This is a genomic window from Thermanaerothrix solaris (assembly GCF_032334255.1).
In the GTDB taxonomy this organism is placed as follows: Bacteria; Chloroflexota; Anaerolineae; order Anaerolineales; family Anaerolineaceae; genus Thermanaerothrix; species Thermanaerothrix solaris.
In genome coordinates this window covers 917,907-1,308,279 of record NZ_JAUHMF010000002.1, presented here as the reverse complement: position 1 = coordinate 1,308,279, position 390,373 = coordinate 917,907, and the positions used below count along the sequence as shown (strand labels likewise).

At 52.9% G+C, this 390,373-nt stretch carries 351 protein-coding genes, 9 tRNA genes, 2 other RNA genes, 3 pseudogenes and 1 other annotated feature (1 of these 366 running past the window's edge); of the genes and pseudogenes, 183 read left to right on the top strand and 182 right to left on the bottom strand.

Annotated features, from left to right (window positions below; all coding sequences use genetic code 11):
• Nucleotides 1–887: 887 nt before the first annotated feature.
• Nucleotides 888–1,358 carry a hypothetical protein gene (locus QYE77_RS14280; protein WP_315626132.1) on the bottom strand — a complete coding sequence of 157 codons (471 nt, stop codon included), beginning with the start codon at nt 1,356–1,358 and terminating at the stop codon, nt 888–890.
• 93 nt (nt 1,359–1,451) lie between these two features.
• Here QYE77_RS14280 and QYE77_RS14275 point away from each other — a divergent pair, with 93 nt between their 5' ends.
• Nucleotides 1,452–1,982, top strand: a complete 531-nt coding sequence (locus QYE77_RS14275; protein WP_315626130.1) for a hypothetical protein — start codon at nt 1,452–1,454, stop codon at nt 1,980–1,982.
• A 454-nt stretch (nt 1,983–2,436) separates the two neighbouring features.
• On the opposite strand, the gene QYE77_RS14270 is transcribed toward QYE77_RS14275, so the two are convergent.
• Both QYE77_RS14270 and ppdK read right to left on the bottom strand, forming a co-directional pair.
• Nucleotides 2,437–2,509: transfer RNA gene (locus QYE77_RS14270), tRNA-Asn, on the bottom strand.
• A 106-nt stretch (nt 2,510–2,615) separates the two neighbouring features.
• A complete protein-coding gene (gene ppdK / locus QYE77_RS14265) occupies nt 2,616–5,387 on the bottom strand; it encodes a pyruvate, phosphate dikinase (protein WP_315626129.1) in 2,772 nt (923 codons plus the stop codon).
• A 265-nt stretch (nt 5,388–5,652) separates the two neighbouring features.
• Between ppdK and QYE77_RS14260 the strand changes: the two genes are divergently transcribed.
• The 17 genes and pseudogenes from QYE77_RS14260 (at nt 5,653) to QYE77_RS14180 (ending at nt 21,290) form a co-directional block, all read left to right on the top strand.
• The gene (locus QYE77_RS14260) at nt 5,653–6,060 is read left to right on the top strand and encodes a response regulator transcription factor (protein ID WP_315626128.1); all 408 of its coding nucleotides are present in this window, start codon (nt 5,653–5,655) and stop codon (nt 6,058–6,060) included.
• Between the two features lie 122 nt (nt 6,061–6,182).
• Nucleotides 6,183–7,592: an NADP-dependent phosphogluconate dehydrogenase gene (gene gndA / locus QYE77_RS14255; RefSeq protein WP_315626127.1), complete on the top strand. Its 1,410-nt coding sequence runs from the start codon at nt 6,183–6,185 to the stop codon at nt 7,590–7,592.
• Nucleotides 7,589–8,158, top strand: coding sequence for a hypothetical protein (locus QYE77_RS14250; protein WP_315626125.1), 570 nt, complete (start codon nt 7,589–7,591; stop codon nt 8,156–8,158). The genes gndA and QYE77_RS14250 overlap by 4 nt, the downstream gene beginning before the upstream one ends.
• Before the next feature lie 79 nt (nt 8,159–8,237).
• The gene (gene hydA / locus QYE77_RS14245) at nt 8,238–9,659 is read left to right on the top strand and encodes a dihydropyrimidinase (protein WP_315626123.1); all 1,422 of its coding nucleotides are present in this window, start codon (nt 8,238–8,240) and stop codon (nt 9,657–9,659) included.
• A gap of 7 nt (nt 9,660–9,666) precedes the next feature.
• Nucleotides 9,667–11,253: a hypothetical protein gene (locus tag QYE77_RS14240; RefSeq protein WP_315626122.1), complete on the top strand. Its 1,587-nt coding sequence runs from the start codon at nt 9,667–9,669 to the stop codon at nt 11,251–11,253.
• A complete protein-coding gene (locus QYE77_RS14235) occupies nt 11,250–11,828 on the top strand; it encodes a hypothetical protein (protein ID WP_315626120.1) in 579 nt (192 codons plus the stop codon). The genes QYE77_RS14240 and QYE77_RS14235 overlap by 4 nt, the downstream gene beginning before the upstream one ends.
• On the top strand, nt 11,828–13,225 hold the full coding sequence (locus tag QYE77_RS14230) for a proton-conducting transporter transmembrane domain-containing protein (protein WP_315626118.1): 1,398 nt from the start codon (nt 11,828–11,830) through the stop codon (nt 13,223–13,225). Before QYE77_RS14235 ends, QYE77_RS14230 begins: the two co-directional genes overlap by 1 nt.
• Nucleotides 13,226–13,327: 102 nt before the next feature.
• Complete coding sequence (locus QYE77_RS14225; RefSeq protein WP_315626117.1) at nt 13,328–14,506, top strand: coiled-coil domain-containing protein; 1,179 nt, start codon at nt 13,328–13,330, stop codon at nt 14,504–14,506.
• 6 nt (nt 14,507–14,512) lie between these two features.
• Nucleotides 14,513–16,444, top strand: a complete 1,932-nt coding sequence (gene selB, locus QYE77_RS14220) for a selenocysteine-specific translation elongation factor (protein WP_315626115.1) — start codon at nt 14,513–14,515, stop codon at nt 16,442–16,444.
• A gap of 138 nt (nt 16,445–16,582) precedes the next feature.
• Nucleotides 16,583–16,906 (top strand): 50S ribosomal protein L21, encoded by a 324-nt coding sequence (rplU, locus tag QYE77_RS14215; protein WP_315626114.1) that lies wholly within the window; start codon nt 16,583–16,585, stop codon nt 16,904–16,906.
• 5 nt (nt 16,907–16,911) lie between these two features.
• A complete protein-coding gene (rpmA, locus tag QYE77_RS14210) occupies nt 16,912–17,178 on the top strand; it encodes a 50S ribosomal protein L27 (protein WP_315626113.1) in 267 nt (88 codons plus the stop codon).
• Between the two features lie 49 nt (nt 17,179–17,227).
• Nucleotides 17,228–17,437, top strand: a pseudogene (gene rpmE, locus QYE77_RS14205) (50S ribosomal protein L31); the annotation flags it as partial.
• Nucleotides 17,438–17,440: 3 nt separating this feature from the next.
• The gene (locus QYE77_RS14200; RefSeq protein ID WP_315626142.1) at nt 17,441–17,704 is read left to right on the top strand and encodes a DNA-directed RNA polymerase subunit alpha C-terminal domain-containing protein; all 264 of its coding nucleotides are present in this window, start codon (nt 17,441–17,443) and stop codon (nt 17,702–17,704) included.
• A gap of 119 nt (nt 17,705–17,823) precedes the next feature.
• Entirely contained in the window at nt 17,824–18,396 is a 573-nt protein-coding gene (locus QYE77_RS14195) for a thymidine kinase (RefSeq protein ID WP_315626112.1), read from the top strand.
• A gap of 23 nt (nt 18,397–18,419) precedes the next feature.
• Complete coding sequence (gene hpt, locus QYE77_RS14190) at nt 18,420–19,001, top strand: hypoxanthine phosphoribosyltransferase (protein WP_315626111.1); 582 nt, start codon at nt 18,420–18,422, stop codon at nt 18,999–19,001.
• Nucleotides 18,995–20,530, top strand: a complete 1,536-nt coding sequence (locus tag QYE77_RS14185; RefSeq protein WP_315626110.1) for a CCA tRNA nucleotidyltransferase — start codon at nt 18,995–18,997, stop codon at nt 20,528–20,530. Before hpt ends, QYE77_RS14185 begins: the two co-directional genes overlap by 7 nt.
• A complete protein-coding gene (locus QYE77_RS14180; RefSeq protein ID WP_315626109.1) occupies nt 20,520–21,290 on the top strand; it encodes an alpha/beta fold hydrolase in 771 nt (256 codons plus the stop codon). Before QYE77_RS14185 ends, QYE77_RS14180 begins: the two co-directional genes overlap by 11 nt.
• Here the strand turns inward: QYE77_RS14180 and QYE77_RS15415 are convergent.
• The 15 genes from QYE77_RS15415 to folD all read right to left on the bottom strand — a co-directional run bounded on the left by QYE77_RS15415 (nt 21,281) and on the right by folD (nt 38,673).
• Complete coding sequence (locus QYE77_RS15415) at nt 21,281–21,577, bottom strand: double zinc ribbon domain-containing protein (protein ID WP_399390562.1); 297 nt, start codon at nt 21,575–21,577, stop codon at nt 21,281–21,283. The two genes, QYE77_RS14180 and QYE77_RS15415, sit on opposite strands and share 10 nt — an antisense overlap.
• 122 nt (nt 21,578–21,699) lie before the next feature.
• The gene (locus QYE77_RS14175) at nt 21,700–23,178 is read right to left on the bottom strand and encodes a pyridoxal-phosphate dependent enzyme (RefSeq protein ID WP_315626108.1); all 1,479 of its coding nucleotides are present in this window, start codon (nt 23,176–23,178) and stop codon (nt 21,700–21,702) included.
• Between the two features lie 20 nt (nt 23,179–23,198).
• Nucleotides 23,199–24,155 carry a glycosyltransferase family 2 protein gene (locus QYE77_RS14170; protein ID WP_315626107.1) on the bottom strand — a complete coding sequence of 319 codons (957 nt, stop codon included), beginning with the start codon at nt 24,153–24,155 and terminating at the stop codon, nt 23,199–23,201.
• Between the two features lie 5 nt (nt 24,156–24,160).
• A complete protein-coding gene (gene thrC / locus QYE77_RS14165; RefSeq protein WP_315626105.1) occupies nt 24,161–25,414 on the bottom strand; it encodes a threonine synthase in 1,254 nt (417 codons plus the stop codon).
• 32 nt (nt 25,415–25,446) lie between these two features.
• Nucleotides 25,447–26,442: an ABC transporter permease gene (locus QYE77_RS14160; RefSeq protein ID WP_315626104.1), complete on the bottom strand. Its 996-nt coding sequence runs from the start codon at nt 26,440–26,442 to the stop codon at nt 25,447–25,449.
• A 9-nt stretch (nt 26,443–26,451) separates the two neighbouring features.
• Complete coding sequence (locus QYE77_RS14155; RefSeq protein ID WP_315626103.1) at nt 26,452–27,495, bottom strand: ABC transporter permease; 1,044 nt, start codon at nt 27,493–27,495, stop codon at nt 26,452–26,454.
• Between the two features lie 15 nt (nt 27,496–27,510).
• The gene (locus tag QYE77_RS14150; RefSeq protein WP_315626102.1) at nt 27,511–28,974 is read right to left on the bottom strand and encodes an ABC transporter ATP-binding protein; all 1,464 of its coding nucleotides are present in this window, start codon (nt 28,972–28,974) and stop codon (nt 27,511–27,513) included.
• A 62-nt stretch (nt 28,975–29,036) separates the two neighbouring features.
• Nucleotides 29,037–30,323 (bottom strand): BMP family lipoprotein, encoded by a 1,287-nt coding sequence (locus tag QYE77_RS14145; protein ID WP_315626100.1) that lies wholly within the window; start codon nt 30,321–30,323, stop codon nt 29,037–29,039.
• Nucleotides 30,324–30,580: 257 nt separating this feature from the next.
• Entirely contained in the window at nt 30,581–31,528 is a 948-nt protein-coding gene (gene arcC / locus QYE77_RS14140; protein ID WP_315626098.1) for a carbamate kinase, read from the bottom strand.
• 36 nt (nt 31,529–31,564) lie between these two features.
• Nucleotides 31,565–32,545 (bottom strand): ornithine carbamoyltransferase, encoded by a 981-nt coding sequence (locus QYE77_RS14135; protein WP_315626096.1) that lies wholly within the window; start codon nt 32,543–32,545, stop codon nt 31,565–31,567.
• A gap of 77 nt (nt 32,546–32,622) precedes the next feature.
• Nucleotides 32,623–33,576 carry an aspartate carbamoyltransferase gene (pyrB, locus tag QYE77_RS14130; protein ID WP_054520900.1) on the bottom strand — a complete coding sequence of 318 codons (954 nt, stop codon included), beginning with the start codon at nt 33,574–33,576 and terminating at the stop codon, nt 32,623–32,625.
• Between the two features lie 78 nt (nt 33,577–33,654).
• Nucleotides 33,655–34,419, bottom strand: coding sequence for a GntR family transcriptional regulator (locus QYE77_RS14125; RefSeq protein WP_315626095.1), 765 nt, complete (start codon nt 34,417–34,419; stop codon nt 33,655–33,657).
• A gap of 1 nt (nt 34,420) precedes the next feature.
• A complete protein-coding gene (gene ade, locus QYE77_RS14120) occupies nt 34,421–36,217 on the bottom strand; it encodes an adenine deaminase (protein ID WP_315626094.1) in 1,797 nt (598 codons plus the stop codon).
• A gap of 62 nt (nt 36,218–36,279) precedes the next feature.
• Nucleotides 36,280–37,665: an 8-oxoguanine deaminase gene (locus QYE77_RS14115; RefSeq protein ID WP_315626093.1), complete on the bottom strand. Its 1,386-nt coding sequence runs from the start codon at nt 37,663–37,665 to the stop codon at nt 36,280–36,282.
• Between the two features lie 129 nt (nt 37,666–37,794).
• Nucleotides 37,795–38,673 carry a bifunctional methylenetetrahydrofolate dehydrogenase/methenyltetrahydrofolate cyclohydrolase FolD gene (folD, locus tag QYE77_RS14110; protein WP_315626092.1) on the bottom strand — a complete coding sequence of 293 codons (879 nt, stop codon included), beginning with the start codon at nt 38,671–38,673 and terminating at the stop codon, nt 37,795–37,797.
• A gap of 213 nt (nt 38,674–38,886) precedes the next feature.
• Here folD and QYE77_RS14105 point away from each other — a divergent pair, with 213 nt between their 5' ends.
• Together QYE77_RS14105 and QYE77_RS14100 are read left to right on the top strand one after the other, a co-directional pair.
• Complete coding sequence (locus QYE77_RS14105; protein WP_315626091.1) at nt 38,887–40,206, top strand: UDP-glucose dehydrogenase family protein; 1,320 nt, start codon at nt 38,887–38,889, stop codon at nt 40,204–40,206.
• A gap of 55 nt (nt 40,207–40,261) precedes the next feature.
• On the top strand, nt 40,262–41,185 hold the full coding sequence (locus QYE77_RS14100; protein ID WP_315626090.1) for an SDR family NAD(P)-dependent oxidoreductase: 924 nt from the start codon (nt 40,262–40,264) through the stop codon (nt 41,183–41,185).
• A 6-nt stretch (nt 41,186–41,191) separates the two neighbouring features.
• On the opposite strand, the gene uvrA is transcribed toward QYE77_RS14100, so the two are convergent.
• Nucleotides 41,192–44,104, bottom strand: coding sequence for an excinuclease ABC subunit UvrA (uvrA, locus tag QYE77_RS14095; protein ID WP_315626089.1), 2,913 nt, complete (start codon nt 44,102–44,104; stop codon nt 41,192–41,194).
• Nucleotides 44,105–44,306: 202 nt separating this feature from the next.
• Here uvrA and QYE77_RS14090 point away from each other — a divergent pair, with 202 nt between their 5' ends.
• The 6 genes from QYE77_RS14090 (at nt 44,307) to queG (ending at nt 51,158) form a co-directional block, all read left to right on the top strand.
• Nucleotides 44,307–45,659, top strand: a complete 1,353-nt coding sequence (locus QYE77_RS14090) for an MFS transporter (RefSeq protein WP_315626088.1) — start codon at nt 44,307–44,309, stop codon at nt 45,657–45,659.
• A gap of 18 nt (nt 45,660–45,677) precedes the next feature.
• Nucleotides 45,678–46,043 (top strand): hypothetical protein, encoded by a 366-nt coding sequence (locus QYE77_RS14085; RefSeq protein WP_315626087.1) that lies wholly within the window; start codon nt 45,678–45,680, stop codon nt 46,041–46,043.
• Nucleotides 46,044–46,153: 110 nt separating this feature from the next.
• Nucleotides 46,154–48,034 (top strand): TolB family protein, encoded by a 1,881-nt coding sequence (locus tag QYE77_RS14080; RefSeq protein ID WP_315626086.1) that lies wholly within the window; start codon nt 46,154–46,156, stop codon nt 48,032–48,034.
• Between the two features lie 263 nt (nt 48,035–48,297).
• The gene (locus tag QYE77_RS14075; RefSeq protein WP_315626085.1) at nt 48,298–49,140 is read left to right on the top strand and encodes a peptidoglycan DD-metalloendopeptidase family protein; all 843 of its coding nucleotides are present in this window, start codon (nt 48,298–48,300) and stop codon (nt 49,138–49,140) included.
• Nucleotides 49,141–49,276: 136 nt separating this feature from the next.
• Nucleotides 49,277–49,981 (top strand): NBR1-Ig-like domain-containing protein, encoded by a 705-nt coding sequence (locus QYE77_RS14070; RefSeq protein ID WP_315626084.1) that lies wholly within the window; start codon nt 49,277–49,279, stop codon nt 49,979–49,981.
• Between the two features lie 13 nt (nt 49,982–49,994).
• Nucleotides 49,995–51,158, top strand: coding sequence for a tRNA epoxyqueuosine(34) reductase QueG (gene queG, locus QYE77_RS14065; protein WP_315626083.1), 1,164 nt, complete (start codon nt 49,995–49,997; stop codon nt 51,156–51,158).
• Nucleotides 51,159–51,161: 3 nt separating this feature from the next.
• Here queG and QYE77_RS14060 read toward each other — a convergent pair whose 3' ends face one another.
• The 3 genes from QYE77_RS14060 to ssrS form a co-directional block, all read right to left on the bottom strand.
• Nucleotides 51,162–52,400 carry an AI-2E family transporter gene (locus QYE77_RS14060; protein ID WP_315626081.1) on the bottom strand — a complete coding sequence of 413 codons (1,239 nt, stop codon included), beginning with the start codon at nt 52,398–52,400 and terminating at the stop codon, nt 51,162–51,164.
• 46 nt (nt 52,401–52,446) lie between these two features.
• Nucleotides 52,447–53,073 carry an FHA domain-containing protein gene (locus tag QYE77_RS14055; RefSeq protein ID WP_315626080.1) on the bottom strand — a complete coding sequence of 209 codons (627 nt, stop codon included), beginning with the start codon at nt 53,071–53,073 and terminating at the stop codon, nt 52,447–52,449.
• 97 nt (nt 53,074–53,170) lie between these two features.
• Nucleotides 53,171–53,350, bottom strand: a non-coding RNA gene (gene ssrS / locus QYE77_RS14050) — 6S RNA.
• 174 nt (nt 53,351–53,524) lie between these two features.
• Here ssrS and thpR point away from each other — a divergent pair.
• From thpR to QYE77_RS14010, 8 genes are all read left to right on the top strand, one after another.
• Entirely contained in the window at nt 53,525–54,106 is a 582-nt protein-coding gene (thpR, locus tag QYE77_RS14045) for an RNA 2',3'-cyclic phosphodiesterase (protein ID WP_315626079.1), read from the top strand.
• A gap of 80 nt (nt 54,107–54,186) precedes the next feature.
• Nucleotides 54,187–54,531 carry a ribosome silencing factor gene (rsfS, locus tag QYE77_RS14040; protein ID WP_315626140.1) on the top strand — a complete coding sequence of 115 codons (345 nt, stop codon included), beginning with the start codon at nt 54,187–54,189 and terminating at the stop codon, nt 54,529–54,531.
• Nucleotides 54,532–54,581: 50 nt separating this feature from the next.
• The gene (locus QYE77_RS14035) at nt 54,582–56,273 is read left to right on the top strand and encodes a hypothetical protein (RefSeq protein ID WP_315626078.1); all 1,692 of its coding nucleotides are present in this window, start codon (nt 54,582–54,584) and stop codon (nt 56,271–56,273) included.
• A gap of 43 nt (nt 56,274–56,316) precedes the next feature.
• Nucleotides 56,317–57,408: a tRNA (adenosine(37)-N6)-threonylcarbamoyltransferase complex transferase subunit TsaD gene (gene tsaD / locus QYE77_RS14030; RefSeq protein WP_315626076.1), complete on the top strand. Its 1,092-nt coding sequence runs from the start codon at nt 56,317–56,319 to the stop codon at nt 57,406–57,408.
• Complete coding sequence (locus QYE77_RS14025; RefSeq protein ID WP_315626075.1) at nt 57,405–58,025, top strand: RNA polymerase sigma factor; 621 nt, start codon at nt 57,405–57,407, stop codon at nt 58,023–58,025. Before tsaD ends, QYE77_RS14025 begins: the two co-directional genes overlap by 4 nt.
• Entirely contained in the window at nt 58,015–58,260 is a 246-nt protein-coding gene (locus QYE77_RS14020; RefSeq protein ID WP_315626073.1) for an anti-sigma factor family protein, read from the top strand. Before QYE77_RS14025 ends, QYE77_RS14020 begins: the two co-directional genes overlap by 11 nt.
• Nucleotides 58,261–58,599: 339 nt before the next feature.
• The gene (pdo, locus tag QYE77_RS14015; RefSeq protein ID WP_315626072.1) at nt 58,600–59,292 is read left to right on the top strand and encodes a protein disulfide oxidoreductase; all 693 of its coding nucleotides are present in this window, start codon (nt 58,600–58,602) and stop codon (nt 59,290–59,292) included.
• Nucleotides 59,293–59,315: 23 nt separating this feature from the next.
• The gene (locus QYE77_RS14010; RefSeq protein ID WP_315626071.1) at nt 59,316–59,744 is read left to right on the top strand and encodes an OsmC family protein; all 429 of its coding nucleotides are present in this window, start codon (nt 59,316–59,318) and stop codon (nt 59,742–59,744) included.
• A gap of 68 nt (nt 59,745–59,812) precedes the next feature.
• Here QYE77_RS14010 and QYE77_RS14005 read toward each other — a convergent pair whose 3' ends face one another.
• The 22 genes from QYE77_RS14005 to QYE77_RS13900 all read right to left on the bottom strand — a co-directional run bounded on the left by QYE77_RS14005 (nt 59,813) and on the right by QYE77_RS13900 (nt 82,209).
• Nucleotides 59,813–60,709 (bottom strand): PfkB family carbohydrate kinase, encoded by an 897-nt coding sequence (locus QYE77_RS14005; RefSeq protein ID WP_315626069.1) that lies wholly within the window; start codon nt 60,707–60,709, stop codon nt 59,813–59,815.
• A 14-nt stretch (nt 60,710–60,723) separates the two neighbouring features.
• Complete coding sequence (locus tag QYE77_RS14000; RefSeq protein ID WP_315626068.1) at nt 60,724–61,551, bottom strand: BtpA/SgcQ family protein; 828 nt, start codon at nt 61,549–61,551, stop codon at nt 60,724–60,726.
• Nucleotides 61,548–62,696 (bottom strand): SIS domain-containing protein, encoded by a 1,149-nt coding sequence (locus QYE77_RS13995; protein ID WP_315626067.1) that lies wholly within the window; start codon nt 62,694–62,696, stop codon nt 61,548–61,550. The genes QYE77_RS14000 and QYE77_RS13995 overlap by 4 nt, the downstream gene beginning before the upstream one ends.
• 30 nt (nt 62,697–62,726) lie before the next feature.
• On the bottom strand, nt 62,727–63,653 hold the full coding sequence (locus QYE77_RS13990; protein WP_315626065.1) for a PfkB family carbohydrate kinase: 927 nt from the start codon (nt 63,651–63,653) through the stop codon (nt 62,727–62,729).
• Entirely contained in the window at nt 63,650–64,570 is a 921-nt protein-coding gene (locus QYE77_RS13985) for a carbohydrate kinase family protein (RefSeq protein ID WP_315626064.1), read from the bottom strand. Before QYE77_RS13985 ends, QYE77_RS13990 begins: the two co-directional genes overlap by 4 nt.
• Nucleotides 64,567–65,499: a nucleoside hydrolase gene (locus QYE77_RS13980; protein WP_315626063.1), complete on the bottom strand. Its 933-nt coding sequence runs from the start codon at nt 65,497–65,499 to the stop codon at nt 64,567–64,569. Before QYE77_RS13980 ends, QYE77_RS13985 begins: the two co-directional genes overlap by 4 nt.
• Nucleotides 65,480–66,448: a nucleoside hydrolase gene (locus QYE77_RS13975; protein ID WP_315626061.1), complete on the bottom strand. Its 969-nt coding sequence runs from the start codon at nt 66,446–66,448 to the stop codon at nt 65,480–65,482. Before QYE77_RS13975 ends, QYE77_RS13980 begins: the two co-directional genes overlap by 20 nt.
• Nucleotides 66,449–66,460: 12 nt before the next feature.
• Nucleotides 66,461–66,877, bottom strand: coding sequence for a secondary thiamine-phosphate synthase enzyme YjbQ (locus QYE77_RS13970; RefSeq protein ID WP_315626059.1), 417 nt, complete (start codon nt 66,875–66,877; stop codon nt 66,461–66,463).
• A gap of 20 nt (nt 66,878–66,897) precedes the next feature.
• On the bottom strand, nt 66,898–67,842 hold the full coding sequence (locus QYE77_RS13965; protein ID WP_315626058.1) for a carbohydrate kinase family protein: 945 nt from the start codon (nt 67,840–67,842) through the stop codon (nt 66,898–66,900).
• Nucleotides 67,839–68,876, bottom strand: coding sequence for a carbohydrate kinase family protein (locus QYE77_RS13960; protein ID WP_315626057.1), 1,038 nt, complete (start codon nt 68,874–68,876; stop codon nt 67,839–67,841). The genes QYE77_RS13965 and QYE77_RS13960 overlap by 4 nt, the downstream gene beginning before the upstream one ends.
• Entirely contained in the window at nt 68,873–69,556 is a 684-nt protein-coding gene (locus tag QYE77_RS13955) for a phosphoribosylanthranilate isomerase (protein ID WP_315626056.1), read from the bottom strand. The genes QYE77_RS13960 and QYE77_RS13955 overlap by 4 nt, the downstream gene beginning before the upstream one ends.
• Nucleotides 69,553–70,896 carry an amidohydrolase gene (locus QYE77_RS13950; RefSeq protein ID WP_315626055.1) on the bottom strand — a complete coding sequence of 448 codons (1,344 nt, stop codon included), beginning with the start codon at nt 70,894–70,896 and terminating at the stop codon, nt 69,553–69,555. The genes QYE77_RS13955 and QYE77_RS13950 overlap by 4 nt, the downstream gene beginning before the upstream one ends.
• 19 nt (nt 70,897–70,915) lie before the next feature.
• A complete protein-coding gene (locus tag QYE77_RS13945) occupies nt 70,916–71,905 on the bottom strand; it encodes an ADP-ribosylglycohydrolase family protein (RefSeq protein ID WP_315626054.1) in 990 nt (329 codons plus the stop codon).
• A gap of 2 nt (nt 71,906–71,907) precedes the next feature.
• Complete coding sequence (locus tag QYE77_RS13940) at nt 71,908–72,879, bottom strand: ABC transporter permease (RefSeq protein WP_315626053.1); 972 nt, start codon at nt 72,877–72,879, stop codon at nt 71,908–71,910.
• A 3-nt stretch (nt 72,880–72,882) separates the two neighbouring features.
• Nucleotides 72,883–74,007, bottom strand: coding sequence for an ABC transporter permease (locus tag QYE77_RS13935; RefSeq protein WP_315626052.1), 1,125 nt, complete (start codon nt 74,005–74,007; stop codon nt 72,883–72,885).
• Nucleotides 74,004–75,548 carry an ABC transporter ATP-binding protein gene (locus QYE77_RS13930; protein WP_315626051.1) on the bottom strand — a complete coding sequence of 515 codons (1,545 nt, stop codon included), beginning with the start codon at nt 75,546–75,548 and terminating at the stop codon, nt 74,004–74,006. Before QYE77_RS13930 ends, QYE77_RS13935 begins: the two co-directional genes overlap by 4 nt.
• Nucleotides 75,549–75,621: 73 nt before the next feature.
• Complete coding sequence (locus tag QYE77_RS13925; protein ID WP_315626050.1) at nt 75,622–76,674, bottom strand: BMP family lipoprotein; 1,053 nt, start codon at nt 76,672–76,674, stop codon at nt 75,622–75,624.
• 95 nt (nt 76,675–76,769) lie between these two features.
• Nucleotides 76,770–77,729, bottom strand: coding sequence for a nucleoside hydrolase (locus QYE77_RS13920; RefSeq protein ID WP_315626049.1), 960 nt, complete (start codon nt 77,727–77,729; stop codon nt 76,770–76,772).
• Nucleotides 77,730–77,962: 233 nt separating this feature from the next.
• On the bottom strand, nt 77,963–78,667 hold the full coding sequence (locus QYE77_RS13915; protein ID WP_315626048.1) for an endonuclease III domain-containing protein: 705 nt from the start codon (nt 78,665–78,667) through the stop codon (nt 77,963–77,965).
• A gap of 3 nt (nt 78,668–78,670) precedes the next feature.
• Complete coding sequence (locus tag QYE77_RS13910) at nt 78,671–79,735, bottom strand: asparaginase (RefSeq protein WP_315626047.1); 1,065 nt, start codon at nt 79,733–79,735, stop codon at nt 78,671–78,673.
• Between the two features lie 19 nt (nt 79,736–79,754).
• On the bottom strand, nt 79,755–80,615 hold the full coding sequence (locus QYE77_RS13905; protein ID WP_315626046.1) for an MBL fold metallo-hydrolase: 861 nt from the start codon (nt 80,613–80,615) through the stop codon (nt 79,755–79,757).
• Between the two features lie 16 nt (nt 80,616–80,631).
• Nucleotides 80,632–82,209: an ATP-binding protein gene (locus QYE77_RS13900; protein ID WP_315626045.1), complete on the bottom strand. Its 1,578-nt coding sequence runs from the start codon at nt 82,207–82,209 to the stop codon at nt 80,632–80,634.
• A gap of 184 nt (nt 82,210–82,393) precedes the next feature.
• Between QYE77_RS13900 and QYE77_RS13895 the strand changes: the two genes are divergently transcribed.
• Complete coding sequence (locus QYE77_RS13895) at nt 82,394–83,563, top strand: threonine synthase (RefSeq protein ID WP_315626044.1); 1,170 nt, start codon at nt 82,394–82,396, stop codon at nt 83,561–83,563.
• Here the strand turns inward: QYE77_RS13895 and QYE77_RS13890 are convergent.
• From QYE77_RS13890 to miaB, 3 genes are read right to left on the bottom strand one after another with little or no spacing between them, the layout of a single operon-like run.
• On the bottom strand, nt 83,555–84,361 hold the full coding sequence (locus QYE77_RS13890) for an AAC(3) family N-acetyltransferase (protein ID WP_315626043.1): 807 nt from the start codon (nt 84,359–84,361) through the stop codon (nt 83,555–83,557). The two genes, QYE77_RS13895 and QYE77_RS13890, sit on opposite strands and share 9 nt — an antisense overlap.
• Nucleotides 84,358–85,086, bottom strand: a complete 729-nt coding sequence (locus QYE77_RS13885; protein WP_315626042.1) for an SDR family NAD(P)-dependent oxidoreductase — start codon at nt 85,084–85,086, stop codon at nt 84,358–84,360. The genes QYE77_RS13890 and QYE77_RS13885 overlap by 4 nt, the downstream gene beginning before the upstream one ends.
• An 8-nt stretch (nt 85,087–85,094) precedes the next feature.
• Nucleotides 85,095–86,456, bottom strand: a complete 1,362-nt coding sequence (gene miaB, locus QYE77_RS13880) for a tRNA (N6-isopentenyl adenosine(37)-C2)-methylthiotransferase MiaB (protein ID WP_315626041.1) — start codon at nt 86,454–86,456, stop codon at nt 85,095–85,097.
• A 321-nt stretch (nt 86,457–86,777) separates the two neighbouring features.
• On the opposite strand from miaB, the gene QYE77_RS13875 reads away from it, so the two are divergent.
• From QYE77_RS13875 to QYE77_RS13775, 21 genes are all read left to right on the top strand, one after another.
• Nucleotides 86,778–87,836: a C39 family peptidase gene (locus QYE77_RS13875; RefSeq protein WP_315626040.1), complete on the top strand. Its 1,059-nt coding sequence runs from the start codon at nt 86,778–86,780 to the stop codon at nt 87,834–87,836.
• A gap of 26 nt (nt 87,837–87,862) precedes the next feature.
• Nucleotides 87,863–89,302 carry a hypothetical protein gene (locus QYE77_RS13870; protein ID WP_315626039.1) on the top strand — a complete coding sequence of 480 codons (1,440 nt, stop codon included), beginning with the start codon at nt 87,863–87,865 and terminating at the stop codon, nt 89,300–89,302.
• A 7-nt stretch (nt 89,303–89,309) separates the two neighbouring features.
• Entirely contained in the window at nt 89,310–90,002 is a 693-nt protein-coding gene (locus QYE77_RS13865) for an HAD family hydrolase (protein WP_315626038.1), read from the top strand.
• Nucleotides 90,003–90,118: 116 nt separating this feature from the next.
• Nucleotides 90,119–90,604, top strand: a complete 486-nt coding sequence (gene mraZ, locus QYE77_RS13860; RefSeq protein WP_315626037.1) for a division/cell wall cluster transcriptional repressor MraZ — start codon at nt 90,119–90,121, stop codon at nt 90,602–90,604.
• An 18-nt stretch (nt 90,605–90,622) separates the two neighbouring features.
• Nucleotides 90,623–91,570, top strand: a complete 948-nt coding sequence (gene rsmH / locus QYE77_RS13855) for a 16S rRNA (cytosine(1402)-N(4))-methyltransferase RsmH (RefSeq protein ID WP_315626036.1) — start codon at nt 90,623–90,625, stop codon at nt 91,568–91,570.
• A gap of 42 nt (nt 91,571–91,612) precedes the next feature.
• Nucleotides 91,613–92,080 (top strand): hypothetical protein, encoded by a 468-nt coding sequence (locus QYE77_RS13850; RefSeq protein WP_315626035.1) that lies wholly within the window; start codon nt 91,613–91,615, stop codon nt 92,078–92,080.
• Nucleotides 92,077–93,897 (top strand): peptidoglycan D,D-transpeptidase FtsI family protein, encoded by a 1,821-nt coding sequence (locus QYE77_RS13845; protein WP_315626034.1) that lies wholly within the window; start codon nt 92,077–92,079, stop codon nt 93,895–93,897. The genes QYE77_RS13850 and QYE77_RS13845 overlap by 4 nt, the downstream gene beginning before the upstream one ends.
• A gap of 9 nt (nt 93,898–93,906) precedes the next feature.
• Nucleotides 93,907–95,331, top strand: coding sequence for a UDP-N-acetylmuramoyl-tripeptide--D-alanyl-D-alanine ligase (locus tag QYE77_RS13840; RefSeq protein WP_315626033.1), 1,425 nt, complete (start codon nt 93,907–93,909; stop codon nt 95,329–95,331).
• Nucleotides 95,328–96,320, top strand: coding sequence for a phospho-N-acetylmuramoyl-pentapeptide-transferase (mraY, locus tag QYE77_RS13835; RefSeq protein WP_315626032.1), 993 nt, complete (start codon nt 95,328–95,330; stop codon nt 96,318–96,320). Before QYE77_RS13840 ends, mraY begins: the two co-directional genes overlap by 4 nt.
• Nucleotides 96,317–97,708 (top strand): UDP-N-acetylmuramoyl-L-alanine--D-glutamate ligase, encoded by a 1,392-nt coding sequence (murD, locus tag QYE77_RS13830; protein WP_315626030.1) that lies wholly within the window; start codon nt 96,317–96,319, stop codon nt 97,706–97,708. The genes mraY and murD overlap by 4 nt, the downstream gene beginning before the upstream one ends.
• Nucleotides 97,687–98,937: an FtsW/RodA/SpoVE family cell cycle protein gene (locus QYE77_RS13825; protein ID WP_315626028.1), complete on the top strand. Its 1,251-nt coding sequence runs from the start codon at nt 97,687–97,689 to the stop codon at nt 98,935–98,937. The genes murD and QYE77_RS13825 overlap by 22 nt, the downstream gene beginning before the upstream one ends.
• Nucleotides 98,858–99,976 (top strand): undecaprenyldiphospho-muramoylpentapeptide beta-N-acetylglucosaminyltransferase, encoded by a 1,119-nt coding sequence (gene murG / locus QYE77_RS13820; RefSeq protein ID WP_315626027.1) that lies wholly within the window; start codon nt 98,858–98,860, stop codon nt 99,974–99,976. Before QYE77_RS13825 ends, murG begins: the two co-directional genes overlap by 80 nt.
• Nucleotides 99,973–100,512: a hypothetical protein gene (locus QYE77_RS13815; RefSeq protein ID WP_315626026.1), complete on the top strand. Its 540-nt coding sequence runs from the start codon at nt 99,973–99,975 to the stop codon at nt 100,510–100,512. Before murG ends, QYE77_RS13815 begins: the two co-directional genes overlap by 4 nt.
• A complete protein-coding gene (gene murC, locus QYE77_RS13810) occupies nt 100,512–101,921 on the top strand; it encodes a UDP-N-acetylmuramate--L-alanine ligase (protein ID WP_315626025.1) in 1,410 nt (469 codons plus the stop codon). Before QYE77_RS13815 ends, murC begins: the two co-directional genes overlap by 1 nt.
• Before the next feature lie 198 nt (nt 101,922–102,119).
• Nucleotides 102,120–103,082 carry a UDP-N-acetylmuramate dehydrogenase gene (gene murB / locus QYE77_RS13805; protein WP_315626024.1) on the top strand — a complete coding sequence of 321 codons (963 nt, stop codon included), beginning with the start codon at nt 102,120–102,122 and terminating at the stop codon, nt 103,080–103,082.
• 16 nt (nt 103,083–103,098) lie between these two features.
• Nucleotides 103,099–104,214 carry a D-alanine--D-alanine ligase family protein gene (locus QYE77_RS13800; protein WP_315626022.1) on the top strand — a complete coding sequence of 372 codons (1,116 nt, stop codon included), beginning with the start codon at nt 103,099–103,101 and terminating at the stop codon, nt 104,212–104,214.
• Nucleotides 104,211–105,209, top strand: coding sequence for a cell division protein FtsQ/DivIB (locus QYE77_RS13795; protein WP_315626021.1), 999 nt, complete (start codon nt 104,211–104,213; stop codon nt 105,207–105,209). The genes QYE77_RS13800 and QYE77_RS13795 overlap by 4 nt, the downstream gene beginning before the upstream one ends.
• A gap of 18 nt (nt 105,210–105,227) precedes the next feature.
• The gene (gene ftsA, locus QYE77_RS13790; protein WP_315626020.1) at nt 105,228–106,460 is read left to right on the top strand and encodes a cell division protein FtsA; all 1,233 of its coding nucleotides are present in this window, start codon (nt 105,228–105,230) and stop codon (nt 106,458–106,460) included.
• Between the two features lie 76 nt (nt 106,461–106,536).
• Entirely contained in the window at nt 106,537–107,694 is a 1,158-nt protein-coding gene (ftsZ, locus tag QYE77_RS13785) for a cell division protein FtsZ (protein ID WP_315626019.1), read from the top strand.
• A 593-nt stretch (nt 107,695–108,287) separates the two neighbouring features.
• A complete protein-coding gene (gene nrdR / locus QYE77_RS13780; RefSeq protein ID WP_315626018.1) occupies nt 108,288–108,737 on the top strand; it encodes a transcriptional regulator NrdR in 450 nt (149 codons plus the stop codon).
• A gap of 10 nt (nt 108,738–108,747) precedes the next feature.
• A complete protein-coding gene (locus tag QYE77_RS13775; protein ID WP_315626017.1) occupies nt 108,748–111,336 on the top strand; it encodes an adenosylcobalamin-dependent ribonucleoside-diphosphate reductase in 2,589 nt (862 codons plus the stop codon).
• A gap of 61 nt (nt 111,337–111,397) precedes the next feature.
• Here the strand turns inward: QYE77_RS13775 and lysA are convergent, their stop codons facing one another.
• The 3 genes from lysA to QYE77_RS13760 form a co-directional block, all read right to left on the bottom strand.
• The gene (gene lysA / locus QYE77_RS13770) at nt 111,398–112,693 is read right to left on the bottom strand and encodes a diaminopimelate decarboxylase (protein ID WP_315626015.1); all 1,296 of its coding nucleotides are present in this window, start codon (nt 112,691–112,693) and stop codon (nt 111,398–111,400) included.
• 25 nt (nt 112,694–112,718) lie between these two features.
• Nucleotides 112,719–115,496 (bottom strand): cation-translocating P-type ATPase, encoded by a 2,778-nt coding sequence (locus QYE77_RS13765; protein WP_315626014.1) that lies wholly within the window; start codon nt 115,494–115,496, stop codon nt 112,719–112,721.
• 190 nt (nt 115,497–115,686) lie between these two features.
• Nucleotides 115,687–115,992, bottom strand: a complete 306-nt coding sequence (locus QYE77_RS13760; RefSeq protein ID WP_315626013.1) for a hypothetical protein — start codon at nt 115,990–115,992, stop codon at nt 115,687–115,689.
• Nucleotides 115,993–116,069: 77 nt separating this feature from the next.
• Between QYE77_RS13760 and QYE77_RS13755 the strand changes: the two genes are divergently transcribed.
• From QYE77_RS13755 to QYE77_RS13715, 9 genes are read left to right on the top strand one after another with little or no spacing between them, the layout of a single operon-like run.
• On the top strand, nt 116,070–116,819 hold the full coding sequence (locus QYE77_RS13755; RefSeq protein ID WP_315626012.1) for a PIG-L deacetylase family protein: 750 nt from the start codon (nt 116,070–116,072) through the stop codon (nt 116,817–116,819).
• Nucleotides 116,820–116,868: 49 nt separating this feature from the next.
• Complete coding sequence (locus tag QYE77_RS13750; protein ID WP_315626011.1) at nt 116,869–117,123, top strand: hypothetical protein; 255 nt, start codon at nt 116,869–116,871, stop codon at nt 117,121–117,123.
• A complete protein-coding gene (locus QYE77_RS13745) occupies nt 117,120–117,872 on the top strand; it encodes a DUF6754 domain-containing protein (RefSeq protein WP_315626010.1) in 753 nt (250 codons plus the stop codon). Before QYE77_RS13750 ends, QYE77_RS13745 begins: the two co-directional genes overlap by 4 nt.
• Entirely contained in the window at nt 117,869–118,486 is a 618-nt protein-coding gene (locus QYE77_RS13740) for a hypothetical protein (protein ID WP_315626009.1), read from the top strand. Before QYE77_RS13745 ends, QYE77_RS13740 begins: the two co-directional genes overlap by 4 nt.
• Before the next feature lie 4 nt (nt 118,487–118,490).
• The gene (locus QYE77_RS13735) at nt 118,491–120,803 is read left to right on the top strand and encodes a hypothetical protein (RefSeq protein ID WP_315626008.1); all 2,313 of its coding nucleotides are present in this window, start codon (nt 118,491–118,493) and stop codon (nt 120,801–120,803) included.
• Nucleotides 120,804–120,809: 6 nt separating this feature from the next.
• On the top strand, nt 120,810–121,466 hold the full coding sequence (locus tag QYE77_RS13730) for a hypothetical protein (protein ID WP_315626007.1): 657 nt from the start codon (nt 120,810–120,812) through the stop codon (nt 121,464–121,466).
• Nucleotides 121,467–121,477: 11 nt separating this feature from the next.
• Nucleotides 121,478–123,196: a glutamate mutase L gene (locus tag QYE77_RS13725; protein ID WP_315626006.1), complete on the top strand. Its 1,719-nt coding sequence runs from the start codon at nt 121,478–121,480 to the stop codon at nt 123,194–123,196.
• Nucleotides 123,197–123,227: 31 nt separating this feature from the next.
• On the top strand, nt 123,228–124,280 hold the full coding sequence (locus QYE77_RS13720; protein WP_315626005.1) for a hypothetical protein: 1,053 nt from the start codon (nt 123,228–123,230) through the stop codon (nt 124,278–124,280).
• A gap of 27 nt (nt 124,281–124,307) precedes the next feature.
• Nucleotides 124,308–124,943 (top strand): hypothetical protein, encoded by a 636-nt coding sequence (locus tag QYE77_RS13715; protein ID WP_315626003.1) that lies wholly within the window; start codon nt 124,308–124,310, stop codon nt 124,941–124,943.
• Nucleotides 124,944–125,057: 114 nt separating this feature from the next.
• Here the strand turns inward: QYE77_RS13715 and QYE77_RS13710 are convergent, their stop codons facing one another.
• The 3 genes from QYE77_RS13710 to QYE77_RS13700 are packed head-to-tail and all read right to left on the bottom strand — an operon-like array spanning nt 125,058 to nt 128,211.
• Nucleotides 125,058–126,518, bottom strand: coding sequence for a phosphoglucomutase/phosphomannomutase family protein (locus QYE77_RS13710; protein WP_315626002.1), 1,461 nt, complete (start codon nt 126,516–126,518; stop codon nt 125,058–125,060).
• A 38-nt stretch (nt 126,519–126,556) separates the two neighbouring features.
• Nucleotides 126,557–127,744, bottom strand: coding sequence for an SH3 domain-containing protein (locus QYE77_RS13705; protein ID WP_315626001.1), 1,188 nt, complete (start codon nt 127,742–127,744; stop codon nt 126,557–126,559).
• On the bottom strand, nt 127,741–128,211 hold the full coding sequence (locus tag QYE77_RS13700) for an HAD family hydrolase (RefSeq protein WP_315625999.1): 471 nt from the start codon (nt 128,209–128,211) through the stop codon (nt 127,741–127,743). Before QYE77_RS13700 ends, QYE77_RS13705 begins: the two co-directional genes overlap by 4 nt.
• Nucleotides 128,212–128,264: 53 nt before the next feature.
• Between QYE77_RS13700 and QYE77_RS13695 the strand changes: the two genes are divergently transcribed.
• Nucleotides 128,265–129,275: a type 1 periplasmic-binding domain-containing protein gene (locus QYE77_RS13695; protein ID WP_315625998.1), complete on the top strand. Its 1,011-nt coding sequence runs from the start codon at nt 128,265–128,267 to the stop codon at nt 129,273–129,275.
• On the opposite strand, the gene QYE77_RS13690 is transcribed toward QYE77_RS13695, so the two are convergent.
• A complete protein-coding gene (locus QYE77_RS13690; RefSeq protein WP_315625997.1) occupies nt 129,254–129,901 on the bottom strand; it encodes a sugar transferase in 648 nt (215 codons plus the stop codon). The genes QYE77_RS13695 and QYE77_RS13690 overlap by 22 nt on opposite strands.
• Before the next feature lie 128 nt (nt 129,902–130,029).
• On the opposite strand from QYE77_RS13690, the pseudogene QYE77_RS13685 reads away from it, so the two are divergent.
• The 9 genes and pseudogenes from QYE77_RS13685 to QYE77_RS13645 form a co-directional block, all read left to right on the top strand.
• Nucleotides 130,030–130,230 (top strand): annotated as a pseudogene (locus QYE77_RS13685) (Rdx family protein); the annotation flags it as partial.
• The gene (gene trpS / locus QYE77_RS13680) at nt 130,227–131,216 is read left to right on the top strand and encodes a tryptophan--tRNA ligase (protein WP_315625995.1); all 990 of its coding nucleotides are present in this window, start codon (nt 130,227–130,229) and stop codon (nt 131,214–131,216) included. The pseudogene QYE77_RS13685 and the gene trpS, both read left to right, overlap by 4 nt.
• Nucleotides 131,216–131,653 (top strand): D-aminoacyl-tRNA deacylase, encoded by a 438-nt coding sequence (gene dtd / locus QYE77_RS13675; RefSeq protein ID WP_315625994.1) that lies wholly within the window; start codon nt 131,216–131,218, stop codon nt 131,651–131,653. Before trpS ends, dtd begins: the two co-directional genes overlap by 1 nt.
• A 116-nt stretch (nt 131,654–131,769) precedes the next feature.
• Complete coding sequence (gene infC / locus QYE77_RS13670; protein WP_315626138.1) at nt 131,770–132,393, top strand: translation initiation factor IF-3; 624 nt, start codon at nt 131,770–131,772, stop codon at nt 132,391–132,393.
• A 97-nt stretch (nt 132,394–132,490) separates the two neighbouring features.
• Nucleotides 132,491–132,730: a large ribosomal subunit protein bL35 gene (locus QYE77_RS13665; protein ID WP_315625993.1), complete on the top strand. Its 240-nt coding sequence runs from the start codon at nt 132,491–132,493 to the stop codon at nt 132,728–132,730.
• A 77-nt stretch (nt 132,731–132,807) separates the two neighbouring features.
• Nucleotides 132,808–133,158, top strand: coding sequence for a 50S ribosomal protein L20 (rplT, locus tag QYE77_RS13660; protein ID WP_315625992.1), 351 nt, complete (start codon nt 132,808–132,810; stop codon nt 133,156–133,158).
• A gap of 105 nt (nt 133,159–133,263) precedes the next feature.
• Nucleotides 133,264–133,872, top strand: coding sequence for a macro domain-containing protein (locus QYE77_RS13655; RefSeq protein WP_315625991.1), 609 nt, complete (start codon nt 133,264–133,266; stop codon nt 133,870–133,872).
• Nucleotides 133,802–134,641 (top strand): TrmH family RNA methyltransferase, encoded by an 840-nt coding sequence (locus QYE77_RS13650; RefSeq protein WP_315625990.1) that lies wholly within the window; start codon nt 133,802–133,804, stop codon nt 134,639–134,641. Before QYE77_RS13655 ends, QYE77_RS13650 begins: the two co-directional genes overlap by 71 nt.
• The gene (locus QYE77_RS13645; protein WP_315625989.1) at nt 134,638–135,867 is read left to right on the top strand and encodes a DUF711 family protein; all 1,230 of its coding nucleotides are present in this window, start codon (nt 134,638–134,640) and stop codon (nt 135,865–135,867) included. The genes QYE77_RS13650 and QYE77_RS13645 overlap by 4 nt, the downstream gene beginning before the upstream one ends.
• Here the strand turns inward: QYE77_RS13645 and QYE77_RS13640 are convergent.
• The 6 genes from QYE77_RS13640 to QYE77_RS13615 form a co-directional block, all read right to left on the bottom strand.
• On the bottom strand, nt 135,851–136,576 hold the full coding sequence (locus QYE77_RS13640) for a hypothetical protein (RefSeq protein WP_315625988.1): 726 nt from the start codon (nt 136,574–136,576) through the stop codon (nt 135,851–135,853). The two genes, QYE77_RS13645 and QYE77_RS13640, sit on opposite strands and share 17 nt — an antisense overlap.
• Nucleotides 136,577–136,593: 17 nt before the next feature.
• The gene (locus QYE77_RS13635) at nt 136,594–137,499 is read right to left on the bottom strand and encodes a peptidylprolyl isomerase (RefSeq protein ID WP_315625986.1); all 906 of its coding nucleotides are present in this window, start codon (nt 137,497–137,499) and stop codon (nt 136,594–136,596) included.
• A gap of 82 nt (nt 137,500–137,581) precedes the next feature.
• Nucleotides 137,582–139,213 (bottom strand): chaperonin GroEL, encoded by a 1,632-nt coding sequence (gene groL, locus QYE77_RS13630; protein ID WP_315625985.1) that lies wholly within the window; start codon nt 139,211–139,213, stop codon nt 137,582–137,584.
• 22 nt (nt 139,214–139,235) lie between these two features.
• Entirely contained in the window at nt 139,236–139,535 is a 300-nt protein-coding gene (gene groES, locus QYE77_RS13625) for a co-chaperone GroES (RefSeq protein ID WP_315625984.1), read from the bottom strand.
• 155 nt (nt 139,536–139,690) lie between these two features.
• Nucleotides 139,691–141,028 (bottom strand): tetratricopeptide repeat protein, encoded by a 1,338-nt coding sequence (locus QYE77_RS13620; RefSeq protein ID WP_315625983.1) that lies wholly within the window; start codon nt 141,026–141,028, stop codon nt 139,691–139,693.
• A gap of 16 nt (nt 141,029–141,044) precedes the next feature.
• Nucleotides 141,045–142,292, bottom strand: coding sequence for a tetratricopeptide repeat protein (locus tag QYE77_RS13615; RefSeq protein ID WP_315625982.1), 1,248 nt, complete (start codon nt 142,290–142,292; stop codon nt 141,045–141,047).
• A 122-nt stretch (nt 142,293–142,414) separates the two neighbouring features.
• Between QYE77_RS13615 and trmD the strand changes: the two genes are divergently transcribed.
• The 7 genes from trmD (at nt 142,415) to QYE77_RS13580 (ending at nt 151,185) form a co-directional block, all read left to right on the top strand.
• A complete protein-coding gene (gene trmD, locus QYE77_RS13610; protein ID WP_315625981.1) occupies nt 142,415–143,218 on the top strand; it encodes a tRNA (guanosine(37)-N1)-methyltransferase TrmD in 804 nt (267 codons plus the stop codon).
• The gene (locus QYE77_RS13605; protein WP_315625980.1) at nt 143,215–144,492 is read left to right on the top strand and encodes an SLC45 family MFS transporter; all 1,278 of its coding nucleotides are present in this window, start codon (nt 143,215–143,217) and stop codon (nt 144,490–144,492) included. The genes trmD and QYE77_RS13605 overlap by 4 nt, the downstream gene beginning before the upstream one ends.
• A 35-nt stretch (nt 144,493–144,527) precedes the next feature.
• Complete coding sequence (locus QYE77_RS13600) at nt 144,528–145,691, top strand: uroporphyrinogen decarboxylase family protein (RefSeq protein ID WP_315625979.1); 1,164 nt, start codon at nt 144,528–144,530, stop codon at nt 145,689–145,691.
• Between the two features lie 155 nt (nt 145,692–145,846).
• On the top strand, nt 145,847–146,884 hold the full coding sequence (locus tag QYE77_RS13595; protein ID WP_315625978.1) for a BMP family lipoprotein: 1,038 nt from the start codon (nt 145,847–145,849) through the stop codon (nt 146,882–146,884).
• 167 nt (nt 146,885–147,051) lie between these two features.
• A complete protein-coding gene (locus QYE77_RS13590; RefSeq protein WP_315625977.1) occupies nt 147,052–148,608 on the top strand; it encodes an ABC transporter ATP-binding protein in 1,557 nt (518 codons plus the stop codon).
• Nucleotides 148,609–148,629: 21 nt separating this feature from the next.
• The gene (locus QYE77_RS13585) at nt 148,630–149,910 is read left to right on the top strand and encodes an ABC transporter permease (RefSeq protein ID WP_315625976.1); all 1,281 of its coding nucleotides are present in this window, start codon (nt 148,630–148,632) and stop codon (nt 149,908–149,910) included.
• Nucleotides 149,911–149,913: 3 nt separating this feature from the next.
• On the top strand, nt 149,914–151,185 hold the full coding sequence (locus QYE77_RS13580) for an ABC transporter permease (RefSeq protein ID WP_315625975.1): 1,272 nt from the start codon (nt 149,914–149,916) through the stop codon (nt 151,183–151,185).
• Nucleotides 151,186–151,579: 394 nt separating this feature from the next.
• Here the strand turns inward: QYE77_RS13580 and QYE77_RS13575 are convergent, their stop codons facing one another.
• Nucleotides 151,580–151,912, bottom strand: coding sequence for a YrdB family protein (locus tag QYE77_RS13575; protein WP_315625974.1), 333 nt, complete (start codon nt 151,910–151,912; stop codon nt 151,580–151,582).
• 269 nt (nt 151,913–152,181) lie between these two features.
• Between QYE77_RS13575 and rho the strand changes: the two genes are divergently transcribed.
• Entirely contained in the window at nt 152,182–153,456 is a 1,275-nt protein-coding gene (gene rho, locus QYE77_RS13570) for a transcription termination factor Rho (protein WP_315625973.1), read from the top strand.
• Complete coding sequence (locus QYE77_RS13565; RefSeq protein ID WP_315625972.1) at nt 153,453–154,556, top strand: peptidoglycan DD-metalloendopeptidase family protein; 1,104 nt, start codon at nt 153,453–153,455, stop codon at nt 154,554–154,556. The genes rho and QYE77_RS13565 overlap by 4 nt, the downstream gene beginning before the upstream one ends.
• 18 nt (nt 154,557–154,574) lie before the next feature.
• On the opposite strand, the gene priA is transcribed toward QYE77_RS13565, so the two are convergent.
• The 3 genes from priA to QYE77_RS13550 all read right to left on the bottom strand — a co-directional run bounded on the left by priA (nt 154,575) and on the right by QYE77_RS13550 (nt 158,990).
• A complete protein-coding gene (gene priA, locus QYE77_RS13560) occupies nt 154,575–157,076 on the bottom strand; it encodes a replication restart helicase PriA (RefSeq protein ID WP_315625971.1) in 2,502 nt (833 codons plus the stop codon).
• Nucleotides 157,077–157,098: 22 nt separating this feature from the next.
• A complete protein-coding gene (gene amrB, locus QYE77_RS13555; protein WP_315625970.1) occupies nt 157,099–157,944 on the bottom strand; it encodes an AmmeMemoRadiSam system protein B in 846 nt (281 codons plus the stop codon).
• Between the two features lie 101 nt (nt 157,945–158,045).
• Nucleotides 158,046–158,990, bottom strand: a complete 945-nt coding sequence (locus QYE77_RS13550) for a protoglobin domain-containing protein (RefSeq protein WP_315625969.1) — start codon at nt 158,988–158,990, stop codon at nt 158,046–158,048.
• 157 nt (nt 158,991–159,147) lie between these two features.
• Between QYE77_RS13550 and QYE77_RS13545 the strand changes: the two genes are divergently transcribed.
• Nucleotides 159,148–159,495, top strand: coding sequence for a cupin domain-containing protein (locus QYE77_RS13545; RefSeq protein ID WP_315625968.1), 348 nt, complete (start codon nt 159,148–159,150; stop codon nt 159,493–159,495).
• Here the strand turns inward: QYE77_RS13545 and QYE77_RS13540 are convergent.
• The 4 genes from QYE77_RS13540 to QYE77_RS13525 form a co-directional block, all read right to left on the bottom strand.
• Nucleotides 159,477–161,963 (bottom strand): right-handed parallel beta-helix repeat-containing protein, encoded by a 2,487-nt coding sequence (locus QYE77_RS13540; RefSeq protein WP_315625967.1) that lies wholly within the window; start codon nt 161,961–161,963, stop codon nt 159,477–159,479. The two genes, QYE77_RS13545 and QYE77_RS13540, sit on opposite strands and share 19 nt — an antisense overlap.
• A gap of 48 nt (nt 161,964–162,011) precedes the next feature.
• Nucleotides 162,012–162,749 (bottom strand): amino acid ABC transporter ATP-binding protein, encoded by a 738-nt coding sequence (locus QYE77_RS13535; RefSeq protein ID WP_315625966.1) that lies wholly within the window; start codon nt 162,747–162,749, stop codon nt 162,012–162,014.
• A 3-nt stretch (nt 162,750–162,752) separates the two neighbouring features.
• Nucleotides 162,753–163,556: an amino acid ABC transporter permease gene (locus tag QYE77_RS13530; protein ID WP_315625965.1), complete on the bottom strand. Its 804-nt coding sequence runs from the start codon at nt 163,554–163,556 to the stop codon at nt 162,753–162,755.
• An 83-nt stretch (nt 163,557–163,639) separates the two neighbouring features.
• Complete coding sequence (locus QYE77_RS13525) at nt 163,640–164,488, bottom strand: basic amino acid ABC transporter substrate-binding protein (protein ID WP_315625964.1); 849 nt, start codon at nt 164,486–164,488, stop codon at nt 163,640–163,642.
• A gap of 105 nt (nt 164,489–164,593) precedes the next feature.
• On the opposite strand from QYE77_RS13525, the gene QYE77_RS13520 reads away from it, so the two are divergent.
• Complete coding sequence (locus QYE77_RS13520) at nt 164,594–165,595, top strand: lysylphosphatidylglycerol synthase transmembrane domain-containing protein (protein ID WP_315625963.1); 1,002 nt, start codon at nt 164,594–164,596, stop codon at nt 165,593–165,595.
• A 4-nt stretch (nt 165,596–165,599) separates the two neighbouring features.
• Here QYE77_RS13520 and uvrC read toward each other — a convergent pair whose 3' ends face one another.
• The 4 genes from uvrC to QYE77_RS13500 are packed head-to-tail and all read right to left on the bottom strand — an operon-like array spanning nt 165,600 to nt 171,293.
• Entirely contained in the window at nt 165,600–167,462 is a 1,863-nt protein-coding gene (gene uvrC, locus QYE77_RS13515; protein WP_315626135.1) for an excinuclease ABC subunit UvrC, read from the bottom strand.
• 46 nt (nt 167,463–167,508) lie between these two features.
• Entirely contained in the window at nt 167,509–169,158 is a 1,650-nt protein-coding gene (gene ggt, locus QYE77_RS13510; RefSeq protein WP_315625962.1) for a gamma-glutamyltransferase, read from the bottom strand.
• Between the two features lie 21 nt (nt 169,159–169,179).
• Nucleotides 169,180–170,238: a selenide, water dikinase SelD gene (gene selD, locus QYE77_RS13505; RefSeq protein WP_315625961.1), complete on the bottom strand. Its 1,059-nt coding sequence runs from the start codon at nt 170,236–170,238 to the stop codon at nt 169,180–169,182.
• Between the two features lie 8 nt (nt 170,239–170,246).
• Nucleotides 170,247–171,293 carry a prohibitin family protein gene (locus QYE77_RS13500; protein ID WP_315625960.1) on the bottom strand — a complete coding sequence of 349 codons (1,047 nt, stop codon included), beginning with the start codon at nt 171,291–171,293 and terminating at the stop codon, nt 170,247–170,249.
• A 186-nt stretch (nt 171,294–171,479) separates the two neighbouring features.
• Here QYE77_RS13500 and QYE77_RS13495 point away from each other — a divergent pair, with 186 nt between their 5' ends.
• The gene (locus QYE77_RS13495) at nt 171,480–172,349 is read left to right on the top strand and encodes an MBL fold metallo-hydrolase (protein WP_315625959.1); all 870 of its coding nucleotides are present in this window, start codon (nt 171,480–171,482) and stop codon (nt 172,347–172,349) included.
• A gap of 7 nt (nt 172,350–172,356) precedes the next feature.
• On the opposite strand, the gene QYE77_RS13490 is transcribed toward QYE77_RS13495, so the two are convergent.
• The 15 genes and pseudogenes from QYE77_RS13490 to QYE77_RS13420 all read right to left on the bottom strand — a co-directional run bounded on the left by QYE77_RS13490 (nt 172,357) and on the right by QYE77_RS13420 (nt 184,659).
• Complete coding sequence (locus tag QYE77_RS13490) at nt 172,357–173,070, bottom strand: glycerol-3-phosphate acyltransferase (protein ID WP_315625958.1); 714 nt, start codon at nt 173,068–173,070, stop codon at nt 172,357–172,359.
• Nucleotides 173,071–173,114: 44 nt separating this feature from the next.
• Entirely contained in the window at nt 173,115–173,531 is a 417-nt protein-coding gene (locus QYE77_RS13485) for a M67 family metallopeptidase (protein ID WP_315625957.1), read from the bottom strand.
• Nucleotides 173,531–174,391: a DUF5656 family protein gene (locus QYE77_RS13480; RefSeq protein ID WP_315625956.1), complete on the bottom strand. Its 861-nt coding sequence runs from the start codon at nt 174,389–174,391 to the stop codon at nt 173,531–173,533. Before QYE77_RS13480 ends, QYE77_RS13485 begins: the two co-directional genes overlap by 1 nt.
• 15 nt (nt 174,392–174,406) lie before the next feature.
• On the bottom strand, nt 174,407–175,738 hold the full coding sequence (locus QYE77_RS13475) for a thymidine phosphorylase (protein ID WP_315625955.1): 1,332 nt from the start codon (nt 175,736–175,738) through the stop codon (nt 174,407–174,409).
• 22 nt (nt 175,739–175,760) lie between these two features.
• On the bottom strand, nt 175,761–176,921 hold the full coding sequence (locus QYE77_RS13470) for a glycosyltransferase (RefSeq protein ID WP_315625954.1): 1,161 nt from the start codon (nt 176,919–176,921) through the stop codon (nt 175,761–175,763).
• Between the two features lie 48 nt (nt 176,922–176,969).
• On the bottom strand, nt 176,970–177,743 hold the full coding sequence (jag, locus tag QYE77_RS13465; RefSeq protein WP_315625953.1) for an RNA-binding cell elongation regulator Jag/EloR: 774 nt from the start codon (nt 177,741–177,743) through the stop codon (nt 176,970–176,972).
• Between the two features lie 32 nt (nt 177,744–177,775).
• Nucleotides 177,776–178,573 (bottom strand): YidC/Oxa1 family membrane protein insertase, encoded by a 798-nt coding sequence (locus QYE77_RS13460; RefSeq protein WP_315625952.1) that lies wholly within the window; start codon nt 178,571–178,573, stop codon nt 177,776–177,778.
• A gap of 18 nt (nt 178,574–178,591) precedes the next feature.
• Nucleotides 178,592–179,653, bottom strand: a complete 1,062-nt coding sequence (locus QYE77_RS13455; RefSeq protein WP_315625951.1) for an outer membrane protein assembly factor BamB family protein — start codon at nt 179,651–179,653, stop codon at nt 178,592–178,594.
• Nucleotides 179,654–179,687: 34 nt separating this feature from the next.
• Nucleotides 179,688–179,900, bottom strand: a pseudogene (gene yidD / locus QYE77_RS13450) (membrane protein insertion efficiency factor YidD); the annotation flags it as partial.
• A gap of 37 nt (nt 179,901–179,937) precedes the next feature.
• Complete coding sequence (gene rnpA / locus QYE77_RS13445) at nt 179,938–180,324, bottom strand: ribonuclease P protein component (RefSeq protein ID WP_315625950.1); 387 nt, start codon at nt 180,322–180,324, stop codon at nt 179,938–179,940.
• A 61-nt stretch (nt 180,325–180,385) separates the two neighbouring features.
• The gene (gene rpmH / locus QYE77_RS13440; RefSeq protein ID WP_299027293.1) at nt 180,386–180,556 is read right to left on the bottom strand and encodes a 50S ribosomal protein L34; all 171 of its coding nucleotides are present in this window, start codon (nt 180,554–180,556) and stop codon (nt 180,386–180,388) included.
• 115 nt (nt 180,557–180,671) lie between these two features.
• The gene (locus QYE77_RS13435; RefSeq protein ID WP_315625948.1) at nt 180,672–181,292 is read right to left on the bottom strand and encodes a glycerol-3-phosphate acyltransferase; all 621 of its coding nucleotides are present in this window, start codon (nt 181,290–181,292) and stop codon (nt 180,672–180,674) included.
• A 65-nt stretch (nt 181,293–181,357) separates the two neighbouring features.
• Nucleotides 181,358–182,032, bottom strand: coding sequence for a potassium channel family protein (locus QYE77_RS13430; RefSeq protein ID WP_315625947.1), 675 nt, complete (start codon nt 182,030–182,032; stop codon nt 181,358–181,360).
• 4 nt (nt 182,033–182,036) lie between these two features.
• Nucleotides 182,037–182,693, bottom strand: a complete 657-nt coding sequence (locus QYE77_RS13425; protein WP_315625946.1) for a potassium channel family protein — start codon at nt 182,691–182,693, stop codon at nt 182,037–182,039.
• Nucleotides 182,694–182,718: 25 nt separating this feature from the next.
• Nucleotides 182,719–184,659 (bottom strand): APC family permease, encoded by a 1,941-nt coding sequence (locus QYE77_RS13420; protein WP_315625945.1) that lies wholly within the window; start codon nt 184,657–184,659, stop codon nt 182,719–182,721.
• A gap of 218 nt (nt 184,660–184,877) precedes the next feature.
• Between QYE77_RS13420 and QYE77_RS13415 the strand changes: the two genes are divergently transcribed.
• From QYE77_RS13415 to QYE77_RS13405, 3 genes are read left to right on the top strand one after another with little or no spacing between them, the layout of a single operon-like run.
• Nucleotides 184,878–188,042, top strand: a complete 3,165-nt coding sequence (locus tag QYE77_RS13415) for a response regulator (protein WP_315625944.1) — start codon at nt 184,878–184,880, stop codon at nt 188,040–188,042.
• A 6-nt stretch (nt 188,043–188,048) separates the two neighbouring features.
• On the top strand, nt 188,049–189,293 hold the full coding sequence (locus QYE77_RS13410; protein WP_315625943.1) for a response regulator: 1,245 nt from the start codon (nt 188,049–188,051) through the stop codon (nt 189,291–189,293).
• Nucleotides 189,294–189,319: 26 nt separating this feature from the next.
• Nucleotides 189,320–190,279, top strand: a complete 960-nt coding sequence (locus QYE77_RS13405) for an L-lactate dehydrogenase (protein ID WP_315625942.1) — start codon at nt 189,320–189,322, stop codon at nt 190,277–190,279.
• Between the two features lie 149 nt (nt 190,280–190,428).
• On the opposite strand, the gene QYE77_RS13400 is transcribed toward QYE77_RS13405, so the two are convergent.
• The 5 genes from QYE77_RS13400 to pstB form a co-directional block, all read right to left on the bottom strand.
• The gene (locus QYE77_RS13400; protein WP_315625940.1) at nt 190,429–191,433 is read right to left on the bottom strand and encodes a CHAD domain-containing protein; all 1,005 of its coding nucleotides are present in this window, start codon (nt 191,431–191,433) and stop codon (nt 190,429–190,431) included.
• A gap of 45 nt (nt 191,434–191,478) precedes the next feature.
• Nucleotides 191,479–192,168: a dTMP kinase gene (locus tag QYE77_RS13395; RefSeq protein WP_315625939.1), complete on the bottom strand. Its 690-nt coding sequence runs from the start codon at nt 192,166–192,168 to the stop codon at nt 191,479–191,481.
• Entirely contained in the window at nt 192,165–192,974 is an 810-nt protein-coding gene (gene tmk / locus QYE77_RS13390) for a dTMP kinase (protein WP_315625938.1), read from the bottom strand. Before tmk ends, QYE77_RS13395 begins: the two co-directional genes overlap by 4 nt.
• Before the next feature lie 158 nt (nt 192,975–193,132).
• Nucleotides 193,133–193,816 carry a phosphate signaling complex protein PhoU gene (phoU, locus tag QYE77_RS13385; protein ID WP_315625937.1) on the bottom strand — a complete coding sequence of 228 codons (684 nt, stop codon included), beginning with the start codon at nt 193,814–193,816 and terminating at the stop codon, nt 193,133–193,135.
• A gap of 22 nt (nt 193,817–193,838) precedes the next feature.
• Nucleotides 193,839–194,585 carry a phosphate ABC transporter ATP-binding protein PstB gene (pstB, locus tag QYE77_RS13380; RefSeq protein WP_399390613.1) on the bottom strand — a complete coding sequence of 249 codons (747 nt, stop codon included), beginning with the start codon at nt 194,583–194,585 and terminating at the stop codon, nt 193,839–193,841.
• Nucleotides 194,586–194,911: 326 nt separating this feature from the next.
• Here pstB and prfA point away from each other — a divergent pair, with 326 nt between their 5' ends.
• Together prfA and prmC are read left to right on the top strand one after the other, a co-directional pair.
• Nucleotides 194,912–196,000, top strand: coding sequence for a peptide chain release factor 1 (gene prfA, locus QYE77_RS13375; RefSeq protein ID WP_399390610.1), 1,089 nt, complete (start codon nt 194,912–194,914; stop codon nt 195,998–196,000).
• On the top strand, nt 195,975–196,823 hold the full coding sequence (prmC, locus tag QYE77_RS13370) for a peptide chain release factor N(5)-glutamine methyltransferase (protein ID WP_315625934.1): 849 nt from the start codon (nt 195,975–195,977) through the stop codon (nt 196,821–196,823). The genes prfA and prmC overlap by 26 nt, the downstream gene beginning before the upstream one ends.
• Before the next feature lie 16 nt (nt 196,824–196,839).
• Here prmC and QYE77_RS13365 read toward each other — a convergent pair whose 3' ends face one another.
• Together QYE77_RS13365 and moeB are read right to left on the bottom strand one after the other, a co-directional pair.
• Complete coding sequence (locus QYE77_RS13365) at nt 196,840–197,730, bottom strand: PIG-L deacetylase family protein (protein WP_315625933.1); 891 nt, start codon at nt 197,728–197,730, stop codon at nt 196,840–196,842.
• Between the two features lie 51 nt (nt 197,731–197,781).
• Complete coding sequence (moeB, locus tag QYE77_RS13360) at nt 197,782–198,936, bottom strand: molybdopterin-synthase adenylyltransferase MoeB (protein ID WP_315625932.1); 1,155 nt, start codon at nt 198,934–198,936, stop codon at nt 197,782–197,784.
• An 81-nt stretch (nt 198,937–199,017) separates the two neighbouring features.
• On the opposite strand from moeB, the gene QYE77_RS13355 reads away from it, so the two are divergent.
• Together QYE77_RS13355 and QYE77_RS13350 are read left to right on the top strand one after the other, a co-directional pair.
• Nucleotides 199,018–201,675: a CBS domain-containing protein gene (locus QYE77_RS13355; RefSeq protein ID WP_315625931.1), complete on the top strand. Its 2,658-nt coding sequence runs from the start codon at nt 199,018–199,020 to the stop codon at nt 201,673–201,675.
• A complete protein-coding gene (locus QYE77_RS13350) occupies nt 201,675–202,220 on the top strand; it encodes a GNAT family N-acetyltransferase (RefSeq protein WP_315625930.1) in 546 nt (181 codons plus the stop codon). Before QYE77_RS13355 ends, QYE77_RS13350 begins: the two co-directional genes overlap by 1 nt.
• Here the strand turns inward: QYE77_RS13350 and QYE77_RS13345 are convergent, their stop codons facing one another.
• Nucleotides 202,221–202,811 carry a class I SAM-dependent methyltransferase gene (locus QYE77_RS13345; RefSeq protein ID WP_315625929.1) on the bottom strand — a complete coding sequence of 197 codons (591 nt, stop codon included), beginning with the start codon at nt 202,809–202,811 and terminating at the stop codon, nt 202,221–202,223.
• An 81-nt stretch (nt 202,812–202,892) separates the two neighbouring features.
• On the opposite strand from QYE77_RS13345, the gene fusA reads away from it, so the two are divergent.
• From fusA to QYE77_RS13310, 7 genes are all read left to right on the top strand, one after another.
• The gene (gene fusA / locus QYE77_RS13340; protein WP_315625928.1) at nt 202,893–204,968 is read left to right on the top strand and encodes an elongation factor G; all 2,076 of its coding nucleotides are present in this window, start codon (nt 202,893–202,895) and stop codon (nt 204,966–204,968) included.
• A gap of 80 nt (nt 204,969–205,048) precedes the next feature.
• Entirely contained in the window at nt 205,049–205,297 is a 249-nt protein-coding gene (locus QYE77_RS13335; protein WP_315625927.1) for a hypothetical protein, read from the top strand.
• A 73-nt stretch (nt 205,298–205,370) separates the two neighbouring features.
• Entirely contained in the window at nt 205,371–205,937 is a 567-nt protein-coding gene (locus QYE77_RS13330; protein WP_315625926.1) for an LOG family protein, read from the top strand.
• The gene (proS, locus tag QYE77_RS13325; RefSeq protein ID WP_315625925.1) at nt 205,934–207,370 is read left to right on the top strand and encodes a proline--tRNA ligase; all 1,437 of its coding nucleotides are present in this window, start codon (nt 205,934–205,936) and stop codon (nt 207,368–207,370) included. The genes QYE77_RS13330 and proS overlap by 4 nt, the downstream gene beginning before the upstream one ends.
• 9 nt (nt 207,371–207,379) lie before the next feature.
• The gene (locus QYE77_RS13320) at nt 207,380–208,231 is read left to right on the top strand and encodes a hypothetical protein (protein ID WP_315625924.1); all 852 of its coding nucleotides are present in this window, start codon (nt 207,380–207,382) and stop codon (nt 208,229–208,231) included.
• Nucleotides 208,232–208,322: 91 nt separating this feature from the next.
• Nucleotides 208,323–208,595, top strand: coding sequence for a 30S ribosomal protein S15 (gene rpsO / locus QYE77_RS13315; RefSeq protein ID WP_315625923.1), 273 nt, complete (start codon nt 208,323–208,325; stop codon nt 208,593–208,595).
• Nucleotides 208,596–208,771: 176 nt separating this feature from the next.
• Nucleotides 208,772–211,024: a polyribonucleotide nucleotidyltransferase gene (locus QYE77_RS13310; protein WP_315625922.1), complete on the top strand. Its 2,253-nt coding sequence runs from the start codon at nt 208,772–208,774 to the stop codon at nt 211,022–211,024.
• 55 nt (nt 211,025–211,079) lie between these two features.
• Here QYE77_RS13310 and QYE77_RS13305 read toward each other — a convergent pair whose 3' ends face one another.
• The 19 genes from QYE77_RS13305 to QYE77_RS13215 form a co-directional block, all read right to left on the bottom strand.
• The gene (locus QYE77_RS13305; RefSeq protein WP_315625921.1) at nt 211,080–212,678 is read right to left on the bottom strand and encodes a UDP-N-acetylmuramoyl-L-alanyl-D-glutamate--2,6-diaminopimelate ligase; all 1,599 of its coding nucleotides are present in this window, start codon (nt 212,676–212,678) and stop codon (nt 211,080–211,082) included.
• Nucleotides 212,679–212,786: 108 nt separating this feature from the next.
• Nucleotides 212,787–213,524: a F0F1 ATP synthase subunit B gene (atpF, locus tag QYE77_RS13300; protein WP_315625920.1), complete on the bottom strand. Its 738-nt coding sequence runs from the start codon at nt 213,522–213,524 to the stop codon at nt 212,787–212,789.
• Nucleotides 213,525–213,547: 23 nt separating this feature from the next.
• Entirely contained in the window at nt 213,548–213,784 is a 237-nt protein-coding gene (gene atpE / locus QYE77_RS13295) for an ATP synthase F0 subunit C (RefSeq protein ID WP_299027224.1), read from the bottom strand.
• 55 nt (nt 213,785–213,839) lie between these two features.
• A complete protein-coding gene (gene atpB / locus QYE77_RS13290) occupies nt 213,840–214,808 on the bottom strand; it encodes a F0F1 ATP synthase subunit A (protein WP_315625919.1) in 969 nt (322 codons plus the stop codon).
• The gene (locus QYE77_RS13285) at nt 214,792–215,100 is read right to left on the bottom strand and encodes an AtpZ/AtpI family protein (protein ID WP_315625918.1); all 309 of its coding nucleotides are present in this window, start codon (nt 215,098–215,100) and stop codon (nt 214,792–214,794) included. The genes atpB and QYE77_RS13285 overlap by 17 nt, the downstream gene beginning before the upstream one ends.
• 35 nt (nt 215,101–215,135) lie before the next feature.
• Nucleotides 215,136–216,593 carry an NADH-quinone oxidoreductase subunit N gene (locus QYE77_RS13280; protein ID WP_315625917.1) on the bottom strand — a complete coding sequence of 486 codons (1,458 nt, stop codon included), beginning with the start codon at nt 216,591–216,593 and terminating at the stop codon, nt 215,136–215,138.
• Nucleotides 216,594–218,066: a complex I subunit 4 family protein gene (locus tag QYE77_RS13275; protein ID WP_315625916.1), complete on the bottom strand. Its 1,473-nt coding sequence runs from the start codon at nt 218,064–218,066 to the stop codon at nt 216,594–216,596.
• Between the two features lie 11 nt (nt 218,067–218,077).
• Nucleotides 218,078–219,616, bottom strand: coding sequence for a complex I subunit 4 family protein (locus QYE77_RS13270; protein ID WP_315625915.1), 1,539 nt, complete (start codon nt 219,614–219,616; stop codon nt 218,078–218,080).
• Between the two features lie 22 nt (nt 219,617–219,638).
• On the bottom strand, nt 219,639–221,819 hold the full coding sequence (gene nuoL / locus QYE77_RS13265; RefSeq protein ID WP_315625914.1) for an NADH-quinone oxidoreductase subunit L: 2,181 nt from the start codon (nt 221,817–221,819) through the stop codon (nt 219,639–219,641).
• Between the two features lie 25 nt (nt 221,820–221,844).
• Entirely contained in the window at nt 221,845–222,165 is a 321-nt protein-coding gene (gene nuoK / locus QYE77_RS13260) for an NADH-quinone oxidoreductase subunit NuoK (RefSeq protein WP_315625913.1), read from the bottom strand.
• A complete protein-coding gene (locus tag QYE77_RS13255) occupies nt 222,162–222,680 on the bottom strand; it encodes an NADH-quinone oxidoreductase subunit J family protein (protein WP_315625912.1) in 519 nt (172 codons plus the stop codon). Before QYE77_RS13255 ends, nuoK begins: the two co-directional genes overlap by 4 nt.
• Nucleotides 222,677–223,906, bottom strand: a complete 1,230-nt coding sequence (gene nuoH, locus QYE77_RS13250; protein WP_315625911.1) for an NADH-quinone oxidoreductase subunit NuoH — start codon at nt 223,904–223,906, stop codon at nt 222,677–222,679. Before nuoH ends, QYE77_RS13255 begins: the two co-directional genes overlap by 4 nt.
• A 32-nt stretch (nt 223,907–223,938) precedes the next feature.
• Nucleotides 223,939–224,295: an NADH-quinone oxidoreductase subunit A gene (locus QYE77_RS13245; RefSeq protein WP_315625910.1), complete on the bottom strand. Its 357-nt coding sequence runs from the start codon at nt 224,293–224,295 to the stop codon at nt 223,939–223,941.
• Nucleotides 224,296–224,447: 152 nt separating this feature from the next.
• A complete protein-coding gene (locus QYE77_RS13240) occupies nt 224,448–225,086 on the bottom strand; it encodes a hypothetical protein (RefSeq protein WP_315625909.1) in 639 nt (212 codons plus the stop codon).
• A gap of 7 nt (nt 225,087–225,093) precedes the next feature.
• Nucleotides 225,094–226,257 carry a geranylgeranyl reductase family protein gene (locus tag QYE77_RS13235; RefSeq protein WP_315625908.1) on the bottom strand — a complete coding sequence of 388 codons (1,164 nt, stop codon included), beginning with the start codon at nt 226,255–226,257 and terminating at the stop codon, nt 225,094–225,096.
• Between the two features lie 105 nt (nt 226,258–226,362).
• Nucleotides 226,363–227,178, bottom strand: a complete 816-nt coding sequence (locus QYE77_RS13230; RefSeq protein WP_315625907.1) for an FTR1 family iron permease — start codon at nt 227,176–227,178, stop codon at nt 226,363–226,365.
• 187 nt (nt 227,179–227,365) lie between these two features.
• Nucleotides 227,366–227,881 carry a thioredoxin domain-containing protein gene (locus QYE77_RS13225; RefSeq protein ID WP_315625906.1) on the bottom strand — a complete coding sequence of 172 codons (516 nt, stop codon included), beginning with the start codon at nt 227,879–227,881 and terminating at the stop codon, nt 227,366–227,368.
• A gap of 85 nt (nt 227,882–227,966) precedes the next feature.
• A complete protein-coding gene (locus QYE77_RS13220; RefSeq protein WP_315625905.1) occupies nt 227,967–228,167 on the bottom strand; it encodes a YgaP family membrane protein in 201 nt (66 codons plus the stop codon).
• A gap of 79 nt (nt 228,168–228,246) precedes the next feature.
• The gene (locus QYE77_RS13215; protein ID WP_315625904.1) at nt 228,247–229,677 is read right to left on the bottom strand and encodes an MFS transporter; all 1,431 of its coding nucleotides are present in this window, start codon (nt 229,675–229,677) and stop codon (nt 228,247–228,249) included.
• A 159-nt stretch (nt 229,678–229,836) separates the two neighbouring features.
• Here QYE77_RS13215 and QYE77_RS13210 point away from each other — a divergent pair, with 159 nt between their 5' ends.
• Entirely contained in the window at nt 229,837–230,391 is a 555-nt protein-coding gene (locus QYE77_RS13210; RefSeq protein ID WP_315625903.1) for an ECF transporter S component, read from the top strand.
• Here QYE77_RS13210 and QYE77_RS13205 read toward each other — a convergent pair.
• Together QYE77_RS13205 and QYE77_RS13200 are read right to left on the bottom strand one after the other, a co-directional pair.
• On the bottom strand, nt 230,386–231,210 hold the full coding sequence (locus QYE77_RS13205) for an energy-coupling factor transporter transmembrane component T family protein (protein WP_315625902.1): 825 nt from the start codon (nt 231,208–231,210) through the stop codon (nt 230,386–230,388). The genes QYE77_RS13210 and QYE77_RS13205 overlap by 6 nt on opposite strands.
• Nucleotides 231,207–232,943 carry an energy-coupling factor transporter ATPase gene (locus QYE77_RS13200; protein WP_315625901.1) on the bottom strand — a complete coding sequence of 579 codons (1,737 nt, stop codon included), beginning with the start codon at nt 232,941–232,943 and terminating at the stop codon, nt 231,207–231,209. The genes QYE77_RS13205 and QYE77_RS13200 overlap by 4 nt, the downstream gene beginning before the upstream one ends.
• 110 nt (nt 232,944–233,053) lie before the next feature.
• On the opposite strand from QYE77_RS13200, the gene QYE77_RS13195 reads away from it, so the two are divergent.
• Complete coding sequence (locus QYE77_RS13195; RefSeq protein ID WP_315625900.1) at nt 233,054–235,177, top strand: acetate--CoA ligase family protein; 2,124 nt, start codon at nt 233,054–233,056, stop codon at nt 235,175–235,177.
• An 18-nt stretch (nt 235,178–235,195) separates the two neighbouring features.
• Here QYE77_RS13195 and QYE77_RS13190 read toward each other — a convergent pair.
• Nucleotides 235,196–235,267, bottom strand: a tRNA-Met gene (locus tag QYE77_RS13190).
• 86 nt (nt 235,268–235,353) lie between these two features.
• On the opposite strand from QYE77_RS13190, the gene QYE77_RS13185 reads away from it, so the two are divergent.
• Nucleotides 235,354–236,076: an alanyl-tRNA editing protein gene (locus QYE77_RS13185; RefSeq protein ID WP_315625899.1), complete on the top strand. Its 723-nt coding sequence runs from the start codon at nt 235,354–235,356 to the stop codon at nt 236,074–236,076.
• Between the two features lie 16 nt (nt 236,077–236,092).
• On the opposite strand, the gene radC is transcribed toward QYE77_RS13185, so the two are convergent.
• The 8 genes from radC to QYE77_RS13145 form a co-directional block, all read right to left on the bottom strand.
• Nucleotides 236,093–236,791 (bottom strand): RadC family protein, encoded by a 699-nt coding sequence (radC, locus tag QYE77_RS13180; protein ID WP_315625898.1) that lies wholly within the window; start codon nt 236,789–236,791, stop codon nt 236,093–236,095.
• 15 nt (nt 236,792–236,806) lie between these two features.
• On the bottom strand, nt 236,807–237,847 hold the full coding sequence (holA, locus tag QYE77_RS13175; protein WP_315625897.1) for a DNA polymerase III subunit delta: 1,041 nt from the start codon (nt 237,845–237,847) through the stop codon (nt 236,807–236,809).
• Nucleotides 237,848–237,871: 24 nt separating this feature from the next.
• The gene (locus QYE77_RS13170; RefSeq protein WP_315625896.1) at nt 237,872–238,390 is read right to left on the bottom strand and encodes a DUF6391 domain-containing protein; all 519 of its coding nucleotides are present in this window, start codon (nt 238,388–238,390) and stop codon (nt 237,872–237,874) included.
• 20 nt (nt 238,391–238,410) lie between these two features.
• Nucleotides 238,411–239,727 (bottom strand): BCD family MFS transporter, encoded by a 1,317-nt coding sequence (locus tag QYE77_RS13165; protein WP_315625895.1) that lies wholly within the window; start codon nt 239,725–239,727, stop codon nt 238,411–238,413.
• A 12-nt stretch (nt 239,728–239,739) separates the two neighbouring features.
• Entirely contained in the window at nt 239,740–241,197 is a 1,458-nt protein-coding gene (gene radA, locus QYE77_RS13160) for a DNA repair protein RadA (RefSeq protein ID WP_315625894.1), read from the bottom strand.
• 95 nt (nt 241,198–241,292) lie between these two features.
• The gene (locus tag QYE77_RS13155; RefSeq protein ID WP_315625893.1) at nt 241,293–243,782 is read right to left on the bottom strand and encodes an ATP-dependent Clp protease ATP-binding subunit; all 2,490 of its coding nucleotides are present in this window, start codon (nt 243,780–243,782) and stop codon (nt 241,293–241,295) included.
• A 221-nt stretch (nt 243,783–244,003) separates the two neighbouring features.
• On the bottom strand, nt 244,004–245,056 hold the full coding sequence (locus QYE77_RS13150) for a M42 family metallopeptidase (RefSeq protein WP_315625892.1): 1,053 nt from the start codon (nt 245,054–245,056) through the stop codon (nt 244,004–244,006).
• Between the two features lie 5 nt (nt 245,057–245,061).
• Nucleotides 245,062–245,499: an acyl-CoA thioesterase gene (locus QYE77_RS13145; RefSeq protein WP_315625891.1), complete on the bottom strand. Its 438-nt coding sequence runs from the start codon at nt 245,497–245,499 to the stop codon at nt 245,062–245,064.
• A 147-nt stretch (nt 245,500–245,646) separates the two neighbouring features.
• Here QYE77_RS13145 and QYE77_RS13140 point away from each other — a divergent pair, with 147 nt between their 5' ends.
• Nucleotides 245,647–246,060 carry an RrF2 family transcriptional regulator gene (locus tag QYE77_RS13140; RefSeq protein WP_315625890.1) on the top strand — a complete coding sequence of 138 codons (414 nt, stop codon included), beginning with the start codon at nt 245,647–245,649 and terminating at the stop codon, nt 246,058–246,060.
• Here the strand turns inward: QYE77_RS13140 and surE are convergent.
• Together surE and QYE77_RS13130 are read right to left on the bottom strand one after the other, a co-directional pair.
• Nucleotides 246,057–246,872 carry a 5'/3'-nucleotidase SurE gene (gene surE, locus QYE77_RS13135; RefSeq protein ID WP_315625889.1) on the bottom strand — a complete coding sequence of 272 codons (816 nt, stop codon included), beginning with the start codon at nt 246,870–246,872 and terminating at the stop codon, nt 246,057–246,059. The two genes, QYE77_RS13140 and surE, sit on opposite strands and share 4 nt — an antisense overlap.
• A 69-nt stretch (nt 246,873–246,941) precedes the next feature.
• A tRNA-Arg gene (locus QYE77_RS13130) sits at nt 246,942–247,015 on the bottom strand.
• Between the two features lie 254 nt (nt 247,016–247,269).
• Here QYE77_RS13130 and QYE77_RS13125 point away from each other — a divergent pair.
• Nucleotides 247,270–248,862: a trypsin-like peptidase domain-containing protein gene (locus QYE77_RS13125; RefSeq protein WP_315625888.1), complete on the top strand. Its 1,593-nt coding sequence runs from the start codon at nt 247,270–247,272 to the stop codon at nt 248,860–248,862.
• Nucleotides 248,863–249,019: 157 nt separating this feature from the next.
• Here the strand turns inward: QYE77_RS13125 and QYE77_RS13120 are convergent, their stop codons facing one another.
• From QYE77_RS13120 to QYE77_RS13095, 6 genes are all read right to left on the bottom strand, one after another.
• A complete protein-coding gene (locus QYE77_RS13120) occupies nt 249,020–250,168 on the bottom strand; it encodes an HD-GYP domain-containing protein (RefSeq protein WP_315625887.1) in 1,149 nt (382 codons plus the stop codon).
• 64 nt (nt 250,169–250,232) lie between these two features.
• Entirely contained in the window at nt 250,233–250,535 is a 303-nt protein-coding gene (locus QYE77_RS13115; protein ID WP_315625886.1) for a hypothetical protein, read from the bottom strand.
• A 197-nt stretch (nt 250,536–250,732) separates the two neighbouring features.
• Entirely contained in the window at nt 250,733–250,903 is a 171-nt protein-coding gene (locus QYE77_RS13110; protein WP_315625885.1) for a hypothetical protein, read from the bottom strand.
• Nucleotides 250,904–251,134: 231 nt separating this feature from the next.
• Nucleotides 251,135–254,371, bottom strand: coding sequence for a tetratricopeptide repeat protein (locus tag QYE77_RS13105; protein ID WP_315625884.1), 3,237 nt, complete (start codon nt 254,369–254,371; stop codon nt 251,135–251,137).
• Nucleotides 254,372–254,499: 128 nt separating this feature from the next.
• Nucleotides 254,500–254,577: transfer RNA gene (locus QYE77_RS13100), tRNA-Val, on the bottom strand.
• Between the two features lie 466 nt (nt 254,578–255,043).
• Complete coding sequence (locus QYE77_RS13095; protein ID WP_315625883.1) at nt 255,044–255,256, bottom strand: LuxR C-terminal-related transcriptional regulator; 213 nt, start codon at nt 255,254–255,256, stop codon at nt 255,044–255,046.
• 146 nt (nt 255,257–255,402) lie between these two features.
• On the opposite strand from QYE77_RS13095, the gene QYE77_RS13090 reads away from it, so the two are divergent.
• From QYE77_RS13090 to QYE77_RS13075, 5 genes are all read left to right on the top strand, one after another.
• On the top strand, nt 255,403–255,672 hold the full coding sequence (locus QYE77_RS13090; protein ID WP_315625882.1) for a hypothetical protein: 270 nt from the start codon (nt 255,403–255,405) through the stop codon (nt 255,670–255,672).
• A gap of 31 nt (nt 255,673–255,703) precedes the next feature.
• Entirely contained in the window at nt 255,704–256,000 is a 297-nt protein-coding gene (locus QYE77_RS15410; protein ID WP_399390448.1) for a helix-turn-helix domain-containing protein, read from the top strand.
• 769 nt (nt 256,001–256,769) lie between these two features.
• Nucleotides 256,770–256,979 carry a helix-turn-helix domain-containing protein gene (locus QYE77_RS13085; RefSeq protein ID WP_315625881.1) on the top strand — a complete coding sequence of 70 codons (210 nt, stop codon included), beginning with the start codon at nt 256,770–256,772 and terminating at the stop codon, nt 256,977–256,979.
• Nucleotides 256,980–257,354: 375 nt separating this feature from the next.
• Nucleotides 257,355–257,486, top strand: coding sequence for a hypothetical protein (locus QYE77_RS13080; protein ID WP_315625880.1), 132 nt, complete (start codon nt 257,355–257,357; stop codon nt 257,484–257,486).
• The gene (locus tag QYE77_RS13075; protein ID WP_315625879.1) at nt 257,473–257,607 is read left to right on the top strand and encodes a hypothetical protein; all 135 of its coding nucleotides are present in this window, start codon (nt 257,473–257,475) and stop codon (nt 257,605–257,607) included. Before QYE77_RS13080 ends, QYE77_RS13075 begins: the two co-directional genes overlap by 14 nt.
• A 33-nt stretch (nt 257,608–257,640) precedes the next feature.
• On the opposite strand, the gene QYE77_RS13070 is transcribed toward QYE77_RS13075, so the two are convergent.
• Genes QYE77_RS13070 through QYE77_RS13060 form a run of 3 tightly spaced genes read right to left on the bottom strand, consistent with a single transcriptional unit; the run spans nt 257,641 to nt 259,421 of the window.
• Nucleotides 257,641–258,600: an ATP-binding protein gene (locus QYE77_RS13070; RefSeq protein WP_315625878.1), complete on the bottom strand. Its 960-nt coding sequence runs from the start codon at nt 258,598–258,600 to the stop codon at nt 257,641–257,643.
• 14 nt (nt 258,601–258,614) lie between these two features.
• Entirely contained in the window at nt 258,615–258,815 is a 201-nt protein-coding gene (locus QYE77_RS13065) for a MoaD/ThiS family protein (protein ID WP_315625877.1), read from the bottom strand.
• Between the two features lie 54 nt (nt 258,816–258,869).
• A complete protein-coding gene (locus QYE77_RS13060) occupies nt 258,870–259,421 on the bottom strand; it encodes a mechanosensitive ion channel family protein (protein ID WP_315625876.1) in 552 nt (183 codons plus the stop codon).
• Between the two features lie 344 nt (nt 259,422–259,765).
• Between QYE77_RS13060 and QYE77_RS13055 the strand changes: the two genes are divergently transcribed.
• The 3 genes from QYE77_RS13055 to QYE77_RS13045 are packed head-to-tail and all read left to right on the top strand — an operon-like array spanning nt 259,766 to nt 263,390.
• A complete protein-coding gene (locus QYE77_RS13055) occupies nt 259,766–261,316 on the top strand; it encodes an acyl-CoA carboxylase subunit beta (RefSeq protein WP_315625875.1) in 1,551 nt (516 codons plus the stop codon).
• 30 nt (nt 261,317–261,346) lie between these two features.
• Nucleotides 261,347–262,858, top strand: coding sequence for an acetyl-CoA carboxylase biotin carboxylase subunit (gene accC, locus QYE77_RS13050; RefSeq protein ID WP_315625874.1), 1,512 nt, complete (start codon nt 261,347–261,349; stop codon nt 262,856–262,858).
• Between the two features lie 25 nt (nt 262,859–262,883).
• Entirely contained in the window at nt 262,884–263,390 is a 507-nt protein-coding gene (locus tag QYE77_RS13045; RefSeq protein ID WP_315625873.1) for a biotin/lipoyl-containing protein, read from the top strand.
• Between the two features lie 94 nt (nt 263,391–263,484).
• Here QYE77_RS13045 and QYE77_RS13040 read toward each other — a convergent pair.
• Nucleotides 263,485–263,556, bottom strand: a tRNA-Ile gene (locus QYE77_RS13040).
• A gap of 174 nt (nt 263,557–263,730) precedes the next feature.
• On the opposite strand from QYE77_RS13040, the gene QYE77_RS13035 reads away from it, so the two are divergent.
• On the top strand, nt 263,731–263,946 hold the full coding sequence (locus QYE77_RS13035) for a cold-shock protein (RefSeq protein WP_054522216.1): 216 nt from the start codon (nt 263,731–263,733) through the stop codon (nt 263,944–263,946).
• A 51-nt stretch (nt 263,947–263,997) separates the two neighbouring features.
• Here QYE77_RS13035 and QYE77_RS13030 read toward each other — a convergent pair whose 3' ends face one another.
• Both QYE77_RS13030 and QYE77_RS13025 read right to left on the bottom strand, forming a co-directional pair.
• Nucleotides 263,998–264,600, bottom strand: a complete 603-nt coding sequence (locus QYE77_RS13030; RefSeq protein WP_315625872.1) for a YdcF family protein — start codon at nt 264,598–264,600, stop codon at nt 263,998–264,000.
• 16 nt (nt 264,601–264,616) lie between these two features.
• Complete coding sequence (locus QYE77_RS13025; protein ID WP_315625871.1) at nt 264,617–265,789, bottom strand: MalY/PatB family protein; 1,173 nt, start codon at nt 265,787–265,789, stop codon at nt 264,617–264,619.
• Nucleotides 265,790–265,897: 108 nt separating this feature from the next.
• Between QYE77_RS13025 and QYE77_RS13020 the strand changes: the two genes are divergently transcribed.
• From QYE77_RS13020 to QYE77_RS13005, 4 genes are all read left to right on the top strand, one after another.
• Nucleotides 265,898–266,839 (top strand): class I SAM-dependent methyltransferase, encoded by a 942-nt coding sequence (locus tag QYE77_RS13020; protein ID WP_315625870.1) that lies wholly within the window; start codon nt 265,898–265,900, stop codon nt 266,837–266,839.
• 29 nt (nt 266,840–266,868) lie between these two features.
• On the top strand, nt 266,869–267,726 hold the full coding sequence (gene proC, locus QYE77_RS13015) for a pyrroline-5-carboxylate reductase (protein WP_315625869.1): 858 nt from the start codon (nt 266,869–266,871) through the stop codon (nt 267,724–267,726).
• 15 nt (nt 267,727–267,741) lie between these two features.
• Nucleotides 267,742–268,605, top strand: coding sequence for a DUF6159 family protein (locus QYE77_RS13010; RefSeq protein WP_315625868.1), 864 nt, complete (start codon nt 267,742–267,744; stop codon nt 268,603–268,605).
• A 121-nt stretch (nt 268,606–268,726) separates the two neighbouring features.
• On the top strand, nt 268,727–269,170 hold the full coding sequence (locus QYE77_RS13005) for a CBS domain-containing protein (protein ID WP_399390607.1): 444 nt from the start codon (nt 268,727–268,729) through the stop codon (nt 269,168–269,170).
• Here QYE77_RS13005 and QYE77_RS13000 read toward each other — a convergent pair.
• On the bottom strand, nt 269,145–269,954 hold the full coding sequence (locus QYE77_RS13000; RefSeq protein WP_315625866.1) for a cyanophycinase: 810 nt from the start codon (nt 269,952–269,954) through the stop codon (nt 269,145–269,147). The genes QYE77_RS13005 and QYE77_RS13000 overlap by 26 nt on opposite strands.
• A 72-nt stretch (nt 269,955–270,026) precedes the next feature.
• On the opposite strand from QYE77_RS13000, the gene QYE77_RS12995 reads away from it, so the two are divergent.
• The 4 genes from QYE77_RS12995 to QYE77_RS12980 all read left to right on the top strand — a co-directional run bounded on the left by QYE77_RS12995 (nt 270,027) and on the right by QYE77_RS12980 (nt 275,844).
• Nucleotides 270,027–270,911, top strand: a complete 885-nt coding sequence (locus tag QYE77_RS12995; RefSeq protein ID WP_315625865.1) for an AlkZ-related protein — start codon at nt 270,027–270,029, stop codon at nt 270,909–270,911.
• Nucleotides 270,908–271,894, top strand: a complete 987-nt coding sequence (locus tag QYE77_RS12990) for a hypothetical protein (RefSeq protein WP_315625864.1) — start codon at nt 270,908–270,910, stop codon at nt 271,892–271,894. Before QYE77_RS12995 ends, QYE77_RS12990 begins: the two co-directional genes overlap by 4 nt.
• A 38-nt stretch (nt 271,895–271,932) precedes the next feature.
• A complete protein-coding gene (locus tag QYE77_RS12985; protein ID WP_315625863.1) occupies nt 271,933–275,391 on the top strand; it encodes an alpha-amylase family glycosyl hydrolase in 3,459 nt (1,152 codons plus the stop codon).
• Nucleotides 275,392–275,487: 96 nt separating this feature from the next.
• Nucleotides 275,488–275,844 (top strand): 4a-hydroxytetrahydrobiopterin dehydratase, encoded by a 357-nt coding sequence (locus tag QYE77_RS12980; RefSeq protein ID WP_315625862.1) that lies wholly within the window; start codon nt 275,488–275,490, stop codon nt 275,842–275,844.
• Here QYE77_RS12980 and QYE77_RS12975 read toward each other — a convergent pair whose 3' ends face one another.
• The 4 genes from QYE77_RS12975 to QYE77_RS12960 are packed head-to-tail and all read right to left on the bottom strand — an operon-like array spanning nt 275,845 to nt 279,502.
• Entirely contained in the window at nt 275,845–277,260 is a 1,416-nt protein-coding gene (locus QYE77_RS12975) for a glycoside hydrolase family 13 protein (RefSeq protein ID WP_315625861.1), read from the bottom strand.
• A 5-nt stretch (nt 277,261–277,265) separates the two neighbouring features.
• On the bottom strand, nt 277,266–278,342 hold the full coding sequence (locus QYE77_RS12970; protein ID WP_315625860.1) for a ketopantoate reductase family protein: 1,077 nt from the start codon (nt 278,340–278,342) through the stop codon (nt 277,266–277,268).
• 1 nt (nt 278,343) lies between these two features.
• Complete coding sequence (gene fmt, locus QYE77_RS12965) at nt 278,344–279,270, bottom strand: methionyl-tRNA formyltransferase (protein WP_315625858.1); 927 nt, start codon at nt 279,268–279,270, stop codon at nt 278,344–278,346.
• Nucleotides 279,271–279,304: 34 nt separating this feature from the next.
• On the bottom strand, nt 279,305–279,502 hold the full coding sequence (locus tag QYE77_RS12960; RefSeq protein WP_315625856.1) for a hypothetical protein: 198 nt from the start codon (nt 279,500–279,502) through the stop codon (nt 279,305–279,307).
• 176 nt (nt 279,503–279,678) lie between these two features.
• Between QYE77_RS12960 and QYE77_RS12955 the strand changes: the two genes are divergently transcribed.
• The 5 genes from QYE77_RS12955 (at nt 279,679) to QYE77_RS12935 (ending at nt 287,818) form a co-directional block, all read left to right on the top strand.
• A complete protein-coding gene (locus QYE77_RS12955) occupies nt 279,679–281,889 on the top strand; it encodes a xanthine dehydrogenase family protein molybdopterin-binding subunit (protein WP_315625855.1) in 2,211 nt (736 codons plus the stop codon).
• An 18-nt stretch (nt 281,890–281,907) separates the two neighbouring features.
• On the top strand, nt 281,908–282,615 hold the full coding sequence (locus QYE77_RS12950; RefSeq protein WP_315625854.1) for a nitroreductase family protein: 708 nt from the start codon (nt 281,908–281,910) through the stop codon (nt 282,613–282,615).
• Nucleotides 282,616–283,096: 481 nt separating this feature from the next.
• Nucleotides 283,097–286,729, top strand: a complete 3,633-nt coding sequence (locus tag QYE77_RS12945; protein ID WP_315625853.1) for an ATP-binding protein — start codon at nt 283,097–283,099, stop codon at nt 286,727–286,729.
• A gap of 244 nt (nt 286,730–286,973) precedes the next feature.
• Nucleotides 286,974–287,288, top strand: a complete 315-nt coding sequence (locus QYE77_RS12940) for a putative quinol monooxygenase (protein ID WP_315625852.1) — start codon at nt 286,974–286,976, stop codon at nt 287,286–287,288.
• Nucleotides 287,289–287,365: 77 nt separating this feature from the next.
• Nucleotides 287,366–287,818: an SRPBCC family protein gene (locus QYE77_RS12935; protein ID WP_315625851.1), complete on the top strand. Its 453-nt coding sequence runs from the start codon at nt 287,366–287,368 to the stop codon at nt 287,816–287,818.
• Between the two features lie 177 nt (nt 287,819–287,995).
• On the opposite strand, the gene QYE77_RS12930 is transcribed toward QYE77_RS12935, so the two are convergent.
• From QYE77_RS12930 to mreB, 10 genes are all read right to left on the bottom strand, one after another.
• A tRNA-Gln gene (locus QYE77_RS12930) sits at nt 287,996–288,066 on the bottom strand.
• 22 nt (nt 288,067–288,088) lie between these two features.
• Nucleotides 288,089–289,630, bottom strand: a complete 1,542-nt coding sequence (gltX, locus tag QYE77_RS12925) for a glutamate--tRNA ligase (protein WP_315625850.1) — start codon at nt 289,628–289,630, stop codon at nt 288,089–288,091.
• Between the two features lie 9 nt (nt 289,631–289,639).
• Nucleotides 289,640–290,743, bottom strand: a complete 1,104-nt coding sequence (locus QYE77_RS12920; RefSeq protein WP_315625849.1) for an FtsW/RodA/SpoVE family cell cycle protein — start codon at nt 290,741–290,743, stop codon at nt 289,640–289,642.
• A gap of 14 nt (nt 290,744–290,757) precedes the next feature.
• Nucleotides 290,758–291,027 (bottom strand): cell division topological specificity factor MinE, encoded by a 270-nt coding sequence (gene minE / locus QYE77_RS12915; RefSeq protein ID WP_315625848.1) that lies wholly within the window; start codon nt 291,025–291,027, stop codon nt 290,758–290,760.
• Nucleotides 291,024–291,833 (bottom strand): septum site-determining protein MinD, encoded by an 810-nt coding sequence (gene minD / locus QYE77_RS12910; protein ID WP_315625847.1) that lies wholly within the window; start codon nt 291,831–291,833, stop codon nt 291,024–291,026. Before minD ends, minE begins: the two co-directional genes overlap by 4 nt.
• Before the next feature lie 21 nt (nt 291,834–291,854).
• Nucleotides 291,855–292,571 carry a septum site-determining protein MinC gene (minC, locus tag QYE77_RS12905; protein ID WP_315625846.1) on the bottom strand — a complete coding sequence of 239 codons (717 nt, stop codon included), beginning with the start codon at nt 292,569–292,571 and terminating at the stop codon, nt 291,855–291,857.
• A gap of 47 nt (nt 292,572–292,618) precedes the next feature.
• Nucleotides 292,619–294,709 carry a penicillin-binding protein 2 gene (mrdA, locus tag QYE77_RS12900; RefSeq protein WP_315625845.1) on the bottom strand — a complete coding sequence of 697 codons (2,091 nt, stop codon included), beginning with the start codon at nt 294,707–294,709 and terminating at the stop codon, nt 292,619–292,621.
• On the bottom strand, nt 294,702–295,211 hold the full coding sequence (locus QYE77_RS12895; RefSeq protein ID WP_315625844.1) for a hypothetical protein: 510 nt from the start codon (nt 295,209–295,211) through the stop codon (nt 294,702–294,704). Before QYE77_RS12895 ends, mrdA begins: the two co-directional genes overlap by 8 nt.
• Nucleotides 295,212–295,219: 8 nt before the next feature.
• On the bottom strand, nt 295,220–296,065 hold the full coding sequence (mreC, locus tag QYE77_RS12890) for a rod shape-determining protein MreC (RefSeq protein WP_315625843.1): 846 nt from the start codon (nt 296,063–296,065) through the stop codon (nt 295,220–295,222).
• A 54-nt stretch (nt 296,066–296,119) separates the two neighbouring features.
• Complete coding sequence (mreB, locus tag QYE77_RS12885) at nt 296,120–297,181, bottom strand: rod shape-determining protein (RefSeq protein WP_315625842.1); 1,062 nt, start codon at nt 297,179–297,181, stop codon at nt 296,120–296,122.
• A gap of 244 nt (nt 297,182–297,425) precedes the next feature.
• Between mreB and QYE77_RS12880 the strand changes: the two genes are divergently transcribed.
• From QYE77_RS12880 to QYE77_RS12830, 11 genes are all read left to right on the top strand, one after another.
• Nucleotides 297,426–297,497 (top strand) — tRNA-Gly (locus QYE77_RS12880).
• 265 nt (nt 297,498–297,762) lie between these two features.
• Nucleotides 297,763–298,149: a response regulator gene (locus QYE77_RS12875; RefSeq protein WP_315625841.1), complete on the top strand. Its 387-nt coding sequence runs from the start codon at nt 297,763–297,765 to the stop codon at nt 298,147–298,149.
• Between the two features lie 4 nt (nt 298,150–298,153).
• Nucleotides 298,154–298,639: a response regulator gene (locus QYE77_RS12870; protein ID WP_315625840.1), complete on the top strand. Its 486-nt coding sequence runs from the start codon at nt 298,154–298,156 to the stop codon at nt 298,637–298,639.
• A 21-nt stretch (nt 298,640–298,660) separates the two neighbouring features.
• Nucleotides 298,661–301,363 (top strand): GAF domain-containing protein, encoded by a 2,703-nt coding sequence (locus tag QYE77_RS12865; RefSeq protein ID WP_315625839.1) that lies wholly within the window; start codon nt 298,661–298,663, stop codon nt 301,361–301,363.
• Nucleotides 301,364–301,380: 17 nt separating this feature from the next.
• Entirely contained in the window at nt 301,381–303,051 is a 1,671-nt protein-coding gene (locus tag QYE77_RS12860; protein WP_315625838.1) for a GAF domain-containing protein, read from the top strand.
• On the top strand, nt 303,048–304,775 hold the full coding sequence (locus tag QYE77_RS12855) for a GAF domain-containing protein (protein WP_315625837.1): 1,728 nt from the start codon (nt 303,048–303,050) through the stop codon (nt 304,773–304,775). The genes QYE77_RS12860 and QYE77_RS12855 overlap by 4 nt, the downstream gene beginning before the upstream one ends.
• Nucleotides 304,772–307,672 (top strand): GAF domain-containing protein, encoded by a 2,901-nt coding sequence (locus QYE77_RS12850; protein ID WP_315625836.1) that lies wholly within the window; start codon nt 304,772–304,774, stop codon nt 307,670–307,672. The genes QYE77_RS12855 and QYE77_RS12850 overlap by 4 nt, the downstream gene beginning before the upstream one ends.
• Before the next feature lie 16 nt (nt 307,673–307,688).
• A complete protein-coding gene (locus QYE77_RS12845) occupies nt 307,689–308,471 on the top strand; it encodes a ParA family protein (protein WP_315625835.1) in 783 nt (260 codons plus the stop codon).
• Nucleotides 308,440–313,398: a GAF domain-containing protein gene (locus tag QYE77_RS12840; protein ID WP_315625834.1), complete on the top strand. Its 4,959-nt coding sequence runs from the start codon at nt 308,440–308,442 to the stop codon at nt 313,396–313,398. The genes QYE77_RS12845 and QYE77_RS12840 overlap by 32 nt, the downstream gene beginning before the upstream one ends.
• Before the next feature lie 6 nt (nt 313,399–313,404).
• Nucleotides 313,405–315,093, top strand: coding sequence for a pyridoxal-phosphate dependent enzyme (locus QYE77_RS12835; RefSeq protein WP_315625833.1), 1,689 nt, complete (start codon nt 313,405–313,407; stop codon nt 315,091–315,093).
• Between the two features lie 22 nt (nt 315,094–315,115).
• The gene (locus QYE77_RS12830; RefSeq protein WP_315625832.1) at nt 315,116–316,060 is read left to right on the top strand and encodes a DMT family transporter; all 945 of its coding nucleotides are present in this window, start codon (nt 315,116–315,118) and stop codon (nt 316,058–316,060) included.
• Nucleotides 316,061–316,068: 8 nt separating this feature from the next.
• Here QYE77_RS12830 and QYE77_RS12825 read toward each other — a convergent pair whose 3' ends face one another.
• Complete coding sequence (locus QYE77_RS12825) at nt 316,069–316,842, bottom strand: winged helix-turn-helix domain-containing protein (RefSeq protein ID WP_315625831.1); 774 nt, start codon at nt 316,840–316,842, stop codon at nt 316,069–316,071.
• Between the two features lie 175 nt (nt 316,843–317,017).
• Between QYE77_RS12825 and QYE77_RS12820 the strand changes: the two genes are divergently transcribed.
• Complete coding sequence (locus tag QYE77_RS12820) at nt 317,018–318,859, top strand: APC family permease (RefSeq protein ID WP_315625830.1); 1,842 nt, start codon at nt 317,018–317,020, stop codon at nt 318,857–318,859.
• A gap of 64 nt (nt 318,860–318,923) precedes the next feature.
• On the opposite strand, the gene QYE77_RS12815 is transcribed toward QYE77_RS12820, so the two are convergent.
• Nucleotides 318,924–318,995, bottom strand: a tRNA-His gene (locus tag QYE77_RS12815).
• Nucleotides 318,996–319,147: 152 nt separating this feature from the next.
• On the opposite strand from QYE77_RS12815, the gene QYE77_RS12810 reads away from it, so the two are divergent.
• The 3 genes from QYE77_RS12810 to QYE77_RS12800 are packed head-to-tail and all read left to right on the top strand — an operon-like array spanning nt 319,148 to nt 322,203.
• On the top strand, nt 319,148–320,656 hold the full coding sequence (locus QYE77_RS12810; RefSeq protein WP_315625829.1) for a glycosyltransferase: 1,509 nt from the start codon (nt 319,148–319,150) through the stop codon (nt 320,654–320,656).
• Between the two features lie 28 nt (nt 320,657–320,684).
• Nucleotides 320,685–321,443: a triose-phosphate isomerase gene (tpiA, locus tag QYE77_RS12805; RefSeq protein WP_315625827.1), complete on the top strand. Its 759-nt coding sequence runs from the start codon at nt 320,685–320,687 to the stop codon at nt 321,441–321,443.
• 7 nt (nt 321,444–321,450) lie between these two features.
• On the top strand, nt 321,451–322,203 hold the full coding sequence (locus QYE77_RS12800) for a hypothetical protein (protein ID WP_315625826.1): 753 nt from the start codon (nt 321,451–321,453) through the stop codon (nt 322,201–322,203).
• Between the two features lie 32 nt (nt 322,204–322,235).
• Here the strand turns inward: QYE77_RS12800 and upp are convergent, their stop codons facing one another.
• On the bottom strand, nt 322,236–322,862 hold the full coding sequence (gene upp, locus QYE77_RS12795) for a uracil phosphoribosyltransferase (protein WP_315625825.1): 627 nt from the start codon (nt 322,860–322,862) through the stop codon (nt 322,236–322,238).
• Nucleotides 322,863–322,940: 78 nt separating this feature from the next.
• Between upp and ruvB the strand changes: the two genes are divergently transcribed.
• Together ruvB and queA are read left to right on the top strand one after the other, a co-directional pair.
• Nucleotides 322,941–323,993, top strand: a complete 1,053-nt coding sequence (gene ruvB / locus QYE77_RS12790; protein ID WP_315625824.1) for a Holliday junction branch migration DNA helicase RuvB — start codon at nt 322,941–322,943, stop codon at nt 323,991–323,993.
• Between the two features lie 26 nt (nt 323,994–324,019).
• The gene (queA, locus tag QYE77_RS12785) at nt 324,020–325,054 is read left to right on the top strand and encodes a tRNA preQ1(34) S-adenosylmethionine ribosyltransferase-isomerase QueA (protein WP_315625823.1); all 1,035 of its coding nucleotides are present in this window, start codon (nt 324,020–324,022) and stop codon (nt 325,052–325,054) included.
• Between the two features lie 2 nt (nt 325,055–325,056).
• Here the strand turns inward: queA and QYE77_RS12780 are convergent, their stop codons facing one another.
• Both QYE77_RS12780 and QYE77_RS12775 read right to left on the bottom strand, forming a co-directional pair.
• Nucleotides 325,057–325,413: a hypothetical protein gene (locus QYE77_RS12780; RefSeq protein ID WP_315625822.1), complete on the bottom strand. Its 357-nt coding sequence runs from the start codon at nt 325,411–325,413 to the stop codon at nt 325,057–325,059.
• An 18-nt stretch (nt 325,414–325,431) separates the two neighbouring features.
• Complete coding sequence (locus tag QYE77_RS12775) at nt 325,432–326,691, bottom strand: cation:proton antiporter (RefSeq protein WP_315625821.1); 1,260 nt, start codon at nt 326,689–326,691, stop codon at nt 325,432–325,434.
• Nucleotides 326,692–326,801: 110 nt separating this feature from the next.
• On the opposite strand from QYE77_RS12775, the gene QYE77_RS12770 reads away from it, so the two are divergent.
• Entirely contained in the window at nt 326,802–328,457 is a 1,656-nt protein-coding gene (locus QYE77_RS12770) for an acyl-CoA mutase large subunit family protein (protein ID WP_315625820.1), read from the top strand.
• Nucleotides 328,458–328,476: 19 nt separating this feature from the next.
• Entirely contained in the window at nt 328,477–328,884 is a 408-nt protein-coding gene (gene mce / locus QYE77_RS12765) for a methylmalonyl-CoA epimerase (protein ID WP_315625819.1), read from the top strand.
• Nucleotides 328,885–328,895: 11 nt separating this feature from the next.
• Here mce and QYE77_RS12760 read toward each other — a convergent pair whose 3' ends face one another.
• Together QYE77_RS12760 and QYE77_RS12755 are read right to left on the bottom strand one after the other, a co-directional pair.
• Nucleotides 328,896–330,215, bottom strand: coding sequence for a DUF1015 domain-containing protein (locus QYE77_RS12760; RefSeq protein WP_315625818.1), 1,320 nt, complete (start codon nt 330,213–330,215; stop codon nt 328,896–328,898).
• A gap of 150 nt (nt 330,216–330,365) precedes the next feature.
• Nucleotides 330,366–331,223, bottom strand: a complete 858-nt coding sequence (locus QYE77_RS12755) for a DegV family protein (protein ID WP_315625817.1) — start codon at nt 331,221–331,223, stop codon at nt 330,366–330,368.
• 164 nt (nt 331,224–331,387) lie between these two features.
• On the opposite strand from QYE77_RS12755, the gene rnpB reads away from it, so the two are divergent.
• Both rnpB and QYE77_RS12745 read left to right on the top strand, forming a co-directional pair.
• Nucleotides 331,388–331,807, top strand: an RNA gene (gene rnpB, locus QYE77_RS12750) — RNase P RNA component class A.
• A 42-nt stretch (nt 331,808–331,849) separates the two neighbouring features.
• Nucleotides 331,850–332,185, top strand: a complete 336-nt coding sequence (locus QYE77_RS12745; RefSeq protein WP_315625816.1) for a DUF4190 domain-containing protein — start codon at nt 331,850–331,852, stop codon at nt 332,183–332,185.
• Nucleotides 332,186–332,203: 18 nt separating this feature from the next.
• On the opposite strand, the gene QYE77_RS12740 is transcribed toward QYE77_RS12745, so the two are convergent.
• A complete protein-coding gene (locus QYE77_RS12740; protein ID WP_315625815.1) occupies nt 332,204–333,442 on the bottom strand; it encodes a CAP domain-containing protein in 1,239 nt (412 codons plus the stop codon).
• A 129-nt stretch (nt 333,443–333,571) separates the two neighbouring features.
• On the opposite strand from QYE77_RS12740, the gene QYE77_RS12735 reads away from it, so the two are divergent.
• The 3 genes from QYE77_RS12735 to polX all read left to right on the top strand — a co-directional run bounded on the left by QYE77_RS12735 (nt 333,572) and on the right by polX (nt 336,677).
• Nucleotides 333,572–333,665 (top strand) — tRNA-Sec (locus tag QYE77_RS12735).
• A gap of 57 nt (nt 333,666–333,722) precedes the next feature.
• Nucleotides 333,723–334,943, top strand: a complete 1,221-nt coding sequence (locus tag QYE77_RS12730; RefSeq protein WP_315625814.1) for a site-2 protease family protein — start codon at nt 333,723–333,725, stop codon at nt 334,941–334,943.
• Nucleotides 334,944–334,955: 12 nt separating this feature from the next.
• A complete protein-coding gene (polX, locus tag QYE77_RS12725) occupies nt 334,956–336,677 on the top strand; it encodes a DNA polymerase/3'-5' exonuclease PolX (RefSeq protein ID WP_315625813.1) in 1,722 nt (573 codons plus the stop codon).
• Between the two features lie 2 nt (nt 336,678–336,679).
• Here the strand turns inward: polX and QYE77_RS12720 are convergent, their stop codons facing one another.
• From QYE77_RS12720 to QYE77_RS12710, 3 genes are all read right to left on the bottom strand, one after another.
• Nucleotides 336,680–338,905, bottom strand: a complete 2,226-nt coding sequence (locus tag QYE77_RS12720) for a hypothetical protein (RefSeq protein ID WP_315625812.1) — start codon at nt 338,903–338,905, stop codon at nt 336,680–336,682.
• A 66-nt stretch (nt 338,906–338,971) separates the two neighbouring features.
• Entirely contained in the window at nt 338,972–339,922 is a 951-nt protein-coding gene (locus tag QYE77_RS12715; protein WP_315625811.1) for a DUF1028 domain-containing protein, read from the bottom strand.
• Nucleotides 339,919–340,902: a DUF368 domain-containing protein gene (locus QYE77_RS12710; RefSeq protein ID WP_315625810.1), complete on the bottom strand. Its 984-nt coding sequence runs from the start codon at nt 340,900–340,902 to the stop codon at nt 339,919–339,921. Before QYE77_RS12710 ends, QYE77_RS12715 begins: the two co-directional genes overlap by 4 nt.
• Before the next feature lie 349 nt (nt 340,903–341,251).
• Between QYE77_RS12710 and QYE77_RS12705 the strand changes: the two genes are divergently transcribed.
• Nucleotides 341,252–343,069, top strand: coding sequence for an aldehyde ferredoxin oxidoreductase family protein (locus tag QYE77_RS12705; RefSeq protein ID WP_315625809.1), 1,818 nt, complete (start codon nt 341,252–341,254; stop codon nt 343,067–343,069).
• 70 nt (nt 343,070–343,139) lie between these two features.
• On the opposite strand, the gene QYE77_RS12700 is transcribed toward QYE77_RS12705, so the two are convergent.
• Nucleotides 343,140–343,418: a ubiquitin-like small modifier protein 1 gene (locus tag QYE77_RS12700; RefSeq protein WP_315625807.1), complete on the bottom strand. Its 279-nt coding sequence runs from the start codon at nt 343,416–343,418 to the stop codon at nt 343,140–343,142.
• A 158-nt stretch (nt 343,419–343,576) separates the two neighbouring features.
• Here QYE77_RS12700 and QYE77_RS12695 point away from each other — a divergent pair, with 158 nt between their 5' ends.
• Genes QYE77_RS12695 through QYE77_RS12680 form a run of 4 tightly spaced genes read left to right on the top strand, consistent with a single transcriptional unit; the run spans nt 343,577 to nt 347,235 of the window.
• Complete coding sequence (locus QYE77_RS12695) at nt 343,577–344,284, top strand: response regulator transcription factor (protein WP_315625806.1); 708 nt, start codon at nt 343,577–343,579, stop codon at nt 344,282–344,284.
• Nucleotides 344,285–344,301: 17 nt separating this feature from the next.
• Nucleotides 344,302–345,771 carry an MFS transporter gene (locus tag QYE77_RS12690; protein ID WP_315625805.1) on the top strand — a complete coding sequence of 490 codons (1,470 nt, stop codon included), beginning with the start codon at nt 344,302–344,304 and terminating at the stop codon, nt 345,769–345,771.
• A gap of 25 nt (nt 345,772–345,796) precedes the next feature.
• Nucleotides 345,797–346,012: a DUF6494 family protein gene (locus tag QYE77_RS12685; RefSeq protein ID WP_315625803.1), complete on the top strand. Its 216-nt coding sequence runs from the start codon at nt 345,797–345,799 to the stop codon at nt 346,010–346,012.
• Between the two features lie 35 nt (nt 346,013–346,047).
• Entirely contained in the window at nt 346,048–347,235 is a 1,188-nt protein-coding gene (locus QYE77_RS12680; protein WP_315625802.1) for an MFS transporter, read from the top strand.
• Nucleotides 347,236–347,288: 53 nt separating this feature from the next.
• Here the strand turns inward: QYE77_RS12680 and QYE77_RS12675 are convergent, their stop codons facing one another.
• The 6 genes from QYE77_RS12675 to QYE77_RS12650 all read right to left on the bottom strand — a co-directional run bounded on the left by QYE77_RS12675 (nt 347,289) and on the right by QYE77_RS12650 (nt 354,574).
• Complete coding sequence (locus QYE77_RS12675) at nt 347,289–348,158, bottom strand: energy-coupling factor transporter transmembrane component T family protein (RefSeq protein WP_315625801.1); 870 nt, start codon at nt 348,156–348,158, stop codon at nt 347,289–347,291.
• 67 nt (nt 348,159–348,225) lie between these two features.
• On the bottom strand, nt 348,226–349,158 hold the full coding sequence (locus QYE77_RS12670; protein WP_315625800.1) for an ECF transporter S component: 933 nt from the start codon (nt 349,156–349,158) through the stop codon (nt 348,226–348,228).
• A 12-nt stretch (nt 349,159–349,170) separates the two neighbouring features.
• Nucleotides 349,171–350,793 carry an ABC transporter ATP-binding protein gene (locus tag QYE77_RS12665; RefSeq protein ID WP_315625799.1) on the bottom strand — a complete coding sequence of 541 codons (1,623 nt, stop codon included), beginning with the start codon at nt 350,791–350,793 and terminating at the stop codon, nt 349,171–349,173.
• Nucleotides 350,794–350,827: 34 nt separating this feature from the next.
• Nucleotides 350,828–352,042 (bottom strand): tyrosine--tRNA ligase, encoded by a 1,215-nt coding sequence (tyrS, locus tag QYE77_RS12660; protein ID WP_315625798.1) that lies wholly within the window; start codon nt 352,040–352,042, stop codon nt 350,828–350,830.
• A gap of 49 nt (nt 352,043–352,091) precedes the next feature.
• The gene (locus QYE77_RS12655) at nt 352,092–353,000 is read right to left on the bottom strand and encodes a TIGR01777 family oxidoreductase (RefSeq protein ID WP_315625797.1); all 909 of its coding nucleotides are present in this window, start codon (nt 352,998–353,000) and stop codon (nt 352,092–352,094) included.
• Nucleotides 353,001–353,293: 293 nt separating this feature from the next.
• Entirely contained in the window at nt 353,294–354,574 is a 1,281-nt protein-coding gene (locus tag QYE77_RS12650; RefSeq protein WP_315623481.1) for a hypothetical protein, read from the bottom strand.
• A 74-nt stretch (nt 354,575–354,648) separates the two neighbouring features.
• Nucleotides 354,649–354,914 (top strand) — a binding site (T-box leader).
• Nucleotides 354,915–354,990: 76 nt separating this feature from the next.
• On the opposite strand from QYE77_RS12650, the gene ileS reads away from it, so the two are divergent.
• From ileS to QYE77_RS12625, 5 genes are all read left to right on the top strand, one after another.
• Nucleotides 354,991–358,143, top strand: coding sequence for an isoleucine--tRNA ligase (gene ileS / locus QYE77_RS12645; RefSeq protein ID WP_315625796.1), 3,153 nt, complete (start codon nt 354,991–354,993; stop codon nt 358,141–358,143).
• Between the two features lie 209 nt (nt 358,144–358,352).
• On the top strand, nt 358,353–358,676 hold the full coding sequence (locus tag QYE77_RS12640) for a hypothetical protein (RefSeq protein ID WP_315625795.1): 324 nt from the start codon (nt 358,353–358,355) through the stop codon (nt 358,674–358,676).
• A gap of 42 nt (nt 358,677–358,718) precedes the next feature.
• Complete coding sequence (gene ribA / locus QYE77_RS12635; RefSeq protein ID WP_315625794.1) at nt 358,719–359,378, top strand: GTP cyclohydrolase II; 660 nt, start codon at nt 358,719–358,721, stop codon at nt 359,376–359,378.
• Nucleotides 359,329–360,075, top strand: a complete 747-nt coding sequence (locus QYE77_RS12630; protein ID WP_315625793.1) for a RibD family protein — start codon at nt 359,329–359,331, stop codon at nt 360,073–360,075. Before ribA ends, QYE77_RS12630 begins: the two co-directional genes overlap by 50 nt.
• Nucleotides 360,072–361,100: a zinc-dependent alcohol dehydrogenase gene (locus QYE77_RS12625; RefSeq protein WP_315625792.1), complete on the top strand. Its 1,029-nt coding sequence runs from the start codon at nt 360,072–360,074 to the stop codon at nt 361,098–361,100. The genes QYE77_RS12630 and QYE77_RS12625 overlap by 4 nt, the downstream gene beginning before the upstream one ends.
• On the opposite strand, the gene QYE77_RS12620 is transcribed toward QYE77_RS12625, so the two are convergent.
• Nucleotides 361,097–361,975, bottom strand: a complete 879-nt coding sequence (locus tag QYE77_RS12620) for a 1-acyl-sn-glycerol-3-phosphate acyltransferase (protein ID WP_315625791.1) — start codon at nt 361,973–361,975, stop codon at nt 361,097–361,099. The genes QYE77_RS12625 and QYE77_RS12620 overlap by 4 nt on opposite strands.
• Nucleotides 361,976–362,050: 75 nt before the next feature.
• Between QYE77_RS12620 and QYE77_RS12615 the strand changes: the two genes are divergently transcribed.
• The 8 genes from QYE77_RS12615 (at nt 362,051) to ltaE (ending at nt 367,533) form a co-directional block, all read left to right on the top strand.
• A complete protein-coding gene (locus QYE77_RS12615; protein WP_315625790.1) occupies nt 362,051–362,428 on the top strand; it encodes a 6-pyruvoyl trahydropterin synthase family protein in 378 nt (125 codons plus the stop codon).
• Nucleotides 362,429–362,430: 2 nt separating this feature from the next.
• A complete protein-coding gene (locus QYE77_RS12610; RefSeq protein ID WP_315625789.1) occupies nt 362,431–363,540 on the top strand; it encodes a glycosyltransferase family 4 protein in 1,110 nt (369 codons plus the stop codon).
• 4 nt (nt 363,541–363,544) lie between these two features.
• A complete protein-coding gene (locus QYE77_RS12605) occupies nt 363,545–363,976 on the top strand; it encodes a methyltransferase domain-containing protein (protein WP_315625788.1) in 432 nt (143 codons plus the stop codon).
• On the top strand, nt 363,889–364,467 hold the full coding sequence (locus QYE77_RS12600; protein WP_315625786.1) for a hypothetical protein: 579 nt from the start codon (nt 363,889–363,891) through the stop codon (nt 364,465–364,467). Before QYE77_RS12605 ends, QYE77_RS12600 begins: the two co-directional genes overlap by 88 nt.
• Before the next feature lie 8 nt (nt 364,468–364,475).
• The gene (locus QYE77_RS12595; RefSeq protein WP_315625785.1) at nt 364,476–364,913 is read left to right on the top strand and encodes a GIY-YIG nuclease family protein; all 438 of its coding nucleotides are present in this window, start codon (nt 364,476–364,478) and stop codon (nt 364,911–364,913) included.
• 72 nt (nt 364,914–364,985) lie between these two features.
• Nucleotides 364,986–365,528, top strand: a complete 543-nt coding sequence (gene lspA / locus QYE77_RS12590) for a signal peptidase II (protein ID WP_315625784.1) — start codon at nt 364,986–364,988, stop codon at nt 365,526–365,528.
• Complete coding sequence (locus QYE77_RS12585) at nt 365,525–366,463, top strand: RluA family pseudouridine synthase (protein ID WP_315625783.1); 939 nt, start codon at nt 365,525–365,527, stop codon at nt 366,461–366,463. The genes lspA and QYE77_RS12585 overlap by 4 nt, the downstream gene beginning before the upstream one ends.
• A gap of 29 nt (nt 366,464–366,492) precedes the next feature.
• A complete protein-coding gene (gene ltaE / locus QYE77_RS12580) occupies nt 366,493–367,533 on the top strand; it encodes a low-specificity L-threonine aldolase (protein ID WP_315625782.1) in 1,041 nt (346 codons plus the stop codon).
• Here the strand turns inward: ltaE and QYE77_RS12575 are convergent.
• Nucleotides 367,530–369,170 (bottom strand): GGDEF domain-containing protein, encoded by a 1,641-nt coding sequence (locus tag QYE77_RS12575; RefSeq protein ID WP_315625781.1) that lies wholly within the window; start codon nt 369,168–369,170, stop codon nt 367,530–367,532. The two genes, ltaE and QYE77_RS12575, sit on opposite strands and share 4 nt — an antisense overlap.
• Before the next feature lie 225 nt (nt 369,171–369,395).
• On the opposite strand from QYE77_RS12575, the gene QYE77_RS12570 reads away from it, so the two are divergent.
• From QYE77_RS12570 to QYE77_RS12520, 11 genes are all read left to right on the top strand, one after another.
• Nucleotides 369,396–370,235, top strand: coding sequence for a purine-nucleoside phosphorylase (locus QYE77_RS12570; RefSeq protein WP_315625780.1), 840 nt, complete (start codon nt 369,396–369,398; stop codon nt 370,233–370,235).
• 41 nt (nt 370,236–370,276) lie between these two features.
• Nucleotides 370,277–370,984, top strand: a complete 708-nt coding sequence (locus QYE77_RS12565; protein WP_315625779.1) for a hypothetical protein — start codon at nt 370,277–370,279, stop codon at nt 370,982–370,984.
• Nucleotides 370,985–370,990: 6 nt separating this feature from the next.
• Complete coding sequence (locus tag QYE77_RS12560) at nt 370,991–371,530, top strand: GNAT family N-acetyltransferase (RefSeq protein WP_315625778.1); 540 nt, start codon at nt 370,991–370,993, stop codon at nt 371,528–371,530.
• Between the two features lie 33 nt (nt 371,531–371,563).
• On the top strand, nt 371,564–373,462 hold the full coding sequence (locus QYE77_RS12555; RefSeq protein WP_315625777.1) for a histidine kinase N-terminal 7TM domain-containing protein: 1,899 nt from the start codon (nt 371,564–371,566) through the stop codon (nt 373,460–373,462).
• Nucleotides 373,463–373,517: 55 nt separating this feature from the next.
• Entirely contained in the window at nt 373,518–374,474 is a 957-nt protein-coding gene (locus tag QYE77_RS12550; RefSeq protein WP_315625776.1) for a 30S ribosomal protein S1, read from the top strand.
• Nucleotides 374,465–376,654: a DNA translocase FtsK gene (locus QYE77_RS12545; RefSeq protein ID WP_315625775.1), complete on the top strand. Its 2,190-nt coding sequence runs from the start codon at nt 374,465–374,467 to the stop codon at nt 376,652–376,654. The genes QYE77_RS12550 and QYE77_RS12545 overlap by 10 nt, the downstream gene beginning before the upstream one ends.
• A gap of 95 nt (nt 376,655–376,749) precedes the next feature.
• On the top strand, nt 376,750–377,397 hold the full coding sequence (locus tag QYE77_RS12540; protein WP_315625774.1) for a CDP-alcohol phosphatidyltransferase family protein: 648 nt from the start codon (nt 376,750–376,752) through the stop codon (nt 377,395–377,397).
• A 6-nt stretch (nt 377,398–377,403) separates the two neighbouring features.
• Nucleotides 377,404–378,219: a prolipoprotein diacylglyceryl transferase gene (gene lgt / locus QYE77_RS12535; RefSeq protein WP_315625773.1), complete on the top strand. Its 816-nt coding sequence runs from the start codon at nt 377,404–377,406 to the stop codon at nt 378,217–378,219.
• A gap of 18 nt (nt 378,220–378,237) precedes the next feature.
• Nucleotides 378,238–379,176 (top strand): ABC transporter ATP-binding protein, encoded by a 939-nt coding sequence (locus tag QYE77_RS12530; RefSeq protein WP_315625772.1) that lies wholly within the window; start codon nt 378,238–378,240, stop codon nt 379,174–379,176.
• On the top strand, nt 379,163–380,590 hold the full coding sequence (locus QYE77_RS12525; RefSeq protein ID WP_315625771.1) for a stage II sporulation protein M: 1,428 nt from the start codon (nt 379,163–379,165) through the stop codon (nt 380,588–380,590). The genes QYE77_RS12530 and QYE77_RS12525 overlap by 14 nt, the downstream gene beginning before the upstream one ends.
• A gap of 52 nt (nt 380,591–380,642) precedes the next feature.
• Nucleotides 380,643–381,389 carry an MBL fold metallo-hydrolase gene (locus QYE77_RS12520; protein ID WP_315625770.1) on the top strand — a complete coding sequence of 249 codons (747 nt, stop codon included), beginning with the start codon at nt 380,643–380,645 and terminating at the stop codon, nt 381,387–381,389.
• An 11-nt stretch (nt 381,390–381,400) separates the two neighbouring features.
• On the opposite strand, the gene QYE77_RS12515 is transcribed toward QYE77_RS12520, so the two are convergent.
• Nucleotides 381,401–381,904, bottom strand: coding sequence for an HNH endonuclease (locus tag QYE77_RS12515; protein WP_315625769.1), 504 nt, complete (start codon nt 381,902–381,904; stop codon nt 381,401–381,403).
• A gap of 150 nt (nt 381,905–382,054) precedes the next feature.
• Between QYE77_RS12515 and QYE77_RS12510 the strand changes: the two genes are divergently transcribed.
• Nucleotides 382,055–383,350 (top strand): adenylosuccinate synthase, encoded by a 1,296-nt coding sequence (locus tag QYE77_RS12510; protein WP_315625768.1) that lies wholly within the window; start codon nt 382,055–382,057, stop codon nt 383,348–383,350.
• Nucleotides 383,347–384,171, top strand: a complete 825-nt coding sequence (locus tag QYE77_RS12505) for a hypothetical protein (RefSeq protein ID WP_315625767.1) — start codon at nt 383,347–383,349, stop codon at nt 384,169–384,171. The genes QYE77_RS12510 and QYE77_RS12505 overlap by 4 nt, the downstream gene beginning before the upstream one ends.
• A 1-nt stretch (nt 384,172) precedes the next feature.
• On the opposite strand, the gene QYE77_RS12500 is transcribed toward QYE77_RS12505, so the two are convergent.
• The 7 genes in view from QYE77_RS12500 to QYE77_RS12470 are tightly spaced (at most 22 nt apart) and all read right to left on the bottom strand, a layout consistent with a single transcriptional unit that may run on beyond the window.
• Complete coding sequence (locus tag QYE77_RS12500; protein WP_315625766.1) at nt 384,173–385,123, bottom strand: hypothetical protein; 951 nt, start codon at nt 385,121–385,123, stop codon at nt 384,173–384,175.
• On the bottom strand, nt 385,120–385,926 hold the full coding sequence (locus tag QYE77_RS12495; RefSeq protein WP_315625765.1) for a glycosyltransferase family protein: 807 nt from the start codon (nt 385,924–385,926) through the stop codon (nt 385,120–385,122). The genes QYE77_RS12500 and QYE77_RS12495 overlap by 4 nt, the downstream gene beginning before the upstream one ends.
• A 6-nt stretch (nt 385,927–385,932) precedes the next feature.
• A complete protein-coding gene (locus QYE77_RS12490) occupies nt 385,933–387,051 on the bottom strand; it encodes a glycosyltransferase family 4 protein (protein ID WP_315625764.1) in 1,119 nt (372 codons plus the stop codon).
• Complete coding sequence (locus QYE77_RS12485) at nt 387,052–388,119, bottom strand: N-acetylneuraminate synthase family protein (RefSeq protein ID WP_315625763.1); 1,068 nt, start codon at nt 388,117–388,119, stop codon at nt 387,052–387,054.
• Nucleotides 388,120–388,141: 22 nt separating this feature from the next.
• On the bottom strand, nt 388,142–389,077 hold the full coding sequence (locus tag QYE77_RS12480; protein WP_315625762.1) for an SDR family oxidoreductase: 936 nt from the start codon (nt 389,075–389,077) through the stop codon (nt 388,142–388,144).
• Nucleotides 389,074–390,081, bottom strand: a complete 1,008-nt coding sequence (gene pseB / locus QYE77_RS12475) for a UDP-N-acetylglucosamine 4,6-dehydratase (inverting) (protein ID WP_315625761.1) — start codon at nt 390,079–390,081, stop codon at nt 389,074–389,076. Before pseB ends, QYE77_RS12480 begins: the two co-directional genes overlap by 4 nt.
• Before the next feature lie 9 nt (nt 390,082–390,090).
• Nucleotides 390,091–390,373 carry the final stretch of a class I SAM-dependent methyltransferase gene (locus QYE77_RS12470; protein WP_315625760.1) on the bottom strand. Its footprint extends 575 nt past the window's final position, so the window shows 283 of its 858 coding nt (coding positions 576–858); the start codon falls outside the window, past its right edge — the gene reads right to left on this strand; the stop codon is at nt 390,091–390,093.

Here is a 390,373-nt window from a genome sequence, read left to right as displayed (position 1 = left end):
CTGCCGTGTAGCGGGCTTCAGGGTCTTGACCTAGATTGCCGATCAGTTGAACTTCGAGCATGGTTCACTCCTTGAAATTTGTGAATGGCTTTTCAAACATTGCTATCAAAAAACGAGGATCAAGATAACGGCGTGCTTCAAATCACGCCCCCTTTCTATAGAGTGTCAGGAACAGGGAGGGCGCAGTGATGATCACGCACTTCTCCCCCGCACCTTGGGCAGCGGCAGCGATGCTGATCTTCCAGACGGTCGCTCTGCCAGCCGCACGCCCCACAATACACTACGTACAGACCACCGCCAGGATGAACCCAGCCGCGTTCGTTATCCCAGGCTAAATTGCACTTACACCACTGGCAAATCATAAAAAATGTGCTCCCTTCCTGCGACATTCACGCTCAGGGTAGTCAGCGGTTGACCTTTCTACCGCATGTCAATGTGCTGTGCCGGTCTCTCCCGGCTGTCACGTCCCATCACCCCTTTGCCGACGTTAGCGTGGCAAAAACGGAATTCAGGCGGGCGGGACTTGAACCCGCCCTCACGCACCTGCCGCCTGAAAGGCTTTGAGCCAACACCGCACGGGAAACACAAAGCCCTCTGCAAATCACATTCCTTGTGAGAGGCTTGCAGAGGGCTGTCATCTCATGCTACAATCGCAAATGAGGTGAGCAGTTGGTCTGCTTGCCTCGACCGTGAGCGTGCACCCACACGGCTCACGGAGCGCCCTGTCGGGCGCACAACGCCCGGCGGGGCGTTGTGTTTGTCGGGGCAGTTAGCAGGTGGTTTGGAAAGGTGCTATGAGGAGTATAACATAATTTGTCAGAAGAGTCAACTACTTCTGACAATTTTAACAAAAAATATAGTGCAGTTTTGAACTGCACTGTAATAGGTCACATCACAAGAGGATTTGTCTTAGGTTTATAAGGGGTTCCATCCGGATTGAATAGAACGCGCCCTTGCTTCCCTGATTTTTTATATACATCTGAACAATAAGCAACATCCGCTTCATCTAGCAGAACTTTGTTTCCTTTTTTACCAATTATCCTGATATATCCCTTTTTGGCCCATGTGGATAAAGTTTCTGCTGGTACTCTATAGACTCTTTCCGCTTCTCTAATCCAGATAGGTCTTCCACGCTTTTCTGCATGCTTCTGATACTCCGGCAAATCCTCTTTGCGGAGACCTTTTTCCTGGATGGCTTCGCTTCTCACCTCATCCTCGCTCACGAGCACCTCATCCGAACCGGGAAATATTCCTGCTCGGATTTTACCCTTCTCCACCAGGTCACGCAAGCGAGCCTCGTCCAGCCCATACTTGCGGGCGGCTTCGGAAAGCGGTAAAAATACAGGGAGGGTGACCATGTTACAACTCCTCTATCCAAATCGGCAAGTCAGTCACGCCAAACTGATGCGCCGCGCACACCATTCCATTCTTTTTCTTTTTGGAGTTCTGCCATGTCTGATACCTCGCGTGACATCACCCGTCTTGATCTGATCAACTACTTCTTCATCACCGGTCATCTCTGGCTCGAACTGCTCCTCGACCGCGCCCAACCTCAATTTGCCGAATGGCTCAGGCGTGCGAGATATTTCGACACCACCGACCGCGGCAGCGTAAACCCCGCAGATTTGATCGCTCACGCCTACTCCGCTGCCGCCCAACTCGGCCTGCCGCTGACTTTTTCCACCGTCCGCAGTCTTCTGTTGGATCGAAACTTTTTCTTCACCCATCTGCCCGTACCACCCGATGATCCCCTGTGGAATTTTGGACGCGACTACGGCGTAGGGTTCATCCTGTGGTTCTGGTGGCAGAGCCAGGAGACCGAGCCGTTTCGCCAGCAACTCGCCGAACAATTCAGTTCCATTCCCGAAAGTATTGACCTTTCCCTCTTCCTCTTCTGGCCCGCCTTGCCCAAGGAATACATTGACGATTTCCGCTCTCTCCACCATCGCTTCTACAGCCATTTGCAAAACAAACTGCTTTGACTTGCGGGCAGATTCGGAAAGTGGTAAAAATACAGATAGACGCGAGGTGGCCCGGAGCCGGGGGACAACGACCCTCTCCGCGGGCGAGGATCACCGGTCGGCGGGTAGCCACCGGCCTATCGGCGCGCAGCCCCAACGGGTAGTCAGGGCGGATCCTCGACAGGTCATCCCCCGACTCCGGGTTGCCTCAAGGCAATCTGCCACTGGGACGGAGAGGGAAAGACAAGAAGCAAGACGCTTGTGGCGCTCTTACTCCCCTTTGGCAGGGCTTGCGCGAGGAAGGGATTGGGTCCACCTCCTGCGCTCGCTCATCCTCCCCTTTCCGCCCCTACCGTACGGCAAACCGGAGACCGGACAGGCCTCCGGTTTGCTTTTTAATGTGCCAAAAACACACAACGCACCCAGGGATCCATCGGGTGCGCTAACAATACAGGGATGGAGATCCCTGTTGAGGCTCCTCGCCCAGGACTCGAACCTGGAACCTAGCGGTTAACAGCCGCCCGCTCTGCCGATTGAGCTAGCGAGGATCGTTTTGTGGGACTAATTATAATTCAAGCCGGCTATCTGTCAAGAAAATAAAAATGGGCGGGAGTTTAACTCCCGCCCACTTCGTTCAGACATAACCGTTTGTTCTTATTTTGCGGCGTGCTTGAGAGCGGCATGTGCCGCAGCAAGGCGCGCCACCGGCACACGGAACGGCGAGCACGATACGTAATTGTTACCCACCAAGTGGCAAAACTCAATAGAAGAGGGATCACCACCATGCTCACCGCAGATACCCACCTCAAGGTCGGGCCGCGTCTTGCGTCCTTCCTCAATCGCCATCTTCATCAGACGGCCAACCCCTTCACGATCTAGAGTCTGGAAGGGATTCTTGGGTAGCACACCCAGTTCCACATACTTGACAAGGAAAGAACGTTCGGCATCGTCACGGCTATAACCGAAGGTCATCTGGGTGAGGTCGTTGGTGCCAAAGGAGAAGAATTCCGCAATTTGGGCAATCTCGCCTGCCGTCACGGCGGCACGCGGTACTTCGATCATAGTGCCGAATTTATAAGGGAATTCCACCCCTTTCTCCTTCATTACTTGCTTGGCAATTTCCTCCAAGCGCGGCTGGATCCATTTGAGTTCATTAATATGACCCGTCAACGGGATCATCACCTCGGGCTTGGCCTTAATGCCGCGCAGGGTCACATTGGCTGCTGCCTCGAAGATTGCCCGCACTTGCATCTCAACGATCTCGGGCATCACGATGCTCAAGCGCACTCCACGCAAACCCATCATCGGGTTCGATTCATGCATCGCTTCAACTGCCACCAAAATCTTCTCGAGTTCAGCGATGTCCTTGCTCTCGCCCTTGCCCAAAACATAATCGGCCAGGTTCTGCAAGCGCTTGGTAATAATTTGCTCTTGCAACTCTTTCTCGGAGGGCAGGAACTCGTGCAATGGCGGGTCAATCAGACGAATGATGACCGGGTACCCATCCATGGCCTCAAACAAGCCCTCAAAGTCAGAGCGCTGGAAAGGTAGTAATTCATCTAAGGCCTGCTTACGCTCTTCACTGGTCTTCGCCAGGATCATGCGCTGCACAATAGGCAGCCGTTCGGGCTCAAAGAACATATGCTCGGTGCGGCATAGACCAATCCCCTTCGCGCCATAGGCACGCGCACGGCGGGCATCCTTGGGATAATCTGCATTTGCCCAAACCTGCAATCCCGTGGTTGGGAAGCCCTCGGGTCCCTTACGGATGCCAGGGCGGGCGCAAATTTCATCCGCCCATTCCAGCAGTGTCATGAGATCCCGCTGTTCCTCTAACGAGGGCGCTGTCATAGGCAATTTACCCAAAAAGACTTCACCAGTACCACCGTCCAATGAGATCCATTCCCCTTCGCGCACCACAACACCATTGGCACTCATGAGTCGCTTGTCCAGATCAATCTGGATGGACGACGCTCCAACGACGCAGGGTACACCAAATTGACGTGCCACGACCGCCGCATGGGAGGTTGCCCCACCTTCGCTGGTTAAGATACCCTTGGCGGCGAGCATACCATGCACATCATCCGGTTTGGTGAAGGGGCGAACCATGATCACATCTTGCTTGAACTCTTTGGCCATTCGCTCGGCAGTGTCAGCATCGAAATAGACCTGCCCAACCGCTGCTCCTGGTGAGGCGTTCACACCCGTCGCAAAGAGACGCCCTTCCTTCTTGGCTTCCTGAATCACTTTGGGGTCGAACTGCGGGTGTAAAAGGGTGTCTACCTGCTCAGGGGAGACGCGTAAAACCGCCTCTTCTTTGGTGATCAAACCCTCATTGACCATATCTACCGCGATCTTCACGGCCGCGCGGGCAGTGCGCTTACCATTGCGTGTCTGCAGCATCCACAAACGGCCACGCTCGATGGTGAATTCCACGTCTTGCATGTCGCGGTAATGGCGTTCTAGTTTTTCGCAAATTTCCAAGAACTGCTGGTAGGCTTCAGGCAATTGTTTGGCGAGATTCTCAATTTTTTCGGTATTGCGAATACCCGCAACCACATCCTCTCCCTGAGCATTGAGCAGATATTCGCCATACAACTTCTTCTCACCTGTCGAGGGATCACGGGTAAAGGCTACACCGGTGCCGGAGTCCCACCCCATATTGCCGAAGACCATGGTCACGATGTTAACTGCCGTACCCAGATCATCGGGGATGCCGGTTGCACGGCGATAATCCACAGCGCGTTTACCATTCCAGGACTTGAACACCGCCTCGGTGGCCAGACGCAACTGCTCATAGGGGTCGGTGGGGAAATCGAAGCCTTTTTGTTTGCGCACAACCTTCTTGAACTCTTCGGTGAGTTCCTTCAAGTCCTCGGCTGTCAGGTCTGTATCGGCTTTGGCCCCACGGGCGCGCTTGAACTCATCCAGCACTTCCTCGAAGGCCTCATCCGGGATCCCCAGCACTACCGAGCCAAACATTTGCACTAGGCGGCGATACGCATCATACACAAAGCGGGGATTATTGGTCAGCCGGATCATGGCTTGGGCTGTCTCATCGTTCAGGCCAATGTTGAGCACAGTATCCATCATGCCAGGCATCGAGAATTTAGCTCCTGAGCGGCATGAGACTAGCAGCGGGTTTTCCGTACCGCCGAATTTCTTGCCGGTCAGTTTCTCAACCTCAGCCAGGGCAGTCATCATCTGCTCCCACAACCCCTCGGGGAACTTCCCTCCTGCCTTAAGATAGGCATTGCACGCCTCGGTCGTTACCGTGAACCCTGGCGGCACCGGGACGCCCAGGCGGGTCATTTCGGCCAGGTTGGCCCCTTTGCCACCTAGCAAGCCACGCACATCATCCCAATTGCCACCCACATATTTCTCAACTTCATCCAATTCGTGGAAAAGATAAACCCACTTCTTCATGATCAGATGATCCTCCTTGTGTGAACGAAATGCCGGTTTTTACACCCACATGTTTTGTGGGGATTGATTAAGCCTATCAAGTTTTAAATTTTACCACAAAGATATGTGATTTTTAGCACGATTTCATCGTTTGTTTACACAATGCGTTTGTTCAACATCACTACGTTCCAGATTCCCTTTTTCTAACCAATTGTAAACCATCTGCAAGGTCTTTTTTACGCCAAAACGAAGATAATAGAGGTTGTAACCCGGACTGGAGGCAACTATGAAACTTTTGGTCATTGATGACGATCCTTCAACTGCAGACCTGCTCGAGGCCATCCTCCAAACCATGAATATTCCTGCTGCCATCGAACAAGCCACCACAGGCGTTGAGGGCATTCAAAAGGTTAAGGAAACACAACCGGATATCATCATCCTTGATCTGGTTATGCCCGAAATGGATGGTTGGAAAGTTTGCCAGGAAATTCGTCAATTCAGCAATGTCCCAATTCTGATCCTTTCCGCTCTCGACCAACCTGGCCACGTCGCTGCGGCGCTGGATGCAGGCGCCGATGATTATTTGGTCAAACCCGTTTCCGCCAACATCCTAGTCGCCCATCTCAATACCCTATTAAGACGTAGTCCAAAATGGAACACTCAGCCCTTTGTTGTATCACGGGCTTCATTCTAAACTTAAACTCAACTCCGGCGCCTTCGCCGGAGTTTTTTACATTAAGCAACACAAGCAGTATAATCTAACCAATATTTAGCCACCTTCTCAAGATTAATCCCTAAGTTCGACGGAGCACTTCCATGAAGAAAGCAGATATTGGCGTGATTGGTTTAGGTGTGATGGGTCACAATCTAGCCCTCAATTTCGAGCGGCATGGGTACAGAGTCGCCTTATATAACCGCACCGCAGAAAAAACGCGCAGCCTGCTTGCATCCGCCAAACCCGACCAGCAGTTAATCGGTACGTACTCATTAGAAGAGTTTTGTGCTCATCTGGAACGCCCGCGACGCATCCTTCTCATGGTGCAAGCAGGGAAACCTGTTGACGATATGATTTCCGCTCTGCAACCTCTATTAGAACCTGGTGATATCCTGATTGATGGCGGCAACTCTTACTTCCTAGATACCGAGCGCCGTCACGAAACCCTAAAGGACACTGGCATCCTCTATGTAGGAATGGGAATTTCTGGTGGCGAGGAAGGGGCATTATGGGGACCCAGCCTGATGCCGGGCGGACCTTACCAGGCTTGGGAAAACCTCGCACCCATGCTTCGTGATATTGCCGCTAAGGCCGAAGATGGCGAACCCTGTGTGGACTACATCGGGCCGCGTGGTGCAGGTCATTATGTCAAAATGGTGCATAATGGCATCGAGTATGCTGATATGCAGTTAATTGCTGAAACTTACCACCTGCTCAAGAATGCTTTGGGATTATCGGCGTACCAACTTGCCGATATTTTCGAAAAATGGAATCAGAGCGAATTGCAATCCTACTTGATTCAAATTACTGCCGAAGTACTTCGAAAACGCGATGACGAAACCGGCCACCCACTTGTGGATATGATCCTGGACGAAGCCCAACAAAAAGGCACCGGCAAATGGACCAGCCAGAATGCGCTAGACGTCGGCGCTGCGGTGCCCACGATCAGCGCAGCAGTAGATATGCGCATCCTCTCTGCCTTCAAGCACGAACGCGTCCAGGCCAGCCGTATCCTGAGCGGTCCTACCAAGGCTTACCAAGGTGATCCGGCAAACTTGATCAATCTAACACAGCAGGCTCTATATGCCAGTAAAATGATCGCTTACGCTCAGGGTATGGGATTATTGCGACAAGCCTCCCTCGAATATGGGTATGATCTGAAACTTGACCGCTTAGCAGCCATTTGGCGCGCCGGGTGTATTATCCGTGCGCGACTGTTGGGAGACATCACTGCCGCCTATCAGAGCGACCCAGGCCTGGTTAATTTGCTGTTAGCGCCCGCCTTCCGTGATACGCTGGCTTCGCACCATCAAGCTCTGCGTGAAGTGATAAAAATTGGCATAGATTTGGGTATCCCTATGATGGGCATGAGCACAGCCCTAGCATATTACGATGCCTACCGTAGTGAAAGATTGCCAGCCAATCTTATTCAAGCCCAGCGTGATTACTTTGGCGCCCACACTTACCGCCGTATTGATCGAGATGGAATCTTTCACACTGAATGGACATGAGCGAAGCACCTTCTAATTATCCTCCGCCAACGGCGCTGGTTCTGGTTGCAGTTGTTCCTTCACCGCGTGATCTAGAGATTGCCCGCGTCCTGGGTTGGTATCGCATTCCATTAAAATCGGCCCCCAAAGTCATCGCAGTGGACTACCTTGCTTTCTACCAGACAGCCGCTTTTAGCCCTGATGAACGATGGCGCATCAACTATATCTCCCCTGTTTACGGGCACGAACTCACCTGGCGCCGTGAACTCTTGCGCGATGAACCCAATCATCCTCGCGCAGATGAAGAATACTACAAAATCCAAATCGGCCCACTCCAACGCCTGCCTCAACCAATCGTCGCTGAGAATTGGCGGCGTCTGACGTTTCTTTACACCACTGGAGAATTGTTAAGTCGGGCTCACCGCCTCCAAGATCTAGCGCTCGAAGGCGAAGAACGTGTACTGGTGTGGCGTTCATTGCGGGAACGAGCAGCACATCAGCACACTTACAATGCGGCTACTCTACCCGAGGGAATCAGCAACCTCGATGCAGTGATGCTAGAATTCTTGGGGTTGATTAATCTTTAACCCCATCCTGGGCTTTGGTAGAATTCCACAGAGGTGATTACCTATCTTATTTGACAGTAATCAATCCGGAGGAGAGCACATGCAAATTCTGATTAAATCAGGAACCCTGGTCACGGCTTCAGAAACCATCCAAGCCGATCTGCTCATTGATGGCGAGAAAATCGCCCTCATTGGCCATGATCTCCCAGCCTCCGAAAACGCCCAAATTGTTGACGCCCATGGTAAATATGTGCTTCCTGGGGGCATTGATGTCCATACCCACTTTGACCTGCCGATGTTCGGCACGGTTTCCTCGGATGATCACTATACAGGTCACAAAGCGGCAGCTTTTGGTGGCACCACCACGGTGATTGATTTTGTTCCTCAGGATCTGCCTTCTTTGCGTGCCAATATCGAAGTCTGGCATGCGAAGGCAGACCCCAAAGCGGCAATTGATTTTAGTTTCCACATGAACATTACCAACTTTAACGATCAGGTGGCTGCTGAAATTCCTCACCTCATAGATGAAGGTATCACAACGCTCAAAGTATTTACCGCCTACAATAACCGCCTGCGTTTACAAGATGGGGAGATTTTCCAGGTGATGCGTATTGCTGGCAAACATGGGATGCTGACCATGTTACATGCCGAAAATGGGGACGTTATTGACATTCTGGTAGCAGAGGCTCTAGCCGCTGGTCACACAACTCCCGAATGGCACGCCCATACCCGTCCTGCCTGGGGCGCAGTTGAAGCCTTCTTGCGTGGCGCTGCGCTTGCCGCCCAAGCCGAGGCCCCTCTCTATGTGGTTCATATGAACGCCGCAGGTGAAGTGGATCAATTAGCCTACGTCCGCGAAAAAGGCTTGCCCGTTATGGGGGAAACATGTCCGCAGTATCTTTTCTTCACCGTTGAGGATCTGCGCCGCCCTGATGGTGCTAAATGGATCTGCTCACCCCCTATGCGCACCGCTACCGACAACCAACGCCTATGGGAAGGTCTTATCAACGGCACTATCCAAGTTCTTGCCACAGATCATTGTCCCTTCTTTTACGATGGAACAAAACCTATCCTTTACGAAGGACAGCCGGTTAAGATACCAGGTAAGGAATTGGGAAAAGATGACTTTACTAAAATTCCTAATGGGCTGCCCGCTGTTGGGGACCGACTTCCGATATTCTGGACCACCGCAGTTGTTTCAGGCAAGATCACACCCAACCAATTTGTGGCACTTACCAGCACCAATCCGGCCAAAATTTTTGGCCTATATCCTCAAAAGGGCAGTCTGATGCCAGGCGCCGATGCCGACATTGTCATTTGGGATCCCAATAAAAAAGTGACTTACGGAGTCGCTTACGCTCAGCACCGCACCGATTACAATCTCTTCGAAGGCTGGGAATTGACCGGCTTCCCGGAAAAAGTTTTCCTGCGCGGGAATTTGATTGTAGATGGCCGTGAGTGGCGAGGTCGGCCAGGCATGGGGCGCTACCTGTATCGCAAACCTTTTGCCGAAGTTTTATGATCCTATTATGCGCCTTTTAATATTGGCTGTACTTCCCCTATTGGGAGCGATAGGGGTTGGATTAGTCCAACGATCTCGTCGCGGCGTGGGTTCGGCATGGCTAATTAGCGTCATCACGGTGCTCATCGGATGGGGACTGAGCCTAATGAGCACCTGGCAAGCCGCTTACTCCCAGATCACTATCCCCTGGTTGCTTCCTTCCTCTTCCTTCCGATCCATCATCGCCTTTTCTTCGGATTCTAACCGTTGGGTTTACATTCTGTTGGCTTTTACCCTCGGAACAACTGTCTTATTGACCGCACCTTCGCGCCTCGCACTTCAGAGTGGACCCAAGAATTGGATAGCCAACCTAATCAATATTGCAGTATTGATCCCAGCCCTCTCAGCAGAGGATGTAACGGCAATAGCCTTATCCTGGACTTTGTTGGATAGCGTAGCAATCCTAACTGAGCACCTTCTTATTGGTGTACCCCCACGAAAAAGCATGATCAATCTTCTCGGACGCTGGCTCAGCACGCTACTCATTATCGGTGTCGCCCTGAGCCAAACACCACCAGGCTCCCAACTAGATCCGCGCTCATGGTCCCAACTTTCCGGAATGTTATTTTTCTTGGGAATTGCGTTACGGGTTGGTCTAATACCCCTTGGTGCGGGCATTTCGTTCTCCACGCAAGCGAATCGAGGGGTTTGGACAGTTTTGAATTATCAAAATCCTCTTTTGGGCTTGGCTCTATTGACCCGATTTGCCGGCCCAGAACTTTCAGCATCATTTGGGCTTTCAGCGCTTCCTCTGCTTTTGTCATTGTGGGGGGTTGTTAACGCGCTCTTGTGGGGTAACAGCCCTGAAGCTTCGCAGGGCTTTCCCCATTGGATCGCGGCCATGAGCAGTCTTGCCCTTACCAGTGCATACACGGCGAATGCTTCTCCCCTCCCCTGGGCACTACTGATAGTATTGATGGGGACTTGTCCCCTGCTTGCTATGTTTGTCTTACCACCACGACAAGTTTTTCTCTTCATTAACCTTCTAACTTTCTCAACGCTTCCGCTCACACCATTGGCAGGTGGATGGCAAGGCCTCATGACCACATTAGGAGGATGGATATGGCCATTGACCGTGGCGATATCCATTACGGGATGGTACCACCACATGGATAACGCCAAAAGTTCACTTGTCACCTCAGAACGCTGGATTGTGGCGGTTTATGGGCTTGGGCTTCTATTACTTCCCCTCACCGCTTGGGGATTATGGGGTCTCAAACCAACCCTTTACACGCAAGCGTGGCTGGCGGGAAGCATTACTTTTCTTCTGACTTTGGCAGGCGTATTGGGGCTCCACCATCGGATAATACCCCTTTCGAGCGCCCGCCCATTTTTCGTTTGGCTCGGTCAACGCATAAATCAGACTCAGCATTCTTTTGTTCAATTTTTTTCGCTAATCTGGCTGATAAATGGTTTTACTCTCCTGCATAAAGGGTTGAAACCGTTGGCCCATTTCCTTGAAGGAGTGTTAGAAGGAGAAAGCGGCCTTCTGTGGGCACTCGTTCTCCTGGCGCTCTTACTCTCTCTCGCCAATGCAAGCGGAATATCTCCATGAATCTAGCGTGGTTACATCTGATTCTGTTTAGCCTAACCGCTCTGTTTGCCCTTCTTGAGGTAGATTATCGTTTCCGTCTGGTGGCGGTGGCTCTCCAATATATGATTCTCTTTTGGGTAGTTAGTACCTCCCTCAGCGTGGGCTTGGCATTGGTGAAATTAATCGTAGGTTTGGCCGCCACCATCCTTCTAGGCGCTGCCATCTGGAACATGGCCATAAACAAGACGCGTAAGGTCCCCTGGTCACAGCAAGCCTTCCGACTTATTAGCGGCGGAATGATGGTGGGTTTGGCCTTCTCTTTTCAACCCTCAACCGCCGCCTGGTTGCCCGTCGAGCCTCTTTACTTGAGGGCAGGAATTATCCTGTCTGGCTGTGGTATCCTTATGAATGGTTTTTCACGCCACCCTTTAATCGCTACGTTAGGGTTGCTTGAAGTCTTCTCTGGCTTCGAATTAGTCTTTGCCTTTATGGTCAATTCAGTGCTTATGACCGGTTTGCTTGCCCTGGTCACTTTGGGGCTCGCAGCCATTGGCGCTTATCTAACTATTGCCCACCAATCTTCGGGATTTCGATAATGAGTACCCCTTGGCTTTGGATCGTTTTTCCCCTAATCCTAGCAATCATTTTGTGGGTTTTACGCCAGTATCGTCAGCTCACCCTTGGGCTATCCGTTGGGTTTTGCATAATTCTAGCCCTTGCAGCAACAGCGCTCCCCCTGGGCGGGACATTGCGCCTGGGAAATTGGTCGTTCGAATTGAACCCCATCTTGACTATCCTGGGGCGGCAACTTCGCCTGACCTCGTCAGATCGCCCTCTCTTAATCCTAATTTACGGCGCCAGTGCGTGGTGGTTCCTGGGCGCAATGCGTCATCACACCTCTCCATTTTTCATACCTCACGCACTGGCATCTGTAGCACTTCTTATTGCTGCCTTCGCCGTAGAACCTTTTATATACACTGCACCACTTCTTGCTCTAGCAGTTCTTGTTGCCATCCCGGCACTATCTCCACCGCACCAGACGCCTTCTCCCGCCATTCTACGCTTCTTGACTCTCCAAATTCTGGCGGTTCCTTTAATTCTTATTGGAGGATGGCTATTAAGCCAATATGAGAATATCCCTCAGCAAACAGAAAGCGTCTTACCGGCTATCTTGCTGGTTGCAACAGGATTTGCATTGTGGTTGACCATCTTTCCCTTTCACACCTGGGCTGTGATGCTGCCACAAGATAATCCCCCCTATGAGGCCGGCTTCTTTCTTGTTCTGATTACAACTTCAGGCTTTTTAGTATTTCTAGATTTTCTTAACAGTACCCCTTGGATTCGTAACCTTATGGTATTTACGACATCGCTTCAACTCGTAGGGATTATCATGATCTTATATGCTGGTCTGGGTGCGTTATCTACCGCAAACCTGAACCGATTACTGGGTTATAGCCTGATGCTCGATTCGGGCTTTGCACTTATCGCCATTGCGCTGGGTTCTGCCCAAAGAGTAACCTATTTCTTAGAATTGTTGCCTGGACGAGTTCTGGGAACTTTCTTGCTAACTCAATCCCTGGACTCTTTCCGGAATCTCGCCAAAGCACCTTCTATGTTTTCGCTCGAACCATTAAAGCCAATGTCCTGGGCATCGCTCGGATTCCTGACCGGTTATTTCTCTTTGGGTGGTTTGCCTTTGCTCGCAAGTTTCCCCGTCCGTCAAGAGATTCTCTTCAATCTAGCACAACAATCGCTCCCTGCAGTCATGGGAGTGCTTCTAGGAAACGTTCTCTTTCTAATTAACGGAATACGTCTTATCAGTTACACATTAGAATCCACCCCTGAAACTACACCATTCGCCAATGGCTTCAGAACCGTATCCCCTTTAACCCTAATTAGTATCGTCGGAATTCTTGCTCTGGGCTTGTTTCCCGCTTCTCTTCTCAGCCCCGCGCTCCAAGTCGCTCAGAGTTTTATCAATCTGGCCCGTTAATCTTTATTTCATTTCTTTCGCCTTATGTGGTTAAAATCTGACTATAATTGGAGCACCCCTCACCTGCAAATTTCGATCACTGTGCCGTGAAAGGACCGCCTAATGGATCTTGAGCAATTAATAAAACGTCTGGATTGGCTTGAAGAAGAACGGCGTAAGGATAAATTGCTGATCACCACGCTTCAAGAACGAATTGCAGACCTCGAAGAGGGATATCCACGGTCGTTACAACAACTCACTGCCCTGGAAGGGGAACTCGCTCGCTTGAGCGCCAACTTATCTCGTTTCGACCAGATCGAGACAAGCATTGCTCAGGTACGCGTTGAATTAACACGGATGATTCAAGATTTAGAAAAACAGCGTGCCGAACGCGATCGTGAAGCAGATCGAATGCGCTTGGCCGACTTAGAAGCCCTAAACAAAGCTATTGCTGAGGTACGTAAAAGCCTGGAAGCCATCCCTGAACTGCGCAAAGGTCTACAGGCTCGAATCGAAGAAGAAGGTCGCTTGAGCCGGCTGATTGATGCACTGGAGCAACAGATTGAACAATATCAACGTGCAGACGAAGAATTTCGGCGTCAACAAAAACTTCTAGAAGACAATCAGCGCCAGGATGCCAAGCGGGTGATTGACCTTCAAGGCGAGGTAGCGGCTATTCGTAAACGTCTGGATGAACAACGGGGGAAAATGGATGTTATCGGCGACGTTCAGCGTAAACTTGAAGCAAAGATCAATGAACTGATCGCCGCAGAAAATGAACGTAAACAAAGCCAAATCGCCTTTATGGATAAACAAAACATGCTGGCGTTTGAACGCGAACGCACCTGGCAAGAATGGCAGGCTCGATTTGAAGAAATGGAAGCCACAGCCGCCAACCTCGATGCTCAGATTCAGACGCTTGAAGCTACCCACCGCTCCATCAAGCGCGCCCAAGAAGCGTTTGAAGATATCACGGCTCGCTTTGAACGTCGGATCAATGAGATTACCGAGATGCAACGCCTGGTAGAGGATCGCTTTCGCCAGGAATGGGCAAGTTTTAAGGCCGATGACCAAAAACGATGGGCAAATTATCTCTTGGTCCAGGAAGAACAAAATCGTGATTTGATCCGCCAGATCAACCAACTCAACGAACGGCTCACCAACCTGGAAGATGCGGTTCAAGAACTTCAAGATTCACTTTCACTCTTCACTGAAGAGGCGCATAAACGCCTCCAAAAACTCCTGGCGTTTTCGCGCGAATTACTGGAAACTTACGAGCAATTAATCGCCCAGAATCCTTAGGTAAGTATGGTCACGCATGTTATTGGTACTGCCGGGCACGTAGATCATGGAAAATCAACCTTAGTCGCTGCACTCACCGGCATCCACCCTGACCGCCTCAAGGAAGAGCAGGAACGGGAGATGACCATAGATCTAGGCTTTGCCTGGCTCACCCTTCCCAACGGCGAAAGTGTGGGGATTGTTGATGTTCCCGGGCACCGCGATTTTATTGAAAATATGCTGGCCGGTGTCGGCGGGATAGATGCTGCGCTTTTGGTTATTGCCGCCGATGAAGGAATCATGCCTCAAACGCGGGAGCACTTGATTATCCTGGATCTGCTTGGAGTCGAACGAGGAATTGTGGTATTGAGCAAAATTGACCTTGTAGATGATCCAGAGTGGCTTGACCTTATTGAAAGCGACATACGACATGCCCTTCAAGGTACAACGCTACAAAACGCACCCATTGTACGCGTTTCAGCCAACACCCGCGCCGGTCTTGATATCTTGCTCGAAACATTGGAGCACCTCTTGGCCGACACACCTTCGCGCCCAGACTTAGGGAAACCCCGCCTGCCTATAGACCGAGTCTTTTCGATCTCTGGATTTGGCACGGTAGTTACAGGAACCTTGATAGATGGCTGCCTGAATCTAGGCGACGAAATTGAGATTTTACCCAAAGGATTAAAGGGGCGCATTCGAGGGTTGCAAACGCATAAAAAGAAAACCCCGTACGCCCAGCCTGGTAGCCGCACTGCGGTTAATATCAGCGGCATTGAAGTAAAACAAATTCAACGCGGAGATGTTCTCACCCTACCAGGGCTATATCAACCGACCCAACGCCTGGATGCCCGCTGTCGTCTGATCCCCGATGCACACGCTCCGCTTCAGCATAATAGCGAAGTTAAAGTGTTCGTGGGTAGCAGTGAAGTGCTGGCAAGGGTGCGTGTGCTAGGCACTGAAGCCATCCACCCTGGCGAAGAGGGATGGCTGCAGTTAGAAACCTACTCTCCCCTCGTTGTCTCACGTGGCGATCGTTTTATTTTACGTCGTCCATCACCCGGTGAAACAATTGGCGGAGGAATTGTACTGGAGCCCCACCCACAAAAGCGTTATCGCCGATTTGATCCCCAAACCTTAGAGCATCTCTCGGTGTTGAGTCAGGGTACTTCCGATAAAACCCTACTTGTCACACTCCAGAACGCCGGTCCGCTCCCTCTTTCTCTTGCCGCAAAACGCGCCGGGCTCACCACAGAGGAAATTTTTCGCATTCTCAATGATCCCGATGGATCAAAACATTTCTTTGCACTTGCCGCGGTTGATTCCCCCAATGAGGAACCTTTCCTTTTCACGCTCACACAGTGGCAGGATCTGCAACGAAAAGCGCTCTCAATCGTGGAACATTATCATCATCAATATCCTTTGCGGATTGGCATTCCCCGCGAAGCCCTGCGGAGTCAACTGCGTCTATCCCCACCCCTTTTTCAGGCCGCTTTGCATCAATGGCTGAGAACCGGGATGCTGAGTGAACAAGGGCAATTTATTGCCCATCCTCAACACAAAGTGCGATTCAACACTCAACAGACGATACAGGTTGAGCATCTCTTAAGGCGCTTCGCCATAACCCCTTATGCCCCACCTACGATACGCGAATGCATAGAATTGGTGGGTCAAGAGGTCTTCAATGCTCTGATTGAAAACGGAACCATAGTAGCCATTTCTGACGAAATTGCTTTTCGTAAGACCGACTTTCAGACCATGGTGCGTTTTGTCATCTTACACCTAAAAAATCACTCTGCCCTCAGCGTAGCCGAATTTCGAGATCATTTTCAAACATCGCGCCGTTACGCACTGGCTTTTCTAGAATATATGGATGCACTTGGCATTACCCGACGTGATGGTGACGTGCGGATTCTCACTCCTCAGGGTGAGAAAGTGGCTCAAACATTGACAGATTAAAATCTGCTCGGGTATAATATCACTCGCCAATGCCCCGGCATTGCCGCTGGGGCTTGTGCATGTAATATCCCCAACTTCCCCGGGCACAGGCGTTTACCGGCGCGTGTATCCCGGCGAAGTGAAGATTGGAGATGAGGAATGTCAAAATACGCAATTGTCGAAAGTGGTGGTAAGCAATATAAAGTCACCGAAGGGACAACCCTGGATGTAGATCGTCTTCCTGGAGAAGTTGGAGAGCAGGTTGTGCTCGACCAAGTGTTGCTGGTCGCTGAAGATGGCAAGGTGCAAGTTGGTACCCCAACTGTACCTGGCGCTCAGGTCACCGCAACGATCCAGGAACATTTCAAAGGGCCCAAAATCATTGTCTTTAAATATCGCCCGAAAAAACGCTACCGCGTGAAGACCGGTCATCGTCAACAATATACCCGCCTGTTAGTGAATTCTATTTCTGTGGTGGAGTAGGACCTATGGCACACAAGAAAGGTGGCGGTTCCAGCCGCAACGGACGAGATAGCAATTCCCAGCGCTTAGGTGTAAAGCGTTTTGCGGGACAATATGTACTCGCTGGTAATATCCTGGTTCGCCAGCGTGGCACCCGAATTAAGCCCGGCTTGAACGTAGATGTTGGCAAGGATGACACACTTTTCGCCACAGCAGACGGTGTGGTAGTGTTTGAAACGTTGCCAGGCGGACGCAAGCGCGTCAGTGTTGTCCCAGTCGCAGCCGAAGCCTAATGCCATGATGGTATTGGCTTCCTAAATTTATAGGACAGGAAGGCTAACGATGAAAAAAGACATCCATCCGACTTTTTACCCCGACGCCCGGGTTATCTGCGCCTGTGGTAATACCTGGACGACGGGTTCAACCAAAAAAGAAATCCATACCGAGGTGTGCTCAAAATGCCACCCGTTTTACACGGGTCAACAGCAACGCATCCTCGATATTGAAGGGCAAGTAGACCGCTTCTACAAACGTTTGCAGGCTCGCCAGGAATATGTGGAAACCCAAAAAGCACGCGAGCAAGAACGCACGTCTCCCAACCGCCCTATTGCCGATCTCAACCTCGGCCCTCGTCCTACTGAGGCTCTAGAGAAAGCAGGGCTAACTACAGTGGGTCAGGTTTTGGAGAAACTGGCGGAAGGCGAAGCTGCGCTGCTTGCCATCGAGGGATTTGGCCGCCAATCCCTGATCAACCTCAAAAAACGCCTGCGCCAATTAGGCTACACCCTGCCCTCAGCAGCTGAAGAGATTACCGTCTAATCGGGAAACAGAGCCAATAGATCAGGCAGACGCAATTAAACGTCTGCCTGATTTTTTAATCAGCAGGTTCAGAGATTGGGTTAAAATCAAAACAACCCACACCCGCTAAGGAGCATGGCATGAAACATCACGTTGGTTCGGTCGAGGTCATTACCGGTTCCATGTTTAGCGGTAAAACCGATGAACTCATTCGACGGTTGCGGCGCGCCACCATTGCGCGCCAGAAGGTGCAAGTCTTTAAACCCGTCATTGATCAGCGCTATGGTAACGAACAAGTAAAGTCGCATGCTGGAACAGCATTTGATGCGATTCCCATTGAAAAAGCAAGTGACATATTGAAACATTTGGACCCCGATACCACCGTCATAGGCATAGATGAAGCCCAGTTTTTCGACGAGGCGATTGTTACTCTGGTTCAGGAATTGGCTAACCGTGGTATTCGGGTCATTGTCGCTGGGCTGGATACCGATTTTCGGGGCGAACCGTTTGGTTATATGCCCATCCTCATGGCTCAAGCCGAGCGCGTGGATAAATTGCAGGCCATCTGTATGGTTTGCGGTGAACCTGCATGCCGCACCCAGCGCTTGGTTAATGGCAAACCGGCCCATTATAATGATCCCGTGATTATCGTTGGGGCCTCTGAGCTCTATGAAGCCCGCTGTCGTAAGCATCATGTCGTACCCCGTGACTAGAACCATATCCCAAGGAGTTGGGGATGATGTGCAATAGATACGAAGAATTCCTGGAAGAAATCTTAATCCCAGAAGAAGCCTTACGGCAACGGGTAGCAGAACTGGGCGCCCAGATCAGCCAGGATTATAAACATTCAGAAAAACTGGTTCTGCTGTGCATTCTGCGGGGTGGAGTCATGTTTTTAACCGATCTTATCCGCCACCTGACCGTTCCCCATATGGTGGACTTCATGGCTGTTTCATCCTATGGCGCCGGAAGTCGCCAATCCACCGGTCAGGTTCGCATTACCCTGGACTTAAACACCAGCATTGAAGATTGCGATGTGCTCATCGTAGAAGATATTATTGACAGCGGGCGCACTCTGGCTTCTGTGATTAACCTGCTATCTGCTCGCAAGCCGCGTAGTCTAGCCGTATGTACCTTATTAGATAAGGCTGAACGGCGCGAGGTTGAGGTTCCCCTGCGGTATGTCGGCTTTACAATTCCCAACAAATTCGTCTTTGGCTACGGGCTCGACCTGGATGAACTTTATCGTAACTTGCCCTTTATCGGCGTCGTTAATGAAGAAAAATATCAGCAGAGCCGGTTAAAACGCGAATGTTAATTACGTTTGAAGCGTTATTTCCTGTCCCTGCACTCCCCCAATTGTTGCGCCGGTTGAGCCATGCCAATCGGCGTATCTTTCTGGTCGGAGGCATTTTGCGCGATGCCCTTTTAGAAAAACACAGTCACGATCTGGATTTTGTGGTCACCCAGGATGTCCACACCATTGCCCGTGCTGTTGCCGATACCTTGGGGGCAGCTCTATATCGCATGGATGAGGAACATGAGACCTACCGAGTTCTGGGACATACATCCAGCGGACAGTCTTTTACGTTAGATTTCTCTCGCATGCGAGGATTGAGCATCGAGCAAGATTTACGCGCCCGTGATTTCACCATCAATGCGCTAGCCATTGACGTTAGCCAACCCGAGATTCTCATTGATCCTCTCAAGGGCGCGCTGGACATTCGGGAAAAGCATCTGCGAGTCTGTGCGAACACCGCTTTTCTGGACGACCCCTTGCGTGTCCTGCGCGGTGTACGACTCGCCAATGCATTGAAATTCCGTCTTCTTCCTGAAACATTGACTCTCTTGCAGCAGGCAGTACCCAGGCTTGAGCAGGTTTCTGCCGAGCGCAAGCGTGATGAATTGTTCCGCATCCTTGAAGGGCCAGATGTCAAAACGGCGTTTCAATTAATGGATCACCTGGGAATCCTTCCCTTTATCTTACCCGAGTTGACCAAACTTAAAAGGGTATCCCAACCTCAACCACATGTATTTGATGTCTGGCAACATACATTATCCACATTGGATTATCTGGAACGGCTCTTTGGCTTGTTGGTTGCTGAATACGAAGAGGACAAAGCCGCCTCATTGACCATGGGTACAGCAACCCTTTACCTGGGACGTTTCCGCGATGCATTTATGAGCCATTTTTCCGCCCGACTAAACCCCAACCGTAGTTTGAAAGCGCTTTTGTTTTTTACCGCAGCCTATCATGATAGTGGAAAACCCGCTGCAGCGGGACTCCATCCCAATGGGCGCTTGCACTTTATCGGTCACGAGCGGATCAGCAGCGAATACTTCCAGACCCGTGCGCGTGCTCTTGCGCTAAGTAATGATGAGATCGCTTATGGCGACAAGGTCATCCGCCATCATATGCGCATCCATCACCTGGTTAATGCTCAACAAAGCCCGACTCGTCGTGCCATTTATCGCTTCTTTCGTGATGTCGGCTCGGCAGGTGTGGACATATGCTTGCTTTCACTTGCCGACACGCTGGCAACCTATCACACCACTCTACCTCAGGACGTGTGGGCGCGAGAATTACTCATTTGCCAACAATTCCTTGAAGCCTGGTGGTACCAGCAGGAAAATATCATCCAGCCACCACCCCTGCTGCGAGGCGATGACTTAATGGCTTACCTTGGCTTAAAGCCTGGACCCATGATCGGAAAACTTCTCGAAGCGATTCGTGAAGCCCAGGCCAGTGGTGACATTGAAAACCGCGAAGAAGCCCTCCACCTTGCACGAACCCTGATCGCGAATTGGAATGATTCGGCTTTGGATGGAGGTAGAAATGAGCCCTGAACCAGTCTTACTTTCCTACGATCTTCATGGCAACGGCGCTCCGGTGATTTTTCTACACGGATTTCCCTTTAACCGCCATATTTGGGATGATCTCATTCCCTACCTGAGTCCTTACATCCAAATGATCCTTCCTGATCTGCGCGGTTTTGGTCATTCACCCGCCAGTGAGGATGTCCTTTCCATGGAACTACTGGCAGAGGATATATACCATCTCATGGATCATCTTGGACTTGAACGAGCAGCATTGGTGGGTCATTCAATGGGAGGATATGTCGCTCTAGCGTTTGCTCACCTTTACTCCCAGCGATTGACTGGCCTGGCCCTGGTGGCCTCTCACGCTGATCCCGACCCACCTGCGCGACGCGAAGCACGCTACTTTACCGTGGCGCAAATTCGGGAGCGTGGAATTCTTCCCTTATTAGAAGATATGCCTCCACGCTTAACCCCCAACCCAACCGTACAAGAAAAAGTGCGCCGATTCATTCAAGCCTGCTCACCCCAAACGGCGATTTATGCGTTATTGGGAATGGCAGAACGCGCAGACGCCAATCTATGGCTACGCGAAATTAATGTTCCAGTCTTGATCGTAACTGGCTCGGCCGATCCGCTCATTGAATCGGCACGGATCCAGGCGATGCTTGAACAAATCCCCGTGGCTTCCTGGGTCGAACTCCCCGGAATCGGCCATATGCCGATGCTCGAAGCTCCGGCAGCGTTGGCGCGTGCTCTCTTGGGTTGGGTTCAACAATTTCAAGGATAAATCTCGGTCAGGACCGGTTCATAAAAACACCGGCAACCCAGCCCATTCGAGCACCCCTCAATGGGCAACAGAGGAACCTGATCCTTGGGATAAGTGCCATACATCTTGCGGCAAGTTGGGCAGGCATCGGCAGCAACCGCAAGGCGAATCATGCTGACACGCGGGTTGGCCTGCATTTTCTTTAGAGCCACCCTGGTTGTGGAATACTCATATAAATCTGCCCCACAGGTCGGGCAAAGTGTTTCGGTATCAGGCACTTGAGTTTGGCAACGCGAGCATGTTTGCATTGTGGTTTCTCTCCCTGAAGATTTCAGTATGCCCAACGCCGCCTATTTTACTATACTTTTGGTTAAGAAAAAACCGCCCCGCCTCTATTGCAAAGGCGGGGCGATTCGCTCACTATGCGGCCTTATTGGTAGTTTTTGATCAATCCGACCCGCTCGTTGAATTCCGTAATGAGCGCGTCAATCTCCTCTACCTGACTTTGCAACTCGGTCCAGTAGTTGCGATCATACCACTGGGCCAAAATCTCTTCGTAGGTCTTGCCTTGCTGCTCCACCCAGGTATAGTACTTCAAATTGTGTACCCGTCGGCGATCCGCGTAGCGCAGTTCGAGGAGATAATCAACGCTCTGTCCCTGCAGGCTGCGGGCGTAGGCTTCTGCTGCATGGTACGGGGTAAATTCACCGTACTGCTCGCGATATTCCTGGATCCGGCTACCATAAAGTTCCATGGAATCGGTGAGGACGATGAGCATAATATCGTTCTCACCCATCTCGTAATACTTAGCTGTCTTAATGGCAGAGAGCAGGTTGGCAATCCCGGAGAAACCGAGGAGATCCAATTTCGAAACGACCTCTTCTGGCACACCTTTGCGCACCAGATACTCCCGCCCGGTCGGCTCGTTGAACAGGCGCATCACTGCGACCACGTCATTATCATCAATGGCCGCTACCAGATCGGTATTCTTGACGTTGTGAATCCACGGCACATGTTTATCTCCAATGCCCTCGATGCGATGCGCACCAAAGCCGTTCTCAAAGAGGGTCGGGCATTGCAAGGCTTCACCAGCCACGATTTTACTGTTGGGGAAGAGTTGTTTCAGGTAGTCGCCACAGGCAATTGTACCGGCAGAACCGGTAGTCAGCGCCACGCCACGGAATTCGTCCTTCGGGCCCATGATGCGCTTGAGCACTTCTTCCATGGCGTGGCCGGTGACCTCATAGTGCCACAAATAATTACCGAATTCTTCAAACTGGTTGAAGATCATCAAGTCCTGGCCTGAACGGCGCAGTTCCCAGCATTTATCAAAGATTTCCTTAACGTTAGATTCACTACCGGGGGTAGCGATCACCTCGCTGGCAATCTTTGATAGCCACTCGAAACGTTCCTTGCTCATCCCTTCGGGCAAGATCGCAATCGAGTCACAAGCCAGCAGAGCCGAATCATACGCGCCTCCACGGCAGTAATTGCCGGTCGAGGGCCATACAGCTTTCTGAGTCGTAGGATCAAACTGCCCGGTCACCAAACGCGGCACCAGACACCCAAACGCCGCACCAACCTTATGCGCACCGGTAGGAAACCACTTACCCACCAAGCCAATGATTCGCGCCGGTACGCCAGTCAGACTGCTGGGGAACTCCAGTGTATTGACCGGGCCAAAGCCGCCCCCAAACGGCACTGGCTCATTCTTCCAGGTGATACGGAAGAGATTGCGCGGATGAACATCCCAGAGTCCAATGTTGCGCAGTTCTTCTTTAATCCGCGCAGGGATCAAATCGGGATTCTTCATCTGAGCAAAAGTGGGAATGATAATATTGCGCTCCCGGACGCGTTGAATGGTTCGTTCGCGTCGCTCAGGAATGACCGTTAAATCAATTTTTGCCATCGTTTCACACTCCTCTTGATTTATGATTTTTTCTCTATGGTTTGATCATCAGAGGGCACTTCGCGTACGACATAAAGCGGACGCCCTTTGACTTCATCGTAAATACGACCGACATACTCACCTAAAATCCCGAGCGAGATTAACTGCACACCGCCCAGGAACAACACCGCAATTAAGGTTGAGGCTTGACCAAAAAAGGCCTGGGGCTGCAAAGCGCGTAAGATGATCACCACAGGAATCGCCACAATCGCCAAACCAGCCGCTAAAAATCCGAGATAGGTTGCTAATTGCAGTGGAAAGTAGGAAAAACTGGTAATCGCGTTTAGGGCAAGGCGGAGCATCTTACGCAGAGGATATTTGGTTTCACCCGCGTAGCGAGGAGCTCGCTTGTAAGGAACGCCAATCTGGCGAAACCCTACCCAGGCCGACATTCCCCGTAAAAAACGGTGATGCTCACGCATTCGGCTCAAGACATCCACCACTTTGCGATCCATCAGACGAAAATCACCTGTATCTACCGGGATCTTGACATCAGTAATGCGGTAGATCAGCCGGTAGAATGCTGCCGCGGTGAATTTCTTAAACCACGTTTCGCCCTCGCGTTCGGTGCGTACGGCGTAAACCACCTCATATCCCTCTCGCCATTTGGCAATGAGATCAAGGATCACCTCCGGTGGATCCTGCAAATCGGCATCAATGATCACCACGGCTTGCCCGCGGCTGTAGTCCAAACCAGCGGTCACTGCGATTTGGTGACCGAAGTTGCGCGCAAAGATGACTGGCCGCACGCGCCGATCCTGCTCTGCTAACCGCTTGATGATCTCGGTGGAGCGATCACGAGAGCCATCATCCACCAGCACCAGTTCCCAGGGTTCGCCCGTGCTCTCCATTACCGCCACAATTCGGCGGTAAAGTTCATCCAGGCAACCCTCTTCGTTATAAACTGGCACAACAATCGAAAAAGTTGGTGTTTCCATGACCCTCACGCTGTTTGACTTAAATGGGCTTTAAGCGCGGAAAGGGAGGGCTCGATAACTGGTGCTTCTTTTACTGCCTGCATAGCCGCCCGAATATCCTTGAGGCCGCTTCCGGTATTCAATACCAGAATTGGATCGTCGGGTGTCACAAGTCCTTGCTGAAGCGCCTTCTTCAACCCAGCATATGCCGTAGCCCCTGCGGGTTCGGCAAAAATGCCTACGCGCCCCAAATCCGCAATGGCTTTCAGTATCTCACTATCGGGAACGGTGATATAGGCACCGTTGGTCTGGCGGGCTGCCCGCACCGCACGCACGCCGTCGCGTGGCAAATCCACTGATATGCTATCAGCAATAGTTTGAGCCGATACCGGCTCAATGACCTCAGTGCCCTTGAAATAAGCGTTTGCCACAGCGGCCGATCCTTCAGACTGCACGCCAAAAATTCGTGGCATTTGCTCTAGCCAACCCAATGTCGCCAGATCCTTGAAGCCTTTATGGATACCAGAGATAATATTTCCATCGCCTACGGAGACGAACACACATAACGGCCGCGAGCCCGCGCGCATATTCAGGATCACCTGCTCCCATATTTCTAATGCAGCCGTCTTTTTACCTTCAGCCGTGAAGGGGTTATAACCAGTATTGCGGCAATACCAACCAAATTCCTGACTTGCCTGAATGGTCAAATCAAACGCCTGGTCATAATTACCATCCACCAGGATCACTTGTGCCCCAAACACCAGCAGTTGGGCGACTTTTGCGGGGGGTGCCGTCTTGGGGGCAAAGATCACCGCCTTTTGTCCGATGGCCGCCGCCATACCCGCGAGTGCCGCACCTGCATTGCCTGTCGAGGCCGTAACGACGACCTCAGCCTTGATCTGACGCGCCCGTGCTACCACAACCGCGCTGGCGCGGTCTTTAAATGACGCGGTAGGATTGCGCCCCTCATCCTTTACCCACAAGGTCTTAATTCCCAGTTCTTTTGCCAGGCGCTGTGGCGTATAAACCGGCGTCCACCCCACCATGCGCAAAGGGGTTCCCTCGCCTCCGGGATCTTCAACCGGGAGCAGGGGCAAGTAGCGCCATATTGAGTAATCTCTACGGCTTGTGATATCGTTGACCTGAAAACGATTCTTGATTTCTGTGTAATCAAGCCAAACATCCAGGTTTCCCCCATCCTTCGGACAGGTATACGTGACCTGATCCGGCTGGTACTCCGTACCACACAGTGAACAGCGATAGCCGACAAAATTACCCATGAGAATCTCCTGCCATCAAGAATTGAATTGACTTACTCTTTTTCGAACGGCACCCCAAGCGCTGCCGGCGGTGAGGTGCGCATTGCTCGTAACACCCGTGCGATAGCATGGCGCATTTGTTCAGGCAAACCTGCCAAAGTCCGATCCACCCATTCTGCGTTCCCCACATTGACCAGCAAAAGAGTCAAAATCATTAAGGGGAAAGGTGCCACCTGAAGCACCTGGGAAGGAACATTGGGTAAACTGGGCTGTAAGACCAACCCTAACCACTGTAAAAAGGCAAAGAAGTACGCACCCAAGGCTGCTCGCAGTGGGTTCCAACCCCCAAAAATGGTCAACGCTAGCGCGATCCAGCCAATCCCATCCAGGCCGGAAATCGTTCCCTTCCACCCCGCCTTGACACTAAGCGAATACATTGGACCGGCCAATCCGATCAACGCGCCACCCACTATGGTGTAAATGTAACGGAGTAAATTGACGTTTGCGCCTCGCACATAGGCCGCCGCAGGTCGTTCACCGATACCCTGGAGCATCAGTCCTGGGCGAGTACGGAAAATATAAACATAGGCCAGAACAATCAGCACAAAACTCAAATAGGTCATGAGATCATGCTGAAAGAAAACAGTCCCCAATATAGGGATGTAAGCCAATCCGGGGATGGGCAGGTGAGGCAACCGTGGCCCCGAAAGTCCCATATAGGGATTACCCAGAAAATAGGCTAAATCTCGACATAAGAGCGCAAGAACGAAGCCAACCGCAACCTGAGACTGTTTCAAGGTGATACTGGCAAAGGCTACAATCAGAGCCACAAGGGCACCAATAACTGCCCCAACCAGCAATCCCAATACCACATTTCCGGTGGTTACGGCAACTGCAAAGCCGGCCATTGCAGTGAGCAGAATGGCGCCATTAACAGAAAGATTGATTACCCCCGAGCGCTCAATAATCGTTTCGCCGATGGCCGCAAACACAATTGGTGCGGCTGAAGCCAGAATACCTGCAATCCCAATAACCAAGGCTGTATCCATGCGCCCTCCTTATCGTCGTCGCAGAATGCGTTGACGGACGCCGTCCATAAGCAGCACCGCTAACACCAGTGCGCCCTGCAACACGCCCGAAAGCGTTGAGTCCAGTTTCATCACAATAGGCAACTGGATGCTCCCAATGTTGAGCGCTGCGAAGAACAAGGCAACTGGGGCGGCCCATGTAGGCTGATAGTTGATCAACATGGCCACCAGCATTCCCAAAAATCCATACCCTGACGAAATTGACGGGATCAGCCGGTGATAGACTCCTAACACTTGCACTGCACCGGCCAACCCGGCAAAGAGCCCACACAGCAAAAATGCTGCCCACATGTACTGCGTGGTAGGGATGCCAAGCAAAAATGCAGCCCGTCGGTTTCGCCCCACCGCCTTTAACTTCAAGCCAAAATAGGTGCCCTGTAACAGGAGATATATGATCACGATACCGACAATTCCCACTATCAACGACCACGGACTGATGCGCAACCCTGTAAACGTGGGCAACCAAAGGGCTTCTTTAAAGGGCTCGGTGCCGCTCATCGAACCGATCCCCGGGCGCTTCCAAGGGCCGAAGATCAACCAGATGGTCAAGGCCGTTGCGACAAAGTTCATACCCAGACCACCAAAGATCTCATTGACACCGCCATAAATCTTGAGAAATGCCACCACACTAGCCCATAACATGCCCCCCAGCGCCCCGCTCAGAAAGCCAATCGCAATGATTAATCCCGCGGGGAGGCTACTGTCCTGAAGTACCCGCAATGCCCATGTGGTGAAGATCGCCCCCAACGTGATCTGCCCCTCAACCCCAATATTCCACAATCCCGCCGTATAGGTCACCAAAAGCCCTGATGTGGCTAGTAGAAGTGGCACCCAAGCCACAAGCACATCACTAAATTTATTGATAGATCCCACTGAACCCACAACAATGTTGCGGTAAGCCTCAAGAGGATCTGCTTTTGCCAGCACCATCACCAAAGAGGTAAATACTAGTGCTAATGCAATGGCCAGAAGTTGAAAGGCAAGATTGGTCCACCGGGATGACGCTTTTACCATGGCTACTCCATACGATTAGAATCCCTTGCCACCGATTAACTGGCCTAATTCCTCTACACTCGTCTTGGTGGCTTCTATAGGTTGAGAGACCTTACCACCAAAGAAGACCAATATACGATCGCTATAATGCAGGATTTCTTCCAAATCTGCAGAGGTAAAGATAATCGCCGTGCCTTGACGACAACGTTCTTTCAACTTACCCCATATCCAAATCGTGGATTCAATATCCAAGCCACGGGTAGGATGTTCCAAGAGCAGCAAGTTAAGCGGTTGTCGCAGCATCGCCAATAACGCCCGCTGTTGATTCCCACCCGAAAGTGACTCCACCGTACTGGTAGGCATACCCTTGATGGAAAAATCAGCAATGCGTTGTGTCGTCAGTGCTGCAGCCTTTTGCCGATTGACGACAAACCCTTCTTGAGGCTCGGCTAAAACAAAATGTTCGGTAAGGGTAAGACCTGGAATTAATCCCTCCTCCAAACGCGCTGCCGGTACGTAGGTAATACCTGCCTCCAGGAACTCACGATAAGGACGTCCAGTAAGCCGCTTACTATCGAGGAGAATCTCACCAGCAACCGGACGAATAATACCCGCACAGGCTTGGAGAAATTGGCGCTGACCCGACCCCTCCATACCGGCTAAACCGATCACTTCTCCCCGGTGCACAGTGAGAGACACATCACGAATCTGCAAGCGATAATCTTCAATACTGATGTTTTCAAGGCGGAAAAGGGGTTCCTTTGAATCAAAATGGGTCTTATCTTCCGGCACTACCACCTTGCCAAACATCAACTTGACTAATTCCTCAGTTCGGTAGGGTGGTTCCAATTCACCCACCAACTTTCCTTGGCGCAAGACAGCAACGCGATGACACAGTTCTTCCACTTCTTCCAGTTTATGAGAGACGAAAATAACCGTCATCCCCTGCTCGGCCAGGGCACGCAACGTCGCAAATAATTTTTCTTTTTGATTGGCACTAATACCTGTCGTTGGTTCATCCAAAATTAACACTCTGGCCCCTAACCAGAGCAAGCGCATAATCTCTAATTGTTGGCGTTCACCTACGGTCAGGGTATCCACATAAGCATAGGGATCAATATTGAAACCAAACCGCGCTTGTAAATCCTGCATGGCCCGTATCGCTTCCGCGCGATTGGGAAATAATCCACCGCGATGGCCGATGAGCAAATTGTCCACCACCCGCATGGGTGGAAAATCTAGCGGATCCTGATGAAGCATTCCTACCCCATGGCGGATTGCGTCAGCAGGGGATTCGATTTTCACCGGTTTCCCGTCCAGACGAATTTCCCCTTCATCGGCCTGATAGAACCCGGAAAGAATTTTCATCAACGTGCTTTTTCCAGCGCCATTCTCACCCAGCAATCCCTGAATAACCCCGCTAGGAATGTGCAGGGTGATGCCATCATTGGCATGAACGGGACCAAACCACTTGTGAATGTTGATCAGTTCAACGTTCATCTCGCACCCGGCCATTAGAGAATGGGGGAAGGCTTGAAATGCCTTCCCCCCTGGTTTCCGAACTATTGGCTAACGCTCTGGCCCTCCATACCCTCAAGCAACTGCGGTAGGTACCAGACCTGGAAGTCAGTAGCCACCTCACCCTCTTTCAGGAAGGGTGTGCCATCCTGGAAGTTGAGCGGGCCCTTCCACAGATTCAACCCACCGGCCAGTTCGGAGATGAACTTATCCAACTGTGCCGAGGCATCGGCGGAGAGAGCCGCACCTTTCACAAAGCCAACGTGGCTGGTATCGGGATTGTTGATGTCGTTCCAGTCTGGGCCAACCCAATCCCACGAGGGCTTCCAGGTGCCCGCAATGGCTTCCTGAATGTATTTGGCATACATCGGGCCCCAATTGAAGTACGGTACGCCCAAGCAGACATCCTGGCCTTCTTCACAAGCGCCGATGTAATCGTACGGAATTGCCCATACCTCTTTCCCCTGGCCACGGAATTTCTTCGCTTCGGCTAATGCCTCGGTCGTGTCAATGCCTGAGATGACCACATCATAGCCGCTGTTGAAGAAATCATCCGCAACTTGGGTCGGGTCTGAGGTCACGCCGGGGATGTTGAACCAGAAGCCAATCCAGGTTACCTTGAACTTCAACTGTGCCGGATCTTTCTGCAGGTACTGGCTCCAGCAGTAACGGGCACCCAAATAAGCCGAAGCAGCCAAGCGGCGTGTTTCATCATTGATGAGCGGACCAAGGTAACCAATTTGACCGGTTTTAGTGGTCAGTGCCGCCGCACACCCAGCGATCATCTTGCCATATTCCATGCGCCCCATCACGTTGCCCAGGTTGGGCAAATCGCGATAATTCTTGCCCTCTTTCCAGGCACCATCACCCGACGCATGGATGACGATAATCTCCGGATGGGCTTTGGCGAATGCCTCGGCGCCATCCTTCATGTCATCCGAGTTGAAGATCACCAATTTAGCGCCCTTGGAAACCAGGTCTTCGGCCAGTTGCTCAGGAGTCGTGCCTGGACGATCAGCCGAGTTGACCTTGTCAATATACACCATCTTTGTTCCAGGCACCTTCTGTTCGACATAGAGGCCAGCATTGTAATGGGCCTCGCTCCAACCATGGTCATTGTAAGGTCCCACCAACAGCATCCCAAAGACGAACTCCTGTGGTTGGGCCGGTTGGGTGGCTTCAGGTGCTTTAGTTGGTTCTGCAGGTTTTGTAGGTTCAGCAGGGGGTTGCGTTGGCGCTGTTGTTGGTGCAGGTGTCGCCGCTGGTTGGCAAGCAGCCAGAATGACCGCTAACACCAATAGGACACTCAGGACAAACCACGTGCGTTTCATAGTTCTTCCTCCTCCTTACTTTTGAGCAATCAGAGTCTTGGAATGGACATCAGCGATACAGAAACCAAACGAACGTAATTTTCTGATCTACATCCTTCTAGTGCCTCACCTCCTTTCCTAAAACTGGTTTTGCGTAGATCTTCTCCACCCCTAAGACGCCAATTGCCCGTATTTTAACCGATAACTCCGGTCAGAAAGTCGCAGTTGGTGCTTGGGAAGGGTGAAAAATCACCCTTCCCAACGAAACAGCACGTGAACTAAGGCACGATCAAGGTACCCGTTTCGCCCCGCAACGCTCGCGTCAGGTTCTCCGGATTGGTGATGATGGCCTTCTTACCACCGTTCTCCAAGAAACGGATGCAGGCCTGAATCTTGGGCAACATGGAGCCTTTAGCAAAGTGTCCTTCGGCCATGTAGGCCTTTGCCTCAGCCACCGTCATTTTATCCAACCAGACCTGGTTGGGTTTGTTGTAGTTCAGCGCCACTTTCTCCACCGCGGTGCTGATGATAAAGACATCGGCCTTGATCATCGTGGCCAGCAACGACGAACCGAAGTCCTTATCAATCACGGCTTCAACCCCAACCAGTTCGCCGGTCTCGGTGCGCACCACAGGGATACCACCACCACCTACACCTACAACCACAAAGCCAGCATCAATCAGGGTGCGGATCGCCGGGGCTTCCACAATATCGATCGGAATGGGGGAAGGCACCACACGCCGCCAACCCCGCCCAGCATCTTCCACAACCACCCAGCCTTCTTTTTCAGCCCGCTCTTTGGCCGTCTTCTCATCCATGAACGACCCAATCGGCTTGGTGGGATTCTTGAACGCCGGGTCATTGCGGTCCACCACGGTCTGCGTAACCACGGCTACCGCCTTCTTGTTCATCCCACGGCGTAGGAACTCGTTATAAAGCGCCTGGGTGAACATATAACCAATCGCGCCCTGAGTATCGGCACCGCACACATCCAACGGAACCTCGTGTAACTCATGGCGGGCTAATTCCGAACGGCGCAACACAAATCCTACCTGCGGGCCATTCCCGTGGGTGACGACTACATCCCAGCCATCGGCGATCATGCCTGCAATATGGTGCATTGACTCGGCACCGGCTTCATATTGATCCTTCACCGTCTGGTGCTGAGCGTCCTTGATGAGTGAATTTCCACCTACCGCAACTACCGCTACACCTTTACGTTCCATGTTCTTTCACCTCAATCCTTAAGGTTATGTATTTATTTAGGCCATGGTCAGTGCCATGACAGCCATCTGGGCATGCATACGGTTTTCCGCCTCGTCGTAAACCACCGATTGCGGGCCGTCCATAACGCCATCGGTGACTTCAATGTTGCGGTCTGCCGGCAACGGGTGCATGTAGATGGCATCCGGTTTGGCTAATGCCATCCGGCGCTCATCGGTGATCCAATTCGAATACTTCTGCAGCAACCGTGCACCCTCCTCGGTGTCGGTGGTGTGCACCAGCGCGCCCCAAGACTTAGCATAAATAATATCTGCATCTTTGAAGGCTTCGTCCATATCATCCACGACCTCAAAGCCCGTGCCATACTTACGCGCCTGCTCACGTGCCATATCCATGATCTCTGGCATCAGGCGGAACTCGGGCGGATGCGCCAGCACAATATCCAGGCCAAAGCGCGGCATTTGCAGGATCAAAGATTGGGGCACCGAAATCGGCTTCTGATAGGACGCCGCATACGCCCAGGACACCACCATCTTCTTGCGACGCAAATCACGCCCCTTCTTCTCAAAAATGGTCATTAAGTCAGCCAAGCACTGGAAGGGGTGATAGATGTCGCATTGCATGTTGAGCACGGGCACACGGGAATATTTGGCCACCTCATTGATGTATTTATTCCCAACGCCCCACTCCACATGACGAATGGCAATGCCATCGAAATAACGACCGAAGATCTCGCCAATTTCCTTGGGGGTATCACCATGGGCAATCTGAGTCGTGCGGCTTTCGATGAACGCAGCATGCCCCCCCAGGTGGGCCATACCCGCCTCAAACGAACCCCGAGTGCGGGTGCTGCTGAAGAAGAACAGCATAGCCAGCACTTTATCGCGCAGATAAGGTGTCGGTTCACCCAACGCGCGCTTGCGTTTCAGATCAAACGCAACATCCAGCACGGTTTCGACTTCTTCTTTTGAGAAATCCAGATCGCCAATGAGGTCTCGACCACGTAGATAGGTTTGCATGTTGCCTCTCCTTTCGCTTCAGGGTGGGGGCTCTGGAAGCCCAAACTCCGACCCCCAGAGCCCGGGATAGAGTCGAATTACTCCATCGCGCCCAGAACAAGGGCTAAGATGGCCATGCGGACAACCACACCGTAGAAGGCCTCCTGCCAATAGCGTGACCAGCGGGTGATGTCTACATCTGTGGGGATCTCATCCATGCGCGGCAGCGAGTGCAGCAGGATTGCCCCTTCCTTAGCCTTGCGCTCGAGCAGTTCGCGGGTGATCTTGTAGTTAGCCGGAGTCTGTCCTACATCACCCTTACGCTCGTCGCGAGCCTTGGTGTAATCCGGTTGTACCACCGGCTCAACCAGGATGACATCGGCCTCATGGATCACCTGCTCGACGTGCTCCGCCTCCTTGAAATTGAGGCTATACTGGCGCAATTCGGCCTTGAACTCTTCGGTCAAGGACATTTCGGGAGGCGCTACAAAGGTCACCGGGCAATCGAATTGGGTCAGGGCATAGGCCAATGAGTGCATAGTGCGCATGCGCATGTCACCCACTGCCAGCCACTTCAAGCCATCAATGCGACCCTTCTCGCGAAGAACCGTGTAAAGATCGGTCAAAATCTGAGTCGGGTGCTCGCCCCAACCATCGCCCGCATTAATCACCGGGACGCTAGCCCACTTGGCCGCCTCATGCGGAGCGCCTTGCTGGAAGTGACGCATTACAATCACGTCACCGTAGAACTCCAGCATTTTGACGGTGTCCTTGATGGACTCCTGATACCAGTCGCCTGCCCGGGTCATCTTAGCATCGGCGAACCCGGTCACATGACCACCCAGACGATGCATCGCGGCTTCATGCGCCAAGCGGGTGCGGGTGCTCGGTTGATAAAATGCAGTCACCAGGGTTTTGTGAGCCAACAAGTTGCTGTTGCGGCGGCTGCGCGCGATGGGTTCCATCTGCTCGGCAACTTCAAAGATGCGGAAGAACTCTTCGCGTTCAAAGTCCTTCAAAGAAAGAATGTCACGACCTAAGAAACTACGCATGATTGACCTCCATGTTTAAATAGAATTTTTATGTTTTTTCGTTTGACCTTTATTTGGTCTGTTCAGGATTCGTCCAACCTACTTGGCACCTCCTCCTTGACGTTCAAATTCGAGAGTACGAACGGGTGTTCCCACCCGGCGCACAACATGGAAGCGGAAATACCCTGGCAGGAAATAACTGTGTGAAAAATCCACCACATTTCCACCCGCATCAAACAATTGGGCTTGGAACATCAGCAACACATCGCCGCGCTGGATCTCCAACCGTCGTGCAATGTCTGACGATGCGGCTACCGCGCGGATCTCGGTGAAGGAATCTGCCAATTGGGGAGTCCCACGGTGAAGTAGAAAGTCCAGCACCGAACCCGTAAAGCCCTCGCTGAGTTCCTCCGGGGTCAAAACATTTTGCGGCAGAATGTCTACCAGAAAAGCAACCGGACGGTTATCGGCCAGGATAACGCGTTCCACCCGCACAACAGTCGTGCCTGGCGCAACACGCAAGCCTGTGGCCACCGTGTCATCGGCGCCAACCTGGGCAATGGTGCATTCGCCCATATGGACTGCCAGGCCGATACGTTGAGCCAACGTCTCCAGACTTTCCAAAACCTCCAAACCCGATTCGATCACCCGCGGGTGCTGCACGACAAATGTTCCTTTGCCTTGACGGCGTCGAATCAGGCCCTGCCCTTCAAAAGACCGCATGGCCTCGCGCAAAGTCGCCCGTGAAACTCCTAGTTCCTTGGCTAATTGCGGCTCAGAGGGTAGGCGCTGGCCCGGTGGTGTGTTGGCAATCAGTTCCGCCAGCTGGATTTGTAATCGCTGGTAAGGGTGTTGGTTTTCCATCTCACCTCTCGACAACTGGGATGAACTTAAATTGGGTTACATCCACCAGGCCCAGATCAGAGATACGCAGTTCGGGGATGACCACTAGGGCCAACAAACTCAACTGCATGTTGGGGTTGTTCAGCGTGCACCCACAGGCACGAAAACCTTCTAACACGCTTTCGGCTTGGGCTGCAACCTCTTCGGCCCGTTGGTTTGACATTAATCCAGCAATGGGCAACTCAACCTTACCGATAATCTCTCCGTCTTTAACCACGACCTGCCCACCCCCACATTCCGCAAGCGCATTGACGGCTTGTGCCATACAGGTTTCATCGGTGCCCACCACAATAAGATGATGGCTATCATGGGCCACGGTTGTGGCAATCCCACAGCGGGCGGTGAAGCCAAACCCATGTACCAACCCTACCTGCACCACCCCGCTTGCCCGGTGGCGCTCAACCAGGGCAATTTTGGCAATATCACTCTGGGGATCAGGTTTAATTTCGCCCTTGGTTACTTCCACCGTCAGACGCAAATGGCGGGTCGGAGCCTGATTCTCGATAACACCGATGACATTCGCGGTAACCTGTCCTTGTTGAATTCCAGGTACCACCAATTTAAAATCTTCTGCCGTCAGCGGACGCTTAAGATGCACAGAGTGCAAGACCCAATCGGGGTAGGCGATGGTTGGTAATTCAATGAGCCACTGCCCCTCGCGAGCAATCCACTGACCCTTAGCCATTACTGCTGTAGGTCGGAAATTGACCAGATCAGGTACTAAGAGAATATCCGCATAGCGCCCAGGTGCAATCATTCCCAAATCGCGGCTGACCCCAAAGTGCTCGGCGGTATTTATAGTCGCCATCTGAATCGCCGTTATGGGCCGCAACCCCTGGGCAATGGCATGCCGAACCACCCGATCCATATGCCCTTCTTGCACCAAAGTGGCCGAATGACTATCATCTGTGCACAGCAAAAAGCGGCGAGGATCCAGACCCAATTCGGTTACCGCACGCACCTGAGTGGCCACATCGTGCCAGGCTGAACCATATCGCATCATCACGCGCATTCCCTGACGCGCACGGGCCACGGCGTCTTCTAGCCGCGTACCTTCATGGTCATCCTCGGCGCCACCTGCCACATAGCCGTGGAAAGGCAAACCAAGATCTGGAGAAGCGTAGTGCCCGCCGATGGTCTTGCCGGCATTTCGGGCGATTGCCATTTCCGCATGAGGCTTTTCGCGGCCCTCATAAACGCCTGGGAAATCCATCATTTCACCTAAGCCGATAATCCCCGGCCAGGTCATCGCTTCAGCCACCTCATCAGGACCAATGGTTGCCCCCGGCGTTTCTAAACCCGGAGCAGAGGGGACACACGAGGGCACCTGCACAAACACATGGATGGGCTGTTGTGCTGCCTCATCCACCATCAACCGCACACCTTTAAGACCAAAGACATTGGCAATCTCATGTGGATCAATAAACATGCCGGTTGTGCCATGCGGCGCCACTGCGCGTACAAATTCGGTCACAGTCAACATGCCCGACTCCACATGCATGTGGGCGTCTAAGAGGCCGGGCACGAGATAAGCGCCCTGCGCATCCACAACCTCGGTTCGCTTGCCTATCGTGTGGCTGGCATCCGGCCCTACATAAGCGATTCGCTCGCCCAAAATCGCGATATTGGTATTGGGAATAATCTCGCCCGTTTGCACCGACACCCATAGGCCATTGCGAATCACCTTGTCGGCGGGCAGGCGCCCCATCGCGCAATCCACTAATCGGCGGGTCACTTCGGGGGTAATCTGTTTGGACATCGTCTCCTCCTGTTGAAGAGCCCTGACGAGAGCGGGTTGAACAACCGATAATAAACGCCAACCTAGCCTTGCAGTAACCGCTGAGCGGCGCGGTTATGCCGTTCGATCAGATGCTGTAAATCCACCGTCTGCAACACCCCATCTTTAACGATCATTCGACCATGAACCACAGTGTAACTTGCTCGTTGTGGCTGGCAGAAAACGAGCGCCGCCACCGGATCATGCAGAGCGCCAGCATAATCCAGCGCACTCAAATTGAAGGCCACAAAGTCAGCGCACTTTCCCGGTTCCAGGGAGCCAATATCCGAACGCCCCAACACGGCGGCACCGCCGCGGGTGGCTAATTCCAGCGCTTGCCGTGCCGTCATCAGTGGCGGGGCATCCTGGCTCGAGAGCGAGGCACCTTCTAACCCGGCAGCCAACCGTGCCAGCAGCATCGCCTGCCGAGCCTCACCCAGCATATGTGAACTATCATTGCTCGCAGACCCATCCACCCCCAAGCCCACCTTAACTCCGCGAGCAAGGTAACGCATGACCGGTGCAATTCCTGAGGCCAAGCGCATATTCGAACTCGGACAATGCGCTACCCCACACCCAGTTTGGGCAAATACTTGTATTTCAGCCGCATTGACGTGCACGGCGTGAGCGAACCACACGTCATCCCCAACCCATTCCAGGCTCTCCATGTAAGCCACAGGTCGGTAACCAAACTTTTGCAGGCAGAAGACCTCTTCGTCTTGAGTTTCAGCCAAGTGGGTATGGAGATGGACACCATACTGCCGCGCCAAACGCGCACTTTCGCGCATTAAGTCGCCGGTAACACTGAAGGGAGAGCACGGCGCCAGCACAATTTGAACCATTGCCCCTGGTTTAGGATCATGATAAGTCTCAATCAAGCGCTGGCTATCTCGCAAGATATGGTCTTCTGTGTCCACGACGCTGTCTGGCGGTAAACCACCCTGGCTTTCTCCCAGGCTCATCGAACCCCGTGAGGCGTGCAGGCGCACCCCCACTTCACGGGCAGCGGCAATCTCATCATCCAGACGCGATCCATTGGGGAACAGGTAAAGATGATCCGAGGCCGTCGTGCATCCCGAAAGCGCCAGTTCTGCCAGCGCGGTCTGGGTAGAGATGTAAATATCCTCCGGCGTCATCCGTGCCCAAATCGGATATAGCGTCTTCAGCCAGTTGAACAAATTGGCATTCTGCGCTTCCGGCACCGCGCGGGTGAGCGTCTGGTAGAAATGATGATGGGTATTGATTAACCCTGGGATCACAATGTGGCCGCGCAGGTCGAGCACCTCATCTGCCGCCTCGGGCAATTCCGAGGTCGGCCCCACCTGTTCGATAAAGCCATCCCGAATGAAAAGACCTCCCTCGGGAATTTCCCGACGGAGGTCATCCATAGTGATTAGAAGTGTGGCATGCTTGACAAGGAGGGTGGACATGGTTACGCCAACCACTCAGGAAGGAGGAAGAAAGGAGGTTTGGTCACGGCTTGCCCTGTTGATCACCTGGACGTTTATAGATTAACCGAAACTTGTCATTTTGTCAATTGTCTGACAACATGATTTTTGTCACATTTCTGCCAGTTCTGCTGCTCGCAGGGTGTTATTCAGCAACATCGCGATAGTCATTGGGCCAACACCTCCGGGCACCGGTGTGATATAACCGGCCACTTGGCGCACTTCTTCAAAGGCCACATCCCCTACTAGGCGCTGTCCCTTAGGATGGGATGGGTCTTCAATCCGATTGATACCCACATCAATCACTACTGCGCCCGGCTTAACCCAATCCGCTCGCACCATTTCAGGGCGCCCCACGGCCGCCACCAGGACATCCGCCTGGCGGGTCACCGCGGGCAAATCTCGCGTGCGCGAGTGACAAATTGTCACCGTAGCATCCGCCCGCACCAGGAGTAACGCCATTGGCATCCCCACGATGTTTGACCGCCCTAAGACCACGGCATTCAATCCACGCAACGAGGGCACCACCCGTTCGATCAGGTACAAACAGCCAGCCGGGGTGCATGGGACAAACAACGGCTCGCGGCCTTTTTGCGCTAGGCGGCCAATATTAACAGGGTGAAAGCCATCCACATCCTTCTGAATGCTGATCGCCCCCAGGACTCGCTCCTCATCTAAGCCGTCAGGTAGAGGCAATTGAACCAAGATGCCGTGAATGCGCGAGTCCTGATTCAACTCCCTGACCAGCCCTTCCACCTGTTCTTGAGTAGCCGTCGCGGGGAGTTCAAATCCAAATGACTGGATTCCAACTTCTTCGCAAGCCTTGCGCTTGTTACGGACGTAAACCTGTGAGGCCGGATTATCCCCAACTAAAACCGTAGCCAGACCTGGCACAGCCTTACCTGCCGCCACGCGTTCGGCCACGGCTTGCTTGACCTCAGCCCGAATCTGTTCCGCCACGGCTTTTCCATCAATGATCTCCGCTGGCATACGTCTGTCTCCTTTCCTTGGTCAAATCCACAAGTTGCTCCTCGGCTAACTTGTCCCCCAATTAAGTTCTCTGACATTTTACAACAGTTTACAAGTTAAGTCATCCGTCACCACTCATCAATCTGTATGACAAATATCCCATCTTCATGGGTCACCCGGTAGATTAAAATTCTTCTAGTTTCGGATATAATGTTTTCAGGAGGTCATTGAGATATGAGCAATATCTGCGTCATTGGCACCGGCTATGTGGGTTTGGTCACCGGTACGTGCTTTGCCGATTTAGGGAACAAGGTCGTCTGCCTGGATATTGATGAAAAACGGATTGAAAAATTGAAACAGGGCATTATGCCCATTTATGAACCGGGGTTAGAGCAACTGGTAGCCCAAAATGTTCGCGCGGGGCGCCTCTCCTTCACCACGAGTTACCCCGAAGCCCTCAAAGAGGCCGAATTTGCCTTCATCGCCGTGGGAACGCCTTCGGGTGTAGATGGTGAAGCCGATTTGCAGTATGTGCGCGCCGTTGCCGAGGCCATTGCCGATCATGTGGATCACCCCATCATTGTCGTCAATAAGTCCACCGTTCCGGTTGGCACTGGCGACTGGGTGGCCGATATCATCCGCAAACGGCGTTCCGGGCGTCCACTGCAATTCTCGGTTGTTTCAAATCCCGAGTTTCTGCGCGAAGGTTCGGCTATTCACGATTTTATGAACCCCGACCGGGTAGTGCTGGGGTCTTTAGATCGCGAAGCCGCCTCGAAAGTTGCTCAACTCTACCTCACCCTACGCTGCCCCATTCTGATTACCGACCTACGCACGGCAGAAATGATCAAATACGCTTCTAATGCTTTTTTAGCTACGCGCATTTCTTTTATTAATGAGATTGCGACCATCTGCGAAGAATTGGGCGCTGATGTGCGCCAAGTGGCGATCGGCATGGGATTGGACAAACGCATCGGCCCCGCCTTTCTGGATGCCGGTTTAGGCTGGGGTGGAAGTTGCTTCCCTAAAGACGTTAAAGCCCTGGCCCACATGGCTGTTCTGCACGGTTCTAACCCCCAATTACTGCAAGCCGTCATGGATATTAACCGTAACATGCGCCGCCGCGTGGTGATGCGCCTGCGCAAAGCCCTGGGTACCCTCAACGAAAAAGTGATTGGAGTGCTTGGGTTGTCCTTTAAGCCCAATACGGATGATATTCGCGAAGCACCTGCGCTCGAACTCATTCACTTGATGGAAAATGAAGGCGCCTTGATTCGGGCTTATGACCCCCAGGCTATGGAAAACGCTCGCCCTCTGCTCCCCAAGGCTGTATTGTGCGCCAACCCTTATGAGGTCGCCGAAGGCGCCGATGCTTTGGTCTTAGCCACCGAGTGGAATGAATTCAAACAACTCGATTTTGAACGTATTTATCGTCTGATGCGCAATCCCTTGATCATGGATGGGCGCAACCTCTGGGATCCCGACCATCTCCGCAGTCTTGGTTTCACCTACTTTGGCATTGGTCGCGCGACTAACGGTGTTGTTAGTGGATAATCCCTTCAGGCCCACCTTCATCCGGTGGGCCTAATTTTTTATACTAGAGAGGGCAATGATGAAAGTTCTTGTGACCGGCGGAGCGGGATTCATCGGGAGTCACCTGGTAGATAGGCTGTCCCAACAAGCCGAATACGAGGTAATTATCCTCGACAATCTCTTGCGAGGTCGGTTAGAAAATATTGCCCATCATCGCCATAACCCCCGCATCGACTTCGTGCATGGGGATGTACGTCGCTATGGGGATGTGCTCGATGCTATGCGCGGCTGCCAGATCGTGTATCATCTGGCAGCCCAAACACGCGTCATGAGCAGTGTAAGCCGGGTAGACGCTTGTTTTGAAACCAACGTCATCGGCACATTCAACGTACTCAAAGCCGCCCATCACCTTGAGGTTTCTAAAGTCATCTTCACCTCGTCGGGCGAGGTCTACGGCGAACCACGTCATCTTCCGGTTGATGAGAGTCATCCGCTGCGGAGCAAAAACCCTTACGGCGCTAGCAAGGTCGCCGCGGAGGTATACTGCCAAGTGTTTCAGGAAATATATGCTCTGCCCGTCATCGTCCTCCGCCTCTCCCATGTTTACGGTCCCCGTGACGTTGAACGAGTTATCCCCATTTGGGTTCGCAACGCCTTGGACGGAAAAGACCTGATTGTTTACGGTGGGGAACAGATTATTGACATCATCTGGGTTGAAAAAGTGACTGAGGCGTTACTGCGAGCCACTGCTCTACCCACCCCTTCCGAGCCCATCAACATCGGCAACGGTAAAGGCGTCCCGATTCTCACTCTGGCCAAGCGCATCCTGGAACTCACCAATTCCCCTTCGCAACTTGTGCTGAAGCCCCCGCGCGCTGCCGAAGTCGTGCGTTATGAGCCCCGCGTCGAACGCATGCGCACCTTGCTTGACCTGCACCCTACTGAGGACGCGCTTGAACATCTTCCCGAATTGATTACCATCTGGCGCGAAAGCCTCTAATGCCGTTTAAGCCGAATAAGCCGGGGTAAACCAACGGTGTTCTTCCAAATAGCGCTTAAGGTATTGCCCGGTATAAGATTCGGACACCTGGCAAACTTCCTCGGGAGTTCCGGCAGCGACCAATTGCCCACCCCGGTCGCCGCCCTCCGGTCCCAGGTCTATGATGTAATCCGCCACTTTGATGATATCTAAGTTATGCTCAATAATCAGCACCGTATTCCCTGCATCTACCAATCGCTGCAATACTTCGATCAGTTTATGCACATCGGCGGCATGTAACCCCACCGAGGGCTCATCCAAGACGTAAAGCGTGCGTCCAGTCGCACGCCGCGATAGTTCACGAGCCAATTTCACCCGCTGCGCCTCACCTCCAGAGAGTGTCGGGGCGGGTTGCCCAATACGGATGTATCCCAACCCCACATCTTCGAGCGTGCGCAACTTATTGACAATGGATGGGAAAGCCGCAAACAGGTCAATCGCCTCGCTAACCGTCGTGTCCAACACCTCGGCAATGTTCAGTCCCTTATAGCGGACTTGTAGCGTTTCGCGATTAAACCGTGCCCCATGACACACATCACAAGGCACATAGACATCGGGCAAGAACTGCATTTCAATGCGCAACTGCCCCTGCCCCTGGCATGCCTCACACCGCCCGCCGTGTACGTTGAACGAGAATCGCCCGGCTTTATAGCCGCGCATTCGGCTTTCAGGCAACTCGGCGAAGAGTTTACGAATCTCGTCAAATAGGCCGGTGTAAGTTCCCGGGTTGGAGCGAGGTGTGCGTCCAATCGGCGACTGATCAATATTGATAACCTTGTCAATGTGCTCAATCCCTTCGATCCGATCATAGTCGCCCGGTTGAGTGCGCGCACCATGCAGTTCCTTGGCCAGTGCCTTATAGAGCACATCAATCATCAGCGTAGATTTACCCGATCCGGACACCCCAGTTATGCAAACAAAACGTCCCAATGGGATACGCACGGTCAAATTTTTCAAATTATTAGCCCGCGCGCCCACAATGGTGAGCCATTTTCCATTGCCCTTACGCCGCTGGGTTGGCATCGGCACCTGCATCCGTCCCGAGAGATAAGCCCCGGTCAGCGATTGAGGATGGTTGAGAATGACCTCAACCGGCCCTTCCGCCACCACATAGCCGCCGTGCTCACCTGCCCCCGGCCCCAAATCAATCACCCAGTCCGCCGAACGGATGGTTTCCTCGTCGTGCTCTACCACCAAGACCGTGTTACCCAAATCCCGTAAACCTTTCAGCGTTGCCAGCAGACGCGCGTTATCCCGCGGGTGCAAACCAATTGAAGGCTCATCCAGAACGTATAGCACTCCCATCAACCGTGATCCCACTTGGGTCGCCAAGCGGATGCGCTGCGCCTCACCTCCCGATAAGGTATTCGCTGAACGACGCAGGGTTAGATAATCCAATCCTACGTCTACCAAGAAACCCAAACGGGCTCTGATCTCTTTCAAAATGCGGTCAGCAATGGTGCGTTGCCGTTCGGTAAGAGGAGAATCCTCCCCCATGAGTCGCTCAACCCAGGCTAGGGTGCGGTTCACCGGCCAATCCGTCACCTCGACGATGTTATAGCCATCTACGGTAACCGCCAGGGCTTCAGGGCGCAGGCGCGTCCCCTTACAGGTTGGGCAGGGTTGGTCGGTCATAAATTCGGCGATGCGGGCTCGAATATACTCAGAGTTTGTCTCCCGATAGCGTCGCTCCAAGTTGGGAATGACCCCCTCAAAAGGCGTTACATAACTGGCCTGGCGATCATTGCGCCCATGCAAATGAACACGTATCTCTTCTCGCCCCGTACCATAAAGAATTTTGTTGAGTTTCTCTTCCGGAATGCTCGAGACCGGTGCATCCAGGTCTATATCATAAGCCTTGGCCACCGCTTCAATCATTTGCCAATAGTATCCCCCTTGTTCACGCGGCCCATTCCACTCCAGGGCGACAATTGCGCCATCGTTAAGCGAGCGCTCTTTATCCGGGATGATCAAATCGGGATCAATTTCAAGGCGGCTACCTAGCCCCTGACAATCGGGACAAGCACCGTGAGGAGTATTGAACGAAAACGTCCGCGGCTCAATTTCGGGCAGACTAACCCCATGCTCTGGACACGCTAGATGTTCTGAGAAAAACAAATCCTGAGGCGGATCGAGGGAAATATTTTGGACAATCAAGTACCCTTCCCCCACCTTCAACGCCGTCTCAACCGAATCGGTCAGGCGTGAGAGAAAAGCGCGCTGTTCTTCCTCATCCCCTGTATTTCGGATCACTAGGCGATCTACAACGGCTTCAATGTTGTGGATCTTATAGCGATCTAACGTGATTTCGTCATCCAGGCTGTAAATCTTGCCGTCTACCCGTACCCGCACAAAGCCAGCCTTACGAATTTCTTCAAAAACCGCCTGGTAAGTCCCCTTGCGTCCTCGAACGACCGGGGCCAAAATGACCAAACGCGTCCCTTCGGGCATTGCCAGTAAAGCATCCACAATTTCTTGGGCAGATTGACGCACCACTTCGCGCCCACAAACCGGGCAGTGCGGAATACCCACCCGTGCAAACAGCAGGCGCAGATAGTCGTAAATTTCGGTCACTGTCCCAACCGTCGAGCGAGGGTTATGGGAAGTGGCTTTTTGATCTATGGATACTGCCGGTGACAATCCCTCGATGTAATCCACATCCGGCTTTTCCATCTGCCCCAGGAACTGACGGGCATAGGCCGAAAGCGATTCTACATAACGCCGCTGCCCCTCGGCAAAAATGGTATCAAAGGCCAACGAGGATTTGCCCGATCCCGATAGCCCGGTAATGACGACCAACTTATCCCGAGGGATTTCAACAGTGATATTCTTCAGATTATGCTCACGCGCGCCGACCACGCGAATTTTATTCTGCATCATCCCTTTCACCTCACGCTAGTACGTCAATCCAACCTGTAACCGTTGAATATTTTGACCTTTAATTCTAATCCTATCGCCTCTTTTCTAAGGCCAATTACCCTTAATCGTCAAAACTTTTTAAGGTCTCTGAAGCGGGATTTGTCCTCGATGATGGCCGCTCCAACGTATAATACATCTATATTTTCCATCCGAGGTGCGTTGTATGAAAAACGACTCTCACCGCCGCGCTATCTGGGCTTGGACGATGTATGATTGGGCCAACTCTGCCTTTGCTACTACGATTATGGCCGCTGTTCTCCCTGTGTACTATGCCTCGGTCGCGGCCGCGGATCTCCCTCCCAACGAAGCCACATCCAATTGGGCTTTTACGACCACCCTCGCATTGGTTTTGGTGGCTGTGCTTGGCCCCATTCTCGGCGCTATGGCCGACTTCAGCGGCGCCAAGAAACGCTTTTTAACCGTTTTCGCCCTCCTGGGCATTTTCGGCACTGCTTTACTTTACTTCGTCCAGCGCGGCGATTGGATCATGGCCTCACTCTTTTACATTCTGGGAAGCATCGGTTTCTCAGGAGCAAACGTGTTTTATGACTCTTTACTTCCCCATGTTGCCACCCCGGATGAAATCGATCAGGTTTCCTCACGAGGGTATGCCATGGGGTATGCTGGCGGAGGAATCCTATTGGCCGTAAACATGGCTATGATTCTTTTCGGCCCCAAAGTCCTGCCTCAACTTATCCCCACCTTAGCCCTTGAGGAAAGCGTACTAACCGCCTGGATGACTCGGTTGGCTTTTGTAACCGTTGCAGTATGGTGGTTTATCTTTACTATTCCCCTCTGGCGCTATGTCGCTGAGCCTCCTCGCCGGATCTTCAGCAATGAGGTTGATTTCAACCCGGTAAAAGCCAGTTTTTCTCGTTTAGCCAATACCTTCCGCAACATCCGTCAGTATCGGGAATTGATGAAATTTATCATTGCTTTCTGGTTATACAACAATGGTATTGGCACCATTATTTACATGGCTACCATTTATGGCACTGAATTGGGGTTTGGAATTGAGACCACCGTTGGCACGCTGCTCATGGTGCAATTCGTTGCCATTCCTTTCGCTATCCTCTTCGGCTGGCTGGCGAAGAAAATTGGCACAAAACCAGCCATCTTACTCAGTTTGGCCGTTTACACCGCCATCGCCATTGGGGGCTACTTTTTGCGCACACCTTTACACTTTTTCTTGCTCGGTTTCGCCGTGGCAACCGTCCAGGGAGGTAGCCAGGCTCTCAGCCGTTCTCTCTTTGGACGAATGGTGCCCAAAAGCCAATCTGCCGAGTTCTATTCCTTCTTTGGCGTGAGCGAGAAAATTGCCGGTACCGTCGGGCCGCTGGTTTTTGGCATCGTCAGCCGCTTGATGGGGGGCAGCCGCTTCAGCATCATCTCACTGATTATCTTCTTTACTTTGGGCATGTTGCTCCTTACCCGTGTCAATGAACAAGAGGGGATTCGGATTGCGGAAGCCGAAGAACAGGCCCTGCTGGTTCATGCTCCAGTGCCCACCCCGTGAGAAACCCCAGAGGTCAAAATGAGATTGCGCTTTAATCCTCTCCAACCCGATCCCGAAGCGTTACCTCCGGCACAAGTCCGCTTCGAGAATATTAGGATAGAACCCTGGCCCGAAGGGACCAAGATTCGCGTCCTGATGGAACTCACGCCCTTTCAATCTCCCCCAAACCTCGAGGTGGTTATTACCGATGCCGAAAACCAGGAAGTTACCTCCGCCCACATTATTGAAAATGTAGATTACCGCCTTGTGATTACCCTGCACCTGCGCCGAGCCCCTGCGAGCCCACACTACCAATTGACGGCCCGACTGATTTACCCTGATCTGGGTACTGTGGACGAACGAAACCTTACGTTTGATCTACCATCCTCGCCACCTCAGCCATAAAAGAACGTGCCATCTCATCACCTGGTGTGACTCTTGCACCTCCACTTTGCATTATTGAAAGTTGAACCCCAGTCGGGCGGTGCTACAATTATTGGCAAGAGCCACGTTATATGGCTGAGATAAAGCCACCTTCCACCTCCCATCATAGGTTAATCCTGGCCAGCCTATTGTTGTGCTTGATTCTTGGGCTTGGAGTACTCCGGGCAACCCTGTTACCAACTTCTCTAACCGTAAGGGGTAGTTTTTTGCTCACCTCCAGCCCCCCCGCGCTAAGTCCGGAAAGCACAGATGCCGTCAATCTTCCTGCTTCCACATCTATTCCCGTTCTCTCCACCACGGTAGCTCCTTCCGGGGTCGTGGTCTTGGCCTTAAGCGATGGCCCATTTATCCATCTTTTTGCTTACCACCCCTACAGCCTGCCCTTAACCCGACTAACCGATAACCCCTGGGACGACATACACCCTGCACTCAGCCCTGATGGTCAAAAATTGGCCTTTGTGTCGCGACGCAATGGGTTTTGGAACATCTATGTGCTTTCTCTTACGGATGGCAAACTCACCCAGATCACTGATACCCCCGAATATGATGGACACCCCACCTGGTCGCCCGATGGTCAATGGCTAGCCTATGAGTCTCTCATCAACGGCAATCTGGACATCCTGGTCAAGTCGGCATTGGATCCATCACAACCCCCAATCCGACTAACCGATGACCCGGGCTTAGATCTCTCGCCTCAGTGGTCCCCGCAAGGACGCGAGATCCTTTTCACCTCCACTCGCTCAGGCCAAACGGATGTTTGGTTAGCCCGTCTCGACCTTACAGATGACCGCTTCGTCAATTTGTCCCAATCTCCGGATTGTGATGAGCATGATCCAGTCTGGTCACCCGATGGCCGTTATGTGGCCTGGGGTGGCTGCAGTGCCAATGAAAATGCCATCCTGGTATGGGATGGATTTAATCCTGAAAAGAAACCGCAACACTTGATGAGCGGTGAAAGTCCTCTTTGGTCACCTCAAGGCGATAACATCCTCGGTATTCTTTCCACCCCTAACCAATACCTTTTGGTGGGATATGATATCCATCGGGGCACCTTATGGCTTCCTCCCCAGCCCTTACCGGGTAAAGTTCATGGATACACTTGGGGTTCAGAGCGGGCTTTTGAGGCCATTCAGCCTTACCTCCTCCCTGGCCCCAGTCAATTTATACCGCCTCAAACGCCAGTCGCATCTCAATCCCCTGGTAACCGTTTAGTGCCATTAGATGACGTTACCGCGCCTTATCCCTATCTTCTCGCCGAGGTCTTACCAGCCTTTACCCTTCTACGCCAAGAGACAGCCCGTCAGGTTGGGTGGGACGTACTGGGCAGTCTCGAAAGCGCCTACATGCCGATTAGTGAACCCACCAACGCCGGACACGTGGATGACTGGCTGTTAACCGGACGCGCTTTTTCCTTAAACCCTCTGCTTCTGCAAGCCCAATGGATCGTGCTAACACGCGAGGATTCTTACGAGGGCACTTTCTGGCGGCTCTGGGTACGCACCCGTTACCAAGATGGCTCCCAGGGTGTTCCTCTTACCTCTCCCATCTGGAATATGGATGCCCGTTTCAAAGGTGACCCCAAAGCCTACGAACAGGGTGGGGCTCCAGAACCACCCCCTTATGGTTACTGGGTGGACTTCACCGAACTCGCACAACGCTGGGGATGGGAACGCCTACCAGCACTTCCGACCTGGCGTAGTTACTATCCCGCGGCGCGATTCAACCAATTTGTATGGCGGAACGGTTTAGATTGGGAAGAGGCCATTGCACAAATCTATCCTGTGGAAGCCATCAACCCGCCGACGCCCTTACCAACCTGGACTGTCACCCCATCACCAACCCCCACCCCCAGGAGTTACACGTCTCCATCGCCAACGACCACTGAGGTAGTGTCTTCGCCCGTCTCACCTCGTCCTACGTTGACCCCTCCAAGTCAGATGCGCGGCCCATGAACAGACAGCCCTCCTATAATTTAGTACCCGTTATTCTTTTGATCCTTCTATCCCTATCTCAGAGCGGATGCACAGCCACGGCATGGGCGGATTCCGAGGCAGTCACCGTGGTACAGCCCAGTCCTTCTCCCACATTGGCAGGGCAGTCCGTGTCACAACCGTCATCACCCATCCCAACCTCTTGGCCGCAAGCCAGTGATCCCCCACTCCGTTTCACTCTCCCCACCCCCGCCCCATTGCCGGTTTCAATATGGCGCCCACCTTTGTATACTCCCCCTCTGGCGCTAACCCCTTATGATCACTTCCTCTTCTCCCGCCCTATCGCTGCCGACGAGGTCAACTGGCCACTCCCAGAATACCGCTATGGTGATTACTTCACCGGTACTGACATCGTCCACACCGGCATAGACATTGATGCGCCTCGTGGCACCCCGGTGCTTGCCGCTGGTGAAGGCGAAGTCGTCTGGTCGGGTTACGGCCTCTATGCTGGCCGGGATCGTCCCGATGATCCTTATGGATTAGCCGTGGTTATTCTCCATGATTTTGGCTACCAGGGACGAAAACTTTACACCGTTTATGCCCATATGGATGAGATTACCGTAACCAGCGGGCAAAAAGTGCGTACGGGAGACGTCTTGGGATATGTGGGGAGCACTGGTTTTACCACCGGCCCACACCTGCATTTCGAGGTACGGATCGAGCAAAACTCGTTCTTTGTCACCCGCAACCCCGAACTATGGCTGGTACCACCCCAAGGCTGGGGCGTGCTGGCCGGGCGGCTGCTTAAAAACACTGGACAACCTATTGAGCATCTTACGATAGACGTGCAGGCGCTTGATTCGAGTCAAATGTGGCAGGTTCGCACCTATGCTCCTCATAGTGTGAATAGCGACGATTACTACCGTGAAAACCTGGTGCTAAGCGACCTGCCCGCTGGGAAGTATCGTATCACATTCAAGTATAAAGGGACGCCCTACCACTTTGAAACCGAGATATTGGCAGGCATGGTTCGCTATTTCACTTTCCGCGAAGGTCAGGGATTTTCTACGTCGCTACCAACGCCTCCTCCACCTATTGTGTTACCCGCTGACAATTCACCCCACTAACCTTCAAAATCCCCATCAATCCCCCCTCCAATCCCCCAGCCCTTGACAATTCGGGCATCCGGTTACAAAATAGGGCAGCATCCCCATCCCGGGAGCATTGACCTGCATGTGCAATTTTTTATGGAGGAATAAACTCATGACGGTGCGAAAAATCTTGGCGTTTAGCCTATTAAGCCTATCCTTGGCGATCCTTTCAGCCTGTAACCCGGCCTCACGCACTCCAACCCCTGATCCGGCTCAAATCTACACCGAAGTTGCACAAACCGTGCAGGCAGGGTTAACCCAAACGGCGGCTGCTATGCCCACCACTACCCCCACGATTACCCCACCCCCGACGGCTACGGCAACTCCCACGCTGGCCGTTACCCTTCCACCCGCGGGCGAAACCACTACGCCGGTTGTCAGCCCTACCCGCCCCGGCGCCAACCTTCCCGACCGCGCGGAATGGGTGAGTCAATCACCGGCAGATGGCACGGTTTTACTGCCCGGCCAGGAATTTACCATGACCTGGACCATCCGCAACATCGGCGACACCACCTGGACCACTGCCTATCAATTGCGTTTCTATCTCGCCAATCAGGCGCTTCGGTTAGGGGCCTCAGACATTAAGTTTCCCAAGGAAGTGAAAAAAGGTGAGACGGTAGATTTGAGCCTCACCATGAAAGCCCCCACCACACCGGGGGATTACACCAGCGTGTGGGTACTGACAAACGCAAACGGGCAGAACTTCTACACGGTATACATCACGATCAAGGTTACCGGGGCGACCGCAACCGTAACACCAACAAACACCGCCGCGCCCACAAACACACCAGAGCCCACCGTTACCCCAACCAGTTAAGTCATACACCAGCATGGCGGGTTCTCTGCCCAATCCAGAATACCTGATCGAAGCACTGCGGTTCAAGGCCGAGCAACTCGGCCTTGAACTTTTGGGTATCACTCAACCGACCACTCCCCCACATGTAACAACGTATGAAACTTGGGTCAAGCAAGGACGCTATGCGCAAATGGATTATATGGCTACCGAGCGCAACCGCTACTTGCGCGTGCACCCCGAAGCCATTATGGCTGAAGCCCGCGCGTTATTAGTGGTAGGTATGCGTTATCCCAATCCCCAGGCAATTCCACCGCCACCCTCTCCCTATCCATTCGGACGGATTGCCTCTTACGCCTGGGGAAAAGACTATCATTATATTATCCCCGAACTGCTTAAGGAACTGCTGAAGGAACTTGAGGCTTGGCTGAGCGCACCGATTCTGGCACGCATTTACACGGATACCGGCCCCATCCTTGAGCGTGACTTTGCACAGAAGGCAGGTTTGGGCTGGATTGGAAAAAACACCTGTCTAATTCACCCGCGTAAAGGCTCTTATTTCCTGCTCGGCGAAGCATTTATCAATGCCCCTCTCCCGCCCACGCCGCCCTTTACGACCGACCACTGCGGTTCCTGCCGCCGCTGCATTGAGGCATGCCCTACTCAGTGTATCCTTCCGGATCGTACTCTTGATGCGGGACGTTGTATTTCCTACCTTACTATTGAGAATAAGGGCCCCATACCACGTGATCTGCGTTCCTCGATTGGCAATTGGGTCTTTGGGTGTGATGTTTGTCAGATGGTCTGCCCCTGGAATGTACGCTTCGCCTTATCTGAGGGCAGCCCTGCCTTCGCCATGCGTCCAGATATTGCCTTTCCCAATCTCATTGATGAGTTGTCCCTCTCGCCCATGGATTTCAAAGCCCGTTATGGCAATACCCCGGTCATGCGCGCGCGGCGGCGCGGGTACCTGCGCAATATCGCTGTTGCGTTGGGTAATTCAGCAGATCCAGATAGTGCCCCTCACCTCGGCCTGACATTGAAAAACGAACCCGAGCCTCTCGTTCGGGCTCATGCGGCTTGGGCCCTAGGTCGAATCAAGACCCGCTTAGCCCGTAAGCACCTCTCCGAAGCCCTTCAACGCGAACCCGATCCAGACGTGCAAATTGAGATCAAAGCCGCTCTTGAAGATACGGACTGATTTTTACGTCTTACGTCGTGAGGCTTGTACCCATCGCCCCCAGATTTGGGTCATGGAATCCCACAAGCGCGAAAGAAAACCCCAGGTTTGACGCCGTGGAGGTGGAACGATTTCCAGGCCTTCCCACGGGTCCAAATCGAATAATTTACGCAAGGCATAGGTAAGAATCAATTTAAGCGAAGCCAACACCGGCGCCGCTAACACGACCCCGATAATTCCAAAAAGATTGGCCGAGATAATCGCTGCCACCATCACCGCCGCCGGATGGACACGTAACGCTTCACCCATCAAGCGCGGCACCACCAGGTTATCCATGATGACATCAGTAATCCAGGCACAACCGACCACCAGCAGCGCATAGGAGATCGGTAATAGACCAAAGAGGGTCGAGCCCTGTAGAAATGCAACCAACCCATAAGTAATCCAAGCTACTGCCGGCCCCACATAAGGGATAAAACGCGCCAAACCAGCCAGTAGCGCTAAACCAAAGTAAAACTTCACCCCCAGTACACCCAAAAGAACGATATAGATTAATACAGTAATTGTAAAGATCACCAATTGACCGCGCAGAAAGGCATTCCAAATCCGACCCAACTCAATGCTCAGCCGCTGCAAATCCTCGGCATATCCGGGGATTTGAATGTTTAGGAGTTGTTGGCGTGCATTCTCGGCATCAGCCAAGATAAAATAGGCCACCAGAAGGGCAAAAAACGTCCATCCAATCGCTGTCGCAGCCCCGGCCGCAAAGGCGCCGACGAGATTTCCCAACCTGGCTAATAGGGGTTGCACAATTCCCAGCAACTGATTGGCTAGATCGGTGACGGCTACCGTGCTGAAATCAAAACGGAACGGCCCAATCTCAATCGGATGCGCCGCCAAGTTCTGAAGAACCTGGGGTAAAATGCGCACCTGTGTTTGCAAAAAGTTGATCAGGCTTTGAACCTGCTCAAAAACCGCCAAGCCCCCCAGGGTTAGTAAGCCTACGAAGAGGAGGATAATGAGCACAAATAATAACGTACTGGCTAAGCGCCAGGGTAAATGTAAACGCCGATTTAGAAACCGCACCACCGGGTAAAGCAAATAGGCGATAAGAAAGGCCATCAAGAGCGGGCCGATAACTTGACGAAAACGCATTAAGAGGCCCGCGAGAAGGGCTACCAAGGTTAATGCCACCACCAATTTGGTGGTGCTACTCCACCGTGGGGAAGAAGGGGGTGATGTCTTAGAACCAGGGTGTTCCACGTTAACCTGTGCCGTAATTCTCAATAATGCGGTGAGATGATTTTTATTATGGACAGGCTCCCGGGAAAAAGATATTGGTTATCCCGGGAATAAGGTCACAATAAAGATTGAAATAATCAATAATAAACAGTGCCACCACACCGCAGATAAGGATAACACCAGCCAAGGCTAACACTACCCAAATCCAACCCGGCCAGCGGCGACGAACTGGTTTGGGCTCAGGAGAGGAAATAGGCATTTCTTCCCAACCATGTAGAGGCGCTTCTGAAATGGGCGATTCCGCCAAAGAAGGCTCTTCCTGCCTTGGCTCAGGAGAGGATGACTCGGTCATTGCGCCGCGAAAGACCGCCACAGTTTCATCAATCGCTTCCGGAGTCACCTCAAACACCAGGCTGGTGTGCTCCCCAAATTCAAGCACATCACCATGATTCAATGGTTTGGTAGCCGTGATCATCTCTCCGTTCACCAACGTGCCATTGGTTGACCCCATATCCTCTACGACATAGGTATTACCACGGCGAAGAAAGCGGGCATGACGGCGCGAGACTTCGGGATCGGTGATCACAATATCATTCGAGGGGTCACGTCCTAACCAGATCTCATCTTTTTCAAGCGGAAACCGCTCACCAGGCGTAGGACCAGTCCGCATATAAAGTTGGAAAGAAGGGCTCATCAGTCACCTCGCCAGGATTTAGACTCGTCAGATAACCTCAGTTTAGCAAGGGCGAGGGCTTCTGTCAAACCGTTGCAGGTTCATCTTCCCAAATTAAAAAGACCCCGCCGTGCCGTGTGCTGCGCAGTTTTGAACCTGCTCTCGCAGGAGTTGGGTCCCTCCACCTTGGATCCGCCTTGGCCGAAGCCTATCGCGTTTCGCAAGGATGAGTCGGAACCCTCGTGATAGGTGTTGGCTCAAAACCGGTCGTGCGGCATCACGTACACAGCAGGGCAATTTTTTTATACCACAAATTTTTTCAAACGGGTAGATTGTTAATGGTTATTTTGTCAAGGCGATACCTTATCTTGTCCAGACAAAAACAGAAGAATAAGAGAAACTATTCTCGATTGACGAGATAATCTTACCCGGGTATACTGACTGACAAGAAAATTCAAGGCCGTTACCCAAAATGCGAGCCTTCATTGCGATTGAGTTCCCTAAAGATATTCAACACCAACTGGGAAACCTGGCTCAAAACCTCCGTTCATCCGGTTTACGAGGGGTGCGCTGGGTTGCGCCTGAGAATATTCATCTCACCCTCAAATTCCTGGGAGATATCAAAACCGAGTCAGTTCAATTTCTTACCCACCACTTGCCCACCATAGCGAAGGCTTACTCTCCGTTCACCCTTCATCTCCATGGCTTGGGTGTCTTTCCGGGACTGCGCCATCCCCGCGTCTTATGGGTTGGTGTGGTGGCACCCACTCCTCTTTTTGACTTACAACGGGATATTGAGGCACTCACTCAGCGCCTTGGCGTTCCCCCCGAAAATCGCCCGTTCACACCTCACGTTACCCTGGGGCGCATACAAGCCGATTTCGGGCCTCAAGACCAAGCCTTGCTTGAGACCCAATTACAAGCGTCTACCTCAATCTTCCATATGTCGCTCCAGGTCAATCAAGTAGCCCTTTTCCGCTCCGATTTGTTCCCCACCGGAGCACGTTACACCCTGCTCTTTCACGCTGACTTTTCTGAAAGAGATGAAAAATAACCGGACATCCCGCAGGTTTTCGAATAGGTTATGCTAGAATTTAAGCAGATCTAATCCATCCCTTCATATCGAGGTGACTTCTGAACGCTCTAGAACTCGCTCGCCACATCGTCAACGCATTAGAAGAGAAGAAAGGGGAAAACATCCTGCTCCTGGATATTCATGAACTGGCAAATTTCGCCGATTATTTTGTCCTCTGCTCCGGGACGAGCGAGCGAATGCTCGAAGCCCTGGCCGATGCTGTTTGTGAGAGCGCCAAACAACACTTTAGCCTGATCCCGCGCCAGGAAGGTTATGCTAGCGCTGGGTGGGTCGTTGTGGATTTAGGGGACGTGGTAGTTCACCTTTTCTCTCCCGAACGGCGCAACTATTACCGCCTGGAAGACTTGTGGAGCCAGGCCAAAGTATTGGTAAGGCTGCAATAATTTACCCGTAGTGGCGTGTTCAAACGAATAAAAAGAATAAGGAGGGGAGGATGAGCATGAACAGAGCCAGCCGGTGGGCATGGGTAGCGCTTGCAATGATCATCGTAGGGCTTACCGCTTGTTCTCAGAACGCATTGCAGCCTACTCTTACTCCTACTACCTCATCTCGTATCCCTGGGTCACTAATTCGCTTCCGTGGGAATTATTTTTCGACCGCTGGTGAATGCGGTTATTGTCACACCGCGCTTAAATCCGTCAATGGAACCGTTTACTCCATCCAAGACGATTGGCGTAGCACGCTCATGGCAAACGCAGGCCGTGATCCCTATTACCTTGCCCATGTTGCGGAAGAAGTAAATCGTCACCCCCAACATCGAGAAGTAATTGAAGCCAAATGTGCTACCTGCCACATTGGGATGGCTTCATTAACGGAAGCGTTTTCGAACAGCGAAGTTGCGATTTTAGGCGATCAGGGGTTGCTCAACCCCGACAACCCTCTTTATCCATTAGCACTGGATGGTGTATCGTGCTCGCTCTGCCACCAAATTCAAGACATTAATCTGGGCACACCACAAAGTTTCAGCGGAGGGTTCAACATAGACTCCAACACCCCCGCGGGGAAACGCATAGTTTACGGACGGTTTGACGTGAATCCGGCTATGGCAACGGTAATGCAAAGCGCATCCGGGTTTATCCCTCAAACCAGCGCTCATGTGACCCGTTCTGAATTCTGCGCCGTTTGCCACAATCTTTTCACCCCCTACGTGGATGACAATGGTAACCTGAGCACCGACCTGTTTGCGGAACAGACGCCCTATACCGAGTGGGTGCATTCGGCATACCGCGATTCCCAAGCGTGCCAGGATTGCCACATGCCCACAGCCACCGAAGCCGTCCCGGTGGCTAATACCGGTAGTCCCATGCGTGACCCTTATCACCAGCATTACTTCGTCGGTGGCAATCAGTGGATGCTGAACCTTCTCAAAACTCATCCCGACAAGTTTGCGGTGTCCGCCGAGTCGGCACAGTTCGATCAAACCATTGCCCGTACTCTCGATCAATTACAAACCAAAACGGCTCATATCCAGTTGACCGCCGAACCCCAAGATCAAAGCCTAAAGGTTAATGTGCGCATTGATGTGCTGACCGGACACAAATTTCCCACCAGTTTCCCCTCCCGAAGGGCCTGGATTCACATGATCGTTCGCGATGCGGATGGAAAAGTGCTCTTCGAATCCGGTGCGTTCCAGCCAGATGGTAGCATCATTGGCAATGATAACGATGGCGACGAAACCAAGTACGAACCCCACTATCAGATCATCACCCGTCCTGATCAGGTTCAAATCTATGAGCCAATTATCGGAGATCCGAACGGTCAAGTTACAACCAGCCTGCTCCGAGCTCAACGCTACTTAAAGGATAACCGTCTCCTTCCGACAGGATTAGATAAGAATACCCTCCCCAGCGAGATTGCGGTTTACGGAGAAGCCTTACAAGATCCGGATTTCCAGGCTGGTGGTGATATTGTGCACTACCAGATCTCGTTTGACTCTCCCCCCACCTATCCCCTTAGTATTGAAGCATCGCTGTATTACCAATCCATTGGCTTCCGGTGGATGCATAAATTTTCCTCATTAAATCTCACCGCAGCCCAAAACTTTATGGCCTTGGCCGCCAGTGTTCCGAACTCGCCAATTCCGATTGCCACTGCTCGAATTACTCTAAACACGGTTCAGCCCTGAACAAGTCCAGCATGGAGCATAAAAATCGTGGTATAAAAAAGGTATGGTCAAAGAGAAGGCTCTGCCGGAACCACGTTGCGCCCGAATTCTAGGCATCGAGACGTCTTGTGATGAAACCGCCGCTGCTGTTGTGGAGGAAGGGCGACTTCCTTTATCGAATGTCGTGGCTTCGCAAATTGATTTACATGCCCAATATGGCGGTGTATTCCCCGAAGTAGCCTCACGCCAACATATCCGCACCATTTATGCCGTAGTCAACGCAGCCCTAGAACAAGCCCATCTGAGCCTTGAGGACATTGATGCCATCGCTGTCACGCGCGGCCCGGGCCTCCCCGGCTCGTTGGTGGTGGGATTAAACATGGCCAAGGGTCTGGCTCTGGCTTCTGGTAAGCCGTTAATCGGCATCAATCATTTGGAAGGGCATATCTATTCTGCCTGGTTGGTATCCGAAAATCAGAAGGATCACTATCCCCCTCAGTTCCCCTTGCTTGCCCTGCTTGTTTCGGGAGGGCATACTGAACTCATCCTTATGACCGATCACTTGACTTACCAACGCCTGGGAGGAACCCTCGATGATGCCGCCGGCGAGGCCTTCGATAAAGTAGGACGCCTGCTGGGTTTGACCTACCCTGGTGGTCCAGCCATCCAGGAAGCAGCCCGTAATGGTAATGAAGCGGCGTTTCACTTTCCCCGCGCGCGCTTAGAAGGGACGTGGGATTTTTCGTTTAGTGGACTAAAAACCGCCGTCCTCCGTACCGTACAAGATCTTCAAAAAAGCGGGCGTGGTCTTCCACTCGCCGATTTGGCTGCCAGTTTTCAGGCTGCAGTTGTGGATACGCTCGTTACTAAAACCTTACAGGCTGCACGCACCTTCCGTGTACGCGAGATTCTAGTCGCTGGAGGAGTCTCAGCCAACCAGGCGTTACGGCGCGCGTTTCTAGAACAGCGGGAATTTCGGGTGCATTTTCCTCCACCCTTTCTATGCACCGACAATGCCGCCATGATCGCGGCCGCAGGCTATTTTCATTTTCTTCGCGGCCACCGCGATGGATTGGACATGGATGTCCTACCCACCTGGCCCCTTTTCACGTCCTCGATAAATGAAACCTTAATCCCATCTACCGCATCTAAATGAGTGAACAAGTCAGTTCTCCCTCTATTTCTCTGGAGGCTTTGCGCAACGGCGATCGCAAAGAATTTGCGCGCCTGGTAGATGCCTACTCAACCCCCATCTACCGCTTAGCCTTGAAAATCTTGGGGAATCCGCAAGATGCGGAGGATGTTTTGCAAGAAACTTTCATCAAAGCCCTATCTGCTTTACCCACATTTGAGGGACGCTCCAGTCTTTCAACCTGGCTGTATCGCATCGCCGTCAACGAAGCCCTCATGTTACTGCGTCGGCGAAAACCCGAAACCCTGCTGACCGATAATGATGGCGATGAAAATGAGAGCGGGGAAAACGAAGTCTCTTTCTTGATTGATTGGTGCTGCCTGCCTGAGGAAGAATTGCTTTCGGAAGAAGCAAAGCGCTTTTTAGATAATGCGATTGCTCAATTACCCGAAAACCTGCGCCTGGTATTCTGGTTACGCGATGTGGAGGGGCTTTCGATCAAAGAAACCGCCGAAACGTTGGGACTGAGCGAGACCAACGTGAAAACCAGGCTTTTGCGGGCACGATTGAAACTGCGTGAAATTCTCTCTGAGTATTATGGCGAACGAGTGGAAGTGAGGTCCGAACAAGATGCCGCCTAAAAAGTGTCGCGCCCTTCTTTCGCAACTTTCAGACTATGTGGACGGGAGTTTAGACCCCCGTTTATGTAAAGCCCTCGAACGTCACTTAAGAACTTGTCCCAATTGTCGGGTTGTGCTTAATACCCTTCAAAAGACCATTGATCTCTATCGCACTGTGGGGGAAAATGAAGACATGCCCACCGAGGTTCGTGAGCGCCTCTTCCGCCGTCTTGATCTAACCGAATATCTGAAGTAAAAAGGAGTGACTCTGTCACTTTTTTCATCTCCATGCATCTAATTCAAGGATGAAATCTGAGAAACCCACTTCTCACCAGTCGGCATCATTGGAAGCCGTGCCTGCTTTTCACCTAACCCAAGAGGAGAGCAGTGCACCACCGTCTAAAGCCGCACAACCTGGTCAACCTTGCCCGCGTTGCCACCAGGGGATTATGGATTATGACGGTTTACTGAATCTTGTCTGCCCGGTTTGCCACTACGTGGAAGGAGGAGGCTGTACCTGATAACGAAACCCAACAACCCCGTTGGGGTTGTTCATCCAACACTAATCTCAAACCATAAGTGGAGGTAGGAATCAATGACGTTACTTGATGAGAATATTCGGGCTCAACTACGCGAAGTCTTTACAGAGTTGAAGCACCCGGTAAAGATCGTCTTCTTTGGCGATGAAACGGCCAATTGTGAATACTGCGAGGATACCCGTCAATTATTGAGCGAGGTGGCAGACCTTGCACCCGAAAAGATCATCGTAGAGACCTACGACCTCAATGCCAACTCAGAATTAGCCCAGAAGCATCGCGTGGATAAAGCTCCCGGTTTTGTTATTCTAGGGGTGAGAGGAGGCGAGATTTTGGATTATGGCATCCGGTACGCCGGTATTCCCGCCGGGCATGAATTCACCTCGCTTATTAACGATATTCTGAACGTCTCGCGTCAGGACTCGGGATTGAAACCCGAAACACGCCAGGCCCTAAAAAATCTGCGTTACCCCGTCTCGATGCAGGTTTTTGTCACCCCTTCTTGCCCGTATTGCCCTCGTGCAGTCATCCTGGCGCACCAAATGGCTATGGAAAGCGATCTCATTGAAGCCGAGATGGTTGAAGCCTTGGAGTTTCCGCAACTTGCGGATCAGTACGGGGTCTCCGGTGTACCTCATACGATCATCAAAGTACAAAAATCCAATAACCAGAGTGGTTTTGAGGAAGTTGTCGGCGCTGTGCCGGAGAAGAATTTGCTTGAAGCCATTCTACAAGCCGCCCAACCAGCCTAGACTTTTCTTGGAGGATTTCGAGTATGACCTTAGACGCAAAGGTTATCTGGAAGAGTGGCCTAGCCTTTACCGGCACGGCTAACTCCGGATTCACGGTTAACCTGGACAGCGATCCCGCTGTTGGTGGAAGTGATTCGGGATTACGCCCGATGGAACTCGTCGCCATTGGGATTGCCGGCTGTACGGCAATGGACGTAATTTCAATTTTGCAGAAGAAAAAGCAGGATGTCACTGCGTTTGAGGTCAAAGTGACGGCACTACGCGCACCCGAACATCCCAAACGCTTTACCGATGTTGAGATTGAGTATGTGGTAACCGGGCACAACATTGACCCCGCCGCTGTAGAGCGTGCCGTTGAACTATCAGAAACCAAATACTGCTCCGCTATTGCCACCATGCGCGGGTGCGTAAATTTCACCCGCAAGATCACGCTGCACGAAGCGACATCCTGAATTGACTTTGCTACACCAACTCGGGCTCAGGGGTGTAAACTTCGAAAACACCCCTGAGCCCTTTACATTTATGACGAGGCTAGATATTCTTCTAAGAGTTTGTGCGCTTGCGGGCGGGCGCTTTGCCAATCATAAACGGCGCCTAACTGTTCTAATGCCATAGATGCAGAAATAGCCCCCATCAAACCAGCACGGTAGAGATCATGATAACGCGCCCACCCAACCACAAATCCGCCGCAGTAGGCATTGCCTGCTCCCGTTACATCCACAATCTGCCCTGGAGTAATAGCAGGAATAGCAAGTACCTCACCTCTCGATTTTCCTACCAAACTACCCTGTTCACCCATGCGGAGCGCCACAATTTTTGCCCCCAAAGCAAATAAAGCCGCCATAACCTCTCGCGGCTCGTACTGGCCAGTTAATGCGCGTGCCTCTCCCAAATTAGGCGAAACAATATCTACCCACGCCAAATATGCAGCAAACTGCTCCCTATTCTGGGGGACACAAAACGGATCCCAGGGCTCCCATAGCAGGACCACATCACCCTGCGACCGCAGAAAAGACGCCCAGCGCGGCACGTCTTCCGGGGCACAATGCAGATGAACGCCCTGCACCTGATGAAAGTCTGATGGCCAATCCTCCGGTAAAGGTACGCTACGTCGAACCCATCGCGGATCCACTCGAAAGACCTCGTGGCGGGTACCATCCCTATCAAAGACCTGCCAGGCGCGCAGTGTGGGATACGGTTGTGAAAGCAACCCCGAAGGGGCGAAAGTTTGTGCTAACTGCGCTTTTAAATCCAGCGGAAAACTCTCCCCCAAGATCACCAACAAACCCACCTGATCCTCCCATAACCGCATCCCCATCGCGGCATGGGTGGCCCCACCCCCGAGGACGCTCATTCGAGTTTGGCCGTCAGGGAGAACGATATCATCGAGGATCACCACGCCGATGGAAAGGAACACACCTCGACCTGCGTTTAATTCCTCAAGCCTGTATTGCGAACCGCCTCCATAAAGGCTCGAATGCGTTCAGGTTCCCATTCGTCTAAAAGCGCCTCACGCGTCCACCCCTGACGTGATTTGAACGCACTACTCACAATGATCCCATCTGCCACTTGTAGCGCTTGGCCGACGTTGGTAGCATTTGCCCCACCCCCCAAGTATAAGGGAACGCCTAAGTTTGCCGCTCGTACCTGTCCCAACATTTCTAGAGACTCGTTGAAGGAGAGTCCGGTTAGCACCAACCCATCGGCTCGCCCAAACACTGCTGCCTGCCGCGCCTCTTCAACCAGAGGCAAGCGTCCTAGGGGTTCGCCAGTGCGATCATACACATCGGCCAAAATCGCGATCTCCTCTGCCTCCAATTGCGCCCGGTACTGAATAGCCTCATAGGCGCATCCTTGGAGAATTCCCTCCGCCTTGACCATTGCCCCAACGTAAACCTTAAGACGCACGAACTGCGCGCCAATGGCTTGCGCAATCGCCAGCGGCTCGCGCGCACCGTGGCTCATCAGGCATACCCCAAGGATAAGATCAGGGAAAGTACGCCGTATAGCCGTCCCCACAACCGCAAGTGTGGCAACCGTGTGCGGCTGCACCTGGGGGGCGACCGGGGTATCGGCCACATCCTGAATATATAGCGCCGGAATCCCTGCCTCGACGGCACGCTCAGCATTGCGCAACGCAAAATCCACCATCTGCGTTACGGATTGCGCCATCGGATGGTGTGATGCTGGGTGAGGGGGTAAATGCAGAGCAGCAATTACCCGCGGCGGATGAGCGTCAAAAGACAGCCGCTCAGTCATGGTTGCCAGACCTCCCATGTATCGCTGGTGCGGATGCGACTGATCCCACCACCGCCCTCGATGCTGCGCCCACCACCAAATCCGCGGAAGAAGGGCTCTCCAATAACCTCAGACCGGTACGCAGCCACCAACTCGCCAGGAATGGCCGCTACCACCGGAGAAAGCACTTCGGGCACCTCGGCGATGGGAAGGTGGTACCGAGAGAGACCCACCAACTCCGTCGCCTTATTTGGTGCGATAGCCACAACTCGCCGCCCAATGGCTTTCGCCGCCGTAGCCGCTTCCACCGTGCGTGAATAATCGCGACCGCATGCTGTGATAAAGAAGGTCGGGGTTTCTGCAGTTCGCGCAAAGTACTGCAGGTGACCCCATTCTTCAGCATCTTGCCCGAGAGCCGAGTCGCCTGAGGCTTCTAAGATCTTGGCTGCCGAGAATAGTGCCGTGCCGAAGTTCGGCCCAGCACCCACAAAGACAAACTCGTTAGCATCTTTCCAAGCCTCGGCCAGTTCCCGCGCCTGAGATTCAGACTGTTCAATCGTCCAGTCAACAGCTTCATTAAGGCGCCGGATTTGCGACCGCCAGGTTTCGGCTTCGCTCAGGGTGAGCCGCCCGCGGACTTCCCCCAACCGAACCGCACTTAATAACAAAGCCAGTTGATTGACAAAGAACGACCGCACGCCCGGGGTCGCCGTCCCGGGAGGTTCCTCAAATGAGGGCGCCGCAGCCAGAAAGGTGCGCTCCGCTTCCTGGGTCACGCGGCTGCCCTCGGTGGCGGTCAGGGCAATGGTTACCGCTCCGCACTGCCGGCCCATTCTCAGGGCTTCGACGGTACGCGCAACCGCCCCGGAGACCGAGATACCGATAAGGAGATTAGTCAACGGCCCGGTCGAGGGCATAAATCCCGCCCCATAGCGCGCGTATTGCATCGCTGTCATCGGCTCAGTTGGCACACCCGCCAGGGCTTCGAACGCATATTCCGTATTGAGTGCCACGTGGTGAGAATCCCCACATCCCACGAGAAAGAGACGCTTAACCGAAAGACACAACTCATGATCCAAGACCTGGCGTACTGTCTCGTTCAAAGAGGGATAGATTTCATCTACCAATTTCGGCAAACTTTTAATTTGAGCCAACATGGTATTCATACAAATTCTCCTCACAACGATGAGTATTGCTTACCCGAGGGGTAAGGTTGTTACCTGCGGACGCAAGGATTGCAATCGCTGGTGAGCCATTTGGAGAGCCGTCGCCAATTCTAGGCGCGGTAAACCCACTTGGGTCACTAAAAATGAAGCCGAGACCGCACCACGCAATCCGGCTTCAACCAGGTCGCCAAATTCCACCCACCCCACCAAAAAACCGCCACAAAAGGCATTCCCTGCACCAACTGGATCCACCACCTCTACTGGCACAGGTGGCACATGGATCAGATAATCCAACCCTTGTTGACCGATCAGTGCCCCTTGAGCGCCCATGCGCAACGCCACAACCGGCGCCCCGGCATCCAAAAGGCGAACCACCAACTCTGAGGGTTCGCCTGGACCTACCAGAGAAATCGCTTCTTCCAGATTAGGCGAGAAAATATCCGCCAACGAAACCAACCGTTGTAATGCCTCTGGATCGGGCAAATGATCAGCAGGCTTGAACGGCTCCAGGCTGATTATTCCACCTAGAACCCTTATATTCTCGATAAAATCGCTTTTTTTCTCCGATGGATGCACGCCCAGATGATAACCACGCGCCTGGCGGTATGAAACCGGCAACCACTCCATCCGGCGCGCCAGGTGAGTGGCTAACACCTCTTGTGAGACGCGCCAAATTTGTGTTCTACGTCCATCGGGTTCTAAAAGTTGCCATGCCCGCAAAGTTGGCACATTTTCCCGTCGAATGCCTTGAACATCAATCCCCCACGCCTCCAGCCATTCCCACCAAATTTCGGGGAAATCGGGTCCAACACTGGCAACCAAGCCCACTGAGTCTGACCACAAGCGCATTCCCAAGGCAGTTTGCGCCCCACCGCCTCCCAACTCTCCCATCGCCGTCCGTCCATCCGGGAAGACAATATCATCCAAAATCAAGTTAAACGCCACAAAATCTATCATAACGCCTCCCCCTTTTGCGCTAAAAACGCCATAACGTCTTGGAAAGTTGGCAATCCGCCACGTGCGCCCAAATGCTGCACCGAAAGGGCCGCCGCCGCACTGGCAAAGCGCACCGCTTGAGCGGGCGACCATCCCCACAACCACGCCGCCATATAGGCCGCATGAAAGCAATCCCCCGCCCCCGTTGTATCCACCACCGGTACGCGGAACGCCAAGGTTTCAAATTTCCCCGCGCGGGTCACAACGACAGCCCCCTCGTTTCCCCGCGTGATTACTACCTGTTCTACCCCAGCCTCAAGCCAATCCCCAACGGTATCATCGGCGTGATCCAGGATGTCCAAGGTGCCTTGGGTAACGAAAAGCAAGCGCAGGCTGGAAGGGATTTCCTCGCGGATCAATGCGCTAACATTATTAGGCTCTACATCCAGTATTAATGGGACACTCATCTGTTGGCAAGCACGGGCAACTTCCTTTAACCATGGGACCGTCCAGGGCACCGTATAGGCCAAACGTGTCTGGGCTAGTATCTCAAGCCCAGCCTCAGTTAGAGAAGGATACCGTTCACCAGGACTGACGATCAAGATGGTGCGCCGTCCTGAAGGCTCAAGCAGGATTACCGTAAAATCGCTGACCGTGTCAAGCGTACTATCAGCCCCGACCACCTCCACACCAAAGTCCTCAAAACTTTGGCGCAAAATCCGTCCCCCCTCATCGTTTCCGAGAACCCCACTCCAAGCCACCCGCAAGCCTAACCGCGCTGCTGCACATGCCGTGTTCGCCACCAAACCTCCTGCCACTCGGCCGGCAAATTTTGCAACCAATTTTTCATCCGGGACAGGCAAACGGGGCACCTGGAGAATCCAATCCACGGCCGCCCCACCCAGGCAGAGTAAATCATAACGATAAGTTCGCGTCATACCACCTGCAACACGCTGAATAAATCCTCTTTCCACCGTGGCACATTAATTTCCCAGACCACCCGTACATTAGGCGGTTGGTTCAACACACCGCGCTCATCCACCACCGTCATACCCCGAGTGAGATCACTGGCTGCCTCAACCGTTACATAATGCATCGAAGCCCGCGCCACCACTTCAGGATCCAAAGCAACGGCCATTGCCACCGGATCTGGCAAGGGTAAACCTGGATCGCGCAACCACTCCCGGTTGGCCCGCAGGGCTTGACGATTGCAGTCAAGGATAAAATCCGCCAGAGGATTCCTAAGGGCACGTAACGCAGCCATGTCTTCTTCATTAAGATTGGCCTCACCCCGGCATAGTTCCCATCCCACCATGGTGATAGGTAATCCAGAGTGGAAAACGATTTTCGCTGCCTCAGGGTCTACCCAAATGTTGTATTCTGCCGCAGGGGTGATATTTCCCAAAGTTGCCGCTGCGCCCCCCATAATATAAACATGAGGAATAAGGGGAATGATATCTGGCGCCAGCCTGAGAGCCAAAGCCAGGTTGGTCAATGGCCCTAACGTGACCAATGTCATCTCTCCTGGAAATTGGCGGAAGGCCTCGATCATAGCCAACACCCCGTGCTTGGGAGAAGGTTCGTGTTTGGGAGAAGGATAATTCATCTCCCCCATACCATCAGCGCCGTGGAAGAAATAAGCCCACACGGGCTCCCTCAAGAGCGGTCGAGAGGCGCCTTCATAAACTGAGGTCTCCGAACCACAAAGTTCGACCGTATAACGCGCATTACGGCTCCCTAACTCCACCGGCACGTTACCGGCTACAATGCTGATTCCCTCAACGCTTACCCCAGGCCAACGCAGGGCCATCAAAATGGCTACGGCATCATCGGAGGCTGTATCGGTATCAATCCACAGTCGTCTCATCCTCGGATTCCTCAATAGGTTTCGTCAACCGTTCACGAATGAGGTCAAGCACACCCTCCGCATCAACGCTCAAGCAGATATCAATGCGAGGTAAGTCCTTCCATTGACCATACCAGTCCACCACGGTTTGCCCCATACACCGTCCCTGAGTCTCGACGTAAACCGGTAGATTCTGCGTCCCGAACAATTCTGGGGCTAAAAGGTAAACCACTGCTGTCGGATCATGAGTGTGCGTAGCCCCACCCATCCCATAAAACTGATCGTGAAAACTTTGGTAAAAAGGCGTTATGGCGCGAAGAAAATCCGTTGCCGTATTCCCAGCCCGATACAACTCATTCCAGTAGTCTGGGGTCATCACCACCCTGGTCGTCACATCCAGCCCCACCATGGTCACTGGCCATCCAGCCCGGAAAACGATCGCAGCAGCGTGAGGATCGTTATAAATGTTCGCTTCGGCCACAGGCGAGATATTTCCATGTGTTTCAACGGCTCCGCCCATGATCACCACCCGCCGCGCCAAGGTGACTGCCTCCGGATCCAGGCTGGCTGCCAGCGCCAGATTCGTCAATGGGCCAAGGGCTAACAAAGTCACTTCACCAGGGAAACGCCGTAATGCCTCAATGATAAATTGCGCCGCATGTAAAGATAAAGGTCTACCTTTCGGGGGTGGTAGAAACGTGTTTCCCAATCCATCTTCGCCGTGGACATAAGTGCCCACCTCACCCAACGGTAAAACCAGTGGCTGCCCACACCCTTGCGCTACAGGGATGGCGTTGTTTCCCTCTAACTCAACCAGGCGTAAGGCATTGGTTGTGGTCACTTCAATGGTGGCATTACCGAAAACACTGGTTAGACCGATCACCTCTAACTCTGGAGACCGCAACGCCAACAAAATAGCCATTGCATCGTCAATGCCAGGATCCGTATCAATGATGATTTTCTCTGCCATAACCTATTTACCTTATGAATCAGAATCGCGTAAAACGCGTACCCACACCTCACGTTGGCGTGGGCCGTCGAACTCAAAGAATAAAATGCTTTGCGATCCTCCTAAAGCAATTTTCCCTTGTGTCACGATAAGTGTGATGCTATGTCCTACCAAGGTGGCTTTTATATGACCCGCGGCATCCGCCGGTGTATCATAGATGTGATGAAAATCCACCCGTGTGGGCACCAAGCGGTGTATCTCCTCGGTCAAATCCTGGAGTGTCGCAGGATCAAGACACGAATTGAGCGTAATCGCAGCCGTTGTGTGAGGCACATAAAGAACACAAATACCTTCTTCAACCCCACTTTTACGCACCACCTCCTGAATGGCATCAGTGATATTAATGAGCCCTTCTCGAAGGGTTGTTTCAACCTTTACCTTTCTAAACATGAATAAAAGCCCTCCTGATTCTAGAAATCAATATCTACGCGAAAGGCACGTAAGACCTGACGCACTTCCTCCGCAGTCGGCACCTGCCGCCCCGAGCCGATTTTCTGCACCTTGGCGGCACCGGTGGCGTTGGCAAACGCCGCCACCTTTTCCAAGCGCCAGCCTTTGAGATAGCCGTAGACAAAAGCCGCCGCAAACGAATCGCCCGCCGCAGTGGTATCGCGGAGCGGCACCGGGAAGCCGGGCGATACGATCATTTCGGTACAGGTGTAAACCGTGCAACCCTTAACCCCTTGTTTGAGCACCACCATACTCGGTCCACTAGCCAACAATGCCTCAATTCCCTCCGATCCCCAAAGCCCCCCTGTCATCAGCGGCACCTCGGCTTCAGTGAGTAAAATAACCCGTGTCAACTGTAATAGATGTTTTATCTGCGATTCAGAGGCACGCAATTGCGGTCCGGGGTCAAAAAATACCGGTATGCCGCAACGATGGGCCTCCTCCGCCAGGTGAAGCATACTCCTTACCAGCGCGGGTTCCATGAACGTATAGCCCCACAGATTTAACGCCTGAGCACCTTCTAAAAAGGTGCTAAACCAAGGCCCGGGCAACACCTCTGGTCCTTCACCACTACGCCCTAAAAAAACATGCTGCCCCAAACGATCCACAAGCACCAAAACGGTCGTCGTGGTACCGGCCGGTAGATGCTGAACATAAGACACATCCACCCCTTCCTCTTCCAGAATGCGCAAGACGATCCCCCCGAATGCATCCTGGCCAACTGCCCCTCCAGCCCGCATATGCATTCCCAAACGCTGGCCTGCGATTAAAAAATTCCCTGCGCCACCCGGCTCTAAGTGGATGTAATCTAACAATTGATCCCGAGCCGCTTCGACCGGGAGTGCGGGCACGCCTGCCACAATGTCAACAACCAAATCGCCAAATGAAGCCACGTAAAACGTCATTGCCGCTCCTGGTGCAATGGGGTAAGCAAGTCATCCATGGTTTCTATCCGCGACATCAGAGTTATAAAACCTTCTTTCCAAGGACTTGTATCAGGGCGGTTGGCAAGGTCTTGTAAATAAGAACGTAATATTGCTCGTCCAGGTAAGGCCAAGCCGGCACCATACACCTGAGTAGCCAGCGCCCCCAGTGCATTAGCCAAAATCGCCGTCAAAGCCAACCCCCACTTACAGAGATAACCGCAGATGATACCCGCCGTAAAGGAATCCCCTGCCCCGGTCGTATCTACAACTCGAGCCGGAAATGCAGGCAACCGAAGCGCTTCAGAATGATTCGCCAGCCAGCATCCCTCTGCTCCCATTTTGAGCACTGCCCACTCCATCCCGAGGTCTAACATCCACATCAATACCCGCTCCGGTTGTTGTTGACCACTCAGGTAAGTCGCTTCTGGGAGCCCCAAGACGCCCACCGTGATACGTGGCAAGACCTGCTCAATTAAATGGGGGACTTCCATGACGGGTTGCAACCCGCTGTCCAGGCAAATAGGCAGATGTTGTGTTTCAGCCCAAGCCAATGCCACAAAAGCTGCTTCTTGCTGTGGGGGTTTAAGCAAGGTGTAACCCGAAAGATGCAGCAAATCTACTGTATTGAAGATTGAGAACTCGAGATGGTGAGGTGAATACATTACATTAGCGCCACGGTAGGAAAACATGGTGCGTTCGCCATCCGGTGGGACGGTGATAAAGGTTAAACCGGTCATTACATCTTTTATCGTGGCAACACCGCTTAAATCAACGTCTATGTTTTTTAAGTTTTGACGCAGGTAACCCGCCCATACATCGTCCCCCATACCTCCCAGTAAAACACAATCAACCCCCAAAGTGCGTAAAACAACCGCCGTGTTAACCACCGTCCCACCAATTTGCACCGTTGCTGATTCGGCCAACCCGTCCCAGCCAGGCTGAGGGAAACGGGGGATGGTCAACACGGTATCAATGTTTAAATCACCCAACAGAGCAACTTTTGGCCGCTTCAATCCTTACCCTCCCACTCGGCTTGGCGCACCGCTTGCACGAAGGCCGCGATCCGCTGTAAATCCTTTTCCACCGGAGAACCAGGACGATTGGTATGGGTATTCGAATCCACCCCATAGGGTCGAACTTGACGGATGGCCTCGGCAACGTTCTCAGGGCTCAATCCTCCCGCCAGGATAACCGGCACATTGACCGTTTCAACAATCTGGCGGCTTAACCGCCAATTATGGGTCATGCCGGTCGCCCCGACTCCCGGAAGACCTGTTACTTTGGTATCCAAAAGAATGAAGTCGCAGTAGGGAGAAAAACGGCGCGCTAATTCCAGGCTCTCTTCACCTGCTACCGGGATGGCTTTCATCAGGCGAACCCCTTCCGGAAGATGATGCTTCAAGATCTTCATTGCCGTCTCGTCCACATCTAGCGGGTCGGTGGAAATGTGGACAACATGAGGGCGCACCTCTTGAACCATCCGCAGGATTTCATCCACCTCCGTGGCCATCGTCAGTGCCACGCTGGTCGCATGGGTAGGTAAACCCTCAACCAAAGCACGCGCTTCTTTAAAGTCCAGTTCTCCATGCACGATGCCATAACGACCAGCCACAAACCCAATATGGTCAACTCCCAATTCCACTGTCGCCAAGGCATCTGCAAGACGGGTAAAGGCATAAATCTGAATGATCATCCGGGTTTCCTCCATATAGGATAAGTAGCAATGCGCCGACCGGGCACGCGCTGAGTCAAACGTTCCAGGCGCTTTTGCACCTCGGCTTTGATGGTTTCTTTATCTAGGGTAAGCAATTGACGATTACGCATCAGAACATTTCCGTTGCATATGACCGTATCCACATCCCGTGCCGAAACACTGTAAATCAAATTGGCCGCCGGGTTATAACGGGGAAAACCAGCAATCTCATCCTGGCGCACAAGGGTAATATCAGCCAGATAACCCGGTTTTAAGACCCCCAGCCTCTGATTTTGTCGCATGACTTTAGCGCCGCCATAAAAAGCAATATCCAATACCTCGGCTATCGGCATCACCGTCGAATCATGAGCAGCATCTTTCTGAGTCAACGCCAATAAACGCATCTGCTCCAGGATATCCAAAGTGTTGTTACTAACTACCCCATCAGTTGCCAATCCCACCGAGATTCCAGCCTGTCGAAATTTGGTTACCGGTGCTGTCCCCATCCCCAGTTTCATATAGGTCTTTGGGGCATGCGCAATACCCACAGGATGATCTGCCAGTATCCGTACGTCCTCTTCCTCAGGATATAAGCAATGAGCCAGAATGGTCGGTACATCCAAGACCCCACTATCCAGTAAAACCCTTACGGGGGATTTCCCATATTGTTTGTAAGAAAAAGACACCTGGTCTGCCGTTTCGGAAACATGAATGTGAACTCCGACCCCAAGATCATGGGCATAGCGAGCACACAGACGGAGAAACTCCGGCGTCGTGGTATAGGGTGCGTGGGGACCCATCCAAGTGGTAATGCGCCCCTCCGCTGCGCCCTGCCAGCGTTGCACAAATTGGGCTGTTCGAGCCAACTTTTCTTCTCCCTCATGCCCAAACACCGCCCACACCAAATTAGCGCGCAAGCCGGCTTCGCTAACCGCTTGTGCCACTTCATCCATAAAAAAATAGTGGTCAGCGACACTGGTGATACCGGCCTCGATCATCTCTGCCAGCCCTAGCAGCGCTCCCCAATATACGTCTTCAGGGGTCAAGTTAGATTCAAGGGGAAAAATATAGTCGTTAAACCAGGATTCGATGGGCACATCTTCAGCCAGCCCACGGAAAAGCACCATAGGCACGTGCGCATGGGTATTGATCAGCCCCGGAATCGCCAATAGTTTCTCAGCCGGCAAGCGTTCAGGGTTCTCCTGAGGGTTTAAAGTACCACTCGGCTCAATCGCCTTAATAAAAGCCCCTTCAATCCAAATATCCTGCCGTTGTAAAAACCGAACCTCCCCATTCTCAACCCATAACAAATCACAACCCTCAATCAGCAAGGATCCCATAAAATCCTCCATTCTTGCCCTAATGGCGAACCAATTGATACAGACCCTCTGCCACGCCCTCAAAGTCCAATTCGGGGTTAGCCATGCGAAGTTGCTCCAACCACGAAGGATCAAACGCTTCAATCCCTTGCCAGGCACCCGCAATGGCGCACGCAATGGCGGTCACGGTATCGGCATCACCTGAAAGCGCCGCCCCAAATACTGCCGTGCGGTGAATATCCCCCTCGGCCAAAGCCAATACCCCAAACGCTGCCGGTACGGCCTCAGTGATTGCCAACCCCGCTCCAACAACGTCATATAAGGACTGTAGCCGTTGCCGCTCGTCGTCCGCTGCGCGTACAATCTCCAACGCCAGATCAATCCGGCGCGCAATCGAGGCGCCCATCCATTGATGTCCCATTTTGAGACCCACCATTGCCGCATCCTTCGCAGCGTTTATGATCTCTTCTAATGTGGTTCCAGGACGCATGGCGACCGCAATCGCAGCCGCTACCGCCGCAGCCCCTGAAACAGCGACATTCGTGTGGTGGGTGGGAATGCAGGATAAATAGGCATCGGCAATCGCCCCCTTGGGATCCCCCGGATGGATCAATCCCACCGGCGATACCCGCATTGCAGCACCATTGGTATCACCGAATCGCCCTACCTGATAAAGATCCTCTCCGCGGCGCAGGGCTTGAATAGCACGACGGGTAGAAGGGCCAACATAAGGTGAGCGGTCTCCTCCGATTCGCTCATACCAGGCGATTAATGCCCGTGCCGCACCTTCAGCAGTCATGCGCCCCTCGGTCAAGATGGCCTGCGCCAGCGCAAATGCCTGCTCGGTGTCATCGGTCACACGCCCCGCCGGCAAGCCTGCATGCACCGGATGATTTTCCGGCGCCGGCTTGAAATCCTCAATCCAGCCACCAAAGTACTCCCAGGTTGCCTCCGGGGTCAACAAAGCCGGCATCCCCCATGCATCGCCTAAGGCTTGGCCATATAGCCCACCCAATATCTTGTTTAGCATCCTCAATCTCCTGTTGCATGGGTTTCGGCAAGATGCTTTTCTTGGAAGCGGCGCGTCCGTTCAATCGCCTGGGCGCGCTGACGTAATGAATAAACTACCAACGCCAAAACGGTAGCGACATATGGGATCATCTGCACCCATTGTGACGGAATCGCCAATGACCCCAGTTGATTAGAGAGGGCATCAAAGAAACCAAAAAGAACCGCAGCAATCAATGTTCCCCACGGCGTGCGGCCACCCAGAAAAACAGCTGCCAGGGCAATAAACCCCCGTCCGGCCGTCATCTCACGTTGAAACAACGTCAGGTAAGCCATTGAAAGGTTTAAACCCCCCAAAGAAGCCAGGACACCGCTTAAGAGCAGTGCCCCCAAACGCACTCGTCGCACATCTATACCCAATGAGGCAGCTGCTTCTGGGTTTTCCCCCACGGCGCGTAAATGCACCCCTTGTGGTGTGCGATACAAGAAAACCGAGACTAACCAGGTCAGGATAAACGCCAGATAGGTAAAGATATTGTGCCCACTGAGGATAGTGCCTAAAACCGGAATATCTTTGATAATCGGTATATTAACCACAGGCACCGCTTTGCTTGCCAGGGTAGATGAACTGCCTTTGTCACCGGTGAGCACATAAAGCAAGAAGATTGTGCCTCCGGTTGCCATGATATTGAGGGCAATCCCCGCCAGAATAAGATCCGCTTTTAGATAAAGGTGAAAATAGGCCAAAATACCGGCCACCAGAACCCCAGAAAGCATACCTGCGATAACCCCCAGCCAGACGCTCTGGGTATAGGCGGAGATAACGACACCGGTGAAAGCTGCCACCAGCATAATCCCTTCGAGGGCAATATTCGTCGCACCGCTAAGTTCCGAGATCAACCCACCCAGCGCCGGAAGGATGAGGGGTGTGCTGATCCGCAAAACACTGGCCACAAACAAGGCACTAAAGATTCCTCGCAAGACCAGTTCCCACATTGTCTACTCCCCTCCTTCCGCCAGGGATGGGGCTGGCTGAGGATTGCGCCGTGCCGCGACCCGCTGTTGAATAACGGGCAATACCCGCTCCGCGGTGACTAAAAGGATGATCAGGGCTTGAATCACCAACACCATTTCGCGCGAGACATCGGAACTGCGTTCCATGATGTCCGCGCCGGCGCGTAGGTACCCATAGGCTAAGGCTGAAAGCGGGACAAAAAGCGGGTTGTTTCGTGCCATCAGCGCGACCACAATCCCCTCAAACCCTATGCCGAGCGAGATATTCTGGATCAGTTTGGTATGAATGCCCATCGCTAGATGCGCCCCTGCCAAACCGGCAAATATACCGCTTACTGCAAATGCTAAAATAATGGTGCGCTTCACATTGATGCCACCATAATGGGCAAACTTTATATTGGCGCCGATCATACGCAATTCATAGCCAAACGGTGTGCGGTACATCAGATAATAGGCCACCAGGAAAGCAATAATTGCCAGGTACAACATGATCGAGATGTTGGTCTGGCTCATGAAACGAGCCCGTATATCGGCCAGAAAAGGCAGTGCCGGGACGAACGAGGGTAAAATTCCGTCTTTGGTAAAGGTTTCTGAAGCGTTATAACCCGCATTGGGGGGTTTGATATGAAAAATCAGAAAATAATCGTAGATCTTAAGTGCAATTGTGTTCAGCATCAGGGTTGAGACAATTTCATTCGCATTTAGATGGGCCTTGAGGTAACCCGGTAGGTATCCCCATAAAAATCCAACCCCCATAGCCGCCAAAAGTCCCAATGGAACACGCAAATACCCCGGCAAAGGTACAAAAAGAGCAATAGATCCAGAGACCAATGCGCCGAGCAAAATTTGACCCTCAGCCCCGAGGCTGAACTGCTTGGATTTGAAGACCAGGGCAACGGCCAACCCAACGAGAGTCAGGGTGATGGATTCCTCAATCCAATCCCCAAAGCGGTTAAAACGCGATAACGGCCCCAACAAAAAGGCGCGGTAGGCCTCCAATGGTTGCTTAGAGACCAGAAGTGTTATAACGAACCCCAAAATCAACGCCGCAGAAACGGCAATCACAATGCGCAGAAATTCCCGCACCGCCGATTTTCGTAACAGGTTCATAGATAGGCCTCCATTTCTTCCGGAGATTGCCGTTTAATGCCTAACATGTAATACCCGATGTCTTCTTCAGTGGCTTTTGAGGCATCAGGAAAGACACCTGTAATTTGTCCTTCATACATTACGACCAGGCGATCCGAAAGACTCATCACCTCGGCTAAATCGGCAGAGACCAGTAAAACCGCTGTGCCACGGTTACGCTGTTCCACCAATTGCTGACGGATGAACTCCGTGGCGCCCACATCTACACCGCGGGTTGGCTGAGCCGCGATCAACAATTGGGGCTGGCTGGAAAACTCGCGCGCCAGGATGACCTTCTGCATATTGCCACCTGACAATGACGCCACCGTCACATCTCCGCTTGGTGTACGAATATCAAAGGTCTCAATCAGTTTTTGTCCGTGGTGTCGGACTACCTGGTTGACTATAAACATTCCCCGCCGAAATGGGGGACGAAAATAGCGATCCACAATCAAATTTTCATTAATGGTCGCTTCCAGTGCCAAACCATTGGTCAAACGGTCCTCCGGAATATGTGCCACCCCTGCCAGTCTTACCGCTCGGGGAGGGCGATTAAGGATGGGCACACCCATTACTTTCGCCTCACCCCCGGTTGCCGGACGTAAGCCAGTCAGCACCTCCACCAATTCGGTTTGACCATTGCCTTCTACCCCGGCCACGCCTAAAATCTCACCCGCATACACATTGAACGATAAACCACGCAGTACATATCGCCCAGTTTCAGAAACATAGGTCAGATCACGCACTTCTAACACCTTCGGACCACGTTCGCGGGGCGGTTTAGAGACCTCTAAAAATACATCGCGCCCTACCATCATGCGAGCCAGACCTTCACGGGTTGCTTCACTTGTGGGTAATGTCCCCATAACCCGCCCCCCGCGCATCACAGTTACCCGGTCTGAAATCTCTTTGACCTCACGTAATTTGTGGGTAATGAAGATGACCGTCTTGCCTTGCTTGACCAAAGCCCGGATGGATTTGAACAATTCGGTGGTTTCTTGCGGCGTTAATACAGCGGTTGGCTCGTCCAGGATTAGGATTTCTGCGCCACGATACAAAATTTTGAGGATCTCCACTCGTTGACGCATCCCAACATTGACGCTGTCAATTGTGGCTTCCGGATCTACCTTCAAGCCGTACTGGCGTGATAGTTCTTCAGTGATTCGGATGGCCGCTTTGCGGTCTAATAGCCCCTGCCGGGTTGGTTCTTTGCCCAAAACGACGTTCTCAGCTACGGTCAAGGAGGGAACCTGCATAAAATTTTGGTGCACCATGCCAATTCCAGCCCGGATAGCATCGTGCGGGGAATGAAAGTGCACTGGTTTCCCGTTGACCCGGATCACCCCTGCTGTTGGACGTTCTTCGCCATAAAGGATTTTCATCAAGGTGGTCTTACCCGCCCCATTTTCTCCCACCAGAGCGTGAATCTCACCCCGTTCAACCGAGAAAGTTACGCCATCATTCGCCACCACCCCATTGGGATAGATCTTGACAATCTGATCCATCTCAACCAGTGCCGCCATGCCACCTCCCAAAATATGCCCCTATCAAGTGAATTGGGGGTACGAAAGGCTCGTACCCCCACCCTAGCGCTACTTATTTGAAAACGGTATCCACCACAATCTTGCCTTCCAGAATGTCCTTTTCAGCCTGGTCAATTTTTGCCTTGACATCAGCAGGGGTCATTTCTTCATAGTATTTATTCTTTGCCAGCCCTACACCGCCTTCGGCAATGCCCAGAGCCTCCGCCTGCCCGAACGGCAATTTGCCTTCGAGATATAGTTTGATCGCCCGATAGAGGCTGTTATCCACGTTTTTCATCATTGAGGTGAGAATGTGCTTGGCCTGTTCGGGGTTAGTTGTTTCAATAATCAAAGCCTGGTCAGAGTCCACGCCGATGGCATATTTGTTAACTTCCTGAGCCGCCTGGAAGATACCCACGCCAGTGCCCCCTGCAACGTTGAAAACAATGTCTGCACCCTGCTGGTACATAGCCAGGGCAATCTCTTTCCCCTTCGCCGGATCGTTCCAGCCACCTGCATACTGGACAATCACGTTCTGTTCCGAAACGCCAGCATCTTTAGCACCCTGCTTATACCCCACGATGAAGTCATTGATCACAGGGATATCCTGCCCCCCGATAACACCCACAATCTTTGACTGAGACATCAAACCAGCGTAGAGACCGGCCAAGTAGGAGCCTTCATTCTGCTTATAGGTCACCGAATAGACGTTCTTGCAATCACATTTGCTGTAGTCCACCGAAACATCGTAGATGATGAACTTCTTATCGGGATACTTCGGAGCCACTTCTTGTAAGAATTCTGACATCTGAAAAGTTCCAACAATGAGAATGTCGTATTCCTCATTGGCAGCGGCATCCTCAAGTGCCGGCTTCCATTTTGCAGGATCAATCCCGGCTTCTATGGTCTTGACCTCGATACCGAAGTCCTTTTTTGCCATCTCCATACCGCGGTTCGCCGAATCGAAGAAGGATTTATCACCTAAAACACCGTTAATCAGGTTAACCACCCGAAGTTTCTTCTCTTCAGGTGGAGCCTGGGTAACTCCCTGCTGTGGTGCACAAGCCGTCAGAATCAGGGCCGTTACCACCAACACATAGACCAAAATGAACAGTTTTGACTTCATGTCCTCAACCTCCTGGAATTAATGGGTAACAAGTGAGTTTCATGCCTTTCTGCATTAATCAACCATTCGCATCAAATCGCTAAAACCACCTCCTCTCACTCTCCGCCGGCCAGAACAGAACGCAGAACCTCCACACCGCGCCCCACATCCACGTGAGTCACAACATGAAGATTGGGTTCTGCCGACGTTTGGTACCACGAGATTGCCAGTAAACCACGCCCAATCTGTCCTTCTATCTCTACATTCGCCTGCACTGCTAAACTCTCTCGAATACTTTCAGGATAGAGAGCGACCAACATCGCCAGGAAATCGGGCAAGACTAACCCCGCTGCACCCAAGGTTTGAAGGCGCTCACGCAAGTAACCGGTGATGTGACGCGCAAACTGCGTACGCGGATTTTCAGGGAAAAGCAGGGCGTCAAAATCAGACCATGGGATGGGATAACGCAAAGATGTCTCCCAAGGCAAAAGCCACACCTCTTTAAATCCTGCCATTAATACCCTTGCGGCGGCCTCAGGATCGGCGAAGAAATTGAACTCGGCCACCGCCGAGGCATTTCCTCTCGCCTCGGATGTTCCCCCCATGATGACCAATCTTGTGACATACTTCGGCAAATCGGGTTGCAACGCTAGCGCCAAAGCCAGATTCGTCAGCGGCCCTAAGGTTACTAAGGTAATGCCTGCTGGGCCAGGACGGTGACGAAGCCACTGTGTAAGGGCAATTGCAGCATGGTTAGACCGCCTTTGGCGCATAGAGGGCTGCATCCATGCAGTTACTCCACCCAGCCCATCCGGCCCCATAATACTCACCGCATCAACCGGCTCACTTAAGAGCGGACGCGAGGCGCCTTCGTACACAGGTACCTCGCGTCCCATCACATCCTGGATCAAGCACACATTTTGGGTAGCTTGCCTGACCGGCACATTCCCATGCACTGTGGTGATCGCTAAGGGATGCCCACGAGAAGATGCCAAAGCGAGCATCAAGGCAAAGGCATCATCTACACCGGCATCAGTATCAATAACAAGGGGGATTGAAGCGGAAAGTTCCAACACACCATCCTACCGGGGAAATTCCTAAGCAATAAACAACCTATCTCACCAGACAGTTAGGTCTGGGTACTCACTGATCTCTATCCTGAGTCAATTTTGGGGGGAAGTAATTAAACCTCTAACTCGATAACTGATTTGATTATAGAGAAAAGCCAAAACCATTGTCAAGTTGATCGGTAAACTTTGTCTGTCAATTTTGTGAATTTTATACCTGTGCCTGCTTCATCTTTTCGAGTTTATACTTTCGATGAGGCTAGCAGACGTTGCTGATAATCATCACATAGATCATTGAGGGGGCAAATGGTACAGCGCGGCTTACGTGCCAGACAAATCTCACGCCCCAGACGAATCAGGTTTAGATGGGCTGTCCCATAGGTCTCTGGAAGAAACAGGCCAGCCAAGTGGGAATGCGCTTGTTCCACGCTCATCTTTTGTGGGCGCAACCCTAAGCGCCCGCTGACGCGATAAATATGGGTATCCACCGGAAACGATGGTTTGCCTAAAGAAAATTGAAGCACGATAGCCGCTGTTTTAGGCCCAACACCGTTGAAGCGCATTAACCATGCTTTGGCTTCCTGAGGAGACATTTCTTCCAAAAAAGAAAGGTCTAGCGATCCCCGCTCGGCAGTGATCTGACGTAACAACGTCTGGATACGCGGCCCCTTCTGGTTGGCCAAACCGGCTGGGCGAATTGCATCTATAACCGCTTCTGGACTGGCATCGCGAACGGCTTCCCAGGTTGGAAATCGCTCTTTCAACCGTTCAAATGCCATGTCACGATTGCGATCATTGGTATTTTGAGACAAAATGGTTGAGACCAATTCCTCAAGGGGCGAGAGCGGCTTACGCCAGTGGGGCTCACCAAAGTATTGCACCAATCGCTCGTAAACCTTTTGTGCTTTGGTTTTCAGTGCGGGCTCGAGCTGTTCTTCCAACCCCATTACCTATAATCCAAACGACCGTTGCCATTCCAACTTAAAAACCGGGCGAATCTCACCCACGCTTAAACCGCGCCAATTTTTCAAAGGACGCGGGGCTAAATCGGCTAGGTGAGATTGAATCTGATCCTCGTTCAAAACCCCTAATTGGCGCAATACTTCAATCGCCACCACTGGGCGCGCGCGCCCGCCCGGATCGCCATCTGCGATTTTGAAAGTAATTCCGATGCCAGGGCTGTCCGGCCCTAGTGCACCGGGCAGTAGTCCAATGCCCTGATACCCCTCAGCTCCGCCTTTGGCAATTATCTTCCCCATCCCTATTTCCATGACCAAGGTATCAAATCGCCCCGGCCCGGCCACCATAAACGGAGCCTTAGTCATGGCAGATGTGATGGTGCGACATGCCTGTGCGCGTTGGGGCGATAATTCCACGGGATCACATAAACGCGCATAACCCAGGGCGGCATGATAAAGCGGCAGGGCAAAAACCGGTGCAGAGCACCCATCAATACCGATGCGTATATCTTCGAGGGAAATATTACACATCTCTGCCAGCGCATGCAGAATGCGCTGTTGCACGGGATGTTGTGGATCGAGATAATCCTCACGACTGGCTTCAAGCAAAGCTGCCTGCGCCAGCATATTCGTATGCTTTCCCGAACAGTTATGACGATTGGGGGTCGGGGTTTCGTTGCGCTGTATCATGGCCTGCCAGGTCGGCTCATGAAAAGGCGGATGCACCCCGCACTGCAACTCCTTCTCTTCAATGCCCAATTTGGCTTGCAGGCGGGCTATAACCTGAACATGTTCATCTGTCCCCGAATGCGAAGCACACATGACCGCAATCTCTTCAGGGGTTAATGAAAAGTGCTCAACCGCGCCTTCCTCGATCAACGGTAAAAGTTGGAAGGGTTTCGCCGTAGAACGTAAATGCATCACCAGGTAGGGATCGCCCAGGCTGGCCAATAATCGTCCTCGCGAATCCACTATGGCTAACGCTCCCCAGTGAACCGACTCAACAATTGGCCCGCGCGTTAATTCCACTAGGGGCATAAAAGGCGTCTCGTGCATGCTGTTAGCCTCCAAGGGTTTAATCTTCTTCCGTGTCTTCAGAAGAGCGATAATGGCGTAGGTAATACCGCCACAACCCGTACCTTAAACGATTCTCATATTGGGAAGCTCGTTCCGCGGTGGGTTCAAATTTTTCAATTAGTTCCCGCGCCAGTTCGGCAACGACGGCCTCAGAAGCCGCCCCCGCCCCCAGATGCTCCAAACGCGACTGAATCTCTCTCAAAACTTGGGCTTGCTTCTCAACCTCTTTTTGGGTCACCAACCCGGTGCGCCCACTAACGATCAAATAATCTCGATACTCCGGAGACGCCAGGATTTCTAGCGAGCGCAGCCACTCGGGAATATTGGCCTGCACCAGAAACGGCGGTTGAGGAAAAACCACCGCATCCCCCACAAACACCACTTTGTGTTCTAACACATTGACCCAGATTGCACCGTTTGAAGGCCCTGGATGGTATTCCAGGATAATCGGCGCTTCATTCCAAAAAATCTTCAGGTGTTCGGTAAACGTAATTTCCGGGGGTGACCAACGCACACTACCCAGGTTTTCATATAATTCCCATTCTGCCCCGGTTTCTACCCCCTGCGCCTTAAGCGTGGAGGGGCGATTACGCAAAACCGAAACTACTCCCTCATGCGCAATCACCGTACATTCCATCGCTCGGCTGCCAAGAGTACGATCCATGTGCGCATCCAGATTGACCAGCAAACGCTCAACACCTCCCCCTAGATTTACCAAGGCTGATCGCCAAGAACGAATATCTTCAGGACGAAACGGTGCGTCAATGAGCACCAATCCATGGGGAAGCGCAATCACCCCTAAAACGACGCCCGGGTATCCTTGTTCAATATATAAGTTAGGAAATAATTCCTGCATCATCTTCCCTGTGCTAGGCTTAGGTGGATTGAGTTTCGCGGTAAACCGGGAGGGTGAAAATAAACCGACTACCCTTCCCGGTTTCGCTTTCCACCCAAATTTTACCACCATGTGCCTGCACGGCCAGACGGCAAAATGCTAACCCCAAACCCAACCCGCGCGGGAACCGCTCTCCTTGAACGCGGCTAAACTTCTCAAAGATAAGCTCGTGATAGGCCGGGTCAATCCCCGGACCGTTATCCTGAACCCATAGTTCAACAAACTCACCTTGCGCACTACCCCCAACATGTAAGGTGCCGTTGGTAGGGGTGTACTTGATCGCGTTTTCGAGCAAATTGATCAACACCCTCCGAATCATCTCCCCATCTACCCATACCACGGGCAATGACTGGGGGAGTTCAACGATCAAAGTTTGCTGCTTACCCTCTACCATAGGCTGAACCGCTTCGCGCGCTTCCTGAACGAGTGCCAATGGATGAACAGGTTTGCGATTGGTGATCGGCTGACCTGCCTCGAGGCGATTAATATCCAAGAGGGAACTGATTAACCTTTGCAGGCGGTCGGTTGAGCGCATTGCAATTTGAAACACCGGCTTCAATGCCGGCATATTCTCTAAGGGCAAAAGTGAGTTCAAAATATCCAAACTAGAAATAATATTAGCCAATGGCGACCGTAAATCGTGATAAATCATCGCCGCCAGGTCCTCACGTAATGCATCCAATGCCTTACGTTCAGAAATGTCCCGTAGTGTCCATTGCAAATAGGTTTCCCCCTGTAAAACCACTCGCCGCACATAGACTTCAACCGGAAATTCACGACCATCCCGCCGCCGCGCCGTTCCTTGATAAGTAACCGGTTGAAATGACTCACCTTGAGTCAGATAATTTCTCACCACTTCCCAATCGGCGGGATGAAAAACATCAAGAGATTGTCCCACTAAATGAGGGAGAGCATGCCCGCTAACTGTGGAGGCCTGGCGATTGGCTTCAATGATTGTTCCCTCCAGCGTAGTGATTAAAATGGGATCAATGCTATCATCAAATAAATCGCGATATCGCTGTTGAGCAGCCTGCACCGAATGAAAGAGCTGTGCGTTGCGGATTGCCAAACTGGCTAAGTCGGCAATGGTTTGTAACAATCTCAAATGATCTGGAGTAAAAAAGCCTGGCTTAGCATGCACCAGCGTCAAAACCCCAACCAGTTGATCCTGGGCCAAAAGGGGCACGCAAATGGCAGATTTTCGCCGATTGGTCTCTGCACGGTCATCTGCTCGCTGCACCCATCGCTCATCCTTTGACGTGTCCCCGATTAATGCAGGTTGGCGATGAGCCGCAACCCAACCCGCCAATCCATATTCCAGCACTTCCCGCATCTCCGCTACCGTGGGCCGGTGGATGGCATCCTCAATAACAATGGCAGCCTCAATCGGCTCGCCGGTTTCATCTAAGGCAATCAGACTTCCCCGCTCGGCGCCCACATTGCGCGTTGAAAGGAACAGCACCCGCGCTAACACCGTGCCTAGATCCAGGCTGGAGGCGAGTTCGCGACTAATTTCAAGCAATAACTCAAACGAGGCCCGCTCTTGATGAGACGCCATAATGTCACATCCTTTGAGGTTAGACAAAATTGTCTCCTGGGGCGAGAAAACGCACTTTGTTATGTAAGATGGTTAATTTCGAGTATAGCACAAAACGTCGTCTACTCGATTTCAAACACTTTACAATATATCCGTCTACAATTAACTAACCTCTAGATCTCGCTTCACGCACAGGATACTTGACATGGCCCTATCTGCATCCTTACTCACCCATTTGATCTGCTCGACGTATCAACACCATTATTCACCCCACGAACCACAACGGTTCTGTCCTCACTGCAACGCACCCTTAATTGCTTGCTATGACCTTGAGACCGCTCGTAACCATCTTGACCGCGACCAATTTGCCCACCGTCCCCGCGGTCTTTGGCGTTGGCACGAATTATTACCTATCACCGACCCACGATTTCAAATTACGCTCGGTGAAGGGGATACGCCAACTTTGTCTCTCCCTCACCTTGGTGACCACCTAGGCTTGTCTCATCTCTTCTTAAAAGACGAAGCCCTCAACCCAACCGGGACATTCAAAGCCCGCGGTCAAGCTGTTGCCCTGTCGAAACTCCGAGAATTAGGATTGAAAAAAGTCCTTGTCCCTACCGCCGGGAACGCCGGCGGTGCCATGGCGGCCTATGCCGCACGGGCCGGCATGGCAGCGCGAGTGATAATGCCTTCTGATACCCCACGCGCAAATGTCGAAGAAGCCCGAATAGCAGGGGCCGAGGTCATCTTAATCGCTGGCTTAATCAGTGACGCTGCTCAAGCGGCCGCCAGCATGGTAGAACAGGGTTGGTTTGATGTTTCAACATTTAAAGAACCTTATCGGTTAGAGGGAAAAAAGACAATGGGATTTGAGATTGCCCAAGCCTTTGGATGGCGCTTTCCTGAGGTTATCGTTTACCCGGCTGGAGGTGGTATCGGACTGGTGGGAATATGGAAGGCTTACCAGGAGTTGAAAATCCTGGGATGGCTGGAAGATGACACCCCGCCCCGTCTGGTTGCCGTTCAAGCCCAAGGTTGTGCGCCATTTGTCCGGGCTTTTCAGGCACATGCGGATCACTGTGATTTTTGGCAGAAAGCCCAAACTATAGCGTCGGGGCTTCGGGTTCCCAAATCCTTTGGTGACCGCCTGGTACTCGAAGCTCTTTACGACTCTCAGGGGATAGCCATCGCGGTCAGCGATGACGAAATTCGTAACGCCCAGAAGTTGCTCGCGTCCAGCGAGGGCATCTTTGCAGCTCCCGAAGGTGCAGCAACGGTGGCAGCACTCTTTCATCTCAAAGAACAGAGATTCTTAAATTCCAAAGAGCGGGTTTTGCTTTTGAATACCGGTAGCGGGATTAAGTACCTAACCTAACCCACGTGTTGTCGCTAATTCCACCCGCACCGCCTCACAGCGTTCACAATCCGGCAGATCACAAAGCAGGTCTAAAGGGTTTTGACGAAGATGAACTGCCACCCGTTCAACCATTGCGGATAAAGGCAAGGCGCGTATTGTGGCTTCGCCGATTTTGACCTCTCGCGTGATGGGACGTAAAAGTGGCTCAGCCTGTTCAAAACCCAAAGAACACCCCGGAAAGCCCGGACATGCCACAACGCCTTGAGGGGTTAATGCCCAACGGAGGAACTGACGCCGCCCAGCCATCCGTTCAGCCAAATGCAAACTGGTGTTAACGGTATGGTTAACCCCCAGCAACAACACCCATCCGCCTTGTTCCATTAACACTCGAATAGGCGCCAAGGGCTCCTCAAGGGTCTGCGCGTTAATTGCGCTCTCTACGCCTACCCCTGCAAACGAAAGAATGGGATGACCCGACCGTTTGGATTGAGGATGCCGGCGTAACGTTTCTGGAATAACTCCCATCAAAGGATCGGCGGGCATATCCAGGGTAAAGAACTCGGCCATGGCATTCTGGGCTTTACCACTCCCATAGGTAATACCGTTATTGGTCGGTCCATCCTCAGGGATCAACATGGTTTTATACGTATGTGTGGGTGCCATCACGCCGGGGAAAGTTGCCAACAAGGCACCCACAACGGTTTCCGCGCCCCCACGTACCGGCCCGAACGCTGAAAGCGATGCGTGGACAATGACCGGGTGCACGCCGATTTCCAGCGCCTGCAACCCGCGCAAAATCTCTCGGAAACCGATCATTCCGTCCTCGTCAGTCTCTCAAATTGTGCGCGCCTTAGCCACGCACCTGGTGGCACCTTCTCTCGACGCTCCATCCATCGAGTGATCCACGCTACCTGCTTCTGACCTTCTGTATTCTGCCAGGCAGTTTCATCCAATATCTTTGCCAGCGGTCCAACTTCAAGCGCGCAACTAAGAATATTATATGTCATAAGTTCACCTGCGGTGGCTTGAGTCAAACCGGCTAATCCGAATTGGCTGGCCGCAAACGCCGCATTTATCCCATTATTTTTATCTGCCACTAACTCGGCAATAAGGTTAAGGATATTTCCCCCTCCCACTGCCGACATTGGGGCAATCGCGCTTTGCATCAATAAAAATGGCCCACTTAGATTGAGCTCGAGAGTGCGTTCCCAGTCCCACTCATCGAGGCGCGCGAGATCAGCTTCAGGTTGAATGTGCAAATTATTGATCAGGCCATCCAAACGCCCCCAATCTTCCACAACCTCTGTAATTAACATCCGCGCCGGTAGACCTTTGCCACTATCCGCAACATACAATTGGCATTTGGCGCCTAACTCCCGCACCTGGTGATACGTTTCTTCCAGGTGAATGGGGCTTAAGTCATGGAGGGCCAAGATCGCCCCGGCTCGAGCTAACGCCAGGGCTAATACGCGTCCCAAGCCGCGCGCCGCCCCGCTTATCAAGATCACCCTGCCGGCCAGGGAGTAAAGATGTTCGGTCATATTAATTCTCAAACGTGTAGCGGCGTCTCGGCTAAAACCCGTTGAGAATCGGTAGAGCCAGGGATTTCACCCAGCATTGACCACGGTCCCGCCCAGGTGATGCGCACTGGAATGATTTGTCCCCGCAGGTCAGCTTCGCTCTCGACAAAGACCAGTTTATTGGTCTCCGTGCGCCCTTTCCAGCGCCGTCGCACCTTCTCTTCAAAGAGCACCAACACCTCTTTTCCCACATACTGTTGGTTGATCTCGCCAGCAATGCGCTCTTGCAATTCCTCTAATAGACGAAAGCGCCGCCATTTTTCTTCTTCAGGGACATCATCGGGCATTTTGCGTGCCGCTACAGTGCCTTCGCGAGGAGAATAGCGCGCCAAGTGAGCCACATCCAAACGTAACTCGGCCAGCAAGTCATACGTGTGCTGAAATTGGGTTTCAGTCTCACCTGGAAATCCCACAATAATATCAGTAGCAATGGCTACACCCGGTATACGGGCGCGAATGCGCTCAATCAATCGGCGGTATTGCTCGGCCGTATAACCGCGGCGCATACGGGCTAACACCTCATCGTCTCCGGCTTGAACCGGCACCTCAATATGCGGCATCACTTTGGGTAATTCGGCCACCGTGTCCAAAAGTTCATCGGTCATCCAGTTGGGATGTGAGGTGAGGAAGCGAATCCGTTCTAAACCTTCAATTTGATGTAGGCGCCGCAATAAACCACTCAACGTAGGAAATTCAGGCTCATCCTTGCCATAGCGATCCACAATCTGGCCCAGTAAGGTTATTTCCTTTACCCCTTGAGCCACCAAGGCTCTGGCTTCGGCCAAGATAACCTCGGGTGGACGGCTGCGTTCCGGCCCACGGCGATAGGGAATAATGCAGAACGTGCACGCATGCGAACACCCATACACCACCGGGATAAACGCCGAAACGGCTTTACCTCGCTCTTCCTGCGGCAAAGGAACCTCTTCATCCATCCAGGCAAAGCGCTGCTCGGTTTCCTCTAATTCAATTTCCCGCCCCAAGCGCTGGCTCAGAAAAGCCAAAAGTGGGCGCGGATCCGAGGGGGGTGAAAAGACATCTACAAAGGGGAAGCGCTCTGCAACTTTCGGGTTCCCCTTAACCCCTACCAAACATCCCATCAGGTTGATGATCACCTCAGGGCGCTGTTTCTTGATCGGGCGGAGGGCATTTAACCGCCCATAGGCTTTATCCTCGGCACTCTGACGCACCACACAGGTATTAAGCACAATTACATCTGCCTCTTCAGCGGTGGTAGTCGGCTCGTAGCCCAAATGTTCCAAAGCCGCCGCCACCCGCTGCGAGTCAGCAACATTCATTTGACAACCTTCGGTCCAAATATAGTACTTCATAGTATCCCGATTATATCAAAGGTTTGCCTTCTGTTCTTTCAAATCAGACCATTTAAGTATTATATCATACGCCCAAAGTGTCTCTCGAATCGTGATAGAATAACCCCCATGCCGAAAAATCCAACAAACTCTCATCACCTCCGTGGTTGGCATTGGTGGTTTGGGGTTGGAGGAGTTTTGATCGTGGTTTTTTTACTGGGGGCTTATATCTTCTTACCATCTTTTCGTTCCCGGCTGATCTGGCGATATGAAATCTTTGCCACTTACCTGCGAGGTGTGGTTGATCCAGTTAACCCGCTCCCGACACCCAGGGTGAGGATTATGCCTCCAACTTCTACGGCTCTCCCCACCCTTGCAACCCCTCAAGAGGTCCCATCTGCATTACCTGGCCCGACTTCAACCACGTCTCCAACGCCAACACCACTGCCCCAACGGGTAGAATTGCCCCCTCCGCCATACGAGAAACAGGACATCAACAACTGTGGCCCGGCTACGTTAACAATGCTCTTGCGGTATTATGGTTGGAACGGCAACCAATCCGACATTGCCAATATCATCAAACCCATTCCTCAGGATCGCAACGTCAATATTGAAGAACTTTTGTATTTCACCCGTAATTACGTTGGATGGCTGCGCAGCGAATTTCGCGTTGGGGGCGACATCATGTTGCTGAAACACCTGCTTGCAGCCGGTTTCCCAGTTGTGATTGAAGAGGGTTACTTGATGGAAGAATCCTACTGGCCTAATGATGACCGCTGGGCAGGGCATTATTTATTGCTGACCGGTTATGACGAGGGGGAAGGCTACTTCATCGCCCAGGATTCCTTTTATGGCTCCAACCGCCTCATTCCCTACACCGGTCTAGACCAGAACTGGCAGGCTTTTAACCGTGTCTACTTCTTGGTCTTTCCTCCCGAGAGTGAGAGCACCATCCAAAGCCTTTTAGGTGCAGATTGGGATGTGACCGCAAACCGCACACACGCACTTGAAATTGCTCAACGCGAAACCCAAGACCAACCTGCCAACGCTTTTGCCTGGTTCAATCTAGGCACTAATCTGGTTTACTTCGAACGCTATGACGAAGCCGCAACAGCCTATGACCAAGCACGTACCCTTGGCCTACCGCAGCGGATGCTGCGCTACCAGTTTGGCCCTTTCTTTGCCTATTTTCATACGAACCGTATTGAAGACCTGATGGCACTTACCGAGTATGCCCTCAAACGCACCCCAAATTCCGAAGAGGCCCTTCTCTGGCGGGGATGGGGATTGTATCGGCAAGGGAAGAAAAATGAAGCCATTGCCGCCTTTGAAGCAGCACTTAAGGCTCATCCGGGCTACCCCGATGCAGAGTATGCGCTGCGCTTTGTACAACAAAACTGATGATCGCTTTGAGGTAAAAATTTTTGATGATGAGAACCCGGCGTAACATCTTTGTAACCCTTGTGCTTATCGGTCTGATCGCCTGTCTTGGGATAGGGACATTGGCAACGGTCGCCTTAATCACACTGCGTGCGGTAAATACCCCATCCATCCCAACAGTGGAAACGTTATCCCAAGAAATAACTCGAGCCTTTCCCACCCAGCGCCCACCTTCACGCTTGCCGACCGCCGAAACCACCACCCCCACGATGGTATCGCTTCCCCCGGACATCGCTGCACAGATGGACGAAATTGAACAGCAAGTGATTCGCATCCGGGGATTGCAACCTCGAACCCCTCTGCGCCGTGAGCTCCTTACCACCGGTCAATTGCATCAAAAGGTTATTGATGACTTCCTCAAAGATTACACACCTGCAGAAGTAGAAAAAGACGTCACCACCCTATCTCTTTTTGGTCTGCTTCCCCGCAACTTTGACCTTTACACATTATTGCGGGATCTTTATACCGAGCAAATTGCCGGCTTTTATGATGATGACACCAAAACTATGTACGTCATTCAAGACGAAGCCTTCCGCGGTCCCCAGCGGTCAACGTATGCTCATGAATACACGCACGCACTACAAGATCAAACGTTTGATTTTAAAGGCGGCCTCAAGATGACTGACGAGGTCTGTGACCAACAAAGTGAATATTGTGCCGCAGTACAATCCCTGATTGAAGGCGATGCTTCGCTTACTGAACAGTTTTGGTTACTCAATGCCGCCACCCCCGAAGATCGGAAGCAGATTCAGGAGTTTTATCAAAACTATCAAAGCCCCGTGTTCGATACTACACCCGAATTCCTGCAACAGGATTTTCTTTTCCCCTACCGCCAGGGGTTGGATTTTGTCCTTGACCTCTACCAGAAGGGGCGCTGGGATGCAATCAATGCTGCCTTCAAACACCCGCCTTTATCTACGGAACAGATCCTCCATCCCGAGAAATACCCTAGCGATGCCCCTCTCGAGGTCAACGTGCCAGATTTAAGCCCCGTCTTGACCGGATATGAACTTTACGATGAGGGCGAAATTGGGGAATGGTACCTCTACTTGATCCTTGCCTATGCCGAAAAGCAAGCCTGGCGTCTGAACGAGAATATTGCAGCACAAGCCGCCGCCGGCTGGGGCGGGGATGTTTATCAGGTCTGGCGCAACCCGCAGAATGAGGGAACCCTTTTGCTAGTTAATATCCGCTGGGATAGCGAAAATGACGCCAAGGAGTTCTATAATGCTTTTCGACAATACGGCATTCAACGCTGGGGCCAGCCGCTCTCGACAGCGACAACCACAAGCCGCTGGCAGGTATCCACCGCAGGCCAAAGCATCCTGATCAGGGAAAATTCATACACTATATGGATACTCGGAAGTGATGCCAAGGCTGTAACGGACGCGCTAGAGGCGTTTCAAACCTTAATTCCTCAGCCATAACATCCCGATGCCCCTTGGTGTTTCACGCATCCGTGCAATCTGTTTTGACCTAGATGGCACCCTGAGCGATACCGATGATGAATGGGTGCGGGGATTGGAAACCGTCCTCAAACCCTTCCTCCTCTTTTTTCCTGCCCGCCACCTGCACCGTCTGGCGCGTTGGCTGGTCATGAGCAGCGAAACGCCAGGGAACTGGATTTTCGCGCTTCTCGATCGCTTGGACTTAGACCGTCCGATCCAATGGTTAAACCAGCGGCTGCGTGGAAAACAGCGATTGATACGACATAGGTTCAAACTGATCCCGGGGATTCCTGTCCTGCTTCACGCACTAACGCATCATTACTCTTTAGCCATTGTCAGTTCACGGGATGAAGTTACAACTCAGTCTTTCCTTGAGCAACATCACCTGAGCCATTTCTTCCGTGTTGTGGTAACCGCCCAAACCACGCGCCATACCAAGCCTTTTCCCGATCCCATTCTGTGGGCAGCAGCAGCCATGGAAGTTGATCCACATGCCTGCTTGATGGTGGGCGACACCCCACCCGATATTCATGCAGCCAAAGCCGCCGGCGCCCAAGCTGTGGGAGTTCTGTGCGGCTTCGGCACCGAACGCGAACTTCATCGGGCCGGTGCAGATCTTATTCTGCCCTCGCCGGTACATCTCATAAATCTCTTGCCCCCCTCCCAGCACTTGCCATAAAGACCCAGTTTCAAGCCGATTCTCAGCATTTTTTAAGATTACAGACTTGTAAGTTACTTGCAAATCACCTTTAAATCGGCTATACTGTGGTAGAAAGTGGTGGCAAGTGGTAATTTGTGGGACGCCGGCTGACCGGCGTCTCGCCATATATCGAGGATGTAGAACGAATGTTCCTGGGACAACATGAGCACGTCGTGGATGATAAGGGTCGCCTCATGGTCCCCGCGCGTTTCCGGGAATTGCTGGGATCCAACGGCTATATAACGCTGGGTTTTGACCAGAACCTGATGGTCCTGCCCGCCGAGGTCTTCGAGCGCCTGGCCGAGCATGCACGTACAATGAGCCTTACTGACCCCAATGCGCGGCTGCTCAAGCGATTGTTGTTTTCCCATGCTGAACGGGTTGATATTGATCGCGTGGGGCGCATCCTTATCCCCCAGTGGCTGCGCAAAGACGCTGAAATCTCCTCACGGGCAATGGTCGTCGGAATGGGGGATTACTTTGAAATCTGGTCCTACGAGCGCTGGGAAGAACACCGCCAGCTTTTACAGGATCCCGAAGCAAATGCCCAGCGCTTCACTTCGCTAGAACTTTCGTTGTAAGGTTTGTTGGCGAGAAACATGACTGCTTCATTGCCACATCAACCCGTACTTTACCAAGAAGTTATACATGCCTTAATGCCGCGCAGCCCAGGGAAGTATGTGGATGCAACGGTGGGGGCCGGTGGGCACGCCTGGGGTATTCTAGAAGCCAGTTCACCAGAAGGACGGCTTCTGGGGCTGGATCGAGATCCACAGGCGTTGGCACTCGCAAGCCAGCGCCTTTCGGTTTTCTCCGGACGCTTTATTTTGATCCGAGCGGCTTACGACACACTGCAGGAGCAATTGCACACCATAGGATGGGAGCACGTGAACGGAATCTTGTTTGATCTTGGAGTTTCCTCAATGCAACTCGATCAGCCCGAGCGGGGGTTCTCGTTCCTCCATGATGGGCCGCTCGATATGCGCTTTGACCCAAGCGATCCACTCACGGCGTCCGATCTGGTCAATAACCTTTCTGAAGTTGAACTGGCCGATGTGATCTGGCATTATGGTGAAGAACGCCATGCGCGTCGAATTGCGCACGCCATTGTCCAAAACCGCCCTATATCCTCCACGCGCGAACTGGCAGAGGTGATCCGCCGTGCCGTGGGACGCTATTCCCACGATCTTCATCCGGCCACCCGCACCTTTCAGGCACTTCGGATTGCCGTTAATCGTGAGTTAGAACGCTTAGAAGCCGCTCTGCCACAGGCAGTAACTGCCCTGGCTCCCGGTGGACGCTTGGCAGTCATCGCTTTCCACTCGCTGGAAGATCGTTTGGTCAAACAATTTTTCCGACGCGAAAGCACGCAGTGCCTCTGCCCACCCCAACAGCCCCAGTGCACGTGTGGGCATCAGGCTACCCTACGGGAGATCACCCGTCACCCCATTCGCCCCCGTCCTGAAGAAATCCAGGCAAATCCGCGGGCACGTAGCGCGCGGTTACGGGTAGCAGAAAAACTTCCACCTGGCATGAGTATTGCATGATGGCTTAATCAAACTCCTAGTGAGAGCGGACAGATAAACGTGATGGATCAAACCCTTCTCCAGGCCTACCGCGAATCCCCTTGGCGCACCCAATTGAAATGGATTGGCGCTGGCTTAGCCGTCCTGGCCGTGGTCGCATTGATCGCCGGAATTTATCTCACCGTTTCCGCTCAAGCCACCGAGGTTGGCTATCAAATCACGTATCTAGAAAAAACACGGGAAGCCCAAACCCTGGAAATCGCTAGCCTACGTGCCGAACTGGCCAGTTTGACCTCGGCTAGCGTTATGGCTCAGCGTGCCCGTGAATTGGGCTTTCAACCCGCAGACATGTCCCAGGCGCTGTACATTGCCGTAGATCCATCCCTGGTGCGGCGAGAAGCCCAACTCGCCCCTCCAGCCTCCACAAAACCCGAACCCCTCATCAAGCCGGCGTACAAGCAGTCATTATGGGACTGGATGGTCGAGGAAGTCTTGCAATGGCGAATCAAAGGGCGGGGGATAAAGCCGTGAACACTACATCACCGGTTCATCCAATATCCACCTTCCGTTTTTACCTCGTAGGAATTCTTTTCTCGCTCCTGGGAGTTTTGGCGCTTATGCAGATTATTCGCCTGCAAACCGATGCCCGGGCTCAAGAACTTCCTAAAATCGGTGAGGCTTTCTACAACTACGAAATACGCACCCTCTTCCCTGAGCGTGGGGATATTTTTGATCGCTGGGGGAATCTACTGGCCGGGAATGTTGAAGTTTACGAAATAGGGGTTGCCTTGGACGAAGTCCACTATGCAAAAAGCGCAGAGACTATTGCCAGGACGCTTTCCGAAATTTTAGAACGCCCTGGTTATACTGAGATTAAAGTTGCCGCCGAAACCCCTTATGAAAAAGGGAAAGCCGAGTTTATCACCATTGCGGATTTTGTCCCGGCAGAGAAAATCCGTCAACTTGAACAGAAGATCCAAGAGGCTAGAGACAAGGGGTCGCCTTTAAATCTGAGCGGACTATATTGGGTTGCGCATCCGATGCGTTACTATCCAGAAAATGATTTAGCCTCAAACATCTTGGGGTTCGTGAACTTTCTTAAACGCCCCGAAAATGTGGCCGAATGCCAGCGTGATGGCGATTGGTGTGGCGGTCACCTGGGGGTGGAAGAATATTACGATAGCCTGCTGGCCGGCACCCCGATTCAGGTACGCATCCCCAAAGACCCACGTAAAATTGACAACCTACCCACAATTCCACCGGGGAGCAGTTTGATCTTAACCGTAGACCGTGAACTCCAAGCCGCGGTTGAACGTATTGCTGATCAAGCGCGGGAGTCCAGCGGGGCTGAGGCCGTTACCATTATCGTCATGAATCCACGCAATGGCGAAATCTTGGCCATGACCAGCACGCCGCGTTTCAACCTCAATCGCTATTGGGAATACCCTGATATCATAAATATTCCTGCCTTTAACCGCGCCATTTCTCAGGTTTATGAACCTGGTTCGGTGTTTAAAGTGCTGACAATGGCTGGTGGATTAGACAGCGGGGCTGTAACCCCCGAGGCAACTTTCCTGGATGTTGGCAGTTATACAGTCGGAGGGATTTCGCTCCACAACTGGGAATATACGGTGTGGGGCGCACAAGACATGACAGGATGTCTACAACACTCCATTAACACCTGTTTAGCCTGGGTCGCCAACCAGATGGGGCCAACTCGCTTTTATCAATATCTTGAAGCCTTTGGAATTGGACGGCGAACTGGCATTGACATCGCCTATGAGGCGTTTTATCCTATGCGTCGCCCGGGAGACACCGATTGGCACGAGGTTGATCTCGGAACCAATGCCTTCGGACAAGGGATTTCGGTAACACCGATTCAGATGATCACCGCGATTTCAGCCGTCGCAAATGACGGCAAAATGATGGCACCGCACATTGTTAAAGCCTACATCCGCAATGGTCAGCAAGTAGAGGTCTCACCCAAATTAATGACGGCGCCGATTAAACCCGAGACAGCACGCACGCTCAGTGAGATGCTGGCCAACGCTTTGGTGAACGAGGCTTCACCTGCTCTGGTGGATGGATACCGTCTAGCCGGCAAGACCGGTACGGCCAGCATCCCCACCGAACAAGGTTACACGTCCCCGCTTACAAATGCGTCATTCGTAGGATGGGGGCCGGTAGACGACCCTCAGTTTATCGTTTACATCTGGATGGAAAAGCCAAGCGCTTCCCCATGGGCGTCGGTCATTGCGGCGCCGGTTTTCCATGATGTTGTTGAAGAGGCTGTGACCATTCTGCGCATTCCACCCGATGAGGTCCGCCAGCAGATGAAGGAACCGTGAGGAAGGTTTATGATCACGTTGGGTGATATTCTGGAAGCCCTGACCGGAAAACGTCCCGCCGCGGCTGAGGCACTTGCTCTAACCGAGGCCGCAGTTGATTCGCGCCAAATCATCCCCGGCGGGATGTTCTTCGCGCTTCCAGGCGAACACGCCGATGGTCATGATTTTGTAGAGGATGCCTTTGGCCGCGGTGCGTTATTGGCATTCATACAGCACGAGGTCGCTGTACCTCGTCCCTCCCTTGACCTGACCACGGCTGTAGACCCAACCGAAATTTCTATCCCCGAACCACCCTTTATGATTCGGGTATCGGATACTTTACGGGCGCTTCAAGACATTGCCCGCTTTTGGCGACGTAAATTCTCACCCCGCGTCATCGGGATCACCGGCTCAGTCGGTAAATCCACCACCAAAGAAGTTGTGGCAGAAGTCCTGAGCCAGCGTTATCGCACCTTAAAAAATCCCGGCAATCTCAACAACGAAATCGGATTGCCGCTCACGCTTTTACGCCTGGGGGCAGGCTACGATTGTGCCGTGCTTGAAATGGGTTTTTACGTACCCGGGGAAATCGCCTTTTTATGCGATCTTGCTCTGCCCCAAATTGGAATTATTACCAACATTGGCACGGTGCACGCCGAAAGAGCAGGTTCACAAGAAGCCATTGCGCGAGGAAAATCCGAACTGGTTCAAGCCCTGCCACCGGCACCGGAAGGTGTCGCCATTCTCAACTACGATGACCCCTGGGTGCGTTGGATGGCTGATAAAACACAGGCGCGTATTTTCTACTATGGCCTTGATCCCAAGGCTGATCTCTGGGCCGACAATATCGAAAGCCAGGGGTTGAAGGGAATACGATTTCAATTGCACCTAGGGCGAGAAACCCTGCACCTGCGGGTACCGATGCTAGGGCGTCATGCCGTACAAACCGCATTACGTGCCGCCGCCGCCGGGCTAGTCTGCGGCCTTTCGTGGCAAGAGATTATCCACGGATTGCAACAGGCGCGTAACCAACTGCGGTTAGTCGCCGTACGCTTACCTAATGGCGCACTGGTGCTGGATGATTCCTACAACGCTGCCCCCGAATCCATGTTGGCAGCCTTAAATCTCTTGAACGAGATTGAAGGACGTAGGATTGCCGTACTGGGTGATATGCTTGAACTCGGCCCCTATGAAGCAGAAAGTCACCGCCTGGTCGGGATTCGCGCCGCAGAGGTAGCCGATCATCTAATTACCTTAGGCCAGCGTGCACGCCTAATCGCCGAATCCGCTCTCCAGGCCGGGCTGCCTTCAGCTCGGGTTGTTCATGTGGAAGATACCACACAGGCGGTAGAGGTCTTGCGTCAAATCCTGAAAGAGGGTGACGTGGTTCTGGTTAAAGGTTCTCACGGCCTGCGTATGGATCGCATCGTTGCTGCACTGGAGGAAGCCGCATGAGAGAAACGTCCCTCGCCTTGGCGCTAAGCGGTTTGAGTTTTATGTTGGCGGTGATCTGGGGGCCGCCTCTCCTGCGGGTACTGCGCCATTTCCGCATCGGGAAACTCATCCGAGTCGAAGGCCCTGATCGGCACTTCACCAAGATGGGCACCCCGACCATGGGCGGCGTGCTCATTATCCTTCCGGTAGCCTTGGTGACCATCCTGCTCAATGCTGCTTCGTTGATCGGTGTGACTGTACTAGGACGTTCGGTGTTGCTCCCCCTTTTAGTCATGCTCTCTTACGCCCTGCTCGGAGCGATTGACGATTGGGAGGGCATCCGTGGGCCACGCCGTGGTTTGGGAATGCGCGCCCGCACCAAGTTTTTGCTTCAGGTTGGTTTAGCGCTGGTGGTAGCCTTTGCACTGAAATATCTCTTGCAAGTGCCTGAATTATTCTGGCCCGGTGTTCAAGAACCGTTGTCACTGGGGAATCTATACATTCCCCTGGCCGTATTCGTCATTGTGGGCGCGTCGAATGCGGTTAATTTCACCGATGGCTTGGACGGTTTAGCCGGGCTAATTGCCGCTACGGCTTTTGCGGCCTATGGTGGCATTGCCCTGCTCCAGGGACAGGTCTTTTTGGGCCGTTTCTGCTTTACGTTGGTTGGGGCGTTGTTCGGCTTCTTGTGGTGGAACGTCCATCCCGCCCAGTTGTTCATGGGCGACACCGGCTCGCTGGCTTTGGGCGCAACCCTTGGCGTCGTTGCGCTGATGACCGGTCAGTGGCTTTTGTTGCCGATTATTGCCATTATCCCGGTCAGCGAGGCGCTCAGTGTAGTCATTCAGGTCGCCTATTTCAAAGCCACCAAGGGCAAGCGCATCTTCCGCATGGCACCGCTCCACCATCACTTTGAATTGGGCGGATGGAGTGAAACCCAAGTGGTCCAGCGTTTCTGGTTGGTTAGCCTTCTTTTTGCGATGTTTGGAGTAGCACTGGCGTTAGTATGATGACACGGCGGTGGCAAGGTCAACGGGTTCTCATCTTGGGCGCGGCGCGGCAGGGTCTGGCGCTGGCACGTTATTTAGCGCAACGCGGCGCTGCAGTAACTCTTAACGATCAGCGTCCGGCAGAACACATGGAAACAGCCCGCCAAGCACTCAGCGACTTACCCGGTATTCAGTGGGTATTAGGTGGGCATCCTACTTCCTTACTCGATCAAGTTGATTTAGTGTGTCTCTCCGGAGGAGTGCCACTCACTCTGCCGATTGTGCAGGAAGCAATCCATCGCGGCATTCCCCTTTCTAACGACTCACAAATCTTTCTCGAAGAGACCCCCTGTCCGGTCATCGGCATTACCGGATCGGCCGGTAAGACCACGACCACCACCCTGGTGGGAAAAATTGCCGAACGGGCTTTGGAACCCCCACGCCGGGCCTGGGTGGGAGGTAACATTGGTAACCCTCTCATTTCTTACCTCGATGAAATGCAGCCGCATGACATTGCCGTCATGGAATTATCGTCATTTCAATTAGAACTCATGACGCGTTCGCCTCATATTGCCGCTATCTTGAATATAACCCCCAACCACCTGGATCGCCACGGTACCTTTGAGGCCTATCAGGCGGCCAAAGCCCATATTATTCAGCATCAGCATTCAAGAGACTTCGCCATTCTCAACCGAGAGGACGAAGGCGCATGGGCTCTGCGCAATCAGGTACAGGGGCAACTTATTACGTTCGGATTTAACCTTCCACCACGAGGTGAACCCGGCACATGCCTAGAAGGGGATAGGCTCTGCTGGTGGGATGGGAGTGAGATTCAACCCCTCTTCCCGCGCGCGGAAATTCGCTTGCGCGGAGAGCATAACGTTGCCAATATATTAGCTACCCTGGCTATTGTCATAGCGGCAGGATGGGACATGACATCTGCTCGAGAGGTCATCCGCGAGTTCACGGGTGTTCCCCATCGCTTGGAATTGGTGCGAGTATGGCGCGGGATCGCCTGGTACAACGACTCCATCGCTACCGCACCGGAACGCACCGCTGCTGCCATTCGGGCTTTCGACGAACCTTTGGTCCTGCTGTTGGGTGGACGCGACAAAAACCTACCCTGGGAAGACTTAGCCCGCCTGATTCATGAACGCGTGGATCACGTCATTGTCTTTGGTGAGGCTGCAGAAAAGATATTGGGCGCACTCGGGCCCCAAAAAACCGGACAGCGTCCTTACACCTTAGATCACTGTGCAACATTAGAAGAAGCCGTTCAGGTTGCGGCTCGGGTGGCCGAGCCAGGCGATGTGGTGCTTCTCTCACCGGGATGCACCAGTTTCGATGCTTTTCGCGATTTTGAAGCACGAGGGGAGGCGTTCCGCCAATGGGTGAAGCAACTACCGTAAATCCTACCACTCCGCCAATCGTCCGCCCACGCCCATTGCGATTAAGCCTGGACATTCCTCTGTTCCTGGCTGTAGCTTTCTTGCTGGGATTTGGCCTGCTGATGGTTTACTCCGCGTCCTGGATGCCCTCTGCTAATCAGACCGAAGGCCGCAGTGTTTCTTATTTCTTCCTCAACCAAATCAAGTGGGCTTTTGTCGGCACGGTCATCGCCACCGTTGTGATGTATATTGACTACCGCCGGCTTTACCCCCTGGTTCTGGTGATGATGGGGTTCACCGTCCTCTTGCTGCTGGCCGTGCTGTTTTTCGGGCAAACCCTCAACAACTCCAAACGCACGTTGCTTGGGGGATCCGTCCAGCCCGCAGAATTGGCCAAACTGGTCACCATTCTCTATCTGGCGGTTTGGCTCCAATCTAAACGAGATGTGCTTAATAAAATCACTTTTGGTCTTTTACCTTTGATCGGCATTATCGGCATTGTCGCTGGATTAATCCTGTTGGAGCCCGATTTTTCCACTGCGCTAACCATTCTGGTAATCGGTGGATTACTTTTCTTCCTGGCCGGTGTAGATATTCGCCAAATCATTTTGATCATCGCCGTTATCGGTGTGGTGGCTTTCTTGGTTACTAATTTCTCATCTACGGGCCAAACACGCATCCGCGACTTCATTGCTGGTTTGCAAGACCCCCTCGCAGCTTCCTATCACATCCAGCGCGCTCAAGAGGCTGTGGTGCGGGGAGGTATCTTTGGCGTGGGTATCGGCGAAGGCACCACCAAACTCACCAGTCTCCCCCTTCCTCATCATGATAGCATTTTTGCCGTCATCGTTGAGGAAACCGGATTGATCGGTGCATTATTCCTCATCGTTGGTTATTTGGCGATCTTATGGCGTGGGCTGCTCATTGCCCGGCGCGCTCCGGATATGGCCGGGTCTCTCATCGCTGCCGGCATATCGCTCTGGATCACGCTGGAAGCCCTAATGAACATCCTCGCTATGCTTAATCTCTTACCTGCAACAGGAAACGTCTTACCCTTTATCAGTATTGGTGGCTCTAGCCTCGTGACCACCCTAACCGGGGTGGGGTTATTAATGAGCGTCGCCCGCGTTTCCGCGCGGGAGAAAGAAACCTCAGAAAGGAGGGTTTACGGTGCGGTTGTTAGTTTGCGCCGGGGGGACCGGCGGCGGCGTGTATCCCGCCCTCGCCATCCTGCAGGCCTTGGGCAATGAAGCCGAGAATGTGCTTTGGGTTGGGAGTGAAGGTGGCATGGAACGCGATTTAGTTCTGCGCGCACAGATTCCCTTCGAGGCCATTCCTGCTGCCGGTGTCCATGGGGTAGGGTGGCGGCAGTTACCGCGCAATATCCTGCGTTTGATACGCGGCACCCTGGCTGCCCGCCGCATACTACGCGCTTATCAACCGGATGTGTTACTTTTTACCGGCGGCTACGTGGGTGTGCCCATGGCAATTGCCGGTCGCTCCATCCCCAGCCTGGTCTTTGTGCCCGATATTGAGCCGGGGTTGGCGTTAAACCTCATGAGCCGATTCGCCCACACCATCGCAGTAACCACGCCGCGTTCGCGCCATTATTTTCCTGCCGCCAAAAATGTTGTGGTCACCGGTTACCCTATCCGCACTGAACTTATAGGGTGGCAACGTAATCAGGCGCGTCAGAGGTTTGGGCTAGATGAGGAAAAGCCTGTGCTTCTGGTCATGGGAGGAAGCAAAGGTGCGCGTTCGATCAATCGCGCTGTTCTGACCCATCTAGAAGCTCTGCTTAATTTGGCTCAAGTCATCCATATCACAGGCCAAACCGATTGGCCCGAGGTGCAACAGCAAATCGCTCATGTTCCTATCAATCTTCAACATCGTTATCATGCTTTTCCTTACCTGCACGAAGATATCGGTGCAGCCTTCGCTGCCGCCGATTTGATCTTGTGCCGCGCCGGTGCATCTACACTAGGCGAGTTGCCATTCTTTGGCCTACCCGCGATCTTGGTGCCTTATCCATATGCCTGGCGCTACCAAGCCATCAATGCCGCCTATTTGACTGAAAACAGAGCAGCCGTCACCTTGGACGATGCCAAACTGTCAGAGACTTTGTTACCCACATTGCAGGACCTTTTCAGCCACCCCCAGCGGTTACAGCAAATGGCAACCGCAATGCGTGCTCTTGCCACACCCGATGCCGCCACCAAGTTAGCCGACCTTATTAGAACCTTGGCCGCTCAATCACCCGCACCCCGAAAGCACAAGGAGGTGCAATGATCAGTCTCAATGTCTTCTTCTACATGTTTGTCATTCTTTTCGCCCTTATCGGCGCTATGCGGGGGTGGGCCAGGGAACTCATCGTCTCGTTTAGCGTGATCTTGGCCATCTTTATTAACACGGTTTTGGAAACCTTTGTTCCCTTCGTGCGCGATATCCTGACAAACTCCGGACCGGCCAATCTCTTCTGGGTTCGAGTTGGCATCCTAAGCGCTCTTGTGTTTTTTGGGTATCAAACTCCCAACATTCCTAAACTCGCCGCTACCGGGCGATTTGCCCGTGAGCATCTCCAAGACATCCTTTTAGGCTTCTTTTTTGGTGCCATCAACGGTTATCTGATTTGGGGCACTGCCTGGCACTACATGCATGTGGCCAATTATCCCTGGACGGCTATCCTTCCTCCAGATCCCAACACGGCAGCCGGGCAAGCAAGTTTAAGCATGTTGCGCTATCTCCCGCCCGCTCTGTTGACCCCGCCGATCATCTATATTGCTATCGCATTAGCCTTTGTGTTCGTTTTGGTGGTGTTTATCTGATGATGCGTCACGTTCATTTCGTCGGCATTGGTGGCAGCGGCCTCTCGGCCTTAGCACGGTTCCTGCTGGAACACGGTTACCGCGTCAGCGGATCCGATCGTTTGGCTTCGGTAACAACCGAGCAATTAGCGAGGGCTGGCGCTCAAATTTTTATCGGTCACCATCCCAGCCATATCCATGGAGCAGACCTGATCGTGCGCTCATCCGCCGTGCCCATGGATAACCCGGAGATTCAGGCCGCCCATGCACAGGGTATTCCCGTCCTTAAACGTGAGCATTTACTTTCCCGCCTGATGGAAAATTCTATTGGGATCGCCGTGGCGGGCACCCATGGAAAGACCACTACCTCGGCGATGATTGCGTGGGGTTTAACCCAGTTGGGTTTGGATCCTTCTTATATCGTTGGCAGTACTATCCAAAACCTGGGAACAAACGCCCACGCCGGAAGTGGATCCCACTTTGTCGTTGAGGCCGATGAATATGACCACATGTTCCTGGGCCTGAATCCAGATCTCATCGTCATAACCAACATCGAACATGATCACCCGGATTGCTACCCAACCCCTGAAGAATACTATGCCACCTTTGAAGCCTTTACGCAGCGCCTGCGTCCAGGGGGCAACCTTATTCTCTGCACCGAAAATGCCAACACATCCCGTCTCGCCGAAACCCTGAAAACTCAGGGGCTCACGGTATGGACCTTTGGCTATCTTTCATCCTCAAATTATCAGGCGATTAGCGAAAAATCCAATAACCGCGGTGGATTATCCTTTGAGGTCATTTTCAACCCCATAGGTGAAGCCTCTTACTCTCTAGCACGGGTCTCATTGCAGGTGCCGGGTAAACACAACGTACTCAATGCCCTGGCTGCCCTGGCTGTTGCCCATCGCCTTGGTATAGACACTCAAGCATTCGCCGATGCTCTGGGTGAATATAGCGGTACTGCACGGCGGTTTGAGATCCTGGGTGAAAACAAGGGAATCATCATTATTGATGACTATGCGCATCATCCCAGCGAAATACGCGCTACCCTTTCCGCCGCCCGTCTGCGGTATCCAAACCGCCGTTTGTGGGCCGTCTGGCAGCCGCATACCTATTCTCGCACCCAGACTCTGCTGTCAGAATTTGCCCAAGCCTTCAGCGATGCTGACCACGTGATCGTCACGGAAATCTATGCCGCCCGCGAGCCTAAACAGGCTTTTTCAGCCGCACAAGTAGTACAAACTATGGCGCACCCCGGAGCCTTGTACATAGCGAGTCTGGATGAAGTGACGCAATACCTTAAGGATCACCTGAAAAAAGACGACGTAGTGATCATTCTATCCGCAGGGGATGCCAATCAAATTGGTTACCGCCTGCTCCAAGACTGGCGCCTAGAAAGTGAGAAGTCCAATGTCCATTCGACCTAATAATCCTCCTTCCCCATTGTCCATCCCGGCTTCCCCCCACCCTGGTGAAAATAAAGAACGGCTTGCCACAACCCAAACCCAGGGCAACCTCTCCCTCACCTCAGCGCCGGGAAGTGCACTCACTTCCTCGCCATCGCATCAGGTCGAAATTCTTGAGCGTCTTATTGCTTGCATTAAGGCCCTGTAGATTTGCGAGAGATGATGATGCTTTTTGCCAACCGTCTGTCTCAGGATCAGATCGCACAACTGCGGAACCGCTTTGGTGAGCGGTTGCGCCAGGACGTTTCGCTGGCTAATTACACCGCAGCGCGCGTCGGTGGAAAGGCCGATTTCGTCCTGACCGTGCAGAGCGCCGAAGATTTGGAATCGGCGATGCGCGACCTTTGGGCGCTTGAAGTGCCATTTACGATCCTGGGAAGCGGCGCTAATGTGCTGGTCAGTGATCATGGCGTACGCGGGGTGGTCATTCTCAACCGCGCTCAGCGATTTGAAATTCAAGCCGAACAAGAGCCACCAACCGTGTGGGCTGAATCGGGTGCTAATCTGGGGCTTATTGCCCGTACTGTAGCCCGCCACGGATTAAGCGGCCTGGAATGGGCAGCAACGATTCCTGGTACGTTGGGAGGAGCCATTTACGGAAACGCCGGTGCTCACGGACAAGACATGGCTGGAACATTGATCTTGGCAGAAATCTTGCATCGTGAACGGGGAAAGGAAACCTGGACTTGCGAGCGCCTTGCTTACGGCTACCGTACCAGCGCACTAAAGCGAGAACCAGGAAAGGCTGTCATCTTAAGCGGCCTCTTAAAACTCAATCGAAGCACTCGGGAAGCAGTTCAGGCACAAATGGATGCATTTATCGCCTATCGTAAACGCACCCAACCCCCTGGTGCCAGCATGGGCTCAGTTTTCAAGAATCCCCCTGGTGATTACGCCGGTCGGTTGATCGAACAGGCTGGATTAAAAGGCACTCGAGTTGGAGGCGTGGAGGTCAGCCCGGTACATGCAAATTTCTTCGTCACCAACGAAAACGCTACCGCCAGTGATTATTGGCACTTGATCTGCCTGGTAAGGCAAAGGGTTTATGAGACGTTTGGTGTCGCATTGGAATTAGAAATTGAACGCATTGGTGATTGGCTCGATGAAGACACAAACGTATAAGGATAGAGGCGCTACCATGAAAAAACGAATTGGCGTGATTTTCGGCGGTCGGTCGGGTGAACATGAGGTCTCATTGCGCTCGGCTCGTTCTGTCCTTCAAGCACTTGATCCCCACAACTACGAAGTTATTCAAATTGGTATAACGTTGGACGGCGAGTGGGTAGTGGGTGAGAACGTCCTGGAAGCCCTTGAACAACGCCAAACCCAGCACCTGATGCGCGTTTGTCTGCTACCTGAGCCAGGGCACCATCGTCTTTACCTGCGCAAGGCTCAAGGGAATCACATTGTCCTGGAGCCTTACCAAAGTTTAGATGTTATCTTTCCGGTGCTGCACGGCACTTTTGGCGAGGACGGAACGCTCCAGGGATTGCTTGAACTGGCCGGAATCGCCTATGTGGGCGCTGGAGTTGCGGCTTCAGCGCTGGGAATGGACAAGGCTTTATTCAAACAGGTTATGCAAGCCCATCATCTACCTGTTGTGGATTACTTGGTTTTTACCCGCACTGAAATTGAGACTGACCGTTCACGTGTGGTGGAAGAGGCCGAAGCGCTGGCCCCTTATCCTCTTTTCACCAAGCCGGTCAATTTGGGATCCTCGGTCGGGATCACCAAATGCCACAACCGTGCCGAACTCATGGCCGGCCTGGAAGAAGCCGCGCGTTATGACCGGCGTATTTTAGTGGAACGAGGCATTGACCGCGCCCGTGAAATCGAGGTCAGCGTGCTGGGGAATGAACAGCCCATCGCCTCTGTGCCCGGTGAGGTTGTGCCAGATGAAGAGTTTTATTCTTATGCTTCAAAATATCTTAATAACGCGACCCAGTTGCTAATCCCGGCGCCTTTGCCCGAAACCCTGAGCCAGGAAATACGCCGTTTGGCTGTGGCGGCTTATCGTGCCGTGGATTGTGCCGGGATGGCGCGGGTAGATTTTTTGCTCGATCCGCGCACCCAAGAGGTTTTCATCAGTGAGATCAACACCATCCCCGGCTTCACCGAGATCAGTATGTATCCCAAACTGTGGGAAGCCAGTGGTTTGCCTTATTCGCAACTTCTGGATCGCTTGATTCACCTTGCGCTTGAGCGTCAGGCCGAACGAGAGCGCACGCAATACACCTTTCGGAGGGGAGAATGAAAGGTTCGGAGAAGACAACACCCAGCCGCGCCGACTTGGTACGCCAACGCCGCGCACAGACGACACAACAACGCATTCAACGTGCCAAACAATCGGTAAGCCGCCGCGAGCACCGTCCGACGGTAATCGCGCGCGGCATGGCTGCCTCATCACCTTCTCCCAGTCGCCCGCTTCCAACCAGTAAGGTGCGCCGTCAATATTACTTTTCTCTCAATGCCACCGGCGCCGAACTGCGATTGCCCGCCATCCCTTTGGTTAACCCGGGCTGGCGTCTTTTCTCAGGGTTAATTGCCATTTTGATGGCGCTTATCCTTTATACACTTTTTAATGCCCCCACTTTCCAGGTTCATCAGGTTGAAGTCACCGGTTTACAACGCCTCACCCCCGCTGACCTTCAGGCGGTTTTAGCCATCAGCGGAAAACCCGTGGTCACGATTGATCCTCAAGCCCTCAAGGTTCAGTTGGAAAGTGCTTTTCCCGAACTTAAGGATATCCGTATTCGGGTCATTCTCCCTGCCCGCATCCTTATCACCCTCACCGAACGACAGCCTGTCCTGGCTTGGCAGGTGGGCAATGATACCTACTGGATTGATCCTGAAGGCATCCTGATCCGCCCTCGGGGTGAAGTCGGTGATCTTCCCATTGTTTCAGCCAATACCTTGCCCCCTCTCTCAAATGTCGGCCCTTCCAAGGGAAAGGAACTTGCACCTTCCAATCCCACCGAGGTGTGGGGACAATCCACCTCGACCCAACTCATCCAAGCCATTCTAAATTTACGCCAGCGCCTTTCCCCCGATATTCCTTTGGTCTATGACAGCGAAAACGGATTTGGATGGCAGGATCCCAACGGCTGGCAAGTCCTGATCGGAAACTCTTTGCATGACTTCGAAGCCAAAATGCAGTTATATCAGATCATCCTGGAACAAATTCAGCAACGAGGATTACACCCTCAGGTGATCAGCCTAGAACACCTGCAGGCCCCCTTCTATAAGTAAGCCTTCCGGAGTGCGGCTATGGACGAACCAATTGTTGTAGGAATTGATATCGGTACCACAAAAGTATGCACCCTGGTTGCCAGGGTCGAGGGTGAACGCAACCTGCGCATCCTTGGCGTAGGCATAGAACCATCCCAAGGTATCCGCAAGGGTGCCGTGGTGGATTTAGCGGCTGCCTCAACCGCTATCGCGCGTTCGATTGAAAAAGCCCAACGCACCTCCGGATTGGAAATCACCTCCGCCCTGGTCAGCCTGGCTGGCTCCCATGTGGCATCGGTCAACAGCCGTGGCGTCGTGGGAATCTCAGGCGGCATCATTGACCAGGAAGATATTGCGCGTGCACTTGAATCCGCCCAGGCCATTGCCATTCCTCATAACCGCCAAATTATCCACGTGATCCAACGCGGTTTTGTAGTGGACGGACAGGATGGCATCCGTAATCCTATCGGCATGCATGGTTATCGGCTCGAAGTAGAAGCCCATATCATTACCGCTGCCGAATCCACCGTTGAGAACATTCGCCAATGTGTGGAGGCTGCCGGGGTACAGGTATCTCATTTTGTCCTCAACCCTCTGGCCTCAGGCGAAGTCGTTCTGACCGAAACCGAGCGCCAGATGGGCGTGGTCGTCTGCGACATTGGTGGGGGGACAACCGACCTTGCCATTTATATTGACGGCGATGTCTGGCATACCATGGTACTGGCGCTGGGAGGCAACCACATCACCTCCGATATCGCCCATGGACTGCGCCTCCCCCTGCCCCAGGCCGAAGAGGTCAAGAAACAGTACGGGCACGCCGTCGAAAGCGAAGTTGGCGCAGATGAAATCCTGACCCTGCGCACCTTTGGTCAGGAACATCCAGTGCAAGTCAGCCGGCGCGAACTGGCGCATATTATCGAAGCCCGAGTCGAAGAAATTTTCCTCTTCGTTCTGGAGGAAATCAAACGCTCCGGCTACGATGGGCTACTGCCCGCAGGTATGGTTCTAACCGGTGGAACTGCTCTCTTGCCAGGTATCCGAAATCTGGCCAGTTCAGTTTTGGGCTTGCCAGTACGGGTGGCCAAACCGGAAAACCTAGTTGGTCTGACCGATCAATTACAATCTCCCGCCTATTCTACCAGCGTAGGTTTGCTCCATTGGGCCCTTTTGCTCAGCGAAGCAACCCCTATAGCGCGTAAACATACCCCATTCCGAGGAGGTGGCATAAACACAGAAACTTTGAAAAACTTCTTACGGCGTCTTTTACCCTAAAAAACCTGTGAATCCAAGGAGCGACAACCCAAATATTCAACAGGCCCAAACCATTAAGTCACCGGAGGAAACAACCATGGAAACAATCAACAATCCTTTACCCGAAACATTTGCTCGTATCAAAGTTGTTGGGGTCGGCGGCGGCGGATGCAATGCCGTTGACCGCATGATCGAAGAAGGTCTGACCGGAATCGAGTTTATTGCCGTCAACACAGACGCCCAAGACCTTCTGCTCTCCAAGGCACCCACTCGTGTCCGCATTGGGGATAAACTCACCCGCGGTCTGGGGGCTGGAGGCAATCCTGAGGTGGGCCGCAAAGCCGCCGAGGAATCAGCCGAGGAACTCTACAATGTCCTCAAAGGCAGTGATATGGTCTTTGTTACTGCTGGTTTAGGGGGAGGTACTGGCACCGGTGCGGCGCCCGTTGTGGCCCAAATTGCCAAAGAAGTGGGCGCGCTTACCATTGGTGTAGTTACTCGCCCCTTTGCTTTCGAGGGCAGCAAGCGCGCCCAAGCAGCAGAAGCCGGTATCGCTAAACTCAAAGAGCATGCCGATACGCTCATCGTCATTCCCAACGATCGGCTTCTTCAAATTGTGGATAAGAAAATCGGCATTGTTGACGCCTTTCGTATTGCCGATGATGTGCTGCGCCAAGGTATTCAGGGCATTTCAGAACTGATTACCGTGCCCGGTCTCATCAATCTAGACTTCGCCGATGTCAAAGCCATCATGTCCGAAGGTGGTGCCGCCCTGATGGCTGTTGGCCATGCTTCAGGCGAAGATCGCGCTCGTGTGGCTGCCGAGCAAGCGATCTCCAGTCAATTGCTCGACATTACCATTGACGGCGCTCGGGGTATCCTGTTCAACATCACGGGCGGTCCAAACCTCACCCTCTTCGAGGTCAATCAGGCCGCCGCAATCATCAAGGAAACGGCTCATCCCGACTGCAACCTCATCTTCGGTGCTGTCATTGACCCGAATATGGGGGACGAAATTCGCATCACAGTCATTGCTACGGGGTTTGACCGGCCCGCCATGCGTGCCCCAGTGGTGGAACCCCGCCCAAACCGCACTGAGGAAGGTCAGGCTCCAGCCCGTCCTACACCTGCTCGCCCTGAGCCGCGGCCTTCCACCCCCACCCAACCACCCTCGCCGACGGAGTTTCAACCTCATGTCATCAACACCGATGACCTAAACGTTCCCGCATTTTTGCGGAAACGTATTCAACGGTAAGCCAGTGGATCAAGCAGGCTCGCCCTGATCTTGATCGCCTTATCCTATAAAACACGTATGCCGATCATAACCGGCATCGGCTGAAGGGAAGGGTCTTTTCTAGACCTTAACTTCAGTTTGCTCTATTGCGACTGCTTGTCGCTCCTTCTGGTTAGGGCTGCTCGTTCCTCCGGCGAGCAGCCCTTCGTCTAACCCCTTTATACGGGTATAATCTCGCCCCTAATTATGGAAAAAATCACACTTATCCAGACCCCAACCACCAGATAATCCCCCACCACATCCCCCGACAGACCCCCATATATGATCCCCGGTCGGATCAGGAATTTTAAGGTTACAGATGCCCTTGGCATATTGCATAACTCGCTAAGTTATGCTAAAATAACACCAGTAAATATACGGCATATTCAAAAGAGAACCCCCATATATAGGGGTTCTCATTCGCTCAAATGACGAGTTGTAAAAGTTTCCCGTACCCCAAAGGGTGGTGATTAAGAACCCATTGTAGATTGTTTTGGTCTGTGTCCGGTCATCGTAATATCCAACGACTCTCTACCGTCAGTTGCCCTTGGATTTCTTTTTGGAGGTGTTGACCCTTGCGCTGTCCCTACTGCCAAAACGAATACACCCGTGTACTGGATACCACACACGACCAGCGTGGTGGAATCCGACGCCGCCGTGAATGCGAGAAATGCCATCAGCGCTTCAGTACTTACGAACGGCCCATCTTAGCCACCCCGCTGGTGGTCAAGAAAGATGGAACGCGGGAAGAATTCGATCGCGAAAAATTGGTGCGAGGCATCCGCATTGCCTGTGCTAAGCGGCCCGTCTCAGCAGCAGAAATCGAGCGCTTGGTCGGCGAGATCGAATCATCCCTCCAGCAAATGGGGCGGGCTGAAGTGCCTTCACGCGTGATTGGCGATATGGTCATAGCAGGGCTGAAGGAACTCGATCAAATCGCTTATATCCGCTATGCCATCGTCTATCTTAACCTTAATGATTTAAGAGCGATCCGCGAAGAGATTGACCGACTTTTAGAAGGATGAAGGAGTTCCCATGGTTACCAAAAATCACACCCCCACCAAAAACGGCCTGTTGCCGACCCCTCCCCTACCCAAGGATTTACCGACAGTCCATCTTACCGATAACGCCCGCCAAGTGCTGATCCGTCGTTATGTGCGCCGGGGTGAAGATGGGCAACCGGTGGAAACTGTGGAAGAAATGTTCTGGCGCGTTGCCTACCACGTGGCTAAAGTTGAGGAGCAATGGGGCAACGATGTCATGCAGGTGGCACGGGATTATTATCGCCTGCTGACCTCGAAGAAATTCTTCCCCAACTCACCCACATTTACCGGTGCAGGTACCCCGTTAGGGCAACTGGCAGCGTGCTTTGTGCTCCCGATTAGCGATGACATGGGACGCGAACCCGATGGCATCTTCCAAACGCTACGCGACGCTGCACTCATTCAGCAAACCGGCGGCGGCAATGGTTTTTCATTCTCCCGCTTGCGCCCGAAAGGGGCGCTGGTCAAATCTTCCGCCGGCCAAGCCACCGGGCCTGTCGGCTTCCTCCGCGTTTATGATCACGCCTTTGGTGAGATTGCCCAAGGGGGTACACGGCGCGGGGCTAACATGGGGGTATTACGCGTAGACCATCCTGACATAGAAGAATTCATAACCTGCAAAACCGATGAAAACGCCATCACCAACTTTAACATATCTGTTGGCATCACCGATGCTTTCATGCGCGCTGTAGAAAACGATGAAGAATGGGAACTGCGCTTTCCCGACGTGCGTTCCCCCCGCTACCGTGAAGTACGCGGCACCTTAGAACAACTTGAAGCCGCTGGTGTGCCTATCGTGACCTATCGGCGTGTGCGTGCCCGCGATCTCTTCAACAAAATCGTCAAACAAGCCCATCACAACGGCGAGCCCGGTGTTCTCTTCCTGGATACCGCCAATCGGTCTAACCCCGTTCCCCATCTCTATCCTCTGGAAGCTACTAACCCCTGTGGTGAACAGTGGCTTGGCCCCTATGAGAACTGCTGCTTGGGTTCCATCAATCTGAACGAACATTGTGGCCCGGATGGCACGGTAGATTGGGAAGCCTTGCGTCAATCGGTCGTAACCGCCACGCGATTCTTGGATGATGTCGTAGATGCCAATGCTTACGTTCCTGCTGTCCCTCAACTCAAAGAGGCGGCGCACCGGGCACGCCGTATCGGCTTGGGGATTATGGGGCTGGCTGATTTGATGTACCATGTTGGCGTGCGCTATGGCTCGGATGAGGGCCAGGAATTTGCGGCTCAGGTCATGGAATTCATCCGCTTCCATGCCATGAAAACCAGCATTGATCTGGCTCGCGAACGCGGCCCTTTCCCCGCTATCAAGGGCAGTATCTACGACCCGGAGAACCTGACCTGGACACCCCCTAAACCCCTGACTCCATACCAGCGGGATTGGGGACGCCCGGCACTCGATTGGAACGAGGTTGTTGCTGGAATTCGTCAATACGGCATTCGTAACGCCGCTCAAACTACCATTGCCCCCACTGGCACGATTGCAACCGTGGCCGGATGCGAGGGTTACGGCTGTGAGCCGGTTTTCGCCTTGGCGTATATCCGCCATGTCAACGACAATGGGAAGGATTTACAACTAACTTATGTCAGCCCACGCTTTGAAAAGGCTCTGCTCGACGCTGGCATCCCAGAAGAAAAACGCCGCGAGATTTTCGAGCAAGTGCTCAAGGAAGGCACCTGCCAGAATATTCCCGACGTACCCGAATCTATCCGCAACGTGTTCGTGGTAGCATCCGATATTACTGCTGAAGAGCATGTACGAATGCAAGCCACCCTGCAGGCTTTTGTGGATAATTCCATTTCGAAGACCATTAACTTTCCCGAACATGCCACTGAAGAGGATGTAGCTACGGCGTATATGTTGGCCTGGAAACTGGGCTGCAAGGGACTAACCGTCTATGTAACCGGATCGCGCGAGAAGGTGGTCCTGGAGACTTTGGCAACCGCCGAAAAGAAGAAACAGGTTGAAGAACCTCATAAGGCTGAAACCCCACAGCAACTTCCTATTTGGCATGACCTTAAGAAACCCCGCCCACGCTACCTCCCCGGCTTCACATACTCGATCCAGACACCCCTGGGTAAGGCATTTATTACCATTAACGAAAACGGCGATGCCCAGCCATTTGAAGTCTTTGTCAATACAGCGAAGGCTGGTTCGGATACCGCTGCTGTTTCCGAAGCCATTGGCCGTTTGCTGTCCTACATCCTGCGCCTAGCCTCACCAATAGAACCCGCGCGTCGTTTGCGCGAGGCCGCAGACCAGTTGCTGGGCATCGGCGGAGGACGGTCACTAGGCTTTGGACCTAACCGGGTGCGCTCACTCCCTGACGGTGTAGGCCAAATTCTCGATGAGTATCTCCGCCAACGTGAAGAACGGCTCAAAGCTCAGTCCCAGGGCAGTACCTCCCCCACCCCCTCTATCCCTGCCCCGGAATCGGATGAATTCCTTCTCAGAAATCAGCCACTGTTAGAATTTGGCGATCTGTGTCCTGAGTGCGGTCAGGCGGCGGTTGTTAATGAAGAAGGTTGCCGCAAGTGTTATGCCTGCGGTTTCAGTGAGTGCTGAGCTTTGACTATCACCTTAATTCCAAAATTACCGGGGTGGGCAATTCCCACCCCGGATTTGGTTACCCGTTCCACCAGGAAGAATTAAGGACCTCTTCGCGCGGCTGAAGCATTTCAACCCGTCCCTCTTCCAACCACAGCACGGCCGGACGTCCGACCATATTGTAGTTAGATGCCATGCTTAACTGATACGCTCCGGCCACGGGAATGGCGAGCAAATCACCGCGCCGCAGGGAAGGAAGATTAATGGTCTCGATCAAGATATCCCCCGATTCGCAGAAGCGCCCCACAACACGGCTGGGATGGTATTGTCCCGAGAAATTTTCATACCCAAGGGGAACTGCCGTATAGCGCGCCCCATACAGAGCCACGCGGGGATTGTCGGCCATTCCTCCATCCACGGCGATAATTTGCACCCCATCCACAGTTCGTTTTTGCGAGCCCACACGGTAAATCGCTACACCGGCCTGAGCAATCAGCCACCGCCCCGGCTCAATGACCAGCCGCGGCAATGGCCAGTGACGTTGTTCGCACGCTTGCTCAACGCTCTCGCCCACGACACGAATCCACGGTAAGGGATCATCAGGGGGATCATCCGAACGATAGCGTACACCCCACCCTCCACCCGGACTGAATTCCTCGGGCACGAAATTGGCTTGTTCCGCCAACGCAAATAGCGCCTCGATGGCTTCACGATAAGGCTCAACCTCAAAAATTTGTGAACCCAAATGGGTATGAAGACCGCGCAAATGCAACCAGTGACTTGCTCGGGCTTTTCGAATAGCCTCTAACGCCTCTCCGGTATCGAGATAGAGGCCAAACTTACTCTGAGTGTGGGCAGTTTGAATATGAGGGTGGGTGTGCGCCGCAATGCCTGGTGTAATTCGTAACCAGATATGAGCCCGGCAGCGCCGATTTTGTGCCATTTGCTCCACCCATTCCAGTTCATCTAGGCTATCCACCACAATGGCTTGAATCCCAACTTCCAACGCAGTGGCAATTTCATCCTCGGACTTGTTGTTGCCGTGGAGATGAATCACCGAGGGCGAAAAGCCAGCCTTTAACGCCACCTGTAATTCTCCCTGGCTAACCACATCTACCCCGATCCCCCAAGCGGCTAAACGTCGTGCCAGAGCGGGTGCAAAATAGGCTTTCGCAGCATAGGTCACCACAGCGTCACCTGGATAATACTCATGCACCAACTGCCTCAACCTCTGAATATGTCCTCGCAAGGTTGCAGCATCATAGAGGTAAAGGGGGGTGCCGTGGATCTTGACCAAATCCGAAATCTGACACCCCCCTATCTGTAACCCCTCCTTCTCCCATCGGGTTGTGAACGGAAATAGCGACCAATCCATAGACAGGTAATTCCTCAGTATCAGTTTAGCGATTTTGTGAACGCCACAACCGTACCCATTTTACCGCCTCAATACTTAAGAAAACGACGCTACTTAGCACCAAACTGACCAGAAGGTCTACCAGAGGCAAGGGGCGAGTGCGAAAGATATTTTGCAAAAACGGCACGTAAACCACTGCCATCTGAAGCACAAAGGTCAATAGAACCGCCGCCAGTAACAGAGGGTTGGAGAAAATCCCCAATCGAATCAAGGGTTCGCGATCCGAGCGAATGGCTAAAACGTTCCCCATTTGGGCTAGGGTTAAGGTTGTGAAGATCATCGTTTGCCAGGTTTCGGTGCGTCCGGTGTAGAGTGCCCACAAGCCTGCCAAGAGGGAGATCACCCCCATTTCGATCCCGATCAGCAAAACGCTGATGGCCAAGCCACGCCCAAAGATGTTTTCTTTCGGCGAGAATGGTTTGCGGCGCATAACATCGCGCTCGGCTGGCTCGACTGTCAAGGCCAAACCGGGCAAACCGTCTGTCACGAGGTTAATCCACAAGATCTGCAACGGTGTAAGAGGGAGAGAAAGCCCCACAAATGGGCCTAACAGCATTGCCATGATTTCACCCATGTTAGAGGTCAGTGTATATTTGATGAATTTACGGATATTGTCGTAGATGCGCCGACCTTCTTCTACCGCGGCCACAATGGTGGCAAAGTTATCATCCAACAGCACCATATCCGCCGCTTCTTTGGATACATCGGTGCCCGTAATTCCCATGGCCACCCCAATATCGGCCTTTTTTAGTGCTGGCGCATCATTGACGCCATCACCGGTCATGGCCACAATATGACCACGATTCTGCAAGGCTTCCACGATCTTTAACTTGTGCTCAGGGGAAACCCGGGCAAACACCGGGATATCTTCGACCTGTTGTTCCAATTCGGCTACCGAGAGTTGGGCTAATTCTCGTCCGGTCATGACCCGACCGTCCTCGGCAATGCGCAACGTACGGGCAATATACAAAGCCGTTAGAGGATGATCACCGGTGATCATCACCGGACGAATGCCAGCCGTTTTTGCCACCTGTACAGCCTGGAAAACCTCAGGGCGAGCCGGGTCAATCAGACCAAACATGCCAACAAAGATTAAGCCAGACTCTTCGGCCTTGCTTGAGGAATCACTCTCGTCCCCATCCCAGAAGGGGCGAAAAGCCACCCCCAAAACGCGCATACCACTTTGGGCCATCGTGTTATTGGCGCGCACAATCCGCTCCCGCCAGGTCTCATCCAAAGGTTGGATTTGGTTATTGACCCAAACGCGATCACACACCTCCAATAAAGAATCCACTGCCCCTTTGGTAAACATGAGAAACTGAACTGGACGCTCCCAGGTTCTTGATAGATGATCACGTAAAGAAGATAACGCTACCGGCCACTCTTTAACATGCTCAACTCGATGCAAGGTACTCATCCGCTTGCGTTCCGAATCAAACGGCCACTCTTGCACGCGAGGGAAAAGGGACTCCAAATCTTGTTTTAGCAGATTGGCTTGAGCCGCTGCAATAACCAGAGCCCCCTCCGTAGGATCACCCACCGCCGCGAACCCATGGCGTCCACCCTCTTCGGCGGGTTCTAGCGTAGCATCATTACACAGGGCTCCACCCAATAACATCAGCGCCACCGAAGGCTGGCCGGTTAAGAGAGGATGAGGGTGAAGATCCGACTCAGGCTGGTAATAATTTACTTCTTCCTGAAAATCCACACGGTGCCCGGCAACATCAATCACCGTTACCGTCATGCGATTTTCGGTTAGCGTGCCTGTTTTATCCGAGCAGATTACCGTTACCGAACCCAAGGTTTCCACCGCAGGCAACTTACGGATCAGGGCATTGCGCTTGAGCATACGCTGAGCACCTAGCGCTAAGGCAATCGTTACCACTGCCGGCAACCCCTCGGGGACAGCGGCAACGGCCATGCTAATGGCCGTTTGGAACATGACCCGAACGGACTCACCTCGTAATACGCCCAAGGTAAACACAATTGCCACAATACCCAAAGCCGCGAGCGCCAACCCGCGCCCCAATTGTTCTAAACGCTTCTGCAGAGGGGTTGATTCTTGCCCGACCGATTGGATCATGTCGGCGATTTTGCCAAGTTCAGTGCGCATCCCGGTTCGGACCACCAGCGCCTTACCCCGTCCATAGGTTACCACGGTGCCCATAAACACCATATTGCGTTGATCGGCAACCGGTAAGTGCTCCACATTTATCGGTTCCACCCGCTTTTCCACCGGCTCCGATTCACCGGTTAATACTGCCTCTTGAACCCGAAGATTCACCGCTTCGATTAATCGCGCGTCCGCTGGCACGGCATCCCCAGCCTCAAGTTGAATCACATCGCCGGGCACCAATTCACGAGCCGAGATTTCAACCAGGTGCCCCGAACGACGCACCTTAACTTTGGGCACCGCCATCTTTTTCAAGGCAGCCATAGCTTTCTCTGCCTGGTATTCCTGAGTAAAACCCAATAACGCGTTGAGTACCACAATAACCAGGATCACCAAGGCATCGGTGTATTCGTGTAAAAACACCGATATAACGGCTGAGATGATCAGGATAACAACCATGATTCCGGTGAGTTGTTCCCATAGGATACGCCAGGGGCTCTTCATCCCTCGCTCAACTAATTCATTAGGTCCCACCTCGGCAAGACGACGTTGAGCCTCTTCATGGCTCAAACCCTGATGCACATCGCTGTTGAGATACTCAGCAACCTCGTTAGGGGATAACTGATACCAGGCTTTTTCTTCGCTGCTCATTATTCCAACTCCTCAATGAAATCTCTCATTGCAAACAAAAAAGACCATCCCTTATCGTGGTGATGGTCTCGCTGATTACGTGGGTCACCGGAAGCCGCGGCTTCGTCCTGACGATAACCCACCCCAAACCTTGGGCAGCTACTCCCCAATGTGTCTCTTAGTTTAACCGGCTTCACCAATCCGTCAAGGGTTAAGGTATCCACTTACCAATATCTGCCCAGGCGTATGACAAATGGGTCGCCAGGGTAGCTCCCAGGCGCTTTCGCACCCGCTTTAGGACATATTCCATTAGCGGTACTCCCCCCAAATCATGCAATCGCGTCCCTATTTCACACGCTCGACGATGACGGCAGTAAGCATTGAAAGCGCCCCCAGGACGTTCGGCCAGAAAGTCGTCCCGCTGACCAATCTGGATCAACTCCTCAATCAAACGTTCAACTTCGGGCTGATGCTCTCTGGAAAAAGGCTTTCGCGCCAAAAAATCCCACAACCCCATGGCCACTCCTTCCTACGCATTATTATACCCGTGAAAACCTCCTGTAGATCATGATAAAATATTCCGCACTGAGTTCCATGCGCTGGATTTACCTCTCACCCCACCTAGATGATGCTGTGCTCTCATGTGGCGGGTGGATCTGGTGGCAGATCCAACAAGGGGAAATAGTAGAGATCTGGACAGTTTGTGCTGGCGATCCCCCCGCAGGCCCCCTTACTCCTTACGCCCAAAGCCTCCATAAACGGTGGCAAACAGGTCCCGAGGCGGTGGCAGTGCGGCGCCAGGAAGATCAAAACGCATGTCAACGCATTGGCGCCCTACCGCGTTACTTTCCCATCCCTGATTGTATTTATCGTTATCATCCAGAGCGGGGTACCCCAATCGTCAATGGGGATGATGACCTCTTCCAACCCTCACTCCCCCCTTCTGAGCATCCTTGGGTTGATTTTTTAAGGGTACAACTGAAAGCATTATTGTCGGAATCGGACATTTTGGTCTGCCCCTTAGCCCTGGGTGGCCACATTGATCACCATCTCACCCGCACAGCAGCAGAAACATTAGCCCTACCCCGGCTATGGTATTATGCCGACTTTCCTTATGCGCTGCGGGACTGCCACAAAGAATTGCGTCCTACCACCACGCATCGCCCTTTACCCCTCAACCTTCCACCAGACGCGCTCGACGCCTGGATCGAAGCAATCACTTGCTATCGGTCTCAGTTGAGCACCTTTTGGCCTGATCTGCCGACGCTAAAACGCGAAATTCTCCACTACTATCAAAATTGTAAAGACCAAATCTTGTGGATGCCTTCATTACCTGCTAGATGAACGCATGCCACACCATATGGTATCTAACAATTTGTGCTATACTGATGGCATGGCACACGAAACCCACCCTTGGGTGGCCTGGGCGAAGCAACTCCAACGCTGGGGGGTAGCGCCACTTGTTGCCACACTGCTGGAAGGTTTACGCCCCCTGCAGGGGGTGTTAGCCCAAGTTCTGCAAGGAAGTCTGCCGCTTTTAACCTCCTTTCCTCGTTCCACGTCATGGCAAGCTCTTATTCACGTTCTTGAAGATGAAGATTCCTATTGGACGTTTATTCACCTTCTGACCGAGGAAACTCAACTATGATCTCGTCCCTGACCGTGATAGCACTGATTATTATCCTTTTCAGCGCGGGATTGCTCCTCTTTTTTAGCCTGCAATTAAAACGGCGGCCACGCTGGGGTTTGCGCCCACTAACAGCATTCTCCGCTCTGTCCCGTGCCATTGGACTCTCGGTCGAAGAAGGGACGCGCCTTCACCTTACATTGGGGAATGCAGGAATTACCCAACCTCACAGCGCTTCTGCTCTGGTTGGGCTTCAGGCCCTGGGTCGCATTACAGCAGTCAGTTCTATAAGCGATCGTCCCCCTTTGGCAACAAGCGGCGAAGGGAGTCTGGCATTATTAAGCCAGAGCACTCTGCGTGCAACGTATCGTCTAAATAATGCGTTGGATTTATATGATCCCAACCGCGGACGATTGACCGGGGTCACTCCTCTTTCCTATATCGCTGGAGCAATTCCCATTGCCTATGATGAAGATGTATCCACACACCTGATGATTGGGCATTACGGCCCAGAGATTGGCCTGTTATGCGAAGCCGCTACACGCAATAATGCTTTTACCCTCGCTGCCAGCGATTCACTGGATGCTCAAGCCGTGCTTTTTGCCGCCGCCCAGCACCCCCTTATCGGCGAAGAGCTCTTCGCCGCGCCAGCCTATCTACAAACCGGGTCTGCTCACCTCGCTAGTGTTCGCGTCCAGGATATTTTGCGTTGGGGTGTGATTGTCGCCCTTATTCTGAGTGCTCTCTTAGGGGGACTGGGATGGCTATGAGATCACCCATCGCTACCGCGGTTGCCATTGGAGTGGGCGTTATTGTACTGCTGGGTTACCTTTTCCCTCTCCCGTTTCTTGACCCCCTACGCATCCTGTTCTTGGATTGGGCCATTATCCTGGCGGCAGTAGCCGGCTTGGTAGCCATTCTTAACCTCTTCAAAGTGCACTGGCAGAAACTCAGTGCACCTCGTAATCGCGATTATTACAGTCTCTTCTTTATTTTGGGTTTCATCCCCACCCTGGTGCTCGGCCTGCTTTTGGGACCAGGGGATGCCCGCATTCAACCCCTAATAACGGCCATCCAACTCCCAATCGAGGCTAGTTTGTTGGGATTGCTTACCATAACCTTTGCTATAAGCGCAGTACGTCTCATGGCGACCCGTCGTTCCTGGATAAGCGGTTTGTTCCTGGCCAGCACAATTATCTTCCTGCTTGCGGGAAGTGGTATTTTCTTAAGCGATACTGCTCCTTCCTTAATCAGAGAAACCTTAGGCGCACTTAATCTACTCCCCGGAGCAGGTGCACGCGGCATCCTTCTCGGCATTGCGTTAGGCAGCTTGCTGACAGGGTTGCGAGTTCTGCTCGGTATAGATCGTCCATACAGCGAGTGAGTTTATGATGGATACTGTTATCTGTCCACAATGTGGTTCTGTCAATCCCAGCGAAAACGAACGCTGTCAATGGTGCTTAGCGCCCTTACACCCCGATCAGGAGTCTGGACCAGTACCATCAGAAACCTCCCCGATTGACTTACCGGACTGGTTAAAAGAAGCCGATGTAGTATTAACCCGTCCCGAATCAACGGAAGAAGAATTGCCAGATTGGTTACTCGCACTACGGCAAGCGGGCGAATCGTCATCCCTGGAAGAGCCCATTCGGCCCGAAAGCGAGGCAGAGGGATTTTTAGCGCCCGACCTGGAAAAAATTTTATCTCTAGGTGTGGAAAGAGAAGAAACCCCTGCCGAATCTTCTTCGCCTCTCGAACAATCTGAAAGTGAACCCTTTCCTGCCCGGAAAGGTCAAAGCCAGCCAAAAGGAGAAACAACCCTGGCCCCAACGGCTTCCTCAGAAGTCGTTTCTACCGGTCAGCCAGAGGACGAATTGCCCGACTGGTTAAGAGCTCTGCAGGAGGAAGAAGAAGGATCACCTACAACTGAAACGCCGATTGAGATTGGCGAAGAAACCACGCCCCAGTTTTTTGCAGATGTGCCCTCAGAGGTAGAAGGGGGACCAGAGTGGATCACAGGCCTGCCCAGTGCTTCCACCGAGGACAAAGGGTTTGAAATCTCAGAAGCGGCGCTGGAAGTGCAAGAGCCAGAAACAAGTGCGACAAACTGGGCTGAGAGCCCTGAAGGTGAACCCTCTTCTACAGTTATTCCACCCTTTACCGAAATCCCCGAAGACCTCACGGCCTGGTACGAGGGAGAACCTACTTTCACTCCCGAGGAACAAACCCCTCCCCCTACCATGTCGTCTCAGCCGACCGCTGAAGATGCCCTTTCCATGGCATTGTCCTCGGCTGAGGAAGAAGGTGATGAACCGCCTTTGGGGATACCTCCTTTCAATGAGGAAGAATATGCCGCCTGGTTAGATCAACTCAATCTTGAGGAGACCCTGACCGAAGGGGAAGTTCCTCCAACGACGCCCGCTTTTATCGAGGAGGTTCCCACCGAAACCACGCTCATACCAGAAGAAGTGGTTCCGCCTTTCATCGAAGGCGAATTACCGCAATGGCTGGCCGAATCTCCCACCGATGAGAGCGTGGAAGCCACAGCTGCGCCAACCGCTGAACTGCCCGAATGGCTAGAAGCCATGCGTCCGGTTGAAGCCGTTGCGCCAATACCGGCCCAGGAAAGCGAAGAGGACACCCGGATCGAAACCAGTGGACCACTAGCAGGTTATCAGGGCGTTCTGCCCGGTGAACCCGAAGCCCTACGTTATTCACGTCCCCCGGTCCATGCCGTTCGCCTGAACGTCAGTGAAAAACAACGTGCCTATGTAGCCCTCCTGGAAAGCCTGGTCTCTGCTGAAAGCACCCCTATCTCGCTTCGGGTGCAAAAACCGGTCTCCACGACCAGCCCGGTTCTGCGTCTGGCTGTAACGATACTGCTATTGGTAATCCTGTTGCTCGGGTTGATCTCAGGAGCCCCGATAAGCCCACTACCTTCGCTGTTCCCGGCAGAAGCGGTGACATTTGCGACCACGATAAACACCCTGGCTTCAACACACCCCGCGCCACGGGTGCTGGTAGGGGTGGAGGTGGATGCTGGCTTCCTCCCGGAGATTCGCACCGCGTCGGTTAATGTTCTCGTTGATCTCATGCGTCAAAACGCACGGCTGGTCTTCATCACCACGCAATCCAATGCCTCCGTGCTTGCATTGACCCTGGCTCAACAAGCCGCCCAGCAAGTGCCTGAATATGTCCTTTCAGAACAAAGTCTCAATCTGGGTTATTTAGCCGGCGAAGCCACTGGTTTAGCCGCATTTGCGCGTCAACCCCAACTAGCCGTGACCACCACCCTGGATGGACAGATGGCGTCGAATGCCTTATCCCTCCTTGGAATAACCGGTTTGCAGGATTTTGACGCCATTCTTTTAGTGACCGATAGCGGCGAGCGTGCCCGTGCCTGGCTCGAACAAGTCCGCCCGCTTTTCTCCGAACGTCCCCTGCTTGTTATAACCAGCGCCCAGGCCGCACCGTACCTTACCCCTTATGTGCAGTCAGGGCAGGTAAATGGTTTGATCAGCGGATTGGTAGGGAGCATGACCTACACGCGCCTGACACAAAAAGTGGGGGGAGAAAATCTTTCCCTATGGAGTGCCTATCAAATGGGTATCCTCACGATTGCTTTGCTGATCCTGCTGGGAGGATTGACCGGCACACTACAGGCTATCTTCCCGGCTTCCAAAACTACCTCGAGGCGTTGAAGCCCTATGAGCGATGCGCTTTGGACTTTGGTCGCCTTTCTACTGACTCTGGCCGTGCTTTCATATGCCATTGGGGATAACCCACTTTTTCGAATCGCCATCTACACCTTCGTTGGGGTTTCAGCCGGATACCTAGCGGTGGTACTTATAAATCACATTCTCATTCCAAAGTTAATTGCCCCTTTGAGCAACCCCAATGCCTCTTGGGGGATTATCGTCATCCCATGGGTGCTGAGCCTTTTGCTTTTGACACGCTTGATGCCTCGATTGTCTTTCCTGGGTTCCCTCCCTCTGGCTTTCTTGGTTGGAGTAGGCGCAGCGGTTATAATCAACGGGGCACTTTTTGGCACTTTGTTTGGTCAAGTTCGGGCAGCAGGGCTTTCTTTTTCACCCCTCCAACAAAAATCCATTGGATGGATGGGTGGGGTAATACTTCTCTTCGGCACCATCACTACTTTGCTGTATTTTCAATTCACTGCTCGCCGCGTGCCTGGCAAATCCATATCGCGTCCTCCATGGGTCGAGGTAGCGGCGAAAATCGGTCAGGCATTTATCGCTATTACCCTGGGTGCCTTCTTTGCTGGGGTCATCCAGACCTCACTTACCGTGCTTATTACGCGATTGGATTTCATCCTTCAATTTCTTAACACTCTTCTACCCTGAGATGCTGGCTTATGAGTTCCTCCATCGTTGAAGCCGAATCCATACTTGCCGTTGACATTGGAAGCGTGTTCACCCGCGCGCTGCTCTTTGACGTGGTCGAAGAGCGTTACCGCATGATTGCAACCGCCCAAGTGAGAAGCACAATTGGAACACCCTACTTTGATATTAGCGAAAGCATCTTCCTGGTCCTCACACGCCTTGAAGAGATCACCGGGCGGCATTTGATGGAGGAAGCCCATTTAATCCTACCCGCTCAGGATGACGGCTCGGGAGTGGATCGCTTTGTGCTCACGTTTTCGGCAGGTCAGCCGTTGCGTGTGGTGGCGATGGGACTTCTGGAAGATGTTTCATTAGCCAGTGCCCGCAAAGCTCTCGAATCCACTTACTGCCAAATCGTCGAGCAGATTGGCCTGAATGATCGGCGCAAACCCGAAGCCCAAATAGATGCAATCCTGCGCGCTCGCCCAGATCTGGTGCTTATCGCCGGGGGAACGGATCAAGGCGCGACGCGTTCAATGGCAAAACTAGTAGATTTGCTGGTGTTAGCCCTCCAACTGCTCCCCCCCGAGAACCGGCCGGATATACTTTACGCCGGAAACACCGCTATCACCAAGCAAGTGGCCGATCGCTTGGAGCCCTTCGTGCGCCCCCACGTTGTCCCTAATGTGCGCCCCAACATTGACCAAGAAAATCTATTACCGGCGCAAGAAAAACTCTCGGAAATTGTCTACCTTCGCCGTTCACATCAACTAGGTGGTCTGCAATCCTACAGCACCATCAGTTCAATTACCCCCCAGCCCAGTTTGCGGGCTTTCGGACGGATGGTTCAATTTCTCAGTAAACTGAGCGGAGCCTCACAGGGGGTTCTTGGGATTGACTTAGGATCGGCCACAACCGGCGTAGCCTTTGCCCGGCAAGACAACTTCTCCACGATAGCCCTACCTTATGGCTCGGGTTATGGGCTAGCTGCTGCACTGGAGCAAACGCCTTTAGAAAGCATTACCCGCTGGCTTCCCATGCATGCCCCCGATGAAACCGTCAGAGATTATTTATGGCATCGAACGCTTTATCCGGCCTCAGTTCCTCACGATCTGGAATACCAAGCCATCGAACAGGCTATGCTGCGCCAGATACTGGCTTTAGTTGCTAGGCGTATCTCATCTGAAGAAGGGATATATGGATTTGAGCCTATTCTCGTTAGCGGTTATGCGTTAACCCAAGCTCTCTCCCCGGCACAAGCACTTCTGACCCTTTTAGATGGACTTCAGCCAATTGGCGTCACCACATTTATCCTCGATCCCTATGGGCTGGTGACAGCTTTGGGTGCCATTGCCCCCCTCAACCCTACTCTGGTTGTTCAAACGCTTGAAAGCAATGCCTTACTAAACTTAGGCACGGTCATCGCACCGATCAGTGCAGCTCGCTACGGCACCCCAGTCCTTAATGTGCGTTACGAATTAGAAAACGGTGAAACTTCAACCATAGAAGTACGGCAGGGTACTGTGATACCCCTTCCCATTCCAAACGGGCAACGGGCTCGTTTACACCTGCATCCCCTGCGCCCCTTGCGCCTGACCCCGGATGGCAAGGATACCACGCGCAGTTTTAGGATTACCGGCGGTTTATTAGGTGCAGTTATTGATGCCCGCGGGCGACCTTTGGAACTCCCCACCGACTCCGCCCGCCGCCGCGATTTGCTCAAGCGTTGGATGGCAGCGCTGGGTTCATGATTTGGCACAAACCTTGCATGGAAGAATATCAATGACCATGGTACTACCTGCTCACCATATCCTCCCACTTGCTCACCTGCGTCGGCTGCGACTGTTGAACGGCAAGGGACGAGTGTTGGTGCGCCCAGGCCAAATGGTCGAAGCTACCGATGTTATTGCAGAAGCCCCCGCGCCTGGCCAACACTTGCTTCTGGATGTGCGCAAAGCTCTTGGCGTTCAACGTGTTTCTGAGGCAGAGCGGCTTATCGAACGCCAGATAGGCGAACGGGTTGAAAAAGGGGATATCTTAGCCCAAACCCGCGGCCTTTTCGCCCGCATTTTACGGGCTCCGGTTTCAGGTCAGGTGGTAGCCATTTATAAAGGACAGATCCTGCTTGAGACTCAGCCCCAGCCCTATCGGCTTCTGGCCGGGCTGCCGGGCCAAATCGCCGAGGTTTTTCCCGAACGCGGTGCGATTGTAGAGACCCACGGTGCACTCATCCAAGGGGTTTGGGGCAATCAGCAAAATAATCACGGGGTGCTCACAATGCTTGCCGAAACCCCCGACGCACCCCTCAAAGCCGATATGTTAGATATGACCTTACGGGGCAGTGTTATCGTAGGAGGAACCTGTTACCAGGCCGAAGCCATAAAATCCGCGGCAGAAATTCCAGTGCGCGGGATAGTTCTAGGTAGTTTATCCGCCCCATTGCTTCCCTTAGCCACCAGCCTCAATGTGCCGCTCATCCTCCTTGAAGGCATTGGGCAAATCCCGATTAACCGCTTGGCATTTCAACTCTTGAACACCAACCAGAAGCGTGAGGTCTACCTTCAAGCGTCTTGGAATCCAGCACTGAGTGAAAAACCCGAAATCGTGATCCCGCTTCCTGCTGAGGGTAAAGAACCTGAAGAAGCGGTTGAGGTTGCTCCAGGAAGAATGGTTCGAGTAACCCTTCCCCCTTATGCAGGGGCCATTGGCAAAATCATTCGGCTCAATAGTGCAATAGTGCTCCGTAGTGGTCAGCGCATTCCCGCCGTAGAGGTGGAACTGGAGAATTCCCAAAAAGTTACCGTGCCATTATTCAATTTAGACATCATTGCCTGAAAAGTATATTAAAAGGAGAGGTGAACCATGGACTTTCGTAGTGATTTTGAGGATGAAGAGCAGGGCTACAACCAAGGATCATCCAACACCGAGAATTCTTTTGAGGAACCACCCGCTGAGGAAGAACCCGAAGGTGGTAGCCGGGGCCCCAACCGCAATTTCATTATCGCCGCTGCAGTCATCGGTGGAATTTTCGTTCTGGCGGTGATTGGGTTGATCGTTTTTGCCCTCATCTCAGCTAACCAGAACCGTGCCCGCCTACAAGAACAGGCGGCACAAATCAACGCCCAAAACACGCTGACGGCAATGTACGCCACCCAAACCGTGCAAGCCTTCACTCTGCAGCAAACCTTGCTCGCCCAGCCCACGCCTACCACTGCCGCAACGCCCGTGATTATCGTTCCTACGGCTACCCCGGTGCCGACCAACACCCTCTCACCTGAGAATATGGCCCGTACAGCCACCGTGGCAGCCTTCCTGACACAGGTGGCGCAGGCGGCAACCGGCACGCCTCAAGCCGTAGGCCCCACTCCGACCAGCACCGCCTTGCCAACGACGGGGTTTGCGGATGAAGTAGGGTTACCCGGCCTGCTCGGACTTGCGGCATTATTCATCATTGTGATTGCCATCACCCGCCGCTTGCGCTTCTCGACCACTCGCTAGGGAAATTCGAGCGCTCTCTCCTTCCCACTGAATCCCCTTTTCCCGCCGAATGATAAGGCAGGGGTTTATACAAACACCCCTGCCTTGCTTTAATGATCCGTTGAGTTTTTTGATTTAAGTCATTTGGTTTGCAACGTTTTCCCCATAAGCGAGAAGAGCGCGCACCATATCCGGAGATCGTCCTTCCGCATAAACACGCAACACCGGCTCAGTCCCCGAAGGGCGAATGAGCAACCAGGAATCATCTGCCAAAATATACTTGACCCCGTCTAAGGTACTGACCTGCACCACCGACTCACCCCCAATTTGGGCCGGGGCTTCATCTCTCAACCGTGCCGTCATCTTTTCCTTAGAAACAGGATGACGTAAACGCATATCCTTGCGCTCATAATACGCAGGTCCAACATCCTGGAGTAGAGAGTCCACTAGTTCGACCAGCGTTCCACCCGACTGGGCGACCATTTCCACGATCAGAAGTCCCATCAGGATCCCGTCGCCTTCGGGGATATGCCCTTTAAAAGAAATTCCTCCCGATTCCTCACCCCCGATGAGCACATCTTCGCGCAACATGTGATCAGCAATATGATTGAAACCGACCGGCGTCTCATAAAGCGGCAATCCATACCGCGCAGCCAAACGATCGATCATGCGGGTTGTTGAGACGGTGCGTACCACGGCTCCCCGCAAACCACGCTTTTCCACCAGATAACGTAACGCCAACGCCATGATTTTGTGCGGGTCCACAAAATTGCCCCGCTCATCCATAGCGCCAATGCGATCCGCATCGCCATCGGTCGCCAAGCCAAAATTACCTGCCCCGGTACTGATCGCGCCGGCTAAAGCGCCCAGGTAGCGTGCAATCGGCTCCGGATGCACACCACCAAAACCGGGGTTCATTTCACCCCGAATTTCAAACACTTCACAGCCTGTTCCTTGAAGCAAACTGCGAATAACCCCCCGCCCCGAACCATACATGGAATCCACCACAATGCGCTGCGGATTCTCGGCAATGGCATCAAAATCAATCAGATGACGTAAATGGTCTCCATAAGCAGGAATGGGATTGAAACGTTGAATGAGTTTGAGTTGGCGCGCCTGTTCATAATCCATCAAGTTAGGTCCACGTCCCTGGGCCTCGTTATCGTTAAGATAAATTTCAACCCGCCGGCACTGTTCTGGTGAAGCCGAGCCGCCAAAGGCCGCCTTAAGTTTTACCCCGTTATAGCGGGGGGCATTGTGCGAAGCCGTGATCATTACCCCACCAATGGCTCCCAAATGGCGCACCGCAAAAGATATTGCCGGCGTGGGCGCATCGGCCTGGCTGAGATAAACCGTAAACCCATTCGCCGCTAACACCCGTGCCACTTCCTGTGCAAAACGGTCCGAAAGAAAACGAGTATCAAAGCCTACCACCATGGTTCTAGGGTCTACGTTCATCCCTTCCCCCAGGCCGTTAAGCCATTGATCTGAAGCCACTGCATCCGCAATGGCTTGTGTCACCAGGCGCAAATTATGAAAGGTAAAGGTGTCCGAGATAACTGCACGCCAACCATCGGTACCAAAATGTATTGTCATCGTTCTATACCTCTCCCAATGTCAGAAATTTTGTGAATTTACCATGCCGGCATGGGCGTAGCCGTAGCAAGCAAGGATTGCATGATCCAACCTTCAACCCCCTGCTGGGTGCGAATCTTAACCCATAGAACTCCCCCTTCTCCCGCTACCGGATCAGAGATCACCTGCACCAGGGTTTCATTCAGTAATGACGTCAATACCTGACCATTTGGTGATTCGCGCACAAATGCCCCCCCTCCAACCCGTGCCGCCACCCGTGCCCATACCGGGGTAGGTACTGACGTGAAGGTCGCCGATGGGGTCAGTGAGGACTTTAAGGGTGCCTGCGTGGTGGGCGTGGGAGGAAGTGGGGTTGGAGTTGCCAGTGGGCGGGGCGAGAAGGTTGCAGTAGGTTGCATTATAACGACGGTCGTCCCCGTTGGGGTCAAAACAGATTTTGGATGGTTTTGAACTGGTACACCGGGAATTATGTTGGAGAACCCGACAATTCCTACCAATAGAATTACCCCTAAACCATATCCCCACACGCGGGGGCGCCAACGCAACACCAGAAACGTGCACCAGGATACAAACCATATTGTAAAAAGATGCAAGCCGGCCGTCCGTATGCCACTTGTAAAGAGCTCCGGTTTGTGTCCTCCCCATCCATAGCCAGCGACCCCCAGAGGCAATAAAAGACCATAGGCCAGCACCAGGTTAACCACCAAAGGGCGTTGACGAGGTGCCCGGGCCAGCAAGAACGTGATTAATGCACTCCCCAGGGCAGTAATAACCCACTCTAACCCACCCCAGCGTCCATAAAAGCCGATCAAAGCAGGTTGCCAGCCAGGTGAGAGCATGGTCTGAAGCCACCCCGAAACAGCCCCTGCTCCCAGAGTTGCCGCCCCTATAAAGAGCAAACCGCCCAGCGTATTGAGCAGAAACGCAGTCGTTCCCCCAAAGACGACCAGAAGAGCCCCGAACACCGGCCCGAGAAAGGGACTGACCAACAGTGCCATAAAATACATAACCGGGGTATCGGATACAAAGGCTACCCCAAGCAATAAGGCGCACAACAGAGCTGCCAGGTAGAAATCAAAGCCTGCGCTTAACTGATGTTGCAAATTTTCCAACCGCGCCTCCCAGTCCCGTCCTTTGGGTGTAGACCGAGTGCGCGGCGAAGGTTGAGGCCCTACAGCCTGGGGCTCGGGTTCTGGTGGAAGCGGTTCGCTCGTTGGCAGGTTCATTGGCGCAACGTAGCCACAAGTCTCATCGGGCGTTCCAAAAGTTCAAGCGCCGTTAGGATATCCGGCACCACAACATCTGCCGCCAGCAAGGTGGGAACAGCCACCCCTTCGCGCGATAAAACACAAATACCCAGACCCGCCTCGCGTAACATCTCGGCATCATTCGCCCCTTGCCCAATGGCAACAACGCGCTCTGCGCCTAACTGGCGAACAAAAGCCGCCTTCTGAGCCGCTTCGTTCCCCGGCGTCAAGCGCACGGCTTTGAGGTTCAGATGGTGATCAATCGCAGTTTGCCGACCATGGGTATCAGCTGTGATCAAGTGGATGGCTAAGCGGTCGCGTAATAGATTCAAACTGCGATACACCCCATCAATTAATTGACCATCCAGGGCCAGGGTCCCATTAACATCACAGACCAGGTGCTCCAATTGAAGCGTTCCACGACCAGGGATTCTGAGTTCAATCATGCGATTATTATAATACAGAGCATCCTGATGATCTTCGCGGTAAAATAAGCACTATGCGCAATCCAAAACTCGCCCCCTTAATCCTATTCGTTTTACTTGTTACCCTGGTGGCGTGCGCCCCCGCCGTATCCTCGCCATCACTCATATCCACCGAAACAGCACCTGCGTCCCCATCTTCTACTGAAATACCCTTAACCCCCACCCCGACTACCTCTCCCCGTTCAAAGGTGATAATCATCAGTGAGGGCAATCCTTGGGAAGATCGTGTCATTACCTGGATCCGCGAACGGACAACCAGCCAAGGGTGGGAGATCGAAGTTCAGAGCAACGCTCAAATCAACGCTGGCGACTCAAGCACAGCCCTGGTCGTTCTTCTTTCCTCAACTTTCGATGTCAATGCCCTTGTCGCCCAACATCCTGATCTCCCATTTATTTTTATCGCCAATGCCCCCCTACCGGAATCGCCTAACCTCACCCAAGTACTTCTACGCGACGACCACCTTTATTTTTTGGCCGGTTATCTTGCAGTGCTGATTGCACCCGATTTTCGCGCTGGCGCCTTACTTCCCGGGGATGCAGATACCACGGCTCAGGCGTTCCGCAACGGTGCTTTCTATTTATGTGGACGCTGTGTGCCCGCTTATGGTCCTATCGTTACCTTCCCTGTCTCTGCGAGTCTCACTCCTAATGCTACCGCAGATACGTTACAAACCACATTGGCTGACCTTAACAAGAATCGCCTGGAGACACTGTTTGTCCCCGCGGATCTGCTTATCCCTGACTACCTGCCGGTGCTTGAATCAACCGGCTGGAGATTGCTGGGCACCGCGCTGCCTCAGAAACCGCCATCGAACTGGGCTGTCACGGTTACGTTTGACCTTGAGCAAGGGCTGGAAACGGCATGGCAAGCCGCGTTGATAGAAAAACAAGCCACAACCATCACAGTCCCCATTACATTAAAAGATATCAATGCCCAGTGGCTTACCCCCGGACGGCAAAGGTTAGCCGAACAGGTTATCAAAGACCTTCAAGCCGGTTGGGTCTATCCTTTGACGCCTCCTTGATCCTGTGCAGAAGACCCCATGAATTCTTCCATGGTTGCCTGTCCTGGCTGATTGATTCCCTCGCGCCGCAGGACTTTCCAGACCGTCAAAGCCAGGATTTTTAGGTCCAGCCATAATGACCAGTGATCAACATACCAGACGTCTAAACGGAACTTGTCTTCCCAAGAGAGCGCATTACGCCCATTAACTTGCGCCCAACCGGTTATTCCCGGTAAAACATCATGTCGTCGCATCTGTTCCGGGGTATAGCGCTCCAGATAAGCCACTAAAAGCGGGCGCGGCCCCACCAGGCTCATCTCCCCACGCAAGACATTAAAAAGTTCGGGTAACTCATCCAGCGAAGTCGCCCGTAAAAACTGCCCCAACGGCGTCAGGCGTTGCGCATCCGGAAGTAGGTTACCGTTGGCATCATAGGCTTCGCGCATCGTGCGAAATTTATATAATTTAAAGATCCGTCCCTTATAACCAGGCCTCGGTTGACAAAAAAAGACAGGCGGACCATCGAACAGCAAAATAGCCAGGGCAATCAATCCCATGAGGGGCAATGCAATAACCATCCCCAAAAGGACCAACAACAAATCTAATACACGCTTTGACCAAGGGATACCTTCGGGAAACCAGTGCATCGCTTTTGCATTTTACCAAACTCCGCGCTTGGATTATAATTTTTGCCACACTAAATCCGAAGAGGGAAGGAACAATGTTGCTTAGGATTAACATCGAATACTGCGCGGTTTGACACTACACAGATCGCGCCATCGGTCTGATGGCTGAATTGTTGAAGAATTTCGAACCCGAGATCGAGTCCATCACGGTCATCCCTTCAGACGGTGGACGGTTCGAGGTCACGGTAAATGATCATCTGGTTTATTCCAAACTAAAGACCGGGCGACACGCCGAACCGGGTGAAATCTTAACTTTGGTGAAAAAATTTTTACAGGAAGGACAAGGATGAATCAGAAAAAAGGTCGTGTCTTTTCCGGGGCTCGCCCCACAGGCCGCCAACATCTTGGCAACTACCTGGGCGCTATCCGCAATTATGTAGCGCTCCAGGAAGATTATGACTGCATTTACTGTATTGTAGATGTCCACGCCCTGACCACACTAGAAACTACGCAGGAACTGCGCCAGAACACCTATGAGATGGCGCTGGATTGGTTGGCCGCCGGGATTGACCCTGAAAAAAGCATCATCTTCGTGCAGTCACACGTGCCACAGGTCATGGAACTGCACACCTACCTTTCAATGGTCACCCCATTAGGAAAGTTGACCGACCTTCCTACTTTTAAGGAAAAAGCACGTCAACAACCCCATAACGTGAATTACGGGCTGGTAGGCTACCCGGTGCTGATGACCGCTGATATTGCCCTTTACAAAGCCAATCTGGTACCCGTAGGGTTAGATCAAGCTCCTCATATCGAGTTCGCGCGCGAAGTCGTGCGATCTTTTAATTACCGCTACAATACCCAGGTGCTCATTGAGCCAGAGATGAAGGTGACTGAGGTGCCCAAAGTCCTTGGTATAGACGGCCAACAAAAGATGAGCAAAAGCCTTAACAACCACATCGAACTTGCCGCAACACCTGAAGAAACCCTACAGCGGGTGATGCAAATGGTCACCGACCCACAACGGGTGCGACGTACCGATCCCGGCAACCCCGATGTATGCAATGTCTTCACCATGCACAAAGTTTTCTCCAAACCCGAGGAAATCGAAATGGTAAATATCGAATGCCGCCGCGCCGGCATCGGGTGCGTAGATTGTAAGCGTCTCTTGGCCCGCAACCTCAACGAGCACTTGGCACCGTTCCGCGAAAAACGGGCTGGTCTTGCTCAAAACCCAGACACGATTTGGGACATCTTACACCAAGGCGCCGCGCGAGCGCGCGTGATCGCCGAACAAACCATCCGGGAAGTCCGTGAAGCAATTGGGTTACCCTGATGCGGGCACTGCTCCAACGCGTGCGTGAAGCTAGTGTTCAGGTAGAGGGCCAAACCGTGGCCCATATCGGGCCTGGTTTCGCCATTCTGCTGGGCGTGGGGCTAGAGGATACTCCCGAGAAAGCGGCCGCTCTGGCACGTAAGATTGCTTTTTTACGCGTCTTTGAAGATGACGCCGGCAAGATGAACCTTTCTATCCAGGAGGTGAAAGGGGAAGCGCTAGTCGTCTCCCAGTTCACCCTTTATGCCGATACGCGAAAAGGGAATCGCCCATCATTTACTCAGGCTGCCCCACCCGATGTGGCTCGTCCTCTGGTAGAGGCTTTCGTAGAACAACTGAAATCCTATAGCATCCCCGTGCAACAAGGCGTTTTTGGCGCCCATATGCTCGTGAATATTCTGAACGATGGTCCGGTGACCATCTGGCTCGAGCAGTAGAGGGAACATTAATGAGGTCAAGCTCCCTGCAAATTTCAGTTGACATGCTCAAAACAGGTATGGTAATATCTAATTACAATCGGTCCGTTGCCACGGACTGATTTGATTACCCCAAAATTCCAGCGAGGAGAAAGGAGAGAACCATTAGCACGACAAATTACCGCGTAAACGAGGCGATTCGCGTCCCAGAGGTGCGTCTGATAGGGCCCAATGGCGAGAATCTGGGGGTCGTGCCCATTGAAAAGGCGCTCCGAATAGCACGCGAAGCCGAATTAGATCTGGTTGAAGTCGCCCCCACCGCCAACCCACCCGTATGCCGGGTGATGGATTTCGGCAAGTTCCTCTACGAGAAAACCAAAAAAGAGCGTGAAGCCCGCAAGGCCCAGACCAAGATTGAGGTCAAAGAAATCCGCTTGCGCCCCAAGACCAACGAACATCACCGTTCCTTCAAAACCCGGGATGCGCGGCGCTGGCTGCAAGAGGGCATGAAGGTCCGCGTGACGATCCGCTTCCGCGGGCGAGAGATCACCTATCCTGAAATTGCATTAGAGGATCTTAAGGAAATCGCAGCCGAATTGGCCGATGTTTCGGTCATTGAACAAATGCCCACCCTTGAAGGCAAAGCCATGACCATGGTATTGGCGCCGGCTAAAGGTGGGAAAAAGAAGGCGACCCCAACATCCGGGGCTGAGGGCACCCCCAACCCCCAAGTCGAGGCCAAGGACACTGCGAGCGCCTGAATTCCTCTTTTTCCCCACAAGATGGCTTTTTTTATGGTATAATGCGCCTTCGCGCATCGTTACCTGCCTTATCTTTTTGTGAGAGGAGATGTGAGCCGTGCCTCGCAAAGTAAAACCAGGAAAGAAGTTTAAACTCAAAACCCATAAAGCAACTGCTAAGCGTTTCCGTTTAACCGGATCGGGTACCCTGGTACGGACCAAGGGGGGTAAAAGCCACCTGCGTCGCCGCACCTCCAAACGCACTAAAGCCCTCTTCACCGAAATGATCCCGGTCCAGGGGAAGAAGATCATCCAGCGGATTCATCGCTTGGCACCGTACCTCGAGAAAAACGATTAATTCTATTCATGCGGCTGCTGGGTGTTCGCAACGGGTGCTAAAGCACTGGCGCCCAGGGGTTCGCAAAGGAGAGTGTTATGCGTGTAAAAGGTGGTCCACACAGCCATCTGCGACACAAGAAAGTGCTCAAACTCACCAAAGGTCAGTTTGGCACCCGCCATCGTCTCTTTCGACGGGCAAACGAGGCAATGCTCAAGAGCCTGTGGTATGCCTATCGCGATCGGCGACAGCGCAAGCGCGATTTACGCAAGTTGTGGATTGCGCGGATAAACGCTGCCGCGCGGTTGAACGGCACTACCTATAGTCGGTTAATTTATGCCTTGCGGAAGGCCAACATCAACCTCAACCGCAAAGTCCTGGCTGACCTGGCCGTCCGCGACCCACAGGCATTCGCTGCGGTGGTGGCAAAAGCACAAGCCGCTTTGTAACCGCCAAAACAAAGAAGGCAGGTAAGAAAACGTGGGGTCTGCAATCTACCCCACGTTTTTCGTTGTCCGCTGTGCTATAATTTTTTACCGCAGCGAGGCACAAGAATGGGATCCCAAATCAAGTCTCGGTATGTGTTTCCCGGTGGGCAATGCCTGGAAATTGCCCAAGGTGATATCACCGCTGAAGATGTAGAGGCCATTGTTAATGCCGCCAATGCCATGCTTCAACACGGAGGTGGCGTAGCAGGTGCTATCTTACGCAAAGGGGGACCGCAAATTCAAGAAGAAAGTGATGCCTGGGTGCGCGAGCATGGCCCGGTCACCCATGCCAACCCGGCTTACACCCACGCCGGGCGATTGCCATTTCGATACATTATCCACGCCGTTGGACCGGTATGGGGGGAAGGCGAAGAGGCTCAAAAACTCCGCGCTGCCATCCAGGGTAGCCTGCACCTGGCTGAAACATTGGGGCTACAATCATTAGCCTTCCCAGCCCTCTCCACCGGGATCTTCGGTGTACCCAAAGCGTTTGCAGCCCAGATCTTTTTTCAAACTATCCACGACCACTTCTCCCAGAATCCTCAATCTCCGATCAGGCTAGTTCGGATCACCCTCTACGATGCCCCTACCCTCGAGGTTTTCCTTGAAGCCTTCGAAACCTGGCGAAATACCCAATCGGTCTCAACCAGAGCCGGTGATTCACTCCCGTCATAATGCACGTTTCCGTGAAGTACGCGCTTTAATTGAACGCCGGCACGAGCGGGAGGAAAAGGGGTTATTCGTGGCCGAAGGTGTTCGCCTATGCGAAGAAATTGTCAGGGCTGGGTGGCATCCACAGTACGTGCTCTACAGTGAACAACTTAGTGAACGCGGCCAACGCTTGTTAGATCATTTTCGCTCCCAAGGGGTGACCCTGCACAAGGTGAGCCCAGAGCTAATGGCAAGCCTTGCGGATACCGAAACCCCTCAAGGCATCTTGTGCGTGCTCCCCATTCACTACCTCACCTTTCCCACCCATTGGGATTTTGGACTGGTTTTAGACGGGATAAAAGATCCTGGTAACGCTGGTACCTTGCTTCGCACCGCCTGGGCTGCCAAGGTAGACGTGGTCATCACCATTCCAGGGACCACAGATTTGTTCGCACCCAAAGTGGTACGCGCAGCCATGGGAGCCCATTTTTATCTCCCCATTCATGAGTTAAAATGGCCTGAAATCGAAGCGCTGGCCAAGCAACGCACTCCTCAACCCGCACGCGTTTTACTGGCTGAAGCGCAAGGAGGTATCCCTTACTGGGATTATGACCTGCGCCAGCCCTTACTCCTGGTTATCGGTAGCGAAGCCGAAGGCCCCAGCCCTGAGGCACACCACTACGCAGACACCCGGCTAACTATTCCCATGCCGGGCCAGAGCGAATCTTTAAACGCAGCGATAGCCGCGGCCATATTGCTTTTCGAAGTCGTTCGTCAGAGGCAAACATCATGAAGGTTCGTGCGATCACCTGCTTTTTTGACCCTAACTTACAAGAACCCGTTTCGACAATACGCCATCTAGGACACCTGAGCCAAAGCCTCAAACAACGGTTGCAAGAAGCCGGCATTGAAGTCCAAACCTGCCGCATCGCCACGACCCCTTTCCCGCTCTGGCTTGACCTCACCCACACCCAACAGGCCATTCACCAGATCAAAGAATTGGAAAAAGAAGCCATAGATCAGGGATTCGATTATCTTGGCATTGGCCCGGCACTGCTCACGCACCCCATTTCATATGCTCTGGTCATTCCGGTACTTGATCAATTCCTTCACACCTTCGTGGCAGCCCAAATCGCAGACCCCAATTTGGGTGTGTCTCTTAAAGCATTGCGTGCCTGCGGTGAAATCATCCGCCAGGCTGCTACATTAACCCCTGACGGTTTCACCAATCTTCGTTTCGCCGCTCTGGCAAATGTCCCCTCGGGAACGCCCTTCTTTCCGGCTGCCTATCATGCGGCAGGTCATTCTCCCGCTCTAGCGTTGGCCATCGAAAGCGCAGATGTGGTCTTAGAAATTGTCTCTCAACCCCTCACTTGGAATGAAAAACGGCGGGTACTTCTAGAACGTTTTGAGGCCTTTGCCACGAACCTTACAACCCAGATAACCCCCGTGCTTGACACACAGGCTACTTTTGCGGGGTACGACTTCTCACCCGCGCCCTTTCCCTCCCCCTCCTGCTCCATTGGCGCTGCCTTGGAACACATAGGCGCTTCGCGTTTGGGAAGCATTGGCTCGTTGAGTGCCGCCGCGCTCCTCGCCGAAACCCTGAGCCGAGGACGCTGGCTGCGAAGTGGGTTCAACGGGCTCATGCTCCCGGTACTGGAAGATACCACGCTGGCCCAGCGCGCCCTCGAAGGTACACTTACGATAAAAGACCTTCTTCTGTTCTCGGCAGTTTGCGGCACCGGCCTGGATACCGTCCCTCTGCCGGGCAACACCTCTGTGGCTCAACTCACTGCTCTACTTGCTGATCTGGCTTTTCTGTCAGCCCGCCTTCGCAAACCGCTCACTGCTCGCCTGATGCCGATTCCGGGCAAGGACGCAGGCGAGCCAGTGCAATTCGATTTTTCTTATTTCGCACCCGGGGGTGTCATGGCTCTGCCAAGCAGTTCGCTTTCAGAGGGGCTAATCGCCAATGATGAAGACATTTTCCTGGAAAGTTTTAACGCACCTGTTTAAAGTCAATTAAGATCAAATTCTTTTCGCAATCATCATACGTATCAAATGTAATTTGGGGTGAAAGGGGCAAATCCGCCTGATCTAACAATTGAATTGCCAGCGCCCCTCGCGAGGCTATAGGTGCATCGGCTAACGTAAACTCGTAACCCGAAGGACCATAAAGACTTGCCGTTCCGGTCAGACTGAACAAATTGACCATCTTACCCCCTAGATAACCTCGCAGCCAAACCCGTATACCCACTGCTGGGCGGCCTTGAAGATCAAAAACGCGCCCAGCCACACCCATCCAATCACAAGTGCGCTCAGGGTGATAAAGCGAAGCCGCAATTACATTCGGTTGATTTTGCACCGCAAAGGCATAACCATATGATGGTGTTGGCGTCGCCGTAGAGGCTACTTCAGGCAATGGGGTACCCTCGACAAGAGTCGGCTGGGGTGTAGGGGTAAAAGTTGGAACCGCGGTAGGTACTAATGTCGCTGCAGGTGTCTCGGTTAAATTCGAGGTGGATTCTAGAGACACTTCTTGCGTAGGAAGCACTAACAAGGTGGGTACAGGACGAGGTGGAAACGGGTTAAGCGGCGAATGGGGATTAATATAAATCAAACCAACAAAAAGGATCACACCGAAAATACCCAACCACACCAGTAAGGTTAGCACATTCCATAAAAGGTCTGGATCCCGCGGTGATTGTTCAGGCAACACAGCCATTCCCCAATCTCTTGAAATTATGGCACCCAGATTTCAATCTCTGCCGTCTGACGCCGTTCGTCTAACCATTGCTGCAAGGCCTGATGTTGGAGGACGCGTCGGGCATCAACGCTCAATGGGCGTTGAGGATCTCGGGCAATAAGTTTAAGAATGTGAAATCCCAGGTCAGTCTGAATCACAGGGGTAAATTGTCCCGGTTCAAGGGCGAAGACGGCGGCTTCCAATTCGGGTCGGGTCATATAACCGCGTGGGAACCACCCCAGATCCCCTCCAGTTACCGGATCAATTTGGAAGGCCAGAGTATCAAAATCGCCACCAGCCTGCAATTGACGATAATAAGCCTCCGCAGTAGACTGATCGCGGGTCAGAATCTGACGCACGTGAACTTGTTCGGTGGTCTGAGGCACGGCCTCTATGATCTGATCTCGTTGCCATGCCGCCGCCAGGGCACGCGCCAGGGCCTGACGATAATCCACCTCCGAATAGCCATGAGCGGTCAACCACTGCTGCCAGGCCACCTCGCCCCCCAGCGTAGTTTTCAGAGCCGAGATTTTCGTTTCGAGAACGGCCTCATCATCCTGGTAACCACTTGCATACGCCGCCTGTGCTAAGAGTAATTCATTTACAAACTCGTTGACCAATTTTTCGCGTTCGGTCGAAGCATCGAGCACCTGGCCTAACGCCTCAGCAGCCGCTCGTAAGCGCTGGCGTTCAGCGTTAAACTCGCGGAGAGTGATCCCTACCCCGTTGACCCGCAACGCCAGAGGTTCAGGCGTTACCGTTGGGGTTGGAACAGGGGTCAAGGTGGCCTCTGGACGTGACAACTCAACTGGTGTAGCGCTACCCTGGTTGGGGCTGCTTTGGCAGCTGCTTAGGCCCAGTAATCCGAGCACAATCAACAGATAACCCAATCTGCGCAACATCGTCCTGATTATACCCGCAAACGGTGAAATAAAATGGCCGTGGCAGCGAGTGCGCCACGGCCATCGTTCCATTCTAAACGGTTTAGTATTCGGGCATCGGCGGTGTCGAGGGCTTCTCTTTCTCCGGCACGTCCGTGATCAACGCTTCGGTCGTCAGGATCATGCCCGCGATGGAAGCCGCATTCTCCAACGCGCCACGGGTGACTTTGGCCGGGTCAATGACACCGCCCTTGACCATATCAATGTACTCCTCGCGCAGCACATCGTAACCGATATTCTTGTTGTTCTGCGCTTTCTGGGCCTGGCGGACGCCCTCCAGGATCACCGAGCCATCCTTGCCCGCGTTTTCCACGATCTTGCGCAGCGGCATCTCCAACGCCTTGCGGACGATGTTGACGCCCATCTGTTCATCTTCGTATTCCATCTTAACCTTATCGAGCGCAGGGATGGCATTAATCAGAGCAACACCGCCACCCGGCACGATACCTTCCTCAACCGCGGCACGGGTTGCCGAGAGGGCATCCTCAACGCGGTGCTTCTTCTCTTTCAACTCGGTTTCAGTCGCGGCACCCACGCGGATGATCGCTACACCACCGGCGAGTTTCGCCAAGCGTTCTTGCAGTTTCTCACGATCATAGTCGCTGGTGGTCTTCTCGATCTCAACCCGGATCTGCTCAATGCGGGCTTTAATCATCTTCTCATCGCCCTTGCCGCCCACAATGGTGGTATTGTCTTTATCCGCCACCACCTTCTCGGCGCGGCCCAAATCGGCAATGGTCGCAGTCTCTAACTTGCGGCCAGTTTCTTCCGAGATCACGGTCGCACCGGTGAGGATGGCAATATCCTGCAACATGGCCTTGCGGCGGTCACCGAAACCAGGCGCCTTGACGGCCAGCACGTTGAGCATACCGCGGAGCTTGTTGAGCACCAGGGTCGCCAGTGCCTCGCCGTCCACATCCTCGGCGATGATGACCAGATCGCGCTTGCCAATTTGAACCAGTTTCTCCAGGATCGGAACGATATCCGCCGCGGCAGAGATCTTCTTATCATGGATGAGGATGTAGGGTTCATTCACCACCGCTTCCATGTGCTCCGGATCGGTGATGAAATAGGGCGAGATGTAGCCGCGGTCAAACTGCATACCTTCAACGTATTCGGTTTCGAACTCCAGGCCCTTGGACTCTTCGACCGTGATGACACCATCCTTGCCGACTTTGTCCATGACCTCAGCGATCAGTTCGCCAATGGTGCGGTCCTGGGCTGAAATAGTCGCTACGTTGGCAATATCCTCTTTCGAGTTAATCGCAATGGCCTGTTTCTTAATTTCCTCCGAGACGGCTTTGGTAGCAGCCTCAATCCCACGCTTGAGTAGCATCGGATTGACACCCGCGGCGAGAGCCTTTAAGCCTTCGGTAACGATTGAGTGAGCCAGTAATGTGGAGGTCGTCGTACCATCACCCGCAATATCGTTGGTCTTGGTTGCCGCTTCCTTGAGCAGTTGTACACCCATATTCTCAAAGGGATCTTCCAGTTCCAGTTCCTTCGCCACGGTTACACCGTCATGGGTGATGGTGGGTGCACCGAATTTGCGATCTAAGGCTACATTACGCCCTTTCGGGCCCAACGTAGTTACTACTGCGTTCGCCAGAATATCAATACCTGCTTTCAGACGACGCCGTGCATCATCCGAGAAAACCAGTTGCTTTGCTCCCATAGCACGCTCCTTTCATGTAAGATTATTTGGTTTCGATAATGGCCAGAATATCGCTTTCGCGCAGGATGAGGAGTTTCTTACCCTCAACCTTCACTTCGGTGCCCGCATATTTGGCAAACAGCACCGTATCCCCAACATTGACATCCAACGGAATGCGCTTGCCCGATTCATCCCGATCACCCGGGCCAACGGAGAGTACTTTGCCTTTCTGCGGTTTCTCTTTTGCCGTTTCGGGCAATACAATACCCCCAGCAGTTACTTCTTCTTCTTCGATCGGTTCAACAACGACACGGCTACCAAGCGGCTTGAGATTGACACTCATAGATACCTCCCGTTCGAGAATTGGGTTGATTGATCCGACATTTTAGCACTCATGGCTCGAGAGTGCTAAACCGCCCTGTATCATACTCATCTTCAGAGCAGAAGTCAAGAGGTTTTAAGCGATTCTTATAAAACTCTGATACTTAATGGCGCTCTCTAAGGACGGGTGTAACCAAATGACTCACAAATGCGTTCACTCGGCTCAACAATGCCCATGACCACCGCGTCCTGCGCATAAGCCTGTCGCACCTCGGCCAACACTTGCATGGCCTCTGCACAGTAATTATTCGAAGGGCGATGCATTCCCGCCAGCGCTGCCCCATAAGTGTAGTAATACACCACAGTGCTATCGCTCAGTGGCAACCCCTGAATTGCCATAGGACGGTCAGTCTCAGGGTTACAGCGCCGCACCTCACACGATTCTTCCGCTGAGCACCCGCGCACCGCGCACTTCAGCGCTGGAATCGCGCTTTCGTAATTACGCGACTTGAAATAAACCATCCCCAACTGGCCATATACATCCGGATTGTCCGGGATCATCTCCAACGCCGCCCGCACATTCAGCGCTGCCGCAAAGAACTCCCCTTTTTGAGAATAGGTTTTCGCAATCGAGAGATAAGGAATAGGATCCTTAACTCCAAGGCGCTGGTTAATTTCCACGGCTTTCGCAAAGTATTCAAGCGCCTCGTCGTAGCGCTTCAACTGACGTAAATTGGCCCCAATGGCGATATATAACGGGGTGAAGTTAGGGGTAATCTTTATGGCTTGGAGATACTCCTGGATTGCCCCTTCGTAATTGCTCAAAGATTCCTGTACGTATCCACTCACCCGATGCACATCCATGAGAGATGGATCACGTTGCAACGCAATCTGGATATACTCTTCAGCCTGCCCCCACTTTTGCTGATCCACCAACACCTCAGTGTAATAGGCTAACGCCAACGCATTTTGGCTATCCAATTGCAGCGCGCGTAGAGCAGCCTGCTCGGCTTCCACCAGTAGTCGCGGCGCTTCCTCACCTGCTAGCACCGGGTTGGCATTCCAATCCAGCACAAACGCACGGATCGCATGAACCAAGGTATCATCCGGGTTCAGTTCTGCTGCCTTGTTGATGTTTTGTAAGGCTTCTTGAAGTCGCGTTTTACGTTCGGCGTCAGTAGTTAACAGGCTGGATGAATAGGTTTGGATGCGGGCCAGTTCAGCATACAAACGCGCATTTTGAGGATCAATTTGGGCCGCCTTTTGATAGGCTTCAATCGCCGCACCTAAGTTACCGGCTAAAAATTGCGTTTCGGCTTCCAAAGCGTAAGAATTAGCCGCACGCGTGGGAGTGGGTGTTGGCATAAATAAGGGCTGAATCGCACGTGCATCATAAGCACGCAAGAGCAACATTCCTCCTAGGATCAGGAAAGCCAAAACCACTACCCGGTAGGGGTTATCTTGGGGACGCCGCCGTCGAAATAGCGGCTTTTTTTCTTCTATTTTGAGCACCATAATTCTTATTTCACCTTCACGGGGTGGCAGACGGCGAAGGTGCAGCCGCTCCACTCACCTGACCACCACAAATATTAATAATTTCTTGCGCGTTGCTCACAGCAACATCTTCGTTGCTCACACCCTGTAAAAGGGCACGAGCAATCTGCACGGCTTCCTCACATTCACCCGTACGGGCTAAAGCCAACCCGTAGGTGTAATAATATTCCGAAATAGGATAATAATCCAAAGCCAGCCCCTGAACAGCCTGTCCATCCTCGCTGGTGCCCCCACGCACGGCAATGCGTAGATATTGAATTGCACGCACGTAATCCCGGGTGCGGTAGTAGATCACCCCCAGGTTGCCATAGAGATAGGGATCGGTAGGGGCATGGCTCAGCGCCTGTTCGGCATACTGCAATGCTCGCGTGAGTTCACCAGTTGCCAAATAGGTTTTCGAAAGGTACATATAAGGCAAGGGGTCTGTGGGCATCAACGGAATAGCATTTCCAAAGGCTTGAATGGCTTTGGGATAATCGGGAATAGCGCGGTAATTTCGCCCCAGCGCAAGGTACAAATCTGCAATATACTTGTTTTGGGCTATCGCTGCCTCAAATTCACGCGCCGCATCGGCATAATTGGCGGTCAACTCCAGCACCAATCCCCGTGCCCGATGCGTTTCGAGTAAATCTGGCCCCAAACTTTGTGCCTTGCGCGAAAGGTCTATGGCGCGGTTTAAGGTCACTAAATCCCCCTCACCGTTTTGCACCTTTAGCCCTAACACTTCTGCCAAGTAAGCGTAGGGAACGGGGTTATTCGGATCGAGTTCAATCGCCTGATTGAGTGCTGCCTCGGCTTGAAGATAATCACCCATCAGCCCCAAAGCATAACCGCGCAAAGCCAACGCCTGAGCATTGTTGGGATTCTGCAATAAGGCATTTCCTGCTGTTTCGAGGGCCTGCTGGTAGTTTTTCGTGTAAATATAGAGACGGGCCAGTGCCAAATGGTAGGCAGGATTACGCGGGTCTACTAAAAGCGCCTCTCGATAGAGTTGAATTGCAGGCAAAAACTTGCCCTGGCTAACCAGTTGTTCAGCCTCTTGGGCATAGGATTCAGGAGCACGGGTCGGTGTTGGAGTAGGTACGAAAAGCGGTGGGGTTTGGGGAACCACAAACTGATTAAAGTACAGCGCTGCTCCCACCAAAATCATCAAAACCACGACTCGTACCGGATTAGAACGGCGTCGCCGCCGATTGAGGTTAAAACGACTTCCTCGCAAATACATGTTTTCATCTTACCTTGCCCTAAAATTAACGTCAAGGATTGTACATTGAACGGGTAATAAACATAGATCTTCGTTCACGCCTAGGCTTGCCCATTCTACGGGGCTAGATATAAAATCAGGTTATGCGGTTTGATGTTTTTACCCTCTTTCCTACTCTCATTCAACCTTATCTCGAGGAAAGTATTCTCAAACGGGCCATTCAACGCGGCTTAATCGAAGTCCATATCCACAACATCCGTGATTACACCACGGATAAGCACCGCACCGCCGATGATACCCCCTTTGGGGGCGGGGGTGGTATGGTGATGAAACCCGAGCCCATTTTTCGCGCCGTAGAGACCGTTTTGGGGATTCCACCATCCTGCCCATTAATCTTACTATCTCCTCAGGGGCGCACGTACAACCAAGATATCGCGCGAGAATTGGCAACTCTACCTCAAATCGCCCTTCTTTGCGGTCATTACGAAGGGATAGATGAACGGGTTCGTGAGCACCTGGTGACAGATGAAATTTCAATCGGAGACTATGTGCTAACGGGTGGGGAGTTGCCTGCACTGGTCATTATTGATAGCGTCAGCCGTTTGATTCCCGGCGTGCTTGGTGACCCCGATGGGGCCATTGACGACTCGTTTGCCAGTGGTTTGCTAGAATACCCTCAGTACACCCGCCCAGCCGAGTTCCGCGGCTGGCGAGTACCGGAAATCCTTCTCTCCGGAAACCATGCCGCAATTGCACGCTGGCGGCGAGAGCAAGCCCTTTTGCGCACCTGGCAACGTCGCCCTGATTTACTTCAAAAAGCCTCTCTCAGTGACGCTGACCGCCAATTTCTTGAGCGGTTAGAGCAACAAGCAGGTTCGTCATCCCTCACATCTGACCAACCTGATTCCACATACCCTCCACCCGGAAAGGAAATCCAAAATCCATGAAACCGCGCTTCTCTTTCGGCAAAATCTTTTTGCTCGGTTTTGGTTTCTTCGGCGTCAGTGTCATTTGGAGCGTTTACAACGCTTACGTCCCCATCTTTCTGCACAATCGTTTTCATATCCCTCCCGGTATTATCGGATTTTTTATGACGCTGGATAACCTTACCGCGCTTTTCATTCAGCCCCCAGTCGGCGCCTGGTCAGATCGCTTACGCACGCCGATTGGTCGGCGTTTGCCCTTCATCCTGGCCGGAGCCCCAATCTCAGCCTTAGCCTTCGGTTTAATCCCCTTACAAACTTTTCTCCCCTTCTTTATGGCTTGCACCATCACCCTTATCCTCAGCATGGCCTTTTGGCGAACACCGGTGGTTGCCCTCATGCCAGATATCACCCCTTCCCGGTATCGCTCACAGGCCAACGGGATCATCAATTTTATGGGTGGTGTGGGCGCAATTATCGCCTTTTTAATCGGCGCAACCCTATATGAGATGAATCCCAACTACCCCTTCTGGCTAGGATCTGCACTAGTGATCCTGGCTACGCTCATGGTCTTTGCCTTCATTCGCGAACCCCAAGAGTATGAGGTCACCGACCAAACCCAACCCAGCCTGTGGCACGGCCTACGTCAAGTGATTGCAGCGGAAGAAAAGAGTGCCTTGCGCATCTTGTTGGCAATCTTTTTCTGGTTTGTGGCCTATAATGCCATCGAAGCCTTCTTCACCCTTTACGCCGTCAACCACTTGGGCATCTCAGAAGCAGATGGCGCGCGTCTCTTAGGACAACTCTCCCTCTTGTTTGTGCTTTTTGCCCTTCCGGCGGGTTTCTTAGGTAGTCGCTTAGGTCGCCGCAATACGATTATCAGCGGGATTATCCTGTTAACTTCGGTCATGCTGGTGCTCTTCTTCACCCCGGTTGCGGTGTTAAACACCTCTCTTTTCCGCTTACCGGTGGTCGGCAATGTACCCGTCGCCGGGTTGTCGCTTATGGTTGCGGGAATCGCTTGGGCGCTCATTAATATCAACTCGTTGCCCATGGTGGTGGACATGACTGACGACCTTCATATTGGCACCTACACCGGTCTTTACTACTTGTTTTCCACCCTTGCCGCCATCGTCGGCCCCAACCTCAATGGCTGGATCATTCAATTAAGCGGCGAGAATTACGCCCTGATCATGATTGTGGCTCCTATCTTCATGATGATGGCATTGCTGATGATGCTGGGTGTGCGCCGCGGTGAAGCCAAAGCCCACCGCCCTCAACCGGTTCCGGCCGACTGACCTGCGGTGCATCTTGTTGGGGAGGATCTGTTTTCATGCCCCTGACCCCACGTGAGCGGGTGCTAACTGTTTTAGCCCACGAGGCACCGGATCGAGTTCCGATTTTTATCGGAGCCGATCTCACCACCGGCATTTTATCCCAAGCCTATCTCAACCTCAAAACATATCTGGGATTAGCGCCCACCATCAATGCCTATCTTTATGATTGGCCCGAACTGGGCGCACCACGAATTGAAGAAGTGGTGCTCGAACGCCTGCACAGCGATGTCAGGGGCATTCAAGATCGTTTCCCAGCCTCCACATATCAGCGCAATCGTGCCCGTCCCCCGGGCAGCCCCTACTGGGATGATTGGGGGGTAGGACAAACCGAGATCGCGCCGGACTTTTACTACCCCAGCATTCACCCCCTCGCCCAAGCCCAGACCCCGGAAGACATTCTGTCTTATCCTCACTGGCCGGACATGGATGATCCTTCACGTTACGCCCATCTCTCTGCAGAGGCTGCCCAACTTGCGCAAGACAATTACTACGCCATTGTTGCTGCCCCCTGGCTCATTGCCCCCCTGGAACGCGCGTGCCAACTGCAAGGAATGGAGACTTTTTTGGTCAATCTGATCGAAGGCCCGGATTTGGCCCAAGCCCTGCTTGAAAAGATTAAGTCGTTATGCATAACTCACCTGGGACATTTCCTTGCGGCATTGGGGAAAAACGTTGACATCCTTATCCTCGGTGACGATCTCGGTGCTCAAAATGGCCCTTTGATCTCCCCACGTCTATATCGCCACACCCTTAAACCCATTCACGCCGAGATCATTGCCTTTGCCAAAGCCCATAGCCCGGCAAAGATTTTCTTTCATTCCGATGGTGACATCAGTGCCTTCTTGGATGATTTCGTTGAGATCGGCGTGGATATCCTCAATCCAATTCAAACCAGCGCAGGGCAAATGGGAAACCTGGGTGACCTTAAGCGCCGTTATGGAAAACATCTCATCTTCTGTGGTGGCATTGATACCCAAACCGTGCTTTCCACAGGGCGACCCGATGAGGTGCGGCAGGAAGTGAAGCGCGTCATCGAGATTCTGGGGGAAAGTGGTGGTTATCTCCTCGCCGCTGTCCATTCCATCACCAACGAGGTGCCGCCACAGAATATTCTGGCCATGGTGGACGCTGCACTGGAATTTGGATGTTACCACCATTGACGATACCCTTTGATAAGACCAAATCCATGACATCAGTCACTTGCAACCTTTTGTAATCAAGCATATACTAAAAACAGCCCTTGGGGAGGGAAAGAGAGTTCACTTGTCTCCCCAAAATACAAAATCCCATAATCTGGTAAGGAGGAGAAATCCACATGCAAAAGAAGGTATATCTCATTTTTTCCGCACTGATCGTGCTTGCGCTGGTCTTGGCAGCCTGCCAACCTGCTGCCACCCCCACTCCCGCAGCGAAGAAGGTGAAAGTCTGCCAGGTCACCGATGTGGGTGGGATTGACGATAAATCCTTCAACGCTACCGCATGGAAGGGTGTTGAAGACGCGGTTGCCAAACTGGGCGTTGAGGGCAAATACCTCGAATCCCAGCAGCAAACCGACTACGAGAAAAATATCAATGCGTTCCTTGAAGAGAAGTGCGATCTTATTATCACGGTAGGCTTCTTGCTCGGCGATGCTACTAAAGCCGCCGCAGAAAAGAATCCGGACCAGAAATTCGCCATCGTAGACTTCTCTTACGATCCTCCTCTGAATAATGTCCTGGGCCTGACCTTCGCCACCGACCAGGCAGCTTTCCTCGCTGGCTATGCCGCTGCGGGCGTGACCAAGACTGGCAAGGTAGGAACCTTTGGCGGCATCCAGATCCCACCGGTTACCGTTTTCATGGATGGCTTCGCGCTGGGCGTACGCTATTACAACGAGAAGCATGGCACCAATGTGGAAGTACTGGGTTGGGATCCCGAGAAACAAACTGGTCTTTTCACCGGCAACTTTGAAAGCACTGATGATGGTCGCCAAATGGGCTTGACCCTGATGGATGAGGGCGCCGACATCATCCTGCCCGTTGCCGGCCCGGTTGGTCTTGGTACGGCTGCCGCTGTTCAGGAACGAGGTAACGCCTGGATCATCGGCGTGGACACCGACTGGACGGTAAGCGCTTCCCAGTACACCCCCATTATCCTCACCTCAATCATGAAACGCATGGATAACGCCGTGTTCGCCGCTGTTGAGCAGGTGGTGAACGGTACCTTCAAGGGTGGGGTCTATGTCGGCACGCTGGAGAACGAAGGCGTCGGAATTGCCAACTTCCCCGCCGGTGTGGTTTCCGACCAATTGAAAGCCGAATTGGATCAGGTCAAGGCTGACATCATCGCCGGCAAAATCAAGACCACGCCGTAATCCTAGCAAGACGCTTGACAGAGGGGCTGAGGATCCTCAGCCCCTCTTCTTTTCCCACAGAGCCAAGATATTGTTATATCAAAATAGACAAGTTTCATATTTCTTCAGGATAAAAATCCTCTGACAATATGGTAAAATGGTAACAATCTTTCTGGCTTGGAGTTCCAATGGCCCCGATTCTCGAATTGCGTGGGATCACCAAGCGTTTCCCCGGTGTTTTAGCCAACGATCATATCCATTTGACTCTTGAACAAGGTCAAATTCACGCGCTGTTAGGGGAAAATGGCGCGGGCAAGACAACCTTGATGAACATCCTCTATGGTCTCTACCAGCCAGATGAGGGTGAGATTTTCATCAATGGACAAAAGGTAACCATCCATTCCCCTGCCGACGCCATCGCTCAAGGGATCGGCATGGTGCATCAGCACTTCATGTTGATCCCCGTATTCACCGTCACTGAAAATGTCATGTTGGGAGAAGAATCCACCCGCTTCGACGGCTTCTTGGATCGTGAAGCGGCTGCCGCGCGGGTACGTGATATATCCGAGCAATACGGGTTAGCCGTTGACCCGTACGCATACGTCAAAGATCTGCCTGTTGGTGTTCAACAGCGGGTTGAAATCATCAAATTACTTTACCGCAAGGCGGACATTCTCATTTTAGATGAACCAACCGCAGTGCTCACCCCTCAAGAGGTTGATGAATTATTCGTCATTATGCGCTCGTTGGTTGACCAGGGTAAATCCATCATCTTCATTTCACATAAATTACGCGAGGTGCTGGAAATTGCCGACCTGATCACCGTGATACGCCGCGGGCGGGTGGTAGGCAGCGTGCGTCCCGAAGAGGCTGATCAATATCGCCTCGCCTCAATGATGGTTGGGCGTGACGTGAAACTAGAACTGGAGCGTCCAACCAGCGAACCCGGTGAACCCGTCCTTGAGGTGGAGAACCTTCTGGTCGCCGATGAACTCGGCCAATTAGCAGTTGATCACGTCTCTTTCAACGTTCGAGGTGGAGAAATTCTCGGTATTGCCGGGGTGCAAGGTAACGGACAAACCGAACTCATCGAAGCCATCACGGGTCATCGCCACATCCTGGAGGGAAAAGTGCGCCTCTTGGGACAGGATGTCACCAATGCCCCCCCACGGGTCATCACCGAACTTGGCACTGGATATATCCCCGAGGATCGGCAGCGTGATGGTCTGGTGTTGCCTTTTCCGGTTATGGACAATCTTATTTTACGCACCTACTATAAGCCCCCCTTTGCGCGGGGTCGGCGCATGGAATGGGAAGCCGTGCGCCAGCATGCCGAAGCCCTGGTCAAACAATATGACATCCGCACACCCAATGTGTTCACCTTATGTAGTGCGCTTTCGGGGGGAAACCAGCAAAAGGTTATTGTCGCTCGTGAACTTTCGCGCCCTATCCGCCTATTGGTAGCTGCCCAACCTACCCGCGGCCTCGATGTGGGTTCAATTGAATACATTCACCAACAAATTTTACAAAAACGCAGCCAAGGGGTAGCGGTACTTCTCGCCTCCACAGAGTTGGATGAAATTCTTCAACTCTCAGACCGGGTAGCGGTCATGTACCGAGGACAAATTGTGGCCATCGTCCCCGCCGCTGAAGCCAGCAAAGATTACATCGGTTTACTTATGGCCGGCGTGCCACCTGAGGAAGCCCGCCAGCGGATCGGGCGTAAACCGGTAGAAATTGGCTAATCCATTCAGGGAGGGAGTCCGTTGAATCCTGAGGAAACACCCCAGAAGCCGGATCTTGGAAAACTTATCCTCAACGAATTAAACCATACCTCGCCACAACCGCCCGAAAAAACAAAACGTGGCATTCCTCAAAGCGTTCTTATTCCTTTGCTAGCGGTCGTAACTGGCCTAATTTTTGGAGCAATCTTTATCATCTTGACCAGCCAAGAAGTATATGCTGGATTCGGGCAATCCTTCGGGGCTGGCTTGGCTGCAATGTGGGATGTGGTCGCCCGTTCCTATGCCGCTCTCTTTACGGGGGCCTTGGGGGATCCTGTGCGCATGATCAACGCACTCCAATCTGGCAATGCGTTGGAGATTCGCCGCGCCTTTAATCCCTTTCTGGAAAGCCTGGTCACTTCCACACCCTACATTTTCGCCGGCTTGGCAGTAGCACTGGGATTCCGCGCTGGTGTCTTCAATATTGGCGCCGAAGGTCAGTTATTTATTGGGGCTATTACCTCGACCTACATCGGTTACAAACTGGTGGGATTACCGATGATCATCCATTTGCCTCTGGCGTTGCTGGCCGGTGCTCTGGGAGGTGCCCTGTGGGGATTCATTCCCGGGTGGTTAAAGGCCAAAACCGGGGGACATGAGGTCATCAACACCATCATGATGAACTATATTGCCTTTCGTCTGAGCGAATGGTTACTGACCGGCCCCATGAAGCGTCCGGGTTCTTACAACCCGGTCAGCCCTGAAATCCAACCTTCAGCTTGGTTGCCACGCTTCTTTGATGACCCCATCCGCTTTCACCTGGGATTTTTCTTGGCGCTGGGCCTGGCTTATGTTGTTTACTGGTTCCTCTTCAAAACCACATGGGGGTTTGAATTACGCACGGTAGGGAGCAACCCCTTTGGCGCCAAGTATGCTGGCATGGACGTCACCAGGAATACCATTTTAGCCATGACCCTTTCAGGTGCGCTGGCCGGGCTGGCCGGTGCCAATGAGGTTTTGGGCGTCAATCATTTTTTGGCCATGGCCTTCTCTTCCGGTTATGGCTTTGACAGTATCGCCCTGGCACTCCTGGGCAATAATCATCCGGTTGGTGTTGTACTGGCCTCGTTGCTTTTCGGGACGCTACGCAATGGTGCCACTCGCATGCAACTTTCTGCCGACATTCCCATTGACATTATCTCGGTCTTGCAGGCAGTTATCTTGGCGTTCATCGCTGCACCGGCAATTATTCGCTCACTTTACCGCCTGCGCAAACCAGCCGAAGGCGAAGGTTTAATCACCATCAAGGGGTGGGGAGGTTAAGCCATGGCAACCACAAGCAGCGCTTTTCATCGCAAAATCGAGATCGTATCCCCCACCCGCCAGCGGGTGATGGGCGTGTTATTTATTCTGCTCGGCCTGGCATTGGTCTTCTTCTTCACCCCAGGTTTGATGCAGGATCAGACCACGACCTTTGGTTTATCACTGGCCACCTCTCAGGTGCAACTTCCACCTTGGCAGGTGCATACCCTTTCCACCCTTTATGGGTTAGCCGTGGTCAGCGCCATCTTGGGAGGGATTCAACTTGCCCGTGGATTCGGGCGTTATACCAACTGGATGTTGGGTCTGGTCGTTGGGCTTTTTATCTTTGGTTTTTTGGTTTGGGCTGCTGCCGGCAAATCTCTCAATCTAGTTGGCATGCTCAACACCACTCTCAGCCGTTCTGTCCCCATCACCTTAGGTGCTCTCTCTGGAATTCTGTGTGAGCGCTCCGGCGTGGTCAACATTGCCATCGAGGGTATGATGCTGACCGGTGCCATGGTGAGTGCTTTGGTAGGAAGCCTTACCCAAAACGCCTGGATAGGATTGCTGGCCGCTATTATCGCCGGTGCACTGCTCGCCCTCGTCCATGCCGTGCTCTCCATCAAGTACAAGACCAACCAGATCGTGTCCGGGACAGTGATCAACATCTTTGCGACCGGGGTAACCTCCTATATATCTGCTAAGTTCCTCCAAGTTAATCAGGCCTTGAACAATCCACCCACATTTGGTGGCACCCCCATTCCTTTGCTTAGCGAAATTCCTATCCTGGGGCCAGTGCTTTTCAGCAACAGCATTTTCGTCTACGTCATGTTCATCCTGCTGGTTATTCTAAACATTGCCCTCTTCCAAACGCGATGGGGGCTGCGTCTGCGCGCTGTGGGAGAGCATCCTAAAGCCGCCGACACCCTCGGTATTGATGTCTTCAAGACACGCTATATGGCGGTGGTTCTAGGGGGAATGGTAGCCGGTTTTGCCGGAGGGTACTTCACCTTGGGTTCTGCCGGTCGTTTTGATGAAGTTATGACTGCCGGACGTGGTTTTATCGGCTTAGCCGCAATGATTTTCGGGAATTGGAATCCATTCGGTGCCTTTGGGGCCGGGTTGCTTTTTGGGTTTGCAGATGCGTTGGCTTCCCGCTTGGCCATTCTGGGGATTGCGATTCCTTCCCAATTCCTGCTCATGGCCCCCTACATTGCCACGATGATCGTCCTGGCCGGCGTGATCGGGCGTGCCCGCCCACCTGCAGCCGACGGCGTTCCTTACGAGAAAGAATAGCGGCCTACTTTGCTAAAAATCGCATATAGCGGTTACAGTGAAAAATACTATTGCAGTCAAGGACAATATCAAAATAATTGCTTCTTACAGAGCTATCGTTGTTCCGTCTCACTGTAGATCCGGTTGTTTTGGTAAATCGGATCTAATAATTGCTCCCTTTATGATTAGCCTTTAGTGTTCTTTCGAGTAACCGCCCGCCTTTTTAAAACCCAATACCTGTTCGCAGGTGTACCCTTCCCATAAACGTTCCCTGAATCTGCTCCTCAACCAACTATGATAATTTAACCCAAAGCAATCCACAGGTTCTGAGGCATAACCCCCCAACCGAGACATTGACCAAATAGAAGGAAACGCTCAGAAATAATCTTTGATCAAAAAGGTGTTACCAGAAACATTACTGCTTCCACACAAGCATGAGCACCTTATTCACAACATAAAGCGCTCCCAAAGCGAAAGCCAGGTTCACCCTATCCACACCGAACAAGGCCACCATTGCTAGCCCCCAAATGAGAAGTTCCACCACAAGTGACCAGGGCAGATGAAGCCGCATTGACGACTTTGGTGCCAGAAATACGCCCCAAATAATGCCCACCAGGATAGGAGCGCCCAAACCCAATAGTATTTTCGCCGTTAAATTATTACCGACTTTAAAACCCCAGTAACCAAAAATCACCAGCAGGCACAATTCAAGCAGAAAGCGCAATCCGATGTTCAACGTCTTGATCATGTTCATAACACCTTTTCTAAACGGATGTAAGTAATTTGATAAGTATAACCGATAAGGCCATCTTTATGCGCGGCTTGCAATCCATAGTTCCTCATGTTATAATCCAATTACCTTATGGAGCGAGCATATCACTTAGGGGGCCGCTCAGAATTCCCTCATTTATGCGTGTGAAACCTCAGAACTAGCGGCTAAAGAGCATGAATGCTCCTCTATAGGCATGGTATAATTCCAAACCCATTCTAAACCCAAACCAATACGGATAAACCCATATGAAGTTCCTTGAACTTGAAAAGGCTACCCTGGCGGATCTGCGCCAGATCGCCAGAGAAATGAATATCCCCAATGCCTCGCGCATGAAAAAAGAAAACCTCATCCTGGCCATCCGCCAGGTAGAAGCCGAACGCGAAGGGCTGGAAGTGCGTGGGGGAATCCTTGAGATCCTGCCCGAAGGGATTGGCTTCTTGCGTAAAAACTATCAAATTGGCCCGGACGATGTCTATGTCTCACAGGCTCAGTTACGGCGGTACGACCTACGTATGGGCGATCTGGTTATCGGCGTCGTGCGTCCTCCTCGCGAAGCCGAACGTCACTATGGGCTAGTAAGGGTCGAAACAATCAACGGTCTTTCACCCGAGGAAGCGCGTGATCGCCCTGTGTTTGAACGCCTCACCCCAATTTTCCCCAACAAGCGCTTTGACCTGGAAACTGATCCCACCATCCTTTCAACCCGCCTGATCAATTTGATTGCCCCCATCGGGCGGGGACAGCGCGGGCTCATCGTCTCTCCGCCTAAAGCGGGCAAGACAACGATCTTGAAACAGATTGCAAATGCTATCTCCACAAAATACCCTGAGGTTCACCTTATCATTGCCCTGATCGGTGAGCGTCCGGAAGAAGTGACCGACATGGACCGGTCGGTTGAAGCTGAAGTCGTCGCCTCAACCTTTGACGAGCCGGTAACCTCACACGTGCGCACCGCGGAAATCACACTCGAACGTGCCAAGCGCCTGGTGGAAATCGGGCGTGATGTAGTCATTTTGCTCGACTCCCTCACCCGTTTGGCCCGCGCCTACAACCTGGTGGTGACCCCATCCGGACGTACTCTTTCGGGCGGTATGGATCCCTCAGCCCTTTATCCACCCAAACGTTTCTTCGGTGCCGCGCGCAACGTCGAAGAAGGCGGATCGCTCACCATCATCGCCACGGCGCTGGTAGATACCGGTTCACGGTTAGATGATGTGGTGTACGAGGAATTCAAGGGTACTGGAAATATGGAATTACACCTCTCACGCCGTTTGCAGGAACGCCGCATCTTCCCTGCTATTGATATCGAGCGTTCCTCAACCCGCCGTGAGGAATTACTTCTTGGTCCTGACATCTTACAGCGCGTCTGGTTAATGCGGCGCATGTACCTGCAAATGATCAGCCCACCACCCCAAGGCGCGGGCATGGATCCGGCTGTTGCTACCGAAGCCATTTTGCAACGCATGCTTCGCACTAAAAATAATATGGAATTTCTGGAAACTTTAACGGAGGAATTGTGACCCAAGTCACCCCGACCCGCACAACGCGGATTCCGGAGACTTCGGGGGGCACTTCATTACCTTGGCTGGCACGGTTACTCTGGCTGGTCGCTGCCGCGATGCTGGCGTTGGCAGTGTTCCTCATTGTCCAACGGGTGACCGCGGCATCGTCCTCTGCTTCGAGCGACCCTATAAATACGCCACTGGAACTACCAGCCAACAGCGGCACTGCCACACTCCCACCACTTCCGGAGTCACAAGGTCAAGACTTCATAACCCGTACGGCAAACCCCCACACGATTGTGGCTTCTCAACCTCGGGAAGGCGCCATTACTTATGAGGTTCAGAAAGGCGATTCCATTTTTGGAATCGCCAAGAAGTTCAACCTCAAACCGGAGAGCGTCTTATGGGCGAATTATGACGTCCTAAATGATGATCCCCACATGATTGAGGTTGGGCTTAAATTGATCATCCCCCCCACCGATGGGGTTTATTACAAATGGAAAGAAGGCGATACCCTCGAATCGGTTGCCGCTTCTTTCAAGGTCAAACCAGAAGACATCTTACTCTGGCCTGGGAATAAACTGGATATTACCAATCCGGTTATCGAGCCGGGTCAATATGTGATGGTTCCGGGTGGGCGTCGCGAATTCCGCACTTGGGTCGTGCCCAGCATTCCGCGCGGTCCTGCCGGGGTTAACAAGAGCATCCTTGGTCCCGGTGCCTGCGATACCAGCCAAGGCGGAGCCTACGGAAGCGGCACCTTCATCTGGCCTGCGCCACAACACGTCCTTTCGGGCAATGATTACTGGGATGGCCATATGGCTATTGATATTGCCGCCGGCATAGGTGATCCGATATATGCCGCCGATAGTGGCGTGGTGGTCTATGCGGGTTGGATCAGCGGCGGCTACGGGAATATGGTGATGATTGATCATGGTAACGGCTATCAAACGCTATATGCCCATCTGAGCGCCATCCGGGTAAGTTGCGGTGCAAGCGTGCGCCAGGGGCAGGTTATCGGCCTGGCTGGAAGCACAGGGCGATCCACCGGTCCTCACCTTCATTTTGAGGTGCGCTATATGGGTGGGTTTATCAACCCCTGGTATGTGCTACCTTAGTGGTATTCCGCTCACAATCTAGAGGAGGCTAGGCGGGTCTACTTCGACCCGCCAGTCTTTTAATTCGGAAAGGTGCGGACGCAATAGAAGGGTTGGATCTTCGCCGCGCAGAACAATCTGCCAACGATACCGGCCTTCTAATCGAGTGTAAAAACAGGGCGCTGGCCCAATCACCTCGCAGCGAGGTTGGTCACTTTCGCTTATCCAACGCCGGATATGCTCCGCCATTCTCTCACTTTCCTGTTCAACCGTACGCCGATCTTTATGCCGAAATTCCAAGCGTACCAGACGGGCAAAAGGTGGATAGCCTATGGTGCGCCTTAATTCCAGTTCATGATGGAGAAAGCCTTCATAATCGTGATGAGCAGCATAGCGAATGGCGTAATGCTCGGGCTGAAACGTCTGCAAGATCACACGCCCCCCCCATGGTCCGCGCCCTGCCCGTCCGGCCACCTGCGTGAGCAGTTGAAAAGCCCGTTCCGCGGCCCGAAAATCCGGCAGGGTTAATCCTACATCAGCCAGGACGATGCCAACCAATGTAACCAGCGGCAGATCCAATCCTTTGGCCAGCATCTGTGTCCCAATCAAAACATCGGCTTGATGATGAGCAAAGTGGGTCAAGATCAAATCTACTGCACCCTTGACCCGGCTGGTTGAAGAGTCCAATCGCAGAATGCGGATTCCCGGGAAAGTGCGCCCCAGTTCCTGCTCCACGCGCTCTGTCCCCAGACCATAATGACGAAATTCACGCCCTCCACATTGAGGGCAGGTATTCGGCACCAGCCGCCGATAGTTGCACCGATGACAAATCAATTCAGCCGGATCTAGATGGTAAGTTAAAGGGATCTCGCACCGCGGGCATTTAAGCACATAACCGCACTCACGACAAAACACATAAGTAGACGCTCCTAAGCGGTTCAGGTAAAGAATTGCCTGTTGCCCCGCCTGAATGACCTGCTCCAGATTCTCTAACAATGCCCGACTGAAAATGGAACGATTACCAGCCTTAAGTTCCTGCCGCATATCCACAATTTTGACTTGGGGGAGAGGAGCCGGCTTAACCGTCACATTTGGGCTTTCTTGTCCTTTTGGGGCCAGAACAGTCTGCACCCGTTCGGGTAACCGCAAAACCGGCCAACCCTCTTTCTGAGCCCGATAATACTGCACAATATCGGGGGTTGCAGATCCAAGGACTAACACACTACTCGTCAGGCGTGCGTATTCCATGGCGGCCTGTACCGCATGGTAATAAGGGGGTGTTTCACTTTGGTAATATGAAGGCTCATGGGCTTCATCTAAAATAATGAGCCCCAAGCGCTCCATGGGCGTAAAAAGCGCACTCCGTGGGCCGATAACAACACCCAAACGCCCATCCCGCGCCCGGCGCCAGGTGTCATAACGCTCCCCCGCAGAAAGGCGCGAATGAATTAGGCCCACCTGACCTGGAAAGCGCGCTAGGAAGCGCCGCACCAGTTGAGGTGTGAGCGCAATTTCCGGCACCAGGACAAGCGCCTGCTTTCCTTGGACCAGGGCTTCTGCAACACTTTGGAGGTAAATCTCAGTTTTGCCCGATCCCGTCACCCCGAAGAGCAGTATCGGTTTTTTAGTGGCTTCCTCAGACAGATGCAGACATTCTAGAATGACCTCTAGAGCGCGCTGCTGATCAGAGGTAAGGTTAAGCGGCGCCGTGGGTTCGTCTACCGCAGCAATTCCTTCCAGCGGATCACGCCAAACCTCAGTTTCACTCAGCCGAATTAATCCCATCTCGGCTAAGTAGTCCAAATCGGCGCGGTTTCCCCCACTCACGGCATACAACCAGGTCACATCTAGCGGCCAGGGTTCCTGGATCAGAAAACGCAACATGGCTTGACGACGTATAAGCGCCACAGAACCCGGTCGCCCAAGATGGGGTAACTGAGCTTGCGCCTCTTCCGGCGAGCAAGCCAACTGAGCAGTACGCACGACCTTGGGGCGAACCGAAGAGGGCGGCAAAACCGGCTCGGCACGCAGCAATCCGCGGCGGATCAGACGGCGGGCGGCAGTGCGCCAGTCCCGATGAGGCAATGCCGCGTCAATCTGTCGCCCCCGTAAGGGACCGCGCCGCACCAATAAGCGCATGAGCGCCCTTTCGGTTTCACCCACTTCGCCTATCTCATCCGAACCGAGCCATGTGTAGAGCACATCGGCTTGCTGGGATAACCCTGGGGGCAACATAGAAAAAAGGATAGCGCCTAAGGGTGAGAGGGTGTTTTCGCTGAGGATACGCGCCAGTTCTATTTGAGAAGGGGTAACCACGGGACGGTCATCCAGCACAGACTCTATCATCCGCTGTGCATACTCGGATTGCGTACAAGTTTCTATGACAATCCCATAAGCCCGCCGGTCGCTAAACGGGACCACCACTAACACCCCCTTCTGCACCCGTCCCTGCAATGCCGAAGGAATTATGTAGTCAAATTCTCGCCCCACCCCGGGGAGATCTAAAACAACCCGAGCGTAACGATGCACTGCGTTGCCCAAAGTTCACCTGAAAATTTATGCGTTAGCGGCGGAGGATAGCAGCAGCACCATACCCTACCACCGAGGTGGTATCCCCCGTGGCATCGGCTGAGGTGGTGTAATCCAGGATTTCGATGTGGTTGGCGCCCAAAGCCTTTGCAGCAATCAGGACAGTTACCACCGCCGCTACACCACAGGCATAACCCGTACCGGTTTCCTCCGCCTGTAGTACCCCTTCGGGAGAGAAGCGCGCTATCTGGCGCAACATCTCACCATCCAAACGGCGCGCCACTTTTTCCGGATAAAAGTGGGATAAATCTGTGCTGGCCACTAATAAATAATCCTGCCCCTTAACCACTTCGGCTAATGTTTGCCCTAACACCTTTAGTAATGTGTCATTTTTACTCCGCAGCATAAGCGGCAGCAGACGAAAACGTCCCCGCAACGCCCGCTGTAGAAATGGGAGCTCAATTTCGAGCGAGTGTTCATCATCATTTGCAATCGGGGTTAAGCCCACCTGAAATTTTCGCCGCAAACCCTGATCCAGTTCTTCTAACAGATCATGAGCAACCTCAATCGTGCCCAATGGTGTCTCGTACATCTGGTGAGCAGTGGTCAGGACAGGAGCCGGATGAAAACGGTGAAAAGGCGATACCACGACCACTAAATCCCGTTCTTGGTCTAAAACAGTGCGAAAAGCATAACCTGCTGTACGCCCCGAGTAGCGATGTCCGGCATGGGGAGCAATTACTCCTACCACCTCTCCCACCAAAGGGGGTAGTTTAGCCTCGGCAAGGTAACGGTCCACCTGCTCAGCCAATTCGAGCGGATCACCGCTATACCATAAACCCGCGATGGGTGAAGGACGCACCTCTGGAACAACGGTCATTGAAAACCTCCGCTCTGGTGTTTTATTATAGTATAACCAGTCCCGCGAGGGTTTCAACAGGCTTTTTTTACCCCATGAGCGGAGTTCCTTTCCTTTGCGTACTATCGCCCAGGTGGGAAAATTGCCACCTGATCCCCCGCCACCAATCGCCACTGCTCGGGATCGAGATAGACTATATCTCGCCCATTTCGTAGCACCCGCCAACCAGAACGAGGTTGGTAAATCCTTTCCACACCCATCCAGGGGTTTCCACGAGCGTCTTCATGGTGATGGCTTTCCCACCGGCTTTCCAAAGCCTCTGAACGAACTTGAGGAAAATAATTGAAAAACTTGCGCAAGATATCCAAGACGGTCTGTCCGGAAAAGATCTTAATTGAGATCGCCTCCCGTCCAATAAGTGTGCGCATACGCCCATAAACAGTGACCCTAATCTCAATATCTCCCTCATCAAGCGCCAAAGCACTCTGATAGCCACACAGCATCATCTGGAGGTGAAGAATAAACACCTTATTCCAACCCGCCAGCGCTCTCAACCTGACATTGGCGTCTAGTTGAGTTTGCTCCAAGACGCGACCAAACGCTGCCGTCATTAACCCTATTGCCCCGGTGACATAGATGCTCGGGATGTGGATGTGTCGCCTGCCATGCCCGGCGTGCATTTGGCCTGCACGGAAGAGATAAGAGGCGAAATCATGACTAAAATCCAAACCCAGCGTACGCGCTAACCATACTGAGAAAAAGCGCCGCCGTTCGGCCAAATGCGCCGCATCTGCACCCCCACGCCACCCTAATAATGCCGCCGTCTCTGGAAAGGATTCTAAATAAGCATAGTTTTCCACCACCAGGGAGTGCCCTTTTTCCAGCAAGGGCTCAACTGTTTCAAGCATGGCTTGAATATCCTCCTCCTCAAGATGGAGAAATGCCCTTAGGTGATCCCACATTTCTTGGGGTAAGGGATCCAAACCACGAAGTTCCCAGGCCGGGGCACTTAGATTCGTTACAGTCCATGCCAAAGGAGTAATCTGCCAATCCAACACCTTCTCCATAAAATCTAACCTTTCTATAAAGAAAATTTTTTTCATTATAAAACCATGGATGAATAATGAGTTTGCGATAACGCAACCAGAAATTTGCGCCAACGCAAAGCCGATTTTTCTATATCAAGTTATAGTAGCCGCAATCCCAAACTTAGGATGTATCGCAATGACAAAACTTTACACTCTTTACAAAGATCTATCCACCATCGTTCCTAACCCACCTCCCAACAGCATATTAAGCCACTCCCTTCTTCAACATCCCCGCCTAAAGGCTATTCTCTTCCTCTTCGCCGCCGGACAAGAACTATCCGAACACACTGCCTCCATTCCGGCCGTCATCCATATCCTCGAAGGTGAGTGCGATTTGAAGGTCGGTGGAGATAAGTACCGGCTCCAAAGCGGTGCTTGGCTCTTTATGGAAGCCCAAACCCCTCACACTCTGGTGGCTCACACCAACGTGCGCATGCTTCTATTGATGCTCCCAGATCCTCTCGTTCAGGAGGACGGAGAATGATCACCCGGTTCATCCGATGATGGGGTTTCCGCTTCGGTTGAAGACTTGGTATCTTCAACCCAGGTCAAGGATTTCTTTTTAAGATAACGGTGGTAATACCAATAACCCCATAACACCGCACCCACTAGAAAACTCCCGCCCAAAACAACCGCCCAGATTACCCCCTGATGGTCGGGTTGGAGAGGTTTCGTATTGGCAGTTGCGCTCGGTGTAATCACCGGAGATTCGGCAGATGCCTCCGCAGTCTGCAGTGGTGGCGCCGTCGTCATGCCACCGCTTGGATATCCCTTTCCGGGCGTCATCGTCGTTTGAACTGGAGTTTTTGCCCCTGGATAAGCCGGCTCAGATGTCGAACCGGTACCAGTTGGAGATGACAAGGGATACCCCGCAGGGGTTAGCGTCTGACCCGAAAAACCCGGTGGTGTTGGTGTAACTGAAAAAGTTACCTGACTTGTAAGGGTAACAGTCACCCCACCAAAAGGGGTTCGCGATGGTGTACGCGTCGCGAAAGGTGTGCGAGTGGGTGTCGGGGTGCGGGTACGAGTAGGCAAGAGTGGGCGGGTAGGCGAGCGTGTCCAGGTGGGGATGGGCGTAATTGTGCGAGTTACAGTACGAGTTGGGGTGATGCTAGCAGTGAATGTGATGCTAGGGGTAAAAGAGGCCGTTAGAGAAGGCGTTAGAGTTTCTGGACGGGCTGGTAAACCTACCACAAAAGGCAAGTAGCTCAAATCAGAAAGCAAGTTGGGGCGCCCATCATTATCAATGTCCACCCGAATTTGCTTTTCGTTCGTCAAGCATACGGTCGTTTGACCATTGCTTCCCGCTGCTGCCGAACCCATTGGACGTTGCCCTGTGGTATCCCAGCCTTGGGTGATATTACCGGCCGGATGATACCACCAAAGAGGATAAAGCGCCGGATTGCCACTACCGCAGTACAAAGAAGACTCAACGCTAGAAGCACACCCCGGGCTCAGATCATAGCGAAAGAATAGGTTTAACGTGCTGCTCGGAGATGATCCTTCAGCCAAAAAGAGGTCCCAATAACTACTACAAGGGATCAGGTCATCACTTGAGCCCCCGGTAAAGGGGACATTAAGCGTGCTACCTGCTCCATGTTCGATGATGTAAAGATCAAAATCAGTCCCCCCAACACGCTGGAAGGCAATACGCCCCTCAAAAGCGTAGGTTTTAGTCTCAGTAACCGTTACCCGGGCACCACTCACCCCGGCATGTTCATTACGGCGTAAAATCGGTGCTCCGAGGGCTTTAATCGGGTCGAATTCACATTGGGACACTGCAGACGTTAGCGAACCACCCCATCCCAGAAAATTATGGTTGACCTTGCCGCGATTGTTGCACTCCACCTGAGCCCCAGCGCGGTTTCCGTAGAGATTGTTCCCTACAGCCACTATCCTGCCGGAAGATGGGTCAGGTTCACCCAAAATTGCATACCCTTGATTACCCTGGATATGGCTAAACTGAACCAGCACCTGCCCGCCGCCGCTTAACACATGAAGCGCATCTTTACCATTGATCAGCGTGACATATTCAACACGCACATCTCCTGTGGGTTCGATGATGACAAGATCACGACTGGGTGAGGAACAGGCGCCATCCCTGATTGTCAAATCACGCAAGGTCACGCCACCCTTAAGATAAAGCATGGGTTGATCACAGATACTGCCCACATAGGTTAGAGCGGCGTTATTAACCCCTTGAAGGATCAGGGGCTTATCAATGACCACCGTTTGACTTTTGATACTGTACTCCCCCAGTACGTTGACCACACTCCCGGGATCTACAGCATCCACGGCGTCTTTTAACCCGGTTCCAACGCCGTTAGTGAGGTCATTGTAACTATTGACATAACAAGGGTTGAATTGACCACAGGCTGTAGCATCATTGGCGACATAAACATTGGTCGCCTTCGGAATGATCCACAGGTAAAGGAAAAGGTCCTGGATTCTCACCCATCCGCTATTGGTCTTTTCTAACACTCGGACTCGCAGCGTGCCAGAGGATCCAGCATTTGCCCCAATGCGAAATGCAAAATCTAAGGCATCGCCAAATTGATCTACCCCCAGCGTTGCGCTGGCTCCGTTTTTCAATTCATACCCTGAAGGTGCCGGTTCGCAGGCAGAAAGGTCGCCCGCAGCATAAGTTGCGCCACTTATGATTCCTTGGGGTGAAAAAGTCACCTCGGGAACAGACCAGTTCACAGGTGTGTACACACACACCTGTACATTTGGGGACTGGTTCGGGTCATACACCCCAACCGAGAAAGCAGCCCGCACGTTCAGACGCTGCCCGGCCGCACACCCTGCGACTGGACAAGCCAAAGGACTCACCAAAGACAAGGTATTAGACTGTGCTGTCTGGGCTTGCACTAAAGGGAGAGTCCCTAGTCCCCAAACAACAAGAATCCCTATCCCGATCAGAATCGTAATAATCCACCCCAAACCGCGCATGTGACCCTACTTAATCTACTCAACCAAAACCTTAGCCGTTTAGCGCCATTAATGCAGAACTTTGCTCAAGAACGCACGGGTACGTTCGTGACGTGGGTTGTTAAATAATATGTCCGGCGGGGCTTCTTCCACAATTTGCCCCTCGTCCATTAGAATCGCGCGATGGGCTGCGGCGCGGGCAAAGCCAATTTCGTGGGAGACCACGACCATGGTCATTCCCTCCCGCGCCAAATTAAGCATGACATCCAACACCTCCTGAATCATCTCCGGGTCGAGGGCGCTGGTTGGCTCATCAAACAGCATGATTTTAGGATTCATAGCCAGGGCACGAGCAATCGCCACCCGCTGCTGCTGCCCACCTGAAAGTTGGGCTGGGTAATTATGCGCCTTTTCGGGAATACCGACCTTGCGCAGTAGTTCCATGGCAATGGCTTCGGCTTCTTCTTTCTTCCGCTTGCGCACAATCCGCTGAGCCAGGCAAATGTTTTCCAGCACGGTGAGATGAGGAAAGAGGTTGAACTGCTGAAAAACCATCCCTACCTCAGTGCGTACAGCGTTGATGTTTTCAGCACTATCTAGCGGGATTCCATCCACAATGATCTTACCCTCATCGAATTCCTCCAAACGATTGATGCATCGTAGTAATGTAGACTTACCCGAACCCGAGGGTCCGATAATGACCACAACTTCCCCTTTGTATACATCTAAATTTATCCCACGCAGGGCGTGCACGTGCCCAAACCATTTGTGCACATTTTCAATATGAATAATCGGCTCTCGATCCATATCCTATTTCTCCAACCGCGTCTTATATTCAATCCAGGCCACCACTCGCGTTGCCAGCAGGGTCATCACCAAGTATAACAAACTCACCATTAACCAGGTCTGCAAAGGGATAAAACTGGCCGCCATAAATTCACGCCCACGCCGAGTCAGTTCTGGCACGGCCACCACGCTGGTTAGGGATGAATCCTTAAGCAACGTAATGAATTCATTCCCTACTGGCGGCAGGATTACCCGCACCGCCTGCGGCAGGATAACGTAACGCATCGCTTGAAAATAGGACATGCCCAGGCTGCGCGCAGCTTCCATCTGGCCGCGGGGGATGCTTTGAATACCCGCGCGGTATACCTCGCTCATATAGGCGGCGTAACAAATGGTCAACCCCAAAATGGCCATGGCCACTGGATTGGGACGATATTCTATTAACGCTTGCCAGCCTAACGAACGTCCGATATCCTGGATCAACGATGGGAATGCAAAATACCAGAAAATTAATTGCACTAAAACCGGGATTCCGCGAATCACTTCAACATAAACGGTGGCGATACCACGCAATAAGGTTAATTTTGAGAGGCGAATCAAGCCAACAACCAACCCCAGTAGCAACACCAAGGCAAATGAAACCAGTGTGACATAAATAGTGACCTGGATCCCGTCCCGAACAAACAATAGAATGCGCTGGAAAGGATCTGGCTGCAACAAGACCAACGCCACAACGATAAGAACAATTGCCAGAACCAATAGCCACCAGGGGTCGCGAAACTTTTTTGCCGCTTGCGGTTGGGTCGGGCCACGCGTGGTGAGATTCATGGGAAAAACCTCAGATCAAAATAAAATAAATGACAAACAGGGCCGGTGCCTAACGCATCGGCCCTGTTTTAGTCTTTTCATCATCACTGAGCGGCTGAGGCAAGCCACTTTTGCTCGAGTTGCTGAATGAATCCCTCATCCTTAAGCGCTTTGAGCGCGGTGTTGATTTTATCCACCAGGTCGGCGCGATTCTTGCAGATAGCAATGCCATAGGATTCCTCGGTGAAAACCTCCCCTACGGTCTCCAGTTTTTCCGGGTTCTTACCGATAAATCCAAGTGCAGTCGGATAATCGGCTATCACGGCATCAATCTGACCGTTGGCGAGGTCCAAGAAGGCTAAATCATACGTATCATAGGGTTTGAAGTTTACGTTGGGGATTTTCTGGGCTTCAATAGCGCCGGTCGTTCCGAGTTGTGCCCCTACCGTCATACCACTCAGATCATCCTTGCTCTTGATGCGCGTTTCACCTTTGCGCACAACGACAATCTGTCCCGCGTTAATATAGGGATCCGAGAATAACATAGACTGCTTACGTTCATCGGTAATAGTGATCGCCGCAATGGCTGCATCATATTGGCACTCAGACAGGCCAGCCAGCATTGGATCAAAAGGAAGGTTAGTCCACTCCAATTTGAACCCCGCCTTCTGGGCAATCGCGTTCATCAATTCCACATCAAAGCCGGTTAGCTCCTTCGTGGTTTCATCCACTAGCTCAAAGGGCGGAAAGGTAGCATCGGTCGCTACCCGCACCGTGATTTGTGTCGCAGCAGGATAAGCGGTGGCTTGTGCGGCGGCACCTTCACTCGTCGGTGCAGGATATCCCCCCTGACCACCCGCCGCAGGGGTTGATGTTGCGGCCGGTTGACATGCAGCAAGCAGCAAGCCGAGCACGACTCCCAATATCAGGACTTTGAGACCAAACTTTTTCACGGCATCTCCTCCTTTTCTCTCCGATTGGGGAATTCTAAAACTGGATGAGGGTTGAAATTATTATACCATCCCTGTCTCTACCACCCAGCAGGTATAATACGGCAGATGACGAACAAGCCGCTATCCATTCGCACCTTGTGGCGACGCTTAGGACTGGGCTTAGTCCTGGGGTTTCTGGTGATCTTGGGGCTAGCCTTGTTCGGTGATATTCGCCAAGTCATTCAAACGGCCCAAACGTTTGAGTGGCGCGTTTATCCACTCGCTTTAGGACTGACCTTATTCAACTACACCTTGCGCTTCATAAAGTGGCATTATTACCTTCATCAAATGGGGGTCTCCAACCTGCCCTGGTATTGCAGCCTGCGCCTCTTTGTCGCCGGTTTTCCTCTGGCTGTTACCCCGGGTAAGGTGGGAGAAGCACTTAAAGCCGTTTGGGTGAATCAGAAAAGTGGTCTCCCCATCCCTCAGGGCATCTCGGTCGTCCTTGCCGAGCGCATTAGCGATGGTTTGGCTGTGCTGATTCTTTCGAGCTCCGGTGTCTTCGCCTACCCCCAATATTGGCCAGCCTTCGCTACAATTACTCTGCTTTTGGTGACTGGAGTAATTCTCTCTCAGATTCGCCCTTTGATCTTGGGAGTTCTCAACCTCATAAATCGGCTGCATTGGTTAAATCGCATAGTCCATCCGTTGCGCCAATTCTATGAGGGTGCATTTCTTCTCTTCCGACCCCAAGCAACGTTCATCGCGGTCTCACTGGGCAGCATTTCCTGGCTTGGTGAAGGTATTGGTTTTTATATCATCCTGACCGGTTTGGGGTTACCGGCCACTACTCACACTGCGGGTTTAGCCATCTTTATTCTAGCGTTCTCCACAGTCATCGGTGCAGTATCCACCTTACCCGGGGGATTGGGCGCTGCCGAAGCCTCTATCGCAGGGATGTTAGTGTTGCTCGCGCATATCCCTCATGCCCAGGCAGCAGCAGCTACGCTCTTAATCCGTTTGGCTACTTTATGGTTTGGGGTAACCCTTGGATTAATCACCTGGGGCATTTCCCCTGATCTTCTAGGCCTAAAAACACAACCCACCTTTTCCCTCGAGCGCGAATAAATCCTTACTCCAAATGAGCCCGTAGGGCCTGGGCTATCTCCGGCGTAATTCCTTTGACGCTGGTCAGTTCCTCGATACTGGCTTGACGAATCGCATCCAGGCTGCCAAAGCGCTGCAATAATGCCTTACGCCGCGCCGGGCCGATTCCAGGGATTGCATCCAAACGCGAAGCTAGCCCGGCTTTCGTGCGGCGGTTACGGTGCGCAGTAATCGCAAAGCGATGGGCTTCATCCCGAATCCGTTGCAGCAAATATAAACCCTGGGAATGACGCGGAAGCATGAGCGAATCCTTGCGCCCCGGAAGAAACAGCTCCTCCTGTTGTTTGGCCAACCCCGCCACTGCAACCTTATCCTGCAAACCAAAGCGTTCGAGCACACTGACCGCACGGCTTAATTGCCCCTTACCCCCGTCCACAATTAAAAGATCTGGTAACAACCCAAAAGCCGGATCGGGTTTGCCTCCGGGCTGTTGGGCTTGTTCTTGAGCGGCCAAATAGCGACGGAAGCGGCGGGTAAGCACTTCTTCCATACTGGCAAAGTCATCCGGGCCACTCACAGTCTGTATGTTGAAGCGACGGTAATAGGCTTTCTTTGGCACCCCCTGCTCAAAAACCACCATACTTCCCACCGCATAAGTGCCCTGTGTGTTGGAAATATCATAGCATTCAATGCGATTAGGCGGGTAAGGCAAACCCAATACCTGTTGCAATTCGCTCAGGGCCTGGCTCTGGCGATTCCTATTTGTTTCCCACTGGGTGCGCAACGCTCGTAAGGTCTCAACAGCATTCTCCGCTGCCATCTCTACCAATTCTTGCGAAATCCCTTGTCGCGGCACCACCAATTCAACCTTGGGCCCTCCCCGCCGATCCCGCAGCCACTGCTGGATAATATTTGCCTCCTCAATCTCATGAGGGAGCAACACCTGGGAGGGAATACTCGCGGCCTCGGCGTAAAACTGCTTGATAAACTCGGCCAACACCTCGGTATCTTCACTATCTTGGGCCCCCTCTAAAATGAAGTATTCACGTCCGATCAACTTGCCGTTACGAATGAAGAACACTTGCACACACGCCTCGCCATCATCCCGCGCCATGGCGATCACATCTGAATCTAGTTGCTCAGTGGTAATGACTTTTTGTTTTTCCACCACGCGTTCGATCGCCAAAATTTGATCCCGCAACGCCGCCGCACGCTCAAAATTCAGCGCCTCGGCGGCTTCTTCCATCTCTTGGCGCAATCGTGTCACAATGGGTTCGGTACGACCTTCCAGGAACTGACACAGATCATCTATCATCTGGCGGTAATGCTGGCGGTCAATAGCCCCAATACAAGGGGCTGCACACAGTTTGATGTCATAATAAAGACAAGCCCGCTCGTCTTTTCCAGTGATCTTGCGATCACATGTGAGGTAAGGGAACAGACGCCGTAGCACGTCTAAGGTCTGGTGGACAGCCCACACACTGGTATAAGGCCCAAAATAGCGGGAGCCATCCTCCACCATTTGACGGGTTACGGTCACCTTTGGGAAATCATCCGCCCAATGAACTTTAATATAGGGATAGCGCTTATCATCCTTGAGCCGCACATTGTAGCGTGGGCGGTATTTCTTAATCAGGTTCATCTCAAGGATCAGTGCTTCCAGTTCTGATCCCACCACTATCCATTCAATGTCCGCAATTTGTTGCACCATACGCCGCACTTTGGGCGGATGCGTTGCTGGGCCATGGAAATAGGAACGCACGCGGTTCCGTAGATTAATCGCTTTGCCCACATATATCACCTCACCAGCGGCGTTCTTCATGATGTAACACCCTGGCTTGGTGGGAATTGTCTCTAAAATGCCCTGAATATGTTCGCTCAGCGCCATCATGGCATAATTTTAACGCCCCCATCTCCACAAGGGAATGGGCAGGTCAGATTTGAGCCAGCGCACACCCATCCGCCCGTGGATCACTCCCGCCCCACAATACCCCGCTTTCACGGTCGCGCAGGATAATCTGCCCACGTCCAAAAAGCGCTCGCTCCATCCCGCTAATACGCTCAATCGGATGGCCCATTGCCGATAGAGATTCCAGGGTCTGCTTAGGGATGCCTTCCTCTAAAGCCACACGGCCACCAGGCTCTTGGACTTGCACACAGAAACGAGGCCGATCTAAAGCACTTTGAGGGTCCAACCCATCATCCACCAGAGCAGTGATCACCTGCACATGACCCTGTGGCTGCATATACCCACCCATAACGCCTACTGCGGCAAATAGGGCGTCATCTTCCGCATGGGTAACCAAGGCTGGAATTATGGTGTGATAGGGACGTTTGCCGGGCTGAAGCGCGTTGGGGTGAGTTGGGTCAAGGCTGAAGTTGAGTCCCCGGTTTTGCAGACTAAAGCCACAGCCGCGCGGAACGATGCCGGTGCCAAATCCCATATAGTTGCTGTTCACCATTGAACACGCGTTGCCCATCTCATCCACCACACAAAAATACACCGTGTCTGAGCCCTTCAAGGGTTCGCCAGGGCTCACTTGCATTAAGGCCTGCTGGGGATGGATTGATGCGCGTCGTTCCGCCGCATAGGTCTCACTCAAGAGGGCTTCTACCGGTAAATCAACCCATGCCGGATCAGCAATAAAACGAAAGGCATCGGCAAAGGCTAAACGCAACGCTTCGATTTCGAGATGCAGGCGTTGCGCCGAAAGCGGTTCTAAGGCTGCAAGGTCAAACCCTTTCAAGATATTCAGCGCCAATAACGCCGTGAGTCCTTGTCCGTTTGGGGGGCACTCCCAAACCTTAAGATGGTGATAGGTCACAGAAAGTGGTTTATCCCAGGTACTGGAATGCTCAGCGAGGTCTTCCAACGTTAGGCACCCCCCTGCCTCTTGAACCGTGTCTACGATGGCCTCAGCAATAGGGCCTTCATAAAAGGCTTTTTTGCCTTTTAAAGCAATTTGCTGGAGTACACCTGCCAGGTTTGGGTTACGAAACACCTCGCCGGCCCGCGGTGCGCGCCCCTCGATGAGCAGTTCGCCGCCGTTCAAGGCGTGACGCAGCTGCACCTCTGCACCTCGTTGCCAAAAATGGGCAGTAAGTGGTGCCACCGCAAACCCTCGTTCGGCCAGTTCGATTGATGGTTCAAGTATGGCGGCGAGGCTCAATCGTCCAAACCTCTCCGCCAAGTCGCACCAGCCGGCGCAAGCCCCCGGCACGGTGATTGTATAAGGGTGAAATGGCGGCAACTCCGTGCTAAAACCCTCTCGGTGCAAGCGTTCTAGCGTTAACGCGCGGGGAGCACGCCCGGAACCATTCAGAGCATAAACCTGCCGCGTGCTCGCCTCGTAATAGAGCGCAAAACAATCACCCCCTAACCCGGTCGAACCAGGCTCGGTCACTGCCAATACCGCCGCCATTGCCACCGCCGCATCTGCAGCGTTGCCGCCTTGCTCCAACATCTGGATCCCCGCGGCAACCGCCAGGGGCTGTGACGCAGCTGCCATCCCGCGAGTGCCCACGACCACAGACCGCCGCGAGGGGTAAGGCATGAATTCATTTAGCGAAGAAAAATTCCCCATACCATTAACCGCCCCAGGCGCTTACAGAACTTCAATGCCTTGCCCTTCAACAACTTCGCCGATGATCCACAATGGTTGCCCTTGCGTCTCTGCCTGGGTAAGAAGAAACTCCAATTTCTGTTTGGGCACGGCCATCAGTAATCCACCACTGGTTTGGGGGTCAAAAAGCAGCATTTGGGCAGCCTCATCCAATGTGGGGGCAAAACGCACATGCGCGCCGAAATAAAGGCGATTGTCCGATGCACCACCCGGGAACGTCCACTGCTCGGCGTAAGCGCGTGCCCCTTTGAGAAAGGGGATCTTGTCATAGTAAATGCGCAGTCCGACCCGGCTGGCATCCGCCATTTCCAGCCCATGCCCCAGCAAACTGAACCCAGTGACATCCGTAGCGGCTTTCAGGCCAACCTGACGTCCGATTTCGGCAGCATGGCGATTCAAACGCATCATCCAAGTTACTGCTTCTTCCACATCTTCGGGTTGGGCTAAGTCACGTTTTAGCGCCGTCGTCGTTACACCAAAACCCAGGGGCTTGCTCAATACCAATACATCTCCAGGACGCGCCCCGCTTTTGGTGAACATCTGCTGTGGGTTAACCCAACCCAATACGACTAAACCATATTTCGGTTCCTTATCCTGGATGGTGTGTCCACCCGCGATAACCACCCCAGCCTCACGCGCCTTCTCGGCCCCACCGCGTAGGATCTCGCTCAGCAGGTCATGGGGCAGGTTAGGCGGCAATGCCGCAATGTTCAACGCCAGAAACGGCACACCTCCCATGGCATACACATCCGAGAGGCTATTGGCCGCCGCAATTGCACCATAGGCGTAAGGATCGTCCACAATGGGGGTGAAGAAATCTGTAGTTACGACAATGGCGTGCGTTTCATCAACCCGCCAAACCGCTGCATCATCGGGGGGTTCCAAACCGACCACGAGATTGGGATAATCCCGTGGGTTAAAAACCTCTTTGAGAGGGCGCAACACGTGCGCCAGCGCTTCTGCGCTTAACTTGGAGGCTCAACCCGCACAAGTGGCAAGACTGGTCAAGCGAATCTGACGCCCCGAGGGAGGATTGACCATATGTCACCTCATGGAACGGGTGTAACTTGAGGTTGTGGCGTCGGCGTGGTTGATGTTGGCAACGGTAAGATGAACGGTGCGTTGCTGGGCAACAATAGGGCTTGAATATTCGGTGAAAGTTTTGTGACGTAAAGATAGTTAAGCAATTCGGGATCTTCGCGCAAGGCTTCTGCAATGACCTTAAGTGCTTCGGCTTCTGCCTTAGCCTGGATAATGCGTGCCTCAGCCTGGCCCTTGGCTTCGATAACCGCCGCATCGGCCTTACCCTGCGCTATTTGGCGCGCTTGTTCCGCTTCTTGCTTTTTCTGTTCAACGATGAATCGCGCTTGCTGCGCCTGCTGCTCGGCAATCTGCTTCTGTTCCACTGAAGCCGCGTACTCAGGCGAGAACGTCACATTGCGCAGGACAAAATCCACCAGCACCAGACCATTCTCTTCTAGCTTCTGCGCCAGAGTGGTCCGGATACGATCCACCAACTCAAACCGCTTGCCGCTTACCACCTCTTCAACCCCGTATTGGGAAACTGCATCGCGTACGATGCCCCGCGCCAGCGGGCGCACCAAGTCCTGAGCATAACGGTCCTGCCACTTAATATGTACCTGTACTACTTTTTGGGGGTCTACTGCAAAGATCACCGAGGCGTCCACAAAAATTTCCTGCCCATCTGCTGTGCGCGCGGCAATCGAATCATCTCCCACAATATCGCCCTCACTGGCAACTTTGGACATCGTGTACGTTTGATTTGAGATCGGGTAACGAACCACATACTCCGCAAATGGAATCACCCACCGCAGACCCGGCTCTAGGGCCTGATCACGGTAGCCTTTGGGAGAAATGGCAGAAATAACCACCCCCCGCTCCTGAGGCTCAATAAAAACTAACCCTGCCGCGATCAGACTTGAGACCACCGCAATTATTGCCGTGACCAAAATCATGGAGCCCGCTTTACGCAAAGGCCGATTTTGCGCAGCACGCACAATACTTAAAACCACAAGAGCAATTAAGAGCAGCCAAACGAGTGACGCGAATCCTTGTAATAAACTGGCGATGTTCATGGTTATCCTCCGCAGAATGCCATCAGGCTAATTATAGCCAAATTCTTAAACTACCGGAGTGGATCAAACCCCAATGGCAATTTTTTGACATTTGCCCGCGTTTATGCTATTGTTAATGCCGTGCCCCCTTTTTACCCAAAAGTCGTCAGTAGGGGACGCACTCTAATCTTCTCCGCAGGTGTAAGCATGCAACGCGAACGCATCTCCGAAAACGTTTACTGGTTCCAAAGCGACATCTACGCCCAGGTTACCGCCGGCGCCGTAACCGGCCCTCACTGGGCGGTATTAATTGACACCCTGGCGCTTCCGGAAGAGACCCTTGCTATGCGCGCCTTTATTGAAGAACAATTGGGCGTGCCGGTACGCTACATTATCAACACCCATTATCACGCTGATCATGCCTGGGGAAACGGTTTTTTCCCTGGGGCTACGGTCATCAGCCACACGCTCTGCCGTCAACTGCTTGAACAGCGCGGCCCTGCCGCCCTTGAGTCGGCCCGCCGCCAAAATGCCGCCTTCAAGCAAGTCAAACTAATCCTGCCCCACCTCACCTTTGAGCACGGCTCTCTTTCCCTACGGGTGGGCAAGAAAAATCTGGTGCTCTTTCCTACGCCCGGGCACAGTGCTGATGGCATCTCGGTGTTAGTGGAGGAAGATCGCGTGCTTTTTGCCGGCGACGCATTCTTACCCCTACCCTATTTTGTGGATGGTGATCTAGACACCCTTGCAGATACTATCCGCGCCATTGGGAAAATGGGGTTGGAAAACATCGTCCAAGGTCACGGTGATATTATTTTGCGCGGAGAAATAGACGAAGCCGTGCGCGAAAACCTGGTCTACCTGAGCGCCGTGCGCAAAGCTGTGCGTGCTGCGCTCAAACGACGCAACCCGCAGGAAATCCTGGACACCATTGATATCGAATCCTGCGGAAAGAGTCATGTCTATCTCGGTGGGTTAGCCCGTGAACTCCACCGCCGCAACGTGCGTTACTTATATCGTTTACTCAGCCGTGAAGAAGGGACACCGGTTTCCCAATCCGCTCCCGCCAGCGACTAAACAGACTTCACGGCATCGCATTCTGGTTACCGGAATTCATCGAAGAGCCACCGCGCTGTCCGTGGCGTTTTTGGAGATAGGCTCTCAGCCCTACAGCGCGTTCAGTCCCTCGTCGCAAGCGCTCAAGGTTAGGTCGCAGGGCATATAACACTACCCCCAGGACGGCTACCCCATAAAGGACATAAATCCACGTCGCCTCGCCCTGAAGCGCCCGAACCGTGAACACCACCGTGGTGACCACCGCAACGCTAATCGTGGTTACCGAAGCATAACCCATAAAAAGATATACCAGCACACCAATTGGAAGGATATACATCCATATGGGAGGCCATATGGCAATGGCGCCGCCAAATGCGGTTGCTCCCCCCGCGCCACCCTTGAAACGGATCCCGCCTTGCTCGCGTTTTTCGATCAGAAACACCGAATAATTGTGACCAACAACAGCCAGCAGTGCCGAACCCACTAAAACCCAGGGATTTTCAGGCACCAGCGCTCGTGCTATCCATCCTGTTGCCACCCCCTTCAGCACATCCAAAATGGCTGTAATGGCCCCGGCTAGCCATCCTGCCGCACGCATGACATTTGTTCCCCCAGTGCGACCACTCCCAATACGGCGTACATCTTGACGCCGCGCCACCCATACCACGATCAACCCAAAAGGAATGGCTCCAACCAGGTATGATCCTAACAGACTGAGCAGAATCTTCACGACTTCTGACATTATTGTTTACCTCCTCTTTTCCAAACCCGAACTCCTCTTTAAAGTTACTCTTTTTCTATAACTACATCAACCTCACGAAAGGCGTGATGCTCCGTGTCAATTTCAAAAGCACGCAGTTGCCAATCCTTACCTTGGGGTGAAAGAATCACCATCAGACTTTCCGGGTAAGCGAACTCGTTCAAATCCGTCTCGGAGGGCACTGCAGGCCCATGGGGATGCGAATGAAAAATCCCTACTAACTCCAACCCTTCTTCTTCCAGCGCCTCTAATGCCTTTAGAAGTTCAGTGGGCTCCATATAAAAGCGTACCGGGCTGTGGAGACGATTGGTCACTGGAATAATGCGCTTTACAATAGAGCCACACCCCCCTAGCAAGCCACAGGCTTCTTCAGGAACGCAATGCACAACATGCTCTAATATTATCGCCTTCTGCTTGGCGGATAAACGCAAAGACCGTTCCATCAGCGTTCAAGAACAACCGCTAATAACAGCAAAACCGATAACATGACCACCGGCTCCACCCACGCACTACGCCAGGGACGTCCCTCCTCAAGCGCCCCTGCCAGGCTGGTCAAAGCGTAAGCCAAACCTGTTAAAGTTAACCCATAGGACAAGGGTTTTAGGGGAAGGTAATGGAGACCAGTAGAAATTTGAACCATCAATAGCCCTACCACTGCTGCCCATTCCCAAGCCCACCGTTCGGTCAAACGCAAGGAGAGATGCCGCAAAACAATCAGCATAATGGCGGGCACCAGCACCAACCATTGAAGATACAAGCGCGTACCGGTGGCACGCAGAGTCACCGCAAGAATTAAAAAGAGGGCAAAAGAGGCCGCGGTAAGGGTAATATAGGCCCAAAACTGCCCTGCCCCGACACGTCCTGCCGCTACATACTCAGCAGCCATAACCGCAATTAACAACCCGCTACCTAACCCAAAGATCAGCCACCACTGAAGTCCTACCTGAAGCGTCCCCAATGGAACACTCAGAGCCCAAGCCACCAGCGCCGGTAGCGGCCAATGTACCACACGGGAGCGTAAGGGTAAAGGGTCTTCGCGCTCTTGTAAAATCCAATCCATACCGCTTATGACCAACAACGTTACCCAAACGGCCGGCAGACTGGAAAGAGAAACCGGCAAAATAAGGAGGAAACCGGGTAATGACAAGACGGGCGACTCTAACGGGGGGTGCAGGAAGGGCAAAGCAGCATATCCCAAACAAATTACGGCAGCCACCTGACTGAGGTGCGTTATTGGGATACGCTCCCCCTCGGTATCGGTTACGTGTATTCCTTCAGAACGAGGTTTGCCCTCTTGCACCATGGTACGTATGATTGTTTACGATTTCTCTTCTTCAACCGGAAGGTCACCCACCACCCCATAGAAGAGTGGCAAAGGCTTCACCGGCTGATCACTCCACTGGCACGCTGTAAGCAGTTGTTCTCCCGCCACGGCAACGTGATCAGAATGGTTGGCGTGGATGACAAACAAAGGCTCTCCCAATGCAACGAAATCTCCCACCTTGCGCAACACCTCTATCCCTACCGCATGATCAATCGGGTCGCCTTTTTTAGCCCGCCCTGCACCAAGGAATAGAGCTGTTTCGCCTACCCGTTGAGCATCTACCTGGCTCAGGTAGCCGCTTTTGGGCGATTTCACCGTCTCGATATATTTGGCCTGAGGGAGAAGTTCCGGGTGATCCACCTGTTCAACATCCCCTCCCTGCGCTTTGACTAAGGTGCGGAATTTCTCCCAGGCTCGGCGCTCCTGGATCGCTTCTTCCGCCATCTGACGGGCTTGATCTAAATCTTTGGCTTTACCGCCAAGCACCAGCATATAACTAGCCACCACCAGGCAGTGCTCGATAAAATCAGCAGGTCCATCTCCGTGCAGAGTTCTGATGGCTTCTTTAACCTCCAAGGCATTTCCTACTGCCCTTCCCAGGGGTTGATTCATATCACTGAGTAGCGCAATCACACGTCGTCCACTTAATTTTCCTATTGCCACCATCAATTCGGCCAAGCGGCGCGCCTCATCCAGGGTACGCATGAACGCCCCTTTGCCTACTTTTACATCTAACACGATCGCCTGCGCGCCCGCCGCAATCTTTTTACTCATGATTGAGGAAGCAATCAAAGGAATAGATGGCACAGTTCCCGTAACATCGCGTAAAGCATAAAGAATGCCATCCGCAGGCGCCAGGTTCGCCGTTTGGGCACTCAAAACAATCCCATAGGTTTTCAGGTTGAAAAGAAACTCTTCTACACTGAGGGTAGCCCGAAATCCGCGAATGGACTCCATTTTATCTATTGTGCCTCCGCTAAAACCCAACCCACGCCCGGACATTTTCCCAACTGGTAGACCACAAGCCGCCACAGTGGGTTCGACCACCAAGGTTGTCTTATCCCCTACCCCACCGGTAGAGTGTTTATCTACCGCCACGGGCACAATTTGACTTAAGTCTAAAACCTCGCCGGAGTAGGCCATCGCTAAGGTCAGGTCAGTTGTTTCTTGCTCGGTCATTCCCCGAAGCATCACGGCCATCGCCCAGGCCGCGACCTGATAGTCCGGGATCTCGCCCGAAACCATCCCACGGATGAAAAACTCTATTTCCTCCCGGCTAAGTTCCAGCCCATCTCGTTTTTTGATAATGATGTCTACCGCTCGCACGTGAAACCCTCCACGTCAAAGATCATAACCAACGAATGCGCGGCTTGACCAATCGCCGCCCCTTCCAGGCTGAAACACCTCGCAAGGTAAGTATGCATGAGTATAAACCAATTAGGACGCTTATGCCTATGGTAAAAGGATAGAAGAGTGTAAGGTAAACAGGGATCCTCAAACGGGCATAAATAAGTCCAAAGAGCGTTAATGAGGTTAGCACGGCCTCCAAGGCCTTTTGCAGACTAAACACCGAAGGAATACCCAACCCATACATCCCGATCACCACCCACGGTTGGAGAAAGACCCACCCTAACCAGCCCAAGACGAAAAGGAACGGTAACACCCGATAATTGAAAACCGCAAATAAATTTTTTGCAAAACCCGCAAACACCTCACGCCAAGAGCGATACATTCGACAACGCACCAATTCACCTCCATCCATCAAGCGCCATCGAAAGCCCGCTCTGACGGTATTGCGACCTAACGCTAAATCATCCACAACGATACTTCGAATCGCCGCATGCCCACCAATGGCAAAATAAGTTTGTCGCCGAATCAACAAAAACTGACCAATCGTGAAGGATAAATCTGCCCACCGAAGACGAAATGCCAGCCCCAACGGATAAAACGCCAGCATTGCCCATAGGAAAAAGGGCTGAATCAGGCGTTCGCCCCATGTCTGCATAACCTCATAAGGAACTAGCGAGAGCAAATCAATCTGGTCCAATTCAAAGGTCGCCACGGCTTTTTGCACAGCAGACGGGGCAAGAGTTGTATCCGCATCCAGGAACAGTAGGATCTCCGCCTTAGTGGCTTCGGCCAATTGTTGACAAGCCCAATGTTTTCCTAACCATCCTTCCGGCAAGGGCAACCCGCGCAGGTAGTGAAAGCGGCTGTCCTTAGCGGCAAACTGCGTGGCTATCTCTCCCGTTCCATCGTTAGAGTCATCATCCAACACCCACACTTCTAACGCGCCGGGATAGTCCTGCTGAGACACACTCTCTAAACATTGGGGAAGGTTATGCGCTTCATTTCGCGCTGGAATTAACACAGCCACTTGCGGCCAATGGGAAATACGAAAAGACGCAAAGGGCCGTTTGAAGAACCACAGATTGGAACACGCAATCGCCAGAAGCACCAGCAGAAAAAGCAAAATACCATCCTGAGGATCACTCCAATGAAACGTCATCGTGGCTCCATAAGTTAAAACCTCCCCGTCGGGGGAGGTTTGTTGTCACTAAGGTCGTCTGGAGTGACGCTTGGGCACAATCGTGACCTTACGATTGGGCTCCTCGCCAATGCTTTCGGTCACCACGTCCGGATGATCACGCAGTTCCAGATGAATGATACGGCGTTCGTTCGCCGGCATAGGTTCCAGCACCTGCCGCCGTCCGGTGAGCACGGCCTGTTCAGCCATTCGCCGCGCCAGGATACGCAACTGCCGTTCACGCCGGGCACGATATCCCTGTACGTCAATAATGAGCGGCACCCAAACCCCCATTTCGCGGCTCACAATCAAACTGCTGATATACTGCAATGCATTCAGCGTCTCCGAACGGCGCCCGATTAAAATGCTCAAATCATCCCCTTGAACTTCGACCCAAACCGCAGGTTGAGCATTCTCTTCTTGTGGGGGTTGAATGCGAACCCGCAATCGTGCCTGTACTTTCATCTTTTCAAGCAATTCACCAACAACCCGTTGTGCCACCTCAAGGGCTTTTTGTTCATCCCATTGTCCCAAGGGCATTCCTGCCTCAGTCGGGTATTCCTCTTCTAGAGTACCAGCCCCACTGACGTCTGACCGAACAGAGGCCTGAGCCTCGCCGGCCGCCTTGACCGAGAGTTTCACCCTCGCTTGGCGGCTGCCGATTCCCAGAAAACCCCGACTACCCGGATCCAATACTTCCACCTCCACCTGCTCCTGGGAAAGCCCTAATTGACTCAATCCACGCGCAATGGCTTCCTCAACGGTCGGTGCAATGACCTCCAGAGTCGTTCGCTCTTGTTTCATAAGACCGCCTCATTATGGTGATATTTCACGTTTTATTTTTTCGCCCCCGCTTTAGAGGGTTTTTCGCTGGCCCGCTTGGGGAGGATATTTTGCCAATTCAGTTGTCCCAACAGCGCATATTGGAGGATACCAATAAGGTTAGAGACGACAAAATAAAGCGCCAGCCCCGATGCTAAAGTCAAAGCCAGATAGCCCATTAGAAATGGCATGTAGAGATTCATCATATTTGAGAACATCGCCGACTGATCCTTGGGATTCGCACTTGGCGGTGTCATCAATTTACCCTGTAAATATGTGGTCACAGTCACTACAACCGCCAACACCGGTATACCGACCGGTAAAAACGGCAACACCAAACGCTCGGGTAGCCCTAAATCCATCCATAGAAATTGACTATTTAATGGAATAAGGGCTTCAACCTTAAGCAGAGCCGGGTATATGTGGCGAATTAGATTCAGAAGTTCGATCGGAGTGCTTGCCAATGCGATAATCAGGCTCTGATACAAGCCGATGATGATCGGGAATTGGATCAGTGTCGGCAAACAGGATGCAAAGGGGTTGATACCCAATTCGCGATAAAGCGCCATTTGCTCCTGCGCCAACTTCTCACGATCGTTTTTGTATTTCTCTTGAATTTTGAGCCACTTTTCATTCTTTTGTAGTTCCTGCATGGCCTTCGCACCCTTGATCTGCTTAACCATCAAGGGATGCGTGATCAGGCGAATCAGCAACGTAAAGAGAATGATCGCCAGACCAAAATTCTGGCCTACCAGGTTGTAAATAAACAACAATACATTGACAAAAGGCGTAATAATCAACGCGTCCCACATAACTTTTACCCATCCTACCTATTTTGGAGGCTCAAACGCCCAGGCTTGTTGCCCGCCAGCGGTCAATGCCTGAACCAAGACTTTGCCCTGGGCAATACCAACCAGCAAATGGCTATTGGCAACCACAGGACCATTATAAAGTTTACCCTCGAGGGTAACCTTCCATTTCTGGTTGCCATCTTCACTATACGCGACCACCTTCCCATTCTCTGTGGTAAAGACCACCTCTCCATCCAACCAGGTTGGGGCACCGGTAAGCGGCTCACCCAGATTATTTTCCCAGACAACCGTACCATCCTGGGCCGAGATCGCATACACCTTGCCCCCCAAATCCCCCAGGTAAAGCCGATCACCCTGAAGTAAAGGCTGCGACCAGAAGTTGTTCTCAAAGGCCTTCTGCCAAATGATGCTTCCATCCTCAGCCCGAATGGCCAGGACGTTGCGAGCCAAGGTCGAGATATAGATGATCCCCTCGTCACTCAATACCGGGGAGTAAATTACCGCCCCCCCGAGGTCCCGCGCCCATATCTTTTGCCCGGTAGAAGGATCCAATGCATAGAGAAAATGATCCATCGAGGCCTGGTAGATTCTCCGACCATCACTCACTGGTTGTGACCAAAGGGCTTTTGAAGCCTTAAATTTCCAAAGCAGGTTACCTTGGAGATCTAACGCATACAAATGGTGATCGGCATTCGGCGCATAAATGCGCGAATCCAAAACCAGTGGGCTGGCTATCCAACGCCCTTGAGCCCCGGTGAACGTCCATTGTTCCTGGCCGGTTTGGGGATCCAGACTATGAAGAACGGCTAGATAATCCCCTACCACTAAATGCCCGTCTGCAATCGCCGGAGCGGCAAAGAAAAGTCGCTGCCCTTCAGCCTTCTCCGGAAAGCGCCAGAGCATGCTACCATCACTAACGCGGAGCGCATAGACGTGATTTCCATAAGCAACATAGGCTGTTTCTTCCACCACGGTTACTCCCGGCCAGGAAGAAGACGCCAGGGTTCCTGCGCATCCCCCCAACAACAACGCAATGAGCACCACATTCACAAACCAGAAAATTTTTGACCGACGCTTCATGGATGTTATCCCTACATTACCTCAAGAAGAATCATGGTACCGGGTCATAACCACCCGGATTAAATGGATTGCAGCGCAAAACCCGCCATACCGCCAATGCTGTTCCCTTAATAACCCCATGCTTATAAATCGCCTGATACCCATAATGGGAACAGGTGGGGTAAAAACGACAGGTGTTGGGAGGTAGGGCAGGTGAAACAAGCAGTTGATAGAGTCGGATCAAAGCCAACAACAACCAACGTGGCAGTGTAAAAAGATTCAGCGGTAAATCCCGCAAGCGGGGTTCATTCGGATAATCGCTCATGACTTGTTTCAACTGATTCTTGCACAGCCAATGCCTGCCACAGGCCACCCCGACGGAGCAAATACTCCATCGTTTCTAAAAGCGTTCCAAAGGGCGCTTCAATCACGCCTGGGCGGGCATACACGATCACGTCCCATCCTGGTTGAACATGTGGGAAAAGCTGCTCGACGCAAGCCCTCAATCGTCGTTTGGCGCGATTGCGTCGAACAGCCCTGCCCACACTGCGCCCGGCTACGACCGCAACTCGTGAATATGGCAAACCATTGGGAACAAACGCTAGCGCCATCAGCGGATGCCCAAGAGATTTTCCCTCGGCTCGAACGCGTCTGAAATCGTTGGCGCGTTTCAATCGGTATTTGCGTTTCACCCATACACCCGTTCACATATGGTGCAAGCCGGGCAAGGAACCACCCAGTTCCAATCAATGACTACCACCGAATCTTTTTAACGTGCTCGTTCATGGTGACTGTAACGCGATAGCGTCCTTTGAGACGGCGCCGCTTCAGCACCTTTCGTCCATCTGCCGTGGCCATGCGAGCGCGGAAACCATGCACCCTCACCCGGCGACGAATTTTGGGTTGATAAGTTCGCTTCGGCATTGCTATATCACCTCACATCTTTTTGTTTGGCTCAACTCAGCAAAGTTGAATTATACCCTAAATTTTAGAGATAAATCCTTTAGACGTTTTCTTCAGCCCGCCAATGATAGAGGGGTCACACCTTCGGTAGATGGCATTGAGTCTCCTCATAGGTATTAGCCTGAGCCTGCACCCAGGCACGGTGCGAGCGGTCAATCACATATTTCTTTAGAGGGATAGTAAGGACCATGGTAACTGAAGCAAAAATGACCGCTGGCGGTTCTTTAAGTACCAATGCAAATGAGATCAATAAGCCGATCCCCACGCCAACACTAAGATCAAGATGGTGCGAAAACGCATAAACCATTAAAAATGCCACCAATGCTCCCAGGAATTCTGCCGGTAAGAAGATAAACAAAATACCTAAAATGGTGGCTAGTCCCTGACCGCCGCGGAAACCCACAAACACCGGAAAGTCATGCCCCAACACTGCACAGCCAGCCGCCAGCAACTGCCATTCGAGCGAAAAGCCTAATGCTCGGGCCAGTATTACCGCTAAGATGCCTTTGTTAAAATCTACCGTGAACACAATAAGACCGTAACGCCAACCCATTACCTGGGCCACGTTACGCGATCCCATATTGCCATCCCCCAAATAACGAATGTCTTTACCCAGCACTGCTCGCGAGAGCAGCACTGCTGTGGGGATAGAGCCTATCAAATACGCCACCACCAGCAAAATTACCCTGGCCACCATGACAACCTCCTCAACTTATAAATTTAATCCCAGCCAGGGGAATGTCAACCTATTGCCTTAATGGTTCAGGTTTCTTCCGGCGGCGAGAGTAACTCGGCTAACTGTTTAGCGCCTTCATGATCTATCACTGCCAGGATCTCATCCCCGGGTTCAATGGCCGTCACTCCACGCGGCACAATAACTTCCCCGTTGCGAATGATGGCTGCAATGACACAATGTTCTGGAAGTTTCAAATCCTTTATCGGGATTCCAATGACCTTTGCACCGGGTAAAATCTTTTCCTCCACTAACGAGTAATGCCCGCGACGCAACTTCAACAGCGTTAGCATATCCCCTAATGACATTTCCTCTTCAATAATCGCGGCCATGATCTCAGCCTGATTTACGGCCACATCCACGTGGAATTTCTCATCAAACAACCAGGCATTGTGAGGATTGTTGATCCGGGCAATTGTGCGCGGCACCTGATAGCGGCAACGGGCAAAGTAACATAACGTCAGGTTCACCTCATCCGATTGAGTGCAAGCCGCCAGCACATCGGCTTCCCGGATTCCGGCCTGTTCCAACACCCAAGGTTCAATCGGATTCCCCTCGTAGACCACCTCAGTGGGTAATTCGCGATGGATGCGCGCTAAAACCTCTTTGCGATGTTCGATCAAATGCACTTTATGACTCTGGCTAACCAAGATACGCGCCAATTGCGCCCCAGTACGACCACCACCCGCGATGATGACAAACATAGCCTCACCTCGTCCCTTCTTGCAATGCCTTACGTAGAGCCGTAATCCCTTCAAACGTTGCTCCAACCACCAACACATCACCGGTCATCAAAGCAAACTCCGGTGCCGGTAAAAACGCCCTACCGGCTCGGCTGAGCGCCACCAGGATACATTCCTTAGAAGGTACAAGTTCCTTAATCGGATAACCGTTCCACGCTTCGGGAATATCCACCTCGTAAATTTCCACCTCGCCATTACCGGCAGAAAACACAGCCCGGATATCACCGCCGGCGATTAATTCTTCAATGCGCTGTGCCCCCCACGACGTCGAACTCACCGTCTGTAAGCCAAACGCCTCAAAAATCGGGCGGAAGTGAGGGTCATAGTTACGCACCACCACATGCGGGACGTGATATACCGAACGCGCAATGTGCCCTACCACGGCATTCAACGGATCAGAATTGGTCACCGCCGCCAGCGCATGGGCTTTTTCAATACCTGCCCGCAACAGCACATCCTGCCCCATCGCATCGCCCTCGTGCAGCCGTCCACTAAAATCCGGGGGCAAATTGTTGAAAGCCTGCGGGTTGGAATCCACGACGGCCACTTCGTGGCCGGACTTGAACAAACGATAGGCCAATTGTGAACCCAACCGACCACATCCTACGACAATGATATCCATAAGAGTCTAAACCTCCCTGGGAACGTCAATCAATTTGATAGGGCACACTCGTGATGACCAAATCCTTGTGAAAGAGCAACGCCGCACGCAACGTCACCGCTGCTCGGGCGTGCAAAATGCCGCTCCACCAGTGATGGGAGACAAATTCCGGCACCACCACGGTGATAACTTCGTTGGGTTGGCGCTGGCGATGGACCTCGTCAATGTATTCCAACAAGGGCTCAATGTAGAGACGGTAGGGAGAATCCAACACTACCAAGCGCACGCCATCGCCCCATACTTCCCACTTGCGGCGTACTTTTTCAGCCTCTTCTGGATCTATAGATACGTGCACGGCAGTAATGTCATCCGAGAGCGTCCGCGCATACCGTAATGCCGCCAAAGTTCCGCGGTGAACGCCAGAGATAGGCAAAATAATACGATGGCGCGCAATACGCGGCGGTGCTCCATAATGCTCCAACGAGAGGCGTTGTGCCACGTGATGGTAATGAGTCTCAATCGCGGTAAACATCGCCACCAGGCTGGGAATCACCAGCACCACAATCCACGCCCCATCGGCAAACTTCGTCACCGCAAAGATGATCATCACCACCCCGGTGCAAAGCGCCCCAAACCCATTGATGAGCATCTTGATCTGCCAAGCAGGATCATAACGCAGCGTAGAACTGCGTTCCTGAATTTCCTCACCTGGCTTGAGGTGTCCTACCTTCCACCAACGATGCGCCATGCCCGCCTGGGAGAGGGTGAACGATAGGAACACACCAATTGCGTAAAGCGGGATCAAACGTGTCACGCTAGCGTTAAACACAATAATGAGCAGAGAGGCAAGGACGGCTAAGGTGACAATACCACGTGAATACACTAGACGACTGCCACGAAAGGTCATTTGGCGCGGCAAAAGGCTATCTTTTGCCATAAAGGCGCTGAGACGTGGAAAATCGGCGAAGGCCGTGTTAGCCGCCAAGATCAAGATGACCGTCGTAGCGGTGATGGTTGCAAAGTAAAAGAAACCACGTTCTCCATAAGCCGTACGCGCTAATTGAGAAATAACCGTCTCAATTTCAGAGGGCACGGCTTGAATGTGAGCGCTTAGGAACGAAATTCCCAATAAAAGTGACCCCAAAATGGTGGACATGATGATCAGGGTAATACCCGCGTTGTGAGAACGTGGCTCTTTAAAGGCAGGGATGCCGTTAGATATCGCTTCAACCCCGGTGAGCGCTGCCGTTCCACTTGCAAAAGCACGCAATAGAAGGAAAATCGAGAAGCCTTCCCCTAAATGTAAAACCTCAAGCGGGGGCGGATTCTGAACCACGCCTAATGACCCTGTGAAATAGCGAAATAAGCCTACCCCGACTGTTAGATACATAGTTACGATAAAGTAGTACGTGGGGATAGCAAAGGTTGCCCCAGACTCTTTTACTCCCCTCAGGTTAATCAACATAATAAAAAGGATAAAACCCACTGAGATCCAAACCCGCCAGGGGAAAAGTACCGGATAGGCGGAAACAATTTGGGCCACCCCAGAGGAAACCGAAACCGCAACCGTGAGGATATAGTCAGTCAATAAGGCTGCACCAGCGACACGCGCCGGCCATGTACCCAGGTTCTCACGAGAGACAATGTAAGCACCACCACCATTGGGATAGGCGTGGATGGTTTGCTCATACGAAAGGGTAACAATGGCCAAGAGGATAACAATCGCCAGGGAGAGCGGGAAGACATAACCATAGGCCGTCGTCCCCAGTACAGCCAGGATGACCAACATTTCCTGGGTCGCATAAGCGGTCGAGGACAGGGCATCCGAGGCAAAGACCGCTAAACCGATGAACTTGCCGATTGTCTGATGGGGAGCATCAGCGGTGGGAAGAGGACGACCGATCAGCCAGGTGCGCCAGGAACGCGGCGGTTTATATTCTGTCTCGCGGTGCACAATCGTCGTACTACCACGACCTTCAATATTCATAGAAAACCCTTCAGGCCTCCTACTTTTACGATCCGACAAAGCCCTGGATTATACAAGCAATTGATTGCCGCGTCAATTATAATATGAGAAGATCAAAGACGATTCTCGCCACTGCCATAGCATCCTCCGGGGGTTGACACTACACCATCTATCTTTCCCCCTTTCAACCAACATGAAAGATTGCCTTTTGCAAGCCCAGTTTTCCATCCATACTGGCCATGGTACCTTTTACCCCTCCCTCACCTACCCGCTCACAGCCTCCTCAGTACTCGGCCTGGCTATCACGGTGGCTCCAAGTCACTGGTTGGCTAATCTTAACCCTCCCCATCCTAGTCACTTGGCTCGTGCTAGCGCTGCGTCGCCTTTCCTTTGACCTCTCCGCCTTTATCCAAATCCAAATCCAAACACCCTGGCTTTGGCTTATAGATGCCGTTGCTCTGGTCATAAGTATGACCTTATTCAAGGCCGGTCATGATCTTGACCGCTTGAACCATCATACCCGCGCCCTCCTCACCGCCCTTAATGAAAGAACGGCGGAATTGCACACCACGAAAGAGCAAGCTCAACGTGAAATCCTAGAACGCCATCAAGCCGAAACCATTATCAGCCGTGCCAAACGCGAATGGGAAACCACCTTCGATGCCATCCCCGATCCGATTATCCTGACCGATTCGAATGGAAAAATTATCCGCTGTAACCAAGCCACATCTGTCCGGCTCAAGCAACCCTATACAACCATCATTGGGCAGGTGATGGACGCCTATTTTCCTGGGGTCATTGAAGCGTTTCGCAATCCCAGATCCTCTCATCTGCCCCTCTCAATGCCCTCCCAATATGGCTGGTTTGAAGTGACCGCGCATCCCTTTCAACTCGAAGACAACACCCAGGGGCAGGTGTTTATCTTCCGCGATATCGAGCAACACCGCCGTGCCGAAGCCGAAATACAACGCCAGAAGCAGTACTTTGAGGGCATCTTCCAAAACAGCCCGGTTGCCATTGTTACTCTAGCCTTAGACAGCACCGTGGTCGCATGCAATCCCGCCTTCGAGCGCCTATTCGGCTATACGCAGACTGAAGTGTTGGGAGGCCATCTGGATCACCTGATCACCCCGGAGACCCATCGGCACACCCCTCAAGAGTTCAACCGTAGCATGCAACGCGGTGAAGTGTATCACAGCGTATCGCGCTGTGTTACTAAGAACGGGCAACTGATAGATGTGGAGATTTTCGGCGTTCCGGTCATCGTCCACGGTCAAACATTGGGGTTTCTCGCCCTTTATCACAATATTACCGAACTGGTGCGCGCCCGTCGCAAGGCCGAAGAAGCCGACTTGGCAAAAAGTGAGTTCCTGGCTAACATGAGCCATGAAATTCGTACGCCATTAAACGGCATTATCGGCATGCTCAACCTGGCACTGGAAAGCGACCTTTCCCCCGAGCAGGCCGAATATTTACGCGCCGCACTAGAAAGTGCCGAGAATCTTCTTACCCTGCTTAACGATATCCTGGATCTTTCCAAAATCGAAGCCGGGCGGATGGAGTTGGAAATTGCCGATTTTAATCTCCGCACTGTTATGGAGGGTGTGGCAAGCACTTTAGCCCAACGTGCCGCCAGCAAAAATCTGGAACTGATTTGCCACATTCCCCCCGATGTGCCCACGTTATTACGAGGGGATGCCAACCGCTTGCGCCAAGTTTTGACCAATCTGGTGGGTAATGCGGTTAAGTTCACCGAGCAGGGGGAAGTTGTCCTTCGCGCTAAGCGAATCTCCGAATCTCGCACTCACGTGACTCTCACATTCTCAGTCCAAGATACCGGGATTGGCATTCCTCCTGAACGTCAGGCCGCGATATTCGAACGCTTCACCCAGGCCGACATGTCCACCACGCGGCGTTATGGAGGCACCGGTTTGGGCTTAGCCATCTCGTCTCAACTTGTTGAACTAATGGGAGGCAAGATATCCCTTATCAGTGAACCTAACCGAGGCAGTCTATTTTCCTTTAACTTGACCCTGCCCAAGCAGGATATAGCCCATGAGCTACCTCCTCCGGCGCTAACGGCTTTGCCACCGCAGCGTCTCCTGGTTATCGAGGGCAATACTCACAACCGCCTGCTCCTTTCGGAGATCATCGGCGCCCTTGGCTGGCAAATCACCACCGCCCGCAATCCCGAAGAAGGGCTACGCCTCTTGAACGAAAGGAATCAAGATCAGGTTCCTTATAACCTTTTATTACTGGATACACGCTTCCTAGAAGCCGAGGGTGAGGGCTTAATCGCTCGCCTGCGTGAGACCCAAGCCTCATCTTATCTTCCAATTATTTTGGTCACACCGTTGAACCGCACGTATACCCGTGCCCAGGTGCAAGAGTTACACTGTCAGGCACAATTACTAAAACCTATCCGCCTTCAAGCGCTTTATCAGGTATTGCTCTCCCTACTAACCCAACAGTCCATGGCAACACCATCCACCTCCACAGCCATTCGTCCCCCGTCTCCATCTGAACGGAAACTCATCCTCCTAGTCGAAGATAACCCCATAAACGCGAAAGTCGTCGTTAACCTACTGACGAAGGCAGGATATCAAGTGGATACCGCCGAAAATGGTGTCCAGGCCCTGGACGCTATCCGCCATAAAACATACGACCTGATCCTCATGGACGTGCAAATGCCGATCATGGATGGCTATGAGGCTACGCTGCAAATTCGCGCCCACGAGGGAAACACCCGCCATACACCTATTATCGCCATGACTGCCCACGCTTTTCGCGAAGATGTCCAACGCTGCCTGGCTTGTGGCATGGATGATTATCTTGCCAAACCTATAAGACCCCCGCAGCTCTACGATACCATTTTGCGCTGGCTCTACCCTGATCGCGCCGAGAGGCTACAAAGCATGGAAACTCCTGTTCCCATTTCACCATCTCCTCAACACATTGCCCCGGATGCACTCCGCTCGCCATCCCCTCTTCCATCGCAAATTATGGAAACACCCAACAGTCGCCGCTTCCCCTTAGGTCATCCCAATTACCTGGAAACCATTCTTCCCCGTTTCGGTCATGAACCCGCCTTCTTAATTGAAATGTTTGAAGCCTTTGTCGAACAAACGGCACAAAAAGTCAAAGAACTTCGATACGCGGCACAGAAGAACGATGCTGCCACCCTCAGATTATTAGCCCATAACCTCAAGGGCGTTGCCGCCAACTTTGAAGCCACTAGCCTGGTGGGATACTGCACCCAATTAGAGCAAATGGCTCGTCAAAGTCGCCTCCAGGACGCTCCGGCTCTCGTTGAAGCCATTGCTGAAACATTACCAGAATTGCGCCATTATCTGTCTGAATTAAAAACAACCTTACAGGTTTCACCCCCAGAATCGGAAGGATAACCAAATATGCCCACCGTGCTGTTGATCGAAGATGAAATTATCTACCACCGCATGTTAGAACATGCACTACGTCCGCTTGGCTTCGTCGTTTACGCTGAACTCACAGGTGGTGAGGGCTTAGAAGCCGCTCAAGTGGTCAATCCCGACATCATCATCACCGACATAAATCTACCCGACATTTCCGGCTATGAAGTGACTAAGCGCCTGCGCCGAAATCCTCGCTTTGCCCATGTCCCAATCATTATTCTAACCAGTCAGACCACCCTGCAAGACAAACTGGCTTCGTTTGAAGCCGGCGCCGATGACCATATCAATAAACCTTTTGAACCCGAGGAGTTGATTGCCCGCATGCGGGTGTTGCTACGACGGGCGGAACTATTGCGGCAGGCTCTACCCGCCGGTGCTGTTCAAGCCCCACCCAAACAAGCCCGCTTGATCGCCGTGCATACCCTGCGGGGTGGAATCGGCGCCTCACTCTTAGCCGTCAATCTGGCGATTGGATTAAAGGGATTATGGAACGTCCCCACCCTATTGCTTGACTTGGCTATGCTGGCCGGGCAAGATGCCCTATTGCTCAATCTTCCCCTGCGCCGCACCTGGGGTGACCTGGCCAACATAACACCTCAAGACCTGGATCTGGAACTACTGCAATCCATTATTGTGACCCATGAAAGCGGGGTTGACCTGATCGCTGCTCCCACTACCCCCACCCAGGCCGAGATGATCTCTAACGAAACGCTTTCCAGAGCACTGGAAATTCTCCGCCCCAACTATGACTACATTGTGACCGATTTACCCCATGATTTTAATGATGTTACCCTGCAAATTTTGGACGCGGCGGATGTAATTATCATGCTGGTAGCGCCCGAACTTTCGTCCATCCGCGCTGCTGCAGCTGCCTTAGACACTTACACCAAACTCAACTATGAAAGAGATAAAATTAAGCTTGTGCTCAACTATACCTTCCCGCGCTACGCCTTGCCCCGTGATAAGATTGAGGTGGCGCTGGGGCATCCCATTACTCTGGTCTTGCCCTATGTCCCCGACCTATTGATCCAATCGGTGAACCTGGGTAAACCCATTCTCTACTATCAACCGGAGGAAAGGTTCAGCGAGTTACTTGAGGATTTTGCTTTTTACCTCAGTACCCCTGAGCACAAAAAGGTTCAACCCAGCATGCCCACCATTGCATGGAAGCGTGTCTATAATCGTTTTCTTAAAGCGCGCAAAACCGCCGAACGCAACCGTTAATCTTAATTGACCAAAGGAGGATCATCATGGTATCCCACTTCAAACGCCCTACCCGAATCGCTATCGTGGGCACCGGCAACGTCGGTGCCACCTTTGCCTACGCTCTGCTCTTAAGTGGACTCGCCTCAGAGATTGTCTTGATTGATGCCAACCGCGCAAAAGCGGAAGGCGAGGCGATGGATCTAAACCATGCCGTGCCTTTGTTACCTCAACCGGCGCGCGTCTGGGCGGGCACTTACGAGGACTGCGCCACAGCGCTGATCACCGTTGTGACCGCTGGTGCGGCTCAACGGCCTGGAGAAACACGGCTCGATCTGGTCCACCGCAATGTTGCCATTTTCAAGCAAATCATTCCCGAAATTGTGCGCCATAACCCAAACACTATCTTGCTGATCGCTACCAATCCGGTGGATATCCTCACCTACGTTGCGCTGAAACTTTCGGGGTTGCGTAAAAATCACGTGATTGGTTCCGGTACAGTTCTGGATACGGCGCGCTTCCGCTACTTACTGAGCCAGCATTTCGACGTTGATCCTCGGAGTGTTCACGCCTACATCATCGGGGAGCATGGCGATAGCGAGGTTCCGGTATGGTCATTGGCCAATATCGCCGGGATGCGTCTACCCCAGTACTGTTCGATGAACCAAATGGAATGCCAGCCCTCCATCCTTGAGGATATCTTCCAACAAACCCGCGATGCGGCATATCACATTATTGAGCGCAAGGGAGCAACCTACTATGCTATCGCCTCAGGACTGGTGCGCATTTGCGAATCCATCATTCGCGATCAAGGTAGCGTTCTTTCAGTCTCCAGTTATCTCGAAGATTACTACGGAATCAGCGATATTTGCCTGAGCCTCCCCACAGTGATAGATCTGGATGGCGTTGAACGGGTGATTCGCCTTGACCTCAGCCCCGAGGAAGTCGAGGGACTGCGCAAGTCGGCTGAGGTCTTAAAGGGCATCATTAGCACCCTTGACCTTTAAGGACTGGGGCACAACTCATCTTGAGCGCTGGCTGGTAATAGCATGCAGCCAGCGCTCGCTTGGCTTTTATAACTGAGCGGCTGGCTAGGTTTTGCCGCTTGTCCTACCATAAGGGTAATACAATGGGCGAATTCAATTCCAAAAAAATTTTATCCTTTAGCCGTGGAATCGCCCACCTGGGGTACGCTCATCACGCCTCTATCAGACATGCGATCAAGCCACTCTGAGAGGCTGTCCCAAACTCGCGCGTTTTGCCAGCCTCGCCACGTCTCTTGAAAGTGGGTATAAGCACGGTGGCGTTCGGCACGACAATGATCTTGGAATGTCGTTAACCCCGGCTGTAATCGGGCAAACGGACGGGCGTGTCCGTAATAGGATAACGTACGTTCGTATTCCTGAATTGAGAACTCGGGCAAATAGAGCAACCAAACATCCAGATCATGCACCGCGCCCAATAGTTCCTGGCATGTCCGAGCCGCTTGAATATACGGCTTGAGCGATTCTCCGTAAAGAGAACTAAAGGCTTCCAAAGTATAGCGCAAATGTTTCGCCCGAATCCGCATCAGGTGTAGTTCATTGACGCATTCGGGACGCTCCACATAAGCCTGAAGCGCAAGAAAATCTGACAGGCGCTCGTGAATAGACTGCCGCGCCAATTCTGATAAACCAGCATCTGCAACCAACGGCCAGGCCATCCCCTTTACCATAGCCGCCAAGGGGACTAAAACCTCACGCATTTCATCGGCTACTCCGCTCTGTTCAAACAACGCCAGAGCATCAAGCACCTCTGCCTGCAGTGCCGTGCGCTGTTGCTTAAGGCGTAGTAATAAGCGTGCTATGCCTGGGCGCTCTCTTTTTCCCACCTCTTGCAAGAAATTTTTAACCCGTTCAATGTGGATATCGGTATCTCGGGCACGCCCCAAAGCGCGTCCGAGTTTGCGGAAGGCTCGTCGCCAGCGTTTATAGCGTTTAGGCGCAAGATATGGGCCAAAGACGGGCAATAAACTGCGTAAACGACGGCAGGCAACTCGCATGCGGTGCACCGGCTCGATATCCGTATTCTCACGCACGCCTTCAATCTCCCCCACTAGCCCTTTCAAATGCTTCAGTAAAATTTCACTGCCGTATCCGCGCAGTAACCAGGTTTCTGGCATTTCGCCCTCGACCCTCCACCCTTGCCCCAACCATAAGCGCCCTGGCTATTTTGGAAGTAAATGGGTCTTGATGTAATCACGGAGGTCGGAAAAAACGTCCTTGACCGGACGGGTGGCATCCACCGTGACAAAGCCGTATTCCTTAGCCATTTCATCAAACTGGGCAATCAGCAGGGACTGATAAATGCAAAAACTGTCATAGATATTATTGGCAAAGCGTACATCCATCCCCGACTCCCAGTAATCGAATCCACGGCCATGCACAATCCGTGAGACGAGCGTCTCAACATCGGCTTTAAGGTAGAAGACCACATCGGGTTTAAGTGCAAATCCATACACTTTACGTGCCCACTGCGGATCCGCTCCCCGCACGACATCCCGGGCAATGATCGAGAAAAAGTACCGATCCGAAAGGACAAAGAAACCTGCCTTGAGGGCAGGAATAATGTGATTTTCCAGGCGATCGGCGAAATCGGTAGCATAAAAAAGGCTCATCGTGGTGCGGCTGAACGTATGCCCTTGTTTCGCCGCATCCAAACCGGGTTGAGTTAATGGAGAGCGCCGCAACCCAGTATCCGAAACTGCAATGCCCTGGGCTTCCAGCCATTCGCGGAGCATTTGGATCTGAGTGGATCGACCAACGCCATCACTCCCCTCTAAAACAATCAATCGCCCCGGCATGTCTTTAAGTTTGAGGTAAGGAAATCCCTCGCCGTAGAACTGCGCCTTGGTCATGCCGCCTCCTCGTGCGCTGTGGATGTAATCACGGCGGCTTCATCCATGACCACACCTGCACCTACCGGTTCTTCATGGGTGACCTCCGATTGTCGTGCTTTGTAGGCCTCCCGTGCGCGCTGAGCCAATTTCTCTGGTGTAGGCAGACCCTCCCAGCCACGGAGCAATTTACGCACCGTTTTACGCACGAGATTTTGTTGCATTTCTACGGGTAGCGTGCCATCAATGACCGTAAAACCGAACTCCTCAATCATAGCATCGTATTCGTTGACAATCCGCTGCTGAAATAGGCGGAAACTAGTGACTTTATTATCCGAAAGCCCCAGGTCCATCCCGGCTTCGTAGTATTTAAGTTTGGCCCGCCCCGAAAGAATGCGTTCTACAGCAACATTAACCGGAACCTGGAAATAAAATACCAGATCGGGCTGAGGGGCAAAGGCATATAAATTGCGCACCCAACTGCGGCTCACTCCCCGGGCGACATCACGGGCAAATGCGGTGAAGGCATACCGATCCGCCAGCACAATCACTCCTGCCTTGAGCAGAGGAAGCAGATAATTTTCCCAGCGGTCGGCAAAGTCGGTCGCCTGGATAAGACTAAAGGTCGTTGGAGTAAAGATTTTTTCCTTCTTCCCGAAGCGAGTCGTGCTTTTAACCAACGGGGATGAGTTCCACTCCGTGAAATGAACCGATTTGCCTTGTGCCTTGAGCCATTTATATAACAGGTCAATCTGTGTGGATTTGCCACTTCCATCAATACCTTCAACAACGATCAACTTTCCTCGGTAGGAATGCGGAACTAACACGGTTAACTCCTGTTGATTTTGCTCACAATCTTAACCTGATCAGTCAAATTTATTATATAACATGAACGCTTTTAGAACCAACCCCAAGCGGATCGAATCTGGAAAAATTACCCCATAGGTAATCGCCCTATGGGGTGAAAACGATGGGATCCGCGGCTTCAAACGTTTAGATCATCCTCATCCATGCCATTGACTTCAAAGAGTTCCCCCGTCGCACAGAAAACCGTTCGTTCGCAAATATTGGTCACGCGATCCGCCATACGTTCCAGGTTGTGCGCTACCCACATAAGCAGGTTAGCGAGATCAATCGTTTCAGGGTTGCTTATCATGGTCTGGACTACCAGACGATAGACAACATTATAGAGTTCGTCTACCTTGTCATCTTCCTTGGGGATTTCAAGTGCAGTGGCTACGTCTTCGGCAACAAAGGCCCCAAGCGCCCGATGTAACATCGAGACCGCCAACTGCGCCATCTGATCAATCTCTTGGATCGGGATGGGGATATCGGCATCGCCCAAAAGCATGGTGACCTTAGCAATTCCTTTGGCATAATCACCGATGCGCTCGAGTTCGGTGTTTACCTCTAACATGGCCGCCAGTTGACGTAGGTCATGGGCCATTGGCTGTTGGGTTGCCATCAAGATCAAGATGGCGTTCTCAATGGCAAACCGCTTTTCATTAATTTGTTGGTCCTCTTCAAAAATTTCTTTGGCTGCCTTTACATCGCGACGCTTCAGAGCATCCACTGCCCCCAACGCCGCATGTTCCACCATGCTTCCTAAAACGAGCAGTTCATCCTGAATTTGATTGATTTGGCGGGTTAGCGTGTTTCGCAAAGGCATGGAAAGTGTCCTTCCTCAAGATCTAACCAAAGCGGCCCGTGATGTAATCTTCAGTGCGGCGATCGCGTGGACGAGTGAAGATCTGGTTCGTCGGCCCATATTCGACCATAATCCCCGCACGATCTTCGTCTACGGTGAAAAACGCCGTGTAATCGGAGACTCGAGCAGCTTGTTGCATGTTATGGGTCACGATTATTATTGTATAATCGCGTGCCAACTCCCGCATCAAATCTTCGATTTTCAAGGTAGCAATAGGATCCAATGCCGAACAGGGCTCATCCATCAAGATGATTTCTGGTTTGACCGCAATAGTTCGCGCAATGCATAAACGCTGCTGCTGTCCTCCCGAGAGTGCCAGCGCGTTCTTATGCAGGTCATCCTTAACCTCATCCCACAACGCCGCCTGGCGCAGGGATTCTTCGACCAATTCATCCATGTTCCCACGGTAGCCGTTGATACGTGCACCCCAAGCAATATTCTCATAAATGCTCTTGGGGAAAGGATTGGGTTTTTGAAAGACCATCCCGATCAACCGCCGCACCTGCACTGGATCCACGTCGGGATCATAAATGTTTTTGCCATGAAAGAGAACTTCGCCAGTCAGGCGTGCGCCAGGTATTAGTTCATTCATACGGTTAAAGCAGCGGATGACCGTGCTCTTTCCACATCCCGAAGGACCGATAATGGCGGTAATCTTACGCGCCTCAATTTGTAAATTTACATCTTTGACGGCGCGAAACGCTCCATAATAAACATTTACGTTTCGCATCTCAATGGCGTAATCTTTTATGGCTGGGGACGTCACTGGTGCGTGCGCTTGGGTCGCGATTCGGATAAGGGCCTCAGGCTTGGATTCCATCAGGTATCAACTCCGCCACCAATTTTATCACATAAGAAAAAAGCCATCTCTGGAACGGGTTTTTACGACATTGTTTTAATAATAACTCAAAAAGATTAAGAGAAAATTGTGATCTGGTAAACTCTCGCTTAAGTCGTGGGAGCCAAACCATGTTTCTTTTCTTCAGTTCCGCGAGAAAATAGCACCTTGGTATAATTGGGAAGCGTAACCTAAAAGGATGAAAAAACATGTCGGATATGCTGGACAAATTGGCCTTAATTGAAGCACGCTACAACGAGATCAACCAATTGCTTGAAGAGGTCGCGGATGATTATCAGCGGGCAGCGGAATTGGCGAAGGAACGCGCCGAACTCGAAGAAATTGTGACCCGATCACAGACCTATCGCCAAATGCTGCAACGCCTTGAAGAAGCGCGGGCACTTCGCGACTCCGATGATCCTGAAATTCGTGAACTCGCAGAACAGGAAATTGAAGAACTGGAGCCGCGCCTGGAACAACTGGAGCGCGAATTAAAAGCACTTCTTTTACCCAAAGACCCCCGTGATGAGCGCAACGTCATCATGGAAATTCGCGCTGGCACTGGTGGCGAAGAAGCGGCGTTATTTGCCGCCGATCTTTTCCGTATGTATTCCCGCTATGCCGAACGCCAAGGTTGGGAGGTTGAAGTCCTTTCGCAAAACGAAACCGGCATTGGTGGGTTCAAGGAGATCATTTTCCTGGTCAAAGGAAAAGGAGCGTATTCCCGTCTTAAGTATGAATCAGGAGTCCATCGGGTGCAGCGCATTCCGATTACAGAAGCGTCAGGACGCATTCATACCTCAACCGTAACGGTTGCCGTTTTGGCCGAAGTGGAAGATGTGGACATCCACATTCCCGAGTCGGATTTGCGCATTGATGTTTACCGTTCTGCCGGCGCGGGGGGACAAAACGTTCAGAAAAATGCCACGGCGGTGCGTATTACCCATCTGCCCACAGGTATTGTGGTTGCCTGCCAGGATGAACGCTCCCAACTTCAAAACCGCCTGCGGGCTATGAGCATCTTGCGTGCCCGCCTCTACGAAATGGAGATGCAAAAGCGCCAGCAAGAACTGGAAGCCACTCGACGGGCGCAGGTCGGTACGGGAGAGCGGGCTGAGAAAATCCGTACCTACAACTACCCTCAGAACCGTGTAACCGATCATCGCATCGGCCTTTCGTCCTATAACCTGCCGGCGGTTATGGATGGCGACTTGGATATGTTCATCGAAGAACTTGCCCTACGCGATCAGACGCAACAACTGGCCGCCGGCCTTGATGAGGATGACGACGACAATAACCATCGCTGAGTGGCTCAACCGGGCCATCCAAACCCTTCGCCCGGCCACAGAAACCCCAGCCATCGAAGCTCAAGCCTTGCTGGCACATGTATTGGGGCTATCTCGTGCTTACCTCCTAACTCACCCCGAGCACCCCTTGAATGAGGTTGCCCTTGAATCGCTTGAACACCTTCTAAAGCGACTCGAGCAAGGCGAACCTCTGCCCTATGTACTGGGATGGCAAGAGTTCTACGGACTACCCATAAAGGTTTCCCCAGCTGTGCTTATCCCCCGTCCTGAAACTGAGATGTTGGTTGAGTATGCCCTTGCCTGGTTGCGCGAAAATCCCTTGCGACGTAAAGCCATTGATGTGGGTACCGGCTCGGGCTGTATTGCAATTGCTCTGGCATATCACCTGCCAGATCTTAAGGTTCTGGCTTTAGAGCGTTCCCGTGCTGCCCTCCAGGTAGCCCGAGAAAACTTGATCCAGTTCGGCCTGATGAGCCGGATTTACCTGATACAGGCAGATTTGCTTAACCCGGTAGGCATCGCTTGTGATCTAATCTGTGCTAACCTGCCCTATATTCCCTCCCCACGCCTGTCAACACTGAGGGTGATTCAATTTGAGCCACGCGAAGCGCTCGACGGTGGATCGGAAGGGCTTGACCTTATCCGGGGTCTGCTTGAGCAGGCCCCCCCGCGTTTAACCTCGGGAGGGCTGCTTCTGGCCGAAATTGACGCCTCACATGCAGACGTTTTGCCATCCCTGGCCCGGCGCTTCTTTCCCCGCGCGCGGATTGAGGTTCGCCCTGATCTTGCCGGTTTACCGCGGCTGCTCGTTATCCAGACCTAGCACTTTCCGGTAAACGTTACCGCCGCAGGGGAGGCAAGTCGGCAATTCCCTCGAAGAGGTCCCGTTCGACGTGTCCATTTTCCGGCAACGGATAAGCCCGCATAAACGTATCCCGCGCCATCCAACGTCGAAAAACACGCCCCAACCATCCACTGGTCAAGCCCCCTCCGCCCTGGCTGGCGTGGCAGGCCGCAGCCTCTTCACGAATCGCTGCCACCTCATGATAATCCACAACCGCATTGACGGGAAATTCCACCGCCGCAATAGCGGCGAGGTCAATGTCCCCGTTCCGCCCAAAACGATGGGGGTCACGCCCCGTCAACCGCATCAGACGGACACTCAGGCGCAAAAATGTGCGCGGGATGGTGTGAAAATATAGTTTTTCTGGCTGATAAGGTGGCAAACCCTGGGCGTTGAGCCATGGATCGGGTTGTGCAGCCAATTCAAAGGCTCGCACAGTGGCTTGGTGAATGGCAATGTGATCCGGATGTCGGTAGCCTCCGATCGGATCAAAGGTGATGATCACCTGAGGTCGTAGGCGACGAATATATCCAATAATCTTACGCGCTACCTCATCAAGAGGCGCGTTGATCAACGCCTGGGGATGATGGTTATCGGCGCTGCCAGGCATGCCTGAATCGCGATAATCCAGAAAATAGACCCCCGCAAGGCCTAACTTTCCTGCCGCACAACGCAACTCTGCCTCGCGGCGTTCGGCGATCGAGCGATAACCTTGCAAGTACTTCTCATCCACATCACCAGCCTCGCCCCGCGTGGCACAGATCAAATAAACATCCACGCCCCGGCGAGCATAGTAAGCCAAAGTGCCACCAACGCCAAATGACTCATCATCAGGATGAGCCAACACCGCTAACAAGGTGGGTCTTATGACCGATTCATGCATCATAGGCATAACCCTCTTTACCCCTTTGAAAAAATTCAACTGATAAACTCACGACTAATAGCGTAACATTTTAGGGTCTATCCGCTCAGCCCAGGCATTTAGACCACCTTTCAGGTGTTTCACATGCTGAAAACCCGCCGCACGCATGATCTTAAGCGCGCGGGCCGAACGAACCCCGGTTCGACAAAACAGCACATATTCCGCCTGTGGATTTAATTCCTGCAATTTTGTGGGTAGTTTCTCCAACGGGATCTGCAATGCACCCGGCAACGCCGAAATCTGGCTTTCAACCGGATGACGCACATCTATCAAAACCGGTGAAGCACCGCTTTGCAAACGTTGGGCCAATTCCTCGGGGGAAAGATCAAACCCTTCGCCCACCTCAACCTGGGGATGTGGACGCGCTGGCACACCGCAAAAAGCCTCATAGTCAATAAGATGCGTAATTTCGGGATGCTCACCACACACTTTGCACTGCGGGTTTTTGCGCAGCGTAATGACTTCAAAGGACATATCCAGGGCATCATACAGAAGCAACTTACCGATCAGAGGTTGTCCTGCATTTAAGATGAGTTTGATCACCTCTGTTGCTTGCAAGGTGCCAATTGTGCCGGGTAATACACCAAACACACCGGCATCCGCACAAGAAGGCACGCTTTCTGGGGGTGGCGGCTCAGGGAATAAACAACGGTAACACGGACCGCGCCGGGCATCAAAAACACTCACCTGTCCCTCAAAGCGAAACACCGAGCCATACACAAAAGGACGACCAGTGAGAACCGCCAGGTCGTTTAACAGATAGCGGGTGGGGAAATTATCTGTTCCATCCACCAGGATTTCATACCCTGAAGCAATGGTTTCCGCATTTTCTGATGAAAAGATTTCATTATAAACGTCTACCTGGATGAACGGGTTGAGTTCCAAAAGGCGCTTGCGTGCCGATTCTACCTTAAGCATACCAAGACGGTCTGTCCCATGGGCAATCTGGCGCTGAAGGTTCGACTCATCCACCACATCATAATCTACCAGCCCAATACGCCCTACGCCTGCTGCTGCCAGGTATAAAGCAATTGGTGAACCCAATCCCCCTGTTCCAACAATAAGCACGGAGGCCGCCTTCAGTTTGCGTTGCCCTTCCATGCCCACTTCCGGGATAACCAGGTGACGCGAATAACGCAGCACTTCCTCTTGGGTTAACTCAGGCAACATGCTGCCCTCCACATTACTCATCCTTAAATAAGAGCCGATTTATCCGGGTTTCAATTGTACCGCAGATGTTACAATTAAGCCGTGCACGTCATATTGACCCATGAACAAGCCGATTTTGATGCCATAGCCGCTTTGCTCGGTGCTTCCCTATTGGATGAGCGGGCATTACCCGTTTTGCCACGCCGCCTCAACCGCAATGTTCGGGCTTATTTAAATCTCTATGGGAGTGAACTCCCGTTTCACGAGGTGCGGGACCTACCCAATGAGCCCATTGAATGCGTTACTCTTGTGGACACCCAATCCCTGGTTAAACTCAAAGGGATGGGGAAACATACTAAGGTGCGCGTGATTGATCATCACCAACCTCGCACCGATTTACCCGCGGATTGGCAAGTGACCATCGAACGCGTGGGTGCCTGCACGACTTTACTCGTCGAAGCCTTGCGCGAACATTTGGAGCCCCTCAATGCCCATCTGGCAACCCTTTTACTCCTCGGTATATACGAAGATACCGGTTCACTCACGTATAACAGCACTACCGCTCGCGATGCCCAAGCCGTTGCCTATTTACTGGAGCAAGGTGCCAGTCTGCATCTTGCCAATCAATTTCTCAATCCACCTCTCTCAGATGACCAACGTGAGGTCTATCATCGCCTCTTAGCCAACGCCGAAACGCATGAGATCAATGGCCAAACCATTGTTATCGCCAAGGGAGAAGCGACCGGACTGGTAGAAGAGGTCTCCAGTATTGCCCATAAACTACGCGATTTGTTGGATCCTGATGGTTTGTTCCTACTGGTCAAAACAGCCGAAGGCATACGCTTAGTCGCGCGCTCCACAACTGACCGCATTAATGTCGCCAAAGTTGCGGCTCTTTTTGGGGGTGGGGGTCACGAACGCGCCGCAGCGGCCTTAATCCGCCCTTCTGATCTAGAAACTAATGAGGATGAAGCGCTCGAATTTATTTACAGACGCTTGGTGGATGCGTTACCCCAGTTAGTGGAACCGGCCGTTACGGTGGAACAAATCATGTCCCCACGCCCAATGGTGCTCTCACCCGAGACCTCTGCCCAAGAAGCCGCTCAATTGATGCAACGTTATGGCTATGAGGGCTATCCGGTGGTTAAAGAAGGCAAAGTAATCGGATTGCTGACTCGCCGCGCGGTAGATCGGGCCCTCGCTCATCGGCTTAACCTACCCGCCTCGAGCCTGATGGAGGCCGGAGAGGTCGTAGTCCACCCCCAAGACCCGCTTGAAGTCGTGCAGCGCCTGATGGCTGAAACCGGCTGGGGACAAATTCCTGTCGTTGATCCCGAATCTCACACAGTCATCGGTATCGTTACCCGAACGGATCTATTAAAAGCATTAGGACGCAACCATCTAGCCGCTCCTTCACGACAGAACTTTGCCGACCGCCTCGAAGCCGCCCTTCCCCCAGCACGGCTGGCCCTGCTCAAATTGGTGGCTCAGCGCGCCCATCAGCGCCGCTTGCCCGTTTATGTGGTTGGGGGCTTTGTCCGCGACCTTCTCCTCAACCGCCCCAGCCAGGATTTTGACATCGTTGTCGAAGGGGATGCAATTGCACTGGCGCGGGCCTTAGAGCGTGAGTTTGGTGGGCGCGTCACCAGTCATAGCCGCTTTGGTACTGCCAAATGGCATATTGCCGAGATTCGCGTCTCGCTTTTGAAGAACGCACTCCACCTAGATGAATCTAATGCAAACGATTTACCGGAATTCTTGGACTTGATCAGCGCACGCACAGAGTTTTATGACTATCCCACCGCTCTACCTACCGTCGAGCGCAGCAGTATCAAACTCGACCTTCATCGCCGTGATTTTACGATCAACACCCTGGCGCTGCGCTTAGATGGCCGGCATTACGGAGATCTCTACGACTATTGGGGCGGATACGCCGACCTTCAACGAGGGTTGATCCGTGTCTTGCACTCTCTCTCATTCGTGGACGACCCCACGCGTATGTTGCGCGCCGTGCGCTTTGAGCAGCGTTTTGGATTCCAAATTGAAGAGCGCACCTTACAACTGATGCAAGAGGCACGCGATTTACTCCGCCAAGTCTCTGGCGATCGCTTGCGCCATGAAATAGACCTGATCCTGGCTGAAGAGAACCCCTTACCGGCTTTAAAGCGCCTGGATGATCTCCAACTACTTACAGCGATTCATCCCGATTTACATTGGGAGCCCCATCTTGCCGAACCTATGCGCAAGGTGCTTAAAGATCCCCTCGAACCCGCATGGTGTCTCCCCGAAACCTGGGGCGGCACCCCAATTCGTCGTGCTTTGGCTTACTTGGTATGGTTCCTGCCCTTTTCTACTGAGAAAAGCCTCAGTTTGGCACAACGTCTCCGCCTACCCCATCATCTGCGCGAGGGATTGAAAATTGGCACAAGCCTTGTCCCTACCCTAAAGGATTTGCCCAACCTCACGCCTAGTCAGGTCGTAGCACGCTTAGATGGCGTACCCCTACCGGTGATTTATGCACTTTACCAGTTATATTATGATACTGAAGTCGCTGCTGTTCTTCACACGTATGCCACCCGGTGGCGTCACATCCACCCCGTAACGGATGGCCATACCTTGCGTACAATGGGCCTCACCCCTGGTCCATCCTATCGTCGCATCTTATGGACATTGCGTGCCGCCTGGTTGGATGGGCAAGTGCAATCTGCGGATCAGGAGCGCGCCTTGCTGGAGCAACTTCTTGCCTCAAGAACATCGTGATGGATACAACGACGGTTCCCACCCTTACCCGCAACTGGTTGACACATGTCCGTCTGCGTTTTCTCCAGGAAGAGGATTTACCGGCCCTGGAGTGGGACGGCGTTTACACCCATTTTCGGCGCGTTTACCGCGAGGCTTACCAGGCCAGTCTGAAGGGACAAGCCCTGCTTTGGGTAGCCGACCATGAAACGGCAGGGATCATCGGGCAAGCCTTTGTCCAATTGGCCAGTTCCCACCCAGAATTGGCCGATGGCGAAACCCGCGCTTATCTTTATGGTTTTCGCATCAAGCCCGCATACCGCAATGCCGGTTTGGGCTCTTTTATGCTTACCACTATCGTCAACGACCTGAAGCAGCGCGGATATACCTGGCTCACCCTAAATGTTGCCATTGAGAACACAGCAGCACGAAGGCTTTATGAGCGGTTTGGTTTTGTCGTGGTTGGTTACGATCCGGGCTGTTGGTCATATCTCGACCACGAAGGACAGCGACGTTTTGTCGAAGAGCCAGCTTGGCGAATGCAAAAATGGTTAGGGGACCCCTAACTATTTCTGAAAAAGTAGCCACACCGCCGGCCTTCGATTACCCTCCCAAGTGTCCTTGCGCCAAATCAGATGTAAGACGGAATTCCATGCATTAATGTCCGCATCATCTATCTCATGGGTACTCCGTTTTTCTGCCGTTGAGCGGAAATGGGCATACCACAAAAAATATCCCCCCCTGGCGAGCCAGGATTGCACCCGCTCACGATATCCTTGCCGTTCAATAGCGCCCAACTGATGATAACAACCGATATCCAAGATTAAGTCAAACATTGCCTCAGGAAAAGATAGATTAAGCACATTCCCTAAATACAAATTGGCCAATATGCTTTGAGCGCGTAATTTACGCCTAGCCCGACAAACGGCCAGGCAGGATAGATCCACCCCGTAAACCTCCCACCCCGCACGTGCGAGCGTTCCCACATTCGTCCCACTACCGCATCCAATATCTAACGCTCGTCCCGGTGGATTTGACGCGATAAAATCCATCAATTCAGGGGGCGAGACCCCAGTATCCCAGGGCGGGCGCCCCAGATAGCGCCATTCTAAATACAATCGCTGCTTCAGGTGCTTTATTCCCCGCAGAAACGGCAATTCGTGATTCCTTTTTGACAAGAACGTCGAGAGGCCTTAAAATAACAAGGCTGTGATTCTAGGATAAGAAGGGTTGAGCGCATGAAAGAGTATACCACTGAGTTTATTCGGAACGTTGCATTAGTCTCTCACAGTAGCGCCGGCAAAACCATGCTAACCGAAGCCTTCCTGCACTTTACCGGCGCCACCACACGAATGGGGCGGGTCGAGGATGGCAGTACTGTCTCCGACTTTGATGAGGAAGAGATACGTCGTGGCATCTCGCTGTACACCTCGGTTATTCCCATTGAGTATCGTGATGTCAAAATCAATTTTCTGGACACCCCGGGTTACACCGACTTCATCGGGGAGGTCATTTCCGCACTGCGGGTGTCCGATAGCGCGTTAGTGCTCATTGATTCAGTCTCAGGCGTAGAGGTCGGCACCGAAATTGCCTGGAATTATTGCAACCAATTCAAGTTGCCCCGCTTTATTGTTATCAACAAAATGGATCGGGAAAATGCCAACTTCCAGAAAGCGTTGGCATCAATTCAAGAGTTCTCCGAAGTTCGCCTGGTGCCGGTGCAATTACCGTGGGGTGAAAAGCAAAACTTCCAAGGGGTCATTGACCTGATCACCATGAAAGCCTATAAGGGCGAGGGGAAAACAGCGGTGGATATTCCTGCTGAATACCGCGCTGCGGCCGAAGAAGCCCGCGTGGCATTGGTGGAAGCCGCCGCCGAAGGTGATGATGAACTGCTGGAGAAATATCTCGAACGCGGTTCTTTGACAGATGAAGAGATTATACGCGGTTTGCGGGGCGCGCTACGGAATCACACGGCATACCCGGTCTTCGTTACCGCAGCCACCGCCGAAATTGGGATTGCACCGCTGTTAGATGCCGTTGTGAACTTATTGCCTTCCCCCGCAGATTTGCCCCCTGCCCGGGCAATTGGCAAGGACGGGGAGGAAGAACTACCTGCTTCCGATAGCGGCCCGCTCGCCGTTTATGTGTGGAAAACCACCGCAGATCCCTTCGTTGGGCGTCAAACTTTCTTCCGTATTTACTCTGGTTTTCTGGCCTCAGACACACGCGTCTGGAATCAGAGCAAAGGGGTAGAAGAACGCCTTGGCACCCTCAGCGTTCCGCGGGGTAAGGAATTGTTCCCGGTTAAGACCCTCCACTGCGGCGATATTGGCGTCGTGCCAAAACTCTCTGAAACCGTCACTGGCAATACCCTCTGCGATAAAGCCCATCCCTTAACCTTGCCCATTCCTGAGTATCCGAAAGCCCTGTATCAAGTCGCCATTGCGCCTAAGACCCAGGCCGATTCGGCAAAGATCACCCCAACGTTGACCCGCCTGTGCGAAGAGGACATGACCCTCTCCTGGCACATGGAGCCTGCCACTAACCAAACTATCCTCCAGGGCATGGGCGATCAACACATTGAAGTCGCCGTGCGACGGGCGGAGACCAAATTCCAGGTTGGGTTAGTGATCAGCGAACCCAAAGTTCCCTATCTCGAAGCCATCACCAAGAAAGCCAGCGCCATGTACCGCCACAAGAAACAAACCGGCGGGGCCGGGCAGTTCGGTGAGGTTCACCTGCGTATCGAGCCGCTAACCCCCGATCAGGAATTGGAGTTCGTCTGGGAAGTCTTTGGCGGAGCCATTTCCTCATCCTTTGCCCCCTCCATCCAAAAGGGTATCCAGAGTGTGATGAAGGAAGGCGTCCTGGCCGGATACCCCATCCGCGGTATTAAGGTGGCCGTGTATGATGGTAAAGAACACCCGGTAGATTCCAAACCCATTGCGTTTGAAATTGCTGGCCGCGAAGCCTTCAAATTAGCCTTCAAGGATGCAGGGCCAGTCCTTTATGAACCGATCATGAAGGTTGAGATCATCGTCCCTGAAGCCAACATGGGCGATGTATTGGGCGATCTTAACTCCCGCCGCGCCCGTGTCTTGGGAATGAATACCGAACGCGGTCGCTCGGTCATCACCGCGCTCGTGCCCTTGGCCGAAATGTTGCGCTACACCACACAACTACGCTCTCTAACCGGTGGCCGTGGGTTCTTCACGATGGAATTTTACAACTATGAAATGGTGCCACCCCATATCCAACAGGAAATTGTAGCGGCGCGACAAAAAGAATTGCAAGCCCAAAAAGCAGACTGATTCCATCCCGTTACAACTACAACCGCTCTGGTACGGGCTACGCATTGCCCGTACCAGAGTTTTATCCCTGATTACGAACTATGAGCACTCTTAACCAGACCAACACCCCTTTGGATCCCGAAGCCTTCTGGGATGCCATTCTTTCCCGCGATCCGAACCAGATTCGGGCTGCGTTTGCGCCATTGGGACGTGCGGAGAAACAGGCGGTTATGCAACACCTCTTTCGCATGGCCACTGAACCCGGCTGGCATCCCGAACAACGCCTTTCTGCTCGCGCAGCGCTCAAAGCACTGGGATTTGTTTCCGAGCAGTTGAACGAGGAAGGATAAGGTCTTGTTTGCATGGTGAGACCACAACGAAAGATTAGGTTAAAATAAAGTATCTTCAACACCAGGTAAAACCATGAGAATTTCGGTCTTTGGAAGCGCACGGCCACAACCCGGCCAACCCGATTATGAAGCGGCTTACGACCTCGGGCGGTTGATTGCTCAGGGAGGCCATATTTTACTGACCGGTGGTTACATGGGCACTATGGAAGCCGCTTCGCGTGGGGCCGCTGAGGCGGGAGGTCATGTTATTGGGGTGACATGTGAAGAGATCGAGCGCTGGCGTCCAACCAGCGCTAATCCTTGGGTTAAGGAAGAGATTCGGGCTCGCACCCTCATAGAACGGATTTCTATCCTAATTCGAGAATGTGATGCGGCAATTGCCTTACCGGGGGGAGCCGGTACGCTGGCAGAAATTAGTTTATTTTGGAATCATCTGATCATCCAGGCCATTTCTCCCAAACCTTTGGTCCTGGTAGGTCCAGGGTGGCAGCACGTCTTCCACACCCTTTTCAAGGAAATGGAAAACTTACTCTCTCCTAACGAGCAAAATTGGCTAATTTTCGCTTCCGATTATCAAATTGCCTATCGCGAAACACTGAAAGCAATTCAATTTCTCCCTAAGGATGGACGTAACCCATGAGCACAGAGAAGTTACCCGCGCGGAGTGAAAATTTCTCGGAATGGTATAACCAAGTTGTGCTGCGGGCCGAACTGGCCGATTATGCGCCCGTCCGTGGCTGTATGGTCATCCGTCCTTATGGGTGGGCGTTGTGGGAGAACATCCAGCAAGCGCTAGATCGGCGTTTCAAAGAAACCGGCCATGTCAATGCTGCTTTTCCCCTCTTCATCCCCATGTCCTTCTTGGAGAAGGAAAAGGAACATGTCGAGGGCTTCTCACCAGAACTGGCAGTAGTGACCGTCGGTGGCGGAGAGACCCTAGAAGAGCCCTTAGTAGTGCGCCCCACCTCAGAAACCATCATTGGTTATATGTACTCCAAATGGATTCGTTCCTATCGCGACCTGCCGGTATTGATCAACCAGTGGGGCAACGTTGTGCGCTGGGAGATGCGCACCCGTCTTTTCCTGCGCACCCTGGAATTCTACTGGCAAGAAGGGCACACCGCACACGCCACCGAAGAAGAAGCGTTGGAAGAAACCCTACGTATGCTTAACGTTTATACCGACTTTGCCTACAATGAAGCTGCCGTCCCGGTGATTCCAGGTCGTAAGAGCGAGACTGAAAAATTTGCCGGTGCCGTGCAGTCATATACCATCGAAGCCATGATGGGAGATACTCGCGCCCTGCAGGCCGGCACCTCACATTTTCTGGGACAGAACTTTGCCCGTGCGTTTGATATCCAATACCTGGATCGCAATAATCAACTGCAATATTGCTGGACCACTTCCTGGGGGCTCTCAACCCGCTTCATCGGCGCTATCATCATGACCCACGGTGACGATCAAGGGTTAATCCTGCCCCCGCGTTTAGCACCGATTCAAATTGTCATTGTTCCTATTTATCGTAGCGATAGCGAACAATCTCAAGTCATGGCAGTCGCCACCCAACTGCATAAACAATTAAGCACGCGCTTCCGAGTGAAGGTAGACGATCGTAGTGAAGTCACCCCTGGTTTTAAGTTTAACGACTGGGAACTGCGCGGCGTCCCCCTGCGCATTGAAATCGGCCCAAAGGATGTTGAAAAAGGGGTGCTGACCGTGGCACGACGCGATATTCCCGGTAAAGCCGGTAAATCTGTGCTTCATCCCGACAATCTAGAAGCCCAATTTGGCCAATTGCTGGATGATATTCACCATTCTATGCTTAAACGAGCCACTCAATTCCGTGACGAGCACATCTTCGACCCCAAAGACTATGAAGAACTGCGCGAAGTTGTACAGCATGGCTGGGCTTTCTCGTGGTGGTGCGGTAGCGCTGAATGTGAAGCCAAAGTCAAAGAGGATACTAAAGCCACCACGCGATGCATCCCGCTGGAGCAACCAGCGGGCGAAGGACGCTGTATTGTCTGTGGGCAGCGTGCCACCCAGAAGGTTTATTTTGCCCGCGCTTATTAGAAGCGGATTATGCCGGCAATCCCTCTCCATATCTTGCGCCAGCGCCTACAAGAGCTATTGCCCCTCTTTGAGGACGCACCTCGGTTCAAACGCGGGTTGAAGCACTTGTTGGACCAATATGCTGACCAATCCTACCGCCCTGGTGAAACCGTCCCATTAGCCAAAGCTTCAGAACGATTATTATTGCCCCCGGTAGTTATTTATGAGATTGAAGCCACACTTCAGGCGCTTGCATCTCAGTACCCCGAATCCGCCCTTAATCTGGCTAGCCTTCTGTGGGAGGAGGGCACCTCTCTTTTCGGTCATTTAGCCGCCACGCTCATAAGCGCAATTCCCGTAACTGGCGAAAATCTTTCGATCATCCAAGAACACCTCACACAATGGGTTCGGGGAATTGAGAACTCATCCCTAACTGCTATCCTCGTGCTGGCCACCGAGGGGATAAAGAGGGAGGCGTGGGATTCCTGGTTAAATCTGATCCAGGGTTGGCTCTTCTCTGATTCATCGAACGCGCAAAAGGTCGCGCTGAAGGCTCTTCACAACCTGGTGGATGATCCAACCTTCGATAACCTTCCCCTCATTTTCGATTGGCTCACAACATGGCTCCAGGAGAACTTTTCATCTACCCTTCCACAGGAAGCATTTGACCTGCTTCAAGCACTGGCGGGACGTTCACCTGCGGAAACCACCTATTTTCTACGCCAATTAATGCGTTTACTTTCCCCCCCACATGCACGACGCCTGATTCGATCGGTGCTCCCTTTGCTCCCTGAGGACTATCGCCAGCGTCTTCAGACGGCCCTACGCCAGTTCCTACTGCCGCAAAAACAACCTCCACCAAGTAGTCAACCTCTGGTATAATATACAACGCAGTGACTAGACCGGTGGGTGGGAGCAACCTGCTCACCAGGAGACCTGCTCAAATCAATTCAACTTAGGAGAAGCAGACGTCATGACTTTAACAAAAGAGGAGAAAAACAAACTAATCAGCGAATTTGGGCGCCACGAGGACGACACCGGCTCACCCGAGGTACAAATTGCGTTGCTCACGCATCGCATCAACCAGTTAACCGAGCATCTCCGGACTCACAAACATGATGAGTCCTCGCGGCGTGGCTTACTCAAACTCGTAGGTCAACGGCGCCGCCTACTGATGTATTTGCGCCGCAAGGATTACACCCGATACGCTGCATTGACCGAACGTCTTAACTTGCGAGCGCGATAAACGGAAGAAAGCGGGTGAGTAGATGGCAGCACGTTGACCATCTACTCACTTTTTTGAGACTAAAAGGGTCATTCTCCCCCCACGCGGTTGGGAGTTGAAATCTGGTGAGGACAAAAGTCCTCAATGGTTTTCAGTTCCTAACCCGCTGGGGGGATAAAAAAGAGGTAAAGGAGAATATGAATAAACCAGAAGCCAAACAATTTACGGCCATTGTTGGTGGTCGTCCGATTATCTTTGAAACCGGCAAACTAGCCGGGCAGGCTGGCGGTGCGGTAACCGTTCGCTTGGGCGATTCGGTCGTCTTCGCCGCGGCTACAATGGGTGACAAACCCAAGGAGGATGTAGACTTCTTCCCCCTCACGGTAGAATACGAAGAGCGTCTTTATGCCGGTGGACGTATTCCCGGCTCGTTCTTCCGCCGCGAAGGAAAACCCTCGGAAGAAGCCATCCTGATCGCCCGCCTATCTGATCGCCCCATTCGCCCCCTTTTCCCTAAAGGGATGCGCAATGAGGTGCAGGTCATTATGTTTTCCATCTCTGCCGATATGGAAAACCCCCTGGATATTTTGGCCGTCAATGCTGCCTCTGCAGCCCTGATGGTCTCTGACATTCCATGGGGCGGGCCAATCGGTGCGGTCCGGATTGGGCGCATTGATGGTCAATTTATCATCAACCCCACCTTTGAGCAAAAGGAAAAGTCAGACCTCGATTTGCGCATTGCCGGCACCCGTGAAGCCATTCTGATGGTCGAAGCCGGCGCCAACGAAGTGCCGGAAGACGTCATGGTAGAAGCCCTGGCCTTCGGTCATCAAGCCCTTCAGCCGCTTATTGATGCCCAATTGCAAATGGCTGCCGAAGCCGGCAAACCCAAGCGCGAGGTGCCCATCTTTGAGATTGATCCCGCCTTGGTCGAAGCCATCCGGGCCCGCGTTGCAGAACAAATCGAAGCCCTTCTTGATGCCCCACACACCAAGAGTGAACTCAACGATGCGATTGACGCACTTGAAGAAAATCTAGTTGCGGAACTGGCGGGTGAAGATGCGACCCAAGCGCGCGCAGTCCAAGAAGCCTTCACCGAGGTCTATCGTGCGATTGTGCGCCGCCGTATTCTTGATAAAGGCCTTCGCCCCGATGGACGCAAACCGGATGAGATCCGCCCCATTTGGTGTGAGGTAGGAATCTCGCCTCGTGCTCACGGGTCGGGTCTTTTCACCCGCGGCGAAACTCAGGTCTTGACCTTGGCTACATTGGGCACCCCGCGCGAAGCTCAGGAACTGGATAGCCTTGAACCGGTTGAAACCAAGCGCTACATGCACCACTATAACTTCCCACCTTATTCAACCGGGGAAGTTAAACCCCTGCGCGGCCAATCTCGACGCGAAATTGGTCACGGCGCGCTGGCCGAACGGGCCTTGGTGCCGGTTATCCCGCCCGAGGAAGAATTCCCCTACACCTTACGCCTCGTCTCAGAGGTGCTTTCATCCAATGGCTCTACCTCCATGGCCTCTGTGTGCGGCTCCACCCTGGCACTGATGGACAGCGGTGTGCCGATCAAAGCCCCTGTGGCTGGCATTGCGATGGGCTTGATCAAAGAAGGTGACCAATACCAGATCCTCACCGATATTCAAGGGCTCGAAGACCACCTCGGTGATATGGATTTCAAAGTTGCCGGGACAGCCAAGGGCATCACCGCGCTGCAAATGGATATCAAGATCAAGGGAATTACACCCGAACTCATGCGTGAAGCCCTGGAGCAAGCACGCCGCGCCCGCCTGTTTATCCTGGATGAGATGCTGAAGGTCATTCCTGCTCCACGACCCGAACTTAAACCGCACGCGCCACGCATTACGATTATCAAGGTGCCTGTGGACAAAATTGGTGCCATCATCGGGCCAGGCGGTAAGATGATTCGCGCCATTCAGGACGAAACAGAGACGCGCATTGACATCGGAGAAGATGGCACTGTGTATATCGCAGCCACCAGCGGCAACGGGGCGGCTCTGGCACGCGAGAAAATCGAGCGCCTATGCGAAGTTCCACAAATTGGGCGCATTTACACTGGGCGCGTAGTACGAGTCACCGATTTTGGGGCTTTTGTCGAGATTCTGCCCAATGTGGACGGTATGGTACACATCTCGCAACTCGACTCGGAGCGGGTTAAGAGCGTAGAAGATGTCGTGCGCGTGGGTGATGAGATCACAGTCATGGTCACCGATATTGACGAGAACGGACGCATCCGCCTTTCGCGTCAGGCCGTTTTGGAAGGCTGGACACCGGAAGAGGCACAAGCCCACGATCGAAATGGACGTACCGGCGGTACGCGCAAACCCTCTGGTGAAGGACGCGGAGGCAGCGCGCCACGGCGTCCCTCGGCTCCGACGGGTAAACCTTCCCGTGGTTCTAAGCCCCCCTCAGGTGGACGACGCTAAAAAATAAGCGCATCTGCAATGCCGCCGCCCCATTATATTCAGATGGGGCGGCTTTTTATTCGCTTTCTCCTTGAGTCGGCAGATAAGGCATGGAATAGCCGGACAGTCCCAGACGTTCAGCTAGGGCTGCCCGCATGGCCAAACGGTCATCCCAGGGATATTCCACCGTCCCAAAGCACATGGATTGCTCATGCCCCTTGCCCAGGGCGATCACCACATCTCCGGGTTGAGCCAGGCACACCCCCAACCGAATTGCTTCACCCCGATCCGGGACCCGAAACACCGTTTCACCCTCTACGGCTCCCTCCCGAACCGCAGCCCGAAGCATGACGTCAAGGATCTCCTCAAGCGATTCGGTACGTGGATCTTCAGCCGTCAGAATCGTGATATCCGCCAGACGCGCCGATTCCGCTGCCATAAGGTGTCGCTTCTCGCGATCCCGTAGCCCTGCTGAACCAAAGATGGCGATCACCCGCCCCCGTGTCAACTGGCGCACCGTAGTTAAAGCACGCTTTAGGGCATTCGGCGTATGGGCGAAATCCACAATGGCGAAGAAATCTTGACCCAAGTCAATCCGTTCCATGCGTCCGGGAATACCTGGCAAGTTGAATACTCCAAGCCGCGCCGCTTCCGGAGCCACGCCTAATCCTAACACCGTTGCCGCTATCGCCGCCAGGATGTTCGAAACATTATATTCGCCGATCAAACGGCTACGTATGGGAATAACGTGTTGACCCACATGAGCCACAAATGAAAGCCCCTCTGCATCCTGGCGGACGGTTTCCGCCCACACCTCAGCCCCAGGTTGGAGGCTGTAAGCAACTTGAGGCCCTTTGACCAGGGCTCTCAGGTAGCCATAAGACACATCATCGCGGTTAAGCACGGCGAGACGTGGGTTTCCTTGGGGTTTGGGGAGTGTCGTTTCCAGAAATTGAAACAAGCGGGCTTTCGCAGCACGGTAAGCCTCATAGGAGCCGTGGTAATCCAGGTGCTCATGGGTGATATTGGTGACCACAGCAATATCGAATTCACAAGCAGTCACCCGGTCTTGGGCTAAACCATGCGACGTCGCCTCAAGGACAGCATGGGTGAGGCCGGAATCACGCATCAGGGCAAGATAGCGCTGAACATCAGGGGCCTCGGGCGTGGTGACATGAAATCCAGTATCCAGCACCTGATCCCCAATCACAGCATTGACGGTTGAGATCATGCCTGCCTTTAGGCCTGCCGCAAGAAGGACATGATAAATCAAGTTTGTGGTGGTGGTCTTCCCATCGGTGCCCGTTACCCCAATCACGGTCATGGAACGGGCAGGAAAGTTATAGAGCGCCGCAGAAAGATAAGCCAGAGCAAAGCGCGCATCTTGCACCTGGATATAGGGGACGGAATGAGGATTGGCATCATAGGGCTGAGTTCCCATCACAGCCACCGCACCCTTCTGGATAGCTTGGGGAATATACCGATGACCGTCCGTGGTCGTACCCGGCAAGGCCACAAACAAACAGCCCGGGAAAGCATCCCGTGAATCCATACAAAGCCCCTGGATCATGATGCGTGGCAGTGGCTCAGGATTCAGCACCTCGATCGGCGTTTGAGCCAAAATGTCGTTTAAGGAAAGAGGTCGTGGAAGGGCAATCACCGAAGCGTATGACATAAAGTGAATTTTATCCCTTTACAACCAAAACCCCCGCCGGAATGGACAGGGGGTTTGATCTTTAATAATAAAGCGATGCGTTAGAATAAGACCAAGAGGTGACCAAACTCACTGCAAATGCTGGCGCAAGCTTTGCAATTGCCCGGCTACCGAACCATCAATTACCCGATCCCCAACGCGGACGATTAAGCCGCCCAAAATTGAGGGGTCAACTCGGAAGGTTACCGACGCACCTCCTCCTAAACGGGCGAGGATATCTCGTTTGACAACCTCTTGTTCTTCCGGGGTTAAAGGTAATGCACTGGTAACCTCTGCAGCGCCGCCCGTCAGTGTCTCTTCCTCGAGCACAACTACCTTCCCATCCCGCACGCCGGAGAAGAATTCTGCCAACAATGCCCGTTGACGTTGTTCATCCAGCGTTTCCTTAATCAGTTTTTGCGTCGCTGCAATGGCCAGAGCAGCAATCTGACCACGCATCTCGCTCAGCACACGATTGCGTTCCGCCTCTAACTCAGCCAAAGCCTGCTCGCGTTGCTTACGCAGTTCCTCTTCTTGCGTTGCCCGCACTTCACGCGCTACCGCCTCGGCACGCTCCGTCGCCTCACGCACGATATCTGCAGCCTTTGCCTGGGCTTCGGCAATAATACGGCTGGCCTCTTTTTCGGCATTAGCACGGGCTTCGGCGGCTACTCGGGCATCTTCTAAACCTTGTGCGACTATCTTACGGCGTTTTTCCAATTGGGCCATGAGGGGCTTGAACACCCAGGCCCGCAACACCACAAACAACACGACAAAACTGAGAATTTGAACAAACAACATTCCCAGGGAGATACCTAATTTTTCCAAGGTTCACTCCTTCATTCGAGGAATTAGAGCACGAAGAGCATCAAGAAAGCGATCACCAAACAGTAAATGGCGATGGCTTCCGAGAATGCGATACCGAGAATCATGTTCGTAAGCAGGTTACCATAAGCGTCAGGATTTCGCGCCATTCCCTGCAATGCACCCTGTACACTTAGACCAATGCCCACCCCTGCCCCTAGAGCACCGATCATAGAGAGACCTGCACCGATAAACTTCGCCGCCAGGATGATATCACCCGTCATGTTAAATCGCCTCCTCTCGATGAATTTTTGTTCTCGAAATTAATGTTCCAACACTTTAATGGTGTTCGCCCTCACCACCATGCCCGCGCGTAGCTTGAGCCATGAACACCATGGTGAGCATACCAAAAACAAAAGCCTGAATTAGGGCAATAAATGCCTCAAACACATACACAAACGATGGGATAAAGACGGGCAACAACGAGCCAACCAAAGCAATCAACACAAAGCCGGCAAACATATTTCCGAACAACCGGAATGAGAACGAGAGAATTTTAGCCAGTTCGGAAATAGTCTCTAGAAGTCCGACCAGGAAATCAATCGCCCCGAAGAAAGGCCGTGAAAACAGCGTGGTGACGTTGAAGAACTTAAGAAAATAGCGCCATCCTTGGGCTCGAACACCGATAACCTGGGTCATGAACACCGAGATCAGTGCCAAACCCACGGTAAAGTTTAGATCGGTTGAGAGACCGCGCACGAAGGGCGTTAGCGTATATTCGCCCTTCTCCGTGCTCAGGGTGTACCAGACTCCTCCTAGGGCTTGAATTGCGTGACCGTCCTTTTCGGCATGGTGAATAATGCCAATCGTTTCTACGCCGGGAACCAACTTCATCAGGTTCGCAATCAAAACCACGAGGAAAATCGAAGCGAACCAGGGGAAAATTTCCTTTGCCCATCTTCCGGCTGAACTTTCGGTAAGGTTATAAAGGATTTCGATCAGCGCTTCTAAAGCCCCAGCAATCCCACGTGGCACCAAATCCCCTTTACGCACTGTCCGCTGAACCGACCACGCGATCCATAAGACAATCAAGTCAACGATCAGCAGGGCTGGTAGGGTGTTAACCAGATAAAAATCTCCCAATGGACCGAGATGGAAAAGTGGCTCTTCAATAAGTTTTTCAGGTGCAACCTGAATATGGGGTCGCACTGGCGCTGCAATATTTACGGCAAAAACTCCCAGAATAATACACGCCAGTACAATCCAGCGATTCACGCCCCAACGCCACTTCTTAGGTGTCGTCTCCAAGGTTTGCCTCCTTCAGCGTAGGTTTAGTCGCCTTTGGGGGAATAGGCTTTATTTTTGAGACCGCTTTCTTTACCACGAAAAACATAGCCGCTAGCGATACTGGAATGCTTAAAACCAATAAGCCCAGTGTGAACCAGGGTCGAGTTCCCAAGCGAACGTCTAACCAGATGCCCCCAAAAACAGCCAGCAGCACGATGATTAAGGTCAGGCACCCCACCTGACCAGTAATGCCAGCAATGGTGAGATTGATAAATTGCTGCCTGCGGTCCTTCTCGGGCTGTGGCGGTGTCATGACGATGCGATTATAACATGGGCTAAAAAGTGGCGTCAATAAACCCACAATGCCTTAGCCACGCTTCCGGCCCAGGTATACCAGGGGGCAATCCAAGTACCGACCAGCAAAATACCCAATACACAAAATCCCAATGCCAGTCGCCAGGCTGGTCGAATGTCTTTTATCGGTTCAACACCAGGTGTGAAACGATATACAGTCTTGAGCACAACTAAGTAGTAGTAAAGCCCGATAACCGAATTGAACACCCCCACAAAGGCTAACCAAATCTGACCGGCCTCAACTGCCGAGCCCAAAACCAGTAGTTTGGCAACAAACCCGGCAAAGGGGGGAATGCCACCCAATGACAGCAATGCCACCAACATGGCAAGCGCCAGTGGTGCCGAACGTTGCTGCAACCCCTCTAGGGCTTTCAAGTCACTTGATCCAATCGCCTGCTCAACGACCGCTAAAATGCCAAAGGCAGCCAGGTTGGTCACTAAGTAGGCAATCAGATAATATACGGCTCCAGTTGCTCCCAGTGGTGTGCCAGCCGCAACACCGATCAAAATGTAGCCGGCCTGGGCAATGGAAGAATACGCCAACAGGCGCTTGGCATTGGATTGAACCAACGCCAGGTAATTACCGACTAACATGCTCGCCGTCGCTAAAATACCGATCAGAAGCGTCCAAAACGAGGCTTGATCGGCAAAGGCACCGATAAGAAATCGTAATAGAACCGCAAAACCAGCCGCCTTTGATGCCGTAGAAAGATACCCTGTCACCGGTGTAGGCGCGCCTTCATAGACATCAGGCGCCCAAAAATGAACAGGAACAGCGGCTATCTTAAACCCAAACCCCGCCAAAACAAAGACTAAGGCCATGGCGATCAGCCAGAGGGGGGCTTCTGCCTGACGCAATGCCATCGGCAGGTCGTACAAGCGTGTGGTGCCGCTCATCCCATAGAGCAGACTCAAACCGTATAACAACATTGCCGACGCCACCGCCCCAAAGAGCATGTATTTCAACCCGGCTTCAGCCGACCGCACATCATAGAGGTAAAAGCCGGCCAAAACATAGAGAGGTATTGAAGCGGTCTCAATGGCGATAAATAGCATGACTAAATCCGCCGCAGAAGCCATCAAACTTAGCCCCAATACACTCAGGAGAAGCAAGGCATAAAACTCCCCTTTTCCGGCGATCGCTTTCACCTGCATCGCAAAAAGCGCTGTCAGCCCCGCCCCGGCCAGAAAGATCATCCGAAAGACAAACCCCACCGCATCCAGGCGCAGGGTTCCCCCCCACAATAAACGCGGCGTGGAAGGTAGGGCGAAGACGAGACTTAATATCCCAACAACAAGAATCCCAATTGCCACCACGCCACCTAACCAATGCCGGCGTGAGGCTTCAGAGGTAAATAAGTCCAATCCCAGCACCAGTCCGGCCAAAACTAATAAACCAATCTCAGGGACTAGAGCACGAATATAGGTTACAGGTAGGGTTGAAGCCGTCACTCACGCACCTCCCACCAAGGCTAAAATGTGACGCACCCCCGACTCAACAAATGGGGTAAGCAGCGAAGGGAACCACCCTAAAAGGATCATAATGGCTGAGAGCAGCAAGATGACCCCCTTGTCCTTTCCACTTACATCTCCCACTTTATCCGCCAATGCAGCGGGCATTTCGCCAAAGAAAACGCGCCGCACGACCAAAAGGATGTAGGCTGAAGTAATAATAATGCCCAATACGGCAATAACGGCTACCCAGGGAGCGCGTTGCCAGGCACCCAAGAAGACCGGGAACTCCGCGATGAATCCGGAAAAGCCGGGCATTCCCATGGAAACTAAACCCGAAATGATGAACCCCACCGCCGCCCAGGGCATCACCCGTGCTAAACCACCCAAAGCGGGTATATCGCGAGTGTGAGCACGATCATAAACCATGCCAACAATGGCAAAAAAGAGAGCCGTCATCACCCCATGTGAAAACATCTGCAAGCCAGCACCCAGCAACCCCTCGCGGGAAAGGGTAGCAAAGCCGATAAGCACTAACCCCATGTGGGAAACGGACGAGAAACCAATCACGTACTTAAAATCGGTCTGCACCATGGCAATGGCCGCCCCATAGACCACATTGATGGTAGCCAGAGCCAGAATAAGCGGTGACCAAAATTGAGCCCCTTGCGGTAATAACATGATTCCTGTGCGTAAAGCCGCAAAAGCCCCCACCTTCATCTCTACCCCAGCCAGCAACATAGAAATGGCGGTAGGGGCGGCTACGTGACCATCCGGTGCCCAACTATGGAAAGGAAAGATACCTCCTAATACGGCAAATCCCAAGAAGATAAATGGGAACCAGAAACGTTGAAAATCCACACCAAAATTGGCTTTCTCCAACGCCAGAAGGTCAAAGGTACGCAATCCCGAATTGAAATACAGGGCTAGCGCTCCCACTAATGCCAGCACCGAACCGATAAACAGGTACAATGTTAGTTTCATGCCACCATAATCGCGGGTTTTGGGATAACCCCATAACACGATCATCAAATACTTGGGAAAGACAGCGATCTCAAAAAAGAAGAACAAAAGGAAAAGATCCAGAGAAACAAACACCCCCAAAATGCTGGTGGCCAAAAACATCATAAATGCGAAAAACTCACGTGGTCGTTCTTCGACATTCCATGAGACCAATACACCCGAAAACAAGACTAATGCCCCCAGCAGGACCATCGGAAGACTAAACCCATCCACTCCCACTGCATAAGAGATACCCAAATCTGGCAACCAGGGATAACGTTCAATAAACTGGTAACCCCCGAGATGGGTGTCATAGCGCAAATAGAGCACCAGGGCTAACCCCAATACCAACGTAGCAGCGACCAATGCAATACCTCGCACCCAAGAGTGGCGGTCCGCTGGTAAGCACAACAAGATTAACCCGGCCACCAGGGGTGTTAGTACAATGGCGCTCAGAATGGGAAAATTCATTCCTCACCTCATTAGAAAAATGTCACAATGGCTTGGTTGATCATTCCTAGGATCCAGGCCGGCCATAACCCGGTAAGCAGACTGAGACCGATTAGGGGCAAAATAACCACTAGTTCTAGAGTATTCATATCCGTGAGCACATTTTGCCAGCGCGGATTAAGAGGTCCATGTAATACCAAACGCAAGGCTTTCAGGATATATGCCCCCGTGAAAAACAGTCCAATCATGCTCAAAGCGGTTGCCAGCATAAGTTGCGGCCATGCCCCTCGCACCACCAAAAACTCTGATACAAATCCCCCCAATCCTGGTAGCCCTAAAGACGCCATGGCCGTGAAGATTAGCATCGTCCCATAAACGGGAAGAATGGCATACAAACCACCAAAAGCCTGCAAATCGCGGGTATGAGCACGATCATAAATGACACCCACGAGGAAAAACATCCCAGCTGCGCTTAAGCCATGGTTAAACATCTGCAATATGGCGCCATTTAGGGCAAGGTTAGCATCCAGACGGGTTTGAGCATCTACGGCCCGCCAAGTCAGGGCTGCCGCCGCCACACCCAAGACCACAAACCCCATGTGGTTGATTGAAGAATAGGCAACCAAGCGTTTGAAATCTTGCTGTGCCAACGCCCCCAACGCACCGAAGATGATCGCTGCCACCGCCAAAGCCGCTAACCATGGCGCAAACTGTTGCGCCTCATTGGGAAAGAGAGGTAACACCAAACGGATAAACCCATAGCCACCAAGTTTGAGCAAAACACCTGCCAGGATCATTGAACCGGCGGTAGGGGCTTCCGTGTGAGCATCGGGCAACCAAGTGTGAAACGGCCAAATCGGTACCTTGATTGCAAAAGCAATCACGAAAGCCCAAAAAGCAATGGCCTTAACCGTGCTCATGGACAGTCCCAGTGGGAGATCTAAGCGCGCCAGGGCCGGCCAACGTTGGAACAGCGCCACCAGATCAAATGTCCCACTGCTTAATCCCATAACTTGAATGGCCAGCAATAATCCCAATGATCCACCCATGGTATAGAGAATGAACTTAAGCGCAGCATAATGTCGATTAGCACCTCCCCACTGGCTGATCAGAAAATACATGGGCACCAAACCGACTTCCCAGAAAACGAAGAAGAGCAATAGATCTAATGCCAGAAAGACGCCCAGCATACCAGTCTCGAGCAACAGGAAGAGCACCAAGTAAGCCTTAAGGTTCTCTTTGATGCTGCTCGAGGCCAGCAAAGCCAGTGGTGTGAGTAACGTGGTTAGCAGGACAAGCGGAAGCGAAAGCCCATCTATTCCCAAGTGATAAGACGACCCAATGGCGCTATACCAATCTACCCGCTCCACAAATCGAAAGCCATCTACACTAGGTGCTGCAGCAAAGCGCGCCCATAGGGCAAGGGTAAGAACCAAGGGAATAAGAGAAAAGAATAACGCTAACCCGCGCAGGCTTTTTTCCGTACGCAAAGGTAAAACGAGCAAAATAATGGCTCCCGCCGTGGGAACAAATAAGATCAAAGTCAACCAGTGTGCGTCCAACCAGGTCATTCTTTGCTCCTAAAGGCCGAGTTTAAACCATCCCAATGGAGAAGAGCACCAACCCAATGATCAGGATGCCCACCAGCGCGATTAGAAGGTAAACCTGTAACCGCCCTGGTTGCAGAATACGCAAGCGCGCTCCAACCTCATGCGTTCCGTCTGCCACTGCATCACCAGCGCCGTTGATCAGCGGACGATCAATAAATTCACGAAAGCCGTGGCCTATGGCTAACCCTAAGCGGCCAATTCCGTGCAGTACGCCATCAATGATTTTCCGATCAAGCCAATGATAGGTGAAAACGTCTGCAACCCACAGCGCCGGGCGAATAAACACGAGTTGATAAAGTTCGTCAATGTAATACTTGTTCTGCCACAACCGGTATAGCCCACCCAGGGGCTTAGCCAGCACATCTTGAACGCGATCGCGCTGGGATTGATAAACCCACCACCCCAGGAAAAGTCCGCCCAGCGAGGCTAGAATAGAAACCAATAGCGGTGTAGGTGTAAAGATCAGGTGATCCGCTTCACCCACATGCCCTAACATGCTCCCCACAAACGCCTCAAACCAATTGGGAAGAATTCCTCCTACCAGCGGAAAAGACGCCGGAATACCCACCCAACCCGCTGCAAGAGCAAAAATGGCTAACACCACTAGGGGAATGGTCATGACCAGACGTGATTCCTGCGCCTGTGCCGCTGCCGCAGTGCGTGGCTGCCCTAGAAAAACCAACGTCAGTTGACGCATGGTGTAGAATGCCGTTAACAACGCAGCAACGCCCAGGGTGATAAAAACAGGAAGATTGCTTTGAAATGCTGCGGTTAAGATTTCATCCTTAGACCAAAAACCGGCCGTGATTAGCGGAAAACCAGCCAGCGACAGCCCCCCAACCAGGAACGTCCAAAAGGTCACGGGCATCTTATGACGCAACCCGCCCATGTTGAACATATCTTGGGGATCTACATGTTCGTCGGTATGGTAAACACCATGCTCCATTCCATGGATAACCGAACCCGATGCCAGGAAAAGCAGGGCCTTGAAGAAGGCATGGGTGACCAGATGAAACGTTGCGGCAACGTAAGCACCTATCCCCAAGGCGGCGATCATGTACCCGAGTTGCGAGATCGTCGAATAGGCTAAAACGCGTTTGATATCCCGCTGGGCTAAACCGATGGTCGCGGCAAACAGAGCGGTAAATGCACCGATAAATGCCATTGCCACCATTGGGGGTGTCAGCGGTTCTCCCGGCATCCATCCGGCAGAAAGCAAGGGGAAGAAGCGGATCATCAAATATACCCCTGCTGAGACCATGGTCGCGGCATGGATCATGGCCGAAACCGGCGTAGGGCCTTCCATGGCGTCCGGCAACCATACATGCAAAGGAAACTGCGCTGATTTACCCACCGTGCCGGCAAAAAGCAGTAATCCAATTAGCGCAGCCCAGGACAATCCCGCAACAGGCGAGATAGTCGAAGCCAGGATTTCAAGTACCTGGGGATTACCCAAAATGGCACGGTAGTTAAGACTACCGGTAAGGGCATAGAGCGCTGCCAATCCAAGCAGCATAAACACATCCCCAATCCGAGTGGTCAAAAAGGCCTTAACCGCGGCGTTCCGGGCCGACTCTTTGGCGTACCAGAAGCCGATCAACAGGTAAGAACATACCCCCATGACCTCCCAGCCGATATAAAGCGTTAGCAAGTTATCACTGACGACCAATAAATACATCGCAAAGGCAAAGAGGCTAACTAGCGCGAAGAATCGCGCATACATTGGTTCAATCGAAGGCACACGATGATGATGACCATGAGCATCTTTGACTTCGGCGCCTTGGGGAGGCAAACCCGGCCGATCGTGAACGCCCCGGGGTTGACCATAATTGTGGTACCCCACACTGTAAATAAAGATCATCAAGATGGTCCAAGCCACAAAAAACAACGTTACAACAGTTAAGGGATCAGCCTGGACCCCGATTTGGAACCAAGTATCTCCGGTTGGAATCCAATTTAACACCGCACTCCAGGGGTGTTCAGCAAGGTGCTCGGATTGCAGAGCGCGCCAAAACACGAACATGCTCCCCAGCCACGAGAGACCTACAGCCCCAATAGCCAGCCCATGGCTGAGGCTGTTACGCCGATAAGCAAAGGTTATGATCAAGAAAAATGCCAACAAGGGCGGTAAAGGCAATAACCAAATCAGGGTCTCAAATGGCATGTTACTTTCCTCTTTATCCTTTGATCTAGCCTTTGAGCAGGGTCATTTCATCAACCACCACCGTGTGGTGGCGACGATAGGCAGAGATGATTAACGCCAGCGCAACTGCCGTCTCGGCAGCAGCCAGTACAAACACCATTGCCACAAAGACCATCCCATTTACTTGAGGTGCCCCCCGCACCTGCGACCAGTAGTGCCAGAAGGCCAAAAGATTGATATTAACTGCATTGAGCATCAATTCAATTCCCATCAAGATAACAATGGCATGCCGGCGAGCCAAAACGGTAAATAAACCAATGCTAAATAAAACCGCAGAAAAAGTAAGGTACCAGGAAAGTGGAATCACGGTCGTTCTCCTTTCCGTTCAAAGGCAATATAAACCGCCCCAATCAGCGCAGCCAGCAGCAATACCGAAGCCACTTCAAAAGGCACGGCATACCCTTCTGCATCTACCAACGCTTGCCCTAAAGGCAGGACCGCGTCAAATGTAGAACCTAACTCTTGCAACGCAGTGCTTCCAATTATCCAGCCAGCCATGGTAAATGCCAGGATGGCACCAATCAAGCCAGCGATTCCTGCCGCAGCCCAGGCATAAGCGTTAAGGCGAGCACCACTTTCATCTGTTCGCTGTGTCAGCATAATGGCGAAAACAATCAAAATCAAAATGGCACCAATATAAACCAGGAGTTGGACAATGGCAAAAAAACTGGCCTCTAGAGTTATGAAAATCACCCCAACACCCAGCAAGGCCACCGCCAGCCACAAGGCAGCATGCATCATGCGGCGTGAAGCCACCATCATCACCGCCGCTCCTACAGTAAGAAAAGCGGTGACTACAAACACCCATTGTAAGATACTCATGAAGCCACCCCTGTTTCAGACGGATTGATCAGATTTTCGGGCCGTGCTACCGGGCGCACCGGCTGGGCGACCGGTTGTCGGCGTAACCTCTCCCGCGAGGATAACAAACGGTCCAAAATAACATAGGCCAAGGCATTAACCCCCAACAAAACCATAACTCGCACCAAAGGTAATGCTCCGCGTAAGAAGTAATCCACGAGTGCAATGATCATTAAGAGGAGCAGCGCTAGTGGAGTAAAAACTTTCCAATTCAAGTCCATCACCTGGTCAATGCGAAAGCGTGGCAACGTTCCTCGCAACAAGATCATCAAAAGATACACAGCACTGCTCTTGAGGAATAAATACACAAACCCTAACACCGGATAGGCCTCTGCACCCGGGCCGCGCCATCCACCCAGGAACAATACCGCAAAAATCAGCGAAACTGTAAATGCCTTGAGAAATTCCGCCACATAGAAAAAGCCAAATTTCAACCCAGAATACTCCACGCTATACCCTGCCACCAGTTCTGACTCGGCTTCAGGTAGGTCGAAGGGAGCGCGGCCAACTTCAGCCACTGAGGCCGTCAGGAATATCAAGGCCGGCAATGGTGCGAGGAAGAGAAACCACACCTCTTGGGCCCGGGTGATAGCATTCAAATTAAGACTTCCGCTGAACATGACCGGCACCAAAGCCGATAATGTCATCGGCACACTGTAAGAAATAAGTTGTGCCACCGTACGCAACGCCCCCAAAAGGGCATACTTATTGTTCGAGCTCCAACCGGCCAAGATAATAGCGATCTCACCTATGGCCCCAACGGCCAAAAGGTACAAAATACCCACATTGAGTTCGGCCCCAAACACCGTTGCCGAGAAAGGTACGACCGCCCAGACCATGAGCGCCGCTGCCACCGAGAGGACCGGTGCTAAATTAAAAGGTACGCGATCTGCTCCTGCCGGCGTTATGTGTTCTTTGGTAAAAATTTTGAGCACATCGGCAATGGGCTGCAACAATCCCCATGGTCCAACCCGATTCGGACCCAGACGGTCCTGAAGTCGTCCGATCAGTTTACGTTCTAACCACAGTTGTAGGATGACAAACAACAGGGCTGCCGTGGCCAGCAGTACTGCGCCTATCGTATAACGGATGACTAGTACCCAACCCTCCGGCACGCCCCAAAAGAGCAAAAGATTTTCTAGCCACAAGCGCAAAAACGTGATCGGATCCTGCCAAAAAGCGGTCATTACCCCTCCCATGTGAAATCTTTCTCAAGGCTTCACTGCCAGTTGAGAGCCCCCTTGCGCCAAGCATAAAAAAGGCCACCCAGAAGAATGGCCAGGAAAATGATGGCTTCAACTATCGCAAAAAGCGGTAGCTGTTGATACGCTACCGCCCAGGGATAAAGAAGCACCGATTCCACATCAAAGATTAGAAAAGCCAAAGCAAATAAATAATACTGAATTCGCAGTTGCGTCCACGTCGGTCCAACGGTTTCAACGCCACATTCATAGGTGGCCTCTTTAATTGGATTAGGCTTTTTGGGAGCCAATAAACCGGCTAAAAAAATAGCGATGGCTGGTAAAGCAACCGCTACCAGCGTAAAAATTCCGATGTATAACCATGCGCTTAACATATCCTGCCTCATGGATCTCGGGATATTTTCTTGTCCTGGCGGGACTGTACCTACCCCCCGCCTATGGCTTTATTCTATCAACGGGTTGCCATCTTGTAAAGCAACCTGAGTGTGGTTATCCAAATAGTGCGATTTTTCACAATTTATCTGCATTAGGAGAACCGCTTCATCCACCATCTTTGCCCTGTCAAGGCCAGTGCCCACATCAAACCACCCAGCCCAACCCAAATCCAATTGGACACCCCTAATGGAGTCGCCACATTGATAGTAAATGGCCAAGCCAATATGGGTAACCCCCCACCATCAACCCCCTCCACCGAAGCGGTATGAGCATAAATCCAAAGCGTCCCTTGAATGGGTTGGTCATTCCGAGACATTACTCGCCATGTCAAGGTCATTCCTTTTCGGAGATCCACTACTTCGCGCCAAATCCCTGCCGGCTCAACATATCCACCGTTTATTTCTAATCGCACAGTAAATATTAAACGCAAGGGAGAAACGACTGGATCGCTCGGTAAGGGAGTACCAACGCCTGGTACCCAATTCAACGTTATTTTTCCCCATTCCCTGGGACGCAGGCTCTGAGGCCAACCGATAACGACCTGCCCGTGACTTAATGCCCCAACGGCATCTATCTGAATATCTTCAACCTCTGGCTGATTCGATAGCCATTCCAATTCGGGGTGCAAGGTGATCCAAGTCGTACGAGATGGCCAAAGGGCCAACCCCACCAGAAGGGCTCCGATTATGAGCAGACCAACCCGTATTCCCATGGCAACGGAATTTCGCATGTTTTTTTCACCACTGCCGATGTGGTTTGTTTTGCAGATATTGAGCCAAAACAAGAGGTAAATAGAGAGGTAAAGATAGAATCAGACGTGTAAAAGACTGGCGCGCAGTGAGCGTATTCAGCCACAAGGCTTGCAGTTTCGGACTCGTTACCAACACATTTACTGCTCGCTTAGGATGGGAATACACCCACCGCCCCAAACGCGCTGCGAAACGCAACTCCCGTCCCAGGGTCGTCTGCACCATACGCGTGTAGGCCGCCAAATCAGCCCGGCGGTCGGTTAAGCCAATCTGCAGCGCTTGAGATGCTAGACAGGCACTCCATAAGGCATAGGATATGCCCTCACCCAAAAACGCATCGGCCAGATTGGCAGCATCTCCCACCAAAAGCATCCGTCGGGTATGTAGGGGATACCTTTGACCCCCGAGCGGAATACGATGACCGCGCAAAAGGCGTACTTGGCCCTTTGCTAAGTGCGCATACTGCCCCATGAATCGTTCCAGCGTTCTCTTTAGGTCAGGTACACGCCCCCCATGTGCTGCAAACACGCCTACCGAAAGGTGCCCCCTTTTGGGGAAGATCCACCCATACCCAAAAGGTAGGATTCCGAAATCAAACGTTAGATACGGCCCTTGCGTTTCTAACCCCCTTGATGGCACATCCACCTCCGCCTCTAAGGCCACACCGGTAACACGACTGAACCCCCTGAATTGACGGGCAATAAGACTATTTACCCCATCCGCTCCTACGAGGTAACGTGCACGCAGAATTCCGGTCGGGGTCTCCACCTGCACATGGTCTGGTGTTTCCTCAATCCTTAGGGCTGGCGTACGATCCTGGAGATGGGCACCAGCCATTTGCGCCAACTCCGCTAACCAAGCATCAAAACGATCCCGCATTACCAACGCAGCGACGAATGAGTTATCCGTTTTTTCCAAAACGACTTGCCCGTTCCAAGCCAACCGGCCACCGACCGCATAGACTTCAGTTACATCCGAGGGTTCGACCGGCAAACATCGGAGCGCACGCCACGTCAAACCACCACCGCAGGGCTTATAACGGGGCAAGGCCGCTTTCTCAAGTAAGATCACATTAATCCCGACCCGCGCAAGAAGATAGGCACACGTCGCCCCGGCTGGCCCAGCCCCAACCACAATGACATCTGCGCCCATAATACCCTCTTGTGCCCAATCAGGGTTTCTCCATTATAGTCGCCTTTTGGGGCGTAATAAGAAAAACACCCCTGTTTCAGGGGTGTTAAAGAAGACTCAGGTAGGTCAAGTTCGGGCAACTCGCCACGAAGGCTTTGGCAATACCAGGATGCCAATGCTCACCACATACATCAAGTAGGCAATAACCTCCGTGAGCGAGGGGTTTGCATTATAGCCAAATAACGCCGTTAGCACCTGGCCGATAAACGTGCTCTCAGGCAATAAATGACCGATATCCCAAAGAGGATCTACAACCGCTGGAATCCAGCCAATTTCATTAAATTCATGCACTCCATGGGCAACCAACCCGGCAGCGAATAAGAGAAGCAAGACATTGCTCAGTTGGAAAAAGCGCTTGAGATTCAGGCGATACGTTGTGGTGAAAATGACCCACCCCCCAAATGCAGCCAGGGCCAACCCAAGCAACGCACCACCCCAAGTTGGTAAAGCACCTGCCGCAAAACGGGCCGCCAGAAGAAAAATGGCCAATTCAATTCCCTCACGACCAACCGCCGTAAAAGCCACCAGGAAGAGGCCCCAAGCGCCGCGGCGTTGCGTTTCAACTCTCACGTCATGCTCTAATTCGCGGCGAATTGCAGCACCCTGACGATGTAACCAGAAGATCATCCAGGTCAAAAGACCTGCTGCCAGTAGCATCATCACGCCCTCAAAAGCAGCTTCTGCCTGCCCTTCCAGTTCCATACCCAGGGCATTCAAGCCCCAACCCACGACCAGGCTACCTCCCACTGCTGCCGCTACCCCTAACCACACTGACCTTTTAAGGGACTGCAATTGAAACTTTTCCAGCGCACCCAAAAGAATGCCGATAACTAGGGCCGCTTCCAGACCTTCACGTAATGCCAGCAAGAAAGCAGCAAACATGATGCAAACACCTCACAGTAATGGGATTTTTGCGGCTGTTTCTGTTGGCTCTGGCCGAGCCAGAAAACAATGCCCACGCACACATTTTATCATATTTTTAGATATATTTGATAAAAATTCGCTTTAATACCAAAAAGAAAAACCCGGAAAAACTTCCGGGTTCCTGGAACGATATCCTGGGTATGATCTATTTTAACGAGAGCCAGGATTTTACTCGCGAGGTTAACATATTATAGAGAGGACAACGGTCGTAGACTGCGCTGAAGATCAACCCCAATCCGACAGCGATTAGAATCCAGGAAACGTCATTGTTCCATGCCAATACCAACACAATGGTCCCGCTTATCAGACGCAATAATCGCTCGGTCAATCCCAATGAGAGGTGTGGTGTTTGCCCCCGAGTCAATGCATCAAACAACTGACCTAACGCCGCTTCGGATTGCAAACCCATCCGACGGAATACTTCTTTGCCCCGATCAAAACCGATCAGGGTTGGAATACCGAGAATGTTCAAGGTCTGCACCACCTCAGGCGATTCATCTGCGTTTACTCGGACAAGTTCCACCTGTCCCGCATATCTCTGAGCCACCCGTTCCAACCCTGGCGCCATTACCCGGCACGGTCCACACCAGGGCGCCCAAACCTCAACAACAATGGGTAAAGATGATTGGTTAAGCGTACTTTGCCATTCTTCAAGATTCATAGTCAATGTCCATCCGTGGGACGATTAAATGGCTTGCCGGTAGCAGTTCCAGCAAGCCAACGATACACACGATTAAACTAGGACCCTAAGCCTTGTTGGTGCGGATCTTAAAGAGCGCATATAGCGGGCACCATCCTAACAGACCGGTAAGCAAGGGCACAAAACCCAAAATCTTAAAGGCAACGCCCCAACCTCCACTAACGAAACCACCCCAGCCTAAAACCAATAACACTAAACCCAGCACGATCCGCACAACACGATCCCAACCGGCTTCATTTACACGCATGGCTTACCTCCCATAACCTAAAAATTTTCTTTCTAATAAATTGGATGCACATAGTCCCCAAAGGTTACACATGAAGCCCTTATTGATGCCGACGAGAGGAAGGAATACCCATCAAGGCCAGATTTGAGAAGAGAAACAAAACCCCAAAAATGAGCATCAGTGGGGTGTAACCCACGGCATCGGCAATCGGTCCACCGATGTAGGCCCCAATTGCCCCCGCTCCCGCCCCAGCCAGGTTAGAAAGCCCCAAAAACCGCCCGGCGTGCTCTTCCGGAACAATTTCGGTTCCCAAAGCCCAGTTCGCCGCATAAAAAAGGCCAGTTGCAGCTCCTAAGACGGCACCGGCAACTCGCAATAGGGTTAAATCAGGCGCCAACACCACAATCGCTGCTCCCAGTGCCGCCATGCTCCCCGCCAGCAGTAGAATGGGGTGTTTACCAAAGCGGTCGCTTAGCCAACCACTGGGAAGGGTTGATAGCAAAACGAAAATTCCCACCACCATCACGATACTGGCAGCCGGTGCCGCTGCTCGCTCTCCTTGAAGGTCCACAAACCGCTCTTGCAGATAATAAATAAGAAAAGTGGCCAGATTGGTTGAACCCACCAGATAAGCCAAACGATTCACCACCCACCAAGGAAAACCCGGTGCCAGTTTCCAATCTCGACCCAATCCTATGCGCAGACTCCCCAAAACACCGCCCACAACCGCGATCATGATCATCAACAAACCCAGAGCACCTATTAGCCAGCGCCGCCATTCCAATGTCAGGAGTTGGGTGACCGCTACTCCCCACCGAATGACCGATCCACTCCCAAGGATAATGGCCGTGAACAACGCTGTCATTAGCAATAAACGAAAGAATGGACGCCAATCCAACGGCGCGGGTGGGTTTATCAAACGGCGTTCGGGGATAGTCATGGTAACCCCTGCACAAACGACTAGCACACCGATGACGGCGCCAATGCCTCCCCACAAATTTCCGTTGCCGATCAAGCGTGCTACCACGAAGGAAACAAAGATGAGCGGCAAAGGCAGTTCCAGAAACGCCTTTACCCCGGAGAAGCGTCCCCGCAGTGATTCGGGCACCAGGTCAGGGATCAGCCCTTGCGTGGCCGCATGGGCAATATTCGAACTGATCATTGAGAAAATATACAGCCCAAAGAGCACCCAAAAGCCCTCTAATCCATGCAAACCTGCCGCGACACCAATTAGGATGAACGCGATCACTTCCCCTACCGTTCCCACCAGGATGAAAGGGCGCCGTCTTCCCCATGGATGAACACTTCGATCCGAAAGCATGCCCATCAGTGCCTGGATTAGGAGGGCGACCATCAACGCCCATAAGCGGATAACACCCAGGTAGGTACCCTTGGCAGCCTCCCCCACAAACTGTTGCACTAATAATGGGACAATAATCGGTGATATCGTTTGACCGCGTGTGGTGAGGGCAAACCAATACAAGTTATATCGAATGTAATCGTACCAGCGGGGATGGGGAGGGTTGGACACAGAAACACCTCGCTTATCATCGGGAATGGCAGGATGGATTCATTTTAGCAAAAGGTTGTATCATTGGGTGTAAGTGCGCGGGATATTTTCAGCGCAACCTTTATGACCCACACGGGTTAGGTAAAATAGTGCCAGCCCTTGAACTATAAGGAGTAAACAATGCCAAACGAACGAACCCGTAAAGTTGTGGTTACCGGTGTTTTGGGTGCGATTGCCATATTCCTGGGCTTAACCCGCCTGGGCTTCATCCCCTGGTTTACCGGCGCCTCGCTGACGATCATGCATGTGCCGGTCATTATTGGTGCCGTCCTCGAAGGTCCGGTTGTGGGTTTGGGAATTGGATTTATTTTTGGCGCCTTTAGCATGCTTCAGGCTGCCATTGCCCCGACCGGACCCGCGGATGTCTGGTTCACTAACCCGCTTATCTCCGTAATTCCGCGGCTCTTCATTGGGCCAGTGGCCTGGTTGGTTTGGCGTGCTTTGGAACGGTGGCCCGGAATCGCCTTGCTCTTGGGCGGTATCGCAGGTAGCCTGACCAATACCATCCTGGTGCTCGGTGCCATTGGTCTGCTTGGTCTTCTTCCCTGGCCAGCGATGCTGCCAATTGTGGCATTAAACGGAATTCCCGAAGCAATTGCAGCGGCGCTACTCACACTGGCCGTCGTAAGTGCCTACCGCCAACTACCTCGCCGCGCCCAAGGAGCCCGCTTATAGAAGCAGGATTACACCTGCCAACCCAACTGCAATCAACAGAAACAACCAGTCCCCAGTCGCCCACGGATGCCCTCTGCGGGGGCGCTCTGCAGCAGGATTGCTATATCCCCGCGCTTCCATTGCCAGCGCCAAGGTTTCGGCTTTGCGCAAAGTCAGCAAAAAAAGCGGAATCAGCAGGGGATATAACTGCCGCACCCGCGCAACCAAACTACCTCGTCCGCTTCCCCAAATGGCCCCGCGTGAGGCTTGTGCTTTGGCGATTCGCTCAAGAATAATCGCCAGGTAGGGAATAAAGCGCAATGCAATTTGAACTGCCATGGCTACATCACGCGCAGGTATGCCAATAAACCTGAGCGGATACAGCAACTGACGCAATGCCCGCACCATCTCGGTATTTGAAATACAATACGAGCCTAAGAGTAGCCATAGCAATAACACTGCAAACCGGGTTCCTAACACCAACCCGGCCATTACACCTCCCTGGCTAATACGCATCCATCCCCACTGCACCACCCAGCTCCCTTCAAAACGATAAGACACCCAAATAGTCTGAATCAGCATCAAAAAGAGGAGAAACGGAAGCGGCAAAAGCAGGCTCCGTAATGCGTAACCCCAGCCAACGCGCGCCAAACGCAATATCAAAAGCGCCCCCAACAAAGCCAGAATGAGCCCTCTCAAATGCAGGCTGAACACCACTGCCAATACAATGCCGGTTAAGGCCAATACCTTAACTCGTGGTTCACGGCGATGCACTACCGTGTCCAGAGGGAAATACTGCCCCAAAGAGATCAAACGCAAATATTCAAACGACTCGCTCATGAACCAACCCCTAAGGCCATTTGCACAGCCATGATCAATTGAGCCTCGTGGTTTACCCAGGGTACCGGCCAACCTTTTTGACGCAGGCTGAGTATCACATGGAATAACAAAGGAGTCACCAAACCACTGGTCTGTAGCGCCAGACCATTAGCAACAACTTGCTGGGGTAAACCGCCCGCCCAATGAGTGCCTTTTACGAGAATCTCCACTCGGTCAATGAGGGGAAGTAAATCATCCAAATGATGAGTGGCAATCACATGGGTCACCCCGTTGGCCCTTAACTGATTCAAACTTAGCAGAAGCCCGCGCCGAGACGCCGGATCTAACCCTGCTGTGGGTTCATCGAGTAACAACACCTTGGGCTGCATCGCCAAAACCGAAGCCAATGCCACTTTCCGCCGCTCACCACCACTTAGCGTGAAAAGCGGGCGGTCTTTGTAGGTGTCAAAATCCAGCCCTACCATGCCTAATGCCCATCGCACGCGCTCGCGCAAATCCTTTACCCCCATTTGGCGCGGGGCAAATGCGACTTCATCCCCAACATAGGTTTCAAAAAATTGCACTTCAGGATTCTGCATCAATAGGCCGGCATACTGCCGCACGTGACGGAGATCAAGATTAGCCGGCAAGGTAAATGGACCCACCCGCACCTCTCCCTTCTGTGGCAGAAGCAACCCATTTAGATGCTGGAGCAAGGTTGATTTACCCGAACCGGTTGCACCCATCAGGGCCACGGCCTCACCCTCACCTACCTGCAAATCCACGTCCTGTAATGCCACATGAGCCATTGGAGTGCCTTGTAAGTAGGTATGGCCCAATCCCTTGACCTCAATCAGAGTTGATTCAACCTTGCGAGCATTTTCACTCACATTTATTGAATTTCCTTTCGCATCACCCGGAAAAGGTGGGATATTGTTCAATAGATCTTCCGGTTGAAGCGCCCTTGCGGGGAAACCCGCATAGATTAAATGTAACCTTTTAGCCAGGCGCAGAGTGGGTGGAATTTCGAGCCCCAGAGATTCAAGATGGTCCGAATTGGCAAACACAGTTTCGGGCGAGCCATCAAGAACAATGCGACCATGGTGCATGACAATCACCCGCTGAGCACGTGCCGCTTCATCCATATGATGCGTGACGTGGATCAAAGTGATCCCCTCGCGATTGAGGGCTTCTACCAAATCCAGCAAACGCATCCGCCCTTGAGGATCCAGCATCGTAGTTGCTTCGTCCAAAACCAGACAACGTGGGCGTACTACCAGCACCCCGGCTAACGCTAAGCGTTGGATCTGTCCCGCTGAGAGCAAGTGCGACGGACGTTGCCGATGTTCCCACAGCCCCAACACCTGGAGCATCTCTGCTACCCGCTGGCGTATCTCCGACTCAGCCAATCCCAGGTTTTCCAGCCCAAACGCCACGTCCTCTTCCACCACACTGGCAACGATTTGATCTTCGGGAAACTGGAAGACCATCCCCACAGATTGGCGGATAAACGGGTGTGCGGTCACGTCCCGCGTATTCCTTCCTTCTACCCACACATCCCCCTTTTCGGGCAATAACAGGGCATTAAAATGACGAACCAAGGTGGATTTACCCGATCCGTTCGCCCCAATGATAGCATTGTATTCCCCGGCTTCTATCTCTAGATCAACGCCTCGTAAGGCCGGCCAAATCTCGCCGTTTGGGGCACGATAAACGTAGTGAAGATTTCTGACACAAATCTGGGGTCTTGTCATTGCCCCGCAATTTTAACACAGCCACATAAACGCCGATGGTGGATTTGGACGCCGAAGACAACCTCAGATACAATTAGGACAGCCTCAAATCCCCCAAGTGGAGATTGGTCATGACATCCAGTTTGCGTCCTTTTTTTGCCCCCAAGGGTGTGGCTCTTATTGGTGCCTCTGACAATCCCTCAAAACTTAGCCACGGTATTTTAAAAAACATGGTCTCTTATGGCTACCAAGGTGCCGTCTATCCGGTTAACCCGAAAAGTACCCGCATCTTGGGATTGACATGTTATCCCGACATCCGCCAGGTGCCCGATCCGGTAGATCTGGCCGTCATCATCATCCCTGCGCCGCTGGTACCTGACGCCTTAGAAGCCTGCGGGGAACGCGGAATCCGTGCGGCCATTATCATCTCCGGCGGATTCAAAGAGGTTGGTCCCGAAGGCGCAGACCTGGAAAAGCACTGCCTGGAAATTGCTCGTAAGCATTACATGCGGCTTATTGGGCCCAATTGCGTTGGGACGCTTGATCTTTACACTGGCCTCAATACCACCTTCATCCAGGGGGTTCCTGCGCGGGGCGGGATCAGTTTTGTTTCCCAATCTGGTGCAGTAGGCGGTGGTGTTATTGACTATCTACGCGATAAAGGGGTCGGCTTTTCCGCATTTGCCAGCCTGGGTAACGAAGCGGATGTTACCGAGACAGATCTCATTGAATACTTTGCTGTAGATCCCAACACCCGCGTGATTACGGCTTATGTTGAATCAATTCGTGACGGCCAGCGCTTTCTCCACGTAGCCAGAGAGGTCACTCGCTATAAACCCATTGTGATGCTCAAGGCCGGGCGCACAGAGGCCGGTGCACGCGCTGTTTCCTCGCACACCGGCTCGCTTGCCGGTGCTAACGAAGCCTACCATGCCGCCTTCGTGCAAAGTGGCGTCATTGAAGCCCAAACTGTGGCCGAACTCTTTGAGATTGCTGTGGCTTTAGATACTCAACCCTTGCCCCAAGGTCGCCGCATCGCCCTCATTACCAATGCCGGCGGCCCAGCGGCGCTAGCCTCGGATAGCCTTGCCGCCCATGGGTTAACTCTGGCCACACTAAGTGCCACAACGCGCCAAACTCTGCGCGAGCACCTCAATCCAGCGGCACAGGTGGATAATCCGGTAGATATGCTGGGAGGCGCTGAGCCCCAAGACTACGCTTTTGCGCTGACCCACACCTTGCAAGACCCCAACGTGGATGCTGTTTTCACCATATTGGTGCCGCAAGCCCTGGTCAATCCGGCGGAGGTTGCCCAACGCATCGTCCAGACCGCCCAAGCGCAGGCAGACAAACCAGTCCTGGCCTGCTTCATGGGCGAATATAGCGTGGGTCAAGCCCGCGAAGTTTTACATCACGGGCGAATCCCTATGTACACCTTCCCGGAATCGGCGGGTTACGTGTTGGAGGCCATGGCCAACTATGCCCAATGGCGTCAAAAATCGCTTCTTACCCCTCAGCGCCCTCAGGATTGCCAACCTCAAGAGGTGAAGAGGTTACTCAAAGCCCAGGGTGAGCGGCTGGTCTGGGGTGAATTTGAAACCCGCCCGATTTTAGATGCCTATGGAATTCCCCTTATTCCTGGTGATCTGGCGCGTTCCTCGCAAGAAGCGGTTCAGATTGCCGAGCGTCTGGGTTACCCGGTGGTGCTGAAAATCGTGTCGCCCCACATCCTGCATAAATCGGATGTTGGCGGTATTCGCCTGAACCTGAATAACGCTGAGGACGTGCGTGCCGCCTTCTCTGAAATGATGGCACACATCAGGGCAAGGCTACCTCAGGCGGAGTTGGTCGGCGCTTTGGTTGAACCCATGGCACCCCAGGGTTATGAGGTGATTATCGGGATGCGGCGCGATCCTAATTTTGGCCCGCTGATGATGTTCGGCCTGGGGGGAATTTACGTTGAACTCTTTCGTGACGTTTCATTTCGGATCGCCCCATTGACCCGTGGGGACGCGTTGCAAATGATTAATGAAACCCATGCCGGGCGTCTTCTAGCCGGCTTCCGTGGTCAACCGGAAGCCGATCTAGACGCATTGGTAGATATCCTTCTTCGCTTTAGCCATCTGGCAGTGGACTTTCCTGCCTTGCAAGAGGCCGAAATCAACCCCCTGCTGGTACGGCCTAAGGGGCAAGGAGCACTGGTGCTGGACTGTCGCATTGTATTAGATGAAAATAAAAATTATAACAACCCATAACCCTTTTTAAACATTCAGTGGCGAGGGTGGGACTCGAACCCACAACCAACGGCTTATGAGTCCGCTGCTCTTCCGTTGAGCTACCTCGCCAGTGCGCCAAAATAATACTATGAGCAGGCTGTTTTGTCAACCGGCGTTGAGCCAAGAATTCCCAAACCTTACCCTGGAGTTTAGCAATGACCACGTTACTATATCTTGAAGATGCCTATCTACACGAATTCGACGCCATCGTTTTAAACCTAGATCCAGCCTCCAACGCCATTTTGCTCAACCGCAGTGCCTTTTACCCCGGTGGGGGTGGTCAACCGGCGGATAATGGCTGGTTGACGTATGCCGGTGCAACGATTCCCGTCGTTCGCTTGCGCAAAGCCCCCGAAGGTTTATGGCATCACCTTCCTCCCGATGCGCCCCTGCCAGAACCGGGCACGATTGTCCGAGGCAAACTTGACTGGGAACGCCGCTACGCTCTCATGCGCACCCATACGGCACTTCATATTTTGTGTGGTGTGGTTTTTCGCGATTATGGCGCGCTGGTCACCGGTGGCGATATGGAGCCTCTTCAAGGGCGCATGGATTTCGAATTTGAATCCCTGACCAAAGATTTGGTCGCGGTGATCGAAGAAAGCGTGAACCGTGAGGTGCAAGCGGCACGCTTGGTGCGCACAGCAATTTTACCCCGCGAGGAAGCCTTCCAAATCCCGGATCTTATCCGCACCAAGATCAACTTACTTCCCCCGGAGATCACCCAGATCCGGACGGTCGAAATTGTGGGGTTAGATCTCCAAGCAGATGGTGGTACCCATGTACGTAATACCGCCGAGGTTGGCCCTATCCGCATCGTAGATTACAAAAGCAAAGGCAAAATCAACAAGCGTCTATATGTCGCTTTAGAGCCATGACCTCAACGTTAAGGCTTCAGCCAAAAGCCAAACCACGCTCTTTGAGCGAGACGTAGCGACCTTGACCAATCACGAGATGATCCAACACTTCGATATCCAGCAAGCGCCCCGCCTGGATCAACGCCCGGGTTAAAGTAATATCTTCCTGGCTTGGGGTCGGGTCGCCGCTGGGATGATTGTGCACGACCAGGATAGACGCCGCATTGCGCTGTATGGCCGCACGAAAAACTTCGCCTACACGTACGGTAGAGGCGTTCAGTGACCCTTTATACATCTTCTCGATATGCAAGACATGGTTACGGGTGTCGGTCAGAATAACCCACAAATGCTCTTGGGTTAAGGCAGACATTTCATAGAGCACTAATGCCGCCGCATCAGCCGGGTTATGGATGGCTGGGCGTTCTTCCGGCGCAGCGGCGACCATCCGCCGCCCCAACTCAATAGCCGCCTTGATTTGAGCCGCCTTAGCGACACCAACACCATGCTGAGATTGCAATTCATGAAACGAAGCCCGATGCAAGCCGCTTAATCCCCCAAACGTCTGGAGCAACCGCGTTCCCAGTTGAACTGCATTTTCCCCTGGGACGCCTACCCGCAAGAGAATGGCCAGTAATTCCGACGTGCTTAGGGCTTCCGGCCCCAGTTTCGCCAAACGTTCGCGCGGACGTTCCTGGTCATCTAAATCACGAATGCGATAACCGGTTGAATTCTCCACATCCTTTTCCCCTTTTCAAGACCGTACACCTTGGAGTCGTGCTAACCCCACAACCAATTGCTCCATGGCTAAACGGGGTTCAAGGTTTCCGCTCTTAATGGCTAAATCGGTCTCAAATAGCCGTTGATAGATGGCCTCGAGTTCTGCCAACGTGTAGCGGCGTACTCGTTCTATCAACCGCTGAGCAATAAAGTCTTGCACCCTCAACCGTTCACCGATAACCTGGGCATCTCGTTCACCCGCTTCGATCAATTCGCGGGTTAGCAAAAGCAAACGAAACTCACGCACGATCAACGCCAATAACCCAATTGGATCTTGTTCGCCAAGCAGAATTTCCAACTGCTGCAAGGCTTGTTTAACATTCCCCTGGGCAGCGGCGTTTGTCATTTCAAACACGTTGGCTTGTCCGATCGGCGCGGAGAGCAGAAGCACATCATCCTCAGAAACGGGACGACGATCATCCACATAAGTCAATAATTTGAGGATTTCTTGATGAGCCAAGTGAGTGTCGTTCCCAACGTAATTGGCCAATAATCTGGCAGCACCGATGGTAACTACTCCCCCTAGCGCCCGGGCATGTTGAACTATCCACGTGGGCATTTGAGCCAGGGGCGGAAAAGGAAATGGTTTCTCAACTGCTCGCGCATTATTTTTATGCACCCATTCTAATAGCCACTTCCCAATACTTTTCATCGTTGACCACCCTTTATCCTTGCCACTGGGAATCAAGTGATCTTCGATCCAGATGACCAGATACGTGCTGCCCGGAAGGCTCTCTAATAAAGCGAGAAAGCGCTTTTGGGCTTGAGATGAGCGTAAGCGTTGGAGGGGATTGCTATAAACAACCAGCCGTTGCACACCAAAAAAGGGTAACGTCATGCATTCGGCGTATAGACGTTCTTCATCGTCAGTCTGAGCATCTAGGCGGACAAAATTAAAATCCCCCATCCCCTGTTCACCCAATATCCGGTGAGCTAACGCCTCCAGGTAAGCCTGCATCCCCGGCAAATCTTCACCGTAAACAAGATGAATCTGAGGCTCAGTCATCTGCGTCATTGGGCATCCTTAAACCCAATCCACTTATCGCGTCTTTACATGATAGATCATGTAGCCTTTGCGCTCAAAGCAATCCACTTGCTCAATCTGCAAATCCCCCAAGTCGGCGTCGGTGGTCAGGGTGCGCTGAAGCCATGGCCCAAGTGGCGCCGTCAAAATAAGCACCAAAGTTACCAGGAACATGACCAGGGGCAAGCGTTCTAACTTCTCCCGCCAACTGCCTTTTGCCCCCACCATACTCAGCCAGGCGACCAAGCCCGCTCCCAATCCCATTGAGACGTAATTTGTACCACAATTGGGGTGTATGGCCAAATCACGCTCTCCGGCCCGTAAACGCTGCAATGCCTCGGAAAGTCCGGCCTGAAAGGTCTCGATATCCACGTTTCCAATGATCCAGAATCCGCGGGCATTTGAATTTCCCGCCATGCGTAAGTCAGGGCGCTTGGCGGCCAGAACCTGAATCGTGGCATGCTCAAGCGCGTGATTGCGGCGAGTGCGCAGCCACCCATTTGGGCCCATCCATTCTAAGATCGAGTTTTTCATTGGGTAAGGCATCCTTTCTTTTATCCGGCATCAAGTTCCTGCATCATAGCGGCTCGGGTTCCCAGAGAAAGACGCTGGGACGTCGTACGAAAAGTTTCCACATCAATGTGCCGTAAAAGTCCAATGGATAATCCTAACAACATCGCCTGAACACCAAATACCACCCCGTAACCCAGCAGAGCATTTTGACTCACAACTAAGATGATGTCCCTTACCGCTCCACCGAGAACTGATCCCAAGATGCGCGCTAAAGCGCTGGCCATTCCCCATGCCCCCATATACATGCCAACACTTTTGGTCGTCATATCCAACATTAAAGAAAGGTTCGAGACGGTAGCCAAACCGCTTCCCAAACCTAATAAGACAACGCCCGCATAAAACACCTGGGCCGAAGCGACAATACCTGCCCCGATCATCAGAACAAAGCCGAGTAGCGCAGTTACTGCGCCCAGGAAGGCAACCCGGCGCTTACCCCAACGCGGTTCAAGCCAAGTTGCGGCTAATAGGGCAACTAAAAAACACGTGCCCCATATGGAGGTAATGCGCGTGGTTACGGCTACAGGGAGATTAAACGCTTCAGCGGCATAGGGCTCAAGCAGGATATCTTGACCCAAAATTGCGACTAATAAGGCACTCAAATAAACAAAGAAGAGGCGGGCCTGTGGATTGTGCCAGATCAAACGAAGTTGCGAACCCCATGAGGCTGGCACTTCTGGTGTGGCCTGGTTTGAAGGCATAGTTGATCGTGGCTCTAATTTTACTAGTCCTAATAGGCCCAATACCAGTGCAACCACAGCGATTGAACCAAATGCGCGTTGTAATTGCTCAGGGGAATATTCAGCCAGAAGTCGGCTCAAACCCGCCGCGGTCAGGATGATTCCCACGATCATAAGAAACCACATGGTTGCCACCGTGCGCGTCCGCTCCCGTTCACCTGAAAGCTCGGTGGCGAGTGAGAGATAAGATACGGCGGCCAGATTATAACCCAATCCCCATGCCCCGAACGTTAGCCCCAGTAGCAAGAGGCCGATGGAAAAGTTTTCGGGCAGGATAAACACCACCATCGGGGCGACCGCAAGGCCACCGACGCAGAAAAGCAACCCTGCCAAAATGTATGGGGTACGACGTAACCCCGCGATGGGATGACGATCACTAAATGCCCCGATAGCAACCTGAACCGGGGAGAACAAATAAGGCAATGAAGCCAGCAATGCCACCAGTGTTGCTGAGATTCCTAATTCCTTGATCATGACCCGATTTAGCGTGCTATTTATCGGCACCAAGGTGACCGCTACAGCTGCATGAATGAGTGCCAATTGCCAACGTTTTATACCCATCTCTTCACCCTCTCAAGAGGATTTAGCCGGGGAGTCAAGAAGCGCCAAGCGTAAGGCCTCACGCAGGGAACGGGCCTCTAGAACCTCAATCCCTTCTGGCCAGGGGTCAACACGACGCAATCGCCGCGGCACAATGGCCGACTTGAAACCCAATTTGGCGGCTTCGCGTAAACGAGCATTCATCTGAGCCACCCAGCGCAATTCACCCGAGAGCCCAATCTCGCCAATGAGCACTGTATCTGCACGAATCGGGACATCGCGATAGGACGATGCAATCGCCGCAGCCACTGCCAGATCTGCTGCCGGTTCGGCGATCCGTAATCCCCCCACGACATTAACAAAAACATCCTGATCACTCAGGCGTAACCCCAGGCGACGAGTCAACACAGCCACAATCAGTAGTAGACGATTAACGTCAAGCCCATTTGGCGTACGACGGGGATTGCCCAAATTCGACGGGCTGGTCAACCCCTGAATCTCCACCAGCAGTGGACGCGTACCCTCCATGGTTACCGCGATGGCTGAACCCGGGGCATTCACCATTCGTTCGGCTAAAAAGACCTCGGACGGATTAGGCACCTCGGTCATGCCAGTATCACGCATCTCAAACACTCCCACTTCCGAGGTGGCGCCAAAGCGATTCTTAACCGAACGTAATAAACGCACCGCCTGGTAGCGATCCCCTTCCAGGTAGAGAACCGTATCTACGATGTGCTCCAAAACGCGCGGGCCGGCAATCATCCCCTCTTTCGTCACATGACCAATCATGAAAACGGTTAGCCCCGAGGTCTTTGCCAATTCCCGTAAACGCGATGCACATTCCCGGACCTGACTTACCGAACCGGCACTGGATTGTAAAGCCGGCAAGTATACAGTTTGGATGGAATCAATGATAACCAAGCCGGGTTTAATATCACGAATATGATCCAGGATGACATCCAGGTTCGTTTCCGTCACCAGGAAAAGATGCTCGAGAAATGAATCACCTCTATTTTCATCCTTTTCGCCTTGCTCCATTTGGCGAAGCAACCGTAACGCTCGCATCTTAATTTGGCGCTCTGATTCCTCGCCTGATACATAGAGCACCGGGCCAGTCACAGCATTGACTTGGCCCTGCTGGATCATCTCCAATGCCATTTGGAGCAGCAAAGTAGATTTTCCGATTCCCGGATCACCGCCCAGAAGCACCACCGAGCCCCGCACGATACCGCCCCCAAGGACGCGGGCAAACTCCGCCATTGGCAATATCCACCGGTCTTCCGCTACTCCAGGGATCTCCTCTAAGCGCAGAGGACGAGAATGACTGGTCAAACCACGCAGAGAGGTCGCTGCCGCGGTGGACGAACTAGGTGCCGCAATGACCTCTTCCACCATGCTATCCCACGCCCCACATTGAGGACAACGCCCTAATGGGCGGGGAGAGGTTCGGCCACATTGCTGACAGACATAACGGGTTTGTGTTTTCGCCATAGTCGCAAAGAAAAGGGGCTGGCAAGCATCCAGCCTACCAACCCCGTCCTCACTACTAAATAAGGATGCCCATCATCATGAGGTTGCCACACCCATCAGATACTCATCTCAACCGTCTTTTGAGCCTCGGCTGGCGAGCTTTCTTCCTTGCGAAGCACAATCTCGCCGTCTACAGCATCCACAACGATGACATCACCCTCGTTGAACTCGCCGGCCAGAAGCGCATCCGAAAGACGATCCTCAATGCGGTTCTGCAGTACTCGCCGTAATGGCCGCGCGCCCATCTCCGGGTCATATCCTTCCTCGGCCAACTGTCGGATGGCCGCCTCGGTGGCTTTGAGCGTAATGTTGTTCTCGCGCAAGCGGTCGGAGACTTTTTGAATCTCTAAACCGACAATCTTGAGCAAGTCTTCGCGATTGAGAGCGCGGAATACCACCACACCATCAAGGCGGTTGATGAACTCCGGCCGGAAAACACGACGCAGCGATTCAAGCAGTTTCTTGCGCATCTCCTCGTAAGCCAACTGTTCTTCAAGCGTCTCATCACGCTTGACTTGGAAACCCATCACATTCTGACGCTTGATCATGTCGGCACCGATGTTCGAGGTCATGATAATGATGGTGTTGCGGAAATCCACCCGATGACCACGCGCATCAGTCAGGTGCCCTTCCTCCATGATCTGCAAGAGCATATTGTGGGCTTCCGGATGGGCTTTCTCAATCTCATCAAAGACCACGATGGAGTAGGGCCGACGGCGAATCGCCTCGGTCAACTGACCCGCTTCTTCATAACCCACGTATCCGGGCGGTGCACCCACCAGGCGGCTCACCGTGTGACGTTCCATGAACTCCGACATATCCAACTGGAGCAGTGCATCTTCACTGCCAAAGAGGAAGCGCGCCAGTGCCTTGGTTAACTCAGTCTTGCCTACACCGGTTGGCCCAAGGAACATGAACGATCCGATTGGGCGACGCGGGTCTTTCAAACCCGAGCGAGCGCGGCGAATCGCCTTGGCAATAGTTTCAATGGCCTCATCCTGCCCGATGATATGTTTGCGCAGTTCTTCCTCCATATGGAGCAAGCGTTCCGATTCAGTCTGCGCCATTTGCTTCACCGGGATACCCGTCCACATCGAGACCACCTCAGCAATGTCCTCGGCGGTCACAACCGGACTGTTCTCGCGGTCCCAACCACTGCGCAGACGCTCAATCTCTTCTTCAAGCATCTGTGCCTTTCGGGTTAACTCCTGTACCTCCTCATAACGCCCGTCCTCATTGGCCAAGATAATATTCTGGCGCAATGCCCGCAAGCGAGCCATGAGTTCCTTCACCGTCTTGGCTGATTGGCTTTTATACATGCGAACCCGCGAGGCCGCTTCATCAATCAGATCTATGGCTTTATCCGGCAAATAGCGCTCGGTGACATACCGCGCCGAAAGGCGGGCCGCCGCTTCGAGCGCTTCATCCGAAATGATCAAGCGATGGTGCTCTTCGTAGGCGCCGCGGATTCCGCGCAGGATTTCAATGGTCTCCTCCACCGTGGGCTCATTGACCATAATTGGCTGAAAACGGCGCTCTAACGCGGCATCACTCTCAATATACTTGCGGTACTCATCCAGGGTAGTAGCACCAATCACCTGCAACTCACCCCGCGAAAGGGCAGGTTTCAGGATATTCGCCGCATCCACAGAGGAACCAGCCGAACCCGCGCCGACGAGCATGTGCACTTCATCAATGAATAGGATGGCGCCCGAGGCTTTCAGTTCTTCAATGACGCGCTTCAAGCGTTCTTCAAACTGGCCGCGGTACATCGTTCCTGCTACCAACGAACCCACATCCAGTTGCAGAACTCGCTTGCCCAACAGGGGTGCCGGGACATCACCCTCAACAATGCGCTGCGCCAAGCCTTCGACAATCGCCGTTTTCCCAACCCCGGGTTCACCGATCAGAGCCGGATTGTTCTTGGTACGGCGCGCCAAAATTTGGATGACACGCTCAATTTCCATCTGGCGTCCAATGACCGGGTCGAGTTTATTTTCCTCGGCCAATGCCGTCAAATCAGTCGCCAGTTGATCAATCAGCGTTGTCTTTTGCTGGCTTTTCTGCTCTTGGCGTTGGGACGGCGCTCGCCCTGAGGCGCCCTGCAAGGCGCTACCGCTCTCTTGCAGCACACGCTTCGTCTGGCGCTTGATCTGCTCCGGGGTTACACCCAATTTACGCAACACGTCCAGCGCCTTACCCTCAGTAGAACGGATCAGACCCAGCAGCAGGTGCTCAGTACCGATATAATGATGTCCCATGTTCCGGGCTTCTTCGATGGCATACTCTAACACTTGTTGCACGCCCGGCGAAAGATCAATTCGACCACCACGGTATGTGCCAAAGCCGCTGATGCGATCAACAATATCCTGAACCCGTTCGGGTTCCAGACCCAAATCGCGTAATACACGGCTGGCAATACCGCCTTCTTCTTGAATTAGGCCTAACAGCAGGTGTTCAGTGTTTATAGTGCTCTGGTGCATGCGCTCGGCTTCTTGATGCGCCAAGCTCAACACTCTACGCGCCCGCTGCGTGAAACGTTCCATCCCAGACAAGGTAATCCTCCTTCAATACAAAACCAACTCTCCAAATAACTTTAATTTCTCAACCTATCATGGTGCGCAAATTTGCGTCACCGGAAACAACACTTTATCATGGGGAGCGCTCATTGCTCCGCCCTGTGTGTAATTCTACCAGAGTTTAAAGGCTTGTCGAGAGCCTCCTTTATAATGACGTAAAAGGTTACCATCTCTTGTTTCCGACGCTGCTATGGGTTCAAAAAATAAGCCAGCAACCAACGCGTGGTCGCTACCAAGGCTTCCGCGTGGGTGCGCTCATAATTGTGAGAGGCATCCACTCCCGGCCCGATTAGAGCAACCGGCGCATTTCCACCTGCGCGCCAAAATGCACCACCATCGGAGCCGTAATAGGGGTAAATATCCACCTTATATGGAATCTGATAGTGCTCGGCGAGTTGCTGCAACCGTAGACTCAGCCCTCGATCATATGGCCCTCCGGAATCCTTGACGCATAACGTGGCATGAAATTCATCCGAGGTCTGCCCTTCACCCACAGCGGCCATGTCCACGACGACCATTTCTTTTAAATCCGAGGGTAGACCTGCTGAAGCCCCATGGCCCACCTCTTCATAGGTACTAAAAAGAGCACAAATCGTATGCCGCGGTTTTAATTGCGCCTGGACTAACGTCTTAAGGGCCGTGACCACACAAGCCACTCCCGCCTTATCATCGAGGTGCCGCGAACGCACAAAGCCTGCGTTCACCTCAACGCGAGGGTCAAACGCCACAAAATCGCCCACCTCAATCCCTAAGGCGCGCGTTTCATCAGCACTACTGGTACGAACATCTAAGCGAACCTCCATGTTCTCGGCCTCGCGCGGCATTTCGGCAGTGCGCTTTCCATAGACATGTGACGATGCCACAGTGATCAACAAACTACCGCGATAACGCCGCCCATCGCGCGTAAAGATTGTGCAACCCTCCGTCTCAACGGTGTTCCAGGCGTAACTCCCAATCGGGGTCAATTTTAAACGTCCGTTCGGCTTAATTTCCTTGACCATTGCCCCCAGGGTATCAAGGTGTGAGGCAACCACCCGAGGTGCTGATCTGTCTTCCCCTTCCAGCCAAGCCAATAGCGCCCCTTTAGGAGTTCGCTCTATATGAACCCCTTTCAGGCCACTTATAGTCTGTTCCAGATACGCCACAGCCATATCAGTAAATCCGGTAGGACTGGGCACATTCAATAAACCAGTAAGAAACTCTATCAATTCGTCTTCTTGGATATCTGGTAAGGTTTCCATACGAATCACCCTTCAGCGTAAGCCGGAATGCCTTCAAAGGCTGCAATGGTTTCACGCCAATGCCGACTCAAAGGAATGCTGGTCTGAGAGTGGTAATCATAAGCCACCATTACCACTTCAGCCTGGGCTTTTATCTGCCCGGTTGCAGGATTCTCAATCACATAAACCATTTTCAGGCTCTTATTCCCCAGGTGCACTGTCTTAACCCCAACCCTCAATTCTTCCATTAAGGCAATTGGGGCACGATAAGCAATATGAATATCGGCGACAATCAAACCCAGATCGAGAAATGAGTGACCATCAAACAGACCAAGGTGGATCAAATAGGCTAGGCGGGCCTGTTCCAAGTACGTAAGGAAGCGCGCATTATTAACATGCCACTGGGGATCCAAATCCCCGTAACGAACTTGAATCGGATAATAGAAGCGGAAATCCACGTTCATGTTACGCATTATAACGGCAAGACCCAAACTACGTCAAAGGTCATCCTTCCAGGATGACCTTAGTCACTTGTTACAAGGGGCACAAATGCATAAACTAAATAATGTAGATAATTTCTACCCGTATTTCTGAAAAGAGGGATAGCAACAATGCAAATTACACGACAAGCTGACTATGCCTTACGCGCAATTTATTATTTAGCCCAATTAGGGCCTAACCAGCGGGCGGCAACCAGCGAAATCGCCGAACAACAGAATATTCCGCCTTCATTCTTAGCCAAAATCATCTCGCAGCTTTCGATCGCCGGTTTGATTCACACCTCACGAGGCGCACGGGGAGGCGTTTCATTGGCTAAACCGCCGCATGAAATCACCGTGCTTGAGGTTGTTGAAGCCATTGATGGGCCGATTATGCTCAATGAGTGCACCCAGTCGCCAGATGCTTGCCCCTTCGGTGAGAATTGTGCATTGCGCCCGCTCTGGTGCGATGCCAAGAGCGAATTGGTTGAGCGTCTGCGCCGCGCCACCTTTGCTAATGTAGCCGCCACCTCTGCCGCTGGTTAACCCATCTGGTCCCGACGCAGATGCGCCTCCAGAGAGTGAAGAGGATAACGTGCCGTCATATCCAGGGTCAGAGGGGTAACCGACACAACGTGCTCATATAGCAGCGCGTAAATATCAGAGTCTTTTGGTACTTCATCAGGTGAAACCTGCACCCGGTAACCTAAAGGGGCTTCCTCATCCAGCCCGCCTCGACGGGTGGAGTAAGGTACGTAATAGCGGTGTAGTGCTAATCGCGTCACTCGCCATGGTGTTTCTGGAGTAGCCGAGGCGGGAATCTCAACTTTAAGAATTTGCACATCGCCAGGCAAACCAGATCGCAAAATGCATTGGGCAAAATAAGCGGTAAAGTGCGCGGCAACCGAAAAATCAACCTCGGTTGAATGAGATAGATGATTTTGAATCCCCGTTTGAAGCGATACGGCCAGGGCTGGAATACCAAAAGAGGCTGCCTCCATTGCAGCGCCAATCGTGCCTGAGATGGTGATTCCAGTACCTACATTCTCACCATAATTAATCCCTGAAACCACCAAATCGGGGTAACGAGGCATCAGTTCTAAAATGGCATGATCAACGGCCTGAGCAGGCGACCCGTTCACACCATACGCCTCCCAAGTTCGGCCGCACATGTCCCGCACCCGTCGTTCAATCCGCCCATTCATGAAATGAGGCATGCTTCGCCCCGCACCCGTAGATTGAGTCAGCGGTGCGGCGATGGTAACATCTCCCACGACTGCCAACGCACAGGCGGCGGCCCATAAACCCGGCGACTCTACTCCATCGTCATTGGTGAGTAAAATCAAAGGCTTTTGCATCTTCTAACCCCTTGAGAATGGAAATTACCAGAATGAAAAAGAGCGGTTTCCAAACCGCTCCACCATCTGTGCCCTCGGCGTGACTCGAACACGCAGCCTTTTGCTCCGCAAGCAAACGCTCTATCCATTTGAGCTACGAGGGCGTCTTGCGTCCATAATATACCGCGAGGGCGCAGAATCGTCAAGTGCTATGCCTTAAATAGCAATAGTAGCGCTTATGAAAATGGGGACACCTGATGGTAACCCGAGGTTAGATTTTATTTTATGATAAATTTAGTTAATTTTTGCCCTAATTAAGATAAAATAGAGCTCAGCATGCCTTGGGTGATCTAACCATTGGGGGCAATTATGGGGGCGCTTTGAAGGAATGCTTATTCCATACCATAGAAAGGATAACATGATGTCTCTAAAACGGGCTACTATTTTGCTTATTGTTGCCTTGGTACTTGCTGCCTGTTCGGGGTCGTCACCATCCACTCCTACTGCAGTTCCAACAACTCAAGCCCCCGCCCCAGAAAGCACTCCCACTCCCCAAGGCCCCCAAGCAGTCAGCCAAATTGAGGATCTAAAAAAAGCCACCATCCAGATTGAAGCCCAGGGCACTTTTGTGGATCCCGAAGTCGGATTGATGCTCAATGTCGCCGGACGCGGTTCCGGCTTCATCATTGATCCTTCAGGCATTGCGGTTACGAATAACCACGTGGTCACCGGTGCCGCATTGATCAAAGTATGGGTAGGGGGCGAGACTGAACCGCGTAATGCGCGTATTCTGGGCGTTTCAGAATGTTGGGATTTAGCCGTCATTGACATCGAGGGGGATGGCTTTCCCTATCTGGCGCTTCATGAGGGGGAGATAAACCCCGGGCTGGAGGTTTATGCCGCCGGTTTTCCGCTCGGTGACCCTGAATACACGTTAACCAAAGGAATAGTATCTAAGGCCAAAGCCAATGGGAAAACTTCTTGGGCCTCCATTCCTGCTGTCATCGAACATGATGCGCGTATTCGGGGTGGCAATTCCGGCGGTCCACTGGTAGATAATCAAGCCCGCGTTGTGGGGATTAATTACGCTGGGAATAATGTCTATGACATGAATTTTGCCATCCGCGCCCAAGATGCCATGACAGTTATCGAAACCTTACGCAAAGGCCAAGACTTTGAATCCATTGGCGTAAATGGTCAGGCCGTGATGAGTGAAGATGGGAGCTTGAGCGGAATCTGGGTTGCTTCAGTCAAATCAGGCTCTCCCGCGGGTAAGGCTGGCGTCCAAGGTGGAGACATCATTACTCGTATGGAAGGGTTGGTTCTTGCCACCGACGGTACGATGAGTGATTACTGCGACATTCTGCGTACCCGCAGTTCCGACAGCCCGATCGCCATTGAGGTCTTGCGTTTCGATACTCAGGAAGTTCTCTCGGGTGAACTCAACGGGAAGCCCCTAGAAGCCAAGTTCTCCTTTGCCCAAGAACTGGGTGGTGAAACCTCAGACACAGGCTCTGCTGCCACAGATTACATCTTAGTTCAGGATAACTCGGGCGCCATTCAGGTCGCTATTCCCTCTGCTTGGAGCGAGGTAGATGGCTCACCATGGGTAGTGGACGATGAAGTGATCGGGGCAAGCATCACAGCAGCGGCAAATTTGAACAACTTTGTTAATTATTGGGATGAGCCCGGGATCTTCTTCGCCGTTTCCGATCGCGTGGCCCAATTGGCAGGCTACATTCAGTTACTTGACGCCTACCGCGATAGTTACCGAAACGAGTGTAAATTGCAGGGCCGGTATGACTACGAGGATAGCGCTTTTGAGGGCGCTTATGATTACTATATCAACTGCAGTGGGGCAGGAAATGCTTTAATCGTGCTCACGGCGCGACCCAAACAAAACAAGACCGCCTTTTTGGTAACCTTCATTTTTAACGCGATGAGCGATAACGATTGGATTGCCCTCGATCAGGCTTTGAACACCTTTGACGTCGTGAGGGCTTTACCCTAAAGGTCATTTCGGTAGTTTACATAACGACTTGGGGCATCCGACAGCAGTTACACATCCTGTCGGATGCTCTCGAATTATAAAAATTTTGGAAAGGTTTTAAACCCGTCGAGCGCAGGAAAACCTGCGCCCGACAGTACCCCGGTTCTGGTGCAACGCTTTACTCCCCCTGGTTCGCGTTAAACCCTTCTTCATGGATCAGCGCCACAAAAGCCTCTACAATTTGTGGATCAAATTGCGTACCGGCACAGCGCTGAATCTCTTCTAAAGCCACCTCTGCAGAACGCGCTGGACGGTAGGTACGTCCGCCAGTAATGGCTTCAAAAGCATCCACAACCGCCAAAATGCGCGATCCTAATGGAATTTGATACCCCTTCAATCCATGAGGATAACCAGTCCCATCAAAATGCTCATGATGACAATGGATGATCGTTGCAACCCCGTTTAAACCGGTGACAGTTTGCACAATCTGTGCTCCAATTTCGGGATGCCGCCGCATCAGCCTCCACTCATCTTCGGATAGCGGCTCGGGTTTCTGCAAAATCTCGTTAGGGATTCCCACTTTGCCTAAATCATGGAGCAATGCCGCCAATCCGATCGTCTTAACCTCTGTAGGCAAACACCCCAAACGTTCGGCAAGTCGTTCAGCCATCTGAACCATGGTTAGGCTATGTTGGGTAATAGATAAATCATAGTGCTCAATGCTCTTTGAGAGCATGAGAACATCATTATACAAAGGTGGACGCAGTTCTGGATGCAAGGCAAAGGCTAAAATGGATTGTGCATAACGAGCCAACAGAGCCGCTAGCCTCAATTGACCGTCGTGAAAACGCGCCGATTGTTTGACCCCGATGATCAGCACGCCCTTCTCAGCAGAGGAATCCTCACCGATTGCCGCAATAAACAAAGCATTAGCGTCATGATAGCGTAAAGTCCGCCCTTCATCCAGGCTTAGGAAATCCTGCTCACGCGAAATCAGCAAGGGTTGTCCTGATGAAACCACCTGATGATATAAACGCTGAGCATAGAAGGGTTCTGCTAACCGTCGCAAATGACCACCGCCATCGGCGAAAGCCACAGCACGCGTTTCAAACCCCCATTCTGACCCCAACACGACCACCTTGCAAAAAGCTACACGGGTTACACTAACCACACACGCCGCCAAGCCGGATAACGCTACCCCCAAGGCATCCTCATAGGTGGGCATGGCAGGGGCAAATGACGCCGTAGTCGGCTCAAATCCGGTGGTGGTCACCGATTCGGCCACTATACGACGCAGTTCACCCGTATCCGGAAGACGTGTATCCATCGAAGGCATCCTTAGGTCAAATTCGTTATCCTGCCGCAAGCCGGTTACACCTCACCGCGCCGGATCAATGCACACCCACCGGGATAGGGATTTCAACCCGCAGCGGCATCTCGTGCGCCAGGAATTGGGCTGCAAAGTCGCTCAGCGTTTCCGCTTGAATGCTGCAAAAGCGTTCCATCATCTCAGCGGAAAATGCAAATGACTCGCCATTGTAACCCTGGGCAATCGCCGAGGCAGGATCTTGAAGCAGTTGATCACGGAAGCGCTTACTGACCACCGCAGCACAGAAGAGGCGGCTTACCTCGGCTTCGGTTTGGGTCTTGCGATAAGTTACGGTTGGGGTTCCAAAATCCATCGCGTAACGCATTTTTACCTCCATTGGTATTAAGCCTAAAATTTTGCTAATCAAGTTTGTGATACAACTTATGCCTAAAACAAAAACTGCGGGTTTTGGTCCTTTTGGACCAATCATTAACCCCGCAGTTATTTTCAACGCCCTGTTGAGGCGCTAAGTAGCAATTACTCGTTCGAAAACGCCTACTTACTACCCTCAATCAACCTGTCTTAACGCACCGTGTCACCACTTGCTTGAGGGGAACGCCGTACTGTATCACCACTGGCTTGAGGAGAACGCCGAACTGTGTCACCACTTGCCTGAGGGGAACGTCGCACCGTATCACCACTTGCCTGAGGCATTTCCATTGCTACATGCACCGAAAACAGGGACGTTTTCATGCTCCAATCTCCTTTCGCCTTCTTTCAGGTTCAAATTCTTCGTTTAGTATGCAATCCTTCAGGATGCAAACCAGGCTTCAAATGAGGCTCATTTCCCCATCAAATTGTTAACAATGAGTAAAGAGTTCAATCCAAGTCTCAACTCAATTTAAAACCTTGCAGAGACGACAACCCCACCATCCCCTAAGGGCTTTCGCCGCATTACCAAATAGAATTCAACCCAACAAGATACTAACGAATAAGGGCTTCAAATAAAGACTGAGTCTGTAGCGAGGGCGCTGTGTTTAATTCTTCCGAGAGCACCCGCCGGCAATAATCGTACTGGCGCACCACAGCAGCTCGATTTCCCATGGCGGCATAAGCCTGCATGGCCAAACGGTGTGCTTCTTCAAAACACGGATCTTCTTGGAGAAGTTGTTGCGCACATGTTAATGCGCCCTGGGTATCACCCTGTTGCAAGTACAATTCCCCCAACTTTAAGACAACCCCGGTATAGGCATTGAACAGGCGCTGACGTTCAATCAGAACCCAAGTCTCATCCAAGCCAGGTAAATAGGGCCCTTGGTAGTAGCGCAAGGCATTTTGATAGTGAAGGATTTTTTGCCGTGGATCGCTACTCCGTTCAGCATGGTAAATTTCGCGGAAAAACTGCTCGACGTCATACTCATAATCCAAATCAGTATTGAAGCGATAAATCCCATCCTGAAAAAGAACGACATCCTTGCCTACTGCGCGGCGCAAGCGATAAAGTGTGTTCTTGAAGCGAAGGTGCAATTCATGCGGGGAGCAATCACGCCAAAAGACATTTCCGACGATTTCGCGCGTCACTCCATCGGGTCGAGTTAGCAAATAGAGAAATAGATCCCGTGCACTTTGCGTTTGCCAATCCCCAATAGTTAAGACACGGTTATTAAGTTTTATTTGTATTTTTCCAAGAGTCTGGATAACTAATAATGGGCCGATAAAAGGAATCGTTGCAGCCTGTCGGCGCAAACGGCGGCGCAGAACATTCAATTGGACATCAAATCGCTCTAAACGAACAAGCAATTCATTTACCAATCCCGATAACCTATCATCGTTAACCAAAGATAATAGGATAGGACGGGATTCCCGAACCAAACTGAGAATACCAGGGGGTGTATCTCGATTTATCAAAGAGGATATAAAGTTCAAGACGTCTCGCCGCAAATCCTCAGTATGCGGTAAAAGATTCCAACGAGCCAGCAAGAGAAAAAGGCGAGCGCGCAAAGCCTCTGAAGTATGCCCTTGTGACTCGAAGAAATCAGCTGCGAGTTGCAGATCTTGAATCGCTAATGCAGGGTTTCCATTGAATAATTTGAAGCGCCCATTTTCTAAACGACATAAGTTCTGCTCGTAAGCAGAACCGCTTTCTTCGGCCATTACCCAAGCCTGCTCTAAAAACGGCTTAGCTTGAATAAATTGTCCTTGTAGATCCAGCATTGCTGCTTGATTCAATTGAAGATAAATGCTCAAAAAACGGTCACCCAACCGTCCTACTATGTGATTGGACTGTTGATAAGCCTCTAAGGCCGAATTCCATATACCAAGATCACGGTAGAGATCCCCAATTGAGGCTAAAGCATAAGCCTCCATCCGCAAGTAGCTGCTTTGACGCGCATATTCGACCGCTTTTTCCAAAGTAACAAGCGCACCCTCATAATCCCCCATTTGTCTTTTGAGATCTCCCAAGTTATTAAGAACATTTGCCAATCGTACAAAGTTATTGGTGGATAACCAATGATTAGTCGCTTGGGAAAACAATCTTTCAGCTTCCAGATGATTACCTAACGCCGAATTAATAGTACCCATTTCCATTAAGGAAAATGCAATGAAATTAGACTCTGCAGTTCCTTCGAAGTACCGAAGGGATTGTTCAAAAGTAGCTAAGGCCTCACGCATATATCCTTGATGGTATAGAATGATGCCTTTTTGTTGCAAGGTAATTCCGAATAGTTTTTGAGAATTAGGACAGTCACCCACTAAGGAAAGGGCTTCATTAACGTCACTCAATGCCCCGTTGTATTCTCCAATCCGTCGTAGGGCTGCAGCGCGTCGCACCAATGTCTCAACCCGTTGGATTTTCTGGTCTTCCGAATAAAGATTAAGCGACTGATCTAAATAAGCTAAGCCTTCATGAACGCTTCCCTTGATAAGGCATAAATTCCCTTTCAATGAAAGCAAAAGTGGATTCTGTTGAAAAAGAGTCTCCGGCAACTCATCCAGCCATTGTTGTAAGGTGATTAACCTTCCGTCTTCAAAGAGCTCCGCCCCAATTTCCTCTAACAACGGTATGGTTTGGTCCACTCGCCCTAGCCGGCGGTAAAGCATGTAAATGCGTTCCCACGCCCGCTGTTGACGATAGCGTTCACTTAATCGCGCTACCAGCCGTTCGGCTTCCTCGGGACGTTCGGCTAATAACCGCTGCTGTAGAAAATCGGCAAACAAATGATGATAGCGATACCAAACCCGTCCCTCCCCCACCGGTGTTAAAAAGAGATTCTCGCGCAACACCGTATTGATGAGGGCATTCCAATCCGCCTGAATGCCTAACGCCTCGCCAATAACTTCCTTGCACTCCGTGGCATCAAACTCTTCTAATAAAGAGGAATGGAGCAAAAAATCACGCAATTCAGGTGGCTGACGTTCTAGCACTTGGGTCGCCAAGTAATCATACAGCCCAACCGAGGCAATCCGCCCCCGGCGCAGGCGATCCAAAATACCCATATCGGCCAATTGCGAGGATAATAACAGACCTGTAATCCAACCTTCAGAGAGCCGCGCTAATTCATAGGCCACACTCTCCGGAATGGCTTGACGCAAAGTCTGCCCGAAGAAGGCTTGTACTTCTTGAGGGGTAAAAGCCAAGTCCTCCGCCCCTAAACCTCCTACCAACGAACGGGCCACCATTAGGGGAAGATCGGGCAGAGCAATCAGCGTGCGTGAGGTGAGGATCACGTGGCAATTTTCATCGCTGTCCTGGACCAAACGACTGATAAAATAGGCAATCGGTTCACTTTCCTCGATCAGGTGATAATCATCCAAAACGATAACAAAGTGTTCATTGATCGCCTCAAACATGTCCTGGATAACGGCACTGACCATCGTATCCAGGTTTAATTCCCCCTCCGCCATGTTTTGTAATACTGCGCGCGAACGCTTGCCGAAGAGAGGAAACTGCATTGTAATGGAGGCCACCAAATGGCTAAGAAACCGGATTGGTTCGCGATCTAAGACATCCAACGCATACCAGCAAAAAGGCCATTCGGTATGATGGGCAAAATCCACTACTAGCGAGGTTTTCCCGTACCCGGCTGGTGCGGCGATAATAATCAACTTATATTCTAGTAACTCGTGGAGCGCGTCAATTAATCGAGACCGGCTTAGGAGGTCATTTCGTCGGCGCGGGACAAAAATTTTGGTCGGCAGGATGGGAACCGGTGCGTCCATAGCAAGCCTTAGTGAAAAATCAGCGTGCTCAATGCCCGCGGAACCTCAATAAGAGCAAAAAATAAACCGCTTTTATAATAACACAAAACCTCATGGCTGCATCGTTATGCGTTCGGCCATGAGGTCTCTGGTGGGCGCGGAGGGTCTCGAACCCCCGAACCTCACGGATGTGAACCGTGCGCTCTAACCAACTGAGCTACGCGCCCTTGCGATCGTGATTATAGCAAAACACCCCTGGTTTGACAAGCATTTCGAACCCCCTGTTAGCGCAACGTAGTAAAGTCCCCTTTGTGCAACGTTAAAATGTCCCCTTTGAAGGGAAACACAAACATGGATGAACGAATGAAGATGAGTAACATGCGCCAGGCGGGGCAGGGCGCGGAGCGGAGCGGAGCGCCCGCCCCGCCAGCGAGCGAAGCGAGCGATGGCGCAGGGAGTGTGGCGGGCAGGTGCACAGAGGGCGCGGAGGCCGTGAGCGAAGCGAACGGACGGAGCGCGGACAACTGGCGAACGAATAGGGGCGGCGAAGGTTCTAAGAGAAGAGCGGAGCGGTTCAGCAACCTGAGCCGCCCCGTCAAATGAGTGAGCGTGCACCTGCCCAGGGGGAGGGTAGAGGGTGGGGGGTTTGGGGGGAGTGTCTCCCCCCATGTTTAGGAGTTTGTGCGAAGCGGTTCATTTAGGGAGGCGGATATAGACATAAGGCTTAACCACGATCGTGGTTATAGCCTGGATGGTGGATTGGGTTTGGGTTTTGGTGCGGATGGCCAGGAGATGGGCCTGGACTGTAGCCTGGCTAACCTTGAGGTGGTAGGCGATTTGCCTTTGACTATAGCCACGGGCAAGTAGGAGGATGATTTTTGCTTGTGTGAGGGAGAGGGTAAGCATGGGATGAATCATTGCCCCCCTTGTGGGTTGGGTGGGTTAGGGACAAGGGGGGCTATGGAAGGAGGAGGTAACTAAGTTTAGCACACACCCATATATGGGGGCAAGTGTAGAATATACGTAATTAATCCCATATATGGAGGTTCACCATGGAAAGACGTTCAAAGGTGCACGTTGATATGATGGTGTTAGGGCGGTTGATCAGGCTTTTTGATGAATGGCGACTAGCGGCTAACCGCAAGGGGGAGGTTACACTTTCGCTTGATTTGATGGCTTATGATGTGTGCCGTGTGGTGGATCTTGATCCACAGGTGTTTTTTTTATTGGCCTTTGAGGATGGCGGGGAGCGGTGGGAAAGGGTTAGGGATTTGGTGGCTAAGGGGGATGAATTGGGGGGGCGTGAGGTGAGTTATTCTTGAGAATGGGGCGGGGCTTAGGGTTTTCCGCATTTTGCTCACGCCCTTTGATCTTCAGATTCTAACCTGGCTGGCGCAAGGGTTATCGGTTGCGGAGATGGCGGCTCTATCGGGGCGGAGCAAGCGCACGGTTGAGTTTCACCTTTGGCGGATGCGGTTAAGGGTGGGGGCACGGACAAACCCGGGGTTGGTCTATATTGCCTGTTGCTATGGGGTATTGTCGACATCACGGCGGGCTTTATCTCATCTTGAATCTAAGGGGGTGCGCCCGACCCCCGAGCGGAGCGAGGGGCGGAGGGGCAAAGCCCGCGTCCCCCCTAGTCCCCCATAATCCCCCCGCCCCCATGTTTGAGATACCTTTTTCGGGGGGTTGGGAGGTGTGGGGGGTGGGGGTTTGGGGGCGGGGGGAGGGGGGAGGGGGGGCGGCGCACCCCCCGCCCGACCAACGGGAGGGCGGATCAACACCCCTGACCCTGAAGGCCTACCCTGACCCTGAAGGCCTACCCTGAAGGCCTACCCTGAGGGCCTACCCTGAGGGCCTACCCTGGCCCTGAGGGCCTACCCTGAGGGCCTACCCTGAAGGCCTACCCTGAGGGCCTACCCTGACCCTGAAGGCCTACCCTGAGGGCCTACCCTGACCCTGAGGGCCTACCCTGAGGGCCTACCCTGACCCTGAAGGCCTACCCTGAGGGCCTACCCTGAGGGCCTACCCTGAAGGCCTACCCTGAGGGCCTACCCCCCTGAGGGCCTACCCTGAGGGCCTACCCTGAAGGCCTACCCTGAGGGCCTACCCTGACGAGGTATAGGCTGAGGGGGGTTTGGGGGGAGGCTTGCCTCCCCCCATGTCCGATTTACCTTAGAGGGTGGGGGGCGGGGTGTGGCAGGGATGGCTCAGATTCAAGCGACATGGCCAAAAGTCGCTTCTGCTTGCTCTGCTGCTTGCTCTGCTGCTTGCTCTGCTGCTTGCTCTGCTGCTTGCTCTGCTGCTTGCTCTGCTGCTTGCTCTGCATCTCATGCTTAAACTTTAATTCATGCTTATGTTCTATCTCATGCTTATGCACAATCTCTTGCTTAAGTTATCCCATCAGGGAAACACAAACATGGATGAACTACTGAAGATGAGCAACCCAGAAATCACCCGTCTAGAAACAATGCAAAGGATCAAGGAGAAACGCTTGACGCAAATCGAAGCTGCCCGGCTGCTGGATTTGAGCGTGCGGCAGATCAAGCGGCTGTATCGTGCCCACAAGACCCAGGGTGCGGCAGGCTTGGTGAGCCACGGCGGGGTAAACCCAGCAACCATCGCCTGAAGGAGGAAACGCAGCAGAAAGTCCTTGACCTGCTCTATCAACGCTACGCCGACTTTGGGCCGACCTTAGCCCACGAGAAGCTGACTGAGCAGCACCATCTCTCTATCTCACGGGAAAGTAGTGTGCGCAAGATCATGATCGCCGAAGGCTTGTGGAAGCCAAGGCGGGCGAAGAGACCGCCGCTGCACCCGATGCGCCAGCGGCGTCCAATTCAAGCAGACGATTTACCCAATCCAATCTGACCGCCCTGCCTATGCCCTGCGCCATGCCTGGGTCACCGTCTGCGAAAACCCCCACGGCGACGTCACCATCCTCTACCAAAACCAGCCCTTAGCTTACTCGATTTACCAAAAGCCTGCTCGACAAGCCGACATCGTGGATACCAAAACCCTCGACCGCCAAATCAAAACGCCGCCATCCCCTGCTCCCAACCACCCCTGGCGGCGCTATGGACACCATCTCAACGGCAAACCTATTCAAGAGGCTTCACCCCATGACGCTGACTGAAATCGCCCGTCTGTTGCCTTTGCTGGCTCTACTCAAGCAGGCCAGGCTAATCCGCTTATCCCAGCCCGGTCTGCCCTCCACCTCTTCTCAACCCTTTTGTTGGAACATCTCTAGGTTGTAATTCGGGGGACATTTATACTTTGCATTGAGATGTTCACTTAGGCTGCACCGGCGTCCCCAGCGTTCCCAGCGACTCACTCTCGAACAAGCGGCAGTAGGCACACAAACCGGGTGATGTGGTAGGTTGACCGCACCGAGGGCAGGGGTGTAATTCGAGCGGGATTTCTTCCTCACGGGGAAGAATTAACTGCCCGGAATCACGCGCCTCCAGAAAACCGAGGTAAAAGCGCAGTTTTGCCCCCGGTTCAACTTCTTCCAACCGATTGAGCAGATCTTTATAAAGCAATTGTTTACTACCCTCAGCGAAGGGACATTCATCTTCAATATAGGCAATACCCCGTACCAGAGAGTAGGCTGCAGTTTCGCGTTCGCTGAAGCGACAGAAAGGTTTGACCTTACGGGCAAATCCCGGCGATTCAGGCAATACGGGGGATTGACGCCGCATTTGCTCCAAATTCCAATGAAAGACGTTTCCAAACAGAAACGCTACTTCGTCATCCAGGTTATGGGCAGTAGCGAGGACATTAAATCCCAAGTCCAATGCGGCTTGATTCATATCATGGCGCTTAATTAGCCCACATACTGCACAGGGTTTATCGCGTCCACGACGAGTGCGCCGGGCGATCTCGGGCACCGTCTCGCCATGCACTTGCGCCACATTGATCACGTGAAGTACTAAACCGCGCTGTTCGGCAAACTCGCGTGCCAAGCGCTCTGATTCGGTTGAGTATTGGATCCCCTCATCAATTCCCAAGTGGATATACAGACCCTCCGCATGGTAACCTAACTGCCACAGCACATCCCACAAAGCCAGTGAGTCCTTACCCCCCGAAACAGCCACCAATACTTTCTCTTCGTGGGTAAACATGTGGTATTTCTCAATCATGCGCTGAGTCTGCTGAACGAACCACTCGATATAATGCGTCCGACACAGTGCTAGCCGGTGCTGGCGCATCCGAATGACAGCACGCTCATCACATTTGTGACATCTCATCGAAACATGCACGCTCACCATCCACCTCCAGAGATTGAGGGGACAATCTTGACCACATCGCCATCTCTTAACACATCGTTCTCATTAAGCAACTCGCCGTTGCGCACAACCAAGTGCGACTCGGGAGATAGGTTTAAGTGTTTCAAAGCCTCCTTGACCGTCATTGTCCCTTCAAGTTGATATTCTTGCTTGCGCAAGATCAACACCACCGCCATATTTCGACCTCCTATATCGGAATTTAGATTTTAACACATTTTTGTCGTCAGATTTTATTCAGGTTCCTGCACCACCCCACCGGCCAGGTGCGGTTTGCTGAGGTTAACCACCATGCGAATCTCACCATTGGGTAAGATATGGATATTTCCTTCTCCATCTCGCACTCGAGTTATCCGCAAGGTCATTTCCTCTACCACGCCTTCGTGGTCTCCAATTCGAATTGTATCCCCCAGCTCAAATTGTCCTTCCAGAAGGATAAAGACTCCGTTGATGACATCGCGCACCAGTGTTTGGGTCCCTAGAGAGAGAGCCAATCCTAAAACACCTGCGCCGGTCAAAAGAGGCAAGATATTAATGCCCATCGTGTGCAACACCATAAGCAACGCCAACACAACAATCACTACATTGACAGTGTGTTGTCCAAGTTGAACGAGAGTATGAATGCGCCCCTTACGTTGCGGTAATGCCACCCATCGCGTCAACAGCCGTTTCTCAAGGGCATGAAAACCGGAGACGCTCAGCCTCTGAGCAATGATCGCCAAGATGATAATGAATACCGGTTTCGCCAATAAGGCCACTACTTGAACCAACGAAAACCCCAACATTTGCTACCTCCGTTCACAAGGGTCATAGAGACATAACAAAAAAAGGCACTGCCAACTGAATCCCTCGCCACCAGTTCCAAGTATATCAAAGTGGATTTCGTTCCAAAGAAAGTTTGATAGATTTTGAGGGTTCTATCGAAATAGGATAAACAGCGTCATATATTCCAGAGCAGGAATATTGAGACGGCTACCAATGAAAACGCTCTACGTAAACTGTTTCTTGGCTCAAAACCCCGCAACGAAACACGTAAACGGGGTTAATTTGATTAGGTCAAGGATGCACAGGCATCCAAGCACATTGAAGAGAGCCACAATGCCCATCCTGAAGATTAAGATATCCCGCCATGAGTGATAACCCCAAACTCCAACGCTTACGCACGCTCAAGGCCCAAGCCCGCCTAGGAGGCGGCATTGAACGGATTGAGGTTCAACATAAAAAAGGACGATTAACCGCCCGCGAGCGCATTGATCTTTTACTTGATCCCGGTTCATTCCGTGAACTCGATACACTGGCACTTCACCGCTGCCATGACTTTGGCCTCGATCAGCAACGTTACTTGGGTGATGGGGTCGTGACCGGCTGGGGGACGATCGAGGGCCGTCAGGTTTTTATTTTCTCCCAAGATTTCACCGTGCTCGGGGGCAGCCTGGGTGAGATTCATGCGCAGAAAATTTGCAAGGTGATGGACTTAGCCATGAAAAACGGTGCTCCCCTGATCGGTATTAACGATTCGGGTGGGGCACGCATTCAAGAAGGGATAGATGCGCTGGCCGGCTATGGTGATGTGTTTTTGCGTAACACCTTGGCTTCAGGGGTCATTCCTCAAATTTCTCTGATCATGGGGCCCTGCGCCGGGGGGGCGGTTTATTCGCCCGCCTTGACCGACTTCATCTTTATGGTCCGCGGTTCATCGCAAATGTTTGTCACCGGTCCTGAGGTCGTGAAAGCAGTCACCCACGAAGAGGTCACTTTTGAACAATTGGGAGGGGCGGATGTTCACGCCCAACTCTCCGGCGTTGCGCACCGCGTTGCTGAGAGCGAAGCCGAAGCTCTATCACTCACCCGTCAACTGCTCGGTTACCTGCCTTCCAACAACATGAGTGACCCGCCTTTTGTTGCCTCTTCGGATGATCCCGCACGCACGGAAGAAGCCCTCGATGATTTGGTCCCGGATGACCCTTCGCGCGCTTATGATATCAAAGCCGTTTTAAACCTCATCGTGGATGATGGGCAATTTTTTGAATTGCAAGAATCTTTTGCTCCCAACATTGTTATCGGATTTGCCCGCCTTGGAGGTTACAGTGTAGGTATCATTGCCAACCAACCTGCGGTATTGGCTGGGGTGCTCGATATCCATGCTGCTGAAAAGGCTGCCCGCTTTGTCCGCTTCTGTGACGCTTTCAATATTCCACTGGTTACTTTTGTGGATGTGCCCGGCTTTATGCCTGGCACAGCCCAGGAACATGGGGGGGTGATTCGCGCCGGGGCAAAACTCCTCCATGCCTATTGTGAAGCCACCGTGCCTAAGCTCACCGTGATCACGCGCAAGGCTTACGGTGGGGCTTATATCGTGATGAGCAGCAAGCACTTGCGGTCGGACCTTAACTTGGCCTGGCCTTCCGCCGAAATCGCCGTCATGGGCCCCGAAGGTGCCATGAACATTATCTTCCGAAAGGAACTGGAAGCCTCTACAAACCCCACCCAACGCAAGGCAGAACTGGTACAAGAATATCGCGAGAAATTTGCCAATCCCTACGTAGCGGCAGCACGAGGGTACATTGATGATGTCATTGAACCCCGCGAAACTCGCCCACGCCTGATCGAAGGCTTACAAATGTTGATCAACAAACGCGATACCAATCCACCTAAGAAACATGGCAACATTCCTTTGTAACTAACCTGAGGAGACGGCAAAGGAGGCCCAATGTTTAAGAAAATTTTGATTGCTAACCGCGGCGAAATCGCCGTTCGTATTGCCCGCGCCTGCCGAGAATTAGGCATTCAAAGCGTAGCGGTTTACTCAGATGCTGATCGCCAGGCTCTCCACGTGCGTTATGCCGATGAGGCTTATTACCTCGGCCCATCACCGGCACGCGAATCCTATCTCTGCGCAGATAAGATTTTAGCCATTGCCCGCAAATGCGGCGCTGATGCTATTCATCCCGGTTACGGTTTCCTGGCCGAGCGAGCCGATTTTGCTCAGGCCTGCCAGGATGCAGGAATCGTCTTTATTGGGCCCAAACCCTCGGCCATTGCCGCAATGGGTGATAAAGCCGTGGCTCGCGCAACTGTAGCCGCCGCCGGCGTTCCGGTCGTGCCCGGTACTGAGGGAGAAGGCAACCTCAGCGATGAGGAACTATTAGCCATCGCCCCCCAAATAGGCTTCCCCCTGCTCATCAAAGCCACCGCTGGTGGTGGGGGCAAGGGCATGCGCGAGGTGCACTCGCTAGAAGAAATGCCGGATTTGCTAAAATCCGCGCGGCGTGAAGCCGAAGCTGCGTTTGGCGACGGTAATATTTACCTTGAAAAACTCATCCCTGGTGCACGACATATTGAATTTCAAATTCTGGCAGACCAGTTCGGGAACATCGTTCATCTGGGTGAACGCGAATGCTCCATCCAACGCCGCCATCAGAAATTGGTGGAAGAATCCCCATCACCCTTGCTCGCCGAAAACCCCGACCTGCGCGCCCAAATGGGCAAGGTAGCCGTTCGTGCAGCCCAAGCCGTGGGATACGTCAACGCCGGAACCATCGAGTTTCTAGTTGATCAAAACCGCAATTTTTACTTTCTAGAAATGAATACGCGTTTACAGGTAGAACATCCGGTTACCGAAATGGTGACCGGCATTGATCTGGTCAAGGAACAGATACTGATTGCTATGGGGCGCCCGTTACGGTTTAGTCAGGAAGACATCCAAATCCACGGAGCGGCTATTGAGTGCCGTATCAACGCCGAAGACCCCGCCCATAACTTTATCCCTATGATAGGACAGATTCGCCATTTATTTACCCCGGCTGGGCCTGGCGTCCGTCTGGATAGCGGAATTTACGCTGGCTATGAGATCACGCCTTATTACGATCCCCTGATCGCTAAATTGATTACCTGGGGGGAATCCCGCGTCGAAGCTATTCAGCGCATGCGGCGGGCGCTCGAAGAATTGCGAATCGTCGGAGTGCAGACCAACATCCCCTTCCACCTGGCGTTATTGAATAACCCCCGTTTCATCGCCGGCCAGTGTGATACTTCCTTCGTAGACAACCATCTACTCACACTCCAAAACAACGATGAAAAAACCGCTGCCCTGCTAGCCGCCATTACAGCCGCATTGGTGACTCACCGCCAACGTCCACAGACTGTTGCACCATCCTATCATTCGGCACGCCCGATCAGCGCCTGGAAATGGGTAGGGCGATGGGAATACGCCTTGCGATAGCTCGATTGGACCATCAAGGGGTAAAATGACCGGCTACGTGGTGCGCATCGGTAATCAAGAGTATCACATCGAGATCCTAGATGATCGTCATGTTCGCATCAACGGAGAAATCATTGAGGTGGATCTGGCCGCCCTTACCGATTCCCCTCTGCTCTCACTCATCGTGAACGGAAAATCCTACGAAGTGCTGGCTTCCCCCCAGGGTGAAGAGTGGGAGATCCACCTTAAGGGACGTACCTACCTCGCTCAAGTTGAGGACAAGACGGCCTACACTTTGCGCAAAGCCAATCCCACCAACTCTACCGAGCGCTCGGAGTATGTCCTTCAAGCCCCCATGCCCGGCTTGATCGTGGCCATTCCGGTTAATAAAGACCAAACGGTCGAAGCCAACGACGTTCTGATTGTTCTAGAGTCCATGAAAATGCAAAATGAATTGCGCGCCCCTCACGCCAGCCAAGTCGTTGAAATCTACGTTAAACCCGGGGAACGCGTGCTTCAGAAACAAAATTTGCTCCGGCTGCGCCCGATTTGAGTTGCCTTTATTTCTCCCGGTTCATGCGATAAACCCGGGGTAAATGATAAAAATTGAATCAAGGTCGCTTTTTCTGTCCCTTTTAAGTTCAAAGTGGGCCCGGCAGGATTCGAACCTGCGACCAAGCGGTTATGAGCCGCCCGCTCTGCCGCTGAGCTACGGGCCCTTTCTAAATCCAAATTATAACACGAGTGCCTACCCCATCAACCACCCTAAAGAAAAAATCTGCCTCTAAACGGCTTGACATTTGTTATATTGCATGATAATCTTGCCTCAACGTGGCCCGTGGTAACGCGCCGCAGGCCCCAGTAATCTCAAAGTACCAAATGGAGTTTAAGGCATGTCTGAACGTTATGTAGGAACTGTCAAGTGGTTCAACCCCACCAAGGGGTACGGCTTCATCGGCCGTGAGAATGGCGAGGACGTCTTTGTCCACTACACCGCAATCCAGATGGCCGGCTATCGCCAACTCAAAGAGGGCCAGAAAGTGGAATTTTCCATTGAAGAGGGGCCGAAGGGCCTGCAGGCAGCACGGGTTGTCCCGTTATCCCAATAAACCACCGCTGGCCAACAGCACACAGGGCTGCAAATGCAGCCCTGTGTTTTATTAATCCCCCCGTATACCTATTACAAAACCTGCCAATTTCACCAATTCACTCAACGTTGTCTCCCATCCCTGCCGGCTGAACATCCACGTCGTCGAACGATACCAGTGTCCCTGCACCGCACGCACTCGGATCTCAATTCCACTTCCTCGATACACCGACCAGAAGATTAACCGCGCCCGAAAGGTATGATAAGGATCCGTAATTACCAGAGCCGATTTCACGCCCAATTGCTCTAAAGTCTCCCGCGTATATCGCGCTTCTTCATACGTGCTACTGGCACGCCCGCGAGTGATGTGAATCGCTTCCCCGGGAATGCCCTTTGAAGTTAACTCATCTGCATTCCAATTCTCTGCGCGTGATCCCTCGGCTTTGGTCAACAACACCACATTCGCCCCGACTTGACGATAAATCCTTACCACTTCTTCCAGACGATCCTTTCCCCCGCCACTCAGTAACACCAACGCCTCCGCAGGTCGCAAAGGATCTGAGGTGATTAAAACCGCCCCTATTCCCCACAGCAAGGCATAGACGAGGGTCAATGCAAGGGGTATACCTAAGAGTATCCCTAAGCACGTCCCAGCATAAGATGGACGTTTAACCATGGTGTACCCAACCCGCTCATGAGACCATCCGGGCTCTTTCCAGCGCCTCTTTCATGCGCATCAAACCCCGCTCCAACACCGCGCGAGGGCAACCAAAATTCAAACGCACAAAACCGCGCCCTTCTTGCCCAAAGTCCCTGCCGTTGTTCAGAGCCACACGCGCTTCGTTCAAGAAGAATTCATAGGGATTGGGTTGCAAATCCAGGTCCCGACAATCCAGCCACGCCAGATAAGTTGCCTCAGGACGATTCATTTTCACCCCGGGTAATTCGTTATGAACAAACTCATACAAGAAATCGCGGTTAGCCTCTAGCACGCCTAGTAGCGCCTGAAGCCATTCTGCTCCCCGGGTGTAAGCGGCTTCGGCAGCCACCAACCCCATGATATTCATACCCCCTCCCAGGTCATGGACAAGTTGCTTAAACGTCTTGCGTAATGCCGGGTCGGGCACAATGGCGAAGGCAAATTTCAACCCGGCCACGTTAAACGTCTTGCTTGGCGACATCAGGGTAACCGTTTTCTGAGCAACGGCCGGATCAAGCGTAGCAATTGGAATGTGCGTATGACCACTGTAGACCAGATCGCAATGGATTTCATCCGAACAAATGAGCACATCACGCTCCAAACAGGCCTCCGCCATAGCCCAGAGTTCTTCCCGGGTGAACACGCGCCCCACCGGATTGTGCGGATTGCAGAGCAAGAACATGCGCGTCTCAGAGGTCAACGCTGCTCGAAAGCGCTCACCGTCTACATAATAGCGACCTTCAGTATCCCGCGATAACGGCAAGCGTTGATCCTTCATCCCGGCTTGGCGCGCCACATTCAGGAATGGCGGATAAACCGGCGTTTGAATCAACAATCCGGCTCCAGGGGCCCTTAATGCCATAGCCACCAGGTTAAACCCACTAACCACACTGGGGACAAATATAATCTCCTCTTCGTTCACCCGCCAGTTATAGCGCGATTCCAGCCAAGCCACTATCGCTTGTTTTAGGCTTGGCGGATCAACAGCATAACCAAAAACCCCATGCTCAACGCGTTGTTGCAAAGCCTCAATCACTGGTGGCGGGGAGAGAAAATCCATGTCTGCCACCCACATTGGGAGAACATCCTCAGCATACACGCGCCATTTAAGACTCTCGGTAGTGCGACGTTCGGGACAGATTTCAAAGTTAAATTTATTCTCCATAGCGCTTACGACCTCAACAGGGTAGAGATACCCGCATTATACTCGCTCAAATCCCATTCTCCGGGTAGTGGTATACTAAAATGCAATCTGTTGTTCCTTTTGACACCCATGGCTTCTCCCATATCAACATCTCGCCCTCAGTCTCATAGCCACACTGCTGCAGTCATTAAACCACCCCAATTGCAGGTGCTCACTTCGCCTGAATGGGAAGATTACGCGCTCCTGGATAGTGGCAACGGACAAAAATTAGAGCGCTATGGGGAATACATTCTAATCCGTCCCGAAGCCGAGGCCATCTGGAAACCCGCTCTACCCGCCGAAGCCTGGTCAAAGGCCCACGCGCGCTTTCAACCCTCTGGCGATGAAGGAGGTGGCATCTGGGAGGTACGACGCCCACTCCCCGAACGATGGCAGGTGGGTTATAAAAGTCTCCGATGTTGGGTGCAACGAAGCACATCCCGTCATGTTGGTCTTTTTCCGGAGCAAGCCAACCAGTGGGATTGGATCCAGGAAGTCATTCGCTCCGCCAAGCGTCCAGTTAATGTACTCAACCTCTTCGGGTACACCGGGTTAGCCACACTTGCCGCGGCCCACGCCGGTGCGAACGTCACTCACGTGGATGCCTCCCGTAAGGCGATCACCTGGGCACACGAAAACCAGATTTTGAGCGGCCTTCAAGATGCCCCAATTCGCTGGATTGTGGACGATGCATTGAAATTCACCCAACGCGAAGCTCGCCGCGGCCGTCGCTATGATGGCCTGATCCTTGACCCCCCAAAATTTGGGCGCGGACCCAAGGGGGAGGTCTGGGAATTCTACAAACTGCTCCCCGAATTACTCCAAGCCTGCCGCGCTGTACTCAGTGCAGAACCGGTTTTTGTCATACTCACGGCTTACGCCGTCAAAGCCTCTGCTATCACGCTTTATTATGCTCTTTCTGAAATCATGAGCACCTGGAAAGGTCAAATAGAAGCAGGGGAAGTGGCTCTCATTGAAACCAGTGGCAATCGCTTATTACCAACGGCCATCTTTGCCCGTTGGTCCGCCTGAACTTATGCCAAAGGAGGTTCGATAGTTTCATGAATGACCAAAGTATTGCACTCATTGGTCCGGGAGTCATGGCTGAAGCCATCATCAACGGCCTGATCCGTCAGAAGGTGGTTGCTCCTAATCAGATCATCGCTGCCGGGCCACGTCCGGAGCGAGGTCGGGAGTTAACCGAGCGTTACGGCATTCGTTTTACCACCGATAACACCGAAGCCGCGCGTAGCGCAGATATTGTCATCCTTTCCGTCAAACCTCAACGTCTCGAAGCCGTGCTGATCGGCCTACGCGATCAAATCCGGCCCGAAGCGCTGGTGCTTTCCATCGTTGCCGGCGCGCCTATCCAAAAGATTGCCCGGACACTCAATCATCCAATCATTGTCCGCGCTATGCCCAACACCCCGGCCCAAATCGGCCAGGGGATCACCGTGTGGACGGCTTCCCCCAGCGTCAGCGGGGCTCAACTGGAGATGGCCAAGCAAATCCTGGGTGCTCTCGGCCAAGAGGTGTTTGTGGAAGAGGAAAATTACCTCGACATGGCAACTGCCCTTTCGGGTACCGGGCCTGCATATGTCTTTCTTTTCATGGAAGCCCTGATTGACGCCGGGGTCCACTTGGGATTTCCGCGCCGCATTGCCGAGCAACTGGTCGTACAAACCCTCCGCGGTTCAGTGGAATACTACGCTCTTCGGCGTGCCCACCCGGCTTCCTTGCGCAACGAAGTTACATCGCCTGGTGGCACATCTGCAGCTGCGCTATACTATTTGGAGAAAGCAGGGTTTCGCACGGCCATCAGCCGCGCTGTTTGGGCAGCCTACGAGCGTTCACAGCAACTTGGGCGCGGCAAGAATAGTCAGCCCCCTGAAAACGGCGAACCCAAGGAACAGACTTAACAAGGGGAGAATGCTATGTTTGAAAAACTACGCAATTCCTGGGAACTGGTCAAAGCCAGTGCACGCGTTTTGGATGCCGACAAGGAACTGCTAATTTTTCCCCTCATCTCGGGCATCCTAACCTTGCTCGTTAGTTTAACCTTTTTTATCCCTTTAGTGATATCCGGCTTTGTAGATAATGCCCTCTTTGGCAATGCTCAGGTTACCGGACTTTTCGTGCTGTTCGTGTTTTATCTGGTACAGTACACTGCCATTTTCTTCATGAATACCGCCCTGGTTGGCGCCGCCCTCATCCGGCTGCGTGGCGGTGATCCCACGTTCAAGGATGGCTTGCAAATTGCGTTTGCGCGGTTCGGCGCTGTTGTGGGCTATGCCCTTATCGCCGCTACGGTTGGCGTCGTGCTTAAACTGGCAAGCCAGCGTAACCGCGGTTTGGGGCGTTGGATTGTCTCACTGCTTGGTCTGGCCTGGAACCTTGCCACCTTTCTCGTGGTACCCGTATTAGCCACCGAAAACGTTGGCCCTATTGAGGCCATTAAGCGCAGTACTGCCTTGCTCAAAAGAACATGGGGCGAGCAAATTGTGGGCAATGTGGGGTTAGGCGTCGTCTTTAGCCTGGCTGGTGTTCTAATCACTTTGGCCGTCATTCCCTTGGCACTAATCGGCTTCCAATTCCCTCAACCAGGTTGGTTCCTGGTGCCATTGATTATCGCATATCTGCTGCTTCTGGTATTGCTCAGCCTGCTTCAATCCACTCTGAGCGGTATCTATACCGCAGCGCTTTATCAATATGCCACCACTCACGAGCCCGGCCCTTTCTTTGATCCCGAGATTGTCCATAATGCCTTCCTACCCACCCAACGAAATGTTTCACTCTGAAATCCTGTCGAGCCAAATCAGAAACACCCACTTGAAGACTAGTGGGTGTTTCTGATATATACTCAAATAAGAGTAAATTGTTCTACCCTTTGCTTAACCAATCGGTGAGGAGGGTATCATGATTAGCACAGTACGGCAAATCTTGCAAAACAAATCCCCTGAGGTGTGGTCGGTCTCCCCTGAAACCACCGTCTTAGACGCGCTTAGACTTATGGCCGAAAAAGATATCGGGGCAGTGCTCGTCATGGACGGCGAAAAATTGGTGGGGATTTTCTCCGAACGTGACTACGCTCGGAAAGTGCCCTTGTTGGGTCATTCGGCCGAAACTACACAAGTCAAAGAACTGATGACCCCGGAGGTGTACTGCGTCGGCCCCCACCAGACGGTTCAGGAATGCATGGCTTTAATGACCGCAAAACGCATCCGCCATCTTCCCGTGGTTGAGAATAATAAGGTAATTGGCATTGTCACCATTGGAGATGTGGTTAAAGCGGTCATTTCCGATCAAGCCTTATTACTTGAAGAAATGGAACACTATATCAGCGGTACCGGTTACGGGCGGTGACCATCGGTAACGTTCCTGCCCTTGAGATGATCACCGGTAGGGATGGAATTGGAAGAGTATCCCACGCCAGCGATTGCCCTGCCTGCAGGTGAATCACCCAGGAAAGAGAACCGCCGGATAGATAAAGGGCAAACGGATTGGCCATCATTAGAGTTATCTGGCCAGAGCCAATGGCGTGGATCCCCTTAGTATTAAAGATTGCTGCAGTCGCCTCATCTATCCCTACGCCTAACCACGTGGGGTAATGTATCAGTATCTGCATTAAGATTTTCTGACGCCCACGCTGACGAAAATGGGGAATAATCACGATACGAGGAAGTAACCCCCACCCAGATTGCCACCGTCTGTTCGAATTTAGCGGATGATCTGAGACAAAAACCAGGTCACCCAAAACCGCCGCGCCTGCTGAAATTCCGGCGATCACCATTCCAGCAACAAGAGCCTGTTGTAGGATGCAATGCAACCGGCTTTCCCGCACCACCCTGAGCAAGCGAGTCACATTGCCACCCAGAATTAAGAGGCCGTCGGTCTGGCAAAAAATGCGCCAAAGCGTTTGATCCTCGGCCTGGGCCCGTTCCCAAATAGGCAGGATCAACGGTGGACGATGCAACCCCAATTCCAACAACCCCCTGGTGTAGGCTTGAACGACTTGAAGGTTATCGCAGGCAGTGGGAAGAATGGCCACCCTAGCACCCCCACCACCCACTAGACTAAGGAAAACAGCCAGGCAATCATCCACCGGGGAAATCCGCCCACCCATAACCATTGCAACGACCGATTGCATTTGCACTAACCTCCTTAATCTCATTATAATGAGAGCGATTTTTGCATCACAAGACAAACCTGAAGCGTGCGCATGCCCTCTCAAACCAACGAGTTTGGTTTTAGCGATAAAGATATTGCAACTTACCGCGCACGAACGTTTCGCTCTCTCCCTGCGCTGCGCCTCCGTTCGCGCGAGGAAGCCATCAATTTCGTCAATCAACGGGGTTTTGTCCTTTTTTGGCCAGCCCAAGGTCTTATCATGCCCAGCCTGTGGGTGGCTACTGCAGGAGATCGCCCGGTCGCCGATGCCCATGATGATCCGGGACACATTTGCTGGGATTGGAAGGATAGCCTTTTGGGTAAACGGGTCTGGTATTATGCCCGCGTTATCCGCGGCAAAAACACGCTAATCGCTCTGGAAGCCCTCCCCTATTTCTATGCCCTTTCCCCCAATTACGGAGATCCCGAACATGATTATCTGGATCAATATCGCGAGGGCTTACTGACTCTCGAAGCCAAACAGGTATACGAGGCCCTCCTGCGTGAGGGCCCCTTGGATACCCTAGCTTTACGCCGCGCGGCTCATCTCAGCAGCCCTGAAAGCACCTCACGCTTTGAGCGCGCATTGACGACCTTGCAGATGCAGTTTCGTGTGCTCCCTATCGGCACCGCTGAGGTGGGTGCGTGGCGTTATGCGTTTGTTTACGACGTCACCCACCGCCACTTTCCCGATTTGATCGCTCAGGCTGGCAGAATCCAGGAAGATGAAGCCAGGGCCTATCTGCTCCGTCGCTACCTGCTCAGTGTTGGTGCCATCCCCAGCTCTCATCCCATGCGCTTGTTTGGGTGGAATGAAATAGACCTGCAACGCGCCATCCATCGGCTTGAACGAGATGGTTATCCCCTAAGGCGAGGGCTGAGGAACACGCAATCGGGGGAGGAATGGTTGGCTTGCCCCGAACTCTTTAACTCATGACTCGTCCTAACCTGATATTCCATGTAGACTGGAGTAGCCAGCCCATCAAACGTTGGCTGGCTTGGGGGAGACGTGTTTCCTCTGGGGGCTATGAAATCTATTCTCCGCTTCCGGTTCAAACAGGCGAGAGGCTTTGGACGTTAGTGCAAACTCATCTTCCCCCGGATGGCTGTGCACTGGTCGGATTTGATTTTCCCATTGGCTTACCCTTGGAATATGCCCAGAAAATAGGATGCAGTCACTTTCTTTCTTTTCTTAACCAACTCGAAAACAGCGCATGGCCCGATTGGTTCCGGGTGGCTGACCAGGCCGCAGAGATCAACCTCAGACGGCCGTTTTACCCCTCCCGCCCTGGCGGCAAACGTTTAGCACACCTTGTTGAAAGGTTGGAGTTATCCTCCCCTCGGTCGCTTTGGCGCGAATGCGATCGCGCTACCCCCTATCGGCGCGCCGCTGCACCTTTATTTTGGACGATGGGAGCACAACAAGTCGGAAAGACCGCCCTCTCAGGGTGGCGTGAATTGTTAATCCCTGCCCGGCACCTTACACAGCCCCAAGTCAGACTCTGGCCTTTCGAGGGTCGGCTGGATGAATTACTCCAACCCTCTACCCTTGTCATAGCAGAAACCTACCCCGCAGAGTATTATGCGGCGCTCGGGTTAGACCTCCATCTCTCTTTACCAGGTCAGAAAAAAGGGAAAAGGTCTTACTATACCCGCTGTGCCAACGCCCCTAACCTCTTGGCGGCAGTTCGGAAATTGGGAATCCATCTTGCACCCGACCTTGAACACGAGATAAATCAGGGTTTTGGCCCCGCCCTTACTGCCGAGGATGCCTTTGATGCTTTAGTCGGGTTGTTGGGGATGATCATGGTATTGGAGAATCGCCTGCCTACCAACCCGCCGTCAAACGTTCCTTATCTAATCGAAGGTTGGATTTTGGGCTTGCGCCGCACAAAGACCGACTATAATGAAATTGGGTAGATTCGATCCCCTCTTATCCCAAGTGGAGGCCTGCTCGGATGGAATTTCATATCTCGCGGCGTGCTCGTGAACAGTATCAATTCGATGAAACGCTGTTCTCTTTCAACGGCAACGTAATCTTGGCCGACTTTCAGGCCGCCCGCCGCTTTGCCCAAAAGATGAATCTCCGCCGTGATCTGGCCCGCCATCCCGAAAAAGTGGTCCGTGCGGGCGAGATTAATGCCATGGGACTCATTGACGAGATTTTACACCTGGTGGCTGCTCTTTATCGCCGCCAGAAAAACCCCCAGGTGCTTGACCAAGCGCTGGCCTGGCTAGAAGCCCGCATTGGCAAAGCCAATCTTGACCGTACCCTATTGGAATTTGTGCGCGAATTTCCACCCTTGCCGGTTTATCGTAATCACATAAGCCCCGAGGATTACCTCAAAGGACAAACCGCCGAATTTTCGCACCGCGCAGCAACCCTGGAAGAGATGCTCCTTTTATGGGTAAATAACCGCAATCCTGCGCTCGATCCTTATCTGGAACTCTTCGATGAAGAATATCTACGTCGTGAAACGGCTTACGCAGCGCTTATTCGCGAACTCTATCAGTTCTTAGAAACCCAACCGACCTTTGGCCCGGATAACCAACACCTGATGGACATGATGCGCGCACCGGCCATTGCGCATCCTAATTCCCTCTTTGAACAATTGGACTATATCCGGCAGCGTTGGGGGTATTTGCTGGGCGAATACCTGACCCGTTTACTCAAAAGCCTGGATTTGCTCAAAGAAGAACAGAAATCCCCCTTCCTGGGGCCAGGCCCGGTGGAAATTCCCACTTATGCGCACCTTGAGGGTGAACCAGAAGCCTTCAGCCCTGATCGTGAATGGATGCCAAGGTTGGTTCTCATTGCCAAAAATACCTATGTCTGGCTGGATCAACTCAGCAAAAAATATGGGCAACCCATTCAGCGCTTAGATCAGATCCCGGATGAAGAATTGGATACGCTGGCGCGTTGGGGGATCAGCGGCTTATGGCTGATCGGGATTTGGGAACGCAGCCGTGCCTCAGCCCGCATTAAGCAGTTGTGCGGCAACCCCGAAGCCATCGCCTCGGCATACTCCCTTGCCGAATACCGCGTGGCCGATGACTTGGGAGGCGAAACCGCCTATCAGAACCTCCGAGATCGCGCCTGGCAACGCGGCATTCGCCTGGCTAGTGACATGGTGCCCAACCACATGGGGATTGACTCACGCTGGGTCATCGAACACCCCGATTGGTTTATCGGCCTGGATTATAGCCCCTTCCCCTCCTACACGTTCAACGGTCCGGATCTTTCGAGCGACCCGCGGGTGGGAATTTTTTTAGAAGATCATTACTATGACCGCACGGATGCCGCCGTGGTCTTCAAGCGAGTGGATTACACCACCGGCGATATCCGCTACATCTACCACGGCAACGACGGCACCAGCATGCCCTGGAACGACACAGCGCAATTGAATTACCTCAAACCCGAGGTGCGCGAAGCCGTGATGCAGACCATCCTGGAAGTGGCGCGTAAATTCCCGATCATACGCTTTGACGCTGCAATGACCTTGACCAAACGCCACTACCAACGCCTGTGGTTCCCGGAGCCGGGCAGTGGCGGCGCCATTCCCTCCCGTGCCGAACATGGACTGACCAAGCAGGAATTTGATCGCTTGATGCCCAATGAATTTTGGCGTGAGGTTGTTGACCGCGTCGCCCAGGAAGCTCCCGATACCCTGCTCCTTGCTGAAGCCTTTTGGCTGATGGAAGGCTACTTTGTGCGCACACTGGGCATGCACCGAGTTTATAACAGCGCCTTTATGAACATGCTCCGCAATGAAGAGAACGCCAACTATCGCACCCTAATCAAAAACACCTTGGAATTTGAACCCGAAATTCTCAAGCGCTATGTGAACTTCATGAACAATCCTGATGAGCGCACCGCCGTAGAACAGTTTGGCAAAGGAGATAAATATTTTGGTGTCTGCACGCTGATGTGCACTCTACCGGGCCTGCCCATGTTCGGCCATGGCCAAATCGAGGGGTTCGCCGAAAAATACGGCATGGAATTCCGTCGCGCTTACTGGGATGAAATGCCAGATCTGGACCTCATTGCCCGCCACGAACGACAAATCTTCCCCTTGCTTCACCGCCGTGCCCTGTTTGCCGGCGTGGAAAACTTTTTGCTCTATGATTTCTACACCCCAGAAGGTTTTGTTAACGAAGATGTCTTTGCCTTTTCTAACCGCCTCGGCGACGAGAGCGCACTAGTCATCTATCATAATCGTTTTGCCGAAACCCGCGGCTGGATTAAGACCTCGGTGGGTTTCCTGGTGAAAAAAGGGGCGAAGCGGCATCTGGTACAACGCTCACTAGGTGAGGGTTTGGGTTTAAGCCGTAACCCGAATACGTTTGTGATTTATCGCGACCTTGTGGATGGCCTGGAATACCTCCAACCCACGTCCGAAATTCATGATAAAGGGTTGTATTTCGAACTCAATGCTTATCAAACCCACGTTTTTCTCGACTTCCGCGAAGTGACCGATGACGCCAACGGCACCTACCGCCGCCTTTGGGAACGGCTTCAAGGACGGGGCACGCCGAGCCTGTGGCGTGAACTACAGCAAATTCGCTGGGAACCCATCTGGCAACCACTGCGTGAAATTTACCATCCGGGGTATCTCCGCTATCTGCTTCAGCAGCGCATAACCCAACCGCAGCAATGCCTACCAGTGCATTTGCTTGATGAAGCCCAACACAAGTTAGAAGCCCTACTAAGGGGAATAGAAACCCTAACTGGCTACCGCGGTGATTGGGCGGACATTCTATCGAATTTGAAGGCACGGTTAAACTTGATCATGCATTGGCCTGTCTTGGAGGTTAAACTCAGTCTCCCCACAACGCGTCGGCTCAATCAAGCCTTGCAAAATCTTCAGGATCAGATTCTTGGTGCACCCGAACGCTGGCTGGCCCTGCTTTGTGCCGCGTTCAGTCTTGAAATCGGACGAGTCAAAGACTCAATGCATGTTAAGGAGCAAACGCTGGAATGGCTTGAAACCTGGCAGGTTCCCCACCTGCTCTCCGAAACGGCTAAAGATCTTGGCCTCACGCCAGAACAGGCTCAGACCTTCATCACGGGCTTTCGCATTTTAATCGCACACCAGGATTGGTACGATGAAGACGCCCTTTCTCGCTCCCTCAGCGAGGTCATGGCAAACTGGCTTGCCGATCCAGAAATTCAATCCTTGATCGGATTGCATTCGCATGAGGGAGTGCTGTGGTTCCACAAAGAAGGCTTTGAAACCTTGGTGGCGCTTATGCAAGCCATTGGTCTCTTAGCCTTCGCCAGTTTGCCCACTTGGAAATGTTCCCCCTTTTACGAACGCGTGCTAGCCTTACATCATTTGGGACAGTCTCTTCACAATGCCGCTACCAAAGCCGGTTATCAACTCGAGGCGATGATGAAATATCTCCAAAGTGTATAGACTTTTGCCCTTCGGTGGAGCGTATCTTTTGCAATTCGGACTTATACTCTCTATAATGAAGGTGTGCGAGAGACTGTGTCCCAAAAGGAGGTCAGGATGAGTCCGCTGGTAGAAGAAAAATGCGTACCATGTCATGGAGGGGTTCCACCGTTGAATGACGACGAAATTGCTCAGTTGCTCCCGGAAGTGCCGGGGTGGGAGGTAATTGAAGTCGAAAACCAAAAGCGCCTGCAACGAACCTTTAAATTCAAGGATTTTGCGAATGCCCTGGATTTCACAAACCGCATCGGACAAATTGCCGAGGCCGAGGGACATCATCCCTTGATGATTACTGAGTGGGGTAAGGTTACCGTAGCTTGGTGGACGCATGCCATCGGCGGCTTGCATCGCAACGACTTCATCATGGCAGCCAAGACCAACCAAATCTTTGCTCAAATGACAGCCAACGGTTAGTCAGTTGTTTTCGGTAGTCGTAAAAGCCGCTTCGAAAACGCCATATGGCGGTAGATGCACCCAGAGATGCCCATCTTCAACTCGCCAGGTGAAGTTTTCTCCCAACAAGGGGTGAAGAGCCATCGCGCTTACTTGCCCCAACGAGTGAAGACTCACGCCCACGGTACGATCAGAAGCGCCCGCATTCAGCACCATCAACACCGATCCATGAGAGTGCTGCCGTACAAATGCACCGCAGCGACTCGAATCCTCAACACTGACCAGGCGAAATTCACCCTGCCGAAGCGCAATATGGGTTTTGCGCAACTGAATTAACCGCTTAACCCACGCTCTCAGATCCTGATCCCAAAATGCCTCATCCCAGGGGAAGGCACGCCGGCAATCTGGATCTTTATCGCCTAGCAAGCCAATCTCATCGCCATAATAGATCGCTGGCACCCCTGGTAGGGCAAACTGAAGGGCAAAAGCCAATTTGACAGCCTCGCGGTGTCCCCCCAACACGGTCATCACCCGCGGGGTATCATGAGAGCCCAAAGGCACATACATGGCCAAGCGGTTCTCAGGGGCATAAGCATTAAGAATGCGCTCAACCTCTTGAGCAAATTGGCTGGCTGTATGCTCGCGGTTGAGAAAGCGCAAAATCGCTTCACGCAGGGGGTAATTCATTAAGCCGTCAAAGTGCCCTTCGCTAACCCAACGCGGGTTGACCTCCCAAATCTCCCCCACCAAATAGGCCTCAGGGTTGATCCCCTTTACGGTCTCGCGAAATTCGGCCCAGAATGTGTCATCGTCAATCTCATTCGGGACATCCAAACGCCAGCCATCAATGCCCTTCTCTGTCCAAAAGCGCGCCACACTCATGAGGTAATTCCGCACCCGCGGGTTGCTCGTATTGAATTTAGGTAGGCTCTTAATGCCCCACCAAGCTTCGTAACGCGCGGGTCCGCGCGAATAGGCATTGAGGGGGAATTTATGAATGTGAAACCAGTCGCGGTAAGCCGAATGCTGCTGATTCTCCAGAACATCCACAAAGGCGAAAAAACCCCGCCCGCAATGATTAAAAACGCCGTCCAAGATAATCCGTATCCCCTGGCGGTGGGCATAATCCAAAAGCTGCTCAAAATCCTGCATGCTTCCCAAGCGCTCATCAATGCGAAAATAATCTGTGGTGTTATAGCGATGAGTGGAAGGAGAGAGGAAAATCGGATTAAGATAAATGGCCGTGATTCCCAAATCGAGAAGATAATCCAGGCGTTGCAGAATGCCCTTTAGATCTCCCCCTTGAAAGTGGTACAGATCAGGGGGCGAACCCCAGGGTCGCACGTTCGGCGGATCGTTGTCCGGATCTCCGTTGGCGAAGCGATCGGGAAAAATTTGATAAAAAATAGCATCCGTAACCCACGCTGGTACATTCATAAAGATCATCCCATAGTCTGACGAACTTGCTCGAGCAATACCTCAGGACGCCTTTGAAACCGGGTTTTCGGCAAATCACCGCGGCTAAGGGCTAACAGGGTTTCGTTGAGCACCCGGTTGATGGGTGTGGGCACTCCCAAGCGCTGACCGAAACGCACGACAGCGCCGTTGAGATAATCCACCTCGGTTTTACCCCGCCCGCCATGCAAGTCAATGTGCAGGGAGGGCATTTTTTGTCCCCGTCCGCGGCTGAGGAAAGGGCTTAGTATAGGGCGACTGATATCCGGTGGCAAAGTGCTCATAAACGTTACTAATAAACGCAGTGGGGCTCCCGGCAAATTTACCACGTTCAACCCCAATCGGCGCATGACGGCCAGGGCTTCGCGAATCTGGCCTACCTCTAATGCATACAACTCGGGATGGGCAAAGATTTCTGCCGGGCTCATGTCGAGAATCGCCGCTGAAGCATTTGCCAGTAAATTGGTTAAAAGTTTGGACCATTTCATCGCCGTAGCGTCCGGATATTCACGCGCACGCAACCCGGCAGCATTCAAGATCGCCAGCAAAGGGGGCAGCAATTTATGCCCTCGTGCCACTCCCATCCCCCGCAAACGTTCCACGACCGCCACCCCCACCTCAGGGCGGCTGACTGCACTGGTTAGCGTCGCCGTTATGACATTGGCTTCACCCACGACTTGTGCCAGGTGCGCCTCACTCTCAACACCGTTTTGCAAACACACCAAAGGCGGTAGCGCCGCACGGTAAGGAAGCAACGCCTTAACCAAATCTTCAATATCATACGCCTTAATTGTGACCAAGCCCATGTCGTAAGGCCCCAACCTTAGGGCTTCGTCCAAAGAAGTTGCCAGTAGCGGCTCGGAGAGGGCATAGGTGGTTCCTTCTAAAACAAGGCGCAGACCCCGCGCCCGCAAGATTTCAGCCGTCGCCGGGCGCACCAGGAACACGACACGCTGGCCGACCCGCATCAGGCTTCCACCTATATACGTTCCGAGCGCACCTGCCCCAATGCACAGAAACGACCAGCGTGGGATCGAAGGAGATGCTAAGGTGACCGATCGCAAATCAGGCCTCTCCGCGCTCCCAATCTCGCGCACCCCGCAGAAAGTCGCTACCCGACATGGGGCGTTTTCCGGCGGGCTGGACCTCATCGAGAACCAGGATTCCCGATATCGTACCAACAGCCGGAAAATCGTTTAGCACACCGCGCTGGCCGGGCTGAAGCGATTCTGTAGCCTCGACGTGCGCTCGCAACACTTTCAGGGGTAAGCCCCGAAACTCCATAAACGCTCCCGGCCAAGGGGTAAATGCGCGCACCTTGCGCACCAATGCCTCCGCAGGTAAATGCCAATCCAGACGTCCGTCTTCTTTCTTAAGCAGGGGTGCGTAGGTAGCCAGATTCTCATCCTGAGGTTGGGGGGTAATATGCCCGGCAAGATACTCGGGTAGGGTTTCGATCAACAACTGCGCACCCAGTTCCGCCAAACGCTGGCTTAATGTAGCGGCGTTGTCATCTTCGCGAATCGGCTCACGCCGCTGGCTCAAGATGGGTCCGGTATCCACCCCAGCATCCATTTTCATAATGGTCACCCCAGTCTCTTTATCGCCGTGGAGTAGAGCCGCCTGAATCGGCGCCGCACCGCGCCAACGGGGCAATAGCGAGGCATGCACGTTAAGACAACCAAAAGTCGGTAGGTCGAGCACATTCTGGCGTAAGATTTGTCCAAATGCCGCTACAACGATGAGATCCGGCTGCCAGGCTTGCAGTTGGGCCATGGCCTCGGGCTGGCGCAGTTTCTCCGGCTGAATGACTGGCAGCCCCAGCGATTGGGCTAACACCTTAACCAGGGGTGGGGTTAATTTTTGCCCTCGACCCGCTGGGCGATCCGGCTGGGTCACCACACCCACAACGGTATAATGCGCGGCCAGTTCCCGCAAAGTTGGCAACGCAAATTCAGGTGAGCCCATGAAAACGATGCGCAGGGCTGACATATTGGCACACCAATAACAGGGTAACGGGCCTAGTTTAGCCCTTTTCTTCGCTTTCGATAACCGCTCGCATCAGTTGTAAAAACTCATCCCATTCTTCCTGAAAGAAATGGACGGTGAAATTTCCCAGTTCCAAATGATAGGTCATCTCGCCATCGGGTTCTTCTGCCCGCCAGGCCATGTAATTTTCGGTCTCAGCGATTGTCTCAGTTTTCGGTTCATTCCGTCCGTTCATGATGCACGCTCCTATCAACAAGGTTTGTTTTATTATCCCATATTCAGGCTCAACTCACCAGGGAAATGGTCTGGCTTAATGTCTGACTTAAGACAAACGTAACTTGCTCCTCGAGAACAATTTACCATAAAATTGGAACAGGGTGTGTGATTGGATTCTCGCCACAGGAGGCTGCCATGGAGAACACAAAATATAACGTCATCGGAAAACCTGTCCCTCGCATTGATGCTGTTAGCAAAGTAACCGGGCAAGCCAAATATCCTGGTGATCTTTCAATGCCAGGAATGCTGCATATGAAGATACGCTTTGCCGAAAGACCCCATGCCCGCATTCTCAACATTGACACCTCAAAAGCGGAAGCCTACCCAGGCGTTGTCGCAGTTTTTACCGCTAAGGATGTACCGGTGAACGAGTACGGCCTTCAACAACCCGATCAGCCAGTGCTCTGCGGTCCGGGTTCGGATAAACCTGGTGCTGATGTCGTTCGCTTTGTAGGTGATCAGGTCGCCCTGGTAGTTGCTGAAACCGAAGAAGCCGCCGCTGCTGCCTGCAACCTGATTGAAATCACGTATGAAGATTTACCGGTGGTCACCGATCCTCGGGAAGCCATGAAGCCCGGTGCGCCGCTTATCCACCCCGAGCGTGGTGATACCAACGTCTGTGTTCATTACAAGATTCGCAAAGGAGACATCAACGAGGGATTTGCCCAAGCCGATGTCATTGTTGAAAGCGAGTACCAATTACCTTTCCAGGAACACGCCTACCTGCAACCCGAGGCGGGCTTGGCCTATGTAGACGAAGAAGGGAGAATTACAGTTCAGGTGGCCGGGCAATGGACGCACACCGATCAAAAGCAGATTGCCCACGCATTGAATTTGCCGTTGGAAAAGGTGCGGGTGATTTACCCTGCCATTGGGGGTGCCTTTGGTGGGCGCGAGGATATGTCGGTGCAAATTGTCCTCGCCCTGGCGGCCTGGAAACTCAACCGTCCGGTGAAGATCATTTGGTCACGGCGCGAATCCATCATCGGGCACGGGAAGCGCCATCCCATGTACGTTCGTGCGCGATGGGGCGCCACCCGCGAGGGTAAACTTGTGGCTGCCGAAACCGAGGTCATTGCCGATGCTGGTGCTTATCTTTACACCACCAATAAGGTACTGGGCAATGCTACGGTTGTCCATACGGGACCGTACTATATTCCCCATGTAAAAGCCGATGTGTATGGAGTTTATACGAATAATCTACCCACTTGTGCCTTCCGTGGATTTGGCGCACCCCAGGGCAATTTTATTGCCGAAATGCAGATGAACAAATTGGCCGAAGTGCTGGGCATGGATCCCGTGGAATTTCGTCTCAAAAACGCCTTGCGTGAAGGTCAAACTTTGGCCGTAGGCACCACCCCACCGGGGCCAATCAGCGTGCTGGAGGTGATCCAAGCCGCAGCCGAACGATTTGGCTGGGAGCAACGCAAACGTGAATTGGCTCAACAAGACCCCAAGGCAACATTGAAACGCGGGATCGGGTTTGCCTGTGGCTTCAAGAACGTGGGGTTCAGTTTCGGCTATCAGGAAAACTGTTGGGCTCGCATTGAATTACACGGTGCCGAAAAAATCGAACGGGTGGTGCTCCACCATGCCGGTGCCGAGGTTGGACAGGGCACACATACCGTCATGGTGCAGATGGCGGCTGAAGCGATTGGTGTGCCGGTGGAAAAGGTCACTTTAATCACCCACGACACGCTCAACATGGGAAACGCAGGTAGTGTCTCCGCCTCACGCATGACCTTCATGGCTGGAAACGCCATCCGTGGCGCGGCGGAGATCGCTTTGCGTAAATGGCACGATGAGGAACGTCCTGCCATCGGGGAATACACCTATCTTGCTCCTAAAACGACCCCCTTTACCCCAGAAACCGGTTATTCCATGCCAAACTTTGCCTACGCTTATGTGGCCCAAGCCGTAGAACTGGAAGTAGATACCGAAACCGGCCAGGTACGCATTCTCCGCGTGGTTTCCGCTGATGACGTAGGACAGGCGATCAACCCTCAGTTGGTTGAAGGCCAAATCGAGGGCGCTGTGGTGCAAGCTCAGGGTTACGCCTTGCTGGAAAACTTTATTATGAAAGATGGCTATGTTCTGACCGATCAGTTAAGCACCTACCTCATTCCAACTGTCTTGGATGTGCCCGAAAAAGTTGAGCCCGTTATCGTGGAGGTACCCGATCCCCGGGGCCCATGGGGAGCGCGCGGATTAGGTGAATTGCCTTATCTCCCTCTTACCCCCGCAATTCTGGCTGCAATTCACAACGCTACCGGGATCTGGGTAAATGCCTTCCCGGTTACTCCAGAACGCCTGTGGAAGGCGTTACACACCACTCAACCCGCCTGAGGGAAGAAAGGAGGGACGATGGCCGAGACTTGGCGTATCCTCATCCAGGAAGGCGAAGGCACAGAACCCCGTGAATTTACATCAGGGGTAAGGCAGTTAGACCTTACCCCGTCCGAGTTAACCTTATGGCTATCAGACCAGGAAACCCGCTCCTTTGCCATTTCCAATGCCACCATAGACCTTGAAAACCACAGGATAGAATTACGCGCCCGGTCTCTGCCCCTCATCCTCGAATATATATATCGCCGCCGCAGCATTCGCAAATATACAAATGAACCGGTCAATGACGAGACAATAGACCTCTTGCTCAAGGCTGCCATGGCTGCCCCGTCGGCTAATGACGTACGCCCGTGGGCTTTCATCGTGGTGCGCGAGCCGGAACGGCGCCGAGCGCTGGCTAAAATCAAGCAGTGGGCGTTTATGTGCGCCGATGCACCGGTGGTCTTCGCTGTTCTGGGTAATCCCAACTTTTCGGATCATTGGATTGAGGATTGTAGCGCTGCTGCTGAGAATTTGCTCCTGGCAGCGGCTGGGCTGGGATTGGGTGGCGTTTGGGTTGCTATCTACCCTCGCACAGAATATGAGAAAAAAGTGCGCACCCTGCTAAACATTCCCCCAAACTGGCACGTGCTGTGCTTACTAGCGGTTGGGCACCCTGCTGAACACAAACCACCTCGCACTCGCTATGAGGCCAACAAGGTTTATTATGAAACTTTTGGTGCCTAGGTCATACTCTAACCAATACCTGTTATTGATTAAAAAACGAAATCCGATGGCCAACCATCACTCGCCTTTATTGCGGTGATTCCATCCGCAATGGCCTCACAACCCACCGCGCGGATTGAACTCAGGTATTGGTAAGAAGGAGCAAATTCTTGAATTTAACTCCGATTCATGTTATTCTGAAAGCGGTCATCACCTTTAGGCACATGTTTTGCGGGGCATAAAAATGGTTTGGGAAAACTCAAATCGCAGCCTCACCAGCACACCGTCATGGGGGATAACTTGAGTTTCATCACTTAACTATCAAATATCCCAACCAAAACAAAGAAATTTCCGGCAGGCTTGTGCCTTTCGAGGCAACTGAGGGCTTGCTTTTTCGCGTTGGGCAGTCCCAAAATCTCCTCTCGCAGCCAACAGACTTTCCGTATCGTACGAGAGGTGATTGCTAGGGAACATCGCGGGGTTTTCTTTTGGTGGAACAACCGTGGCCTTTCAAGATAAATCGGCATTGACATTCAAGGATTTAACGAACCTGCGCATCTTCCTGTTGGGACCGCCCCGGGTAGAGAGTTCAAGCGGTTTATTGACAATTCCTCGCCGTCAAGCGCGAGCCTTGTTATATCGTTTAGCAACATCCATGCAACCCATTCCAAGGGAGCGGTTGTGTTATTTATTCTGGCCTGATGAATCAGAAGCCTCTGCTCGTCGTCACCTCAGCCACTTAATCACTCATCTTCATCTCGCTTTACCTGATCCAGAGCCTTTCATCTTTGTGGGCGATCAGATAGGGCTTGATCCTCAACGGGTGTGGTCAGATGTCGCAACCTTCGAGCACCTCTGCGCCAACCTAAGCCGGCAAGGTTTTGGGCCTCAACCCCAAGAAAAAGGCAGCCCGATCTCACAGGTGTTGATTACTGCTCTCGAACAAGGAGTGAGACTTTACCAGGGGGCTTTTTTAGAGGGATTTTCGCTCCCCACCCTGGCAGAATTTGAAGAATGGATGATTCAGCAACGATATTCGTTGGAACGTCTTTATCTTCTGGCGCTTGGTGAACTTATTGAACGCACCTCTGCACAAGGGAAAATCGAATCGGCCATTTTTTACGCCCAACGCTATCTGGACACCGATCCCCTTGCCGAAGATGTTCACCGCCGTTTGATCGAACTCTTTGCGGTTACCGGCAATCGGAATGCCGCAGTGCGCCAATTTGAAACCTGCACCCGCACGTTAGAACGGGAACTTGGCGTCAGCCCACTACCTGAAACACATGCGGCATATCAGGATGCCCTTGAAGGGCGCAAATCCCTCAAATGGGTAGAAAAAAAGACCTGGAAACCAGGGCCGGGGTTGGAGGTGCCCCTTGTTGGTCGTTCCCAAATCATGGAGGAGCTTGAGGAAGCGATTCAGAAAGCACGAGGAGGATCCGAAAAGGTGATCCTTATCTCAGGAGAAGCGGGTATTGGGAAATCACGTTTGGTTCATGAGCTTCTCGCTCGTTTGAGCACAGATGCCGCTATCCTAATGGGTTATGCTCGTCCAGAAGTGCGAACGCTGCCATACTTCCCTATTATCCAAGCCCTTCGCAGCCTTTGTGGTCTGACGGAAAAAGATACCCCAGCACCTTTTCTCCAATGGCTACCTCGAACTCTGGATCAAATCTGGTTAATAGAAGTGACTCGTATTCTTCCAGAACTACGCAGGTTTTATCCTGATCTTCCTCCACCCCTACCCGCTGCATCAGAAGAAGCCCGAAGTCGGCTGTTCGAAGCATTAACCCACTTTGTCATTGGGTTATCCACCTCGCCTGTGTTTTTACGTTCCTATGCTTACCTACTTATTTGTTTGGAAGATCTTCATTGGGCAGATAGTGCCACACTCGATTGGTTAATTCATTTGGGGCGTCAAATCCACGGACACCACGTATTGGTTTTGGGCACTTATCGCAGCGAAGAAGCAGAGACGGTTGTTCCACTTCGTCAGGGCTTACACGCTGCCCAGGCACTCTATGAACTTCAATTAACCGGCCTGGATACCTTTTCCATTCTTCAAATTCTTTCGCACTTAACTGGTGGTGTAACGGCTGGCTGGGAAGAGTTTGCAGAACATCTCCGGTTTGTTTCCGGGGGAAACCCATTTTTTCTCATCGAAGTTCTAAAAACCATGATGGAAAGAGGGTGGCTGCCGGAGAAATGGGGCACGGAAAAAGGGATCCCTCTGCCCGATACCGTTCGAGAAGCGGTTGAGGCTCGCATTCAACGATTGAGTTCGTTGGGCCGTCAGATCTTAGAAGCTGGAGCCATTGCTGGTCTCAGGTTCACTTTTGATCTTGTGCGCGGTATTGCTGGTCGTCGGGAAATGGAAGTGGCGAACGGATTAGATGAACTGGTGGCTCGAGAGTTGGTTATCGAGCAGGGTCCGGAGTATCGGTTTCACCATGAACTGGTTAGACGAGTCGTTTACGAAGCCCTTAGTCCATTACGCCGCCAGCTCCTTCATCGCCGTGCGGGTTGGATGCTTACACGGCTGACTCCCGAAGAACCGGGGTTGGTAGCCCACCATTTTGATCTGGGTGGGGAAACCAAACAAGCCTTATCCTGGTATGAGCGGACTATCCAACAAGCCGAAGCACTTTTCGCCTGGAAAGAAGCGGAGCAATACCAGAGCCGCATGCTGTCACTGTTAGACCTACTTGACCCTCAAAAAAACCAACCGGATAACATCTTGAAACGCGGTCTTGTCTTGCTCAAACATGCCTTTTATTGCTACCTTCAAGGGAGGCTTACCGACCGGGATGCCGACCTGAAAGCGGTACTGCTCCTGGCCGAAAAACTTCCAGAAAAGACGTTGTCTCTTCTCGCTTTGCTTCATCAGGTTCGCTATTTCAATCTGGGAGGTGAGTACGAAAAAGCCATCCTTCTGGCGGAAAAGGGAACCCGAACCCTCCCAATGGATGATTTATCTTCCTCTTCAATCTCAACCCTGGCACTTCTCTTCGTCGAGATAGCCTTCGCCCATTACCTTCTAGGACAACCCCAGGAGGGTTTTTCTGCCCTTCAAATGGCTCAAAGTTTCATCGGTCCCGATCCCGATCCTAAAGTGCGGGGACCCATTGAACATCATCTCGGATATATGTTGCTTCATCGAGGGGAATATGCCCAAGCCCTGGTTCATCAACAGGAGGCTTTGCATTGTCATCAAATGAATAAAGACTATAACGGCATGGCATGGGCAGAGCTGGATCTAGGTTTCCTACACTTGAAACTTGGCCATTTTCTGGAGGCCAAAACCCATTTGGAACAGAGCCTCCAATTGGCCCGCCGCATCAGTGCTCAACCAGCCGTGGTTTATGCCCGTACCTACTCGGGTTATTGGAAGTTGTATCAAGGCGATTACCTTTCGGCAATCGAATGTTTTCAAGAAACTGCTCCGTTGCATCGGGCTTTGCTCCAGGAACATGGTGCAATCGCAGCGGAAATCGGCTGGGGATTCGCACTTTATCACCTCGGCGAAATTCCTGAAGCCCGCGCTAGATTCCAGAATGCGGTTGACCATTCACGTGGGGTAGTTCATCGGCGTCGTTGGGCCGAGGCGTTGATCGGTTTGGGTTTGGTGGAACTCTCTGATTTACGCCTTGAACTGACCCGAGTTATATTAAACGAAGCCGTACAATTGGCGCGCATAAGTCAATGTAACGAGAATTTGGCGGCAGGATTGGCGGCACTGGCTCGGTTTGAACGAGTAGCAGAAAATTTTCAAAATTCGCTTGCTTACTCAGACGAGGCGTTAAGTATTGCTCAGCAATTTTCCCTCCCAATATGCGAAATCTGGGCAGAGTTGGAAACGGGTTTATCTCTTTTAGCCCGGGGAGAGCAGGAGTCTGCTTTAGAACACACCTCTCGCGCTGTTCATCTTCTTCCTCACGCCTACGAAGGGTGGCTACCAACTGAGGAAGTTTATATAACTCACGCCAAAGTGTTACAAGCCTTAGGCCGACTTGACGAAGCCCCCCAATACCTCGAGCAAGCCAAACATCTGATTGGGAAAAAATCTCAATTTATCTCCGACCCTTTTCAGCGCCAGAGATATCTTGTGCAAAGATTCTCACTAATTCAGTAAGGAAGCACTTTTTCCACTATTTGTAGCCATTTTGTGGATAGAGATAGGTTATCCTGCTTATTAGAAGGACGAAAAGCAGAGACTGGCGTGTTCCTTTTCCCTGTAACTATGATGAGATTTAGATATGTGGGTTGGGGGAAAAGTTTGATGAAGAGGAAAAAGTCATGAAATCGTAAGGGAACATAGGTCCATCTTCATAAAGCGAGGTTCCTTCGAAAACTACTGGAAAAGGAGGTGATTCTCGATGATCTTGTATGTTGTGAAGTGGAATATCCACCCTGAAAAAGAAGATGCCTACTTAAATTGGCTAAGCAACGCTATCCCCCGCACATTGGGGGTTCCAGGTGTTGTGGAATTCCGGGGCTACCGCGGATGGCTGGGTACACCTCAAATCGTGGCTACCTATGAGTTTGCCAGTCTACAGGATTGGTCAACATGGTTTACTCATGAAGAAAATCAAAAAGTGCTGAGCGAACTCTATGGAGTTACCCACAACGCATTTGGGGAACTTTGGGGACCCTCCCCAGCCGTGCCTGAACCAATTCGTCCTGGCAAATGATGTCCGGAAAACGGGATAGCCCGGATCAACTAAGGAAAATCATTTTGGGTTTTTTGTGTACTGGAAAGGATATGACCATGGCTCACATCAAGAAAAGCATTTACATTAATGCCCCTGTGGAGAAAGTGTATGCGATGGCGAGAGATCCAAACCGCTGGGCAACGTTTTACGCTGGCCTCAGCGAACCAGAAGAGATCAATGGACACGGAGAAGTTGGAACCGTGGTGAAACACTATTACCTGATGGCAGGAATGCGGTTCCCGGTCACCAGTCGGGTATTAGTGGATTCCATTGGCCCGAATGGCGGGCAGTGGAAGGGGAAAATTGAAGGCCCATTAGACGGCGAACAAACATGGGACTACGTCCCCAAGAATGATGGCACAGAAGTAAGCATCAACATCAGTTATACCCTTCCCGGTGCCGTGTTAGGTCGCATTGCCAATCGCCTTCTGGTTGAACGAATGCAGGAACGCGCCATTGAACAAACCCTAGAAAATCTCAAAATTCTGTGCGAGGAGGGAACGATTTAAAGCCATAAGCGAATGCCAGGTATTCAACCGGGCTGCCTGATCATTGGGTCAGACAGCCCAGTTTGATTGGGTAAGAATGCCTTATTCCAAGTTCGATGTGGATTCTCTTGCCAGGTCTTACTTCTTGTAAAAATAAAAAGGTTGCCCAATAAAAGGGCAACCTATCGGATGTTCAGGCTGGGGGCGATGGATTCGAACCACCACACGCAGATCCAGAGTCTGCTGTCCTGCCATTAGACGAGCCCCCAGCGTTTGACGTTTGCTATTTTATCACGACTCGGGGGGTGTGTCCAGAGGTCTTTGCGGCGACGCTTCCTCCTGCACCAGCGTCTCGAGTAAGCGCACGGCCTGAGCCATACGCTGTAACACCTTCTCACGCCCTATCACTTCCATGCTCTCAAATAGCGGGGGGCTAACCTTTTGCCCTGTGATCGCCACACGCATTAATCCAAACACCTGTCCTGCGGTTAGGCCGCTGGCGGCCACAAATTCGCGCATATAGGGTTCTGCCACCTCGGCCCGGATATCGGACAAGGCTTCCAAAGCCTTCAAAATTCGCCGGGCCAGGTCTAAGGACTCCGCAGCAGTTAGCCCTTTAACTACTAAATCTTCAGCCGGCGGGATAACGTCCTCTTTGAAGAAAAAACCTGCCATATCTGGCGCTTCATCCAACCCACCAATGCGTTCCTGAATGAGCGGAATAATGCGCAATAGACGTTCATCATCCACCTGATACCCCCGTTCAAGGAAGAAAGGCTTAACCCGCCGCGCCAGTTCTTCGGGGGGCAAAGCACGAATATGCAACCCGTTGAAGTGATCAAATTTTGAGAAGTTAATGGCTGCCGGGGCAGGATTAAGCCGTTCCAACGTAAATTTCTCAATCAAATCCTGCATCGTAAAGAACTCAGTATGGTCGTCATAGGACCATCCCATTAAAGCAATCCAATTAACCACCGCTTCAGGTAGATACCCTAGCCCCTTCAAGTCCTTGATAAATATCGAATAGCCATCTTTCATCAAATCGGCTGCTTCGCGCTTGCTCATTTTGCCTTTGCCACTGGGTTTAAGGAAAACCGAAAGGTGTACCCAAATCGGTTCCTCCCAGCCAAAGGCACGGTAGATCAGCCCGTGTAGAGGGAAAGTGGGTAACCATTCAGAACCGCGGATCACATGGGTGATCTTCATCAAATGGTCATCTACCACCACAGCCAAATGATAAACCGCATAACCATCCGATTTAACTAGGATGTAATCATCAATGGTGCGGTTTTCCACTGTGATATCGCCGCGCAGAAAATCATGTACCGTAGTTGTGCCCTCTTTGGGGGTTTTGAAGCGAATCACATGGGGTTCGCCAGCAGCCACACGGCGCGCTGCCTCTGCCGGATCCAATCGGCGGCATGTGCCATCATAATGCGGAGGTTCCTTGCGTCTCTGCTGTTCCTGGCGCATCGCTTCTAAACGCTGCGGGGAGCAAAAACAATAGTAGGCATGTCCTTGTTCAACCAACTGTTGAGCATATTGCTGATAGATATGCTTGCGCTCGGATTGGCGATAAGGGCCATAAGGGCCACCAATATCTGGGCCTTCATCCCATTCAATCCCCAGCCAGCGCAGCCCCTCCATAATCTCTTCTTCTGCACCAGGCACCAGCCGTTTGCGGTCGGTATCTTCAATCCGTAACAGGAATTGACCGCCAGTCTTACGCGCCAGTAAATAGGCATAAAGTGCAGTACGCGCCCCACCTAAGTGTAAATGACCGGTGGGCGAAGGGGCAAATCGGGTACGAGCCGGTTTGGAATAATCGTTCATACGCCTCCATTAAAAATCGAGTGTGGTGCGATGGACCGCCACGCTTTCCACCAATCCAATCGCCAGCACCAGAGAAAGCAGCGAGCTCCCCCCGTAACTGACAAAGGGAAGGGTTAAACCAGTGACTGGGATGACATTCAGATTGACGCCAATATTGACGGCAGTTTGGAAGAATAATAACGTGGCCACCCCATAGGCGATCAGCGCTCCAAAGCGGTCACTGGCGTGGCGAGCCACATATAAACAACGCCAAATGACAAACACCAATAGTGCAATGACAACCACCGTGCCAACAAAGCCGAACTCTTCGGCCATCGCAGAGAAAATGAAATCGGTATGTCGGACCTTGAGGAAACGCAATTGCACTTGGGTGCCATTGCCGTAACCCATCCCCAACAACCCCCCGGAGCCAATGGCAATGAGCGCTTGCTCCACGTTATAGACGTTACCATGGCGGGCGTTGGGATCAGGAAAGAGGAAACTTAAGATCCGTTCTTTCTGGTAATCAGCCAGGAATGGAAAAGCCGCCACACTTCCAATGAGGCCCAAAAGGATGAAAATGACCAGATAATGCAAGGGTAATCCACTGATCCATAACAAGGAAAACCAAATCACCATAATGACAATCGAGGTGCTCAGATTGGGCTGGAGCAGAATCCAGATCACAACACCAGCCGTCAAGAGGAAACTCCGCAGAATCCAGAGCAGGTTTTTTGGCGCGTCAGCGGAGCGGGCAAAATAATCGGCCAGGACCAGAATCATGATGATTTTGACCAGTTCAGAGGGTTGGATCAGAATCACCCCCGTGTCAAACCACCGCGCCGAACCGAAAAGCGCTCGTCCCAGAATATAAATGCCAATCAATGAGAGCAACGCCACAGCATAAAGAATGCGCGTCAAAGACCCCCATATGCGGTAATCTATCAAAGCCGTGCCCAGTAACACCACCAAACCGACTGAGACATAGATGATTTGGCGTGTAACCGATTCGGCTAATTGAGCATTCCCAGCAATGGCCGAACGGATCATGATGATGCCAAAAATGCACAGGATCAGCACTGCGCCGAAGAGCCAGAAATCAAAGCGGCGCCAGGTTTCGCGTCGTAGAATCATTGACTTAACCTACTTCATCCACTCCGTGGGCGGCGCGCCGGCCGTAACGGAATATCCGCAACCAGGCGCTGCTCCCGCCCATCCTGGGTTAAGTTTATCACCACCGCTCCGGGATCAATTTCCACATGTCTAGAGATTACCGCTAATAACTCGTTCTTCAGGCTCTCCAGCACTGCGGGTGAAAGATCCGTTCGATCATGAATCAGGACGAGCTTAAGGCGCTCTTTGGCTTGGTCAGCGCTTTTAGATTTCTTCCCTAACAACTGCTCCAACCAATTACTCATCCTGTAGATCCTCCGGAGCGGAATAACCGTGTCAGACGTTTGAGAAAACCATCCCCATCATCCAAATTTAGGAAAGGTACTGACTCACCCATCAATCGCCGGGCGATATTCTGAAAAGCCAACCCGGCCCGCGATTTTCCATCCAGGGCAACGGGCTGTCCTTTATTTGTGCTGATAATCACGCTCTCATCCTCAGGCACGATACCGATCAACTCCACCGCCAGCAATTCCAAGACATCATCCGCATTAAGCATATCCCCGCGGCGAGTCAGGGTAGGGTTAACGCGGTTGAGAATAAGCCGCACTGGCCCCTTTTCTTCCGCCTCCACAATCCCAATAATACGATCGGCATCACGAACTGCAGAAACCTCCGGATTTGTAACTACCAGCACCATATCCGCCGGCGCAAGTGCATTGCGAAAACCTCGCTCGATTCCTGCCGGGGAGTCAATCAGGATCCAATCCACCTCCTGGCGCAACTCATCGCACAAACGACTCATATCGCTGGGAGAAACGGCGTTTTTGTCGCGCGTTTGGGCAGCGGGAATCAGGTAGAGTTCGGGCAAGCGCTTATCCCGGATCATCGCCTGGCGCAAGCGGCATCGTCCTTCTACCACATCCACCAAATCATAGACAATGCGATTTTCTAAACCTAATACCACATCCAGATTGCGCAACCCGATATCGGCATCAATACACACGACTTTCTGACCCAAAGCAGCCAGGGCGACCGCCACATTTGCTGTGGTGGTCGTTTTACCCACCCCGCCTTTGCCAGATGTCACCGTTACCACCTTAGCGACCATTCCGCTTTCCTCTCCGCGCGATTATTTGTGTTTCCATGGTTCCAGGATGATTTGGCCGTTCTCTAAACGCGCCATCATAGGCTCACTTTTACGCCGCTTTCCGGTTTGGACAACGGCAACCTGATCGGCTATGCGTAATTGAACCGGTGCCATTTCCAAAGCACAGATCACAGCCTGGGTATTACCCTCGATGCCAGCATGAACGGTGCCCCGCAAGCGTCCCCACACCACGACGCTTCCCCCAGCGTAAATCTCAGCGCCGGGGTTCACCTCGCCAATAACGACGACATGACCTCGCGTACTCAAACGGTAACCCGAGCGAAGCGTCCGCTGGACGAGAACCGCATTTTCGCCCTCTAATTCTGTCTCCCCGCGGCGTGCCACACGCTCAGGGCGCGGTAACGGCAGACGCGTTGCTAAGCCCAAGACCTGCGCTGTACGTTCGGTGACTGGCGAATTGCTGATGACCGCCCACAGCGACACTTCTAAATCGCTCAACTTATCACGCAAGTAGCCTAACTCTGCCGCACGAAGGACATGATTGCCCACATCAATAGCCAGCCGTGCCCCTTTGAAGAACACCGCTTGTTCTTGAATGTGGGCCAACAATGCAGATTGGAGGTCTGACCACTCGCCTTCGCCAAACGTCACCAACAGACCTTCGCGGATGCCCTTGATTTGAACCCGACGGTCTGCCGCAGTTGAGGGTGAGGATACCTTCGTATCACTTGGGGCCATACCGCCTACCATTATAGCAGAGGTAACCTATTCCTCCAACTGCCATCTTAAGGTTGGCTACTTCCTACCGTTTCGGTATCCACCTCTTTCAGGTTGAAATAGGCCTCCATGACCTTACGTACGACTGGCGCTGCCAAACGAGCACCTTCATCCCCATTATAGACAAAGGCTACGACCGCAATCTCAGGATTATCAAATGGTGCATACCCCACATACCAGGCATGTGCCGGCCAATTACCCGGTTGGCACAGATTCTTCTTTTGAGCCACGTTATCACAATATTCCGCTGTGCCCGTCTTTCCTGCCGAAGGAATAGGAAAGCCCTCGAAAATGGTTGAAGCCGTTCCGCTAACAACCACCTCGCGCAACCCTTCCTGCACTTTTTTAACCACCCAGGGCGCAACGGTCTTCATTTCCCCGGTTTGCAGGAAATTCTCGTCATAAACATGGATCACCGGGTCTTGGGTAATGTCCCACAGCATTTTCGGTTCAAAAGGTTGTACCACATTACCTTCACTGTCCAGAACTTCACGCACAATGGTGGGCTTCATTAATTTGCCATCATTGGCGATGGTCGCCATGGAAACCAAGACTTGCAATGGCGTGGACAGCACATAACCCTGGCCAATGGTCGCAATATAAGTATCACCCGTCGACCAGTTTTCGCCTACGTTGATGCGCTTCCAGTCTGGATCCGGGATCAAACCATCTTGCTCACCGGGAAGTTCAATACCCAGTACCCGTCCATACCCGATGGCTTTAGCGTACTCCCCCAAGCGCCAAATATTCAATCCTTTGGGAACCTCGTTTTTATATCCACCTCCTACCTTGTAAAAGTAAACGTCACAAGATTGAGCCAAACCATGGATGAAATCCAAATCACCGTGTCCCCCACCGGTCGTTTTATAAATGTAGCACACATAGTCCCGCGTGCGCGGATTCGGATCATTCTCAAAAAAACGTTCTTCGACGGTGATCTTCCCCGGATCATTGATTTTTTGCTCCGGGGTGACCACACCTTCATTCAAAATTCCCAGCGCTGCGGCCAATTTGAAAACCGAACCCGGTGGGTGTTCAGCAGAAATGGCATGATTGAGCAAAGGACGATAAGGATCACGTTGGAGTTGTTCATAATAGTACGCCGGAATGAAGCGTGCCATGCGGTTATTTTCATAACTGGGGTATGAGACCATCGCCAAAATCTCGCCCGTTTTCGGGTTCATGGCGATCACTACCCCGCTGGTGTAGCGTTGTTCACCAAAGTAGCGGTTCCAGCGATCCATCCAATTGACCAACGCCGCCTCTGCCGCTGCCTGCAAGCGTGTGTCAATGGTTAGTTTGACCGAATATCCCGGCACAGGTTGTACTGGAGGCTCCAAATCGCGTAAAATCTGACCCGCTGCATCTACCTCAACCACGCGCTTGCCATTTTGACCGATCAAAAGGTCATTCAGTGAATACTCCACCCCGGCAAATCCCACTTTATCACGATTGGGCAGAAACCCTCGCGCCCGATAATCCGCTTCTTCACTGGCTGGTATCGGACCAAGAAAGCCCACAATGGTTGAAGTTAACGAACCGGTAGGATATTCACGCACCGATTCAACCTCAATACCAACGCCAGGCAAGTCCGCCGCACGTTCACGTATGATCATCGCGGTTTGTTGATCTATATTGCACTTGATGCGAATCGGACTGTAAGGGGCATTTGTATCACCAATATAAACGATTTGCGCAATTCCCAAGTCCGTGGCACACGGGGTGAAGTTTCGTACCGTTTCTTCATTTATCTCGCCATTGTTTACCGGCACGCCGATAAGTTGGGAAAGTTGGCGGTAAACCTCTTGGATCCCCCCTTCATCGGTTGGAAGTTCGGCGGGCGTAATCACCACATTGTAAGAAGGCACGTTCTTGGCCAGTAGATAACCGTTTCGGTCGTAGATCAAACCGCGTTGGGTAGGCGTACTGATCTCCATCGTGCGGTTATCTTCGGCCCGCACCCGATAGTTCGTTCCCTGAAGAATCTGCAAGTTGAACAGTCGCAAGATGTAGAAACCAATTACCAACCCAACCAACACGTAAAAAACGGTCAACCGCCAATGCTCAAAAGGCTGGGGATGTTCAATAGGTTCATGCATGTCTCACCACCGTCTCTGGATACAACCAATTTGCCAGATCGTTCATCAAAGCATACACCGGAAAGGCAAAAATAAGATTAAGAAATAGACTGGGCAGCGTAACATGGGTGAGTGCATCTGCCCATGGAATAGGTGTGCCATTAAACTGCAATGTGACGATTGTCAAGGCATGGTAGAACAAGGTGCCCCAGAATGTGACAAAAAGCATCGCCAAGAGAGGAATTTGCCAGACCTGACGGCGAATAACCCTAGCCAGAACCATGACAATCCCATACCCAACCAAAGGCACAAATAAAGGGAGTCCGGAAACCCACCCCACCAGCAGACCACCTACCAGTACCCAGACCAGGGTGGATGGAACCCGCTCATGCAACGCCCAAGCAATGAGCGCCAGCAAGATAAGGTCACCGCTCCCATTCAATAAGGTGAGACGGCTAATGATCGCACTTTGGATCATTAATATCCCCCCTAATAGCGGAAAAGCCAACCAATCGGCTAACATCCTTTACCTCACGGGATGGGGGTCGGGATCAGAGGCGCAATTTGAACCGGACGGAAATTCGTAATCACCAGAACGGCTTGAAGTGCAGTGAAGTCAACCACAGGCTGTACAACCGCGGTCTGAAACAGTTGATTTGGTTGTTTGCGCACATCGCTGACTTGCCCAACCAAGATGTCAGGGGGATATGTTCCGCCCAATCCTGAGGTTAACACCAGATCTCCGACCTGAATCACCGTATCCTGAGGGATCATTTCCAGGCTGATCTCACCGGTCACCGAACCATGAGTTTGCCCTTCTACTTTGCTACTCTGAAGACGCACGTTGACGACAGCACTTGGATCCGTGATTAACTGCACCCGCGCTGCGCCTGCGGTGACGGCATCAATACGTCCTACCAGCCCTAGATTCGTCACCACCGGCATCCCATGGCGAATCCCATCATCGGAGCCGCGATCAATAATAATGTAATGAAGGAAAGGGCTTGGATCACGGCCAATGACATTGGCAGCGACATATTGATTCTGGGGATGAGAACGGGCAAAATCAAGCAAGGCATAAATGACCTGAGCCTCGCGGAGTTGCTGCTGTAATTCAATCACCTGAGCCTGCAGCTCAGCCACTTGTTGTTCCAGTTCAAAATTCCGTTGCTGCAGCGCGGCCATATCCCGCGGAGCCGTCAAGAACTGATAAGCCGCGATATAGCGGCTTGAAATCCATTGCTGTACCCCTACCAACGGTGACATCACACTACGTAAGAGGGGCTGCAGGTAGCCGCTTAATGCCAGAAGAATCAACCCACCGGCAACAATCAGCACAAAGGCGGTTTGCCAAAACCGCGACACCAGCGCTTTCATGGGTTTAGGATACCGTCAAATTGCCTTCCTGCCAACCCCGATGCTCCAAGCGAATTAGCCGCGACTATTGCGGTCAAGATCCACCAGGAAGTCTGCGAAACGATCCAGGTCTTCCAGGATGATCCCTGTACCACGGGCAACACAGGTCATTGGATCCTCAGCCACCCAAACGCGGAGGTTGAGTTCATCGGTCAAGCGCTCCGCCAACCCTTGCAGTTGAGACCCACCGCCAGCTAAACATACGCCCGTCTCCATGAGGTCGGAAACAATCTCCGGCGGAGCTTCGTCCAAGGCGTCCTTTATCGTATCCACGATAACCTGCACTGAGCCGGCAATGGCTTCGCGGATTTCTACCGAAGAGATTTCAACCGATTCGGGAAGACCATTGATCAGGTTGCGCCCACGCACCACCATTGTTTTTTCGGTGGGCAGTGGATATGCCGATCCGATATTGATTTTGACCTGTTCGGCCATGCGCTCACCAATAAGCAAATTGTACTTGTTGCGGATATACTGAATGATATCCTGATCCATCTCATCCCCTGCCACCCGCAAGGAACGAGATACGACCACCCCACCCATCGAGAGCACCGCCACTTCGGTCGTCCCACCCCCAATATCCACAATCATGCTACCCCGCACGTCGGCCACAGGCAAACCCGCCCCGAGCGCAGCTGCCTTAGGCTCCTCAATCAGATAAGCCTCTCGCGCGCCCGCCGCCATTGCAGCATCATACACCGCACGTTTTTCCACCTCGGTGGCGCCTGAGGGAATACCCACCACCACACGCGGGCGTGGCATTGGAACAATGGTTTGTTGGTGCGCCTTGCCGATGAAGTAGCCCAACATGGCTTGGGTGATCTCGAATTCCGAAATTACCCCATCGCGCAGGGGGCGTATAGCAATGACATTGGTGGGCGTGCGTCCCACCATCTCTTTGGCTTGCAAGCCAATCGCGAGCGGTTTTTTGGTACGTTTATCAACGGCTACCCACGAGGGCTCGTTGATGATAATCCCCTTACCACGTACGTTAACGAGCGTGTTGGCCGTCCCCAGATCAATTCCAATATCCAGGGAAAACAAGCCCAAAAGCCAATTCAGGGGGTTAATCGCCAACCTTCCTACTCCTTAGACGCCAAAAGTTTCAAATATCACGATTTGACGTTCCGCGCAAATTATACCCTATAAAAGGAACGGCTAGCGAGTTGCGGTGTGGCTCTCATGATCAACGAACTCGACCGTTATCAGAACTATTGGGTATCCGCTTGTCAAGTATGTCAGGAACCAGTATAAGGTCATCCTATTTGGTCGCGATTCCTTGACCGCAGCGCAGGCGCCGATTAGAATTATTAGTGTAATTGCGGGCGTGGCCAAGGGGTAAGGCATCAGCCTTCCAAGCTGAGATTCGCGGGTTCGAATCCCGTCGCCCGCTCTCAAGAGTGAATGCCACTATCTATTTCATTAGGTAGTGGCTTTTCTTCTTCCCCTTTCACTTCAACAAGCCCTGGCACAAACTTTGCATAGGATGCTCTTGTTTGGTTAGAAACACTTTGCGATTACATTACAGTTTCGCAAGGATGGCTGTTTTATCTCCAAAATCTCACTATAATTTTATGGAAAACACAAATCCATTGATTACAGGGGCAGGGGCTTTTTTACCCCATAACCACCCTCCTCCATTCTGCAGGCAGGTCACTATGCAAACGGGAAAAACCATCCTCTATGTTGAAGATAATCTGGATAACCGCACCCTGGTACGGCGATTGTTGCAAGCCAGTGGCTATAACGTCCTTGAAGCCGCCAATGCCACCGAAGCGCTCAGCATCCTCAACAACCATCGCCCCGACCTGATCCTGATGGACATCAACATGCCTGACATCGACGGCTATACGCTTACCCGGACAATCAAAACCCAGGAACACCTGCGCGGAGTGCCAATTGTGGCTTTAACCGCTAATGTCATGCGCGGGGATAAGGAACGCACTCTCCAAGCCGGTTGTGATGGTTACATTGAAAAACCGATTGACGTAGATCGCTTCACCGACCAGATTGCTGAATTCCTAACCAATGGACACCGGGAGTAACGCCATGATGGCCAACCCTCAATCCCCTACCCCACCCGAGAGCCCGACCCCAACACCGCTTTCCATCCGCCAAACTCATGGCACCCGCCCCCTGACCAAAGATACCGTGGTATTGGTGGTCGAAGATAATGTCTCCAATTTTGTCCTCATCGCACGTCTCCTGGGCTACTTGGGGGTCCATTGCGAGTGGAAAACCTCCGGTTATGAGGTGGTTGAATTTGCCGATTCGCTGCCCAAAGTGGATCTCATCCTGATGGACATCCGCCTGCCTTATGAGGATGGGTACGGCGCCCTACGCAAGATTCGCCAATCACCCCGCTTTCGCAATGTTCCAGTAATCGCCGTTACTGCTGAAGCCAGCCTAGAACAAATGAATAAAGCCCGTCAAGCCGGTTTTGACGGTTTTTTAGGTAAACCCCTTGATCCTGATCGTTTTCCTGATCAGATCAAACGTATTCTCAACGGCGAATCGGTTTGGGAATTGAGCTGAACCCTTCGGAGAAGATTGCACATGAGCGGCGAAAAAGCCTCAGATGATGTCTTGCATACCCCCTTACCCTACACGCAAGTGATCTCCGAGATCACGCGAGCTATAGGTGTCGTCAGCCATCATGAAGAATTTCTAAACAGTGCTGTGCATAAAATTGCCCAAGGGCTAAATATTCCCCATGTGGCGATCTATATTTTCGATGCAGATGACACGTTAGTGGTGCTTAAGGCCATTCACTCACCCACTCCCCAAGCCTTTCCCATCAACCAGATCACTGTTCCTGTCAACTCCGGTACAATCTTTGGGTGGACCATTGCTAATCAACGCTCCTATTACCTTCCCCAATTGGAACGTGACCAAATCCAAAATCGTGCCCCCTACATATGGAAAGACGCCCAATCTCTTCTTGCCGTGCCCGTCATTGCCGGCACCAAAGTGTATGGCGTGTTGGACCTGCAATCCGGGCAAAAAAACGCCTTTCCCCCCACCCTTCATAGCGTCTTATGCACTCTTGCCGATCAAATTGCCCTGAGTTTCTTGGTGCACAATCCCAAGCCACTAGCAGAATCACTACAACCTTCAGGATCCCCGCAAAGCGAGATACCACCATCGGTTTCATCTCTACCAGATGCATTTCTCCATGCTTGTCTGGCGAAGTTGCCCGATATTTCTGAAATCTATGCCGAACTTACTGCGTTGATTCACCAAACCTATGGTTTGGACATCTCCTTTGGGGTGGCACTTTACGACAACACCCAACACCAGATCACTTTCCCCCTACTGCTGGAACACGGCCAACCCATTCATGTAGAGCCATTGCCTTTGGGACAAGGGCTTACTTCGTATGTGATCACCCAAAAGACGCCTTTGTTGATCCAACACGGTGTAGAAGCAATGGCGCAAACACTAGGAGTGAACCTAATCGGCACGCCAGCCAAATCCTGGCTGGGAGTTCCTTTACGTCTTGGAGAAGAGATACTGGGGGCGATCGTTCTTCAAGATTTACATCACGAAGCCCGGTTTAACGAAAATGATTTACATACCTTAGAGGTCCTTGCCACTTTCCTCGCTTGGATATTTCACACTCATCGCCTATCCGAAAAGGCAGAGGCGGCTCAGCGTCAGGTTGTTCGAGAACAAACTCTCCTGACAACCCTCTTGGAGGCGTTGCCTGAGCGCATCGCAATCAAGGATGAGAATGGCCGCGTCTTATACGCCAACCAAGCCCTTCTCCAGCATTATGGGGTGAGTTCGCTCGCCGATCTTATAGGCAAAACCGAGGTAGATCTTTTTGGTGAGGCGGGGAACCTGGACTTAATCCAAGATTTAGAAGTCATCCATTCAGATGAAGCCCGGATCAAAACCCCCAATTACTACTTCAGCCCACAAGGTGAAAATACCTGGGAACTGGTTTCGCGCATTCCAATCAATTCAAATGAAAACGGCGGACCTCGGTTAATCCGCATCGCCCAAGATATCAGTGAATTTATTCGCACCGAGCAAGTCGCGCAGCGCCGAGCGGAACAATTATTGGCCTCCGCCGAAATCGCACGAGAAGCGATTAGCGCGCGAGATATAGATACCATGCTCCAAAATGCGACTAACCAGATTCGAGAACGGTTGGGATATTATCACGCCTCCGTCTTCCTCCTTGACCCATTGGGGCGTTATGGTGTCCTGCGCGAAGCCTCTGGTGACGTCGGGCAAATCATGAAGCAATCCGGTCACCGACTTGCGGTGGGTTCGCGTTCACTGGTAGGACAAGCCATGGCGTTAGGACGCACTATTGTCGCCAATAACGTGCAAGGCAACCCGGATTATTATCCTAATCCATTATTGCCCGAAACCCGTTCTGAGATCGTTGTCCCACTGCGGGTTGGTGACCGTTTATTCGGCGCGTTAGATGTACAAAGCCGTTCGTATGATGCATTTCAGGCCGAAGATGTACAAATTCTAGAAACATTGGCGGGACTGCTCGCTATTGCCCTGGATAATATCCTGCTCTATACACGCACACAGCAAAACCTCACCCAGCACCGTCACTTCTACCGCATTATTAGTGAGGCATCGGTTCAATTGACTCCCGAGGAAATCATTGAGAAAACACTGCAAGGTTTGCACGAAATATTGCCTCAAGATCGGTTGGCAATTTTTCTGCTCAACCGCGATCAAGTCCTAGAACTGAAAGCCTACACCGGTTTTGAAGCCGAAAGCCTGGAACGAAGCACCTGGCAAACGGAAGAAAGCGTACCGGGTTGGGTGATTGCCCACCGTCAGGCGCTCCGCATCAGCGAATTCACCTCCGAAATCGCTTTTCATCCACTAATAGCCGGAGCGCATTCCGCCTTGGCCCTCCCCCTTGACTACCAAAACGAAATACTGGGTGTGCTCTACATTGAATCCGAATGGCCTGCCGCTTTTGATGAAAGCGATCAAGAATTATTTACCTCGCTGACCACAAACCTCGCCGCCATTCTCACCAATGCTCGCCTGATCCACCAGATCCAAATCCAGGCCGAGCGCCAGCGACGCCTTTACGAGATCACCAGCAAGATTCGTGCTCTGACCGACGTGGGTAATATCCTTCAAACCTCAGCCGCAGAGATTGGGCGGGCCTTAGGCGCTCAGCGGGTTAGTATCCGCATCTCACCACCTGCACCATCTTCTGATGACCTTCCTTTCCCCAATGGTTTGCCAAGCGACTCTAACGGACACGATCGCTAGGGAGGGCTTATAAACCCATGAACATCTGGCAGCGCATCCACCCCCGCAACATCCCTCCTGAAGTCGTAGAGCGTGGTGAACTAACCACTCTCCGCGAGTACTTGCTCCAACAGAGCCTTCTGCTCCAGATCCCTGTCATTGGATGGTTCGCCGCGCCTCACATCGTGCAGACCATCCAGGGCAGGTCAGAGTCGGGCGTGGGCTTATGGGTGTTTCTACTTGCTTTCGCCCTGCTCTTGCCTTTTTTGCGTCATTGGCCATTCAGCATCCGCGCTATTGCATTAGGTTTATTCCCTTATTTATTAGGGACACAGATCACCCTCACCTACGGGCCTCAAGCCACTGCCATCATGGCATATGCCTGTGCCATCCTGATCGGCGCATTACTCTTTGACCTCTCAACTGTTCTGCCCTGGGAGGGCGTCGTCTTTCTCACCCCCTTGATGCTTACTCTCGCCGTTCATCTTAATATTTTGCCTACCCCCACCCCTGAAAATATCCTGACCTTCAATTCCCTTCCAAACTGGTATAACGGACTTGTTCTGCTGGCCTACCTAGCCGCTTTAGGCATCCTTTCCCTTCCATTCTTAGGGGAACGGATCAATCAATTGGGAATTGAGAAAGGCACGTTGGAACGCCAACTCCGTTCAACCCGTACCGAATTTGAACGCGAACTAGCGGAACGCACCGGCCACCTACAACGACGTATCCGTGAGCTCTATACGGCTTCGACTATTGCCCGCACCGTGAACACCGCCAGCGACCAAGCCACCCTCTTACAGCAAGTGGCCGATCTTATCCAGCAAGAGTTCAATCTATATTATGTGGGCATTTTCCTGATTGATGAGAGTGGAAAATTTGCCGTCTTGCGTGCGGGCACCGGTGAGGCCGGACGGCGCATGCTCGCCGAGGGGCATCGTCTAGCCGTCGGTGGCAACTCGATGATCGGTTGGGCAACGGCACGCAAAGAACCTCGTATTTCTCAAGACGTGAGTTTGGAACTAGTGCGGTTCAGCAACCCGCATCTGCCGCTGACTCGCTCAGAACTCGCCCTCCCCATCCTACGCCGTGGTCAATGTCTAGGCGCTATCAGCATTCAATCCACCCAGGTGCGCGCCTTTGAGGAAGATGACATCCTGGTGCTTCAGGGGATCGCCGATAGCCTCGGTCTGGCTCTCGAGAATCATGATCTTTTCCAGCGCATCCAGCAATTGCGCGAGGAAGTACGTACCCTAGCCCGCGCCCACGTCACCGAAGAATGGGGGAATTTCCTGAAAGGGCACGACGTCCTGGAAGCAACCTATCAAAGCCCATCGGCCCCACCGACCGCGGGCTCATCCACTCACCTGGCCCAGTTTCCGCTAATACTGCGCGATCAGGTCATCGGTACCATCTCGTTGGAAATGACCCAGCCCGAACTTACCAGCGAAGAAATTGCCTGGTTGGATGCCGTTGCTATGCAAACGGCAACGGCGCTTGAAAACGCCCGCCTGTTCCAGGAAACACAGCGTCAAGCCCTGCTGGAACAGCGTCTGAATGAGATCAGTTCAACCCTCTCGCGGGTTGAGACCGTAGATGACATCTTAAGGGTGGCCGTGCAGGCCCTGGCTCAACTTCCCAACGTCACTGAAACCAGCATCCACCTTATTCCTCCCGAACCCCAAACCGCAAAGGACAATGGGCGATGAGTCTTCCAACCCCCGTTTCATCCCCCTCCCCTGTAACTGCAACAGGTATCGCCTCCCTGCGCGAAAGGATTTTGCAACGAGCGCTCTATCTCGTCTTGGCGGCGGCCGCTCTGGGCTATCTGTGGGTAGCATTCACGTTGTTCCGCAGTCGGCAATACCTGCCCTTGATCGGTTTAACGTTCGTCTTGTTATGGCTGGGTGCCAGCGTTCTGATTCAACGCCAACCCCAAGGCTTGCGCGTTGCCGCCTTGCTGATCACCCTTGGCGCCCTCGGTGGGCTTGAATTGCTCTACCGCGGACCACTCAGTACCGCTTGGTTGTGGCTGTTGGCACTCGTCCTGATGGCTTACGCATTCCTTGGCCAACGAAATGCATATGTCATCTTCGGGCTGGCACTTGCGGGGGCGGGGGGAATCGCTGTGCTTCATATGACAGATGGGATAACACGCCTGAGTATTAATGCAACTCCGGCCCCTCCCTTCAGTTGGATGGTGGCAATGATTGCTTGGCTTTTTGTGGTTGGACTTCTTACTGCCTCTTACGGTGTGGCTCAGCGAGAACTTTACCGCGCCTTGCAGGAAGAAACGGCCCTTACACATGCCCTGGAAGCCGAGCGAGCCGCGTTGGAGCTGCGCATTGAACAACGCACCCGTGACCTGCGCCGCCATCGCACTTATCTCGAAGTAGCCAGCCTGATGGCACGTGAGATCTCATTGGAAGCCGATGAAGATACCCTCTTCCGCACCGCGCTTGCAGTTATCCAGCGTTACCTTGGTTTTTATCATGCCGGTATTTTCATCCTTGACGAGGCCAAAGAATATGCCGTACTGCGCGCAGCCAGCAGTGAGGCTGGACAGCGCATGATTGCCGCCGGACACCGTCTTAAAAAGGGAGTTGAGGGTATTGTTGGTTATGTGGTCGAAAAAGGAGAAGCCCGCATCGCCCTTGATGTCGGTAAAGATGCTGTTCACTTTAAGAACCCCTATTTGCCTGATACACGCTCCGAAATTGCCCTTCCGATCCGCGTCGGGCAAGATATTATTGGCGCTTTGGATATCCAAAGCACAGAGGTCAATGCGTTCAGCGAGGAAGATATTCAGGTTCTACAGGCTATTGCTGATCAGCTAGGAGTTGCCTTAGAACGGCATCAGCTCATTGAGCGCCTGCAGCACTATGCTGCCGAGTTAGAAACCCGTTACCGCCAAGTCGTACGCCAGCAGTGGCGTGATTATTTACGCTCAACCCATATGCCACGCGGGTATCGCTGGCGCGCCAATCGCTTGGAGGCGATCAGAACCCCCCCATCGGAGATAGAACAGTTTTCACGCCAAGCGCAACCTCTGCTTAAAACCTCCCCCTCCGAGGAACAACACACCCTCCTCCTCCCCATACAGGCGCGCGGCGAATCGGTGGGTGTTATTTCAATCAAAGTGCGGGGGCCAGGTGTACCCGAAGAGACGTTGCGTTTTCTCAATAGCATCACCGAACGCATTGGGCTGGCATTAGAAAACGCCCGCTTGCTAGAAATGATGCGTGCCCGGGCTGAACGCGAACATCTAGTTAGTGAATTAGGTAGCCGTGTGCAGGCCGCAACCGATGTTGAGGGCATCTTGCGTGCCGCTGCGCTCGAAATCGGTCGTACCCTGGGTGTGTCTGAAGTGCTGGTGCAGTTACGTGATGCGACAAATCTACCCATTGAGGGGCAGTCTGGAGGCGCTGGATGATTTCCACAGCGGCTTTCTCAACCTATGACCCTGCTCAAATTCCGATCGAAGAGAAACAACGTCAATTAGCCACTGCAGTGACTTTTAGCACGGCGCTGGCATTGGCTCTGCTGGCGGCTCTCTTCCTCATCGGAATGTTCTATCAGCCCCAATTCTGGCAACTATACGTCTTAGCCATTACCTTTGGGTTGGCCTCGCTGGTAGCTCTCTCTGTCATTGCCAATGACTCCGGCCAGACAGATTACCGACAAGCCATGCCCCGGCTTGCACCCACCTTTCAATTCGCTCTACTTGTCCTGGCAGCGCTAAGCCAATCCACAGGGGTTTACCTCGCTCTGCTTTCTTTCCTCTATGGTATTCTCGTCGCCACTGGCGTGCTTGAAGAAGAAAGCCGTGAACCGGCCATTACCCGCGCCTTCTTTATAGCGGTTCTTACTGCCCTCGTCGGTTCATTATTCCCCCGGTACCAAGTGTCCATCCCGGTTATTAATGATATCCTGCCCATCGTTTTGGGTGCTCTCATCATGGCCTATCTGGTTTTACTTAGCCTGGACTATGTTACCGTCACGCTACGCGTGCGATTGGTCACCAGTGCTTTGGGAATGGCTATTGCGCCTCTGATCCTGCTCTCACTAGTAGATACACGCTTCATCTTTACAAGCCTACAGAACCAAAGCAACCAGGCATTACGTCTGGCCGCCGAGCAGGTCGCCCAAGAGATAGAGTCTTTTCTCACCTCAAACCGTGACACCCTGATTAATGAGGCCAATCTCCCCGTATTTTACGATTACTTGACCATGGATCCAGCCAAGCGCCCCGGTAGCCCCCAGGAAGAACAACTACGTGCTACCATTAACTCCCTGCTTCTCAAACACGAGACTCACTTGGTCTCATATGGTCTGCTCAACCTGCGCGGACAAAATATCTACGATAGCAATCCTGCCGCCATCGGCCAGGATGAAAGCAAGCGCGATTACTTCATGCAAGTCACCCGCACCGGACGGGTATATATTTCCCCTATCCAATTCAATCCTGATAATAAGGTGGCGTATATCTACTTTGCGGTGCCGATTCGCGATCAGCGTCAGCAAGTGCTTGGAGTTTTACGTCTGGAATACGACGCGCAAGTGTTTCAACGTTTGCTAGAGCCGAAACTCAACCTCTTGGGACGGCATTCCTATCCCATTCTGCTGGATGAAAACTTCATGCGCATTGCAGATACACTTACGCCAACCCATCTATATCGTTTCTTACTCCCACCCACCTATTCTCAAACCCTTGAATTGGCACAGCACAACCGCCTCCCTTATCACCCTTATCTCAATTACACCAACCAATCTGACTTGGCTAACGTCTTGAAACAGGGAGGGAATGTCATTTACTTTACCTTGGATGTACATCCCGAAAAACCTGGACACCTTGAGAGCGGTGTTGCCGTACGCTTGCAAACCAAACCCTGGTACGTACTCTTTGTACGGGAACAAAGCACTCTGGTAGCCCTGCTACAAGCCCAAGGTCGTTTAGCCGTGATCATTGCAGCGCTGTTTGCGGCTGCAGTGGGTTTGGTGGCATCGTGGGTTTCAGGGGCGTTAAGTGCACCGGTCGTCCAACTGAAACAAACCGCGGAACAGATCACCGCAGGCAACCTGGAAGCCCATGCCAGCGTAGAAAGTCGCGATGAGATCGGGGCGCTGGGCCACGCTTTCAACGTCATGACTTCGCAGTTGCGCAGTCTCATCAATGAATTGGAAGACCGTGTTCGCGAGCGTACACGCGAACTTGCCCAGCAGAACGAAGCACTGCGCTATCGCACCCGCCAACTCCAGACCGTCGCCGATGTGGCGCGGAGCATCGTCTCGGCTCAGGCACTGGAAAGCCTGCTCAATCAAGTCACCACCCTCATCAGCGAGCGTTTTGGCTTCTATCATGTTGGGGTCTTCCTTCTTGATGAGAAAGGCGAATATGCGGTTCTCCGTGCTGCCAACAGCGAGGGAGGAAAGCGTATGCTCGCCCGCCAGCACAAGTTACCGGTAGGTAAGGTCGGTATCGTGGGCTATGTCACTGCAACTGGCCAGCCCCGCATTGCAACGGACGTTGGTGAAGATGCCGTTCACTTCAAGAACCCCGACCTGCCCGAAACACGCTCAGAAATGGCGTTGCCCCTTATCGCCAATAACCGTATCATCGGTGCACTAGATGTTCAGAGCACCCAACCCAATGCCTTCACCCCTGAGGATATTGAGCTCTTCAGCACCCTGGCCGATCAAATTGCTATCGCGATTGTCAACAATCAATTGTTGGAAGAGACTATGCGTGCATTAGATGAAGCACGCCGCGTTAACCGGCGCTATCTCCAACAGGAGTGGGAGAAAGAAGTGCGCTCACGTCGTCATCGTGCCTATATTTACACGTCCCAAGGGTTGTTTGCTCAACCTCCCATCTCTCGCCCCGAAATTGAAGCCGCTATACGCCGTGGAGAAGTCACTGCCATCCCCGCCAAGGATGAACAAGCAGCAGTGCTAACCGTACCGATCCAACTCCGTGATGAGATTTTGGGCGTCATCCGCGTGCAAGACATAGGGGTTCCCGAACGCACCTGGACTGAAGAGGAAATCGAGACTCTCAAAGCCGTGGCCGCCCAGGTTGCATTGGCTTTAGAAAATGCGCGTTTGCTCGAAACCACCCTGCGCCGCGCCGAACGCGAACGCAAGGCTTTGGAGATCACCGGGCGCATCCGCGCCGCTACGGATCCACAAACCATGCTGGGTATTGCGATGGAGGAGCTCAAACGCGCCTTAGGTGCCTCACATGTTCAGGTTATCTTTAATTCACCTGCGACCTCAACCTCAGCCGATGAAGCGCCCGGAAATGGAAAAAACGCAGGGTTAAGCACATAAAGCGTGGGAGGGCTAGATGAAGTGTATAGCGGTTACCAATGAAAAAGGTGGTGTGGCGAAAACAACAACAGCGGTAAACCTCGGTGCTGCGCTGGCCGAGATGGGGCATCGTGTGCTTCTGATAGATATGGATGCCCAGGCTAACCTTACCCTTGCGGTTGGGGCAGATCCACAGCAAATCCACGCCACGATTCTGGATATTATTCTGGATAACGTCCTCTCAACGGAAGAGATATTAAAACCAACTGGCATAGAGCGTTTACATCTATTGGGTAGTAACTCGGGATTGAACTTAGCCGAACGGCTACTCCCCCGCCAATCCGGTTATGAAACGTTGTTGCAGAAGAAACTGCCGTTTATCGGGGCTAAGTTTGAGTATGTCATCCTCGATTGCCCTCCCTTTCTAGGCGCCATGATGAGCAACGCCCTGGCTGTAGCGGAGATTGCCCTAATTCCTACCCAGGCAGAATTCTTTTCCATTTATGCACTGAAAAACATATTGGCATTGATTCGTCGCATTCGTGAACAACATAATCCTTCCCTCGCCTATCGTTTGCTTCTCACCATGTTTGACCAGCGCAACCGCATCCACCGCACATTGTATCAATACCTGCATGAACACTTTGCGGATGGGCTATTGGAAACCGTGATCCCCACGGACACCCGACTGCGTGAAAGCGCCATTGCTGGCGTTCCTGTTCTCCATCACGCGCCTAAAAGTCGAGCCGCTCTTCAATATCGTGCCCTAGCCCAGGAGATCATCCACTATGTCCAAGAAACCCTTGCACAGCCGGCTTGATACCCTCTTCCAACAACTTAATTCCCCTCAGGATACAGGAAACATTCCCGATCAATCGGTGTCGGATGAAGGCATTGCGCAGGGGTGGGGATTTACCTGCCAGATGGACGGAACTTGCGTGGCATGCAGTCCGGAGATAACCCATTGGCTGGGTCTAACCCCGGGACAGGTCATCGGAAACAACGTATTTAAATTTTTTCTCCCCGTGGAGTTATCCGGCCGCATCCAGGCCTGGCTGGCTTCCGACACCCCATCTTTCGAGGAAGAATTTACATACCCCGGACAGAAAAACCAAGCGCTCATATTACGGTTAACTGCTCACCGTTTAGGTGCAACCAGTCAACCCGACCCACATTGGCGTGGCTATATCCAGGTACTAAACAGCGCCCCGATCTCTTCTACCTCATCCCTCAATCAGCCCCTATCTCCCTATAGTCCATCCTCGCCTTCCCACCGACCAAACCATCTGGAAATACCAACCCAGCCCGTGGCTCGCGCAGCCAAAACCGCTCTCCCTACCACCTCATCCCTAGGGCAAAGGGCTTCAGAGGTCAAAACCCCGCTCAAACAACGTCCCCACGTTCAACCGGCTCGCCTAACCGCGCCGCTTACACTTCCCGGATTCGGTGAGGGCTTATTAGAAGTAATAGACGAGGTACCAGATCGAATTTGGACCGAGGATGAGATCCTCCTGGTTGAAGAAGTACTGCGGCAACTCAGCCTGGCAATTGAAAACGCCCAACTCTACGCTGCGGTGCAACAAGAACTGGCCGAGCGTACACGCGCCGAACAAGAACTTCTGCGCCGCAATCAGCAGTTAGCCTTGCTCAACGAAATTGGGCAACAGATTTCCCGCCTGACTGAAGCCGATGAAATTCTGGATCTCGTCCCACATGCGGTGGGCCAAATTGCCGATAGCACGAATCTCATTTTGGCACTTTACGATGAGAAGAGCAATTTGGTCCGCTTCCCGCTTGTGATCCAAGATGGCAAATTCCAGGAATGGCCAGCATGCCCGCTCAGTCGTAAGGATGTAATCGGTCACGTCATCCTGGAACGGCGCCCTCTTTGGCTCAGCCGCGATCTAGAACAAGAAATCCAATCATTAGGTCTTCTGCTCCCCGAACCTCACCCCAAAGCCTTAATCGCCCTACCCATGAGCACGGGTGAACGGGTACTGGGGGCATTGGTCGTTCAATCGTTTGCTTCGGATAAGGCCTATACCCGGGTGCAATATGAATTGCTCTCCACCCTGGTGACGCAATTGAGCATCTCCCTTCAGAACGCAAATCTATTCCAAGAAGTCATGGCCGGTTTGCGGGCGATTGAAACCCGCGAGCGCTATCAGGCTGGCGTTGCTCGGGCAGTTGCACTATTGAGTGAATCGGGTCTCAAAGTCCTACGCGATGTGCTGGGCCTATTGGGTGAAGCGGCACAATGTGATCACGTTTTCTATGCTACGGTAAAAGAAGACGAGCAAGGGCTTTACTGGTCTGCCGTTGCGGATTGGTCTAAGCAAGAAACGGAATTTCAACTGGAGCGCAATAAACTCCAGCACATGCCGGTTGCGCTTTTCCCTTCGTGGGGACGGCCATTGCGTGATCGCGGTTGGTTTGCAGCAACCTTGGAAGATCTGGAACCCTTCGAGCAGAATTTTCTGCGCAATTTGAATACAGCATCCATTTTACTCTTGGCTGTACCCGGTAAAGCAGCGGTACCCGGCTTCTTAGCCTTTGAACAGGCTACGCCACGGTATTGGCAAAACGACGAGATCAATATCCTGCGCCTTGCCGCGGATGCTGTTGCCAATACCCTGGTACGCCAGGATCTGCTCGAGCAATTACAAGCCTCGCTCGATGAAACCGAGAACCTGTACCATCTTAGCACACGCATGTCCACTGCCGCCACTTTACAGGAAATGGTGGCCGTTATTCCTCAGGGGATGCGCATTCCGGCCATCAACCGTGCTGTGCTGCTTCTCAAAGAAAGAGATACTTCATTGGGGAAAGAATTCCTGCGTGTGGTAGCCAATTGGCATAGTGGCCGCGGTACCCCACCGCCGCCTCTGGATACGGTCTATGGGCCCGAGCACCCTTATTACCATCTGATCCGTACCCGAACACCCCAATTTTACGAGGATATTCTCGAACAAATTACTGATCCCGCTATACGCCAACAACTGCTGGATCTTTCAATACGGGCACTGGCCGCCTTACCCTTATGGGCTTCGCGAGAACAATTGGGAGCACTTTTGTTACTGTGCGATGAACCCCACCACTTCAGTGGGCGTGAATTGCGCACCTACCCGCCCCTGGCTGGCCAAATGGCGACTGAGGTGGAAAACCTGCGCCTCTTCGAACAAACGCAGAAAGCCCTGGCGCATACCGAATTGCTCTACACCATCAGCAATGGCATTGCCCAGGCGCGTGAGATTCAAGAGTTGGCCGATTTACTCTTCCAGCATGCCCTGCCCGCAAGCGCGGAAAACCTGGCCATCATTCTGATCAACCGCACCCCCGAAGGTGAAGCCACTACCCTCGAGGTGGCCGGCTTTTGCTCCAAGGATACTGCTTTACAGCGACAGGGGATGGTGTTATCGGTACAAGCCCTCCCAGCCTTGACGCAATTGCGCTCTGAACCCTGGATTCTCACTCATCTTGAGCAAAGTGGATTAGACTCAACCTCGCGCAACACCTTGCAATCTCTGGGGTTTATCTCGGGCTGTATTGTGCCCTTATCCAGTGGTGAGCGCTTGCTCGGTTTACTGACGGTCTCCGCCTCCCGTCCAATGACTCTTTCAAGTGAGGATCTCCAAATCCTGCAGGCAGCAGGTAACGGCATCACTGTCGCGATTGAACGCTTCAACCTCTTGCGCGAAGCCCAGCGCCGCGCTTTGCAACTCGAAACGGCGGCACAGATTGCCCGCGACACCCTTAGCACCCTGGATCTCAACACCCTGCTCGGACGTATGGTACAACTGGTGGCCCAGCGCTTCAATTACTACCATGTAGGTATCTACCTGAGCAACGAGGAGAATAGCCATCTGGTTCTACGCGAGGCGGCCGGTGCAGGACGCGATGATCTGCTGGACAACCCGCTCCGTTATGCCAGGGGCTCGCGCACGCTGATTGGGCGCGTGGCAACTGTGGGTGAGCCTCTTGTGCTCAATCGGGTTTTAGAAGATCCCTTCTATCAGCCCAACCCTTACCTTCCCCACACCCGTTCCGAGGTCATCCTGCCGCTCAAGACTGGCGACAACGTCATGGGGGTACTGGATATCCACGCCCGCAATGAGAACGCCTTTTCTTCCGAAGATTTGCACGTACTCCAAATTTTGGCCGATCAAATCGCTGTCGCGATTGAGAATGCGCGCGCCTATGAACTAGCCCAGCAAGCGGTGGAAGAGATGCGCCGCGCCGACCGGCTTAAGAGTCAATTCCTTGCTAACATGAGCCATGAATTACGTACCCCGCTGAATTCCATCATCGGTTTCTCCAAAGTCATCCTTAAGGGAATTGATGGCCCTATCACCGAATTGCAACGCCAAGATCTGACTTCAATCTATAACTCCGGTCAACATCTGTTAGGGCTAATCAACGACATCCTTGATCTTTCCAAGATCGAAGCCGGGAAGATGGAATTGCAGTTTAGCGAAGTGAATCTGGTGGACTTGATCAATAGCGTGATGTCTACCGCTGTGGGTTTGGTCAAGGACAAACCCATCGTCCTTTATCACCACATCCCCCCGGATTTGCCCACCGTCATCGCCGATGCCACCCGCATTCGCCAGGTCTTGCTCAATTTTCTCTCGAACGCAGCCAAGTTTACTGAAGAGGGTTCGATTACGGTAGAAGCAAAGGTTGTCGAAAGCCCTAAGGGCACCCCCGAGGTCATGATCACCGTTACCGACACGGGCATCGGAGTGGCAGAAGAAGATCGTCACAAACTATTCCAGCCCTTCTCCCAGGTAGATGACTCACCTACACGCCGCACTGGTGGCACGGGGTTGGGGCTTTCCATTTGCCGCTCATTTGTAGAAATGCATGGAGGACGGATTGGGCTATTATGGAGCGAAGTGGGTAAGGGGAGCACCTTCTTCTTCACCCTGCCCGTTCCGACGCCGACGACGGTTCAAAGTGGCGAGCCAATGTCCGCCTTACCAGATGGCGCCCCGGTCATCTTGGCCATTGATGATGATCACCAAGTTACCCAACTCTACCAGCGCTACTTGGAGAACAACGGCTATCGCATTGTGCCGCTTCACGATCCGCACCAGGCCGTCGCTACTGCCAAACGCCTGAAACCTTTTGCCATCACCCTTGATCTTATGATGCCCGACAAGGATGGCTGGCAAGTGCTCTTTGACCTCAAGAATGATTCCGAAACGAGAGATATTCCGGTGATCATTTGTAGCATCCTGGAAGAAGAGGAAAAGGGCTTTAGCCTAGGTGCAGCTGACTACCTGGTGAAACCTTTCCTGCCGGAGGATTTAATCCATGCCCTTTACCGCCTGAAGAATGGGGGTAGTGAACCCAAGATCCTAATCGTAGATGACTCGGCTGAAGATGTTCGCCTGCTTCAGAAAATCTTAGATACCGATGGCCGCTTCCAGATCCAGGTAGCCCGCGATGGGCAAGCGGCTTTAGAGTACTTGGCCCAATCTTCGCCTGACGTTATTCTCTTAGATCTATTCATGCCTGGAACGGACGGTTTCCAAGTTCTGGAAGCACTGCGCACTCACCCCACTTGGAGCCGTATTCCCGTCATCATTATTACCGGGGGTGATCTGACCCCAGAGCAGCGTGAGCAACTGGCTGAGTTCAGCAAGCGTATGCTCCATAAGAGCCAGTTCCATGAGAAAGACTTGTTCGCCCTGCTAGAATCCGCCCTTGAAAAGTGGTCCAAAGGCAATTCACCATCGCATTGAGGAAACATGATGCTCAACGAACACTGCCAGATTGAGTGCCTTGATTGTGGTTTTCGGACGCCCTATCACCCTCTTGTAACAACGTGCTCTCATTGTGGAGGTACATGGCTCAAAGCTGTTTATGACTACGCCCATCTCTCTCATGCTCTACCATCCCGGCTAAAGGAACGCCCCTTCGACCTCTGGCGCTACCGCGAATTATTGCCGGTAATGCAACCAGCCCCCGAATTACGTCTTTCCGAAGGGGGCACGCCACTCATTCGCGCGCTTAACCTGGGCATGATGTTGGGGTTAGCCAACCTCTTCATGAAGGACGAACGCCAGGGGCCCACTTCCTCGTTTAAGGATCGTCAGGCGGCGCTCAGCATCTCTGCCCTCAAGACCGTGGGAGTGCGTGAAGTTGTCTTGGCTTCGACTGGGAACGTCGCTATCGCCTATTCGGCGTATGCAGCACGTGCCGGGATCAAACTCTGGGCTTTTCTCACCAGCCTCGTCCCTGCGGCAAAAATGCGAGAGGTGGCGCTTTACGGAACCCAGGTTATCAAAGTCACCGGATCCTATGATCAAGCCAAGCAGGTTGCTGCCGAATTTGCCCGGCAACGCGGAATCTACCTTGACGCTGGGGCGCGAAGCATTGCCAATATTGAGTCCATGAAAACCATCGCTTACGAAATTGCCGAACAACTGGGGGAGGTACTTAACGAATCCGCCGAGACTATGGAAGGTGGACAGCCGCGTTGGCAAGCACCGGACTGGTATATCCAAGCAGTTAGCGGCGGTATGGGCCCCTTGGGTGTGCTGAAGGGCTTCCGCGAAATGTATGAGATGGGCTGGATTGATAAAATCCCCAAAATTGGGGTCATCCAGGTAGAGGGTTGCGCCCCAATGGTGAATGCTTGGAAGCAAGGACGTGATACGGCCATTCCGGTCCAATCCCCTCGCACCAACATCGCCACGCTGGCGACCGGCGATCCAGGGCGAACCTATACCCTGTTACGCAATTGGATGTTGGAAGGATCAGGTGGGGCGTTTGAAAGCGTTAGCGACGAGGAAGCCTATCGAGCAATCCACTTCCTGGCCAAAATGGAAGGAATGTCTGTGGAGCCAGCAGCAGCGGTGGCGTGCGCTGGATTGATCAAATTAGTGCGCAGTGGGCAAATCAAGCCCCACGAGGTAGTCGTCATGAATATTTCGGGGCACACGTTACCGGTTGAGCGGGCAATCCTCGGCGAAGGTTGGTCGCGCAACGTCGTGGTTTCTGAGGCCATCCATGCCGGCGCCGAAGAAGGATTGTTGGCAGCCTTGAGCAAGATCACCATTGATCGCTTCCCACGCATCGCTATCGTAGATGACCATCCCGAAGCACGGCGCCTGATCCGCCGCATTCTCCAATCTCAAGGTGAGTACACTCTCTACGAAGCCGCCAGTGGCCGCGAAGCCATTGAACTGGCCCAACGCGAACGCCCTGATCTCATCATTTTAGATTTGATGATGCCAGAGATTGATGGTTTTGGCGTCATCGAAGCCTTACAAGCCCAGCCCGAAACAGCGGAAATTCCAATTATCGTCGTGACTGCCAAGGAATTAACCCCGGCTGAGAAAGATCGCCTGCGCGGACACATCCAATCCCTGATGCAGAAAGGAGATTTTATGAGCGATGATCTATTGGATGAAGTTCGCGCATTACTGAAGTGATGGCACCTCAACGAGGTTGGATATGTGGGCAAATCGGCGTTCCCAGGGGGTGATCGCAGCGCTGGCGTCAGCGCTGTTCATGGGCACCATGCCCATCCTTGGCAAGCAAGCCTTTGGGGCCGGCTTCTCACCTCTAGCGGTGGTCGCCCTGCGGAGCACTATTGCCGCCCTTCTGATGTTTGGAGCCATGAGTTTTCAGCGCCATTTCTTCTATATCTATCCGGTAGGACTGATAGGTTGCCTGATCGCCGGAGTGATCAACGGCATTGGCTCCATCTTTTACTATACGGCCCTAGTCCGTCTGGACGCCAGCGTAGGACATCTGATTTACTCGTTCTACCCCCTTTTTGTGGCCTTATGGCTTTGGCTAGACCGCCAGAAAATCGGCCCGATTACCCTACTGCGCCTCATTCTGGCGTTGCCCGGTATATATCTCTTAATCCGCACGGGTCACACCCCAGTTGATCTGGTAGGAGCCCTGATGATGTTGCTATCGGCACTCTTCTATGCCTTTCACCTCATTATCAATCAGCGCATCTTATACGAAGCCCCGGCGCCAACCGTGACGTTCTACACCCTTATGGCTATGGCGGTTACCGTAGGTATTGCCTTTGGTGTTGCTCATCCAACGCTTCCCCCCTTTACCCTGGCGTGGTGGCCGGTACTCGGAATGGCCGGTATCACCTTTCTTTCCCGTCTCACCCTATTCCTCGGCGTTAAAAACCTGGGCGGGCTTCAGACCGCCCTTCTAGGAATAAGTGAACTTCTGGTTACGGTTCTATTGGCACAAGTTTGGTTGAACGAACGCCTCAGCCCTGCGCAGTGGATAGGGGCATTATTAATCGCCGGAAGCATGACCCTAGTCGCACTCGACCCGTCCACGCCGGAGCGACGCACCAGCGGTGGCTGGTTGCGATGGTTGAATCCACCCCAATTGCCGGAAATTGATCTTCCCTGGCAACGTTAAACCTTAGATTACTCAATCAACGGGCCGGGGGTGGCAACAATCCGAAGGCAGTAGCCCAACTGCCGTTGATTGCGTAGCCAATGACTTCCTCCAACCCGGTCGAGTTTACGTCGTAACCGGCTTGCCACAGGACTCAAGAGGCGAGCCGCTTCAGAGCGTTGGATGGCCCAGCCATAGACTAGGCCTCCAAGGTCTTCGTACGATAGGGTGATGCCATGATTTGCCAATAGTGCTTCCATCAGCCGGGCTTCAGTCAATGAGAGGCGCACAACCTGCTCCGCCGTCCGCAGTACTCGGTTCTGTACATCCAAAATGACCCCGTTGTCAAGATAAACTGAGAGGCGCTCAAACTGCAACGAGAACGAGGTCATGTAGAGGGCGTTTGAGGCATGAACAGCATGATCGGATTTGGTAACCTCTGCGCCCCGGGTTTGCAGATCAACAATGGCTTCCACAAGGTTGCGTGGGGGTAAAGGTTTTTGTAAAACCACAGTTGGTGTATGCAAATTTTCGGCTGGGGCTTTAATTCCAGGGGGTACAAGCAAGATGGTCTTAATACGCTCCTTATACGCTTCTAATGCCTTGTTGAGATCAATCCTCTCGCCTTCGTGGCGAATATCCGCAAGCAGTACATCAAAAGCCTCGTTCGCTAGCAAGGTTTCGGCTGTTTTAAGGGATGGCACGGTCGTTATCGTCAGGCCAAGAGGCGCTATTAAAGAAACCAACCACAAGCGAAGCGCCTGGTCGGGCTCCAGGATCAAGAGATTACAAGAAAGACCCATTTTAGAATGGCCTTTAGCAAGGTCACGAACCGGGGTTACGGGGTAATTTGATTTTAACCGAAAACAAACGAAAAGCAAAATGTTTTTGCCTTTCAAAAATTCAATATTGATGGCTAACTAGAGGTTAGTCGCGCAGTATACTCAATCTAAGATTGTATGCCTTCAGGAGGTAACTGTGCTAGACCATCTCTGGCATTTGATCGTAGGTTCTCCCCTTCCCACTCAAAGTTTATCCCGCGAGCGCTTAAACAAAATTCGGGCGCTGGCTGCTTTTTCTCCTGATGCGCTTTCCTCGATTGCCTACGCTAATCAAGAAATCTATCTTGGTTTAGCACTCGCCGGAAGCGCTGGCCTGGCCTTTTTATGGCCAATTGGACTGGCGATCACCGGTTTACTACTCATCGTAGCCCTATCATATTTTCAAACCATCCATGGCTATCCTTCAGGAGGGGGCTCTTATGTTGTTGCCCGTGAGAATCTAGGAACAATACCGGGGTTAATTGCCGCCGCTGCCTTAATTGTGGATTACATCCTCACAGCCGCCGTGAGTCTTACCGCAGGTGTAGCTGCATTGGCTTCGGCTTTTCCGGTGCTCTGGGCTTATAAAGTTGAACTAGCAATCGTGTTGTTAATTGTCATCACAGTGGTTAACCTCCGCGGTTTGCAGGAATCGGGAACCGTTATGGCGATTCCTGTGTATCTTTTCCTAGGCGTTTTTTTGTCAATGCTCGGAGTTGGTGTCATACACTTGATGGTGGGAGGCGTGAGATATGTTCCTCAAGCCACCTTACCCGTACTCCAGCCCATAACCCCATTTTTGGTACTGCATACCTTTGCCACCGGATGCACGGCATTGACTGGCATTGAAGCCATTAGCAACGGTGTACCTGCTTTTCGTCCCCCCGAAGCGCGCAATGCAGGAAAAACTCTCATCATTATGGCTGGTCTCATGGGAACTCTCTTCCTTGGCAGCATTGGTCTGACCCAATTCCTGGCCGTAATTCCACGGGCGGACGAAACCATCCTTTCAGCCCTGGCCCATTGGATTTTCGGGAACACGCCACTGTATTTCCTGGTACAGATCAGCACACTACTTATCCTGGCCGTTGCCGCCAATACCAGTTTTGCCGGCTTTCCGCGTCTGGCCGCTATTTTGGCTAAGGATGGCTTCCTACCGCATCAATTGGCCGGGTTGGGAGATCGGTTAGTCTATTCCAATGGGATCCTAACCTTAGCTGCCATTACCGGGCTGCTTATCATTCTGTTTAATGGAAATACTCACGCCTTGATCCCTTTGTTCGCTGTTGGGGCCTTCCTGGCCTTTACCCTTTCGCAGATTGGAATGGTCAACCATTGGCAGCGAACCCGCGGTAGGCATTGGAAAATAAAAGCCTTCTTAAACGGCTTGGGGGGATTGACCACAGGCATTACCATGGTCATCGTTGGGGTCAGCAAGTTCGTGGAAGGGGCTTGGATCGTACCCATCGCGATCGCATTAATGACATTGGGGTTCCTGCGCATCCGCGACCATTATCAAGATGTTGCCCAGGAGCTATCCCTATCTGAACTTTTAGAGCTCCCTGCTTTAACGCCACCTCACCCCCGCATTGTCATCCCCATCTCAGGCATCCACAAAGGGATCGTTAATGCCATCACGTTTGCCCGAGCCATAAGCACAGAGATCACCGCCGTTTATGTAGAATTGGAACCCGGAAGCGGTGAGCAGATCCAGCAAAAGTGGACAACCCTTTGGCCGAACGTCCCCCTTGTAGTCTTACCTTCCCCCTACCGCTCCCTGGTAGGGCCTTTGCTAGATTTTTTAGACCAAACCGATCGGGAACATAACGATGGACAACTGGCTGTAGTCATGCTACCAGAGTTTGTCCCAGCCCGCTGGTGGCACTTTTTCCTTCACAACCAATCTGCTTGGCTGATTAAAACCGCATTACTATATCGGCGCCGTCGCATGGGCTTTCAACGTGTGATCATTGACGTGCCTTATCACCTGAGACGCTAACTATCAATCACATGAGGTGAAGTTGGTTTAAGGAATATCCGTATAAAGGGGCATTAAAAAAAGGGGTGGCTGATGGGGGTCGAACCCACAACCACCTGATCCACAGTCAGGTGCTCTGCCTTTGAGCTACAGCCACCGTATTGCAATTCTGATTTTAACACAACCCCCAACGTTCGACAAGGAGGGCGCGGCTAAACTCATTTTCACCCCCGCCTCTCAAATCTTTCATTAACATAACAGTGGTAGAATTAGCGCTTGCAAAGCCCCTGCTACAATGGGGAGGACGCTATGACGAACGTCATTACCTGGGAAGCGTTACTTACCCTGCTCAAAGTGCTTTACGCCTTGTGTATGTTGGCAGTGGTGATCCCCGGGCTTAATAGCCTGTTTCTCGCCTACACATATCTCCGAAATCGCCAACGTCTCCCCCGATTCTCCGATTTTTCACCTCCCCTGTCATGGCCGCGAGTCACCATACAACTTCCGATCTACAATGAAGGACAACTGGTTACCCGCTTATTACGTGCCATTATTCGCCTGGACTACCCCCGTGATCGCCTGGAAATCCAGGTTCTGGATGATTCTACCGATGAAACCAGCAAACTCGCCCGTGCACTGGTCGAACGTTATCAACGCGAAGGCTTTCAAATCATCTACCGCCATCGCACCAATCGCCAGGGTTACAAAGCCGGCAACCTGGCCTCAGGCCTCTCAATCGCACGGGGCGAGTTAATCGCCATCTTCGACGCCGATTTTCTCCCCCCACGTGATTGGCTGAAACGGGTTGTACCAGCATTTCAAAACCCGCAAGTGGGTTTCGTACAGACTCGTTGGGTTCACTACAACGCGCACGCCAACCTCCTCACCCGCCTGGTTAATTTAGCCATGGATGGTCATGCCATTGTGGAACAGGGTGGTCGTGCTGCGGGGGGATTCTTTATCGGGTTTGACGGCTCAGGTGGCATTTGGCGCCGAGAGTGCATCGAGGCCGCCGGTGGTTGGCAATGGGATACCCTAACCGAAGATCTCGACCTGGCGTACCGTGCTCAACTTTTGGGATGGAAAGGACTTTACCTGACTGACGTTACCGTCTTGGCAGAGTTGCCCGAAACCTTAGCCGCCCTCCGACGGCAACAATATCGCTGGGCTAAAGGTAGCCTCCAAACCTTGCGTAAACTCGGGGCACGGCTTTGGCGTGCCCCACTACCCTGGAAGGTGCGTCTGGAGGGCTTGCTCCACCTCGCCATGTACGTTCCTTTCCCCTTTGCGGTTTTGGCATTTCTATTGATCCTACCGCTAGGCTTATGGGCACCCTCGTATTTCAACCTCTTCCTCTGGAGTGTTTTGGGGGGTGTGGGGCTAGCTGCAGAATACCTTACTGCTCAAACAGAAATTAATCCTCGTTGGACATCGCGGCTTAAGTTACTACCCGGAATGGCCTTGCTTGGGATCGGCATCAGCCTGACCTGCGCTTTTGGTGCCCTTGATGGCTGGCTCCACAATGGCGGCGTATTTGAGCGCACACCGAAAAGTGCGACTTCGAAATCAAAGATAATGGCCAACACCCCAAGAACTATCTATAATTATCTTGAATGGGGTGAAGGGCTATTGAGCCTTTATCTTTTGCTCTCGGCGTTATTGTTGGCAAGCCACGCGCAAGCCAGTATGCTGCCATGGCTCTTTATCAGTTTCACCGGTTTCTTTCTAATGTCCCAGGGCGCTTTCTTAGAGGAACCATTAACCAGTTCATCCCCCCTCTCTACCACCAATCGCCACCTTTCATCATTGACCAAATAAAATTCAATCCCCTTCAGGAGAGACCACCATGCGTAAACCTTTCGTTGCCGGAAATTGGAAGATGAATAAAACGGTTGAACAGGCCCGCGTCCTGGTTTCAGAAATGCTGCCAGGGCTGCAAGCTGTGAAAGCGGTAGAACGGGTGCTATGCCCGCCCTTTACCAGCCTGATGGCGATAGCGGCTATGTTGAGCGGCACCGATATCGGCTTGGGTGCACAAAACATGCACTGGGAAACCGCCGGTGCATTCACCGGCGAGATCGCACCTGCTATGGTCAAAGAGTTTTGCCAATATGTTATCCTCGGCCACTCAGAGCGACGCACCTACTTTGGTGAAACCGATGAAACGGTTAATCGCAAGGTACGTGCCGCGTTGGCCCACGGGCTCACCCCCATCGTCTGCATCGGCGAAACACTGGCCGAAAACGAGGCCGGCCGTACAGCCGAAGTCGTCTCCCGCCAAATTGAACAGGGACTGAAAGACCTGACGCCCGAACAAGCCAGCGGATTGGTCATTGCCTATGAACCGGTTTGGGCTATCGGCACTGGGCGCGCCGCCAGCGGTGAAGACGCAAACCGCGTGGTGGGAGATGTCATCCGCCCCACTCTGGCCAAGATGTTCGGGAACACCGTTGCCGAGGGAGTGCGCGTGCTTTATGGCGGATCGGTAACTGCCGCTAACGCCGCCGAGTTCTTCACTCAACCCCAGATTGACGGGGCATTAGTTGGCGGTGCCAGCCTAAAAGCCGCAGAGTTCGTAAAAATCGTCGAAGCCGCGGCCAAGTGAGAGCGGTTTGGCGTTTGAAGGCCTAATTGCATTTGGTCTAACTCTGCTTTCCTTCCTCGTGATTCAGCGCTGGCTGCATCACGAATTGCAGATGTTTTTCTATCTCCTAACCCGACGCTCCAACCTAGCGGTGATACTGTTTTCCATTCTCCTCTTACCAGGAGTGGTGTTGCACGAATTTAGCCACGTTCTGTTCGCCAAGTTGCTGCGCGTTCCGTTGCGGGGCTTCTCGCTTCTCCCCCGGATGTTGCCCAACGGTCAACTGCAATTGGGGAGCGTGCAGACATCTAAAACTGATTTCCTCCGTGATGCCCTGATTGGGGTAGCCCCTTTTTTCATTGGCACGCTGGTGGTTTCCCACCTCGGTTCAAACTACTTAGGCCTCAAAACTTTGCTTCCATTTTTGCTTCAGGCTAACTGGCAAGGCCTCCTGCCCCAGGCACTCGTCCTAACCCAACAACCCGATTTCTGGCTCTGGTTCTATCTCACGTTTACCATTAGCAGTACCATGATCCCCTCCGCGGCTGACCGCCGCGCCTGGTGGGCTGTGGCCGTAGCCTTGGGTATTTTTTCCGTGGTAGCCTTTTTAGCCGGGATCGGGCAATGGTTAGCCCTTACCCTGTGGCCTTTGCTTAACCGGGCTCTCTTGACATTAGGATTAATTTTGGGGATGGCTTTAACTATCCATTTGGTTTTAGCCATCCCCATTTGGGGCATTAACCGATTATTGTTCCGCGCGCAACGCGCTCTCGCCCCCTGAACCACGCGTATTTGCAAAAGATCGTGTTGGGCTCAACCCGTGCCGAACTGACGATCTCCGGCGTCCCCCAGCCCGGGCACAATATAGCCTTGATTATTCAGGCGCTCGTCAATGGCCGCCAGGTAGATCGCCACATCCGGATGATGAATCTCTAGTCGCTGAATGCCCTCGGGCGATCCGATCAGCCCCACGAACTTGATGCGTTTTACACCCCACTGCTTAAGTATGTCCACGGCTGCAATAGCCGACCCACCTGTGGCCAGCATCGGATCCAAGATCAAACACACGCTGACTCGAGGCTCGGTCGGGAGTTTGTTGTAGTATTGCACTGGCTTAAGCGTCTTTTCATCCCGATAGATGCCCAAGTGCCAGACCTCTGCCGAGGGCATGAGTTCCCACACCCCTTCAACCATGCCCAAGCCGGCGCGCAGAATGGGCACCAGCCCGATTTTTTCCACTAACTCAGCCCCTTGGGCAATTCCCATGGGAGTCTGCACCGTCACCGGGCGCGTCGCCAGGTCCGCAGTCGCCTCATAGGCCAATAGCGCACTTAACTCACGGACTAATTCGCGGAATCGCTTGGGTTCGGTCTCCACCGAGCGCAATTTGGCTAACTTATGAGCCACGAGGGGATGTTTTGAGACATGGACGAGCGACATATGCGACGGGCTCCTTTGCTCAAATTTCGCTTATTATAATTCAATCCCCAGGCAGAAAGCAGTTATAATCAAACCGATATGAACGACTCCAAGCAGCGCCTCGTACAACCCGAAAGCCGGCCAGACGACCGACTTGATCAGGCTCTGCGCCCGCGCCGCCTGGCTGACATTATTGGGCAAGATAGCCTAAAGGAAAATCTCTCCATCCTAATAGCCGCGGCCCGCCAGCGCGGGGAACCTCTGGAACATGTCCTCTTCTACGGCCCGCCAGGGCTGGGTAAAACCACCCTCTCCCATGTTCTGGCCAATGAAATGGGCGTTGAAATCAAGGTGACCGCAGGCCCGGCCATCGAACGAGCCGGAGACTTGGCTGCAATTTTAACCAACCTTCGCGCTGGTGACATCCTCTTTATTGATGAGATCCATCGCCTGGGCAAAGCCATCGAAGAGATTCTCTACCCGGCCATGGAAGATTTTGCGCTCGACATTGTCATCGGAAAAGGACCGGCAGCGCGTTCGATCCGCCTTAAACTCCCCCGCTTTACCCTGATCGGCGCCACTACTCGCTTGGCTCTGGTCAGTGCACCGCTGCGGGCACGTTTTGGCGCCGTCTATCGCCTGGATTATTACAGTCGCGAGGCGATCGAGCAAATTCTGAGCCGCGCCACGCTACTCCTCGGCGTTCATGCCGATGCGGAAGGGATTGCGGAGATTGCCCGCCGTTCACGAGGCACTCCCCGCGTGGCTCTGCGTCTCCTACGTCGCGTGCGCGATTACGCTCAAGTCCGCGGAGCCGGTCAAATCACAGCCGAAATTGCCCGCGAGGCATTAAACCTTCTCAACGTGGACCCTCTTGGATTGGACGACGTAGATCAACGTGTCTTGCGCACCGTCATTGAGAAGTACAACGGCGGCCCGGTAGGACTCAATACCATTGCCGCCTCCATCGGCGAAGAACCCGATACCATTATGGACGTGGTTGAGCCCTACTTGCTCCAACTGGGCTTTCTGGATCGTACCCCGCAAGGCCGCGTTGCCACCCCTTTAGCCTATGCCCACTTGGGCCTCCCATATACCAAAAATAACCAACAGCCGTCTCTTTTTTCGCGAAATGATGACGAACTAAAATAAAGGTTTCGGTGGATCTTCATTCTTTTATGTCTAGCGCATCTTATAAGACTTCCGATTTCGATTATGAACTTCCACCCGACCGCATCGCCCAAACCCCGGTCGAGCCGCGCCATAATGCACGCTTGCTGGTCATGTGGCGGGATCGTCCTGACCTTGAGCATACCATTTTCTGGGAGATTGGACGCTATCTTAACCCCGGCGACTTGTTGGTGGTCAATGAGACCCGCGTCATCCCGGCACGTCTATGGGCGCGCAAACCCTCCGGCGGACGGGTGGAGTTGCTTTTGCTTAAAAAAATCGCCGACCACACCTGGGAAAGTTTGGTGGGTGGCAAACGGGTCCGACCTCCAATGCGCCTTCAAGTCGAAGGTGGACCTCCTGCCGAAGTCGTCGCCGAGTTGGGAGGTTCGCGTCGCCTGATCCGATTCACCGAGCCCATAGAACCTTACTTGCCTCAGGTTGGGCAGATGCCCCTCCCCCCCTATATCCACGAACCATTGCGCGACCCCGAACGGTACCAAACCGTCTTCGCCCGTGAACCGGGATCGGCTGCTGCCCCAACCGCTGGCTTACACTTCACCCCCGAACTTATCGAACGCCTTAAGGCCCAGGGGCTCAGCTTCGCCGGCTTGGTGCTCCATATTGGCCTGGACACCTTCGCCCCAGTAACCGAGGAAGACCCAACTCAGCATCGCATCCATACCGAATGGTGCGAACTTCCTCCCGAAACAGCAGAGCGTATCAATGCCACGAAAAGGGCAGGAAAGCGCGTGGTCGCCGTTGGTACCACCAGTGTGCGAACTCTGGAAACGGCTGCCCGCGTTGCCGCCCCTGGAGAATGGGTTGCACCATTTGTTGGACCGACCGATCTTTATATACTACCCGGCTTTGAATTTCGTGTGGTGGATGCTTTGGTGACCAACTTTCATCTCCCTCGTTCTACTTTGCTGATGTTGGTCAGCGCTTTCGCCGGACGCGAACGCATCCTTGAAGCATACCGTGAAGCCATTCGTCTCAATTATCGTTTCTACTCGTTTGGCGATGCGATGCTAATTCTCTGATCTCAGAATTGCTTTTTCAGCCCATATGCCCGCGCCAAAGGAATTACCGCCATAACGCCAGTATTAGGTTGATTAAGGCTACCCACCACCCGCTCCGTGGCTTTGAGTAGACGTTCTACGGTGGCTTCATCTTCAACAATGGAAAACAAGGTACGATTGGTATTTTCGATATGCTCGCGAAAATTTTCTAAAGAGGGAAACAGCGGAAAATCCTCACGCCACGCCCCACCGCTTTCGCGGAATCGCACCAAACCTTTGCTCAAGAGAATCGTCACCCCACTCACCCCCACACCTTCCCACGCATCAAGTAGGGCATCCAAATTTTCAGGATCATTGAGGACGAACAAAACTAGAAACATAAACGTCAATCACCTCATTCAAGATTTGGACTCAAAAGGTTCCACCGAGGCTTCGGGGGTGGACACCGCTTCGATCATCTCGGCTCTGTCCTTTTTTTCCTGATGAGCAAATGTAGCTCGTAATAAGGGGGGTGTGACCAGGGTAGTTACCAGCACCATCGCCACAATAGCCGGAAAGACCTGCGGTGAAAGCCAGCCGTTATCCAGCCCAACTGTCGCCACAATCAATCCTACCTCCCCGCGTGAGACCATCCCTATTCCTAATTGTAGCGCTTCCAACCAGGAGTAACCCGAAGCCCGCGCCCCCAATCCTGCACCCAGGATCTTCCCAATGATGGCAACCAGAATCACCCCCAACATGATCCAAAAGGTATCGAGTCGAATTAGGTGGAGATCAACCGCGAGACCGACATTGACAAAAAACATTGGGATAAAGAAACCGTACCCCAGGGCACGCAAGCCACTTTCAATCTGTCCTTTTTCTGGCGTGCGCGCAAACATCAAGCCAGCCAGAAACGTGCCAGTAATGGCAGCCATACCTCCAAGTACCTCGGCCGCTAAGCCATAAAGCAGCATGATGACGATAGCAAAACTTAAAGCGGCCTGACTGACCGGTAGCCGGACTACGCGTTGGCTGAGCCGTGGAAGAATCCACAACCCGAACCCCATCGAAAGTGCTAGGAAAATCGCCATCCGTAACACAACCGGCAGAACGGTTGTCGGTGTTAATCCACCATCGCCGAGAGCCAGAAAGATTGATAGGAATAAGATAACCAAAATATCATCGAAAACGGCTGCCCCCAGCAATCCTAGTCCAACCCGGGTGCGTAAGACATTCAGTTCCATTAAAGTTTGAGCCGAGATACTAACGCTGGTTGCTCCCAGGGTTAGGCCTAAAAAGAGCGCGCTATCTAAGGGCATGTGAGCCAATAGCCCCACCCCTGTCCCTAACGCTACCGGGACAATAACACCCAGGGAGCCACTTAACAGCGAAACGCGCGTATTACGCACAAAATCGCGAATGTGGAGTTCCATCCCCGCCAGGAACATCAGGATGAGAACTCCCAACTCGCCAATTTCATACACAAACTCCCCCAAATGGGCATCAGTAAAAATGTGCAGATGGACCAGGTCAATCAGCGAAGGACCAAGCAGTAACCCAACCAGTAACTCCCCGAGAACCGAGGGCTGTCCCAGGCGTGTGCTTATATAACCCGCGGCTTTTGCCGCAAATAAAATAATGGCAGAAATAAAGACAAATTGTAAAAACGGTGTCATGGCAGCTATGCTCTCAGGAAGTTTGTCCAAAGTTTACCATGAAATTGTTATCTTTTCTGAGACGAGGGATACGATATACTAAACAATGCAGGCTAGCAAGGAGATGATCTATGAGCGACCTTGAGAAGGAAAAACAACGTTGGGAAACCCAAACGTTACGCCCCTTAATTGAAAAATATCCCGAGCGCAAACCCGAATTCTTTACCTCATCCCAAATTCCGCTTCCGCGGGTAGCCCTTCCATCAAAACACTTCGATTACATGGAAAAACTGGGCTTTCCGGGTGAATATCCTTTTACCCGCGGCGTCCAACCCACCATGTACCGAGGTCGCCTGTGGACCATGCGGCAATATGCCGGCTATGCCACCGCGGAGGAATCTAATCAGCGCTATCGTTATTTACTCGCTCAGGGCCAAACCGGCCTTTCGGTCGCTTTCGACTTACCCACTCAAATTGGTTACGACGCCGATGACCCCATGGCAACCGGTGAAGTGGGAAAAGTAGGGGTGTCGGTATCATCCCTGCGAGATATGGAAATCCTGTTTAAGGACATTCCTCTGGACAAAGTTTCCACCAGCATGACCATCAACGCTCCAGCGGCCATACTGCTGGCGATGTATATTGCGGTGGCTAAGCGGCAAGGTGTAGATCCTAAGTGGTTGCGCGGCACCATTCAAAACGACATCCTCAAGGAGTATGTAGCCCGGGGTACTTATATCTTCCCGCCTGGACCTTCCATGCGTTTGATCACCGATGTCTTTAAGTACTGTGCCAAACATGTGCCACGCTGGAACACCATTAGTATCTCCGGTTATCACATCCGGGAAGCTGGCGCCAACGCCGTTCAAGAGGTAGCCTTCACCCTGGCCAATGCCATCGCTTACGTGCAGGCTGCGATTGACTCTGGCCTCCAAGTGGATGAGTTTGCCGCCCAACTTTCTTTCTTCTTCGCTGCCCATAATCAATTCCTGGAAGAGGTCGCCAAATTCCGTGCTGCTCGCCGTCTATGGGCCCAAATTATGCGGGATCGCTTTAAGGCTCAGGATCCTAAATCCTGGATGCTGCGCTTCCACACCCAGACGGCTGGCTCTACCCTGACAGCGCAACAACCAGAAAACAACATCGTTCGTGTGACCATTCAGGCGCTGGCGGCGGTGCTTGGGGGAACCCAATCGTTACACACCAATTCCATGGATGAAGCGCTCTGGTTGCCAACTGAAAAATCGGTTCGAATAGCCCTGCGTACCCAACAGATTATTGGATACGAATCCGGGGTAGCAGATACCGTGGATCCGCTCGCCGGTTCTTACGTGATTGAATACCTGACTGATGAAATTAGCCAGCGCGCTATGGAGTACATTCACAAAATTGATGCCATGGGGGGTGCCCTAGCCGCCATCGAAAACGGATACATGCAGCAGGAAATCCAGGAATCAGCCTATCGCTATCAACAGGCCGTTGAAAGCAAAGAACAAATCATCGTGGGTGTCAATGCCTTTCAAATTGAAGAGCAGTTGGATCTGGAGCGCCTGAAAGTAGATCCGGCCATTGAGGCTGCCCAGCGGGCACGGTTGGCCGAGCTGCGCGCCCAACGGGATAACGCCAAGGTTGGCGAACTGCTCACCCGCCTTGAACAGGCAGCCCGCGGGAGTGAAAACCTGATGCCGCTTTTTATCGAATGCGTAGAGAACGACATAACTCTGGGAGAAATTTGCCGCGTTTTGCGTCAGGTATGGGGTGAGTATCAACCCCCCACCTGGATCTGATCCGGAACGAGGTAATACTATGGCCAAAATCACAAAAATCAACCACATTGCTATTGCCGTGCCCGACGTTGACGCGGCACTTGCCTTCTGGCAGGATGCTTTAGGTCTAACGGTAGATCATATTGAGGATGTACCCAGTCAACAGGCCACGGTGGTGTTTATCCCAGTGGGTGACAGCGAAGTTGAACTGGTCAAACCGACCAGCGGGGACACCGGGGTCGCGCGCTTTATTGCCGAACGCGGGGGTGGTATGCACCATCTCTGCTTTGAGGTAGACAACATCGAAGAGATGCTCGCGCAATTAAAAGAAAAGGGGATTCGATTGATCAACGAATCCCCTCTCGAATTGCCGGGCCGTAAAATGGCGTTTATCCACCCCAAAAGCACCGGCGGTGTGTTGGTCGAACTCTACCAAATCACCCGCTAGTGCGCTTTAACTCAAGCAATGCGACGCGCTTCCATATAAAAGCGCTTCTCAATGGCTTCGCCCATCGAGAAAGTCTTTCGCGGTAGGACGCCATCCAGGATCACGGTGCGGAACAATTCAGTCTTGGGCATAGCCGGCAAATAAAAGCCGTAATTTCCCTGCTGGCGTCCTAAGGTGGCCACCACCTCGCGACCGTGAATATAGTCAATCTTAGCGCCACTCGCTTGCTTGAGCCAGGCATCCAGAAAAGTTTGCAGGGTCCCCACCGGCAGATTTGAGTCAGGCTGATGAACCTGCGCCAACCAGTACCCCTGCGGCGAGATCACACCAAAACAATGTTCGTTTTGAGTCGGTGGACAATGAACGCGATCAACCATCTCCTCTTCACTGACACAAGGTTGGAGGGTCAAGCGCTCCCCAAACCATGCTTTTAGGTCTGTTAGCATATCACGTTGGGCGTTGAAGACCACACGGTGAATCGGCTCAAATTCCAGACCTTCGTCATAGAGATTTTCAATCTCAACCAGCGCATATCGCGCAGGATGGTCAGGGCTAACCTGGGCCTTGATCTTTTCCCACACCGATTTCGCCGTCGCGAGAGAGTGGTTGCCATCACCAACAGCAAAGAGTAGCACGCCCTTGTCATGATTGACGCCGTATTTGGTATAAAAAACCTCAGGTGAAGCCAAGCGCTCCAGCGCCCGTACCACCTGTTGCTCCAAAGACGGGTCATCCACCCAACGCCCCCGTAAGTGACCACTTCCAAGCATCAAATCAAAATCGTAGAGTAAAGGTAAGCGCTCAGATTGTTCTGCTACCGGTTCGATCACCGTACGTTCCGGGTCGTCTATCAACACTAAGATATGCGGAAGTTCTAGCAAGGCACCCTCACGAATGCGCATGCGGGGTGGAATTCGCTCCAGAATGGTCCCTTCGGTGGCTCGAATGAGTGATTGCGCACCCGGAGTGAACTCGTACTTCTCGAGGTCCAGAGCCATGATTAAGCCACGCCGTGTCTTCTCACCGACGGTTCGTTCCACATAAATTAAGCCGGTATATGCTTCAAATAAATTAGCCTCAAGATAGCGCCGCATGGTTTCCTGAGCACTCTGAATACGCCGGGTTTCTTCCGGTGTTCCGAGGTAAACCTCCGGCAAGATCAAATGAAACGTTGAAGGGGCATCACCGACCAGAGCAGCCACCTTTTCCCAATAGTCCGGTTGCGAGGTGAATTGATCACAGGCAATGACCGCCCATTTTTGGAGATCAATTCCCGGCCTGGGAAGAAGAACATCTGCAACCTGAACACCAATTTGAGGATAGTTTCGCATCGCAAACCTCGCGCAGTGAGATGATGAAACAGGCAATGTAATTCTATCAAACTTTACCTCTTGCCAGCAAATTTATACCCGGCCGCCCTCAATCAAAAAAGGCCGCACCGAGTAGGTGCAGCCCTGTTCAATAACCTTTTTCTTGGGTTCTTACATACCCGCCATGTAGGCAATGCCTACGGTGCCCGGGCCGGTATGGGTGCCGATTACCGGGCTGACCTCCGCTAGCACCAATTCCACCAGCCGCTCTTGGGGATAACGCTGGCGCACCCGCTCCATCAGATCTTCGGCTTCTTGTGGTGCATTGGCGTGCAAGCAAGCAAAGCGCAGCGGTGACTGACCACCAACCCGCTCATCCAAAAGGTCTAGCAAACGATCAATGGCCTTGCGTTGAGTGCGAACCCGTTCAACCGCCTCCACTCGCCCATCACGCAGTTCCAGCAAGGGTTTGAGATTGAGCGCTGTTCCCAAGAAGGCGGCTGCTCCACCAATACGCCCTCCACGATGGAGAAACTCCAGGGTGCTGACCACAAACACCGCGCCAGTGTGATTTACCGCCTGGTGCGCCAATGCTTTACACTCCTCAAAGGACGCACCCTGAGCCGCCGCACGGGCTACACTGAGCACGTGATATCCCAATGCCATAGCCGTAACTTTTGAATCCACCAATTCAATCCGTTCACCTTTGAGCATCTCACGGGCTTGCGTCGCCGAATCCAATGTTCCCGATAACTTGGCCGAAATATGAATGCTCACAATATCATAGCCTTCTTCGAGCAGGGTTGCATACACCTGGCGAAAGGCCTCCGGTGAAGGTTGTGAGGTTGTTGGCATAACCTTGGCGGTCTTCAGCCGGGTATAGAACTCCAGGGGTTGAATATCTACGCCGTCGCGGTAAGTTTCTTCGCCCCAAACCACCTGCAAAGGGACCACATAAATGGGCAATCCCTTACTCAACGCCTTGGGGATGTAAGCCGTGCTGTCAGTAACCACGGCAACCTTGGACATAGAACGCTCCTCCTTTGACTAATCCAGTGTTATCCGTTCTGGCATAGTTTAACACGGTTGGAGCAAAAAAGTTGCAGGATATCGAATGTCTTGAAGATGGAAAAAAGCAGTCAAGCCACCCGGTTGACACTTGGCTCGATTTTGTATTACTATAAGTAATGCTCCAGGTCGGTCGGATGATCGCGGCCTCGCCAGGCGCGAGGCTGAGGAAAGTCCGCACTCCACAGAGCACGGTGCCGGGTAACACCCGGGGCGGGGTAACCCGCCGGACAGGGCCACAGAAACAGGTAGCCCTCGTGCTTTCGGGCACGGGTGGTGATAGTGAAAAGGTGGTGTAAGAGACCACCAGCACCGGTAGTAATACCGGTGGCTAGGTAACCCCCACCGGGAGCAAGGCCAAGCAGGGGCAAAGTCCGCATCTGCGGACGGGAAGTTGCTCGCTTCCCTTGAGCCCCGGGTAGGCCGCTAGAGCGGGTCGGTAACGGCTCGCCCAGAGAGATGATCATCCCGGCCGGTGCCGTCTCTGGTACGACCAGAGATACCCACCGGACGGACAGAATGCGGCTTACAGACCGACCTGGGGTGTCTTTTTTTCATCTCTCGTCCTTTTCAAGGAGGTATACTCGATGACGTACGAACCAACCGCTTCGCCCCCTTCTGCTGCTCCGCCACCCACCACCCCAAATCGCCCGGGACTGGCTATTGCCTCCCTGGTGCTCGGCCTGATCACACTTATCGCCTGGTGTCTGCCGATTTGTGGCGCCCCGCTGGCAATTGCCGGGATCATCACAGGTATTTTAGGCTTAAGCAGCACCAACCGCGGTATGGCCATCGCCGGCCTGATCATCGCCAGCCTGGGATTGATCCTCTCAATTGTCAATTCCGTAGTGGGGATGCTGTTCGCGCCCCAATTCAGCCAGATGTTTGAAGAAATCCTGCGCGAACTTCCGGTGCAACCCTAATCTTTTTCCACGGTTTTGCTAGCGCGACACAGCGGGTAGGAAAACAGCATAGGGTAAGTCTTCCACCACCGTCAGTGTCACGGCAACATCAAAGGGCGAACCACGAACATTTTCCCCTCCCTCCACCGCCACTCGAATCACATCGGAATAGGTGCTGGGCGAAGTGGGGATATTAGACCCTTCGAGATTGATGAGCACAGAATTGCTTGGGGTTGTGCCATTTGTCGGTGTGATTCGAATCCAATCTGGTGCAGAGAGGATCCGCCAGGATATAACCTGGTCATTCCCGCTGTTCGTTATTTGAAGGGTGGCTTGTGCAGGAAAGGCCTGACTTTTCGCTCGGTTGAACAGAAAAGATAATCGTGATGGTTGCACCGAAAGAACAGGCCCGCCTGTGCTCAGTTCAATTGAATCACAAGCCGTGTAAATTTGAGCGTCCTTTTTCAACTCGGCACAGACCGTGTGGATTCCCTGGGTCCATTTCAAGCGCCACGACACTGTAGGCGAAAAGGGCTGCCATTCGCCCCACGGATCATCATCATTACGCAAGCGCATTTGTGTCCATACACCCATCCCGTAAATGTAAAGTTCCACGTTCGGATCTGAGGTTTGAGCATATTCGCGATTAATGACTAGGGGGTAAATTCCATCGCGCCGCCCAAAATCCTGCACCCAGTAACGAAAGTATGAGCCACTTCCCTCGTCATAGCCCACTCCGATTTCCCAATAACTTTGAGATTCAATATTCGCGCGATGACCATCAGAGCTCAGCCACCCTTGCATGACACTATCAGGGGACGCATACCCCGCAGCAATATTCTCGCCCAGGTTTCGCCAATTCTTGTAAAAAGCCGTGATCCGCGTGTTCCACTCGCAAACCGGAGTATTTCCATTGCGATCAAACGAGTTATGGTCAAAATAATCATCCTGGCGCATATCGCGGGCATGGTAGCGAGCCGCGTTGTCCAGTTCCGCCACGCGCTTAAGCGGAGGCAAGCCTTTTGAAGCCCGATAATCGTTGACCAGTTCAACAACGCGCTGTTCGAAATCAGCCCGAACCGGGCTGATGGTTTCACTACCAGTAGCACACCCTGTAAACAGAACCTCGAAATCCCCAGACTCTAACGAAACCGATGAGCCAACGGTTGGGAAAGGCTCTTGAGCCAAGGCGGCCCCAGTGGAAGCGAAGAACAACACCAGGCTCAAAAGTGCAAGGAACATCCGCTCTAATCGGGAACCCATAAGTCCTTTTTTCATCCTACCTGTTCCTCATAATAATAGATTTGCCCTTAGGCATTGCTTTACAATTCCTTTGCAATTCCTCAACTCTGTCTGTCATTGGGCAAATTGTTGACGAATTATAAGGGCTGAATTATCCTTAGGTGTGGGGATGGGAGAGCTCCGGTGAGCTCCCCGGTCTTCAAAACCGGTGACGGGTCGCGTGGCGAGCCGTGGTGGGTTCGACTCCCATTCATCCCCGCCTGAATGCCATCCAGGCATTACGCCTTTGCATTGCAAATGAGATCAGGTGATGATTATGGATTTTTCTTTTGACCTCCAACGTCAGGACCTCATTGAGACCTATATCCGCCGCATCTTTTACATTGAGGACGTCACGCTAGGGAGTGAACGCACTCCTTACCTGATACGTTACCGCGGGCGATTGATTGCCCCCGATTCGGCCAGTGCTTATGATACCTTGAACACTCAACTCAAGCCCCTTGGCTTGACGCCGCTCTTCCGCAGCGAAGAAGGTCGTCATACGATTTACATCATCCGTGGTTTGCCTTCGGCGCGACCTTCCAACCCCACGATTAATCTGATTTTCTTCATCCTGACTTTGCTCAGCGTTTGGTTTACCGGGGGTGTTCTGAGTAGCGAGGGAGAACTTACCGGCTCGGCATCACAGATCATCCTACAACTTCTCAAAAATGGATGGTCATTTGCGCTCAGCATGATGGCCATTCTGGCTGCGCATGAGTTTGGGCACTACTTGATGGGACGCCATCATGGCGTACATGTCACCTTACCCTATTTTCTACCCTTACCTTTTCCCATCAGTCCATTCGGGACCATGGGCGCCTTTATCAACATGAAAGAAGTGCCCAAGAACCGGCGCATTCTGATGGACATCGGCATTGCAGGCCCGCTTAGCGGTTTGATCGTGGCCATTCCGGTCCTGCTCATCGGCTTGTCCCTCTCCCGACTAGAGCCCCTACCGGCCTTTCCCCAACCCGGCGCGTTGGGACAGGCACAACTTGAGGGCAACTCGATTCTTTACCTTTTGCTTAAGTTCGTGGTCTTCGGCCGCTTGTTACCTGAACCGGCCACCTACCAGGGTTTGCCACCTTTGCTTTACTGGCTTCGCTACATTTTCACCGGACAACCCTTGCCGTATGGCGGTGTGGATGTGATCTTGCATCCGGTGGCATGGGCCGGCTGGGGTGGCTTGTTGATCACGGCCTTAAACCTAATCCCGGCCGGGCAACTGGATGGTGGGCACATCCTTTACACCCTATTCGGGCGCAAGCGTGCCCAGGCGCTCTTTCCGGTCATTTTGGCTGTGCTCATCCTGATGGGTTTTATCTGGAGTGGTTGGTGGCTGTGGGCACTGCTGATCTTCTTCTTCGGTCGCACCTATGCCGAACCTTTGGATCAGATCACCGAATTGGATGGGCGGCGACGCCTGATCGGTGCAGTCATGTTGATCATCTTTGTGCTGATCTTCACCCCCGTCCCGCTGGTTTTAATGCCATGAGACGATAATCCTATGACCAATGAAGAATTGGCAGCCGTTTTTGAACACATAGCTAACCTCTTAGAAATCAAGGGTGAAAATGTCTACCGCGTGCTATCCTATCGGCGCGTGGCCGAATCACTGCGCACGCTAGGGCAAGACGTCCATGTCTTAAGAGCGCAGGGACGATTGCAAGAGATACCTGGTGTGGGCAAAGCCATTGCGGAGAAAATTGAAGAATTGCTGGACACTGGAGAACTGGGTTTCTTGAAGCGTCTCGAAGCCGAGGTGCCCCCTTCGCTCATTGATTTGCTCCAAATTCCCGATGTGGGCCCTAAACGCGCCGCTTTGTTTTGGAAACAAGCCGGTATTACCACGCTCGAAGCCTTGGAAGAAGCTGCTCGCGCCGGACGCTTACGCCACTTACCTGGCATGGGGGAAAAGAGTGAGGCCCGCATCCTGGAAGGCATTGAGGCACTGCGCCGCCGTTCTCACCGCCTGCCGTTAGGGGTAGCCCGCCCCATGGCCTTGCGTTGGTTGGATTGGCTGCGCCAACAGCCAGGTGTCGTGCGGGCCGAATTGGCTGGAAGTCTGCGCCGTTGGCGTTCAACGGTGGGCGACCTTGACCTGGTAGCCGCCTCTCATCAACCCAAAGCCCTGATGGATGCATTTGTGCTCCATCCTGAAGTTTACCGTATCATTGCCCAAGGCGAAAACAAGGCTAGCATTGAAACCAGAAACGGCACTCGCCTGCAATTATGGTGTCAGCCCCCGGAGAAGTTTGGCAGCCTCTGGCAATACGCCACTGGCTCCAAAGATCATAACGTTCGCCTGCGCGGGCTGGCCCAGAAACGCGGTCTTTCCCTTTCCGAACACGGGCTCAGCGATGAAGATGGGCATGAGATACACTTTACTACCGAGGAAGACCTGTACCATGCATTAGGGTTGCCCTGGATCCCACCTGAATTACGAGAGGATCGCGGGGAGATTGAAGCGGCGCTCAATGGCACATTACCTCCCATGCTGCAACGAGAAGACCTTAAGGCCGAATTACACACCCATTCCAACTGGAGCGACGGTGCCGCAACCCTGGATGAGATGGTCTCGGCGGCTTACCAGCGCGGGTTGCGGGTAATTGCCATTACGGATCATTCGGCGGGACTGGGCATTGCTAATGGCCTCACCCCCGAACGCCTACGTGAGCAACGCGCTGAGATTGAAACCCTACACCAGCGCTGGGGGGATAAAATTGTCATACTTCAAGGGGCTGAAGTTGAAATACGCGCGGATGGTCATCTGGATTACCCCGATGAGGTGTTGGCGGAATTAGATATCGTCATCGCCTCGCTTCATGTCAGTTTACGGCAACCGCGGGCAGAAGTTACACAGCGCCTGCTCAATGCCATTCGCAACCCCCAGGTAGATATTATTGGTCATCCCAGTGGACGCCTACTCCCGAACCGCGAGGGGGCCGACCTGGATTGGGAAATGGTATTAACTACCGCCCAACAATATGGAGTTGCCCTGGAAATCAACGCTAATCCAGCCCGGCTGGATTTGGACGATGTTTACGCCCGCCGCGCAGCCGAGATGGGCATCCCGCTGGCCCTTAACACTGATTCCCATACCCCTACGGATTTTGATTTGATCGAGTATGGTATTGGCATCGCACGACGCGCCTGGGTCGAGCCGTCTCAAATCATCAACACCTGGTCCCCCGAACGCTTACTGGCCTGGCTACGCGCCCGCGGTTAACCTCAGGGCAACCTGGCGCTATAAAGCATATTGCCAAATGCCATAACGATATTACGCCCGGGCGTAACCGTGAAAGCCGTAGCTGCTTGTTGCGGCAAACGTTCGCCATCAACCAGCGAGGGACGAAATTGTTGTTGCACACTAAGCATCAGGCTGACGTAATAAACCGATTGTCCAGAGGATTCCAAAAGATAGATAGCCGGATCGGGTGGTGGTGTTAACACCCAATCGGAAAACGTTACGTCCAAGCGTGGCACTTCCTGGACTTGCCCATCCTGGGAAAGACGGAAGGGGAAAGGATCCTGGCATTCGACACTACTGACCCCACTACAGCGGCTGACGTGACCATCATCATAGAGGATAAAAATGTCTTCCTGGAACGCCACCAAGGACTTGGCATTACTTAGAGGAATGACCTGTGAGCCAAAAAGCGGTTTAGGCCGATCCACAAAATCCCATTGACTGCCCCGGTATTCGTATAAGCCGTTCTGCATGGCATCCATAACTACCAGATTGCCCTGACGCACAGTAATGCTTTTGACGACGCCCCACCCCTGATCAGGGGGCTGCAGTGCCACCGCATCTAAGACAGGCTCACCGCCCTTAAAGCCGCAATAAACCAAGTTTCCATTAGCATCAATGGCCATCACTTGGGCGCCGTGGAGATTGGACACCGGCAAGGCCATCATATCTACAAACGGCCCCACGATCAATGAACCAATCTGTCCGGGACGGCAGGTAAATTGGGAATCAAGTGCATAACCACTTTCCGTAGCCACCAGGCGCAGAATACTTCCCTGATTGCGATCCAGCACGTAGAGATCCTCGCTTTGGGTTGCCACAATTTTACCGATCTGGAAGTTTCCTCCAATCCCTCCCGGCAATAAGGCCTGAAAGACCAACCGCTGAATCCCGGCGAGGGCATCCAAGTTTTGGTAGATGGTCATGCGCAGAGACTTTGAATCTGTGGTCTGGCCATATTGCTCCGCCTTATCCACCCAGGTTAGGGCGGCTTCCAGGTTGACACGTTTCAGCGCTGGATCAGACTGCCCCAGTGCCTGGCTAACCACCTGCTGTGCTTGCTGAAGGTAAAGGCGATGCTGCTCCATGCGCCCTTGTTGCCAATACACAATCACGGCTATTGTTACCACCATCAGCGGGATTGCCACAGCCAGGAAGGCTAACGTTCCGGGAGAAATACGGAACGGCGTGCTTTCAGTCGGAAGCACGCGCGAAAACACATTATCTATCCCTCGTTTCAAGGGTACAGCAACCCGCTTCCATCCCTGCCATAGTTTCCAAAGAACACCCGCCAGCGCATGCCCCCACCCTGCCGGTGACCCAACTTTGGAATGTGTGGCTGATGTCGTTTGAGCACGCGGCGGAAGTGTGGCAGTAGTAGTTTCATGTCGGCCTGCCATAGAGGGTGTCGGCGCCGCTCTAGATACAGCGGGTGAGGTACGAGTTGCAGGGCGAGAAGACCCAACGATATCCCCCCCAAGTAAGCGCGCTTCTCCCGGTTGAAACGAAGGCGCAGGCCCGGGCTCTGCTTCGCGGACGGGAGCGGGAGGTGAGGTTTCCAAAGACATATCGGAAAGGACAGGTTGGCTTTCGGCCAGGCGAATTTGTCCACTGCCTGCTTTAACCTCAACCCAAACACCCTCAGCCGCCTCTAAATTAACCCCCTTGAATAAACCCTGGCCTTCGGATGACAATGGCATCAAAGTTAACCATCCCCCTGCACCGGGTTGTGCCGCCCAAAGATAGAAACGCATCCCCCACGTCTGACCAATCCCCAGTCCGCGTCCGGCTTGTTCGGGTAATAACGCATCTCGCATCTCTTGACCCGCAAAGAGATAAGCATGCACCGGGCCACTTAACGCCAAGTAAGCCTGCTTTCCCCGCAAAACAATCGCCGCACCTAGGAAAGGTGAAGAGGTTTTCTGAGCCTGATTGAAAGTGAGGGCTTGCCGGTTGAGATATTCAAACGCTTGGCGTAATGCCAAGCTCACCGACCCACGGGTGCGGTAATAGTGAAGGGCTGCTTGCGCTAACCAGCCCTTGAGGGGGTTCTCATCTGCGACTTTGCTTGCGGATGCCCATAATGCCAGCCAAATCTGCTCATGTTCCCGTCCACGGGCAAGGCGCCGCGGCGGCACGGCAAGATAGTGAACAAGCCGCACGCGCTCATCAGATCGCGAACTGGGTTTTAGGATCAGATCCACCACTCAAAACACCTCTTCCAGATCAGTTCATGGCATCGTATGCAATTTACGTGCCAGGTCCGACATGGCTCAAGCATCCCGTTGCGCTAAAATGGCCTGTAACATGGCCTCATCTTGACGTAGTAGACCCGCTGCCGGCAGCCGCGTCAGCAACTCCGCCCAATCGGAGTTACGAGCAAACACCTGTTTAAAAATGGGAAGCGCCTCATCCAGCCGTCCCAGCTCCGCCAGGGTTACGGCATGCCAAAATGGCAATTCGTCAATCTCGGGCGCCATGAGAGCCGCTTGGCGATAAGCCTCCAAAGCCGCCTCTACCCTGCCCTCAGCCAGATGGGCATCTCCCGCATTCATTTGTTGATACGCGCGGTGTAATGTGACCAATCGGCGCAACTCTGCAATGGGCTGAGGGTGATCCTCTACACGCAAATCCATCACCACGCCTTCCCAAGGTTGGGTTGTTCGCTCTCCTTTGACGATCAAAATACAGGCAGATTGCTGTCCGCGAATGTCACCCCCGACAGCCTGTGCGGCCTCCAACGCCGCCAAAAGACGCTCAGCCAAATCGCCGCGTTTTTCCTGGTAAGCCTGGGCCATCGCCGGCCATACTCGCGCATCTTTCATCATATTGGCTTGCGCCGAAAAGCCATCCCCCTGATAATGCCCGGCGGCCTCGATACACCGCGCGCCGGTATGCACCGCAACCCGCCCCTGAGCATCCACCATCGCGACCTGGCGCACCTCGCGCCCCTCATCCATTTGCAAAAGGGCTTGCAATGCTACCGGTGCCGAAAGACCAGATCGCATAAGCGCCAGGCCGCGTGGGCCATAACTGATCTCCACCATGGACTGCGTGGCTACAACCCCAACCCCGGCTTCGCCCCAAGCCACAATGGAGCCCACCGAAAACCAGTGTGACTGAACTGCCACGCCCATCCAACCCGTCTGAGGATCACGGGCAACGATGGAGAACGTATGCGCCAACGGAAAGCGCAGACTTGATGTGAAGGGTTTTATCATCATTCACCTCCCATAAGGATGACACCAGAGGTAGAAGAACGGGCACCGGATCGCCCACGCGCCAAGCGTTCCAACCACCACACCACAACAAACCCCACTCCCATCAAGCCAAATAAGCCCCAGGTTTCTATTTCTGCGAATGACGGCCAGGTATTATTGACCATCTCGACAAACGCCATCGTTTCTTCCCGTACCTCTTCCCATACTTTCCACGGCCACAAACGGCGCAAGGATCCAGCCATCAGTCCACAGAGAAAGGCCAACGTAGCATCGTGGTAACGCCGCAATAACCGCGTTAGCAGACGTGCCATTAGGCTCAACCCCAAGACCGCTCCCAACCCGAATACCGCCAAAGGAACGACCTGAAAATTGGTTACAGCAGTGAGGACATCTTGATACTTCCCCAATAAAACCAGCACCAACGCTCCAGAGACCCCCGGTAAGATCATCGCGCAAATGGCTGCAAACCCGCTTAGGAAGAATGCCCACAGCGCCCTTGGCGTTGAAAGCGCCATTGCACCGGCCAGGGCAAAGGCTACCACACCTCCTACCAGAAACAGGCCTGCATAGTGAAGTTTCCAGCGCTGAACGCGACGGCTGACGAGAACGGTGGAAGCCAACACAAAACCAAAAAATAACGCCCAAACCACCTGCGGATAATGGATCAACGCCCATTCCAACGTATGGGCAAGAGTAAAGGCACCCCCTAAAATCCCCAGGGCCACAGCCAACAAAAACCGCCAAGGAGTCTGCGACCACAAATACCCCCATTCTCGCGGTCTGACCAATTGCTGAATCACCTTCAAGTCTGCCATTGAACGAATTGACTGGATCAATTCCTCGTATAGTCCGAGCAATAACGCCACCGTTCCCCCCGAAACGCCCGGCACAGCATCCACGGTACCAATCAGAAAGCCTTGGGCCACCAAATTTAGGTAATCGCGCCATGAGCGTAATGAAGGATGTGAAGGCCTAGGAGACATCAGAACCCCTTGTTTGGAAGATATACGAGAACATTGTTCTTGATTTTACCATTAGTACTGACCGACTCACTCGGCCCCTGAACCTACATCTGGGAGGAAGAATTGACAAATGTCACTTGAATCGCCGTAAACAATCTACTAGACTTATAAACAGGAGAACTTTCCTGCTCAATCGCGCATTTCGCTTTCGCTCCCGCCGGTTCCACCATAACGGAAAATAACGTTCAGCCGTTCCATCGTGGCCTCTTCCCAGCCTTGTTTAGAAGGAAAGGAGGTGAGAGAGAGTATTCTGCATTTGACTAAAAGGCGGTTATCTTTGAATCCAGGTTTTGCCAATTAGGAGGGGAGTATGGCACTCGGAGGTTATGCCAATCGAATTGCCCATGTGGATCTAAGCACAGGCCAAGTAACCTATGAGCCCATCCGTGAAGATTGGGCCCTGAAATACATCGGCGGGCGCGGTTTAGGGGACAAATATGTCTTTGAGAACGGCTATCAGGTTGATCCCCTATCGCCCGAAAATATTTTATGTTTCATGACCGGCCCACTCACCGGCACCGAGGTCACCATGAGTGGCCGCATGGCGATTTGCACGAAATCACCCTTAACCGGCACCATTACCGACAGCCATCACGGCGGCTGGTCCGGTGCACGTCTCAAGTGGGCAGGGCTAGATGGGATCATCGTCAAGGGTAAAGCGGCCAAACCCGTTTATCTCTATGTTGAAGATGGCAAGGTTGAGATCCATGATGCCTCCGAAATGTGGGGTAAGACCGTTCATGAGACCATTAAAGCCCTGCAAGAGAAGTATGGCGAGAAAGACCTGAGCGTGCTGGCCATCGGCCCGGCGGGTGAGCGTTTAGTCAAATTTGCGAACTGGATCAATGAAGATGACCGTGCCAGCGGTCGCGGTGGTACCGGCTGTGTGGGCGGGAGCAAATTACTTAAGGCCATTGTGATCAAGGCCGAGAAGAAGATGCCCAAGGCAATGGATCGCGAACTTTGGAAAACCGCGCACCAGCAGGCCCTGGCAAAAATCATGGATCCGGCTAACGTCACCAGCCCACGCAAGGGTGGCCTCTCGGTTTATGGCACCAACGTCCTGATGAACATCACCAGCACCATGGGCGCCTTACCTGCACGCAACGCCCAACGCGCCTCGTTTGTGCCCAGATCCGAGAAAATCAGTGGTGAGTGGGTCAAAGAGCACATTCTGGTAGATGATCCCACCTGCCACGCCTGCCCAGTGGCTTGCAAGAAAGAAGTAGAGATCAAAGAAGGTCCCTTCGCTGGCTTGCGCATGGAGTCATTAGAGTATGAGCCGGCTTGGTCCCTTGGCGCCATGTGCGATAATGACGATGCTGCCGCCATCGCCAAGATGATTGACCTTTCCAACGACTATGGCTACGACGCGATCGAAATTGGTGATGTGCTGGCCATGTATATGGAAGCCACCCAGCGCGGCTATGTCAACGGAAGCGGTGGCCTGCAATGGGGCGATGTGTTTGGCATGATCGAGGTCATGCGCAAGATTGCCTATCGCGAAGGCATAGGCGACATCCTGGCTGAGGGCACCGAAAAAGCGGCGAAACAATTTGGTCACCCTGAAATTGCTATGACGGTCAAGGGCATGGGCATCCCGGCCTATGACCCACGTGGTCTGAAGGGAATGGGGTTGGGTTATGCAACCAGCAACCGCGGCGCCTGCCACCTGCGTGGCTATAGCCCTGCCTCCGAACTGGGTCTGATCCCGCTCAAGACCGATCCGCTAGCCTGGGAGGGCAAAGGCAAATTGCTCAAACTGCTCCAGGACCTGCACGCCTTCTCGGATAGCCTGGATCTATGCAAATTCAGCGCCTTCGCCGAGGCAGCCGAGGACTACGCCGCCCAATTCTCAGCTGTCGTGGGCGTTCCCTTTACTGCCGATGATGTCCTGAAGACTGGTGAGCGCATTTACAACCTGGAACGCTACTACAACAACCTGTGCGGCTTCCGCGAGGGAAGCGACACGTTGCCTAAGCGCTTCCTTGAAGAACCATCCCAAGAGCAGGGCTCATTTGGCCACGTCTGTGAATTAGACAAGATGCTCGAGGAATACTACCGCGAGCGCGGCTGGGTCAACGGCGTGGTGCCGGAGAGCAAACTCAAAGAACTGGAGATTATCTAGTCCCCCGTTTTTCCCTTTTCCTGGCGAGAGCGTATGGTCAGTCATACGCTCTCGCCCCATTTTGTTAATCCTACCCACCACCTACAGGCGGGAAAATATCCACGCGATCCTCGGGTTTTAGCGGAGTCTGCAGTCCTTCGGGCAGATAATGCACATCCCGGCCATTGACAAAGCAGTGAACATAGGGAAAGAGGTTACCCTGTTCATCTACCATTTGCGCGCGTAAGTCCGGAAAGCGCTCAAACAAGTGCTCCAACACCTTTTGAATGGTGACCCCATCGTCCAGTGGCACCTCTACCGTCTTTCCTCCCACAATTGGGCGGAAGGTCGCATAAAAATGAACTACCATCCCTTTCTCCCTCCATACTTTAATCCTCTCATTTGATTTTATCAATTTTCCACCGCGTTATTCAACCACCATTTTTGGGGTCTTGTGCTTGCAATTTTCGACCGCCCAACCTACAATAAGCGAAGAAAGAGCAACCTGTTCATAAAAAAGGGTTTTGTATGGTTTTCAAAGCCACACCTTCCACCTTAAAAATCCTGATCATTGATGATGATCGAGATACCTGTGATTTGGTGCGTAGCGTGTTGGAAAAGGAAAATTATCAAGTCTTGACGACTACGCAACCCCAATCAGCACTGCGCCTGTTGCAGCACGAAGCTGTGGATATCGTCATTCTGGATATTATGATGCCAGATTTAGACGGTCTGAGCTTGCTCGAAGCATTACGGCAGGAAACGGGGGCCCCCATCCTGATGTTGACAGCGCTTTCCGACCCCCGCATCATGCAGCAGTGTTATCACCTGGGCGCAAGCGATTATCTGGTTAAACCCTTTGCAATGTCTCAATTAAAAGAAAGGGTGCGGCGCCTGGCGGAGAAGGTTCCCCCTCGCATGGTACCCGACACCTCCTGGAAAGCCAATTTTCGGCTGGATCCACAACAAAATCTGCTCCTATATAAAGATATGCCCGTTCTCCTCAGCCCAACGGAAACTCGACTGTTCCAGTTTTTGATGGACAACGCCTTTCACGAAGTCACCTGGGACACCCTCTATCATGCCGGATGGGGGAATGAAATTCTGCCCGAAGCAACCGCCCGGGCCCTGGTCGAGAATACAATACGCAGTCTTCAGTATAAATTACAGTCCGACTCTGGCGAAACGCCCATTATTCAGAGTACAATGGGGGGGTATATCTTCCTACCTGAATAAAGGACAACATCCTCGTTATGGCCTCTTCACGTCCTACATCACAACACTGGCTGACGCTTCTAGGGGTCGGCAGCGGGGTCCTAATGGCCACGCTCGACTCTAGTATTGTCAACATCTCCCTCCCCACCCTGGTCGAAAACCTCCACACCGATTTTGCGACCGTGGAGTGGGTCGTTTTAGCCTATGTACTGGTGCTGACCGCCCTAATGCTGGGCGCTGCCCGGTTGGGTGATCTTTACAACAAGAAGCGTCTTTACCAGATCGGGTTAATCATTTTCACCCTGGGTTCTTTGCTGTGTGGCCTGGCGCCCACGATCACAGCCTTGATCATCTTCCGTGCCATTCAAGGCATCGGCGCTGCGTTTACCCAGGCCCTCGGCACCGCCATTGTCACTGAAGTCTTTCCTCCCGAATCGCGCGGACGCGCCCTGGGCACCATCGGGAGCATCGTTTCCATTGGCATTGCCGCCGGTCCACCGCTGGGTGGAATGATCATCGCTTGGGCAGGGTGGCACTGGGTGTTCCTGGTCAACCTGCCAATTGGTATCATTGCCTCGTTCATTGTGCATCGGGTTGTACCCGACCTGCGCCCCGAAAAACGCGAGGGTGGCTTTGATATGCTGGGAGCCGCGATTCTGTTCATGACCATGGGATGCTATGCCCTGGGTATGACCATGGGGCAAGACTTGGGATTCGATACCCAATGGCCAAGAATTCTCCTCGGGATCGCACTTGTCGGGTTAATTGCCTTTGTCATTGTTGAGCGCCGTCAACCATACCCCATGGTGGATCTGACCCTATTTCGCAACACACTCTTCTCGATCAACCTGTTAATGGCGTTCCTGGTTTTCATTGTCATGGCCGGGATGTTTCTAATGCCGTTTTTCTTAGAACTGGTGCAGGGTTACCCAGCACAACTGGTAGGGCTGTTGATGATGGCGCATCCGGTAGTGATGGGTATAGTCGCCCCCCTGGCCGGCGCCCTTTCCGATCGCTATGGGTCACGCGGGATTAGCCTGATCGGGTTGATTGTGGTGATCCTCGGTTGCCTTTCTGTCGCTTCCATCCAGCCCGGGCTCAGCCCTCTGGGATTTGTCCTGCACTTGATCCCCTTTGGGATTGGGCTAGGCATGTTCCAATCGCCCAACAACAACGCCATTATGGGATCTGTGCCGCGCAACCGCCTTGGCATCGCCTCCGGACTCCTCGCGCTGATGCGAACGCTGGGTCAAACTTCAGGGCTTCCTCTAATGGGCACCTTGTTTGCCCTACAAGTGCGCGCAGCGGCAAACCTACCTCCCAATTTTGAGGTGACCCAAGCCGACCCTCAAGCCCTGCTTGCCGGCTTACGGGGCACTTATCAGATTGCGGCATTTGTCATCCTTGTTGCCACCTTACTGGCCGTGCTGGCACTATGGCTGGATACCCAGAGTCGCAAGCAAGCTGCTTACTCCGTTGTTAGCGGTGAGCAAAAAACGTATCACTAAGCAACCAAAGAAAGGAACTGTTTTCATGGACGAGGAAACCATCCGCCACGACATCCGCAAGTTATTAAAAACCTTTGGCGTACAGGCCGATGAGGCCATTATGCGTTATTTGGAACAGACTCCTGGCGCTTTTCCGCTCCGACTGCGCATTACCCTGGAAGACATCACGGATTACGGTTCTATTCCCCCTGCCACGCCTCTGCACCTCACCGTAGAGGGCGAAATCCGCCGCCATTCTTGATTCAAATACGCGGCGACATTGAGGCAAACTTCGCTATGATCGCAGATCAAAGCCTAAGCACTGAGAAATTTCAGAGTGAACAGGTTAGCACAATTGCGTTGGGGCATGCCGTTCACGACACGTATTCGGCGTTTCTTCCCTCCTTTCTACCTTTGCTAATAGAGCGCTATGCGCTCTCTAAAACCGAGGCGGGCCTGCTCCCTTTTCTGACCCAAGCGCCTTCAATTTTGCAACCCTTCATCGGCTATTTGGGAGATCGGATTGGGTTGCGTTTGTTGCTCTTCCTCGGCCCGGCGGTTACCGCGATTATGATGTCCCTGGTTGGGGCTGCACCGACCTATCCCATGGCCATGGTGTTCCTGCTTGTCGTTGGGTTTTCTTCGGCTGGGTTTCACGCCATCGGCCCGGCTATTGCCGGGCGGCTCTCCGCCACGCGGCTCGGTCTGGGCATGAGCCTGTGGATGGCAGCCGGTGAACTCGGACGCACCCTCGGCCCCCTCATTGCGGTCGCGGCAGTCCAGGGCTTGGGACAGCAACGCCTACCCTGGTTGATGGTCATCGGAGTCGTGGTCTCGCTTGCCGTTTATTGGAACCTGCGCGATGTACCTGCTCAACCCCAACAAGCGCCCGATCCACTGCCCTGGCACGAAGCCTGGCATTTGCTACGCCCTGTGTTGCTGCCAGTCAGTTTGCTTCTTATGACTCGCGCGTTAGCCCAGGTGGCTTTTTCTACCTTCCTGCCCACATTTCTGACCGAAGAAGGAGCAACGTTGTGGCTGGCAGGAGGCTCGCTCACGATCATGGAATTTGCCGGCATTGGTGGCGCCTTCCTGGGTGGATCACTGAGTGACCGCTTCGGGCGTAAATCCGTTCTCCTCATCGCCGGTATTGGTGCAGCGGTCTTCACTGTGGCATTTCTCGCCACGACCAACCTCATTCTTCGCCTAGTTACCCTGCTGGGACTGGGAGCCACCATGCTCTCAATGACTCCCATCCTGATGGCATTAATTCAAGATCATTATCCCGAGCAACGCGCCCTTGCCAATGGGGCATTCATGGCTGTAAATTTTGTCGTTGGCTCGTTGGCCATGTTAGGCGTTGGGTGGCTGGGTGACCATTTGGGATTGCACACGACCTACTGGCTGAGCGCCGGAATTATGATGCTCGGCCTGCCCATTATCCTGGGCTTGCCGGAGAATCACCACCCACGCTCACGGCAGTAAAGCAAATACGCCACCCGAGAATGCAGGTGGCGTGTTAGTTTTAGATTGGGAAGTTACTGCGCCAATCGGAGCAAGAAATCTGGTACCCAGAATTTGCCGAACCCCCACAGTGAAAACGCAATACAAACCAACAGCATCGCCACACCAAACGCGATCAGGGCCCGATCACGCGGACGGTAATGCAGTTCATCCACCCAAGTGCGTGGGCCAACCCCAAAGGCACGCAAATCCATGGCATCAATAATATCCTCGCTTGCCACGATAGCGTGAATGGTGACCGGTACAATCAAAGGCGCCAGTTTGCGCACCTGAGCGAATAGGCCCCCGGAAATTTTTTCCAATTCATAGCCCCGCGCACGCTGGGCATCCATGGTCAACTGAAAATCACGCCCAAATGAGGGGATAAAACGCATGGTCAAATCCATGCCATACGCCACCTTGTCCGGTAAGCCCAGGCCGCGGAACGTGACACCATACAGAGCAGGATTGAGCGAATAGGGGATGAGAATGGTCATGCTGGCCAGGCTGAACACACGCACCATCATCGCCACCGCATAGGCAATGCGCTCAGTGCTTAAGACCAGCGTGGGGCGCCAACCCAAAAGCGTGAAACCTGCGGTCAGGCGACGGATGATATGCTCCTCTTTGTAAAGTTCAATCCCGCCCCGCCCGGTGAGTAAGGTAAGAAAGGAAAAGAACAAGATAAAGCCGCCAATGAACAGCCAGGCCCGCCGCATTTCATGCCATTTAATTCCTGAGGTAAAGACGGCCACCAAGGCCATCGCAAAGAGCACCAAGAGGTAACGCAAATCCCAAAAGAGTACCGTGCAGGCAATATAACAAAGGAAGAAGATGATCCAGGCTCGAGGATCAAAACTCTGAATTAGGGATTTACGCGGTCGGTAGCGCCAGGTAACCAGCATAGAGGCTCACTTTCTCCTTGTTTGGGGGGCAGACTGGTGAATCTCAGTCTGCCCCCCGACCTAAAATTCACCGTCCGGTTTGGCGTTGCACCGAAGCAAACGCTACGACCAGCAAAGGCACCAAAATAGCGGCAAAGATTGCATTCGGCCCCGCTGCAGGCAGGAATTCACCAACGATGGCTACAGCCGGCGGATAGCCATTAATCCAGATATCCGAAATGGCCGCAAAGCCAATGCCCAGGAAATTGCCCAGAAGGCTCCAGGTCACTGCCGCCACCACATCCAGATTCTGGCCAAATAGGAAACGCACCAACAACACCAGCACAAACCCAACCACCGCCGAGAGACCCGCAAAGAGGCTGATCGTCGCATCGCCAAAAATGCCGGCTTCACTATCATAAAACATCTTGTTAGGCACATTGCGGTTGATAAAGAATAACACCGTCGCCAGGGCAGCCAGCAAAGCGCTGGCAATCAAAACCGCATCCACGCTGCGCTTCTTATCTTTGAAAAGGTGTACCAGGCCAGCGACGAAACCAACCAGACCATTACCGATGCTCCACTGCGGTGAAAGGCCAAAGCCGGTCAGGGCATCGCCGAACATATTCCCTACCGCACCGCTAAAGAACCCCACCACCGGACCAAAGGCATAGCCGAAGAACATCGGGATGGCAATCGCTGGGCGCAGGGCCACCTGGCTGACCGAGGGCACCGCGAACACCGTCCCATTGAAGAGGAAAGAGAGCACCGCATAAAGTGCCGCCCCAATAGCCATGTAAACGACCTCGCGGGTGCCCACTTCCCAGACCGGGCTTTGACGGGTCAGGGCGTAAATGATGAAAACGATCAAGAGGCCAATCCCAACAAAAACAAAGCGCAACACGCCGGTCTCATCCAGTTGCAGGTTGGGGTTAATCAACCCACCAATCCAGACAATCAACAGGAAGAAGACCAACACACCGATCAGCGAGAAAAGAATTGATCGCAAACGCTTATCCATCTTTGCTCCTCCTTATCGAGCCAGTGAAAAATGGGCCAGCGCTTCTGCGCTGAGAAAACGATGGGTTGCAGGTAGATATTCCAGATTCAGGCGCAACAACGACGTTGGAACCAGGCGGCAGGCTTCCAACCGCTCCAGGTCACTTAACACCTCTTCGGGCGCGCCATCCGCCACCACCTGTCCATTGCTGACCAGAAGGACACGATTGGCATAACGGATGGCCACATCAATGTCATGTGTGATGAAAAGGATCGCCTCAAAGCCAGGCATTTGAAGAATGGAATCCATAAAATTGATGTAATTTTTGTAATCCTGCCCGGCGGTGGGTTCATCCATGACCAGGATACGCGAGCGCATCGAAAGGATGGCGGCGATACTGACACGTTTCTGCTGCCCAAAGGACATCGAGAGCGGTGGAGTCTGCTCATAACCTGCCAAGTTCACAATCTGGATCGCCTCCATCACCTCCTTTCGAATGGTTTCGGGATCATGATTAAGGTTTTTCGGCCCAAATGCCAGTTCTTCATAGACGGTAGGGGCAAAAAGCATGTGGCTTGGGCTCTGGAAAACATACCCCAGAGTACTGGCAATTTCAGCGACGCTCATCTGACGGGTATCCCGTCCACGGATCAGCACTCGTCCCCGCTTGGGTTTGAGCAAACCGATCGCATGCTTGACCAGCGTCGTCTTGCCGGCACCGTTAGGGCCTAATACCGCAATCACATCACCGCGGTAAATCGCCAAATTAATCCCATGTAAGACCTCGGTCTCGGTCTCATATCCAAAATGCACATCCTGGAATTCTACCAACGGCTCCCGCGGCCCTTCACGCCCGCTGGGCAACCACTGCGGCATAGACGGAGGAGTGGTGCGTGCCGCCAAATCTAAGACCATGCGCGCAGGGAGTTTGATCTCACGGAAGTCCACATAATCCACCAACTGCTCGGCCGTGCCATCAAATTTAATCTCACCATCACTCATGTAAAGCACGCGCTCAGGATGAATGGTTAATACGTCTTCAACGCGGTGCTCGATCAGGATAATGGTCATTCCTTCATCCGCCAATTGGCGAATCATACTCAGCGCATCCTGAGCACTAGCCGGATCCAGGCTGGCCAGGGGTTCATCCAAGAGCAAAATCCCCGGGCGCATCGCCAACACCCCAGCCAAAGCCACCTTCTGTTTCTCCCCGCCCGAGAGGTTGAACGTTTCACGGTCGCGTAAATGGGCAATTTTCAACCGTTCCAAGGCCTCATGGGCGCGTTGGAGGATTTCCTCGCGGGGTAAACCCAGATTTTCCAGACCAAACGCCACTTCATTGATCACCCGTGAGCCCAGAATCTGGCGTTCAGGGTCTTGCAGCACAGTTCCCACCATTTGAGAGATGCGCGCGAGTGATAGTCCGCGCGTATCCTGCCCAAAAATGCGAATGCTCCCTGTCAGCTCCCCTTTATAACTGCGCGGGATCAAGCCATTAATACAGCGGATCAAGGTTGTCTTGCCACACCCGCTGGCGCCAGCGATCAGCACGACTTGGCCTGGTTGTACGCTCAGGTTAATATTGCGGATCGCCGGTTCACTACGGCTGCGATAACGGAAGGTGAGGTTTTCAATGACCAGCGGTAAATCAGACATTCGACTCCGTCCCAAAATTGCATTTGCACTACGTTCAGAAAACCACTTTCAAGAATTGACGTTTGCCCACCTGCAAGACACCAGGATGCGGGATCGGCGCGTTAGGTTCAGTCAAAACCTGGCCATCCAGGCGCACCCCTTTTTGCTCAATCAGGCGACGGCCCTCACTCTTGCTTTTGACCAATTGGGCATTCACTAAAACATCTAACACGCTTTGCCCCGCTTCGGCGTGGAATTCGGGAATCTCTTCGGGCAAATCGCGTTTCTGGAACAGGCGCACAAACGCCTCTTGAGCACGCTGCGCCGCTTCTTCGCCATAGAAGTTGGCCGTAATTTCAAAGGCCAGTTTCATCTTGGCATCACGCGGATGCAAAGTGCCATCGGCCAATGCCTTCTCGAACGCCGCTACTTCATCCGGCAACCAGCGCGTGACCAGTTTGGCATAGGTGGGCATCACAAAATCGGGAATGCTCATCACTTTGCCATACATGTCCTCAGCCGTGGTGTTAATAGGAATATGATTCCCCAAAGACTTACTCATCTTAACCACGCCATCGGTTCCGGGCAAAATCCCCATGATGATGGCAATATTGGGTTTGGCGCCGAGGAAGGTCATTATTTTGCGCGCTGCCGTGACGATATTGAATAATTGATCGGTGCCGCCAACCTGCACATCGGCCTTGAGCATATAGGCATCATAGCCTTGCATAATGGCGTAAAAGGTCTCATGCAGGTAAATTGGATCGCCGCGCTCCCAGCGCAGGCGGAAGTTTTCACGGGTCAAGAACTGCTGGAGGGTAAAATTAGCGGCAAGTGGGATCATATCCGCCAGGCAGAGTTTTGAGAGCCACTCCGCGTTATAGCGAATCTTAGTCTTGGTCGGATCCAGGATGCGGAAGGCTTGCTCTGCATAGGTGCGCGCATTTTCTTCAATCTCTTCCGGGGTGAGGCGAGGGCGCAATTTGTCTTTGTCGGAAGGATCGCCGATGAGCGAGGTAAAATTTCCGATCAAAAAAGTGACCTCATGCCCCAGATCCTGAAACTGGCGTAACTTGCGCATGGTGACTGTATGACCAAGATGTAAATCCGCCTTGCGTGGGTCATAACCACAATAGACCCGCAACGGTCGGCCTTCCTGCTGCGCCTCGATCAGCCGTTCGCGCAATTCCGCCGCCATGGCCTGTTTGAGGGCCTCGTCGCCGTATTCAGTACCTTGCATCAAAAGTGCAACCTGCTCATCAATGTTCATAGCCACGTCCTCCAGGAGTTGGTTAATTATACCTAAATCTCAGAGGACATCACGAAGCCAGCAGGTCACGCAGCGCTGATTCCAAATTTTCAAACCTAAAACGGTACCCCAACTCTAAAAGTCGGCGCGGGACAGCTCGTTGCCCATCCAACACCATGGTGCTCATTTCTCCTAAAAGCAATCTCAAGATCAACGCCGGAACCGGGAGCCAGAAAGGCCGGCGCATGACTCGAGCCAGTGTGCGCCCAAAATCTACATTGCGCACCGGGTTTGGCGCTGTAAGGTTATACGGTCCCCGGGCCTGTTCGTGCTGAAGTAGGAAGAGCATCGCCTCGATTTGATCGGCAAGATGAATCCAGGGCATCCACTGCTTGCCACTCCCCAGCGGTCCTCCTACGCCCCAGCGAATGGGCAGAACCAGACGCTTCAGCGCCAGGCTGTCCTTCGCCAGAACAATTCCGGTGCGCAAGAGCACTCGCCGAACCCCCCAAGCCTCAACAGGCTGGGTACTGGTCTCCCACTGCACGCAGAGCTGACCAAGAAAATCCTTGCCCGGGGGCGCGTCTTCGGTAATGATCTCATTGCCGCAGGGCCCATAATACCCCACCGCCGAGGCTTGCAGCAAGACTGAAGGTTTGCGGGCGGCTAAAGAGAAGGCTTCCACGACTGCTTCACCACTCCAAACGCGACTGGTGAGAAACTCGTGCTTGCGTTGCGGTGTCCAGCGGCCAGCCCCTAAATTTGCCCCGGCCAAATTGACCACCGCGTTCATCTCAGCCAGCACATCCGCCCATGGAGCGCCGCGGCGTCCATCCCAGGGATACACGGTTACCGCAGACGGCAAGCGCACCGCCTGAGGACGGCGGCTCAAAACACTGACCTCGTGCCCCATTTCCAGCAAGCGCCCGATCAACGCCCGCCCGATAAAACCACTACCGCCAATAATCAGAATCCTCATGAGATCAGCCTCACTTCCTCATAGAAACTTATATCTATACGAAAAATAAAAGGGATGTGGAGCATGGTTCTTTTTGATTATACTTTGATCCCCTCACCCCGAAACCCTGTCGGCGGCGTGTCAAGCCAAAAGATAATGTTACCGAACGGCTATTGTTCTGCCAAAAGATAATGTTACCCAAGCGGCCACTCCTTTCAGGGAAGGTGGGATGGAAAAGCTGAATGTCAAAGAACAATCTGGCCAGTTGGCCTTCGGGGGTGCCACACAAGCGCTGATAGCCAACGACCAGCCGATCAGACATGTGAATGCTCTGGCTGTTGTAAGGTCAGGCGGACATCCTCCACCTGACCCTCTGGAGCACAGGGCAGGTGGGCGAGGCGGTCAACCAGCGCCTGGATCTCTTCACGCAAGCGCATGGGATTGGTTTGCTCACGCAGGGCCAGGCAGGCCGCCTGTTTCTCCGGGGAGAGTGCACCGGCCTGGATGAGCCGTTCGAGAGGCGGGATGGCAGGGGCGTACATGCGTTTGACTTTGGCAGGCGTCTGTTCGGAGCGGATACGTTTTTCTTGCAGGCGCAGGACGGGCTGGAAGAAGTTATGGTATAGCCAGAGTTTGTCATAGAGTTGGTTGAGCAAATGGGTCTGTTCCACCGTGTCCAGCCGACCATAGCCGACATAGGCGCGCACCAGCGAGAAGTTGTTTTCTTCCACAAAGCGATTGTCGTTCTTGTGAAAGGGACGGCTGCGCGAAACGTCTGCTTTCACTTTGTCCTTCCAGTAACGCAGGAGATGGGCGTTCAGGAACTCGCTGCCGTTATCCGGGTGCAATTCGCGGATTGCGAAGGGTAAACGCTGGCGAATGCGCTCAAAGCCGTCTTGCATGACCAGCCAGGAGCGTCCCAGCACTGCCACACACTCACTCCAGCCACTGGCCACGTCCACCAGTTGCAGGGTGTGGACGTATTGTCCCTGGGAGCTTAAGCCGCAGTGGTGCACCAGGTCGACTTCCAGGTGCCCGGGCTGACGTTCCTCCCAGGCAATGCGCCGCATCGGGATGAACGACCTCACGCTGGAAGTCGGGGCCGGGCGTCCCACCCGATGCGCCAGGCGCTGGGCAGCCCGTTGCGAAGCCGGCAAGCGCCGCCGCACACTGGAAATGCTGATCTTTCCCAGCAATTCCAGCGTTGTCTCGCTCAGGAGCAATTCACCGTGCGCTTGCAAGTGCCTGGCCATCCAGACCAGGTTCGGTTGCAGACGTTCGGCACAGGGATAATCCAGACTGCGAGCGATCACCGCAATCGCCGCATCTACCTCCGGCCCATACCTCTTGCCGCGCTCCCGCTTACGCCGCTTGCGTCCTAGCTCCCCATTCAGCAAACGGATCAGCGATTTGCGGTGCAGCCCGGTCACGGCCTGGGCTTCATCCAGCAGACGGCTGCGCTCTTTGCGCCCTTCCGCCCGCCAGTACCGCAGCCGTATCTTGTGTAAGTACTTGCGACGCTCATCTACGGTCATTGGATCGGTTTCGGCCATCTCGTTCACTCCGGTAACATTTTCTTTTGAGTGAACGATCATATCTCGGTAACATTTTATTTGATAGAACGCGGGCGGTTGATTTTTTGCCCACTTCGTGGCATAATTGGCGCATCTGAAAAGCGATGATGGAAACGAGTAGGCTCATGCGAGGCTGTCAGCGAACCCGGGAGAGTGTGAGCCGGGGCAGATCGGTGAGCCGAAAATCCTTCCGGAGCTGCAAACTGAACGCGGACCAGAGGGTTCGCCAGTAGGGGCGCCGGCCTCGCCAGCCGTTACCCAGGGCGCAGGTATCAACGGGTAAACCGGGCGTACCTGGCAGAGTGCCTGCCTGTGGGCAGGAATCAGGGTGGTACCGCGAGAACCCCCTCTCGTCCCTGAAGTGGAGAGAGGGTTTTTATTTAGATATCATCTCATTTTCGGAGAGATCAAACCCAAGGTGATTAGAGGAGTAGCGTATGTTCCGACCCATCTCACCGAAACTCGATATCGTCGCGCTTGAGGAGTCCATCCTACGTTTTTGGAAAACGCATGATATTTTCCACGAAACCCTGCGCCAACGAGAAGGCCAGCCGGAATATGTTTTCTACGAAGGACCCCCCACTGCCAATGGCAAGCCTGGCGTACATCACGTCCTGGCACGCGCGTTCAAGGATGTCTTTCCCCGCTATAAAACCATGCGCGGCTTTCACGTCATTCGCCGCGGAGGATGGGACACTCATGGGCTCCCGGTCGAGATTGAAGTGGAAAAACAACTGGGGTTTAACACCAAGCGGGAAATTGAAGCCTATGGGATTGCCCGCTTCAATGAACTCTGCCGCAAATCAGCCTTCACCTACATTCGCGAGTGGGAGAAACTCACCGAACGTATCGCCTTTTGGGTTGACCTGGACACTGCATACATCACCTACACCAACGATTACATCGAATCGGTGTGGTGGATTCTGAAAAACTTCTGGGAACGCAATCTACTCTATCAGGGTTTCAAGGTTGTCCCCTATTGCCCGCGCTGTGGCACGCCGCTTTCGGATCATGAGGTTGCTCTCGGTTACGATGAAGCCACCGATCCCTCGGTTTATGTGCGCTTACCTCTGGTGGACGAACCCGGGACGTCCTTGTTGATCTGGACAACCACGCCCTGGACACTGCCCGCCAACGTAGCTGTAGCCGCTCACCCGGACGTAGACTACGTGGTCATTGAACGCAAAACTCCAGAAAACGGGAAAGAACGCCTGATCCTGGCCGAACCGCTGGTTTCACGCGTCTTCGGAGATGAGCCGATTACCGTGATTGCCAAAATGAAAGGGCGCCAGTTGAAGGGTAAACGCTATCACCCGTTGTTCACCTTCCTGCCGGTGGATAAACCCGCCCATTACGTCGTTTTGGGTGATTTCGTAACCACCGAAGAGGGCACCGGCCTCGTGCATATGGCACCTGCCTTTGGCGCAGAGGATATGAGCGCAGCGCTGGAATACGACTTGCCTATCCTGATGACCGTCAATGAAGAAGGTGCTTTCATCCCCGAAGTGCGCCCATGGGCCGGTAAATTCGTCAAAGATGCCGACCCCGAAATTACCGAGGACTTACGCCGCCGTGGGCTATTGTTACGCGCCGAAACCTACACGCATACCTACCCCTTCTGCTGGCGTTGTTCTACCCCCTTGCTGTATTATGCTCGCCCCACCTGGTACATCCGCACCAGCCAGTTCAAAGAGCAAATGGTTGCTCTGAACGAGAAAATTAACTGGTATCCTGAACACATTAAATATGGGCGTTTTGGCAATTGGCTGGCTAATAACATTGATTGGGCTTTAGGGCGCGAGCGCTATTGGGGCACGCCTCTGCCCATCTGGGAATGCCAGCAGTGTCACCATCAGGAGTGCATCGGATCAGTCGCCGAACTCTCGCAAAAAGCCGGGCGAGACCTCTCAGGGCTCGACCTGCACCGCCCTCATGTGGATGAAATCCGCTGGAAATGCCCGGATTGCGGTGGCACCATGACCCGCGTCCCGGAGTTGATTGATGTCTGGTTTGATTCGGGAGCGATGCCGGTTGCCCAATGGCATTATCCCTTTGAGAACCAAGAGATGTTCAAACGCCAATTCCCGGCGGACTACATCTGCGAGGCTGTTGACCAAACGCGCGGTTGGTTCTACTCCCTCCACGCCATCAGCACGCTGCTATTCAATGAAGTTGCTTACAAGAATGTGATCTGCCTCGGGTTGATCTTGGACGCTCAAGGGCAAAAGATGTCCAAGTCACGCGGAAACGTAGTAGACCCCTGGGACGTGATCAATCGCACCGGTGCTGATGCCATGCGTTGGTACCTCTACACCGCCAGCCCGCCCGGCCAGGAACGTCGTTTCTCAAGTGATTTGGTGGCCGAGGTGCTGCGCAATTTTGTGCTCACCTTGTGGAACACCTATGCCTTCTTCGTGACATACGCCAATCTGGATAAGTGGCAACCCTCAGATGAGGAACCTGAATATACCCCCTTGGATCGCTGGCTACGCTCATCATTGCATGCGCTGGTACGAGATGTCACCGACGCGTTAGAACATTACGATGTGTTAGACGCAACCCGCCCCATTGAGACCTTTGTGGATCAACTTTCCAATTGGTATCTGCGTCGTTCACGGCGGCGCTTCTGGAAGAGCGAATCGGATGCCGACAAACGCGCCGCCTACGCCACTCTCTACGAGGCACTGGTCACGCTGAGCAAATTGCTGGCACCCACCATGCCCTTCCTGGCCGAGGCGCTTTACCAAAACCTGGTGCGCTCGGTAGATCAAGAGGCGCCCCTCTCGGTGCATTTAGCCGAGTGGCCGGCGTATGATGAGCAGGTCATTGACGAACGGCTCAACCGTGAAATGGCGCTGGTCATGCGCCTGGCATCCCTCGGACACGCCGCGCGCAACAAAGCCAATCGCAAGGTACGCCAACCCCTGGCCGAAGTTGCCTTTGCCGTGGGCAATGCTGAGGAAATTCCAGTGGTGCAAGCCTATGCTGACCTCCTGGCCGATGAGTTAAACGTCAAGCGGGTACGAGTCCTGGATGCTACCAGCGAAGCCGTGGCCTACAGCCTCAACCCACTGCCCAAGCAATTGGGGCAAAAGTATGCCAGCCGCTTCCCGGCTATCCGCAAGGCCATTCTCGATTTGGATCCTGAACCGGCGGCCAAACGTTTGCTCAACAATCAACCGATTGAGGTTAATGTGAATGGTGAGACATTCACCATCCTGCCCGAAGAAGTTGAAGTGCGTGTCCAGGCGCGCGAAGGTTTTGCTGTGGCTTCCGAAGGACCTTATCTGGCTGCCTTGGTCACTGATTTAACCCCCGAATTGATCCAGGAGGGATTGGCCCGCGAGTTTGTACGGCGGGTACAGGAACTGCGTAAACAAGCCGACCTCGATATCGCCGACCGTATCCGCCTCTATTACCAGGCCACACCCGGTTTGGAAGCCGCCGTTGCCACTTTCAGGGAGTACATCATGGGCGAAACCTTGACTGTTGAGATGCTCAACCAGCCACTACCGCCTAACCTTCCCGCCGCCGAAGATACGTTCGACGGCGAGAGGCTGCAAATCGCCCTGGAACGGATCAGCCGGTAACGTTTGCCATTTCTGGTCGCAGAAACTCGGGCGGGCTTTAGGCTCGCCCGAGTTTTTACATCGCCCCACAACCCTTCCAATTGTTGATAAAATACATATAAATTATTAGATTTTGCATCCCAAAACTCTAGTGGATGCACGTCCCAGGTCAAATTGAATGACCCTCGTCATCTCCAAGAACACGGCGGCCTTTGCAACCGGAGTCACATGTGAACCAAAAATCTACTCAACCGTTGCGAACTTTTGCCCTCATCTTATTGCCCCTGGCCACGGCCGTCATCCACATTTCTCTGCGCTTTCCCGATCTTGTCTTCATCCTCAACGGCATAGGCTATGTGACCTTTCTCGGCGCCTATCTACTTGGCCGGGAACGCCTCGGCAAACGCTTTCGTTGGGTGCGCTACGGCTTCATTGCTTACACCGGGGTAACCATCTTGCTGTGGGTGCTGTTTGGCGCCCGTACACCTTTGGGCTACCTCACCAAAGTTATTGAGGCTCTTTTGGTTGGTTTATTGGTTACCGACCGAACTTAATCTGACACCATCCCATACAAAACGGTTATGATAGGTGATCGAATGCGCAATTTAGAAGTAAAACGTGAAGTCAGCACGATGCTCCCCACTGTGTGGGGTGAATTCCGCTTGTATCTTTATACGGACTCGATAGAGCACCGCGAACACCTGGCGCTGGTGCGAGGACATCTCGACCCCCTCACTGCCGTTCTCACCCGTGTTCATTCCGAATGTTTTACCGGGGATGTGCTGGGATCGCGTCGCTGCGATTGCGGCGAGCAATTGCATCACGCCCTGGATCACATTGCTGCTCATGGGCAAGGAATCTTGATCTATCTTCGCCAGGAAGGGAGGGGCATTGGCCTGCGCGAAAAACTACGCGCTTACAACTTGCAGGATCAAGGACTGGACACCGTAGAGGCCAATCTAGCTCTCGGCCATCCGGCAGACGCTCGCCGTTATGATATTGCCGCCCTTATCCTCAAAGATTTAGGGGTATTGCGGGTGCGTCTTATGACGAACAACCCCCAAAAAATTCGTGATCTGGAAGCTTTGGGCATTCATGTGGTGGAACGCGTGCCACTCCTGCCCACAGTGTATCCTGAAAATGCAGCCTATTTGAGCAGCAAAGCCTTACGCTTAAACCATTGGCTTGATTTGGGAGATCTACCCCATGTCGGCCTGGAGCAACCTGGTGGAAATGGCCAGAAGCCGCATCCGTGAGTGGCAGGCCGAAGGCGCCCAACGTTGTGAAACGAAACAGCATCCCTGGGTGACTTTGGCCTTTGCCCAAAGCCTGGATGGGTGCTTGACATTTGCCCAAGGACATCCTAGTGCTCTCAGTGGTGAAGCCGCTCTTCAGCTGACCCATGCCCTACGGGCCGAACATCAGGCCATCTTGGTGGGTGTGGGCACGGTACTGGCCGACAATCCCCGCCTGACCGTGCGTCTTGTTCCAGGGCAGCATCCTCAACCACTGGTTCTGGATACTCACCTGCGCACCCCGCTCGAAAGTCACATATTACACCATCCCACTCAACCCCCATGGATTTTCACCGCAGCCAAAGCCCCCGCTGATCGTCGAAGTGCACTGGAAGCCTTGGGGGCGCGCATTGTACCTTTGGTGAACGAACCAGGCGACCCCATCCCTCTCCACCTCATGCTGAGTTACCTATGGGAGCATGGAATCCGTTCAGTGATGGTCGAAGGAGGCGCCAGAGTCCTCACGGCGTTTTTAGAAGCCCGATTGCTCGATGCCGTTATCATTACCCTTGCCCCAATCTGGATCGGCGGTTATCATTATATAAACAAGTTGCTGGTCAGCCCTGAACGCGAGGCTCCCGGCGTGACACTCTGGCAATGGGAAATGTGGGATCGAGACCTTATTCTATGGGGGAGGCCTAAAACGTATCACATATGAAACGCCAGTCGCTCATCTTCAAAGCACCGCTTGCGGTAGAAATTCGAGAGGAGGATTGCCCCGATCCTCAAAATGGTGAGGTGTTGGTGAGAACGATCGCCAGTGCGATCAGCGCTGGTACGGAAGTATTGGCCTATACCGGGCAAATTCCCAGTTGGATGAGCCTGGATGAAACCCTTCCTACCCTTAAGGGGGCATTTACGTTTCCCTTCAAGTACGGTTATGCCTGCGTGGGAGAAGTCATCGCCATCGGCGCAGGGGTGGAAGAAACCTGGCTTGGGCGCAAGGTGTTCGCTTTTAATCCTCACGAAAGCGCTTTTATTGCGCCATTGGACTCACTAATCCCACTCCCCGAGGGATTGAGCGAGGAGGATCTTTTGTTTCTGCCCAACACGGAGACGGCGATTAACCTCATTCAAGATGGTCATCCGATCTTGGGAGAGCAAGTCGTTGTCTTTGGTCTGGGTATGGTGGGGTTGCTCACCACGGCTTTACTGACCCGCTTTCCACTCCATCGCATTGTCGCACTGGATCGTTATCCCCTGCGGCGCAAGGCCGCACTGGAACTGGGAATCACCGCAGCGTATGACCCTCTCAGCGAAGACGTGCTACGCGGATTGCGATCCATCTTGGAGTCACTTGGCTATCACTCGGGTGCCGATTTGGTATTTGAAATCTCAGGAGCACCCGGTGCCCTCAACCAAGCCGTTGAGATTACCGCCTACACCGGTCGCATTGTCGTTGGTTCTTGGTATGGACGTAAACCGGTTGCCCTAGACCTAGGAGGGCGCTTCCATCGCAACCGCATCCACATCATCTCGAGTCAGGTGAGCACAATTGCCCCCGAACTCAGCGGGCGCTGGACCAAAGCGCGCCGCCTTGAGATGGCCGTCGAAGCTCTCAAGTGGTTGCGCCCCTCGTTTTGGATCACTCACCGTTTTCCCCTTGAGCACGCAGCCGAAGCCTACCGGTTGCTCAGCGAGTATCCCGAAGAGGCGTTGCAGGTCATCCTGACCTACACCTAAAAGGGAAAACTGGCTTTGATATGGGCAATCACGGCCTGGGTGATAGCATGCACCTCGTGATATGAGACGAAACGACCGGCCTCCAACAGTGGCAGGACGTGTACGGTCACCCTCACCGGCCACTGGCTGGGCCGGTGCAATTTTACGAGCAACCACAGCGTCGCTGCCAAACGTTCTCGTTCGCGTGCCGAGCGGCGTAAATGCGTCAAGGGATGATGCAAAGCGGCAGAGGATAACACGCCGCTGACGATCATCGGTACTACGATCGCTTCCGGCACTGCGCGCACAAAGACCCCGATACTCTCCGACCACGTATTAAGGGAGTCATAGGCACGTGGTATGACTGCCGGATCCGGCTCAATCCGCCCGGCGGGAAAGTTAAGCAGCGCACCCCCCGACCGCAGGTGTTGAATGGCCTGACGGATCACGCCCATACGGGTGTTCTCATCCATAGGTACGCTGATGAGGTGTTTTTTGATCGCCGGCAGGGCATCCAAGAAGGGGCGTTCAGCCGCCAAAACGCGCAGATCATCACGACGTATAGCGGTGAAAAGCGCCAGCGCATCGCTCAAGCCTGGATGGTTCGCCAGTACCAATAGCGGCCCGGTGCGAGGGATGAAACCTTCGCCCAGGATTTCGAGGCGCTGAACATAGAGAGAGACAAATCGAGAGGCCGCCTGGTGCAGTCCGATGTTCGCCACCTCATGGTCAAAGGATAGGATCTGGCGCGCAAATCTACGAGCCGAGGGGCGCAGGAGGCCAGCTAAGCCCCTTCCCAATAAGGTGTAGCGTTTTACCCCCAGCGCTTCCAGCGCATCATCCAGGTTAATTTCCGTCAAAGTATGTTCACGCACGTCGTTCAACTTCAGGCTCATGCTATGATTATAAAAGACGAATCTAAATTATGTCTTTTTGCGCCTAAATGATCAGATTCAGAAAGGAGCCTTTCCATGTATTATGTCGCCGTCTTGCGCTCTTTCATTGCCCAACATTATTTAATTGGCGGAGACTGGGGTAGCGAGAACCTGCCTCATTCTCATCCCTATCGTCTTGAGGTTGAGGTTAGCGGTGAACATTTGGACCCACATAACTATCTGATAGATATTACAATGTTGGAAGCCGCATTAGAGGAACAAATCTCGCGCTATCGGGATCGGCTTCTCAACGACCTGCCCGAATTTGCCGGTGTCAACCCCTCACTGGAATACTTTGCCCGTTTAATATGCGAAAGAATGGCTCAAAAACTGCCCACTACGGGCCTGAGGCGCCTGTACGTGCGATTGTGGGAGCATGAAAACGCCTGGGCAGCTTATGAAATGATATTCTAACCATGCAGGTAGGACTGATTATTTACGGTAACCTGAATACGCTCTCCGGCGGTTATCTTTATGACCGTTATTTGGTGCATTACCTGCAAAATCAAGGGGATACGGTCACTGTGATCTCACAAACCTGGCCGGGATACGGCCTAGCCTTAGCACACAATTTCGACTTCAAACAAAAACGGCGCCTTAAGGCTCTCCCCCTGGAGATACTGCTACAAGACGAATTAAACCACCCCTCGCTCTTTTGGCTTAATCATCAATTGCGCTCAACAGTACATTATCCGATTGTCGCTATTGTGCATCATTTACGAAGCAGCGAGCCTTATCATCCCCGTATAATGCGTTATCTGTACGGATGGATCGAACGGGCTTATTTGAACAGCGTGGATGGCTTTATCTTTAATAGCCGCACCACGCAACAAAGTGTGTATAACACCTCTCGTTCCGCTCAAGAAAAGCCGCATTGTATTGTTTACCCCGGAGGAAACGCCCAAGGCGAAGGAATCGCCGATCCCAACTACCTTGTGGAGCGCAGCCATCAGAACGGCCCCTTGCGTATCCTCTTCTTGGGCAATCTTATTCGGCGCAAGCGCTTGGATGTGCTCCTATCTGCTCTTATGACACTTCCCTGCACAACCTGGGTTCTAGACATCGTGGGACGCACCGATTTGGAACCCCAGACTACTCGCGCCATTCATGCGTTTATCCATCGGCATAACCTCTGGCCAAATATCCGCCTGTGGGGCGCTTGTGGCAACGAGACCTTACGAGAACTATTGACCCACCACCAGGTGTTAGCTGTGCCTTCAGATTATGAGGGCTTTGGTATCGCCTATCTTGAAGCCATGGCTTATGGGCTCGTGCCAATCGCTACAACCTCTGGTGGCGCGGTTGAAATCATCTCCCATGGTCAGAATGGGTTCCTTATCCCAACTGGTCACTCTGAGACTCTGGCCCAAGTATTGGCGCTTCTTCATAAGCAGCGTGACATATTGGCACAGATGAGCCTTGCCGCGCGTGCTCGGTATGAGGCGTTTCCCACCTGGGAACAAAGCATGGCCAAAGCGCGACACTTTATACATACCCTGGTCACCGCATGGGCCCAACAGGCGTAATCGTATGGACGCTTTCGAGTTTAACTTTCAGCATTATCTAGAAGTCAAACGCAGCGTGGATGACCTCGCTCTCAACCGTCAGGTTTGGAATGTCCTCGTCAATCACACCAGGCGCACTGCTCACCTCCCGCTGAAACTTCTAGAAGTTGGAGCCGGTATCGGTACCATGATTCAACGCGCCTGGGAATGGGGACTGGTGGATAATGCCATCTATACGGCCCTGGACCTTGACCCTGCCAACTTGTTTTATGCACAAAGTGCGCTTGTAAGATGGGCCCACCAGAATCGCACCCATCTCGAAAAGAAAGCCGGGCGTTACCACCTCCAGAAGGGACAGCGTCTCTTTGGGTGGAATTCCTCGCCGCCGACGCCTTTGCACCCGGCCAATCCCCCTTCCAACGCGGCGTCTTTGACGGCATCATCGCCCACGCGGTGATGGACCTGGTCAACCTGGAAGCGGGGCTGAGCACACTGATAACTTATGTGCGCCCGGGCGGATGGCTCTATCTCACCCTTAACTTCGATGGCTTGACTCAGTTCTTGCCCCCTCTGACTCCCGATCTGGACGCCCAGATCATTGCACTTTATCATCAAAGCATGGATGAGCGCCGTTTCCACGGCTTGCCCACCGGAGGGAGCACCACCGGTCGAGCACTATTTGTCCTTGGCCCTGCGTTGGGATTAGACCTCATGGCCGTTGGGGCATCGGATTGGGTGGTCTCGCCGCGGCACGGGAAATACCAGCCCGACGAAGCCGATTTTCTGCGTAGCATTCTTTACTTTGTCGAAGACAGCTTGAGCCGGCAAGCATTAATCTCACCGACCACGCTGGCGGATTGGCTGGCTATCCGAAAGGAGCAAATTGCACACTGCGAATTAGTTTTCATAGCCCACCAGTTAGACTTTCTCTTCCGCGTGCCCGGATGACCTTGACCTTGCCCACCATTCCCGGCATCTATGGGCTTGTCTTATGGCTGCCCTACAAGACCCGCGCCCGTATTGGACAGTTGGGCACGTTTGATTTCCCCGCTGGTTGGTACACCTATTGGGGGAGTGCTCACGGGCCGGGTGGAATCGCCGCGCGTATTCGCCATCACCTCAATCTCGCCGTCCGGCCTCACTGGCACTTCGATTTTTTGCGCCCACACGGACAAATCCAAGCCGTGTTATTCACCATCAGCCCAGATCACTCGGAATGTTCATGGGTTAAACAAGCGCTCACCTTTCCGAACGCCATCATTCCGGTGCAGGGTTTTGGCAGTCGGGATTGCCGGCAAAGGTGTCCCTCCCACCTGCTCTACTTCGGCACTACCCTGGATATAAATGACCTGGCTGCACACGTCAAAGCCTCTGGTTGCATTTACCTGGATTAAGCCCTAAGGGTATTTTCCGGCTCAACCCCATACCATGGATTAAAATAAGGGGGACAATTCTGGGAGGCTCACGTGAAACTCTGGACGCGTTATCGCTGGCTCATTTTTATTGCCGGAGGGGTTATCCTCCTCGATCAGGTGACAAAAGCCCTGATCCGCCAAAACTTGGCGCTTTATGAAACCTGGGTACCCTGGCCATGGCTGGCACCCTATGCCCGCATTGTTCACTGGTACAATACCGGCGTCGCCTTTGGGTTGTTACAGGAACGGGGGCAGTTCTTCGCCATCCTGGCTGTGGTGGTTGCTCTCGCTATTCTGTACTACTATCCGCGCATACCCGCGCAGGAAACTTGGCTGCGTTTGGCGTTGAGCCTTCAACTGGGCGGCGCAATTGGCAATCTGATTGACCGCCTGACCATTGGGCATGTCACCGATTTTATCTCTGTGGGCACTTTTCCCGTCTTCAATGTCGCCGATGCCAGCATTACGATTGGCACCGCGCTGTTAATCTTAAGCGTGTGGCTGCAAGAACGCCGCGAACAAGCAGCACGCAAAGCGACACCCTCCCATACTTCCGAAGAAAGTCTCTCGGCCCCGACAACCGACCGGCAATGAACGAACTTGAGCAGGTGATCACCTTTGCTTTCGAGAGCGCTCGTGAAGAACGCCTGGATAAGGTATTGGTACAGTACCTGCCCGATTTTTCGCGCGCTCGGTTGCAAAACCTCATCAAGGAAGGGAAGGTAAGTCTCAACGGGCGGGTGATCACGAAGACCGGATTTCCCGTCCAACCCGGCCAACAGATCCAGGTTATCCTGCCGCCCCCTCAGCCCAGCCGTCTTCAACCGGAAGATATCCCTTTGGATATCCTTTTTGAGAATGATGACTTGATGATCATTAACAAACCCGCTGGCATGGTGGTTCACCCCTCACCGGGACATGCTCAAGGCACCCTGGTGCACGGCATTTTAGCCTATCGCCCTGACCTCGAAGGGGTGGGCGGAGAACGCCGCCCTGGAATCGTTCATCGCCTCGATAAAGAAACTTCGGGGTTGCTTCTGGTGGCGAAAAATGACCGCGCCCATCGCTGGCTACAGGATCAGTTTCGTCATCGCCAGGTTCAAAAGACCTATTTGGCTTTGGTAGATGGTCGCCCTCCCACACCGCACGGGCGAATTGAGGCGCCTATTGGCCGTGATCCGCTTCATCGCCAGAAAATGAGCGTGCTTCCCCCGGGTAAAGGACGGGAAGCCATCACCGAGTACCATACCCGCGAAGCCTTCCGCCAACACACACTTTTGGAAGTGCATCCGCTCACCGGGCGCACGCATCAGATTCGCGTGCATATGGCTTTTTTAGGGTGCCCGATCGTGGGTGACACCCTCTATGGTCACCGTCATCCCAGCCTGCCTCTGCAACGTCACTTCCTGCACGCCGCGCGGATAACCTTGCGCTTGCCCGGCGAAAAAGAACCACGCACTTTTGAAGCCCCTCTTCCAGCTGACCTAGAGCACCTCCTGGCGTGGTTACGCCAGTATCAACCAGCCTGATATCTCGCCTGAAAGGGGTCTAATCCACAATGATTGATTTGCGCTCCGATACCGTAACCCACCCCACTCCTGCCATGCGCGAAGCCATGGCCCGCGCCGAGGTTGGGGATGACGTTTATCGTGAAGATCCCACGGTTAACCACCTCGAAGCCATGGCTGCCGAACTGTTGGGAAAAGAGTCCGCCCTTTTCGTACCCTCCGGCACTATGGGAAACCTGATCGGAGTCTTAGGCCATTGCCAGCGAGGCGATGAGGTTATCATGGGCCACCTGGGTCATACTTTCTTGTTTGAAGGTGGTGGGGTCTCAGCCCTGGGAGGGGTTTTTGTCCATACGTTGCCCAACCAGCCGGATGGCACTTTACGCCTGGACGATATTTTGGCCGCCATCCGCCCGCCGGATGTGCATCATCCAATCACCCGCCTGGTGGTTTTAGAGAACACCCACAACCGCTGCGGGGGCGTGCCGCTAAGTGTGGCCTATACCCGCCAGGTCGGAGACGCGATCCACGCCCGCGGTTTAGCGCTCCACCTAGATGGTGCCCGCATCTTTAATGCCGCGGTGGCTCTAGGAGTAACCGCGAAAGCACTTGCCGAGCCGGCCGATACGGTGACCTTCTGCCTGAGCAAGGGATTGTGCGCGCCAGTCGGCTCTGTGCTTTGTGGATCACGGGAATTTATCGAACGTGCGCGACGCATCCGCAAACAACTGGGGGGAGGTATGCGTCAGGCCGGGATTCTGGCCGCTGCCGGCATTGTAGCGCTGGAAACCATGATTGACCGCCTCGCCGAGGATCACCGCCGCGCCCGGATGCTAGCCGAGGGTCTGGTGCGCCTACCGGGGATCAGCCTGCCAATGGGTATGCCAGCAACCAACATGGTCTTCATCTCCCTGGATGAAAGCCTCCCCATAGATGCACCGGCTTTTGCAGCTCGTTTGGCCAATTATGGAGTACGTGTGGGTGTGGTGGGAGTGCGGCAATTCCGCCTGGTCACTCATTATTGGATCGGCGATGCCGAAGTTGCTCAGACCTTGGAGGCTTTTAGGGCCGTGCTTAGTGCGCTAGGTTAACCCTCGGTTTGCAGGTAAGTCGTTTGCTCCGCGGAGAGCGCTTCATCGCCCGAATCGGTTTTTCGCTCCCAAAAGGCGGCATCAGGTTCAACCTGATCGCGTCCGCGGCTTTTCGCCTTATAGAGCCGTTGATCGGCTAAATCAATGAGCGCATACGCCTCATCGGCTTCATCGGGAAAGACGGCAATTCCCTGACTAACCGTCGGTGGTTTGACCGAGTTGCCCATTCGATCGGTAAACGTAGCCTGACCCAAGGTCTCACGGATACGTTGCGCCACGCGATAGGCTTGAGCGCCAGTGGCGTTGGGTAGTGCGATGGCAAATTCTTCGCCACCCCAACGCCCCACCCAATCGGTACGCTTGATGTGCTGACGGATGGTCTCAATAATCAGTTTGAGCACCTGATCCCCGATCAGGTGTCCAAAGGAATCGTTAAATTCCTTAAAGTAATCCACATCCAACATAATCAGGCTAACGGGTGAGCCTGTGCTCCGGGCTTGGGCCAGAGCACGCTCCAGGGCTTCAAGAAAGGCATTGTGATTGAGCACCTGAGTAAGGCTATCCAACTGAGATCGCTCTTCCACTTGTTGGTGATGGCGAGCATTGTCAATTGCCATGGCTACCAGTTGGGCCAGGTTTTCCAACAACCATATATCCTTATTCGAGAAGGCATTTTTTCGGTAAGAAGCAACTACAATGACCCCAATGACCTTACCTCCCACTGACATGGGCACCCCTAACCAGGATTGCGACATCCGCTGTAGCCCCACATATTCCACACCCTGCTTTTGCTTATATTTATACCGCTCCGATTCCATATCCCTAATTAGCAAAGGTTGCGCGTGGCGTATGACATGGGCAGACAGCCGATTATCAAGGGTCACCTCAGTCGGTGGAAAATACTCACCGAGATCATAGATCAACTCAATGCGCAGTTTGTCTTGGTATAGTAACCCGAGGAAGTAGGAATCGGCTGGGAGCGATTCTAGCACCAAACTACAAGCCAAGTTGATAACCTGACGATACTCAATGGTGGAAGCCAGTGCCCGTGCCGCGCGATTGAGAATATTTAGATGATTCATTTGTTGGAGATACGACTGACGTAGCCGCAGTGTCGTTTCAGCCAGCAAGGCACTGGTGAGAAAGAAAAGTGTTGCTTCTTGCCACAGAGTGTGGGCTTCAAGCCATCCTAAAAGGTACAACCCCGTTGCCGCCAGGGTGACCGCAGCAAACAACCCATAAGTCGCTTTACGCCCGTGCACCACTGCGGTCAGGGTGATTAGAATGATCCCCAACACCGTGGTGTACCCCGGCATGAGGTAGTTGTGAAGCCCAAATGCCAATAGGATCGCCACGCCGCTACCGATCAAGCCCAGATAATTTATCAAACGCTTTGGCTTCGATTGAGGGGAGCGAAGAAAATAGAATAAAGCCCAGGTTGTTATGGCTATACCAATCAAGCCAAATAAGAGACTGATTTGGCGCGACAACCAGGGTAATGGCGTAAAAAGCGCATACCCCACCAACACCGCATTAAGCATCAACGCTGTCGCCACTGCCGGCCAAACCGGGTAGGCCTCTTGTGAGTTGGGGAACCTATCCAAGAATTTCAAAATGAAAGGCAACCGGGGTGCCATATCGGCATTTCTACGTGGTATGTGATTTTCCTCTCATTATATACCTTTTTCTATCCAAAACGCTTTTTATTTTCGTAAGCCGCCATAGCAACGGTGCTTCCCATTCCCCCAATAGAGGCATTGGGCTTTCTGATATAATCAAACCTGTCAGGGAGCGCTCAATCCCACTGCAGAAAGCCACTGTGGCAGGTTATTATTCTCTATAAGGACAGGAATTGAAAGCCCATGGAAACGCATACACTGGAAAGGATTTATCAGGCCCGTGATTACCTTCGCTCCAAACTTCCCCTTCAACCTCGGGTCGCTTTGATCTTGGGATCAGGCTTAGGCAGCCTGGCCGAACACATCGCCAACCCCACGATCGTGGATTATCGCGATATTCCACACTGGCCGGTCTCAACTGTTCCAGGGCATAGCGGGCGGTTAATTGTGGGGGAATTGGAAGGTCAGGTGGTGATGGCCATGCAGGGGCGGGCGCATTACTACGAAGGTTACACCATGGCCCAGGTCACCTTCCCTATCCGAGTGATGCAAAGCCTGGGTATCTCCACATTGATCGTCACCAATGCTGCCGGTGCAGTCAACCCGACCTTTGAACCCGGTGATGTGATGCTGATCACCGACCACATTAACCTCATCGGTATGGCTGGTTTAAACCCCTTGCGTGGCCCAAACCTAGATGAGTTCGGCGAGCGTTTCCCGGACATGAGCCAGGCTTATGATCGCGAATTGATGACCTACTGCCGTGCCGCAGCGGTTGAAGCCAACCTCACCCTACGTGAAGGCGTTTACATTTGCTTGGCTGGCCCTTCCTTTGAAACCCCCGCCGACCTGCGATTCTTGCGCCTGATCGGAGCAGATGCGGTGGGCATGTCCACCGTTCCAGAGGTGACCGTTGCCCGCCACGGCAAAATGCGCGTCCTGGGCCTTTCGGGCATCAGCAATAAAGCCAACCTGGATGGAAACACGATCACCACTCACGAAGAAGTGCTGCAAGCCGGGAAAGTACTGGTGCCAAAACTGACCACGCTAATCCGCGGTGTGCTCAAACGGCTTCCGGCTTAGCCCAATCCCCTTGTCCCCACCGCAGCACAAAACCAGGAGCCATGGACGACCTGCTGCGTTTTCTGAAAATCTACGAAACCTGGATCTACGTGGTTCTGGGGATTGCGGCCCTGGTTGGACTACGCAATCTGATTCGCGCCTGGGAGGATTGGCGCGGTGCCGTCTTTGGGCTTGAACGGGAGAGCGCACTGATGCGTTTGCGCGGGGCACTAACGTTGCTGGTATTCGTCATCGGCCTGGCACTACTGGAATTTATCACCGTTTCATTTGTCTACCCTGCGGCGACCACTCTGCAACCGTTACCGACCCCCACCGTTGCCCTGCTCGAAACGCCGCTTGCCGCTCCTCTTACCGCGCCGACCGCTCCCACTCCCGCGATCACCGCAACCCTTTTGCCCGCCACACCGGCTGCTGAAGGATGTGTCCCGGGTCAGATTGAATGGACCAACCCTAAAAACGGAGGTACCTTGCAGGGGAAAGTGGTCTTACGCGGGTCGGTCAACGTTCCCAATCTGGGGTTTTACAAATACGAATATCGCGCTATCGGTTCTGAAGATTGGTTGACGATTGCCGCCGGTAACCGTCCCATCATAGACCAACCTCTTGGTGGGGAGGGCAGTGGTGAATGGGATACCGAAATGGTCACCCCCGGCGACTATGAATTGCGTCTGGTTGTTTATGATAACACCAACCAGCCCTTTCCGGCTTGCGTGATCTCTGTGCGCATTCTCGCTCCTGATGGAGGATGACTCTACATGCCTCAAATTGAAATTCGCCCTGTACTTTCTGCCGATTTACAATATCTAGTCGCCATGGACCACGCCGTTGAAATCCATTACGTGTGGCAAATGGAACGCTTGTTGGAAGAAGGTCAGGTTACGATTGGCTTCCGCGAAGTGCGCCTGCCTCGGACCGCTCGCTTGCAGTACCCGCGCTCGCCAACGCTCCTTTTGCAGGAATGGTCTGAGCGCAGCGGTGGGCTGGTCGCCCTATTAGGCGGGAAACCAGTGGGTTACCTGACCTTGAGTGATTCGCGCGCGCCGGCCACTGCCTGGGTGCTTGACCTGGTGGTTGATACGCCCTTCCGCCGCCAGGGGATTGCCAGCGCGTTGTTGCTGGCTGCCGAATCCTGGGCATTGCCCCGTGGCCTGCGCAAAATCGTGCTGGAGATGAGTTCCAAAAACACGCCGGCCATTCACCTCGCCCTCAAGGCTGGCTACGAGTTCAGCGGTTTCCATGATCGCTACTATGCCAACCAGGATATCGCCCTTTTCTTCAGTCGCCTCTTGCGTTAGTATTGTAAAGACAGGTCAGATCATGGGTTGGGTATGTTAACTGTACTGATCACCCTCAACCAGATTCTGGTCGCCGGGGTCGCCATTACCGCCTTTGCGTTGTTGTTATATGCATTGGCCTTCAATCTGCGCGATCGGGTTGCCCGTTCATTTGCATTGATCTTGGTGGCGGTGGTCATCGTCTATACGGCTGAAGCCCTAGCCAGCGTGGCTAACCAACCGGTTCAGCAGGCTTTTTGGCTACGTACCCAATGGATTGGGATCATCTTACTCCCCGCTGCCTATCTGCACTTCTCAGATGCGCTGTTGGAAACTACCGGCAAACCCAGCCGTGGCCGGCGGCGCTTTTTCGTTCGCCTGGCCTACCTGATCTCGGTGGTCTTTTTGATGCTACTCCCAACACCCTGGTTGGTAGGTCCACTGGTCCAGAACGGCGCACCCGCCCCGCACCTGCGCCCAACCCCCCTCACGGATCTTTTCACGCTCTGCTATGCCCTGGCCATGGGTATCAGCGGCTACAACCTGGTACGTGCCTTCCGACGTTCTACCACCTCAACCGGCCGCCGTCGTATGTTCTACTTGTTGATCGGTTCCATTGCGCCAGCATTAGGCTCTTTTCCCTATCTGCTCTTTGGTTCAGCCCTAGCGGCGCGCCATGTTACACTTTTCTGGCTTTTTTCCGTAATCAACACCTTCCTGGTGGGGGGATTGGTTGTGGTCATGGCTTACGCAGTGGCGTTCTTTGGGGTGGGCTGGCCAGATCGCACCGTGAAGAGCCGTTTGCTCAAGTGGATCCTGCGCGGCCCTGTAACCGCCAGCCTTACCCTGGCTGCAGTCACCATTGTACGCCGCACCGGCGAGCAGTTTGGCACTCCTTACTCCGCTTTGGTGCCAATGACCATGGTCGCCACCATATTACTGAGCGAATATCTGATCACTTTATTCTTCCCTTTGCTAGAACAATGGTTGTTTGACGGTAAAGACAAAAATGACCTCGAACTGCTGCGCCGGCTGGAAACCCGCTTGCTAACCCGCAACGACCTGCGTCAATTCCTGGAAGCCCTTTTGGCAGCCGTCTGTGATCGGTTGCAAGCACCGGGGGCATATGTTGCGGCTCTGGACGCGCAAGGTCTTGAACTTCTGGTGTGGGTGGGAAAAACCGGGCTGGAAAATAACCACACTAACGCCTCCCTCAATCAAATTTTGGCTCAAAATGGCGGTCTAAGCGGGCGTTTTCGCTGGGGCAACGATGTGCTGATCCCTCTCATGGATGAAGATGCAGAAGGTGAGCCTCAAATACTGGGTGTTTTAGGTATTAGTAATGTGGATAACCTGGAATTGGATAGCGAACAAGAGCAGGCCCTGGCTACGCTAACCGCCCGCATGGTCCTGGCGCTGCAAGACTACCGTTTGCAGCGCGAAGTATTCGAATCCCTGCGTACCTTGACCTCACAGACCGAACTTATCCAGCGTTTGCGCGCCAGTGGCCGTTATCATCAGAATGCAGCCTTACAAAATGTACCGCCCGAACCCACTGATCTGGCCCAATGGGTGCGCGAGGCACTATCCCACTATTGGGGTGGCCCAAAACTGACGCAAAGCCCCCTCCTACGACTAAGTATTGTCCAACGCGCGGTTGAAGCCTACGATGGAAACGTCTCCAATGCGCTGCGAGCCGTACTAAAAGAAGCCATTGAAAGGGTGCGTCCTGAGGGGGAAAGGCGATTCACAGCCGAATGGGTGTTGTATAATATACTAGAATTAAAGTTCGTCCAAGGTAAAAAGGTACGCGAGGTTGCCGCGCGCCTAGCAATGTCGGAAGCCGATCTTTATCGGAAGCAGAAGGTTGCCATAGAAGCCGTAGCCAGAGCCCTCCTGGAAATGGAAGAACAAAATCAACGCCAGTCTCAAATACCGTCAACGCGGGGGTAACCCGATCCCTCAGGGATCGGATTTCATTTTATCTGTGTTTATCGGGGAGGAATTTATGGTCACCAAACGAATGACCACCATGACCGAGACCTCATCACCCGAACCACTCGACGAGGGGTGGTGGGCGTCTGTGCTCGCCAATGAGGCCGCCATCATGCCCGACTGCCGCACGTATGAAATCCGTCCCATGCTTCAGGCGGATTTATGCGAAACCGATTGGAAATATGTGCGGCAGGTCTTTGAAAATGATGAGGTGCTCACCTTACGTGTGTATGGGTTCAATCGGGGGGGATTGTTGGTACAGGGCGAACGGATCCAGGGATTTGTGCCCATCTCTCACTTGGTGGATATTAGCGGCAACCTGGAAGGAGAAAAACGTCGCGCCGCCCTTTCAGCCTATTTAAACCGCACCCTGCGCCTCAAGGTCATCGAATGTGAACCGGCTCAAAATCGCATCGTCCTTTCAGAACGCGCGGCCCTGGCTGGTGAAGGGAAGCGCCGCGCCCTCTTTGATACGTTGAAAGAAGGCACGGTGATGACTGGGCGGGTGACAAACATCACTGATTTCGGCGTCTTTGTGGATCTGGGAGGCGTAGAAGGGCTCATCCACGTCTCTGAACTTTCATGGGGGCGCGTGCAACACCCCCGCGATATTGTCCAAGTTGGCGACGAAGTGCGCGTGCTGGTTTTGCAGGTCTCTGAAGAAAATGCCCGTATTGCGCTGAGCATCAAACGCTTGATGCCCAACCCCTGGCTCACCCTGGCTGCGCGGTATAAACCCGGTGACATTGTTCCCGCCTGGATCACGGCTGTAGCCCCTTACGGCGCGTTTGCCCGTCTTGAAGAAGGGGTGGAAGGCTTGATTCACGTCTCCTCAATGAACCTACCACCCGGAACAAAAGGCCCGGATCATGTTCTCCAGGTTGGCCAGGCGGTGCAGGTGCGCATTCTTCATATTGATGTGGAACGTCGCCGCTTGGGATTAGGCTTTGTGTGTGCTGAATGCGTGTAAGCCCTCGATCAGCATCTGACCGCCGCTCAGAAGCAACACCGTCTCCGGTTGCCGGATCTGAACCTTCGAGTTCCTGGCTGGGCAACGTCGTTAAGGCGTGGATGCTGGTTGAGCGTTTCGGACGAGATGCAGCAGGGTTAAGCCTGCTCATTCTGGCAGTACTTAGCCTACTGGGAATGACCTCACTCAGCCAGGGCAGCCTTATTTCTCCCTGGGGCTTATTGCTCAAGCGCGGCTTTGGCTTAGGGGGATATGGTCTGATCATACTCTTGGCTTATCTAGGGGCACAGATTCTATGGGGACATGGCGGAAGTGCCCCGATTCATTTCCTCAAACGCTTCCTCAGCCTGGAAGGGGCGCTTTTCGCCTGGATGGCCTGGTTGAGCATAATGGAAGGGTTGGATCTGGAACGCGCTGAATCCGGGCTTGATGGCGGTATCATCGGCTGGGCATTGGGTACTCTCAGCGCCCGTATTCTGCTCCCCCCGCTCAATATATTGTTATGGTTTACCCTTTGGGTGGGGCTGACGTTGATCGGTCTTGGTCTGTGGGAACGTGCCCTTGCAGCGGTAAAGCGTTGGGTGGAGCAGGAACGTCAGCGCCTGGTCACGTCCTCCCCCACCGAGGCGGTCACGCAAGCACCATCACCTTCAGCACCACCTTCCCCTTCACCCCATCCCGCTCCCGGCGCTGTTCCGGTTACCATCGTCAACCCCGGGCGTGATCCGCGCTTGCCGCCATTGAATCTGCTGATCCAAGAGGAAACCAACGGGGTGGATGAAGAACGTATTCTCGCTGTTGCCCGAAAAATCGAACAGACATTAGCCGAGTTTGGCCTACCGGCTCAGGTTGTGGGCTATCGGCGTGGTCCTACCGTTACCCAATTCGCGGTTGAACCGGGTTTCATCGAGCGCCTTGGCCCAGATGGTCAGCCCACGCGCCAGAAAGTCCGCGTTTCGCAGATCTCGAGCCTGAACCGCGATTTGGCACTAGCGTTGGCGGCTGAACGCCTGCGCATCGAGGCTCCGGTACCCGGCCATTCCTACGTAGGTATTGAAGTGCCTAACAGCACAACCACACCCGTGCGTCTACGACCCATACTCGAGTCAGAAACCTTTCAACGTCTGCGTTCTCCCTTGGCGCTGGCCTTAGGGCGGGATGTTTCCGGCCAGCCCGTGGTTGCCGACTTAGAACGTATGCCCCATCTATTGATTGCAGGGACAACGGGGTCAGGAAAATCCGTCTGCCTGGCCAGCCTGATCACCTGCCTGGTGATGAACAATACCCCAGAGCAACTGCGCCTCGCCATCATGGATCCTAAGATGGTGGAACTGGCGCGGTTCGATGGTCTGCCACACCTTTTGGGACGAGTTGAAACCGAGATTGAACGCATGTTAGCGGTATTGCGCTGGGCACTGACCGAGATGGACCAGCGCTATCGTTTGTTTGAGGCTGCCCGCGCCCGTGACCTGAACGCTTATAACGCCAAACAAGCGCGCAAGAATCAGCCCGGCCTACCGCGCATTGTCATCATCATTGATGAACTGGCTGACCTAATGATGTCAGCACCGGATCAAACCGAACACAGTCTGGTGCGCCTGGCGCAACTTGCCCGCGCTACTGGCATTCACCTGGTCATCGCCACCCAACGCCCCAGCACCGATGTCTTAACCGGATTGATCAAGGCCAACTTCCCGGCCCGGATCGCCTTTGCCGTGGCCTCATCCGTAGATTCGCGGGTTATCCTCGATACCAACGGTGCCGAAGCCTTACTAGGGCGGGGCGATATGTTGTTCCTGAACCCCGAGGTTGGTACCCCCATCCGCGCCCAGGGGGTGATCATGAAAGATTCGGAAATCAATCGTGTCGTTGCTTACTGGCACCAACAAGCCACCGAACCTCAAGAAGCACCCTGGGAAGCCCTCTTGCAAGAAGATGACAACGAGGCCGATGATTTGCTAGAACAAGCCATTGCCCTAGTACGACGCACCCAGCGCGCCAGCGCTTCGCTCTTGCAGCGCCGCCTACGCATCGGTTACCCCCGCGCCGCGCGGCTTCTAGATGAACTGGAAGCCATGGGGATTGTGGGGCCGGCGCAAGGAGGGGGGCGAGAACGCGAGGTATTGCTTCCCCCCGAAGAGGACGACCAAGACACCGATCCCGATGAAGAAACAGCCTGATCTTGCGCCGGACTCGACATTTAACGATCAAACTTGACTTTTTTACCACGCTGGGATAGCATACGTCAAAATGGCCGCAAGGAAGGAGAACTATATTGAAGCCTCACGTCCCGAAACAATCTCCTCAAACATTGACCGCCTTTTTGCGCCAGCGCTTTAAACCTCTCCTTGAACGCATAGCGCTTGGATTGGCCCGTTTAGGGGTCACCCCCAACGCCGTCACCCTGGCCGGGCTGGCCGGAAACATTTTGGCCGCCTTCTGGCTGGCACAAGGGCGAATCACCTGGGCGGGATGGCTATTGCTCGTCATTTGGCCGCTCGATGCCCTGGATGGGGCATTAGCACGTCTGCGCGGTTCACCCTCCCCTTTTGGTGGTGTGTTGGACTCGGTGACCGACCGCTACGCTGAACTGCTGGTATGGGGCGGACTGTTGGTTTATTATCTCTCCCGGGCTGATCCAATCTCTGTTATCCTGATTTATTTGGCGGCGGGCGGTTCACTGATGGTTTCCTACACCAAAGCGCGTGGTGAGGCGCAGGGCTTTCGGGTAGAGGGAGGACTGCTGACCCGCGTTGAGCGGTTTTTAGTTTTGGTGCCTTGCCTCATTCTCAATCGTCCCCTCATCGCCATTTGGGCTATTGCCTTGCTGGCCAATTTCACCGCACTCCAGCGCTTGTGGTTGATCTTTCGCCAGTCATCCATGCCGGCCCAGCCTGGCCGGCCTACTTTGCCTAAGGAGTAAACATCTATGCCTTCTGGTTTCAATATCGGCCCATTAACCATTCGATTTTACGGTTTATTGATCGTAGGGGGTGCAATGCTGGCCACCTGGATCTCCAGCCGACGCGCCCGCCGCTATGGCGAAAATCCCGATGCCGCCTGGGATATGTTGTTCTGGGTGTTCATCGCCGGGGTCATCGGAGCACGCCTGTGGCATATTCTGACTCCCCCGGCCTCTCTAGTCAAACAGGGTATTACTACCTGGTATTACCTAACCCACCCGCTGGATGCCATCGCCATCTGGCACGGTGGTTTGGGTATACCCGGCGCCGTTATCGGTGGGGTCATTGCGCTTTACCTCTACACCCGCAAACATGGCATGTCCTTCGCTACCTGGACCGATATTATCGCGCCCGGATTGGCGCTGGCACAGATCATCGGCCGTCTGGGAAACTTTTTCAACCAGGAACTCTATGGTATGCCCACAAATCTGCCCTGGGCAATTTACATTGACCCGGCTCATCGCTTGCCCGAGTTTATGGATCAGGCTTACTATCACCCTCTTTTCGCTTATGAGGGGTTGTGGAATCTGATGAACATCGGCATTATCCTGTGGGTTGAGAAACGATTTTCCACCCAGCGCAAGCCCGGTGATTTATTCCTGGTTTATCTAATCGTCTACCCGATCGGGCGCTTCCTATTGGAATTTCTACGCCTAGATCCATCCCCGGTAGCCGGATTAAACATTAATCAAACCCTGATGGCCATCGTAGCCCTTGCCTCTGCCTTGACCCTCTACCTGCGTCATCGCCCACGCCCACAATCCTCCCAATCCGCGTCCTAGATGAAAGAGAGCAGGGGGATGATCCAGACCGAGGATCTGAGCAAAGCCTTTGGCGATTTCGTTGCTGTGGATGGCCTCAACCTCCACGTTGGGGCGGGCGAGGTACTGGCGCTACTTGGACCCAACGGGGCTGGCAAAACCACCACGGTGCGCCTATTGACCTCTGTCCTACGCCCTACCCGCGGATGGGCTACCGTAGCCGGGTACGATGTGGTGCACCAGCCCCAAAAAGTGCGCGCCAACGTTGGGGTACTGACCGAACAACATGGTCTTTATGCTCGCATGACGGGTGAGGAATATCTCTACTTCTTTGCCGAACTTTATGGCTTAAAGGGGAACGCCGCACACCATCGCGTGCATACCCTGTTAGAACAATTTGGATTAGCCGACGTAGCCCGCCGACGCATCGGGGAATACTCGAAAGGAATGCGCCAAAAACTGGCTTTGGTGCGGGCTTTACTGCATGCACCCCCAGTATTGCTTCTGGACGAACCCACCTCGGCCATGGATCCTGAAAATGCGCGTATAGTGCGCGAGACGATCCGCGAATTGCGCCGTGCCAACCATACCATCATCCTATGCACCCACAATCTCACCGAAGCCGAAATGCTGGCCAACCGCATCGCCATCATTCGCCGTGGGCGCATACTTTTCAACGATACCCCCGACGCGCTGAAACGACACCTGCTGGGAGCGCCCGTGTTTGAACTTCGTTTTGCCCAGGCTTGGGAAGGTGATCTACCTTTCCTTCCCGATGGTGTCACACTTATCGCTCGGGGCGTGGACTGGATTCACCTCCGTATCGAGAACCCGCACCAGAGCAATCCTTATCTTCTTGCCTCGTTTGCCCAACTCAACGCCCCCTTGCTTTATTTCTCCGAACTGCCGCGTTCCCTTGAAGACGCCTACCTGCGGGCTGTAAGCATGGATCTGGAGGAAGCCCATGCTACATCGTGAAGACTTACACCCCATTTGGGTCATTGCACGCCGCGAGGTTCGCGATCAATTCCGCGATTGGCGCATTCTGACCCCTATCCTTTTCTTAACCGCGTTCTTTCCCTTTCTGATGAACTTCTTTGCTCAGCAGATGCTTGATTTTGTGCGCCGGTACGGAGCAGAATTAATCGGGGAACGCCTGGTGCCCTTCCTGATGCTGGTGGTTGGCTTCTTCCCTATTTCTATCTCGCTGGTCATCGCCCTGGAAAGTTTTGTGGGCGAAAAGGAACGCGGAAGCATTGAACCCTTGCTCAGCACGCCGCTTGAGGACTGGCAACTTTACACCGGGAAATTACTTTCTTCTACGGTTTTACCATTACTGGCCAGTTTCCTGGGCATGGGGGTGTATATCCTGGGATTAGCGCTCAATCGCGTCACGCTGCCGCCCTTTGAAGTGGTGCTTCAAGTGTTTTGCCTGACCATTTTCCACGCTTTGGTGATGGTTAGCGGAGCGGTGGTCGCCTCCAGCCAGGCCACATCAGTACGGGCAGCTAACCTACTGGCCAGTTTTATCGTCATCCCAATGGCTCTGCTCATACAGGGCGAAACGGCAATTATGTTCTGGGGGCGTCAAAATGGGATCCTGTGGTGGGCTGTTTTGGGTTTGTTTGTGCTCGCCATTCTTTTGGTCAGAGTGGGATTAGCACACTTCCAGCGCGAAGAACTGTTAGGGCGCGAACTGGATGCCCTGGATATATCCTGGATCTGGCGCACGTTTTTACACCACCTGCGAGGTGAGGCACGTCACTTAAGCACCTGGTATCGGATCGAAATACCTCGCACACTGGCCCGCATGCGGTGGTCTCTGCTCATTGCCGCCATCCTGGGAGCGGTGGGCATCGGTTTGGGCATGCATTACGCAACCCTTTTTCCCCTCCAACTGGATCTTGGACAATCTGAAGTCAACCAGAGCCTGGCCCAACTGACCACGCTTTGGCCGTTAGGCTCCCCCTATCCGGCAACGGCCATCTTATGGCAGAATCTCCGGGCTTTGTTATTGGGCGCAGTTCTGGGGGTATTTTCTTTCGGTGTATTAGGCGTCCTCCCCATGTTAGCCACGATGGGTGCATTGGGTTTCCTGACCCAGGCGTTGAGCGCAAATGGATTCGCCGTTGGGGTTTTTATCTTTGGCGCGATCCTTCCTCATGGTCTCTTCGAGATTCCAGCGCTGTGGCTGGCTACCGCCGCCACCCTGGAAATCGGCCTGGGAATGATCACCCCTCAAAGGGGCAAGACCTTTAGCGCCGCTTTATTGGAAAGCCTCGCACAGTGGTTTAAAGTCATGATCGGAATGGTCATCCCCTTGCTGATTATCGCCGCATGCATCGAAGCCTGGGTTACACCGCGCATTCTGTTTCAATTGCTTTTCCGATGAGTGTCCTTTACCAGTTCTGAAAATCGTCTTGCATAAAAGGGAGAGATCACCCATGGCACGCATTGTTATTCTCGGTTCGGCTTATGCCATCGCTGATGAGCATCGTGAAAACACCCATCTGGCCATCGTCGAGGAGGATCAGATTTTGCTAATTGACGCACCAGGCAATCCTATTGCCCGCCTGACCCGCGCTGGTCTCTCTTGGCACCAGATCAATGCCCTCATCATTACTCACTTTCACCCCGATCATGTTTCCGGTGCCCCCTTGCTCCTGATGGATCTTTGGCTGTTGGGGCGTAAAGAGCCACTCAAGGTTTTCGGGCCAACCCATGCTATCGAACGTTTGCAAGGCATGATGCGTCTTTATGAATGGGAAAAATGGCCGGGGTTTTACCCGGTTGAGTTTATTGCCTTGCCCGAAAATGAGAAGATCCGTTTCATAGACACCCCCCTATGGCGGGTGTATTCGGCGCCCGTAAAGCACTTTTTGCCCACCCTGGGGTTACGCATCGAACTGGCTACCGGTAGCATCGCTTACTCTAGCGATACCGAACCATGTGAGAACGTTATCCACCTGGCTCAGGGGGTCAATGTGCTTTTACACGAGGCCACTGGCGAAGGACCAGGACACACCTCACCCGAACAAGCCGGACGCATCGCCGCCCAGGCTGGCGCAGGTGCGCTCTATCTTATCCACACCCCTCCCTTGAGCCAGCCGGAAGCCTGGATCGCCCAGGCGCGGCAGGCGTTTGGCGGTCCCGTTTATCTGGCTCACGACTTACTCCAGATCGTGGTGTAGAGCAACAAAAATCACCACCCCGACAGGAACGGCGCCCACTCAGCATACTCATTGAGGTGGCGACCAAAGATATAAAGCGCTGTATTGGGTGGCTCCGTCGGTTGGCGTAAAAGTTTCATCCCGGCCTCAGCCAAAGTTCGCCCCCCTTTACGGTGATTGCAAGCCGCACAAGCCGTGACCACATTTGTCCAGGTATGCTGCCCACCCAAATGACGCGGGATCACATGATCCACGGTTAAATCATTGGTATGCCGACCGCAGTATTGACACGTATAGTTATCACGCCGAAAGATTTCGCGCCGGGTCAGTTTGACTTTAGGACGCGGGCGATGAACCATATGCTGCAAGCGAATGATCGAGGGGCGCGGAAAGACACGATTGACCGTGTGGATTTCACCGCGACCATTCAGCACCAGTGTTGCCCGGTTGGTCAGGATGAGACCAATCGCCCGCTGCAAATTGCACACGTTAATCGGCTCAAAATTCGCATTTAAAACCAAAACGCTCTCCGCCATGGCACAACCACAAGCCTGCAGATATCATGTTTCCATTATAGCACGCAAATCTTAAGAAAAGCAGGGAATGCGTCAAGCCCGGGCTGCGGGTATAATTGGTTAAAAGTCATTTGCGGGGGTAGGGTCTTTTCTTATCGAGGAGGCTGAGGTATGCCACTGGATATCGTCATCGGAACCCAATGGGGGGACGAAGGTAAAGGTCGTATTGTGGATTTGCTAGCCGCCCAGGCTGACCTGGTTGCACGCTACAACGGAGGCGACAACGCCGGGCACACGGTCAATGTGGGAGGGCATACTTTTCGCCTTCACCTGATCCCTTCTGGAATTATTCATCCTCATACAATTGGGATCTTGGGAAACGGGATGGTGATCAACCCGGCCACCCTGGTTCAGGAGATAGAAAACCTCAAAGCCGCCGGCGTCAGCATCACCCCCGAGAGGTTGCGCATCTCTTTTGCCGCCCACCTGATCACCCCTGCCCATCGGGCCCTGGATCAAGCCCAAGAACAAGCACGGGGAAGCGGACAAATTGGTACCACCGGGCGGGGTATTGGCCCTGCCTACACCGATAAAGCCGCCCGCCATGGCTTACGGATGGAGGACTTGTTAGATCTGGACACGTTTCGCGAGAAACTCGAGCATCATGTGGCTACGATCAACACTTGGCTCATGCGCATTTATGAGGCTGAGCCCTTGGATGTTCAAGCCGTAGTGCGTGAATATACCCATTACGCCACCCAGTTACAGCCCTTCATTGCGGATGTAGGGATGGAACTCCACCAAGCCTTACGCCTGGGCAAACAGGTGTTGGCGGAAGGGGCGCAGGGTACGCTGTTGGATCTCGATCTAGGCACTTACCCATATGTAACCAGTTCGACCCCCACAGCGGCCGGTGCTCTCCTGGGCTTAGGATTGGGCATTGTCCCGGTGCGCGCGGTGATCGGCGTCACCAAAGCCTTCCAAACCCGCGTTGGCGCTGGCCCCTTCCCAACCGAGGTCTTCGGCAAGACCGCCGAGCGCTTGCGTGGGACGGGCAAGAATCCCTGGGATGAATTTGGCACCACCACCGGACGCCCGCGCCGGGTAGGATGGTTAGACGGCGTTCTGTTGCGTTACGCCGTGCGCGTCAATGGGGTTACCGAACTCATGATCACCAAAATGGACATCCTGAGCGGACTCCCTACGCTGCGTCTATGTATTGCCTATCGCTACAACGGTCACACCCTTCAGGACTTACCGTTGGGTCCCGCCCACCTTGAACCTTTTGAGCCGGTTTATGAAGAACTGCCGGGCTGGATGGAAGATGTCACCACCGTGCGCCGATGGGATGACCTGCCTGCCGCTGCCCGCGCTTACGTGCGCCGCATCGAAGAACTCTGCGGCGTGCCTGTGCGGCGGGTTTCGGTTGGTCCTGAACGCAGTCAGGTGGTCGAAGTAACCCCATGAGATTATGGGCGCGCTCCCTCTTCGTCGTGACCTTGTTGCTTGTAATTGGCGCCGGGTGTAGCCCTCCCTCAGTCAACCGCCCTGAAACACCGACATCCTTACCTCCCACAACCACACCAAGCCCCTCACCAGTGTGGTTTCCTCCAACCGCGACTTTCACGCCAATACCTACCCGCCTCATCTCTCCAACCCCAACACCCGCTCTGGCGTTAGGTGATCTGGTGTTGAGCGATGATTTTGAATCTCCCGGTACCTGGCAAACTTATCGCAATGCCACTGGCAGTGCCGCTTATGAACAACGCCAACTGACTCTGGCCGTCAATGCCGCTAAAGGGTATCTGACCAGTTTGCGAAACGCGCCTGAAATCGGTAATGCCTATCTCGAATTAAGCCTACAGCCCAACTTATGTCAGGGGCAGGATACGTTTGGCCTCTTACTTCGCGCTGCCGATGAATTCAACGCCTATCGCTGGGTGATCACTTGCCAGGGACAAATGCGCCTAGAACGCTTGCAAAGTGGGCGCAATCTACCCCTAAGTGATTGGATCGAACTGAGCGAGATTCAGGTCAACCCCCTGGTCGAAACACGTTTAGCCGCTTGGTTGTATCAGGATCACCTCCGCTTGTTTGTCAACGGTTTCGAAGAAATCAACCTACGTGACCCGGTGTTTACCAGCGGACGGATTGGCGTTTTTGCTCGTGCTGCAGGTGATTCTGCCCTCTCCGTCAGTTTTCGCCGCTTGCGCATTTATGCCATTAACCCAATGCTCTTGCCCACTGCCACCCCGACCGTTTTGGTTATCCCTACCCCTCAGCGCTAAGTTATCCGTTCTTCGGCGCCCGTTTACGCCAAGGACGTGTCACCGTCGCCAGCCAGGCATAAGCCTCATAATAAGCCTTGCGGGGATGAAAGAGCGCAAAAGCCAGCCACCCCAATGCGCGTGACCGTAAGTAGATAAGCGGGAAAATTTCAACCTCGCGCCAGAACTTTAGCCACGAAAGCGGGGCACGCCGCAAGCCATCCATCGTGAGCACATGGGTGGCATCAATAAGGTTGAAGATCGTGCGTCGCCCACCCCCTAGACGAACATTCTCGTCTGTCTCAGGAAGGCGATAGTGAGGTTGGCCCCCCGGTAAATGACGATAGTCATGGTTTTGATGTACGATAAAAATGAAAGATGAAGCATCCACCACCGGCCAACCCTGGCGGCGGGCATAGTAAATCATCCAGTTGTCCCATCCCGCCCGACCAACTGCCAACGGGGGCAAATTGCGAAAACAATCGCGTGGGAAGATGAAATAATCGCTTCCCCGCGGGGGATGCCGCCGCCCGCGTTCTTGTACGCGCTGGCGCAATTCTGCTTCCCAACCCAGACCAAACAACAGGTCTTCTTGCACGTCTAAATCCCAGCGCTGCCCCACCATAAGGAACCGCGGCATTTTCTGAGATACAAGTTGCGCCCCCTCAACAAAACTCGGGGTCAGTATAATATCCGCGTTGATGTATGCCAGCAGAGGGCTGGTGCTGTTTCGACGCGCTTGCTCAAAGAGCGCCGGTATCAACGGTGTCCCGTAAGCATTGCGCGCCACTTCAGAGATATGTCGGATACCCAACTCACGGGCCACCTCGGCCATGCCCACCTCATCCCCAATTAGGAGAATTTCAACTTCAGTTCCGAGCGCCTGCCACGAGCGCAGGGCGTTGCGTTGAATTCGCGCAATGTGAGGATCGGTAAATGGCTTTGGGGTAGTAAAAAGGGTAAGCAAGGTCACGCTGAGGCTCCCAATTCGGGGATATCTCCACCCCCAAAACGCTCATCCACATCGGTATAGGTGTGATGAGGAATCTGGGCATTGAGCGCTGCCAGTTCAGGGTGAGCCTGCCATACGGCTAAGGCTTCGCGCCAGTTAAAGTCATCCCGTTCTCCCAGCAAGGCAACCAATTTTCGCACCACCTCCAAATCTTGTGGTGTATCCACCGTCCATCGTACCTGCCCATAATCCGCTTCGGCATTAAGGATCACCGTGTGGAACCGCCCTTCCACCTCATAAAGGTAGGGCATGACGTGCTCACGTTGATGAGGTGCCGTGGCTTCACGCCAGGCTCGTTCTAAGGCATTAAAGGTGCATACCTCAACGTCCAAACCTATTGGATACGTACGCCGCCAGGGAGGGGGCAAGCGGTTAGCAGCGAAATCGGCACCCTGCTGAAGCAAAGCTTCCACCGTCGCATCAATTAATTCCGGGTCAATCAATGGGCAATCCGCCGTGAGCCGCACAATGATATCCGCCTGAAAATGGCGCGCTGCCTGATAGAAGCGATCTAGCACATCATAAGGATGACCGCGCCACCAAGGGTAACCGCGCGCCTGACAAAATGCCACAATTGGATCATCTGCGGCTTCGGTTGTCGTCGCCACAATCACGCGGTCAACGAAGCGCGAACGGCGGGCCCGCTCAACACCCCAAGCCAGAACAGGACGCCCGGCCAGATCGAGCAGCACCTTGCCGGGCAAACGGCTTGAACTCATCCGCGCTTGAAGAATAGCGACAATGTTAGGGTTGGAACCCAGCATGCTCTCTCACCTTGCGGCAATCTGCCAGGCCAGGTCATAGGCTTGCAGTAACCGCGCAAAATTCTTCTCCCAGTTTGCCCGTTCTTCAGCCAGAAAACGCGCTTGGCGTCGCATTTCCGTCAACACATCGCGCCGGTTATATGCTTCCCGAATGCGCTCCGCCAGCGCATGCGCATCGCCATCCGGAAACAACCACCCATGTACCCCCGGCACTACCCATTCGCGGTTGCCAGGGATGTCCGAGACCACTGCCGGTAAGCCACAAGCCAGGGCTTCCATCAACGACACTGAAGACCCATCGCTGTGCGAAGCGCTGAGATAGAGGTCTGCAGCGCGATAAAAAGAGGGCAACCGCTCATACCCCACCTGTCCGCCTAGATATACGCGATCCAATAGATCATTTTCATACAGTAATCTTTGGATCAGCGGGGCCTGGGAACCACTGCCAAGGAGGAAAAGGCGGATTTCGGGTAGATTACGTGCAACCTCAGCAAATGCCCGCACCACCACATCCACGCCATAAATAGGTTCCCACGAACGCAATGAGAGCAAGACAAAAGCGTCCTGCCAGCCGCGGCGCGCGCGCAAACCACTATCCTCGCCGGGGCTGAAGTGGCGTAAATCCACCCCCCAGGGGAAAAGGATAATCCGCTCCGACGCCATTCCGAAGGAAAGCGCGACATCTTGCACTGCGCGACAATCGCCGACCAGCACCGTTGCCCGGCGCAGGGTCAGCGCAGTGATCCAACGCCACCAGCGGTTGCGATAGGCGTCACGGAGCAAATCCGAACCCCAGGACATGACCACCAACGGATGGAAACCGCTCAATGCCGCCAGAAACGCAGCGGTTTGCACTGGCCCAGCGTGGATCAAATCGGGCTTAATCTCGTTTATCACACGCTGAAAGTCCCGCAGCAGAGTCGGCACAGCCGCCCAGGTAAAGGGTTTCACCCCACCCGCCCAAGGCACGTAGGTTACCCCTGCGGGCAAGGGACGGTCTTCTAACTGCCGCGCGCCACGCTCCAAGCGCAGGTAGTAGATCTGATGGGGCGTTGCTGCCAGCGCGGAAAGAAAACGATGGTCGTGCGGCGTATAGTCGCGGCTGAAATAAAGAACGCGGGCCACCTAACTTCCCAAATCCGTCCAGCGTAGTTCTTTGCCGTATGGAATATCCACTAATGCGCGGGTGCCGATGACGCGTTCAATTTCGGGTGGCAAGATGGCGCCGGGTGTCGCCGGACGCAGGACGTCAATCATCTCCCGCGTCAAGACCTCACCCGCTTTGATATCACGGGCGGCACGCAAGCAACGGCGCTGCAAAATCACCGTTTCTTGTTCGTTTTCGGTAACGACCTTGTCGGCCGAACCCAATGCCCACTCTAACTCCCGGGTTCGTTCGACCATTTCGCGCCACGCCGCCGGGGTGAGCGAGAAGGGGTGATCAGGGCCTTCGCGGGTATTATCATCGGTAAAGTGCTTCTCGATAACCCGTGCGCCTAATGCCACCGCACCCAAAACGGCGGCATGCCCAGGGGTATGATCTGAGAGACCCAAGACCACATCCGGGAACATCACCCGATAGGTCTTGAGGACATTCAGGTTAACATATTTGAAATTCTCACGGCTGCCGGTGTAATTGGTGTTACACTGCATCAGCACCAATTGTGAGTTATATTTGAGAATCGTATGGACAGCTCGTTGCACCTCACCAATATTGGCTGCGCCGGTAGCCAACAACACCGGCTTTCCCTTCTTAGCGATGCGCTCCAAGGCTTCTAGCCAATCAATTTCCCCGGAACCGATCTTGTAAGCCGGCATGAAAGGCTCTAAAAAATCAATGGACTCAAAATCGTAAGGTGCTGAAAAATAATCAATCCCTACCTCGTCGCACACCGCTTTTAACTCATAGGTCCATTCCAGGGGGATAGAGGCATCCTGATACACCTCAAAAACCGATTTCTTCCATTTGGCTTGATGAGACCGTTGCGATCCTAAAGCACGAAAACCATAATCCGAGACGATTTTAGGCGCGTGAAAATTTTGGAATTTGGCCGCATCGGCGCCTGCTTCTTTAGCCAAACGGATCAGATCTTTCGCTCGTTCCAGGCTACCATCATGGTTAGCGGCGATATCTGCCACAAAATAGGTGGGGTGATTCTCCCCAATCCAGCGCTGACCAATCTGAATATCCATAGCGATCCTCCTCGGTTAGACTTCAGACTCGTGGGTTTTCAACCTCGAGGGCTAAAGCGCGCAGGTAGGCGGCACGTCCCTCGCGATAGTGATGATAGAACCGGTCTAAACCTTCCTGTTGCCCTGGTACCTCGCCTAAAACGGCCTGTAATTTCGCCGTTGATAAGGTCAGGTTAGGAGCGCGTGGAGCTCGCAACTGCCCTTGCTGGACCGAAATTGGTGTAATCAGACCTGCATCCAAGCCAAAGCGTTCCGCCAAAGCACATCCAAAGGCGTATTTACTCAAACATTCGCGACTAACGACATGATAGAGCCCCTGGCATTCATGCTCCACCAAAGTCACAAGAATCTCGCTCAATTGGGTCACTTCCAAAGGACAGAAGATCACATCCATAAACCCGTTGACCCGATGTCCCTGACTCAAATTATAAAAGAAAAACTCTGCCAGGCTGCGTCGCCCTTGCAGGCTCCACCCATAGAAGTTCACCCTGGCGATTAAAGCCTGCGGATAAAGTTCCTGCACATAGCGTTCGGCAGCTAACTTACTCCGCGCATACGTGCTCAGAGGATTGGGGGAATCTTCCTCGGTATAATTGCCTCGTTGACCATCAAAAACTGCATCGGTTGAAATGTGCACCAACCGGATGCCCTTTTGAGCACACAAACGGGCTAATTCTGCCGGCACCTCCGTGTTCAGACGCCAAGCCAGATCGGGCTGCTGCTCACACACATCCAGATTGGCCAATGCGGCTGCATGTAAGATCACCTCGGGCTTGAATTTCTCGATCAAATTAGGCAGTGCTTCTAGGCGCGTAAGGTCCACCGAAACGGCTTCAAAGGGCGGGTTACGCAAGGGGTGGTGGTTGACCACACCGATGATCTCCAGGCGCGAGGCAAAGTGCACCGCGAAATTCAAGCCCAGCAATCCACTTGCGCCGGTAACCAGCCAGCGTTTCATAGCAGTTTCCCTTGCAAATACTCCGCTTCGAGCGGTGCGATCATTTGGCGCAGCTCCTCAAGCGTAAGCCAAGCCTCATTGGTGTTGCTGGCGTAACGAAATCCATCGGGAAGAGGTTTACCGCGCCCTTCCCACTTGCGCCCAAACCAGAACGCTTCAACCGGTTGCACAACATACATGTTCTCGAGTTCCACAGTTGAGCGGGCTTCATCCTCGGAAATCAACACCTCGTGCAATTTTTCCCCTGGACGGATACCGATGACCTCTAAACGCGCCTCGGGCGCAATCGCCCGTGCCAAATCCAGCACGCGCATGCTGGGGATCTTGGGGACAAAAACTTCTCCCCCCATCATTTGCTCTAGGCAATGGATCACAAAGCGCACCCCCTGATCCAGTGAAATCCAGAAGCGGGTCATGCGTTCATCGGTAATCGTCAGCACCCCACTCTCACGCTGACGCAGGAAAACCGGCACCACGCTCCCACGGCTTCCAACCACATTTCCATAACGTACACAACTGAACCGCGTCGCTTTTCCACCGGCATAGGCATTGCTCTGAACAAAAAGTTTCTCGGCGGCCAATTTGGTGGCACCATAGAGATTAACCGGGTTGACGGCTTTGTCGGTGCTCAAGGCAATTACGCGCTCTACCCCGGCATCCAGTGCCGCCTCGATGACGTTGCTGCTCCCCAAAATGTTGGTTTTAATCGCTTCCATGGGGTTGTACTCACATGCCGGCACTTGCTTTAACGCCGCGGCATGCACAACAATATCCACCCCATCGAAGGCACGCCGCAAACGCTGCAAGTCACGCACGTCGCCGATAAAATAGCGCAAAGAGGGGTGATCAAACCCGCTTACGCGCATCTCGTGCTGTTTGAGTTCGTCCCGACTGAATACGATGATCTTGGCCGGATGGTATTCTTCCAGCATCACCTGGACGAACTTTCTGCCAAACGACCCGGTACCTCCGGTTACCAGAACCACTTTCTCCGACCAGTTCATGTACGCTCCTTATTGTGGTTTACGTAGGATGATCATAGGGTATTGGCCATTCTCACCAAAGTAGTGAGGAAAACGTTCTTCCAAGGCAAAAATTAAACGCAGCCAAACGCGCCCCAGCAAGCCTTCGTGGATCATCGCACGCAGGAACCTCACACTCACACTGCGCCATACCCGGATTTCGAGAGGGATGTGAGCACCGATGCGTGCTTTGAGCCAAGCCGGGGTCATTTTTTCCACAAACGTTCCGCTCGGGGATGGCACAGCGGCCTTCATGTTATTCTGGGCATGAGAT

Coding starts and splice junctions, on each gene's coding strand:
- QYE77_RS12975 (WP_315625861.1), bottom strand. CDS start 277,260: ATGAATGTACCAGCGTGGGTTACGGATGCTATTTTTTATCAAATTTTT.
- QYE77_RS13210 (WP_315625903.1), top strand. CDS start 229,837: ATGCCAAACGAACGAACCCGTAAAGTTGTGGTTACCGGTGTTTTGGGT.
- QYE77_RS13490 (WP_315625958.1), bottom strand. CDS start 173,070: ATGTCAGAAGTCGTGAAGATTCTGCTCAGTCTGTTAGGATCATACCTG.
- QYE77_RS13150 (WP_315625892.1), bottom strand. CDS start 245,056: ATGGAAACCTTACCAGATATCCAAGAAGACGAATTGATAGAGTTTCTT.
- rpsO (WP_315625923.1), top strand. CDS start 208,323: ATGACTTTAACAAAAGAGGAGAAAAACAAACTAATCAGCGAATTTGGG.
- QYE77_RS13725 (WP_315626006.1), top strand. CDS start 121,478: ATGAGTTCCTCCATCGTTGAAGCCGAATCCATACTTGCCGTTGACATT.
- gltX (WP_315625850.1), bottom strand. CDS start 289,630: ATGAACGATTATTCCAAACCGGCTCGTACCCGATTTGCCCCTTCGCCC.
- phoU (WP_315625937.1), bottom strand. CDS start 193,816: ATGCCTTTGCGAAACACGCTAACCCGCCAAATCAATCAAATTCAGGAT.
- QYE77_RS12860 (WP_315625838.1), top strand. CDS start 301,381: ATGAACATCTGGCAGCGCATCCACCCCCGCAACATCCCTCCTGAAGTC.
- ftsZ (WP_315626019.1), top strand. CDS start 106,537: ATGGAAACAATCAACAATCCTTTACCCGAAACATTTGCTCGTATCAAA.
- QYE77_RS13200 (WP_315625901.1), bottom strand. CDS start 232,943: ATGACAAGACCCCAGATTTGTGTCAGAAATCTTCACTACGTTTATCGT.
- QYE77_RS13720 (WP_315626005.1), top strand. CDS start 123,228: ATGACCATGGTACTACCTGCTCACCATATCCTCCCACTTGCTCACCTG.
- QYE77_RS12985 (WP_315625863.1), top strand. CDS start 271,933: ATGGAATTTCATATCTCGCGGCGTGCTCGTGAACAGTATCAATTCGAT.
- QYE77_RS13615 (WP_315625982.1), bottom strand. CDS start 142,292: ATGTATTTGCGAGGAAGTCGTTTTAACCTCAATCGGCGGCGACGCCGT.
- QYE77_RS12935 (WP_315625851.1), top strand. CDS start 287,366: ATGGCTCACATCAAGAAAAGCATTTACATTAATGCCCCTGTGGAGAAA.
- miaB (WP_315626041.1), bottom strand. CDS start 86,456: ATGAAGTACTATATTTGGACCGAAGGTTGTCAAATGAATGTTGCTGAC.
- QYE77_RS13580 (WP_315625975.1), top strand. CDS start 149,914: ATGGCAACCACAAGCAGCGCTTTTCATCGCAAAATCGAGATCGTATCC.
- QYE77_RS12840 (WP_315625834.1), top strand. CDS start 308,440: ATGTCCAAGAAACCCTTGCACAGCCGGCTTGATACCCTCTTCCAACAA.
- QYE77_RS12585 (WP_315625783.1), top strand. CDS start 365,525: ATGAACGAACTTGAGCAGGTGATCACCTTTGCTTTCGAGAGCGCTCGT.
- trpS (WP_315625995.1), top strand. CDS start 130,227: ATGAATCAGAAAAAAGGTCGTGTCTTTTCCGGGGCTCGCCCCACAGGC.
- QYE77_RS12605 (WP_315625788.1), top strand. CDS start 363,545: ATGGACGCTTTCGAGTTTAACTTTCAGCATTATCTAGAAGTCAAACGC.
- queG (WP_315626083.1), top strand. CDS start 49,995: ATGGCGGGTTCTCTGCCCAATCCAGAATACCTGATCGAAGCACTGCGG.
- QYE77_RS13970 (WP_315626059.1), bottom strand. CDS start 66,877: ATGTTTAGAAAGGTAAAGGTTGAAACAACCCTTCGAGAAGGGCTCATT.
- QYE77_RS14035 (WP_315626078.1), top strand. CDS start 54,582: ATGAGCATGAACAGAGCCAGCCGGTGGGCATGGGTAGCGCTTGCAATG.
- QYE77_RS14090 (WP_315626088.1), top strand. CDS start 44,307: ATGAAAAACGACTCTCACCGCCGCGCTATCTGGGCTTGGACGATGTAT.
- QYE77_RS14100 (WP_315626090.1), top strand. CDS start 40,262: ATGATGAAAGTTCTTGTGACCGGCGGAGCGGGATTCATCGGGAGTCAC.
- QYE77_RS12990 (WP_315625864.1), top strand. CDS start 270,908: ATGACTCGTCCTAACCTGATATTCCATGTAGACTGGAGTAGCCAGCCC.
- QYE77_RS13460 (WP_315625952.1), bottom strand. CDS start 178,573: ATGTGGGACGCGTTGATTATTACGCCTTTTGTCAATGTATTGTTGTTT.
- QYE77_RS12950 (WP_315625854.1), top strand. CDS start 281,908: ATGGCCGAGACTTGGCGTATCCTCATCCAGGAAGGCGAAGGCACAGAA.
- hpt (WP_315626111.1), top strand. CDS start 18,420: ATGATGTGCAATAGATACGAAGAATTCCTGGAAGAAATCTTAATCCCA.
- QYE77_RS13605 (WP_315625980.1), top strand. CDS start 143,215: ATGAAACCGCGCTTCTCTTTCGGCAAAATCTTTTTGCTCGGTTTTGGT.
- QYE77_RS13930 (WP_315626051.1), bottom strand. CDS start 75,548: ATGGCGGCACTGGTTGAGATGGATCAGATTGTCAAGATCTATCCCAAT.
- rsmH (WP_315626036.1), top strand. CDS start 90,623: ATGACTGCTTCATTGCCACATCAACCCGTACTTTACCAAGAAGTTATA.
- QYE77_RS13045 (WP_315625873.1), top strand. CDS start 262,884: ATGACCGGCTACGTGGTGCGCATCGGTAATCAAGAGTATCACATCGAG.
- QYE77_RS13885 (WP_315626042.1), bottom strand. CDS start 85,086: ATGACCGAACATCTTTACTCCCTGGCCGGCAGGGTGATCTTGATAAGC.
- tyrS (WP_315625798.1), bottom strand. CDS start 352,042: ATGAACATTGATGAGCAGGTTGCACTTTTGATGCAAGGTACTGAATAC.
- QYE77_RS14195 (WP_315626112.1), top strand. CDS start 17,824: ATGAAACATCACGTTGGTTCGGTCGAGGTCATTACCGGTTCCATGTTT.
- rplU (WP_315626114.1), top strand. CDS start 16,583: ATGTCAAAATACGCAATTGTCGAAAGTGGTGGTAAGCAATATAAAGTC.
- QYE77_RS13070 (WP_315625878.1), bottom strand. CDS start 258,600: ATGAGATGTCACAAATGTGATGAGCGTGCTGTCATTCGGATGCGCCAG.
- QYE77_RS12615 (WP_315625790.1), top strand. CDS start 362,051: ATGTATTATGTCGCCGTCTTGCGCTCTTTCATTGCCCAACATTATTTA.
- QYE77_RS12940 (WP_315625852.1), top strand. CDS start 286,974: ATGATCTTGTATGTTGTGAAGTGGAATATCCACCCTGAAAAAGAAGAT.
- QYE77_RS12920 (WP_315625849.1), bottom strand. CDS start 290,743: ATGATTCTACGACGCGAAACCTGGCGCCGCTTTGATTTCTGGCTCTTC.
- QYE77_RS12620 (WP_315625791.1), bottom strand. CDS start 361,975: ATGAGCCTGAAGTTGAACGACGTGCGTGAACATACTTTGACGGAAATT.
- atpE (WP_299027224.1), bottom strand. CDS start 213,784: ATGACGGGTGATATCATCCTGGCGGCGAAGTTTATCGGTGCAGGTCTC.
- mce (WP_315625819.1), top strand. CDS start 328,477: ATGGCCAAAATCACAAAAATCAACCACATTGCTATTGCCGTGCCCGAC.
- QYE77_RS14115 (WP_315626093.1), bottom strand. CDS start 37,665: ATGTCCACCCTCCTTGTCAAGCATGCCACACTTCTAATCACTATGGAT.
- QYE77_RS14170 (WP_315626107.1), bottom strand. CDS start 24,155: ATGGAAACACCAACTTTTTCGATTGTTGTGCCAGTTTATAACGAAGAG.
- QYE77_RS13125 (WP_315625888.1), top strand. CDS start 247,270: ATGATGTCTCTAAAACGGGCTACTATTTTGCTTATTGTTGCCTTGGTA.
- QYE77_RS14185 (WP_315626110.1), top strand. CDS start 18,995: ATGTTAATTACGTTTGAAGCGTTATTTCCTGTCCCTGCACTCCCCCAA.
- QYE77_RS13870 (WP_315626039.1), top strand. CDS start 87,863: ATGATGAGAACCCGGCGTAACATCTTTGTAACCCTTGTGCTTATCGGT.
- QYE77_RS13420 (WP_315625945.1), bottom strand. CDS start 184,659: ATGAATATTGAAGGTCGTGGTAGTACGACGATTGTGCACCGCGAGACA.
- pdo (WP_315626072.1), top strand. CDS start 58,600: ATGACGTTACTTGATGAGAATATTCGGGCTCAACTACGCGAAGTCTTT.
- mreC (WP_315625843.1), bottom strand. CDS start 296,065: ATGAAAGCGCTGGTGTCGCGGTTTTGGCAAACCGCCTTTGTGCTGATT.
- QYE77_RS13655 (WP_315625991.1), top strand. CDS start 133,264: ATGGGATCCCAAATCAAGTCTCGGTATGTGTTTCCCGGTGGGCAATGC.
- QYE77_RS13115 (WP_315625886.1), bottom strand. CDS start 250,535: ATGCGTTACGCGATGGATTTTGGAACCCCAACCGTAACTTATCGCAAG.
- QYE77_RS12740 (WP_315625815.1), bottom strand. CDS start 333,442: ATGAAAAAAGGACTTATGGGTTCCCGATTAGAGCGGATGTTCCTTGCA.
- QYE77_RS12495 (WP_315625765.1), bottom strand. CDS start 385,926: ATGCTGGGTTCCAACCCTAACATTGTCGCTATTCTTCAAGCGCGGATG.
- QYE77_RS13755 (WP_315626012.1), top strand. CDS start 116,070: ATGCGCTGGATTTACCTCTCACCCCACCTAGATGATGCTGTGCTCTCA.
- QYE77_RS12745 (WP_315625816.1), top strand. CDS start 331,850: ATGACGTACGAACCAACCGCTTCGCCCCCTTCTGCTGCTCCGCCACCC.
- ruvB (WP_315625824.1), top strand. CDS start 322,941: ATGAACGACTCCAAGCAGCGCCTCGTACAACCCGAAAGCCGGCCAGAC.
- QYE77_RS12675 (WP_315625801.1), bottom strand. CDS start 348,158: ATGCTGGTTACCTGGCGCTACCGACCGCGTAAATCCCTAATTCAGAGT.
- QYE77_RS12520 (WP_315625770.1), top strand. CDS start 380,643: ATGGCACGCATTGTTATTCTCGGTTCGGCTTATGCCATCGCTGATGAG.
- rplT (WP_315625992.1), top strand. CDS start 132,808: ATGCGTGTAAAAGGTGGTCCACACAGCCATCTGCGACACAAGAAAGTG.
- minC (WP_315625846.1), bottom strand. CDS start 292,571: ATGGCCCCAAGTGATACGAAGGTATCCTCACCCTCAACTGCGGCAGAC.
- QYE77_RS13825 (WP_315626028.1), top strand. CDS start 97,687: ATGGGTGAAGCAACTACCGTAAATCCTACCACTCCGCCAATCGTCCGC.
- rho (WP_315625973.1), top strand. CDS start 152,182: ATGAAGTTCCTTGAACTTGAAAAGGCTACCCTGGCGGATCTGCGCCAG.
- QYE77_RS14230 (WP_315626118.1), top strand. CDS start 11,828: ATGAGTACCCCTTGGCTTTGGATCGTTTTTCCCCTAATCCTAGCAATC.
- QYE77_RS12895 (WP_315625844.1), bottom strand. CDS start 295,211: ATGTTAGCCGATTGGTTGGCTTTTCCGCTATTAGGGGGGATATTAATG.
- QYE77_RS13430 (WP_315625947.1), bottom strand. CDS start 182,032: ATGTTTGTCATCATCGCGGGTGGTGGTCGTACTGGGGCGCAATTGGCG.
- QYE77_RS12555 (WP_315625777.1), top strand. CDS start 371,564: ATGTTAACTGTACTGATCACCCTCAACCAGATTCTGGTCGCCGGGGTC.
- QYE77_RS12760 (WP_315625818.1), bottom strand. CDS start 330,215: ATGCGAAACTATCCTCAAATTGGTGTTCAGGTTGCAGATGTTCTTCTT.
- QYE77_RS13120 (WP_315625887.1), bottom strand. CDS start 250,168: ATGGATACACGTCTTCCGGATACGGGTGAACTGCGTCGTATAGTGGCC.
- QYE77_RS13895 (WP_315626044.1), top strand. CDS start 82,394: ATGGCCCTATCTGCATCCTTACTCACCCATTTGATCTGCTCGACGTAT.
- QYE77_RS12705 (WP_315625809.1), top strand. CDS start 341,252: ATGGCACTCGGAGGTTATGCCAATCGAATTGCCCATGTGGATCTAAGC.
- proS (WP_315625925.1), top strand. CDS start 205,934: ATGAGCACAGAGAAGTTACCCGCGCGGAGTGAAAATTTCTCGGAATGG.
- QYE77_RS13990 (WP_315626065.1), bottom strand. CDS start 63,653: ATGATAGATTTTGTGGCGTTTAACTTGATTTTGGATGATATTGTCTTC.
- QYE77_RS13170 (WP_315625896.1), bottom strand. CDS start 238,390: ATGAAAAACTCGATCTTAGAATGGATGGGCCCAAATGGGTGGCTGCGC.
- selB (WP_315626115.1), top strand. CDS start 14,513: ATGGTCACGCATGTTATTGGTACTGCCGGGCACGTAGATCATGGAAAA.
- QYE77_RS12775 (WP_315625821.1), bottom strand. CDS start 326,691: ATGACACCGTTTTTACAATTTGTCTTTATTTCTGCCATTATTTTATTT.
- QYE77_RS13095 (WP_315625883.1), bottom strand. CDS start 255,256: ATGCTTACCCTCTCCCTCACACAAGCAAAAATCATCCTCCTACTTGCC.
- QYE77_RS13235 (WP_315625908.1), bottom strand. CDS start 226,257: ATGGGCGCAGATGTCATTGTGGTTGGGGCTGGGCCAGCCGGGGCGACG.
- QYE77_RS12830 (WP_315625832.1), top strand. CDS start 315,116: ATGTGGGCAAATCGGCGTTCCCAGGGGGTGATCGCAGCGCTGGCGTCA.
- ltaE (WP_315625782.1), top strand. CDS start 366,493: ATGATTGATTTGCGCTCCGATACCGTAACCCACCCCACTCCTGCCATG.
- QYE77_RS13455 (WP_315625951.1), bottom strand. CDS start 179,653: ATGAAGCGTCGGTCAAAAATTTTCTGGTTTGTGAATGTGGTGCTCATT.
- QYE77_RS14145 (WP_315626100.1), bottom strand. CDS start 30,323: ATGAAACGCACGTGGTTTGTCCTGAGTGTCCTATTGGTGTTAGCGGTC.
- QYE77_RS13995 (WP_315626067.1), bottom strand. CDS start 62,696: ATGAATACCATGTTGGCTCAAATTAAAAGTTTGCCGAAATTGGTAGAT.
- QYE77_RS14025 (WP_315626075.1), top strand. CDS start 57,405: ATGAGTGAACAAGTCAGTTCTCCCTCTATTTCTCTGGAGGCTTTGCGC.
- QYE77_RS13865 (WP_315626038.1), top strand. CDS start 89,310: ATGCCCCTTGGTGTTTCACGCATCCGTGCAATCTGTTTTGACCTAGAT.
- QYE77_RS12565 (WP_315625779.1), top strand. CDS start 370,277: ATGGACGACCTGCTGCGTTTTCTGAAAATCTACGAAACCTGGATCTAC.
- QYE77_RS12865 (WP_315625839.1), top strand. CDS start 298,661: ATGAGCGGCGAAAAAGCCTCAGATGATGTCTTGCATACCCCCTTACCC.
- QYE77_RS13815 (WP_315626026.1), top strand. CDS start 99,973: ATGATCAGTCTCAATGTCTTCTTCTACATGTTTGTCATTCTTTTCGCC.
- QYE77_RS15415 (WP_399390562.1), bottom strand. CDS start 21,577: ATGCAAACATGCTCGCGTTGCCAAACTCAAGTGCCTGATACCGAAACA.
- fusA (WP_315625928.1), top strand. CDS start 202,893: ATGAAAGAGTATACCACTGAGTTTATTCGGAACGTTGCATTAGTCTCT.
- QYE77_RS13730 (WP_315626007.1), top strand. CDS start 120,810: ATGAGCGATGCGCTTTGGACTTTGGTCGCCTTTCTACTGACTCTGGCC.
- QYE77_RS12700 (WP_315625807.1), bottom strand. CDS start 343,418: ATGGTAGTTCATTTTTATGCGACCTTCCGCCCAATTGTGGGAGGAAAG.
- QYE77_RS13485 (WP_315625957.1), bottom strand. CDS start 173,531: ATGGAACGGTCTTTGCGTTTATCCGCCAAGCAGAAGGCGATAATATTA.
- QYE77_RS12995 (WP_315625865.1), top strand. CDS start 270,027: ATGCCCTCTCAAACCAACGAGTTTGGTTTTAGCGATAAAGATATTGCA.
- QYE77_RS12560 (WP_315625778.1), top strand. CDS start 370,991: ATGCCTCAAATTGAAATTCGCCCTGTACTTTCTGCCGATTTACAATAT.
- QYE77_RS13915 (WP_315626048.1), bottom strand. CDS start 78,667: ATGGGGTTGGAAGAACAGCTCGAGCCCGCACTGAAAACCAAAGCACAA.
- QYE77_RS13535 (WP_315625966.1), bottom strand. CDS start 162,749: ATGGATCGAGAGCCGATTATTCATATTGAAAATGTGCACAAATGGTTT.
- radA (WP_315625894.1), bottom strand. CDS start 241,197: ATGGCGAAAACACAAACCCGTTATGTCTGTCAGCAATGTGGCCGAACC.
- QYE77_RS13310 (WP_315625922.1), top strand. CDS start 208,772: ATGAATAAACCAGAAGCCAAACAATTTACGGCCATTGTTGGTGGTCGT.
- QYE77_RS13850 (WP_315626035.1), top strand. CDS start 91,613: ATGGATCAAACCCTTCTCCAGGCCTACCGCGAATCCCCTTGGCGCACC.
- mrdA (WP_315625845.1), bottom strand. CDS start 294,709: ATGCATGAACCTATTGAACATCCCCAGCCTTTTGAGCATTGGCGGTTG.
- nuoL (WP_315625914.1), bottom strand. CDS start 221,819: ATGCCATTTGAGACCCTGATTTGGTTATTGCCTTTACCGCCCTTGTTG.
- QYE77_RS12575 (WP_315625781.1), bottom strand. CDS start 369,170: ATGGCACCCCGGTTGCCTTTCATTTTGAAATTCTTGGATAGGTTCCCC.
- QYE77_RS14275 (WP_315626130.1), top strand. CDS start 1,452: ATGTCTGATACCTCGCGTGACATCACCCGTCTTGATCTGATCAACTAC.
- QYE77_RS13330 (WP_315625926.1), top strand. CDS start 205,371: ATGAGAATTTCGGTCTTTGGAAGCGCACGGCCACAACCCGGCCAACCC.
- QYE77_RS12835 (WP_315625833.1), top strand. CDS start 313,405: ATGATGCTCAACGAACACTGCCAGATTGAGTGCCTTGATTGTGGTTTT.
- QYE77_RS12655 (WP_315625797.1), bottom strand. CDS start 353,000: ATGAGGATTCTGATTATTGGCGGTAGTGGTTTTATCGGGCGGGCGTTG.
- QYE77_RS13020 (WP_315625870.1), top strand. CDS start 265,898: ATGGCTTCTCCCATATCAACATCTCGCCCTCAGTCTCATAGCCACACT.
- QYE77_RS13155 (WP_315625893.1), bottom strand. CDS start 243,782: ATGGAACGTTTCACGCAGCGGGCGCGTAGAGTGTTGAGCTTGGCGCAT.
- QYE77_RS13195 (WP_315625900.1), top strand. CDS start 233,054: ATGACATCCAGTTTGCGTCCTTTTTTTGCCCCCAAGGGTGTGGCTCTT.
- groES (WP_315625984.1), bottom strand. CDS start 139,535: ATGAGTGTCAATCTCAAGCCGCTTGGTAGCCGTGTCGTTGTTGAACCG.
- QYE77_RS12780 (WP_315625822.1), bottom strand. CDS start 325,413: ATGTTTCTAGTTTTGTTCGTCCTCAATGATCCTGAAAATTTGGATGCC.
- QYE77_RS12650 (WP_315623481.1), bottom strand. CDS start 354,574: ATGATCGTTCACTCAAAAGAAAATGTTACCGGAGTGAACGAGATGGCC.
- nuoH (WP_315625911.1), bottom strand. CDS start 223,906: ATGACCGCTTTTTGGCAGGATCCGATCACGTTTTTGCGCTTGTGGCTA.
- QYE77_RS13910 (WP_315626047.1), bottom strand. CDS start 79,735: ATGCACGAGACGCCTTTTATGCCCCTAGTGGAATTAACGCGCGGGCCA.
- QYE77_RS14010 (WP_315626071.1), top strand. CDS start 59,316: ATGACCTTAGACGCAAAGGTTATCTGGAAGAGTGGCCTAGCCTTTACC.
- QYE77_RS13305 (WP_315625921.1), bottom strand. CDS start 212,678: ATGTCATACGCTTCGGTGATTGCCCTTCCACGACCTCTTTCCTTAAAC.
- QYE77_RS14055 (WP_315626080.1), bottom strand. CDS start 53,073: ATGAGCCCTTCTTTCCAACTTTATATGCGGACTGGTCCTACGCCTGGT.
- QYE77_RS12680 (WP_315625802.1), top strand. CDS start 346,048: ATGATCGCAGATCAAAGCCTAAGCACTGAGAAATTTCAGAGTGAACAG.
- QYE77_RS12690 (WP_315625805.1), top strand. CDS start 344,302: ATGGCCTCTTCACGTCCTACATCACAACACTGGCTGACGCTTCTAGGG.
- uvrA (WP_315626089.1), bottom strand. CDS start 44,104: ATGATGCAGAATAAAATTCGCGTGGTCGGCGCGCGTGAGCATAATCTG.
- QYE77_RS14085 (WP_315626087.1), top strand. CDS start 45,678: ATGAGATTGCGCTTTAATCCTCTCCAACCCGATCCCGAAGCGTTACCT.
- QYE77_RS13935 (WP_315626052.1), bottom strand. CDS start 74,007: ATGAACCTGTTACGAAAATCGGCGGTGCGGGAATTTCTGCGCATTGTG.
- QYE77_RS14280 (WP_315626132.1), bottom strand. CDS start 1,358: ATGGTCACCCTCCCTGTATTTTTACCGCTTTCCGAAGCCGCCCGCAAG.
- queA (WP_315625823.1), top strand. CDS start 324,020: ATGTCTAGCGCATCTTATAAGACTTCCGATTTCGATTATGAACTTCCA.
- QYE77_RS13945 (WP_315626054.1), bottom strand. CDS start 71,905: ATGCTAAACAAGATATTGGGTGGGCTATATGGCCAAGCCTTAGGCGAT.
- QYE77_RS14150 (WP_315626102.1), bottom strand. CDS start 28,974: ATGAACGTTGAACTGATCAACATTCACAAGTGGTTTGGTCCCGTTCAT.
- QYE77_RS13940 (WP_315626053.1), bottom strand. CDS start 72,879: ATGTGGGAACTGGTCTTGCGAGGAATCTTTAGTGCCTTGTTTGTGGCC.
- QYE77_RS14125 (WP_315626095.1), bottom strand. CDS start 34,419: ATGGAAAACCAACACCCTTACCAGCGATTACAAATCCAGCTGGCGGAA.
- QYE77_RS13695 (WP_315625998.1), top strand. CDS start 128,265: ATGCGCAATCCAAAACTCGCCCCCTTAATCCTATTCGTTTTACTTGTT.
- QYE77_RS13165 (WP_315625895.1), bottom strand. CDS start 239,727: ATGGGTATAAAACGTTGGCAATTGGCACTCATTCATGCAGCTGTAGCG.
- ftsA (WP_315626020.1), top strand. CDS start 105,228: ATGGACGAACCAATTGTTGTAGGAATTGATATCGGTACCACAAAAGTA.
- ppdK (WP_315626129.1), bottom strand. CDS start 5,387: ATGAAGAAGTGGGTTTATCTTTTCCACGAATTGGATGAAGTTGAGAAA.
- QYE77_RS13425 (WP_315625946.1), bottom strand. CDS start 182,693: ATGGATATCATTGTCGTAGGATGTGGTCGGTTGGGTTCACAATTGGCC.
- QYE77_RS12980 (WP_315625862.1), top strand. CDS start 275,488: ATGAGTCCGCTGGTAGAAGAAAAATGCGTACCATGTCATGGAGGGGTT.
- QYE77_RS13075 (WP_315625879.1), top strand. CDS start 257,473: ATGACGCTGACTGAAATCGCCCGTCTGTTGCCTTTGCTGGCTCTACTC.
- QYE77_RS13500 (WP_315625960.1), bottom strand. CDS start 171,293: ATGAACATCGCCAGTTTATTACAAGGATTCGCGTCACTCGTTTGGCTG.
- QYE77_RS12695 (WP_315625806.1), top strand. CDS start 343,577: ATGGTTTTCAAAGCCACACCTTCCACCTTAAAAATCCTGATCATTGAT.
- QYE77_RS14240 (WP_315626122.1), top strand. CDS start 9,667: ATGCGCCTTTTAATATTGGCTGTACTTCCCCTATTGGGAGCGATAGGG.
- QYE77_RS14155 (WP_315626103.1), bottom strand. CDS start 27,495: ATGGTAAAAGCGTCATCCCGGTGGACCAATCTTGCCTTTCAACTTCTG.
- QYE77_RS13145 (WP_315625891.1), bottom strand. CDS start 245,499: ATGAACGTGGATTTCCGCTTCTATTATCCGATTCAAGTTCGTTACGGG.
- minD (WP_315625847.1), bottom strand. CDS start 291,833: ATGGTCGCTAAGGTGGTAACGGTGACATCTGGCAAAGGCGGGGTGGGT.
- QYE77_RS13620 (WP_315625983.1), bottom strand. CDS start 141,028: ATGGTGCTCAAAATAGAAGAAAAAAAGCCGCTATTTCGACGGCGGCGT.
- thpR (WP_315626079.1), top strand. CDS start 53,525: ATGCGAGCCTTCATTGCGATTGAGTTCCCTAAAGATATTCAACACCAA.
- QYE77_RS13905 (WP_315626046.1), bottom strand. CDS start 80,615: ATGATGCAGGAATTATTTCCTAACTTATATATTGAACAAGGATACCCG.
- QYE77_RS14020 (WP_315626073.1), top strand. CDS start 58,015: ATGCCGCCTAAAAAGTGTCGCGCCCTTCTTTCGCAACTTTCAGACTAT.
- QYE77_RS13800 (WP_315626022.1), top strand. CDS start 103,099: ATGAAAAAACGAATTGGCGTGATTTTCGGCGGTCGGTCGGGTGAACAT.
- QYE77_RS13980 (WP_315626063.1), bottom strand. CDS start 65,499: ATGAGACGACTGTGGATTGATACCGATACAGCCTCCGATGATGCCGTA.
- QYE77_RS13000 (WP_315625866.1), bottom strand. CDS start 269,954: ATGCAATCGGTCGTTGCAATGGTTATGGGTGGGCGGATTTCCCCGGTG.
- lgt (WP_315625773.1), top strand. CDS start 377,404: ATGCCTTCTGGTTTCAATATCGGCCCATTAACCATTCGATTTTACGGT.
- tpiA (WP_315625827.1), top strand. CDS start 320,685: ATGCGTAAACCTTTCGTTGCCGGAAATTGGAAGATGAATAAAACGGTT.
- pseB (WP_315625761.1), bottom strand. CDS start 390,081: ATGAACTGGTCGGAGAAAGTGGTTCTGGTAACCGGAGGTACCGGGTCG.
- gndA (WP_315626127.1), top strand. CDS start 6,183: ATGAAGAAAGCAGATATTGGCGTGATTGGTTTAGGTGTGATGGGTCAC.
- QYE77_RS13285 (WP_315625918.1), bottom strand. CDS start 215,100: ATGACACCGCCACAGCCCGAGAAGGACCGCAGGCAGCAATTTATCAAT.
- QYE77_RS13875 (WP_315626040.1), top strand. CDS start 86,778: ATGCCTCCAACTTCTACGGCTCTCCCCACCCTTGCAACCCCTCAAGAG.
- QYE77_RS12955 (WP_315625855.1), top strand. CDS start 279,679: ATGGAGAACACAAAATATAACGTCATCGGAAAACCTGTCCCTCGCATT.
- QYE77_RS13600 (WP_315625979.1), top strand. CDS start 144,528: ATGCCCCTGACCCCACGTGAGCGGGTGCTAACTGTTTTAGCCCACGAG.
- QYE77_RS14000 (WP_315626068.1), bottom strand. CDS start 61,551: ATGACTGAGCGGCTGTCTTTTGACGCTCATCCGCCGCGGGTAATTGCT.
- QYE77_RS12850 (WP_315625836.1), top strand. CDS start 304,772: ATGATTTCCACAGCGGCTTTCTCAACCTATGACCCTGCTCAAATTCCG.
- QYE77_RS13230 (WP_315625907.1), bottom strand. CDS start 227,178: ATGTTTGCTGCTTTCTTGCTGGCATTACGTGAAGGTCTGGAAGCGGCC.
- QYE77_RS13750 (WP_315626011.1), top strand. CDS start 116,869: ATGGCACACGAAACCCACCCTTGGGTGGCCTGGGCGAAGCAACTCCAA.
- ade (WP_315626094.1), bottom strand. CDS start 36,217: ATGTCCAAACAGATTACCCCCGAAGTGACCCGCCGATTAGTGGATTGC.
- QYE77_RS13965 (WP_315626058.1), bottom strand. CDS start 67,842: ATGACGTTTTACGTGGCTTCATTTGGCGATTTGGTTGTTGACATTGTG.
- QYE77_RS13480 (WP_315625956.1), bottom strand. CDS start 174,391: ATGGTGCAAGAGGGCAAACCTCGTTCTGAAGGAATACACGTAACCGAT.
- QYE77_RS14180 (WP_315626109.1), top strand. CDS start 20,520: ATGAGCCCTGAACCAGTCTTACTTTCCTACGATCTTCATGGCAACGGC.
- QYE77_RS12530 (WP_315625772.1), top strand. CDS start 378,238: ATGATCCAGACCGAGGATCTGAGCAAAGCCTTTGGCGATTTCGTTGCT.
- QYE77_RS13435 (WP_315625948.1), bottom strand. CDS start 181,292: ATGGTGGCCAGGGTAATTTTGCTGGTGGTGGCGTATTTGATAGGCTCT.
- QYE77_RS12610 (WP_315625789.1), top strand. CDS start 362,431: ATGCAGGTAGGACTGATTATTTACGGTAACCTGAATACGCTCTCCGGC.
- pstB (WP_399390613.1), bottom strand. CDS start 194,585: ATGCGAAACGTAAATGTTTATTATGGAGCGTTTCGCGCCGTCAAAGAT.
- QYE77_RS12710 (WP_315625810.1), bottom strand. CDS start 340,902: ATGTCTCCTAGGCCTTCACATCCTTCATTACGCTCATGGCGCGATTAC.
- QYE77_RS13950 (WP_315626055.1), bottom strand. CDS start 70,896: ATGGGATCCTTGCTGATTGAGGGTTGTGATTTGTTATGGGTTGAGAAT.
- QYE77_RS13775 (WP_315626017.1), top strand. CDS start 108,748: ATGGTTACCAAAAATCACACCCCCACCAAAAACGGCCTGTTGCCGACC.
- QYE77_RS13060 (WP_315625876.1), bottom strand. CDS start 259,421: ATGTTGGGGTTTTCGTTGGTTCAAGTAGTGGCCTTATTGGCGAAACCG.
- QYE77_RS13025 (WP_315625871.1), bottom strand. CDS start 265,789: ATGGAGAATAAATTTAACTTTGAAATCTGTCCCGAACGTCGCACTACC.
- QYE77_RS12630 (WP_315625793.1), top strand. CDS start 359,329: ATGTCGGCCTGGAGCAACCTGGTGGAAATGGCCAGAAGCCGCATCCGT.
- ileS (WP_315625796.1), top strand. CDS start 354,991: ATGTTCCGACCCATCTCACCGAAACTCGATATCGTCGCGCTTGAGGAG.
- QYE77_RS14175 (WP_315626108.1), bottom strand. CDS start 23,178: ATGGCAAAAATTGATTTAACGGTCATTCCTGAGCGACGCGAACGAACC.
- QYE77_RS12730 (WP_315625814.1), top strand. CDS start 333,723: ATGGATTTTTCTTTTGACCTCCAACGTCAGGACCTCATTGAGACCTAT.
- upp (WP_315625825.1), bottom strand. CDS start 322,862: ATGTCGCTCGTCCATGTCTCAAAACATCCCCTCGTGGCTCATAAGTTA.
- QYE77_RS13320 (WP_315625924.1), top strand. CDS start 207,380: ATGCCGGCAATCCCTCTCCATATCTTGCGCCAGCGCCTACAAGAGCTA.
- holA (WP_315625897.1), bottom strand. CDS start 237,847: ATGACGCAGATGACTGAGCCTCAGATTCATCTTGTTTACGGTGAAGAT.
- QYE77_RS12855 (WP_315625837.1), top strand. CDS start 303,048: ATGAGTCTTCCAACCCCCGTTTCATCCCCCTCCCCTGTAACTGCAACA.
- arcC (WP_315626098.1), bottom strand. CDS start 31,528: ATGGAACGTAAAGGTGTAGCGGTAGTTGCGGTAGGTGGAAATTCACTC.
- QYE77_RS13550 (WP_315625969.1), bottom strand. CDS start 158,990: ATGGAGAAGGTGTTGGATTGGCAGATTACTCCTTTGGCATGGACTGTA.
- QYE77_RS13035 (WP_054522216.1), top strand. CDS start 263,731: ATGTCTGAACGTTATGTAGGAACTGTCAAGTGGTTCAACCCCACCAAG.
- amrB (WP_315625970.1), bottom strand. CDS start 157,944: ATGACCGTTGTTCCAGAGGTGCGTCCTTCACCCATCGCGGGTTTATGG.
- QYE77_RS13255 (WP_315625912.1), bottom strand. CDS start 222,680: ATGAGTATCTTACAATGGGTGTTTGTAGTCACCGCTTTTCTTACTGTA.
- QYE77_RS13055 (WP_315625875.1), top strand. CDS start 259,766: ATGAGTGATAACCCCAAACTCCAACGCTTACGCACGCTCAAGGCCCAA.
- QYE77_RS12810 (WP_315625829.1), top strand. CDS start 319,148: ATGACGAACGTCATTACCTGGGAAGCGTTACTTACCCTGCTCAAAGTG.
- QYE77_RS13715 (WP_315626003.1), top strand. CDS start 124,308: ATGGACTTTCGTAGTGATTTTGAGGATGAAGAGCAGGGCTACAACCAA.
- QYE77_RS12505 (WP_315625767.1), top strand. CDS start 383,347: ATGAGATTATGGGCGCGCTCCCTCTTCGTCGTGACCTTGTTGCTTGTA.
- QYE77_RS13395 (WP_315625939.1), bottom strand. CDS start 192,168: ATGACCAAGGCGCAGTTCTACGGCGAGGGATTTCCTTACCTCAAACTT.
- QYE77_RS13010 (WP_315625868.1), top strand. CDS start 267,742: ATGTTTGAAAAACTACGCAATTCCTGGGAACTGGTCAAAGCCAGTGCA.
- QYE77_RS13335 (WP_315625927.1), top strand. CDS start 205,049: ATGAGCACTCTTAACCAGACCAACACCCCTTTGGATCCCGAAGCCTTC.
- QYE77_RS13185 (WP_315625899.1), top strand. CDS start 235,354: ATGACCACGTTACTATATCTTGAAGATGCCTATCTACACGAATTCGAC.
- lysA (WP_315626015.1), bottom strand. CDS start 112,693: ATGGATTGGTCGCTATTTCCGTTCACAACCCGATGGGAGAAGGAGGGG.
- QYE77_RS13590 (WP_315625977.1), top strand. CDS start 147,052: ATGGCCCCGATTCTCGAATTGCGTGGGATCACCAAGCGTTTCCCCGGT.
- QYE77_RS12715 (WP_315625811.1), bottom strand. CDS start 339,922: ATGATGATAAAACCCTTCACATCAAGTCTGCGCTTTCCGTTGGCGCAT.
- QYE77_RS13760 (WP_315626013.1), bottom strand. CDS start 115,992: ATGGGGTTGTGGGATTTTTTGGCGCGAAAGCCTTTTTCCAGAGAGCAT.
- QYE77_RS13745 (WP_315626010.1), top strand. CDS start 117,120: ATGATCTCGTCCCTGACCGTGATAGCACTGATTATTATCCTTTTCAGC.
- QYE77_RS14105 (WP_315626091.1), top strand. CDS start 38,887: ATGAGCAATATCTGCGTCATTGGCACCGGCTATGTGGGTTTGGTCACC.
- QYE77_RS12625 (WP_315625792.1), top strand. CDS start 360,072: ATGAAACGCCAGTCGCTCATCTTCAAAGCACCGCTTGCGGTAGAAATT.
- QYE77_RS12755 (WP_315625817.1), bottom strand. CDS start 331,223: ATGTCCAAGGTTGCCGTGGTTACTGACAGCACGGCTTACATCCCCAAG.
- murB (WP_315626024.1), top strand. CDS start 102,120: ATGATGATGCTTTTTGCCAACCGTCTGTCTCAGGATCAGATCGCACAA.
- QYE77_RS12770 (WP_315625820.1), top strand. CDS start 326,802: ATGAGCGACCTTGAGAAGGAAAAACAACGTTGGGAAACCCAAACGTTA.
- QYE77_RS13575 (WP_315625974.1), bottom strand. CDS start 151,912: ATGATCAAGACGTTGAACATCGGATTGCGCTTTCTGCTTGAATTGTGC.
- QYE77_RS12550 (WP_315625776.1), top strand. CDS start 373,518: ATGGTCACCAAACGAATGACCACCATGACCGAGACCTCATCACCCGAA.
- QYE77_RS12480 (WP_315625762.1), bottom strand. CDS start 389,077: ATGAAACGCTGGCTGGTTACCGGCGCAAGTGGATTGCTGGGCTTGAAT.
- groL (WP_315625985.1), bottom strand. CDS start 139,213: ATGGGAGCAAAGCAACTGGTTTTCTCGGATGATGCACGGCGTCGTCTG.
- QYE77_RS14160 (WP_315626104.1), bottom strand. CDS start 26,442: ATGGATACAGCCTTGGTTATTGGGATTGCAGGTATTCTGGCTTCAGCC.
- QYE77_RS12960 (WP_315625856.1), bottom strand. CDS start 279,502: ATGAACGGACGGAATGAACCGAAAACTGAGACAATCGCTGAGACCGAA.
- QYE77_RS13690 (WP_315625997.1), bottom strand. CDS start 129,901: ATGCACTGGTTTCCCGAAGGTATCCCTTGGTCAAAGCGTGTATTAGAT.
- QYE77_RS14250 (WP_315626125.1), top strand. CDS start 7,589: ATGAGCGAAGCACCTTCTAATTATCCTCCGCCAACGGCGCTGGTTCTG.
- murC (WP_315626025.1), top strand. CDS start 100,512: ATGATGCGTCACGTTCATTTCGTCGGCATTGGTGGCAGCGGCCTCTCG.
- ggt (WP_315625962.1), bottom strand. CDS start 169,158: ATGGGGAATTTTTCTTCGCTAAATGAATTCATGCCTTACCCCTCGCGG.
- QYE77_RS13405 (WP_315625942.1), top strand. CDS start 189,320: ATGGTATCCCACTTCAAACGCCCTACCCGAATCGCTATCGTGGGCACC.
- polX (WP_315625813.1), top strand. CDS start 334,956: ATGACCAATGAAGAATTGGCAGCCGTTTTTGAACACATAGCTAACCTC.
- proC (WP_315625869.1), top strand. CDS start 266,869: ATGAATGACCAAAGTATTGCACTCATTGGTCCGGGAGTCATGGCTGAA.
- pyrB (WP_054520900.1), bottom strand. CDS start 33,576: ATGCGTAGTTTCTTAGGTCGTGACATTCTTTCTTTGAAGGACTTTGAA.
- murD (WP_315626030.1), top strand. CDS start 96,317: ATGATGACACGGCGGTGGCAAGGTCAACGGGTTCTCATCTTGGGCGCG.
- QYE77_RS12825 (WP_315625831.1), bottom strand. CDS start 316,842: ATGGGTCTTTCTTGTAATCTCTTGATCCTGGAGCCCGACCAGGCGCTT.
- QYE77_RS12510 (WP_315625768.1), top strand. CDS start 382,055: ATGCCACTGGATATCGTCATCGGAACCCAATGGGGGGACGAAGGTAAA.
- QYE77_RS13140 (WP_315625890.1), top strand. CDS start 245,647: ATGCAAATTACACGACAAGCTGACTATGCCTTACGCGCAATTTATTAT.
- QYE77_RS14070 (WP_315626084.1), top strand. CDS start 49,277: ATGACGGTGCGAAAAATCTTGGCGTTTAGCCTATTAAGCCTATCCTTG.
- QYE77_RS13495 (WP_315625959.1), top strand. CDS start 171,480: ATGCAACGCGAACGCATCTCCGAAAACGTTTACTGGTTCCAAAGCGAC.
- QYE77_RS14225 (WP_315626117.1), top strand. CDS start 13,328: ATGGATCTTGAGCAATTAATAAAACGTCTGGATTGGCTTGAAGAAGAA.
- QYE77_RS13710 (WP_315626002.1), bottom strand. CDS start 126,518: ATGACAATACATTTTGGTACCGATGGTTGGCGTGCAGTTATCTCGGAC.
- QYE77_RS13110 (WP_315625885.1), bottom strand. CDS start 250,903: ATGAAAACGTCCCTGTTTTCGGTGCATGTAGCAATGGAAATGCCTCAG.
- QYE77_RS14080 (WP_315626086.1), top strand. CDS start 46,154: ATGGCTGAGATAAAGCCACCTTCCACCTCCCATCATAGGTTAATCCTG.
- QYE77_RS13705 (WP_315626001.1), bottom strand. CDS start 127,744: ATGAACCTGCCAACGAGCGAACCGCTTCCACCAGAACCCGAGCCCCAG.
- prfA (WP_399390610.1), top strand. CDS start 194,912: ATGCTGGACAAATTGGCCTTAATTGAAGCACGCTACAACGAGATCAAC.
- QYE77_RS13640 (WP_315625988.1), bottom strand. CDS start 136,576: ATGGCTGTGTTGCCTGAACAATCACCGCGGGATCCAGACCTTTTATGG.
- QYE77_RS12670 (WP_315625800.1), bottom strand. CDS start 349,158: ATGGATAAGCGTTTGCGATCAATTCTTTTCTCGCTGATCGGTGTGTTG.
- QYE77_RS13530 (WP_315625965.1), bottom strand. CDS start 163,556: ATGAATCTCACCACGCGTGGCCCGACCCAACCGCAAGCGGCAAAAAAG.
- folD (WP_315626092.1), bottom strand. CDS start 38,673: ATGCCAGCGGAGATCATTGATGGAAAAGCCGTGGCGGAACAGATTCGG.
- QYE77_RS13975 (WP_315626061.1), bottom strand. CDS start 66,448: ATGGCAGAGAAAATCATCATTGATACGGATCCTGGCATTGACGATGCA.
- minE (WP_315625848.1), bottom strand. CDS start 291,027: ATGAGTAATTGGTTGGAGCAGTTGTTAGGGAAGAAATCTAAAAGCGCT.
- QYE77_RS12665 (WP_315625799.1), bottom strand. CDS start 350,793: ATGTCTGATTTACCGCTGGTCATTGAAAACCTCACCTTCCGTTATCGC.
- QYE77_RS13735 (WP_315626008.1), top strand. CDS start 118,491: ATGATGGATACTGTTATCTGTCCACAATGTGGTTCTGTCAATCCCAGC.
- surE (WP_315625889.1), bottom strand. CDS start 246,872: ATGCAAAAGCCTTTGATTTTACTCACCAATGACGATGGAGTAGAGTCG.
- QYE77_RS13065 (WP_315625877.1), bottom strand. CDS start 258,815: ATGGCGGTGGTGTTGATCTTGCGCAAGCAAGAATATCAACTTGAAGGG.
- QYE77_RS13645 (WP_315625989.1), top strand. CDS start 134,638: ATGAAGGTTCGTGCGATCACCTGCTTTTTTGACCCTAACTTACAAGAA.
- QYE77_RS13365 (WP_315625933.1), bottom strand. CDS start 197,730: ATGATGCATGAATCGGTCATAAGACCCACCTTGTTAGCGGTGTTGGCT.
- QYE77_RS14135 (WP_315626096.1), bottom strand. CDS start 32,545: ATGCAAACCTATCTACGTGGTCGAGACCTCATTGGCGATCTGGATTTC.
- QYE77_RS13520 (WP_315625963.1), top strand. CDS start 164,594: ATGACGAACAAGCCGCTATCCATTCGCACCTTGTGGCGACGCTTAGGA.
- QYE77_RS13595 (WP_315625978.1), top strand. CDS start 145,847: ATGCAAAAGAAGGTATATCTCATTTTTTCCGCACTGATCGTGCTTGCG.
- QYE77_RS13350 (WP_315625930.1), top strand. CDS start 201,675: ATGGATACAACGACGGTTCCCACCCTTACCCGCAACTGGTTGACACAT.
- QYE77_RS13270 (WP_315625915.1), bottom strand. CDS start 219,616: ATGACCTGGTTGGACGCACACTGGTTGACTTTGATCTTATTTGTTCCC.
- QYE77_RS13890 (WP_315626043.1), bottom strand. CDS start 84,361: ATGATCGGTTTCCGAGAGATTTTGCGCGGGTTGCAGGCGCTGGAAATC.
- QYE77_RS12525 (WP_315625771.1), top strand. CDS start 379,163: ATGCTACATCGTGAAGACTTACACCCCATTTGGGTCATTGCACGCCGC.
- QYE77_RS12515 (WP_315625769.1), bottom strand. CDS start 381,904: ATGGCGGAGAGCGTTTTGGTTTTAAATGCGAATTTTGAGCCGATTAAC.
- moeB (WP_315625932.1), bottom strand. CDS start 198,936: ATGTTGCCTGAGTTAACCCAAGAGGAAGTGCTGCGTTATTCGCGTCAC.
- QYE77_RS13470 (WP_315625954.1), bottom strand. CDS start 176,921: ATGACGTTTCATTGGAGTGATCCTCAGGATGGTATTTTGCTTTTTCTG.
- accC (WP_315625874.1), top strand. CDS start 261,347: ATGTTTAAGAAAATTTTGATTGCTAACCGCGGCGAAATCGCCGTTCGT.
- fmt (WP_315625858.1), bottom strand. CDS start 279,270: ATGTCAGCCCTGCGCATCGTTTTCATGGGCTCACCTGAATTTGCGTTG.
- QYE77_RS13900 (WP_315626045.1), bottom strand. CDS start 82,209: ATGGCGTCTCATCAAGAGCGGGCCTCGTTTGAGTTATTGCTTGAAATT.
- QYE77_RS13275 (WP_315625916.1), bottom strand. CDS start 218,066: ATGAATTTTCCCATTCTGAGCGCCATTGTACTAACACCCCTGGTGGCC.
- QYE77_RS12570 (WP_315625780.1), top strand. CDS start 369,396: ATGGAAACGCATACACTGGAAAGGATTTATCAGGCCCGTGATTACCTT.
- hydA (WP_315626123.1), top strand. CDS start 8,238: ATGCAAATTCTGATTAAATCAGGAACCCTGGTCACGGCTTCAGAAACC.
- uvrC (WP_315626135.1), bottom strand. CDS start 167,462: ATGGCGCTGAGCGAACATATTCAGGGCATTTTAGAGACAATTCCCACC.
- dtd (WP_315625994.1), top strand. CDS start 131,216: ATGCGGGCACTGCTCCAACGCGTGCGTGAAGCTAGTGTTCAGGTAGAG.
- QYE77_RS13925 (WP_315626050.1), bottom strand. CDS start 76,674: ATGAAGTCAAAACTGTTCATTTTGGTCTATGTGTTGGTGGTAACGGCC.
- QYE77_RS13085 (WP_315625881.1), top strand. CDS start 256,770: ATGGATGAACTACTGAAGATGAGCAACCCAGAAATCACCCGTCTAGAA.
- QYE77_RS13635 (WP_315625986.1), bottom strand. CDS start 137,499: ATGTTGCGCAGATTGGGTTATCTGTTGATTGTGCTCGGATTACTGGGC.
- QYE77_RS14235 (WP_315626120.1), top strand. CDS start 11,250: ATGAATCTAGCGTGGTTACATCTGATTCTGTTTAGCCTAACCGCTCTG.
- QYE77_RS14260 (WP_315626128.1), top strand. CDS start 5,653: ATGAAACTTTTGGTCATTGATGACGATCCTTCAACTGCAGACCTGCTC.
- rpmA (WP_315626113.1), top strand. CDS start 16,912: ATGGCACACAAGAAAGGTGGCGGTTCCAGCCGCAACGGACGAGATAGC.
- QYE77_RS13240 (WP_315625909.1), bottom strand. CDS start 225,086: ATGCGAAATTCCGTTGCCATGGGAATACGGGTTGGTCTGCTCATAATC.
- thrC (WP_315626105.1), bottom strand. CDS start 25,414: ATGGGTAATTTTGTCGGCTATCGCTGTTCACTGTGTGGTACGGAGTAC.
- mraY (WP_315626032.1), top strand. CDS start 95,328: ATGAGAGAAACGTCCCTCGCCTTGGCGCTAAGCGGTTTGAGTTTTATG.
- QYE77_RS13205 (WP_315625902.1), bottom strand. CDS start 231,210: ATGAGCGAGTCGTTTGAATATTTGCGTTTGATCTCTTTGGGGCAGTAT.
- QYE77_RS13090 (WP_315625882.1), top strand. CDS start 255,403: ATGGAAAGACGTTCAAAGGTGCACGTTGATATGATGGTGTTAGGGCGG.
- QYE77_RS12545 (WP_315625775.1), top strand. CDS start 374,465: ATGCGTGTAAGCCCTCGATCAGCATCTGACCGCCGCTCAGAAGCAACA.
- QYE77_RS12845 (WP_315625835.1), top strand. CDS start 307,689: ATGAAGTGTATAGCGGTTACCAATGAAAAAGGTGGTGTGGCGAAAACA.
- QYE77_RS13245 (WP_315625910.1), bottom strand. CDS start 224,295: ATGTTAAGCGCATGGTTATACATCGGAATTTTTACGCTGGTAGCGGTT.
- QYE77_RS13700 (WP_315625999.1), bottom strand. CDS start 128,211: ATGATTGAACTCAGAATCCCTGGTCGTGGAACGCTTCAATTGGAGCAC.
- QYE77_RS12685 (WP_315625803.1), top strand. CDS start 345,797: ATGGACGAGGAAACCATCCGCCACGACATCCGCAAGTTATTAAAAACC.
- QYE77_RS13740 (WP_315626009.1), top strand. CDS start 117,869: ATGAGATCACCCATCGCTACCGCGGTTGCCATTGGAGTGGGCGTTATT.
- QYE77_RS13795 (WP_315626021.1), top strand. CDS start 104,211: ATGAAAGGTTCGGAGAAGACAACACCCAGCCGCGCCGACTTGGTACGC.
- QYE77_RS13765 (WP_315626014.1), bottom strand. CDS start 115,496: ATGAGCAGCGAAGAAAAAGCCTGGTATCAGTTATCCCCTAACGAGGTT.
- rpmH (WP_299027293.1), bottom strand. CDS start 180,556: ATGCCGAAGCGAACTTATCAACCCAAAATTCGTCGCCGGGTGAGGGTG.
- QYE77_RS13030 (WP_315625872.1), bottom strand. CDS start 264,600: ATGGTTAAACGTCCATCTTATGCTGGGACGTGCTTAGGGATACTCTTA.
- QYE77_RS13400 (WP_315625940.1), bottom strand. CDS start 191,433: ATGCCAGAAACCTGGTTACTGCGCGGATACGGCAGTGAAATTTTACTG.
- tsaD (WP_315626076.1), top strand. CDS start 56,317: ATGGTCAAAGAGAAGGCTCTGCCGGAACCACGTTGCGCCCGAATTCTA.
- QYE77_RS13545 (WP_315625968.1), top strand. CDS start 159,148: ATGACAAAACTTTACACTCTTTACAAAGATCTATCCACCATCGTTCCT.
- jag (WP_315625953.1), bottom strand. CDS start 177,743: ATGAAACAAGAGCGAACGACTCTGGAGGTCATTGCACCGACCGTTGAG.
- QYE77_RS13985 (WP_315626064.1), bottom strand. CDS start 64,570: ATGACGCGAACTTATCGTTATGATTTACTCTGCCTGGGTGGGGCGGCC.
- QYE77_RS13410 (WP_315625943.1), top strand. CDS start 188,049: ATGCCCACCGTGCTGTTGATCGAAGATGAAATTATCTACCACCGCATG.
- trmD (WP_315625981.1), top strand. CDS start 142,415: ATGCGGTTTGATGTTTTTACCCTCTTTCCTACTCTCATTCAACCTTAT.
- QYE77_RS12870 (WP_315625840.1), top strand. CDS start 298,154: ATGATGGCCAACCCTCAATCCCCTACCCCACCCGAGAGCCCGACCCCA.
- QYE77_RS12875 (WP_315625841.1), top strand. CDS start 297,763: ATGCAAACGGGAAAAACCATCCTCTATGTTGAAGATAATCTGGATAAC.
- QYE77_RS13220 (WP_315625905.1), bottom strand. CDS start 228,167: ATGCGTGTAAATGAAGCCGGTTGGGATCGTGTTGTGCGGATCGTGCTG.
- QYE77_RS13225 (WP_315625906.1), bottom strand. CDS start 227,881: ATGAATCTTGAAGAATGGCAAAGTACGCTTAACCAATCATCTTTACCC.
- QYE77_RS13415 (WP_315625944.1), top strand. CDS start 184,878: ATGGTACCTTTTACCCCTCCCTCACCTACCCGCTCACAGCCTCCTCAG.
- QYE77_RS13105 (WP_315625884.1), bottom strand. CDS start 254,371: ATGGACGCACCGGTTCCCATCCTGCCGACCAAAATTTTTGTCCCGCGC.
- QYE77_RS13840 (WP_315626033.1), top strand. CDS start 93,907: ATGATCACGTTGGGTGATATTCTGGAAGCCCTGACCGGAAAACGTCCC.
- ribA (WP_315625794.1), top strand. CDS start 358,719: ATGCGCAATTTAGAAGTAAAACGTGAAGTCAGCACGATGCTCCCCACT.
- prmC (WP_315625934.1), top strand. CDS start 195,975: ATGACGACGACAATAACCATCGCTGAGTGGCTCAACCGGGCCATCCAA.
- QYE77_RS13540 (WP_315625967.1), bottom strand. CDS start 161,963: ATGCGCGGTTTGGGGTGGATTATTACGATTCTGATCGGGATAGGGATT.
- QYE77_RS12485 (WP_315625763.1), bottom strand. CDS start 388,119: ATGGATATTCAGATTGGTCAGCGCTGGATTGGGGAGAATCACCCCACC.
- QYE77_RS13955 (WP_315626056.1), bottom strand. CDS start 69,556: ATGATCATTCAGATTTATGCCTTTACCCGTCTTGCAGATGCCTTGGCG.